Source organism: Mycolicibacterium obuense (assembly GCF_055397605.1).
The window spans coordinates 4375926-4830327 of the sequence record NZ_AP043663.1 but is presented as its reverse complement, the minus strand read 5'-3'; the positions used below and the strand labels follow the sequence as shown (position 1 = coordinate 4830327).

Annotated in this window: 451 protein-coding genes, 6 tRNA genes, 2 pseudogenes and 1 riboswitch (2 of these 460 only partly in view); of the genes and pseudogenes, 247 read left to right on the top strand and 212 right to left on the bottom strand. The window is 66.9% G+C overall.

The features are described from left to right. Window positions 1-133 carry the end of a steroid 3-ketoacyl-CoA thiolase FadA6 gene (gene fadA6, locus ACZ50N_RS23220; RefSeq protein ID WP_464473866.1) on the top strand. 1016 nt of this gene lie to the left of the window's left edge, so 133 of the gene's 1149 nt are visible here — the last part of the coding sequence; the start codon falls outside the window, past its left edge; it ends in the stop codon at window positions 131-133. Window positions 134-206: 73 nt separating this feature from the next. Here the strand turns inward: fadA6 and ACZ50N_RS23215 are convergent, their stop codons facing one another. Then, a complete protein-coding gene (locus ACZ50N_RS23215; protein WP_464473865.1) occupies window positions 207-2915 on the bottom strand; it encodes a molybdopterin-dependent oxidoreductase in 2709 nt (902 codons plus the stop codon). After that, window positions 2912-3736, bottom strand: a complete 825-nt coding sequence (locus tag ACZ50N_RS23210; RefSeq protein WP_464473864.1) for an FAD binding domain-containing protein — start codon at window positions 3734-3736, stop codon at window positions 2912-2914. The genes ACZ50N_RS23215 and ACZ50N_RS23210 overlap by 4 nt, the downstream gene beginning before the upstream one ends. A gap of 84 nt (window positions 3737-3820) precedes the next feature. On the opposite strand from ACZ50N_RS23210, the gene ACZ50N_RS23205 reads away from it, so the two are divergent. After that, complete coding sequence (locus tag ACZ50N_RS23205) at window positions 3821-5167, top strand: guanine deaminase (RefSeq protein ID WP_133414508.1); 1347 nt, start codon at window positions 3821-3823, stop codon at window positions 5165-5167. Here ACZ50N_RS23205 and hpxO read toward each other — a convergent pair. The 7 genes from hpxO to ACZ50N_RS23170 form a co-directional block, all read right to left on the bottom strand. After that, on the bottom strand, window positions 5154-6314 hold the full coding sequence (gene hpxO, locus ACZ50N_RS23200) for an FAD-dependent urate hydroxylase HpxO (RefSeq protein WP_464473863.1): 1161 nt from the start codon (window positions 6312-6314) through the stop codon (window positions 5154-5156). The genes ACZ50N_RS23205 and hpxO overlap by 14 nt on opposite strands. A gap of 5 nt (window positions 6315-6319) precedes the next feature. Next, window positions 6320-6637, bottom strand: coding sequence for a hydroxyisourate hydrolase (gene uraH, locus ACZ50N_RS23195; RefSeq protein WP_046362802.1), 318 nt, complete (start codon window positions 6635-6637; stop codon window positions 6320-6322). Window positions 6638-6661: 24 nt separating this feature from the next. Beyond that, window positions 6662-7162: a 2-oxo-4-hydroxy-4-carboxy-5-ureidoimidazoline decarboxylase gene (gene uraD / locus ACZ50N_RS23190; protein WP_082133259.1), complete on the bottom strand. Its 501-nt coding sequence runs from the start codon at window positions 7160-7162 to the stop codon at window positions 6662-6664. Further along, the gene (locus ACZ50N_RS23185; protein ID WP_464473862.1) at window positions 7159-9063 is read right to left on the bottom strand and encodes a PbuX/PucJ/PucK family nucleobase permease; all 1905 of its coding nucleotides are present in this window, start codon (window positions 9061-9063) and stop codon (window positions 7159-7161) included. The genes uraD and ACZ50N_RS23185 overlap by 4 nt, the downstream gene beginning before the upstream one ends. A gap of 104 nt (window positions 9064-9167) precedes the next feature. Then, complete coding sequence (locus ACZ50N_RS23180; RefSeq protein WP_048421848.1) at window positions 9168-10280, bottom strand: NDMA-dependent alcohol dehydrogenase; 1113 nt, start codon at window positions 10278-10280, stop codon at window positions 9168-9170. A gap of 56 nt (window positions 10281-10336) precedes the next feature. After that, window positions 10337-11083, bottom strand: a complete 747-nt coding sequence (locus tag ACZ50N_RS23175) for a hypothetical protein (RefSeq protein WP_464473861.1) — start codon at window positions 11081-11083, stop codon at window positions 10337-10339. Then, window positions 11083-11730 (bottom strand): SatD family protein, encoded by a 648-nt coding sequence (locus tag ACZ50N_RS23170; RefSeq protein WP_048421846.1) that lies wholly within the window; start codon window positions 11728-11730, stop codon window positions 11083-11085. Before ACZ50N_RS23170 ends, ACZ50N_RS23175 begins: the two co-directional genes overlap by 1 nt. A 136-nt stretch (window positions 11731-11866) precedes the next feature. Here ACZ50N_RS23170 and ACZ50N_RS23165 point away from each other — a divergent pair, with 136 nt between their 5' ends. Further along, window positions 11867-13351 (top strand): HNH endonuclease signature motif containing protein, encoded by a 1485-nt coding sequence (locus tag ACZ50N_RS23165; protein ID WP_464473860.1) that lies wholly within the window; start codon window positions 11867-11869, stop codon window positions 13349-13351. Window positions 13352-13415: 64 nt separating this feature from the next. Here the strand turns inward: ACZ50N_RS23165 and ipdC are convergent, their stop codons facing one another. The 4 genes from ipdC to echA20 are packed head-to-tail and all read right to left on the bottom strand — an operon-like array spanning window position 13416 to window position 16936. Then, window positions 13416-14489: a (3aS,4S,5R,7aS)-5-hydroxy-7a-methyl-1-oxo-octahydro-1H-indene-4-carboxyl-CoA dehydrogenase gene (gene ipdC / locus ACZ50N_RS23160; RefSeq protein WP_048421845.1), complete on the bottom strand. Its 1074-nt coding sequence runs from the start codon at window positions 14487-14489 to the stop codon at window positions 13416-13418. Next, on the bottom strand, window positions 14486-15232 hold the full coding sequence (gene ipdB / locus ACZ50N_RS23155; protein WP_048421844.1) for a cholesterol ring-cleaving hydrolase subunit IpdB: 747 nt from the start codon (window positions 15230-15232) through the stop codon (window positions 14486-14488). Before ipdB ends, ipdC begins: the two co-directional genes overlap by 4 nt. Continuing rightward, window positions 15229-16143 (bottom strand): cholesterol ring-cleaving hydrolase subunit IpdA, encoded by a 915-nt coding sequence (gene ipdA / locus ACZ50N_RS23150; protein WP_048421843.1) that lies wholly within the window; start codon window positions 16141-16143, stop codon window positions 15229-15231. The genes ipdB and ipdA overlap by 4 nt, the downstream gene beginning before the upstream one ends. 37 nt (window positions 16144-16180) lie before the next feature. Further along, entirely contained in the window at window positions 16181-16936 is a 756-nt protein-coding gene (gene echA20, locus ACZ50N_RS23145) for a (7aS)-7a-methyl-1,5-dioxo-2,3,5,6,7,7a-hexahydro-1H-indene-carboxyl-CoA hydrolase (RefSeq protein WP_046365918.1), read from the bottom strand. A 53-nt stretch (window positions 16937-16989) separates the two neighbouring features. Here echA20 and ACZ50N_RS23140 point away from each other — a divergent pair, with 53 nt between their 5' ends. Both ACZ50N_RS23140 and ACZ50N_RS23135 read left to right on the top strand, forming a co-directional pair. Beyond that, the gene (locus ACZ50N_RS23140) at window positions 16990-17772 is read left to right on the top strand and encodes an SDR family oxidoreductase (RefSeq protein ID WP_464473859.1); all 783 of its coding nucleotides are present in this window, start codon (window positions 16990-16992) and stop codon (window positions 17770-17772) included. Window positions 17773-17786: 14 nt separating this feature from the next. Next, window positions 17787-18692, top strand: a complete 906-nt coding sequence (locus ACZ50N_RS23135; RefSeq protein WP_464469919.1) for an SDR family oxidoreductase — start codon at window positions 17787-17789, stop codon at window positions 18690-18692. A 13-nt stretch (window positions 18693-18705) separates the two neighbouring features. Here ACZ50N_RS23135 and ACZ50N_RS23130 read toward each other — a convergent pair whose 3' ends face one another. From ACZ50N_RS23130 to ACZ50N_RS23120, 3 genes are read right to left on the bottom strand one after another with little or no spacing between them, the layout of a single operon-like run. After that, window positions 18706-19206: a nitroreductase family deazaflavin-dependent oxidoreductase gene (locus ACZ50N_RS23130; protein ID WP_464473858.1), complete on the bottom strand. Its 501-nt coding sequence runs from the start codon at window positions 19204-19206 to the stop codon at window positions 18706-18708. 10 nt (window positions 19207-19216) lie between these two features. Then, window positions 19217-19603 carry a DUF8021 domain-containing protein gene (locus ACZ50N_RS23125; RefSeq protein WP_048421840.1) on the bottom strand — a complete coding sequence of 129 codons (387 nt, stop codon included), beginning with the start codon at window positions 19601-19603 and terminating at the stop codon, window positions 19217-19219. Then, entirely contained in the window at window positions 19603-20766 is a 1164-nt protein-coding gene (locus tag ACZ50N_RS23120; RefSeq protein WP_464473857.1) for a steroid 3-ketoacyl-CoA thiolase, read from the bottom strand. The genes ACZ50N_RS23125 and ACZ50N_RS23120 overlap by 1 nt, the downstream gene beginning before the upstream one ends. Window positions 20767-20887: 121 nt before the next feature. Between ACZ50N_RS23120 and ACZ50N_RS23115 the strand changes: the two genes are divergently transcribed. From ACZ50N_RS23115 to ACZ50N_RS23000, 24 genes are all read left to right on the top strand, one after another. After that, window positions 20888-22150 carry a cytochrome P450 gene (locus ACZ50N_RS23115; protein WP_048421839.1) on the top strand — a complete coding sequence of 421 codons (1263 nt, stop codon included), beginning with the start codon at window positions 20888-20890 and terminating at the stop codon, window positions 22148-22150. Between the two features lie 27 nt (window positions 22151-22177). Next, window positions 22178-23179, top strand: coding sequence for an acyl-CoA dehydrogenase family protein (locus ACZ50N_RS23110; RefSeq protein ID WP_464473856.1), 1002 nt, complete (start codon window positions 22178-22180; stop codon window positions 23177-23179). Continuing rightward, window positions 23180-24343 (top strand): acyl-CoA dehydrogenase FadE29, encoded by a 1164-nt coding sequence (fadE29, locus tag ACZ50N_RS23105; RefSeq protein WP_048421837.1) that lies wholly within the window; start codon window positions 23180-23182, stop codon window positions 24341-24343. Between the two features lie 28 nt (window positions 24344-24371). Continuing rightward, window positions 24372-25322, top strand: coding sequence for a bifunctional MaoC family dehydratase N-terminal/OB-fold nucleic acid binding domain-containing protein (locus ACZ50N_RS23100; protein ID WP_464473855.1), 951 nt, complete (start codon window positions 24372-24374; stop codon window positions 25320-25322). Then, window positions 25319-25732 carry a MaoC family dehydratase gene (locus tag ACZ50N_RS23095; RefSeq protein ID WP_048421925.1) on the top strand — a complete coding sequence of 138 codons (414 nt, stop codon included), beginning with the start codon at window positions 25319-25321 and terminating at the stop codon, window positions 25730-25732. The genes ACZ50N_RS23100 and ACZ50N_RS23095 overlap by 4 nt, the downstream gene beginning before the upstream one ends. After that, the gene (locus ACZ50N_RS23090; protein ID WP_048421835.1) at window positions 25729-26895 is read left to right on the top strand and encodes a 17-hydroxy-3-oxo-4-pregnene-20-carboxyl-CoA lyase; all 1167 of its coding nucleotides are present in this window, start codon (window positions 25729-25731) and stop codon (window positions 26893-26895) included. The genes ACZ50N_RS23095 and ACZ50N_RS23090 overlap by 4 nt, the downstream gene beginning before the upstream one ends. A 464-nt stretch (window positions 26896-27359) precedes the next feature. Continuing rightward, the gene (locus ACZ50N_RS23085; RefSeq protein WP_464473854.1) at window positions 27360-28154 is read left to right on the top strand and encodes a LuxR C-terminal-related transcriptional regulator; all 795 of its coding nucleotides are present in this window, start codon (window positions 27360-27362) and stop codon (window positions 28152-28154) included. A 567-nt stretch (window positions 28155-28721) separates the two neighbouring features. Then, entirely contained in the window at window positions 28722-29396 is a 675-nt protein-coding gene (locus ACZ50N_RS23080; RefSeq protein WP_464473853.1) for a response regulator transcription factor, read from the top strand. Between the two features lie 268 nt (window positions 29397-29664). Beyond that, complete coding sequence (locus tag ACZ50N_RS23075; protein WP_464473852.1) at window positions 29665-30561, top strand: LuxR C-terminal-related transcriptional regulator; 897 nt, start codon at window positions 29665-29667, stop codon at window positions 30559-30561. A gap of 437 nt (window positions 30562-30998) precedes the next feature. After that, complete coding sequence (locus ACZ50N_RS23070) at window positions 30999-32471, top strand: AMP-binding protein (RefSeq protein WP_237165618.1); 1473 nt, start codon at window positions 30999-31001, stop codon at window positions 32469-32471. Further along, a complete protein-coding gene (locus ACZ50N_RS23065) occupies window positions 32468-32689 on the top strand; it encodes an acyl carrier protein (protein WP_464473851.1) in 222 nt (73 codons plus the stop codon). The genes ACZ50N_RS23070 and ACZ50N_RS23065 overlap by 4 nt, the downstream gene beginning before the upstream one ends. Then, the gene (locus ACZ50N_RS23060; protein WP_133414490.1) at window positions 32686-34074 is read left to right on the top strand and encodes a flavin monoamine oxidase family protein; all 1389 of its coding nucleotides are present in this window, start codon (window positions 32686-32688) and stop codon (window positions 34072-34074) included. The genes ACZ50N_RS23065 and ACZ50N_RS23060 overlap by 4 nt, the downstream gene beginning before the upstream one ends. Beyond that, a complete protein-coding gene (locus ACZ50N_RS23055) occupies window positions 34071-35663 on the top strand; it encodes a KamA family radical SAM protein (RefSeq protein WP_464473850.1) in 1593 nt (530 codons plus the stop codon). Before ACZ50N_RS23060 ends, ACZ50N_RS23055 begins: the two co-directional genes overlap by 4 nt. Before the next feature lie 68 nt (window positions 35664-35731). Then, entirely contained in the window at window positions 35732-37198 is a 1467-nt protein-coding gene (locus tag ACZ50N_RS23050) for a sugar transferase (RefSeq protein ID WP_166429248.1), read from the top strand. Window positions 37199-37202: 4 nt separating this feature from the next. Beyond that, window positions 37203-38612 carry a glycosyltransferase family 4 protein gene (locus ACZ50N_RS23045; protein WP_330218716.1) on the top strand — a complete coding sequence of 470 codons (1410 nt, stop codon included), beginning with the start codon at window positions 37203-37205 and terminating at the stop codon, window positions 38610-38612. Continuing rightward, entirely contained in the window at window positions 38609-39631 is a 1023-nt protein-coding gene (gmd, locus tag ACZ50N_RS23040) for a GDP-mannose 4,6-dehydratase (RefSeq protein WP_048421829.1), read from the top strand. Before ACZ50N_RS23045 ends, gmd begins: the two co-directional genes overlap by 4 nt. Window positions 39632-39729: 98 nt before the next feature. Continuing rightward, window positions 39730-40800, top strand: a complete 1071-nt coding sequence (locus tag ACZ50N_RS23035) for a glycosyltransferase (RefSeq protein ID WP_464473849.1) — start codon at window positions 39730-39732, stop codon at window positions 40798-40800. Window positions 40801-40859: 59 nt separating this feature from the next. Then, entirely contained in the window at window positions 40860-41501 is a 642-nt protein-coding gene (locus tag ACZ50N_RS23030) for an SGNH/GDSL hydrolase family protein (RefSeq protein ID WP_157850913.1), read from the top strand. Continuing rightward, the gene (locus ACZ50N_RS23025) at window positions 41498-42307 is read left to right on the top strand and encodes an SGNH/GDSL hydrolase family protein (RefSeq protein ID WP_048421827.1); all 810 of its coding nucleotides are present in this window, start codon (window positions 41498-41500) and stop codon (window positions 42305-42307) included. The genes ACZ50N_RS23030 and ACZ50N_RS23025 overlap by 4 nt, the downstream gene beginning before the upstream one ends. Beyond that, the gene (locus ACZ50N_RS23020; RefSeq protein ID WP_464473848.1) at window positions 42304-43686 is read left to right on the top strand and encodes a tyrosine-protein kinase domain-containing protein; all 1383 of its coding nucleotides are present in this window, start codon (window positions 42304-42306) and stop codon (window positions 43684-43686) included. Before ACZ50N_RS23025 ends, ACZ50N_RS23020 begins: the two co-directional genes overlap by 4 nt. Continuing rightward, window positions 43686-45020, top strand: a complete 1335-nt coding sequence (locus ACZ50N_RS23015; RefSeq protein ID WP_464473847.1) for a Wzz/FepE/Etk N-terminal domain-containing protein — start codon at window positions 43686-43688, stop codon at window positions 45018-45020. The genes ACZ50N_RS23020 and ACZ50N_RS23015 overlap by 1 nt, the downstream gene beginning before the upstream one ends. Continuing rightward, entirely contained in the window at window positions 45017-45601 is a 585-nt protein-coding gene (locus ACZ50N_RS23010) for a DapH/DapD/GlmU-related protein (RefSeq protein WP_464473846.1), read from the top strand. Before ACZ50N_RS23015 ends, ACZ50N_RS23010 begins: the two co-directional genes overlap by 4 nt. Window positions 45602-45619: 18 nt before the next feature. Continuing rightward, complete coding sequence (locus ACZ50N_RS23005; protein WP_082163849.1) at window positions 45620-46555, top strand: GDP-L-fucose synthase family protein; 936 nt, start codon at window positions 45620-45622, stop codon at window positions 46553-46555. 15 nt (window positions 46556-46570) lie between these two features. Beyond that, complete coding sequence (locus ACZ50N_RS23000; protein ID WP_464473845.1) at window positions 46571-47362, top strand: LbetaH domain-containing protein; 792 nt, start codon at window positions 46571-46573, stop codon at window positions 47360-47362. Here the strand turns inward: ACZ50N_RS23000 and ACZ50N_RS22995 are convergent. Continuing rightward, window positions 47309-48379: a cellulase family glycosylhydrolase gene (locus ACZ50N_RS22995; RefSeq protein WP_464473844.1), complete on the bottom strand. Its 1071-nt coding sequence runs from the start codon at window positions 48377-48379 to the stop codon at window positions 47309-47311. The genes ACZ50N_RS23000 and ACZ50N_RS22995 overlap by 54 nt on opposite strands. 194 nt (window positions 48380-48573) lie before the next feature. On the opposite strand from ACZ50N_RS22995, the gene ACZ50N_RS22990 reads away from it, so the two are divergent. Genes ACZ50N_RS22990 through ACZ50N_RS22970 form a run of 5 tightly spaced genes read left to right on the top strand, consistent with a single transcriptional unit; the run spans window position 48574 to window position 53981 of the window. Continuing rightward, entirely contained in the window at window positions 48574-49908 is a 1335-nt protein-coding gene (locus ACZ50N_RS22990) for a hypothetical protein (protein WP_464473843.1), read from the top strand. Further along, window positions 49905-50834, top strand: a complete 930-nt coding sequence (locus ACZ50N_RS22985) for a glycosyltransferase family 2 protein (protein ID WP_464473842.1) — start codon at window positions 49905-49907, stop codon at window positions 50832-50834. The genes ACZ50N_RS22990 and ACZ50N_RS22985 overlap by 4 nt, the downstream gene beginning before the upstream one ends. Continuing rightward, window positions 50831-51694, top strand: a complete 864-nt coding sequence (locus ACZ50N_RS22980) for a glycosyltransferase family 2 protein (RefSeq protein ID WP_464473841.1) — start codon at window positions 50831-50833, stop codon at window positions 51692-51694. Before ACZ50N_RS22985 ends, ACZ50N_RS22980 begins: the two co-directional genes overlap by 4 nt. A gap of 47 nt (window positions 51695-51741) precedes the next feature. After that, window positions 51742-52623 (top strand): polysaccharide deacetylase family protein, encoded by an 882-nt coding sequence (locus ACZ50N_RS22975; RefSeq protein WP_464473840.1) that lies wholly within the window; start codon window positions 51742-51744, stop codon window positions 52621-52623. After that, window positions 52623-53981, top strand: a complete 1359-nt coding sequence (locus tag ACZ50N_RS22970) for a lipopolysaccharide biosynthesis protein (RefSeq protein ID WP_048421821.1) — start codon at window positions 52623-52625, stop codon at window positions 53979-53981. Before ACZ50N_RS22975 ends, ACZ50N_RS22970 begins: the two co-directional genes overlap by 1 nt. A 17-nt stretch (window positions 53982-53998) precedes the next feature. Here the strand turns inward: ACZ50N_RS22970 and ACZ50N_RS22965 are convergent, their stop codons facing one another. Both ACZ50N_RS22965 and ACZ50N_RS22960 read right to left on the bottom strand, forming a co-directional pair. Next, a complete protein-coding gene (locus ACZ50N_RS22965; protein ID WP_053079257.1) occupies window positions 53999-55072 on the bottom strand; it encodes a GNAT family N-acetyltransferase in 1074 nt (357 codons plus the stop codon). Window positions 55073-55163: 91 nt separating this feature from the next. Continuing rightward, window positions 55164-55943 (bottom strand): hypothetical protein, encoded by a 780-nt coding sequence (locus tag ACZ50N_RS22960; RefSeq protein ID WP_131721969.1) that lies wholly within the window; start codon window positions 55941-55943, stop codon window positions 55164-55166. Between the two features lie 617 nt (window positions 55944-56560). Here ACZ50N_RS22960 and ACZ50N_RS22955 point away from each other — a divergent pair. From ACZ50N_RS22955 to ACZ50N_RS22935, 5 genes are all read left to right on the top strand, one after another. Continuing rightward, entirely contained in the window at window positions 56561-57934 is a 1374-nt protein-coding gene (locus ACZ50N_RS22955; RefSeq protein WP_464473839.1) for a hypothetical protein, read from the top strand. Window positions 57935-58005: 71 nt separating this feature from the next. Next, window positions 58006-58605: a hypothetical protein gene (locus ACZ50N_RS22950; protein WP_464473838.1), complete on the top strand. Its 600-nt coding sequence runs from the start codon at window positions 58006-58008 to the stop codon at window positions 58603-58605. Between the two features lie 14 nt (window positions 58606-58619). Next, window positions 58620-60128: a site-specific integrase gene (locus tag ACZ50N_RS22945; protein WP_464469928.1), complete on the top strand. Its 1509-nt coding sequence runs from the start codon at window positions 58620-58622 to the stop codon at window positions 60126-60128. 65 nt (window positions 60129-60193) lie between these two features. Continuing rightward, entirely contained in the window at window positions 60194-61909 is a 1716-nt protein-coding gene (locus ACZ50N_RS22940; protein ID WP_464469929.1) for a hypothetical protein, read from the top strand. Next, entirely contained in the window at window positions 61906-64047 is a 2142-nt protein-coding gene (locus ACZ50N_RS22935) for an integrase (RefSeq protein ID WP_260754993.1), read from the top strand. Before ACZ50N_RS22940 ends, ACZ50N_RS22935 begins: the two co-directional genes overlap by 4 nt. 429 nt (window positions 64048-64476) lie before the next feature. Here ACZ50N_RS22935 and ACZ50N_RS22930 read toward each other — a convergent pair whose 3' ends face one another. The 12 genes from ACZ50N_RS22930 to ACZ50N_RS22875 all read right to left on the bottom strand — a co-directional run bounded on the left by ACZ50N_RS22930 (window position 64477) and on the right by ACZ50N_RS22875 (window position 69325). Beyond that, window positions 64477-64908 carry an STAS domain-containing protein gene (locus ACZ50N_RS22930; protein ID WP_464473837.1) on the bottom strand — a complete coding sequence of 144 codons (432 nt, stop codon included), beginning with the start codon at window positions 64906-64908 and terminating at the stop codon, window positions 64477-64479. Window positions 64909-64963: 55 nt separating this feature from the next. Continuing rightward, window positions 64964-65326 (bottom strand): septation ring formation regulator EzrA, encoded by a 363-nt coding sequence (locus ACZ50N_RS22925; protein ID WP_260754995.1) that lies wholly within the window; start codon window positions 65324-65326, stop codon window positions 64964-64966. Window positions 65327-65348: 22 nt separating this feature from the next. Continuing rightward, the gene (locus tag ACZ50N_RS22920) at window positions 65349-65630 is read right to left on the bottom strand and encodes a hypothetical protein (RefSeq protein WP_260754996.1); all 282 of its coding nucleotides are present in this window, start codon (window positions 65628-65630) and stop codon (window positions 65349-65351) included. 117 nt (window positions 65631-65747) lie between these two features. Continuing rightward, on the bottom strand, window positions 65748-66026 hold the full coding sequence (locus ACZ50N_RS22915) for a GlsB/YeaQ/YmgE family stress response membrane protein (RefSeq protein WP_260754997.1): 279 nt from the start codon (window positions 66024-66026) through the stop codon (window positions 65748-65750). Between the two features lie 105 nt (window positions 66027-66131). Next, a complete protein-coding gene (gene mbp1, locus ACZ50N_RS22910) occupies window positions 66132-66368 on the bottom strand; it encodes a microaggregate-binding protein 1 (protein WP_260754998.1) in 237 nt (78 codons plus the stop codon). A gap of 111 nt (window positions 66369-66479) precedes the next feature. Beyond that, window positions 66480-67049, bottom strand: coding sequence for an Asp23/Gls24 family envelope stress response protein (locus ACZ50N_RS22905; protein WP_260754999.1), 570 nt, complete (start codon window positions 67047-67049; stop codon window positions 66480-66482). Window positions 67050-67052: 3 nt separating this feature from the next. Further along, a complete protein-coding gene (locus ACZ50N_RS22900) occupies window positions 67053-67676 on the bottom strand; it encodes a DUF6286 domain-containing protein (protein WP_260755000.1) in 624 nt (207 codons plus the stop codon). Continuing rightward, window positions 67673-68050 carry an Asp23/Gls24 family envelope stress response protein gene (locus ACZ50N_RS22895; protein WP_260755001.1) on the bottom strand — a complete coding sequence of 126 codons (378 nt, stop codon included), beginning with the start codon at window positions 68048-68050 and terminating at the stop codon, window positions 67673-67675. Before ACZ50N_RS22895 ends, ACZ50N_RS22900 begins: the two co-directional genes overlap by 4 nt. Further along, the gene (locus ACZ50N_RS22890) at window positions 68043-68222 is read right to left on the bottom strand and encodes a hypothetical protein (protein ID WP_260755002.1); all 180 of its coding nucleotides are present in this window, start codon (window positions 68220-68222) and stop codon (window positions 68043-68045) included. The genes ACZ50N_RS22895 and ACZ50N_RS22890 overlap by 8 nt, the downstream gene beginning before the upstream one ends. A 54-nt stretch (window positions 68223-68276) precedes the next feature. After that, on the bottom strand, window positions 68277-68546 hold the full coding sequence (locus ACZ50N_RS22885; RefSeq protein ID WP_260755003.1) for a hypothetical protein: 270 nt from the start codon (window positions 68544-68546) through the stop codon (window positions 68277-68279). After that, complete coding sequence (locus tag ACZ50N_RS22880) at window positions 68543-68851, bottom strand: hypothetical protein (protein ID WP_260755004.1); 309 nt, start codon at window positions 68849-68851, stop codon at window positions 68543-68545. The genes ACZ50N_RS22885 and ACZ50N_RS22880 overlap by 4 nt, the downstream gene beginning before the upstream one ends. Then, on the bottom strand, window positions 68852-69325 hold the full coding sequence (locus ACZ50N_RS22875; RefSeq protein ID WP_260755005.1) for an Asp23/Gls24 family envelope stress response protein: 474 nt from the start codon (window positions 69323-69325) through the stop codon (window positions 68852-68854). 211 nt (window positions 69326-69536) lie between these two features. Between ACZ50N_RS22875 and ACZ50N_RS22870 the strand changes: the two genes are divergently transcribed. The 6 genes from ACZ50N_RS22870 (at window position 69537) to ACZ50N_RS22845 (ending at window position 73646) form a co-directional block, all read left to right on the top strand. Further along, window positions 69537-70118, top strand: a complete 582-nt coding sequence (locus tag ACZ50N_RS22870) for an RNA polymerase sigma factor (protein ID WP_260755006.1) — start codon at window positions 69537-69539, stop codon at window positions 70116-70118. Continuing rightward, window positions 70106-70585: a hypothetical protein gene (locus ACZ50N_RS22865; protein ID WP_260755007.1), complete on the top strand. Its 480-nt coding sequence runs from the start codon at window positions 70106-70108 to the stop codon at window positions 70583-70585. Before ACZ50N_RS22870 ends, ACZ50N_RS22865 begins: the two co-directional genes overlap by 13 nt. A 161-nt stretch (window positions 70586-70746) precedes the next feature. After that, on the top strand, window positions 70747-71616 hold the full coding sequence (locus tag ACZ50N_RS22860) for a mechanosensitive ion channel family protein (protein ID WP_260755008.1): 870 nt from the start codon (window positions 70747-70749) through the stop codon (window positions 71614-71616). A gap of 450 nt (window positions 71617-72066) precedes the next feature. Further along, the gene (locus ACZ50N_RS22855) at window positions 72067-72285 is read left to right on the top strand and encodes a hypothetical protein (protein ID WP_443189444.1); all 219 of its coding nucleotides are present in this window, start codon (window positions 72067-72069) and stop codon (window positions 72283-72285) included. Between the two features lie 526 nt (window positions 72286-72811). Further along, complete coding sequence (locus tag ACZ50N_RS22850) at window positions 72812-73156, top strand: hypothetical protein (protein ID WP_464469931.1); 345 nt, start codon at window positions 72812-72814, stop codon at window positions 73154-73156. Window positions 73157-73322: 166 nt separating this feature from the next. Next, on the top strand, window positions 73323-73646 hold the full coding sequence (locus tag ACZ50N_RS22845) for a hypothetical protein (RefSeq protein WP_464469932.1): 324 nt from the start codon (window positions 73323-73325) through the stop codon (window positions 73644-73646). Here ACZ50N_RS22845 and ACZ50N_RS22840 read toward each other — a convergent pair. After that, window positions 73635-74720 (bottom strand): IS630 family transposase, encoded by a 1086-nt coding sequence (locus ACZ50N_RS22840; protein ID WP_260751415.1) that lies wholly within the window; start codon window positions 74718-74720, stop codon window positions 73635-73637. The genes ACZ50N_RS22845 and ACZ50N_RS22840 overlap by 12 nt on opposite strands. Before the next feature lie 387 nt (window positions 74721-75107). Here ACZ50N_RS22840 and ACZ50N_RS22835 point away from each other — a divergent pair, with 387 nt between their 5' ends. Continuing rightward, entirely contained in the window at window positions 75108-75242 is a 135-nt protein-coding gene (locus ACZ50N_RS22835) for a hypothetical protein (RefSeq protein WP_272868647.1), read from the top strand. Between the two features lie 33 nt (window positions 75243-75275). Here the strand turns inward: ACZ50N_RS22835 and ACZ50N_RS22830 are convergent, their stop codons facing one another. Next, window positions 75276-76163 carry an MPT63 family protein gene (locus tag ACZ50N_RS22830; protein ID WP_464473836.1) on the bottom strand — a complete coding sequence of 296 codons (888 nt, stop codon included), beginning with the start codon at window positions 76161-76163 and terminating at the stop codon, window positions 75276-75278. 271 nt (window positions 76164-76434) lie between these two features. On the opposite strand from ACZ50N_RS22830, the gene ACZ50N_RS22825 reads away from it, so the two are divergent. Both ACZ50N_RS22825 and ACZ50N_RS22820 read left to right on the top strand, forming a co-directional pair. After that, complete coding sequence (locus tag ACZ50N_RS22825; RefSeq protein WP_464473835.1) at window positions 76435-77688, top strand: hypothetical protein; 1254 nt, start codon at window positions 76435-76437, stop codon at window positions 77686-77688. A 116-nt stretch (window positions 77689-77804) separates the two neighbouring features. Further along, on the top strand, window positions 77805-78275 hold the full coding sequence (locus tag ACZ50N_RS22820; protein ID WP_048421814.1) for a hypothetical protein: 471 nt from the start codon (window positions 77805-77807) through the stop codon (window positions 78273-78275). 4 nt (window positions 78276-78279) lie between these two features. Here the strand turns inward: ACZ50N_RS22820 and ACZ50N_RS22815 are convergent, their stop codons facing one another. Together ACZ50N_RS22815 and kstD are read right to left on the bottom strand one after the other, a co-directional pair. Then, a complete protein-coding gene (locus ACZ50N_RS22815) occupies window positions 78280-79140 on the bottom strand; it encodes an enoyl-CoA hydratase ChsH3 (RefSeq protein ID WP_048421813.1) in 861 nt (286 codons plus the stop codon). Window positions 79141-79142: 2 nt separating this feature from the next. Beyond that, window positions 79143-80834: a 3-oxosteroid 1-dehydrogenase gene (kstD, locus tag ACZ50N_RS22810; RefSeq protein WP_201778331.1), complete on the bottom strand. Its 1692-nt coding sequence runs from the start codon at window positions 80832-80834 to the stop codon at window positions 79143-79145. Window positions 80835-80894: 60 nt separating this feature from the next. On the opposite strand from kstD, the gene ACZ50N_RS22805 reads away from it, so the two are divergent. The 6 genes from ACZ50N_RS22805 to ACZ50N_RS22780 all read left to right on the top strand — a co-directional run bounded on the left by ACZ50N_RS22805 (window position 80895) and on the right by ACZ50N_RS22780 (window position 87250). Next, window positions 80895-81680 (top strand): 2-keto-4-pentenoate hydratase, encoded by a 786-nt coding sequence (locus ACZ50N_RS22805; RefSeq protein WP_464473834.1) that lies wholly within the window; start codon window positions 80895-80897, stop codon window positions 81678-81680. Between the two features lie 10 nt (window positions 81681-81690). Further along, a complete protein-coding gene (locus ACZ50N_RS22800; protein ID WP_464473833.1) occupies window positions 81691-82608 on the top strand; it encodes an acetaldehyde dehydrogenase (acetylating) in 918 nt (305 codons plus the stop codon). Further along, on the top strand, window positions 82605-83651 hold the full coding sequence (gene dmpG / locus ACZ50N_RS22795; RefSeq protein ID WP_464473832.1) for a 4-hydroxy-2-oxovalerate aldolase: 1047 nt from the start codon (window positions 82605-82607) through the stop codon (window positions 83649-83651). The genes ACZ50N_RS22800 and dmpG overlap by 4 nt, the downstream gene beginning before the upstream one ends. Before the next feature lie 218 nt (window positions 83652-83869). Then, entirely contained in the window at window positions 83870-84355 is a 486-nt protein-coding gene (locus ACZ50N_RS22790; protein WP_464473831.1) for a hemophore-related protein, read from the top strand. A 128-nt stretch (window positions 84356-84483) separates the two neighbouring features. Beyond that, complete coding sequence (gene trhA / locus ACZ50N_RS22785) at window positions 84484-85158, top strand: PAQR family membrane homeostasis protein TrhA (RefSeq protein WP_082163845.1); 675 nt, start codon at window positions 84484-84486, stop codon at window positions 85156-85158. 16 nt (window positions 85159-85174) lie between these two features. Further along, window positions 85175-87250, top strand: coding sequence for a RecQ family ATP-dependent DNA helicase (locus ACZ50N_RS22780; RefSeq protein WP_464473830.1), 2076 nt, complete (start codon window positions 85175-85177; stop codon window positions 87248-87250). Here the strand turns inward: ACZ50N_RS22780 and ACZ50N_RS22775 are convergent. Then, on the bottom strand, window positions 87247-88143 hold the full coding sequence (locus ACZ50N_RS22775) for an IclR family transcriptional regulator (protein WP_464473829.1): 897 nt from the start codon (window positions 88141-88143) through the stop codon (window positions 87247-87249). The genes ACZ50N_RS22780 and ACZ50N_RS22775 overlap by 4 nt on opposite strands. 87 nt (window positions 88144-88230) lie before the next feature. Between ACZ50N_RS22775 and ACZ50N_RS22770 the strand changes: the two genes are divergently transcribed. From ACZ50N_RS22770 to ACZ50N_RS22760, 3 genes are read left to right on the top strand one after another with little or no spacing between them, the layout of a single operon-like run. Continuing rightward, entirely contained in the window at window positions 88231-89358 is a 1128-nt protein-coding gene (locus tag ACZ50N_RS22770) for a hypothetical protein (RefSeq protein ID WP_464473828.1), read from the top strand. A gap of 8 nt (window positions 89359-89366) precedes the next feature. Next, window positions 89367-90140: an SDR family oxidoreductase gene (locus ACZ50N_RS22765; protein ID WP_464475696.1), complete on the top strand. Its 774-nt coding sequence runs from the start codon at window positions 89367-89369 to the stop codon at window positions 90138-90140. Continuing rightward, on the top strand, window positions 90137-91285 hold the full coding sequence (locus ACZ50N_RS22760; RefSeq protein WP_048421806.1) for a sulfotransferase family protein: 1149 nt from the start codon (window positions 90137-90139) through the stop codon (window positions 91283-91285). Before ACZ50N_RS22765 ends, ACZ50N_RS22760 begins: the two co-directional genes overlap by 4 nt. A gap of 4 nt (window positions 91286-91289) precedes the next feature. Here the strand turns inward: ACZ50N_RS22760 and ACZ50N_RS22755 are convergent, their stop codons facing one another. Together ACZ50N_RS22755 and ACZ50N_RS22750 are read right to left on the bottom strand one after the other, a co-directional pair. Then, window positions 91290-91745: a hypothetical protein gene (locus ACZ50N_RS22755; RefSeq protein WP_464473827.1), complete on the bottom strand. Its 456-nt coding sequence runs from the start codon at window positions 91743-91745 to the stop codon at window positions 91290-91292. After that, entirely contained in the window at window positions 91742-92893 is a 1152-nt protein-coding gene (locus tag ACZ50N_RS22750) for a 3-ketosteroid-9-alpha-monooxygenase, oxygenase component (protein WP_048421804.1), read from the bottom strand. Before ACZ50N_RS22750 ends, ACZ50N_RS22755 begins: the two co-directional genes overlap by 4 nt. 152 nt (window positions 92894-93045) lie before the next feature. On the opposite strand from ACZ50N_RS22750, the gene ACZ50N_RS22745 reads away from it, so the two are divergent. Together ACZ50N_RS22745 and ACZ50N_RS22740 are read left to right on the top strand one after the other, a co-directional pair. After that, a complete protein-coding gene (locus ACZ50N_RS22745) occupies window positions 93046-94260 on the top strand; it encodes an MFS transporter (RefSeq protein ID WP_464469946.1) in 1215 nt (404 codons plus the stop codon). Between the two features lie 9 nt (window positions 94261-94269). Continuing rightward, window positions 94270-94845: a TetR/AcrR family transcriptional regulator gene (locus ACZ50N_RS22740; RefSeq protein ID WP_464473826.1), complete on the top strand. Its 576-nt coding sequence runs from the start codon at window positions 94270-94272 to the stop codon at window positions 94843-94845. On the opposite strand, the gene ACZ50N_RS22735 is transcribed toward ACZ50N_RS22740, so the two are convergent. The 4 genes from ACZ50N_RS22735 to ACZ50N_RS22720 are packed head-to-tail and all read right to left on the bottom strand — an operon-like array spanning window position 94842 to window position 98958. Beyond that, on the bottom strand, window positions 94842-95723 hold the full coding sequence (locus tag ACZ50N_RS22735) for a TIGR03619 family F420-dependent LLM class oxidoreductase (protein ID WP_048421802.1): 882 nt from the start codon (window positions 95721-95723) through the stop codon (window positions 94842-94844). The genes ACZ50N_RS22740 and ACZ50N_RS22735 overlap by 4 nt on opposite strands. Further along, window positions 95723-96898: a thiolase family protein gene (locus tag ACZ50N_RS22730; protein ID WP_048421801.1), complete on the bottom strand. Its 1176-nt coding sequence runs from the start codon at window positions 96896-96898 to the stop codon at window positions 95723-95725. Before ACZ50N_RS22730 ends, ACZ50N_RS22735 begins: the two co-directional genes overlap by 1 nt. Window positions 96899-96900: 2 nt before the next feature. Next, window positions 96901-97953 carry a thiolase family protein gene (locus ACZ50N_RS22725; protein ID WP_048421800.1) on the bottom strand — a complete coding sequence of 351 codons (1053 nt, stop codon included), beginning with the start codon at window positions 97951-97953 and terminating at the stop codon, window positions 96901-96903. A 12-nt stretch (window positions 97954-97965) separates the two neighbouring features. Next, a complete protein-coding gene (locus ACZ50N_RS22720) occupies window positions 97966-98958 on the bottom strand; it encodes a Zn-ribbon domain-containing OB-fold protein (RefSeq protein ID WP_464469948.1) in 993 nt (330 codons plus the stop codon). A gap of 58 nt (window positions 98959-99016) precedes the next feature. Between ACZ50N_RS22720 and ACZ50N_RS22715 the strand changes: the two genes are divergently transcribed. Genes ACZ50N_RS22715 through ACZ50N_RS22705 form a run of 3 tightly spaced genes read left to right on the top strand, consistent with a single transcriptional unit; the run spans window position 99017 to window position 102016 of the window. Then, window positions 99017-100048 (top strand): LLM class F420-dependent oxidoreductase, encoded by a 1032-nt coding sequence (locus tag ACZ50N_RS22715; protein ID WP_048421798.1) that lies wholly within the window; start codon window positions 99017-99019, stop codon window positions 100046-100048. A gap of 43 nt (window positions 100049-100091) precedes the next feature. Further along, complete coding sequence (locus ACZ50N_RS22710; RefSeq protein ID WP_048421797.1) at window positions 100092-100808, top strand: acetoacetate decarboxylase family protein; 717 nt, start codon at window positions 100092-100094, stop codon at window positions 100806-100808. A gap of 5 nt (window positions 100809-100813) precedes the next feature. Further along, window positions 100814-102016 carry a cytochrome P450 gene (locus tag ACZ50N_RS22705; RefSeq protein WP_419196982.1) on the top strand — a complete coding sequence of 401 codons (1203 nt, stop codon included), beginning with the start codon at window positions 100814-100816 and terminating at the stop codon, window positions 102014-102016. 81 nt (window positions 102017-102097) lie between these two features. Here the strand turns inward: ACZ50N_RS22705 and ACZ50N_RS22700 are convergent, their stop codons facing one another. Beyond that, window positions 102098-102907 carry a crotonase/enoyl-CoA hydratase family protein gene (locus ACZ50N_RS22700; protein ID WP_048421795.1) on the bottom strand — a complete coding sequence of 270 codons (810 nt, stop codon included), beginning with the start codon at window positions 102905-102907 and terminating at the stop codon, window positions 102098-102100. A 70-nt stretch (window positions 102908-102977) separates the two neighbouring features. Between ACZ50N_RS22700 and ACZ50N_RS22695 the strand changes: the two genes are divergently transcribed. Genes ACZ50N_RS22695 through ACZ50N_RS22685 form a run of 3 tightly spaced genes read left to right on the top strand, consistent with a single transcriptional unit; the run spans window position 102978 to window position 107349 of the window. After that, window positions 102978-104630, top strand: coding sequence for a medium/long-chain-fatty-acid--CoA/3-oxocholest-4-en-26-oate--CoA ligase (locus ACZ50N_RS22695; protein WP_464469949.1), 1653 nt, complete (start codon window positions 102978-102980; stop codon window positions 104628-104630). A gap of 12 nt (window positions 104631-104642) precedes the next feature. After that, window positions 104643-105764, top strand: coding sequence for an NAD(P)H-dependent flavin oxidoreductase (locus tag ACZ50N_RS22690; RefSeq protein WP_464473825.1), 1122 nt, complete (start codon window positions 104643-104645; stop codon window positions 105762-105764). 19 nt (window positions 105765-105783) lie between these two features. Beyond that, window positions 105784-107349 (top strand): acetolactate synthase large subunit, encoded by a 1566-nt coding sequence (locus ACZ50N_RS22685; RefSeq protein WP_464473824.1) that lies wholly within the window; start codon window positions 105784-105786, stop codon window positions 107347-107349. On the opposite strand, the gene ACZ50N_RS22680 is transcribed toward ACZ50N_RS22685, so the two are convergent. From ACZ50N_RS22680 to ACZ50N_RS22655, 6 genes are read right to left on the bottom strand one after another with little or no spacing between them, the layout of a single operon-like run. Continuing rightward, window positions 107346-108488: a 3-ketosteroid-9-alpha-monooxygenase, oxygenase component gene (locus tag ACZ50N_RS22680; protein WP_464473823.1), complete on the bottom strand. Its 1143-nt coding sequence runs from the start codon at window positions 108486-108488 to the stop codon at window positions 107346-107348. The genes ACZ50N_RS22685 and ACZ50N_RS22680 overlap by 4 nt on opposite strands. After that, window positions 108485-110053 carry an FAD-binding protein gene (locus ACZ50N_RS22675; RefSeq protein WP_464475695.1) on the bottom strand — a complete coding sequence of 523 codons (1569 nt, stop codon included), beginning with the start codon at window positions 110051-110053 and terminating at the stop codon, window positions 108485-108487. Before ACZ50N_RS22675 ends, ACZ50N_RS22680 begins: the two co-directional genes overlap by 4 nt. Window positions 110054-110090: 37 nt before the next feature. Then, window positions 110091-111752, bottom strand: coding sequence for a steroid-22-oyl-CoA synthetase (gene casI, locus ACZ50N_RS22670; RefSeq protein ID WP_464473822.1), 1662 nt, complete (start codon window positions 111750-111752; stop codon window positions 110091-110093). Next, window positions 111749-113272: a long-chain-fatty-acid--CoA ligase FadD17 gene (gene fadD17 / locus ACZ50N_RS22665; protein ID WP_464473821.1), complete on the bottom strand. Its 1524-nt coding sequence runs from the start codon at window positions 113270-113272 to the stop codon at window positions 111749-111751. The genes casI and fadD17 overlap by 4 nt, the downstream gene beginning before the upstream one ends. Before the next feature lie 6 nt (window positions 113273-113278). Then, a complete protein-coding gene (locus ACZ50N_RS22660) occupies window positions 113279-114388 on the bottom strand; it encodes an acyl-CoA dehydrogenase family protein (RefSeq protein ID WP_048421787.1) in 1110 nt (369 codons plus the stop codon). A gap of 14 nt (window positions 114389-114402) precedes the next feature. Next, the gene (locus ACZ50N_RS22655; protein ID WP_464475694.1) at window positions 114403-115584 is read right to left on the bottom strand and encodes an acyl-CoA dehydrogenase family protein; all 1182 of its coding nucleotides are present in this window, start codon (window positions 115582-115584) and stop codon (window positions 114403-114405) included. A 168-nt stretch (window positions 115585-115752) separates the two neighbouring features. Between ACZ50N_RS22655 and ACZ50N_RS22650 the strand changes: the two genes are divergently transcribed. The 12 genes from ACZ50N_RS22650 (at window position 115753) to ACZ50N_RS22595 (ending at window position 127574) form a co-directional block, all read left to right on the top strand. Continuing rightward, window positions 115753-115944, top strand: coding sequence for a ferredoxin (locus ACZ50N_RS22650; RefSeq protein WP_046365490.1), 192 nt, complete (start codon window positions 115753-115755; stop codon window positions 115942-115944). A 12-nt stretch (window positions 115945-115956) separates the two neighbouring features. Next, window positions 115957-116877: a 3-oxoacyl-ACP reductase gene (locus ACZ50N_RS22645; RefSeq protein WP_048421786.1), complete on the top strand. Its 921-nt coding sequence runs from the start codon at window positions 115957-115959 to the stop codon at window positions 116875-116877. Between the two features lie 261 nt (window positions 116878-117138). Then, window positions 117139-117903 (top strand): MlaE family ABC transporter permease, encoded by a 765-nt coding sequence (locus ACZ50N_RS22640; RefSeq protein ID WP_046365488.1) that lies wholly within the window; start codon window positions 117139-117141, stop codon window positions 117901-117903. After that, a complete protein-coding gene (locus ACZ50N_RS22635; RefSeq protein WP_048421785.1) occupies window positions 117900-118742 on the top strand; it encodes an MlaE family ABC transporter permease in 843 nt (280 codons plus the stop codon). Before ACZ50N_RS22640 ends, ACZ50N_RS22635 begins: the two co-directional genes overlap by 4 nt. A gap of 12 nt (window positions 118743-118754) precedes the next feature. Further along, on the top strand, window positions 118755-119957 hold the full coding sequence (locus ACZ50N_RS22630) for an MCE family protein (RefSeq protein WP_048421784.1): 1203 nt from the start codon (window positions 118755-118757) through the stop codon (window positions 119955-119957). Window positions 119958-120021: 64 nt separating this feature from the next. Next, entirely contained in the window at window positions 120022-121032 is a 1011-nt protein-coding gene (locus ACZ50N_RS22625; protein ID WP_048421908.1) for an MCE family protein, read from the top strand. Then, on the top strand, window positions 121025-122083 hold the full coding sequence (locus ACZ50N_RS22620) for an MCE family protein (protein WP_464469956.1): 1059 nt from the start codon (window positions 121025-121027) through the stop codon (window positions 122081-122083). Before ACZ50N_RS22625 ends, ACZ50N_RS22620 begins: the two co-directional genes overlap by 8 nt. Further along, complete coding sequence (locus ACZ50N_RS22615) at window positions 122080-123468, top strand: MCE family protein (RefSeq protein ID WP_464469957.1); 1389 nt, start codon at window positions 122080-122082, stop codon at window positions 123466-123468. Before ACZ50N_RS22620 ends, ACZ50N_RS22615 begins: the two co-directional genes overlap by 4 nt. Continuing rightward, on the top strand, window positions 123465-124634 hold the full coding sequence (locus ACZ50N_RS22610) for an MCE family protein (RefSeq protein ID WP_048421782.1): 1170 nt from the start codon (window positions 123465-123467) through the stop codon (window positions 124632-124634). The genes ACZ50N_RS22615 and ACZ50N_RS22610 overlap by 4 nt, the downstream gene beginning before the upstream one ends. Continuing rightward, on the top strand, window positions 124635-126371 hold the full coding sequence (locus ACZ50N_RS22605; protein WP_464469959.1) for an MCE family protein: 1737 nt from the start codon (window positions 124635-124637) through the stop codon (window positions 126369-126371). It abuts the gene before it with no gap. A gap of 10 nt (window positions 126372-126381) precedes the next feature. Continuing rightward, on the top strand, window positions 126382-127080 hold the full coding sequence (locus tag ACZ50N_RS22600; RefSeq protein ID WP_464469960.1) for an Rv1363c family protein: 699 nt from the start codon (window positions 126382-126384) through the stop codon (window positions 127078-127080). Then, window positions 127080-127574 (top strand): hypothetical protein, encoded by a 495-nt coding sequence (locus ACZ50N_RS22595; protein WP_048423909.1) that lies wholly within the window; start codon window positions 127080-127082, stop codon window positions 127572-127574. The genes ACZ50N_RS22600 and ACZ50N_RS22595 overlap by 1 nt, the downstream gene beginning before the upstream one ends. Here ACZ50N_RS22595 and ACZ50N_RS22590 read toward each other — a convergent pair. Next, a complete protein-coding gene (locus ACZ50N_RS22590; protein ID WP_048423908.1) occupies window positions 127561-129039 on the bottom strand; it encodes an alpha,alpha-trehalose-phosphate synthase (UDP-forming) in 1479 nt (492 codons plus the stop codon). The two genes, ACZ50N_RS22595 and ACZ50N_RS22590, sit on opposite strands and share 14 nt — an antisense overlap. Continuing rightward, complete coding sequence (locus ACZ50N_RS22585; protein WP_162938363.1) at window positions 129039-129203, bottom strand: hypothetical protein; 165 nt, start codon at window positions 129201-129203, stop codon at window positions 129039-129041. Before ACZ50N_RS22585 ends, ACZ50N_RS22590 begins: the two co-directional genes overlap by 1 nt. A gap of 110 nt (window positions 129204-129313) precedes the next feature. Here ACZ50N_RS22585 and ACZ50N_RS22580 point away from each other — a divergent pair, with 110 nt between their 5' ends. Then, on the top strand, window positions 129314-130144 hold the full coding sequence (locus ACZ50N_RS22580; protein ID WP_464473820.1) for an SDR family oxidoreductase: 831 nt from the start codon (window positions 129314-129316) through the stop codon (window positions 130142-130144). 12 nt (window positions 130145-130156) lie between these two features. On the opposite strand, the gene ACZ50N_RS22575 is transcribed toward ACZ50N_RS22580, so the two are convergent. From ACZ50N_RS22575 to ACZ50N_RS22560, 4 genes are all read right to left on the bottom strand, one after another. Then, entirely contained in the window at window positions 130157-131275 is a 1119-nt protein-coding gene (locus ACZ50N_RS22575; protein ID WP_464469962.1) for an XdhC family protein, read from the bottom strand. 29 nt (window positions 131276-131304) lie between these two features. Next, entirely contained in the window at window positions 131305-133236 is a 1932-nt protein-coding gene (locus tag ACZ50N_RS22570; RefSeq protein ID WP_464473819.1) for a DUF5005 domain-containing protein, read from the bottom strand. 197 nt (window positions 133237-133433) lie between these two features. Continuing rightward, a tRNA-Thr gene (locus ACZ50N_RS22565) sits at window positions 133434-133508 on the bottom strand. Between the two features lie 30 nt (window positions 133509-133538). Then, window positions 133539-134273, bottom strand: a complete 735-nt coding sequence (locus ACZ50N_RS22560) for a hypothetical protein (protein ID WP_464473818.1) — start codon at window positions 134271-134273, stop codon at window positions 133539-133541. Between the two features lie 79 nt (window positions 134274-134352). On the opposite strand from ACZ50N_RS22560, the gene ACZ50N_RS22555 reads away from it, so the two are divergent. Together ACZ50N_RS22555 and ACZ50N_RS22550 are read left to right on the top strand one after the other, a co-directional pair. Next, window positions 134353-135084 (top strand): response regulator transcription factor, encoded by a 732-nt coding sequence (locus tag ACZ50N_RS22555; protein ID WP_419196978.1) that lies wholly within the window; start codon window positions 134353-134355, stop codon window positions 135082-135084. Further along, complete coding sequence (locus tag ACZ50N_RS22550; RefSeq protein ID WP_048423903.1) at window positions 135062-136555, top strand: sensor histidine kinase; 1494 nt, start codon at window positions 135062-135064, stop codon at window positions 136553-136555. Before ACZ50N_RS22555 ends, ACZ50N_RS22550 begins: the two co-directional genes overlap by 23 nt. Here ACZ50N_RS22550 and ACZ50N_RS22545 read toward each other — a convergent pair. Further along, window positions 136548-136952: an HIT family protein gene (locus ACZ50N_RS22545; protein ID WP_464473817.1), complete on the bottom strand. Its 405-nt coding sequence runs from the start codon at window positions 136950-136952 to the stop codon at window positions 136548-136550. The two genes, ACZ50N_RS22550 and ACZ50N_RS22545, sit on opposite strands and share 8 nt — an antisense overlap. Window positions 136953-136980: 28 nt before the next feature. Between ACZ50N_RS22545 and ACZ50N_RS22540 the strand changes: the two genes are divergently transcribed. Then, entirely contained in the window at window positions 136981-138642 is a 1662-nt protein-coding gene (locus tag ACZ50N_RS22540) for a long-chain-fatty-acid--CoA ligase (protein ID WP_464473816.1), read from the top strand. On the opposite strand, the gene ACZ50N_RS22535 is transcribed toward ACZ50N_RS22540, so the two are convergent. From ACZ50N_RS22535 to ACZ50N_RS22495, 9 genes are all read right to left on the bottom strand, one after another. After that, window positions 138632-139489 carry an SDR family NAD(P)-dependent oxidoreductase gene (locus ACZ50N_RS22535; protein ID WP_464475693.1) on the bottom strand — a complete coding sequence of 286 codons (858 nt, stop codon included), beginning with the start codon at window positions 139487-139489 and terminating at the stop codon, window positions 138632-138634. The two genes, ACZ50N_RS22540 and ACZ50N_RS22535, sit on opposite strands and share 11 nt — an antisense overlap. Before the next feature lie 19 nt (window positions 139490-139508). Further along, window positions 139509-139937, bottom strand: a complete 429-nt coding sequence (locus ACZ50N_RS22530) for a nuclear transport factor 2 family protein (protein ID WP_464469965.1) — start codon at window positions 139935-139937, stop codon at window positions 139509-139511. A 6-nt stretch (window positions 139938-139943) separates the two neighbouring features. Next, complete coding sequence (locus ACZ50N_RS22525) at window positions 139944-141077, bottom strand: NDMA-dependent alcohol dehydrogenase (RefSeq protein ID WP_111508206.1); 1134 nt, start codon at window positions 141075-141077, stop codon at window positions 139944-139946. Window positions 141078-141169: 92 nt separating this feature from the next. Beyond that, window positions 141170-141709: a nuclear transport factor 2 family protein gene (locus tag ACZ50N_RS22520; protein WP_464469966.1), complete on the bottom strand. Its 540-nt coding sequence runs from the start codon at window positions 141707-141709 to the stop codon at window positions 141170-141172. A 12-nt stretch (window positions 141710-141721) separates the two neighbouring features. After that, the gene (locus ACZ50N_RS22515) at window positions 141722-141928 is read right to left on the bottom strand and encodes a ferredoxin (protein ID WP_464469967.1); all 207 of its coding nucleotides are present in this window, start codon (window positions 141926-141928) and stop codon (window positions 141722-141724) included. Window positions 141929-141933: 5 nt separating this feature from the next. Beyond that, window positions 141934-143328 (bottom strand): lanosterol 14-alpha demethylase, encoded by a 1395-nt coding sequence (locus ACZ50N_RS22510; protein ID WP_464473815.1) that lies wholly within the window; start codon window positions 143326-143328, stop codon window positions 141934-141936. Continuing rightward, window positions 143325-144152 carry an SDR family oxidoreductase gene (locus ACZ50N_RS22505; protein WP_048423896.1) on the bottom strand — a complete coding sequence of 276 codons (828 nt, stop codon included), beginning with the start codon at window positions 144150-144152 and terminating at the stop codon, window positions 143325-143327. The genes ACZ50N_RS22510 and ACZ50N_RS22505 overlap by 4 nt, the downstream gene beginning before the upstream one ends. Next, entirely contained in the window at window positions 144152-145360 is a 1209-nt protein-coding gene (locus tag ACZ50N_RS22500; protein ID WP_464473814.1) for a cytochrome P450, read from the bottom strand. The genes ACZ50N_RS22505 and ACZ50N_RS22500 overlap by 1 nt, the downstream gene beginning before the upstream one ends. Beyond that, complete coding sequence (locus ACZ50N_RS22495; protein WP_464473813.1) at window positions 145357-145953, bottom strand: TetR family transcriptional regulator; 597 nt, start codon at window positions 145951-145953, stop codon at window positions 145357-145359. The genes ACZ50N_RS22500 and ACZ50N_RS22495 overlap by 4 nt, the downstream gene beginning before the upstream one ends. Before the next feature lie 174 nt (window positions 145954-146127). Here ACZ50N_RS22495 and ACZ50N_RS22490 point away from each other — a divergent pair, with 174 nt between their 5' ends. From ACZ50N_RS22490 to ACZ50N_RS22470, 5 genes are read left to right on the top strand one after another with little or no spacing between them, the layout of a single operon-like run. Next, complete coding sequence (locus ACZ50N_RS22490) at window positions 146128-147594, top strand: aldehyde dehydrogenase (protein WP_464473812.1); 1467 nt, start codon at window positions 146128-146130, stop codon at window positions 147592-147594. Between the two features lie 33 nt (window positions 147595-147627). Further along, window positions 147628-148392 carry an SDR family oxidoreductase gene (locus tag ACZ50N_RS22485; protein ID WP_464473811.1) on the top strand — a complete coding sequence of 255 codons (765 nt, stop codon included), beginning with the start codon at window positions 147628-147630 and terminating at the stop codon, window positions 148390-148392. Then, a complete protein-coding gene (locus tag ACZ50N_RS22480) occupies window positions 148389-149249 on the top strand; it encodes an NAD(P)-dependent oxidoreductase (protein ID WP_464473810.1) in 861 nt (286 codons plus the stop codon). The genes ACZ50N_RS22485 and ACZ50N_RS22480 overlap by 4 nt, the downstream gene beginning before the upstream one ends. Before the next feature lie 5 nt (window positions 149250-149254). After that, window positions 149255-149695: a carboxymuconolactone decarboxylase family protein gene (locus ACZ50N_RS22475; RefSeq protein WP_464473809.1), complete on the top strand. Its 441-nt coding sequence runs from the start codon at window positions 149255-149257 to the stop codon at window positions 149693-149695. After that, a complete protein-coding gene (locus ACZ50N_RS22470) occupies window positions 149685-150911 on the top strand; it encodes a hypothetical protein (protein WP_464473808.1) in 1227 nt (408 codons plus the stop codon). Before ACZ50N_RS22475 ends, ACZ50N_RS22470 begins: the two co-directional genes overlap by 11 nt. On the opposite strand, the gene ACZ50N_RS22465 is transcribed toward ACZ50N_RS22470, so the two are convergent. Both ACZ50N_RS22465 and ACZ50N_RS22460 read right to left on the bottom strand, forming a co-directional pair. Beyond that, a complete protein-coding gene (locus ACZ50N_RS22465; protein ID WP_464473807.1) occupies window positions 150850-151497 on the bottom strand; it encodes a TetR/AcrR family transcriptional regulator in 648 nt (215 codons plus the stop codon). The two genes, ACZ50N_RS22470 and ACZ50N_RS22465, sit on opposite strands and share 62 nt — an antisense overlap. 39 nt (window positions 151498-151536) lie before the next feature. Further along, entirely contained in the window at window positions 151537-152760 is a 1224-nt protein-coding gene (locus tag ACZ50N_RS22460) for a cytochrome P450 (RefSeq protein WP_464473806.1), read from the bottom strand. Between the two features lie 106 nt (window positions 152761-152866). Here ACZ50N_RS22460 and purD point away from each other — a divergent pair, with 106 nt between their 5' ends. Beyond that, the gene (purD, locus tag ACZ50N_RS22455; protein ID WP_464473805.1) at window positions 152867-154135 is read left to right on the top strand and encodes a phosphoribosylamine--glycine ligase; all 1269 of its coding nucleotides are present in this window, start codon (window positions 152867-152869) and stop codon (window positions 154133-154135) included. Here the strand turns inward: purD and ACZ50N_RS22450 are convergent. Continuing rightward, window positions 154132-154977 carry an alpha/beta hydrolase gene (locus tag ACZ50N_RS22450; RefSeq protein WP_464469971.1) on the bottom strand — a complete coding sequence of 282 codons (846 nt, stop codon included), beginning with the start codon at window positions 154975-154977 and terminating at the stop codon, window positions 154132-154134. The two genes, purD and ACZ50N_RS22450, sit on opposite strands and share 4 nt — an antisense overlap. A gap of 62 nt (window positions 154978-155039) precedes the next feature. Here ACZ50N_RS22450 and ACZ50N_RS22445 point away from each other — a divergent pair, with 62 nt between their 5' ends. Further along, complete coding sequence (locus ACZ50N_RS22445; RefSeq protein WP_048423885.1) at window positions 155040-155648, top strand: TetR/AcrR family transcriptional regulator; 609 nt, start codon at window positions 155040-155042, stop codon at window positions 155646-155648. A gap of 65 nt (window positions 155649-155713) precedes the next feature. After that, the gene (locus tag ACZ50N_RS22440; protein WP_048423884.1) at window positions 155714-157147 is read left to right on the top strand and encodes an APC family permease; all 1434 of its coding nucleotides are present in this window, start codon (window positions 155714-155716) and stop codon (window positions 157145-157147) included. Between the two features lies 1 nt (window position 157148). Here ACZ50N_RS22440 and ACZ50N_RS22435 read toward each other — a convergent pair whose 3' ends face one another. Together ACZ50N_RS22435 and ACZ50N_RS22430 are read right to left on the bottom strand one after the other, a co-directional pair. After that, window positions 157149-157388: a hypothetical protein gene (locus ACZ50N_RS22435; RefSeq protein ID WP_464473804.1), complete on the bottom strand. Its 240-nt coding sequence runs from the start codon at window positions 157386-157388 to the stop codon at window positions 157149-157151. A 10-nt stretch (window positions 157389-157398) separates the two neighbouring features. Then, window positions 157399-158787 carry an L-serine ammonia-lyase gene (locus tag ACZ50N_RS22430; protein WP_464473803.1) on the bottom strand — a complete coding sequence of 463 codons (1389 nt, stop codon included), beginning with the start codon at window positions 158785-158787 and terminating at the stop codon, window positions 157399-157401. Window positions 158788-158974: 187 nt separating this feature from the next. On the opposite strand from ACZ50N_RS22430, the gene ACZ50N_RS22425 reads away from it, so the two are divergent. The 3 genes and pseudogenes from ACZ50N_RS22425 to ACZ50N_RS22415 all read left to right on the top strand — a co-directional run bounded on the left by ACZ50N_RS22425 (window position 158975) and on the right by ACZ50N_RS22415 (window position 163549). Beyond that, window positions 158975-161020 (top strand): oxidoreductase, encoded by a 2046-nt coding sequence (locus tag ACZ50N_RS22425; protein ID WP_464473802.1) that lies wholly within the window; start codon window positions 158975-158977, stop codon window positions 161018-161020. A 5-nt stretch (window positions 161021-161025) separates the two neighbouring features. After that, window positions 161026-161211, top strand: a pseudogene (locus ACZ50N_RS22420) (S-(hydroxymethyl)mycothiol dehydrogenase); the annotation flags it as partial. Window positions 161212-161242: 31 nt separating this feature from the next. Continuing rightward, window positions 161243-163549 carry an FdhF/YdeP family oxidoreductase gene (locus ACZ50N_RS22415; RefSeq protein WP_048423924.1) on the top strand — a complete coding sequence of 769 codons (2307 nt, stop codon included), beginning with the start codon at window positions 161243-161245 and terminating at the stop codon, window positions 163547-163549. Between the two features lie 3 nt (window positions 163550-163552). On the opposite strand, the gene ACZ50N_RS22410 is transcribed toward ACZ50N_RS22415, so the two are convergent. From ACZ50N_RS22410 to glyA, 6 genes are all read right to left on the bottom strand, one after another. Then, window positions 163553-164179: a GntR family transcriptional regulator gene (locus ACZ50N_RS22410; protein ID WP_464469975.1), complete on the bottom strand. Its 627-nt coding sequence runs from the start codon at window positions 164177-164179 to the stop codon at window positions 163553-163555. Between the two features lie 137 nt (window positions 164180-164316). Beyond that, window positions 164317-164907 (bottom strand): sarcosine oxidase subunit gamma, encoded by a 591-nt coding sequence (locus ACZ50N_RS22405; RefSeq protein WP_464473801.1) that lies wholly within the window; start codon window positions 164905-164907, stop codon window positions 164317-164319. Continuing rightward, window positions 164900-167755: a 2Fe-2S iron-sulfur cluster-binding protein gene (locus tag ACZ50N_RS22400; RefSeq protein ID WP_464473800.1), complete on the bottom strand. Its 2856-nt coding sequence runs from the start codon at window positions 167753-167755 to the stop codon at window positions 164900-164902. Before ACZ50N_RS22400 ends, ACZ50N_RS22405 begins: the two co-directional genes overlap by 8 nt. Then, window positions 167756-168031 carry a sarcosine oxidase subunit delta gene (locus ACZ50N_RS22395; RefSeq protein WP_464473799.1) on the bottom strand — a complete coding sequence of 92 codons (276 nt, stop codon included), beginning with the start codon at window positions 168029-168031 and terminating at the stop codon, window positions 167756-167758. Window positions 168032-168044: 13 nt separating this feature from the next. Beyond that, complete coding sequence (locus ACZ50N_RS22390; protein ID WP_048423875.1) at window positions 168045-169295, bottom strand: sarcosine oxidase subunit beta family protein; 1251 nt, start codon at window positions 169293-169295, stop codon at window positions 168045-168047. Continuing rightward, window positions 169292-170620 carry a serine hydroxymethyltransferase gene (glyA, locus tag ACZ50N_RS22385; protein ID WP_464473798.1) on the bottom strand — a complete coding sequence of 443 codons (1329 nt, stop codon included), beginning with the start codon at window positions 170618-170620 and terminating at the stop codon, window positions 169292-169294. The genes ACZ50N_RS22390 and glyA overlap by 4 nt, the downstream gene beginning before the upstream one ends. A gap of 108 nt (window positions 170621-170728) precedes the next feature. On the opposite strand from glyA, the gene ACZ50N_RS22380 reads away from it, so the two are divergent. Both ACZ50N_RS22380 and ACZ50N_RS22375 read left to right on the top strand, forming a co-directional pair. Beyond that, a complete protein-coding gene (locus ACZ50N_RS22380; RefSeq protein WP_048423873.1) occupies window positions 170729-171418 on the top strand; it encodes a GntR family transcriptional regulator in 690 nt (229 codons plus the stop codon). 111 nt (window positions 171419-171529) lie between these two features. After that, complete coding sequence (locus ACZ50N_RS22375; protein WP_048423923.1) at window positions 171530-172159, top strand: GntR family transcriptional regulator; 630 nt, start codon at window positions 171530-171532, stop codon at window positions 172157-172159. A 39-nt stretch (window positions 172160-172198) separates the two neighbouring features. Here ACZ50N_RS22375 and purU read toward each other — a convergent pair whose 3' ends face one another. Both purU and ACZ50N_RS22365 read right to left on the bottom strand, forming a co-directional pair. Then, window positions 172199-173050: a formyltetrahydrofolate deformylase gene (gene purU / locus ACZ50N_RS22370; RefSeq protein ID WP_048423872.1), complete on the bottom strand. Its 852-nt coding sequence runs from the start codon at window positions 173048-173050 to the stop codon at window positions 172199-172201. Next, complete coding sequence (locus ACZ50N_RS22365) at window positions 173047-175500, bottom strand: GcvT family protein (protein WP_464473797.1); 2454 nt, start codon at window positions 175498-175500, stop codon at window positions 173047-173049. The genes purU and ACZ50N_RS22365 overlap by 4 nt, the downstream gene beginning before the upstream one ends. Before the next feature lie 215 nt (window positions 175501-175715). Between ACZ50N_RS22365 and ACZ50N_RS22360 the strand changes: the two genes are divergently transcribed. The 6 genes from ACZ50N_RS22360 to ACZ50N_RS22335 all read left to right on the top strand — a co-directional run bounded on the left by ACZ50N_RS22360 (window position 175716) and on the right by ACZ50N_RS22335 (window position 181527). After that, window positions 175716-177089 (top strand): flavin-containing monooxygenase, encoded by a 1374-nt coding sequence (locus ACZ50N_RS22360; protein WP_073683168.1) that lies wholly within the window; start codon window positions 175716-175718, stop codon window positions 177087-177089. Further along, window positions 177079-177708 (top strand): TetR/AcrR family transcriptional regulator, encoded by a 630-nt coding sequence (locus tag ACZ50N_RS22355; protein ID WP_073683169.1) that lies wholly within the window; start codon window positions 177079-177081, stop codon window positions 177706-177708. Before ACZ50N_RS22360 ends, ACZ50N_RS22355 begins: the two co-directional genes overlap by 11 nt. Window positions 177709-177827: 119 nt before the next feature. Further along, a complete protein-coding gene (locus tag ACZ50N_RS22350; protein WP_048423868.1) occupies window positions 177828-178607 on the top strand; it encodes an IclR family transcriptional regulator in 780 nt (259 codons plus the stop codon). 226 nt (window positions 178608-178833) lie between these two features. Further along, on the top strand, window positions 178834-179193 hold the full coding sequence (locus ACZ50N_RS22345) for a bifunctional 3-phenylpropionate/cinnamic acid dioxygenase ferredoxin subunit (protein ID WP_048423867.1): 360 nt from the start codon (window positions 178834-178836) through the stop codon (window positions 179191-179193). After that, entirely contained in the window at window positions 179190-180362 is a 1173-nt protein-coding gene (locus ACZ50N_RS22340) for an NAD(P)/FAD-dependent oxidoreductase (RefSeq protein ID WP_464473796.1), read from the top strand. The genes ACZ50N_RS22345 and ACZ50N_RS22340 overlap by 4 nt, the downstream gene beginning before the upstream one ends. 31 nt (window positions 180363-180393) lie before the next feature. Further along, on the top strand, window positions 180394-181527 hold the full coding sequence (locus ACZ50N_RS22335) for an aromatic ring-hydroxylating oxygenase subunit alpha (protein ID WP_133414720.1): 1134 nt from the start codon (window positions 180394-180396) through the stop codon (window positions 181525-181527). A 1-nt stretch (window position 181528) separates the two neighbouring features. Here ACZ50N_RS22335 and relZ read toward each other — a convergent pair whose 3' ends face one another. Next, window positions 181529-183235, bottom strand: a complete 1707-nt coding sequence (gene relZ / locus ACZ50N_RS22330) for a bifunctional ribonuclease/(p)ppGpp synthase (RefSeq protein ID WP_464473795.1) — start codon at window positions 183233-183235, stop codon at window positions 181529-181531. Between the two features lie 32 nt (window positions 183236-183267). Here relZ and purB point away from each other — a divergent pair, with 32 nt between their 5' ends. Genes purB through ACZ50N_RS22315 form a run of 3 tightly spaced genes read left to right on the top strand, consistent with a single transcriptional unit; the run spans window position 183268 to window position 186487 of the window. Further along, on the top strand, window positions 183268-184698 hold the full coding sequence (gene purB, locus ACZ50N_RS22325; RefSeq protein WP_073683173.1) for an adenylosuccinate lyase: 1431 nt from the start codon (window positions 183268-183270) through the stop codon (window positions 184696-184698). Then, window positions 184695-185921, top strand: coding sequence for a cytochrome P450 (locus ACZ50N_RS22320; protein WP_464473794.1), 1227 nt, complete (start codon window positions 184695-184697; stop codon window positions 185919-185921). Before purB ends, ACZ50N_RS22320 begins: the two co-directional genes overlap by 4 nt. An 11-nt stretch (window positions 185922-185932) precedes the next feature. Beyond that, a complete protein-coding gene (locus ACZ50N_RS22315) occupies window positions 185933-186487 on the top strand; it encodes a DUF1707 SHOCT-like domain-containing protein (RefSeq protein WP_073683213.1) in 555 nt (184 codons plus the stop codon). Here ACZ50N_RS22315 and ACZ50N_RS22310 read toward each other — a convergent pair. Then, complete coding sequence (locus tag ACZ50N_RS22310; protein ID WP_048423862.1) at window positions 186484-187116, bottom strand: hypothetical protein; 633 nt, start codon at window positions 187114-187116, stop codon at window positions 186484-186486. The genes ACZ50N_RS22315 and ACZ50N_RS22310 overlap by 4 nt on opposite strands. Before the next feature lie 52 nt (window positions 187117-187168). On the opposite strand from ACZ50N_RS22310, the gene ACZ50N_RS22305 reads away from it, so the two are divergent. From ACZ50N_RS22305 to ACZ50N_RS22285, 5 genes are all read left to right on the top strand, one after another. Then, on the top strand, window positions 187169-188062 hold the full coding sequence (locus tag ACZ50N_RS22305; RefSeq protein ID WP_073683175.1) for a phosphoribosylaminoimidazolesuccinocarboxamide synthase: 894 nt from the start codon (window positions 187169-187171) through the stop codon (window positions 188060-188062). Next, entirely contained in the window at window positions 188059-190182 is a 2124-nt protein-coding gene (locus ACZ50N_RS22300) for a S9 family peptidase (RefSeq protein ID WP_464473793.1), read from the top strand. Before ACZ50N_RS22305 ends, ACZ50N_RS22300 begins: the two co-directional genes overlap by 4 nt. Next, the gene (locus ACZ50N_RS22295; RefSeq protein ID WP_048423859.1) at window positions 190179-190664 is read left to right on the top strand and encodes a glutathione peroxidase; all 486 of its coding nucleotides are present in this window, start codon (window positions 190179-190181) and stop codon (window positions 190662-190664) included. Before ACZ50N_RS22300 ends, ACZ50N_RS22295 begins: the two co-directional genes overlap by 4 nt. An 83-nt stretch (window positions 190665-190747) precedes the next feature. Next, the gene (locus tag ACZ50N_RS22290; RefSeq protein ID WP_048423858.1) at window positions 190748-191452 is read left to right on the top strand and encodes a DUF2334 domain-containing protein; all 705 of its coding nucleotides are present in this window, start codon (window positions 190748-190750) and stop codon (window positions 191450-191452) included. Window positions 191453-191478: 26 nt separating this feature from the next. Further along, a complete protein-coding gene (locus ACZ50N_RS22285; protein WP_464473792.1) occupies window positions 191479-193119 on the top strand; it encodes an FAD-binding dehydrogenase in 1641 nt (546 codons plus the stop codon). Between the two features lie 72 nt (window positions 193120-193191). Here ACZ50N_RS22285 and ACZ50N_RS22280 read toward each other — a convergent pair whose 3' ends face one another. Beyond that, complete coding sequence (locus tag ACZ50N_RS22280) at window positions 193192-193863, bottom strand: MBL fold metallo-hydrolase (protein WP_464473791.1); 672 nt, start codon at window positions 193861-193863, stop codon at window positions 193192-193194. Window positions 193864-193912: 49 nt separating this feature from the next. Here ACZ50N_RS22280 and ACZ50N_RS22275 point away from each other — a divergent pair, with 49 nt between their 5' ends. From ACZ50N_RS22275 to ACZ50N_RS22250, 6 genes are read left to right on the top strand one after another with little or no spacing between them, the layout of a single operon-like run. Further along, window positions 193913-194569, top strand: coding sequence for an ATPase (locus ACZ50N_RS22275; protein ID WP_464473790.1), 657 nt, complete (start codon window positions 193913-193915; stop codon window positions 194567-194569). Between the two features lie 35 nt (window positions 194570-194604). After that, window positions 194605-194847, top strand: a complete 243-nt coding sequence (purS, locus tag ACZ50N_RS22270; protein WP_046362175.1) for a phosphoribosylformylglycinamidine synthase subunit PurS — start codon at window positions 194605-194607, stop codon at window positions 194845-194847. After that, complete coding sequence (gene purQ, locus ACZ50N_RS22265) at window positions 194844-195515, top strand: phosphoribosylformylglycinamidine synthase subunit PurQ (RefSeq protein ID WP_046362174.1); 672 nt, start codon at window positions 194844-194846, stop codon at window positions 195513-195515. Before purS ends, purQ begins: the two co-directional genes overlap by 4 nt. A gap of 5 nt (window positions 195516-195520) precedes the next feature. Next, window positions 195521-196405 (top strand): ATP-grasp fold amidoligase family protein, encoded by an 885-nt coding sequence (locus ACZ50N_RS22260; protein WP_464473789.1) that lies wholly within the window; start codon window positions 195521-195523, stop codon window positions 196403-196405. A 52-nt stretch (window positions 196406-196457) separates the two neighbouring features. Next, complete coding sequence (locus tag ACZ50N_RS22255; protein ID WP_464473788.1) at window positions 196458-196619, top strand: hypothetical protein; 162 nt, start codon at window positions 196458-196460, stop codon at window positions 196617-196619. Between the two features lie 54 nt (window positions 196620-196673). Further along, the gene (locus ACZ50N_RS22250; RefSeq protein ID WP_464473787.1) at window positions 196674-197441 is read left to right on the top strand and encodes a hypothetical protein; all 768 of its coding nucleotides are present in this window, start codon (window positions 196674-196676) and stop codon (window positions 197439-197441) included. Window positions 197442-197487: 46 nt separating this feature from the next. Here ACZ50N_RS22250 and ACZ50N_RS22245 read toward each other — a convergent pair whose 3' ends face one another. The 3 genes from ACZ50N_RS22245 to ACZ50N_RS22235 all read right to left on the bottom strand — a co-directional run bounded on the left by ACZ50N_RS22245 (window position 197488) and on the right by ACZ50N_RS22235 (window position 201289). Continuing rightward, complete coding sequence (locus ACZ50N_RS22245) at window positions 197488-199224, bottom strand: PGRS repeat-containing protein (RefSeq protein ID WP_464473786.1); 1737 nt, start codon at window positions 199222-199224, stop codon at window positions 197488-197490. 275 nt (window positions 199225-199499) lie between these two features. Then, window positions 199500-200297: a family 1 encapsulin nanocompartment shell protein gene (locus tag ACZ50N_RS22240; protein ID WP_464473785.1), complete on the bottom strand. Its 798-nt coding sequence runs from the start codon at window positions 200295-200297 to the stop codon at window positions 199500-199502. Then, window positions 200294-201289, bottom strand: coding sequence for a Dyp-type peroxidase (locus tag ACZ50N_RS22235; protein WP_464473784.1), 996 nt, complete (start codon window positions 201287-201289; stop codon window positions 200294-200296). The genes ACZ50N_RS22240 and ACZ50N_RS22235 overlap by 4 nt, the downstream gene beginning before the upstream one ends. A 52-nt stretch (window positions 201290-201341) precedes the next feature. On the opposite strand from ACZ50N_RS22235, the gene ACZ50N_RS22230 reads away from it, so the two are divergent. Genes ACZ50N_RS22230 through ACZ50N_RS22205 form a run of 6 tightly spaced genes read left to right on the top strand, consistent with a single transcriptional unit; the run spans window position 201342 to window position 208822 of the window. Beyond that, window positions 201342-202595 (top strand): M18 family aminopeptidase, encoded by a 1254-nt coding sequence (locus tag ACZ50N_RS22230; protein ID WP_048423851.1) that lies wholly within the window; start codon window positions 201342-201344, stop codon window positions 202593-202595. Window positions 202596-202609: 14 nt separating this feature from the next. After that, window positions 202610-202954, top strand: a complete 345-nt coding sequence (locus ACZ50N_RS22225; RefSeq protein WP_046365583.1) for a VOC family protein — start codon at window positions 202610-202612, stop codon at window positions 202952-202954. A 19-nt stretch (window positions 202955-202973) separates the two neighbouring features. After that, a complete protein-coding gene (locus tag ACZ50N_RS22220; protein WP_048423849.1) occupies window positions 202974-204170 on the top strand; it encodes a cation:proton antiporter in 1197 nt (398 codons plus the stop codon). 10 nt (window positions 204171-204180) lie between these two features. Continuing rightward, on the top strand, window positions 204181-206487 hold the full coding sequence (gene purL / locus ACZ50N_RS22215; RefSeq protein ID WP_464473783.1) for a phosphoribosylformylglycinamidine synthase subunit PurL: 2307 nt from the start codon (window positions 204181-204183) through the stop codon (window positions 206485-206487). Further along, the gene (locus ACZ50N_RS22210) at window positions 206484-208202 is read left to right on the top strand and encodes an alpha/beta hydrolase (RefSeq protein ID WP_464473782.1); all 1719 of its coding nucleotides are present in this window, start codon (window positions 206484-206486) and stop codon (window positions 208200-208202) included. Before purL ends, ACZ50N_RS22210 begins: the two co-directional genes overlap by 4 nt. After that, window positions 208199-208822, top strand: a complete 624-nt coding sequence (locus ACZ50N_RS22205; RefSeq protein ID WP_464473781.1) for an Rv0804 family intramembrane glutamic endopeptidase — start codon at window positions 208199-208201, stop codon at window positions 208820-208822. The genes ACZ50N_RS22210 and ACZ50N_RS22205 overlap by 4 nt, the downstream gene beginning before the upstream one ends. Here the strand turns inward: ACZ50N_RS22205 and ACZ50N_RS22200 are convergent. Then, complete coding sequence (locus ACZ50N_RS22200; RefSeq protein WP_464473780.1) at window positions 208812-210008, bottom strand: MCE family protein; 1197 nt, start codon at window positions 210006-210008, stop codon at window positions 208812-208814. The genes ACZ50N_RS22205 and ACZ50N_RS22200 overlap by 11 nt on opposite strands. 16 nt (window positions 210009-210024) lie before the next feature. On the opposite strand from ACZ50N_RS22200, the gene ACZ50N_RS22195 reads away from it, so the two are divergent. Then, complete coding sequence (locus ACZ50N_RS22195) at window positions 210025-210417, top strand: sterol carrier family protein (protein WP_048423844.1); 393 nt, start codon at window positions 210025-210027, stop codon at window positions 210415-210417. A 123-nt stretch (window positions 210418-210540) separates the two neighbouring features. Next, window positions 210541-212082 carry an amidophosphoribosyltransferase gene (gene purF / locus ACZ50N_RS22190; RefSeq protein ID WP_046365576.1) on the top strand — a complete coding sequence of 514 codons (1542 nt, stop codon included), beginning with the start codon at window positions 210541-210543 and terminating at the stop codon, window positions 212080-212082. A 16-nt stretch (window positions 212083-212098) separates the two neighbouring features. On the opposite strand, the gene ACZ50N_RS22185 is transcribed toward purF, so the two are convergent. Continuing rightward, window positions 212099-213067: an NAD(P)H-binding protein gene (locus tag ACZ50N_RS22185; RefSeq protein ID WP_046365589.1), complete on the bottom strand. Its 969-nt coding sequence runs from the start codon at window positions 213065-213067 to the stop codon at window positions 212099-212101. Between the two features lie 177 nt (window positions 213068-213244). Between ACZ50N_RS22185 and ACZ50N_RS22180 the strand changes: the two genes are divergently transcribed. Both ACZ50N_RS22180 and purM read left to right on the top strand, forming a co-directional pair. Further along, window positions 213245-213862, top strand: a complete 618-nt coding sequence (locus ACZ50N_RS22180) for a DUF2461 domain-containing protein (RefSeq protein WP_464473779.1) — start codon at window positions 213245-213247, stop codon at window positions 213860-213862. A 40-nt stretch (window positions 213863-213902) separates the two neighbouring features. Beyond that, a complete protein-coding gene (gene purM / locus ACZ50N_RS22175; protein WP_046365575.1) occupies window positions 213903-214976 on the top strand; it encodes a phosphoribosylformylglycinamidine cyclo-ligase in 1074 nt (357 codons plus the stop codon). A gap of 25 nt (window positions 214977-215001) precedes the next feature. Here the strand turns inward: purM and ACZ50N_RS22170 are convergent, their stop codons facing one another. Together ACZ50N_RS22170 and ygfZ are read right to left on the bottom strand one after the other, a co-directional pair. After that, window positions 215002-215181 carry a DUF3073 domain-containing protein gene (locus ACZ50N_RS22170; RefSeq protein WP_046365574.1) on the bottom strand — a complete coding sequence of 60 codons (180 nt, stop codon included), beginning with the start codon at window positions 215179-215181 and terminating at the stop codon, window positions 215002-215004. Window positions 215182-215311: 130 nt separating this feature from the next. Beyond that, on the bottom strand, window positions 215312-216397 hold the full coding sequence (ygfZ, locus tag ACZ50N_RS22165; protein WP_464469997.1) for a CAF17-like 4Fe-4S cluster assembly/insertion protein YgfZ: 1086 nt from the start codon (window positions 216395-216397) through the stop codon (window positions 215312-215314). 51 nt (window positions 216398-216448) lie between these two features. On the opposite strand from ygfZ, the gene ACZ50N_RS22160 reads away from it, so the two are divergent. Next, the gene (locus ACZ50N_RS22160; RefSeq protein ID WP_464473778.1) at window positions 216449-217327 is read left to right on the top strand and encodes an aminodeoxychorismate lyase; all 879 of its coding nucleotides are present in this window, start codon (window positions 216449-216451) and stop codon (window positions 217325-217327) included. A 251-nt stretch (window positions 217328-217578) separates the two neighbouring features. Here ACZ50N_RS22160 and ACZ50N_RS22155 read toward each other — a convergent pair whose 3' ends face one another. The 3 genes from ACZ50N_RS22155 to ACZ50N_RS22145 all read right to left on the bottom strand — a co-directional run bounded on the left by ACZ50N_RS22155 (window position 217579) and on the right by ACZ50N_RS22145 (window position 218943). Beyond that, on the bottom strand, window positions 217579-217860 hold the full coding sequence (locus ACZ50N_RS22155) for a hypothetical protein (RefSeq protein WP_082133171.1): 282 nt from the start codon (window positions 217858-217860) through the stop codon (window positions 217579-217581). Further along, complete coding sequence (locus tag ACZ50N_RS22150; RefSeq protein WP_046362267.1) at window positions 217860-218489, bottom strand: heme-binding beta-barrel domain-containing protein; 630 nt, start codon at window positions 218487-218489, stop codon at window positions 217860-217862. The genes ACZ50N_RS22155 and ACZ50N_RS22150 overlap by 1 nt, the downstream gene beginning before the upstream one ends. A gap of 133 nt (window positions 218490-218622) precedes the next feature. Further along, complete coding sequence (locus ACZ50N_RS22145) at window positions 218623-218943, bottom strand: DUF732 domain-containing protein (RefSeq protein ID WP_046362268.1); 321 nt, start codon at window positions 218941-218943, stop codon at window positions 218623-218625. Between the two features lie 126 nt (window positions 218944-219069). On the opposite strand from ACZ50N_RS22145, the gene ACZ50N_RS22140 reads away from it, so the two are divergent. Then, complete coding sequence (locus ACZ50N_RS22140) at window positions 219070-219243, top strand: hypothetical protein (protein WP_464473777.1); 174 nt, start codon at window positions 219070-219072, stop codon at window positions 219241-219243. On the opposite strand, the gene ACZ50N_RS22135 is transcribed toward ACZ50N_RS22140, so the two are convergent. From ACZ50N_RS22135 to lmeA, 6 genes are all read right to left on the bottom strand, one after another. After that, window positions 219230-219532 carry a DUF1416 domain-containing protein gene (locus ACZ50N_RS22135; RefSeq protein WP_048423840.1) on the bottom strand — a complete coding sequence of 101 codons (303 nt, stop codon included), beginning with the start codon at window positions 219530-219532 and terminating at the stop codon, window positions 219230-219232. The two genes, ACZ50N_RS22140 and ACZ50N_RS22135, sit on opposite strands and share 14 nt — an antisense overlap. A 1-nt stretch (window position 219533) precedes the next feature. Next, window positions 219534-220367, bottom strand: a complete 834-nt coding sequence (locus ACZ50N_RS22130) for a sulfurtransferase (RefSeq protein WP_046362270.1) — start codon at window positions 220365-220367, stop codon at window positions 219534-219536. Between the two features lie 17 nt (window positions 220368-220384). Further along, window positions 220385-220858 carry a DUF4395 domain-containing protein gene (locus ACZ50N_RS22125; protein WP_464469999.1) on the bottom strand — a complete coding sequence of 158 codons (474 nt, stop codon included), beginning with the start codon at window positions 220856-220858 and terminating at the stop codon, window positions 220385-220387. A gap of 83 nt (window positions 220859-220941) precedes the next feature. Beyond that, window positions 220942-220992, bottom strand: coding sequence for a hypothetical protein (locus ACZ50N_RS22120; RefSeq protein ID WP_396837116.1), 51 nt, complete (start codon window positions 220990-220992; stop codon window positions 220942-220944). A gap of 70 nt (window positions 220993-221062) precedes the next feature. After that, a complete protein-coding gene (locus ACZ50N_RS22115; RefSeq protein WP_048423839.1) occupies window positions 221063-221494 on the bottom strand; it encodes a thioredoxin family protein in 432 nt (143 codons plus the stop codon). Continuing rightward, window positions 221491-222303: a mannan chain length control protein LmeA gene (gene lmeA, locus ACZ50N_RS22110; protein WP_464473776.1), complete on the bottom strand. Its 813-nt coding sequence runs from the start codon at window positions 222301-222303 to the stop codon at window positions 221491-221493. The genes ACZ50N_RS22115 and lmeA overlap by 4 nt, the downstream gene beginning before the upstream one ends. Before the next feature lie 169 nt (window positions 222304-222472). Between lmeA and ACZ50N_RS22105 the strand changes: the two genes are divergently transcribed. The 6 genes from ACZ50N_RS22105 (at window position 222473) to pstB (ending at window position 228272) form a co-directional block, all read left to right on the top strand. Continuing rightward, entirely contained in the window at window positions 222473-223270 is a 798-nt protein-coding gene (locus ACZ50N_RS22105) for a winged helix-turn-helix transcriptional regulator (RefSeq protein ID WP_046362272.1), read from the top strand. Then, window positions 223267-224175, top strand: coding sequence for a mycothiol synthase (gene mshD / locus ACZ50N_RS22100; RefSeq protein ID WP_048423838.1), 909 nt, complete (start codon window positions 223267-223269; stop codon window positions 224173-224175). Before ACZ50N_RS22105 ends, mshD begins: the two co-directional genes overlap by 4 nt. Window positions 224176-224303: 128 nt before the next feature. Then, on the top strand, window positions 224304-225437 hold the full coding sequence (gene pstS, locus ACZ50N_RS22095) for a phosphate ABC transporter substrate-binding protein PstS (RefSeq protein WP_419196980.1): 1134 nt from the start codon (window positions 224304-224306) through the stop codon (window positions 225435-225437). A 57-nt stretch (window positions 225438-225494) separates the two neighbouring features. Continuing rightward, window positions 225495-226571: a phosphate ABC transporter permease subunit PstC gene (gene pstC / locus ACZ50N_RS22090; protein WP_046362275.1), complete on the top strand. Its 1077-nt coding sequence runs from the start codon at window positions 225495-225497 to the stop codon at window positions 226569-226571. Further along, the gene (gene pstA, locus ACZ50N_RS22085; protein ID WP_046362276.1) at window positions 226568-227485 is read left to right on the top strand and encodes a phosphate ABC transporter permease PstA; all 918 of its coding nucleotides are present in this window, start codon (window positions 226568-226570) and stop codon (window positions 227483-227485) included. Before pstC ends, pstA begins: the two co-directional genes overlap by 4 nt. 10 nt (window positions 227486-227495) lie before the next feature. Next, window positions 227496-228272, top strand: coding sequence for a phosphate ABC transporter ATP-binding protein PstB (pstB, locus tag ACZ50N_RS22080; RefSeq protein WP_073683201.1), 777 nt, complete (start codon window positions 227496-227498; stop codon window positions 228270-228272). 73 nt (window positions 228273-228345) lie between these two features. On the opposite strand, the gene phoU is transcribed toward pstB, so the two are convergent. The 5 genes from phoU to ACZ50N_RS22055 form a co-directional block, all read right to left on the bottom strand. Further along, window positions 228346-229014, bottom strand: coding sequence for a phosphate signaling complex protein PhoU (phoU, locus tag ACZ50N_RS22075; protein WP_046362278.1), 669 nt, complete (start codon window positions 229012-229014; stop codon window positions 228346-228348). Between the two features lie 72 nt (window positions 229015-229086). Next, the gene (locus ACZ50N_RS22070; RefSeq protein ID WP_464473775.1) at window positions 229087-231072 is read right to left on the bottom strand and encodes an LCP family protein; all 1986 of its coding nucleotides are present in this window, start codon (window positions 231070-231072) and stop codon (window positions 229087-229089) included. 238 nt (window positions 231073-231310) lie between these two features. After that, a complete protein-coding gene (dusB, locus tag ACZ50N_RS22065) occupies window positions 231311-232444 on the bottom strand; it encodes a tRNA dihydrouridine synthase DusB (RefSeq protein WP_046362323.1) in 1134 nt (377 codons plus the stop codon). Window positions 232445-232473: 29 nt separating this feature from the next. Continuing rightward, window positions 232474-233481, bottom strand: coding sequence for an acyl-ACP desaturase (locus tag ACZ50N_RS22060; protein WP_046362280.1), 1008 nt, complete (start codon window positions 233479-233481; stop codon window positions 232474-232476). A 105-nt stretch (window positions 233482-233586) separates the two neighbouring features. Beyond that, window positions 233587-234168, bottom strand: a complete 582-nt coding sequence (locus ACZ50N_RS22055; RefSeq protein ID WP_046362281.1) for a TetR/AcrR family transcriptional regulator — start codon at window positions 234166-234168, stop codon at window positions 233587-233589. 58 nt (window positions 234169-234226) lie between these two features. Here ACZ50N_RS22055 and ACZ50N_RS22050 point away from each other — a divergent pair, with 58 nt between their 5' ends. Beyond that, the gene (locus tag ACZ50N_RS22050; protein ID WP_464473774.1) at window positions 234227-235240 is read left to right on the top strand and encodes an oxygenase MpaB family protein; all 1014 of its coding nucleotides are present in this window, start codon (window positions 234227-234229) and stop codon (window positions 235238-235240) included. 19 nt (window positions 235241-235259) lie between these two features. Next, entirely contained in the window at window positions 235260-235910 is a 651-nt protein-coding gene (locus ACZ50N_RS22045; protein WP_133414745.1) for a L,D-transpeptidase family protein, read from the top strand. On the opposite strand, the gene ACZ50N_RS22040 is transcribed toward ACZ50N_RS22045, so the two are convergent. Continuing rightward, window positions 235876-236202: a hypothetical protein gene (locus ACZ50N_RS22040; RefSeq protein WP_133414746.1), complete on the bottom strand. Its 327-nt coding sequence runs from the start codon at window positions 236200-236202 to the stop codon at window positions 235876-235878. The genes ACZ50N_RS22045 and ACZ50N_RS22040 overlap by 35 nt on opposite strands. A 76-nt stretch (window positions 236203-236278) precedes the next feature. Here ACZ50N_RS22040 and ACZ50N_RS22035 point away from each other — a divergent pair, with 76 nt between their 5' ends. Beyond that, window positions 236279-237190, top strand: coding sequence for a serine/threonine-protein kinase (locus ACZ50N_RS22035; protein WP_046362284.1), 912 nt, complete (start codon window positions 236279-236281; stop codon window positions 237188-237190). Between the two features lie 15 nt (window positions 237191-237205). Here ACZ50N_RS22035 and ACZ50N_RS22030 read toward each other — a convergent pair. Further along, window positions 237206-237281, bottom strand: a tRNA-Lys gene (locus ACZ50N_RS22030). Window positions 237282-237406: 125 nt separating this feature from the next. Between ACZ50N_RS22030 and ACZ50N_RS22025 the strand changes: the two genes are divergently transcribed. The 5 genes from ACZ50N_RS22025 (at window position 237407) to ACZ50N_RS22005 (ending at window position 238869) form a co-directional block, all read left to right on the top strand. Continuing rightward, a tRNA-Glu gene (locus ACZ50N_RS22025) sits at window positions 237407-237479 on the top strand. A gap of 34 nt (window positions 237480-237513) precedes the next feature. Continuing rightward, window positions 237514-237590, top strand: a tRNA-Asp gene (locus ACZ50N_RS22020). 38 nt (window positions 237591-237628) lie between these two features. Further along, window positions 237629-237705, top strand: a tRNA-Phe gene (locus ACZ50N_RS22015). Beyond that, window positions 237705-238274, top strand: a complete 570-nt coding sequence (locus ACZ50N_RS22010; protein WP_048423833.1) for a chorismate mutase — start codon at window positions 237705-237707, stop codon at window positions 238272-238274. The genes ACZ50N_RS22015 and ACZ50N_RS22010 overlap by 1 nt, the downstream gene beginning before the upstream one ends. 1 nt (window position 238275) lies before the next feature. Further along, window positions 238276-238869 carry a TetR/AcrR family transcriptional regulator gene (locus tag ACZ50N_RS22005; RefSeq protein ID WP_048423832.1) on the top strand — a complete coding sequence of 198 codons (594 nt, stop codon included), beginning with the start codon at window positions 238276-238278 and terminating at the stop codon, window positions 238867-238869. Here ACZ50N_RS22005 and ACZ50N_RS22000 read toward each other — a convergent pair. Continuing rightward, window positions 238842-239627 (bottom strand): MBL fold metallo-hydrolase, encoded by a 786-nt coding sequence (locus ACZ50N_RS22000; RefSeq protein WP_464473773.1) that lies wholly within the window; start codon window positions 239625-239627, stop codon window positions 238842-238844. The two genes, ACZ50N_RS22005 and ACZ50N_RS22000, sit on opposite strands and share 28 nt — an antisense overlap. Before the next feature lie 134 nt (window positions 239628-239761). Here ACZ50N_RS22000 and ACZ50N_RS21995 point away from each other — a divergent pair, with 134 nt between their 5' ends. Both ACZ50N_RS21995 and ACZ50N_RS21990 read left to right on the top strand, forming a co-directional pair. Continuing rightward, window positions 239762-240367: a TetR/AcrR family transcriptional regulator gene (locus tag ACZ50N_RS21995; protein ID WP_046362302.1), complete on the top strand. Its 606-nt coding sequence runs from the start codon at window positions 239762-239764 to the stop codon at window positions 240365-240367. A gap of 54 nt (window positions 240368-240421) precedes the next feature. After that, window positions 240422-241981 carry a phytoene desaturase family protein gene (locus ACZ50N_RS21990; RefSeq protein WP_464473772.1) on the top strand — a complete coding sequence of 520 codons (1560 nt, stop codon included), beginning with the start codon at window positions 240422-240424 and terminating at the stop codon, window positions 241979-241981. Window position 241982: 1 nt separating this feature from the next. Here ACZ50N_RS21990 and ACZ50N_RS21985 read toward each other — a convergent pair whose 3' ends face one another. Further along, the gene (locus ACZ50N_RS21985; protein WP_198529184.1) at window positions 241983-242129 is read right to left on the bottom strand and encodes a hypothetical protein; all 147 of its coding nucleotides are present in this window, start codon (window positions 242127-242129) and stop codon (window positions 241983-241985) included. Window positions 242130-242161: 32 nt separating this feature from the next. Further along, complete coding sequence (locus tag ACZ50N_RS21980) at window positions 242162-242515, bottom strand: UBP-type zinc finger domain-containing protein (protein WP_464473771.1); 354 nt, start codon at window positions 242513-242515, stop codon at window positions 242162-242164. A gap of 71 nt (window positions 242516-242586) precedes the next feature. On the opposite strand from ACZ50N_RS21980, the gene ACZ50N_RS21975 reads away from it, so the two are divergent. Then, window positions 242587-243027 (top strand): SRPBCC family protein, encoded by a 441-nt coding sequence (locus ACZ50N_RS21975; protein WP_464473770.1) that lies wholly within the window; start codon window positions 242587-242589, stop codon window positions 243025-243027. Here ACZ50N_RS21975 and ACZ50N_RS21970 read toward each other — a convergent pair. Continuing rightward, a complete protein-coding gene (locus ACZ50N_RS21970) occupies window positions 243024-244016 on the bottom strand; it encodes a cation diffusion facilitator family transporter (RefSeq protein WP_082133163.1) in 993 nt (330 codons plus the stop codon). The genes ACZ50N_RS21975 and ACZ50N_RS21970 overlap by 4 nt on opposite strands. Window positions 244017-244140: 124 nt before the next feature. Here ACZ50N_RS21970 and ACZ50N_RS21965 point away from each other — a divergent pair, with 124 nt between their 5' ends. Both ACZ50N_RS21965 and ACZ50N_RS21960 read left to right on the top strand, forming a co-directional pair. Then, entirely contained in the window at window positions 244141-244581 is a 441-nt protein-coding gene (locus ACZ50N_RS21965; protein ID WP_046362306.1) for an SRPBCC family protein, read from the top strand. Between the two features lie 67 nt (window positions 244582-244648). Beyond that, on the top strand, window positions 244649-245560 hold the full coding sequence (locus tag ACZ50N_RS21960) for a TIGR03564 family F420-dependent LLM class oxidoreductase (protein ID WP_464473769.1): 912 nt from the start codon (window positions 244649-244651) through the stop codon (window positions 245558-245560). Here ACZ50N_RS21960 and ACZ50N_RS21955 read toward each other — a convergent pair. Next, entirely contained in the window at window positions 245543-246718 is a 1176-nt protein-coding gene (locus tag ACZ50N_RS21955) for a pyridoxal phosphate-dependent aminotransferase (RefSeq protein ID WP_464473768.1), read from the bottom strand. The two genes, ACZ50N_RS21960 and ACZ50N_RS21955, sit on opposite strands and share 18 nt — an antisense overlap. Before the next feature lie 93 nt (window positions 246719-246811). Beyond that, window positions 246812-247726 carry a DUF5996 family protein gene (locus ACZ50N_RS21950; RefSeq protein WP_046362308.1) on the bottom strand — a complete coding sequence of 305 codons (915 nt, stop codon included), beginning with the start codon at window positions 247724-247726 and terminating at the stop codon, window positions 246812-246814. Window positions 247727-247788: 62 nt separating this feature from the next. Here ACZ50N_RS21950 and ACZ50N_RS21945 point away from each other — a divergent pair, with 62 nt between their 5' ends. Beyond that, entirely contained in the window at window positions 247789-248895 is a 1107-nt protein-coding gene (locus ACZ50N_RS21945; protein ID WP_073682113.1) for an alkene reductase, read from the top strand. A 20-nt stretch (window positions 248896-248915) separates the two neighbouring features. Here the strand turns inward: ACZ50N_RS21945 and ACZ50N_RS21940 are convergent, their stop codons facing one another. The 7 genes from ACZ50N_RS21940 to urtA are packed head-to-tail and all read right to left on the bottom strand — an operon-like array spanning window position 248916 to window position 255212. After that, complete coding sequence (locus ACZ50N_RS21940) at window positions 248916-249569, bottom strand: urease accessory protein UreF (RefSeq protein WP_464473767.1); 654 nt, start codon at window positions 249567-249569, stop codon at window positions 248916-248918. Between the two features lie 25 nt (window positions 249570-249594). After that, on the bottom strand, window positions 249595-250086 hold the full coding sequence (locus ACZ50N_RS21935; protein ID WP_046362331.1) for an urease accessory protein UreE: 492 nt from the start codon (window positions 250084-250086) through the stop codon (window positions 249595-249597). Next, window positions 250083-250910 carry an urease accessory protein UreD gene (locus ACZ50N_RS21930; protein ID WP_073682115.1) on the bottom strand — a complete coding sequence of 276 codons (828 nt, stop codon included), beginning with the start codon at window positions 250908-250910 and terminating at the stop codon, window positions 250083-250085. The genes ACZ50N_RS21935 and ACZ50N_RS21930 overlap by 4 nt, the downstream gene beginning before the upstream one ends. Further along, a complete protein-coding gene (gene ureG / locus ACZ50N_RS21925) occupies window positions 250907-251599 on the bottom strand; it encodes an urease accessory protein UreG (protein ID WP_413783384.1) in 693 nt (230 codons plus the stop codon). The genes ACZ50N_RS21930 and ureG overlap by 4 nt, the downstream gene beginning before the upstream one ends. Further along, window positions 251542-253257 (bottom strand): urease subunit alpha, encoded by a 1716-nt coding sequence (gene ureC / locus ACZ50N_RS21920; RefSeq protein WP_048423823.1) that lies wholly within the window; start codon window positions 253255-253257, stop codon window positions 251542-251544. Before ureC ends, ureG begins: the two co-directional genes overlap by 58 nt. 1 nt (window position 253258) lies before the next feature. Next, window positions 253259-253966: an urease subunit beta gene (locus ACZ50N_RS21915; RefSeq protein WP_048423822.1), complete on the bottom strand. Its 708-nt coding sequence runs from the start codon at window positions 253964-253966 to the stop codon at window positions 253259-253261. 4 nt (window positions 253967-253970) lie between these two features. Further along, the gene (gene urtA, locus ACZ50N_RS21910; protein WP_464473766.1) at window positions 253971-255212 is read right to left on the bottom strand and encodes an urea ABC transporter substrate-binding protein; all 1242 of its coding nucleotides are present in this window, start codon (window positions 255210-255212) and stop codon (window positions 253971-253973) included. Between the two features lie 218 nt (window positions 255213-255430). On the opposite strand from urtA, the gene ACZ50N_RS21905 reads away from it, so the two are divergent. The 4 genes from ACZ50N_RS21905 to ACZ50N_RS21890 all read left to right on the top strand — a co-directional run bounded on the left by ACZ50N_RS21905 (window position 255431) and on the right by ACZ50N_RS21890 (window position 260266). Further along, the gene (locus tag ACZ50N_RS21905; protein WP_073682118.1) at window positions 255431-256441 is read left to right on the top strand and encodes a helix-turn-helix transcriptional regulator; all 1011 of its coding nucleotides are present in this window, start codon (window positions 255431-255433) and stop codon (window positions 256439-256441) included. A gap of 51 nt (window positions 256442-256492) precedes the next feature. After that, entirely contained in the window at window positions 256493-256681 is a 189-nt protein-coding gene (locus ACZ50N_RS21900) for a hypothetical protein (protein WP_046362317.1), read from the top strand. A 199-nt stretch (window positions 256682-256880) separates the two neighbouring features. Then, a complete protein-coding gene (locus ACZ50N_RS21895) occupies window positions 256881-258092 on the top strand; it encodes an acetyl-CoA C-acetyltransferase (protein ID WP_046362318.1) in 1212 nt (403 codons plus the stop codon). An 11-nt stretch (window positions 258093-258103) separates the two neighbouring features. Next, window positions 258104-260266, top strand: a complete 2163-nt coding sequence (locus ACZ50N_RS21890; RefSeq protein WP_464470017.1) for a 3-hydroxyacyl-CoA dehydrogenase NAD-binding domain-containing protein — start codon at window positions 258104-258106, stop codon at window positions 260264-260266. Here the strand turns inward: ACZ50N_RS21890 and ACZ50N_RS21885 are convergent. Further along, window positions 260263-260454, bottom strand: coding sequence for a hypothetical protein (locus ACZ50N_RS21885; RefSeq protein ID WP_131705462.1), 192 nt, complete (start codon window positions 260452-260454; stop codon window positions 260263-260265). The two genes, ACZ50N_RS21890 and ACZ50N_RS21885, sit on opposite strands and share 4 nt — an antisense overlap. A 70-nt stretch (window positions 260455-260524) precedes the next feature. Here ACZ50N_RS21885 and ACZ50N_RS21880 point away from each other — a divergent pair, with 70 nt between their 5' ends. The 3 genes from ACZ50N_RS21880 to ACZ50N_RS21870 all read left to right on the top strand — a co-directional run bounded on the left by ACZ50N_RS21880 (window position 260525) and on the right by ACZ50N_RS21870 (window position 279611). Then, window positions 260525-261499 (top strand): helix-turn-helix domain-containing protein, encoded by a 975-nt coding sequence (locus tag ACZ50N_RS21880; RefSeq protein WP_048423819.1) that lies wholly within the window; start codon window positions 260525-260527, stop codon window positions 261497-261499. 23 nt (window positions 261500-261522) lie between these two features. Then, on the top strand, window positions 261523-262515 hold the full coding sequence (locus ACZ50N_RS21875) for an LLM class F420-dependent oxidoreductase (RefSeq protein ID WP_073682120.1): 993 nt from the start codon (window positions 261523-261525) through the stop codon (window positions 262513-262515). Window positions 262516-263678: 1163 nt separating this feature from the next. Next, a complete protein-coding gene (locus ACZ50N_RS21870) occupies window positions 263679-279611 on the top strand; it encodes an Ig-like domain-containing protein (RefSeq protein WP_464473765.1) in 15933 nt (5310 codons plus the stop codon). An 11-nt stretch (window positions 279612-279622) separates the two neighbouring features. On the opposite strand, the gene ACZ50N_RS21865 is transcribed toward ACZ50N_RS21870, so the two are convergent. The 3 genes from ACZ50N_RS21865 to ACZ50N_RS21855 form a co-directional block, all read right to left on the bottom strand. Then, on the bottom strand, window positions 279623-280252 hold the full coding sequence (locus ACZ50N_RS21865) for a hypothetical protein (protein ID WP_046676525.1): 630 nt from the start codon (window positions 280250-280252) through the stop codon (window positions 279623-279625). A 77-nt stretch (window positions 280253-280329) separates the two neighbouring features. Then, a complete protein-coding gene (locus tag ACZ50N_RS21860) occupies window positions 280330-280689 on the bottom strand; it encodes a VOC family protein (RefSeq protein ID WP_046366301.1) in 360 nt (119 codons plus the stop codon). After that, complete coding sequence (locus ACZ50N_RS21855) at window positions 280686-282335, bottom strand: DNA repair helicase XPB (RefSeq protein WP_046366300.1); 1650 nt, start codon at window positions 282333-282335, stop codon at window positions 280686-280688. Before ACZ50N_RS21855 ends, ACZ50N_RS21860 begins: the two co-directional genes overlap by 4 nt. A 394-nt stretch (window positions 282336-282729) precedes the next feature. On the opposite strand from ACZ50N_RS21855, the gene ACZ50N_RS21850 reads away from it, so the two are divergent. Then, window positions 282730-285807 carry a hypothetical protein gene (locus ACZ50N_RS21850; protein ID WP_464473764.1) on the top strand — a complete coding sequence of 1026 codons (3078 nt, stop codon included), beginning with the start codon at window positions 282730-282732 and terminating at the stop codon, window positions 285805-285807. Here ACZ50N_RS21850 and ACZ50N_RS21845 read toward each other — a convergent pair. Beyond that, window positions 285804-288047: a helicase-associated domain-containing protein gene (locus tag ACZ50N_RS21845; protein ID WP_464470689.1), complete on the bottom strand. Its 2244-nt coding sequence runs from the start codon at window positions 288045-288047 to the stop codon at window positions 285804-285806. The genes ACZ50N_RS21850 and ACZ50N_RS21845 overlap by 4 nt on opposite strands. Before the next feature lie 76 nt (window positions 288048-288123). Here ACZ50N_RS21845 and ACZ50N_RS21840 point away from each other — a divergent pair, with 76 nt between their 5' ends. From ACZ50N_RS21840 to ACZ50N_RS21825, 4 genes are read left to right on the top strand one after another with little or no spacing between them, the layout of a single operon-like run. Further along, window positions 288124-288318 carry a hypothetical protein gene (locus ACZ50N_RS21840; RefSeq protein WP_046366298.1) on the top strand — a complete coding sequence of 65 codons (195 nt, stop codon included), beginning with the start codon at window positions 288124-288126 and terminating at the stop codon, window positions 288316-288318. A gap of 2 nt (window positions 288319-288320) precedes the next feature. Continuing rightward, on the top strand, window positions 288321-288791 hold the full coding sequence (gene moaC, locus ACZ50N_RS21835) for a cyclic pyranopterin monophosphate synthase MoaC (protein WP_046366297.1): 471 nt from the start codon (window positions 288321-288323) through the stop codon (window positions 288789-288791). Then, window positions 288788-289273, top strand: a complete 486-nt coding sequence (locus ACZ50N_RS21830; protein ID WP_046366302.1) for a MogA/MoaB family molybdenum cofactor biosynthesis protein — start codon at window positions 288788-288790, stop codon at window positions 289271-289273. The genes moaC and ACZ50N_RS21830 overlap by 4 nt, the downstream gene beginning before the upstream one ends. Continuing rightward, a complete protein-coding gene (locus ACZ50N_RS21825; protein ID WP_133414968.1) occupies window positions 289270-289695 on the top strand; it encodes a molybdenum cofactor biosynthesis protein MoaE in 426 nt (141 codons plus the stop codon). Before ACZ50N_RS21830 ends, ACZ50N_RS21825 begins: the two co-directional genes overlap by 4 nt. Before the next feature lie 6 nt (window positions 289696-289701). On the opposite strand, the gene ACZ50N_RS21820 is transcribed toward ACZ50N_RS21825, so the two are convergent. From ACZ50N_RS21820 to ACZ50N_RS21805, 4 genes are all read right to left on the bottom strand, one after another. Continuing rightward, window positions 289702-291111, bottom strand: coding sequence for a transglycosylase family protein (locus tag ACZ50N_RS21820; protein WP_464470020.1), 1410 nt, complete (start codon window positions 291109-291111; stop codon window positions 289702-289704). 9 nt (window positions 291112-291120) lie between these two features. Next, a riboswitch (cyclic di-AMP (ydaO/yuaA leader) is annotated at window positions 291121-291327 on the bottom strand. 241 nt (window positions 291328-291568) lie between these two features. Continuing rightward, on the bottom strand, window positions 291569-291817 hold the full coding sequence (locus tag ACZ50N_RS21815; RefSeq protein WP_046365862.1) for a MoaD/ThiS family protein: 249 nt from the start codon (window positions 291815-291817) through the stop codon (window positions 291569-291571). 3 nt (window positions 291818-291820) lie between these two features. Beyond that, the gene (gene moaA / locus ACZ50N_RS21810) at window positions 291821-292885 is read right to left on the bottom strand and encodes a GTP 3',8-cyclase MoaA (RefSeq protein WP_046365861.1); all 1065 of its coding nucleotides are present in this window, start codon (window positions 292883-292885) and stop codon (window positions 291821-291823) included. Next, window positions 292882-293292: a YccF domain-containing protein gene (locus ACZ50N_RS21805; RefSeq protein ID WP_464473763.1), complete on the bottom strand. Its 411-nt coding sequence runs from the start codon at window positions 293290-293292 to the stop codon at window positions 292882-292884. The genes moaA and ACZ50N_RS21805 overlap by 4 nt, the downstream gene beginning before the upstream one ends. Window positions 293293-293470: 178 nt before the next feature. Between ACZ50N_RS21805 and ACZ50N_RS21800 the strand changes: the two genes are divergently transcribed. Both ACZ50N_RS21800 and ACZ50N_RS21795 read left to right on the top strand, forming a co-directional pair. Next, window positions 293471-293881, top strand: a complete 411-nt coding sequence (locus ACZ50N_RS21800; RefSeq protein WP_046365859.1) for a cold-shock protein — start codon at window positions 293471-293473, stop codon at window positions 293879-293881. A gap of 34 nt (window positions 293882-293915) precedes the next feature. Continuing rightward, window positions 293916-294932, top strand: coding sequence for a glutathione S-transferase family protein (locus tag ACZ50N_RS21795; RefSeq protein WP_464470021.1), 1017 nt, complete (start codon window positions 293916-293918; stop codon window positions 294930-294932). A gap of 68 nt (window positions 294933-295000) precedes the next feature. On the opposite strand, the gene ACZ50N_RS21790 is transcribed toward ACZ50N_RS21795, so the two are convergent. Next, on the bottom strand, window positions 295001-295483 hold the full coding sequence (locus ACZ50N_RS21790) for a DUF2771 domain-containing protein (RefSeq protein WP_464473762.1): 483 nt from the start codon (window positions 295481-295483) through the stop codon (window positions 295001-295003). Continuing rightward, window positions 295480-297057 carry an MFS transporter gene (locus ACZ50N_RS21785; protein ID WP_464470690.1) on the bottom strand — a complete coding sequence of 526 codons (1578 nt, stop codon included), beginning with the start codon at window positions 297055-297057 and terminating at the stop codon, window positions 295480-295482. The genes ACZ50N_RS21790 and ACZ50N_RS21785 overlap by 4 nt, the downstream gene beginning before the upstream one ends. 350 nt (window positions 297058-297407) lie before the next feature. On the opposite strand from ACZ50N_RS21785, the gene ACZ50N_RS21780 reads away from it, so the two are divergent. Next, a complete protein-coding gene (locus ACZ50N_RS21780) occupies window positions 297408-298154 on the top strand; it encodes a DUF3027 domain-containing protein (protein ID WP_048423975.1) in 747 nt (248 codons plus the stop codon). On the opposite strand, the gene ACZ50N_RS21775 is transcribed toward ACZ50N_RS21780, so the two are convergent. Together ACZ50N_RS21775 and ACZ50N_RS21770 are read right to left on the bottom strand one after the other, a co-directional pair. Next, entirely contained in the window at window positions 298151-298606 is a 456-nt protein-coding gene (locus ACZ50N_RS21775; protein ID WP_046365855.1) for an SRPBCC family protein, read from the bottom strand. The genes ACZ50N_RS21780 and ACZ50N_RS21775 overlap by 4 nt on opposite strands. Window positions 298607-298624: 18 nt before the next feature. Further along, complete coding sequence (locus tag ACZ50N_RS21770) at window positions 298625-298873, bottom strand: DUF2530 domain-containing protein (protein WP_046365854.1); 249 nt, start codon at window positions 298871-298873, stop codon at window positions 298625-298627. Between the two features lie 44 nt (window positions 298874-298917). Between ACZ50N_RS21770 and ACZ50N_RS21765 the strand changes: the two genes are divergently transcribed. Both ACZ50N_RS21765 and ACZ50N_RS21760 read left to right on the top strand, forming a co-directional pair. After that, a complete protein-coding gene (locus ACZ50N_RS21765; protein WP_464473761.1) occupies window positions 298918-299739 on the top strand; it encodes a TrmH family RNA methyltransferase in 822 nt (273 codons plus the stop codon). Then, complete coding sequence (locus ACZ50N_RS21760) at window positions 299736-300020, top strand: DUF2537 domain-containing protein (RefSeq protein WP_046365853.1); 285 nt, start codon at window positions 299736-299738, stop codon at window positions 300018-300020. Before ACZ50N_RS21765 ends, ACZ50N_RS21760 begins: the two co-directional genes overlap by 4 nt. On the opposite strand, the gene sepH is transcribed toward ACZ50N_RS21760, so the two are convergent. Beyond that, the gene (sepH, locus tag ACZ50N_RS21755; protein ID WP_046365852.1) at window positions 299988-300809 is read right to left on the bottom strand and encodes a septation protein SepH; all 822 of its coding nucleotides are present in this window, start codon (window positions 300807-300809) and stop codon (window positions 299988-299990) included. The genes ACZ50N_RS21760 and sepH overlap by 33 nt on opposite strands. 88 nt (window positions 300810-300897) lie before the next feature. After that, window positions 300898-302013: a phosphoserine transaminase gene (gene serC / locus ACZ50N_RS21750; protein WP_464473760.1), complete on the bottom strand. Its 1116-nt coding sequence runs from the start codon at window positions 302011-302013 to the stop codon at window positions 300898-300900. Window positions 302014-302230: 217 nt separating this feature from the next. Between serC and ACZ50N_RS21745 the strand changes: the two genes are divergently transcribed. Both ACZ50N_RS21745 and ACZ50N_RS21740 read left to right on the top strand, forming a co-directional pair. Continuing rightward, entirely contained in the window at window positions 302231-303259 is a 1029-nt protein-coding gene (locus ACZ50N_RS21745) for an AurF N-oxygenase family protein (protein ID WP_046365850.1), read from the top strand. 14 nt (window positions 303260-303273) lie between these two features. Continuing rightward, window positions 303274-304947 carry a 4Fe-4S binding protein gene (locus ACZ50N_RS21740; protein ID WP_133414961.1) on the top strand — a complete coding sequence of 558 codons (1674 nt, stop codon included), beginning with the start codon at window positions 303274-303276 and terminating at the stop codon, window positions 304945-304947. Here the strand turns inward: ACZ50N_RS21740 and ACZ50N_RS21735 are convergent. The 4 genes from ACZ50N_RS21735 to ACZ50N_RS21720 all read right to left on the bottom strand — a co-directional run bounded on the left by ACZ50N_RS21735 (window position 304944) and on the right by ACZ50N_RS21720 (window position 308018). Further along, complete coding sequence (locus ACZ50N_RS21735; RefSeq protein WP_046365848.1) at window positions 304944-305720, bottom strand: bestrophin-like domain; 777 nt, start codon at window positions 305718-305720, stop codon at window positions 304944-304946. The genes ACZ50N_RS21740 and ACZ50N_RS21735 overlap by 4 nt on opposite strands. Window positions 305721-305772: 52 nt before the next feature. Beyond that, entirely contained in the window at window positions 305773-306225 is a 453-nt protein-coding gene (locus ACZ50N_RS21730) for a VOC family protein (RefSeq protein ID WP_048423935.1), read from the bottom strand. A gap of 63 nt (window positions 306226-306288) precedes the next feature. After that, entirely contained in the window at window positions 306289-306903 is a 615-nt protein-coding gene (locus ACZ50N_RS21725; RefSeq protein ID WP_464473759.1) for a maleylpyruvate isomerase family mycothiol-dependent enzyme, read from the bottom strand. Next, window positions 306900-308018 (bottom strand): citrate synthase 2, encoded by a 1119-nt coding sequence (locus tag ACZ50N_RS21720; protein ID WP_464473758.1) that lies wholly within the window; start codon window positions 308016-308018, stop codon window positions 306900-306902. The genes ACZ50N_RS21725 and ACZ50N_RS21720 overlap by 4 nt, the downstream gene beginning before the upstream one ends. Window positions 308019-308113: 95 nt before the next feature. On the opposite strand from ACZ50N_RS21720, the gene pdxH reads away from it, so the two are divergent. From pdxH to ACZ50N_RS21690, 6 genes are all read left to right on the top strand, one after another. Further along, complete coding sequence (pdxH, locus tag ACZ50N_RS21715) at window positions 308114-308743, top strand: pyridoxamine 5'-phosphate oxidase (RefSeq protein WP_048423977.1); 630 nt, start codon at window positions 308114-308116, stop codon at window positions 308741-308743. Then, window positions 308743-310014, top strand: a complete 1272-nt coding sequence (locus tag ACZ50N_RS21710; protein WP_046363826.1) for an MFS transporter — start codon at window positions 308743-308745, stop codon at window positions 310012-310014. The genes pdxH and ACZ50N_RS21710 overlap by 1 nt, the downstream gene beginning before the upstream one ends. A 57-nt stretch (window positions 310015-310071) precedes the next feature. Beyond that, window positions 310072-310722, top strand: coding sequence for a TetR family transcriptional regulator (locus ACZ50N_RS21705; protein WP_046363825.1), 651 nt, complete (start codon window positions 310072-310074; stop codon window positions 310720-310722). A 134-nt stretch (window positions 310723-310856) separates the two neighbouring features. Beyond that, the gene (locus ACZ50N_RS21700; RefSeq protein ID WP_073684343.1) at window positions 310857-312161 is read left to right on the top strand and encodes a citrate synthase; all 1305 of its coding nucleotides are present in this window, start codon (window positions 310857-310859) and stop codon (window positions 312159-312161) included. 132 nt (window positions 312162-312293) lie between these two features. After that, entirely contained in the window at window positions 312294-313748 is a 1455-nt protein-coding gene (locus tag ACZ50N_RS21695) for an MFS transporter (RefSeq protein ID WP_198529233.1), read from the top strand. Beyond that, the gene (locus ACZ50N_RS21690) at window positions 313738-314166 is read left to right on the top strand and encodes a MarR family winged helix-turn-helix transcriptional regulator (protein WP_464473757.1); all 429 of its coding nucleotides are present in this window, start codon (window positions 313738-313740) and stop codon (window positions 314164-314166) included. The genes ACZ50N_RS21695 and ACZ50N_RS21690 overlap by 11 nt, the downstream gene beginning before the upstream one ends. Here ACZ50N_RS21690 and ACZ50N_RS21685 read toward each other — a convergent pair. Both ACZ50N_RS21685 and ACZ50N_RS21680 read right to left on the bottom strand, forming a co-directional pair. After that, the gene (locus ACZ50N_RS21685) at window positions 314163-315719 is read right to left on the bottom strand and encodes a phytoene desaturase family protein (protein WP_464473756.1); all 1557 of its coding nucleotides are present in this window, start codon (window positions 315717-315719) and stop codon (window positions 314163-314165) included. The genes ACZ50N_RS21690 and ACZ50N_RS21685 overlap by 4 nt on opposite strands. A 2-nt stretch (window positions 315720-315721) precedes the next feature. Next, on the bottom strand, window positions 315722-315970 hold the full coding sequence (locus ACZ50N_RS21680; RefSeq protein ID WP_464473755.1) for a DUF2630 family protein: 249 nt from the start codon (window positions 315968-315970) through the stop codon (window positions 315722-315724). 43 nt (window positions 315971-316013) lie between these two features. On the opposite strand from ACZ50N_RS21680, the gene ACZ50N_RS21675 reads away from it, so the two are divergent. Beyond that, window positions 316014-316763 carry an SDR family oxidoreductase gene (locus ACZ50N_RS21675; RefSeq protein ID WP_464475692.1) on the top strand — a complete coding sequence of 250 codons (750 nt, stop codon included), beginning with the start codon at window positions 316014-316016 and terminating at the stop codon, window positions 316761-316763. 9 nt (window positions 316764-316772) lie between these two features. Next, window positions 316773-317135: an FKBP-type peptidyl-prolyl cis-trans isomerase gene (locus ACZ50N_RS21670; RefSeq protein ID WP_048423940.1), complete on the top strand. Its 363-nt coding sequence runs from the start codon at window positions 316773-316775 to the stop codon at window positions 317133-317135. Here the strand turns inward: ACZ50N_RS21670 and ACZ50N_RS21665 are convergent. The 3 genes from ACZ50N_RS21665 to ACZ50N_RS21655 are packed head-to-tail and all read right to left on the bottom strand — an operon-like array spanning window position 317132 to window position 320013. After that, window positions 317132-318472 (bottom strand): sensor histidine kinase, encoded by a 1341-nt coding sequence (locus ACZ50N_RS21665; RefSeq protein ID WP_464473754.1) that lies wholly within the window; start codon window positions 318470-318472, stop codon window positions 317132-317134. The two genes, ACZ50N_RS21670 and ACZ50N_RS21665, sit on opposite strands and share 4 nt — an antisense overlap. A 13-nt stretch (window positions 318473-318485) precedes the next feature. Then, a complete protein-coding gene (prrA, locus tag ACZ50N_RS21660) occupies window positions 318486-319196 on the bottom strand; it encodes a two-component system response regulator PrrA (protein WP_172835673.1) in 711 nt (236 codons plus the stop codon). A gap of 40 nt (window positions 319197-319236) precedes the next feature. Beyond that, window positions 319237-320013 carry a potassium channel family protein gene (locus ACZ50N_RS21655; RefSeq protein WP_419196977.1) on the bottom strand — a complete coding sequence of 259 codons (777 nt, stop codon included), beginning with the start codon at window positions 320011-320013 and terminating at the stop codon, window positions 319237-319239. A gap of 71 nt (window positions 320014-320084) precedes the next feature. Between ACZ50N_RS21655 and ACZ50N_RS21650 the strand changes: the two genes are divergently transcribed. Genes ACZ50N_RS21650 through ACZ50N_RS21640 form a run of 3 tightly spaced genes read left to right on the top strand, consistent with a single transcriptional unit; the run spans window position 320085 to window position 325759 of the window. After that, the gene (locus ACZ50N_RS21650) at window positions 320085-322043 is read left to right on the top strand and encodes an ABC transporter ATP-binding protein (protein WP_464473753.1); all 1959 of its coding nucleotides are present in this window, start codon (window positions 320085-320087) and stop codon (window positions 322041-322043) included. Further along, on the top strand, window positions 322036-323907 hold the full coding sequence (locus ACZ50N_RS21645; protein ID WP_464473752.1) for an ABC transporter ATP-binding protein: 1872 nt from the start codon (window positions 322036-322038) through the stop codon (window positions 323905-323907). The genes ACZ50N_RS21650 and ACZ50N_RS21645 overlap by 8 nt, the downstream gene beginning before the upstream one ends. Window positions 323908-323935: 28 nt before the next feature. Further along, window positions 323936-325759, top strand: a complete 1824-nt coding sequence (locus ACZ50N_RS21640) for an ABC transporter ATP-binding protein (RefSeq protein WP_464473751.1) — start codon at window positions 323936-323938, stop codon at window positions 325757-325759. A gap of 74 nt (window positions 325760-325833) precedes the next feature. On the opposite strand, the gene ACZ50N_RS21635 is transcribed toward ACZ50N_RS21640, so the two are convergent. Next, window positions 325834-326646, bottom strand: a complete 813-nt coding sequence (locus ACZ50N_RS21635; RefSeq protein ID WP_464473750.1) for a helix-turn-helix transcriptional regulator — start codon at window positions 326644-326646, stop codon at window positions 325834-325836. A 58-nt stretch (window positions 326647-326704) separates the two neighbouring features. On the opposite strand from ACZ50N_RS21635, the gene ACZ50N_RS21630 reads away from it, so the two are divergent. After that, window positions 326705-328396: an AMP-binding protein gene (locus tag ACZ50N_RS21630; RefSeq protein WP_464473749.1), complete on the top strand. Its 1692-nt coding sequence runs from the start codon at window positions 326705-326707 to the stop codon at window positions 328394-328396. Further along, window positions 328393-330009, top strand: a complete 1617-nt coding sequence (locus ACZ50N_RS21625; RefSeq protein ID WP_464473748.1) for an AMP-binding protein — start codon at window positions 328393-328395, stop codon at window positions 330007-330009. Before ACZ50N_RS21630 ends, ACZ50N_RS21625 begins: the two co-directional genes overlap by 4 nt. Here ACZ50N_RS21625 and ACZ50N_RS21620 read toward each other — a convergent pair. Then, on the bottom strand, window positions 330006-331109 hold the full coding sequence (locus ACZ50N_RS21620; RefSeq protein WP_464473747.1) for an epoxide hydrolase family protein: 1104 nt from the start codon (window positions 331107-331109) through the stop codon (window positions 330006-330008). The genes ACZ50N_RS21625 and ACZ50N_RS21620 overlap by 4 nt on opposite strands. Window positions 331110-331141: 32 nt before the next feature. Here ACZ50N_RS21620 and ACZ50N_RS21615 point away from each other — a divergent pair, with 32 nt between their 5' ends. Both ACZ50N_RS21615 and ACZ50N_RS21610 read left to right on the top strand, forming a co-directional pair. Further along, complete coding sequence (locus ACZ50N_RS21615) at window positions 331142-331588, top strand: hypothetical protein (RefSeq protein WP_464473746.1); 447 nt, start codon at window positions 331142-331144, stop codon at window positions 331586-331588. A gap of 589 nt (window positions 331589-332177) precedes the next feature. Next, window positions 332178-333383, top strand: a complete 1206-nt coding sequence (locus tag ACZ50N_RS21610; RefSeq protein ID WP_464473745.1) for a cadherin-like domain-containing protein — start codon at window positions 332178-332180, stop codon at window positions 333381-333383. A gap of 18 nt (window positions 333384-333401) precedes the next feature. Here the strand turns inward: ACZ50N_RS21610 and ACZ50N_RS21605 are convergent, their stop codons facing one another. Beyond that, window positions 333402-334277 (bottom strand): crotonase/enoyl-CoA hydratase family protein, encoded by an 876-nt coding sequence (locus tag ACZ50N_RS21605; RefSeq protein WP_464473744.1) that lies wholly within the window; start codon window positions 334275-334277, stop codon window positions 333402-333404. Window positions 334278-334309: 32 nt separating this feature from the next. Further along, complete coding sequence (locus ACZ50N_RS21600) at window positions 334310-335002, bottom strand: hypothetical protein (protein ID WP_464473743.1); 693 nt, start codon at window positions 335000-335002, stop codon at window positions 334310-334312. Window positions 335003-335024: 22 nt separating this feature from the next. Here ACZ50N_RS21600 and ACZ50N_RS21595 point away from each other — a divergent pair, with 22 nt between their 5' ends. From ACZ50N_RS21595 to ACZ50N_RS21585, 3 genes are read left to right on the top strand one after another with little or no spacing between them, the layout of a single operon-like run. Next, on the top strand, window positions 335025-335771 hold the full coding sequence (locus ACZ50N_RS21595; RefSeq protein WP_048423952.1) for an ATP-binding cassette domain-containing protein: 747 nt from the start codon (window positions 335025-335027) through the stop codon (window positions 335769-335771). A 14-nt stretch (window positions 335772-335785) separates the two neighbouring features. Further along, window positions 335786-337780, top strand: a complete 1995-nt coding sequence (locus ACZ50N_RS21590; RefSeq protein ID WP_205879285.1) for a YhgE/Pip domain-containing protein — start codon at window positions 335786-335788, stop codon at window positions 337778-337780. 1 nt (window position 337781) lies between these two features. Next, on the top strand, window positions 337782-338042 hold the full coding sequence (locus ACZ50N_RS21585) for a hypothetical protein (RefSeq protein WP_046363806.1): 261 nt from the start codon (window positions 337782-337784) through the stop codon (window positions 338040-338042). Between the two features lie 4 nt (window positions 338043-338046). Here the strand turns inward: ACZ50N_RS21585 and ACZ50N_RS21580 are convergent, their stop codons facing one another. Further along, window positions 338047-339519, bottom strand: a complete 1473-nt coding sequence (locus ACZ50N_RS21580; RefSeq protein WP_464473742.1) for a carboxyl transferase domain-containing protein — start codon at window positions 339517-339519, stop codon at window positions 338047-338049. Window positions 339520-339544: 25 nt separating this feature from the next. On the opposite strand from ACZ50N_RS21580, the gene ACZ50N_RS21575 reads away from it, so the two are divergent. The 7 genes and pseudogenes from ACZ50N_RS21575 to ACZ50N_RS21545 all read left to right on the top strand — a co-directional run bounded on the left by ACZ50N_RS21575 (window position 339545) and on the right by ACZ50N_RS21545 (window position 346092). Beyond that, window positions 339545-340279 carry an enoyl-CoA hydratase gene (locus ACZ50N_RS21575; RefSeq protein WP_046363804.1) on the top strand — a complete coding sequence of 245 codons (735 nt, stop codon included), beginning with the start codon at window positions 339545-339547 and terminating at the stop codon, window positions 340277-340279. Further along, the gene (locus ACZ50N_RS21570) at window positions 340279-341385 is read left to right on the top strand and encodes an MBL fold metallo-hydrolase (RefSeq protein WP_464473741.1); all 1107 of its coding nucleotides are present in this window, start codon (window positions 340279-340281) and stop codon (window positions 341383-341385) included. Before ACZ50N_RS21575 ends, ACZ50N_RS21570 begins: the two co-directional genes overlap by 1 nt. Before the next feature lie 28 nt (window positions 341386-341413). Next, a pseudogene (locus ACZ50N_RS21565) lies at window positions 341414-342190 on the top strand (serine hydrolase domain-containing protein); the annotation flags it as partial. 94 nt (window positions 342191-342284) lie between these two features. Continuing rightward, window positions 342285-342995, top strand: a complete 711-nt coding sequence (locus tag ACZ50N_RS21560; RefSeq protein ID WP_464475691.1) for a serine hydrolase — start codon at window positions 342285-342287, stop codon at window positions 342993-342995. Continuing rightward, window positions 342992-345367: an HAD-IC family P-type ATPase gene (locus tag ACZ50N_RS21555; RefSeq protein WP_048423958.1), complete on the top strand. Its 2376-nt coding sequence runs from the start codon at window positions 342992-342994 to the stop codon at window positions 345365-345367. Before ACZ50N_RS21560 ends, ACZ50N_RS21555 begins: the two co-directional genes overlap by 4 nt. A gap of 10 nt (window positions 345368-345377) precedes the next feature. Then, the gene (locus ACZ50N_RS21550) at window positions 345378-345635 is read left to right on the top strand and encodes an antitoxin (protein WP_464473740.1); all 258 of its coding nucleotides are present in this window, start codon (window positions 345378-345380) and stop codon (window positions 345633-345635) included. A gap of 7 nt (window positions 345636-345642) precedes the next feature. Beyond that, window positions 345643-346092: a type II toxin-antitoxin system Rv0910 family toxin gene (locus tag ACZ50N_RS21545; RefSeq protein WP_046363799.1), complete on the top strand. Its 450-nt coding sequence runs from the start codon at window positions 345643-345645 to the stop codon at window positions 346090-346092. Between the two features lie 58 nt (window positions 346093-346150). Here ACZ50N_RS21545 and ACZ50N_RS21540 read toward each other — a convergent pair whose 3' ends face one another. Next, window positions 346151-346795, bottom strand: coding sequence for an NAD(P)H-binding protein (locus ACZ50N_RS21540; RefSeq protein WP_073683722.1), 645 nt, complete (start codon window positions 346793-346795; stop codon window positions 346151-346153). A 93-nt stretch (window positions 346796-346888) separates the two neighbouring features. On the opposite strand from ACZ50N_RS21540, the gene ACZ50N_RS21535 reads away from it, so the two are divergent. From ACZ50N_RS21535 to ACZ50N_RS21500, 8 genes are all read left to right on the top strand, one after another. Beyond that, entirely contained in the window at window positions 346889-347734 is an 846-nt protein-coding gene (locus ACZ50N_RS21535) for a CE1 family esterase (RefSeq protein ID WP_464473739.1), read from the top strand. Between the two features lie 151 nt (window positions 347735-347885). Then, window positions 347886-349226 (top strand): ammonium transporter, encoded by a 1341-nt coding sequence (locus ACZ50N_RS21530; protein WP_464473738.1) that lies wholly within the window; start codon window positions 347886-347888, stop codon window positions 349224-349226. 185 nt (window positions 349227-349411) lie between these two features. Beyond that, window positions 349412-350311 carry a thiamine pyrophosphate-dependent dehydrogenase E1 component subunit alpha gene (locus tag ACZ50N_RS21525; RefSeq protein ID WP_464473737.1) on the top strand — a complete coding sequence of 300 codons (900 nt, stop codon included), beginning with the start codon at window positions 349412-349414 and terminating at the stop codon, window positions 350309-350311. Then, window positions 350308-351288 carry an alpha-ketoacid dehydrogenase subunit beta gene (locus ACZ50N_RS21520; RefSeq protein ID WP_464473736.1) on the top strand — a complete coding sequence of 327 codons (981 nt, stop codon included), beginning with the start codon at window positions 350308-350310 and terminating at the stop codon, window positions 351286-351288. The genes ACZ50N_RS21525 and ACZ50N_RS21520 overlap by 4 nt, the downstream gene beginning before the upstream one ends. After that, on the top strand, window positions 351285-351539 hold the full coding sequence (locus ACZ50N_RS21515) for a biotin/lipoyl-containing protein (RefSeq protein WP_046366000.1): 255 nt from the start codon (window positions 351285-351287) through the stop codon (window positions 351537-351539). Before ACZ50N_RS21520 ends, ACZ50N_RS21515 begins: the two co-directional genes overlap by 4 nt. Before the next feature lie 12 nt (window positions 351540-351551). Continuing rightward, window positions 351552-351800, top strand: a complete 249-nt coding sequence (locus ACZ50N_RS21510; protein ID WP_046365994.1) for an acyl carrier protein — start codon at window positions 351552-351554, stop codon at window positions 351798-351800. Further along, a complete protein-coding gene (locus ACZ50N_RS21505) occupies window positions 351797-352753 on the top strand; it encodes a 3-oxoacyl-[acyl-carrier-protein] synthase III C-terminal domain-containing protein (RefSeq protein WP_048423962.1) in 957 nt (318 codons plus the stop codon). Before ACZ50N_RS21510 ends, ACZ50N_RS21505 begins: the two co-directional genes overlap by 4 nt. Window positions 352754-352772: 19 nt before the next feature. Then, window positions 352773-353462 carry an SDR family oxidoreductase gene (locus tag ACZ50N_RS21500; RefSeq protein ID WP_464473735.1) on the top strand — a complete coding sequence of 230 codons (690 nt, stop codon included), beginning with the start codon at window positions 352773-352775 and terminating at the stop codon, window positions 353460-353462. Here ACZ50N_RS21500 and ACZ50N_RS21495 read toward each other — a convergent pair. Both ACZ50N_RS21495 and ACZ50N_RS21490 read right to left on the bottom strand, forming a co-directional pair. Beyond that, complete coding sequence (locus ACZ50N_RS21495) at window positions 353450-353866, bottom strand: hypothetical protein (protein WP_046365991.1); 417 nt, start codon at window positions 353864-353866, stop codon at window positions 353450-353452. The genes ACZ50N_RS21500 and ACZ50N_RS21495 overlap by 13 nt on opposite strands. Before the next feature lie 59 nt (window positions 353867-353925). Then, window positions 353926-354081, bottom strand: a complete 156-nt coding sequence (locus tag ACZ50N_RS21490; protein ID WP_006241027.1) for a hypothetical protein — start codon at window positions 354079-354081, stop codon at window positions 353926-353928. Between the two features lie 135 nt (window positions 354082-354216). Here ACZ50N_RS21490 and ACZ50N_RS21485 point away from each other — a divergent pair, with 135 nt between their 5' ends. Beyond that, window positions 354217-355632, top strand: a complete 1416-nt coding sequence (locus ACZ50N_RS21485) for an aldehyde dehydrogenase family protein (protein WP_464473734.1) — start codon at window positions 354217-354219, stop codon at window positions 355630-355632. 29 nt (window positions 355633-355661) lie between these two features. After that, window positions 355662-356546, top strand: coding sequence for an amidohydrolase family protein (locus ACZ50N_RS21480; RefSeq protein ID WP_048423965.1), 885 nt, complete (start codon window positions 355662-355664; stop codon window positions 356544-356546). Between the two features lie 69 nt (window positions 356547-356615). Here the strand turns inward: ACZ50N_RS21480 and ACZ50N_RS21475 are convergent, their stop codons facing one another. The 3 genes from ACZ50N_RS21475 to ACZ50N_RS21465 are packed head-to-tail and all read right to left on the bottom strand — an operon-like array spanning window position 356616 to window position 358778. Beyond that, window positions 356616-356825, bottom strand: coding sequence for a hypervirulence associated TUDOR domain-containing protein (locus tag ACZ50N_RS21475; RefSeq protein WP_046365988.1), 210 nt, complete (start codon window positions 356823-356825; stop codon window positions 356616-356618). A 56-nt stretch (window positions 356826-356881) separates the two neighbouring features. Then, window positions 356882-357778 carry a cyclopropane mycolic acid synthase family methyltransferase gene (locus ACZ50N_RS21470; RefSeq protein ID WP_048423982.1) on the bottom strand — a complete coding sequence of 299 codons (897 nt, stop codon included), beginning with the start codon at window positions 357776-357778 and terminating at the stop codon, window positions 356882-356884. A gap of 52 nt (window positions 357779-357830) precedes the next feature. Then, window positions 357831-358778 carry a cyclopropane mycolic acid synthase family methyltransferase gene (locus tag ACZ50N_RS21465; protein WP_046365987.1) on the bottom strand — a complete coding sequence of 316 codons (948 nt, stop codon included), beginning with the start codon at window positions 358776-358778 and terminating at the stop codon, window positions 357831-357833. Between the two features lie 186 nt (window positions 358779-358964). On the opposite strand from ACZ50N_RS21465, the gene ACZ50N_RS21460 reads away from it, so the two are divergent. Further along, entirely contained in the window at window positions 358965-359690 is a 726-nt protein-coding gene (locus ACZ50N_RS21460; RefSeq protein ID WP_464473733.1) for a 3-keto-5-aminohexanoate cleavage protein, read from the top strand. Here ACZ50N_RS21460 and ACZ50N_RS21455 read toward each other — a convergent pair. After that, entirely contained in the window at window positions 359680-360126 is a 447-nt protein-coding gene (locus tag ACZ50N_RS21455) for a cupin domain-containing protein (RefSeq protein WP_464473732.1), read from the bottom strand. The genes ACZ50N_RS21460 and ACZ50N_RS21455 overlap by 11 nt on opposite strands. Before the next feature lie 25 nt (window positions 360127-360151). Here ACZ50N_RS21455 and ACZ50N_RS21450 point away from each other — a divergent pair, with 25 nt between their 5' ends. Both ACZ50N_RS21450 and ACZ50N_RS21445 read left to right on the top strand, forming a co-directional pair. Then, complete coding sequence (locus ACZ50N_RS21450) at window positions 360152-360595, top strand: hypothetical protein (protein ID WP_046365984.1); 444 nt, start codon at window positions 360152-360154, stop codon at window positions 360593-360595. Continuing rightward, the gene (locus ACZ50N_RS21445) at window positions 360592-361188 is read left to right on the top strand and encodes a GNAT family N-acetyltransferase (RefSeq protein WP_464473731.1); all 597 of its coding nucleotides are present in this window, start codon (window positions 360592-360594) and stop codon (window positions 361186-361188) included. Before ACZ50N_RS21450 ends, ACZ50N_RS21445 begins: the two co-directional genes overlap by 4 nt. 2 nt (window positions 361189-361190) lie before the next feature. Here the strand turns inward: ACZ50N_RS21445 and ACZ50N_RS21440 are convergent, their stop codons facing one another. Continuing rightward, window positions 361191-361925, bottom strand: coding sequence for a hypothetical protein (locus tag ACZ50N_RS21440; RefSeq protein ID WP_464473730.1), 735 nt, complete (start codon window positions 361923-361925; stop codon window positions 361191-361193). 130 nt (window positions 361926-362055) lie between these two features. Here ACZ50N_RS21440 and ACZ50N_RS21435 point away from each other — a divergent pair, with 130 nt between their 5' ends. Together ACZ50N_RS21435 and ACZ50N_RS21430 are read left to right on the top strand one after the other, a co-directional pair. After that, on the top strand, window positions 362056-362748 hold the full coding sequence (locus ACZ50N_RS21435; protein WP_046366869.1) for a response regulator transcription factor: 693 nt from the start codon (window positions 362056-362058) through the stop codon (window positions 362746-362748). Continuing rightward, on the top strand, window positions 362745-364178 hold the full coding sequence (locus ACZ50N_RS21430; RefSeq protein ID WP_464473729.1) for an ATP-binding protein: 1434 nt from the start codon (window positions 362745-362747) through the stop codon (window positions 364176-364178). Before ACZ50N_RS21435 ends, ACZ50N_RS21430 begins: the two co-directional genes overlap by 4 nt. Before the next feature lie 66 nt (window positions 364179-364244). Here ACZ50N_RS21430 and ACZ50N_RS21425 read toward each other — a convergent pair whose 3' ends face one another. From ACZ50N_RS21425 to ACZ50N_RS21405, 5 genes are all read right to left on the bottom strand, one after another. Further along, the gene (locus tag ACZ50N_RS21425; protein ID WP_046364387.1) at window positions 364245-364694 is read right to left on the bottom strand and encodes an Hsp20/alpha crystallin family protein; all 450 of its coding nucleotides are present in this window, start codon (window positions 364692-364694) and stop codon (window positions 364245-364247) included. An 85-nt stretch (window positions 364695-364779) separates the two neighbouring features. Then, complete coding sequence (locus ACZ50N_RS21420) at window positions 364780-365091, bottom strand: isochorismatase family protein (RefSeq protein ID WP_464473728.1); 312 nt, start codon at window positions 365089-365091, stop codon at window positions 364780-364782. Beyond that, window positions 365088-365939, bottom strand: a complete 852-nt coding sequence (locus tag ACZ50N_RS21415; RefSeq protein WP_464475690.1) for a winged helix-turn-helix transcriptional regulator — start codon at window positions 365937-365939, stop codon at window positions 365088-365090. Before ACZ50N_RS21415 ends, ACZ50N_RS21420 begins: the two co-directional genes overlap by 4 nt. A 26-nt stretch (window positions 365940-365965) precedes the next feature. Then, window positions 365966-367489: a carotenoid oxygenase family protein gene (locus tag ACZ50N_RS21410; RefSeq protein ID WP_464473727.1), complete on the bottom strand. Its 1524-nt coding sequence runs from the start codon at window positions 367487-367489 to the stop codon at window positions 365966-365968. After that, window positions 367486-368703, bottom strand: a complete 1218-nt coding sequence (locus ACZ50N_RS21405) for an acetyl-CoA acetyltransferase (RefSeq protein WP_464473726.1) — start codon at window positions 368701-368703, stop codon at window positions 367486-367488. Before ACZ50N_RS21405 ends, ACZ50N_RS21410 begins: the two co-directional genes overlap by 4 nt. A 195-nt stretch (window positions 368704-368898) precedes the next feature. Between ACZ50N_RS21405 and ACZ50N_RS21400 the strand changes: the two genes are divergently transcribed. The 6 genes from ACZ50N_RS21400 to ACZ50N_RS21375 all read left to right on the top strand — a co-directional run bounded on the left by ACZ50N_RS21400 (window position 368899) and on the right by ACZ50N_RS21375 (window position 374302). Next, window positions 368899-369585, top strand: a complete 687-nt coding sequence (locus ACZ50N_RS21400; protein WP_048423973.1) for a GAF and ANTAR domain-containing protein — start codon at window positions 368899-368901, stop codon at window positions 369583-369585. Between the two features lie 344 nt (window positions 369586-369929). Beyond that, window positions 369930-370292, top strand: a complete 363-nt coding sequence (locus ACZ50N_RS21395) for a hypothetical protein (protein WP_464473725.1) — start codon at window positions 369930-369932, stop codon at window positions 370290-370292. Then, window positions 370289-370606, top strand: coding sequence for a hypothetical protein (locus ACZ50N_RS21390; RefSeq protein ID WP_464473724.1), 318 nt, complete (start codon window positions 370289-370291; stop codon window positions 370604-370606). Before ACZ50N_RS21395 ends, ACZ50N_RS21390 begins: the two co-directional genes overlap by 4 nt. After that, the gene (locus ACZ50N_RS21385; RefSeq protein WP_464473723.1) at window positions 370603-370845 is read left to right on the top strand and encodes a hypothetical protein; all 243 of its coding nucleotides are present in this window, start codon (window positions 370603-370605) and stop codon (window positions 370843-370845) included. Before ACZ50N_RS21390 ends, ACZ50N_RS21385 begins: the two co-directional genes overlap by 4 nt. 116 nt (window positions 370846-370961) lie before the next feature. After that, complete coding sequence (locus tag ACZ50N_RS21380; RefSeq protein ID WP_464473722.1) at window positions 370962-372950, top strand: type I restriction-modification system subunit M; 1989 nt, start codon at window positions 370962-370964, stop codon at window positions 372948-372950. Window positions 372951-373171: 221 nt separating this feature from the next. Further along, entirely contained in the window at window positions 373172-374302 is a 1131-nt protein-coding gene (locus ACZ50N_RS21375; protein ID WP_464473721.1) for a restriction endonuclease subunit S domain-containing protein, read from the top strand. Window positions 374303-374367: 65 nt separating this feature from the next. On the opposite strand, the gene ACZ50N_RS21370 is transcribed toward ACZ50N_RS21375, so the two are convergent. From ACZ50N_RS21370 to ACZ50N_RS21345, 6 genes are all read right to left on the bottom strand, one after another. Continuing rightward, on the bottom strand, window positions 374368-374997 hold the full coding sequence (locus ACZ50N_RS21370) for a neutral zinc metallopeptidase (protein ID WP_464473720.1): 630 nt from the start codon (window positions 374995-374997) through the stop codon (window positions 374368-374370). A gap of 140 nt (window positions 374998-375137) precedes the next feature. After that, window positions 375138-375503, bottom strand: coding sequence for a hypothetical protein (locus ACZ50N_RS21365; protein WP_464473719.1), 366 nt, complete (start codon window positions 375501-375503; stop codon window positions 375138-375140). Further along, window positions 375503-376708, bottom strand: coding sequence for a hypothetical protein (locus tag ACZ50N_RS21360; protein WP_464473718.1), 1206 nt, complete (start codon window positions 376706-376708; stop codon window positions 375503-375505). Before ACZ50N_RS21360 ends, ACZ50N_RS21365 begins: the two co-directional genes overlap by 1 nt. Then, complete coding sequence (locus tag ACZ50N_RS21355; RefSeq protein WP_464473717.1) at window positions 376708-376992, bottom strand: hypothetical protein; 285 nt, start codon at window positions 376990-376992, stop codon at window positions 376708-376710. Before ACZ50N_RS21355 ends, ACZ50N_RS21360 begins: the two co-directional genes overlap by 1 nt. A 376-nt stretch (window positions 376993-377368) precedes the next feature. Beyond that, entirely contained in the window at window positions 377369-378559 is a 1191-nt protein-coding gene (locus ACZ50N_RS21350) for an MFS transporter (RefSeq protein ID WP_014805440.1), read from the bottom strand. Between the two features lie 41 nt (window positions 378560-378600). Beyond that, complete coding sequence (locus ACZ50N_RS21345) at window positions 378601-378747, bottom strand: hypothetical protein (RefSeq protein ID WP_014805441.1); 147 nt, start codon at window positions 378745-378747, stop codon at window positions 378601-378603. 103 nt (window positions 378748-378850) lie between these two features. On the opposite strand from ACZ50N_RS21345, the gene ACZ50N_RS21340 reads away from it, so the two are divergent. Further along, a complete protein-coding gene (locus tag ACZ50N_RS21340) occupies window positions 378851-379258 on the top strand; it encodes a heavy metal-responsive transcriptional regulator (protein ID WP_014805442.1) in 408 nt (135 codons plus the stop codon). Between the two features lie 424 nt (window positions 379259-379682). Here ACZ50N_RS21340 and ACZ50N_RS21335 read toward each other — a convergent pair whose 3' ends face one another. The 4 genes from ACZ50N_RS21335 to ACZ50N_RS21320 are packed head-to-tail and all read right to left on the bottom strand — an operon-like array spanning window position 379683 to window position 381847. Further along, window positions 379683-380609 carry a cytochrome c biogenesis CcdA family protein gene (locus tag ACZ50N_RS21335; protein WP_014805443.1) on the bottom strand — a complete coding sequence of 309 codons (927 nt, stop codon included), beginning with the start codon at window positions 380607-380609 and terminating at the stop codon, window positions 379683-379685. Then, window positions 380606-381196: a TlpA family protein disulfide reductase gene (locus ACZ50N_RS21330; protein ID WP_052765176.1), complete on the bottom strand. Its 591-nt coding sequence runs from the start codon at window positions 381194-381196 to the stop codon at window positions 380606-380608. Before ACZ50N_RS21330 ends, ACZ50N_RS21335 begins: the two co-directional genes overlap by 4 nt. A gap of 3 nt (window positions 381197-381199) precedes the next feature. Continuing rightward, the gene (locus tag ACZ50N_RS21325) at window positions 381200-381517 is read right to left on the bottom strand and encodes a mercuric ion transporter MerT (RefSeq protein ID WP_014805445.1); all 318 of its coding nucleotides are present in this window, start codon (window positions 381515-381517) and stop codon (window positions 381200-381202) included. A gap of 21 nt (window positions 381518-381538) precedes the next feature. After that, a complete protein-coding gene (locus ACZ50N_RS21320; protein WP_079633045.1) occupies window positions 381539-381847 on the bottom strand; it encodes an ArsR/SmtB family transcription factor in 309 nt (102 codons plus the stop codon). A gap of 165 nt (window positions 381848-382012) precedes the next feature. On the opposite strand from ACZ50N_RS21320, the gene merA reads away from it, so the two are divergent. Genes merA through ACZ50N_RS21305 form a run of 3 tightly spaced genes read left to right on the top strand, consistent with a single transcriptional unit; the run spans window position 382013 to window position 385472 of the window. After that, window positions 382013-383398 (top strand): mercury(II) reductase, encoded by a 1386-nt coding sequence (gene merA, locus ACZ50N_RS21315; RefSeq protein WP_014805447.1) that lies wholly within the window; start codon window positions 382013-382015, stop codon window positions 383396-383398. 27 nt (window positions 383399-383425) lie between these two features. Next, on the top strand, window positions 383426-384067 hold the full coding sequence (gene merB / locus ACZ50N_RS21310) for an organomercurial lyase MerB (protein ID WP_014805448.1): 642 nt from the start codon (window positions 383426-383428) through the stop codon (window positions 384065-384067). A gap of 49 nt (window positions 384068-384116) precedes the next feature. Continuing rightward, window positions 384117-385472, top strand: coding sequence for a dihydrolipoyl dehydrogenase family protein (locus ACZ50N_RS21305; RefSeq protein ID WP_014805449.1), 1356 nt, complete (start codon window positions 384117-384119; stop codon window positions 385470-385472). A gap of 45 nt (window positions 385473-385517) precedes the next feature. Here the strand turns inward: ACZ50N_RS21305 and ACZ50N_RS21300 are convergent, their stop codons facing one another. The 6 genes from ACZ50N_RS21300 to ACZ50N_RS21275 all read right to left on the bottom strand — a co-directional run bounded on the left by ACZ50N_RS21300 (window position 385518) and on the right by ACZ50N_RS21275 (window position 392034). Then, the gene (locus ACZ50N_RS21300) at window positions 385518-385940 is read right to left on the bottom strand and encodes a hypothetical protein (RefSeq protein WP_014805450.1); all 423 of its coding nucleotides are present in this window, start codon (window positions 385938-385940) and stop codon (window positions 385518-385520) included. Beyond that, window positions 385937-388051: a hypothetical protein gene (locus tag ACZ50N_RS21295; protein WP_014805451.1), complete on the bottom strand. Its 2115-nt coding sequence runs from the start codon at window positions 388049-388051 to the stop codon at window positions 385937-385939. The genes ACZ50N_RS21300 and ACZ50N_RS21295 overlap by 4 nt, the downstream gene beginning before the upstream one ends. Further along, a complete protein-coding gene (locus ACZ50N_RS21290; protein WP_041783812.1) occupies window positions 388048-389886 on the bottom strand; it encodes a hypothetical protein in 1839 nt (612 codons plus the stop codon). Before ACZ50N_RS21290 ends, ACZ50N_RS21295 begins: the two co-directional genes overlap by 4 nt. Continuing rightward, entirely contained in the window at window positions 389883-391304 is a 1422-nt protein-coding gene (locus ACZ50N_RS21285; RefSeq protein ID WP_205879576.1) for a tyrosine-type recombinase/integrase, read from the bottom strand. The genes ACZ50N_RS21290 and ACZ50N_RS21285 overlap by 4 nt, the downstream gene beginning before the upstream one ends. A gap of 106 nt (window positions 391305-391410) precedes the next feature. Further along, a complete protein-coding gene (locus tag ACZ50N_RS21280; RefSeq protein WP_464473716.1) occupies window positions 391411-391533 on the bottom strand; it encodes a hypothetical protein in 123 nt (40 codons plus the stop codon). Window positions 391534-391626: 93 nt separating this feature from the next. Then, entirely contained in the window at window positions 391627-392034 is a 408-nt protein-coding gene (locus ACZ50N_RS21275; RefSeq protein ID WP_464473715.1) for a hypothetical protein, read from the bottom strand. Window positions 392035-394178: 2144 nt separating this feature from the next. On the opposite strand from ACZ50N_RS21275, the gene ACZ50N_RS21270 reads away from it, so the two are divergent. The 11 genes from ACZ50N_RS21270 (at window position 394179) to ACZ50N_RS21220 (ending at window position 404565) form a co-directional block, all read left to right on the top strand. Further along, window positions 394179-395717 (top strand): hypothetical protein, encoded by a 1539-nt coding sequence (locus tag ACZ50N_RS21270; RefSeq protein WP_464473714.1) that lies wholly within the window; start codon window positions 394179-394181, stop codon window positions 395715-395717. Window positions 395718-396010: 293 nt separating this feature from the next. Continuing rightward, window positions 396011-396319, top strand: a complete 309-nt coding sequence (locus ACZ50N_RS21265; protein ID WP_464473713.1) for a hypothetical protein — start codon at window positions 396011-396013, stop codon at window positions 396317-396319. Between the two features lie 159 nt (window positions 396320-396478). Next, window positions 396479-398029 carry a hypothetical protein gene (locus ACZ50N_RS21260; protein WP_464473712.1) on the top strand — a complete coding sequence of 517 codons (1551 nt, stop codon included), beginning with the start codon at window positions 396479-396481 and terminating at the stop codon, window positions 398027-398029. 80 nt (window positions 398030-398109) lie between these two features. Continuing rightward, window positions 398110-399096, top strand: coding sequence for a hypothetical protein (locus ACZ50N_RS21255; RefSeq protein ID WP_464473711.1), 987 nt, complete (start codon window positions 398110-398112; stop codon window positions 399094-399096). A gap of 550 nt (window positions 399097-399646) precedes the next feature. Next, complete coding sequence (locus tag ACZ50N_RS21250) at window positions 399647-400072, top strand: hypothetical protein (protein WP_464473710.1); 426 nt, start codon at window positions 399647-399649, stop codon at window positions 400070-400072. Next, window positions 400069-400362, top strand: a complete 294-nt coding sequence (locus tag ACZ50N_RS21245; RefSeq protein WP_464473709.1) for a hypothetical protein — start codon at window positions 400069-400071, stop codon at window positions 400360-400362. The genes ACZ50N_RS21250 and ACZ50N_RS21245 overlap by 4 nt, the downstream gene beginning before the upstream one ends. A 1-nt stretch (window position 400363) precedes the next feature. Next, window positions 400364-400999, top strand: a complete 636-nt coding sequence (locus ACZ50N_RS21240; protein ID WP_464473708.1) for a hypothetical protein — start codon at window positions 400364-400366, stop codon at window positions 400997-400999. A 2-nt stretch (window positions 401000-401001) separates the two neighbouring features. Continuing rightward, complete coding sequence (locus ACZ50N_RS21235; protein WP_464473707.1) at window positions 401002-401352, top strand: hypothetical protein; 351 nt, start codon at window positions 401002-401004, stop codon at window positions 401350-401352. Further along, entirely contained in the window at window positions 401343-403427 is a 2085-nt protein-coding gene (locus ACZ50N_RS21230) for a type IV secretory system conjugative DNA transfer family protein (protein ID WP_464473706.1), read from the top strand. Before ACZ50N_RS21235 ends, ACZ50N_RS21230 begins: the two co-directional genes overlap by 10 nt. A gap of 17 nt (window positions 403428-403444) precedes the next feature. Continuing rightward, window positions 403445-404245, top strand: coding sequence for a hypothetical protein (locus ACZ50N_RS21225; protein ID WP_464473705.1), 801 nt, complete (start codon window positions 403445-403447; stop codon window positions 404243-404245). Window positions 404246-404256: 11 nt separating this feature from the next. Next, the gene (locus tag ACZ50N_RS21220; protein ID WP_464473704.1) at window positions 404257-404565 is read left to right on the top strand and encodes a hypothetical protein; all 309 of its coding nucleotides are present in this window, start codon (window positions 404257-404259) and stop codon (window positions 404563-404565) included. A 14-nt stretch (window positions 404566-404579) separates the two neighbouring features. On the opposite strand, the gene ACZ50N_RS21215 is transcribed toward ACZ50N_RS21220, so the two are convergent. The 11 genes from ACZ50N_RS21215 to ACZ50N_RS21165 form a co-directional block, all read right to left on the bottom strand. Further along, window positions 404580-405134, bottom strand: a complete 555-nt coding sequence (locus ACZ50N_RS21215; protein ID WP_464473703.1) for a DNA adenine methylase — start codon at window positions 405132-405134, stop codon at window positions 404580-404582. Continuing rightward, window positions 405073-405537, bottom strand: a complete 465-nt coding sequence (locus tag ACZ50N_RS21210; protein ID WP_464473702.1) for a DNA adenine methylase — start codon at window positions 405535-405537, stop codon at window positions 405073-405075. Before ACZ50N_RS21210 ends, ACZ50N_RS21215 begins: the two co-directional genes overlap by 62 nt. A 100-nt stretch (window positions 405538-405637) precedes the next feature. Continuing rightward, complete coding sequence (locus ACZ50N_RS21205) at window positions 405638-405805, bottom strand: hypothetical protein (protein ID WP_464473701.1); 168 nt, start codon at window positions 405803-405805, stop codon at window positions 405638-405640. Further along, complete coding sequence (locus tag ACZ50N_RS21200; protein ID WP_464473700.1) at window positions 405802-406020, bottom strand: hypothetical protein; 219 nt, start codon at window positions 406018-406020, stop codon at window positions 405802-405804. Before ACZ50N_RS21200 ends, ACZ50N_RS21205 begins: the two co-directional genes overlap by 4 nt. Window positions 406021-406089: 69 nt before the next feature. Further along, window positions 406090-406341, bottom strand: coding sequence for a helix-turn-helix transcriptional regulator (locus ACZ50N_RS21195; protein WP_464473699.1), 252 nt, complete (start codon window positions 406339-406341; stop codon window positions 406090-406092). Window positions 406342-406413: 72 nt separating this feature from the next. Continuing rightward, window positions 406414-406635: a hypothetical protein gene (locus tag ACZ50N_RS21190; RefSeq protein ID WP_464473698.1), complete on the bottom strand. Its 222-nt coding sequence runs from the start codon at window positions 406633-406635 to the stop codon at window positions 406414-406416. A 253-nt stretch (window positions 406636-406888) separates the two neighbouring features. Then, window positions 406889-407314, bottom strand: coding sequence for an ATP-binding protein (locus ACZ50N_RS21185; RefSeq protein ID WP_464473697.1), 426 nt, complete (start codon window positions 407312-407314; stop codon window positions 406889-406891). 306 nt (window positions 407315-407620) lie between these two features. Next, window positions 407621-408091: a hypothetical protein gene (locus ACZ50N_RS21180; RefSeq protein WP_464473696.1), complete on the bottom strand. Its 471-nt coding sequence runs from the start codon at window positions 408089-408091 to the stop codon at window positions 407621-407623. Further along, a complete protein-coding gene (locus ACZ50N_RS21175) occupies window positions 408088-408663 on the bottom strand; it encodes an HNH endonuclease signature motif containing protein (protein ID WP_464473695.1) in 576 nt (191 codons plus the stop codon). The genes ACZ50N_RS21180 and ACZ50N_RS21175 overlap by 4 nt, the downstream gene beginning before the upstream one ends. Next, a complete protein-coding gene (locus ACZ50N_RS21170) occupies window positions 408660-408893 on the bottom strand; it encodes a hypothetical protein (RefSeq protein WP_464473694.1) in 234 nt (77 codons plus the stop codon). The genes ACZ50N_RS21175 and ACZ50N_RS21170 overlap by 4 nt, the downstream gene beginning before the upstream one ends. Before the next feature lie 4 nt (window positions 408894-408897). Further along, on the bottom strand, window positions 408898-409188 hold the full coding sequence (locus ACZ50N_RS21165; protein ID WP_464473693.1) for a hypothetical protein: 291 nt from the start codon (window positions 409186-409188) through the stop codon (window positions 408898-408900). 134 nt (window positions 409189-409322) lie between these two features. Between ACZ50N_RS21165 and ACZ50N_RS21160 the strand changes: the two genes are divergently transcribed. Together ACZ50N_RS21160 and ACZ50N_RS21155 are read left to right on the top strand one after the other, a co-directional pair. Further along, complete coding sequence (locus ACZ50N_RS21160; RefSeq protein WP_464473692.1) at window positions 409323-409739, top strand: helix-turn-helix domain-containing protein; 417 nt, start codon at window positions 409323-409325, stop codon at window positions 409737-409739. Window positions 409740-409756: 17 nt separating this feature from the next. Next, window positions 409757-410923: a tyrosine-type recombinase/integrase gene (locus tag ACZ50N_RS21155; protein WP_464473691.1), complete on the top strand. Its 1167-nt coding sequence runs from the start codon at window positions 409757-409759 to the stop codon at window positions 410921-410923. Between the two features lie 44 nt (window positions 410924-410967). On the opposite strand, the gene ACZ50N_RS21150 is transcribed toward ACZ50N_RS21155, so the two are convergent. Then, a tRNA-Arg gene (locus tag ACZ50N_RS21150) sits at window positions 410968-411040 on the bottom strand. A 143-nt stretch (window positions 411041-411183) separates the two neighbouring features. Between ACZ50N_RS21150 and ACZ50N_RS21145 the strand changes: the two genes are divergently transcribed. The 3 genes from ACZ50N_RS21145 to ACZ50N_RS21135 are packed head-to-tail and all read left to right on the top strand — an operon-like array spanning window position 411184 to window position 412672. Further along, window positions 411184-411837 carry a hypothetical protein gene (locus ACZ50N_RS21145; RefSeq protein WP_464475689.1) on the top strand — a complete coding sequence of 218 codons (654 nt, stop codon included), beginning with the start codon at window positions 411184-411186 and terminating at the stop codon, window positions 411835-411837. After that, window positions 411834-412400: a cytochrome c oxidase subunit 3 gene (locus ACZ50N_RS21140; protein WP_046364383.1), complete on the top strand. Its 567-nt coding sequence runs from the start codon at window positions 411834-411836 to the stop codon at window positions 412398-412400. Before ACZ50N_RS21145 ends, ACZ50N_RS21140 begins: the two co-directional genes overlap by 4 nt. 2 nt (window positions 412401-412402) lie before the next feature. Beyond that, complete coding sequence (locus ACZ50N_RS21135; protein ID WP_464473690.1) at window positions 412403-412672, top strand: cytochrome C oxidase subunit IV family protein; 270 nt, start codon at window positions 412403-412405, stop codon at window positions 412670-412672. A 4-nt stretch (window positions 412673-412676) separates the two neighbouring features. Here ACZ50N_RS21135 and ACZ50N_RS21130 read toward each other — a convergent pair whose 3' ends face one another. Next, the gene (locus tag ACZ50N_RS21130) at window positions 412677-413501 is read right to left on the bottom strand and encodes an LLM class F420-dependent oxidoreductase (protein WP_111511298.1); all 825 of its coding nucleotides are present in this window, start codon (window positions 413499-413501) and stop codon (window positions 412677-412679) included. A 134-nt stretch (window positions 413502-413635) separates the two neighbouring features. Here ACZ50N_RS21130 and ACZ50N_RS21125 point away from each other — a divergent pair, with 134 nt between their 5' ends. Continuing rightward, on the top strand, window positions 413636-414730 hold the full coding sequence (locus tag ACZ50N_RS21125) for a glutamate--cysteine ligase 2 (protein ID WP_464473689.1): 1095 nt from the start codon (window positions 413636-413638) through the stop codon (window positions 414728-414730). On the opposite strand, the gene ACZ50N_RS21120 is transcribed toward ACZ50N_RS21125, so the two are convergent. The 12 genes from ACZ50N_RS21120 to ACZ50N_RS21065 all read right to left on the bottom strand — a co-directional run bounded on the left by ACZ50N_RS21120 (window position 414727) and on the right by ACZ50N_RS21065 (window position 425040). Further along, window positions 414727-415449: an anti-sigma factor gene (locus ACZ50N_RS21120; RefSeq protein ID WP_048424020.1), complete on the bottom strand. Its 723-nt coding sequence runs from the start codon at window positions 415447-415449 to the stop codon at window positions 414727-414729. The genes ACZ50N_RS21125 and ACZ50N_RS21120 overlap by 4 nt on opposite strands. Further along, window positions 415446-416054, bottom strand: coding sequence for a sigma-70 family RNA polymerase sigma factor (locus ACZ50N_RS21115; RefSeq protein ID WP_046364379.1), 609 nt, complete (start codon window positions 416052-416054; stop codon window positions 415446-415448). Before ACZ50N_RS21115 ends, ACZ50N_RS21120 begins: the two co-directional genes overlap by 4 nt. Before the next feature lie 16 nt (window positions 416055-416070). Continuing rightward, window positions 416071-416838, bottom strand: a complete 768-nt coding sequence (locus ACZ50N_RS21110; RefSeq protein WP_046364378.1) for a DUF1365 domain-containing protein — start codon at window positions 416836-416838, stop codon at window positions 416071-416073. A gap of 46 nt (window positions 416839-416884) precedes the next feature. Next, window positions 416885-417949, bottom strand: a complete 1065-nt coding sequence (locus ACZ50N_RS21105; RefSeq protein ID WP_046364377.1) for a poly-gamma-glutamate hydrolase family protein — start codon at window positions 417947-417949, stop codon at window positions 416885-416887. Continuing rightward, window positions 417950-419176 (bottom strand): Nramp family divalent metal transporter, encoded by a 1227-nt coding sequence (locus ACZ50N_RS21100; protein WP_464473688.1) that lies wholly within the window; start codon window positions 419174-419176, stop codon window positions 417950-417952. It abuts the gene before it with no gap. A 93-nt stretch (window positions 419177-419269) separates the two neighbouring features. Continuing rightward, window positions 419270-419479, bottom strand: coding sequence for a hypothetical protein (locus tag ACZ50N_RS21095; protein WP_464473687.1), 210 nt, complete (start codon window positions 419477-419479; stop codon window positions 419270-419272). 31 nt (window positions 419480-419510) lie between these two features. Further along, complete coding sequence (locus ACZ50N_RS21090; protein WP_046364374.1) at window positions 419511-419759, bottom strand: hypothetical protein; 249 nt, start codon at window positions 419757-419759, stop codon at window positions 419511-419513. Window positions 419760-419779: 20 nt separating this feature from the next. Beyond that, window positions 419780-420856 (bottom strand): NAD(P)H-dependent amine dehydrogenase family protein, encoded by a 1077-nt coding sequence (locus tag ACZ50N_RS21085; protein ID WP_048424030.1) that lies wholly within the window; start codon window positions 420854-420856, stop codon window positions 419780-419782. A gap of 8 nt (window positions 420857-420864) precedes the next feature. Then, a complete protein-coding gene (locus ACZ50N_RS21080; RefSeq protein ID WP_464473686.1) occupies window positions 420865-421656 on the bottom strand; it encodes an SDR family oxidoreductase in 792 nt (263 codons plus the stop codon). Window positions 421657-421711: 55 nt separating this feature from the next. Then, window positions 421712-422662, bottom strand: coding sequence for a non-homologous end joining protein Ku (ku, locus tag ACZ50N_RS21075; RefSeq protein ID WP_133414636.1), 951 nt, complete (start codon window positions 422660-422662; stop codon window positions 421712-421714). A 9-nt stretch (window positions 422663-422671) separates the two neighbouring features. Beyond that, the gene (locus ACZ50N_RS21070) at window positions 422672-423628 is read right to left on the bottom strand and encodes a carbohydrate kinase family protein (RefSeq protein ID WP_464473685.1); all 957 of its coding nucleotides are present in this window, start codon (window positions 423626-423628) and stop codon (window positions 422672-422674) included. Next, window positions 423625-425040: a mannitol dehydrogenase family protein gene (locus tag ACZ50N_RS21065; RefSeq protein WP_464473684.1), complete on the bottom strand. Its 1416-nt coding sequence runs from the start codon at window positions 425038-425040 to the stop codon at window positions 423625-423627. The genes ACZ50N_RS21070 and ACZ50N_RS21065 overlap by 4 nt, the downstream gene beginning before the upstream one ends. Before the next feature lie 280 nt (window positions 425041-425320). Between ACZ50N_RS21065 and ACZ50N_RS21060 the strand changes: the two genes are divergently transcribed. From ACZ50N_RS21060 to ACZ50N_RS21035, 6 genes are all read left to right on the top strand, one after another. Then, window positions 425321-426268 carry a sugar-binding transcriptional regulator gene (locus ACZ50N_RS21060; protein WP_464475688.1) on the top strand — a complete coding sequence of 316 codons (948 nt, stop codon included), beginning with the start codon at window positions 425321-425323 and terminating at the stop codon, window positions 426266-426268. Between the two features lie 11 nt (window positions 426269-426279). Then, window positions 426280-427653, top strand: a complete 1374-nt coding sequence (locus ACZ50N_RS21055; RefSeq protein WP_464473683.1) for an ABC transporter substrate-binding protein — start codon at window positions 426280-426282, stop codon at window positions 427651-427653. Then, complete coding sequence (locus ACZ50N_RS21050; RefSeq protein WP_048424015.1) at window positions 427653-428636, top strand: carbohydrate ABC transporter permease; 984 nt, start codon at window positions 427653-427655, stop codon at window positions 428634-428636. Before ACZ50N_RS21055 ends, ACZ50N_RS21050 begins: the two co-directional genes overlap by 1 nt. 2 nt (window positions 428637-428638) lie before the next feature. Continuing rightward, window positions 428639-429523: a carbohydrate ABC transporter permease gene (locus ACZ50N_RS21045; RefSeq protein WP_464473682.1), complete on the top strand. Its 885-nt coding sequence runs from the start codon at window positions 428639-428641 to the stop codon at window positions 429521-429523. A gap of 28 nt (window positions 429524-429551) precedes the next feature. Then, window positions 429552-430634 (top strand): ABC transporter ATP-binding protein, encoded by a 1083-nt coding sequence (locus tag ACZ50N_RS21040; protein ID WP_048424014.1) that lies wholly within the window; start codon window positions 429552-429554, stop codon window positions 430632-430634. Between the two features lie 71 nt (window positions 430635-430705). Beyond that, the gene (locus ACZ50N_RS21035; RefSeq protein WP_464473681.1) at window positions 430706-432988 is read left to right on the top strand and encodes an ATP-dependent DNA ligase; all 2283 of its coding nucleotides are present in this window, start codon (window positions 430706-430708) and stop codon (window positions 432986-432988) included. Window positions 432989-432994: 6 nt separating this feature from the next. Here ACZ50N_RS21035 and ACZ50N_RS21030 read toward each other — a convergent pair whose 3' ends face one another. Continuing rightward, the gene (locus ACZ50N_RS21030; protein WP_464473680.1) at window positions 432995-434170 is read right to left on the bottom strand and encodes an alpha/beta hydrolase family protein; all 1176 of its coding nucleotides are present in this window, start codon (window positions 434168-434170) and stop codon (window positions 432995-432997) included. Window positions 434171-434261: 91 nt separating this feature from the next. On the opposite strand from ACZ50N_RS21030, the gene ACZ50N_RS21025 reads away from it, so the two are divergent. After that, window positions 434262-435728 carry an HNH endonuclease signature motif containing protein gene (locus tag ACZ50N_RS21025; protein ID WP_464473679.1) on the top strand — a complete coding sequence of 489 codons (1467 nt, stop codon included), beginning with the start codon at window positions 434262-434264 and terminating at the stop codon, window positions 435726-435728. Between the two features lie 10 nt (window positions 435729-435738). Here ACZ50N_RS21025 and rnhA read toward each other — a convergent pair whose 3' ends face one another. Beyond that, window positions 435739-436212, bottom strand: coding sequence for a ribonuclease HI (gene rnhA / locus ACZ50N_RS21020; protein ID WP_464473678.1), 474 nt, complete (start codon window positions 436210-436212; stop codon window positions 435739-435741). A 50-nt stretch (window positions 436213-436262) separates the two neighbouring features. Next, the gene (locus ACZ50N_RS21015; protein ID WP_046364456.1) at window positions 436263-436877 is read right to left on the bottom strand and encodes a TetR/AcrR family transcriptional regulator; all 615 of its coding nucleotides are present in this window, start codon (window positions 436875-436877) and stop codon (window positions 436263-436265) included. Window positions 436878-436947: 70 nt separating this feature from the next. Between ACZ50N_RS21015 and ACZ50N_RS21010 the strand changes: the two genes are divergently transcribed. Next, a complete protein-coding gene (locus ACZ50N_RS21010; RefSeq protein WP_464473677.1) occupies window positions 436948-438120 on the top strand; it encodes an aromatic ring-hydroxylating oxygenase subunit alpha in 1173 nt (390 codons plus the stop codon). A gap of 7 nt (window positions 438121-438127) precedes the next feature. Here ACZ50N_RS21010 and ACZ50N_RS21005 read toward each other — a convergent pair whose 3' ends face one another. The 5 genes from ACZ50N_RS21005 to ACZ50N_RS20985 all read right to left on the bottom strand — a co-directional run bounded on the left by ACZ50N_RS21005 (window position 438128) and on the right by ACZ50N_RS20985 (window position 442251). Next, window positions 438128-438766: a VOC family protein gene (locus ACZ50N_RS21005; RefSeq protein WP_046364457.1), complete on the bottom strand. Its 639-nt coding sequence runs from the start codon at window positions 438764-438766 to the stop codon at window positions 438128-438130. A gap of 34 nt (window positions 438767-438800) precedes the next feature. Beyond that, a complete protein-coding gene (locus ACZ50N_RS21000) occupies window positions 438801-440246 on the bottom strand; it encodes a sugar porter family MFS transporter (RefSeq protein WP_464475687.1) in 1446 nt (481 codons plus the stop codon). Between the two features lie 13 nt (window positions 440247-440259). Further along, a complete protein-coding gene (locus ACZ50N_RS20995; RefSeq protein ID WP_464473676.1) occupies window positions 440260-440574 on the bottom strand; it encodes a hypothetical protein in 315 nt (104 codons plus the stop codon). Window positions 440575-440643: 69 nt separating this feature from the next. Then, entirely contained in the window at window positions 440644-441354 is a 711-nt protein-coding gene (locus ACZ50N_RS20990) for a class I SAM-dependent DNA methyltransferase (RefSeq protein WP_464473675.1), read from the bottom strand. Window positions 441355-441378: 24 nt separating this feature from the next. Further along, a complete protein-coding gene (locus ACZ50N_RS20985; protein ID WP_046364461.1) occupies window positions 441379-442251 on the bottom strand; it encodes an LLM class flavin-dependent oxidoreductase in 873 nt (290 codons plus the stop codon). Window positions 442252-442370: 119 nt separating this feature from the next. Between ACZ50N_RS20985 and ACZ50N_RS20980 the strand changes: the two genes are divergently transcribed. Genes ACZ50N_RS20980 through ACZ50N_RS20965 form a run of 4 tightly spaced genes read left to right on the top strand, consistent with a single transcriptional unit; the run spans window position 442371 to window position 445277 of the window. Further along, on the top strand, window positions 442371-442754 hold the full coding sequence (locus ACZ50N_RS20980; protein ID WP_046364482.1) for a phage holin family protein: 384 nt from the start codon (window positions 442371-442373) through the stop codon (window positions 442752-442754). A gap of 4 nt (window positions 442755-442758) precedes the next feature. Continuing rightward, complete coding sequence (locus ACZ50N_RS20975; protein WP_046364462.1) at window positions 442759-443616, top strand: Fpg/Nei family DNA glycosylase; 858 nt, start codon at window positions 442759-442761, stop codon at window positions 443614-443616. A 47-nt stretch (window positions 443617-443663) separates the two neighbouring features. Further along, window positions 443664-444413: an SDR family oxidoreductase gene (locus ACZ50N_RS20970; RefSeq protein WP_464473674.1), complete on the top strand. Its 750-nt coding sequence runs from the start codon at window positions 443664-443666 to the stop codon at window positions 444411-444413. 48 nt (window positions 444414-444461) lie between these two features. Further along, complete coding sequence (locus tag ACZ50N_RS20965; RefSeq protein WP_046364464.1) at window positions 444462-445277, top strand: glycoside hydrolase family 16 protein; 816 nt, start codon at window positions 444462-444464, stop codon at window positions 445275-445277. A gap of 49 nt (window positions 445278-445326) precedes the next feature. On the opposite strand, the gene pgi is transcribed toward ACZ50N_RS20965, so the two are convergent. Beyond that, window positions 445327-446979, bottom strand: coding sequence for a glucose-6-phosphate isomerase (pgi, locus tag ACZ50N_RS20960; RefSeq protein ID WP_046364465.1), 1653 nt, complete (start codon window positions 446977-446979; stop codon window positions 445327-445329). A 49-nt stretch (window positions 446980-447028) separates the two neighbouring features. On the opposite strand from pgi, the gene ACZ50N_RS20955 reads away from it, so the two are divergent. Together ACZ50N_RS20955 and ACZ50N_RS20950 are read left to right on the top strand one after the other, a co-directional pair. After that, window positions 447029-448486, top strand: a complete 1458-nt coding sequence (locus tag ACZ50N_RS20955) for an NAD-dependent succinate-semialdehyde dehydrogenase (RefSeq protein WP_046364466.1) — start codon at window positions 447029-447031, stop codon at window positions 448484-448486. A 72-nt stretch (window positions 448487-448558) separates the two neighbouring features. Then, window positions 448559-450574 (top strand): acyltransferase family protein, encoded by a 2016-nt coding sequence (locus ACZ50N_RS20950; RefSeq protein ID WP_464473673.1) that lies wholly within the window; start codon window positions 448559-448561, stop codon window positions 450572-450574. 55 nt (window positions 450575-450629) lie between these two features. Here the strand turns inward: ACZ50N_RS20950 and ACZ50N_RS20945 are convergent, their stop codons facing one another. Continuing rightward, a complete protein-coding gene (locus ACZ50N_RS20945) occupies window positions 450630-450950 on the bottom strand; it encodes a chorismate mutase (RefSeq protein ID WP_073684222.1) in 321 nt (106 codons plus the stop codon). A gap of 199 nt (window positions 450951-451149) precedes the next feature. On the opposite strand from ACZ50N_RS20945, the gene pcrA reads away from it, so the two are divergent. Continuing rightward, complete coding sequence (gene pcrA / locus ACZ50N_RS20940) at window positions 451150-453462, top strand: DNA helicase PcrA (protein ID WP_464473672.1); 2313 nt, start codon at window positions 451150-451152, stop codon at window positions 453460-453462. Here pcrA and ACZ50N_RS20935 read toward each other — a convergent pair. Continuing rightward, the gene (locus ACZ50N_RS20935) at window positions 453459-454058 is read right to left on the bottom strand and encodes a hypothetical protein (RefSeq protein ID WP_048423999.1); all 600 of its coding nucleotides are present in this window, start codon (window positions 454056-454058) and stop codon (window positions 453459-453461) included. The two genes, pcrA and ACZ50N_RS20935, sit on opposite strands and share 4 nt — an antisense overlap. Continuing rightward, on the bottom strand, window positions 454059-454402 hold the 3' end of the coding sequence (locus ACZ50N_RS20930; protein ID WP_046364470.1) for a M23 family metallopeptidase. The gene runs 727 nt beyond the window's last position; 344 of the gene's 1071 nt are visible here — the last part of the coding sequence; its start codon lies off the right edge, out of view; its stop codon occupies window positions 454059-454061.

The window sequence follows — 454402 nt, the reverse complement described above, 5'->3', positions numbered from 1 at the left end:
GCTCGGTGCCACGGGCGCAAAGCTTTTCGCCACCATGCTGAACACGCTGGAACGCACCGGGGGTCGTTACGGCCTGCAGACGATGTGCGAGGGCGGCGGCACCGCCAACGTGACCATCATCGAGCGGCTCTAGTTTTCCGGCGTGGGGCCCACGAAGTAGGGGACAGACACAATCTCGAGTGATTCCGCGGCGTGTCTGCTCGAGTTCATGTCTTGTCGCGGGAAGAACTGAGCGCTCGCCAGATTCGGGCCGGCGTCATCGGGAGGCGGTACACCCGCGCACCGGTGGCCCGCGCGATGGCGTTCGCCAGCGCGGGCGCCACCGGGTTGTAGGGTGATTCGCTCATCGACTTGGCGCCGAAAGGCCCCAACGTGTCGTAGGTGTCGGCGAAGTAGACCTCGGTCACCGGCACGTCGGCCAGCTGGGGCAGATGGTAGTTGCGCAAGGTGTTGGTCCACACCGCACCGTCGGGGCCGACGTGCATCTCCTCGTACAATGCCGAGCCGATGCCCTGTGCCACACCGCCTTCCACCTGACCGCGGCATTGCTGCGGGTTCATCACCACCCCGGCGTCGGCGGCCTGCACGCTCTGCAGGATGCGGACCTCGCCGCTCTCCACGTCGACGGCGACCCGGACGGCGTGCACGTTGAACGCTACCGAGCGGGGGGTACCGCCGTGCCTGCCGCGGCCGATCAGCGGTACGGGTAGATCGGCGAAGTCGATCAGCTGGCCAGCGCAGTGCACCCCGTTGCGGGTCAGCTGGCACGCGCCGCGAGGAGCACCGGTCAGCTCCGAGGCGGCCGCCTCGAGCTGGGACCGCAGCTTCTGCGCGGCCTCCAGGGTGGCCTGGCCCGCCACCACCGTCCCGGCGGAACCGAATGCGCCTGTGTCGTAACCGGTTGCTGCGGTGTCGGACTGGGTGATCCGGATGTTGTCGACGACGGTGTTGAGGGCAGTCGCCGCGATCTGGGCGTGCACCGTGGTGGTCCCGTTCCCGAACTCCGCCGTCCCGACACGCAGGGTGTACAGGCCGTCGGCGTCGATGCTGACGGCGGCCTCGGCGAGATGGCCGCGCGGCGGGATGGTGGCGATCATCGCGACCGCCATACCCTCACCGGTGCGCCACTGTGGCCCGGGCGGTGCGGGGACGTCGTTGCCCCGGCGCAGCGCGGCCTGCGCGAGATCGAGGCACTGGTCCAACCCGTAGCTGCCGAACGTCAGATCATCGTCGAGCACATGGGCGTCGACGAAGTCGTCACCCGGTACGACCACGTTGCGGCGACGGAAATCGAACGGATCGATCCCGAGTTGCTCGGCGAGCTGGTCGAGAGCGGATTCGATCGCGAAGATCAGCTGCCCGAGTCCGTAGCCGCGAAAGGCCCCGGACGGCAGGTTGTTGGTGTACACGGCACGAGCGTCGACGCGCTTGTTGGCGCAGCGGTACACCGACATCGATTCCCCGCAGCCGTGGAACATCACCCCGGGGCTGTGGTTGCCGTAGGCGCCCGCGTCGACCAGCACGTCGACGGCGAGTGCGGTCAACACTCCCGATGCGTCGGCGGCCGCGGTGACGTCCACTCGGAACGGATGCCGGCATGGCGCGGTGGTGAACTCGTCGCTGCGGCTGAACTCGTAGCGCACCGGCTCGCCCAACCGCAGCACCGCCAGTGCGACCAGGTCCTCGACGAGCATCTCCTGTTTGCCGCCGAAACCGCCGCCGATGCGTTTGGTGAACACCTGCACCTCGTCAGTCGACAGGCCGAACAGGTGGCACAACTCGTCGCGCACCAGGAACGGGACCTGCGTGCTGGTGCGGATCACCAACCGTCCCGTATCGTCGCGCCACCCCGTACAGCCGTGAGTTTCCAGGTGCGCGTGTTGAACTCGCGCGGTGTGCCAGCGTCCACGCACCACTGCGCCCTCCTGCGCCGCGGCCAGACCCTGCTCGATGTCCCCCACCCCGCCGTGGAGTTCGGCGACCAGATTGCCGGCCGGGTCGGCGATCCTGGCGTCGGCACCCTTGTCCGCGTGCAACAGGGGGGCATCGTCCGCCGTGGCCTGCTCGGGATCGAACACGGCGGGCAGCTCGTCGTACGTGACGACGATTGCACGGCAGGCCTTTTCGGCAACGGCGAGAGATTCAGCGACCACCGCCGCCACGCGCTGCCCGACGAAGCGGACGACGTCGTCGAGAATCACCGTGTCGTCGGGATCGTCCTCGCGGTTCTGGTGGCGTGCGGTGGAGAACCGGACCTCGGGACTGTCGGCGTGGGTCAGCACCAGCCGGACGCCGGGAAGGGCGACTGCGGCCGAGGTGTCGATGGACACGATGCGGGCATGGGCCACCGGACTGGTCAGCACCGCCAGGTGCAGCAGCCCCGGCGGCGCGAAATCCATGGTGTATTGCTCGGTCCCGGTCACCACCCGCACGGCGGCCGGTGCGCCGATCGACCGTCCCGCGTCCTGACCGTCGGACTTCTCGACGTTCACGGTGCCCGACAGGGCATCGGTGATGGCCCGGTATCCGGTGCATCGGCACAGGTTGTTCTTCAACTGCTGGGGAAGATGCTCTGATTCGACGGTCGGCAGCGATGCGGCGGTGGTCACCATGCCGGCCGTGCAGAAACCGCACTGGAATCCAGCAGCCTCGACGAAGCGACGCTGCACCGGATGCAGATCATCAGCGTCGCCGAGACCCGCCGCGGTGGTCACGTCCCGACCGGCCGCTCGGAACGCCGGATACACGCACGAGTGCACGGCTGCGCCGTCGACCAGCACCGAGCAGGCGCCGCAATCGCCGGCGTCGCATCCCTTCTTGACCTCGAAGTGACCCAGTTCCCGCAGATAGGTGCGAAGGCACTGGCCGGGGCGCGGATCATCCTCGCGCGCAGTGCCGTTGACGGTCATCCTCATGTCAGCTCGGCGACGATCTGCCCGGCCAACCGGAGCGTCATCGCGGCCCGCCAGTCGGGATCACCGTGGGCGTCGCGCGTCCAGGCCTGGTCCGGAATGACGGCCAGAGCCTCCCGCAGCGCGTCGGGGGAGGGCGGGACCGGGAACCGCACGACGTATGGGCGGACCGTGGCCGCGGTCACCGAGATCGTGAGCGCGCCGCCGTCGGCCGCGGTGTCGCGACGACCGATGACCACCACACCTGAGCGGCCCAGCGGCGACTTCGCCAGCTTCCGGTAGGCGATCCGACCCCGCAACGCCGCCGTTGGAAGGTGCACCGAGCGCAGTATCTCGCCGGCCGCGAGCACATTGGTGGTGACACCGGTGACGAAGTCGGCGACCGGCACGGTGCGCGCCTCGCCGTCAGGCCGCCAGATGAGCGCCGTACCGTCCAGTGCTGTGGCCATCGAGATCATCGAGCCCGCCGGAAGTGCGAGACAGATGTTGCCCCCCACGGTGGCGGTGCGCCAGATCTTGAACCCGGCCACCAGCGCGGTGCAGCACTGCGCGAACAGCGGCGCCGCGGTCCAGTCTCGGGGCAGGGCGGTCGACAGCTCGCTGACGTCGGCCAGGGTGCACGTGGCGGCGATCTCGATACCGTTGTCCGACACGATGATCGGCGGCCAGTTGAGCGTGGTGATGTCGACGAGACGGGTGACGTGCGGCTGGGGTTCGGAGAACAGCCAGGTGCCGCCGGCGAGGATCGCGTCCGTGGGCCCCAGCGGCCACACCTCGTCGCGGGACTGCGGGGTGCGCACCGCCTCGACGGTGTTGAGGTCCATCACTGCACCGTAGATCGCGGGCGGTCGCGGTGCAGGGCAAGCCGCCGAACTGCAAGGTTGCGGCAACGCTGGGACAATCGGCGGGTGCGTGCCTACCGCGGTCACCTGCTGCACATCGGTGGTGCGCCCCAGCTCGCACAGGCGGGTGACCATCTCGTGTCGGTGCCCGACGGGGTGCTGGTGGTGGACGACGACGGTGTCATCGCGTTCAGCGGCGCTCACGAGCGGCTGCCGGCGGACATGGCCGACGCCGAGGTGATCGACTGCCGGCCCGGCTACCTGTTGCCCGGGTTCATCGACACCCACCTGCACTTCCCCCAGACCTACTGCACCGACTCCTACGGGGGTGGGCAGCTGCTGGACTGGTTGCAGCGGTGCATCTTTCCCGCCGAGGCGATGCTCGCGGATCCGGAGCTGGCCCAGCGCACGGCACGCGACTTCTGCCGGCGCAGGGTCGAGGTCGGCACCACCACCGCGCTCGTGTTCGGGTCCGCCTTTCCCGACGCGCAGGACGCGTTGTTCACCGAATCGCTGCACACCGGCCTGCGCACCATCTCCGGTCGCGGCATCCAGACGGTGGGTCCGGAAGCGGCCGAGCCACTGCTCACCGACGAGGCGACCGCGATCGAACTGTCGGCCAGAGAGATCGACCGGTGGCACGCGGCCGACCCGCTACTGCAGGTGGCGCTGGTGCCCCGCTTCGCGCTGTCGGTGACCGCGCGGACGCTGGCAGCGCTGGGGGAGCTCTACGACTCGGTACGCGCCGACGGGGTGTATTTCCACAGTCACCTGTCCGAGAACGTCCGCGAAATCGAAGCGGTCCGAGACTCGTTGGGCGTCTCGTGTTACCTCGATGCGTACGACGGGCGGATCGGCGGCGCGGATGCGCCGACGCTTCTCGGCCGGCGCAGCGTGCTCGCGCATGCCGTGCACTGCACCGACCGCGAGCTGGCTCGGCTGGCCGACACCGGGACGTCGATCTCCCATTGTCCGACCTCGCAGCAGTTCCTCGGCTCGGGCACCATGCCGTGGCGGCGGACGACAGCCAGCGGCGTGACGGTGGCGCTGGGCAGCGATGTGGGCGCCGGCGACGAGTGGTTGATGGCACGCGTGGCCAACGACTGCTTCAAGGTGCACATCAGCGAGCCAGGCGCCGCGGGGCTCTCGATCCCACCTGCCCAGCTGCTGTTCACCGCCACCTTGGCGGGCGCGAGAGCGCTGGACATCGAGGACCGGGTCGGCAATCTGGACGCCGGCAAGCAGGCTGACTTCCTGGTGGTCGACCCGCAGCGTCAGCGGCTGCTGCCCGAACTGCTCGAGCGGGTGGCGCCCGAGGATGCAGACCGGCTGCTGTTCACGCTTCTGCTGGGCATTCGGGAGACTGCGATCGCCCAGGTCTACGTGCAGGGCCGCGAACTCACGGGGGAGTGAGCGGTCCACCCAGGATGTTTCCGACGATCCCCCGAATGATGTTGCTGCCGTCCTCTTTTCGCAGCTCCCCGTACCAGTCTGCGGTGACGTCGGGGTCTTTGGCGTGTGTCACGTCGCAGCGGCGGCGGGCGCGCAGCACCAGATCGCCGGCCCGCTCGGAGCGCGCGTTCTGGTAGGACAGCAGCGCGGCGTGCACGTCGCCGGGATGGTCCCGCAGCGCCCACTGCAGCGCCACCGCGTCCTCCATCGCCGAGCAGCCTCCCTGTCCGATGTCGGGGGTGGTGTTGTGGGCGGCATCGCCGAGCACCGCGACGCGCCCCTTGACCCAGGTGTCGAACGGGTCGAGGTCGAGGATCTCCACGCGATTGGTGGTGGCGGGATCGAGGATCTCGATCAGCCGGTGCACCCCGGGCGCCCAGCCGTCGAAGTGGTGCCGCAGCGTCTCCTTGACGTCGCCGCCGACGATCCCGGCCGGGTCCCCGACGATGTCGAAGAAGAAGTAGAACCTGCCGCCGGCCACCGGCATGACTGAAACGCGTTGCCCGTCAGCGACATAGGTGGTCCATTCGGTGGCCGGGCCGATCCCGTCGTCGACCGGTACGAGTCCGTTGACGTTCACGTACCCCGCGTATCGACGGGTGACCGGACTTCCCAGTACGTACTCGCGCGTGATGGAGTTCGCGCCGTCGGCGCCGATGATCAGGTCCGCGGACACGGTGGTCCCGTCGGCGAAGGTCGCGACAGCGGCGTCGGGCCCGTCCTCGACCGTCACCATCTTCATGCCGAAGTGGATCTTGTCCATGCCGTAGTGGTGCATCAGCATCGACTGCAGCTCGGCACGCGCGATCGGGTAGGGGCGTTGGCCCACCTGGTCGATCAGCGGCTGCATCGAGAACCGGCACATCGTCGCCCCGGTATGTCCGTCGACGTAGCTCATCGTCTCGACGATGCCGCCCAGCGCGGCCGTCTCCTCGGCCAGCCCGAGGTAGTTCAGGCATTTGACGCCGTTGGACCACACCGAGATCGCCGCGCCGACGGGCTTGTTCTCGGTGACCCGTTCGTACACGTGGGTCTCGACACCGATCTGCGCCAACGCGATCGCTGCGCTCATACCTCCCATGCCGGCACCGATGATCACGGCTTTCACGACAGTCAGCTCCCTCGGTAGGTGGAGTAGGCGTAGGGCGACAGCAGCAGCGGAACGTGGTGGTGTGCCGAGGCGTCGGTGACCTCGAAGGTGATCAGGACCTCGGGGTAGAACCCGGTGATGCCCTGGGTCGCGAAATAGGCTGCGGTGTCGAAACGTATCCGATAGGTGCCCACCTCGAGCTCGGCGGCCAATTCAGCGATGCGGCCGTCGGCGTCCGTCACGCCGGCGGACACTTCGATTTCGGATCTGCGCAGCGTCACCGCGACCCCGGCGGCGGGGCGACCGGTGGTGGCGTCGAGGACATGGGTGGACAGGCTCATGGGATCAGCATCCCCGATCGGAGCTCATTCGTGCGGCTCGCTGAGCAGACGTTCCAGCCGCAGCCGATTGATCTTCGCGAGTTCACTGCGCATGACCCGGCGTTCGGTGTCGGGGTCGTTGTGCAGACGCTCGGTCAGGATGTCGAGTAGTTCCTCCGCCGATCGCCCGCTGGCGCACACCAGATACACGTAACCGAAGCGGTCCTCGTAGTCGCGGTTCTTGGCCGCCAGCGCCGCTTTGATGTCGGCGTCGGCGCCGGCGACACGGGCCTGCTCGCGCGCCGACGACGGGTTGTCCGCGGTGGCGCCGATCCGTGGGTGACCGTCGAGGGCGGCGTCGAGTTCAGCGTCGGGCAGCTCGGCCAGCACCCGGTCGGCCCGGTCGTAGAGCGCGTCGGCGTCACGGAACGGCGCGGCGGCCAGCACCCGTCGCGCCCAGATCGGCGATGAGCACACCTCGTACAGCAGATGCATCTGCTGGCGCTCGGAGGCGGCGTTGAACCGCGTCAGCCCGACCGCTCTCACGAGAGTTCGTTGAGCCTGCTGAAGCGGGCAGCAGCAACAGGATTGGCGTCGGCGACCAGATCTGTGAACCGGTGGTTGACGATCTTGGCGACTTCGATCAGGGCGAACGCCTTCTCCGCTGCGGGGGAGTTGTCCATCCGGGACCACCCGTTGCGCAGCACCCGGTCGAAGCGCTCGGTCTCCTTCGCGCAGATGATCAGCGGGAAGCCGAAGTGGCTTCGATAGGCGGTGGCCAGCTCCACGACGTCATTGTGGTCGGCGTCATCGAGGTTGGACAGGGCCACGTGGTCCACGGCGAGCACCTGACCGGTCTCGTCTTCGGCCCCCAGATCGGGGAACGCCTCGAGCAGTTCGGCCTGCTGCTCGGACGTGCCGGTGAGCACAGCGTCCTGGAACGCCTCGCGCAACGCGGCGGTGTCGGCGAACGGCCGTTGCTCGTAGGCGCGCTCGACAGCCCATGGCACGTCCTGCAGCACGTGGCCGAACACCTCGGTGAACCGTTCCTTCGTCATCGCGTTGACCTCGCCGAGGGTGATGGAGCCGTTGCCCGCCACCCGCGGGCCACCCGAACCGGTGTGGAAGAACACGATGTTCAGCAGGATCGCGCTCACCGCGCCGATGCTGATACCGCTGCCGAAGATCAGGTCCAGGCCGGTGGGCATGGCCTTGGCGATGTCCGGGTACGCCGTCACCCACAGCGCCAGCGCGAGGCTCGTGGTCACGATGATGAGGTTGCGGTGATCGGTGAAGTCGACCTTGCCCAGCGTCTGTATTCCGACCACGGCGACGGTGGCGAACAGCGTCAACGCTGCGCCGCCCAGCACGGGGTTCGGGATCGATGCGACGACAGCCGCGACTTTGGGCAGGAAGCCGAGCAGGATCATGAACACCCCGGCCGCCGCGACCACCCAGCGGCTCTTGACCCCGGTCAGTCGCACGAGGCCGACGTTCTCGGAGAACGCGGTGTAGGGGAACGAGTTGAAGACGCCGCCGATGGTGGTCGCCAGCCCGTCGGCCCGCAGCACGTTGCCGATGTCCGACGCCTTCACCCGCTTGCCGACGATCTCGCCGGTGGCGATGGTCGACCCCGTCGATTCGACGGCGGTGATCATCAGCACGATGATCATCGTCAGACAGGCCACGAAGTCGAACTTGGGCAGCCCGAACAGGAACGGCGGGGTGAAGCCGATGGCCGAAGCCTCGCCGACTCGCGCGAAGTCCATGTCGCCCAATGCGAATGCGACCGCGCAGCCGATCACCAGACCGAGCAGCACGGCGATCGTCGCCAGGAAGCCGCGGAAGATGCGTTGGATCGCGACGATGATCGCGATGGTGCCGACGGCGTAGAGGAACCACCGGATGTTCGTGGGATCGGTGTCGTGAGTGTGCGGATTGGTGACGGCGTCCATGGCGCCGACGGGGACCAGGCACAGCCCGATGATCGTGATCAGGGTGCCGGTGACGACGGGCGGGAAGAACCTCAGCAGTTTGATGAACACCGGGGCGATCAGGAACGTGAAGATGCCGGCGACGATCACCGCGCCGTACACGTAGAGCATGCTCGTCGCGCCCCCGCCGTGAGCGAGGCCGATGGCGATGATCGGCGAGACCCCCGCGAACGTGACGCCCTGCAGCAGCGGCAGCCGCACACCGACGTTGCGAAACCCGACCGCCTGGATGATCGAGGCGATGCCGCAGGTGAACAGGTCGGCGGTGATCAGCTTGACGAGTTCGGCCTGGGACAGTCCGACCGCGCCGGCGATGATGATCGGCACGAGGACGGCGCCGGCGTAGAACGCGACGACGTGTTGGAACCCGTAGGTGGCGAGCTTCGGGACGGGCAGCACCTCGTCGACGGGATGGGTGCGCTTGCTCGTGCCGCGGGCGGTCGGTGTCGACATCGGATCAGAATCCGACAGGTTCGCTCACTTCCGGTGACGCACACGTTTCCGCGATGTTGCAGCTCCCGTTTTCTCCCGCGTGGGGCCCCACGCGCGGAGAACTGTCAGTGGTCGTGCAGGATCACGCCGCGGATGTTGCGCCCCGCGCGCATGTCCTCGTAGCCCTCGTTGACCTCGGCCAGCTTGTATTCGTGGGTGACGGTCTCGTCCAGCAGCAGCTTGCCCTCGCGGTACAGCGAGAGCAGCCGCGGGATGTCGGCGCGCGGATTCGCCTCGCCGTAGAGACTGCCCAGCAATCTCTTCTGGAACAGCGTGAACATCATCATCGACAGTGTCGGCTGGTTGTCGGCCATCGGCGCCAGCGCCGTCATCACCACCGCGCCGCCCTTGCGGATGATGTTCGAGGCATCCTCGAGCATCGATCCCTCGAGCACTCCGACGGTCAGGATCGCCGAGTCGGCCATCACGCCGCGGGTCAGTTCGGCGACGAGCGCGGTCGCCTCCGGCATCGACGTGACGAAGTGCGTGGCGCCGAATCGAAACGCCAACTCGCGCTTGCTCTCCACCGGCTCGATCACGACGATCTTCTCGGCCCCGGCCAGCCGCGCACCTTGGATGGCACCGCTGCCGATGCCGCCGAGGCCGATGATCACGACGGTGTCGCCCGGCGACACGGCGGCGGTGTTCACCGCAGAGCCCCATCCGGTCGTCACACCACAGCCGAGCAGGCACGCCCGCGCCAAGGGGATGTCGTCATCGATCTTGACGATGGAGGCCTCCGGCACGGAGCCGTACTGAGAGAACGTCCCGACGAACGCCATCGCCCCGACGTTCTGGCCGCGGGCACGGCGCCGATAGGTGCCGTCCACCTGGGTGCCGGCCATGATCAGCGCCCCGAGGTCGCACAGGTTCTGATGACCGGTCGAGCAGAACCGGCACCTGCCACACGCCGGCAGGAACGATGCGACGACGTGGTCGCCGGGGGCCAGACCGACGACGCCCGGTCCGACCTCGCGCACGACGCCGGCGCCCTCGTGGCCGCCGATCAGAGGCAGCGGGGCCGGCAGGTCACCGGTGCGGATGTGCTCGTCGGAGTGGCACAGGCCGGTGGCCTCCCAGGACACCAGCACCTCGCCGTCACCGGGCGGGTCGAGGTCGATCTCTTCGACGGTCCAGTCCGAGCCGTACTCCCACAGAATCGCGGCATTGGTCTTCATCGGCCGAGTCTAAGAAGCGGTCCGGTCCGCCCGCGGCGGATTCGCCTCGACTGGTGTCACACGGTGGTGAGCGCCAGGCCCGCCAACGCGATCAGCCAGCTCGCGAAGCTGCCGACCAAGAAGTACTCGGTCACCTCATCGATGCCGGGGCCCTTCGGATCGGTGGTCTCCGCGGACTCTCTGCGGGCCGCGGTGAGCTCGGGAAAGCGGATGATTCCCTTGGCCGCGATCACCGCCGAGGCTGCGCCGAACTCCCCGCCGAGCGCCAGCCCGACGATCAGCAGCCGCTCCATCGGGCCGAGCAGCCGGCCACCCTTGAGGCGGTCGGACGGTTGAGGCACGCCGACCGGGCGGACCGCCCCGACCGCGCCCAGGATCAGCCGCACCAACTGGTTCGCGGTGACCAGCTGCAGCAGGACGACCCCGACGACCATCAGCGCCCGCTGCGGCTCGACCTCACCCAGGCCGATCCAGGGCAGCCACCAACCGATCGGGCCGGCCACCGGAGAGGCCCAGCCGCCGAGCGCGACGATCAGTGTGGCGCCCAGGCCGAACGCCGTGAGTGCGCGACCCTGCCGCGTGCCCGTGCGTTCCGCGGCGTCGCCGAGGATGACCCAGACGACTGAGACCGCGGCGGCGATGACGAGCAGAACGATGTCTCCGGGATGCCAGAGCCCCGCCACCGCGGCGCCGATCATCACGGTGAGCGGACCCGCGAGCAGCGCCGGCCATCGCCGGGTGCCGAGCTTGCGGCAGATGTCGGCGACGCCGATGGCGATCAGGAACACCGCCAGCGCACCCATCACAGCTCCCGCAGTTCGGTGGCGACGGCGAGGAGCAGGTCGAGCCCGGACCGGCCGGCGCGTTGAGACACGGCCGAGGCGCTGATGCCCTCCTCCATCGCCAGCTCCTTCTTGGTTCGTCCCGCGCGCATCCCGGCGAGTATGCGCAGAGAGCGCTCATCGAGTGAGCCAAGCAGATGGTCCCGACACATCAGGGCGGCATTGACGGCGCGGGGGTCGGCGCCTGCGCCGGTGTCGTTGCGGAACGCGGTGCGTACGTGCGTCATTCCCGGTTGCTGCTGGGTGGCCGCCGTCCACTCGATGGCGGCCCGCGCTGCCCACCAGCCCGGTCCGTCCTGGATTCCGGACTCCTCGTCGAGTGCGGTGACGGCGCCCCAACCGAGTCCGAACCGGACGTCCACGTGCGGTGCCAGCGTGAGACGCAGCGTGAGCGTCGCGTCGATCGCCAGCCCGACAGTCGGGTACGCGCCCTGAAACTCATCGCCCACGGTGAACGCGGGCGCGTCGACGGCGTTCTCGGCCACGGAGGCCAGCGCCGCAGTGACCCTGCGGTGTAGGGCGCGTCGATCAGCGAACGTGCGAGAACCCACGACGTCGCCGATCAGCGTCGCGCGTGGCGCTGAAGGTCTGCGCTTCACCTGGGCCATATGAAGACTATAACTTCATTTTGCCAATGTGAAGATCACAGCTTCATGCAGGCGGCGCCGCGAACTGTCGGCGAAGCGGCATTGGATCGGAGCACGCAGCCCGGGATTTGTCGGTTGTCGCACGTATGTTCGAATCATGTCGGAGGTGCAGCGGGTGGTCGCGGGGTTACGCGCTGCGGTCGATGCTGTGCTGGCCTGCGGCCTGGATCGGTCCACTGCTGGCGAGGTGGTGGAGCTGCTCGACGAGCTGGAAGCCGCGGGCTGCCGGCTGCCCGCGGCGCAGCATCGGGCGTTGGCGCGTTTGCAGGTGGAGACGTCTGCGGTGCAGATGGGGGCCAAGAACTGGAAAGACGTGCTGGCGATCCGCTACCGGATCAGCGGCTCGGAAGCCAATCGGCGGTTGAGTGAGGCGGCGCTGCTCGCCCCGCGTCAGTCGATGACCGGAGAGCCGCTGCCCCCGGTGCTGCCGGCGACCGCCGCCGCGCAAGCGCAGGGGCGCATCACGCCCGAACATGTGGAGGTGATCCGCAAGGTCGTGGACAAGCTGCCCGGGTTCGTCGACGCTGCGACCGCTGAGCAGTTCGAGGCTGAGGTGGTGCGTATCGCCCGTGGTGCCGGTCCGAAGGCCACCCGCGATGCCGCGGAGTTGGAGTTGTTCCTGCTCGATCAGGACGGGCCCGAACCCGACGATGCCGAACGCACCCGGAAACGTGCGCTGACGAAATCTCGGCAGGGTCGGGATGCGATGACGCAGTGGCGGGCGGAGTTGACGCCGGAGGCGGCGGCGGTGTGGGAGGCGATCTTCGCCAAATACGCTGCCCCGGGCATGTGCAACCCCGACGATCCCGAACCCTGCACCTCCGGGACGCCGACGCAGGCGCAGATCGACAACGATCACCGCAGCCTCGCCCAGCGTCAGCATGATGCGTTGGTGGCGGTCGGACGGATCGCCCTGATGAGCGGCGAGTTGGGTCAGCTGAATGGGTTACCGGTGACGGTGATCGTGCGCACCACCCTGCAGGACTTGGAGTCGCGGGCGGGGATCGGGACGACGGGTGGTGGTACCCGGCTGCCGATCAAGGATGTGGTCCGGATGGGTGCGCACGCGAGCCACTATCTGGCGGTGTTCGACCGCGCCACCGGGTCAGCGCTGGACCTGTTCCGGGCTCGCCGCACCGCCTCGGCCGCGCAGCGGGTCATGCTGATCGCCCGCGACGGGGGCTGCACCAAACCCGGCTGCCCCGTCGGGGCGTATGGCTGCCAGGTCCACCACGTCACCCAAGATTGGGCCGAGGGTGGGGTGACCAACATCGACGACCTCGGCCTGGCCTGCCCACCCGACAACCGCGCCGTCGCACCCGGCGGCTGGACCACATCAACGAACGCCCGCCACGACGTCGAATGGACGCCGCCACCGAACCTGGACACTGGCCAAGCGAAAGTCAACACCCACCACACCCCCGAACGGCTCCTGCGCCCGGAGGATGACGGCGAGGAGGTCAGGAATAGCGCTGACGCGCAGGCAAATCGGGTCGGCGACGCCGAAGCCTGCCCGCAACCCTCGACCGGCGACGCGTCAGAACCCGGCGGACCCGCACCACCCGACAACGAAGCCGCCTGAGAGTCGCGAGGAGATGAACGCCGCGTCGGAAACGCCACCCGAGCTCATCACCCGACCGGCTACATCACTGCGTGATGTAGCCGGTGGCCTTCTGCAGGTGTTCGATCGCCTCGGCGACGATCGCGGGAACCAGGTCCGCGCAGGACGGTAGGTCGTCGATGATCCCGGTGACCTGACCCGAGGCCAGCACGCCGGCATCGGTATTGCCCTCGACCAGGCCGGCTTTCAGCAGCATCGGGGTGTTGGCGGCCATCACCACCTGGGCCCAGGTGAGGTCCTTGCCGTGCCGCATCGCCATGCCGTCGCGGAGCATCGACCGCCACGTCATCCCGCTCATCTTCTTGAACTTCTGCGCATTGCCTACCGCGGCGGCGAGGCCGCGCACCGGCGACCCGCCCTCCAGTTTCTCGACCAGGCCCGTGCGCAGCACCCGGTGGGGCATGCCGTCGACGCGCGTGGAGACGACTGTTCCATCGAGAGCGGCCTGCAGGTAACGCTGCTTGACCGCATCCGGCACGGTCGAGTCGGTGGTGAGCAGGAACCGCGTGCCCATGGCCACCCCTGCAGCACCGTAGGACAGTGCGGCGGCAAGGCCCCGGCCGTCGAAGAAGCCGCCCGCCGCGATCACCGGCATCCCGGTGTCGGCGACGGCGTCGAGCACCGAGGGCAGCAGCAGCGTGGTCGCGATCGGACCGGTGTGTCCACCGCCCTCGCCGCCCTGCACGATCACCGCGTCGGCACCCCAGGCCGCGACCTTCTTGGCGTGCTTGGCCAATCCGACCGACGGGATCACCACGACACCAGCGTCTTTGAGCTTGGCGATCAGATCGGGCTTCGGAGCCAGGGCGAAGGAGGCGACTTTGACTCCTTCGCTGATCAGGAGGTCGACGCGGTCATTCGCGTCGCCGGCGTCGGCGCGGATGTTGATGCCGAACGGTTTGTCGGTCGAGCCCTTGACCTTGGCCACTGCCGTCTTGAGCTCGTCGAGCGTCATGGTCGCCGAGGCCAGGATGCCGAGCCCTCCGGCGTTCGACGTCGCCGACACCAGGCGGGCACCGGCGACCCAGCCCATGCCGGTCTGGACGACGGGATGCTCGATGCCGACGAGCTCGGTCAGCGGCGTGCGCAGCGTGCTCACTTGACTTCCTTGTCGCGCAGCGACTTCGGGTCGATCACCTCGCGCAGGATTCGTAGCTCGTCGTCGGTGGGGAGCCGCGTCGTGTCGACCTCCTCGAGACCGTGCACCTCGAAGGACGTGTTCTCGGCGACCTGGTCGGCTTCGATTCCCGGATGCAGCGAGAGGGCGCGCATCTGGTGATCGGGGCCGTTGAAGTCGAAGACGCCGAGATTCGTCACGACCCGGAAGACGTTGACGAATCGGTAGGCGGGGTTGTCGCGATCGACTTTGTCCCAGCCGATTCCCGAGACGATGTCGACGGACTCACCGAACACCCGGGTGGAGTGGTTGCCCACCCAGTAGCTGGTCGCGTGGTTGATCGTGTTGCCCGGCGCGCCGCGCACGCCGAACATCTGGCGCTTCGGGTGCTGGATCGGACCGAACGCCGACAGGTTCTGGTTGCCGTAGCGGTCGATCTGGTTGGCGCCCATCACCACGTGACGACGCCCCCACGCCAGCGTCTCGAACACGCGGCCGAAGGGCATCCATCCCTCGATGGTTGCCGCCGCTCCGATGGCGGGGGTGTCGGCGATCAGCCGGGCTTCACCATCGCTGAGCACGATGTCGGGTGAGAACGTCAGTCGGGCGAGTCGCGCCCCGATCGAGACGATCGTGGTCATGGGACTCACCATGATCTCGCCTGCGTCGCGGAACAATTCGGCGCACGCGACGGCGCACACCTCTGCGCGGGTTGCCGAGATCACTGGGCCGCCTCCTGGAACGTGCGCACTGCTGCCTGGTAGTCGGATTCGCTGCCGGACAGATACGTGTCGACGAACGCCGACCATGTCTCCTCAGACCCGGCGGCCTCTGCGTAGTGCCGTTGGAACTTCTCGTCCCGCCTGTAGTCGGGTTCGGCCGTGGTGAAGTGTGCTCCGTTGGGCGCCTCGACGACGCTGTCGACCATCATCCGGTTGATCAGTAGCGCCTGCGGGGGAACCGACTTGACCAGTTCCTCCGTCGAGACCACCTTCTCCACCGACAGGAAGCGGCGCTGTGCCGACATCAGGAACAGATCGTCGAAGTAGGGGTCGATGCCGGTGTAGGCCGCATTGCCCTGCGCGTCACCGAGATTCATGTGCACGAACGCCGCGTCGAGGTTCAGGGCGGGCATCGCGATGAGCTCTTCGTAGCCCTCGTCCTCCGGAGGGCAGGAGCGCAGCGACCCGGGATTCGACACCGGGTAGGGCGATCGCACGGTCTTGAGTTCGTCGCCCCAGAAGGCGCGCACATCGCTGCCCAGCCCGGCGCGGATCGGCAGGAACGGCAGGCGCTGCGCGGCCGCCTGCAGCCCGCAGCGCAGCATGCCCTCGTCCATCTCACGCGCTTCGATCGTGCCGGAGGTGCGTGCCTTCGCGAACCACGGGTCGTAGAACGGCGGCGAGTCGAGTGATACGAAGCCGTAATAGGCCCGTTTGACCTTGCCGGCCGAACACAGCAGGCCGAGATCCGGTCCGCCGTAGGTGACCACGGTGAGATCGGTGACGTCGGTGCGCAGCAGGGCGCGCACGAAAGCCATCGGCTTGCGCCGTGACCCCCAGCCGCCGATGCCGATCGTCATGCCGCTCTCGATGCCGGCGACGGCCTCGTCGAGAGTGGTTCTCTTATCTTTCACTCTTTCCCCGCTCGCTTCGCTCGTGCCCGCCGCATCACTATTTCGACCCCTTGTCCGTGCCCGCGAACGCATCCCGGTGTTCGTCGGATACGCCGGCCAGGTTGAGCTCGAAGGTGAAGCCCTGCTCCATCCGGTAGCGGGCGGTGACCGGCTGCACGTCGATGAAGTTCAGCGCTTCCTTGGCTGCGCGGATCACCCGGGTGTCCTTGCTCGCGATGTCGCGGGCCACCCGCAGGGCGGCGTCGTCGAGGTCGGCGCGAGGCACGACCTCGTGCACAGAACCGAAGTGGTGCAGCGTGTTCGCGTCGACGGTCGCGGCGGTGAAGAACAGCCGACGCATCATGTGCTGGGGCACAAGACGTGACAGATGGGTCGCTGCGCCGAGTGCGCCGCGTTCGACCTCGGGTAGCCCGAACTTCGCGTCGTCGGAGGCGACGATGACATCAGAGTTGCCGACCAGCCCGATGCCGCCGCCGACGCAGAAGCCGTTGACCGCAGCCACGACAGGGACCGCGCATTCGTAGACGGCCCGGAATGCCTCGTAGCACCCACGGTTGGCGTCGATCAGCGCGGTGAAGCCCTCGGTGTTCTGCATCTCCTTGATGTCGACGCCGGCGTTGAAGCCGCGCCCCTCGGCCCGCAGGATCACCACGTGCGTGCTCTGATCACGCCCGGCTGCGGTGATCGCATCGGCGAGTTCGAACCAGCCTCGCGACGGAATCGCGTTGACGGGTGGGTAGTCGACAGTGACCGAGACGATTCCCGGCTCCACCGTCGCGGTGGTGATCGGCATGCGCAACTCCTGGGTGGCTACCTAAGCAAGCACTTGCTTGGTACGCTAGCACAGTGACCGACGCCCCCGACAGCGCCATCAACCTCGCTCTCACCGGCCGCGTCGTGCTGGTGACCGGTGGCGTCCGCGGCGTCGGAGCAGGCATCAGCACGGTCTTCGCCGATCAAGGGGCTGTCGTCGTCACCTGCGCCCGCCGTCCGGTGGAGGGGTCACCGTTCGAGTTCCGGCCCTGCGACATCCGTGACGACGATGCCGTCGCCGCGCTGATCGCCGGCATCGTCGCCGATCACGGACAGCTCGATGTCGTGGTGAACAATGCCGGGGGGTCGCCGTACGTGCCGGCCGCTGAAGCGTCAGCAAAGTTCAGCCGCAAGATCGTGGAGCTCAACCTCCTTGGCGCACTATCGGTGGCGACCCACGCCAATGCGGTCATGCAGCAACAGGATTCGGGCGGTTCGATCGTGAACATCTCCAGCGTCAGTGGTCGGCGGCCCACCCCCGGCACCGTCGCATACGGTGCTGCCAAAGCCGGGATCGAGAACATCACGTCCACACTCGCGGTCGAGTGGGCGCCCAAAGTCCGGGTGAACTCGGTGGTGGTCGGCATGGTGGAGACCGAGCAGGCCGACCTGTTCTACGGTGATGCCGACTCGATCGCCGCGATCTCGCGCAATGTACCTCTGGGCAGGCTTGCCCGACCCGAAGACATCGGTTGGGCGACGGCATTCCTCGCCTCGCCCGCAGCCTCCTACATCAGTGGAGCCTCGCTGGAGGTGCACGGTGGCGGGGAGCCGCCGCACTACCTGTCCACCACCACCGCCGACATCAAAAAGTAGAGGAGACAACAAGAATGGGATTGCTCGACGGCCGTGTGGTCATCGTGACGGGTGCCGGCGGCGGCATCGGCCGAGCGCACGCACTGGCGTTCGCCGCCGAGGGGGCCCGAGTCGTGGTCAACGACATCGGTGTCGGCTTGGACGGTTCGCCGGCCGGGGGTGGCAGCGCCGCGCAGACCGTCGTGGACGAGATCACCGCTGCCGGAGGCGAAGCCGTCACCAGCGGGGCGAATGTCGCCGACTGGGCGCAGGCCGAGGGACTGATCCAGACCGCCGTCGACGCCTTCGGAGGGCTCGACGTGCTGGTGAACAACGCCGGAATAGTCCGTGATCGGATGTTCGCCAACACCAGCGAAGAAGAGTTCGACGCGGTCACCGCGGTGCACCTCAAGGGCCACTTCGCCACCATGAAACATGCTGCGGCGTACTGGCGCGCGAAGTCGAAGGCCGGCGAGTCAGTGGACGCCCGCATCATCAACACCAGTTCTGGCGCGGGCCTGCAGGGTAGCGTCGGGCAGGCGAATTACAGCGCAGCCAAGGCCGGCATCGCGGCGCTCACGCTCGTCGCCGCCGCCGAGATGGGACGCTACGGCGTCACTGTCAACGCGATCGCGCCGTCAGCGCGCACCCGGATGACCGAGACGGTGTTCGCCGACATGATGTCCACGCAGGGGCAGGATTTCGACGCGATGGCACCGGAGAACATCTCGCCGCTCGTGGTGTGGTTGGGCAGTGTGGAATCCCGGGACATCACCGGGAAGATGTTCGAGGTCGAAGGCGGCAAGATCCGCGTCGCCGAAGGATGGGCGCACGGTCCGGAGATCGACAAGGGTGCCACGTGGGATCCGGCGGAGCTGGGTCCCGTGATCGCCGACCTGCTCGGCAAGGCCCGCCCTCCGGTGCCGGTCTACGGGGCCTGAGGGGAGGCCCGGCTCAGGCCGGGTCGCAGAGCAGGATCGGGATCTCGCGGTCGGTGTAGGACCGGTAGTTGACGAAGTCGGGGTACATCGCGTCGAGCTTCGGCCAGTACTCAGCGCGCTCCTGCGTATTCGCCTCGCGTGCAACGAGGTTCAGCTTCTCGCTCTTGATCTGGAAGGTGACCTGAGGGTTCGCCTTGATGTTGAGGTACCACATCGGGTTCGTCGCGCGCCCACCCTGCGAGGCGACCAGTACGACCCGGTTCCCCTCGCGCAGGAACAGCAGCGGGCTCTCCCGCGGCTGGCCCGACTTGCGGCCGATCGTGGTCAGGATGCCGACCGGCGGAGGAGCGCTGAATCGGTTCGCCCCGCCGCGCCACTTGTAGCCGAGCCGGCCTCCGGTGGCCTTGTACGCCAGCGTGTTCAGCTTCGACATCCACTTGATCGCGATGCCGGCCTGCTTGGAGTTCAGACTCTTGAGTTGCTTGTCCGTCAGGGGACGGGAGGGCTGAGACACGGGGTGCACCTTATCGCGTCAGGAACGGCCGGATCGAAGCGTTGATGTGGTGAATCTGCGCGCGGCCCGACGGGTCGTCGGCAGGTATCAGGAACGTCTCGTCGATGCGCGCGCCGACACTGCGGCCGCCCAGTTTCGGTGTGGTCGAGAGCTCGAACTGCGCGCGCACGGTGTCGCCGGCGATGGTGAACTCAGGGGTGGAGACCTTCTCGATGACGCGGTACTGCAGACCGCGATTGAGGCTGCGCCGCAGATGATTTCCCGAGAAGCCGGTCTTGAGGCCGACCTCGACCCGGGTGCAACCGGGCGCGAACGGCACGTCGTCGGCTTTGTGGCTGGCCAGGGCGCTGATGTATGCCTGCGCCGCGGCGATCCGCTCGGAGTCCGGGACGGCCATCAGATGCGCTCGATGATGGTCCCGGTCGACAGCGCGCCGCCGGCGCACATCGTGATCAGCGCCGTCGTCTTGTCGGTGCGCTCCAACTCATGCAGCGCGGTGGTGATGAGCCGACTGCCGGTGCTGCCCACCGGGTGGCCCAGCGCAATCGCCCCACCACTGACGTTGACGGTGTCCATGTCGGGCTCGTGGACCCGGGCCCAGGACAGCACGACGGACGCGAACGCCTCGTTGATCTCCGTGATGTCGATGTCGCCCATCTTCATTCCGGCCTTCTCGAGCACCTTTGCAGTCGACTGCACCGGACCGTCGAGGTGGTAGTACGGTTCGGCGCCCACGAGCGCCTGGCTGACGATGCGTGCCCGGGGTCGCAGACCGTGGGCCTTGGCGACGTCTTCGTCCATCCAGAGCACTGCCGCCGCCCCGTCGGAGATCTGCGACGAGGTGCCCGCGGTGTGAAGACCGCCCTCCATCACAGGGTTCAGCGATGCCAATGCCTCCAGCGTGGTGTCCCGCAGACCCTGGTCGCGGGTGACCGGAGCCCTCTCGGAGGTGGGTTGCTTGTTCTCGTCGAGCACCGGCGCCTCGATCGGGCTGATCTCTCGGTCGAACCGTCCTTCGGCCCACGCCTGCTTGGCCTTGCGCTGCGAGTCGAACCCGAAGCGGTCGATGTCCTCGCGGGTGATGCCGCGGCGCTTGGCGATTCGTTCGGCGGCCTCGAACTGGTTGGGCATGTCGATGTCCCAGGACTGCGCGCGGATCTTCGATCGGTCGGGCCCGGCATTGGCGCCCAGACCGACCCGGCTCATCGCCTCGACTCCGCAGGCGATCCCCATGTCGATCGCCCCGGCAGCGATCAGCCCGGCGATCAGATGGTTGGCCTGCTGGCCGCTGCCGCACTGGCAGTCCACCGTGGTGGCCCCGACGTGGTCGGGCAGCCCGGCGGTCAACCAGGCCACGCGGGTGATGTTGTTGGACTGTTCGCCGTACTGGGTGACGCAGCCGCCGATCACCTGTTCGACGTCGCCTGCGTCGATGCCCGCCTTGTCGACCAGCGCCTTCTGCACGGCGCCCAGCAGCTCGGTGGCATGCAGACCGGACAGCCAACCGTTGCGTTTGCCGATGGGGCTTCGGGTGGCTTCGACGAGGACAGGGTTACCCATGGCGTCAGGCTAGAACACGTTTCATTACTCTGACAAGCGGCGATGCCACTGTGCCTTTTATCTGCGGTAGAGGCATGTTTTACTGGCACTAGAACACGTTGCAATTGAGGAGCGCTTTCCTATGCCAGGCCCGAATACCTGCCCGATCAGCCCCCACTTCGATTTCCTCGACGCGAGCCTGAATCTCGAGCGTCTGCCTGTCGAGGAGTTGGCGGAGCTGCGCAAGTCCGAGCCCGTGCACTGGGTCGACATCCCCGGCGGCGCCGGCGGGTTCGGTGACAAGGGCTACTGGCTCGTGACCAAGCACGCCGATGTCAAGGAGGTGTCGAAGCGCAACGACATCTTCGGCAGCTCCCCCGATGGTGCGATCCCGACGTGGCCCCAGGACATGACCCGCGATGCGATCGACCTCCAGAAGGCTGTCCTGCTCAACATGGATGCGCCGCAACACACCCGGTTGCGCAAGATCATCTCCCGCGGTTTCACCCCGCGGGCCATCGGGCGTCTCGAGGACGAACTGCGGGCCCGGGCGCACAAGATCGCCGAGAGCGCCCGGGCCGAGGGCGCCGGTGACTTCGTCGAGCAGGTGTCCTGCGAACTGCCGCTGCAGGCGATCGCCGAGTTGCTCGGCGTCCCGCAGGACGACCGCGACAAGATCTTCCGCTGGTCCAACGAGATGACGGCCGGCGAGGACCCGGAGTATGCCGACGTCGATCCCGCGATGTCGTCGTTCGAGCTGATCACGTACGCGATGAAGATGGCCGAGGAACGGGCCAAGAACCCGACCGAGGACATCGTGACCAAGCTGATCCAGGCCGATTTCGACGGGGAGAAGCTCTCTGACGACGAGTTCGGTTTCTTCGTGGTGATGCTGGCGGTCGCCGGTAACGAGACCACCCGTAACTCGATCACGCACGGCATGATTGCGTTCTCTCAGAACCCCGATCAGTGGGAGCTCTACAAGAAGGAGCGTCCGGAGAGCGCCGCCGACGAGATCGTGCGCTGGGCGACGCCGGTGTCGGCGTTCCAGCGCACCGCGCTGGAGGACACCGAGCTCGGCGGGGTCTCCATCAAGAAGGGTGAGCGCGTGGTGATGTCCTACCGCTCGGCCAACTTCGACGAGGACGTCTTCCCCGAGGCGCACAAGTTCGACATCATGCGCACCCCCAATCCGCATGTCGGTTTCGGCGGCACGGGTGCCCACTACTGCATCGGTGCCAACCTGGCGAAGATGACGATCAATCTGATCTTCAACGCCGTCGCCGACCACATGCCTGACCTCGCGCCGATCGGCGAACCCGAACGGTTGAAGTCGGGCTGGCTCAACGGCATCAAGCACTGGCAGGTGGATTACACCGGCCAGGGTTGTCCGGTCAAGCACTGACGCGTCGAAGACTCGAGGAGGAGTCGGGTGGATTTCACTCCAGATGAGGGTCAGCAGGCCGTCGCCGACGTGGTGACGTCCGTGCTCGACCGGGACAACACCTGGGAGGCACTGGTGTCCGGCGGCGTGCTCGCGCTGGCGGCTCCCGAGCGCCTGGGGGGTGACGGTCTCGGCATCGCCGAGATCGCCACCGCGCTGACCGAGATCGGCAGGCACGGCACCGTCAGTCCGGCGCCGGTGGTCTTGGCCTCGGCCGCAGTGCTTCTCAGCCTGGCGTCCGAGGAGCAACAGGACCGCTATCTCTCCGGGCTGGCCACGGGGTCGGTGCTCACCGTCGCGCTGAACGAACCCGGTTCGTCCCAGCCAGACCGGCCGGCCACCACTCTGGCGGGCGGTGTGCTCAACGGCACCAAGCTCGCCGTCGGATACGCCGCCGATGCCGAATGGCTTGTCGTCACTGCAGATTCGGGTGTGGCGGTGGTGCGCGGGGACGCCGACGGGATCTCGTTGACGAAGACACCGTCGGCCACCGGCGCCGACGAGTTCGTGGTGACCTTCCGCGACGTCGCGGTCGCAGACGACGACGTGCTGGCAGACGCGGCCCCACATCAGGTGAACGAAGTCGTCCTGGCCACCTCAGGCGCCTTCGCGGCGGGACTGGTGGCCGGAGCGTTGCGGTTGACTGCGGACTATGTCGCCACCCGCGAGCAGTTCGGCCGACCACTGTCGACGTTCCAGACCGTGGCCGCGCAGTTGTCGGAGGTGTACATCGCCTCCCGCACGATCTCGCTGGTCTCGACGTCCGCGGCGTGGCTGCTGTCCCAGGGCCTCGACGCCGATGACGACCTGGCGATCCTCGGATACTGGCTGACCTCGCAGGCACCGCCGGCCATGCGACTGTGCCACCATCTGCACGGCGGAATGGGTATGGACATCACCTACCCGATGGATCGCTATTTCTCCTCGATCAAGGACCTCACCCGGATACTGGGTGGCCCGACGCACCGTCTCGATCTGGTGGGAGCGTAAATGTACATCGAACTGACCCCTGAGCAGCGGGCTCTGCAAGCCGAACTGCGCCAGTACTTCTCGACGCTCATCACACCCGATGAAGCCGAAGCGATGCAATCGAATCGGCACAACGAGGCCTACCGCGCCGTCATCAAGCGGATGGGTGCGGACGGAAAGCTCGGCATGGGCTGGCCGAAGGAGTACGGCGGTCTGGGCCTCGGCCCGATCGAGCAGCAGATCTTCGTCAACGAGGCCAACCGCGCCGACGTCCCGCTGCCGCTGGTGACCTTGCAGACCGTCGGACCGACGCTGCAGGTGTACGGCACCGAGGAACAGAAGAAGAAGTTCCTGCCCGGAATCCTGTCCGGTGAGATCCATTTCGCGATCGGTTACTCAGAGCCGGATGCCGGAACAGACCTCGCGTCGCTGCGCACCACGGCTGTCCGTCATGGCGACGAATACATCGTGAACGGGCAGAAGATGTGGACCACCGGCGCACACGACGCCGACTACATCTGGCTCGCGTGCCGCACTGATCCGGAAGCCGCCAAGCACAAAGGCATTTCGATCCTCATCGTCGACACCAAGGATCCCGGCTTCTCCTGGACGCCGATCATCCTGTCCGACGGGGCGCATCACACCAATGCGTCGTACTACAACGACGTCCGGGTGCCCGCCGACATGCTCGTCGGTGAGGAGAACGGCGGCTGGAAGCTCATCACGACCCAGCTCAACCACGAGCGCGTCGGCCTCGGCCCGGCCGGGCGTATCGCCGGAATCTACGACCGGGTGCATGCCTGGGCGTCGAAGCCCGGTTCGGACGGCGTCACGCCGGTCGACCAGCCGGACGTCCGCCGGCTGCTCGGGCAGATAAAAGCCATCTGGCGCGTGAACGAGCTGCTGAACTGGCAGGTCGCCTCGTCCGGAGAGACCATCGCCGTCGCCGACGCCGCAGCCACGAAAGTGTTCTCCACCGAACGGGTTCAGGATGTGGGTCGGCTGGCCGAGGAGATCGTCGGTGCCTACGGCAACCCGGCCGATCCGGAGACCGGTGAGCTGCTCGACTGGCTGGACAAGATGACCAAGCGCAACCTTGTCATCACGTTCGGGGGCGGTGTCAACGAGGTGATGCGCGAGCAGATCGCGGCGTCGGGACTCAAGGTCCCGAGGGTCTCCCGATGAGCGCTTGCGCGAAGAGCGGAGGGCGGCGGTGACAGACCTGCGGGCCCGGATCGACGAGATCACGGCTGCCGGTAAGAGCGAAGCGCGCCGTGGCCCGGATCCGGTGAATCTCCCGATGATCCACCACTGGGTGGACGCGATCGGCGACAAGAACCCGGTCTACGTCAACGAGGAGGCGGCCGTCGTTGCCGGCCATCCCGGCATCGTCGCGCCGCCGGCCATGATCCAGGTGTGGACGATGGGCGGGCTCGGCGAGGGGCGCTCTGACGACGACCCGCTGTCGAGGATGATGGCGCTGTTCGACGATGCCGGCTTCGTCGGCGTGGTCGCCACCAACTGCGAACAGACCTATCACCGGTATCTGCGACCGGGCGAGGAAGTCGAGATCCACGCCGAGATCACCGATGTCGCCGGACCGAAGCAGACCGCACTGGGCGAGGGTTACTTCATCAACCAGCTCATCACCTGGACTGTCGGCGACGGTGAGACGGTGGCCGAGATGAAGTGGCGCATCATGAAGTTCGCGCCCCGGGCGGCGGACGGTCCGGCCGTGCCCGACGATCTGGACCCGGACAAGCTGATGCGCCCGGCATCGTCGCGGGACACCAAGTTCTTTTGGGACGGCGTCAACGCCCACGAGTTGCGCATCCAGCGGCGGCCCGAAGGGAGCCTGCAGCATCCACCGGTGCCTGCGGTGTGGGCCGACAAGGACGAGCCCGTCGACTACGTCGTGGCCAGTGGGGAGGGCACGGTGTACAGCTACGTCGTCCACCACGCCCCGAAAGTGCCGGGTCGGACGTTGCCGTTCGTCATCGCGCTCGTCGAATTGGAGGAGGGGGTGCGCATGCTCGGTGAACTCCGCGGTGTCGATGCCGCCGACGTGAAGATCGGAATGCCTGTTCGCGCAACGTATCTTGATTTTCCTGACAGCGACATCAGCCCCGCCTGGACCCTGTACGCATGGGAGCCGCGATCATGAGTGCACCGACCGTGCCGTCCTTTGAGGTGGGAACCGCCTTGCCGGAGCTGGCGCTCTATGCCGACCCGACCTTCATCGTGTCGACCGCCATCGCCACGCGCGACTACCAGGATGTCCACCATGACCGGGACAAGGCCCAGGCCAAGGGTTCCAAGGACATCTTCGTCAACATCCTCACCGACACCGGGCTGGTGCAGCGCTACCTCACCGACTGGGCCGGCCCGACCGCGATGATCCGGTCGATCTCGCTACGTCTCGGCGTGCCGTGGTACGCCTACGACACGGTCACGTTCCGCGGCGAGGTCACCGCCGTCGACGGTGATCTCGTCACGGCCAAGGTCACCGGGAGCAACAGCCTGGGGGATCATGTGATCGCTACGGCTACAATGACTTTCGGTGGCTCACGATGAGCGGCGGCCTGTCGGGGCGAGCGGCGATCGCGGGGATCGGCGCCACCGACTTCTCCAAGAACTCCGGGCGCAGTGAGCTGCGGCTGGCGGCCGAGGCGGTGCTCGACGCACTGGACGACGCCGGCCTGGCGGCGTCGGATGTCGACGGCCTCGTGACGTTCACGATGGACTCCAACCTGGAGACCGCCGTGGCGCGGGCCACCGGGATCGGCGACCTGAGTTTCTTCAGCCAGATCGGATACGGCGGAGGGGCTGCGGCTGCGACGGTGCAGCAGGCGGCGCTGGCCGTGGCCACCGGTGTGGCCGAGGTCGTGGTCGCTTACCGCGCCTTCAACGAGCGCTCGGAATTCCGCTTCGGCCAGGTGATGACGGGCCTGACCGTCAACGCCGATTCCCGCGGCGTCGAGTACAGCTGGTCCTATCCGCACGGTCTGAGCACTCCCGCCGCCTCCGTTGCGATGATCGCGCAGCGCTACATGCACGAATATGGCGCCACCAGCCGGGATTTCGGCGCCATCTCGGTGGCCGACCGTAAGCACGCCGCCAACAACCCCAAGGCGCACTTCTACGGCAAACCGATCACGATCGAAGATCATCAGAACTCCCGGTGGATCGCGGAACCGTTGCGCCTGCTGGACTGCTGCCAGGAGACCGACGGCGGCGTGGCGATCGTGGTCACCACACCGGAACGGGCGAAGGACCTCAAGCATCGGCCCGCCGTGATCGAGGCCGCCGCCCAGGGCGCCGGCGCCGATCAGTTCACGATGTACTCCTACTACCGCGACGAGCTGGGCCTTCCCGAGATGGGGCTGGTCGGTGAGCAGCTGTGGGGGCAGAGTGGTCTCACGCCTGGCGATATCCAGACCGCCATCCTGTACGACCACTTCACCCCGTACACACTGATCCAACTGGAGGAACTCGGTTTCTGCGGCAAGGGTGAGGCGAAGGACTTCATCGCCGACGGTGCGATCGAGATCGGCGGCAGATTGCCGATCAACACCCACGGCGGGCAGCTGGGGGAGGCGTACATCCACGGTATGAACGGGATCGCCGAGGGGGTACGTCAGCTTCGCGGCACGTCGGTCAACCAGGTTCCCGACGTCGAGCACGTGCTGGTGACCGCGGGTACCGGCGTGCCGACCTCGGGCTTGATCCTCGGCTGAGGCCAGCGCCTAGCAAATTCTGACGCCATCGATACGTGTAACGACGGGCTTTCTCGTGTCGCCGCGGCATCGGATGGTTGCGACATTTTGACAGAGATCTCTCCAGGCATGCACGCTGTTGCCCTTCGGGACGCTCGCAGCGGCAAGGCCGCCAACAGGCAAAACAACGAAAGTTTGCCGTGAGCCCAACCTCGCTGGTGTTTTCCCACGCAATCACAGGCCTGCTACTCGCCGATTAGCACTTGACTGCAAATCTAGCAAACTCCCATAATAGGTGGTGTCAGTGCGTGACATGAGCGTCGGCGATCGCAAGGTCCGTCGGCACCTGGGCAATGGGGGGCAGGTATGGGGTCGGCTGTGGATATCGGCGATGTGGTGTCGACTCGGTTGGTACCGGCGGTGACCCGCGCGGTCCGAAAACGCTAGGCGGGGCGATGGCTCAGACGTGGGACACGCTCGGCAGGGTGCCGGTCGAGATCGCGGCACATCTCAGCGGCGAAGACGGACGGCATGGTGTCTCACCATTGCGCACCTCGACATTCCCGATGAGTTCGCCGATGACCGAGCACGAACGACGCCGGGTTCGTCTCGACGGACGCCACTCCGCCGACGGGGCGCATCTCGAGTTGCCGGTCGAGGACATCCTGATCGTCGATGACTCGCGCCTCCAGCGCGACAACCTCGCGACGATTCTTGCCGACGAAACGGCGGCGCGACCCGCCATGGCATGGAGTGTCGATTCACTGAGCGCCGCCGTCTCCACACCGCCACGCATCGTGCTGCTCAATCTGTTGACACACCAGAGTATTTCGTTGCTGCATTGCGTACGGCAGATGTGCCCAACAGCCAAGGTCATTGTCATTGGGGTCGACGATGACGATGAGGCCGTTGTGATCGCGTGCGCTGAGGCCGGCGTCGCTGCGTATCATCTGCGGTCCGAGTCTCTGAGTGAGCTGCGGAATCTCATCGCCAAGGTCGCACACGGAGAGTATGTCTGCTCGCCACGGATATCGGTGATCCTGCTCAGGTACCTGTCAACCGTGGCATCCGAGCGGCGAACCGTTCCCGGTGATCCAGATCTGACCGCGCGCGAGATGCAGATCCTCCGAATGCTCGAACAAGGTCTGTCCAATAGGGACATCGCCGACCAGCTGTGTATCGCGGTGCACACGGTGAAGAACCACGTGCACAGCGTTTTGGGCAAGCTCGGTGTCCGTACGCGTGCTGAGGCGGCAGCCTTCTGTCGGTCACTCCGGTGACCGTTTCAGGTGTGGGATCTAGACAGGTCTCTAGATGAAAGATCGCTCCAAAGAGCCATGTACGCGCGTGCCCTCGATGTTGATAGTTGACGTGCGGGGAGTCCGTTAACTCGAGTTCGTTGGCGTCGCCGGCTTTTCCTCGGAGCTGCTAGGGGGAGGTGGCATGTCTGCCCGTCGGAACGGCAAGCGTTGCTCGACAGCCGCATTACGTCCGGGGATGTGTCGCGGTGACAGCGGCGGTCGGTCGGCGCGGTCACCAGCAGTGGCAGCGATGCCACCTCAGGAACAGGTGCCGACCTCGGCGCCCGCCCAGTCGGCCACCCCCCGATCGGTCGACTCGCCGGGGTCGGCACCCTCTATGGGTGTGACTGCGCTGCGTTCGAGGCCGTCACGGTCATCCGCCGATAATGCGGTAGTGCTCGCGCCGTCGACCCGTGTACTTCACATGTGGCTCGAGGAATCATGCAACGCTGACATCGCATACGTAGATAAGCCCGATGGGGCTCGGATTCAACAGAATTGCCGAGGAGTCGCTGGCCTGCATCTGCGATGGACATGACGGCCCCCGTGAGCAACGGTGACTCGCACGCAGGATTCCCGGGTGCGGTATTGATCGTCGACGATTGCGCGCTGTATCGCGAAGCGCTTGCTTCGGCGCTGATGTCGAATGGTATTGGGCGCGTCACTACCGCCTGGGACCTGCCCTCTCTGATGCTTGCGTTGGAATCAGTAGCCCTCCAGGTGATTCTGTTCAACATGGCCACCGGCATGGGGCAGAGGTTTCTGCGGGCGGTGTCACATGTGAACCCGGGCGTTCCCCTGATCGCTGTCGCAACTCCCGAGGACGACGTGGAGGTGATCTCCGCGTGTGCCAAGGCAGGAGTGGCGGCCTACCACACGAGGATTGACTCGTTGGCCGACCTACTCGTGCTGATCCGGGTCGTCGCGCTGGGCAAGACCTGGTGTCCGCCACAAATCTCGGCAACGCTACTTCGACGGGTGTCCGCGGTCGCTGATACGCGTCGAAGTCCAACCAGGGATTCAGGACTCACCACACGCGAGATACAGGTCCTGCACATGCTGGAACTAGGCCGGTCGAACCAACAGATCGCTTTGGATCTGTCCATCGCGGTTCACACCGTGAAGAATCACGTGCACAACCTGCTCACAAAGCTGGGGGTCAACACCCGCGCCGAGGCTGCTGGGGCATTCCACAAGCTGCGGGCGGACCACGGCGACTGACGGAGGTCCGGCTCCCGGTCTAGTCAAAGTTGGCTCCCATGATCCATGTACGGCGGTTCTGAAGACCCCGATAGTGATGGTGGCAGAGGAGTTAGCTCTGCATCGCGTCCTCAGTGAATTGGCGAACGAGTCACCATGTGCCTTCGACTTTCTCGCGGTCGCGGTGACAAAGCAGGTTTCCATGGGGGAGGACCTTTGACGACACAACGGCGCTCGGACGTGACCGCGGGATGGTGCATCCATCTCAAGTCGGATCGCGGAATCCGACATGGATGAGCTCCCGCCCATCCGACCGCTGGTGTCGACCTGGCCAGGCGACGAGCTGGCGTCGTTCGACGGGGACCGTCGCAGAGCGGCCCATGATTGGGTTCCGGTCAATGGACGACCATCGGAAACCGAACTGGCACTGCAGCATTCGAACATCGAGTTCCTCGATCGGATTGTGCGGATGGCCGACGGCGTCCAAGCTCATCCCAACGTAGTGAGCGCACTCGGGTCACCTCATGACGTCCGGGTCCTGATCGTCGACGACTGCGCACTCCATCGCGAGTGTCTGGCCGGCGTTCTCGTCGCGCAGCCAGGCGTGGTGGCGGTCGGCGTAGCGTCCGATCTGAAGTCGATAGTCGCGGAAGTGCAAGCGACACTCCCGCACATCATTCTGTTGAACATGTCGACGCGCGATAGCGCGATCTTGCTGAAGCAGGCATCGACATCGAGCCCGAATGTGCGCGTGATTGTCGTCGGTGTGTCCGAGGAGGACGAATCGGGCATCGTCGCTTGCGCGGAGGCGGGTGCGGCGGCCTATCACCTGCGCGCAGAACCTCTCGACAACCTGCTCGTGTTGATACACCGAGTTGCTGCTGGCGAATCATTTTGTTCGCCAGTGGTATCGGGAATATTGCTCAGGCGGTTGTCGGCCCTGGCCGCACAGCGTCGGCATCCGACAACCAGGGAACTACCTCTGACTGCTCGGGAGATTCAGATCCTCAGGATGCTGGAGGCGGGACTTGCGAACCGTGACATCGCGGATCGGCTCTGTATAGCCGTCCATACTGTGAAGAATCACGTGCACAGCGTGCTGACCAAGCTCGGTGTCAGCAGTCGCGAAGAGGCCGCAGCGCTTGCGCGCAATATCGTTGCAACCAAAAATGTCTCGCCGTACTAGATCTCGATTCAGTCCCGGATCCAGTCCGAAGATCGCTCTCATGGTCCATGTACGAACGGTAGCGGGGTCGTCAATAGTGATGATGTGTTTGCGGGGGAATTCGAAAGCCGTTGCGAGGCATTGGCGCAGATGGTGATCTGGCCGGCGCCGGGCGGGGCTGTTGCGCTCCGGAACGCAACACATAGCGAAGTCAGTGACAGCAGTTCGACTACCTCGACAGCGCTCTTGCATGGACGAGCTCGGAATCTGTCAGTGATCACTGGGAGATACATCGCGACGTGCCGACACACGTTCGCTGGCGTAGGGCGGACAGTCGAATGAACCCACAGCTGCAACGAGTGATCGAGTCTTCGGTCGAACGAAGCCTCGATATCTGGAAAACGCTGTCTCACAGCGAAATACCGACCGCCCTTCTCCCTGAGTGTGAAGCCGAGCATGTGGCAGACATCATCGACGATTTCATTGCCGCGGCACGCGACTGGCCGAACCGCGCAGCGCTGGTGCACAACGGGACATCCATCAGCTACGGGGAACTGGAAGATCGGGTGCGAGCCGCGGCCTTGAATGTCCACTCTCAGACTGCGCAGCTCAACGGGATGCCGGGTCGTATCGGCGTGCTTGTATCACACCATCCCGCCGTGGCACACCAGCTGCTGGGCGTATTGCGGGCCCAGGCCACGTACTGCCCCATCGACGCCGCGCTACCGGCCGGGAGGGTGCAAGCGCTCACCACGGCCATGGGTGTCGACCGTCTGCTATCCGCAACGCAAGATCCCCGAGTAGACGTCGAGAACGACCTCCCGGAGCTGCGCTGGCGTCCGAGCGACGCCGCCTATGTTCTGTGCACCTCGGGCTCGACCGGCACGCCCAAACCCGTTGCGGTGTCGCGGTCTGCGCTGACCGTCACAGTGCGGGCACTGCGTTTGCTTTTCGCCCTCACTCCCGCGGACCGTGTGTTGCAGTTCGCCTCGCTCGGCTGGGATACCTGCCTGGAGGAGATCCTGCCCGCCCTGACTGCTGGGTCGGCACTGGTCTTCGACGACGCTGCTCACAGCGGTTCGTTCCCGGCCTTCGTGCGCATGCTCGCAGAGCAGGCGATCACCGTCGTGGATCTGCCCACGGCGTTCTGGCACGAACTCGTACTTTTCCTGCACGAGGAGCGGATCTCCCTCCCGGGCAGCGTCCGGCTCGTGGTCATCGGCGGTGAGCGTGTCGATCCCACTCGTCTGGAGCAGTGGCGGGCTCTCGATCTCCACGACGTCTGCCTGCTCAACACCTACGGGTGCACTGAGACGACGATGATCACGCACGCCGCACAACTCAGCGGACCGGGAACTGAACCCCCGAACGGTGCGCACCAGGCGGCGCCGATCGGTCGGCCACTCCCTCACGTGCGCGACCATGTCACCCTTGACGGTGAGCTGCTGGTGTCCGGACCGGGCTTGGCCACCGGGTACCTCGACCTGCCCGAGTTGACTGCGACGTCGTTCACGGTCGCCGACCATGGGACCGGGCCGGCCCGCTGGTTCCACACCGGAGACCTCGTCCACCGAGCCGGCGGGATGCTGTATTCGCATGGTCGAGTGGACCAACAGCTCAAAGTACTCGGTGTTCGGGTCCATCCAGCCGAGGTCGAGACGCAGCTGAACGCCCATCCGGCAGTCACCGGCGCCGTCGTCGTCGGTGAGAGGCTCCTGGGACGAACGTCATTGACGGCGTACGTGGTCGCGAGCCGACCCACCACCACCGCCGAACTGAAGGCATTCCTGCGCGAGCGCCTACCTGCGCAATTCGTGCCTACACGCGTGAATTTCGTCGCGGCGCTGGCATACACCGCCAACGGCAAGGTCGACCGTGCGGCAACACGCCGAGCCCTCGTCAACGGAAACAACCAAGGAGCAAATCGGTGAGTCCCGAACATATCGTCGAGATCTTCCGGCGGGTCCTGAAAACCACCGAGGTGGACGAACACTCCGACTTCTTCGAGCTCGGGGGTGACTCGTTGCTGGCAACCAGGGTGCTGAGCGCGATCGCTCGCGACTTCGGGATGGAACTCGTGTACGACGACCTCGTCGAGAACCCAACGGCCACTCAGCTATTCGATCTCGTTGCGGTGGTGGCGCCATGACTGGGGCCAGCACGCGTGTCGTCGTGGTCGGCGCCGGCCTCGCCGGCTTGATCGCGGCCCGCGACGTGGCCGCGTCAGGAGCCGAGGTCACCGTCCTGGAAGCTCGCGACCGGGTGGGTGGTCGCATGCGCGGTGTGCCGATGTCCTCGGGTGTCGTCGCCGACGGAGGTGCGGCCTACCTCGGACGCCAACACACCGAACTGCTTCAGCTCGTCGACGATCACCGCCTCGACCTGGTGTCAACTGGCATGAGCGGCGAGAGCACCTTCCTGATCGACGATCAACGCACGACTACTGCGAGCAGGGTGCCGCCACTGGACGCCGTCGCGCTCGGTGACCTGTTCGACCGTCTCGAAGATCTGGTCGAGACAGTCCGGCCGAATGCGCCGTGGCTGACCCCCGACGCCGACCGCCTCGACCGGCTTTCTGCGCAACGGTGGCTCGTGGACGGGATCGCGCGTCCAGACGCTCATACCTTCTTTCCTCTGTTCCTCGGCGAGATGATGGCCGCTGATCCTGCGGCGATCTCCGTTCTGCACATGGCGTTCTACCTTCGGTCCGGCGGAGGCCTTCGATACCTCAACGCTTTCGAGGGCGGGGCGCAGCAGTGGCGGATCGACGGCGGTGCGCACTTGCTCGCCGAGGAGCTGGCGGAGCAACTCGGTGATCGGGTGCACGTGAATCAACCTGTCGCTGCGATCGATCAGGACCATCACGGTGTGGTCGTGCGGTGCGTCACCGACACCGCTCACCGGCAGTCTGAGTTCCGGGCTGATCGCGTGATCGTCGCGGTACCGCCGCTACTCGCTCAGCGCATCGACTTCCGTCCGGGTTTGAGCACACCGCGGGCCACCACCGCCACGGGCCGCGGCTGCGCCATCAAAGTCCACCTGGGTTACCGGTCGCCCATCTGGCGTGAGGGCGGGCTCTCCGGGTGGTCGGTGAGCACCAGCGGGCCGCTGCTGTCCACGGTCGATGACTCGCCATCCGATGAGTCCGCGGGTGTGTTGACGGGGTTTGTCACCGGAGCGGCAGCGTCTGCCTTCTCCGCACTGTCGCCGGCCGGTCAGAGGGACGCGGCACTAGCCCATGTCGCGCGACTCTTCCCGCAACTTCCTCCACCGGACACCTGCTCGATTACCGACTGGATCACCGAAAAGTACAGCAGGGGCTGCTACGCCGCGTTGTTCGGGCCGGGCGACTGGCTTCGCCTGGGACCGACACTCACCGAGCCGCATGGACGGATCCATTGGGCAGGAACGGAGACCAGCCTGGAGTACTTCGGCTTGATGGAAGGCGCGATCAGGTCGGGTCGACGCGCCGCGGCCGAAGTGATCGATGCGGCAGATGCCACAACCGACTCATCGAAGGTGCTGGTCCGATGAGTACGGTCTTCGAGAGCGACGGGTCTGGCTTCACCGCGGTCACCGATCAGCCGTACATGTACGTGCGCAGGCTGTTGGTCGAGCCAGACTGGCGGCGATATCCAGGCTGGGCGAAGGTGTCCCCCTCCGATTGGCACGATCCGCAATGGCAGCGGGCGCACTCACTCAAGAACATCGGTCAACTCCGTGCCGTGATGGGCGATCTCCTCGAGGAGGAGTTCTATGCCGACCTGGCCGCCGATCAGCAGCACCGAGCGACGATGTCGATGCTGTTGCCGCCGCAGATGCTCAATACGATGGCGCCGCAGTGGGATTCGGCGCGCGACACGTTCACGAAGTTGTTCCATGCCGATCCGATTCGGCGCTACATGCTCCCTGTGCTCAGCGACCGTCACCCCGAATGGTGCTCTCACCCCTACGCCGAACGGGATTCGCTGCACGAGAGCGATATGTGGGTGGTGGAGGGCCTGACCCATCGGTACCCGACCAAGGTCCTTGCCGAATTGGTGTCGACGTGTCCGCAATACTGCGCTCACTGCACGCGGATGGATCTCATCGGCAACTCGACGCCGACGGTCACCAAGACGAGACTGACTCTCCAGCCGGCTGATCGGCAACGACAGATGCTCGATTATCTGCGCGCCACCCCGACGGTTCGCGACGTCGTGGTCTCGGGGGGTGACGTCGGCAATGTTCCCTGGCCGCGGTTGGAGTCGTTCATCTCTGAACTACTGGAGATCGACACGATCCGCGACATCCGACTGGCCACCAAGGCGCTCGCCGCATTGCCGCAGCACTGGCTGCAGACGAAGGTGCTCGACGGGGTCAACCGGCTAGCGCACCTCGCAGCCGGACGAGGTGTCAATCTGGCGTTGCACACGCACATCAACCATGTGCAATCGGTGACTCCACTCGTCGCCGCCGCGGCCCGCGCCCTACTCGACGCCGGGCTTCGAGATGTGCGAAACCAAGGTGTCCTGATGCGCGGCGTCAACGCCACCACTGAGGACCTTCTCGATCTGTGCTTTGCGCTGCAAGGTGAGGCGAACATCCTCCCTTACTACTTCTACATGTGCGACATGATCCCGAATGCCGAGCACTGGCGGACACCGCTGTGGCACGCACAGCAGCTGCAACTGTCGATCATGGGTTATCTACCCGGCTTCGCGACACCGCGTGTGGTCTGCGATGTTCCCTTCGTCGGAAAACGCTGGGTACACCAGGTAGTTCGCTACGATCGCAACCTCGGAGTCTCCTACTGGAACAAGAACTACCGCACCGTTCTGGAGGGTGCGGACGACGACGCCCTGAACCGGTCGTACCCGTACTTCGATCCGATCGACACCCTGCCGGAACTCGGCAAAGCGTGGTGGCGCAAGAACGGCCACCGCGGCTGCGAAACAGCACTTCTCGCTGACGAGAGTGACTCTTCCGAGCCCGCCCCGATCGGCGGCACCGTATGTGAACCGTACGGTGCCGCCGTTGGGGTGAACAGGCAGCAAGCGTCGACTCTGCATCTGAACGTCCGCAGAGACGAGGAGGCGCTGGATATGCGAGACATGGCGACCACCCGAGGCTGCACAGAATGACTGCGCCGCCCCTCGTTCGCCGGTTCAGGTCCACGATCCGTCTCCGGTCGGAGTCTGCCGACCGAGTGATGAAGCAGGTCACTGAAGCCAAAGCGCGCGCGAGTCAATGGAAGAAGATGCACAGACGGCACGTGATCGCGACGGATGCGGTTGCTGTGGTGGTGGCTGTGACGGTCGCTCAAGTCGCTCGATTCGGTCTTCCGGAGTCGACCAGCCCCGGGATGGGTGATCACTGGCGATACGTGACCGCGTGCTCGATCATCCTGGCGGTCGTCTGGCTGGCCGCCCTGGGATTGCAGGAGTCATGGGATCTCTCGCTGACGGGAATTGGTTCCGAGGAGTATCGCCGGGTGGTCACCGCGACCGCGTGGGCTTTCGGCATCATCGCTGTCACGGATCTGCTCCTCCAGCTCGGATTGGTCCGCGGCTATCTGGCCATCGCACTACCGGTCGGTCTGGTGGGGCTACTTGCGGGAAGACACCTTCTGAGAAGGGATCTCGCCAGGAAGAGATCGCGTGGTGCGTTCACGAGCCAGGTGGTCGTGCTGGGAAAGCCACGTTCGGTGATAGCACTGTGCAACACCTTCAATCGGTGCAGTCATGCTGGCTACCGTGTGGTCGGCGCCTGCTTGCCTGACTATCAGGGCAAAGTCGGTCTCGAGATCGACACACGGACCGGGCCCGTGCCGGTGCTGGGTAATCAGCATTCCGTGGCGGAGGTGGTGAGCCTCACCAATGCGGATGCACTCGCCGTCACTTCTGCTGAGCACCTCGGCCACGAGCACATGCGAACCCTGACTTGGCAACTCGACTCGTTGGGGACTGACCTCATCGTCATGCCGGGCATGGTCGACATCGTCGGTCCCCGACTGAAGATCCGCCCGATCGACAACATGCCGCTCTTCCACGTGGCACGACCCCGCCATGACGGAGCGTTGCACTACCACAAGCGCTTCTTCGACCTGGTCGTGGGAACCATCGCGTTGGTCCTGCTCAGCCCCGTGATGCTGATGGTTGCGGCGGCAATTAAGTGGCACGACGGCGGACCGGTGTTCTTCTGCCAGGATCGTGTCGGTTACAACGGAATTCAATTTCGCATCGTGAAGTTCAGAACGATGAAGCCGGAGTCCGAGGCTGAATTGGAGACGGAGCGGATCGTTTCTGGCCAGTCGGATGGGATCTTCTTCAAGTCGGCCACGGACTCGCGCATCACGCCGATCGGCCGGTGGCTCCGGAAGACGAGCATCGACGAGATCCCTCAGCTGTTCAACGTTCTCGCCGGTTCGATGAGCATCGTCGGTCCCCGACCGCTGGTTCCCGGCGAGGGGTCTTCTGTCGAGTACTTCATCGAGCGCAGGGGTCTCGTCAAACCAGGAATCACCGGTCTGTGGCAGGTGTCCGGGAGATCTGACGTATCTGCTGCCGAGCGCATTCGCTTGGACCACTTCTACGTCGACAACTGGTCATACGTACAGGATTTGGTGATCGTTCTGCGGACGGTGCGGACAGTTCTCCAACGCCACGGAGCGTATTAGAGCCATGACACGGAACGGGACATTGATGAAGTCCTCGAGTGTGCCGCACGCCGAGATGACCGACTCACATGCTGTCGGCGGAGTATCCGACTCGAGCGTGTCGGACTCTGTCGCACGATACGGTGCAGACTCCAGCGCAGGCTCGTTGGCCGGTCTTCAGGTGTGCGTTGTCGCCTGCCATTTCCGCCCCGAATCATCGGGTAGCGCACCCTACAACTCGTTGCTCGTCGACACCCTTGCCGATGCCGGCGCCGCTGTGAAGGTCGTCACCGGCGTTCCGCACTACCCCGAGTGGCGCGTGGTCGACCCCCAGTATCAGACGGGGCTGAGATGGCGTGAATCACCGGCCCGACCGACGGGTTCCGGCTCGGTCGACATCGTGCGACTACGCCATGCGGTTCCACACAATCCCGGCCTCCTCGGGCGAATGCGCCTGGAACTGAGTTTCGCGGCGCTGAGCGCTCCTGCTGTCCTCGCGACACGTGCCGACATCGTGATCGCCGTGACGCCGTTGCTGGGCGCTGCGGTAGCCGGCATGGTGGGCCGGCGTCGACGTCCGTTCGGCGCCATCGTGCATGACCAGGTGGGAAAAGCTGCGGTTCAATCGGGAAGTACGGGTGGACGCGTCGCGAATCACATTGCAGCAGCTGAGTATTCCGTGCTACGCCGTGCCGACCGCATTGGCGTTGTCACGGAGGGGTTCCGGCCGGCGCTGGTTGCGGGAGGAGTGGACGATCGACGGATCGTCGAGGTACCCCTGTTCTCTCATGTCACTCCTACGAATCTCGCTCCAGCGGCGGCCAGACGCGCACTGGGCTGGCGCGACACCGGCCGTCTCACTGTTGTGCACACCGGGAACATGGGGATGAAACAAGGCCTGGATCATGCCTTGGAGGCTGCCCGAGTCGCTGCCGTGCGTTACCCAGGCGAATTCGAGTTCGTGTTCGTGGGGGACGGCAACACGAGGCAGGCGTTGGAACACCAGGCCCGCGGACTGGACGGGGTTCGGTTCGTCGATCCAGTCTCCGAGGCGATCTATCCACTCACCCTCGCTGCGGCAGACGTGCTACTCGTCCACGAACGTCCTGGGGTCAGGGAGATGTCGTTACCCAGCAAGCTCACCTCGTACACGATCGCATCGCGACCCATCCTTGCGGCGGTCGCCGAAAACGGCATCACCGGATCGTTGTTGAGCTCACGCGACGCAGCACTGCTGGTGCCGAACGGCGACCCAGAAGCGCTCGTCAGCGGCCTGTGTGAAATCCGGTCCGACGATGCGCTGCGTGTCCGCCTCACCGACAACGCAAGGCGGCTCGGGGAGGCGGAGTTCTCCGAACGTCTCGGCCGGCAGCACTTCGTGACGTTCGCCAAAGCGCTCACCGACTTCTCGGAACGAAGGAAGGGACAAGAATGAAGAAGGCTGTCATCACCGGGATCACCGGCCAGGACGGGTCGTACCTCGCTGAGCTGCTCCTCGACAAAGGCTACGAGGTGCACGGCCTGATCCGTCGATCATCGACGTTCAACACCTCGCGCATCGACCATCTCTACGTGGATCCGCACGATCCGGATGCCCGGTTACATCTGCACTACGGGGACCTCAGGGACGGAGCCCGTCTGGTGACGCTGCTGTCGCAGATCTCGCCCGATGAGGTGTACAACCTCGGCGCGCAATCGCATGTCCGCGTGAGCTTCGACGAGCCGGAACACACCGGCGACACGACAGGTATGGGGTCGATCCGGCTGTTGGAGGCGGTGCGGCTCTCAGGAGTGCAATGCCGGTTCTATCAGGCGTCGAGCTCGGAGATGTTCGGCGCATCACCGCCCCCTCAGAACGAAGAGACACTGTTCTATCCGCGGTCGCCCTACGGGGCCGCAAAGGTCTACTCCTACTGGGTCACCAAGAACTACCGCGAGGCCTACGGCATGTTCGCGGTGAACGGAATACTGTTCAACCACGAATCCCCGCGCCGCGGCGAAACGTTCGTGACCCGGAAGATCACCCGGGCGGTCGCGCGGATCAAGGCCGGGCTGCAGGACGACCTGTATCTGGGCAATCTCGACGCCGTCCGTGACTGGGGTTACGCACCCGAGTACGTGGACGGCATGTGGCGGATGTTGCAGGTCGACGAGCCGGATGACTACGTACTGGCGACAGGCCAGGGCCACACTGTCCGGGACTTCGTGAGCATCGCTTTCGAACGGGCGGGGCTCGATTGGCAGGACCACGTGAGGTTCGACCTGGGATATGTCCGTCCGACCGAGGTCGACGCGCTGATCGGTGATGCATCGAAGGCAGCGCGAGTGCTGGATTGGAAAGCCGAGGTACGAACTCCTGATCTCGCCGCGATCATGGTGGACGCCGATATCGAGGCTCTCCGCTGTGCGGGCACGCCATGGGTCGATACGCCCCAGTTGGCCGGCCGGGTATAGCAACCGATCCCATGGCGACGCGGACAGGTGACCCGGAGTGCATGCGAATACTCCACGCGGTCACGTTGCTCACCCCGGACGGTGCGTACGGCGGACCCGTGCGGGTCTCGCTCAATCAGGCCTCGGCACTGCGCATCCGCGGTCACTCGGTGACACTCGCGGCGGCGGAGCGAGGCTTCGACGTGAGACCCACCTGGGCGGAGGGTAACCCACTTGTCGTCCGGCCCGCTGTGCGGTTGGTTCCTCGCGTCGGGTTTGCAGGTCTGTCTGCGCCCAAACTCGTGACATGGTTCCTTCGGTCGCACAGCCAGTTCCACGCTGCACACGTCCATCTCGCGCGCGACCTCGTCCTGTTGCCACTGGCAGTGGCCATGATGCGGATGCGATTGCCCTATGTGCTGCAGGCCCACGGCATGATCCTGCCCGAAGCACATCCGCTCGCACCGATGATCGACCGCACGATCGTTCGGAAACTGTTGTGCCAGGCACACGAAGTCTTCTATCTGACGACGGATGAGCGTGACGCACTCGATGAGATCGCCGGCGGGAACGCTCGACTCACCCCGCTCCCGAACGGCGTACCGCTGTATCCGGCCGCGACACACTCGCGGGGGGTACCTGAGGTTCTTTACTTGGCACGGCTCCATCAGCGCAAGCGCCCCGTTGACTTCGTCGCGGCGGCACAAGAGTTGAACGCGAGAGGGATAACCGCGGAGTACACGCTCATCGGGCCGGACGAGGGCGAAGGCAGGAAGGTTCAGGAGCTTGCCGCCCAGGCGCCCAACATCAACTGGGTCGGCCCGGTAGAAAGTGGGGCGGGTCCGGCACGCATGCAGCAGGCATCGATATTCGTACTACCGTCGCTGAGCCCGGAGCCGTACCCGATGGCCGTGCTCGAAGCGATGTCTGTCGGCCTCCCCGTTGTCGTGACAGATCAGTGCGGGTTGGCGCCCATGGTGCGAAAGTACGACTGCGGCATCGTCATCGAACCCGGACCGTCGAACATTGCCCGGGCCGTCGAGCGCCTTCTCTCAGCGCCGGACATCGCATTAAGACTGGGTGAACGTGGGCGCAGTGCCGTCAAGCATGACCTCGGTATGTCGTATGTGGGCCAACGGTTGGAGACGAGCTACTCCGTCGCGGCACACTTCCGCAGGTGGCTGCCATGACATTGCGGCATTCCTCGTGGCGATCCGCGATCGCGACTGTGGCGCTGGCATTCTTACTCGTGGCGGCGACGGCCGGCGTGACCGTCGTTCTCACGAGCCGTGGTGGAGAGTCGCTATCCACTTCTGCTGATGGACCGCTGCGCATTTCGGTGATCGGCGATTCGTACAGCGCGGGCTCCGACAACGACGTGACATGGCCGTCGCTGGTTGCCGCCGCATCCCCGCTCAGCATCTCCAATGTTGCGGTGGCCAACTCCAGTTATGCCGGCCGGGCGGGGCAGAGCGGACACTTCGCCGACCAGGTCGACAAGGCCCTCGCCTCGAAGCCTGATGTGATCGTGGTCTTCGGTGGTGTCGGCGATGTGGCGCTTCCCGACCAACAGATCACTCAGTCGGCCGTCGATCTGTTCACCGAACTCAGCAGACGAGCCCCCGACGCCTCGCTCGTCGTGTTCGGTCCCATCTGGCATCAGCACCCGGTGCCTGGTGTCTTCATGACACTCGACTCGGATATCGCGAAAGCGGCCAACGGCACTCACACAACCTATGTGTCTCTGATCGATGAGAATTGGCTTGCTGCCGACGGTTTGATGCGGCGGAATGTGGCACCGACCGACGAGGGTCAGTCCGTGCTGGCACAACGCTTGAGGCCACTTCTCCTGGCACAGATCCGCGGTACCAGCAGGATGGTCGTCCCATGATCGCCGGATTCCACGGTCGCGTCGCGATGCCCCGTCGATCGACGATTCTTCTCGTCGTCCTCTCGATCGCGGCTGCCATAGCTGTCCCTCGTGTCATCCTGAACGGATCTGCAGCGAGCTCGGACGGGCCACCACTGCAGACCATTGCTGCTCCACCCACCCTGCCGAGTCGGGTGGCACCCGCTGTCCTGTTCATCGGTGACTCGTACACCAAGGGTCCGACCACACCGGATCTGAGCTACGGCTGCCTGACGGCGACGGCACTGGGGTGGGAATGCAACATCGCTGCGGAGGGCGGGACGGGCTACCTCAGCGGGGGCCCTGGACACCGGCTCGAGGTCACCCAACCCGACTTGCCGTCCACATCGTTCGTAGAGCGGTTACCGCGTCTGCGAGAGATGTATCGCGCGGATGTGGTGGTCCTCGACGGTGGCCGAAATGACATGCAGTTCGCCACCTCCGACGTCGATCCGATTTTCGCGTACACCGTGAAGCAGGTCGTCGAGTCCTGGCCGAACAGCCACGTCATCGTGATCGGACCATGGTTCCTCAACGAGCCGGTGATCAGGCCGCCATCTCTGGCGGGGGAGACGATAGGCCACGAGTTCCGTTCGGTTCTTCGCTCCAACCCCGAGTTCGACGATGTCGAGTTCATCGATCCTGGAGCGCTGGGCTGGTTCGTCGGTATCGACACATCGCCGTACGTGGGCGACGACGGGATTCACCCCACCTTCGCCGGAGTGAGGAAGATCGCTGAGCTGCTGACCAGAGCATTGAAGGCGCAGGGGGTCACGCATCCATCATGAACTCGACCCTGACTGATTACGTGTTCGTGCTCCGGTGCTGGTGGCGGATCCCCGTCGCGTTCACGCTGCTGTCGGTTCTCGCGACAGCGTTGTTCTTCATCGCGAAGCCGCCCGAATATGCAGCCAAGGCAGTGCTTTTCGTGACGACGCCTCGGGACGACGAGCGGAGCTTCTACGAGGGCGACGACTATGCCAGGCAGCGAGCCGACACCTACTTCGCCCTGAGCAGGAGTCCGGAGATCGCCAAGAGGGTGATCGACGACCTCGGAATGGACATCGCCCCCGAGGAGATGATCGACCGCGCCAACCTCTCCCCGGTCCATGACACCGTGCTCTTGCAATTGACGACGACGGGTGACACCCCGCTGCAGGCCCAAGCGATAGGCAACGCCTACATCGAGGAACTTCGCCGAAGTATCAACGCGCTGGAAACGGTGTCGGCGGGACTGGTTCCCCGGGTGGACTTGATTCCCGTGAGGGCGCCGTCCTCGGACGGACGAGCCGGGAGGTTGCCGCTCGGGCTGATCCTCGGTATCGCAGCAGTCGTCGGCCTGATCGCCGGTGCCTTCGTCGCCGTGGTCGTCGCCCTTCTCGACGGGCGGCTTCGTCGCCCCGAGGATGCTGCGGAAGCCACAGAGACTCCTGTGCTGGCGACCATCCGTTCGGTGCCGTGGCAGTCCGCGGAATCTCGACCGTGGGACGAAGAGTCCGGCCGGGAGCTTCGAGGCACCCTGGACCGGCTCGCGATCCTCGGGTCGAAGGTCATCATGGTGGCCTCGGCTGAACGATCCTCAGGAAAAACCGGTACAGCCCTGATCGCGGCACGGGCACTGGCCAGCAGAGGTTCCACCGTTGCCATCGTCGACTTCGATTCGCGAGGCTCTCAATTGGCCCGGGTTCTGGGGCTGGACGATGCGCAGACCGTCAGCGGGCTCGTCCACGGCGGTGCGTCGATCGCTTCCGCGGGGTGGCACGGAATCACTGTCATCCCGTTCGGTTCGAACGATGGGGACCCGGGAGCAACAGCCGATCACCCGGGCACGGAGCGCATGTTCGACCAACTCCGCAGCTCATACGACTGGGTGATCGTGGACACCCCCGCGGTGCTCGAGTTCAGCGATGCGGTGCGACTTGTTCGACACGCCGATGCCATCGTGCTTGTCGCCAGGGCGCGCCAGACCACGTTCGACGCATTGCGTTCGGCATGCCAACAGTTGACGCTCGCGGCCGGACAGGTGCTGGGGGTGGTGTTCGTCACCCAGAGCGCTTGCGGGCAACGGCGAGATCGTCCGGGCAGCAACGGAAGTCCTGTCGACGGCGCCGGCGGATCGTCCGGCCCGCAGGCGTTCCCCACTTCGATTCCAACGAGGAGACCGTGATGGATTTCCAGACCGTCGTCAGCGCGATACGGCGTAGGTGGTGGGTACTCGCGATCACCGCGCTCGTCGGGATCTTCTTCGGGAACCTGGTGAGCACTCATGAGGTTCGTGAATACACGGCGACGACCAGACTGTTCGTCGCGGCCACAGGCGGGGGCAATAGCTCATCTGAGGCCTACTCGGGAGGCCAATTCTCGGAGCAGCGTGTTCAGTCGTACGCACAGATGATCTCTGGCCAGCAGTTGACCAGGCGCGTCGTCGACAGACTGCATCTGCCGTTGTCGGCGGACGAGCTGTCGTCGAAGGTTCACGCTGCCATCGTGCCGCGAACGGTGCTGCTCGACCTGTCCGCAACTGATCCGTCTCCTGAACGCGCCACCGAAATCGCCAACACGCTGGCGGATGAGTTCATCCAGTACGCCGGTCCGCTGGAGACGCCGATCGGCGAGAGCACGCCGCGCTCGACGATCACGGTGGTCAACCGCGCCCAGATACCTTCGACACCGAGTTCTCCGAATGTCGTCACGAACGCTGTGTACGGGTGTATCGGCGGCCTGATGATCGGCCTGCTGTGCCTTTCGTTGATCCCTGTCATATCGCGCCGCATCAACTCGGCCGAAGAACTCGGCCGGCTCACGGGTGCACCTACTGCAGGCCCTCTGCTGGTGCCTGATCCGGACGCCTCTCCCCAGCACAACCTGTTCGACACCTCACGCTCTGAGGAGTCAGAGGGCCTTCGACGCCTCCGGGTACAGCTGGACGCGCATGATCCAGCGCCGCAGGTCCTCCTCGTAGCACCGGCTACCTCTGGGCGGCCGGCCGTGGCGCTCGGAGGCGGTATCGCTGCGGCGTTCGCCGAAACGGGACGTAGCACCGCACTCATCGCCGCAGATTCCTCGCTGGACGCCACGTGGTTCGGAGTGGCAGGTGACAGCCCGGGACTGACTGATCTGCTCTTAGGCCGTGCGGGATTTGACGACGTGCTCCACAGCACCGTCCGTCCCCAGTTGTCCGTCGTCCCTCACGGCGGGAGCCATGCCATCGGGGTGTTGCTCTCGTCGGCGGTGATGAGCGCTTTCGTCGACGACCTTCGCAAGGAGTTCGATCGCGTGGTGATCGTGACCGGGTCCGTGAACGACAGCAGCGCTGCGTCGGTCTTGTCTGCGGTCGTGGACGCCGATTTGCTGGTGGTCGACACGTCGAGGTCACATCGCGGGGACGTGACCAGAGCCATCAGCGAATTGACCGCGGCGCGGGCGCATCTCCTGACCGTGGTGATGGCCAAGGTGAAAGCCCCCGAGCATCCGCAGAAGACGTCGAAAGGCTTCCGATGAACGAGCTGGCCTATTTTGACCGGGTTCCCGGCACGATGTCGGAGGCGGGCCGCCGCTTCTCCCTCGATGGGTTCACCGGGCGGGGATACGAGCGCGGCCGCAGCATCGGCGTCCAGGTTCTGTGGCTGATCGCACGAGAACTTCTGATGAAGTGGTGGTGTCCCAACCGGTTTCGAATCATGGTTCTTCGTATCTTCGGTGCCAGAATCGGTGCCGGAGTCCTGATTCGACACCAGGTCAAGATCCACTGGCCGTGGAAACTGGAGGTCGGAGCCAACTCGTGGATAGGCGAGGAGGTGTGGATCCTGAACCTCGAGCACGTGACGATAGGGTCCAACACCTGCATCTCCCAGGGAGTGCTCATCTGCACCGGAAGCCATGACCGACGCAGTCCCACTTTCGAATTCGACAACGCTCCCATCGTCATCGGAGATTCGGTGTGGGTCGCGGCGCGTGCGACCGTCCTGCGAGGGACTCGCATCGGAGACGGTGTCACCATCGGAGCAACGGTGGTGGTGACCGGCGATGTGCCCCCTGAGACGACCCTGCTTGCGAGCGAACCGCGCGTCCAGCGTTCCTGAACCGAATGAGAGGCACTTGTGTACAACGAACCCAAGATCTACGTGGCCGGACACCGCGGCATGGTCGGATCAGCCATCACGCGACGCCTCCTCGAGGAGGACGCTCATATCATCACTCGCTCTCACGATGAACTGTCATTGCACGATGCGGCGGCGGTGGAGCAATTCTTCGCTGCAGAGCGCCCCGATGTCGTGGTGCTCGCTGCGGCGAAGGTCGGCGGCATCATCGCGAACGCGACGTTGGGCGCCGACTTCATCCGCGAGAATCTGATGATCCAGACGAATGTCATCGACGCCGCATACCGCAACGGAACTCAGAATTTCATGTTCCTCGGATCGAGTTGCATCTATCCCAAACACGCGGAACAACCGATCACGGAGGAGGCGCTTCTCACTGGCGCCCTCGAGGAGACCAATCGGCCGTACGCAGTCGCGAAGATCGCGGGCATCACGATGTGTGACGCCTATGCAGAGCAATATGGCTTCAACGCATTCGCGGTGATGCCGTCGAACGTGTACGGGATAGGGGACAACTTCCACCCGGAACACTCTCACGTTGTCGCAGGCTTGATGCGCCGCTTCCACGAGGCGAAGCTATCGGGCCAGCCGAAGGTCGTCGTGTGGGGGAGCGGATCACCCCGGCGAGAGCTCATCGACGCCGATGACCTGGCAGATGCCTGTGTCTTCCTCCTCCGCAACTACGACAGCCGCGGCATCATCAATGTGGGTTCAGGGCAGGAGATCTCGATCCGTGAGTTGGCACTCCTGATGCGGATGGTCGTCGGATACGACGGCGAGGTCGAGTTCGACGCAACCCGGCCAGACGGCACACCGCGCAAGCTCATGGACAACAGCAAGTTGAGGGCCCTCGGTTGGCAGCCGACTCTCACGATCGAGGCCGGGCTGAAAAAGATGTACGCCTGGTTCGTCGAGTCGCACGCCGGCGTTCGCTGAGAAGGAGGCCGGTTCGTGAAGAAGAAGGTCGAGATGCTCGTCTGGCTTCTGCCGGGCAGCGGGCTGAAGAACAGGCTCTTGCGGATGTTCGGCCATGATGTTGCCGCGTCTGCCCACATCGCGCCGCTCCTGGCGGTGAATGTCGGCCGCGCGGTCATCGGTGAGAGCGCAATGATCGGCCCACTGAACGTCTTTCGCCGTGTGCGCCTGCTGAAGGTGGGCAACGGAGCATCGATCGGATCACTCAACACGATCTCCGCGCATCCCGCCTATCAAGCGTTGCACCCAGATGTCGGGGTTCTCGTCATGGGTGACGGCGCGATCATCACGAGTCGACACAACATCGATTGCTCCGGGAATGTGGCGCTCGGCGACATGTCCGGTATCGCCGGCCAACGGACCACTATCCTCAGCCACGAAATCGACATCATGCTCGACGTGCAGTCCGCAGGATGGGTCAGCATCGGTGAACGTTCGGTAGTGCTGACCAACTGTCTGGTACTGAAGGGTGCAGTGCTGCCGCCTCATTCGCTGCTGGTCGCGAACTCGATGTTGAGCAGGCCGAGAAAGGCGCATCAAGCTCCCGGTGTCTACGCCGGGTCTCCCGCCGAGTTCATCAGATCGATTTCGTTGGAGGGTGGCAGTTGGTTCGAGCGAGAGGAGAGCGCAACGACGACGCTGCGGGTGGACCTTCCCCGCAGTATGCGGTCGAACGGCAATCGTCGAGCATTCGTCGTCTCACCGGCGCCACCATCAACCGAGAAGGGCTTGGACGGCTGCGAGCGCCGGCTTTGCTGTGAAATCTGATCGGACCAGACCGTAGTTGTATTGCACGTTGCGACTTCCCGTTTCGACATCGCGGAAGTCGAAGAGGAAGATGGGGCCCCCATTGTGAAGAGACCGCAGGAAACTTATCCCGTTGGTCAGGATCTCACTCTGACGCTGCGGGGACACGCCGACCTGCTGACCGGAGAGATCCGGAGCGACAGCTCCGGGGGTGGCGGTCGACGCGCCGAATTCGGTGAACCAGATCCGCTTACCGTCCTGGCCCTCGTTGGCCATCAGATCGCTGACGTCTTTGATCGCTCGATTCGAGTTCGACGTATCCGACGTTCCTTCGGTGGTCAGGAGCTCCGGTGTGCTGTACGGGTGCATGGCGACCGCGTCAAAGAATTCACCTGCGCCATTGTCGTACAACCCCTTGATGAAGGTGACAGGCGACATCTCCGTCGGATTGTCCACTGCCGGGGACGTACCTCCGGTGATCACCACGGATTGTGGATCGACCCTCTTGATGGCCCGATAGGATTCCTTGAGCATCGACGAGTACAAGGCCAGATTGGGCCCTGGCGCAAAGCTGTCGTCGATGTTCGGCTCGTTCCAGATCTCCCAGTTGTGAATGACATTCGAGTAGCGCTTGGCGGCTTGGGCAACGAAGTTGGCCCAGGGGCCCGCGTCGGCCGGCGCCGGGTGGACGAGGTCCCGGTATTGAGGGGGAACGGCCCAGGAGGGCGCATAGGAGAGAACTCCGAGGACCGTCAGGCCTCGGCTGGCTGCGCCATTGACGAGCGAATCCGTGTCAGCCCAGTCGAATCGGCCCGGGGATCGCTCGATGAGATCCCACTCGATTTGAAGCCGAACGGCACTGAAACGATCGGCCGCAATCTGATCGTACTGTCTGTCTCTGGTAGCGGGGTCGGTCAGCGTGACGGCTGTCACCCCGACGAGGCCCGGCGGCAGTGCCGCAGTCGAGGGCAGGGGCCTCGCGAAAGAATCAGGCGGCCCGACCGTCTGGCATCCGACGATCGCGATGACCAGTCCCACGATGACGCCTACGGCCAATCGTGGAACCGGAGGGGGGCGTTGGCCTCTCAGGACATTCACCGTCTGGCTCCCCTTCGATCGACAACCCGAGAGTGCGGCGTCACCGGTTCTCTCCGAGCAAGAATGCCCCGCGATCGGCTGATCTGCAATGGGCGGGTCACGCGCGCACTGTTCGCCGGCATCGGACTGCCCCGATGAACGGCGTGGTCACGCAGACCAGGCTCATCAGAGGTCAGAACGCCGAGAACTCGCTCGTCTCACACGTCGTCGCTCCCTCGCGCGGGTCATTCGAGAGGCGGCGGCAGACCGCACGCCGAGCGCTCACTGTCGTTGTGCTGATTGCGCTGGGTGCGACGACAGCGATTCAAATCCAAGGGTTCACATTGACGATGCTGGCCCCGATGTGCCTTCTGCTGGCGCCGGCTTTGCTCTTGACCCGCTTGACGCTCGGCCAGTGGCTACCGCTCGTCCTCGCCCTGACCGGATTCGCTGCGTTCTGCATTTCGGCCCAGATCAACCATCTGAGTCTCGTCGATCAGCGAGTGCAGCAGTGGGCGGCGTTCGCGGTCTACTTCGCGGGATTTCTGGTACTCGCCGGCAGGGACCTCCTCCGCATCTTCGCGATCTACTGCGGAATCGCGATCGGCGCAGCGGCGTACAGCGTTTTCCATGTCGGGGCATCCGCCGACACCTACGATTCGACCGCGGAGTTGTGGAAATACGGCTTCGGGCAGTGGATCGTCCTCATCCTGCTCTTCTGCCTGGTTCTCATGAAGGTGCCTCTTCCGCTTCAAGCGCTCGCGCTATTGCTCGTCGCGGCCTACAGTCTGAGCGCTGACTACCGTTCACTGGCAACCAATTGCGCGCTCGTGACCGTGATAGCGCTGGTGGGCTGGGTCGCCGGCAACCGAGTGCCCCGATGGGTGCAAGTCGCACTCGTCGCACTGTCAGGGACATCGATGTATGCCATCGTGCCACGCCTGGCCGCCGACGGGCTCCTCGGTGATGCGATCGGGCGGAAGACGGAAACGCAACTCGCCGAGGGTGTTCCGCTGATATTGGCCGGACGGACGGAGTCTCCGCTGTCGATGTCGGCCATCCTCGAGCGCCCGTGGTTCGGCTGGGCCAGTGCGAACAACATCAGCGCGGAGGCTTTCGACCGCGCCAAGTCGGTGGCAATCGCCCTCGGCTTCGATCCTGCCGTACCCATCGAGAGCGGCTGGTACTTCGCGAATGGAGACGTTTCGCTCCACTCCGTATTACTCGGTGCATGGGCGGAAGGTGGACTCTTCGCCGCGCTGCTTCCGCTGGGACTGATGATCGCGGCGCTGGCCATGATCTGGAACGCGCCTCGATATGGGCGTTGGTCCGTTCTGGTGATTGCCGTATCGCTGCAGGCGGTGTGGGATCTACTTTTCTCACCCTGGTCCTACGGATCCCTTTCGGGCTTCGCCATGCTCGCAGTTGTCTTCGCTGCGAGGCACATGCCCTCGCACTCGCACTTCGACGAGAAGGAGTTTCTCCGTTGACCATCGAACCCACGGTGAGCGTCATCATTCCCACTGTCGGCAGAACGAGTTTGCGCATCGCAGTCGAATCGGCGCTGAACCAGACCGTCCCACCCCTCGAGGTCATCGTCGTGGTCGATTCCGACAGCGAACCGGAATTGCCGACCTCCGAGGCTATCCGGGTTCTGCGGACATCGGGAGGCGAGGGTCCCGGCCGCGCCAGACAGCTGGGGATCGATTCGGCCAGCGGCAGTATCATCGCCCTCCTCGACGATGACGATTCCTGGAGGAAGGCCAAACTGGAGAGGCAACTCGCCGCGGTGCCGCATTGCCGGGACCGCTGGATCGTTTCCTGTCGGTACGAGCGACGAGCAGACGGTCGCAAGCCACTGACGATGCCGCGCAGGTTGATCGGTCCGGGTGAACGGGTGGCTCCGTACTTGATGCAACTGGCCTCGATGAGACGGGCGCGACCGTCGATCGCGGTGCCGACACTCATGTTTCCCAGGGCGGTTGCAGATGCGGTGCCGCTGTCGGTATCGGCGGGCTCGATCCACGATGACCCTTCATGGTTGATGAGGGTTCAGCGCGAATTGCCCGATCTACCAATCCTCCAGCTCCCTGACTGCCTCGTCGAGGTCAACGTGACGGCCAACTCGGAGTCACGTCCGGGGGTGGATCGCAGTGCCGACTACATCGACTGGGGGAAAAGTGAGCTCGCCGATGAGTCGAAGCGCGTGCGAGGTGACTACTTTCTCTACAGCCCCGTCAGTTCGGCGCTCGAAGCAGGCTCGTTCCGTGGCGTTCTTCGATCGATCGTCGCGAGTGTGCGATGGGGTCGACCAGGGATCTGGGCATGGGTCTACGTCTCGACGGCGACTACACGTATCGCGCTGAGAAAGGTGCGAAGCTCGTTGAGAAGACCGTCGACGGAGAAGGATCAATGAGCTCTGCTCCGACCGTCTCGGTGATCACCATCACCTTGAACGACCTCGACGGTCTCAAACGAACCGTCGACAGCGTTCGGGCCCAGCGGTACCCGGGACCCGTCGAACACATCGTGATCGACGGTGGATCGGGTGACAACGTCGTGGACTACCTGCGTCAGATCGAAACCGGCTTGGGGTACTGGCAGTCCGAGCCCGATGCCGGGAGGTACGACGCGATGAACCAGGGGATCGCCCGTGCATCGGGAGATCTGCTGTGGTTCCTCCATTCTCGTGACCGCTTTTCTGATCCCTACTCGCTGGCCCACGTAGTGCAAGAGATCGCGAATCGTGGTCCCGTGAGCGACCTGTGGGGATACGGCATGGAGAACCTGATCGGGCCCGACGGGGTCAGCGTCGGGCTGCAGGCACCCATGCCTTTCGACATGCGGAGGTTTCTGATGATCCAGGCGACCATCCCCCATCAAGCTTCCTTCTTCGGATCGTCCCTGGTCAGAAAGATCGGTGGATACGATGTCGAGTTCGACATCGCTGCCGACCAACTTTTCATGCTGCGCGCCGCGTTGGTGCTCGAACCCATCACCATCGAGCGCGTGGTCACCGATTTCGACATCACTGGCGCCGGCTCGGCACGCTCGGTGGATGACGTCTTCGACGACATGCGGAGGATCTGGGACTTGGTCGGCTGCTATCCGTTCAACGGAAGGCTGACCTCGCGCGCTCTCCTGCGCTGCTGGGAACGTGTGGTGAAAGCAAAGAGCGCGGTGCACCCAGCAGTGAACGCCATGAAAGCGTGGTCGGTTCGCGCGCTCGGCACCAAGTTCCGACGGAGGATTCCGTGCAGCGAGGCGCCACTGTGACAGTGACCGGACATCGGGTGCTTCCCTGTCGTGCTGGACGACGAGGGATGATCGCCGCGTTCGCATCGCCGGGGGGCGAGGAGACGAGCGGGCTCAGCCGAAGGGCCACAAAAAGTTTGTCGTTCGAGGGTGTTTCTGGGGGAGAAATGAACGATCCGTTTGCTCGTAAGAGTGGCCTGCAGCGCGCCGCGCACAGCGCCGTTGATGCTGTCGTCGGTAACCGTTGGGGGTCGATCCGCAGTGTGCGGACGTATCAGCCACTCGTGGCCTTGACCTTCGATGACGGTCCCAGCAGTGTGTGGACCCCCAAGATATTGGACATTCTTGCCGACTATCGCTCACATGCAACGTTTTTCATGTTGGTGGAGAATGCGCGTCGGCTACCGGGATTGGTGCATCGCGTCGTCGCGGAGGGACACGAGATCGGTCTGCACGGTTTCGATCACCGTCGGCTCGCCGGCGGTTCCCGGCGATCGACGCGACGGATGCTCGCCGCAGCGGCATCAGAGCTCGCCACGATCTCCGGTGAACCGGTGAAATATTTCCGTCCCCCGTTCGGCGCTCAGACTGTGGGCTCGTTCCTGGGTGAGCGCGATGCCGGCCTCGAGACGGTGATGTGGGATCTGGACAGCTTCGACTGGAGCGGGCTGGGGGAGCGCGAGGTGGCATCCGAGGTGATCGACCGGACTGAGCCGGGGAGCATTGTGCTGTTGCATGACACCCTCGCAGATGATCCCGGTTGCTCGTTCGATCGGGCCGTTGCCGCGGAGTTGATCGTCGACGGGTTACAGCGGCGCACTCTGCAGAGCACGACCGTCTCCGGGCTGCTGGAATCGGGCCGGGTGCGGCGCGCCGCCTACTTCTCCCTGTCGACATGGTGTGGCTCCGGTGCGCGAGCTTTTGACGAGGATCCAGACAGGGCGCGGTGATGACGTCCGCTGACACCGTCCGGTACGACGCCTCGCTGCAGCCGATGGAGCGTAGGGCGATTGTCCTGGGCACGGCGTTTCGCATTGTCGGAACGCCGTTGGTAGCACTGATCGGACTGGTCAACACCGCAATGATCGTGCGCCAGACCGGAGAGGCCGTGTTCGGTGTCGTCTCACTCATCACGACCCTCAGTCTGCTCATCCCGTTCGCGGATCTCGGGATCGGCGCCGTGGTGACCAGTGCCTGCTCGCGGCCAGGTCGGTTGACTGACGACGGAGTGGCTCTGGCCACCGTGCAGCGCGGTGTGCGAATGCTCGGTGCCGTTGCAGCCGGGCTGATCCTGGTCAGCGTCGCGGTCATGGCCACGGATTCATGGCGCCTGCTGATCGGGACGAACACGGGCTCGGCCGACCGCATCGCAATCACTGTGGCCGTGTGTCTGATCGCTCTGGGAATTCCAGCTGGTATCGGTATCCGGATCATCATCGGTTTGAACATGAACCCGGTGGCGGTGCTGATGACCATCGCCAATGCGGCATTCACCCTGTTGTTGACGATGATGCTGAAAACAACTGGTGCAGAAAGTATTTGGTACGCAATATCCGGCGCCGGCGGAGTTCTCGCTGGAAACTGTATCGCCACGATCTTCGCTCTGCGGGTCAGTGGTCTCGGGTGGGCGGCGTTCGCGCGCCCCAGCGCGGAATACTCGAGACGCAAGGTTCTGCACGGCTCGTTGTGGATGTTCGTGTTGAGTATCGGACTGCCGCTCGGCCTTCAATCACACCGGCTGGTCCTCTCGCACGTATCGACACCACAGGAGCTCTCGCGCTACGCGTTGACCGCACAGATTTTCGGCGTGGTGTGGATGGTTTTCGACACGGCAGGGATGGCGCTGTGGCCGGTGTTCGTCAAGCGCCGAACAGCCACCGTCGCTTCTACCCAGTTGTGGCTGCGTTCGGTCGCCGTGTTCGGGTTCTCGTCCGCAGTCGCCGGCATCGGGATCGTGGCTTTTGCACCGTGGGCCACCTCCGTGTTGTCGGGCGGCCAGATTGTCGCGCCGCGGGCCTTGGCGGTTGCGTTCGCCATCATGCTGTTCGTGGAATGCGTCCACCTGCCCGGCGGAGTGATGCTGACGATGCCGCGTGAGGCCCGGTGGCAATCGTTCTGTATCACGGTCATGGGGGTGACGGCCGTGCTGCTGGGCATCTGGTGGGGTGCACGGTGGGGCGCCGCCGGCGTCGTAGCCGCAGCGACGGTGGCCATGGTCCTGGCGCAGGTGATTCCAGACTTCGTCTGGATTCCGCGGATGCTCAGGGCTCGGGAGATGGACATTCTCGTCGGCAGCACACAGAGATGACGACTGGCACGCAACAGCTATCTGCGTGCTTGGCGCGCAGCCAGGGCGCGGTATCCCGTCGCCCGCATCGCACTCAGTGTCGGCTTGAGCGGGGAGTTCTTGAGTCGTGCGATCGCGGTTCGCTCGGCAGTGATACGAGCTGTCCGGAGCGTTCGCCGCCATGGCGTGGCCGTTACCTCACCCTGGGTCACTGACACCGCGCCGGTCATCGCCCGCCGCTTGTAGTCCTCCTCTCCGGGGCCTAGATCGATGCGAGCCAACCCGAGCTGCGGGGCGGCAGAGATGAGTTCGCGCAACAGAATCCACCCCGGTGCGAACTCGGCGAAAGACCGGTCGAACACCGGGAACCACCAATGCAACACCGGACCGTCGCGAAGACCGAAGTGCGCCGCGAGCAGCGTATCGCCGGCGTAGACCGCTGAAAGTATGCCGGCGAACCCATCGACTCTGGTCTGAGCCAGATGGTGGATCAAGTCCCGACGACGACTCATGGCGAAGAAGTCGTAAGCTCCGGTCGCTGCGTACTGTTCGCGTTTGGTGTCGATCAACCAGTCCAGCAGCCGGGGGTCCTGGGCATCCCAGACGAGACGTACGTCGCCGAGTTGACGTGTTGCCTTGTTGGTCATCCTGCGCACTCGCGACAACTTGTCCCGACTTGCTTTGCTGATTCGACCCACGTACCCGTCTAGGCCACCGGTGACGTCGATGAAGGGCGCTTCCACATGGCCGTCGGACCACGGTGCGAACTCGCTGCGTGCTTCTGAGATGTGGTCGAACGTCAGCGCGTGCAGCCCTGTGGTGCGCACCAATTCGACGGGATCCACCGCGACACCCGGCGCCGTCACCGGTCCTTGAAAGTCGGCACCTGGCCAGCCGACCGGCCGGGCTCGCCGCTTGTGCACCTGGATCGGGAACCAGGTATGACCGTCGTTCACCGCCACCTGTACGTCGCCGAACATGTCGTGCACCGCCCCGGCGAAGGCCGGATGAAAGTACGGGCTGTCGAGCGCCGGGTTGCTGTCGCGAACCTCCGACCACGCCTTGCGTTGATTCGCATCGAGCGCAGTGAAATCCGTCAGTGTCCACCCCACAGAGGTCAACTTACAGGGGAGAGCAGAGACCCTGCTGCTCTTTCCGCATATGGGCGCTGACCGGGTGAGTTGCGTTCGTGCGCAATCTACTTCACTGGCGCGGCATCGGCGGATTGCTGGGATCCGAGGATGCGCGCCACCGCTGGATCTCCACACGCGTATCAGTGCTGGCGTCGCCGTAGAACTGCTCGATCGTCACGTACGGAGCAGTCACATCCTTGATCTGTGGATGCGTGTACGGACCGTAGACGACGCCGGTCGGTCCCAACACCCACGCCTTGCCCGCCGTGTTGTCGACATACATGGCGACGTGCTGAGTTTCGGTGCCGAAGCGGCGCCCGTACGGCACATTCGCGATGACCGTCAGAACATGGTTCTGCCACACGCCGTACTCGAAGTGATCATCGAGAAACACGACGTGCGCCGGGCTATCCGGTGTGAGCGTGTCGCCCAGGTAGCCCGACGGAATCTCGGTTGCGTACAAACCCAAAGCCATCGCGCCGCTGGCAGTTCCACCGGAGCCGAAGTTCCAATCAGCCTCGACGTAGGAAACCGTGGCGTCCAACTGCGCGGTGGCGTACCCCGCTCCGCGGCCGGGACCGGTGTAGTTGATGATCGACCTTCCCCCGTAGATGGTGGGACGGGCCGAGTCGTTCGGCGTGTAGGTGAGAATCGCGGTCTGACCGGAGTCGAACACAGCAGGATGGCTACCGTTCGGCTCGGTGCTGTAATCCTGGTAGAGGTCAGAGTGCGCCGTCGGGGATGCGCACGTGCACAACAGGAAGCACAGAAATGCCCCGCAGGCGATACGAATCGACGCCGCGGCCAGCATGTCCCGGTGATTCGCCGACGAGGTGGGTGGTGTCGTCATCAACGCCCTTCGGTCGGGGGACCACCATGACCGTGAGTGGATGATCGCAGACACGGGGGTGGTGCCGCGAGGCTATCGCCAGGTCGGTGTGCGAGTGACCGGTTCGATGGAGGACACGAATGGAATCGGCGTCGATCGTCTACCTCAGCAACGCAGACAGCCCGCCGGAGAAGTCATTTCTCTCGAGAGTTCATCCGGCCGATCGGCGCTGGTCCGCGCACCGAGATTCATGCGCAGCAGGCAAGGATCTAGTTCTTTCCCAGGCATCGACGCGCACGAGACCTATGCGGGACTGAATCCATGAGTAGTTCTCGCGGACAGTGTGATTCGGGCCAGTCGGACATTGATCTGCGGGTGCGTGGCGCAACATCACGCCAGTCACCGGCCTAGCGTCCGGTATCCGAATATCGTGATCGGAAAATGTCTGTTCCATTTCTCGTCTGATCTGACCCGCCGCGTTGTTGACACCTCGTCTGGCAAAGTTTTACGCTATGTGCGCAGCGGTCCTGTTGGCGGCACGCCATAGGTGACGCGTCACTGTTCCACTGCCTGACAAGACTCCGGACACTCCGCGAACGCGGTTTGGCCTACCGACCCGAGATCGAGGAGGGTGGCCCGTGAGTGAGACTTCGCGTGATCGCAAACCGGCTCCGTGGGTGGCTGTTCGAAAGATCGTCGACCATCCGGAGCTGATCGGCGATCGCATGTCGACAGGAGCTCGTCGTGGTTTTCTGCTGTTCCTCGTCTCGGGTATTGCTATTCAGACGTGGGCTCTCATTCCGTCGACGGTGCCGTCCGGGATCTACGTTGCGCTTCCTGATATGACCAAAGTTGCTGTCGCGGAGTCTGGCTCACCGAAGCGAGGTGTCGAGACCGCCGGACCGATCGATGTCCGCAGTGTGGTGAGCACCGAGTCCGTGTCGTTCACGATGTTCGAGGGAGCGAGGGCGGGGGTGGCGCCGGGTCCGCAAATGGCCGCCAACCCACACCTTTTCGGCACTCTCGGTGAAGTGCCCGTGAAAGCCAAGTTGCAGGCGTTGCTGATCCTCTTGACGTCCAGGTTCGGTGACAGAGACGTGTCGTCACTCATCGACAAGCTGCGCGCGTTACTGGCGTTGCCCGATTCCGCACTTACTGCTGTGCTCGGTCTCCCCGAAATGAGGGACTTGAGTCGGCTGCTCGACGCCGCTTCCCTGGGAACGGTGGATCTTCCCAGAATCACAACGGAGATGGCCAAGATCGCACTGACGTCCGCTCCCGCAACGCCCTACCAGGTGCAGATCGCGGTCAACGGTAGGCCGACCGCCAGCGTGGACATGCGCTACGTCCGCAGCGACCCCTCGGCGCCACTTGCCCCGGCCGCGCCTGCGACGGCGCCTGCGCCTGCGCCTGTCGGATTCGTCAACGTCGAGCCTGGTGTCTCAATTGTCGCTGACGCCATCACAGCCAGTGTCATGCGTGCGGTGGATCCCGTGGCTGCCACGCCGATGCTGGCGGCCGTCGCAGCGCCTGAGGTGTTCGCAGCGACATTCGAGACAGCTCCGACGACAGAGCCGGCTCCGGCGCCACCGCCTGCGCCGATGACCATTGCGCCCGAGACGTTCGCGCCGACAACCGTGACAGCCGCTCCTGAGACGTACTCCCCACCGACGATGACAGCTGCGCCAGAACCTGTTGCGTCATCGGAGATGTCGACACCGGAGCCGACTGAACCGACGCGGGCCACCGTCGAAGGCGACGTGTCGGCAACGACGCCAAACTCTGATGACCTGAATCCGGGCGAGGACACCGAATCCCACAGCGACGAACCGCAGGGTGGACAAGACAGTTCACCTTCGGGCGGCGCCGCGGAGTCGACGGGAACCACGGGACCTGGAGAAGACACTGGCGGGGGTGGTGGCGACGGTCCCGCGGGGGGACGAGATGCCAGCGGTGGCAATGATTCTGCGAGTCACGGTGATGGGGGCGACGGGGGTTCGCCTAGCTCGTGACTCCAGGGGGCACGGTCATCTGCGCAAGAGCTTGACACGATCGAGGTCGGTCACGCACTAGCCTGGACATCATGAGTCCTCAGGAACCACCACCCGACGACGAGGACACCGGGCCGCTGCACGCGCACGAGCCGCGGCGGTCTTCGACGTCGGCGGATGGGCGCTTCGATGCGCCGCTGTCGGTGACTCCGCGACCGGTGCGCCGTGACAACCGGCCGGTCGTGCTGATCGCCGTCGCCACGGTCGCCGTGGTGGCGCTCGGAGCGATTGCGTGGATGTTCTGGCCGTCGTCCGATGGCTCCGACACCGCCGGAGGCGACGATGCGCCCACGTCGACGAGGGAGAGCTCGGAACAGGCGCAGGCCCGGTTGCTGCAGATGCTGCCTGCGGGGTACGCCCCGGATTCCTGTGAGACGGTGGTCCCTGCGCAGGGCGCGCTGGCCCAGGTGAGTTGCGGAGCGAACACCGATCCCGGCGGACCGCTCACAGCCACCTACACGCTCGCCGCGGACAAGGCAGCCGCCAAAGACCTGTTCGACAACGTCGTGAGCACCTCATCGGTGGTCGATTGCCCAGGCAACATCCAGTCACCTGTTCTCTGCCCGACAGGCGTGTCGAAGACGGTTTGTGGAATCGGTTCGGCGAGGATGGGGGCAACGGCCGCGAGGTGAGTGGGGAGCCGCAGATGGTTAGTGATTCGGCTGACGGTTGGACTCTTCATTTCTACGATTTCCGCCGACGTTTCGTATCGGTGGACGACGTGGTTCCAGGGTTGGGTGATGTCGAGGCTTGGGCGAAGCGCAACGGTGCGTGTGATGGCACTCCGTTCTTTCTTGATCCGTGGGGCCGGGCGGATGCGTTGGTGAATGCCTACTGGCGGGATCCGCTGGTGCGGGGACGAGCAACGGGGACATTGCGTCGTTACGCCTTGTCGCTGAAGGTGTGGCTCGATTTTCTGCACGCGATGGGCGTTCGCTGGGATCAGGCGTCGCGATCGGAACTGGCTGCGTTCAAGGAATGGCGTTTGTCGGCTGAGGAGAATCCTCAGCACGTGAGTTCAAATAGTTTCTGTGTCGATCGCGCGGCGATCCGCGGTTTCTACTCGTGGGCGGCCGAGCAGCACGGAATTGACAACCCCGTCCGGGCCCGTGCGATTGCCACGTCGTGGATGGGCGGGAACCAAGCCGTGTTGGAGAGCACGCCGTCGGGAATGCGTAGAGCCGACGTGAAATGGCTTACCCCGCAAGCATTCCGGTTGTGGCGAAACCTGGGGTTGCGCGGTTTCGAAAGGGAGGGCGTGCCGCGCCAGGATTGGCGGGGAGCTACTGAGGATCGCGACGTCGCGTTCGTGGAGGGGTTGTTCGGGACGGGTTTACGAATCGGCGAGTGGGCCAGCATGCTGACCATTGAGGTGCCCGAGCCGGGCTTTGAGGGGCTCATTCGTTCGCGCGTCGCGTCTCATTGCGCGAAGGGTGGCAGCGGGCGAGCGTTCTGGATGCGGCGCCGCGTCGCCCAACAAGTCTACTTCTATCTCCAGGAAGGTAGTCGTACTGCTGCTATCGCCCGTGCGCAACGTGCTGGTCGCTATGAGCAGGTAGCCGACCGGTGGATCGTTGAACAGGCTCGCCGTGATGGACAGCTGGAGGTCATTGATGCGACGGGATCGCGTCGTACGGTTCGGCTGGATGCACTCGGGCCGTCGACACGAATGACGTTGTTTCGCAGGGGACGTGGTGGCCTGGAGCCGATGTGGCTGTGGCTGAATCACGACGGAACACCTCGCCCCAAACATTCCTGGTACAAGACATTCGACCGCGCGAATTCTAGGGTCGCGAAAGCGCTTGCACCATCAGGGGAAACGCCGTTGTGGTGCCGTCCCCACATGCTGAGGCATTCTTTTGCGCTGCGGTGGTATTGCATCGCCACGTTCGTCGCTTGGCGCCGTACCGATATGTTGACCAAGCAGGAGCAGCGCGACTTCCGTAATCAGCTCGGTGATGTGTGGTTCCTTTTGGCGACACTTCTCGGCCATCGCAGTGCCGAGGTGACACGGAGCGTCTACCTCGAGCCGTTTCAGGTGCTGCAGGTCGAGGAGCTCATCGCGCTGATGGATGCCGACGATCGGCAATCACTCGAGCGTCTCGTCGCAACAGTCGGTGGCGGCGAACCGCGTGTGCTGACGGCCCCAACGTGACGGGTCGCCCTGCGACGCAGCCGGATTCAGCGTGGCGACCCGAATCGAGGCGACGCGGGCTGATCGTGACGTTCGTCAGCGAGGACGGTACGCAGTCGAAGGACTTCGACTTCGGGTCCCTGCCCGGCAACGACGGAATCCGCCACGATTTCGCGGCTGCGTTCGAAGATGCCACCGGTGTTCTGGGCGTATCCAAGCGGCTCAGGGGCGCCGGTGCGCTGTGGCAGTCTGCCCGGCACGCCTGCTGCTGGCTCGCCGAAAACCGAACAGGACTGCAGGGACTGGCAGGTTTGTCCGCCTCGGATGCCCGGCTACTCGCCTTGTCGTGTCGGGTACCCAGCGGTCCTGGCCCGTTGCATGACCTGAAGACACTGCTGCGCTGCAGTCCCGTCGTCTCCGACGAGGCACGCCAGGCGTTCACGCGCGTGCGTCACCCGAAGACGAACACGGCACGCCAGCCCTACTCCGCGGAGGAGATGCGCCGCATCAACGTCGTGGCACGGGGAATGGTTCGACGGGCGCGGACCCGGCTGAAGACTCATTGGAAGATGGTCGACGACTATCGTGCGGGACGGTTCGATCACCTACCCCGCGCAGACCCCCGTCGTAGTCTGGCCGAAGTGCTCGACCACTGCGCCCGTGAGGGCGACTTCCCTCGTACTGCCTCGGGTGCACGGGCTTACGTGACGCGGCGAGTAGCCGCCGCGGCCGGTGGATGCCACCTTCAGTTGTTCCTGCATCTCAGCCCGGGCGAGGCGTGGGCATCTGGTGTTCTCCTCGCGGGCCTGACGGGCCTGAATCTGTCGACGCTGGACTCGCTGCCCGCGCCGCACAGACACGCTAGCAGTCCCGATGAGCCCGGCATCGTGTTCGTCAGCGCCAACAAGCCCCGCCGTGGGAAACGGTCGGCGATGACGGTGCCGGTGACCGCGTTGCGCCCCGAGCTGCGGCCGCTTGGTGGCCAGAATCGGCGCGCTGCAGTGCTCAATACGTCGCTGACGACCGCGTACGGAGTCTTCATGGTGCTGCTGGAACTGACTGAACCGGCCCGCGCGTTGACCGGGTCCCAGCACGCCTTCGTGTACTTTAGCGCCCAGCCTGATAATGCCGAACGGAAACTTTTCGGATACGGCATCAGCAGCACCGCCTCTGGGGTGAATGCTCGACGGCGGTGGCTGGCGCCGTGGCTGACCGGCGGTGCCGAGCATGACGAGTTGCTCCTCGGGATCAGTATGGACCGGCTGCGCAAGACCTACCTGGAGCAGGTCCGAAAACCCATATCTCACACCCCGGCCACGTTGGCGCGCTATCTGAGTCGCATGGACTCTGTGCGCCACGAGGGATTCCAGATCGTCGCCGAGGCCCTCGATGACCAGGTTGCACGCGCACTGGCCCGACGGTCGATGACGGTGCAACCGGATACCGACGACGACGGATCCGGCCAGGACGCCGTGCTGGGCGCGTGCGCTGATTTCGACCATTCGCCGGTCGACGGTAAGCGGTGTCGCCAGTCGTTCATGGCATGCCTGGACTGCAGCAACGCTCGCGCCTTCCCGCGCCACCTACCTGTTCAATTGGTCGTTGCCGACCGGCTTCGCGGCCTGCGCCAAGAAATGCCCATCGAGCGGTGGATCGCCGATCACGCGGGTCCTCTCGCTCAACTGGACGGCATTTTCGCCGAGTACGAGCAGGCCCAGCTGAGCGCCGCGCGAGACGACATCACCGCCGCCGATCACCAGACGGTCAACCTCCTGCTGACAGGAAACCTTGAAGCATCATGACGAGCACAGCTGAAGCACTCGACGTCGTGGCTGGTGTCTCCGTCGCCCCCGCAACAGAGGTCGTGATCAACCGCACGCTTCATATCGACGGGATCCGATGCCGATTCGGCGACCCGGTGTGGGATCTGTCCGCGGCGATCGAGGACCGCCACAGCGCGGGACAAGCCGTGCACTGGGAGGGGTTCCCGACGCCGTTTCGCCACGCCTGCAAGCTCTATCTGTTCGCCCTGCTCAACATCGTCGACGACCCACCGCGCCTTGACAGTGCCCGATCGCTGTATCCGCACATCAAGACGATCTTGGGCGAGCTGGTGCCGTTGCGACGGTTCGCGATATGGCTGGCGGACATGGGTGTCACATCGTTCGGCCAGGTCAGCACCGAACACCTCGATGGCTATCTGCGCCACGTGACCGAGACCAGCGGTGTCAGCGCCGGCTCCAAACGCTCGGCGCTGCAGGCCGTCAAACGTCTGCACGCGTACCGGGAAGCGCTGCCCCCGCATTGCCGGCTCCCCGCAGAGCCGTTGTGGGGCGGCGCGAGCGCACGAGGTCTCGCCAACTACGAGTCATCCTGGGGCAAGCCGAACACAACCCCGCGCATTCATCCCGAGGTCATGGAGCCGCTGCTCTCGGCGGCGTTGATGGTGACCCGCACGGTCGCGGCTGATCTCCTTCCCGCAGCGCGCAAACTCCTCGCAATGCGGCGCCTGGCCCACCAGATCGCACCCGACATTCGTCGGGCTCCCACCCGTACCGTGTCGCTGTTCGACACCACCAAGGCTCAACTGGACTGCCTGCTAGCTGCCCTGGGCCGCAATGACGCCTCACTTCCGGGTATCCGGACAGGCGGCACGACCAGTGTCGATCTGAAGGGTCTAGCCGTGGGCGGATGGCTTAACCACACCGAACTGAAACGCATGAAAGAGACGTCAGTCCTGCTGGCCAAGCATGGATTACCGATCGACGTCGACATGTTGCGCGTCGACACATTCAGCGCCATCGGCACCCATCGCTGGCGTGAAGACCCAGTCGGCGCGAGTGCACTCGTCGATCTGCTTCGCCACGTCACGACTGCCTGTTTCATCGTGATCGCCTACCTTTCGGGTGTTCGGACCGGCGAGGCACTGAACCTACGACGTGGCTGTATCAGTCGGGACTCGAAACTGGCGTTGACGCTCATGTCCGGTCACCAGTTGAAGGCCGATGAGCAGCGTCGGAACCGATCGCCGGCCACGATCCCGTGGGTCGTGACCGACGAAACCGCCCACGCCATCAGCGTTCTCGAGCAGATCACGGTGAGCGATCTGCTATTCCCGGCTTTCAACATGTGCTCCCAGGAACGGTTCCTCTTCGGCGCTACCCGGACCAGGACGCCCGGCTCCATCAACACCGACATCACCAGCTTCATCGGGTGGTTCAACCGTGACATCGCTCCGGCAGTCAGCCATCCGCTCATCGGCGCTGACCCGAACGGCACGATCCAGGTGCCGCGGTTACGCCGCACACTGGCCTGGCACATCGTGCGGCGGCCCGGCGGAACGATCGCCGGCGCAACGCAATACGGTCACCTGCACACACAAATGATCCACGGTTATGCCGGCGGCGCTGATTCGGGATTCCTCGACGACATCACCTTCGAGCAGTTCCTCCACCGTGCCGAGATCATCCACGACGATGCCCAACGACTCGTAGGCGGCGAGCACGTCTCCGGCCCGGCGGCCGATGAGTATCGGGCCCGCATCGAGCGGGCACGCACGTTCGCGGGCTTAACAGTGACCACCAAGAGTCAGGTCGCTAACGCATTAAAGAATCCGGACTTGCAGATCCACCACGGCGCCGTCGTGACGTGCGTGTTCCGGCGCGCCACCGCAGCCTGCCTGGAACCCAGCGACAGCTCCGCTGAACCCTTCTGGAGTCGATGCCGTCTGGGCTGCGTCAACGCCGCCCATACCGACCGCGACGTAGCCAGCCTTCGCCAGCATGTCAGGGCACTCCAACGCGACCTGGTGACTCTCGAACTCCCCGAGCCGTTGCGGCAACGAATTCAGACGCGCCTGATCGAGCACCGAAAGGCCCTCGCCGAACACGAATCCAGCCGACCGCCGACAACGCCACAGCAGGACGGGGAAGACGAATGACCCTCCTGGGAAATGTCACCGCAGGCAACGGCGAGGAACGCCAACTGGTCCGGGCCGCTATCAACCGCCTCCGAGACAATAGAGCCGAGCGGAGCAGCGGCGCACACACTGTCGTGGCCTTGGCCGACGAATCGGGAATATCACGTCAGAGACTCTACGAACATCACAGCGATCTGCTCAACGAGTTCAAGGCGACGGTCGGGTGCGGACCCGTCACGGCCACGGCCGAGGCTCTGCAACGTCAACTTGCACAGGCCCGTAATCACAACCAGGATTTGGCTGCCGAAAATGCTCACCTGCGAAGCAGGGTTAGAACGCTCTCAGCGGTGATTACCGAACTCACGCACGAAACCTCCGGAGCCAACGTCGTTACTTCAATGCCACGCAAATACCCATGTCGATGACCGGGGACTATCTGGGACTATCTCGTTAACCGTTAACGAGATCGTCCGAAAAAAGGATGGTGAGGGCTTCAGGGACCGATTCGGCTGTGGGGATCTGACGCGCGGTGTCGCCGATCTGCAGTAGTCGGCTTGCCGCGGGTCCAGGTACTACGATCCAGGGGGTTGCCGTGGAGGCGTGTCGTCGGCTGATGGCCAGGAGCGTTCGCAGCCCGTCTGCGCCGAGGAACGTGACCGCGGTGAGGTCGAGGATCAGCGGTGCGTGACGAATGACGGTGCGGCCGCGCGCTTCTTGGAGGAGATCGTAGGCGTTGGACGCGTCGATGTCGCCACGGGCGACAACGATGGTGGTGCTGTGTTCGACTCTGTAGACGAAGCGTGCACGGTCGCGGTGTCGCCGTCGAGTGCGTGGTCGTCGGAACGTCATGGTTACGGTGACGAGGCCGGAACACTGGGTCACGTCGGCTTGGCCGGCACGGTGCGGGCCTCCCGTCACGTAGGTGGCGGGAGGGCGTTCAGAGGGCAGAGGTCACCGACTTGCGTGTCTTCTTCACCTTTTTGAGGTCGGTTTCGAGGTCTTTGACCGCGTCGCGGTGCTCGGTGAGGGATTTCTTCACCTTCTTGATGGTCTTCGTTTGTTGGTCAAGGGATTTGCGCAGCGCGGCTTCGCGGCGTTCGACCGTGCGCAACACCTTCTGGGCGGCGGCAACACTGGCTGCCGGCGGTGTCGCGGTCTTGGCGGTGCCGCGGCTTCCGGTCTTTGTGGAAGCCTTCGCCGTGCGTGATCGTGACGGGGAAGCGGACCTCTTCGTGGTCGACGTGGTGGGTGCAGTCTTGCGGCTGCCGGTGGTCTTTTTGGTGGCTCGTTTGGTGGCCATGGTGTGTCCTAACGGGAGGTGGTCACTTCTGCGGCGCGTCGAGGGTGGTCGTCGCGGGCGGCGGTGCGATGGGTGGGGTGTCAGGTCGCGGGTTGTCGATGAGGTCGTTCCGGTCGTTGCCGCGGTTGCTGCGGCGCCGGGTGAAGGCTGACACCGAGAGCAGTGCCCGCGACAGTCGGGTGGGGGCGCCGCCGTTGCGGCGTTGCAGGTAGAGACCAACCTTGGCCAGGGCAAAGGCGAGTAGTGGCAGTAGCAGCGTGGCCAGCAGCCAGCGCCGCACTGGTGAACTCAGGAGTGCCAACATGGCGGTTCCTTTCAGTGCCGGGTGACATTTGCAGTGCCGCCGATGGGTGTTTGACTTGTCACCGGCGTGGCTTGACGGCCTGTCGGCTGGATCGGCGGCGGGGGTGCGGCGCGCGGGTTAGCGGGTTCGGGTGCTGCGGCGGCCGGTGATGCCGAGGTAGCCGGCGATGAGGATGACGGCGAAGATGATTCCGACAAGGAACGGGATGATCTTGAAGCCGCCGTTCTGGTTGGAGTATCCGAGTTTGTAGGACACCCACGTGCCCAGGAATGAGCCGATCGCGCCGAGTAGCACGGTGACGATGACCCCGATGTTCTGCTTGCCGGGCATGACGAGTCGGGCCAGCACACCGACGATGAGTCCGACGACGATGGCGCCGATGATGGTTCCGATCACGGGTTTCTCCTTTGATGGTGGGGGCCGCGTGTGCTGCGAACCGCGGCGTCGAGAGACGGGGGTGCTGGCTGCCCCGCCGGGGCGGCGGGGCAGCTCACGACTTGACTACTCGGCGGCTTTCTGGCGTGCTTCGTGGGTCTTGGCTTCGCCGCGGGCGGCTTCGGCTTCGGCTTCCTTTTGGGCGACGTCGCGCTGGGCGTCGGCTTTGTCCTGCTGGGCCTTACCCTCCTCGGTCAGGCTGTCGTTGCCGGTGACCGCGCCGATGGCCTCTTTGGCCTTGCCCTTGACGCCTTCGACGACGCCCTTGATGCCTTCGGCCGGTCCGCTGTTGCTGTCTGTCATGGGTTTATCCCTTCTCGATGGTGTGGTGTGTTGACTTCTCCCGCCCGTACATGAGCGGGAAAACCTGTGGCGCTCGGTGCGTTCCGGGCGTGCCGGGCTAGTGGGCGGAGGTCACGCGAGCCGGCGGGGGTTGGGTTTGCGGGTGTTGACGTGTAGGCGGGTTTGCACGGCAATGGAGTCGCCGAGCATGCCGACGGTGGTGGCGGCGATCTCGTCGGCCGCGTGGGCGGCGTGGGCGAGGGTGTCGGTGCCGGCGGCGGTGACGTCGAGGTGGATGCTGGGTTTGCCGCGGTCGATGACGGCTTTGCCGCTGGCGGATTTGATCGCGGGGCGCTCGCGCAGTTCGGCGGCCGCGGCGTCAGCCAGAGAGCCGAGGTTGGCCGACAGACAACCTTCGGAAAGGTTGCTGTCGGCCAAGGTGAGGTCCCCGGCCCGACGGGCGGGCCGGTGCGCGATCAGCCACCGCACCCCGAGCAGCACCAGCAGGACTCCGGCGGCGGTGACGGCCCAGGGCCACCATGCGGTTTGGGCGGCGGTCATCAGCCCCGGGGCGGTGAGGTAGACCGGGGTGCCGTCGATCAGGTGAGTCGTCCAGATGATCATGGCCACGCCCAGCACAAGAAGGAACAGGCCGAGGATCAGGGCGGCGAGGCGGTCGACGAACGTGGCGGTACCGGTCATGGTTCAGGGCCTTTCCACTCGGGTGCGCACCGAGATGCGTGGCGCTGAGGCCAGCGGCGCCAAGGCGGTGCGGACGGCGCCGGCGATGGCGTCTTTGGTGACGTCGGGTCCGGTGGTGCGGGCTGTCACTTTGACCGCGCGGCGGGTCGCCGAGGCGGTGGCCTTGGTGACGCCGGGAACGACGCGCGCGGCGGCGGCGGCGAGTTTGGCGGTGTCGGCGACGTCGAGGTAGACGCTGGTTTTGGCCTGCACGGGGATGGCTTTGCGGCGGCGCGGGGACAGCGCTGTCCCGACGAGAATGAGGCCGACGGCGGCGAGGATGGCGCCGATGGGGACCATCCAGCCGGCCGCGGATTGGCCGTCGAACCAGTTGATGGCCGCTTGGGTCCAGGAGGGTCCGGTGATCCAGCCGGCCGCGGCGATGCCGTCGCGGATGCCGGCCGCGCCGAGGGCGATCAGCAGCAGGGCGCTGATCACGCCGACGTAGTGCGCGGCCGCCGGTGCCAGCGGCGGCGGGGCCGATGCCGGGGATTGTGGCGTGGCCTCGGGTTGGCGGGTGCCGTTGTGCAGCGGCCCGGAGGTCGAGTGTGTCGACGGAACGTGTTCGAGGTGTTCGGGGGCGGTCATTGGACCCGCTTTCCGGTGGTGGCGTCGTTGGTGGTGACGGCGGCGACCGCCACGTCGACGCCGTCGACCTGCAATCCGGCCAGGTGCGAGAGCGCGAAGGTGACATTGTCGCGCACGGCGGCGCTGACGGCGCTGAGTTGGTAGCTCCAGGGCACGGCGATGTCGACTTTCGCGCGGACGCGTCCGGCGGCGATGCTGACGCGGGTCTTGGGTTTGGTGCGTCCGGTGAGTTTGTCCAGGCCGCTGGCCTGAAGCCGAACTCCGGCGGTGTCGAGGGCGGCTTTGGCGGCGATCTGTTCGGCGACGCGGTCATGCACGATCAGCGAACCCCGACCGCCGGGGTCGTGGTCGACTGCGGGCGCGGTGTCAGCCACGGCCGCGTCCCCGCAGGAGGGTGGCGAGGTCGAATTCGCCGTCGCGTTGCCCGCCGATCGCGTAGCCGATAGCGCCCAGGATCACAGCGATCAGGAAGCCGGTGAATCCGCCGGCGGCGGCGGCGACGCCGAGCAGCAGCCCGGCCAGTAAACCTACGGTGGCAGTGGTCATTGGGGTGGTCCTCTCACATGGTGGAAGTCGTTGTCAGACAGAGCAGTCGGGGCGTTAGAGGGTGAAGTAGCGGCGGCTGGTGTGTCGGCGCCGCCACTGACGGAGCCAGCGGTGCAGTCGTGCGCGCCGCGACCGCCGGATGATCAGCACCACCTCCGGGGGTGGTCCGCCGTCGGGTTGGCGGTCGATCTCGGCCAGCGCGGCGATGAGGTCTGCTGCGGAGCCGCCGCGATCGGGATGGTGCGCCCAGGCTGCCGCGCGCCGAGCGCTGTGGCGGTCGCGGTCGGCGGCCACGTGCTGCCCGCCCGGCGGGGTGTCGGTCATGATGGGGCGGGGGCGACGTCTTCGACGGTGACGTTGACCTCGGCGCCGGGATGCCGGGCGCTGACGGTGGCGCGGACCGCGGCGGCGGTGTCGCGCACCGCGACGCCGAACACCACGACGATGTGGACGTCGACGACGTTGTCGGTGATGCGGATGCCGGCGACGCGCCGTCCCGGTAGGTAGGTGCCGACCTCGCCGAACATGCCGGGGTGCAGCGCGGCGACGCCGGGAACCGCCAGCACCGCGGCGGCGAGCCGGTCGGCGGGCTCCTGCGGTGCCGGCGTCGCCGCATACCCCTCGGTCACTTACTGAACCCGCGCCGGGCGGCTGCTGTCGGTGCTGGTGTCGTCGTCGCTGTCGTCCTCGACGTGCACGTCGTTGACGGTGATGTTGACCTCGGTGACCTCCAGGCCGGTCATCTTCTCGATCGCGGCGATGACGTTGCGGCGAATCCCGCTGGCCAGATCGGTGATCGCGACCCCGTACTCGGCGACGATGTCGATGTCGATCGCCGCCTGCTTCTCGCCGACCTCCACCGACACGCCCTGGCCGTGGTTGACGGTGGCGCCGGGGATGCGCTCACGGAGCTGGCCGACGATGCGCTGCGCGCCGCCGCCCAGGTCGTAGACGCCGTGGACTTCGCGCGCGGACAGGCCGGCGATCTTGGAGACCACCGTGTCGGCGATCGTGGTCTTTCCGTGCGACGTGGTCAGGGCGGTTTCGCTGGCGGCCGCGGCCGGGGACTTCGGCGCGGTGGCGGGGGGCTGGGTGCTCGTCATGGGCACGGTTCCTTTCACAATTCTCGTCTGGGGTACATGGGCGTAGACGGGGCCGCATCACCGAAGTGCACGTCCGACCGCACGATTGTGATGTAGAACACATGTACCCGATTTTTCGGGTGCGCGTGAAAGGTTTTGTCTCAGCCCTTGTGCGGGTGTGGCTGGTTCACCTCGCGCCGCGAGCCGGCTTTCGGGAGGAGGTCACGGCTTGGTGGACACCCCACCCCGTGAAACGCTCTCGGCGGCAACGCACCTGGGTGACCGCACCCTGGCGGCGGCCGCCGCCCTGGGTGAACGCGCGGCGTTCGAAACGATCGTGCACCGCTACGGCCCGCTGCTCTACGGTTATGTTCGGCGCATGATCAGCGACCGCGACGGGGTCGATGACGTGGTCCAGGAGACGTTCGTCGCCGCCTGGCGTCAAATCGACAACTACCGCGGTGAAGCGGCCCTCAAGACGTGGCTGTTCCGCATTTGTGACCGCAAGATCATCGACTCACGCCGAGTGCGCTACGCCGAACCGATCGATGACCGCCTCATCGACCCCATCGATCCATCGGCGGCCCGAGATCCGGCGATCGTGTTGTCCAACACCGAGTTTCTCGAGGCCCTGGAACGTGCGCTGGCCGAGCTACCGGTCCGTCAACGCGCGGTGTGGGTGTTGCGGGAGATCGACGGCTTGACGTTCCCCCAGATCGGCGTGACCCTGAACTTGAGTCCCGGGGCGGCGCGCGGACATCACCACCGGGCTCAATCAACTCTTCGACGAAGGATGCAGCGATGGCAGCAATGAACGGGGACGACCCGCTCGGCGTACTGCTCTCGCGCGCCGGACAAGCATTGCGGGAGCTGGGTGAACCCGGCTGGGATCGCATCGCCGACACCGTGATCGCCGCAGTCCGCAACACCCCCCGCTCCGGCTGGCCGGTGACCGCCGAGGACCCCGACCCCCAGCAGCCGCCGCTGCCAGGGTGCATCGCGGTCAGCGATCTGGTCATCCGCGCCGCCCTGGCCGCAGCACTGCGCGTCGATCAGATCTGCGCCCCTGCCGCCGTCGACGTCCACCTCGACGGCACCGACCTGCAGCGCATCAGTGTCGCGATCACCGGCCGCTACGGCAACCGGCTCACCGAGGTCGCCGACCACGTCCGCGACCTCGCCGCCGGCATCCTCGACGACCTTCTCGGAGTGGCCGCCCTCGGGCACCAGATCGACGTCGCCGTCATCGACATCGTCCGGGGCAACCCGCTCGCCGAATAGCGCGCCACCCTCGAGCCAAAAGAGCGAGTTTCCCTGCGTAGAAATTAGGGAATTGACTCCGCCGAACGTCACGTGCCCCGGTTTTCGTAAAACGCCGAGACTACGACGACTTTCGCTATTGGCTGCCGCGCAACGTGGCTCTCTAGGGAATGGACGTGTATATGAGGGACGCTCTGAACGACATGTGGCGCTCGGTGGCCACCTTCGCCCCCAAACTGGTGGCCTTCCTGCTGATCCTGATCATCGGGCTGATCGTGGCCAAACTGATCTCCAAGGCGGTCGACAAAATCTTGGAACGGGTCGGGTTCGACCGCGCGGTGGAACGCGGCGGAGTCAAACGCGCCCTGGCCAACAGCCGATACGACGCGTCAACCATCGCCGGGAAGATCGTCTACTACGCGCTGGTGCTGTTCGTGCTGCAACTGGCGTTCGGGGTGTTCGGCCCCAACCCCATCAGCGAACTGCTCAGCGGAGTGATCGCGTTCCTGCCCAAACTGTTCGTTGCTCTGATCATCGTGGTGGTGGCCTCGGCGATCGCCGCCGCGGTGCGAGATCTGTTGTCCAACAGCCTCAGTGGACTGTCCTACGGCAGAATGCTGGCCAACATCGCCAGCGTGTTCATCCTCGGCCTGGGAATCATCGCCGCGCTCAACCAGATCGGCATCGCGCTGACAGTCACCTTGCCGGTGCTGGTCGCGGTCCTGGGCACGATCGGCGGCATCCTGGTCGTCGGGGTCGGCGGCGGCCTGATCAAACCGATGCAGCACCGCTGGGAGGACTACCTCAACAAAGCCGAGCAGGAAAGTCGTAACGTCCGCGACAAGGTGTCCTCCCCGCACGGCACGATGCCTCCGCAGCAACCCGGTCAGGTCGGGGCAGCAGCGCCGGGCTCCTACGACGGCCCCTCCGGGCAGCGACACGCCCATGCGGGCGGTGAGCCGCCCCACGGCTACCAGCAGCCCGGCTACCCACCCCCAGCGCAGCAGCAACCGCCCTACGGCACCAATCCGCCCCCGCGGCAGGGGTACTGACCGCTGCTCCGAATCCACCTGTGCGGCGCTGGTTCCGGTGCAGCCTAGGGCCGACGATTCGTCAACAGCGACCCAGACGCCACCCGCACGGCGTCTGGGTCGCTCACGGCGAGCGGGCCGTCAGGTGGGGGCAGCGGCCGGCGACGCCGTCGCACACCGAATCACCGACGCGCTCATCGAGACGCCCACACAGGCTGATGCCCGATCCAGCGGCGATGACGAACAAGTGCCAGCCATAGCCGGTGCAGCGAAAACTCGCTGCCGCCTGTCCGCGTGCGCGGCCGCCCGGAGGCGCTGCTGGGGCACCGTCGGCCTGCTGCTCAGGTTCGGACTCGCCGCACCGCATCTGTACCGCGGACGCGCTGGAATTGGATAGCCGGGTTACGGTTCACCGCAAGACGCCCGCTGAGCGCAAGCCGCTAAGGAAGCAGGATGTTAGTGTCCAGGCCGATGCCACTCGTCACCACCCGCGCTCGCCGCAGGCTGCGCCGGCCGGCGGCCCGCCGCCGCGGCGTGCGCAGCACCTCAGGGCGCCCTGAGACCGCGATACTGCTGGGTGTGGTCATCGTGTCCGTCGCGGTGGTGTGGGCGCGCCGCCAACGTCGCCGCCAGTCGTTAGCCGGTCCCGGTGACGACAAGCCTGCCGGTTACGAGAATCCCGCGATCTGAATCGCCCAGCGTCAGACAGGCCGTGCAACCTTCGCCGAAACGCCGGGTCGCTGTCTTCCTCACGTAGTGGCAGTGGCACGCTACCGCGCTCGGGCCGCGTCGGCGACGATGTCTGCGTCGCCGCCTTAGGTGTAGGCAGCTTCGCGCACGACCTCATCGGTCTCCAATCCAGCACCCAGCGCGCCACCGAGAGTGGCCAGCGAGTACGTCAGCCACGCGACCGGGGAGCCTGGCCGTTTTGCAACCTTCAAGTGTTGGTGTTTGAATCGGGTCCAAGTGTTTGCCGAGGCGAGATTGTCGGCCGTCGCTAATTGACGTCGGCTCTGCTATCAGGAGGGTGATGTGGGCACCCCGAAGGACTCGCGGTGAGTCGCTCCCCGAGGGGACGCGCCCTGCGGGTTGATCGCGACGCTGACTGGTCAGTGGTGAGCGAGACTGCTGACGACCAGGGCGTGGTTTACCGAGTTCTATGGTCAGCTGATTCCTGGATGTACCTCGGGTTGTGCGATTCGTATCCGCATCTGTCGTGGCAGGCAACTACAGAAGACGGCGCGTTGAACGGAATCCGCCGGCAAGTTCGACAACGCGCCGACGTTTCGTCGCCAACGGAAAGTGGATCGCGAGGGTGTTCGCCGGAAGGCTCGACCGTTTGAGTCATTCCAGCGGCGTCGATCCCCTGCTGCCTGCACTACGGCAGCGCTTCCAAACCGCCCTCAACACTGCCCTCGTCGTGGGTCGGCCACCCGAGTGCGCCATCGACCTGGGGCCGCGAACCTTAGCTGCGGTAGCGCTTATTGCCGCCGAGCACCCCGACGCCAGCGCCCAGATCATCGCCGCAGCCTATGACACCTTCCTGGACGAACATGGTTAGCACAACCTGATTGGTAGTACCGGAGATCACGGCCGTCTCAACGAGGAGGGGATTGCGGGTGGCCGGCAAAGCCAACGCGGAGAGAAGCTAACTACGTCGTGCGCGTTCGGCCGCCATCACGCTGGTTGGTTGTCGCGACCATTCAAGAGACAGAAGGGATGATCCGTTGCGGTGGGTGCTGGCCATCGGCAGCGCGCTGGCAATCACAGTCGGCGCGGCGATCGCGCTCAGTACGCCGATCCAGTTAGCCAGTGCGGATCACCTCGGGCGGCCGATTGCATGCGGCGATGCGCTGCGGGCAGACAGTGCCGCCGCGGAAGCTGCCGACGACTATAATCGGCGCCTGAACGACAGCAGCCCTGATCGCTTCATTGCCACGGACTACGAAAACCAGTGCGCAGCGATGATCGTTGAGAAGCGCCGACACGCCGTGATCGTCAGCGCCGCGGCAGCAGTGGCCGTGCTGACAACAGGCGGTCTAGTGTCCTGAGTCATTAATTCGGTTGCAGTAGTTGGCGATGCTTGCCAGGATCTGGTCGGCGGTCTTAGTCCAGACGTAAGGCTTGGGGTTGTCGTTCCAGGTGTCGATCCAGGCACGGATATCGGCGTTGAGTTGCCGCACCGAGGTGTGAGTGGAGCGGCGCAGTTTCTTGGTGGTCAGCTCGGCAAACCAGCGCTCGACGAGATTGAGCCACGAGGAGCTGGTCGGGGTGAAGTGCAGGACGAATCTGGGATGGCTTGCCAGCCAACGCTTCACCGCAGGCGTCTTGTGTGTGGAGGCATTGTCGAGGACCAGATGCACATCGAGATCGTCGGGAACTTCGGCATCGATCTTCTTGAGGAAGGCCAGGAACTCGGTGGCCCGGTGCCGGGAGTGCAGCGCGCCGATGACCTTGCCGGTGGTCAGGTCGAGGGCGGCGTACAAGCTGGAGGTGCCGTGGCGGACGTAGTCGTGGCTGGCTCGCGCCGGGGTTCCGGGCAGCATCGGAAACACGGGCTGGGTGCGATTAAGGGCCTGGATCTGCGTCTTCTCATCCACGCAGAGCACCAGCGCCCGCTCCGGCGGGTCCAGGTACAGGCCGACGACATCGCGGACTTTGGCCACGAACAGCGGATCCTTCGATAGCTTCCATGAGTCCTGCTTGTGGGGAGCCAGTCCGAACGCTCGCCAGACCCGCGACACCATCGACTGACTCAACCCCAAATGAGCGGCCATCGAGCGGGTCGACCAATGAGTGGCATCCGGCGGGGTGGTCTCCAGCGTCTTGGTGATCAACGCTTCGATCTGGTCGTCGCCGACGACCCGCGGACGACCCGGGCGAGGCTCGTCAACCAACCCGTCTAGACGTAATTCGACGAACCGGTTGCGCCATCGCCGCACCGTGCCGATCGACAGTTCCAGCCGATCGGCGAGTTCGGTGTTGGAGCCACCGTCGGCGGCTGCCAACACAATTCGAGCCCGCATCGCCAGACCCGCGGCACTGGATCGTCGCCGCGCCCACCCCTCCAACTCGGCCCGCTCGTCAGTGGTCAAGACAATCTTCGCGGCATGAGGTGTCGGCACAACCCAGTCTAACAACTAGATCGCAATTAATGACTCAGGACACTAGGCTTTTTGATCCACCGCGTTCGATCACGCGGATCAGGCTCGAAGTGAAGTCACGTTCGCTGATGGACCTGAGTTAACTGACTATGGAACGGGAATCGCGAGCCAGACCTACGCGCGACAGGGGAAGACGTCAGTCACGCTGAGGCCCAGTCACCGCGTTTGAACCGGTCTTTCGCACGGCCCGCACATCGCAGAGGCGGATCCCCTGATTCCAGCCGCTGTCCCGTTCTGTCTCGCATATCAGGCGATCGTGGTAGATCCGTCGACAACTGTCGAGTGGGTGAGTGAACGCCCGGTCCGTGGCGCCGCAACGCAACTCCGCAACAAACCGCGGGGACGCTGGTGTGTGGATTCCAGCAGAGCAAGCCGACGGTCGGCTGGAGCACCGACGCCGATCTGCTGGTCAGCCAGGTGCAGTCCGGACCGACTGGCCCGAACATGGTGCAGCTGTACACCTGGTGGGCATCACACTCCTGAGAGTGCTGCCGGCCCACCAGGTGCGTGAGCCGGCTACGACGGTGGCGGGATCACGACGGTGGTCGTGGCCGGGCTCTGCATCGGAGCGGGGGTACCGCTGCTGCCCGCCGGAAGCGGCGTGCCCGAGCTGCCCTGCGGCGCAGGGGTCACCGCCGCGGGCACCGGTGCCGGGCTGGCCGGCGCGGGGCTGGCCGGAGCCATGTCGGCGGGCATGGGTGTCCCCGCGCTGCCAGCCGGCAGCGGGGTTCCGGAGCTTCCCTCCGGCAGCGGAGTACCGGCGCTGCCCGCAGGAACAGGAGTGGGCGTCTGTGTGGCCGAGGCCGGTGCCGCGCCGGGGGTCGGCGGCGTCGACGTCGTCGCGGTGTCAGGCGCGGCAGTCTCGGCGGTGCCCGCCGACGACGAGCCCGACGATGCGGGGGCGCTGTATCCGCCCGTCGCGGGCGCAGGAGCTGGTGGCGGCGGCTCCACCCACAGCAACACCTGCTCGGGGTCGCCGTCGGAATAGAAGACGCTGTCGGGCTTTTCGCCCGTCACATCGAAGTAGATCTTGCCGGTGGTCTTCTCGCCCTGCGCCAGCGTCGACGGGTTCACACCCTGCGGAGTGGCCACGGTGAACAGCACCCGATAGGTGTCGCCGTTGCGGGCCCGCGCGTTCAGGTTGGACACGATGGGCGTGACCGAGCCGGCGATCGCCTCGTCGGTGGCGGTGGCTTCCCACAGCGTGCCCGCAGGCTGATAGGGAATCATGTCGCTGCTGGGCTTGAGACCGGTGACCGTCCAGTGCTGAACGACGCTGCCGTTGACGAGTTCGCCGGGCTGGCCGAGATACTGGACCTCCGCGTCGGCCGACGCGATCGGTGCCCCGGAGACGCCGAGCGCAGCCGCTGCGGCGGCAGCGATCACTGCGGGCTTGAATTTCACTGGATTGTCCTCCCGATTTTCCTTGAGCGAGCAGCGAGATACACCTCACGAGCAACCTAACAGCTCCCCACACGGGTCCAGTGCACCAATTTGTTCGACGAGACGGCTCCGGCCTTAGCAGACAGCGGAACTGGGCTATCGTCACCGTGCGTGCCCGGCATGCCGACACGACCATGAGCAGCAAATCGCGAGTTTGATGTCTGCGCAGGCTTTCGAAGGACTAGTGTCCCCGGCTGACGGGGATTCGATCACGAACAGGGGATCAGTTTTCATGGGCAAGCACTCCAAGAGCGGCGCACGGTCGATGTCGGTGCGCACCTACCTCGCGGCCGGGGTCACCGCGGGCGTCACCAGCGCCGCCATGGCCGGCATCGGCACGCTGATGCTGGACTACGACGCCGCGCCGGCGCCGGTGACGCATCAGATCCAACTCGTCAACGACGAGGACGTGCTCTGGTGGCAGCAGGCCGGCTCCCACAACGACAAGAAGGTCGCCGCGGCCGACACGTCTGCCGATCCGGCGCGGCCTGCGCTGCGGCCGATGATCGGTACGGGCGGCTGGCTCTACGGCGACGGCGTCGACGCAGCTGCCGACTGCACCGGCACTGCGTGCAATGGCGGTGACGCCGGTCTCTTGGGCGGCAACGGTGGCGACGGTGCCAACGGCGGCAGCGGCGGCAATGCCGGCAAGTGGTTCGGCAACGGCGGCAACGGCGGCAACGGCGTCGACGCGAAAGAAGGCTGCACCGGCTCCGCATGCAACGGCGGCGCGGGTGGCGCAGGCGGCGAAGGCGGCAAGTTCGGCGGCAACGGCGGTAACGGTGGCAACGGCGGCAAGGGAATCAACAACACCGCGAACGTCGTCGATGACCCGGCCACCAAGGACAAGGACGAATCCGCGGTCAACAACGCCTTCGGCGGTAACGGCGGCGCCGGTGGCAGCGGCGGCCGGTGGGGCGGCAAGGGTGGTAACGGCGGCAACGGCGGCACTGCCTCCTCGGCGAACGGCTCCGCGCAGGGTGGTAAGGGCGGCGCCGGTGGCGACAGCGGTGAGGTCGGCAGCGTGACCGCCGGCAACGGCGGCGATGGCGGCGGCGCGACCACCTCCGGGACCGATGAGATCGCCGTCGGCGGCGCCGGTGGATCCGGCGGCACTTCGGAGCTGGGCACGGGCGGCACCGGCGGCAAGGGTGGCGACGCGACCGGCAACAACGACAACGACACCTTCGGCGGCAAGGGTGGCGCCGGGGGCGGCACCAAGAACGGGCAGGCCGGTGGCGGCGGTGCGGGCGGAAACGCCACTGCCGGCGCAGGAGACGCGACCGGCGGCAGTGGCGGCGCCGGCGGTGGCGCGACCGGCATCGTCGGCAATGGCGGCGACGGCGGCAAGGGCGGCAACGGTACCTCGGCGACCGGCAAGGGCACCGGCGGCAACGGTGGTGGCGCCGGTTCGGGTGGCTTCTTCGGCAAGTCCGGTAAGGACGGCACCAAGGGCGCCGGCAGCACCCCTGCTTCCACCCCCTAGAAGTACGCGCGACCACGCAGGCACGGGCGTCGACACGTCGTCGACGCCCGTGTTCTCGTGCGATTCTTGAAAGTGTCTGCGAATCAACGCGATTCGCATGAGCTATCATCGCTGGCATGTCTGACACCAAACCGGCGTGGATGGCCCCGGCCGCGCTCGTCGTCGCCGTGATCGCTCTTGCCCTCGCCGCGTGGGGCCTGTTGCGCCCGTCGCCGACGGATAGCGCGAACGCCGCAGGCGCCTCGTCGAGCGGCGACGCCAAGACCGAGATCTGTCAGGCGTTCACGACCGTGCGCAATGCGGTGTCGTTGCAGACGAACGCGGATCTGGGCACCGACAAGGTCGCCCGTCAGGCAGTGGCCGCGAATGCGCGTCTCGCCACGCTCGGTGGTGGGGAGTTCCTGCTGTCACGGCTGAACTCCGCTGTGCCCGGCGATCTGGCCGACGCGGTCAGGTCGTTCGCCAACGACCTGACCTACATCGGGATGGGTCAGCTCGCCGGTGCTCCCGGCAACGATCCGGCCCAGGCCCAGCGGCAGACCAGCGCGCAGGACACCGCCACCAAGATCGACGAGCTGTGCCGGTAGAGGATCAGGCCGGCACGAACTCCACGCCGGCCAGCGCCACGGCGTCATCGCGCTCGGGCGCCGTGACCACCGCGCGGTAGGCACCGGCGTCCTTCCAGACGCTGACCTTCAGCGTTTCACCGGGGAACACGACACCGGCCATCCGCGCGCCGTATGACTTCAGGGCTGCCACGTCGCCGTCGAGCAGATTGTCGACCAACGCCTTGCAGGTCATGCCGTAGGTGCACAGACCGTGCAGGATCGGCCGCGGAAAGCCCGCTGCCGCAGCGAATTCCGGGTCCGAATGCAGCGGATTGCGATCACCGCACATCCGATAGAGCAGCGCCTGCTGCGGCGATGTGGGGAGCGTCAGCTCGACATCAGGTGCGCCATCGGGTGCCTCGGACGATCCCGACGGGCCGCGGTCGCCCCCGAAGCCGCCTTCCCCGCGGGCGAAGATCGATCGCTTCTGCGTCCACAGCAACGTGCCCGCAGTGTCGGTGACCTCGGTCTCCGACCAGATCACCGCCGCCTTCCCTTTGTCCCAGATCTCGGTGAACCGGGTGACCGCGGTGGCCGTCCCAGACGGCGGGATCGGACCGGGCACGGTCACCGCCTCGCTGGCATGCAGCACCTTGGACAGCTCGATGTCGATGCCGGGGAACTTCACCGCGGGCGGTTCGGTCATGTGGAAACTCTGCGCGACATTGCCGAAGGTCGGCAGCACCTGCGGTGTGCCGTCGGTCAGATAGCGCAGCTCGCGCGGGTCCATCGGATCGGCGCCCGCGCCGAGCCCGAGATGATAGAGCTGCACATCGCTGCTGCTCCAGGAGAATTCGACCGCAGGGAGTTCCGCACCGATCGCTTCGTCGAGATTGATGGGCATGCTTACTCCTTGCCGGCCAGGTGCCGCGCGGCGAGGTATCCGAACGTCATCGCGGGACCGATGGTGCCACCGGGGCCGGGGTAGGTGTGGCCCATCACGGGGGCGCTGACGTTACCCGCCGCGTAGAGGCCGTCGATGACCGAGCCGTCGTCGCGCAGGGCGCGCCCGTTGATGTCGGTGACGATGCCGCCCTTGGTGCCGAGATCGCCGGGCACCATCTTGGCGGCGTAGAACGGCGCGTGGCTGATCTCGCCCAGGTTGGGGTTCGGCTTGTTCGTGGGATCGCCGTAGTAGCGGTCGTAGGCGCTCTCGCCCCGTTTGAAGTCCTCGTCCACGCCGCTGCGGGCGAACCCGTTGAAGCGCGCGACGGTTGCGGTCAGGGCGTCGACGGGCAGGCCGGTCTTGGCTGCCAGCTCGTCGAGCGTGTCCGCTTTGACGATCACGCCGGACTCCATCCATTTGTTCGGAATCCGTTGTCCGGGTTGCAAACCGGCGAAGATGTAGCGGTCACGGTACTGCTGGTCGAAGACGAGCCAGGCCGGGATGTTCTCGCCGGGACCCTGGCCCTGTCCGTATTGGCCGCCGTACATGTGGTGACACGCTTCGACATACGGCATCGACTCGTTCATGAACCGCTTGCCGTTCATGTTGACGATGATCGAGCCGGGGGAGTTGCGCTCGGACAGCGCGAACCACGGCGCGCCGACCAGCGGAATGGTCGGACCCCACCAGGCGTCCTCCATGACGTCCAGCGCAGCGCCGAGCTTCTCGGCGGCGAGGATGCCGTCGCCGGTGTTGGCTGCCGCACCCACCGTCCACTCGGTGGTGATGGGCGCGCGCTGGTACTTGACCCGCATCTGTTCGTTGTGTTCGAAGCCGCCGCTACCCAGGATGACGCCGCGCCGGGCCCGGATCAGCGTCGGCTCGGCGCTCTCGGGTTCGGCGGTGTTGCGGACGTAGATGCCGCGGACGACGCCGTCCTCGACATGGAGGTCGGTCATCGCGGTGTTGAGCTGCACCGGCACCCCGGCTTTCTGCAGACCGACGCGCAGCGGCGCGATGAGCGCGCGACCCATCCCGACGAGGTTCTTGCCGGTGGCCTGCGCCCACATCGTGCGCGCGCCGACCTTGAGGCTGCGCAGCACCCCGCGGGGATGACGCTTGAGCTGGTTGAGCCGCATGTAATCCTGCTGCATGACGACGACGTTGAGGGGCACCTTGCCGTACGGGGGTTCCAGCCCCTTCATGTCGGGGCCGAGCTTCTTGGCATCGAAGGGCCTCGGTTCCACCGACCGCCCGGACGACTTACCGCCCGGTGACTCGGGGTAGTAGTCGGAGTAGTTGGGCACCCAGCACAGCTTCAAGGGTGAGTGCTTCAGCACGAACGACAGCATCTCTGGACCGCGGTCGAGGTAGGTGTCGATCTTCTCCTCGGGCACCACGTCGCCGATGATCGAGCGGAGGTAGGTGCGCGCGGCGTCGCGGGTGTCGCGGACGCCGTCCCGTTCCAGGATTTCGTTGTTCGGAATCCACACCCCACCACCCGAGCGCGCGGTCGAACCACCGTAGTGCGAAGCCTTCTCGACGACTATCGTCGAGAGACCCTGATGAGCGGCTGTGAGGGCGGCGACCATACCCGCGGCGCCGCTGCCCACCACGACGACGTCATACTCGTGCTCGGTCATGTAGAACACGTTATAGAATTGCCCGGCCGACTAACAACTGTGCCGGTGGACGAAACGAGGGGAATTCACATGTTGCCCGCGCAGGTGCGCGAAAAGCTCGCCGCCGACCTGGCCGAAGCCGAGCGCACGCGTCAGCCCATCTCACCTCTCACCGACGCCCATCCCGACATCGACGTCGTCGACGCCTACGAGATCCAGTTGATCAACATCCGGTCCAAGGTGGCCGACGGTGCGCGGGTGATCGGCCACAAGGTGGGGCTGTCGTCGGAGGCCATGCAGAAGATGATGAACGTCGACGAGCCCGACTACGGGCATCTGCTCGACGGCATGGAGGCCTTCGAGGATCGGCCCGTCGAATCGGCTCGATTCCTGTACCCCCGGGTCGAGGTCGAGGTCGGCTTCATTCTCTCCGACGACCTGCCCGGGGCCGGCTGCACCGAGGACGACGTGCTGGCTGCAACCGCCGCGTTCGCGCCGGCGATCGAGCTCATCGACACGCGGATCACGAACTGGCAGATCAAGCTGTGCGACACCATCGCCGACAACGCGTCCTCGGCGGGGTGGGTACTGGGGGAGGCGCGGGTCTCGCCCAAGGACATCGACATCCGGGCCATCGATGCGGTGCTGACGAACAACGGCGACGTGGTCGCCGAAGGACGGAGCGATGCGGTGCTGGGCAACCCCGTCACCGCGGTGGCGTGGCTTGCTCGCAAGGTGGAGGGCTTCGGCGTCCGGCTGAAGGCCGGCGACATCGTGTTGCCGGGGTCGTGCACCCGCGCGATCGACGCACCCCCGGGCAGTCACTTCGTCGCAGATTTTTCCGGATTGGGTTCGGTACGACTGGATTTCGAATAGGAGCCTGCTCATGGCAGACAAGGCAACCGTGGCGATCGTGGGCTCGGGCAACATCAGTACTGATTTGTTGTACAAGTTGTTGCGGTCGGAGTGGTTGGAACCGCGGTGGATGATCGGGATCGATCCGGCCAGTGAGGGTTTGGCGCGGGCGCGCACGCTCGGTCTGGAAACCTCGCACGAGGGTGTGGACTGGTTGTTGGGTCGTGATGAGTTGCCCGACATGGTGTTCGAGGCGACCAGTGCCTATGTGCATCGCGATGCCGCGCCGCGGTATGCCGAGGCCGGTATTCGGGCGATCGATCTGACGCCTGCGGCGGTGGGGCCGGGGGTGATTCCGCCGGCGAATCTGCGCGAGCACCTAGATGCTCCCAATGTGAACATGGTGACCTGCGGCGGGCAGGCGACGATCCCGATCGTCTACGCAGTGTCGCGCGTGGTGGGGGTGCCCTACGCCGAGATCGTGGCATCGGTGTCCTCGGCGTCGGCGGGTCCGGGCACCCGGGCCAACATCGACGAGTTCACCAAGACCACCAGCGCGGGCGTGTCGAACATCGGTGGTGCGGCGCGGGGTAAGGCGATCATCATCTTGAACCCGGCGGATCCGCCGATGATCATGCGCGACACCATCTTCTGCGCGATCCCTGAGGATGCCGACCACGACGCGATCACCGCGTCGATCAACGAGGTCGTGGCGGAGGTGCAAACCTATGTGCCGGGTTACCGGTTGCTCAACGAGCCGCAGTTCGACGAGCCGTCGGTGGTCAACGGCGGCACCCATGTGGTCACCACGTTCATCGAGGTGGAGGGTGCGGGGGACTATCTGCCGCCATACGCGGGGAATCTGGACATCATGACCGCGGCCGCGACGAAGGTCGGCGAAGAAATCGCGCGCGAGGTCTTGGCTGCTACTACGGGAGGCCACGCATGAGCGGCATCTATTTCGATCCGATGTGGGACGTGCGGATGACCGACACGTCGCTGCGCGACGGCTCGCATCACAAACGGCACCAATTCACCAAAGATGAAGTCGGGGCGATTGTCGCGGCGCTGGATGCGGCGGGGGTGCCGGTCATCGAGGTCACCCATGGTGACGGGTTGGGCGGGTCGAGCTTCAACTACGGCTTCTCCAAAACCCCGGAGCAGGAACTGATCAAGCTGGCCGCTGAGACGGCCAAGGAATCGAAGATCGCGTTCCTGATGCTGCCCGGGGTGGGCACCAAGGAAGACATCAAAGAGGCGCAGAACAACGGTGGGTCGATCTGCCGGATCGCCACGCACTGCACCGAGGCCGACGTCTCGATCCAGCATTTCGGCCTCGCCCGCGAGCTGGGGTTGGAGACGGTCGGGTTCTTGATGATGAGCCACACCATCTCCCCGGACAAGCTCGCCAAACAGGCACGCATCATGGCCGATGCGGGCTGTCAATGCGTCTACGTCGTCGACTCCGCCGGTGCGCTGGTCCTCGAAGGTGTGGCCGACCGGGTGGCAGCGCTGGTCGCCGAACTCGGCGACGACGCGCAGGTCGGGTTCCACGGCCACGAGAACCTGGGCCTGGGCGTGGCCAATTCGATCGAGGCCGTGCGCGCGGGCGCCAAGCAGATCGACGGGTCGTGTCGCCGGTTCGGCGCCGGTGCGGGTAACGCCCCGGTGGAGGCGCTGATCGGGGTGTTCGACAAGATCGGGGTCAAGACCGGCATCGATTTCTTCGACATCGCCGACGCCGCCGAAGAGGTCGTGGCCCCCGCGATGCCGGCCGAATGCCTGCTGGATCGCAACGCGCTGATCATGGGCTACTCCGGGGTGTATTCGAGCTTCCTCAAACACGCCATCCGCCAGTCCGAACGCTACGGGGTGCCCGCCCACAAGCTCCTGCACCGGGCCGGACAACGCAAACTCATCGGCGGCCAAGAAGACCAACTCATCGACATCGCCCTGGAAATCAAACGCGAGATGGACGCGGCGGCTCAGTAAGCGCCGCCGAACGCACGGTTCCTGGCGCAGAACACGAGAGGCGGCTCGTCAGAAACCGTGCACTCGCGATTTTTTTGACCGCCGACACCTTGGGTCTGACCTGCGCGGACGATGCAGATCGTGAGCTGGGCCCCAGCCGCTGGTGTTTGGCATCCGGGGCTGCCGGCTAGCCATTGGGCTGCGACCGTTTGATCGCAAACCCAAAGGAGTGATTCTTCGTGACTTCCGCTAACACCGTTCGCCGTGCACTGTTCGGCACGTTCGCCGGCGGCCTGCTCGCCTTCGGATCGGCGGCAATCATCGCCCCAGTGGCCAGTGCGCAGCCTGCGCCCGGGCCGGCGCAGGACTGCACCGCCAGCACCGTGGCCGGCACCGTCAGCACAGCGGCCGCCTCCGAGGGCGCCTTCCTGACGGCCAACCCGCAAGCCGACGAAGCCCTGACTCGGATCGCGGCCGAGCCGCAGCCGCAGGCCAACCAGGCGTACATGGCCTACTTCGCCGAGAATCCGCAGGTCCAGGATCAGCTGAAGGCGATCCACGAGCCAGTGAGTGCACTGTCGGACCGTTGCGGTGTGAAGCTGACGCCGACACCCGTGGCGCAGGCCGTATGGAGTGCGTCCGAGCAGGCCCCCGAGGTCCCGGTGACACCGGCGCCGGAGGCCGAGGCTGGCATGCCGGCCGCTCCGGAGATGCCAACCGCGTGATCTGAGAGACCCCATCACTCACCGTGTCCACGTCGCGTGGGCACGGTGAGTGACATTTGCCGGGGTAGGCTCATGCGGCGTCGGAGCGGTCTGCCCCGGCCTGCCGTAGGGTTCGGCCCGCTCGCGACATCGGAGTCTTCCTGACCGACGGCCTGTTGCATCCCGCTCGCGTCCCTCGCGCCCGAGGGTGGATCCACGTGTGGTGCGCCGTGCTCGCAGTCGCGGGGGCTGTTGCCCTTCTGCAGTCTGCCGCGATCGCAACGTCGTCCCGTGCCGTGTGGGCGGCGGGGATATACGCATGCGCCATCGTGGCGATGTTCACCGTGAGCGCGGTCTACCACCGGGTGGCATGGCAGTCGCTCGCCGCCGAGACATGGATGATGCGTCTCGATCACTCGACGATCTTCGTGTTCATCGCCGCGACATACACGCCCTTCGCCCTTCTCGCGATGCCGCCCCACGTCGGGGTGCAGGTGCTGGCGATCGTGTGGAGCGGAGCGGCGTTGGGTGTCGCCGTAAAGCTGTGCTGGCCAGCGGCGCCACGCTGGATCGGCGTGCCTCCGTATCTCTTGCTGGGTTATGTCGCCCTCTGGTTCGCCGAAGTCCTGCTGGACGGGGCCGGCGTCCTGGTGGTCGCCCTTCTCGTGGCCGGTGGCGTGCTCTACAACATCGGGGCCGTGCTCTACGGGGTCCGATGGCCCAATCCGTGGCCGACCACGTTCGGTCACCACGAGTTCTTCCACGCCTTCACCGCTGCTGCTGCTGCGTGCCACTTCGCCGCCATCTGGCTTGTCGTCCGCTGACGGCACGATGGTGACCATGGTGACCCGAGACGACGCGCAGGCGATCCTCGAGCAATTGGCGGGGCCCGGTGCGCGATTGCGTGACGACCAGTGGACGGCGATCGAAGCGCTCGTGGTGCATCGGCGCCGGGCGTTGGTGGTGCAGCGCACCGGGTGGGGGAAATCGGCGGTCTACTTCATCGCGGCCACTCTGCTTCGTCGCAACGGTCACGGTGCCACGGTCATCGTCTCGCCGCTGCTCGCGTTGATGCGCAACCAGGTCGCGTCAGCGGAGAAGGCCGGCGTGCGCGCCGCGACCATCAACTCGAGCAACATGACCGACTGGGACGGGATTCATACCCGAGTCCGCGACGGGGTCCTCGACGTCCTGCTTGTCAGCCCCGAGCGACTGAACAATCCCGACTTTCGCGACTCTGTGCTGCCGGAACTCGCGCGCGACGCCGGTCTCGTCGTCGTGGACGAGGCGCACTGCGTCTCGGACTGGGGACACGACTTCCGGCCCGACTATCGCCGCATCCGCACCCTTCTCGCCGATCTCGGCGCTGACGTCCCCGTGCTCGCGACCACTGCCACCGCCAACGACCGAGTTGTCGCCGACGTCGCCGCTCAGCTCGGTGTCGGCGGCCGGGACACGCTGGTGCTGCGAGGTGGTCTGGACCGGGAGTCTCTACGCCTGTCGGTCGTCAATGCCGGCAATCCCGCCGAGCGCGCCGCCTGGCTGGCCGCCCACCTCGGCGATCTGCCCGGCTCGGGCATCGTCTACACGCTGACCGTGGCCCAGGCTCATGACGTCGCCGCGCTGCTGCGCGAGCGCGGCCATCCAGTGGCGGCCTACACCGGTTCCACCGAAGCCGCCGAACGCGAGCAACTCGAGGCCGACCTGCTCGGCAACCGCGTCAAGGCGCTGATCGCCACGTCGGCGTTGGGCATGGGGTTCGACAAACCCGACCTGGGTTTCGTGGTCCACCTCGGGGCGCCGTCCTCGCCGATCGCGTACTACCAGCAGGTCGGCCGCGCCGGGCGCGCGACCGAGCGCGCCGAGGTCATCCTGCTGCCCGGCCACGAGGACGCCGATATCTGGCGCTACTTCGGATCGCTGGCGTTTCCTCCGGAACAGTTGGTGCGCAAGGTGATTCGCGAGCTCGACGGGGACCGTCCGCTGTCGACCGCAGCGCTGGAGCCGCTGGTCGACCTGAACCGCTCCCGGCTGGAGATGGTGCTCAAGGTTCTCGATGTCGACGGCGCCGTTCGCAGGGTCAAGGGCGGCTGGATCGGCACCGGGGAGCCGTGGGAGTACGACGAGCAGCGGTACCGGACGTTGGATGAGGCGCGCCGTCGCGAACAGCAGGCCATGCTCGACTACCAGAAGACCCCACGCTGCCGGATGGCGTTCCTCCGCGCCCAACTCGACGATCCGACGCTCAGCCCCGACGAACGCTGCGGCCGGTGCGACAACTGCACCGGTGAGCGCGTCAGTGGCGACGTCGCGGCCTCGGATGCCGAGCAGACCCGCGCCGCGCTGATGCGACCCGGGGTGGAGCTGGCGCCGCGCAAGCAGTGGCCGACCGGTCTGGCCAAGCTGGGCATCGAACTGTCGGGCCGGATCAGCGACGGACCGTCGCCCGGCCGCGTCGTCGGACGGCTCACCGATCTCGGCTGGGGCGCACGCCTGCGCGCGCTGCTCGACGGACCCGACGCGGAGGTGCCCGACGACGTGGTCGGCGCGGCGGTGAAGGTACTCGCGGCGTGGGACTGGAAGGTGCGTCCGACCGCGGTGATGGCGCTCGACTCGGTCACCCACCCGCAGCTGATCGGCTCCCTGCGGGTGCGGCTGGCAGAGCTGGGCCGGCTCACCGATCTCGGCACTCTGACCTACGCCCCCGGTCGCCGACCCACGGGCGCCGCGAACTCGGCCTACCGGGTCGCGGCCCTGCACGGCGCATGGTCGCCGCCCGACCGGATGCCCGAGACTCCGGTGCTGCTCGTCGACGATCGCACCGACACCGGATGGACCATGACGATGGCGGCTCGCGTCGTCCGGGCGGCGGGCGCCGCGGACGTGCTGCCGTTCGCGCTCGCCGCGACGTCCTAGGCCCGGGGGCGCACCCCGCCGAGCTGGGCGGTGACCGCGTCCGCGGCGGCGACCACCGCGCGGGCCCGCTCGTCGATGTCACGTTCGCTCAACGCCGTGCCGATGTGCATCGAGGCCACCATGGCCTGGCGCTGATGCTGGTCGAACACCGGGGCCGAGATCACGCTGATGTCGTGCCGCGTGCCGGCCGGCCGGTCCTCGCGCAGAGACACCCGTTCGCCGATGTCGGACACCAGCTCGCCGAGCAGTGCCCGCAGTTCGTCGGGCAGCGTGGCCGACATGCCGGCCATCAGCGCGTACAGGCGGCGACCGGCCGGGGTCTGGCGTTCCACGAGATAGCCGTCGGCCCGGCAGGCGGTGATCACCCGGTGTAGCCGCTGGGTGTCGGTGCGCAGCGGAATCGTCGGCTCCTTGGCCAGCCACGCCTGCGCAGCGTGGTCGTCCCACAACACGAACATCAGACCGACCGGCGGCGCGAACGGGTAACTCTGGCCCACCTCGACGCCCGGATGCGCACCGGGCGGGCTGACGAGATCCAGCACGGTGATGCGGTCGTCGACCACCGCCGACAAAGCGGCGGTGACGCCGAACCGGGTGGACAGCCGGCGCAGCTCGTCGCGCGCGGCGGGGCTGATGCGCATCGCCTCTTGGGCCCGGTGGCCGAGCGTGATCAGAGAAGGGCCCAGCCGGTAGGTCTTGTCGGCGTGATCGCGAATGAGATAGCCCGCTTCGGCAAGTGAGGTGACGATGCCCAGGCAGGTGGGCTTGCTGAGGCCGACCCGGCGCGCCAGTTCGGAGACGCCGAAGCGTTCCGTCGGCCGCCCACCCAGGAAGTCGAGGATCGCCACAACTCGGTCGGTTGGCGGCGAAACGCGGCGAGCGGTCGGCGGCACCTCGTTACCGTACACATTTCGGTACACATATGGAACGCGGCGGTCGACATATTGACTCGTGCTAGAACGCGTTCTAGTTTCGAAGTCGTGCACGCGCAGCCGTTGATCGACGCCATTGCTGAGGCCGAGGCGCTCGTCGTCGCCGCCCCGTTCATCGAATCCGAGGCCGACCTGCTCGAAGGTCTCCAGTACTTCGCCGGATGCGTGGCGGCCTGCACGCACGTGGCCTTCGACTACGACCGTGACCACCCGTTCCTGCACAGCGGGACCGGTCCGTTCACCAAGATGGGGCTCGACAACCCGGACACGCTCTACTTCGGCACCCGCGTCGTGCCGGGGCAGGAGTACGTGGTGACGGGTCGGCGTGGCACGACGACCGATCTCAGCTTTCAGATGCTCGGCGGCGAGTACACCGACGACAACGTCCCCGACAGCGAGACCGCCTTCGACGACCGCGAACTCGACATCGCGCCCGACGGCACGTTCGAATGGCGAGTGGTCCCGAAGTCACCGGCGCAGTTGGTGATTCGCGAGGTGTACAACGACTGGTCGGCGCAGCGCGGCACGCTGGCGATCGCGCGTACCGACACCGCGGGCACCGCGCCGCCACCGCTGACACCCAAACTGATCGAGAAGCGGTTCACGGTCGCGGGCAAGCAGCTGGTTCAGCGGGTGAAGACCTGGCTGCAGTTCCCGCAGTGGTTCTACGACACGCTGCCGGTGAACACGATGGTCGCGCCGCGGCTCACCCCGGGCGGGCTGGCGACTCAGTACTCGTCGGTGGGACATTTCGATCTGGCCCCCGATCAGGCCATGGTGATCACGGTGCCGGTCTCCGATGCGCCCTACATGGGATTCCAGCTGGGCAGCCTCTGGTACATCTCACTGGACTACATCAATCACCAGACCTCGTTGAACGGCACGCAGGCGCAGGCGGATCCGGACGGCTTCATCCGCATCGTGGTCTCGGATGCGAACCCGGGCGTGACGAACTGGATCGAGACGCTGGGGCATCGCAAGGGTTATCTGCAGTTCCGGTGGCAGCGGGTGTCTCGGCACCTGACCGAGGCCGACGGCCCCTCGGTGGCCGTGATGGACGTCGACGATGTCGCCGACGCGCTGCCCTACCACCGGGACAACGTGATCTCTTCCGAGGACTGGCGCGCGCGAATAGCTCTGCGCCAGCAGCAGATCGGCTACAGGATGGTGGGATAGCGATGGGCATGCTCGAGAACAAGGTCGTGCTGATCAGCGGCGTCGGTCCCGCGCTGGGCACCACACTGGCGCGCCGGTGTGCGCAGGAGGGCGCCGATCTCGTGCTGGCCGCGCGCACCGTCGAACGGCTCGAAGGCGTTGCGGGGGAGATCGAGGGCCTCGGGCGGCGCGCGGTGTCGGTGGGCACCGACATCACCGACGAGGCCCAGGTCGCCAACCTCGTCGATAAGTCGCTCGAGGCGTACGGCAAAGTCGACGTGCTGATCAACAACGCGTTCAAGGTGCCCTCGATGAAGCCGCTGGCCAAGACCAGCTTCGATCACATCCGGGAGACGTTCGAACTCACGGTGCTCGGTGCGCTCCGGCTGATCCAGGGACTCACGCCGGCGCTGACCGAGGCGAAGGGCTCGGTGGTGAACGTGAACTCGATGGTGGTGCGGCACTCCGACCCCAAGCAGGGCGCCTACAAGATGGCGAAGTCGGCTCTGCTGGCCATGTCCCAGTCGCTGGCCAGCGAGCTGGGTCAACAGGGCATCCGTGTCAATTCCGTTCTGCCGGGGTACATCTGGGGTGGCACGCTGCAGGGCTACTTCGAACACCAGGCCGGCAAGTACGGCACGACCGTCGACGAGATCTACAAGGCCGCCGCCGTCAACAGTGATCTGAAGAGGCTGCCCACCGAAGACGAGGTGGCATCGGCCATCCTGTTCATGGCCAGCGATCTGTCGAGCGGGATCACCGGGCAGGCGCTGGACGTCAACTGCGGGGAGTACAAGGCATGAGCCCATCCCGCACGGATGTCGGCACCGTCGAAGACCTGCACGCCTCGGCCGTGAAAGCGTGCGGACTCGAGGATTTCGGTAGCGATGACGACAACTATCGCGAAGCGCTGGCCGTCCTGCTCGAGTCCTATCAGCGGGACGCCGACCTGACCGAGTTCGGCAGCAAGATGCAGCGGTTCTTCGTGCGCAATGCGCTCGTGGCCAGGCTGGTGTCGGAAGCGGCGTTCCAGCAGTACCCCGAACATGTCGACGTCGCCATCGAGCGGCCGATCTTCGTCACCGGCCTACCGCGCACCGGCACCACGGTCGTGCACCGACTGCTGGCCGGTGATCCGCGCCATCAGGGTCTTGAGCTGTGGCTCGCAGAGTTCCCGCAGCCGCGGCCTCCTCGCGAAACCTGGTCGCAGAACCCGGTTTTCCAGCAGCTGGATGCGCAGTTCGCCAAGGCGCACGCCGAGAATCCCGACTACACCGGTCTGCACTACATGACAGCCGACGAGGTGGAGGAATGCTGGCAGCTCCTGCGGCAGTCCCTGCATTCGGTGAGTTACGAGACGTTGGCTCACCTGCCGACCTACTCGCAGTGGCTGGCGCGGCAGGATTGGACGAAGTCGTATCAGAGGCACCGCAAGAACCTTCAGCTGATCGGGCTCAACGATGCCGGCAAGCGGTGGGTCCTCAAGAACCCCAGCCATCTGTTCGCCCTCGATGCGCTGTTCGCGACCTACCCCGACGCGCTGGTGATCCAGTGCCACCGGCCGGCCGAGACGATCATGGCGTCGATGTGCTCACTGGCGCAGCACACCACCGAAGGATGGTCGAACAGCTTCCACGGCAAGGTCATCGGGGAGGATTCGCTCGAGACGTGGTCTCGGGGGTTGCGGTTGTTCAGCGCCGAACGGGCCAAGCACGATCCAGCGCAGTTCTACGATCTGGACTACTTTGCGCTCATCAAGGATCCGGTGGCGGTCGTCGAGGACATCTACCGGTCCTTCGACATCGAGTTCACCGACGAGGCACGCGCGGCCGTCGTGCAGACCCACGAGAAGAGCCAGCAGGGTCCGCGCGCCCCGAAGCACACGTATTCGCTGGCCGACTACGGGTTGACCGAAGAGCAGGTCAAAGAACAGTTCGCTGGGCTGTAGCCCATCACCCGTCGCCGGGCGACGGCGCGCTCGAGTACTCCTCGAGGCACCCCTCGGCCACGGCGTGGCGGATGCTGTCGGCCAGTCGCGGGCACGCCCGCTCGCGGGCGGGATCGCCCCCGGAAGAGCGGATCTCGGCGAAATGTGCGCAGCGCTGCGTCGCCTCTGACGTCCACTGCACCGAGGTGTGTGCCGGCCCGAGCTTCTTGACGCGCACCGCGACATGGCAGAAGCGGCAGTCCACCGAGGCCAGGCCCGAGTTCAGGTATCGCTCGCGATCGGCCTGACTGCTCGCCCGCACCGCCGCGGCCCGGTCCGGGTCCGAGGCGAAATCCGGTGCCTTACACCAGTTCTTCGAGCCGGCACCGGACACGGTGCCGTGTCCGTGCTCCTCGTCGTCGTGCCCGTGCAACAGCAGCATCGACCTTGCGAGGCGGTCCACATCGGGGGTGTCGCTCACGTCGACTGCTTCTCGGCGTCCCTTGCCTTCAGGTTCTCCTCGACCTCGACGTTCCACTTCTGTACCGCAGCCGTGGTGTCGACCTCCATCTCGAACCGGTCGGTCATCTCGGGCGTCACATCGGCGGCATCGACGTAGAACTGCTGGTACCACCGGCGCATCTGGTACACCGCGCCGTCTTCTTCGACCAGCAACGGGTTGTCGATGCGGGTCTTGTGCTTCCAGATCTCGACGTCCTGCAGGAAGCCCTTGCTGACCCCGTCGGTGAACGCGTCGGCCAATTTCTCGGTGGTCTTGTCGTCCAAGCCTTTCGGCTTCTCGACGATCACGCCCCACTGCAGCATGAACGAGTCCTGGGTGACCGGATAGTGGCAGTTGATCAGGATCGACTCGGCTTTGAAGTCGCCGTAGGTGTTGTGCAGCCAGTTGATCATGAACGACGGGCCGAAATAGCTCGCCTCGGAGTCGAGCTTCGCGTCCCCGTACGCGGTGCCCATGTCGTTGATGTCGGGCCGGCCCACGTTGTGGAGGTACTGCGACGCGATGTGGCCCTCGAACACGTTCTTGAAGTACGTCGGCAGGCCGAAGTGGATGTAGAAGAAGTGCGCCATGTCGGTGACGTTGTCGATGATCTCCCGGCAGTTGCTGCCTTCGATGAGCATCGAGTTCCATTTCCAGTCGGTCCACTCACCGCTGGCCCACTCGGGAATCTCGGGGATGCGGACTTCTTCCTGGGGTGGGTTGCCCTCGTGGTCGTGCCACACGAACAGCAGGCCGCCGCGGACATCGGTGTGCCAGGCGCGGGTGCGGGCCAGCCGCGGTGTGCGCTTGGCGTAGGGCACGAGCTTGCACTTGCCGTCGCCGCCCCACCGCCAATCGTGGAACGGGCAGGCCACCTCGTCGCCTTTGACCGTGCCTTGCGACAGGTTCCCACCCATGTGACGGCAGTAGCCGTCGAGGATCTTCACCTCGCCGGCCGAATCCGCGAACACCACCAGCATGGTGCCGAAGATCTCGATGCCGTGCGGCTTGCCGTCGAGGTAGTCCTTCACCGGGCCCAGGCAGTGCCAGCCGCGCGCGAAGCGATCGGGCAGCGTGCCGGTGTCGATCTCGCGAATGCTCGCGGTTCCCGCCGTGTCCGTGCTCACCAGGGGCCTCCCACTCTTGCTCGAATTAGAACACGTTACAGTTTTCGGCCGCCGGCGCGCAATCAGCCGACCCTCACCAGCGCGAAACGTTGCGCATCTCACCCTCGGTGGCGGGCGATCCGACTGGCTGGGGGCGCCCGAACGTCGATATAGTGCACACCGTGTCCACTATTACCCGTCCGGCCGAACCGGTCGTCGGAACGCGCCGCTGGCTCGCTGTCGCTGCCGCGACGTTCGCGATCGCCTGGGGCGGCAACGAGTTCACCCCGCTGCTGGTCATGTACCGCGCCGGGGAGGGCTTCTCGGGGCTGACGGTCGACCTGCTGCTGTTCGCCTACGTACTCGGCATCGTGCCGGCGCTGCTGGTCGGGGGGCCGCTGTCCGATCGTTTCGGCCGCCGCCCGCTGATGATCCCCGCCCCGCTGCTCGCCGCGGCGGGGTCGTTGATCCTGGCGGTCGGTGCCGATTCTGCCGCGGTGCTCGCCGTCGGACGCGTGTTCAGCGGGCTGGCGCTCGGCTTGGCCATGGCGGTGGGCGGCAGCTGGCTCAAGGAACTGTCTGCACCGCCCTATGGCGACGGCACCTCCGGCGCACGCCGCGCGGCGATGAGCCTGACCGCCGGGTTCGGCCTGGGAGCGGCCGCGGCGGGAGTGCTCGCGCAGTGGGGTCCCGCGCCGACGCTGCTCTCCTACGCCTGCAACGCCGCCCTGGCACTGGCCGCGGCGGCGGTGCTGACGGTGGCGCCTGAGACGCGCGGACGCCACGACAGCGCGAACTCGTGGTGGGCCGACCTGGCCATCCCAGCGGCAGCCCGGAGACGCTTCCTGTTCGTCGTGGTGCCCGTCGCGCCATGGGTCTTCGGGGCGGCCGGTTCGGCGTACGCGGTCCTGCCCGCTCTGCTGACCGAGCGGGTGGCGCACGCGCCCATCGCGTTCTCGGCCCTGCTGTGCGTCGTGACGCTGGGCGTCGGTTTCGGCGTTCAGCAGGCGGGTCGGTCACTCGGCGCCGACGGCCCGCGCGGGGTGGTGACGGCGATGGTGCTGTTGCTGGCGGGGATGGGCTGCGCGGCATGGGCTGCCGCTGTCCTGACGGTGACGGCAGCGCTGATCGCGGCAGCCGTCCTGGGCGCCGGATACGGCATGGCGCTACTCGCGGGTCTGACGGAGATCCAACGGCTCGCGGGCCCCGATGATCTGGCCGGCCTGACGGCGGTCTTCTACAGCCTGAGCTACCTGGGCTTCGGAGTTCCCGCCGCGTTGTCACTGCTGGCCGGGGCGGGCGTGGCCTACCCTGCGATGTTCGCCGTGGGTGCGCTGCTCGCCGTGGTCTGCCTCGTCATCGTCATGGTGGGTATCCGACGGTCCTAAGGTTGGTCCATGGTCACCCGCCGCGGACGTCCGCGCAGTGAGGCCGCACGCGGCGCCATTCTCGGCGCGGCCACCGAGTTGGCCGCCGAGGGCGGCCCGGGGGCTGCGACCATCGACGCCATCGCCCGCCGCGCGGAGGTCAGCCGCACCACGATCTACAAGTGGTGGCCGTCAGCCGCGGCGATCGTGTTGGAGGGCCTGCTGGAATCGGTGCGGGAGTCGATCGTGCGGCCGCCCGGAAGCAGCACGGTCGAGGCCCTTGTCCATCACGTCAGTGCCCTCAACGCGATACTCGCCGATCCCGGCGTCGGTGCCCTGCTGCGCAACGTGATCGCCGCCGCCGCCGGCGATCCGGCGATCCAGACCGCTCTGCTGACCCAGTGGATCGAACCGCGTCGTGGTGCCGTCGTGGACGCGCTGACCGACGCCGTCGCGGACGGAGAGCTCCCCGGGGACACCGAGATCGAGGTGGTGGTCGACGCGTTGGTGTCACCGCCGTACTACCGGCTCGTCTTCGGCATGCCGCCGCTGTCCGAGCGCGGCGTCCGTGCGCTGGTCAACGCGGTGTGGGCGGGCTGCTCCTAGCGGTCCTGCCACCCCGAATGGATGTAGGTGTCGGCGAAGCGCTTCAGCGAATCCTTCTTCTGCTCGATCGGCGCATCGAAGCTCAATCCGTCGAACACCCACGGGATCACGATGTTGTCGGTCACCCCGACTTCGGCGAGTTCCCGGTGCCCGTCGACACCGAACTTGTCGATGCACACGGCCTGGTACTCGAACGGTCCGTCGGCGCGGTCGTATTCGGCCCGCAGCGCCTCGATCTTGCCGATCGTCTCGGCCAGCTCCGCACCGGTCATCATCGCGCTGGTCCAGCCGTCCCCGACGCGTGCCGCGCGTTTGAGCGCGACGTCGGTGTGGCCGCCGACGTAGAACGGCACCGGCTCACTGGGTGCGGGGCTCATCTGGAGCCGGTCGAAGTCGTAGAAGTCGCCGTGGAACTCGACCATGCCGCCGCCGAGCACCAGCTTGATCACGTCGATCATCTCGTCGACGCGCTTGCCCCGTTTGGCATAGGGCACGCCGCACCACTCGAATTCCTCCGGTGCCCAGCCGATCCCGACACCGAACCCGAACCGGTTGCCGGTCAGGTTCGCCACCGAGCCCACCTGTCGGGCCAGCAGCAGTGGATTGCGCGAACCCAACTTCATCACGTTGGTGTAGAACCGCAGCGTCGAGGTGACCGCGCCCAGCGTGCCCGCGAGGATCAACGGGTCGACCCAGGGCGAGTTCTCGTCGAACATCCGCTTGCCGTCGGCGGTGTAGGGATAGTCGACGGACTGCTTCTCGAAGTAGAAGATCGAGTCCGGCAGCGCGATGTTGTCGAAGCCCAGTTCCTCGGCCGTCTTCGCGATGTCGATCAGCTGGTCGAGCGGGCTGAACGCGATGCTGACCGTGTACTTCATCATGCGCCCGGTTTGTCGGATGCGACGACCCACATCGAGTAGTACTGTGCCCCACCGCCGTACGCATGACCGAGAGCTTTGCGAGCACCGGGCACCTGGTGGTCGGCGCCTTTGCCCATCACCTGGATGGCGGACTCGGCGAAGCGGATCATGCCGGATGCACCGATCGGATTCGACGACAGCACGCCGCCCGAGGGGTTGAACGGAATGCGCCCACCGATGGCCGTCTCCCCGGCCTCGGTCAACTTCCAACCCTCACCCTCGGCGGCGAAGCCGAGGCTCTCCAGCCACATCGGCTCATACCAGGAGAACGGCACGTACACCTCGGCCACGTCGATCTCGTCGATCGGGCTGCTGATCCCGGCGGACTTCCACAATGCCGCAGCGGCGTCACGGCTGGCCTGCGGGTTCACCTGGTCGCGCCCGGCATACGCAAGCGGCTCGGTGCGCAGCGCAGTGGCATGCACCCACGCGACCGGATGTCCCTCGGCGACACGGGCATCGGCGCTCGCCTCGTCGCCGATCACCATCGCGGCCGCCCCGTCCGACGACGGGCACGTCTCGTCGTAACGGATCGGATCCCACAGCATCGGGGAGGACATCACCTTCTCCAGCGTGATGTCGGGCTGGTGCAGATGAGCCAGCGGGTTCTTGACGGCGTTGAGCCGGTCTTTGACCGCGACCATCGCGCCGATGTGCGTGGGCGCACCGGAACGACGGATGTAGGCGCGCACGTGCGGGGCGAAGTATCCGCCCGCTCCGGCGCCGACAGGTTTGGTGAACGGCACCGGAATACTCAGCGCCCACATGGCATTGGATTCCGACTGCTTCTCCCACGCCATCGTCAACACCCGGCGGTACTTCCCCGACTGCACCAGGCTCGCGGCCACGATCGCGGTCGACCCGCCCACCGAACCGGCCGTGTGTACGCGGATCAGCGGCTTGTTCGTCGCGCCGGTCGCGTCGACCATGAACAGTTCGGGCATCATGACGCCCTCGAAGAAGTCGGGCGCCTTGCCCACCACGACCGCGTCGATGTCGGCGAACGTGACGCCCGCATCCGCCAACGCGCGGTCGATGGCCTCGCGCACCAGGCCGTTCATCGACACGTCGGTGCGCTTGGCGACGTACTTGGTCTGACCAGTGCCCAGAACGGCTGCCAGCTTTTTCGCCATGACTACTTCCCTTCCAGGACAGCGACGAGATTCTGTTGCAGCGCAGGCCCACTCGTCGCATGTGCCAGTACGCGGGAGGCCTCACCCGAGAAGATGTGGCGCGCGGCCTCACCGATGCGCTCCAGGCCCGCGGAGAACATCGGGTTGGCGGCCAACGTGCCGCCGCTCGGGTTGATCGTCGTCGAATCACCGAGTCCGATCGCCTCGGTGAGGATCAGGTGCTGATGGCTGAACGGAGCGTAGATCTCTGCGATCTCGATCGAGGACGTGTCCCCGCCGGTGGCCGCCTGCGCAGACGCCGCCGTGGACGGCGACGTGGTCAGATCGCGGGCGCCGAGCACGGGTGTCTCGATGCGATGCTCGATGCCGGTGATCCAGGCGGGTCGCTCGCGCAGCTCACGAGCCCGGTCGCCGGCCGCCAGCACGATCGCCGACGCGCCGTCGGTGATCGGCGCGATGTCGTGGCGGCGCAGAGGTTCTGCGAAGTAGGGCTGGGACAGCAACTCTTCCACGCTGCTGCCGGACTGCAGCCGATCCACCCGGCCCGCCGCTTGTGCCTCGAGTGCGACCTCGGCCATCTGCTCAGCGGTCCATGCGCCCGAGTCGAGCCCCAGGCGGGCCTGCAGGCCGGCGATGCTGACGGAGTCCGGCCACAGCGGCGCCACCGTGTACGGGTCGGTCTGCAGCGCCAACACCCGGCGCAGGGTGCCCGCGCTGGACTTGCCGAAGCCGTACACCAACGCCGTCTCGACCTCGCCGGTCAAGATCTTGATGTAGGCCTCGTACAGTGCCCAGGCCGCGTCCATCTCGACGTGGGATTCGTTGATGGGTGGCACGGCGCCGATCGAATCGATCGCCGAGATGAACGAGAAGGCGCGCCCGGCAAGGTAATCCGACGAACCAGAGCACCAGAAGCCAATGTCGGACTTGGTGATGCCGAGCTCGTCGTAGATCTCGGCGAAGCACGGCATCAACATCTCGACGCCGTTGGTGGTGCCGTCGGTGCGGCGCACGTGCGGGGCGTGCGCGAACCCGACCACTGCTACGTCAGTCATGGAATGTGCCCCTTAGAGGTGATGCTTGTAGGAGTCGTACTCGGCGTCGGGTTCGCCGGTCGGTCGGAAGTACTCGATGTTGTCGATGCCGAGGCCCCACTGATCTTGCGGCTTCCACACCGCCTCGACACGCATGCCCATCCGCACCTTGTCCGCGTCGATGTCCGACACCAGGTGCAGTACCGGGATGTCGGCTCCGTCGAGCAGCACGTAGGCCGCGACGTAGGGAGGCTTGATGCGCTGGCCGGCGAACGGGATGTTGATGATCGCGAAGGTCGTGACGGTGCCTGTGTCGGACACCTCGACGAATTGGTCGAGCGGCCGACCGGTGGCCGGATTGGCTTCCTTCGGCGGGAAGTACACCTTGCCGTCATCGCCTGAGCGGGCGCCGAGCAGCGTGCCCTTCTCCAGCGCGCGCAGGAACGTGCTCTCGGGAAACGATGCGGTGTGCTGGATTTCGATGGATGCCGGCGAGATCACCATCGTCACCGGATCGAGGCCATCAGCCGGCGCCGGCGTCTCTTCCGCCTCCTCGCCCAGGTCGAAGTACGCGATATCGGTGATGGCGCCGACGGTTTCGTCGGCCCAGTGCACGTGGACACGGGCGCCGGTGCTGACCGCGTCAGGTCCGTCGGCGGCCACGGCGTGCAGCAGGGGAGTGTCGGCACCGTCGAGGCGGATCAGCGCCCAGGCGAACGGCCGGTCGAGTGGTTGGCCCTCCAGCGGGTGGGACTGCCACGTCCACGACAGCACCGTGCCGACGCTGGACACAGCGACGACCTCGGTCAGGGCCTCGGAGGTGACGGGGTCATACTCAGCGGGCGGAACGTGGACTCGCCCGTCGGAGCCACGCACCCCGACAACGCGTCGCTCGCGTAGAGCGGTGAAGAACTCACCGAGGAGTGGTCCCACTGAACGGGTGTAGTCGAACGAGAGCCTCAGCGGCGCTGAGAGCGGCGGCTCATGGGGATCGATCTGCACCGGACTGCTTTGGCTGGTGGTCACGGCATCGAGTAGAACAGGTTCTAAGAATGGTTTCAAGAAGGGGTCTGGAGGCGACCGCATGAAGTTGGGATTGCAGCTCGGATACTGGGGCGCGCAGCCGCCGGAGAACCACGCCGAACTCGTCGCGGCCGCCGAGGACGCGGGCTTCGACACGGTGTTCACCGCCGAGGCGTGGGGCTCGGACGCGTACACGCCGCTGGCGTGGTGGGGCCGCGAAACGAGCCGGTTGCGGCTCGGCACGTCAGTGATCCAGCTGTCGGCCCGCACCCCGACCGCGTGCGCGATGGCCGCGCTGACCCTCGATCATCTCTCGGGCGGCAGGCACATCCTGGGGCTCGGCGTGTCCGGACCGCAGGTTGTCGAGGGCTGGTACGGCGCGAAGTTCCCCAAGCCGTTGGCCCGCACCCGCGAGTACGTCGACATCCTGCGCCAGGTCTGGGCGCGAGAGGCCCCGGTGCACAGCGACGGCCCGCACTATCCGCTACCGCTGACCGGGGAAGGCACCACCGGCCTGGGCAAGAACTTGAAACCGATCACTCACCCGCTGCGCGCGGACATCCCCGTCATGCTCGGCGCCGAGGGACCCAAGAACGTCGCACTGGCCGCCGAGATCTGCGACGGCTGGCTGCCGATCTTCTATTCGCCGCGCATCGCCTCGATGTACAACGAGTGGCTCGACGAGGGTTTCGCGCGACCCGGTGCCCGCCGCACCCGGGAGACCTTCGAGATCTGCGCGACCGCGCAGGTCGTCGTCACCGACGACCGGCCCGCGATCATGGAGTTGATGAAGCCGCACCTGGCGCTCTACATGGGCGGCATGGGTGCCGAGGACACCAACTTCCACGCCGACGTGTACCGCCGGATGGGCTACGCCGAAGTCGTCGACGACGTCACGAAGCTGTTCCGCAGTGACCGCAAAGACGAAGCGGCGAAGATCATCCCGGACGAATTGGTCGACGACTCCGCGATCGTCGGTGATCTGGCCTACGTGCAGCAGCAGATCAAGGCCTGGGAAGCCGCCGGGGTGACGATGATGGTGGTCGGCGCCCGGTCGACCGAGCAGATCCGGGATCTCGCCGCGCTGGTGTAGACAGATCTTGCTGACTGTCTAGAACACGTTCTAGATTGGCGGTGTGACTCAACACACCGTCCAGGGCACCGTGCTGAACATGCCGGTGCGCGTGCGCACCGCGCATCAACACACGGCCATGTTCGTCGTCGACGCCGAAGCCGCGCAGCGGATGATCGACTACAGCGGGCTGCGGGTGTGCCGCTTCCTGGGCAACCGCGCGATGGTCGTGTTGATGTTGATGCGCTACGAGGACACCGACCTCGGGCAGTACTGGGAGTACGGCACCAACGTGATGGTGAACCCGCCCGGATCGAACGCGAACGGTCTGGCTGCGCTGCAGTCGGCCGGCGCGTTCGTCCATCACCTCCCCGTGGACCAGTCGTTCACGCTGGAGGCTGGTCGCACGATCTGGGGTTACCCGAAGGTCATGGCGGACTTCACCATTCGCGAGGGCCGGCGATACGGATTCGATGTCACCATCGACGGCGCACAGGTCATCTCGATGGATTTCGCGCCGGGACTGCCGGTGCCGGACCGATTCACCGCTCGCCCCCAGGTGCATTCCACGTACTCCTACGCCGACGGCGTGATCCGCGAGACGCCGGGGGAGATGCGGATGACGGGGGTGCGGTATCGACCAGGAGGTGTCAGGGTGCGCCTGGGCACCCATCCCTATGCCGCCGAACTCGCCGCACTGGGATTGCCGAAACACGCCCTCGTGTCCAGTTCGGCTGCCAACGTGGACATGACTTTTGCCGACGCCAAGGAGATCGCGTGACTGCTATTGCCCCCGCCAAGCCCGACGTCGACCTCGCCGACGGCAACTTCTACGCCGACGGCCGGGCCGCGCGCGAGGCCTATGCGTGGATGCGTGCGAACCAACCGGTGTTCCGCGATCGCAACGGGCTGGCCGCGGCGACGACCTACCAGGCCGTGTTGGACGCCGAGCGTAACCCCGAATTGTTCTCCAGCACAGGCGGAATCCGCCCCGACCAGCCCGGCATGCCGTACATGATCGACATGGACGACCCGGCCCACATCCTGCGCCGGAAACTGGTCAACTCAGGCTTCACCCGCAAGCGGGTGATGGACAAGGTGCCCTCGATCGAGCGGCTGTGTGACACGTTGATCGACGCGGTGTGCGAGCGTGGCGAGGCCGACTTCGTCCGTGACATCGCCGCGCCACTGCCGATGGCCGTCATCGGCGACATGCTGGGGGTGCTGCCGTCCGAGCGCGACAAGCTTCTCGAATGGTCCGACGACCTCGTGTGCGGGCTCTCGTCCACAGTTGACGAGCAGACGATCCAGAAGCTGATGGAGACGTTCGCCGCATACACCGCGTTCACGATGGAGACGATCGCCGACCGCCGAGCCAACCCGACCGACGACCTGTTCTCGGTATTGGTCAACGCCGAGGTCGAGGGCCAGCGGATGAGCGACGACGAGATCGTCTTCGAGACGCTGCTGATCCTCATCGGTGGAGACGAGACCACGCGACACACGCTGTCTGGCGGCACCGAACAGCTGCTGCGGCACCAGGATCAGTGGCAGCGGCTCTGTGCCGATCTGGAACTGCTGCCCGGTGCCATCGAGGAGACGCTGCGCTGGACATCGCCGGTGAAGAACATGTGCCGGACGCTGACCGCGGACACCGAGTTCCACGGAACGGCGTTGAGCGCCGGCGAGAAGATCATGCTGATGTTCGAGTCGGCCAACTTCGACGAGACCGTGTTCGAGGATCCGCACACCTTCCGGATCGATCGAAATCCGAACAGCCACCTGGCCTTCGGCTTCGGCACGCATTTCTGTCTGGGCAATCAGCTGGCGCGCCTCGAGCTCAAGATCATGATGAGCAAGGTGCTGACCAGGTTGCCGGATCTGCGGTTGGCCGACGATGCCATGCTGCCACTACGGGCGGCGAACTTCGTCAGCGGGCTGGAGTCGATGCCCGTGGTGTTCACGCCGTCGGCGAAGGTGCTCGACTAGCCCTGTCGCGCCGCGGCGAGTGTGCGTCCTGCTACACCCGCCGCGGCGTGTCGGGGATGACACCGCGCATTCGCGGCTGGGCTACTTCATCTTCCAGACGGGGGCGCGCTTCTCCTTGAACGCCCGCGGGCCTTCCTTGGAGTCTTCGCTCAAGAAGACCGGGATGCCGTTGGCGGTGTCGGGCTTGAAGGCCTCTTCTTCGTGCATGCCCTCGGTCTCGCGGATGGTCTTGAGGATCGCCTGCACCGCCAGGGGGCCGTTGTTGTTGATCACCTCGGCGATCTCCAGCGCCTTGTCCAGCGCGCCACCGTCGGGGACCACGTGCCCGATCAACCCGTAGGACAGGGCTTCGGCCGCGGTGATGTGGCGGCCGGTCAGCAGCAGATCGCACGCGATCGTGTAGGGAATCTGGCGCACCAGGCGCACGGCCGAGCCACCCATCGGGTACAGGCTCCACTTCGCCTCGGAGATGCCGAACTTCGCGCTTTCGCCGGCGATGCGGATGTCGGTGCCCTGCAGGATCTCGGTGCCGCCCGCGATCGCGGGTCCCTCGACCGCGGCGATCAGCGGCTTGGTGAGGCGACGCCCCTTCAACAGTGCAGGGATCGCGGAGGGGTCGTAGCTGCCGTCCTTGAACGAGTCACCCGGCGGCTTCTTCGAGGCCGCCTTCAAGTCCATACCGGCGCAGAAGTAGCCGCCCGCGCCGGTCAGAATGCACGTCCGGATATCCGGATCGCTGTCGACGCGGTCCCACGCCTCGACCATGATCGCCATCATCTCGCCGGAGAGGGCATTGCGGGCCTCGGGCCGGTTCATCGTGACGATCAGGGTGTGTCCGCGCTGCTCAACAAGGCAGTCGGGCTGCTTCTCGGAATTCTGCGCGTCACTCACAGATCAGGCCGCCTTCCAGCGTCGTTGCCACAGACTTGTCTGGAAATGTAACACGTTCTAGTTTAGAGCTGTGGCCCTCAACATCGCCGATCTCGCCGAGCACGCCATCGACGCCGTGCCTGACCGCGTCGCCCTCATCTCGGGTGACGAGACGCTGACCTACGCCGAGCTCGAAGAGAAAGCGAACCGGCTCGCGCACTACCTGCTCGACCAGGGCGTCAAGAAAGACGACAAGGTCGGGCTGTACTGCCGCAACCGTATCGAGATCGTGATCGCGATGCTCGGCATCGTCAAGGCCGGCGCGATCCTGGTCAACGTCAACTTCCGCTACGTCGAGGGCGAGCTGAAGTACCTGTTCGACAACTCCGACATGGTCGCGCTGGTGCACGAGCGCCGCTACGCCGACCGGGTTGCCAACGTGCTGCCCGAGACGCCGAACGTGAAGACCATCCTCGTGGTGGAAGACGGCACCGACGAGGACTTCCAGCGGTTTGGCGGGGTGGAGTTCTACTCGGCGCTCGAACAGGGCTCGCCCGAGCGGGACTTCGGTCCGCGTAGCGAGGACGACATCTACCTGCTCTACACCGGTGGCACGACCGGGTTCCCGAAGGGCGTGATGTGGCGCCACGAGGACATCTATCGAGTCCTGTTCGGCGGCACCGACTTCGCGACGGGTGAGCCGATCGCCGACGAGTACGACCTTGCCAAGGCGGCGGCGGCGAATCCGCCGATGATCCGGCTGCCCATCCCGCCGATGATCCACGGCGCGACCCAGTCGGCGACGTGGATGTCCTTGTTCTCTGGTCAAACCGTGGTGCTGGCACCGGAGTTCGACGCTGACGCGGTGTGGCGGATGATCCACGAGCACAAGGTCAACCTTCTGTTCTTCACCGGTGACGCGATGGCTCGACCGCTGCTCGATGCGCTGCTCGCCCATCAGGACGCCGGGAACGAGTACGACTTGTCGAGCCTGTTCCTTCTCGCCAGCACCGCCGCCCTGTTCTCGACCAGCCTGAAAGAGAAGTTCCTCGAGCTGCTGCCCAACCGGATCATCACCGATTCGATCGGCTCCTCGGAGACCGGCTTCGGCGGCACCAGTGTGGTCGCCAAGGGACAATCGCACACCGGCGGCCCGCGCGTGACCATCGACAAGAACACCAAGGTGCTCGACGACGACGGCAACGAGATCGAGCCGGGATCGGGTAAGCGCGGCATCATCGCCAAGTGCGGTCACATCCCGGTCGGCTACTTCAAGGACGAGAAGAAGACCGCCGAGACGTTCCGCACCTATCACGGTGTGCGGTATGCGATTCCGGGCGACTACGCCGAGGTGGAGGCCGACGGCACCGTGACGATGCTGGGCCGCGGCTCGGTATCGATCAACTCAGGCGGCGAGAAGATCTACCCCGAAGAGGTGGAGGCTGCGCTCAAGGGCCACCCCGACGTGTTCGACGCGCTCGTCGTCGGGGTGCCCGACCCCCGCTTCGGCCAGCACGTCGCTGCGGTCGTGCATGCCCGCGAGGGCAGCCGGCCGACGCTTGCCGAGCTCGACGCATTCGTGCGCAGCGAGATCGCCGGCTACAAGGTGCCGCGCAGCCTGTGGCTGGTCGACGAGGTGAAGCGTTCTCCTGCAGGCAAACCCGACTACCGATGGGCCAAGGACGTGACCGAAGAGCGGCCGGCCGACGAGGTCCACTCCAAGCACGTCGCCACCAGCTCCTAGGCAGGAACCACCATGAGAACTGAACTCTGCGATCGCTTCGGCATCGACTATCCGATTTTCGTCTTCACCCCGTCGGAGAAGGTCGCCGCGGCCGTGACCAAGGCAGGCGGACTGGGTGTTCTCGGCTGTGTGCGGTTCAACGACGCCGACGACCTCGAGAACGTCCTGCAGTGGATGGATGCCAACACCGACGGCAAGCCCTACGGCGTCGACATCGTGATGCCGGCCAAGGTGCCGACCGAAGGCACGTCGGTCGACATCAACAAGCTCATCCCCCCCGAGCACCGCGAGTTCGTCGACAAGACGCTCGCCGACCTCGGGGTACCCCCACTGCCGGCCGACGAGGAACGCTCCGAAGGTGTTCTGGGATGGCTGCATTCGGTGGCGCGCAGCCATGTCGAGGTCGCCCTCAAGCATCCGATCAAGCTGATCGCCAACGCACTGGGTTCACCGCCCAAGGACGTCATCGACCAGGTGCACGAGGCCGGTGTGCCGATCGCGGCGTTGGCCGGCTCGGCCAAACACGCACTGCGGCATGCCGAGAACGGTGTCGACATCGTCGTCGCTCAGGGCCACGAGGCCGGGGGGCACACCGGTGAGATCGGCTCGATGGTGCTGTGGCCGGAGATCGTCGATGCCCTCGACGGCAAGACGCCAGTGCTCGCGGCCGGCGGTATCGGCACCGGTCGGCAGGTTGCCGCTGCTCTGGCCCTTGGCGCACAAGGGGTCTGGATGGGCTCGGCGTTCCTCACCTCGGCGGAGTACGACCTCGGGGTGCGCCTGGACTCCGGCCGCTCCGTGATCCAGGAGGCGATGCTGAGCGCGACGTCGGCCGACACGGTCCGCCGCCGCATCTACACGGGCAAGCCGGCGCGGCTGCTCAAGAGCCGCTGGACCGACGCATGGGACGCCGATGGCGCGCCCCAGCCACTGCCGATGCCGCTGCAGAACATCCTCGTCAGTGAGGCCCATCAGCGGATGAGCGAATCGAGCGATCCCACCGCGGTCGCGATGCCCGTCGGGCAGATCGTCGGTCGGATGAACGAGATCCGGCCCGTCGCCGACATCATCGCCGAACTGGTCAGCGGCTTCGACGAGGCGACGAAACGGCTGGACGGCATCCGCGGGGCCTGAGCGGGCGTATAAAGCAGGGGTGAACGGCGCTCACTCTCTGCTCACCACGCTGGTCGATGCCGGCGTGGACGTCTGCTTCGCCAACCCCGGCACGTCGGAGATGCACTTCGTCGCTGCCCTCGACACGGTCGACGGTATGCGCGGCGTTCTGACGCTGTTCGAGGGTGTGGCGACCGGCGCGGCCGACGGCTACGCACGCATCGCCGGCGGACCCGCCGCGGTGCTCCTGCATCTGGGGCCGGGACTGGGCAACGGACTGGCCAACCTGCACAACGCGCGCCGGGCGCACACACCGATGATCGTGGTGGTCGGCGACCACGCCACCTATCACAAGATGTACGACGCGCCACTGGAATCCGACATCGACGCGGTCGCGGGTACGGTCTCGGGCTGGGTGCGTCGCACGTTGCGTCCCGAGGACGTCGCCGAAGACACCATGGCCGCTCTGGCCGCGGTGCGCCGCGGCGAGGTGGCGACGCTGATCCTGCCCGCCGACGTGTCCTGGACCGACGGGGAGGCAGGTGCCGTCCAGTCCGCCGCGGCGTCGGCACAGCCCGCCGCCGCCGTCGACGGCGATGCGGTGCAGGCGGCCGCACAGGCGCTCTATTCCGGGGAACACACGGTGCTTCTCATCGGCGGCGATGCCACCCACGGGCCGGGACTCGCCGCTGCCGTCCGCATCGGCGAGGCGACCGGCGCGACGGTGCTCTGCGAGACCTTCCCCGCGCGGCTCCAGCGGGGTGCGGGGGTGCCGGCGGTCGACCGGCTCGCTTACTTCGCCGAAGCCGCAGCCGAACAACTGGCCGGCGCGCGGCACCTCGTCCTCGCCGGTGCCGCGTCCCCGGTCTCGTTCTTCGCCTACCCCGGCAAGGCCAGCGATCTGGTGCCCGACGGCTGCGCCGTGCACCTGCTCGCCCCGCACCGCGGCGCTGCCGACGCCCTGCGGCGGCTCGCCGACGACGTGGCACCCGGCACCACGGCGCCCCTCGCGCCACCCGCTCGGCCGGAGCTACCCAGCGGTGAGCTCACCGCGTTCACGGCGGCGGCGGTGATCGGCGCCCTGCTGCCCGACGACGCGATCGTGGTCGACGAATCGAACACCGCGGGGGTGGGCATCGCCGCGGCCACCGCCGGCGCACCGGCACACGACGTGCTGACACTGACCGGCGGCGCCATCGGCTACGGCCTGCCCGCCGCGATCGGCGCGGCGATCGCGGCGCCGCACCGCCCCGTGCTCGCTCTGCAGGCCGACGGTTCGGCGATGTACACGATCTCGGCGCTGTGGACGCACGCTCGTGAGAACCTCGACGTGACCACAGTGATCTTCAACAACGGCGCCTACGACATCCTGCGCATCGAGCTGCAGAGGGTCGGCGCGACCAGCGGCACCGAGCCCGGCCCGAAGGCCCGCCAGCTACTCGACTTGGGCTCACCCGCAATCGATTGCGTGCAGATCGCCGAGGGTCTCGGAGTGCCGGGCCGACGGGTGCGCACCGCGGAGGAATTCGCTGCCGCGTTGGCCGATGCGTTCGCCGAGCCGGGCCCGCACCTGATCGACGCGCTGGTGCCGTCCCTGCTGGGTTAACGCGGCTGCGTCTGCCCGGCTGCGCCAGCCCGCAGGTTCTCTTCCACTTCCTGCTGCCACAGGTCGTAGGCGTGGGTGGTGTCGACCTCCTGCTCGAAGCGGTCGGTCATGTCGGGGGTGACGTCCGCGGCGTCGACGTAGAACTGTTCGTACCAGCGCCGGTGCTGGTACACCGGGCCGTCCTCCTCTGTCAGCAGTGGATTGTCGATGCGCGATTTGTTCTTCCAGATCTCCACGTCCTCGAGAAACCCCTCGCCGAAGCTGCGGTTCATCGCCGAGGCCAGTTTGGCGGCCTTGTCCGCGGGCAGACCGGGCATGGCGGCGACCGAGACGCCCCACTGCAGCATGAACGAGTCGTGGGTGACGGGGTAGTGGCAGTTGATCAGTGCCACTTCGACGGTGAAACCCGGTGCGAGGTCGTTGTGCAGCCAATTGATCATGTACGCAGGCCCGAAGTACGTGGCTTCAGACCGCAGATAGGTTCCCTCCCAGAGCTTTTCCGGGTCGGCGACGTAGTCGGGCCGGGGCTTCGATTCCATGTACTGACTGGCTGTGTGGCCCTCGATGACGTTCTTGAAGTACGTGGGATAGGCGTGGTGGATGTAGAAGAAGTGCGCCATGTCGACGTTGTTGTCGACGATCTCGCGGCAGTGTGACCCTTTGATCAACACCGAACTCCACTGCCACGGCGACCAGCGGCCGTCGGCGTAGCCGTCGATGGTCGGCGGGGTCAGTTCGGGGGCCGGCGTCGATCCCTGGGGGTCGTGCCACACCAGCAGCTGGCCGTTGACCTCGGTGGTGACCCAGGCGCGAGTGCGCGCCATCCGCGGTGTGCGCTTGGCGTAGGGGACCAGCGAGCAGCGGCCGTCTCCGCGCCAGCGCCAGTCGTGGAACGGGCACGCGATGTCGTCACCCTTGACAGTGCCCTGGGCGAGATTGCCGCCCATGTGTCTGCAGTAGCCGTCGAGGACCTTCAGTTCGCCCGAGGAATCTGCGAACACCACCAGCATCGTCCCGAACGCGTTGATGCCGTGCGGTTTTCCGTCCCGGAAGTCCTCGGCGAGACCCAGGCAGTGCCAGCCCCTGGCGAAGCGCGTCGGCGTGGTGCCGGTGTCGATCTCGCGGATCGGCTGGGTCATGTGTCGTCTCCTGTCATGTCCAGCACGGCCAGGTGGCTGAACACCATGGACGTGCCGATGGGATTGCCGCCGCCGGGATATGCGGTTCCGCTGGGGGCGGCCATCGTGTTGCCCGCCGCGTACAGACCGGGAATGACCATGCCGGTGGTGTCGAGCACGCGGGCCGACGCGTCGGTGCGCAGGCCGCCCTTGGTGCCCAGGTCGGAGACCCCGAAGGCGGCAGCGTGAAAAGGCGGCCGTTCGATGGGGTGCAGCGGCGAAGCGCCCCCGGAGAACGCACGGTCGTACGGCTCACCGCCGCGATCGAAATCCTCGTCCACACCACGGCGGGCGAAGTCGTTGAAGCGGCGCACCGTCTCGACGAGGGCGTCGGAAGGAACACCGATCGCTTTCGCCAGCTCCTCGAGAGTCGGGGCGCTGCGCCACAATCCGGCATCGACGTAACGGTCCGTCTCCACCATCGACACGTTGGGCGCCTTCACCGGCGGCACGGTGCCCTCGCGATCGTCGTAGACCATCCAGTAGGGCAACGTTACCCTTCCGTCGGCCATCGCGGCGAGCACGGCGCGCCCCAGCCGGTCGTAGGCGGCGGACTCGTTGGTGAACCGCCTTCCCTGATCGTCGACGAAGACGCCGCCGGTGAACCACAGTGCGAAAGCCGCTGTGCCGTCGGGATGTATCAACCCCGGTGACCACCACGCCTGATCCATCAGGTCCGTGTCGGCGCCCGCGGTGATCCCTGCCAGGTGTGCGAGCCCTTGGTTCGATGACGGCCCCATGGTGTCGCGGGAGTTCCCCGGCACGGCATACCGCTCCCGCATCTGGTCGTTGTGCTCGAATCCGCCGGCGGCCAGCAGCACGCCCCGCCGTGCGCGGATCCGCCGGCTGCTCTGCGCGTCGGCGACGACCGCGCCGACGACCCGACCGTCCTCCACGATGAGGTCAGTGAGCGCGGTGCCCAGCAGAGTCTGTGCGTGCGGAAAGCGGCGCAGGGCGATCAGGAACCGGGCGATCAGGGCGCGCCCACCGATGAAGTAGTCCTCGGGTTGTGGGTGTCCGAGCCGGTCGGTGTCGAGCGGGCCGCGGATGCGTTCACGAAGATCAGGCGCGGCAGCCACTTTGAGCGGCTTGGCGGCGATGTGACGCATGCCGTCGGCGCGTGCCTTCGGGGCGTGGCCGAAATAGTCCGGCCACGGCAGCAGCGAGAACTTCAGCTGGTCGTCGGCTTCCAGGTAGGCGATCAGGGGCGCACCGCCGCGCACGTAGGCGTCGCGCAGCGCGGCCGGGGTGCGGTCGCCGACGACGGCGTTGTAATACTCGAGCGCGTCGTCGATCGTGTCGTCGACCCCAGCGCGCTGCAGAACGGGATTGCACGGGAACCACATTCCGCCGCCGCCGGAGTAGGCGGTGGTGCCCCCGAACGTGTCGGACGCCTCGACCAGGACCACCTCGAGGCCTTCGCGGGCCGCGGTGTAGGCACCGGTGACGCCACCCGCGCCCGACCCAGCGACGATGACATCGACCTCGGCGTCCCAGTGCCGAATGGTCTTCGCGCGAGCGCTCATCCCGTGCCGAATCGTCTTCGCGCGAGCGCTCATCGGGTCAGACATGGCGTTCCCTTCCATGCGTTGCGAATTCGGAATCGAGTGCGTCACGGTCGGCAGCGCTCATGGCTCGATACTCGGGCCGGCCCCGACCTGCCCAGCGGTACACCGGGTCGTCGGTGTGCCAGCGCTGCGCCTGCAGGTCCCGTTTGAGCACCTTGTTCGACCCGGTCACGGGCAAATCGGCGGACACCCGCAGCAACCGGGGTGCGCCTTTGGCGCCCAGATCCTCGTGCTCACCGAGGAACTGCGCGAACCCATCGACGTCGAACGCGCCCGGATCGGCCACCTCCACCGCTGCCATCACCTGATCTCCCGAGCGCGGATCCGGCACGCCGTACACCGCCGCGGCGATGACGTCGCGGTGTCGGCGCAGTACACGTTCGATGGTCAGAGCCGAGATGTTCTCGCCGTCGACACGAATCCAGTCGCCGCGCCGCCCCGCGAAGTACAGGAACCCGTCGGTGTCGATGTAGCCGAGGTCGCCCGACCAGTACCAGCCGTTGCGGGTGCGCTCGGCCTCGGCGGCATCGTTACGGTAGTAGCCCTCGAAATCACGCGCGCCGCGCCGGTCGACGATCTCGCCGATCGCCTCGTCGGCATTGCAGACCCGGCCGGTGTGGTCGAGAAGTGCTGGTGCACAGGGCTGTAATGTATCCGGGTCGATGACGACGACATCGTCGTGCGCGGGCCGCCCCAGTGCGCCCGACGGCGCCTGCGGATCGGGTGCGGCCACGGCGCCGCCCTCGCTGGACCCGTAGCCTTCGAACAGTTCGGCGCCGAAGCGGCGGCGGAACTGCTTCTGGTCTTCCGGTGAGGCCTCGGTGCCGAAGCCCCGCTGCAGCGTGTTGTCGGCGTCGTCGGGCAATTCGGGGGTGGCCAGCAGGTAGGCCAGCGCCTTGCCGACATAGGTGAAGAACGTGGCGCCGAAGAACCGCACATCGGGCAGAAAACCGGAGGCGGAGAACGATGGTGTGAGGCAGACCGTCGCTCCGTTCGCCAGGGCGGGCGCCCAGAGCGCCATGAGCGCGTTGCCGTGAAACAGTGGCATGCAGCAGTAGTCGACATCGCCGCGGTGATGCCCGAACTTCTCCGTTGCCGTGTACGCGATGCGGGCCAGCCAACCCTGTGTGCACCGGACTGCCTTCGACGTGCCCGTCGTGCCGGAGGTGAACAGCAGGAGCAGCAGTGTTGCCGCGTCGACACCGGGCGCGGCGACGGCCGCGGCGCCGCGATGTTCGTCGACATCGAGCTGATACCGCGCATCGTCGATGCACCAGATGTTTTCGGCGTCCACGCCGTGATCGAGCGTGCGCAGCCGGTCGGCTCCCGCGGCGTCGGTCACGATCATCGCGCAGTCGGCGTGCCGGATGTCTGCCGCCAGGTCGTGCGCGCCCCTGGTCGGGTTGAGGCCGACGACGGTGGCGCCGGCCAGCGCGCCGGCGCCGAGCCAGAACACGAATTCACTCACGTTGTCCAGCAGGACGCCGATGTGAAACGGTGTGCCCGTCTGCTTTCGCGATGAGGCCAGGGCCGCCCTCGCCGCCGAACACGACACCACTTGGTCCCAGGTCCAGCTCTGCTCCCGGGTGCGCAACCCTGGATGCGTGTCACCGGCGCGCGCCAGCAGCATCGACGCGATGTCGGCGTGCCGGGTCATGGCCGGGGCACCTCGTACACGGCATCTGAGCAGTCGACACCCTCCGCCGACAACTGCCGCTTGATCACCTTGAAGGTCTCGGTGCGCGGCAGTGCGGCGGCGACTCGAACGTAGGCCGGCCACTGCTTTGGCCCCAGATCATCCTGGGCGCAGAGGAATCGAGTGAACGCCTCCGGTTGGAACGCGGTGGGATCGGGCAGCACGAGTGCAGTCATCACCCTGTCGCCGACCGCTTCGTCGGGAATGGCGTACACCACGGCTTCGGTGACCCCTGGATATCGCATCAGGATGCGTTCGATCGGTGCGGTGCCGAGGTTCTCTCCGTCGACCCGCAACCAATCGCCCAGTCGGCCGGCGAAATAGGCGAAGCCATGGTCGTCTCGATAGGCGAGGTCGCCACTGTGGTAGACGCCGCCGCGCACCCGGTCGGCGTCGGCGTCGGGATCGTTGTAATAACCGCGGAACTGACCGGGGCCGGCGGTGTTGACGAGCTCGCCGACCACCCCGGGAGGACATTCGGCCCCGGTGTCGACGTCGACGATCGTCACCCCGCCGACCAGCGGGCCGAGCGCGCCCTCCGGGGTGTCGGGCGTACGCGCGATCGCGACGCCCCCCTCGCTCGACCCGAATCCGTCGACGACCTCGACGGCGAAGCGCTGCGCGAACCGACTCAGATCCCGCGGAGCGCCCTCGTTGCCGTAGGCGATCCGCAACGGATTGTCGGCGTCGTCGTCGCGCTCCGGAGTGGCGAGAATGTAGGACAGCGGCTTGCCCACGTAATTGGCGTACGTCGCACCGACCCGGCGGACATCGGGGAAGAACTGCGAGGCAGAGAACTTACGCCGCAATGCAATCGAGGCTCGGCCTGCTACCGCGGGCGCCCAACCGGCCATGATGGCGTTGGAGTGGAACAGCGGCATCGACAGGTAGCAGGTGTCCGAAGGTCCGAGACCGAACCGCTGGGCCAGCATCAGCCCGGGTACCGCGACCTTCTCGTGCGTGCACCGCACCGCCTTCGGATCTCCACTGGTGCCCGACGTGAAGATCAGCATGAAGAGATCGTCGGGGGCGGCGTCGCGGAACTCCACGTCCGCACCTGCGCAGGCGGCGAGTTCGGCAGCGAATGAACAGGATTCGACATCGATCGACGTGATACCGGGAACGGCACTGTCGCGATCGGCGAGTACCAGTTGGCAATCCGCGTGCTCGACGTCGCGCTGCAGCGCCGCCCCGCGGCGGGTCGGGTTGAGCCCCACCGGAACGATGCCCGACATCGCCGCGGCGACCAGCATGCAGGAGAAGAACGGTGTGTTCCCCGCGAGCACACCGACGTGTGGTGGTCGGTCCGGATCGAGTCGCGCACGCAGAGCAGCGGCGAGAGCCGCGGCGTCCCGGACGTGATCGTGCCAGGAGACGAACGACACCTCGCCCGCGGTGTCGATGCCGTGGACGCCGCCGTCCGAGACGTCGGCCAACGGCGCCAGCAGGGCGGTGACGGTGGATGCGACGGGGGCGCCCACCGCGTCTCAGGCCGGCGTGTCGGCCAATTCGCGGCCAATACGCAGTAACTGCCCGGTGGCTCCGCCGAGCGTGAACTCGGTCTGCTTGGCGGCCAGGAAGTATCGGTGGATGGGGTGGTCGGTGTCGATGCCGACGCCGCCGTGCACGTGAACGGCCGTGTGAGCCACTCGATGTCCCGCCTCGGCGGCCCAGAACGCCGCGCTGGCCACATCGATGTCGGCAGGCAGGTCCTCCGAGACTCGCCACGCCGCCTGGGTCACGGTGAGCCGAAGTCCCTTGATGTCGATGTAGCCGTCGGCCAAGCGCGCGGACACCGCTTGGAAGCTGCCGATGGGCCGATCGAACTGCTCGCGTTCCCGGGCGTAGGCAGCGGTCATCTCCAACGCACGTTCGACGACGCCCAGCTGGTAGGCGCTGCGGCCGAGCGAGCCGCGAGTGATGAGCCAGTCCACGACCTCGGGCCCGCCGATGCGGCGGTCGGCGGCCACGGTGACCTCGTGCAGTTCCAGTGCACCGACGCTGCCGAGGCCGGTGGTGTCGAGCGCGTTGACGGTCAGCCCGCTGTCACGTGCTGAGATCAGGAAAACGCCGACGCCGGAGTCGGTTTCGGCCGGCACCAGGAAGGCGTCGGCTTTCGGCGCGAAGGGGACCAGCGTTCGCGTGCCGGTGAGCGTCACGCCGGCGCCGTCGGTGCGCGCCCGCACCGGTCCCTCACCCATCTCCCCGTCGAGTGCGACGGTGAGGATCTTTTCGCCGCTTACAGCCGCCGCGCCCCACTCCTGGGCGAGGGCGTCGGAGCCGAACCTGGTCAGCGCGCCGGCGCCCAGCACGACGGACTCCAGGTAGGGCACGGCGGCCAGCTGGCGGCCGAGGGCGACGAGCACCGCCACCTCTTCGAGCGCACCGAAACCGCCGCCTCCCAACGCCTCCGGTGCCGTGGTCGACAAGATGTCGGCGTCGATCAGCTTGCGCCACAGCGCATCGTCGAATCGACCCCCCTGCTGCGGGCCCAGCCCGTCGAGCTCGCGCTGATGCTCGGCCGTGCACACCGATTCGGTGATGGTGCGAACCAGCCCGCCGAGATCGTCACTGGCCTCTGTCGTCGAGAAATCCATGTCGAAGGTCCCCTTTACCGGTTCACTCGGGGCAGCCCCAGGGCCACCATGCCGATGATGTCTCGCTGGATCTCGTTGGTGCCGCCGCCGAAGGTGAGGATCAGGCAGGACCGGTGCATCCGCTCGATCCGCCCGCGCAGCAGAGCGCCCGGGGAATCCGCGCGCAGGGTGGCCGCGGTGCCCATGACCTCCATCAACAACCGGTACGCCTCGGTCGCCAACTCGGTGCCGTACACCTTGGCCGCCGACGCGTCCGCTGGGGAGGGGGCGGCGTCCTCTGTGGACGCCAGCTCCCAGTTGATCAGCTTGAGCACTTCGGCCTTGGCGTGCACCCGAGCGAGGTTGAGCTGCACCCACTGCGTGTCGATGAGCCGGCTGCCGTGTACGTCCTTGGTGTTCTGCGCCCATTCGCGCACCGCGCCCAGCGCGACGAAGATCGGCTGCGCCGAGACCAGCGCGACACGCTCGTGATTCAGCTGGTTGGTCACCAGCTTCCAGCCGGCGTTCTCCTCGCCGACGAGGCTGCTGACGGGAACGCGCACATCCTGGTAGTAGGTCGCGCTGGTGTCCACGCCGGCGACGGTGTGCACCGGGGTCCACGAGAAACCCTCCGCCGTGGTCGGCACGATCAGCATCGAGATGCCGCGGTGCTTCTTGGCTTCCGGGTTGGTGCGTGCGGCCAGCCACACGTAGTCGGCGTAGGCGATCAACGAGGTCCACATCTTCTGGCCGTTGATCACGTATTCGTCGCCGTCACGCACCGCGGTGGTGCGAAGGGACGCCAGGTCGGTGCCGGCGCCGGGCTCGGAGTAGCCGATCGAGAAGTGCAGTTCCCCCGCGGCGATCTTGGGCAGGAAGAAGTTCTTCTGCTCGTCGCTGCCGAAATGCATGATGGTCGGCGCGACGCTGTTGATGGTCAAGAACGGCACCGGCACGTTGGCGATGGCGGCTTCGTCATTGAAGATCAGGCCGTCCATCGGGGGCCGCGCCTGACCGCCGTACTCTTTCGGCCAGGACAGCGTCAGCCAGCCGTCCTTGCCCATCTGGGCAACGGTTTCGCGGTAGACGTTCCCGCGTCCCATCTCGCCGTCGTTGCTCGCCAGCGCCTCGGCACGTTCGGGGGTCATCAGCTTCGAGAAGTAGGCGCGCAGCTCGCGGCGCAGCTCCTCTTGCTCGGGGGTGTAGCCGATCCGCATCGTGATCCTCACTAGTCTGCGAGCCTGTACCCGGTGCCATCCCGGACGCCCGCGTGGATACCTCAGGTCTTCCCCGGTTGTAACACGTTCTAGTCTTGGGGTCCAGGCTGGTGTCACACTGGGTGCTCTGCGAATCGGCCTACAGCCCTAGACCGTCAGGAGGAAGTCATGCGAGTTGAAGTGGATCGTGACCGTTGCGAGGGCAATGCCGTGTGCGTCGGAATAGCGCCCGACCTGTTCGACCTCGATGACGAGGACTACGCGGTGGTCAAAGCCGACCCCGTCCCCGAAGGGGAGGAGGCGGTGGCCGAGCAGGCCATCATCGAGTGCCCCCGCGCCGCCCTGATCCGGCACGACTAGAGGTATTCGTAAGTGACAACTTCTGCAGCTGACATCGACCTGTCCGGACGCGTCGCGGTCGTCACCGGCGCCGCCGCCGGACTGGGCCGGGCCGAGGCCGTCGGGCTCGCGCGCGCCGGGGCCACCGTGGTGGTCAATGACATCGCTCCCGCGTTGGACCGTTCCGACGTTCTCGACGAGATCGCACAGGTGGGCGCCAAGGGAGTCGCCGTTGCCGGCGACATCAGTGAACGCTCGACCGCTGACGAACTCGTCGAGACCGCCGACGGTCTCGGGGGTCTGGGCATCGTCGTCAACAACGCCGGCATCACCCGCGACCGCATCCTGTTCAACATGACCGACGACGAGTGGGATGCGGTCATCAACGTGCATCTGCGGGGGCACTTCCTGCTGACGCGCAACGCCGCCACCTATTGGCGGTCGAAGGCCAAGGCCGGTGACGGTCAGATCTACGGCCGGATCATCAACACGTCGTCGGAGGCGGGACTCTCGGGCCCCGTCGGGCAGCCCAATTACGGCGCGGCGAAGGCCGGCATCACCGCGCTGACGCTGTCGGCGGCGCGCGCACTGGGACGCTTCGGCGTCCGGGCGAATGCGATCGCCCCGCGGGCCAGGACGGCCATGACGGCCGGGGTTTTCGGTGACGCGCCCGAGTTGCCGGAGGGTGCGGTGGATCCACTGTCGCCCGAGCACGTGGTCAACCTCGTGCGGTTCCTGGCATCTCCGGCCGCCGAAGCGGTCAACGGACAGCTGTTCATCGTCTATGGTCCGACGGTGACGCTCCTGGCGGCGCCGACGGCTGAGAAGCAGTTCAGTGCCGACGGTGACGAGTGGGACGCGTCCGCGTTGTCGACGACCTTGCAGGATTACTTTGCTGATCGCGACCCGGAGAAGAGCTTCTCGGCGGCGATGGGGCTCGGCGACCGAGACTGACAGTCTCTGTTGTCACAGGCACTCCCCAGGTAGAACGTGTTCTAGAATGACCTAGGTCACACTGGTCCTGAACAGCGCGAACATAAGAATACGGCGCGGATTAGCGGTCTTTGACACTGCGAACGTGTTCTAGTTAGTATGATCCCGCTCACGGGAGCTAGCGCTGGGCGCGGGGGTAGGAACCCGACGCAGGCAGCTTCTCAGTAAGAGTTCGCCAGGCGTACGTAGTCGACACCTTCGGACCGAGATCGGAGCACAGGTTTGATCGAACAGCTTGCGGCGCCCGCGCGGGCCGTGGGCGGGTTCGTCGAGATGTCCTTGGACACGTTCGCCAAGTCGTTCCGTCGCCCGTTCCAGTTCCGCGAATTCCTGGATCAGACGTGGATGATCGCGCGCGTCTCCCTGGTCCCCACTCTGCTGGTGGCGATCCCGTTCACCGTCCTGGTGGCGTTCACGCTGAACATCCTGCTGCGCGAGATCGGCGCGGCGGATCTGTCCGGTGCCGGTACGGCGTTCGGCACGATCACCCAGTTGGGGCCGGTCGTGACGGTGCTGGTGGTCGCCGGGGCCGGGGCGACGGCCATCTGTGCCGACCTGGGGGCCCGCACCATCCGCGAGGAGATCGACGCCATGCGGGTGTTGGGCATCGACCCCATCCAGCGGCTGGTCGTGCCCCGCGTACTCGCGTCGACATTCGTGGCGCTGCTGCTCAACGGTCTGGTCTGCCTGATCGGCCTCGCCGGTGGCTACGTGTTCTCTGTGTTCCTGCAGGGCGTCAACCCGGGTGCGTTCATCAACGGGTTGACGGTGTTGACCGGTCTCGGGGAACTGGTGCTCGCTGAGATCAAGGCGCTGTTGTTCGGCGTGGTCGCCGGCCTGGTGGGCTGCTACCGCGGCCTCACCGTCAAGGGTGGCCCCAAGGGCGTCGGCAATGCGGTCAACGAGACCGTGGTCTATGCGTTCATCTGCCTGTTCGTGATCAACGTGATCATGACGGCCGTCGGGGTCAGGGTTCTTGCCCGATGAGTTATGACCTCACCCTTCGTTTCCGGCGCGCGTTCAGCGGAGTGCCGCGCGCGGTGGACACCGTGGGCGAGCAGGCGCTGTTCTACGGCGAATCGGTCAAGTACATCCCGAACGCGATCACGCGGTATCGCAAGGAGACCATTCGGCTCATCGCCGAGATGACCATGGGCACAGGCGCGCTCGTGATGATCGGCGGCACCGTCGGCGTGGCGGCGTTCATGACGCTGGCCTCCGGCGGCGTGATCGCCGTGCAGGGTTACTCGTCGCTGGGCAACATCGGTATCGAGGCGCTCACCGGGTTCCTGTCGGCGTTCCTGAACGTGCGCATCGTCGCCCCGGTGATCGCGGGGATCGCGCTCGCCGCGACCATCGGCGCGGGCGCCACGGCCCAGCTCGGCGCGATGCGCGTCGCCGAGGAGATCGATGCCGTGGAGTCGATGGCCGTGCACGCGGTGTCGTATCTGGTGTCGACGCGGTTGATCGCCGGGCTGATCGCCATCGTCCCGCTCTACGCGCTGTCGGTGCTCGCGGCGTTCTTCGCCGCCCGCTTCACCACCGTCTACATCAACGGCCAGTCAGCCGGTCTGTACGACCATTACTTCAACACGTTCCTGGTGCCCAGCGATCTTTTGTGGTCCTTTCTGCAGGCCATCGTGATGTCGGTGGCCGTGATGCTGGTGCACACCTACTACGGCTTCAACGCCTCCGGCGGCCCGGTCGGTGTGGGCATCGCGGTGGGTCAGGCCGTGCGTACCTCGCTGATCGTCGTCGTGACGATCGTGCTGTTCATCTCCCTGGCGGTCTACGGCGCCTCGGGCAACTTCAACCTCTCCGGATAGGACAGACCAGCCATGGCCAACGGTGACGCCAAGCGCAGCCACGTGAGAATCGCTGCGGCGATTCTCGCTGTGGTGGTGCTCGCCGCCGTGGTCTTCACGTACCTGTCCTACACGGCGGCCTTCACCTCCACCGACAAGGTGACGGTGCTCTCGCCCCGCGCCGGTCTGGTGATGGAGACCAAGGCGAAGGTGAAGTACCGCGGTATCCAGGTCGGCGAGGTCGAATCGATCGACTACGCCGGGCAAGACGCCAAGTTGACGTTGGCGATCCGCAGCGACGACATGCGCTACATCCCGAGCAATGCGCAGGTCCGTATCGCCGGAAACACGATCTTCGGCGCCAAGTCGGTGGAGTTCCTGACCCCGCAGGATCCGGATACGACGTCGCTGCGGCCGGGCACCCAGGTGCAGACCAAAGATGTGCAGCTCGAGGTCAACACGCTGTTCCAGACGCTGACCGATGTGCTGGGCAAGATCGACCCGGTCAACCTGAACGCGACGCTCTCGGCGCTCGCCGAGGGGCTACGTGGGCACGGCGACGATCTCGGTGCCGGCCTCTCGGGCCTCAATTACTATCTGCAGCAGCTCAATCCGAAGTTGCCGACCCTTCAGGACGACTTCCGTAAGGCGGGAATCGTCACCAGCATCTACGGTGACGCGGCGCGCGATCTGGCGAAGGTCTTCGACTACGCGCCAACGGTCAGCAAGACGGTGGTCGACGAGCAGGACAATCTGAACGCGACGCTGCTGGCCGCCACCGGTCTGGGCAACAACGCCGCCGACACACTCGAACCGGGGGCTGACGACTTCATCGCCGCTGTCCAGCGGTTGCGGGCGCCGCTGAAGGTGGTTGGCGATTACTCGCCGGAGTTCGGCTGCGTGCTCAAGGGCATAACGGTCGCGATCAACCGGTTCGCGCCGATCATCGGTGGCATCCGGCCCGGCTTGTTCGTGTCGTCGAGCTTCATCCCCGGCTCGCCGGCGTACACCTATCCGGAGAGCCTGCCGATCGTCAACGCCTCCGGTGGACCGAACTGCCGCGGCTTGCCGGATGCTCCGAGCAAGCAGTACGGCGGATCGTGGTGGCACAGCCCATTCCTGGTGACTGACAACGCCTACGTGCCCTTCCAGCCGAACACCGAGTTGCAGTTCGACGCACCCTCGACGCTGCAGTTCCTGTTCAACGGTGCCTTCGCCGAACGGGATGATTTCTGATGAGCGCTTGCGCGAAGAAGCGACGGCTCTAGTGGCGCGCAGACTCGGTGCGCAGGGCCGCACCATGATCAACGTCGGAGTCTTCACCGTCGTGATGCTGCTCGTCGCCGGCATGCTGGTCGTGGTGTTCGGCGAGTTCCGGTTCGGTTCCGACAAGGACTTCCACGCCACCTTCACCGACGCCTCCCGGCTCAAGGCCGGTCAGGACGTGCGCATCGCCGGTGTTCCCGTCGGTGCGGTCAAAGACGTCACGCTCAACGACAACAACACCGTCGACGTCGCGTTCACGCTCAACGAGCGCTACCAGCTCTACACCTCCAGCAAAGCCCTGGTCCGCTACGAGAACCTGGTGGGCGACCGGTACCTCGAAATCGCCTCCGGCCCAGGAGATCTGGTCAAGCTGCCGCCCGGCGGCACCATCACCAACACCGCACCGGCGCTCGACCTGGACGCCTTGCTCGGCGGCCTGAAGCCCGTCTTCAAGGGCCTGGACGGGCAGAAGATCAACGAGGTCAGCAACGCCATCATCGAACTGCTGCAGGGCCAAGGCGGCGCGCTGTCGCAGATGTTGTCTTCCACCAGCGCGTTCACCCAGGACTTGGCCGCGCGGGATCAGCTGATCGGGGACCTGATCACCCATCTGAACACCGTGCTCGGCACGGTCGACGAGAAGGGCGCCGAGTTCGACGCGACGGTGGACAAGCTGCAGAAGGTGATCACCGGGCTGGCGCAGGGGCGCGACCCGATCGCCGGGGCGATCGGTCCGCTCGCCTCGGCCACCAACGATCTGACGGAGACCCTGGAGAAGAGCCGCCGGCCACTGCAGGGAGTGCTCGAAAACGTGCGGCCGCTGGCTCAGCGGCTCGACGAGCGCAAGGCAGACGTCAACAAGGTCATCGAGCCGCTCGCGGAAAACTATCTGCGGCTCAACGCCCTCGGCGCGTACGGGTCGTTCTTCAACATCTACTACTGCTCGATCCGCATGAAGATCAACGGGCCCGCCGGTAGCGACATCCTGATCCCGTTCGGCGGCCCGCCGGATCCGTCGAAGGGGAGGTGCTCTGAGAATGGCTAGACCTGACAGCGGAAACCCGTTGCGCACCGGCATCTTCGGCATCGTCCTGGTGACCTGCCTGGTCCTGGTGTCATTCGGCTACAGTTACCTGCCGTTCATGCCGCAGGGCAAGCCGTATGAAGCGTTCTTCACCGACGCCGGTGGCATCTCGCCGGGTAACGACGTCAACGTCTCGGGAATCAACGTCGGCAAGGTCAAAAGCGTGGCGCTGGCGGGCGACACCGCGAAGGTGACGTTCACCGTCGACCGCAAGATCCGCGTCGGCGACCAGTCGCTGGTCGCGATCAAGACCGACACGGTGCTGGGAGAGAAGTCGTTGGCCGTGACACCTAAGGGTGCGGGGTCGGTGACGTCGATCCCGGTCGGCCGCACCACGACCCCGTACACGCTCAACACGGCCCTGCAGGATCTGGGGCAGAACGCCAGCGAGCTGGACAAGCCACGGTTCGAGCAGGCGCTGCAGACGCTGACCGACTCACTGCGTGACGCCAAACCGCAGCTGCGCGGTGCGCTCGACGGTGTCACGAACCTGTCTCGCAGCCTCAACAAGCGCGATGAGGCGCTCGAGCAGCTCTTGACCCACGCCAAGAGCGTCACCGATACGTTGGCTCAGCGGTCCGGCCAGGTCAATCAGCTGATCATCGACGGCAACATGTTGTTCGCCGCACTGGACGAGCGCCGTCAGGCGCTGAGCAATCTCATCGGCGGGATCGACGATGTCTCACAGCAGCTTTCGGGGTTCGTCGCGGACAACAAGCGTGAGTTCGGACCGGTCCTTGAGAAACTGAACCTGGTGATGGACAACTTGCTGCAACGGCGGGAACACATCGGTGAGGCGCTCAAGCGTCTGCCGCCGTACGCAACGACCCTCGGTGAGGTGGTCGGCTCGGGACCCGGGTTCCAGATCAACCTCTACGGTCTGCCGCCGGCCACGCTGTCCGAAGTCCTGCTCGACACCTACTTCCAGCCGGGCAAACTGCCCGACAGCCTTGCCGACTACCTGCGTGGATTCATCTCCGAGCGGCTCATCATCAGGCCGAAGTCGCCATGACACAACCAGATTCGTCCTCCTCGAAGGGCCGTGTGCTGCGCATCGCGCTGGCGGCCGTGCTCGTCGTCGCCCTGGTGGCCGCGGTGTACCTGGTGTGGCCGTCGCGCAGCGGCAACAAGGTCATCGCCTACTTCTCCTCGGCGGTCGGCCTCTACTCCGGCGACGAAGTTCGGGTCATCGGCGTCCCGGTGGGTCGTATCGACTCGATCGAACCCCGCGCCAAAGACGTCAAGATCACGATGTCGATCGACGACGGCGTCAAGATCCCGGCCGACGCGCAGGCGCTGATCATCTCGCCGAACCTGGTCGCGGCGCGGTTCGTCCAGCTGGCGCCGGCCTACACCGGAGGCCAGGTGATGGCCGACGGGGCAGAGATCGGTCTGGATCGCACCGCCGTGCCAGTGGAGTGGGACGAGGTCAAAGAGCAGCTGACGCAACTCAGTTCACAGCTGGGGCCGCAGCAGAACTCGGTCCAGGGCCCACTCAAGGCGTTCGTCGATCAGGCTGCCGACACTCTCGACGGCAACGGGGATTCGTTCAGGTCGGCGATTCGGGAGTTGTCCCAGACCGCGGGGCGGCTCGGGGACTCGCGGACCGACCTGTTCGGCACCGTCCGCAACCTGCAAGTGCTCGTCAACGCGCTCTCCAACAGCAACCAGCAAATCGTGCAGTTCACCGATCATGTGGCCTCGGTGTCGCAGGTGCTCGCCGACAGCTCAGCGGATCTGGACAACACGCTCGGCACGCTGAACAAGGCGCTCTCCGACGTCAAAGGTCTACTGGGCGAGAACAACAAAGCGCTCATCGACCAGGTGGGCAAGCTGACGGACTTCACCAACCTGCTCACCGAACACAGCGATGACATCGAGCAGATCCTGCACATCACGCCGAACGGTCTGGCCAACTTCTACAACATCTACAACCCTGCGCAGGGCACCGTCGGCGGTCTACTCACGCTGCCGAACTTCTCGAACCCCGTGCAGTTCATCTGCGGTGGCACCTTCGACATCGGCGCGAACCCGGACAACTACAAGCGGGCGGAGATCTGCCGACAGCGGATGGGCCCCGTGTTCAAGCGCATCGCGATGAACTTCCCGCCGCTGCTGTTCCACCCGATCAACAGCATCACCGCCTACAAAGGTCAGATCATCTACGACACCCCCGAGACGGAAGCCAAGGCCCAGACACCGGTGCCGTACCTGCAGTGGCAGAACGCGCCGGGATCGACGCCGCCGCAGATTGCCCCAGGCGGAGCGGATCTGGCAGCACTGTTCGCACCGACCGCGCCGACGCAGGGTTCGGGTCCTGCGCCGGGCCCCGCGCCGGCGCAGGGTTCGGGCCCCGCTCCTGGCCCCACTCCGGCAGCGGCGGGTGGAGGCTCATGATCCGCAAGGTCATTCGCCCCGCGCTCGCGCTCGGCACCCTGACGATCCTGGTGTCCGGGTGTGAATTCGGAGGATTGAACTCGCTGGACATGCCGGGCACCGCCGGGCACGGCGAAGGGGCGTACACGATCACCGTCGAGCTGCCGGACGTGGCGACGCTACCGCAGAACTCGCCGGTGATGGTCAACGACGTGACCGTGGGGAGCGTGTCCGGCATCGACGCCGTGCAGCGTCCCGACGGGACGTTCTACGCAGCCGTGAAGCTGTCCCTCGACAAGGACGTCAACCTGCCCGCCAATGCGACCGCGAAGGTTGCGCAGACTTCGCTACTCGGCTCGCAGCACGTCGAACTGGCCGAACCCCCGGAGGAGCCCCTCGGCCGGCTGGCTGACGGATCGAACATCCCGCTGGACCGCACCGGCCGGTATCCGACCACCGAAGAGGTACTGTCGTCCCTCGGCGTCGTCGTCAACAAGGGCAATCTCGGTGCGCTGCAGGACATCACCGAGGAGTTCTACAACGCCGTCGCCGGCCGTCAGGGTACGTTCACCGAACTCATGCCCCGGCTGGCCGAGCTGACGTCGTCGCTCGACCGGCAGACCGACGACATCATCTCCGCCGCTGAGGGTCTCGACCGCTTCGCCGGCATCCTGGCGCGCAGCGAGGACAGCCTGGGCCGCACCCTGGACACACTGCCGGCGGCGGTGGACGTGCTGGACCGCAATCGCGCCAGCATCATCGACACGTTCACCGCACTGCGCAGGCTCGCGGTCGTCGGGTCGAAGATCCTCGCCGAGACGAAGGTGGACCTGGCTGCCGATCTGAAGGACCTGTTCCCGGCGGTCAAGGCGCTCAACGACAACGCCGACGATCTCATCAGGAGCCTGGAGTTTCTGCCAACGTTCCCGTTCCATTATCAATACCTGCGCAAGGCGGTCCGCGGCGACTACCTTAACGTGTTCGTCACGTTCGACCTGACCCTGCGTCGTCTGGGCGAGACGGTGTTCACCACGTCGCTCGGGCTCGATCCGAACATGAAGCGGCTCAACGAGGTCGTGAACACACCGGACTTCCTGACCGGTGAGATGGCCAACCTGTCCGGCCAGGCGGCCGACCCCTTCAAGATCGCGCCGGGCACGGCGACCCAGCACGAGGGGGCACCGTAGATGCTGGACCGGCTCTCCAAGATCCAACTGTCGATCTTCGCGGTCGTCACCGTCCTGACGGTCGGCGCGATCTCGATCTTCTACCTGCGCGTGCCCGAGGCGATCGGGTTGAACTCCTACCAGGTGACCGCCAACTTCACCGCGGCCGGAGGCCTGTACCAGAACGCCAACGTTGCCTACCGCGGTGTCACGGTAGGCCAGGTGGAATCGGTCGGTCTGTCGGACAACGGCGTCGTCGCGCACATGCGCCTCGACAGCGGAACGCCGGTACCGGCGAACGTGACCGCGACGGTCAAGAGCGTCTCGGCCGTCGGCGAGCAGTATGTCGACCTGGTGCCGCCCGAGGACCCCGCCGGGGACGAGCTGCGCAACGGTGCCGACATACCGGTGAGCCGGACCGCCATCGGACAGGACATCGCCGGGCTGCTGCAGCAGGCGGATGCATTGGTCAGCAGCGTGGGCAACAGCCGGATGAAGGATCTGCTCCGGGAAACGTTCAAGGCGTTCAACGGTTCCGGGCCCGAACTCGCCCGGCTGATTCAGTCTGCGCGGCTGCTCGTCGACGAGGCGAACGCCAATTACGAGCAGACCACCCAGCTGATCGACCAGGCCGGCCCGTTCCTGGATTCGCAGATCGCCAGCGGGGACAACATCCGCTCGCTGGCCGACGGGCTGGCCCGGTTCACCGGCGAGGTCGCCGGCGCCGACCCGCAATTGCGCACGCTGCTGCAGACGGCACCGGGCGCCGCCGGCGTCGCGAGCGAGACCTTCGAGGGCATCCGGCCCGACTTCCCGATGCTGGCAGCGAATCTGGCCAACCTGGGTCGGATCGGCGTGATCTACAACAAGTCCATCGAGCAGGCCCTGGTGATCTTCCCGGCCCTGATCTCCGCGCTGACCACCGTCGCCGGCGGCGTGCCCGCCGACGAGGGCGGCAAGCTGGACTTCAAGATCCACCTCAACGATCCACCCAGCTGTTCGGTCGGCTTCCTCCCGCCCACGACCATCCGCTCGCCGGCCGACACGACGCTGCGGGAGCTGCCCACCGACCTGTACTGCAAGACCCCGCAGAATGATCCGGCGGTGGTGCGCGGCGCCCGCAACTATCCGTGCCAGGAGTTCCCGGGAAAACGCGCGCCGACGATTCAGCTGTGCCGCGACCCCAAGGGCTACGTACCGATCGGCACCAATCCGTGGCGCGGGCCGCCGGTGCCGCTGGGCACGCCGATCGAGGACGGTCGGAACATCCTGCCGCCCAACAAGTTCCCGTTCATCCCGCCACAGGTGGATCCGGACCCGGGACCGCCCGTTGTCCAGCTGCCCCCGGGCGCGGTGCCCGGGCCAGGGCCGGCTCCCCACGCTCCGTTCCCGCTGCCGGTGCCGCCGAACGAGCCGGGAATGCCGCCACCGTGGCCGTACTTCGCGCCCCCGGACCAGGTGGTGCCGCCGTACGGCCGGACACCACCGGCTCCACCGGCCGCTCCCGCGCCCGCGCCCGGACCGGCAGCGCCGCCCGCGGCGCCCGCCGCTCCGTCGGGTCCGCTGCTGCCCGCCGAGTCGGTGCCGCAGCCGGGTGCGCCGATGCCACAGGCGGCAGGACCCGCCATGGCGAGCTACGACCAGAACGGGAAGTTCGTCGACCCCGCCGGCGGAACTGGCACGTTCGCAGGTGGAACTGACAAACTGGCGCCTGCAGAGAACTGGGTCGACCTGATGTTGGCCCCGAAGCAGCTATAGGCAGGACGAGTTGGTAGAAGCTAGCCCGCGTGAAGCGAGCCGGCCCCCGCGGCGTCGCGCCTCCCGCGCCGCAGGGCCGGCCGCCGGTGCTGAACCGGAGACGCCGCTCGCGGTGGTTCTCGACACCCCCGGCACCACCACCACGGTTCGGCGCCCGGTGTCGACGTCGGCGGCTCCGCCGCCCCGTCGCCGAGCCAACCGCGGCCTCGTCGCGCTGGTGTCGCTGCTGACGCTGGTGGTCCTCCTCGGTGCGCTTGGCGGTGGGGTGGCGTGGATGCTGCACGAGCAGCGCGCCCAGGAGGCGCAGCTCGCCCGTGACCAGCGGTTCGTCGACACCGCCTCGCAGCTGGTGGTCAACATGTTCAGCTACACGCAGGACAACATCGACGACAGTGTGAACCGCTTCGTCAACGGCACCACTGGACCGCTGCGCGACATGCTCAGCCAGGGCAACAACGTCGACAACCTCAAGGCGATCTTCCGCGACACCAACGCCAGTTCCGAGGCCGTGATCAACGGTGCCGCCCTGGAGAAGGTCGACCAGATCAGTGGCAACGCCGCGGTGCTGGTGTCGGCCCGGGTGACCGTGACCGACGTGGACGGCACCAACAAACCCTCACAGCCCTACCGCATGCGGGTGATCGTGCACGAGGACGACAACGGGCACATGACGGGCTATGACCTCAAGTACCCCGACGGCGGCAACTGATGGGGAAAGGGGTCGCGCGGCTGCTCGCCACCATCGGTGTGCTGTTGTCCCTCGGCGTCGTGGCCATCGGCGGGGTCGGCGGCTGGCTGTACTGGGACAGGGTGCAGCTCCAGGGTGAGGAGTCGGCTCGGCAGGAGCTGGCTCCGCTTGCCCAGCAACAGATTCCACAGGTTTTCGGCTACGACTATCAAACGGTCGAGGGCAGCCTGGGCAAGGTCTATCCGCTGCTGACGCCGAGCTACCGCCGGGAATTCGAGGACCGCGCCACCAAGGACATCATCCCGCAGGCGCGAGATCGGCAGCTGGTCAGCCAGGCCAACGTGGTGGGCGTCGGAGTGCTCGAGGCGCAACGCACATCGGCGTCGGTGATGGTCTTCATGAACCGCACCGTGACCGACAAGTCCCGCCAGCCCATCTACGACGGCAGTCGCCTGCGTGTCGATTATCAGAAGATCGACGGGAAGTGGCTGATCAACTACATCACGCCGATCTAGAGTCGGCCAGCGCGTCGAGGAAGGACCGTGCCCAGCGGTCCACGTCGTGGGCGAGTACCTGCCGGCGCAGCGCCCGCATCCGGCGCCGGCCCTCCTCCGGTGCCTGGGCCAGCGCCGCCTCGATGGCGTCCTTGACGCCTTCGAGATGGTGGGGGTTGGTCAGGTAGGCCTGGCGCAATTCGGCTGCGGCGCCCGTGAACTCGCTCAACACCAGCGCGCCGCCGAGATCGCTGCGGCAGGCCACGTACTCCTTGGCGACCAGATTCATCCCGTCGCGCAGCGGTGTCACCAGCATGACGTCGGCGGCGACGTAGAAGGCGATCAGGTCTTCGCGCGGCACCGGACGGTGCAGATAGTGCAGCACCGGGTGCCCGACCTCGCCGTACTCGCCGTTGACGTGCCCGACCTGACGCTCGATGTCCTCCCGCATCGCGATGTAGCTCTCCACCCGCTCGCGGCTCGGCGTGGCCAGCTGCACCAGCACGGTGTCCGTCGGATCGATGCGGCCCTCGTCGAGCAGTTCGGAGAACGCCCGTAACCGCACGTCGATGCCCTTGGTGTAGTCCAGTCGGTCGACGCCGAGCAACACCTTGCGCGGGTTGCCGAGTTCGGCGCGAATCTCCCTGGCCCGCTGCCGGATTCGGCGGGTACGGGCCTGCTGGTCGAGATCGCCGGAGTCGATCGAGATCGGGAACGCGCCGACCTTGACGGTGCGGAAACCGACGAACACCTCGCCGAAGCGGGAGCGGACCCCGACATTGCCGCGCGAGGTGTTGGCGCCCACCAACCGGCGCGACAGGATCAGGAAGTTCTGGGCGCCGCCCGGGAGATGGAAGCCGACCAGGTCGGCGCCGAGAAGCCCTTCGACGATCTCGGTGCGCCAGGGCATCTGCATGAACAGCTCGACCGGCGGGAACGGGATGTGCAGGAAGAAGCCGATGGTCAGGTCGGGCCGCAGCATGCGCAGCATCTTCGGCACCAGCTGTAGCTGGTAGTCCTGCACCCAGACCGTGGCGCCCTCCGCGGCGGTGCGGGCCGTCGCTTCGGCGAAGCGGCGGTTGACCTCGACGTAGCGGTCCCACCACTGCCGGTGGTAGATGGGCTTGACGATGACGTCGTGGTACAGCGGCCACAGGGTCGCGTTGGAGAACCCTTCGTAATACTCGGCGACGTCGTCGGCAGACAGTCGGACCGGCACCAGCGTCATGCCGTCCTGCTCGATCGGCTGATCGAAGCTGTCCGGGTCGTCGGCCTCTTCAGGAACGCCGGGCCAGCCGATCCAGGCGCCGCTGCGCTTGCGTAGGAGCGGCTCGAGCGCGGTCACCAAGCCACCCGGGCTGCGCTTGTACTCCGTGGAACCGTCGGGCCGGCGGACGATGTCTATGGGGAGACGATTGGCGACGACGACGAAGTCGGCCGACGCAGCCGAGCCCGAGCGGACGTCAGGGCCGCTCGGATCGGGCATTACGCGTCGAGCTTTGCCGGTCCGATGCCGAGCATCGACAAGAAGACCCGGCATTCATCGGGGTCGGTGGAGTAGGCGGCGACGACGCGTCGCGCCTGGCGCTCGGTGCTGTCGGCGATGGGCTCGACGTCGCCGATCTCGGCGGGATCAGGTTTGGCAGGCATGGGGACAACTGTAGCCAATGGACAGGCGGGGAGCCGAAGCCTGTTCGCGGCCTCGCTCAGTGCCGTATAACTGGAACACGTTCTCGTTTTCTGCCGTGGAAGGTGTGCCGATGCAGCTCTCCGATGCGATGTTGTCCGGGCGAACGGTGCTGGTCACCGGCGGGGGCAGCGGAATCGGCAAGGGGGTGGCGGCGGCCGTCGTCGCCGCCGGCGGCAACGCGATGCTGATGGGTCGCAATGCGGACAAACTGGCAGCCGCCGCTGAAGAGATCGGTGGCGCAGTCCGCTACGAGCCCGGCGACGTCACCGACGAGGACGAGGTGGCCCGCACCGTCGACGCAGCCGCAGCGTGGACCGGTCGCCTGGACGGCGTGGTGCACTGCGCCGGCGGTAGCGACACCATCGGCCCGATCACCCAGCTGGACTCCGAAGCGTGGCGGCGGCTGGTCGACCTCAACATCAACGGCACCTTCTATGTCCTCAAGCATTCGGCCCGCGCGATGGTGCGCGGCGGTGGGGGATCGTTCGTCGGCATCTCCTCGATCGCGGCGAGCAACACCCACCGCTGGTTCGGTGCCTACGGGGTGTCAAAGGCGGGTGTTGACCACCTGATGCAACTGGCCGCCGACGAACTCGGCCCGTCGTCGGTGCGGGTGAACTGCATCCGACCGGGTCTGATCCGCACGGACCTGGTGGCGGCGATCTTCATGTCACCGGAGGTGAGCGGCGACTACGCGGCGGCCACCCCGCTCCCTCGGCCCGGCGAGGCCGAGGACGTGGCCAATGCCGCGGTGTTCCTGCTCAGTGATGCCTCGAGCTACATCACCGGACAGCTGATCAACGTCGACGGCGGCATGATGCTGCGCCGCGGACCGGACTTCTCGGCGATGCTGGAACCGGTCTTCGGCGCCGACGGGCTACGCGGCGTCGTCTCGGAGTAGACCACCCCGGCGCTACGTGTCGTGATGGATGCGGCCATCCGTTTCGGTCAGCGGCCGGCCACCGCCGCCCCACCGCGACGAGATGATCTCCGCCGCGATCGACACCGCGGTCTCCTCCGGGGTGCGGGCGCCGAGATCGAGTCCGATCGGGCTGGACAACCGGCGCAACTCGTTGTCGGTGAGTCCGACCTCACGCAACCGGCGCATCCGGTCGTCGTGGGTGCGCCGCGAGCCCATCACGCCCACGTACCCGACGTGGAGCCGCAACGCCACCTCCAACACCGGGACGTCGAACTTGGCATCGTGGGTGAGCACGCAGATCGCGGTGCGGGTGTCGACAGCGCCCCGTTCGGCCTCGCCGGCGAGGTAGCGGTGCGGCCAGTCGACCACGACGTCGTCAGCCGCGGGAAACCTTGCGGCGGTGGCGAATACAGGACGGGCATCGCAGACCGTGACCCGATAGCCGAGCAGAGCTGCCTGGGCGGCGAGCGCGGCGCCGAAGTCGATCGCGCCGACGATGATCATCCGCGGCGGCGGGGCGTGACTGGCGACGAAGACGTCCATCCCGGCGTCCTGTCGCTGACCGTCGGGTCCGTAACTCAGGACTCCGGAGCGGCCCGCGGCGAGCAGGCCCCTGGCGTCGTCGACGATCGCGTTGTCGGCGCGTCCGGAACCGACGGAGCCATGTGCGAAGTCGGGGCCGACCACGATCCGTCGTCCCTGCCAGGTCGGATCGGGGTGGTCGATGACCGTGGCGACGGCCACCGCCCGATGCGCGGCGATGTCGTCGGCGACGGTCTGCAACTGTGGAAAGGTCTGGCGCGAGACCGGTTCGGTGAAGATGTCGATGGTGCCGCCGCACGTCAACCCGACTGCGAACGCCTCGTCGTCGCTGACGCCGTAGCGCTGCAACTCGGGTCGGCCGTTCGCGACGACATCAGCCGACACCTCGTACACGGCGGATTCGACGCAGCCGCCCGACACCGAACCGGCGACCGAGCCGTCCGGGGCGACCACCATGGCCGCACCGGGGGGACGGGGTGCGGATTGCATCGTGCGGACGACCGTCGACAGCCCTGCTGTGCCGCCGGCCCGCCAGACGGCGAGCAACTCGTCGAGCACGTCGCGCACGTGCGCAGTCTAAGCCCGTCGTGGACGCCCTACACCTTGGTCAGATCGGTGTGCATCAACATCACGTTGTAGCTCGACCACAGCGAGAGATTGAAGTACAGGTCCGATCCTGTGCCCTCCGTCGACGGCGACCACGGGTGCAGCATCGGCGCGTAGATCCCGCCGGGCTGTTGGGTCATCAGGACCGTGGCATCCGACCAGACGCCCTCGGGGGTGTCCGCGGTGCGCATCACGATGCTGTTGTTCTGATCGCCGTACAGCACGATGTACTTGCCCAGATATTCGTTGTACTGCACCGACATCTCGCTGACGGTGTAGCCGGGCTTGGTGAAACCGAAGAAACCGCCGGTCTTTCCGATGATCGCCGTCGCGGCCGACGGGTTGCCCTTCACCCAGCCTGCCGGTGAGCTGCCCAGCCAGCTCTTCGACGCCGCCTTGTAGTACTCGTATTTCGACGGATCGAGGATGTTCTCCGGTGCGACGCGGGAGAGGTACGCCGCGCCTTGGCGGCCGTTCGGCGTTCCGTACATGTAGATGTAGCCGTCGTCGCCCTTGACGAAGGCGGACTGCTGAAAGTTCTTGTTGCCGCTCAATAACGAGTTGTTACGGATGCTCTTCGGGTCGATGGTGAAATTCTCGCCGTTGTCCGTCGAGTAGCCGATGGCCGAGTAGTTGGTGGTCCATTTACCTGACGAACCCCACTTGCTGACCGACATGTAGCTGACGTACTGGATGGTGCCGTACGGCGTGTCCTTGGTGACCGGCACGTTCACCGAGACACCCGCGGTCGGGATCATCGTCACCGAACTCGGCAACCACTTCTGCGGGTTGATGATCGGCCGCGCATTCACGGGGCCGTCCAGCGGCGCACCACCGAAGTAGTTGCCGGTGAACCATTCTCCGTTGGGGATCGTGATGCCGTCGCTCAAATCGGTGTCGGAGCTGCGGAACAGCGTGTTGAAGATGTGCCGGCCGGTCATGTTGGGGCCGCTGAACGTGTCACCGACGGCGATCAGCACCTGGTGCTCGTTGTAGGGGGTGGACGGATCGTCGACCATGCCGTTGTCCCACATCGTGCCGACGTCGGTGCCCCACACGCTGAACCGGTCCACGGTGTTGGCCTTCAGCGGGTCACCGTAGGAGTAGCCGCCGGTCACCCAGCTGACGAAGTTGGTCGACGTGCTGACCTGAGGATTCAGCCACGGCGAGTACGGCGTGACCGCTGCCGCAGCCACCACCGTGGCCTGCGGGGCGTCGGAGGTCAGGCTCGCCGCGGTCACGCGTGTGGTGCGCGCGGCCGACAGCGTCTCGAGTTCGCGCCGCGCCACCGAGAGCAACGCCCACAGGAACGGCGGGGGAGCCGTCTGGCCCTGGCCCGCGTCAGCCTTCTGGTGCGCCCAGTCGACCATGCTGCGCGCCACCTCGACGACGGCCTTGACCACAGGTCGTTCGACGGCGCGTGCGGGTGGGTCGGCCTCGGCTGCGGCGCGCACCAGTGTCAGCTTCCCTGTGCTGCGTGCCGGTGCGGCCGGGTCGGGGGAGACGACTTTCGTGGAGCGGACCGAGCGCGTCGGTGCGGGTGTCGTCTCGGTGCTGTCGGCGGTGGACTCCGGCGTCTGCTGCGTGGTGTCGGGCTTCTTCCACGACGGGCGCTTCCCGGTGGGCTTCGCGGCCGGCTCGTCGGTGGACCCGGCATCCGATCCGGCACCGTCGGCGGCCTCCGGCTTGTCGGATTTGTCGGCCTTGCCCCACCGTCGTGGCTTCTCGGCGCGGGCCTTCGGCCCTGTTGTGGTCGCTGGCCTTTCTACCGAAGAGGGCGACGAGGCCGACGAGGACGACGAAGCCGAGGAGGATGAGGACGCCGTGTCGTCGGCCCACGCCTGGCCCGCGAACACCGCCGATCCGATGCCCAGGGCCACGGCCAATGCACCGACACGGCCGACATACGCTGCGGAACTCAACTGAAAACCCCTCCGGAACCGGTCTCTCGTCCCCCGACGTATGCGTCATTCAATCGCATCTCACAGGAGTCGGCCAGCAAAAGGGCGTAACGGCCCCGATTTCGTTTCGCGACTGTGATCGTTGGGTTTTCCAGATGGGCGGGGTCAGGTGCGCAAACCCGATCGTCGATGCGGGCCGCGGCACCGTCCGGTACACGTGGAGCCCCCTGTCAGGATTGAACTGACGACCTACGCTTTACAAGAGCGTTGCTCTACCGCTGAGCTAAGGAGGCATTGGCGAGGAAAGCTTATCGGGTCAGGGCTCACTCCTCGACATCGATCACCCGCTGCGGGGTCGCCGGTCGCGTCATGAATCGGGCACGCGGGCGGCGGCCAGGCAGCGGGATGCGGTCGGCGATGTTGCTCAGCGGATTCACCACCTGGCTCAGCACGATGACGGCCTCCCGCAACGCCTCGATCGTCGGCTCCAGCGCCTCGAGTCCCGGAGTCAACCGGTTCAACGTGTCCGCCACCGCCGCGAGCTGCTCGAGCGGGCCGTTGCGTGCGGTCAGGGTGTCGACGACGCCGCCCTCGGCGAAGAGCCGGTCGGCCACCCCGTCCTCGGCGAGCAGCCGATCGACCAGGCCGTCCTCGGCAAGCAATTGGTCGACCAGCCCGCCCGGCGCGATGGCGCGCATCAGCCCGCTGTCCTCTTCGGTCAGCCGCTCCAGCGCGCCGCCGGGGGCGGTCAGCCGGTCGACGACGCCGCCGGGCCGCAGCAGGCGATCGAGCGCACCGTCGGGGGCCAGCGCCCGGCCCAGCGGCTGATCCTCGTCCATCAGGCGCGCCAGCCGGTTCGCCCGCTCAACGGCATCCTGGACGCCGATCATCGCGGCGAAGGAGGTCGGTGGCTGGCGGGTCCCGCTGCCGGGCTCACCGAGCGCCTTGCGGGCGATGCCCAGCCCTCCGCTGGCCATCCCGAGCCCGGCGTCGGTCATGGCGAGACCCACCCGCACCGGCGTCAACGCGAGATCGGAGAGAGATCTGCCGAGGTTCATCCGCCCAGTCTAGGAACAGCGCAAGAATGAACTCACAGGAACCACACAGCGAGCGTGCAGCACTTTTCCAAGTCAGAGGATGAAACTGAGGATCATGGCCATGCCGGTGCAGGAAAACATCCCCGAAGCTCGCATTCTGGTGGTCGACGATGAGACGAACATTGTCGAGCTGCTGTCGGTGAGCTTGAAGTTCCAGGGCTTCGAGGTGCACACCGCGTCCAACGGTCCGGCCGCCCTCGACCTGGCTCGGGAGATGCGCCCGGACGCGATCATCCTCGACGTGATGATGCCGGGCATGGACGGCTTCGGGTTGCTGCGCCGGCTGCGCGCCGACGGCATCGACTCCCCAGCTCTGTTCCTGACCGCGCGCGACTCGCTGCAGGACAAGATCGCCGGACTGACGCTCGGTGGCGACGACTACGTGACCAAGCCGTTCAGCCTGGAAGAGGTGGTGGCCCGGCTGCGGGTGATCCTGCGCCGTGCGGGTGGCGGTGTGCAGGAGCCGCGTACCTCGCGGTTGAAGTTCGCCGACATCGAGCTCGACGAGGACACGCACGAGGTGTGGAAGGCAGGCGAGCCCGTATCGCTGTCGCCCACGGAGTTCACTCTGCTGCGCTACTTCATCATCAACGCCGGCACGGTGTTGTCGAAGCCGAAGATCCTCGACCACGTCTGGCGCTACGACTTCGGCGGCGACGTGAACGTCGTCGAGTCCTACGTGTCCTATCTGCGCCGCAAGATCGACACCGGAGACAAGCGTCTGCTGCACACCCTGAGGGGTGTGGGGTATGTACTTCGCGAACCCCGGTGACAATGGGGGTGTGCCCCAGATCAGACGCGGGATTCCGCTTCGGGTAGGACTGGTCGCAGCGACGTTGTTGCTGGTCGGCTGCGGTCTGTTGGCGTCCGGCATCGCGGTGACGACGATCATGCACCACACGCTGATCAACCGCGTCGACGACACGCTGCGTGACGCGTCCCGTGGCTGGGCCCAGGTACCCCGGCAATCACCCGCCGACCCGGAGGATCAGGGCCCCAATCCGGGCAGGCCTCCGTCGGACTACTACGTGCGGGTCATCGAGCCCGGCGGCACCGCCTGGGTCGCGGTCAACGACCGCGACGCCGAGCCCGACCTCCCCGAGGACAACGACGTCGGGCCCGACCCGGTGACGGTCGGCAGCGCCGGCGACTCAGCGGTGGAATGGCGCGCGATGACCGTGCCGGGGACCGGCGGCGAACTCACCACCGTGGCGATCGATCTGTCTGACGTGAAGTCCACGACCCGCGCGCTGGTCGCCGCCCAGGTGGGCATCGGCGTGGCGGTGCTGCTGGTGCTGGGCATCGTCGGGTACGCCGTGGTGCACCGCAGTCTGCGGCCACTGGCCGAGGTCGAGCAGACCGCGGCCGCCATCGCCGCGGGGCAGCTGGACCGCCGCGTTCCCGAGCGCGATCCCCGCACCGAGGTCGGGCGGCTGTCCCTGGCGCTCAACGGCATGCTCTCCCAGATCCAGCGGGCATTGGCGTCCTCGGAGTCATCGGCGGATCAGGCGCGCGAGTCCGAGGATCGGATGCGCCGGTTCATCACGGACGCCAGCCACGAACTGCGCACGCCACTGACGACGATTCGCGGCTTCGCCGAGCTGTACCGCCAGGGCGCGGCCCGCGACGTGGAGATGCTGATGGGCCGCATCGAGAGCGAATCCCGACGGATGGGCCTGCTGGTGGAGGACCTGTTGCTGCTGGCCCGGCTCGACGCGCAGCGACCGCTGGAGCAGCGCCGAGTGGACCTGCTCGCGCTGGCCAGTGACGCCGTGCACGACGCCCAGTCCATCGCGCCGCGCCGGCCGATCCGCATGGAGGTGTTCGACGGCCCTGGCACGCCGGAGGTGCTCGGCGACGAGGCGCGGCTTCGCCAGGTGCTGTCCAACCTCGTCGCCAACGCGCTGCAGCACACCCCGGAGACGGCCGCGGTCACGGTCCGTGTCGGCACGGACGGGGATTCCGCGGTCCTGGAGGTTCGCGACGAGGGCCCGGGGATGAGCACCGAGGATGCTCAGCGGGTGTTCGAACGCTTCTACCGCGCCGATTCGTCGCGGGCCCGCGCCAGCGGCGGCACCGGCCTCGGGCTGTCGATCGTCGACTCGCTGGTCTATGCCCACGGCGGCACGGTGGGAGTGAGCACCGCGCCCGGCCAGGGCTGTACGTTCCGGGTCAGCCTCCCACGCATCGCGGAAACCTCCGAGGCCAAGATGCCTGCCGAGGTCGACGTCCCGGTCAGCTGAGCTCGGCCAGGGCCGCCTTGATGCGGCGTTGCGCATCGTCGAGCGATTCCGGCGACGGATTGTCGTCGACGTTGGCGAACCCGAAGTCCGCCAGGTCGCGTGCCGGGAAGACGTGCACGTGCAGGTGCGGCACCTCGAGACCGGCGATGATGACACCGGAGCGCTCGGTCTCGAACGCCTTGCAGACGGCCTTGCCGATCAGCTGGCACACCTGCATCACGCGGGCGAACTCACCGGCGTCGATGTCCTGCCAGTTGTCGATCTCGGCGCGCGGCACCACCAGCGTGTGCCCCTGCGTCATGGGCTGGATGGTCAAGAACGCCACCACGTCGTCGTCTTCGTAGACGAATCGGCCCGGCAGTTCGCCGTTGATGATCTTGGTGAAGACGGTCGCCATGGCATCGAGCATTCCATAGCCTGGCCCCATGCTGGGTTTGATGCAGGACCGACCACTATTGATCTCGTCGCTGATCGATTACGCTGCCGCGTTCCACGGGGACGCCGAGATCGTGTCGCATGTGCCCGACGGCCCCAAGGGCACGGTACGGCGGTCTTCGTGGCGGGAGGTCGGCGAGGCGTCCAAGCAGGTCGCCAACGCGCTGGCGGCATGGGGTGTGGAGGCGGGGGACCGGATCGCGACGCTGGCGTGGAACAGCGACCGTCACCTCGCGCTGTACTTCGGTGTCTCCGGGTCCGGCGCGGTGATGCACACGGTGAACCCGCGGTTGTTCCGTGAGCAGATCGTCTACATCATCAACCATGCCGAGGATCGAATCCTGTTCTTCGACATCACGTTTGCGGCACTGGTGGCAGAACTGGCGCCCGAGTTGACCACGGTCGCGACCTATGTCGCGATGACCGATCGCGACCACATGCCCGAGGTGCCCGGGTTGCCCGACGGCGCACTGCTGTGCTGGGACGACGTGATCGCAGGGCAGTCCACGCACTACGAGTGGCCGGAGTTCGACGAGCGCAGCGCGTCCTCGCTGTGCTACACCTCGGGCACCACCGGCAACCCGAAAGGTGTTCTGTATTCGCACCGTTCGACGATGCTGCACACCCTGATGGCCGCGGCGCGCGATGCCAACGACGTCCACAGCGGTTCGGTGATCCTGCTCGTCGTGCCGATGTTCCACGCCAACGCCTGGGGTACTCCGTACACCGCGGCGATGGTCGGCGCCAAGCTGGTGCTGCCCGGCCCCCACCTCGATGGCGAATCGGTGTACCAGCTGATGAAAGCCGAAGGGGTGAACCAATCCCAAGGCGTGCCGACGGTGTGGATGATGCTGTTCTCCTATCTCGACGATCATCCGGAGATCGATCCCCACGAACTGGGTTTGCGCATCGCAGGTACGGGTGGGGCGGCCCTGCCGCTGTCCATGATCGAGCGGTTCGAACGGGACTTCGGCGCACAGGCCATGCAGGGCTGGGGCATGACCGAGACGTCCCCGCTGTGTGTGATCGGCCGGCTGCTGCCCAAGCACGACGGGCTCTCCCAAGCCGAGAAGAATCAGATCATGCTCAAGCAGGGACGCGGGATCTGCGGGGTGGAGCTGAAGATCGTCGACGACGACGGCAACCGATTGCCATGGGACGGTAAGGCTTTCGGTGAGGTGTGGCTTCGCGGACCGTGGATAGCCAGCGGCTACTACCGGGGTGAGGGTGGGGAGAAGCTCGACGCCGAGGGGTTCTTCCCGACCGGCGACGTCGCGACCATCGATCCCGACGGCTATCTGCAGTTGGTCGACCGCGCCAAAGACGTGATCAAGTCCGGCGGCGAATGGGTCAGTTCGATCGACCTGGAGAACGCCGCCCTGGGGCACCCCGCGATCGCCGAGGCGGCGGTCATCGGGGTGCCGCATCCGAAGTGGCAGGAGCGACCGCTGCTGGTGGCCGTTCTCCGTCAGGGGCAGAGTGCGACGCGAGAGGACATCCTCGGGTATCTGGCGGGTGAGGTCGCCAAATGGTGGCTGCCCGAGGACGTGGTTTTCGTCGACGAACTGCCGCACACCGCGACGGGCAAGATCCTCAAACTCGAACTGCGCAAGCAGTACCGGGAACACCGACTGCCCGGCGTCAGTTCCTGATCTGTTCGGAGACTTTCCGGGAGATCTCGGCGACCGTCCACGGTGGCGCGTCGTGGTGGTCTCGGTAGGCGAGGATCTGCGGAGAGGGCCGATCGAAGCGGCCCACGAAACCGCCTGCAGCGATGAAGATCTGGCCGGTGACGTCGGCGGCACGGTCGCTGACCAGGTAGGCGTAGGTGGGGGCGGCGTACTCCGGCGGTGCAGCGTCCAGGGCGCCGGCCATGCTGACGTCGTCGAGCAGCCCGCGCCGGTTCAGCTCGGTGATGTGTGCCTCGTAGTCGGGTCCACTCGACAGTCGCGTCTTGGCTCCCGGGCACACCACGTTGGCGCGCACCCCGTGTTCGGCCAGTTCGGCTGCGATCGACAGCGTGAGGCCGTTCACCGCGCCCTTGCCGGCCGGATATCCGGTGCCGCCGTAATCGCCGAGGAACGCGAACGAGCCGGTGTTCACGATCGCCCCCGAACGCTGCCGGGCCATCACCGGCGCCGCGGCCCGGCAGGTCTGGAACACCGTGCCCAGGTGGGCGTCGATGAGGTCCTGGAACTGCGTGGCGGTGACGGTGAGGATCGATGAGCCGGCCGGCTCGGGCGTGCCTGCGCAATTGACCAGGATGTCGATGCGGCCGAATTCTCCTACGCACTCGCCGATCAACGCGTCCGCGGTGGCGGGATCCGCAGGCGAGCCGGCGAATCCGACGGCGCCGGGGATGGCGCGTGCGGCATCGTCGACGGCATCAGGGTCCCGGCCGTTGACGACGACACCGGCGCCGAGGTCGGCCAGCAGCGCGGCGACGGCCCGCCCGATGCCGCGCGTGCCGCCGACGACGACGGCAGCGCGGCCGGACAGCTCCGGCGATGATCCCGAGCTAATGCGTTGTTCCCGCTTCGGTGAACGTCATCGCGTCCATGTTCCAGTAGCCACGCAGGTTGGTGATCAGGCCTGCGTCGTCGACCCGGTAGGTGAACGCGCCGCGGACCGTCGCGACGAACCCGTTGGGAAACGTGGTCTCGAGCACCAGGATGTAGGCGATCTCGCGGGGGCTGCTGGACGGGAACGTCTCTTCGCACGTGATGCGGAGCCGATTGGGCCCGATATTGGTGTCGAAGAAGGCCGATACGGCGTCCTTGCCCCGCACCCCGGTGCCGTCGGGGTTGGTGACGGCCTCCCCGATCGGGTCCTCGATCACGATGTCGTCGGACATCAGCGCCAGCCAGCCCTCGCGGTCACCGCTCTGCACGCAACGCCACGACGCCTGGGACGCTGCGACCACCGGAGCCAGCGCGGTCTCGGTCATCGCGGTCTACCGGTCGGCGTCGGTGTAGCGGATGACACCGCGGATGTTGCGGCCCTCGAGCATGTCCCGGTAGCCGTCGTTGATCTGCTCGAGCTTGTACTGCCGAGTGACCATGTCGTCGAGATTGAGCCGCCCGGCCTTGTACATCGACAGCAGCTGCGGGATGTCGAAGTGCGGGTTGCCGCCGCCGAAGATGGTGCCCTGCAGGTTCTTCTGCAGCAGGGTCAGCATCGACAGGTTCAGCGTGACGTCGGAGTTGGCCATGTTGGCGACCGCGGTGACCACGCAGGTGCCGCCCTTCGCGGTGATGTTGAGGTAGTTGTCGATCTCCTCGCCCTTGAGCTCGCCGGTGGTGATGATCGTCTTCGACGCCATCCGGCCCTGCGTGGTCTCGGCGACGCCCATCATCGCGGCGCCGATGTCGGGGTAGGCGTGCGTGGCGCCGAACTTGAGCGCCTGGTCGCGCTTCCACTCGACCGGGTCGATGGCGAAGATGTTGCGGGCGCCGGCGTTCAGCGCACCCTGCAGCGCACCCATGCCGACGCCGCCGATACCGGCGATCACCACATCGTCACCGGGGCGCACGTGCGCGCTGCGCACCGCCGAGCCGTACCCGGTGGTGACGCCGCAGCCGACCAGACAGGCCACCTCGAACGGGATCGACGGATCGATCTTCACCACCGAGCTCTTGTGCACGACCATGTACGGGCTGAACGTGCCCAGCAGCGTCATCGGGATGACGGGCGTGCCGTCTTTGACCGCGTGGATGCGGTGGGTGTTGTCCGAGACCGCGGTGCCCTGCAGCAGCATCGCGCCCAGGTCGCAAAGATTGCGCATGCCGGCCTGACACGAGGGACAGGACCCGCAGGACGGGATGAAGGACAGCACCACGTGGTCGCCGGGCTCGAGACCCTCGACGCCGGGTCCGACCTCGGTGACGATGCCGGCTCCCTCGTGTCCGCCGAGCACCGGGAAGCCGGCCATCGGGATGTCACCGGTGACCAGGTGATGGTCCGAGTGGCACATGCCGGAGGCTTCCATCTGGATCTTGACCTCGTCTTTGACGGGGTCGCCGATCTCGATCTCCTCGATCGACCAGGGCTGGTTGAACTCCCAGATCAGGGCACCTTTGGTCTTCATATCTCCTGCTTTCGACGAGTGCTCGCACATCCAGACTAGAGGCTCTAGTTAGCCACATCACACCCTCCCCAAGCAACTGCTTGGTGGTGTCCTCACCAGATCGGGACGGGAGCCTCGCCGAGCGGGTAGTAACCGGGCAGCTTTTCCCCGGCCAGCGAGCGCTCGATGCGCTTCTGCATCGTCGGGGTGAGGTCACCGGATTCGATGAGCTTCATGAACGCCTTCTGCACATGGCCGAAGTCGAAGAAGTCCCGCTGCCACTCGATCAGCAGCTGATCGTTGAGCCGGAACCAGCTGCCACCGATACCGTAGATCTCGTCGCTGTTGCCGTCGCTCTTGTGGGCGATCTGCTTCCAGAACCCGACGATCTCGTTCTGCTTGTCGTCGATGAGCACCTTCTGGTACTCGTAGACCCAGTTCTCCAGGCCTTCCATCTCCAGACCCAGTGCCACGTCTCGGATTTCGTCCTTGTTGACGCACATGACGTCTTCCTTGGGGCCGATGTTCCAGCCGTAGGTCGCGTCCTCGGTGTAGAACTCGGCCAGCGGCTTCCAGTCGCCGGCGGCCTCAGCGGCGCGGTTGGCATCCAGCCAGCGCTGCACCCAGTCTTCCAAATCGTTCCGTGACGCCATTGCGGTTGCCTCTCAGTCCTTTTCGATAATGGATAACGCTCGGGTGGGGCACATCTCGACCGCCAACTCCACCGCGTCGCGCAGGTCGTCGGGGGGTTCAGAGTCGAGGATCTCGACCGCGCCGCGTTTGGGGACCCGGAACACATCGGGCGCCTCCAGTTCGCACATGGCGTGCCCCTGGCACAGATCCTCGTCGAGTTCGATGCGATAGCAGCCCACGGCTCTCAGTCTCCTTCGATCCCCGGGTCGCTGCGCTCCAGCCCGCCGGTCACGCGCTTGCGGTAGCGCACCTTCGCGGGCTGGGCGAGCTGCACCACCATCTTCGAGTGGTCGTTCTGGTAGGTCTCGGCGGGTTGTGACATCTCGAATTCGTACTCGCGCAGCAGGACCGAGAAGATGGCCTTGATCTGCATCTGCGCGAACGCGGCGCCCACGCAGCGGTGTTTGCCCGCGCCGAAAGGAATCCAAGTCCACCGGTTGATGAGATCTTCCTGGCGGGGCTTCTGGTAGCGGTCGGGGTCGAAGGCGTCCGGGTTCGGGAAGTCCTCGGGGATTCGGTTGGAGATGGCGGGCGAGGCGGCCACCATCTGCCCCTTGTGGATCGGATGGCCGACCACCTCGAATTCGTCCTGGGCCACCCGCATCAGGATGATCAGCGGCGGGTGCAGCCGCAGCGTCTCCTTGAGTGCATTGTCGATTTTCGGAATCTGGCGCAGCGCATGGAAACTCACCTCTTGACCGTCGGCGTAGAGCTCGTCCAGCTCCTGCTGCACCTGCGCGTAGTACTCGGGGTTGCGCAGCAGTTCGATCAGCGTCCAGCTCGAGGTGCCCGAGCTGGTGTGGTGCCCGGCGAACATCAGCGAGATGAACATGCCGGTGACCTCGTTGGCAGTGAACCGGGGGTTGCCGTCGTCGTCCTTGATCGAGACGAGGACGTCGAGTAGGTCGCGGTCGTCTTTACCCTTGGGCGGGTTGGCGATCCGCTCGTTCATGATCTCCTGCACCAGCGCAACCAGTTTGACGCGCGACTCGTCGCGGATGCGGAAGCTCTCGATGTCGAGGTACGGGTCGACGTAGCAGAGCGGGTCGGTTCCTCGCTCGAGTTGGTGGTAATAGTGCGCGAACCGACTGTCGAGCTGTTCGCGGAACTTCAGTCCGATCAGGCAGGCCGTCGAGGTGTAGATGGTGAGTTCGGAAAAGAAGTCGAGCAGTTCGATCTCCCCGTCGTCGCCCCAGTTCTCGATCATCTTGCGGACTTCGTTCTCGATCGTCGCGGCGTGGCCCTTCATCTGCTCCCCGCGTAGCGCGGTGTTGTGCAGCATCTCCGCCCGGCGTTCCGGATCGGCGTCGAACACCACGCCCTCACCGAAGATCGGCGTCATGAACGGGTAGGCCTCGGCCTGATTGAGCTCGCTGTCGCTGGACCGGAAGAAGAACTCGTTGGCCTCGGCACCCGAGAGCATCACGACCTGCTTGTCCGCGAGCTGGAACCATCCGACGTCACCACACTCGTCGCGCAGGCGCTGCATCAGACCGATCGGATCGGTCCGGAACTCCTCGAGGTGGCCGTGTTCCTCCCCGCCACCTGACACACGTTCCACTTCCTTGAGGATGGTCATCGATTCGGCATCCCTTCCTCGCCCAGCGCGAGCTTCTGGCGGTCCTTGGTGTCGGCCAACGGCGCCTCCGGCTGCAGCTCCATGTTCGCGATGAAGCCACCGCGTGGTGTCTCGGCGACGAACGTGATCGCACGTGCGAGGTCCGCTGCGCGCAGGAAGTAGTCGTGCCGGGCCTGCCCCCACTTGGCCCAGTCCTCGAGCGCGGGGCCGATCAGCTCGGCAGGCAGACTCCAGCCCATCGACGTCTTCGTCGGTCCCGGATGCACGATCGACGCGCGGACCCCGGTGCCCTCGAGTTCCATTTGGTAGTTGGTCACCATCGCGACCAGTGCCGCCTTCGCCGCACCGTAGGCACCCATGTGCGGCCGTTGCCGCAGTGCCACATCGGATCCCACGAAGATGAGGTCGCCGCGCTGCCGCTCCAGCATTCCGGGGAGCACTGCGGTGGCCACCCGGTTGGCGCCGATCAGGTGGATCTGGATCTGCGATTCGAACTGCTCGGTGCTGATCGAGTCGAGCTTGCCGAAGTAGGTGTCGCCGGCGCCGGCCACCAGCACCTCGATGTCGCCGAGCTCCGAGGTGGTCTGCTCGACGCAGGCCTTCACCGAATCGGGGTCGGTCACGTCGAGGTGCACCGCGATCGCCTCACCGCCGTCGGCGCGGATCTGCGCCACGATCTCCTCGAGCTTCTCGACCCGGCGGGCGCCGAGCGCCACGGGAAAACCGCGGGAGGCCAGATCGACCGCTGTCGCGGCGCCGATTCCCGAGGATGCGCCGGCGACGAGCGCCGGTCTGCGGTCGGGCAGGGGTTCGAAACGGGGCATCAGCGCACTCTCACGTCGATGGGCAGATGGGCGAACCCGCGCACATTGCTCGAATGGACGCGGACGGCGTTGTCCTCGTCCACCTCGTAACCGCGGATCCGGGTGAACAGTTCGGTCAGGGCGACGCGGGCCTCCATGCGGGCCAGGTGGGCGCCCAGGCAGAAGTGCGCGCCGCTGCCGAAACTCATCAGCTTGGAGCCGATGTCGCGTCCGATGAGGAAATCGTCGGGTCGCTCGAACACGCGCTCGTCCCGGTGTGCCGATCCGGGGAGCAGCAGCACGATGTCGCCGTCGGGGATCACGGTGTCGTAGAGGGTGAGGTCGCCGCTGACGGTGCGGGCCAGGATCTGGCTCGACGTGTCGTAGCGCAGCGTCTCCTCGACCCATGGGGCCACCCTGCTCAGGTCCGCGTACACGGGATCGAGCTGATCCGGATTGCGATGGCCCCAGAATGCCGCGTTGGCAAGCAGTTTGGTGGTGGTCTCGTTACCGGCGATCACCATCAGGAACATGAACCCGAGGATCTCGTCGTCGGTGAGGCGGTCCCCGTCGATCTCGGCCTCCAGCAGTGCCGAGGTGAGGTCGTCGGTGAGCTCGCGGCGTCGCTGGGCGACCATCTCCTGGTAGTAGACGATCAGGTTCAGCGATGCCTCGATCGCCGCGGGCGGCACGTCCGTCACGCCCTCGTCGCGGTGCATCACCCCGTCGGCCCACGCCCGCACCTGTGTGCGGTCGGCCTCGGGCACGCCCATCAGCTCGGAGATCACGTCCATCGGCAGCTTGCCCGCGAACTCGTCGACGTAGTCGACCGTCTCACCGCCGACGGCCTTCTCGAGCATCGTGTCTAGGTGACGGACCGCGATCTCGGTGACGCGGGGTTCGAGCTCCCGAATCCGGCGGGGGGTGAAACCTTTGGAGACCAGCGTGCGCAGCCGCAGATGCGCGGGATCGTCCATGGCGAGGAACGACATGGTCTTCGATGCGTGCGGACCGCGTGACGCTGGATCCAGCGAGACCCCGAATTTGTTGGACAGCGTGGTGCTGTTGCGGAAACCGGTCAGGACGTCCTGGTGGCGCGACAGTGCCCAGAACCCCAGTTCGTCGTTGCGGTACAGCGGTGCATCGTCACGCAGCCGCCGGTAGTAGGGGTACGGATCTTCGTGGAACGCATAGTCGTAGGGGTCGAGCAGGATCTCACTGACTGTCATTGATCGTCTCCGACGATGAGGCCCACCACGTAGCTGAGGCGGTCGGCGATCTGGTGATAGGTGAAGGCGCCGCTCCCGGCGTTGACCAGCGCGCCGAAGAACGTCATCTCCAATGCGGCCAGGGTGCGTGGGTCGGCGTCTGGGCCGACGGCGGAGCGGATGCGGCGGTGGATCTCGGCGCCGATGCGGTCCCGCACCGTCAGTACTGCGGGGTCGCCGCCCGACAGCAGCGCTGTCGTGCACGCCGCCGCCACCTCGGGCTCGTCGGCGACGGTCAGCGCCAGGGCGCGCAACGTCTTCTCGACCCGGTCGGCCGTCTTGTCGTTGACGTCGGTGAAGTATTCGACCTGGCGGATCAGATCGAGGTAGATCTCCGCGATCAGGTGGTTCTTCGACGAGAAGTAGGTGTACGCGGTGGCCGGAGCCACCTTCGCGCGCGCCGCGACCGCCCGGACCGTCAACTCCGCATACGAGGATTCCCTCAGCATCACCAGCCCGGCGTCGAGCACCTTGCGAAAGGTTTCCTCCTGTCGCCGGTTGCGACGGGAAGCACGGTCCGCGCCTGTGATCGCGGTAACGGCATCGCTGGACACATGTCCAACGTATCGGACGGCTGTCCAGGCAGGCAAGTGGTCGATGAAATCAACTGACGGAGAGCGTGATCGAGCGACGCCTGATGGCTGTTCTTGCTTGCCGACGACCACGGCGCTATGGTGCGTCCGAGGGCATTGCCAGACAGCTGTCCAGAAATCAGACAGGGAGTGCGGATGGGTATCTCGGCCGACCGTGAGAGCAAACTGCTCATCGACGGCGCACTCGTCGCAGGCCGCGCCGGGGTCTTGTCGACGATCAATCCCGCCACCGAAGAGGTGCTGGGTGTGGCGGCCGACGCCGACGCCGACGACATGGGCGCCGCGATCGCCGCCGCCCGGCGAGCCTTCGACGAGACCGGCTGGTCCACCGACACCGACCTGCGGGTGCGGTGTCTGCGCCAGCTGCAGCAGGCCATGCGCGACCACATCGAAGAACTGCGTGAGCTGACGATCGCCGAGGTCGGTGCGCCGCGCATGCTGACCTCGGCGGCCCAGCTCGAGGGCCCGGTCGAGGATCTCAGTTTCTGCATCGACACCGCTGAGTCCTACGCCTGGACGACCGATCTCGGCATCGCCGCGCCCATGGGGATCAAGACCAAGCGCACCATCGCCCGCGAAGCAGTCGGTGTGGTGGGCGCGGTGACCCCGTGGAACTTCCCCCACCAGATCAATCTCGCCAAGCTGGGTCCGGCGCTAGCCGCGGGAAACACGTTGGTGCTCAAGCCTGCTCCCGACACCCCCTGGGCCGCAGCGATCCTCGGCGAACTGATCGTCGAGCACACCGACTTCCCGGCGGGGGTGGTCAACATCGTCACCTCCAGCGACCACGGCGTCGGCGCGCTGCTGTCCCGTGACCCCAGAGTGGACATGGTGTCGTTCACCGGCTCCACCGCCACCGGGCGCGCGGTGATGGCGGACGGCGCCGCCACCCTGAAGAAGATGTTCCTCGAACTCGGCGGTAAATCAGCATTTCTCGTCCTCGATGACGCCGACCTGGCCGGTGCGTGCTCGATGGCGGCGTTCACCGCGTCGATGCATGCCGGCCAGGGATGCGCGATCACCACTCGGTTGGTCGTTCCGCGCGACCGGTACGACGAGGCGGTCGAGGCGGCAGCCGCCACCATGGGTGGTCTCAAACCCGGCGACCCCACCAAGAAGAGCACGATCTGCGGCCCGGTGATCTCCGAGCGTCAACGCGACCGGGTGCAGGGCTATCTCGACCAAGCGGTCGCCGAGGGTGGCCGATTCGCCTGTGGCGGCGGCCGACCCGCGGACCGCGACACCGGATTCTTCATCGAACCGACGGTGATCGCCGGGCTGGACAACGACTCCACGGTGGCGCGCGAGGAGATCTTCGGCCCGGTGCTGACGGTCATCGCCCACGACGGCGACGATGACGCCGTGCGCATCGCGAACGACTCGCCCTACGGGCTGTCGGGCACGGTGTTCTCCGCCGACGAGGAGCGCGCCAACGGCGTGGCCGCGCGGATGCGCGTCGGAACAGTGAATGTCAATGGCGGCGTGTGGTATTCGGCCGACATGCCGTTCGGCGGCTACAAGCAGTCCGGCATCGGCCGGGAGATGGGGATCGCCGGTTTCGAGGAGTACCTCGAGATCAAGGCGATCGCCACCGCGGTATGACAGCCCGAAACGACGAGAACGGAGGGCCTGCGCATGGGTCTTTATGGTGATCAGTTCAAGGACAAAGTGGCCATCGTGACCGGTGCCGGCGGCGGCATCGGGCAGGCGTATGCCGAAGCACTCGCCCGCGAGGGTGCGGCCGTCGTGGTCGCCGACATCAACACCGAGGGCGCGCAGAAGGTCGCCGACGGCATCACCGGTGAAGGTGGCAACGCGCTGGCGGTGCGCGTCGACGTGTCCGATCCCGAATCGGCGAAAGACATGGCGGCGCAGACGCTGTCGCAGTTCGGCGGTATCGACTACCTGGTGAACAACGCGGCCATCTTCGGCGGCATGAAGCTGGACTTTCTGGTGACCGTCGACCCGGAGTACTACCGCAAGTTCATGAGCGTGAACCTCGACGGCGCGCTGTGGTGCACCCGCGCGGTGTACCGCAAGATGGCCAAACGCGGTGGCGGTGCCATCGTCAACCAATCGTCGACTGCCGCATGGCTCTACGCGAACTTCTATGGGCTGGCGAAGGTCGGTGTCAACGGGCTGACGCAGCAGCTGTCGCGAGAACTCGGCGGGCAGAACATCCGGATCAATGCGATCGCCCCCGGTCCGATCGACACCGAGGCCAACCGCACCACCACGCCACAGGAGATGGTCGCCGACATCGTCAAGAACATCCCGCTGTCCCGGATGGGCCAGCCGGATGACCTCGTGGGGATGTGCCTGTTCCTGTTGTCGGATCAGGCCAAGTGGATCACGGGCCAGATCTTCAACGTCGACGGTGGACAGATCATCCGCTCATGAGCGAGCCGAGGCTGGGCTACATCGGCCTGGGCAACCAGGGCGCCCCGATGGCGAAGCGGCTGGTCGACTGGCCCGGCGGGCTCATCGTGTTCGACATGCGGGCCGCGGCGATGACACCGCTGGTCGAGGCGGGCGCCACGGCGGCTGACAGCGTGGCCGATGTCGCCGCAGCCGACGTCATCAGCGTCACCGTCCTCACCGACGCGCAGGTGCGCGACGTCATCGGCGAACTCGCCGACCACGTGCGGCCCGGCACCGTGATCGCGATCCACTCGACGATCGAACCCGGTACTGCGCCCGAACTCGCAGAGACACTGCGTGACAAAGGGATACGGATCGTTGACGCTCCCGTCAGCGGTGGTGCCGGCGCCGCCGAGAACGGTGAGCTGGCCGTCATGGTCGGCGCCGACGACGACTCCTACGACATCGTCAAGCCCGTCTTCAAGCGGTGGGCCTCGATGGTGGTGCGCGCCGGCGAGCCCGGCGCGGGAACCCGGATGAAGGTGGCTCGCAACATGCTGACATTCGTGGGGTTCGCGGCCGCCTTCGAAGCGCAACGGCTCGCCGCGGCGGCCGGCATCGACCTGCAGAAGCTCGGGCGGGTGGTCCGGCACAGCGACGCGCAGAGCGGCGGACCCGGCGCGATCATGGTGCGAGACGATCTCGGCCCACTGGCCCCCGACCATTGGCTCTACCAGATGTTCAGCCACACCCGCGGGCTGGCTGACAAGGATCTGCGGCTGGCGCTGACGATGGGGGAGGCGAGCGGAGTGGAGCTTCCGTTGGCCGAGATCGCCCTGCGCGACCTGGCTGCCGGACTGGGTGTGTCGGAACAGATTCCGGCGGGACAGGAGTGAGCGACATGGACGAGCTACGCCGCAAGGGCCTCGACAAGATGAACGAGGTCTATGGCTGGGAGATGCCCGACATGCCGGGCGACTACTTCGCGCTGACCGCCGATCACCTCTTCGGCACCATCTGGACGCGGCCGGGTCTGTCGATGCGCGACAAGCGGATCATGACGCTGACCGTGGTGACCGCCCTCGGCATCACCGACCTGGCCGAGATCCAGGCCAACGCGGCGCTGGCCAATGAGGAGCTCACCGAGGACGAGCTCAGGGAGATGGCGATCTTCTTGACGCACTACCTCGGTTTTCCGCTGGGCTCCAAACTCGACGGCGTGGTGGCCAAGGTGGCCAAACAGCGCCGCAAGGCCGCGCAGGCCGGCGGCGGCGAGGACAAGAAGGCCAACATGGACGCGGCGCTGAAGATGCACTCCGGGGGATCGGCTCATGAGCAGTAGGTTCGCCACGCTGACGCGCGAGCAGCTCGCCACCCTGGTGCCCGAGCTGCTGCTGATCGGTCAGATGATCGACCGCTCTGGAATGGCTTGGTGCATCAGCAATTTCGGTCGGGACGCCATGCTCCAGATCGCCATCGAGGAGTGGATGGGCGCCAGCCCCATCTACACCCGGCGGATGCAGAAGGCGCTGCGTTACGAAGGTACCGACGTCGTCACGATCTTCAAGGGCCTGCAGCTCGACATCGGGGCACCGCCGCAGTTCATGGATTTCCGCTACACCGTGCACGATCGCTGGCACGGGGAGTTCCACCTCGACCACTGCGGGGCGCTGCTGGACGTCGAACCGATGGGGGAGGACTACGTGCGTGGCATGTGCCACGACATCGAGGACCCGACGTTCGACGCGACGGCCGTCGCGACCAATCGGCGGGCGCAGATCCGGCCTATTCACCGGCCGCCCCGGCTCCCCGCCGATCGTCACCCGCACTGCGCGTGGACGGTCGTCATCGACGACGATCACCCTGAGGTGGCCGATCACCCTGTCCTGGAGACCATCGCGGGCACCCGCGCGGCACGCACCGAGCTCGACCCGATCGACCCCGACGACGAGGGCAGCGGCGACTACTCCGGAGAACTGTTGTCGGACTTCGACTTCGGTGCGTTCTCTCACTCGGCACTGGTGCGGATGGCGGACGAGGTCTGCCTGCAGATGCACCTGCTCAACCTGTCGTTCGTGATCGCTGTCGGTGCCCGTGCGGGTGCCGATCAGGCCTTGGCGACCGAGATCTGCACCAAGCAGCTCACCGGGGTGGCCGGCCTGGCCGCCGAGCGTATCCACCGGGCACTGGCTCTGCCCGCCGGCATCGACGGCGCCGTCGAGATGCTGCGGCTGCACCCCCTGTTCAATCCGTCCGCCTACGTCGACGCGGAGTTCGGACCCGACTCGGTGCACGTGCGCCGCTCACCGGCGCACGAGGACGGCGCCTGGGTGGCGCTGGTGCATCCCGGGGAGCGCCGCCCCCTGCAGGCGGCCGTCGCGGCCTTGGATCCCCACCTCGATGTGGAGCTGACGGGAACTTCCACCGAGTGGACCGCGCAGGTGGTGCGTCGCGAGACCCCGGCCCGGGAACTCGGCGAGGTGTCGGTGGTGAAGTTCAGCGGGGGAGCTTCCTTCGAGTTCCAGCCGAGGCGCTCGCTGCCGCTGACGGTGGTGTAGCGCCCAGCGCGCCGCCCACCCACCGTCGCAAGTAGGCGCGCAATTCCGCGCCGCGGCGCGGTGGACGGCCCGGGTCGATGACGAACGACTGGATCACCCGCAGCAGATGCTCGGCGAGTTCGTCGACATGCTCGGCTGGGTAGCCCGCCGCTGCCCAGTCGACGTCGAGCCGGCCGACCATGTCGCGGGCGAATTGCAACCCCACATCCGAGGTGACCGACTCGACGTGGGAGGTGCCGCCCGGCGCCATGAGCAGCCCGATGTACTTCTCCTTCGGGAGCCACTCCAGGGCGGTGGCGACGGCTTCGGTGACCGCATCGGCGGGATCGGTGATGCCGGCGACATGGTCGGCCAGCCGCTGCAGGAACCCGTCGACGGCGCGCACTGCCGCGGCCACGAGCAACGCTTCGGTGCTGGGGAAGTACCGATACACGGTCTGGCGGGTCACCCCGACCGAGCGGGCGACATCGGAGATGGAGAAGTCGGCGCCGCGCTCCTCGATGGCCTTGCCCGCCGCCGCCAGGATCCGCGCGATGGCCTCCTCGTCGGAGGCCGGTTTGGCTCCTGACCAACCGTGGGTGCGCACGATGGCACCTTAGATCGCGGCCGACCGGACCGGGCGATGCTAGCGATAGGCGACCCGCAACTCTTTGACTCCGTTGATCCAGCCCGAGCGCAACCGCGTCGGTTCGGCCAGCTTGGAGATGTCGGGAATCTGCTCGGCGATCTGGTCGAAGATCAGCTTGATCTCCATGCGGGCCAGGTTGGCGCCGATGCAGTAGTGCGCGCCGTTGCCGCCGAATGCCAGGTGTGGATTGGGGTCACGGGAGATGTCGAACTCGAAGGGGCGGTCGAAGACGTCCTCGTCGAAGTTCGCCGAGCTGTAGAACAGCCCGACCCGTTGGCCCTCGCTGATCAGCGTGCCGCCCAGCTCGACATCCTGGGTCGCCGTGCGCTGGAAGCAGTGCACGGGGGTGGCCCAGCGGATGATCTCGTCGACGGCCGTGTGGGGGCGCTCGCGCGTGAACAGCTCCCACTGGTCGGGGTTCTCGAGGAACGCGTTCATACCGTGCGTCATCGCGTTGCGGGTGGTCTCGTTGCCCGCCACGGCCAGCAGGATGACGAAGAAGGCGAACTCGACGTCCGACATTCCGTCACCGTCGAGATCGGCCTGCACGAGCCGGGTGACGATGTCGTCGGCGGGACACCGGCGGCGCTCCTCGGCCATCGTGTACGCGTAGCCCATCAGCTCGGCGTTGGCGGCCACGTGGTCGGTCTCGAAATCCGGGTCGTCGGTGTTCATGATCGCGTTGGTCCAGTCGAACAACTTCTCCCGGTCGGCTTCCGGCACGCCGATGAGATCGGCGATGGCCTGCAGGGGCAGCGCCATGGCGATGTCGTGCACGAAGTCGCCGCGGCCCTTCTCGGCGGCCGTGGCGACGATCTCGCGGGCGGATTCGGCCAGCTTGTCCTCCAGCGTCGCGATGGCCCGCGGGGTGAACAGCCGAGACACGATCTTGCGCAGCCGGGTGTGCTCGGGTGCGTCGTGATTGATGAGCAGCGCTTTCGTCAGTTCGAGCTGGTCACCCGTCACCCCGTCGGGCAGGCGCATCACCGCGCCCTTGCGGTTGGTCGACCACAGCGCGCCGTCGCGCGAGATCGCCTTGATGTCGGCATGGCGGGTGATCACCCAGTACCCGCCGTCGTCGAACACCGACTCCTGCTGGGGGTTCCACCAGACCGGGGCGGTTGCGCGCAGCTCGGCGAACTCGCGTACCGGCAGGCCTCGGACCAGCACGTCAGGGTCGGTGAAGTCATAGCCGGTCGGCAGGAAGGGGCAGCTCGTCATGCGGACCTCCGTGGTGTGACGTAGAGCACGTGGCATCGACCATACACCTAACGCTGCAACTGTATGATCAGCCGGTGTCATGGCCGTGCGATTAGGGTGTTCACCTGTGCACGTCCTGGTGATCGGCTCCGGAGCCCGTGAACACGCGCTGCTGCTCGCACTGCGCCGAGACCCCGCGGTGGATGGGCTGTCCGTCGCGCCAGGCAACGCCGGCACCGCCGCAGTCGCCGACCAGTACGACGTCGACGTGACCTCGGCCGACGAGGTCGTCGCACTGGCCCGCAGGGTGGCGGCCGATCTGGTGGTCATCGGTCCGGAGGTGCCGTTGGTCCTCGGGGTGGCCGATGCCGTGCGGGCGGCCGGTATCGCCTGCTTCGGCCCGACTCGGGACGCTGCGCGCATCGAGGGCTCCAAGGCCTTCGCCAAAGACGTCATGAGCGCCGCGGGGGTGCGTACCGCGACCAGCGAGATCGTCGACAACCCCGGACATCTCGACGCAGCGCTGGACCGCTTCGGCCCGCCCGCCGGCGAGCAGGCCTGGGTGGTCAAAGACGACGGTCTCGCGGCCGGCAAGGGCGTGGTGGTCACGAGCGATCGCGAGGTGGCCCGGGCGCACGCGGCGAGCCTGCTGGAGGCCGGCCACCCTGTGCTGCTCGAATCGTTCCTCGACGGCCCCGAGGTGTCGCTGTTCTGCCTCGTCGACGGCGACACCGTGGTGCCGCTGCTGCCGGCGCAGGACTCCAAGCGGGTCGGCGACGGCGACACCGGGCCCAACACCGGCGGGATGGGCGCCTACACCCCGCTGCCGTGGCTGCCCGAAGAGATGACCGCGCGCATCGTCGACGAGATCGTCAGACCTGTTGCCGCGGAACTGGTTCGGCGCGGCAGTGCATTCTCCGGACTGCTGTACGCGGGTCTGGCGATCACGTCGAAGGGGCCCGCCGTGGTCGAATTCAACTGCCGCTTCGGCGATCCCGAGACCCAGGCGGTGCTCGCCCTGCTCGATTCACCGCTCGGAGCCCTCCTGATGGCCGTCGCCACCGGCGACCTGGCTACCGCGCCGGCGCCGCGCTGGCGCGACGGCGCCGCCATCACCGTCGTCATCGCCGCCGAGAACTACCCCGGCCGGCCACGAGTCGGTGATGTCATCACCGGCGCCGACGCCGACGAGGTGCTGCACGCCGGCACCGCACGCCGTGACGACGGGGCGCTGGTGTCCTCCGGGGGACGGGTCCTTTCCGTCGTCGGCACCGGTGCCGATCTGGCGGCCGCGCGTACCTCGGCCTACTCGACCATCGACTCGATTCGCTTGCCGGGCAGCCACTTCCGCACCGACATCGGACTCGCCGCCGCCGAGGGGAAGATCAGCCTCTAGGCCGTCAGCAGCGGTGCCATCCAGGTCAGCTCCGAGCTCAGCTGCGACGACCAGAACGCGGCGTTGTGGCCGCCGGGGGAGAATCCGCCGGCCGGCGGATTCGGCAACTGGGCGATGAACTGCCGGGTCGCCGACGCGAACGGATCGTCGTTGCCGATGTCGATACGCAGCGGGATGCCGGTGAGCCCCGGCATACCCCACACACTGTTCGCCTGGTAATCCTCCGCCCCGTCGAACGCGCCGGGGGCCGCCGACCCCGGCGACGTCCACAGCGCCGGGCTGACCGCACAGATCGCGGCGGTGCGCGGCGCGCCCAGCCGGGCGCCCAGCAGCATGGCGCCGTAGCCGCCCATCGACCACCCGAGGAACCCCACCCGGGATGTGTCGAGGTCCTGCCCGGCCAGCAGCGGCAGGAACTCGTCGAGCACCATCGCGCCCGCATCGTCTCCGGAGACGCGCCGATGCCAGTAGCCGTTGCCGCCGTCGACAGCGGCGAGCGCGAACGGCGGCACACCTGCGGCCACCGCGTCGGCGAGGAACTGTTCGGCACCCATCGACATGACCGTCGCGGCGCTGCTGTCCTTGCCGTGCAGCAGGATCACCGGGCGAAGCGGAGCGGTCTGGCCGGGCGGGCGGGCGATGATCCAGTTGGTCGGCGCGCCGCCCCGGGCAGCGGAGGCGAACGTGCCTTCTGCGTACGTCGGCGCCGCGGCAGGCGGTGCCCCCGCTGCCGCTGCCCGGGTCAGCGCGGACACGGCGGTGGCTCCTGCTGCAGTCACGAGTCCCGCCCGGCATCCGAGGCCGAGCATGGCTCGCCGGCTGATCGTCGGCATGCGGGCCATCATGCCATCGGCGCGGAGGCGAATTGCCGAAAGCCCGATGCCGTACCCCCGTGGCTGGCACGATGCTAGACGTGACGGCAGCAGTCACTCCCAAGGGAGAACGTCGGCGGTATGCGCTGGTCAGCGCCGCTGCCGACCTGCTGTGCGAGGGTGGCTTCGACGCGGTGCGCCATCGCGCGGTCGCCCGCCGCGCCGGCCTTCCGCTGGCCTCGACCACGTACTACTTTTCTTCGCTGGACGACCTGATCGCCCATGCCGTCGAATACGTCGGACTGTTGGAGACCCAGGACCTCCAGAACCGGGTGGCGGACCTGTCGCGACGGCGGCGGGGCCCCGAGTCGACCGCCGACATCCTGGTCGATCTCCTCGTCGGCGACAGCCGCGAACGGGTCACCGAACATCTGATCTCCCGGTACGAGCGGCTGATCGCGTGCGCGCGCCAACCCAATCTGCGCGACATCCAACGCAGAATCCTCAAACACCGCACCGACGCGGTGATCGCGGTCGTCGAACGGTGTGGCCGTTCGGTACATCCCGAGTTGCTGACCGCCCTGGTGTGCGCGGTCGACGGTGCGGTTGTGGCCGCGCTCGTCGGCGATGGCGACGGACCACGCGCCACGGCGAGGGCGACGTTGATCGACGTGATCGACGTGCTGGCTCCCTACACTTAGCCTCTGCGCCGCAGGGCGCCGTGGTCGAAGATGGGTGCAACCGAGCGAGAGGCAGGGGGAGGCGCATGGCGGAATCGGCGACCGGTCAGGAGACTCAGCAGCCCGAGTTGAAGCGGGTGATGGGGCCCGGCCTGCTGCTGCTGTTCGTGGTCGGCGACATCCTCGGCACCGGCGTGTACGCGCTCGTCGGCGATGTGGCCGCCGAAGTCGGTGGCGCAGCGTGGCTTCCGTTCCTCGTCGCTTTCGGCGTCGCCACGATCACCGCGTTCAGCTACCTGGAGCTGGTCACGAAGTATCCGCAGGCCGCGGGCGCTGCGCTCTATGCGCACAAGGCGTTCGGCATCCACTTCGTCACGTTCCTGGTCGCCTTCGTCGTCATGTGCTCCGGAATCACTTCGGCGTCAACGGCTTCCAGAGCCTTCGCGGCGAACTTCTTCACCGGCATCGACGTCGACGCATCCAAACTCGGCGTGGCCCTGCTGGCCCTGGGCTTCATGGCGGCCCTGGCCGCCATCAACTTCCGCGGTGTGGGGGAGAGCGTCAAGCTCAACGTCGTCCTGACGATCGTCGAGATCACCGGCCTGGTCATCGTGATCCTCGTCGGCCTGTGGGCGTTCACCAGCAGCGCCGACGTGGACTTCTCCCGAATCGTCGCGTTCGAGACCGCCGAGGACAAGAACACGTTCCTCGCGGTGACCGCCGCGACGTCGCTCGCCTTCTTCGCAATGGTCGGTTTCGAGGACTCGGTCAACATGGCCGAGGAGACCAAGGACCCGGTCAAGACGTTCCCCAAGATCCTGCTGTCGGGCCTCTCGATCGCCGGCGTCGTCTACATCCTCGTCTCGATCGTCGCAGTGGCGCTGGTCCCGATCGGCGAGCTGGAGGCGAGCGACACCCCGCTGGTCGAGGTCGTCAAGGCCGGTGCCCCCGGGCTGCCGATCGACTCGATCCTGCCGTTCATGACGATGTTCGCCGTTTCGAACACCGCGCTGATCAACATGCTGATGGCGAGCCGGCTGATCTACGGCATGGCCCGCCAACACGTGCTGCCCCCGGTGCTGGGCACCGTGCATCCCACGCGCCGCTCGCCCTGGGTGGCGATCGTGTTCACCACGCTGATCGCGTTCGGTCTGATCCTCTATGTCAGCGCCTTCGCGAGCAGCAACGCCATCTCGGTGCTCGGCGGCACCACGAGCCTGCTCCTACTCGCGGTGTTCGCGGTGGTCAATGTGGCGGTCCTGGTGCTGCGCCGCGACGTGCGCGAGACGGGCGGTCATTTCAGGACCCCGACGATCCTGCCCGTCATCGGATTCCTGGTCTCGCTGTACCTGGTGACGCCGCTGTCCGGCCGTCCTGCTCAGCAGTACATCGTGGCCGGGGTGCTGGTCGCGCTCGGTGTCGTGTTGTTCTTCGTGACCCAGCTGATCAACCGGCAGCTCGGCATTCGCGATGCCCACATCAGCGATCCGACGCATCTGGGCGCCGGTCCGGACGACTGAGTCAGACCGCCGCGGGGTGGTCGTGCCTGCGGGCAGCGGCCCGGTCCAGCAGATCCTGATCGGCGGGTGCCAACGGCACATGCGCCGAGAGGTACACGTCGATGACAGCGTCGAACCGGCGAATGACCGCGCCCGGAGTGAGGCCGAATCCGCGGCGGCACTCCGTGTCCGGCAGTGGCCGGTCGGCCGGGCGCGCCGTCACGAACGACAGAATCTGGCGGTCGTACCAATCAAGGTGCATCTGTTCCACCTCAGCATTCGACATAGTTCACGGGCACATTGACGGCCAAGCCTCCGGTGGAGGTCTCCTTGTATTTGGCGAGCATGTCGGCTCCGGTGGTGCGCATCGTCTCGATGACCTGATCCAGCGTCACGTGGTGGGATCCGTCGCCGCGCAGCGCCATCCTGGCGGCGTTGATGGCTTTGGCCGCCGAGATCGCGTTGCGTTCGATGCACGGGATCTGCACCAGGCCCCCGATGGGGTCGCAGGTCAGGCCCAGGCTGTGTTCCATCGCGATCTCGGCCGCGTTCTCCACCTGTTCCGGTGTGCCGCCGAGGATCTCGGCCAGCCCGGCGGCCGCCATCGACGCGGCTGAGCCGACCTCGCCCTGGCACCCGACCTCGGCCCCGGAGATCGACGCGCGTTCCTTGTACAGCGAGCCGATGGCCCCCGCCGCCAGGAGGAAGCGCACCGCGGTGCCGTCGGGATCGCGCCTGCCAATGTCGGTGTAGTGCACCGCATAGTGCAGCACGGCGGGCACGATGCCCGCGGCGCCGTTGGTGGGTGCGGTGACGATCCGTCCGCCGGAGGCGTTCTCTTCGTTGACGGCGAGCGCCACGAGATTGACCCAGTCCACAGCGAATTCGGGGAGTCGGTCGGGGTCCTCGGCGATGAGGCGGTCGTACCAGTCCTTGGCACGTCGCCGGACGCGCAGCGTGCCCGGCAGGTAACCGGCCCGGCTGACACCCCGCTTCTCGCACTCGACCATGACGTCGCGGATGTGCAGCAACCGGCGCCGGACCTCGTCTTCTGCGCGGTTCTCACACTCGACGGCCAGCATGAGTTCGCCGACGCTGCAGGTGCGTCGGTGGCAGAGTTCGAGCAGCTCTTTTCCCGAGCCGAACGCCAGCGACTGTGGGTCCGCCGTGCGAGGTGTCGCGTCGAGGGTCTCGGCCTCGGAGACGACGAACCCGCCGCCGACCGAGAAATAGGTCTGGCGGTGCAGTTCGCGACCGTCGGCGTCGAGTGCGGTGAGCGTCATGCCGTTGGGATGGAACGGCAGGATCGTCAGCGGCCGCAGTGTGAGGTCCTGCTCGCTCAGCCGGATGGGATGCGTGCCCGCCAACTGGATCGTGCCCGTCGCGCGCATCGCGTCGACGCGCGCCTCCAGGTCCGCGGACAGGATCTCCTCCGGCCGGTGGCCCTCGAGCCCGAGCAGTACTGCGGTGAACGTGCCGTGCCCGGCGCCGGTGGCCGCCAGGGACCCGTACAAGTCCGCGCGCACGTCGGCAACCGCGTCGACGGCGGCGAGTGTCTGCAGATCGTCGACGAACCTTGCGGCGGCCCGCATCGGGCCGACCGTATGGGAACTCGAGGGGCCGATACCGACCGAGAAGAGGTCGAACACGCTGATCGTCACGTGGGACCTCTTCTGATCGGATACTGATATATGAGTTGAGACAACAACCGTAGGTCAGCCTGGTCAGCGCGTCAAGGAAGGAAGCGCGATCATTTCGACCGCTTGACCCCGGGCCTCCGGTGGAATACCTTGCTGTCAATCTGGAGTGTTAATTACTGCTCCTGAAATGTCAGAAAGCTGGTGTGCGATGACGCAGCTGATCGATCCCCTCCTGCAGCCCTTCGCGTTGAAGCAGATGACGTTGCGCAACCGCGTCGTGAGCACGTCGCACGAGCCCTCCTACGCCGAGGACGGGATGCCGAAGCGGCGCTACCGCCTGTATCACGAAGAGAAGGCCAAAGGCGGAATCGGTCTGACGATGATGGGCGGATCCGCCGTCGTGGCGCCCGACAGCCCCGCAGCCTTCGGCAACCTGCACCTCTACAAAGACGAGATCGTGCCCTGGCTGAGCGAACTCGCCTACGGCGTGCACGAAAACGGCGCGGCTGTCATGTGCCAGATCACCCATCTCGGCCGCCGCACGAGCAACTACGACGGCGACTGGCTGCCGGTCATCGCACCCTCGCCGATCCGCGAACCCGCGCACCGCGCCTTTCCGAAAGTTGCCGAGGAGTGGGATCTGGATCGCATCGTCAAGGCCTATGCCGACGCGACCACGCGATGCCGCGAAGCCGGGCTCGACGGCGTCGAGATCGAGGCCTACACCCACCTTCTCGACTCGTTCTGGTCCCCGCTGACCAACCGTCGCGACGACGCCTACGGGATGGGCAGCATCGAGAACCGACTGCGGTTCCCGCTGAGAGTGATTCGCGCCGTTCGGGAAGCCGCCGGCCCGGACTTCGCCGTCGGCATCCGCATGTCGCTCGACGAGGACATCGAGGGCGGCCTGCAGTACAACGAAGGCGTCGAGATCGCCAAGCTCCTCGTGGCCGAGGGCATCGACTTCATCAGCGTCATCAAGGGCTACATGGCCAGTGACGAGGCGCTCTCTCGTGTGATCCCCCCGATGGGCACCCCGGTGGCACCCCATCTCGGGTTCGCCGGCCAGGTGAAGGCAGCCCTGCAGATCCCGGTGATGCACGCCGCCCGCATCAACGACGTCGCGACCGCGCGCCACGCCATCCGCGACGGGCTGGTCGACCTCGTGGGAATGACCCGGGCGCACATCGCCGACCCCCACATCGTCGCGAAAATCCATGCGGGAGAGGAAGACCGCATCCGGCCCTGCGTCGGGGCGAGCTACTGCCTGGACGAGATCTACCAGGCCCGCGACGCCAAATGCGTGCACAATGCGTCGACCGGGCGCGAGGACCGGATGCCCCACCGAGTGCCCCCAGCCACCGGAACTCCCCGCCGCGCGGTCGTCATCGGCGGCGGCCCGGCAGGCCTGGAAGCCGCCCGCGTGCTCGGTGAGCGCGGACACGAGGTCGTCGTGTTCGAGGCCGCCGACGCCCCCGGCGGCCAGATCCGGCTCGCCTCCTCGGCGCCGCGGAGGCGCGATCTGATCAGCATCGTCGACTGGCGACTGGCCGAGTGCAAGCTGCTCGACGTCGACATCCGGACCAACGCCTACGCAGAGGCCGACGATGTGCTGGCCGAGCAGCCCAACATCGTGGTGGTGGCCACCGGCGGCCTGCCCAACACCGAATTCCTCACCGAGGGAGCGTCGTTGGTCACCGACGCCTGGGACGTCCTGTGCGGGGCGGTACGCCCCCGCGGCACGGTGCTGTTCTACGACGACAACGGCGGTCACCCTGGGATGGATGCGGCAGAAATGGTCGCACGCAGCGGCGTCGAGCTCGAATTCGTCACGCCGGAAAGGACATTGGCGCCCGACGTCGGCGGCGTGAACTACCCGGGCTACTTCAAGGCATTCGCCGAACACGACGTGCGGGTGACCCTCAACGAACGCCTCACCGGGGTGCGTCGCAAGGACGGCCGCCTCGAGGTGGACCTGTACAACGAGTACGCGCATGCCACCCGGCAGCGCGTGGTCGACCACGTCGTCGTCGAGCACGGCACCCTGCCACAGGACGAGCTGTACTTCGAGTTGGTCGCCGGCTCGTCCAACCTCGGCGAGGTCGACCAGCAGGCGCTGCTCGAGCTGCGGCCGCAGCAGGTCACCCGCAATCGGCAGGGCAGCTACCAGCTGTTCCGTATCGGCGACGCGGTGGCCAGCCGCAACATCCACGCCGCCGTGTACGACGCCTTCCGGCTCTGCATCGCTCTGTAAACCCGTTGAAGTCGTCGTGGTACGGCGACTGCCTCCCCGAACGCGACTTCCCGACGCTGGTGGACCTCTACCAGCAGGGCCGGCTGCCGCTGTACCGGTTCGTCTCCGAGAGGATCAAGCTCGACGAGGTCGAAGACGCATTCGCAACCATGCACCGGGGCGAGGTGCTCCGCTCGGTGGTGATGCTGTGACCGGCGGCCTGCCGCCACTACGGTGAAGGATGTGGAGACGGGCGGCATCGAGCAGGACATCGACGAGAACGACATCGTCGTCAGCGGCGAGAAGACCTACGCGGCGGGAGTTCCCGCTGTCCTCGTCTCACTGCGTCGCGGCGTCGAACAGATGGGCGCCGTGCGGACCGTGCGCACGCTGGCGGCGCTGAACCAGCGCACCGGCTTCGACTGCCCAGGATGCGCGTGGCCGGAGACGCCCGGACACCGCAAGCACGCCGAATTCTGCGAGAACGGCGCGAAGGCGGTCGCGGAGGAGGCCACCAAGCGGCAGGTCGGACCTGACTTCTTCGCCGCCCATTCGGTCGCCGAACTCTCCGAGCGCACCGACTACTGGCTCGGCCGGCAGGGCCGTCTCACGCATCCGATGGTGTTGCGGCCCGGCGCAACCCATTACGAGCCGATCGACTGGGACGCCGCGCTGCAGCTGATCGCCGACGAACTGCGTGCCCTCGCCTCACCCGACGAGGCGGCGTTCTACACCTCCGGTCGCACGTCCAACGAGGCGGCCTTCGTCTACCAGTTGATGATCCGCAGCTTCGGCACCAACAACATGCCGGACTGCTCGAACCTCTGCCACGAATCGTCGGGCACCGCGCTGCAGGAGAGCATCGGCATCGGCAAGGGATCGGTATCGGTGCCCGACCTCGAGAACGCCGATCTGATCCTGATCGCCGGCCAGAACCCCGGCACCAACCACCCTCGCATGCTGTCGGTGCTGGAGAAGGCAAAAGCCAACGGCGCGAGAGTGATCGCGATCAACCCGCTGCCCGAGGCGGGGTTGCTGCGGTTCAAGGACCCGCAGAAGGTACACGGCGTGATCGGTGACGGTGTCGTGATCGCCGATGACTTCCTGCAGATCCGACTCGGCGGCGACCAGGCGCTGTTCCAGGGGCTGGCCCGGCTCCTGCTGGAGGCCGAGGATCGCGCGCCGGGCACCGTCCTCGACACCGCGTTCATCGCCGACCACTGCGCCGGCTTCGATGCCTGGGCCGACCACGTCCGCAGGGTCGACCTCGACACCGTGCTCGCCGCGACCGGGCTGACCCGTGCGCAACTCGACGCGACGGCCGCGGCATTGATCGCCTCGAAGAAGACCATCATCTGCTGGGCCATGGGGTTGACCCAGCAGACCCACGGCGTGGCCACGATCTCCGACGCCACCAATCTGCTTCTGATGCAGGGCATGATGGGCAAGCCCGGTGCCGGGGTGTGCCCGGTGCGCGGACACTCCAATGTGCAGGGTGACCGGACGATGGGGATCTGGGAGAAGGCGCCCGAGACGTTCCTGGCCGCGCTCGACACCGAATTCGGGATCTCCAGCCCGCGGCGGCACGGGTACGACGCCGTCGAGGCGATCCGGGCGATGCGCGACGGACGCGTGTCGGTGTTCATGGCGATGGGCGGCAACTTCGTCGCCGCGACGCCTGACACCGAGGTGACCGAGGCCGCGTTGCGCCGCTGCTCGCTGACGGTGCAGGTGTCGACGAAGCTGAACCGCTCACATCTGGTCGGCGGTCGCACGGCGGTGATCCTGCCGTCGCTGGGCCGAACGGACAAAGATCGCACCGGTGGACGCACACAGGTTGTCAGCGTTGAGGATTCGATGTCGGCGGTACACCTGTCCCGCGGCGGGCTGACCCCGGTGAGCGAGCATCTCCGCAGCGAGGTGGCGATCGTCTGCGGGCTCGCCGTGGCGCTGTTCGGCAGCGATCACCGCGTGCCGTGGGCCGAGTTCGCCGCCGACTACGACCGGATTCGCGACGCGATCGCGCGCGTGGTGCCCGGATTCGGCGACTTCAACCGCCGGGTGCGGGAGCCCGACGGCTTCGTGCTGCCGCACCCGCCGCGCGACGAACGCCGATTCGCCACCGCTACAGGGAAAGCCAACTTCGTCGTCAACGAGTTGCACTGGCTCCCGGTGCCGCAGGGTCGGTTGATCCTGCAGACGATGCGCAGCCACGACCAGTACAACACCACGATCTACGGCCTCGACGATCGATACCGTGGTGTCAAAGGCGGCCGGCGGGTGGTGTTCTGCCATCCCGACGACATCACCGAGGCGGGCTTTCGCGCGGGGGATCGGGTGGATCTGGTATCCGAATGGCCGCTGCCCGGCGGTGGGGTCGAGGAGCGGCATGCCGCCGACTTCCGGTTGGTGCCCTACCCGACGCCGCGGGGAAACGCCGCGGCCTACTATCCCGAGACCAACCCGTTGGTGCCGTTGGACCATGTGGCCAGGAGATCGAATACGCCCGTGTCCAAGGCGATCACGGTGAGGCTGCAGCGACGGTCGTGACCGTCAGAACATCGTCCGGATACCGTCTTCGAATTCGCGGACGTGCGCCTCGGCGAGCTTACGGGCGCGGGTGGCGTTGCGGTCGAGGATCGCGGTCAGCACCTCGGTCTGACCGTGCACGTGATGGTCGAGGTCGGGCAGCCGTTCCTTGGCCAGGTTCCACATGCGCAGCGACAGGTCGAGACTCTGCGTCAGCGTGTCTGACAGATACGGGTTGTGGGCCATCCGGTGGATCGCGCGATGGGTCGCCACGTCGAGCTCGAGCAGCTTCTCGTGATCGGTGCAGGCGTTGATGTCGTCGAGCAGGGACTGCAATTCCTGGCGCTCCTCGTAGCGCGCTTCCGTGGCGGCACGTTCGGCGGCGAGTCCTTCCAGGCGTTCGCGGATGTCGCAGATCGCCTCGAGATCCACGAGATCCAGGTCGGCGGCGTAACTTCCGCTGCGCGGGTAGATGACGACCAGTTTGCGGTAGGCCAACCGCTTGAGCGCCTCGCGGACCGGTGTGCGCCCGACGCCGAGCTCGGCAGCCAGCTGCTCTTCCTCGATGGGCGCACCCGGGGGGATCTGCAGCGAGACGATCTTGTCGCGGATGGCGTCGTAGGCCTGATCGGACAGGAGCGGGCTCGGCATGCGGACTCCTCGTACACCACGCGCGTTGTCTGAGATTTCAGATTCCGCCGAGGATACCCCAGATGTCGGCGCCGAGATCGACGTCATGGCGCGGCGCACTCGCACTTTCCCGCCCAAACGTCGGTTTGGGCGGGAAATCAGGGGTGGTGGAACTCCTCGGCTGCGTCGATCAGCCAATCCGCGAGGTAGCGGGCGAACGATGACCGCACGATGATGCGGTAGTCCGCACCGTCGTCACTCATCGGCACCAGCACCACCCCGGCGCGCCCGAGGACCGTCTGCGCGGCGTTGCCGGGACCGAACACCCGCGGGTGCAGATCCAGCGCACAGCCCTTGGCGAGCAGTGCGCGCGCCTGCGTGCCGCGCAGCCGCACCGACGTGCGCTGTGCCGAGACATCGACCGCCGCACCACCCTGCGCGGCCACGGCGTCGCGCAGGGCGGCCTCCAAGTCCTCGCCGTCACGCGTGGCCGACACGGTCAGCCACTCCTGCGGGCCGAACCAGATCACCGACACGTCGGACCCGTCCACGACGGTCGACGGTGCCGTCGGCAGCGCGTCGACGCCGAGGACGGCTGCGGCAGCAGCACCCCCGGGACCGGCCGGGTCGACCCACACCTCCACCATCGTGAAGAACGGCTCATCGGACACCGACGTCGACGCGGGCAACTCGGCCAGCCGCGACAGGTGGGCGTGCAAGGGACTGCGGCGCATCAGAGTGTCAGCCATCGCGGCGAGCTCCTTCGGGATCGACGAGCACAGAACCGGTGACCTCGACCGGCACCAGAGTGCCGTCGACCGGGACGTGCAGGGTGTGGCCGATGCGGTCGCGGCCACCCTTGATCAGTGCCAGGGCGAACGGGCGCCCGAGCTCGGCACTGCGATAACTCGACGTGACGTGTCCGAGCATCGGCACCGGCGGCGCGGGCAGCACCCCGTCCTCAGCGAACTCGATGATCTGGGCACCCTCGGGCAGCACCGTGTCCGCATCGGTGGGCAGCAGCCCGACGAACTGCTTGCGCAGCGGGTTCAGGTTCTCGCGCCGGGTGAACGACCGCTTCCCGATGAAGTCGGGCTTCTTCGTCGACACCGCCCACGCCATGCCGAGATCCTGCGGGGTGATCGTTCCGTCGGTGTCCTGCCCGATGATCGGGTAGCCCTTCTCGGCGCGCAGCACATGCATCGTCTCGGTGCCATACGGTGTGATGCCGTGACGCTCGCCGGCCTCGATCAGCCTCTCCCACAACGCCGTTGCGTACCAGCCCATGACGTTGACCTCGTAGGCCAGCTCGCCGGAGAAGCTGACCCGCGCCACCCGCACGTGCACACCGTCGATCGCGGTGTCCCGCCACGCCATGAACGGGAACGCCTCGTTGCTGACGTCGAGATCGCCGAACACCGCGCCCACCACATCCCGGGATCTCGGGCCGACGACTGGGAAGGTGTGCCACTGCTCGGTGACCGAGGTCAACCGCACGCGCAGATGTGGCCATTCGGTCTGCAGCCACTCCTCCATCCAGTCGAGGATGCGGGCCGCTCCGCCGGTCGTGGTGAACGCCATGTACCGGTCCTCGGCCAGGCGCATCACCGTGCCGTCGTCGATGACCATGCCGTCGACACTGCACATCACGCCGTAGCGGACCATGCCGACCTTGAGCGTGCTCATCATGTTCGTGTAGAGCAGGTCCAAGAACTCGCCGGCGTCGGGGCCCTGCACGTCGATCTTGCCCAGCGTCGAGCCGTCGAGAATGCCGACTCCTGTTCGCACGGCGGCGCATTCGCGCAGGACCGCGGTCTCCATGCTCTCCCCGGGGTGGGGGTAGTAGCGAGGTCGCTTCCACATGCCGACGTCTTCGAACACCGCCCCGCGCTCGACGTGCCAGTCGTGCACCGCGGTCACCCGCTCGGGGTCGTAGAGGCTGCCGCGGTCGCGGCCGGCCAGTGCGGCGAACGCGACGGGCGTGTAGGGCGGCCGGAACGTGGTGACGCCGAGTGTCTGCACCGGGGTGCCCAGCAGTGCCGACACGATGCCCGATGCCACCACGCCCGAGGTCTTGCCCTGATCGTGGGCGGTCCCGATGGTCGTGTAGCGCTTGATGTGCTCCATCGAGCGCATCCCGGCGCCGACGGCACGAACCAGATCGGCGACGGTGGCGTCGCGTTGGACGTCGACGAACTGTCGCGTCGCCGACGCCGGGTCGGGCACGTACCACAGCACGGCACCCGGTGCCTGTGGTCGACAGGTATCCGATTCTCCGGCAAGCGGATTCGTCTGTGCTGTCATTCCCAGTGCCGCGAGGGCAGCGGCAGCGGCTTCCCGGCCGCTGCGTAGGCAGCCGGGAAGGTCGAACTGACCGTCGGCCGCGCCGGCCACGCTCATGCCGTCGAGGTGCTCACCGGGGACGAAGGCGCCGAGCGTGTCGTCGTAGCGCAGCGTGCCGCGGGCCTGGCTGAACAGGTGCACCGCCGGGTTCCATCCCCCGCTGACGAGCAGCACGTCACAGGCCAGGACTTCCTGACTGGCATCTCCCGGGCGGCCGAGGACGGCGTGGGTGACCCGGGACTCGCCGCGCGTGCCGGTGACCACCGCACCGGTGTGGACCGGGATGCCGCGCGCCGCGAAGTCCTCGCGCAGCGGGGCGCCGATCTCGTCCCGCGCGTCGACGATCGCGGCGATCGTCGTGCCCGCGTCGTGCAGGTCGAAGGCCGCCCGGTAGGCGCTGTCGTTGGTGGTGAACACGACGGCCTGTTCACCGACCCTGACTCCGAAGCGGTGCAGGAACGTTCGTGCGGACGCGGCGAGCATGATGCCGGGACGGTCGTTGTCGGTGAACACCACCGGCCGTTCGTGCGCTCCCGCGGCGACGAGGACATGGCGCGCGCGAATCCGCCACACCCGCTGCCTGCTGACCCCGGCCGGCGCCTCGGCCCCGAGGTGATCTGTGCGCCGTTGCAGAGCCAGCACGAAGCCGTCGTCGTAGTGCCCGAACGCCGTGGTGCGCTGCAGGTGCAGGACATCGGGACAGCCGGCGAGCTCGTCGACGGCCTCGGCGACCCAGTCCATCGCCGGCCCGCCGGCGATGGTGTCGGCAGAACCGAGCAGGGCCCCGCCGGCCTCGCTCTGCTCGTCGATCAGCACGACCCGCGCCCCGGCCCGGGCCGCGGTCAGTGCCGCCGCGAGGCCCGCCGGTCCAGCGCCGACGACGAGGACATCGGTGTGCACATGGGTGCTGTCGTAAAGGGCGCTGTCAGGGATCTCGGCGAGGCGGCCCTGGCCCGGAAGTCCGCGTGCGACAAGGCCGTCGAACAACTCCACGGTGGTCGCCAGCAGCATCGGCTCGGGAAACGGGTGCTCGACCTGGACGAGACCGCCGGTGTCCTCGGCCCACGCGGCGGTGAAGCCGCGGGGGCGGCCGAGTTTGATGCTGGTGGCCACCTGATGCACGCCGTGGGCCAGCAGCGCCGAGGCGAGGGTGTCACCACGGTGTCCGGTGAACTCCCGGTCGTTGAACGTGAACGTCAGGGTGGTGTCGCGGTCGACGCGGCCACCCGTGGATGTGCGAAACGATGCGTTCATTCAGATCGTCGGCCTCTGCTCGTCCAGTCGGTACGTCCGCTGGAATCGGTAGGTGGCGGTGTCACGAACGGCGTTGAACCAGCGCCGGCATCCGTGGCTGTGGGACCATCGCTCGGCGAACAGCCCCTTCGGGTTGTCGCGGAAGAACACGAAGTGTGCCCACTGTTCGTCGGTCAGTGCCTGCGGGTCCTCGGGGTAGGCGATGTGCGCTTGGCCCCCGTAGTGGAACTCCGTCTCCTCGCGGGGCCCGCACCACGGGCATTCGATGAGCTGCATGGTGTGGCCTTTCTCAGTGCGCGACGCCGGCGGCGCCGTGCTCGTCGACCAGCGCGCCGGTGATGAACCGGTCGAGGCTGAACGGAGCGATGAATTCGTGCGGTTCGCCGGTTGCCAGCGTGTCGGCCAGACACCATCCGATCCCGGGGGTGGCCTTGAAACCGCCTGTGCCCCAACCGGCATTGAGGTACAGGTTCTCGTACGGCGTGTGGCCGACGATGGGGGAGGCGTCCGGGCAGACGTCGACGATGCCCGCCCAGGTGCGCAACAGGTGGGCGCGGGCGAACACCGGGAACAGTTCGACGGCGGCGGCCATCTGTCGTTCGATGACGTGGAAGGCGCCGCGCTGGCCGTACCCGTTGTAGGAGTCGATGCCGGCGCCCATCACCAGTTCGCCCTTGTGTGCCTGCGAGACGTAGACGTGGACGGCGTTCGACATGACGATGGTCGGGTGCACCGGCTCCAGGAGCTCGGAGACCAGGGCCTGCAGGGGGTGACTCTGCAGCGGCGTACGGATGCCGAGCATGTCCGTCAGTGTCGATGTGTGGCCTGCTGCGCACAGTGCGACGCGACCCGCACCGATGGTGCCCTGGGTGGTGCGCACCGCGGTCACCCGGTCGCCGTCGGTCTCGAAGCCGATGACCTCACAGTTCTGGATGATGTCGATGCCGGCCTGATCGGCGCGCCGGGCGAAACCCCAGGCGACATAGTCGTGTTTGGCGATCCCCGCCCGCGGCTGGTAGGTGGCGCCGAGCACCGGGTACCGGATCTCGTGGGAGATGTTGACGATCGGGCAGAGCTTCTTGACCTCGTCGGGGTCCACCCACTGCGCGTCGATGCCGTTGAGCTTGTTGGCCTCGACGCGCCGCACGCTGTCGCGCACATCCTGCAGGCTGTGGGCGAGGTTCAGAACGCCGCGCTGGCTGAACAGGATCGGATAGTCGAGATCGTCTTCGAGGGTCTCCCACAGCTTGAGGGCGTGCTCGTAGATGCGGGCGCTCTCGTCCCAGAGGTAGTTCGAGCGGATCAGCGTGGTGTTGCGCGCCATGTTGCCGCCGGCCAGCCAGCCGCGTTCGAGCACAGCGACGTTGGTGATGCCGTGGTTCTTGGCCAGATAGTGCGCGGTCGCCAGCCCATGGCCACCGCCTCCGACGATGACGACGTCGTAGTTCTTCTTCGGTTCGGGCGTCCGCCAGAGGAATTCGGGGTGATCGGGCAGGTGCGCCCCCGGCGGGGTGGGTTGTGTCGTCCCATGTGTCGTCACAGTGCGGTCTCCGTCAGTTCGGGGTACAGCGGGAACCGGCGCGACAGGACGTCGACCCGGGCGCGCAGGCCGTCGAGGTCCGCGTCGTCGGCGTCGGGACGCAGCGCCGCGGCGATGACGTCGGCGACCTCGGTGAAGCCGTCGAGGTCGAAGCCCCGGGTGGCCAGTGCCGCGGTTCCGATCCGCACCCCGGAGCTGATCATCGGTGGCCGGGGATCGAAAGGAACGGCATTGCGGTTCACAGTGATTCCGACCCGGTGCAGGCGGTCCTCGGCCTGCTTGCCGTCAAGTTCGGAGTTGCGCAGGTCGACCAGCACGAGGTGGACATCCGTGCCTCCGGACACCACATCGTTGCCGGCGGCGCGTGAATCGTCCTGCAGCAGGCGATCGGCGAGGATCCGCGCGCCGGCCAGCGTGCGCTCCAGGCGCTCGCGGAATTCTGGTTGGGCGGCGAGCCGGAAGGACACGGCCTTGGCGGCGATGACGTGTTCGAGGGGTCCGCCCTGCTGACCGGGAAACACCGCCGAGTTGATCTTCTTGGCCAGCGCCGCGTCGTTGGTCATGATGACGCCGCCGCGTGGACCGCCGAGCGTCTTGTGGGTGGTCGAGGTGACCACATGGGCGTGCGGCACGGGGGACGGGTGCAGGCCGGCGGCCACCAGGCCGGCGAAGTGGGCCATGTCGACCATCAGGTAGGCACCCACATCGTCGGCGATACGCCGGAATTCGGCGAAGTCGAGGTGCCGCGGATATGCCGACCAGCCGGCCAGGATCAACTTGGGCCGCCGCTCGTGGGCCAGCCTCTCCACCTCGGCCATGTCGACGCGGTGGTCGTGCTCGCGGACCTGGTAGGCGGCGACGTCATAGAGCTTGCCGGAGAAGTTCAACTTCATGCCGTGGGTCAGGTGCCCGCCGTGGGCGAGGGTCAGCCCGAGGATCGTGTCGCCGGGGGTCAGCAGCGCGGCCATCACCGCCGCGTTGGCCTGGGCGCCGGAATGCGGCTGGACGTTCGCATAGGTCGCGCCGAACAAGCTCGTCAGCCGGTCGATGGCGAGCTGCTCGACGACGTCGACGTGTTCGCACCCGCCGTAGTACCGACGGCCGGGATAGCCTTCGGCGTATTTGTTGGTGAGCACCGAACCTTGGGCCTGCATCACGGCCAGCGGTGCGAAATTCTCGCTGGCGATCATCTCCAGCGTGTTCTGCTGGCGGCCAAGCTCTGCCGAAATCGCCTGATGCACTTCGTGATCGAGGGTGGCTAGCGCTTGGCCGAGAATCGGGTTGGCGGCCTGGGCTGTGTCTGGGGGTGACGTGTCGACGGTCATGGTCGCCCTTCTCGATCTGCTTGATACGTGACTAATATATCAACTGTCGGATAGATTAGGATCAGTTCGCGGCCACGTCAACAGCGCGGCGGGTGAGGGAGTGGTGATATGACGGTGACGACTGTGACGACGTTGTCGGAGTCGAGTTTCGTCGACGCCGAGGCGGGCCCGGAGACCGCCGCCGATCGCGTGTACGAAGCGGTGCGGGAACGCCTCGTGATGCTCGACATCAGGCCCGGCGAGCCCATCAACGACGACCAGCTCGGCGCTGAGCTCGGAGTCGGTCGCACCCCAGTGCGCGAGGCGTTGAAGCGGCTGGAGCGGGACCGGTTGGTGACCGTGTATCCGCGCCGCGGGACGTTCGCGACCGCAGTGGACATGACCGATCTGGCGGACATCTCGGAGATCCGGCACCAGTTGGAGCCGTTGGCTGCCGCGCGCGCCGCGCGGGTGGCGACGACCGAATCGCGCCGCCGCCTTGCGGGCCTTGCCGAGAGCATCGCAAAGATCGCTGACTCCGACGACCCGCGGGATGTGCTGCGCCATGACGTGCGCGTGCACCGCGAGATCTATCGCGCGTCGCAGAATCCGCACCTGGAGTCGATTCTGGTGAGCCTCGACGCCCATGCCACGCGGATCTGGTGTCTTTTCCTCGATCGGCTACCCGACGTCGTCACCCACGTCCGCGAACACGTCGCCCTGTTGGAGGCCATCGTCGCCGGCGACGGTGAGACCGCGTCTGCACTGACGCTGTCGCACGTGACCGGCTTCGAGCACGCCATCCGCGCGTTGCTGTGACGGCGGTGCCGTAACCGCGCGACACACTGATATATCATCGGCGCACCAGGAAAGGGTGTGTCGGTGACGGTTGTCGGTGTGGAGTCGCTCGGCGAGGTCGATCTCAGTGCGATGTCGCTGGCCGATCAGGCCTACCTGATCATTCAGGACAAACTCATCATGTTGGACATTCGGCCCAACGAGGCGATCGTCGAGAGCGAGCTGGCCGCCGGCCTCGGGCTGGGCCGCACGCCCGTACGAGAAGCCCTCAAGCGCCTTGAAGCCGATCGGCTCGTCATCTCCTTCCCGCGCCGCGGAACGTTCGCCACCGGCGTGGATGTCGCTGATCTGCGCCACATTTCGCAGATCCGTGTGAATCTCGAACCGGTCGCCGCCCGCACCGCCGCCGAGAACGCGTCGGCCGCGATGCGCGCACACCTGCTCGAGCTCGCCGACCACACCGAGGCCCTCGAGATCGACACCATCGATCGCCACGAACTGATGCGGTGGGATCTGCGGGTGCACCGCGCCATCTATCAGGCCGCCGGCAACCCGCATCTGGAAGACGTCCTGATCCGGTACGACAACCTGGCCACCCGCATCTTCTGCCTGTTCCTCGATCGCCTCACCGTGGTGGCTCACCACGTCGGCGAACACACCGCCCTGCTGCGGACCATCGCCGAGGGTGACGGCGACGCGGCCGCCGCCATCGCGCTGGCACACGTCACCGGGTTCGAAGAAGCGGTCCGCTCCGTCGTGTAATCGTCGGGGTCGTGTAATTGTCGGGGTCGTGTGAGACCGTCAGCGGAACACCACGGTGCGGTGACCGTGGAGCAGCACACGGTTCTCGCAGTGCCAGCGCACCGCTCGGGAGAGAGCCAGCGCCTCCGCGTCCTGCCCGACAGTCGCCAACCGAGCGGGGTTGTGCGAGTGGTCGATTCGGATGACCTCTTGCTCGATGATCGGGCCCTCGTCCAGGTCCGGCGTCACATAGTGGGCCGTCGCACCCACCATCTTCACGCCGCGGTCGTAGGCCTGGTGATAGGGCTTGGCGCCCTTGAAGCCGGGCAGGAACGAGTGGTGGATGTTGATGGCCCGCCCCCGCAAGGCGGTGCACGCCTCGTCGGAGAGCACCTGCATGTAGCGCGCCAGCACCACGACCTGCGCGTCGAGCTCCTCGACGAGCTGCAGTAGCCGGGCCTCGGCTTCGGGCTTGGTGGTCGGCGTCACCGGGATGTGCACGAACGGCAGACCGGCCGCCTCGGCCATCGGGCGCAGCGCCTCGTGATTGGACACCACCGCCACCAGCTCCCCACCCAGAGTGCCTGAACGCCAACGGAAGATGAGATCGTTGAGGCAGTGTCCCAGCTTCGACACCATCACCACCACCCGGGGCGGCTGCGTCCCGTCGATCCGGAAGGTCATGTCGAAACCCGCCGCCACGGACGAGAACTGGTCGGTCAGAGTGGTCGTGTCGATGCCGTCGTCGGGGCAGCAGAACGTGGTGCGCAGGAAGAACGACTGGCTCACGTCGTCGTCGAACTGTTGGTGTTCGGCGATGTCGTAGCGGCGGGAGAAGAGGAACGAGCTGACGGCGTGCACGATGCCGGGCCGCTGCGGACAGCTCAGTGTCAGCGTGAATGTCTGTGTCATGAGCGGATCTTCGCCATCTCGGGATCGACGAGTGGCTCGGCGACGACGGTGGCGGGGACCCGACGGTCGAAGTACACGATCTCCACCGGAGTTCCGACGGTGACCGACGCCGGCAGCCAGGCGTAGGCGATCGGGGCACCGACGGTGTGCCCGAATGCCGCACTGGTGATGTAGCCGGCCGGCTCGCCGTCGAGCAGCACCGGTTCGGAGCCGAGAACGACCGAGCGGCCGTCATCGACGGTAAGGCAGACCAGGCGACGACCGACGGTGTCGTCGGAGATCTCGGCAAGTGCCTCGTGTCCGATGTAGCCGTCCTTCTGCGGGCGCACGGCAAAGCCGAGGCCGGCCTCGTACGGATTGTGTTCGGTGGTCATGTCGGTGCCCCACGAGCGGTACCCCTTCTCCATCCGCAGGCTGTTGAACGCGGCCCGGCCCGCCGCGATCACGCCATGACGCTGCCCCTCCTCCCACAGCGCATCCCACAGTCGCAGGCCGTGTTCGGCGGTGGTGTAGAGCTCCCACCCGAGTTCGCCGACGTAGGACAGGCGCATCGCGGTCACGGGAACCCCGGCGATCCGCACCTGCTTGCACCGGAAGTACTTGAAGCCGGCGTTGGTGAAGTCGTCGCGGCTCAGGGCCGACACCAGGTCGCGGGCCCGGGGACCCCACACTCCGATGCAGCAGGTACCGCCGGTGATGTCGCGGACGACAACGCCGTCACCGGCCTGACGGCGGACGTAGTCGAGGTCGAGGTTGCCGTTGACACCGACCTGGAAGGTGTCGTCGGCGAGCCGGGCGACCGTGACGTCGCTGCGCACACCGCCTGCGGCGTCGAGCATGAGCGTGTAGGTGACCGAACCGACCGACTTGTCCATCGTGCCTGTGGTGAGCCGCTCCAACAGCTCGACGGCGCCGGGTCCGGTGACCTCGAGGCGCTTCAACGGCGTCATGTCGTAGAGGGCGACGGCTGTTCGGGTGCGCCACGCCTCCGCCGCGGCGATCGGCGAATGGAACATGCCCGCCCAGGCATCACGTTGCGGCGGTTGCCATTCCGCGGGCAGGTCAGCGACGAGGTCGGCATTGGCCTCGAACCAGTGCGGCCGCTCCCACCCGCCGGCCTCGAGGAACACCGCGCCGAGTTCCCGCTGTCGCGCATGGAACGGGCTCACCCGGAGGTCGCGCGGAGATTCCTTGGGTTGCAACGGATGCAGGATGTCGTAGACCTCGATGAAGTTCTGCTGGGAGGTCTCGCTGACGTACTCGGGGTCGAGCTGCACTTCTTCGAAACGATGTACATCGCAGCCGTTCAGTGCGACCTCGGAACGGCCGTCGACGAGCACCTGTGCCACAGCGCGCGCAACTCCGGCCGAATGCGTCACCCAGACCGCCTCGGCGATCCAGAAACCCGCGACGTCCGGTGATTCGCCGATCAGCGGGTTGCCGTCCGGGGTGAACGAGAAGATGCCGTTGAAGCCCGACTCGATGGTCGCCGTCTGCAGGCAGGGCAGCAGGAGCTTGCTCTGCTCCCAGGCCGGCGCGAAGTCCTCCTCGGTGAAATCCAACATGGAAGGCATTGTCTCCGCGGTGATCTCGCCGCCGGGCAGCTCGCGAAGGTCAACGGGCATCGGCCGGTGGGCATACGATCCGATGCCGAGGCGGTCGACGTGCTCACGGAAGTACAGGTCCTGGTCCTGGTGGCGCAGGATCGGGAAGCCGGCCTCGGATGCCTCCGTGTTGCGTCCGGCCAGCTCGGGGATCTGATGGGTCTTCACGTACTGGTGGGCCAGGGGGAGCAGTGGCACGTCCATGCCGACCAGTGCGCCGAGCTCGGGACCCCAGAAACCGCCGCAGGACACCACGATATCGGCGGGCACGGTCCCCGTCGTCGTCGCGACGCCGGTGACCTTTCCGCCGCTGTGCTCGATTCCGACGACCCGCGTGGAGCCACGGAACTCGGCCCCCCGACTCTGTGCCCGGCGGGTGAGTGCGACGACGACGCGAGATGCCTTGGCCAGCCCGTCGCTCTCCACGTGGAGACCGCCGAGGATGCGGTGAGGATCGAGGAGCGGATGGAGCTTGGCGCACTCCTGCGGGTCGATGACGCGCGCGGCGACTCCCCACGCGGTGGCCCAGCCGTGGCGGCGGTGCAACTCCGCGAGCCGCTCTTCGGTGGTCGCGACCTCCAGTCCGCCGACCTGGTTGAAGCACCACGCCCCGTCGACGTCGAGCGTCAGGAACTTCTCCACGGTGTACGACGCAAACGTCGTCATGGTCTTCGAGGAGTTGGTCTGGAACACCAGGCCCGGCGCGTGCGACGAGGACCCGCCGGTCAGCGGTAGCGGGCCCTGGTCGAGAACCGTCACTCGATCCCAGCCGCGGGCGGTGAGTTCATCGGCGAGGTTGGTGCCGACGATGCCGGCACCGATGATCACGACGCGAGGGGATCCCATGTGCGTGGCCGCTCCTTGGTAATTGATCAACAACTGATATACCAACCTAAGGCGCGGCCCGTCGGTGGTCAACCGCTGCGGCACGCCAGTCGGCACTCGGCAGGTCATTTGAACACGCAGTAAAAATTTCCGTCGAAATACTTGACTGCTGTCAGCTTTTGTTCATACGTTGTCGGTATGGCGTGGGTGACGCCACAATTGCCTCCAGGAGTGACATGCACAGCACACCGCGCACCGCGATCATCGGAGCCGGCATCAGCGGCCTCACGACCGCCAAGAACCTGCAGGACGCCGGCGTCGACTTCGACTGCTTCGAAGCCTCCGACCGGGTCGGCGGGAACTGGGCCTTCCGCAACCCGAACGGGCACTCGAGCGCGTACCGCTCGCTGCACATCGACACCTCACGGGATCTGCTGTGCTTCAAAGATTTTCCGATGGACCCGAATCTGCCGGACTATCCGCACCACACCCAGATCAAGGACTACCTCGACGACTACACCGACGCCTTCGGTCTGCGGGAACGCATCAGCTTCGACACCGCGGTCCAGCACGCACACCGTTACCCGAACGGCGGGTGGCGCATCGACACCAGCGATGGTCAGAGCCGCGACTACGACGCGCTGGTGGTGGCCAACGGTCACCACTGGGACCCGAGATTTCCCGACTTCCCCGGCCACTTCGACGGCGAAACCATCCATTCGCACGCCTACATCGACCCGACCGAGCCGCTGGATCTGAAGGGCAAGCGCATCATCGTCGTCGGAATAGGGAACTCCGCGGCCGACGTCGTCTCCGAACTGTCCCAGAAGGCGTGGCAGAACACGGTCTACCTGTCCACCCGCTCGGGCGCCTGGGTCGTGCCGAAGTACATCTTCGGCCTGACCGCGGACAAGATCGCCAGGACGTTGCCGGTCATTCCGTTGTCGTGGCAGCGACGCGTGATGCGGCCGGTTCCCCGGTTGCTCTTCGGCAACCCCGAGCACTACGGGCTGCCCACGCCCAATCATCACTTCCTGGAGGCGCATCCGACGCAGTCGGCCGAACTGCTGATGCGACTGGGTGCCGGCGACGCCGTCGCGAAACCGAACATCGAACGCCTCGACGGCGACACGGTGCACTTCGTCGACGGATCGTCGGTGACGGCCGACGTCATCATCTACGCCACCGGCTACAACATCACGTTCCCGTTCTTCGATCCGGACTTCCTCAGCGCCCCGAACAACAAGCTGCCGCTGTACAAGCGGATGCTCAAGCCCGAGCTCGACGACCTGATCTTCGTGGGCTTCGCCCAGGCGCTGCCCACGCTGTTCCCGTTCGTGGAATGTCAGGCCCGCTTGGCGGCGGGCTACCTCGGCGGAACCTATCGCCCGCCGTCGGTCCGCGAGATGCACGCGACGATCGCGGCCGACGAGCGCAAGTACATCGGCCATTTCGCGGATCGGCCGCGGCACACGCAGCAGGTGGACTACTTCGACTACGAGCGCGACATGCGCAAGCGGGAACTCCCGGCAGGCGCCCGCCGGGTGGCGCGGCGGGGCCCCGTCACGCTCACCGGCCGCATCCCGCAGGCGTCGACGCATGGCCGTTGATTCGGAGGCGCGGTCCTCAGGACGCAGCACACAGCGTCCGCAGCCGCGAGGGGAGGAACGCAGGTCCAGGCTGCTGGCCGCCCTCGCGCACCGACTCGACAGGCAATCGCTGGCAGAGGTCTCGGTGGCCGACGTCGCCAGCGAAGCGGGGCTGGCGAGGTCGGCGTTCTACTTCTACTTCAGCAGCAAGAACGAGGCGGTGACGCATCTGCTGGCCGGCATCTTCGATACTCAGATCAGCGATGCCGCAGAGGTTTTCGGTCGCGACGGCGACGCGCGCGAGAACCTCTCACAAGTTCTGTTGCACACCGTCGAATCCTGGGTCGCGCAGCGCAGCAGCTTCCTGGCGATGCTCGACGCCCGCGACGCCGATGCCGATACGCGGGTCATCTGGGAGTCGTGGTTGACCCGCTACGAGGACTTCGTGGCGGCCTACATCGACGAGCACAGCGTGCGCGCCGCCGGGTGCGCCTCGCGAGATCTCGCGCATTCGCTGCTCTCGCTCAACGAACGCGTACTGGAGCGATTCCTGCGGGGCAACGGTCTCGACACTGCCGACGACGTGCATCGCTCGCTCACCCACGTCTGGACATCTGCGATCTTCGGCAGCGCACCATGAGGCACCCCTGAAAAGGTGTCGAGAGCACGCTTTCTGATGGATCTGCCGCGAAATTCGTCATAGACCGTGCGTTCGGGGGGCACCGTCCCCGGCACAGCCACCCCGGTAGTGTCGCTGCGATGGGCAACGGGAGCTCCGACTCGGGCGGAGGTGTGCAGTCCGTCGACCGCGCCGTGTCCGTGCTCGAGATCCTGGCCCGCCTCGGCGAGGTCGGTGTCACCGAGCTCGCGACCGAGATCGGCGTGCACAAGTCCACGGTCTCGCGTCTGCTGTCTGCGCTGGAGGATCACGAGCTGGTCGAACAGGCCCACGAGCGCGGAAAGTATCGCCTCGGCTTCGGCTTGCTCCGCCTCTCCAACGCGGTGTCAGGTCAACTCGATGTCACGCAACAGGGCCGGGAGATCTGCGAGCGCCTCGCGGTCGAGCTGGGGGAGACCGTCAACATCGCCGTGCTGCGATCGCACTACGTCGTCAACGTCGATCAGGCCCGCGGGCCCCGATCGGTCGGCAGTCACAACTGGGTCGGCGAGCTGACCCCCTTACATGCGACCTCCAGCGGCAAGATCCTGCTGGCCTTCATGTCTGCTGACGCCCGCCGCGACGTGCTTGCCGACGTACGCCTGACCCGGTACACCGATCGCACGGTCACCTCGATGGACGAGCTCGAACGCCAGTTGGAGGTTGTCGCCGGCGATGGCTACGTGGTGTCCACCGAGGAGTTGGAACACGGCCTGACGGCGGTGGCCGCCCCGATCAGGGACCACGCCGGCATCGTCATCGCCGCTCTGAGCGTGTCGGGTCCGGTGTACCGGCTCGACGACGGACGCGCCCGCGAGGTGGTTCCGGCCGTCGTCGCCGCGGCCGCCGCCGTCTCCGAACGGATGGGCTACCGGGGCTGACGCGCCCCCGTTTCCAGCACGTTTCCCGCCCGTTCCGGCACAGGTCGCCGCACCGAGCAAATGGTGCGGCGACCAGTGTTTTTCGGTGCTTTTGAACAGTCAGGAAAGTCACAGCGAGCCATGCCGCCCCTCCGCTTGACAAGGTTTGTGACGGCCCACACACTGTTGCGTATTACGAATCGAGTTCCTTAATACGCGTCATCTGCACGAAACAGGAAGGCAACACATGCTCGACGTCTGCCCGCTTGCCGACCTACCGCCGGGCGAGTCGGTCCGCGTCGCCGCGGACCCGCCGATCGCCGTCTTCCACACCGAGGACGGCGAAGTGTTCGCCATCGATGACACGTGCTCTCATCAGGACGCGTCGCTGGCCGACGGCTGGCTCGAAGGGTGCGAGGTGGAGTGCCCGCTGCACGCCTCGCGCTTCAACCTGCGCACCGGCGCCGTCGACGCGCCCCCGGCCAAACTCCCGGTGCGCACGCACACCGTCGTCATCGACGACGGCATGATCCGCGTCGAGCTCAGCACCGAAAAGCCTAACCTCCCACCCGACATCCGCGCGCGACTCGCACAGGGGCAGTCATGAAGCACATAGCGGTCATCGGCGCCTCGCTGGCTGGTCTGTCCGCCGTCAGAGCACTTCGCGCCCAGGGATTCTCAGGTCGCATCACCGTGATCGGCGACGAGAGCCGACGCCCCTACGACCGTCCGCCGCTGTCCAAGGACTTCCTCGCCGGTGTCGTGGCGGAGCAGGATCTGAGCCTCGAGGACTCTGAGGAGCTGGCAGCGGAGTGGCTGCTCGGATCGGCCGCCACCGCACTCGACACCACCACCAACACCGTCGAACTCGCCGACGGTCGCCGCGTGCACGCCGACGGTTTCGTGATCGCCACCGGGTCACGGGCCCGACGCTGGCCCGGCTGCGAGCAGATGGTTGGAGTCCACGTCATCCGCACCGTCGACGACGCCATCGCGCTGCGCGCCGAACTGCGTCCCGGTGGGCAGATGGTCGTGATCGGTGCCGGCTTCATCGGCGCCGAGGTCGCGTCGACCGCGCGCAAGCTCGGCATGGACGTGACGGTCGTCGAGGCGGCGCCGACCCCGCTGCAAGTGCAACTCGGCGCGCGGCTGGGCGCGGTCGTCGCACAGGCGCACGCAACACATGGCACGACCCTGATCTGCGGGGTCGGTGTCGCGGGTCTCACGTGCGGTTCGGGCGACCGGGTCACCGGGGTCGACCTGGCCGACGGTCGCCACCTGCCTGCCGACGTCGTGGTCGTCGGTATCGGCGGAATCCCGAACATCGAGTGGCTGCAGGGCAGTGGTCTGGATCTCGGCAACGGCGTCATCTGCGGTGCCGGCGGCCAGACGAACATCCCCAACGTCGTGGCCGTGGGCGACTGCGCGGCGTGGCACGACGCGTCGACGGGCGTTGCGCGTCGGGTCGAGCACTGGGCGGGCGCGCTCGAACGTCCCGCGATCGCCGTCGCCACGCTCCTCTCGGGTGGGCTCGACTGCGGCACCGCTGCCAAGGAGCCGTATTTCTGGTCCGATCAGTACGGCTCGCGTATCCAGTTCGCCGGCACCGCACTTCCCGACGACGAGATCACCATCGAGGCCGGTGATTGCGAGAGCGGCAGCTTTCTCGCCACCTACCGCCGCGACGGCCGCCTGGTCGCCGTTCTCGGCGTCGACCAACCCAAGTTGTTCACGCGGTGGCGCCGCCAACTCGCCAGCGCGCCGGTAGCCGTCTGACACCAGCCCCTTTCGCACTCACAGGAGCCTCATGACCACCTTCGAAGCGGCCCCTCAGCTGCCCGAGAGCCTCATGTCCACGCTGGCCGGGCACTACTACACCGACCCCGAGGTGTTCGCCCTCGAACAGCAGAAGATCTTCGAGGCGATGTGGTTCTGCGTGGTGCGGTCTTCGGACCTCGGCAAGCCCGGCGCCTTCAAGACGGTCCAGGTGGGCGGTGAGAGCGTGCTGGTGACCCGATCGCGCACCGGCGCGGTGAACGCGTTCTTCAACATCTGCCGTCACCGCGGGGCGCAGGTGTGCACCGAGGACAGTGGTGAAGTGCGCCGCGCGTTCCAATGTCCCTATCACGCATGGACATACGACCTCGACGGCAAGCTGATCGCCGCGCCCAACCTCACCAAGATGCCCGACATCGACAGGGTCGAGTACGGGCTCCGCACGATCGCCGTGCGCGAATGGCTGGGTTACGTCTGGGTGTGCCTGGCAGACGAGCCGCCGTCCTTCGAGGACACCGTGATGCAGGAGGTCGTCGACCGCCTCGGTGATCTCGAGTCGATAGACCGCTACGGCATCGCCGATCTCTCCGTGGGCCGCCGCATCGTCTACGACGTGAAGGCCAACTGGAAGCTGATCGTCGAGAACTTCATGGAGTGCTACCACTGCGCCACCATCCACCCGGAATTGACCGAGGTTCTCCCCGAGTTCGCCGACGGATACGCGGCCCAGTACTACGTCGGGCACGGTGCCGAATTCGGCGAGGACGTCCGAGGTTTCACCATCGACGGGTCGGAGGGGCTGGATCACATCCCCGGCGTCACCGCCGACCAGGATCGCCGCTACTACGCGATCACCGTGCGCCCGCAGGTGTTCGTCAACCTGGTGCCCGACCACGTGATCGTGCATCGGATGTTCCCGCTGGCGGCCGACCGCACCGTCGTCGAGTGCGACTGGCTGTACCTGCCGGACGTCGTCGAATCAGGCCGCGACGTCAGCCACTCGGTGGAACTGTTCCACCGGGTCAACAGCCAGGACTTCGAGGCTGCCGAAAGATGCCAGCCCGCCATGAACTCCCGCGTGTACCGCAACGGCGGCGTGCTGGTTCCGAGCGAACACCACATCGGCGCCTTCCATGACTGGCTGCGCGGCATGCTCGCCGTCTGACTCAGGTGAGTCGCTCGGACCTGTTCTCCAACAACCGGATTCGATGGGCGTTGCCGGGTAGGTCGATGTAGCGCCTGCCGAACACCGCCAACAGCGCATCGTCGAGGCGACGCACCGCGCCCGGCGGAAAGCGGTAATCCATGGCGGCGTTCACCGCATCGGTGTCGACGCGGGCCAGCACCGCGTCGACCTCGTCGATCGAGTCGACGCCGAGATCGAGCAACAGCCCGGCCATCCAGCCGTAGTGGTCGGTGCGCGACCAGCCGGCGTCGGGGAAGCGGTTGGCCAGGTACGTGGCCAGCACCGGAGTCGGAATGCCCGCCTCACCGGCGCTCTGCGGCCGTTCGACCGGGGTGGTCGACCGCAACCGCTCCCGGATTGCCGAGAACTCCCGGTCGGCCAGCTCCAGCAGACCCGCGGCCAGGGTGAACCGGCGATCCAGGTCGGGGGCGTCCTCCTCCGGGATCGAGCCCTTGTAGCGGACATCGTGCTCGAACTCCGCCCACGCGTGCTGCAGGATCGTGCGCACCTGTACCGACGCCGGCTGCTGCTCACCCTCGACAGCCAGCAGCAGGTGCCGGCTGGCATACCCCCACCGGCCCTCGCTGGCGGTCTCCACCCCCATGTCGCGATCGTCGAGGAGTTGCATCTCCTGCCCGAGCAGGCGGGCCACGGCGGCGACGTCGTCGCGCAGATAGGTGATCACCCGCAGACCGATCTGGTCGGTGATCTCCGAGAGCGGATCGGCAAAGAGTCTGCGCCCGTCGACATGCCGGTCGGCCTTGGCGGCGAACGACGCCACCGACTTGGTCCGCGCCGTCACGCTCAGGTAGTCGATACCCGCGTCATCGAGCAGCGCCGTCACCACCGCCACGTACCGCTCGGTGGAAGTCACCAACTGGGGGCGCCGCCCGGTGTACGTCGCGATCGCGTCGTGCACCACCCCAGGTGTCGGCTCGGGCGGCGCCGGCAGCAGATCCGACGGCAACGTCGGCGTCACGATGCACCCGGTCCCGGCGTCGCCGTAGAACGTCAGCAGGTCGGGTCGGCGCGCAGCCAACAGCGCCACGTAGGCGCAGACGACCGCGTCCACCGGATCTTCCACGCGCCGCAATTCGCTCTTGCGCTCGGCGCTTTCCGCGGCTGAGCGCAGACGCAGCCAGTCCGGGGAGTCCGCGACCCGCAGCGAGGGCTCCGCGGTCGCGAGTCCCTCGACGAGGTCCATCAGGCGTAGCAGCTCAGCCTGCAGCTGCGCCACCGAACGGCCCGGCTTGGCCTTGTACTTCAGCGTGCGGCCGAGCCGGAACAACGCCACCGTGGCCGCGTGCGGATACACCTCGAGCGCGCGGCGCGGCGCCTCGGACCGGGGATCGATGTCCAGCCCGAGGGCCTCGGCCAGCCGCCCGGCCCTGGTGCCGTCGGCGAACTCCGGCTTGCCCATGTTCGACGGATGCGTACCGGCCTGGAACTTCGCGAAGTCGGCGTTGAGCGCTCTCTCGGCCGGCCGCTGCCCGGTCTCGTTGCGCACCACGATGGGCGCGTCGATACCGACCACGCAGTCGCCCTCCACATAGGGCGCCACCATCGAGCGAATGCTGGCGTCATCGGTGGCCGCCGCCGCCGTCACAAGTCGGCCGGCGTCGTCGACCACCGCGACGCCGGTGGGTTTGCGCTGCCCCCAGGCCAGGTCCAGACCGACGAAATACATGGCCCCTACTGTGCCCGATAGGCTGTTGGGCCGTGAGCAACCGCGCGTCCATTCCTGATGTCCTGGCCCACCGCTACGCCAGCGAGGAGATGGTCGCGATCTGGTCGCCGGAAGCCAAGATCGTCGCCGAGCGCAAGCTGTGGCTGGCGGTGCTGCGGGCGCAGGCAGAGCTGGGCGTGGAGATCCCCGCCGGGGTGATCGACGACTACGAGCGCGTCCTGGAGAACGTCGACCTCGATTCCATCGCGGCGCGGGAACGGGTGACGCGCCACGACGTCAAGGCCCGCATCGAGGAGTTCAACGCACTTGCCGGCCACGAGCACGTGCACAAGGGCATGACCAGCCGCGACCTCACCGAGAACGTCGAGCAGATGCAGATCCGGCGCTCGCTGGAACTGGTGCATGCCCGCGGCATCGCCGTCGCCGCCCGCCTCGCCGAGCGGGCCGCGCTCTACCGCGACCTCGTGATGGCCGGCCGCAGCCACAACGTCGCCGCGCAGGCCACCACCCTGGGCAAGCGCTTCGCCTCCGCTGCCGAGGAGACCCTGGTCGCGCTGCGCCGCATCGAAGAACTCATCGCCCGCTACCCGCTGCGCGGCATCAAGGGGCCGATGGGCACCGCCCAGGACATGCTCGACCTGTTCGACGGCGACACCGCCCGGCTCGCCGACCTGGAGACCCGCATCGCACAGTTCCTCGGGTTCACCGACATCCTGACCAGTGTCGGCCAGGTGTACCCGCGCTCGCTGGACCACGACGTGGTGTCGGCCCTCGTGCAACTCGGCGCGGGCCCGTCATCGTTCGCCCATACCGTCCGGCTGATGGCCGGCCACGAACTCGTCACCGAGGGATTCGCACCCGGCCAGGTCGGTTCGTCGGCGATGCCGCACAAGATGAACACCCGCAGCTGCGAGCGGGTCAACGGATTGCAGGTGATCCTGCGCGGATATTCCGCCATGGCAGCCGAATTGGCGGGCGCGCAGTGGAACGAGGGGGACGTCTTCTGCTCCGTGGTGCGTCGCGTCGCACTGCCGGACGCGTTCTTCGCCATCGACGGGCAGACCGAGACGTTCCTGACCGTGCTCGACGAGTTCGGCGCGTACCCGGCGGTGATCCAGCGTGAGCTCGACCGCTACCTGCCGTTCCTCGCGACGACGCGCATCCTGATCGCCGCCGTGCGCGCCGGGGTGGGCCGCGAGACCGCCCACGAAGTGATCAAGGAGCACGCGGTCGCGGTGGCGCTGGCGATGCGCGAGCGCGGAGCCGAACCCGATCTGCTGGACCGGCTGGCCGCCGATCCGCGGTTGCCCTTGGACCGTGCGGCGCTCGACGGCGCGCTGGCCGACAAGGCGGCCTTCACCGGTGCAGCCGCGGACCAGGTGGACCGCGTGATCGCCGCCGTCGGCGATCTCGTCGCCCGTTATCCCGGCGCCGCCGACTACACCTCGGGCGCGATTCTGTGACGGCACCCGCGGAGGCTCTAGCCGGGATCGACTTCACCGATCTCGACAACTTCGCGGCGGGTTTTCCCCACCACCTGTTCGCGCGCCACCGCGAGTACGCCCCGGTCTACTGGCACGAACCGACCGAGAACACGCCCGACGGGGAAGGGTTCTGGTCGGTGGCCACCCACGCCGAAACCCTTGCTGTGCTTCGTGATCCGGACACGTACTCGTCGGTCACCGGCGGCGAGCGGCCCTTCGGCGGCACCCTGCTGCAGGATCTGCCGATCGCCGGTCAGCTGCTCAACATGATGGACGATCCGCGCCACGCCGCGGTGCGCCGACTGGTGAGTTCCGGGCTGACACCCCGGATGATCCGACGCGTCGAAGACGATCTGAGGGTGCGGGTACGCGGGCTGCTCGATGCCGTCCGACCGGGCCGGCCCCTGGACGTCGTCACCGAGATCGCCGCGGAGATCCCGATGCAGATGATCTGCATCCTGCTGGGAGTGCCGGAGTCCGAACGTCATTGGTTGTTCGAAGCCATCGAACCGAGTTTCGACTTCGGCGACGCCCGCCGGGCCACCATCTCGCGGCTGTCCGTCGAGGAAGCCGGTTCCCGGATGTTCGCCTACGGCCAGGAACTGATCGCCGAGAAGAAGGCGGCGCCGAGCGACGACATGCTCTCGGTGGTGGTCAACTCCGCCGACCCCGAGCTGTCCGACCTCGAGAGCTACCTGTTCTTCAGTCTGCTGTTCAGCGCCGGTGCCGAGACCACCCGCAATGCGATCTCCGGCGGATTGCTGGCCCTGATCGAGAACCCCGAGGCCTTCGCCGCCGTGCGTGCCGATCTGAATCTGCTGCCGACCGCGATCGAGGAGATGGTCCGGTGGACCTCGCCGTCGCCGTCGAAGCGTCGCACCGCCACCCGTCCGACCACCCTGGCCGGTCGCCGCATCGACGCCGGGCAGAAGGTGCTGGTGTGGGAGGGTTCGGCCAACCGCGACGCGGCGGTGTTCGCCGACCCCGACCGGTTCGACGCCACGCGAAAGCCCAACCCGCACTTGGGTTTCGGGCAGGGTGTGCACTACTGCCTGGGAGCCAACCTGGCCCGGCTGGAACTGCGGGTCATCTTCTCCGAGCTGCTGAGCCGATTCCCCGCGATGCGCCTGGCCGCGCCGGCGGAATGGACGAGGAGCAACCGGCACACCGGACTGCGGCACCTGATGGTAGTGATGGAGTAGTGACTCCGGACATGAGAGCGTCCGATGCCGATCGCGCTGCGGTGATGCAGATCCTCGAGCAGGCGGTGGGCCAGGGCATGTTGACACTCGACGAGTACAGCGAGCGTGCCGACGTCGCGCTGGCCGCGCGCACCCGCGGCGAACTGGACACCGTGATCGCCGATCTGCCTCACGTGCGCCGTCAAGTCGTTCCGGCAGCAGCACCAGAAGAGGTGCGCAGCTGGATGTCGAGCATCACCCGTAAAGGGCAGTGGACCGTGCCGCCTCACCTGCGGATCACCACCCGGATGTGTTCGACGACGCTCGATTTCACCGCCGCCGTCGTGCCGGGTCCGGTGGTGCGCATCGACGTCGACGACTACTGCAGCTCCACCGACATGATCCTGCCCGACGGCGCGACCGCCGACCTCAACGGCGTCCACCACCTCGGTTCGTCCATGTCGGTGAAGGTGCCGACCGCCCCGACACCGGCCGGCTTGCACGTCGTCGTGACCGGACGCGTGCGGTTCGGATCCCTCACCGTGCGCCATCCGTTCGGTGCGACGCTGCGGCGGTTTCTCCGCTAATCCGGGCGGCGCAGGTTCGACGCCCGGATCCCGGTCGCCCGCAACTCGAGAGCGGCGAGTCCGCGAATCGCCATCCGATCCTGGCTGCGCCACGCGCCCACCGGATCGGGGTTGATGGCGGCGAGCTTGGGCAGCGGCCGGTTGGCCAGCGCCCGCAGCGCCAGCAGCTCCTCCCCGGCAGCCGTGGACGCCAGCGTGATCGCGGTCCACTGCCGGCGGAAGAACCGGACCCGCAGGAACAGCCACGGCATCATCAGCGCCAGGATCGGGGGAGCGGCCACCGCCAGCGCCAACAACCACGCCAGCCAGCTGGCCGTCACGCCCAGCGACTGACCCGCGCCCGCGATCTCGCGGGCGGCGTCGCCGGCGGCGCTGAGCGGTTTGGCCAGCGAGTCCCCGATGAGAGGCACGTTGTCGGCGCTGTTGCCTGCGGAGTCGAGATTGCCCGCCACCCCGTTGGCGCCGCTCTGCACCTGGTAGCCGAACTCCGCGATCACCGCGACCGCTGAGTGCACCGCCAGGCCGACGAACACCCAGACGGTGGTCCAGCCGACGATGAGCACGTCGCTGAGCAGCTGCCACAGCAGCCGCCCAGGCGTAGTGGCATAGGGAATCCACCGGGATTTCATGCGATCGATCACAGCACACAGAGCGCCTCCGATGGCCCGATAGGCTGACTGGATGCGTCCCGCTCTGTCCGACTACCAGCACCTGGCCAGCGGTAAGGTCCGAGAGCTCTACCGGGTGGACGAGGCGCACCTGCTCTTCGTCGCCACCGACCGGATCTCGGCCTACGACTACATCCTCGACAGCGAGATCCCGGACAAGGGCCGCATCCTCACCGCGATGAGTGTGTTCTTCTTCGACCTCCTGCCGGTGCCCAACCACCTCGCCGGCCCGCCGGATGACCCTCGCATCCCCGAGGAGGTGCTCGGCCGCGCGTTGCTGGTGCGCCAACTCGACATGCTGCCCGTCGAGGCCGTCGCGCGCGGCTACCTGACCGGCTCCGGGCTGATCGACTACCAGAACACCGGCAGCGTCTGCGGTATCGACCTGCCGCCGGGCCTGGTGGAGGCCAGCCGCTTCGCCGAGCCGCTGTTCACCCCGGCGACCAAAGCGGACCTCGGCGATCACGACGTCAACATCAGCTACGACGACGTCGTCGACCTCATCGGCGACGAACGGGCCGAAGAGCTACGCGACCTCACCTTGACGACCTACCGTCACGGCGCCGAACATGCGCTCACCAAGGGCATCATCGTCGCCGACACCAAGTTCGAGTTCGGCGTCGACGCCGACGGTGTGCTGACGCTCGCCGACGAGGTGTTCACCCCCGACTCGTCGCGGTACTGGCGCGCCGACGACTACGCCGAAGGTGCGGTGCAGAACAGCTTCGACAAGCAGTTCGTCCGCAACTGGCTCACCGGCCCGGACTCGGGCTGGGACCGCCACGGGGATCAACCCCCGCCACCGCTGCCCGCCGACATCGTGGAGGCCACGCGGGCACGCTACATCGAAGCCTACGAACGTATTTCGGGTCGACGTTTCGCGGACTGGATCGGAGAACAGCAGTGAAGCCGCCGGTGGCACGACGTGCCGAACATCGACGTGAACATCACGGGGACGTGTTCGTCGACCCCTATGAATGGCTGCGGGAGAAGGACAGCACCGAGGTGATCGACCACCTCGAGGCCGAGAACACCTACACCGAGCACGTCACTGCCGACCTGGCTCCGTTGCGGCAGGCGATCTTCGACGAGATCAAGGCCCGCACCAAGGAGACCGATCTGTCGGTGCCGACCCGGCGCGGCGACTGGTGGTACTACGGGCGCAGCTTCGCCGGCAAGCAGTACGGCGTGCACTGCCGGTGCCCCGTCACCGATCCCGACGACTGGACGCCGCCGCAGCTGACCGAAGACACCGACATCCCCGATGAGCAGATCCTGCTCGACGAGAACGTCGAAGCCGAAGGCCACGACTTCTTCTCCCTCGGTGCGGCCAGCGTCAGCGTCGACGGCAACGTGCTCGCCTACTCCGTCGACGTCCTCGGCGACGAGCGATACACCCTGCGGTTCAGGGATTTGCGAACCGGCGAGCGGTACGACGACGAGATCGTCGGGATCGGCGCCGGGGCCACCTGGGCCGCCGACAACAAGACCGTCTACTACACCACCGTCGACGACGCCTGGCGACCCGACACCGTGTGGCGGCACCGCCTCGGCGCCGGCCTGCCGGCCCAGAAGGTCTACCACGAGCCGGACGAACGATTCTGGGTCGCCTGCGGGCGCACGCGCAGCAACAAGTACGTGTTGATCGCGGCCGGCAGTGCGATCACCTCGGAGATGCGCTACGCCGACGCCGCCGATGGCGACGCGGAGTTCACCGTCGTGTGGCCGCGCCGCGACGGAGTCGAGTACTCCGTCGAACACGCCGTCGTCGCCGAGGAAGACCGCTTCCTCATCATGCACAACGACGGCGCGGAGAACTTCACTCTCGTGGAGGCGCCGGTGGCCGACCCGTCGGCGACTCGCACCCTGATCGAACACCGCTCCGACGTCCGACTGGATGCTGTCGACGCCTTTGCCGAGCTGCTCGTGGTGAGCTACCGCAGCGAGGCGTTACCACGAATTCAGCTGTGGCCCTTGATCGGGACTGGTTACGGCGAGGTCCGCGACGTCACCTTCGACTCGGAGCTGATGTCGGTCGGGCTGTCGGCCAACCCCAACTGGGCCGCTCCTCGGCTCCGTATCGGGGCGACGTCGTTCGTGACGCCGGTACGGATCTACGATCTCGATCTCGCCACCGGAGAGCGCGTGCTGCTGCGCGAGCAGCCGGTGCTCGGCGACTACCGACCCGAGGACTACGTCGAACGCCGGGACTGGGCGATCGCCGAAGACGGTGCGCGCGTACCGCTGTCGATCATCCACCGGGTCGGGGTCACCTCACCCGCGCCGGTGCTGCTCTACGGCTACGGCGCCTACGAATCATGTGAGGACCCGCGGTTCTCGATCGCACGGCTCTCACTGCTCGACCGCGGCATGATCTACGCGGTCGCGCACGTTCGCGGTGGTGGCGAGCTGGGCCGGCCGTGGTACGAGCACGGCAAACTGCTGGAGAAGCGGAACACGTTCACCGACTTCATCGCTGCGGGAGCGCATCTCGTCGAATCCGGTGTCACGACCGCCGAGACGATGGTGGCTTACGGTGGCAGCGCCGGCGGCCTGCTCATGGGAGCGGTCGCCAACATGGCGCCCGACCTGTTCGCCGGCATCCTGGCCGCCGTGCCGTTCGTCGACCCCCTCACCACGATCCTCGACCCGTCGCTCCCGCTGACGGTGACCGAGTGGGACGAGTGGGGAAACCCGCTCGAGGACGCCGATGTCTACCGCTACATGAAGTCCTACTCGCCGTACGAGAACGTCGAATCCAAGCGCTATCCCGCCATCTTGGCGATGACGTCGCTGAACGACACCCGCGTCTACTACGTCGAACCCGCGAAGTGGGTGGCCGCGCTGCGGCATGCGCAGCTCGAACCCGAGCGCGACGGAGCCCGCGTGCTGTTGAAGACCGAGATGAATGCGGGCCACGGCGGCATCAGCGGACGCTACGAGCGCTGGAAGGAGACGGCCTTCCAATACGCATGGCTGCTCGATGTGGCGGGACTCGGCGGCGCCGACGTAACGTCGGCCCCATGACGCTCACCGACATTCCGCTGACCACCATCGACGGCACCGACACCACGCTGGGGGAGTTGGCCAGCGGGGCCGCACTCGTTGTGAACGTCGCGTCCAAATGCGGTCTCACGCCGCAGTACAGCGCGCTCGAGCAGCTCGCGAAGGACTACGGCGACCGCGGTCTGACGGTGATCGGGGTGCCCTGCAACCAGTTCATGGGACAGGAGCCGGGCACCGCCGAGGAGATCCAGACGTTCTGCTCCACGACCTACGGCGTCACGTTTCCGCTGCTGGCCAAGACCGACGTCAACGGACCCGGCCGGCACCCGCTCTACGCCGAGCTGACCCAGGCCACGGACGGCAGTGGCGAGGCCGGCGATGTGCAGTGGAACTTCGAGAAGTTTCTCCTCGCACCGAGCGGCGAGGTCGTCGCCCGGTTCCGGCCCCGCACCGCGCCCGATGCGCCCGAGGTGATCGCGGCCATCGAAGAACTGCTGCAGTAGAGGCGCTGGGGTAGCGGCCACAGTTCAGCCACACGAGTCGTGGTGTTGTCCATCCCGACACCTGGCGTTGCGACACTGCGGCAGTGGCAGGACAACTGATCGTCTCGATCTCCGGAGTCAGCGACCGCACTCTCGACGACGTCGCAGGGTTCCACGCGCAGCTCGCGCGGCGCGGCGTCCCGGCGTCGTTCCTCGTGGCACCCCGGCTCAAAGGCGGGTACCGGCTCGACCGCGACCCTGACACCGTCTCCTGGCTCGCTCAGCGGCGCGACGCCGGTGACGCGATCGTGCTCCACGGCTTCGACGAGGCGGCCACCAAGGCACGTCGCGGCGAGTTCGCGACTCTGCCGGCGCACGAGGCGAACCTGCGGCTGATGGCCGCCGACCGCGTCCTCGAACACCTCGGGCTACGCACCCGGCTGTTCGCGGCACCCGGCTGGAACGTTTCCGACGGTGCGATGATCGCACTGCCGCGCAACGGATTCCGAGTCATGGCCGGGCTGGGCGGCATCACCGACCTGGTCCGTGGGGAGACCGTGCGGGGGCGCGTGCTGGGCATCGGCGAGGGCTTCCTGACCGAACCGTGGTGGTGCCGCACCGTCGTGCTCGCCGCCGAGCGCACTGCGCGTCGCGACGGCGTCGTGCGGGTCGCTGTGGCCGCGCGGCACCTGCGCCGGCCCGGTCCCCGGCAGGCCATGCTCGATGCCGCCGACCTGGCACTGATGCACGGCTGCGCGCCCACCGTCTATGCGTGGCGGACCCCGACTGCGCTGTCCGACGCCGCCTGAGGGGTTCCGCTCGCTACATTGGCCGCATGGCAGATGATGCAGACGTCATCGTGGTCGGCGCTGGGTTGGCCGGGCTCGTGGCCGCGTGCGAGCTGGTCGAGCGGGGTCGTCGGGTGCTCATCGTCGACCAGGAGAACGCCGCCAACGTCGGCGGCCAGGCTTTCTGGTCCTTCGGCGGACTGTTCTTCGTCGACAGTCCTGAGCAGCGGCGCCTCGGCATCCGGGACAGTCATGAGCTGGCCCTGCAGGACTGGCTGGGCACCGCCGGGTTCGATCGCCCCGAAGACCACTGGCCGCGGCAGTGGGCGCACGCCTACGTCGACTTCGCCGCCGGGGAGAAGCGTCAATGGCTGCGCGATCGCGGGCTGCAGATCTTCGCGATGGTCGGGTGGGCCGAGCGGGGCGGCTACGACGCCCGCGGCCACGGCAACTCCGTGCCCCGGTTCCACATCACCTGGGGCACCGGGCCCGGCCTGGTCGACATCTTCGCGCGTCGCCTGACCGGGCCGCTCATTCGGTTCGCGCACCGCCACCGGGTGGACGAACTGATCGTCGAAGGCGGCGCCGTCGTCGGGGTGCGCGGCGCGGTGCTGGAGCCGTCGTCCGCGGTACGTGGAGCCCCGTCGTCACGAAACAGCGTCGGCGAGTTCGAATTTCGCGCCCAGGCGGTCATCGTCGCCAGCGGCGGAATCGGCGGCAACCACGACCTGGTGCGGGCGAACTGGCCCACGCGGATGGGCCGGGTGCCCGAGCAGCTCCTCAGCGGCGTGCCTGCGCACGTCGATGGCCGGATGCTCGGCATCTCCACAGCCGCGGGCGCCCACATGATCAACAGCGACCGGATGTGGCACTACACCGAGGGCATCACCAACTACGACTCGATCTGGCCTCGGCACGGCATCCGGATCCTGCCCGGCCCGTCGTCACTGTGGCTCGACGCCACCGGCCGGCGGCTGCCGGTCCCGCTCTATCCGGGTTTCGACACGCTCGGCACGCTGGAGCACATCTGCCGGACTGGGCAGGACTACACCTGGTTCGTGCTGAACAAGCGCATCATCGACAAGGAATTCGGGCTGTCGGGGCAGGAGCAGAATCCGGACCTGACCGGACGGAGCGTGAAGCTGGTCCTCGAGCGCGGCCGCAAGGGTCCCGCCCCGGTGCACGCCTTCGTCGACAAGGGCGTCGACTTCGTCACCGCCGACTCGCTCCGTGAACTGGTCGCGAAGATGAACGCGGTGCCCGATGTCGAGCCGCTGGACGTCGCGACCGTCGAGGCCGAGGTGACCGCCCGCGACCGGGAAGTCGCCAACCGGTTCACCAAGGACGGCCAGATCACCGCCATCCGCGGTGCACGCGCCTACTTGGCCGACAGGCTGAGCCGCGTCGTCGCGCCACACCGGCTGACCGACCCCAAGGCAGGCCCGCTGATCGCGGTCAAACTGCACATCTTGACCCGAAAGTCGTTGGGCGGCTTGCAAACCGATCTCGACTCCCGGGCGCTGGGGGCAGACGGTGCGGCGGTACCCGGGTTGTATGCCGCGGGAGAAGCCGCCGGCTTCGGTGGCGGAGGCGTGCACGGCTACCGCTCCCTGGAAGGCACGTTCCTGGGTGGCTGCGTGTTCTCCGGGCGCGCGGCGGGCCGGGCGGCAGCCCGCGACGTGGGCTAGTTCTTCTGCGCGACCAGACACGAACTCGAGTGTTTTCTCCGGCGCGTGACTCGAGTTCGCGTCTGGTCGCGGTCAGAACTCGGTGCCGTTCTCCGGCTCGAGCACCTGGAAATCGGTGGCCGTCATCTCCTCGAGCCGGCCGTAGTAGACCGGCCGCGCGATCGGATCGATCACTGCCTGATGGATCGGCACCGCACGGCTCGGGTTCACCGCACGCAGATAGTCGACGGCTTCGGAGATCTTCATCCACGGCGCGGCGGCCGGGGTCGCCAGCACGTCCACGGGCTCGTCCGGAACGAACAACGCATCACCGGGGTGCATCAGTCGGGCGGCATGCTCGTCATCGCCGACCAGATACGAAATGTTGTCGATCACAGGGATTTCCGGATGGATGACCGCGTGCTGACCGCCCACTCCGCGCACCGTCAGATGCCCGATCGACAAGGTGTCGCCGACGTGCACCGCCCGCCAGGGCCCGCCGAGTTGCGCCGCGGTCTGCGGATCGGCATACAGCGCGGCCTGCGGATTGGCCTCGACCAGCGCCGGTAGCCGCTCGGGGTCGGCGTGGTCGGGATGCTGATGAGTGATCAGGATCGCCGACAGCCCCGTGATGCCCTCGAAACCGTGGGAGAAATTTCCCGGATCGAACAGGATCGTCGTGTCGCCGCCGGGTTTGGCGCCGGGTTTGGCACTGTCGGAAAAGCTCGCCAACAGGCAGGAATGGCCGAAGTGTGTGAGCTGCATGCCTATAGTCTGGCGCGCACAGGGGAGCGGGGGTAGTGCGATGCGGTGGATGCTCACACTTGCGGTGGCGTTGTCGGGGGTGTTCTCGAGCATTTTCGTTGTGCCCGGCGGGGCGAATGCGGTGCCGGGAATCTGCCCGCCGACCTGCGATGCGATCCCCGACGCGGCGTGGATCGAGCCGAGCTCGCTCCCGCTGAACTCGATCTACCGGTGGCCGTCGCTGGCCGGCCTGGCGGTCACGGCCCCGGCACCCCGATTCGAGTTCGAGTCATGGTGCGTCACCCCCGACTCGTCCTCGGATCCCCGCCGCTACGCCGTCGCCGCGCGCGCCGCCGTACCCAACCCGGACGGCCAGTGGACCCTGCAGGTCCAGGTCATCCACTGGCGCGGCGACACCGTCACCGGCGGCCAGACCGCACTCGAGGTGCTGGAGAAGGCGCGCATCGCGCTGGCGTCGTGCAGCGACGGCGTGTCGCCATCACTGACCACCAACGAGGTCGACCGCATCGGCGCCGTGATCAGCGAGACCGGCAGCCGGGTGATGCGCGTCTACCTGCTGGCCGACCCCACAAACAGCACCGTCGTCGAGGTCGCGCTGTGGACCACGCTGCCCACCCGGGTCGAGTGGCGCGCGGTGCCCGACGTGCAGGTCTTCGATGCGATGGCGGCGCCGCTGTGCACCGCCTACCTCGGCTCGTGCCGGTGAGGCGGGCCTGCCGTCGCCGCAGGTAGAGTGTCCGCGTGGCAAAAGTGGTGGTTCACGTCATGCCGAAGACCGAGATCCTCGACCCGCAGGGGCAGGCGATCGTCGGCGCGCTGGGTCGGCTCGGCTTCGATGGCATCTCAGATGTGCGGCAGGGCAAGCGGTTCGAGCTCGAGGTCGACGACGCGGTCGACGACGAGAAGCTCGCCGCGATCGCCGAATCGCTGCTCGCCAACACGGTGATCGAGGACTGGACGGTCACCCGGGAGGATGGCTCATGACCCGTGTGGGCGTGATCACATTCCCCGGCACGCTCGACGACATCGACGCCGCGCGGGCAGTGCGCCTGGCCGGCGGCGAAGCCGTCAACCTCTGGCACGCCGACGCCGACCTCAAGGGCGTCGACGCCGTCATCGTGCCCGGTGGCTTCTCCTACGGCGACTACCTGCGGTGCGGCGCGATCGCCCGCTTCGCGCCGGTGATGGGTGAGGTGGTGGCCGCCGCGGAGCGAGGGATGCCGGTGCTGGGCATCTGCAACGGTTTCCAGGTCCTGTGCGAAGCGGGGCTGCTGCCCGGCGCACTGACCCGCAACGTCGGGCTGCACTTCGTCTGCCGCGACGTATGGCTCGAGGTCGCATCGAACACGTCGGCGTGGTCGACGCGCTACGAGCAGGGCGCAGATCTGCTGGTGCCGCTGAAGTCCGGCGAGGGCCGCTACGTCGCCAGCGCCGAGGTGCTCGACGAACTCGAAGGCGAGGGCCGCGTGGTCTTCCGGTACCGGGAGAACATCAACGGCTCGATGCGCGACATCGCCGGCATCAGCTCGGCCAACGGCCGCGTCGTCGGCCTGATGCCGCACCCCGAGCATGCGACCGAGGCGCTGACCGGCCCGTCTGACGACGGGCTCGGCATGTTCTATTCGGCGTTGGACGCGATCCTGGTCTCCTGAGCCCGGTGCCGGTCCGCTGGCGCGAACGCAGCCGATTGGTGCGCGCGATGCGCCTGTGGCGGACGCGCAACCCACGCACGTTCCGCGACAAGGTGCGGTACAAGATGCTCCGGGACCACCGTCAGCTCGTCGTGACGTTCGCCGACAAGGCTGCGGTTCGTGACTACGTCGCCGGTGTCGTGGGGGACCGCTATCTTCCGCGGGTGTACGCAATCCTCGACGATCCTGCGGCGCTGACCGAGGTCGGTCTGCCGGCTGCGTACGTGGTGAAGCCGACGCACGGCAGCGGGGCGGCGATCGTCGTCTCTTCTCGCGCGCCTCGCGGGGCTCGTCTACCGACTGAGCCCGGCAGCTGGGTGTATTCGCAGGTGCGGCCGGAGGCGGCCCCGCTGTCCGATCTGATTCGTATCGCGACGGGCTGGTTGGCGCAGCTCTACGGCCAAGGGCCCAACCGGGAATGGGTGTACGGGCGCGTTCCGCGACGGGTCATCGTCGAGGAGATGCTCGTCGGTTGCGACGGCTCGGTGCCCGACGACTACAAATTCTTCGTGTTCCACGGCACGTGCTGGTTCGTCCAGGTCGACACTGGCCGGTTCGGTTCGCGCACACAGGATTTCTTCACAGCCGGTTGGCAACACCTGGCGCTACGGGGCAGCGCGCCGTGCGCAGATCACGCGCCTGGGAAGCCGGTTCGGTTGACCGAGATGATCGACGTCGCGGAAAAGCTGGGCGCCGAAACGGATTTCGTCAGAGTCGACCTGTACGACGTTGACCGGCGAGTTGTCTTCGGGGAACTGACGAGCTTTCCTGCGGGCGGAGACAGTCCCTTCGAGCCTGAATCGTTCAACCTCGAGTTCGGGCTTCCCTGGACGGTTCCGCGGCGGTACTAGCGCGCTCGTTGTGGTGCTCGGGCACCCCTTGGACGTGCGTTAGCGTTGTTCTGTGCTGGTTGATCCTGACGTGTTGCGGGCCTTCGCGGGACAGGTGGAGGAAGCCTCGAGCGCCATCAAGACCGTCGATGTGGGGCACACGGCCGCCACAGCTGCTGACGGTCTCCCCGGTCGACGACGCAGTGGGCCGTGCGATTGGTCGGTGGCCACCTGACGACGCTGGCGGACGCGATCGCCGCCAACGTGATGAAGATGGCTAGCGCTGTACGTGGAGCGGGCGACATGTTCCAGGTCGTGGTATGCCGCTGATGAAGTCATCCGTGGTCGTCTCTGGTCGGCCGTCGCATTCGGCGCTTTCGCCGCGTTCACGGCAGCGGTTGCGTGCGTCCAGTTCGCGAGGCTGGAGGTGCCGAGCGGACTGGTGGCGCTGGGGGGATCGATATTCTGCTTGGGATTTGTCATTCCCGCCTTCAAAAGCGTTCCAGGCCGGGTGAAGCCACGCGTGCGTTCAGATAGCGACGGGACGACGTTCTTGCCTGATCGGGGGATCGAGATTCCCTTGCAGGTGGGGATGGCCGGTGCCCTCATGTCTTCAGTGTTGGTACTGATACTTCTTCCCGCGGGGCGCCTCGCGATTCCGGTTCCACCGAATATGCGCTATGCCTTGCCCTTCACGGCGTCTTTCCTCGTGGTGGGGATTGGGCCGATGCTGTGGCGAAACCTGCGCCGCGACAGTATGAGTCGTCTACGGCTGACGGAGCGAGGGTTCGAATTCCTGGAGGGCTGGCGGCCGCAATTGGCTGATTGGTCATCGGTGGAGGACGTGACTTCTCAAGCGCCGCAGCCGAAGAAATCCCCGCCGAGTGCGATTGTGGTCATCCTGTCCGACGACACGGTGTTGTCGTTAACGGCCTCTGCCTACACCCCCGGCGGCGTTGCATTGCGGAATCTGGTCCAGTTCTACTGGCGCCATCCCGAGGCCCGCGGTGAACTGACCGACGGGCGAGCTGCCGAGCGACTCGTCGCGTTGCACTGACAGGCCCCTCGCCGGACGGGAGGTGCCCCCAGCTCGCCGGACGTGGTCAGTCGTCGGAGGCGGTGCCGTTCTTGCCGGCGCTGCCCGACTTCGACCCACCTTTGCCGCCGGTACCCGGCGTGCCGCCGGCTCCGGTGTCGCCGCCGTCGCCGCCATCACCGCGCTCGCCGGCATTACCCCCGTTGCCTCCGGTGTCGCTGCCGTCGCCGCCGTCCCCACCGTTGCCGGTGCGGGTTCCGCCGTTACCGCCGACGCCCCCGGACCCCGATCCGCCGTCGCCTCGACCGCCTCTGCCGCCGTTGCCCTTTCGGCCAGCATCGCCGCCATCGCCACCGCCGCCGATGCCGAACTCCGATTCGCCGATGCCTGCTCCACCGAAGCCGCCGTTGCCGGACTGCGTGCCACCGTTGCCGCCGTCACCGCCGATACCGGCGTAGGTTCCGCGACCTGTGCCGCCAATGCCCCCGTTGCCGACGCGACCGCCGTCGCCGCCGTCGCCGCCGACAGCCACACCGTCATCGGGATCTGTGGCGGTCGCGTTGCCCCCGTTGCCGCCGCGACCGACGCCGAGCGCATCGCCGCCCCAGCCTGCAATTGCTGACGAGGTCGCGGTCGCGTCGCCCCCTCGGCCGCCCTGGCCCGACACTGAGCCACCGTTACCGCCGTCGCCGCCGTACGCGCCGTCGGCTGTCTCCGACCCACCTTCGCCGCCACGCCCGCCGTCGCCGCGCGAGCCGGCGTCACCGCCGTCGCCCCCGGTGGCATTGTTGCCTCGCGCATCGCCGCCGTCGCCGCCGCTACCGCCGAGTCGGCCGCCCCGGCCGCCGGTGCCGCCGGTGCCGTTGTCGACATCGGCGTCGCCGCCCCGGCCACCGTTACCGAACACTCCGGCATCGCCGCCGTTGCCCGCGGTCGTGAACTCGGCGTTGGCCTTTCCGCCGTTGCCTCCGCGGCCGGCGATTGAACCGCCCAGACCGCCGTCACCTGCTGCTGTCGTCGCGGTGGCATCAGCGCCCGCTCCGCCCGTCCCGAAAAGACCTGCTGCTCCGCCACTTCCGCCATTGGCGCCCGCCCCACCGTTACCCCAGATCAAGCCGCCGCGGCCGCCGTTGCAGGCATCGCCGGTACAGTCCTGCGCGGCGTCGAGTCCGTTGCCGAACAGCCGGATTCGTTGATCGCTGCCCACAAGCGTCACAGGGAAGTCTGCTCGGTCACGCATTGCGGCTGACGAGCTAGAGGTGCAGCCCGGACCCCAGCAGATATGTCTGTCGTTGAACGTCCAGACGAACTGGCGCAGGTTGTATCCAGTCACAGACACGATGTTCGAATTGCCCGTCAGGGTCATGTGGAAGCCCTGCGAGTCGATGCCCGCGGAATTGCCGTTACCGGTCACGGTGAGATACGAGTAGTCGCCATTGCTGCTGAGGGCGTTGTCGTTGCCGTTGATGATCACTGTCGCCTGCTCCCCCGTCGCGCGCGCAGCATTCCCCGCGCCATCGAGGACCACCGTGGTCTCGTCTCCGATGGCTTCGGCGCGAGAGGTGTCCGTCTTGACGATCGCCTGCGCGCCCTCACCGACCGCGAGCGCCCACGAATTGGTGCCGACAGTTGTCGCGGTTGCCGAGCCCTCCTGGTGCTTGACCTCTCCGTTGATCGAGATCGAGAGATTCCCCGGTGTCGGTTTGGTCGGAGTGGCCGCGTTCGCCACCAGAGGCGACACCACCCCGATGCTCATCGCAGCCGCCGCGACCCCGACACGTCCCAAAGCGCTACGCCGCACCATTCCCCCAAAGTCGACCGGATGTTTGCTCGAATGCTCCAATGGGCAAGCGCGCACCGACCCCCGACGGAGTGGCGCGATGCTGTTCCCCCAGTTCATTGCGCATTCAAGCAGCATCAAGAAGGCTATCAGCCATCACACACGCGTGTCCGAGGTTTGGCGAACGGGTGTGCTCGGTAGCTCGCGCGAGCGTGCGCTGAGTGCCAATCTCCCGCGGCGTGTGGCGTGCAGACACGCGCGCTCGCCGGACGGGAGGTGCCCCCAGCTCGCCGGATGGGTTACGGGGTCAGGGCGACTGAGGCTTCCGCCGTGTAGCAGAGGAACGTCAGCGTCTCCTCCAGATACAGCTGCACGGTCTCGGCATCGTGAGCCAGGTAGCCGATCGCGACGTCGGTGCCCAGCTGCAGATCGAAATCGCCTCCGCGCGTGGACAACACGAAGGCGCCGTCGATGGCGGGCGCCCAGATGATGTCACCGTCGACGAGGCGATTGATGTGCTCCAGAATCGGATAGCCATGTGCTGTCGTCTCAGCGACGCGGGTGTAGACATCCGCCGAGAGCAGCACCGCATACGGTCCGTCGACCCCCGCCAGTCGCAGCGCGCTCACGGCCTGCGCGATGACATCGGGGATGGCCCGCGGATCCTCGGGCAATGCCAGCGCGGGGTTCGAGCTGCACGTGCGAATGCCACTGATCGAGGCTGCGCCATAACCTTCGAACATCGCCCGATCCTCGGCGAACGCCAGTTTCCTGGCCGCCTCCTTGACCGGATCCCAGTCCGAGTCCTGCGAGCCCCGCTCGACATCGTCGATGTCGATTCGGTTGATGCTGAACGGAACTCGCAGCCGCACGAGCGGACGCGCCTCCCTCAGATGGGCAATGACCCCGTCGCTCGGTGCGACGGCGTCGACCAGGTGCCCTGTACTCACCGCCGCCGTGACCGCGCCCCCGGGCTCGCTGACGTCGACCACTCGCCGACCGGCTATGTGGCGCTTGAACGTTCGCGTGGCCTCCTGTTCGATTTCGGCCCATGCGGCATCGGTGATCGGAGCAAGTTCCCGGTACAGGTTGTTCATTGCGGTTGTCCTTTCAGACTGCCGATGGACAGAGAGCCGCTCGCGCTCTGCGGTGCCGAAATAGGAAGCGGGGGAGGATCATCGAGGAAGTCCTGGGTCGGGGTGAAGAACATCGAGCCCGTGATCGCCGTCGAGAATTCCAGGATGTGATCGGTGGTGCCGGGCGGCGAACCGATGAACATGTTGGTGAGCATGCGTTCGGTCACCGCGGCCGAGCGCGAGTACCCGATGAAATAGGTGCCGAACTCACCGCGCCCGATCTGCCCGAACGGCATGTTGTGCCGCACGATCTTGAGTTCGGTGCCGTCGTCGTCTTCGATCACGTTGAGTGCCACGTGAGAGTTGGCCGGCTTGACCGCATCGTCGAGTTCGATGTCGTCGAGCTTGGTGCGCCCGATCACCCGTTCCTGATCCTCGGTGGACAGCGCATTCCAGGCGGCCATGTCGTGCAAGTACTTCTGCACGTGCACATAGCAACCGCCCGCGAAATCCGGGTCCTCGTCACCGATCCGCGTGGCACTGTCGGCGAGCGGGCCGTCGGGGTTCTCGGTACCGTCGACGAAGCCGAGGAGGTCGCGGTTGTCGAAGAAGCGGAAGCCGTGGGTCTCGTCGACGACCATGATCGGGCCCATCGCACCGACGATCTTGATCGCCAGTTCGAAGCAGACGTCCATCGTCTCCGCGCGGATGTGGAACAGCAGATCACCCGGCGTGGCCGGGGCCCGGTGCCGACCTCCGTCGAGTGCGACGAACGGGTGCAGCTCGACCGGCCTGGGGCCGGAGAACAGCCGATCCCACGCCGCAGAACCGATCGACGTCACCACAGACAGGTGCTTGCTCGGGTCGCGAAACCCGATCGCGCGCACCAATCCCGCGATGTCGCCCAGCGCGTCGTGGACCGCCTGCTCTCCACCGTCGTCGATGGTCGCGACGAGGAAGATTGCCGCCGGGGTCAGCGACGCGAGCACCGGCTGCGGCAGTAACTCGGGCACCGTCTGACCCTAAATCATGATCAATTCCGGCGATCGACGAAGATGAAGAACCATGACGGCTGATGCGCAGGGTCTGTGTGAGTTCATCGATGCATCCCCGTCGCCGTTCCACGCCTGCCGCACCGCCGCGGAGCGGCTGCGCGACGCCGGGTTCGCCGAGCTGTCCGAGGGCGACGCGTGGACCGGAGCCGGCGACTTCTTCGTCATCCGCGCCGGCTCCCTGATCGCCTGGCGATCGACCGGCGAGCCGCACCTGCCCTTCCGGATCGTCGGCGCCCACACCGACAGCCCGAACCTGCGGGTCAAGCAGCACCCGGACCGGACCGTCGCGGGCTGGCAGGTGGTGGCGCTGCAGCCCTACGGCGGCGCGTGGCTGAACTCCTGGCTCGACCGCGATCTCGGCCTCAGTGGCCGGCTCTCCGTGCGCACCGGCGCCACCGCCTCCGACGTCCTGGTCCGCATCGACGACCCGATCCTGCGCGTCCCGCAGTTGGCCATCCATCTGTCGGAGGACCGCAAAGGCGTCGAGTTGAACCCGCAGCGGCACGTGAACGCCGTCTGGGGGATCGGTGGCCCCCGCTCGTTCCTCGACTACGTCGCCGAACGCGCCGAGGTCGACGCGGACGCGGTACTCGGCTTCGACCTGATGACCCACGACCTGGCCCCGTCGCGGCTGACCGGTGTCGACCGTGAACTCGTCAGCGCACCGCGTCTGGACAACCAGGCGACCTGCTACGCCGGGCTGGAGGCCTTCCTGGCGGCGCCCGCCTCGACGGTGACCCCGGTTCTGGTGCTGTTCGACCACGAGGAAGTGGGCTCGCAATCCGACCACGGCGCGCAGTCCGATCTGCTGCTGACAGTGCTCGAGCGCATCACGCTGGCCGCCGGCGGCGGCCGTGAAGATTTCCTGCGCCGGTGCTCGACCTCGATGGTGGCCTCCGGCGACATGGCGCACGCCACGCACCCGAACTATCCCGAACGGCACGAACCCGGACACCTGATCGAGGTCAACGCCGGACCCGTGCTCAAGGTGCAGCCGAACCTGCGCTACGCCACCGACGGGCGCACCGCCGCGGCGTTCGCGCTGGCGTGCGAGCAGGCCGGGGTTGCGCTGCAGCGTTACGAGCACCGGGCCGACCTGCCGTGCGGCTCGACCATCGGACCGATGACCGCCGCGCGCACCGGCATTCCGACCGTCGACGTCGGCGCCGCCCAGTTGGCGATGCACTCGGCGCGCGAGGTGATGGGCGCCGCGGATGTCGCTGCCTATTCGGCTGCGTTGGCGGCGTTCTTGTCACCCGCCTGACCTAAGGTCTGCCCATGTCACTCGACGTCGCGATGATCACCTTCGACTGTTCGGATCCCGATGCGCTGGCCGGTTGGTGGGCCGAGGCGGTCGGCGGCCGCGTCAATGCCGAGGCCCCAGGCGAATTCGTCATGGTCGCGCGGGAGAACGGCCCCGCGCTGGGCTTCCAGCGGGTGGACGATCCGACACCCGGCAAGAACAAGGTGCACCTCGACCTCCACACCGCCGACAAGGAGGCCGAAGTGACCCGCCTGGTCGAGCTGGGGGCGCGAGAGACGGGGCGGCATCAGCTCCCGGGTTTCGACTGGGTCGTGCTCTCCGACCCGGAGGGCAACGCGTTCTGCATCGTCGGCGGGTAGCCGCTGGCAAGATCGCCGTGTGCTGATCTCGCTGATCGCCTTCTCGGCGGTGTTCGCCGCGTGGGCGCTCGGTGCGGGACGGCTCGAGCGGGCCCGGTTGACGGCGCCGATCGTGCTGATCGTGGCGGGCGTGGCCGCCGGCTTCACCACCTCTGACGCACTGGCCGTCGCGCTCAACGCCGACGTCGCCCAGCACGGGGCCGAGATCATCCTCGCGGTGCTGCTGTTCGTCGACGCCACCGACGTCCGCGGTGGGCTGTTCGGCAGGGAGCCCCGCGCAGCGCTGCGCGTGCTGCTTCTCGCGATGCCGCTGAGCCTGGGACTGTCGGTGCTCCTCGGCGCGTGGATGCTGCCGGAGCTGTCCTTTGCGGTACTGCTGGTCATCGCGTGCGCGGTGGTGCCGACCGATTTCGCGCCCGCGGCGACGATCCTGCGCGACGCGCGGGTGCCCGAACGGGTACGCAACGTCCTCAACGTCGAAGCCGGCTACAACGACGGCATCGTCGCCCCGGTGTTCATCTTCGCGCTGGCATTCGCAGGGGATGACGTGCGCACCGAGACGCCGCTGCGCGCGCTGGGCTCGGCCGTGCCCCAGGCCCTGACCGCAATCGTCGTCGGCGGTGCCGTCGGTGCGCTGCTGGCGCTCGCGATCAACAGCGCCACCCGCCGCGGCTGGATGACGGGTCAGAGCGTGCGGATGATCTTGGTCACTGCGCCCATGCTGGCCTACGGGCTGAGCCTTGCGTTCGACGGCAACGGATTCGTCTCGGCATTCGTCTGTGGGATCACGTTCCACTACCTGCGGCACTCCCCGTCCTGGCACGAGGAACTGGAGTTCGTCGACGACATCGGCTTTCTGCTGTCAGCGATCATGTGGTTCGTCGTCGGCGCTGTCGCCGTCCTCGCCGTCGAGCGCGGAGTCTCCTGGCAGACGGTGGTTTTCTGCCTGCTGGCGTTGACCCTCGTCCGCGTGGTCCCGGTCATGTTGGCGATGCTGCGATCACGTTTCTCCTGGCGGGAGCGCATGATGCTGGCCTGCCTGGGGCCGCGCGGAACGTCGACGATCGTGTTCGGTCTGCTGGCCTACAACGTGCTCGACGGCGCCGACGAACACGACGTCCTGGCCGTCATGGTGGTCGTGGTGCTGGGCAGCGTCGTGATCCACGGGCTGATCGCGCCGTCCGCCGCGGCACGCTGGTCGCGCACCGAGAACTAGACTGTCCGGCGTGACGTCCGGGCTCACCCACGAAGTCGACACGGTCGACAACGCCGCTTCCACCCCCGATCAGCCGCAGCCGTTCCGCGAACTCGGTCTCAAGGACGACGAGTACGCGCGAATCCGCGAGATCCTCGGCCGGCGCCCCACCGACGCCGAACTCGCCATGTACTCGGTGATGTGGAGTGAGCACTGCTCCTACAAGTCCTCCAAGGTGCACCTCCGCTACTTCGGCGAGACGACCACCGCGAAGATGCGCGAAGCGATGCTCGCCGGCATCGGGGAGAACGCCGGCGTGGTCGACATCGGCGACGGCTGGGCGGCGACATTCAAGGTCGAGTCCCACAACCACCCGTCCTACATCGAGCCCTACCAGGGCGCGGCCACCGGTGTCGGCGGCATCGTCCGCGACATCATGGCGATGGGCGCCCGCCCGGTCGCGGTGATGGACCAACTGCGCTTCGGCGCGGCCGACGCCCCCGACACCCGGCGCGTGCTCGACGGCGTGGTGCGCGGTGTCGGCGGCTACGGCAACTCGCTCGGACTGCCCAACATCGGCGGCGAGACCGTCTTCGACGCGAGCTACGCCGGCAATCCGTTGGTCAATGCGCTGTGCGTGGGTGTGCTGCGGACCGAGGACCTCAAGCTCGCGTTCGCCTCCGGCGCCGGTAACAAGATCATCCTGTTCGGTGCGCGTACCGGCCTCGACGGCATCGGTGGGGTCTCCGTGCTCGCGTCGGAGACCTTCGGGGGCGACGAGAGCGGCGCGGGCCGTAAGAAGCTGCCGAGCGTCCAGGTCGGTGATCCGTTCACCGAGAAGGTGCTCATCGAGTGCTGCCTCGAGCTGTACGCCGCGGACCTCGTGGTGGGCATCCAGGATCTCGGTGGTGCCGGATTGTCCTGCGCCACATCGGAATTGGCCTCGGCCGGCGACGGTGGCATGCGCGTCGAGCTGGATCGGGTGCCGCTGCGTGCGGCGAACATGACCCCGGCGGAGATCCTGTCCAGCGAGTCGCAGGAACGCATGTGCGCCGTGGTCACCCCCGAGAACGTCGACGCGTTCCTCGCGGTGTGCCGCAAGTGGGATGTGCTGGCCACCGTGATCGGCGAGGTCACCGACGGTGACCACCTCGAAATCACGTGGCACGGCGAGACTGTCGTCGACGTGCCGCCACGCACGGTCGCTCACGAGGGACCCGTCTACGAACGCCCGGTGGAGCGCCCCGACACCCAGGACGCGCTCAACGCCGACACCTCGGCGACGCTGCCCCGACCCTCCACCGGTGACGAGCTGCGAGCGACCCTGCTGGCGATGATCGGCAGCCCGCACCTGTGCAGCCGCGCGTTCATCACCGAGCAGTACGACCGCTATGTGCGAGGCAACACCGTGCTGGCCGAGAACGCCGATGGCGGAGTGCTGCGCGTCGACGAGGAAACCGGCCGCGGGATCGCGATCTCCACCGACGCGTCCGGCCGCTACACCGCGTTGGACCCGTACACCGGCGCCCAGCTCGCTCTCGCCGAGGCCTACCGCAACGTCGCGGTCACCGGCGCCACCCCCGTCGCGGTGACCAACTGCCTGAACTTCGGCTCACCCGAAGACCCGGGCGTGATGTGGCAGTTCTCGCAGGCGGTCCGCGGTCTCGCCGACGGTGCTGCGGCACTGGGTATTCCGGTCACCGGCGGCAACGTCAGCTTCTACAACCAGACCGGCACCACGCCGATCCTGCCGACCCCCGTCGTCGGCATCCTGGGCGTCATCGACGACGTGAAGCGGCGCATCCCCACCGGATTCGGCACCGAACCCGGGGAGACGCTGATCCTGCTCGGCGACACCCACGACGAATTCGACGGCTCCATCTGGGCGCAGGTGACCGCCGATCACCTCGGCGGCGTGCCGCCCCGGGTCGACCTCGAGCGGGAACGTCTGCTGGCCGAGGTGCTGACCGCCGCTTCCCGCGACGGTCTCGTCTCCGCTGCGCACGATCTGTCGGAGGGCGGACTGATCCAGGCGGCCGTCGAAGGCGCCCTCACCGGCGAAACCGGTTGCCGCCTCATCCTTCCCGACGGGTCGGACCCCTTCGTGTTCCTGTTCTCCGAGTCGGCGGGACGCGTGCTCGTGGCGGTGCCCCGCACGGAGGAGAGCCGGTTCACCGCGATGTGCGAGGCCCGAGCATTGCCGGCGACCCGCGTCGGAGTGGTCGACCGGGGCCCCGAGGGTGGCGAGCCCGCCGTCGAGGTGCAGGGTCTGTTCACGGTCAGCCTGCAGGAGTTGCGACAGACGTCGGAAGGTGTGTTGCCCGGGTTGTTCGGGTGACCTCTCCGGAGTCCACCACACATCCCTTCTACGTCTGGGCGTGGGGCCTGCTGAGGCTGGACTTCACCGGAATCGCGTTCGCCGCGCTGTTCTTCTGCCTGTCCCTGACACCGTCACTGCTGCCGAGGGACTGGCTGTTCCAGGGACTGATCGGCGGGATCAACGCGGCCATCGGCTACGGCATCGGAGTGTTCGTCGCGCGGATGGCGCGCCGGTTCGTGCTCACCGGCCGATCCTGGTGGCCGCCGTCGCTGGCGGTGTCCTCGGCGCTGAAGACCGGCACCGTGGTGCTGTCACTTCTGGCCTGCGTGCTGATGGTGATACCGGCCGCCGGCTGGCAGCGTCAGGTGTCGGCGTTGATGGGACTGCCCGGACCGAGCACCGCGAGTTACCTGCGGACCCTGGTGCTCGCCGCGGTCATCGGCGGTGTGTGCGTCGCGGTCACCCGGGCGCTCATCGACCTGATTCGCACCCTGGCGCGCTACCTGATCCGGCGATGGCGCATCTCTGACGAACTGGCGCTCTTCATCGGCACCGCGATCGTGGTCGTGCTGGTGCTCACGCTGGTCAACGGTGTGCTGCTGCGGGGTTTCCTGGCCGGCGCGAACCGGGTATTCCAACCGCAGAACACCACCACCATGGCGGGCATCAGTCAGCCGCAGGAGCCGGAAAGGTCCGGCAGTCCACAATCTTTCGCGCCGTGGGACACGCTGGGCTATCAGGGCCGCAGCTTCGTCGCCACCGGGCCGAGTGCCGCCGAACTCACCGCCGTCAACGGCAGGCCCGCCAAAGAACCGGTCCGGGTCTACGTCGGACTGGAAACCGCCGACACCGACCAGGCGAGAATGGCGGTCCTGCTCAGCGAGCTCCAACGCAGCGGTGCCTTCGATCGCAAGGTGCTGGTGATCGCCCCCACCACGGGCACCGGGTGGATCAATCCGATCGCGGCGCGCTCGCTGGAGATGATGTACAACGGCGACACCGCGATCGTCGGATCGCAGTACTCCTTTCTGCCGAGCTGGATCTCGTTCATCGGCGATCAGCGCAAGTCGGTCGAGTTCGGTCGGATGATGATCAATGCCATTCACCAACGCTGGGCCACCCTGCCACCGCAGCGCCGCCCGCAATTGCTGCTCTACGGTGAGAGCCTGGGCTCGATGGCCGGGCAGGGCGCGTTCGACTGGTTGCCCGACATCTCCCGGATGGGGTTCTCGTCGGTGTTGTGGGTGGGCCCGCCCAACGCCAGCTCGCTCTGGCACGCGATCACCGTCCGTCGCGACCCCGGCACCCCCGAGGTGCGCCCCCGCTACGACAACGGCCGCACCGTGCGGTTCTCTTTGGGTAACGACGCGGCCCAGATCGCCCGCGACACAGCGCAACCGTGGGACGGCACCAGGGTGCTCTTCCTGCAGCATCCCTCCGACCCGATCGTCTGGTGGTCGCCGGACCTGCTGTTCAGCCGGCCCGACTGGCTCACCGAGCCGCCCGGGCGGGACCGGACGGCTTCGATGCGGTGGTACCCGATCATCACGTTCTGGCAGGTGGCCGCCGACATGACCAACGCCTCGTCGGTGCCCGGCGGCCACGGTCACAACTACGGTGACTTCATCCTCGACGGGTGGGCGGCGGTGGCGCCACCGCCGGGGTGGACGCCGGCCGACACGGAACGCATCAGAACTGCTCTGCAGCGCACGGAGTCCGAGGACGGTCAGTGAATCGCCAACGGCTGCACGCTTTTTCGCTTGCCGGACTCCTGCTGGGTTGGAGCGTGCTTGCGCCGCGGGTGCCGCGGCGTTGGTACCCCGCGCCGCACGTGCTCCTCGGCGCGGCCGCCGTCGCGACGACCGACGCCCCGCTCGGCTTCCGCCCGCCCGCGCTGACACAGGGCCTTCGGTGGGGGAGTGCCGCCGCCGCCACTGTCGTTGCGGCAGTGGCACTGTCGGCAACACTGACACCGGTTCGAGCGGGCATGGCGGCACGTACGCCACCCGCCTCGCCCGCGACGTGGCTACTGCTGCACATCCCGCTGGGCACCGTGTGGTCCGAGGAGGCCGGCTACCGCGCGTCGCTCGGGTCCGTCGCCGCACGCGCGTTCGGCGTCACCGGCGGACGCTTGTTCACCGCTGCCGTGTTCGGGCTCTCCCACATTCCCGACGCCCGCGCTGCGCGCGACTCGGTGCCCGGCACGGTGCTCGTCACCGGTGCGGCCGGCTGGGTCTTCTCGTGGTTGCGGGACAGATCCGGTAGCCTCGCGGCGCCGATGCTCGCCCACCTCGCCGTCAACGAGGCCGGAGCCGTTGCGGCCGTCGTGTTCTCACGTCCGATCAGGGATTGATCGTGTACTGGCCGACTTGACGGCCCCACACGTAGTCGACGAGAAGCGGCTGGCCCAGCTCGACATGGTTGTACGGGGCCAGATTGAAACCCGTGTCCATCACCAGATAGGGATTCGGCCACAGCTCGCGCGTGATCTTCTGCCAGCACCCGGGCCGGCCCTCGGGACCGCCCCGCGCGTTGACCCGCGGCAGGTTGTCCGGATACACGAACGGGTTGCCCGCGCCGGTGATCGTGCCCGCCGCGCGCAGCGAATAGCCGTTGTCGCCCCCCAACACCCGAGTGATCTCGGGGGCCACCTCGGCATAGTTGCGGATGGTGCAGAACATCATGCCGCGGTAGTCGTCGAGCAACCGTGTGGTGGGTAGCAGATCGGCCGCCCCCCGAATCAGATACGGGCCACCACGATCCAGCACCGACGTCGCTGGATCGGCGAAGCCGACCGCCGCCATCAACGCGGCGTCGATGTCACCCGAGCGGGCGGACAGCGTGCGCGCCGTGGTGACCGCGGAGGCGAGTCCGTCGAGGAGATCGGGAGCGGCGTCGGCGTAGATGTCTGCCAGGCGCGTCAGCGAACGCACGTCGGCCCGCCACTGCGGCATCAGGTCGTCGAACTCGGTGAGGATGCGGTTGCCGTCCTCCAGCGAGGTACCGAACCGGTCGCCCAGCCCGTTCAACGCCTCCGCTGTCGCGCTCAGCGTCTGATTCAACTTCACCGGGTCGACCTGCTCGGCGATCTCGGTGACCGTCTCGAACAAGGTGTTGAACTCCGTCGTCACCGCGGCGGCCCGCAGCACACTTCCGTCGGTGAGCCGTTGCGGCGCAGGCTTTTGCGGTGACATCAGGGAGATGTACTTGTTGCCGAACACCGTCGTCGCCCGGATCTCGGCTCCGGCATTGGCGGGGATGACGCCCATCACGTCGGGATCGACGTCCAAAGTCAGGGTGGCGCCCCCGTCGGCATCGGGCGCGATCTGGGCCACCCGGCCGACCTCGACCCCGTTGTAGGTGACCTTCGCGCCGCGTTCGACGACCAGCCCGGCCCGGTTCGAGAGCAGCGTCACCGTCGAGTACGTCGTGAAGTCCCCTCGGAACTGCAGGAAGAGGACCGCGCCGAAAACGGCGATCACCACGAGCATCAACGCGCCCAGCCGCCGGTAGGGCGGTGCGTCCGGGGCTGAAGACACTTTGAGAACCTAGATCATGGCCGTTCGCCGTGCTGTCGATCCGGAAAAGACCCGCGCCGCCGTGGCCGCGGTGGCCGATTGGCTGCGCGACGAGCACGCCGAAGCCCCACCGCGCCCCCAGGTGGCGGAGGCGGTGCGTTCGACGGCCAGGACGTTGGCGTCCGTTGCGCCCGGGGCGTCCGTCGAGGTGAGGGTGCCGCCCTTTGTCGCGGTCCAGTGCGTGGCCGGACCCCGACACACCCGCGGCACCCCACCCAACATCGTCGAAACCGACCCGCGCACCTGGCTGTTGCTGGCCACCGGCCTGCGCACCATCGATGACGCGGCCGCCGCCGGCGCTCTCCAGCTGTCCGGCTCGCGGGCCCGGGACATCGCGGCGGCCCTGCCGCTGGTGGCGCTGCCGCAGTGACCCGGGGAATCGGCGCGCCGCCGGCGTGGTTGTCGACTACGGCGCGGCGAGATTCCGCGTTTGACAGCGGTTCACCGTAGACTGGCCACCGTCACCCACCGCCCCTAGGGAGCAGCGACGATCGTGACCGCCGAGCAGCCCGAGCAGCATGAGAACGAGCCTCGAGAAGAGTGCGGAGTCTTCGGAGTCTGGGCACCTGGCGAGGAAGTGGCCAAACTCACGTATTACGGCCTCTATGCCCTACAGCACAGAGGGCAGGAGGCTGCCGGCATCGCCGTGGCCGACGGCTCGCAGGTGCTGGTCTTCAAGGATCTGGGGCTGGTCAGCCAGGTCTTCGACGAGCAGACGCTGGCAGCGATGCCCGGGCACGTCGCCGTCGGACACTGCCGGTACTCGACCACCGGCTCCACGACCTGGGAGAACGCGCAGCCGGTGTTCCGCAACACCGCCGCAGGCACCGGTGTCGCGCTCGGACACAACGGCAACCTGGTCAACACCGCTGAGCTCGCCGCGCGGGCCCGTGACGAAGGCCTGATGAGCAATCGCGGTGCAGCCGCGGCGACCACCGACTCCGACATCCTCGGCGCCCTGCTGGCACACGGTGCGGCGGACTCCTCGCTCGAGCAGGCGGCGCTGGAGCTGCTGCCGACGGTGCGCGGCGCGTTCTGCCTGACCTTCATGGACGAGAACACCCTCTACGCCGCGCGCGACCCCCACGGCGTGCGCCCGCTCTCGCTCGGTCGCCTCGACCGCGGCTGGGTGGTCGCCTCGGAAACCGCGGCCCTCGACATCGTCGGTGCGTCGTTCGTCCGGGACATCGAACCCGGTGAGCTGCTGGCCATCGACGCCGACGGGGTGCGCTCCACGCGGTTCGCGAACCCCACCCCCAAGGGCTGCGTATTCGAATACGTCTACCTGGCCCGTCCCGACAGCACGCTCGTCGGCCGCTCCGTGCACGCCACCCGCGTCGACATCGGCCGCCGGCTCGCCCGGGAGAGCCCCGTCGACGCCGATCTCGTGATCGGAGTGCCCGAATCGGGGACGCCGGCCGCCGTCGGCTACGCGCAGGAATCCGGCATCCCCTACGGCCAGGGCCTGATGAAGAACGCCTATGTGGGCCGGACGTTCATCCAGCCGTCCCAGACGATCCGTCAGCTCGGTATCCGGCTGAAGCTGAATCCGCTCAAGGACGTCATCCGCGGTAAGCGCCTCATCGTCGTCGACGACTCCATCGTGCGCGGCAACACCCAGCGCGCGCTGATCCGGATGTTGAGGGAGGCCGGCGCCGTCGAGGTGCACGTACGCATCGCCTCGCCGCCGGTGAAATGGCCGTGCTTCTACGGCATCGACTTCGCCACGCCGGCCGAGCTGATCGCGAACGCGGCCATCTCCGACGGTGCCGGTGAGGAGATGCTGGACGCGGTCCGCCACGCGATCGGCGCCGACACACTGGCCTACATCTCCCAGCAGGGCATGATCTCGGCGACCGAGCAGCCCGCCACCCGCCTGTGCTCGGCCTGCTTCGACGGCAACTACCCGATCGAGCTGCCCGGTGAGACCGCGCTGGGCAAGAACGTCATCGAGCACATGCTGGCCACCGCGGCGCGCACCGGTATCCCGCTGACCTCGGAGAACGACAACGCCTCGGCGCTCCGCCGCCCGTAGGCTGTAGCCGCGAAAGTTATTGCGAGGCAACCTTACTGAAGCGCAGCAGGTGCCTGCGTCCGGTGTGGTCCTCCTTCAGTGCAGCCACGACGGAGTCGCGGTACGAGGACAACCCCGCCGCAGGCGGCGGGATCACCGCGTCGATGTCGTGCTCGTGGCAGATCGCGTCGCACTCCAACGACTCCACCAGAGGCCGCGCCAGCCCGGCCTTGATCGGCGTCACCAGACCCACCCAGTGGCTGGCGATCGTCGGCGTCAGGAACGGCAGCACCACCATCACGCGCCGGCGCAGACCCGCAACGTCGGCGTAGGTCTGCATCGCGTCGCCGTACTCCATGACGTCGGGTCCGCCCACATCCCACGTGCGTGACTCCGGAACGTCGGCACTGGCCGCTTCCGCGAGGTAGTACAGCGCGTCGTCGATCGAGATCGGCTGAATCTTGTTGTGCACCCACTTCGGTGTCGTCATCACCGGCAACCTGTCGGTGAGGTGACGGACCATCTCGAACGACGCCGAACCCGACCCGATCACGATGCCCGCCTGCAAGACCACCGTCTCGATCGACGACGCCAGCAGAATCTCCCCGACCTCGACCCGGGAACCGAGGTGGCGCGACAGATCGGCACCCTCGGGATGAAGGCCGCTCAGGTAGACGATGCGCCGCACACCCGCCTTCTCTGCCGCGGCCACCACATTGCGCGCCGATTCGGCCTCCTCGGCGACGAAGTCCTTCGACGTGCCCATCGAGTGCACCAGGTAGTAGACGACGTCCATGCCGTCGAATGCCTTCACCAGCGAGTCCGGTTTGGTCAGATCGCCCGCTGTCACCTCGACCTGGCTGCGCCACGGCGCTCTGTCCAGCTTCGCCGGCTTGCGCGCCATCGCCCGCACCGCGTGGCCCCGTCCGAGCAGTTCGGGCACCAACTGCCCGCCGATGTACCCGGTCGCACCCGTCACCAGGCACTTGATCTGCTCAGTCGACACCTGCACTCCATTCGTCGCCGACACTCGAGAAGTCTTCGGTGCCGATACCGAGCTAGATTGCCCGCAAACGAGCGGCTTAAGCAGACCCGGGCAACACGCAGCCCGGATCGGGGGCGTCTACCACGAGCGGGGCCACGTCCCATGGGCACGCAGCATCGCACGCGCCACAATGACGCCATGGCGTTTCGCGGGTGGCCCATCGAAGCCGTGGAGTTCTACGAAGGCCTCGAGGCCGACAACTCCAAGGTGTACTGGCAGGACCACCGGGAGACCTACGAGCGCCACGTGAGGGCGCCGATGGAGGCCCTGCTCGCCGAGCTCGCCGACGAGTTCGGACCGGCCACGATGTTCCGGCCCTACCGGGACGTGCGGTTCAGCGCGGACAAAAGCCCGTACAAGACCACCTGCGCCGCCCGCATCGGCGCCGGCTATGTGTCCTTCTCAGCCGAGGGGCTCTCCGCGGGTAGCGGTCTCTACATGCCCGATCCGGCAACCCTGCAGCGCTTCCGCGCGGCCGTCGACGATCCCGATTCGGGCGCCGAGCTGGCACTCGTCGTCGCCGACCTGCGCCGCGACGGTTACGAGATCATGGCGCACGACGTGCTGAAGACCGCGCCACGGGGTTATCCGACGGACCATCCGCGCATCGAACTGCTGCGACACAAAGGCATCGCGATGATCAAGAGCTGGCCGGTCGGCGCCTGGCTGGGCACAAGCAAGGCCAAGGACCGCGTCGTCACGACCCTGCGCGCAGCGGTCCCGCTGGGGCAGTGGTTGGACCGCTACGTCGGCTAGCTGTACTGGCTGCGGGCGCTGGGCGGTAGCCTTATGGCCGATGACCGATCGCGCCGAACAACACGGCATTTCCTACGCGTCGGCAGGGGTCGACATCGAAGCAGGCGACCGCGCCGTCGAGCTGTTCAAACCCCTTGCCAAAAAGGCCACCCGGCCCGAGGTCCTGGGCGGCCTCGGTGGATTCGCCGGCCTGTTCGCCCTCCGCGGCGGCTACCGCGAACCGCTGCTGGCGTCGTCCACCGACGGCGTGGGCACCAAGCTCGCCGTTGCCCAGGCGATGGACAAACACGACACGGTCGGCATCGACCTGGTCGCCATGGTCGTCGACGACCTGGTGGTGTGCGGAGCCGAACCGCTGTTCCTGCAGGACTACATCGCCGTCGGACGGACCGTCCCCGAACGCGTCGCCGAGCTGGTGGCCGGCATCGCCGAGGGCTGCGTGGCGGCCGGGTGCGCTCTTCTCGGCGGCGAGACCGCCGAGCACCCGGGGCTGATGGCTCCCGACCACTACGACATCTCCGCGACCGGCATCGGCGTCGTCGAAGCCGACGACGTGCTCGGCCCCGACCGCGTCCGCCCCGGCGACGTGGTCATTGCGATGGCCTCGACCGGGCTGCACTCCAACGGCTACTCCCTGGCCCGGCACGTGCTGCTCGAAATCGACCACATGAACCTGGCCGGCCACGTCGAAGAATTTGGCCGCACCCTCGGCGAGGAGCTGCTGGAGCCGACCCGCATCTACGCCAAGGACTGCCTGGCGCTCGCCGCCGAAACGCAGGTGCGCACGTTCTGCCACGTCACCGGCGGTGGACTGGCCGGCAACCTGGAACGAGTCATCCCGCCCGGGCTCGTCGCCCACCTCGACCGCGGTACGTGGACCCCGGCGCCGGTGTTCGGCATGATCGCCCAGCGCGGCCGCATCGAACGCGCCGAGATGGAGAAGACGTTCAACATGGGCGTCGGCATGGTGGCCGTCGTCGCGCCGGAGGACACCGATCGCGCGCTGGCCGTCCTGACCGCTCGTCACCTGAGCTGCTGGACCCTCGGAACCATCGAGAAGGGCAGCAAGGACGCATCACGAGCTGTGCTCGTGGGCCAACACCCCCGATTCTGACCGGGGGAGCCGGACTGACCGGCGGCTAAGGCCGCCAGTCGTCCTCGTCTACCCAGCGATCGTCCGGTGGCACGTCGCCGCCGATGCGGTCATCGTCTCCACCGGCCAGCTCGCGCTGGAGCCGCTCGAAATCAGTCTGCGGTGAGCTGTACTTGAGCTCACGAGCAACCTTGGTCTGCTTTGCCTTTGCCCGGCCGCGGCCCATGGGGGAACCCCCTCGCGCAATAACGGAGCGGCCTAATTGCTAGGCGGCTCCGATCTGAGTGTGTCTATTGTCCTGCCGACACTTTACCGTGCCGAACGCCGCGGCGCTGGCAGGCCCCGTTTTGCCCGGGTCACCGCGCGGCGCCCCGCAGCCTGTCGACCGCCAACCGGCCTGCGCCCGCCACATCGGCGGCCGGCAGGGAGTCAGGATCAATGGCCGCCGACACCGCCACGTCGCCGCCGGTCACCAGCTCGGTGTCCGCCGTCAGGCCACGCTTGAGCAGCGCGAGGGCGATCGGACCCTCGTCCACGTGCTCCACCACGGTGCCCACCCGGCCCACGGCGCGGCCCCCGGCGAGCACCGGATCACCCGGGGAAGGGCGATCGGTGGCGCCGTCGAGGTGCAGCAGCACGAGCATGCGCGGCGGTTTACCGAGGTTGTGTACCCGCGCCACGGTCTCCTGGCCTCGATAGCACCCCTTGTCCAAGTGCACCGCCGTGCCGATCCAGCCGACCTCGTGCGGAATGGTGCGTTCGTCGGTGTCGACGCCCAGACGGGGCCGCAGCGCCGCCACCCGGTGCGCCTCGTAGGCCCACACCCCGGCGCGCCGCACCCCGGCTGCCTCCAGCCGCTGCAGGTACGACGGCGCCTGGTCGCGAGGTACGACGAGGTCCACCTCGTCGGCAACGCCCGGCAGCGAGCGCAGGAAGCCGCCGTCGGGTAGGGCGACGGCGGTACCGGCAACCGGCAGCGCCGGGACACCGAGCGCCTCCAGCGTGGCGGCCGCGGACACCGCAGGGCCGAGCAGGGACAGCACGGCCAGCTCCGTCGGCTCCACGACGACGTCCGCCCAGAACACCATCTTGCGCAGGAAGTTCAGCAGCGGCTCACCTCGCCACGGTTCGGTGTCGAGGATCGTGACGCCGGGCAGCTGCGTCTGCACCCAGTGATCTTCGACGCGGCCCTGCCCGTCGAGGCTGAGATTCTGCGTCACCGTGCCGTCCGGCAGATCGCTGACGTGCTGGCTGGAGACGGTGTGCAGCCAGCTCTTGCGCTCCGCACCGGTGAGCGCCAGCACCGCGCGATGGGAACGGTCGACCACGATCGCGCCGTGGCCGGCCGCCCGCTGCTCGCCCAGCGGATCGCCGTAATGCCAGACCGCGCCGGCGTCGGGCCCGTTCTCGGGCGCAGGGACCGCGGAAGAGTGCACAGACATGGCTCAATGCTACGAGCCGGCCTGATCCGGGCGCGGCTACGCTGATGCCCCATGGCCGGACTCAGCGTGGTGGTCTCCCTCGACAGCGGCGTCTGCGATCCGGCTGCGCCGCTGCTGTACGCCGACGACCTCGCCGCCGTGCGCGGCGACGGGATCTTCGAGACGCTGCTGATCCGTGACGGCAGACCCTGCTTGCTCGAGGCGCACCTGGCGCGGCTGGCGCATTCGGCGCAGCTGATGGACCTGCCCGCACCCGACCTGCAGGCGTGGCGATCCGCGATCGACCAGGCTGTCGCCCGATGGCTGGCCGACGGCGGCGACGAGGGCGTGCTGCGCCTGGTGTACAGCCGAGGCCGGGAAAGCGATCCGAGCGGCACCGCCTACGCGACCATCGGCCCGATGGCGGCCCGCGTCGCCGAGGCGCGCCGCGCCGGGGTTGCCGCGCTGACGCTCGACCGCGGCCTCGCCTCGAGCGCCGACGAGAACATGCCGTGGCTGGTGGCGGGCGCCAAGACACTGTCCTACGCCGTCAACATGGCCGCCCTGCGTCACGCCGAGCGGCACGGCGCCGGCGACGTCATCTTCGTCAGCACCGACGGCCACATCCTCGAAGGCCCCCGCTCCACCGTCGTCATCGCCACGACCTCCGACGACGGACGGCCGTGCCTGCTGACGCCGCCGCCCTGGTATCCGATCCTGCGGGGCACGACCCAGCGGGCGCTGTTCGAGGTGGCGCGCACCGCCGGCTACGACTGCGACTACCAGGCGCTGCGGCCCGCCGACCTGCTGAGCGCGCAGGGGGTGTGGCTGGTGTCGAGCATCACGCTGGCGGCGCGGGTGCACACCCTCGACGGCACCACGCTGGCGCCGGCACCGATCGCCGCCGACATCGCCGCGCTCGTCGACACCGCCATCCTCAGTGATCGCTGAGAGATTAATTCCCTTGTCGCCCAGCCAGAGCGCGGGTACCTTCGCCTGTACACAGGGAAGGAGGTGGTCCGACAAATTGAGTGACTTATGGACATGTGAGGTGGCTGCGAGCTAGCAGCGCCGGGGAGCGCTTGACGCCTACTGCGCGCGCTGGCGAATTCCCCGCAGCCACCCGGCCCCCGAGCCCCTTGGTTGAGTCCGACCGAGGATCACGGCTCGGGGGCTGCTCCGTATCTGGGCCTGTGCCGAATCTAGGGCTGTGCCGGCGCGTCCGGGCCTGGCGCCAGCGACGAACACTCGTGCATCGCGGCCTCCCACGCGGCCGGATCGACGCCCGCGGGTGGGCCCGTCATCGGCCCGGGCGGGCTCGGCATCCCGTGCTGACCCAGGCAGTAGGCGAGCGAGCCATGGCCGACACTGGGAGACACCGTGCTCGACGGTGCGGGTGCCTGAGGTGGGGGCGAGGCACACGCCGCCGAGGACGCCATGGCCATGCTCGCCGCACACACCGCCGCGGCCGTTGCGCGCCGCACTAACCGACGAACCTGGCCAGGCGCGCGGACAGGTGCGGAACCAGACCACCGTCGGCGTCGACCCGCTCTTCGACATAGGCGAGATCGCCACCGTCGACGATGCCGTAGAGCCGCTTCGCGCCCCCGACGAGGACACCGGACTTACTCCGCGCCAACGCGTCGGTGACCAGCTCCCACGACGCCTGGTTCAACGGCCGCCCGTAGAACAACTCCACGTAGCCGGCCGAATGCGCCAACAGCAACTCGATGGCCTGGGATTCACCCGGATCGCCGGGATCGTTGACGAAGCGCCAGAACCCCGTCTCACGCAACGTCGGGCCGTCGTAGCCGCCGTCGTCGGTCAGCCGCCAGGAGCGCGCTTCCCAGTTGAGGTAGTCGGCCCCGTCATGCGAGACCACGATCTGCTGACCGAACCGGTAGTCACCGTGGGAGCCACGACCCTCGCCCTCGCCGCGCCACACCCCGACCAACGGCAACAGGGCCAGCAGACGATCGTCGAGATCGGCGCCTTCACGCAGATTGGCCGTGTCGGCGGGCACGGGGAGATCCCCGAATGCCGGGATGTTGCGCGCGGCGGTCTGTCGGGCGCGTTCGGCAGCAGCGGCGACCGCCTCGTCGCCAGAGGTCACGACTCGTCGGTGATCAGCCGGTACAGCGCATAGAGCGCGAACCACGTGATGACCACGACGGCCGCGACGAGCAGGAGTTCGTAGAACAGCACCACGAGGAAGAGTCTAACTCCCGCTCAGCGGGGAGTTGAGATCAGCTGACCTTGCTCTCGTACTCGGGGCAGAAGGCGCCGGTGGCCGCGCCGACGAAGTACCCGGCCTGATAGTCCGACCAGTCGGTGACACTGGTCAGGTCGGCGACCTCCTGCTCGAAGCTGGCGCCGTTCTCCCAGTCCTGGCAGACCGCACGGCCGGTGTCGAGCACCTGCTGGGTCTTGTCCGAGGGCCAGGTGATGCCGCCCTTGCCGATCACCGTGAGGAAATCGCCCTCGGGATCCGCGAGAGCAGCGGGTGCGCTGACCAAACCAACCGCGGCGAACGCCGCGGCCGCAGCAAAGGCGAAGGTGATCTTCATAGTCGGGTCCTCGACAGGTGTGGCCCACGCGGGTGCGCGGACAGTGCACTCATCGTCGCCGACGACAGCGCAACGCGCAGCATTTTCACAGCAAGATCAAAGCGGTCAAGCGAGGAGCCGCGCCCTGTGGCGCGACTCCTCGGCTTCGTCACGCGCTACCTGATGGCGCGACTCCTCGGCGGCTCGTCCTCCCCCGCAAGCGGGTGGTGCCCCCACGCCGCCTTCGTCGTCACGCGCTACTCGATGGCGCGACTCCTCGGCGGCTCGTCCCTCGCCGCCTTCGTCGTCACGCGACCTTGACGTCGACCTCGTGGATCCCCGCGCCCGCCGGCGTCACAGTGGCGTCGCCATTGCCGCTCTTCGACAGCGCCCGCAGCTTCCAGCTGCCCGGCGCGGCGAAGAACCGGAAATCACCGGTGGCCGACGCGACGACCTCGGCGGTGAACTCGTCAGAGCTGTCGAGCAGGCGCACGAACGCCCCGCCGACGGCCTGACCCGAGCCGTCCACGACACGGCCGGTGATGACCGTTTCCTTCTCCAGGTCGACGCTCGCGGGCAACGTCAGTCCTTGTTTCGGTGCAGAGCACATATCAACTTCCCAACTCGATCGGGGCGCCCACCAGGGAGCCGTATTCCGTCCAACTGCCGTCGTAGTTCTTGACGTTCTCGTGTCCCAACAGCTCTTGCAGCACGAACCAGGTGTGCGACGAACGCTCCCCGATGCGGCAGTAGGCGATGGTCTCCTTCTCGCCGTCCAGCCCGGCGTCGGCGTAGAGCTTGGCCAGGTCCTCGTCGGACTTGAACGTGCCGTCTTCGTTGGCCGCCTTGCTCCACGGCACGTTGATGGCCGACGGGATGTGACCGGCGCGCTGGCTCTGCTCCTGCGGCAGGTGCGCCGGGGCCAGGATCTTGCCGGAGAACTCGTCGGGGGAGCGCACGTCGACCAGGTTCTTCGTGCCGATGGCCGCGATGACCTCGTCGCGGAACGCGCGGATGCTGGTGTCGGGCGACTTGGCGCTGTAGCTGGTCTCGGGACGCGTCACCGCGTCCTTGGACAGCGGTCGCGCGTCGAGTTCCCACTTCTTGCGGCCGCCGTCGAGCAGCTTGACGTCCGAGTGGCCGTACAGCTTGAAGTACCAGTAGGCGTACGCGGCGAACCAGTTGTTGTTGCCGCCGTAGAGCACCACGGTGTCGTCGTTGGCGATGCCCTTGTCCGACAGCAGCTTCGAGAACTGCTGCTGGTCGACGAAGTCGCGCTTCACCGGATCCTGCAGATCGGTCTTCCAGTCGAGCCGGATCGCACCGGGGATGTGCCCGGTGTCGTATGCGCTGGTGTCTTCGTCGACCTCGACGAAAACGGTGTTCGGCGCATCGAGATTGCTCTCGGCCCAGTCTGCTGTGACCAGGACGTCGGAGCGTGCCATGGAGGAGATCCTTTCGACTACGAGTGAGTGGGTTTGAGGCGGAGGAACAACGGATAGAGCTGGCAGCCCAGGCAGATGCCGAAGGCTGCGTTCAGAAATGCGGCTGCCAGCGCGAAGCCGGTGGCCACCAGCCCGAGCGTCGGCACCCCTGCGACGAAGGCTGCGACGCCCATGACGGCGAACACCAGGCCGACCGCTTGGGCGAACTTCAGGGGAGCGACCGGCTCGCGTTCGGTGGCCGGGCCCAGCCGCGGAGCGACGAGAGTTGCGAACAGAACGCCGTAAGGGTGGCGGCGTGGGCCGAGCGTGGCGCCGACGGCGAACACGACCGCCTGGGCCGCGAGAAGCGCCGCGGCGTAGACGCTGCTGACCGTCGAGACCAGCACGGTGGCGACCAGTACAGCGGTGGTGACCCAGGCGACGAACCGCGGCCCGCGGACGTCGACCTCGGCCGATGAGCGATTCTGCGTGGTGTGCGACACCTGCGACATGGACATGCTCCTGTTGTTTCGGGACTGGCTGATGCGGCTCGCGACGAGACCGCCGGAGAGCGCGGCGCCGATGGCGCGGCTACTCAGCAGCTACAACAACAACAGCAACAACCCGCGACGCGGCACAGATCCACTGCGCGGCGCTTGGTGAGCCTGAGCTCGACACGGGTTGGCACGGCGACAGCTTACCCAACGACAGGGTGATCAAGCCAACAGCGGCCGCAGTGCGGACCGCAGGTCAGCGGCTGTCGGTACGCCGGACGCCCGATACTGCTGCCGTCCCTCGGCGTCGAAGATGAAGGTCGTCGGCAGCGACAGCACGGAAAGGCGCCGGGCGGCATCGGGATTGGCATCCATGTCGATTTCCACGTGGGCGACGGCGGGCAGCTCGGCACACACCTGGTCGACAACGCGGCGGACGCCCGCGCACGGCCCGCACCACACCGCCCCGAAGTGCACGACGGTCGGCCCCGTACCGGATAGACCCAGCTCACTGGTGTCGACGGCGGGCGAGTTCGACACATCGCCGGCCGGCGTCAACCGGCCCGCACGCATGGTCAACACCCGGCCGACGACGACTGCGAGGCCGAACGCGGCGATCAGCACCGCGATCACGACGATCCACGACGAGCTCATGGCAATCTGAACCCGTCCAGGGGCACGGTTACTCCCTCGGCGATGCCCTCGATGATCAGGTCGGAGCCGCGGGCGCCCTCGCTGGTGGGGGCGATCCCGAACGGGAGCTTCTGACCTGGCATTTCGGTGGAGAAGGCGGCGAGCACTGCGGGCAGCTTGTCGGCGGGCACGTCCTGATCGGCTGTGCCGGGACCTGTCAACACCCCGGTCGCGGTCATCTTCAGCGTGGTCTGGGCCGGGCCGGTCACCGAGAGGTCGACCGCGATGCTGACACGCTCGTCGACCCCGGCCTGGCGCGGCGTGCCGGTGAACACCACGCCTTTGTTGCTGGAAATGCCCGATTCGGTCGTGCCGCCGGTGGAATCGTTGGTTTCTCGGGTGGGTGCCTCCACCAGCAGGTCGGGAATGTCCATGAAGCGGCCGACGTGCGTCGAGTCGATGATGATGCGGCTCTCCAGCTTGCCGACGGTGAGCGTGGCGTCTGGGGCGATCAGCCACGAATCGCCCGTGTCCACCGAATGAAGGGTCGCTTCCAACGAGGCCTTGCCGACCACGGCGTGATCAACGCCACTGGCCTTGATCTCCACTTCCCGGTAGTGGTGCTCGGCGGCCTGCGTCAGAAACGGGAAGCCGAGGATTCCCACGGACGGGTCCCATTGCAGGTCCGCGGCTGCGCGCACGCTCCTGGCCAGGCGATATTCGGCGTAGATCGCCGAGCCGAAGTCGACCCCGAGCGCGCCGAGGAGGACTACGACCACCGTCGCGATGGCACCGATGACGAACCTGCGCACGCGGACATTGTTGCCCACTGCGTCGGCATCGTTCGTTCGGCGCGGCTTAAGGGCAGGTGGCACGCTATCGTTAGGAAGCCATCGGCCGAGTAACGGCCGTATGTCATGCATGAATCTGGGAAGTCACCGCGCGACAAAGACGTACCGGCGAGGTCTCGGATGACTCCACGGCTGCTGGAGGGGACAGTTGGACCTACTGCTACTGACTGTTGACCCGCACCCCGAATCCGTCCTGCCTTCGTTGTCGCTGCTGGCGCACAACGTGCGGACCGCGCCGACCGAAGTGTCGTCTTTGCTGGAAGCCGGATCTGCGGATGTGGCGATCGTCGACGCCCGCACCGACCTGGCCGCCGCGCGCGGCCTGTGTCGCCTCCTCGGCACCACCGGAACCGCAGTTCCCGTCGTCGCCGTCGTCAACGAGGGCGGTCTCGTCGCCGTCAACACGGAATGGGGCTTGGACGAGATCCTGCTGCCCAGCACCGGCCCGGCCGAGATCGACGCCCGGCTGCGACTGCTCGTCGGCCGCCGCGGCGGGATGGCCAACCAGGAGAACGTGGGCAAGATCAGCCTCGGCGAACTGGTCATCGACGAGGGCACCTACACGGCTCGATTGCGCGGACGGCCGCTCGACCTCACCTACAAGGAATTCGAGCTGCTCAAGTACCTGGCGCAGCACGCGGGCAGGGTGTTCACCCGTGCGCAGCTGCTGCAGGAAGTGTGGGGCTACGACTTCTTCGGCGGCACCCGCACCGTCGACGTGCACGTCCGACGGCTGCGCGCCAAGCTCGGCACCGAATACGAATCGTTGATCGGCACCGTGCGCAACGTCGGCTACAAGGCAGTGCGCCCCGCCCGGGGGCGGCCACCGGCCGCCGATGCCGATCTGGGCGAGGACATGGACGACGACCCCTACGACGACGACGTCGCCGAGATGTTGGATGACGACGTGGCCGGGGCGCCTGCCGACGCTCTGCGCAGAACGTGACGGCGATCGGCTGGCACGAACGGCTGACCGAGCACCAGCAGCAGCTCGTTCGGGAGCTGATCGTCGCGGCGACGCAGTCCGACGGCATTGCGCCGGTGGGTGACCAGGTCCTGCGTGAACTCGCCCATGACCGCACCCGGCATCTGCTCGCCGAAGACGGTGACGGCGTACTGGGATACCTCAATCTCGCGCCCGCCGGTGACGACGCCCCGGCGATGGCCGAACTCGTCGTCCACCCCGAGGCGCGTCGGCGCGGCATCGGCGCGTCGATGATCAGCACCGGCCTGCCCGCCGGTGGGCCGGACACCCGCATCTGGGCGCACGGCAACCTCGCGCCTGCCCGAGCCACCGCTGAGGCGCTGGACCTCGCGGTGGTGCGCGAGCTGTGGCAGATGCGGCGGAGCCTCACCGACTTGCCGGCCACCCCGGCGCCGGCCGAGGTGCGCATCACCACCTACTCCGGCCCCGCCGACGACGCAGAGCTGCTACGGGTGAACAACGCCGCGTTCGCCTGGCATCCCGAGCAGGGCGGCTGGACCGCGGCCGACATCGCAGAACGACGCGCCGAACCGTGGTTCGACCCGGCGGGATTGTTCCTCGCCCGCGACGAGACCACGGGCGATCTCCTCGGATTCCACTGGACCAAGACACATTCGGACACCCTCGGCGAGGTGTACGTGGTGGGGGTCGATCCGTCCGCGCAGGGCCGCGGTCTGGGCGCCGCGCTGACGCTCACCGGACTGCACCACCTCGCGGACCGGTTGGGCGTCGATGGGCGCGACGCCGAGGTGATGCTCTACGTCGAATCGGACAACACCGCCGCGGTGAAGACCTACCGACGATTGGGTTTCGAGGTCGCGACCGTCGATGCCGCCTACAGTCGCCGCACCGGCGATCACCTGTGAGATCGCTGGACCTGTTCACCTGCCGTTCACCCGTCATCCGTAGTGCGTCAATTACCGCCGCATAGCTTGCCGAGTGAGCTCGGAGCCGCACCGGCAGCCGACACACGTGGATGACGAAAGTGGGATCAGTGAAGCGCAAGAGCATCGGCAAGACGTTCGGCACGACGGTCTCGGTCGCGGCGGTCGCCGCGATCACCCTCGCCGGCTGCGGCAGCGACAACAACACGGCGTCGGGCGGCAGCAGCAGCTCCGCCGCGTCGGGCAGCAGCTCCGCCCCCGCCGATTGTGGTGGCAAGAATGCGCTGACCGCCGAGGGCTCGACCGCCCAGCAGAACGCCGTCGCCCTGTTCAACCAGGTCTGGGGCCAGAAGTGCCAGGGCAAGAACCTGTCCTACAACCCGACCGGATCCGGTGCGGGCCGTGAGCAGTTCATCGCCAAGACCGTCGATTTCGCCGGCTCGGACTCCGCGCTCTCGGGCGATCAGGTCGCCGCCGCCGCGCAGCGCTGCGGTGGCAACCCGGCCTGGAACCTCCCGCTGGTGTTCGGGCCCATCGCCATGGCCTACAACCTCGACGGCGTCGACAAGCTGGTGCTCAACGGCGACACCCTGGCCAAGATCTTCCAGGGGCAGATCACCAAGTGGAACGACCCGGCCATCGCTGCGCTGAACAGCGGCACCACTCTGCCGGACACCGCGATCACCCCGATCTACCGCTCCGACTCCTCGGGCACCACCGACAACTTCCAGAAGTACCTGAAGGCCGCCGCGCCCGAGGCGTGGACCAAGGACGCCGGTAGCGAGTTCCAGGGCGGCGCCGGCGAAGGCGCGTCGAAGTCGGCCGGCGTCACGCAGGCCGTGCAGGCCACCCCGGGTTCGATCGGCTACGTCGAGAAGGGCTTCGCTCAGCAGGCCGGTCTCAAGTACGCCCAGATCGACACCGGTGCCGGCGCGGTGGAGCTGACCGACGAGACCGCGGGCAAGGCGATCGACGCCGCGAAGTTCGCCGCCGAGGGCAACGACCTGACCCTCGACCTGAATTCGCTGTACGGGACCAAGGAAGCCGGCGCCTACCCGCTGGTGCTGGCCACCTACGAGATCGTCTGCTCGGCCGGCTATGACGCCGACACCTCCGCTGCCGTCAAGTCGTTCCTGACGGTGGCGGCCAACGACGGTCAGGGTGGACTGTCGAGCGCCGGCTACGTGCCGCTGCCCGACACGTTCAAGGAGCGTCTGCTGACCTCCATCGACGCGATCAAATAACCGGACTGATCGCTGGCGCGGTAGCAGGTTCGAGGCGAGGATGGGTGCCAGACACCGATGACGTTCAACAGTATCGAGAAGGGTTCTGACGGAACTTCTGTGACTATCCCCGATCCGATGGGCGCGGGGTCGGGTGAGGCCTTGGCCGCACCCCACCCCGAGCCGACGCCGCTGTCCACCGACCCCTCGCGTCACGGCGTGGTTCGCCTGGGCGACCGGATCTTCCGCGGATTGGCCGAGAGCTCAGGCGTTTTCATCGTCGCGCTCATCGCCGCGATCGGGATCTTCCTGCTGTGGCGGGCGATCCCCGCCTTGGCGCGCAACGAGCAGAATTTCTTCCTGTACGGCGGGAACTGGATCACCACCGACACCTCGGCGATGCAGTTCGGCATCCTGGATCTGCTGCAGGTCACGGTGTTCGTGTCGGTGTTCGCACTGGTGCTCGCCATGCCGATCGCGCTGGGAATCGCGATCTATCTGACCAACTACGCGCCCAAGCGGGTGGTCGGTCCGCTGGCCTACATGGTGGATCTGCTCGCCGCAGTGCCGTCGATCATCTACGGCGTGTGGGGCCTCTACGTGCTCGCACCGGTGATCAGGCCGGTGGCGTTGTGGCTCAACGAAACTCTCGGAAGCTGGTTCTTCCTGTTCGGAACCGGCAACGCCTCGGTTGCGGGCGGCGGCACGATCTTCACCGCCGGGATCGTGTTGGCGGTGATGATCCTTCCGATCATCACCGCGGTCACCCGCGAGGTGTTCGTGCAGACCCCGCGCGGCCAGATCGAAGCCGCGCTGGCGCTCGGCGCGACGCGCTGGGAAGTGGTCCGCACGACGGTGCTGCCGTTCGGGATGTCGGGCTACATCAGCGGCGCGATGCTCGGCCTCGGCCGCGCGCTGGGTGAGACGATCGCCCTGCTGATCATCCTGCGCGGCACCCAGTCGGCGTTCGGCTGGACGCTGTTCGATGCCGGCTACACGTTCGCGAGCAAGATCGCCGCGGCCGCATCGGAATTCAACGATCAGTACAAGGCGGGCGCCTACATCGCGGCCGGGCTGGTGCTGTTCATCCTGACCTTCGTGGTGAACTCGCTGGCCCGCGCCGCGGTCTCCGGAAAGGACCGGTCTGCATCATGAGTTCTCCGACACTGGACCGCCCCGTCAAGGCTCCGACATTCCAAGGCGTCAGCACACGCCGGAAGATCACGAACAATGCGGCGACCGTCCTGGTGACCACGTCGGTGATCATCGCGTTGGTGCCGCTGCTGTGGGTGCTCTACACCGTGGTGTCCAAGGGGATCGGCGTGATCACGTCGAGCACCTGGTGGCTGAACTCCCAGGCGGGCATGACAGCGTTCGCTGCCGGCGGCGGCGCCTACCACGCGATCGTCGGCAGCCTCCTGCAAGCCGCGGTGTGCGCGGTGATCTCCATTCCGATCGGCGTCTTCGTCGGCATCTACCTGGTCGAGTACGGCGGCGGCACACGGTTGGGCAAGCTGACCACGTTCATGGTCGACATCCTCACGGGTGTGCCGTCGATCGTCGCGGCGCTGTTCATCTACGCGCTCTGGGTCGCGACGTTCGGGTTCGAGAGGTCGGGCATCGCCGTGTCCCTGGCGTTGGTGCTGCTGATGATCCCGGTGATCGTCCGGTCCACCGAGGAGATGCTGCGCATCGTCCCGATGGACCTGCGGGAGGCGAGTTACGCACTGGGCGTGCCGAAGTGGAAGACGATCGCAGCGATCGTGATCCCGACCGCGCTGTCGGGAATCGTCACCGGCATCCTGCTGTCCCTGGCCCGCGTGATGGGGGAGACGGCACCGCTGCTGATCCTGGTGGGCTACTCGCAGGCCATCAACTTCGACATGTTCAGCGGGTTCATGGGCTCGCTGCCGGGCATGATGTACGACCAGACGTCCGCCGGGGCCGGTGCCAATCCGGTGCCCACCGACCGGATGTGGGGTGCCGCCCTGACGTTGATCATCGTCATCGCGCTGCTCAACGTCGGTGCCCGATTCATCGCCAAATTCTTTGCGCCCAAGAAGGTCTAGGAGAAAATCAGTGGCCAAGCGACTCGATCTCAAAGACGTCAACATCTACTACGGCAACTTCCACGCCGTCGCCGATGTGTCCATGTCGGTGCCGCCGCGCAGCGTCACTGCGTTCATCGGACCGTCGGGGTGCGGCAAGTCCACCGTGCTGCGCACGCTGAACCGGATGCACGAGGTCATCCCCGGCGCCCGTGTGGAGGGCTCGGTGCTGCTCGACGGTGACGACATCTACGGTGCCGGCGTCGATCCGGTCGGTGTGCGCAAGACCATCGGCATGGTGTTCCAGCGGCCGAATCCGTTCCCCACCATGTCGATTCGCGACAACGTGGTGGCCGGGCTGAAGCTCCAGGGCGTGCGCAACAAGAAGACCCTCGACGAGGTGGCCGAGCGCTCACTCAAGGGCGCGAACCTGTGGACCGAGGTCAAGGACCGGTTGGACAAACCCGGCGGCGGGCTATCCGGCGGTCAGCAGCAGCGACTCTGCATCGCCCGGGCGATCGCCGTGCAGCCCGACGTGCTGCTGATGGACGAGCCGTGCTCGGCGCTGGACCCGATCTCGACGCTGGCGATCGAGGATCTGATCGCCGAGCTGAAGCAGGACTTCACGATCGTGATCGTCACGCACAACATGCAGCAGGCTGCCCGCGTGAGCGATCAGACGGCGTTCTTCAACCTCGAGGCGACGGGCAAGCCGGGCCGGTTGATCGAGATCGACGACACCGAGAAGATCTTCTCGAACCCGACGCAGAAGGCGACCGAGGACTACATCTCGGGCCGCTTCGGCTGACAGGCCATTCCGGCAACAAGTGAGCCCCCCGGAGGAGATGTCCCGGGGGGCTTTCTTGTTGCTGCCGCTCTCGTCAGCGGGAGAGCGGCAGGCCTTCTTCTTCGGGTGCGTGCCCGGTCACCTGGAAGATCACCCGGCGTGCGATCTCCACGGCGTGATCGGCGAAGCGCTCGTAGAACCGGCCCAGCAGTGTCACGTCGACCGCAGCTGCGACCCCGTGCCGCCACTCGCGGTCCATCAGCACCGAGAACAGATGCCGGTGCAGATCATCCATGGCGTCGTCCTCGTCGCGGATCCTGGCGGCCTTCTCCGGATCGCGGGTGAGCAGCACTTCGCGGGCGCTCTGGCCGAGTTCGACGGCGACGCGGCCCATCTCGGCGAAGTAGCCGTTGACCTCTTCGGGCAGCGCGTGCTGGGGGTGCCGGCGACGCGCGATCTTGGCCACGTGCAGTGCCAGTGCGCCCATCCGGTCGACGTCGGCGACGATCTGGATCGAGCTGACGATCGCACGCAGATCCCCGGCGACGGGCGCCTGCAGCGCCAGGAGGACGAAGGCGGTCTCTTCGGCCCGGACGCTCATCGCGGAGATCTGCTCGTGGTCGGTGATCACCTGTTCGGCCAGCGCGAGATCGGCCTGGAGCAGCGCCTGTGTCGCCCGCTCCATCGCCGTGCCCGCCAGCCCGCACATGTCACCGAGCTGGGTCGTCAGAGATTCCAGCTGCTCGTGGTACGCGGTACGCATGATCAAAAGCCTACGTGCTACCTGCACAGATCGTCACGAGCCGGGCGGTGAACGCCAGGTGAATGCCGCCCGTTATTCGCAGGATGTGTCGGCGGCGTTGGTGACCGTCAGATCTTCGGGCAGCGCGCTTGAGGTGTTCTTCGACCCGCGCAGCACGTGCACCTTGACGGTCGAACCGCTCGGCATCGGCGTGCCGACCGTGGAGAAGTCCTTGCCCAGGACTACTTGCACGACGTCGCCGAGGCCGCTCGACCGCTCGATCGTCGGGTCGGGGAACGACGAGGCCACCGTCGCCGCCGCTTCCTCGTTGCCGGGGGAGAAGAACACCGTGGTGTGATCCAGGGGACCGGGGTAGTCGTCGGGGTCGGTGATGGAGAAGCCGTGGGTCTGGAGTGCTTCGGCCGCGCTGGACGCCAACCCGCTCTCGGAGGTCGAGTTGGACACCCGCACGGTCACGTCGGCGGGATTGGTGGCGACGGCCTCGATGACCTCGCCGTCCGGAGCCGGGGCCGGGGCGCCGTTGGTCGGCGCCGCAGGGGTGCCGGGGACAGGGGTGTTGTCGGCGTTGCGTTCCTCGGGCAGCGGATCGTCGTTGATGATCGCGTCGAACAGTGCGCGCATGTCGTCGGTGCGGGGGATCTCGTTGCCGTACTCGTCGGCATAGCCGACGGTCGGCACCGTGATGAAGGTGATCCGGCCCGCGTTGACGCCCTGCACCGACTGGCCGAGGTCGACGAGATCCTTGGTGTCGAGGTTGTCGACGTAGCTGTCGTTGATGAACATGTTCACGACGTTGTTGAGCTTCGACAGCGAGAAGAACGTGTCTTTGGAGATCAGCGATCGCAGCAGTGACGACAGGAACCGCTGCTGGCGTTTTATCCGCCCGTAGTCGCCGTTGGTTTCGGTGGTCACCTGGCGGGCGCGCACATAGTTCAGCGCTGTGTGTCCGTCGACGACCTGGCGGCCGGAGTTGGCCAGGACGGTACCCAGCTCGTAGTCCTCGATCGGCGTCGTGCTGCACACCTCGACGCCGCCGAGGGCGTCGACCATCTTGGAGAAGCCGGCGAAGTCGACGGCCATGAAACGGTTGACGTGCAGGCCCGACAGCTTCTGAATGACCTTGACCAGGCATTTGGGCCCGCCGACGGCGAAAGCCGAGTTCAGCTTGTATTCCGTGTAGGCCTCTTCGGGCCCCCAGGATTCGGTGTCCTCGTCATAGATCGGGCCGTACTGGCGGGTCTCCGGATTCCAGACCTCGCACTTCATCGGTTCGATTTTCAGGTCGCGAGGAAACGACACCGCGACCACGCGCTTACGGTTCGCCGGGATGTTGACCAGCATCACCGTGTCCGACCGGGCGCCCGCGGCGTCCTCGGTGGTGCCGGCGCCCATTTCACTGTTGTCCCCGATGCGGGTGTCGGTGCCGACGATCAGGAAATTCTCGTCGCCGAACTGGGCATTGGGGTCGACAATGTCGCGGGAATCGGGGTCGAGCGCCGAGACGCGGTTGAGAAGGTTGTTCTTCGAGGACTGCCATTGCCATGCACCGCCGGTCAGGACCAGTGCCAGCACGGCGACCAGAGCCGCGACGACCCGTCCGACGATGACGCTGCGGTGATGCCGTGGACGCTCAGGCTTCGGCGCCTCGGGTACCGCGGTGGCCGTCAGGTCCGGCAGCTCCGAAGGGTGTGCGTGCACGGCCGGCAGGATCGTCGTGTCGAACTCGTCGGCGGGGTACGGCTCGGGCTCAGGCGGGGAGTCGGGCTCTAGCTCGAAGTCGGGCTCTGGCTCGGATACGGGTTCGGGTTCGGGTTCGGGTTCCGCACGGTGCCGGGTGGGCCGCTCGGGGATCGGTGCTTCGCCGTGGATCTTCGCGATGAGGTCGGCGACGGTGATCGGCGCGGATTCGTCGTCAGTTCCGCGCGACGGAGAATCGGTCCCGCGTTCCCACGGCGCGGCGCCTGGTGTCGGCCGTGTCGATCGGGTAAGCCATTCGTTGTCGCGGTCTGGCTCGCTGGAGTCCGGGCGGCCGGGAGTGGCGTGATCACCGTCACTCATCGTCTACCGGCCTTTCAGCTCCTATGGCTCCGCTGGCGCCTCGTCGGCGCCGACGCGCACCTCGGGTGAGCGCCAACTCCACCTCGATACGCGCTGATCCCGTCCCCGCGTTCGGGGCCGGACACATCAGCGTTTTCGCTGGCATCTCATCGTACTGAGACATCCTGAGAGAGGGCTAGCCGACGGAAGCCGTCAGCCGACGATCGATATCCACTCGAGACACATGTCAAAGAGGCGGTCAGCCGCCCGAATGCATGACGTCGGCGCCGACCGGCACCGCGCAGTCGTCGGGATCGTCGAGCCAGTTCTCCGGCAGCGACACCGACGCCGCCGACCCCTGGCGCCCGCGCGGCCCGTTGGCGGCATCCGGGAAGGGCACGTCGGCATCGAGTTCGCCGAGCAAATCGTCGAGCTCGGAGATCGTCTTCACCAGCGCCAATGACCGCCGCAGATCCGCTCCGGCCGGGAAGCCGTGCAGGTACCAGGCCACGTGTTTGCGCATGTCGCGCATCCCTTTGTCCTCTCCGAAGTGCGCAGCGAGCAGCTCGCCGTGTCGACGAATGATGGACGCGACCTCACCCAGGGTGGGCGGGGTGGCCGGTGTCTCGCCGTTGAAGGCGGCGGAGAGTTCGGCGAACAGCCACGGCCGCCCCAGGCAGCCCCGGCCGATCACGACGCCGTCGCAGCCCGTCGCGGCCATCATGGCCAGCGCGTCTCGAGCGTCGAAGATATCACCGTTTCCGAGCACTGGAATCCCGCTGACGTGCGCCTTGAGCGCCGCGATCTGCTCCCAGTCGGCGGTGCCCGAGTACCGCTGCGCGGCCGTGCGCGCGTGCAGTGCGACCGCGGCGGCGCCTTCCTCAGCGGCGATCCGCCCGGCGTCGAGGTGGGTGTGGTGCTCGTCGTCGATGCCGACGCGGAACTTGACGGTGACCGGGATGTCGGTGCCCTCGGTCGCTTTCACCGCGGCGGCGACGATCTGACCGAACAGGCGACGCTTGTACGGCAGGGCGGCGCCACCGCCCCGACGTGTCACCTTCGGTACGGGACAACCGAAGTTCATGTCGATGTGGTCGGCCAGGTTCTCGTCGACGATCATCTTGGCCGCCGCATAGGTGTTGACGGGGTCGACGGTGTAGAGCTGCAGCGATCGCGGCGATTCTTCGGGCGCGAACGTGGTCATGTGCATCGTGACCGGATGCCGCTCGACCAACGCGCGCGCGGTCACCATCTCGCAGACGTAGAGGCCGCTGACAGTGCCCGCGCGGGCGAGTTCGAGTTCGCGGCACAGCGTGCGGAAGGCAACGTTGGTGACCCCGGCCATCGGAGCGAGGACGACGGGGCTGGCAAGCTCGAACGGCCCGATCCGCAGGGACCGGGCCGTTCGGGACGAGTTGGGTGCTACGACGTCGATGATCCCACCAGCTGGTTCTTGGCAGCCTTCTTCTCCGCCATCTGACGCAGCCGCTCTTCACGACGCTGCTTGGCGACCTCGAACTTGTCGACGGCCTCCTGCAGTTCCTCGACCAGCAGGCCGAGGTCATCGCGCATCTTGGCGCTCTCGCCGTTGAAGTCCTCGCGCTCGAAGATGCGCCACTTCTTGAGCACGGGCATCACGATGTCCTCGAGGTGGATGCGCGGATCGTAGACACCGCCGGAGGCGATGGTGACCGCGCGCCGCCGGAAGTCTGGGATCGTGTATCCGGGCATCTTGAAGTTGCGCAGCACCTTGTGCAGCGACTTCATCGCCTGGTCGGGCGCGATCTCGAAGCCGGCCTCGGACACGTCCCGGTAGAAGATCATGTGCAGGTTCTCGTCGGCCGAGACGCGCTGCAGCAGCTGATCGGCGATCGGGTCGTCACACGCCTTGCCGGTGTTGCGGTGCGAGACGCGGGTGGCGAGCTCCTGGAACGTCACGTAGATGACCGAGTCGAACAGGCTCTCGGCGAACAGTTCGAGGCCACCCTGCTGGTTCTGGCCGGGGGAGAAGCCGCGGGTCATCTGCTCGACACGCAGCATCTCCAGCTCGACGGGGTCGACGTTGCGGGTGACGACGAGGTAGTCGCGCAGCGCGATGCCGTGCCGGTTCTCCTCAGCGGTCCACCGGTTGACCCAGAAGCCCCACGGGCCGTCCATGCTGAAATTCATCGCGATCTCGCGGTGGTAGGACGGCAGGTTGTCCTCGGTCAGCAGGTTGGTCAGCATCGCGACCCGCGCCACCTCGGAGAGCTTCGACTGCTCGATGTCCCAGTCCTGGCCGCCGAGGGCGTAGTAGTTCTTGCCGTCGGACCACGGGATGAAGTCGTGGGGATTCCAGTCCTTCTTCATCTTCATGTGCCGATTGACCAGGGGCTCGACAACGGGCTCCAGTTCGGTCAAAAGCTGCAGATCAGTCAGATCCTTGGCCATGACACCTCCGATATCTGTACCTCGTAGTTGCAGTCAATATATCTGTGTATGCCGGTGACATTCAAGTAGCCGCGCCGGATGTCACACCCTCTCGGCTGCGCCGATTCAGCGCGAAGCGCCGTGCAGCAGCAGCTCGGCGCAGTGGTCGATGAACTGCTCGCGGGTCGCAGAGAGCCGGCCGTCCAGGTACGCGGTGAACAATGCAGTGAGTGCCCCGATGAGCCCGGTGGCAACCATGGCCTGGGTCGTGGGGTCGGTGATGCGGGTCAGGTTGTGCTGCAGCAACTCGATGAAATTCGGCATCCAGCGTGCTCCCGAGCGGGCCAGCACCGGCTCGGCCTCGGGCGCGAGCAGCAGCAGGCGGCCGCGGGCCGGATCGTCGACCATCATCGCGACGAACCGCTCGACCGCATCGCGCATGCTCTCCGACTTCGCCAAGGACGCCATCGCGGCGCTGCCCACCTCGTCGTAGATCGCGGCGACGTAGTCGTCGCGGTCGGTGAAGCTCTCGTAGAAGTAGCGCTCGGTCAAACCCGCGGCGCGGCATGCGGCACGGACCGTGAGGTTCGGGCCGCCCGGGCTGCCGAGCAGCTCGATCCCGGCGGTGATCAGATCGTCGCGGCGCAGGGCTGGGCGGTCCCGCACGGGGACGCCGGACCACCTGCCCCGTCGTTGACCGGACGACACAGTCCTCCTAGACTCCGTTTTGACAACGTATGTAGTCAGAATTGGGGTAGCGCGAACAGTGACTCAAGATACGTCCGCCACATGCCCGGTGACCAGCGAGTCCGGCGCCGACACCGCGGTCGGCGCCGGCTGTCCGGTGACCGGCGGCTACGACGACGTGCCCACCGCCCTGGGTCCCGACTCGCTGACATGGAAGTACTTCGGACAGTGGACCGGCATGCTGCAGGGCCCGTGGGCGGGTTCGATGCAGAACATGCACCCGCAGCTCGGCGCGGCGGTGCAGCAGCATTCGATCTTCTTCCTCGAGCGGATGCCCCGGCTGTTCCGGTCGGTCTATCCCATCGGCGGAGTGGTGTTCGATGGCGACCGGGCGCCGCGCACCGGAGCGCAGGTCCGCGACTATCACATCGGCATCAAGGGCGTCGACGACCAGGGCCGGCGTTACAGCGCGCTGAATCCCGACGTCTTCTACTGGGCGCACGCCACCTTCTTCAAATCCACTCTGCTGGCGGCCGAATGGGTCGGCGGCGGACTGACCGACGCGCAGAAGCGGCAGCTGTTCGACGAGCATGTGACGTGGTACCGCATGTACGGGATGAGCATGCGGCCGGTACCCGCCACCTGGGAGGACTTCGAGCGGTACTGGGATCACATGTGCCGCAACGTACTCGAGGACAACTGGGCCGCGCGCGAGGTGATGGACCTCTCCACGATGCCGAAACACCCGTCGCTCGACTGGCTTCCGGACTGGTTGTGGCAGCTCAACATCGCCGTGATGCAGCGCTTCTTCAACTTCGCCACCGTCGGTCTCTACGACCCGCCGGTGCGTGAGCTCATGGGCTATTCGTGGTCGCCCCGGCAGGAGCGGTTACACGCGCTCTTCGGTCGGGCGGTGTACCTGACCACCCGCCTGATGCCCCGGCGGATGCTGATGCATCCGCGCAAACGTTCGGCATGGGACCGGGCGCACGGCCGCCTGCCTGCCGACGCGCCGCTGGTGGAAACCCCGGCGCGTAACCTGCCGCCGGTCGAATACCGCGACGACCCGCACTTCTACTGTCCGAAGGTCTGACACGCGTAGTTTCGACTCTGTGCTGGGCAAACTGACCGTCGCGCCACTGCTGATGATCCTCGCGGCCGGCGCCACCGGCAGCGCCGCCGCCGAACCCGGGGGCGACGCGTCGGCGCAGCGCATCGTGGTCAGTGCGCCGGAGCCGGATTCGCCGGTCGGCGAACTCACGACCTACGAACGCGTCGACGGCCGCTGGCGGGTGGTGCTGGGCCCGACCCCGGCAGATCTCGGCCGGCTCGGGGTGGGCGCCCCGGCCGACGACGTGTTCCGGACCCCGGTGGGCACGTTCCCGCTGGGGCAGGCGTTCGGGCGTAGCGACAACCCCGGCACCCGCATGCCGTATTTCGTCGCGACCGACGAGGACTGGTGGGACGAGGACGTGGATTCGCCGACCTACAACACCCACGTGCACGCTGCGGAGATCGACTCCGAGGACGCGGAGAACCTCTACGACTCCGGGGAGATCTACGACTACGCGGTGCTGATCGACCACAATCCGGAGCGGGTTCCGGGCCGCTCCGCGGGGATCTTCCTGCACGTGACCGACGGCGAACCGACGTGGGGATGCGTCGCGATCGGGCGCGATCAGATGCGGTCGGTGCTGCAGTGGCTCGATCCGGCGCAGCACCCGGAGATCACCATCGGGGTCGGGCTGACGGGGCCTGCGTGACATAGGCGCCGACGGACCAGGCGGCAGGTGGGAAGCGGCCGTAGATGCCGTGCGGGTCGCCTGCCAACGTCAGCTGGTGTTCGTAGTCGGCGCGGGCGCGTAGTCCGGCGTCGCGGATGACGGCTGCCCGTCTGCGGCGGCGGATCGTGAGGGCGACGGCCGCTGCGGTGACGATGATCACCGCCGGGTACCAGCCGAGCCACAACCACCAGAGCGCCACAGCGGCAGCCGTCGCCGTGAGCACGGGATGGCGCCGGTACCAGTGACGTCGGGGTGATCGTGAGCTGAGCATCGACGACGATCCTACGAGGGGCTCGCCGCGGCCGCGTCAGGTTTGCAACGGGGCCGTTGCGGCTAGCTTGGAGAGCATGCACGCGCCGGAGGTTCTGGGCGGTCGCTACGAGCTACGAGGCATTCTCGGCCGTGGTGGCATGGCCGAGGTGCGTGACGCCTGGGACTTGCGGCTCGGCCGGCCCGTGGCGGTCAAACTGCTGTATCCGTCGGTGAGCGAGCAGCCCGACACCCGCCGCCGCTTCGCCACCGAGGCGCGCGCCGCCGCAGTCGTGGCACACCCCCACGTCGTCGCGGTGCACGACACCGGAATCCACCGCGGCAGGCACTACATCGTGCTCGAACGTCTACCGGGCCGCAGTGTGGCCGATGCGCTGGCGCGTGGTGGCCCGATGCCGGCGCAGCACGTGCGGGGCGTGCTGCGCGACGTGCTGGACGCGCTGGGCGCCGCCCACGCCCGCGGCGTCCTGCACCGCGACATCAAACCGGCCAACCTGCTCTACACGTGGTTCGGCACCGTGAAGGTCGCCGACTTCGGGGTGGCCAAGAGCGCTGACAGTCCACAGACGCTGACGAACCGCGTCTTCGGGACGATGGCGTACCTGCCGGCCGACCGCATCGCCGGCCGGCCCGCGGTACCCAGTGACGATCTCTACGCGCTCGGCGTGGTGGCCTACGAGGCACTGACCGGCCGCCGGGCGTATCCCCAAGAGAGTCTGACCGGGTTGGCCGATGCGATCGCGGCCGGCGCGGTGACACCGCTGTCGGTGCTGCGGTCTGACCTCGATCCGGCGCTGGTGGCCACCGTGGAGCGCGCGATGTCACCGGATCCTCGGTGGCGCTTTGCGACGGCCGAGCAGATGCGGGCGTGTCTGGACGGGCAGGCCGTCGGGATGAGCGGGGCGCCGCAGCGCGCCGTCGCGGTGCTGGCCGGGGTGGCGGCGGTGCTCGCCGTGCTGGTCGCGGCCATCGTGATGATCACGGTGTGAGCTGCGAGTTCGTGCTGGTGCCCCCACCAGGGCTCGAACCTGGGACCTGCGGATTAAAAGTCCGTAGCTCTACCGACTGAGCTATAGGGGCGTGGCGTGTGTGCCTGCAAAAGGATACTGCGGGGGTGGCCGTTTGAGGATTCGGGTGTCGGTACCCTAAGCTATCGAAGCTCCCAACGAACGTTGTTGCGAGTGCCCCGGAGGAATTCGGACTTGGCCCCCATCGTCTAGTGGCCTAGGACGCCGCCCTTTCACGGCGGTAGCACGGGTTCGAATCCCGTTGGGGGTACACGCAACGCGAGTTGTCGGGTTGCACACAGTAAGGCCCTGTGGCGCAGTTGGTTAGCGCGCCGCCCTGTCACGGCGGAGGTCGCGGGTTCGAGTCCCGTCAGGGTCGCCATATTGGCGAGGTTCGTCGGCGTGAGTCGGTGGCCTTCCGGCCAGGTAGCTCAGTTGGTACGAGCGTCCGCCTGAAAAGCGGAAGGTCGCCGGTTCGATCCCGGCCCTGGCCACCATGAACATCCGTGGTGCAGTCGCAGCGGTCGCCGCCGGTCTGGCGGTGACCCTCGTCCCTGGCATCCCGCCTGTTGCGTCGGCGCAACCCACCTACACCGTGACCGATCTCGTCGACGCCGCGGTGCGCCGCCTGCAGATCGCCGAGCCCGTCGCGGCCAACAAGTTCCACACCCGCACCCCGATCGTCGATGCCGCACGCGAGCAGCAGGTGCTCGATGCGGTCGCGGGTCAGGCCCGGGACTTCCAGATCGACCCCGCCTACGTGCAGACCGCATTCCGCGACCAGCTCGACGCCACGGTGGGCATCGAGTACCAGCGGCTGGCGCAGTGGACGTTCGATCCGGCCGCCGCACCGGCCGATGCGCCCGATCTGGCCTCGTCGCGGGACATCATCGACGCGCTCAACCGCGAGATGGTGACGCTGATGGCCGAGGAGTGGGGGAAGCTGCACTCCCCGCAGTGCCCCGCCGAGCTCGATGCCGCGAAGTCATCGGTGGCGACGTCGCGTGGCCTCGATCCGCTCTACCGGCAGGCACTGGATCTCGCCACCCGCAACTACTGCCGCTGACATGAGCGACTTCCGCCAGCGCCTGCTCGACGGCCTGGAAGCCTCGATCGCCGAGCAGGGCTATGCCAAGACCACGGTCGCCGAGATCGTGCGCCGGGCCAGGACGTCGCGGCGCACGTTCTACGAGCACTTCACCAGCCGCGACGAGTGCTTCGTCGCGCTGCTCACCGAGGCCAACGCCGATCAGATCCAGCAGATCCGCGCGGCCGTCGATCCCGCAGCGCCATGGCAGAAGCAGGTCCGCCAGGCCATCGAGGCGTGGATCGCCTCCGCTGAGGCGCGATCGGCGTTGATGCTCAGTTGGATTCGTGACGTACCGGCGCTGGGCAGCGCGGCACGGGGGTTGCAGCGTGACGCGCTGGACCACTTCATCGACATGGTCGACGCGCTGAGTGATAGCGCCGAATTCCGTTCGGCCGGCATCGGTCCCGTGCCCCGGCGGCGCATCGTCATGCTGCTCGGCGGGCTGAGGGAGCTGACCGCGATCACCGTCGAGGAGGGCGGGCGGCTCAGCGATGTCACCGACGAGGCAGTGGAGGCGTCCATCGCCCTGGTGGGCTTCCGGGATCAGCGCGACGCTCTGGCCTGCTCGTAGAGCGTCGGATCGTGCGAGCACACGATCATCAGGTCGGGTTCGTCGCGGCGGTGTAGCTCGACGAGCCGGGAGTGGTTGTCCACCAACTGTTTCCGATTTTCCGCAACAGCTCGCTCGAACGCCGTCAGCGCGGGCACCCGCGGGTTCTCGTCGAGTGTGCCGGACTGGAAGAACGCATCCCCGGCGTGCAGTATCCAGCGGTCGCCGGCGTCGACAGCCACGCACGCATGCCCGCGAGTGTGGCCGGGCAAGGAGATGAACACGAATCCGGGGCCGATCGCCGTGAGCTCCCTGGCGGCGGCGAACCCCCGCCACGCCTCGCCTGTGATGTCGTACTCGACCAGGTGAGGGCCGTGTGCCCACTGCTCGGCGCGGTATCGGATCCGGTCGGGCAGCGCGGGCGAGCGCATCGCCTGATCCACCTCGGCCGCGGTGACGTGGACCTGGGCGTCGGGGAAGTCGGCCAGCCCGCCGATGTGATCGGCGTCGAAATGCGTGGTGATGATGTGCCGCACGTCGGTGCGGTGGAAGCCGAGCGCCTCGACCTGACGCACAGCTGATTCGGCCACGTCGAAGGACGGCCGGAAGAAGTATCGCCGAAAAGGGCCGAAGCGGGCCGGGCGCATGCAGTCCTGCGTGCCGAACCCCGTGTCGACGAGCACCAGCCCGTTGTCCGCCTCGACCAGCAGCACATGGCACACGAGACTGCCCGCCCCCCAGGGCCGCATCGAGCCGCAGTTCACATGATGGACCTTCACCAGCCGTCGCCCCCGCGTCGTCAGCAATGTCAAATTTTCACACTGTCGTCACACCCTAACCTGTGCGCACCACTGGGCAATGGCAGCAGTTGTGCTCGGGCCGCGGCGGGTCGCGGGTGCGGTACGTTACCGAGATGGTCCGCCCTGCCCAGACGGCGCGCAGCGAGCGCACCCGGGAGGCGCTCCGCCAGGCCGCGGCCGTCCGTTTCCTGGCCCAGGGAGTCGAGGAGACGTCGGCCGAGCAGATCGCCGCCGATGCGGGTGTCTCGTTGCGGACGTTCTATCGGCACTTCTCGTCGAAACACGATCTGCTCTTCGCCGACTACGACGCGGGCCTGCACTGGTTCCGCGCGGCGCTGTCCGCGCGATCCCCGGACGAACCGATCATCGAGTCGGTGCAATGCGCCATTTCGGCTGCCCCGTACGACGATTCGGCTGTCACCCGGATCGCTGCGATGCGCAGCCAGGACCTCGATCCCGGTCGGATCGTGCGGCACATCCGGCAGGTGGAGGCGGACTTCGCCGAGGCCATCGAGGAGCGGATGGCCGCCAAGGATCCGCCCGCGCCCGGCACCGAAGAGCGCATGCGCATCACGGTGACGGCGCGCTGCATCGCCGCGGCGGTGTTCGGCGCGATGGAGGTCTGGATGCTGGGGGAGGACCGTTCGCTGCCCGAGTTGGACAGGCTGTGCCGTCAGGCGTTGGCACTGCTTCAGGACGGGGTCGGCAACCCCAGCTGATCCCAGGTTTCGTCAATATTGACAAAACCTGACGGTGCGTGTCAGCCTCGGTCGATGACGGATTTCGACGCGATCGTCGTCGGCGCGGGCCACAACGGGCTGACTGCCGCCGCCCTGCTGCAACGCGCCGGCCTGCGCACACTGTGTCTGGAAGCCAAGCTCTACCCCGGCGGCATGGCCTCGACAGTCGAGCTCTTCGACGGCTTCCGGTTCGAGATCGCCGGTTCGGTGCAGGTGCCCACCTCAGCCGTGGTCAGTGAGGCGCTGGGGCTCGATGCCCTGCCCACGGTCGATCTCGACGTGATGAGCGTGCAACTGCGGGGCATCGGCGACGACCCGGTCATCTACTACACCGACCCGATGGCATTGCTGACCCACCTCAACGAGGTGCACGGCGCCGAGGCCGTCAACGGTATGGCCGGCCTGATGGCGTGGTGCCAGGCGCCGATGCGCGCCCTGGGTCGCTTCGACGCAGCCCGTCCGCCGAAGACGCTCGACGAGATGTATGCCTGTGCCACAAACGAATTCGAGCGCCAGGCGATCAGCGACATCCTTTTCGGGTCGGTCAGCGACGTGCTGGACCGCCACCTGCCCGACCGGGAGAAGCACGGTGCGTTGCGCGGCATGCTCGCCTTCCTGGCCGTGAACACCACTTTTCGCGGTCCCGAGACACCCGGCAGCGCTGCCGCTCTGGCGTTCGGGCTGGCGGTACCCGACGAGAATGCCACGTTGATCAAGAAGTTCCGGGGTGGCATGGGCGCGGTCACCGACCATCTGCTGACCTTGTTCACCGATGCGGGCGGTGAACTCCGGTTGCGCAGCAAGGTTGCCGAGGTGCTTACCGCCGACGGCCGCGTGGGCGGGGTCCGGCTGGAGGCCGGCTCGACCTTCACCGCTCCGGTCGTCGTCTCCACCCTGGCCCCCGACCTGACGGTCAACGGTCTGCTGGATCACGCCGTGGTACCCGCCGACATCAAAGAACGCTACGCCCGCATCGACCACCGTGGCAGTTATCTCCAGATGCATTTCGCCCTCGACGGACCGCTGAAGTTCGCGGCTCCCTACGAGCAGCTCGACGACCCCGAATACCAGTCGGCCATCGGCATTTTCAGCACCCCCGAGGAACTTCAGCGGCAGTGGGAGGACGCGAAACGGGGGATCGTCCCCGCGGATCCGGCGATCGCACTGCAGGTCCCCTCGGCCAACGATCCGAGCCTGGCGCCGCCGGGCAAGCATGCGGTGTCAGCGTTCTCGCTGTGGTTCCCGCTCGGCGACGAGACCGCGAGCTACGGCGACCGCAAGGCAGAGATGGGGCGGCGGGTGATCGAGAAGATCACGCGACTGGTTCCCGATTTCGAGAAGCTGATCCTCCGCCACACGACGTTCACCCCCAAACACATGGGCACGATGTTCGGCGCGCCCGGCGGGGACTACTGTCACGGACTGATCCACCCGGAACAGATGGGTCCGAACCGGCCAGGGCCCAAAGGTCATGTCGGTCAACCGCTTCCGGTCGACGGTCTCTACCTCGCCGGGGCCGGCTGCCATGGCGGGCCCGGTATCACCTTCATCCCGGGATACAACGCCGCCCAGGAGGTGCTGTCGGCGGTGTGACCTAGGTGGCCGGGCCGTCTGAGGTCGCGCCGCCCTCGTCGGACCAGTCGGCCCCTTCGTCGGAACCCTTGGACGGATCGCTCATCACGTCGTCGTCGGCATCGTCGGCGCCGGAATCGGTGTCAGTGGTGCGGGGATCTGTGCTCACCAGGCAGGACTACCCGGCTGCGGGAATTCCATTCACTCGCGACGCGCCTGCAGCTGAGCCATCCAGTCCGCGGGCACCCGCCCCCGCGGACCCGGCACCGTCTCGTCGACCGGTCGGCTCTGCGGCGCGGCGAGCTCCGGTCCGTCGTAGTACGCCTCGGTCGAATAGTCCCAGAACCAGTCCTCGCCCGGCTCGAACGAGCGGATGATCGGGTGGCCGCTCGCGCGCCAGTGGGCGGCTGCATGCCGCTGCGGCGAGTCGTCACAGCAGCCGATGTGACCGCACGCGGCGCACCGACGCAGATGCACCCACCAGCCGCCCGCGGCATCGCACTCGACGCAACCGGTACCGCTCGGAGGCGCCGCGGGGTCGATGCCACTGCTCACGTCGACGAGCCTACGGACCTCCTCGGAGGATCTCGATACGAACGGCACCTCCCGTGCTCTATGGTTCCGCCATGGCCACGAAGGATTCTCGCGAAGTCGTCATCGAAGCAACGCCGGAACAGATCCTCGACGTCATCGCCGATGTCGAGGCGACCCCGACGTGGTCGCCGCAGTACGAGAAGGCCGAGGTGTTGGAGCGGTTCGACAACGGCAGGCCCAAGCAGGTCAAGATGACCGTCAAGGCCGCCGGACTGACCGACGAGCAGGTCATCGAATACACCTGGGATGAGCAGAAAGTCAGCTGGACGCTGGTGAAGGCCGGCCAGATCAAGGCACAGGACGCCAGCTACACGCTGACCCCGGAGGGCGACAAGACCCGCGTGCGTTTCGACATCGCGCTCGACCTGTCGGTGCCGCTGCCCGGCTTCATCGTCAAGCGCACCATCAAGGGCGGCGTCGAAACGGCCACCGAGGGCCTGCGCAAGCAGGTGCTCAAAATCATCAAAGGTTAGGCGAGCCGGTCGAGCGCATCGGGCTCGGCGATCGTCAGCACGGCGTCGACGATGTTCGGCTCGGCTTGCAACCTGTTCTCCAGGTCGCGCAGGGTATCGGCGATCCGCGACTCCACGGCATCACCCACGAGGTCGACGCTGGCCACCAGGAACAGCTGCTTGGGTCCGACGAACACCAGCCGGATGAAGCGCACGGAAGCCACCTCCGGCATCCGCTCCAGCTGGGCGATCGCAGCCTGACGCAGTTGTGGGCTGGCTGATTCACCGACCAGGAAGCGTCGATTGCGGTCGATCAGGATCACCGCGACCACGCCGAGCAGCAGGCCCACCAGGATGGAGCCGATCGCGTCCCAGATCGCATCGCCGGTGAGCTGGTGCAGGCCGATGCCGAGCAGCGCTATCACGATGCCGATCAGTGCCGCGGTGTCCTCGGCGAACACCGCGCGGGTGGTGGGGTCGGAGGTGTCGAGCACATGGGAGAGCAGTTCCCGGTCGTATTCGTCGGCCTCGGAGCGCAGTTGCCGGAATGCCTGCAGCAGTGAGGAACCCTCGAGGACGAACGCAACGCCGAGCACGATGTAGGCCACCAGATAGTTCTCCGGGCCCGACTCGCCGTGGATGATCTCGGTGATGCCGTGCCAGACCGACACCGTCCCGCCGACGACGAAGAGCCCCACCGCGGCGAGCAGCGACCAGACGTAGGCTTCGCGGCCGTAGCCCAGTGGCCGCTCGCTGTCCGGCGGACGGGCACTGCGCCGGTTGGCGACGATCAAGAAGCACTGGTTCGCGGTGTCGGCCCAGGAGTGAGTGGCCTCGGCCGTCATCGACGCCGATCCGGAGATGACGGCGGCGACGGTCTTGGCGACGGCGACGGCGAAGTTCGCGGCGAGCGCGACGACCACCGTCAGCGTGCTCTCACCACCGCTGGACGATTCGAGCTGTGCCTCGGAGGACGCAGGGTCGGGCCCAGAGTTGGACACAGCGCTCATGGCTGCGTGACTTCCCCGCCGCCGAAGTGCACAAACGTGGCGGCCCGCGCCAAATTAAGAACCGTCATAAAATTAGCTGGGCATTACCCTGCGTCTGTTCGGAACCACCGTTATCCTTTGCCGCATGGCTGTCCGTGCTTCCAGTGAGGTGGTGATCGAGGCGCCGCCGGAGGTCATCCTCGACGCGCTGGCCGACATCGAGGCGGTCGCATCCTGGTCGTCGTTGCACAAGGCCGCCGAGGTCGTCGACCGCCACCCCGATGGCCGGCCGCACCACGTCAAGGCGACGGTCAAGATCATGGGGATGAGCGACAAGGAGCTCCTGGAGTACCACTGGGGCGACGACTGGGTGGTGTGGGATGCCCAACGCACGTCACGGCAGCGCTGTCAGCACGGCGAGTACAACCTGGTGCAGGAGGGGGAGGAGCGCACCCGGGTCCGCTTCGACCTGATCCTCGATCTCGCCGCGCCGTACCCGGCATTCCTGGTCAAGCGCGCCAAGCGGATGGTGCTCGACGTCGCGCTGGAGAACCTGCGGCAGCGGGTGATGGCCGGCACTCGCTGAGCCGCAACCTCTGGCGTCACCGTGAGTTCTTCGGAATCGGCGGGCCGTTGCGCTGGTTGCCTCCCGTGTGACCACTGGAGTAGTGCTATTCGCGCGGCCCGACACAAGCAATGCCGTGGACGACATCGTCGAGCAGGCGCGCCGCGCCCATCACCTCGGCACACGGGGCGTCTGGGTCGCCCAGCAGTTCGACCACGATGCCATCGCGCTGTCCGGCCTCGTCGGTGCCGCGGTCCCCGGGCTCGGGGTGGGCACCTCGGTGGTGCCGTTCAACCCGCGCCATCCCCTGACGGTGGCCTCCCAGGCGCAGACCGCACAGGCCGCCGCGCACGGCAACTTCAGTCTCGGACTCGGTCTCGGCGCTCATGAGCCCGAGCGGATCGCCTACGGCACGTCATGGCCGAACACCATCGCGCGGTTGCGTGAGTACCTCACGATTCTGCGATCGGTCTTCCACGCCGGCGGCGTCGACTTCCACGGCGAGCAGTACACGGCGGCCCCGGAGTGGCCGACCACGCTGGCGGGCGGCACCCCGGTGCCCGTCTACGTGGCGGCGATGGGCCCGAAGGCTCTGACGGCAACGGGTGAACTCGCCGACGGCACCCTGCCGTATCTGGCCGGCCCCCGGACCATCGCGGAGTTCATCGAGCCGACGATCGGCCGGGCCGCCGCCGAAGCCGGACGCTCACGACCGCGCATCATCGCGTTCGTGCCGGCGCAGGTCACCTCGGACGTCGACGCCGCCCGGGACGCAGCCGACGAGCAGCTCGCTTTCTACGCGGCCATCCCGTCGTACCAGAAGGTGATCGCACGTGAAGGCATTGCCAATCTGTCGGAGCTCACCGCGATCGGCGACGAGGAAACGGTGCTGCGGTCGTTGCGGCGCTACCTCGACGCAGGTGCCACCGACGTGGTGCTCAGCCCGTTGAACCGGGACCAGCCCGACGAGAGGCTGTGGGAGCTAGCCGCGTCGCTCTAACGTCCCGAGTCTGCGGATCGCCTCGTCCAGGGTCTGCTCCCGCTTGCAGAATGCGAAGCGCACCAGCGGATTCCAGTCGCCGGCGTGCGGCGCCGCGGGGTCGCAGAACGCCGACATCGGAACGGCCGCCACCCCCACCCGCTCGATCAACTCGGTGCAGAACGCCCGCCCGTCGTCGAAGCCGAGGGGGCGCGGGTCGGCGGTCAGGAAGTAGGTTCCGACGCTGTCGTACACGTCGAAGCCGATGTCGCGCAGCGCGGCGGCCAGCCGGTCGCGCCGTGATTCGAACGAACGGCACAGTGCGTCCACCCACTCGTCTCCGGTGTCGAGCGCTGCGGCGACGGCAGGCTGGAACGGCGCCCCGCCCACGTAGGTCAGGTACTGCTTGGCCGCCCGCAGCCCCGCGATCAGGTGGCGCGGCCCGCAGGCCCAGCCGATCTTCCAGCCCGTGACGTTGAACATCTTGCCGGCGCTGGAGATCGTGATCGTGCGCTCGGCCATGCCCGGGTAGCCCGCCAGCGGACGGTGGCGGTGCCCGTCGAAGGTGAGGTGCTCGTACACCTCATCGGTGATCACCAGCAGGTCGGCCTCGACGGCGAATTCGGCGAGGGTCCGCAGTTCGTCGTCGCCGGCCACCGAACCGGTCGGGTTGTGCGGCGAATTCACGATGATGGCAGCAGTTTTCGGGGTGACGGCCGCGCGGAGCGCCGCCACGTCGATGGTGAAGCGCCCGCCGTCGCGGCGCATCGGTACCGCCCGCCGGTGGCATCCGGCCATCGCGATGACGGGGGAGTAGGAGTCGTAGAACGGTTCGATGAGCAGGATCTCCGAGCCGGGCTCGACGAGCCCGAGCACCGCGGCGGCGATCGCCTCCGTGGCGCCGGCGGTCACCAGGACCTCTGTGTCGGGGTCATAGGAAACTCCGTACCGGCGTTCGCGCTGCGCGGCGATCGCCTGGCGCAACGGCGCGATGCCCAGGCCGGGCGGGTACTGATTCACCCCATCGGCGATCGCCTGCTGGGCGGTCGCGAGCATGTCCGGCGGACCGGCCTCGTCCGGGAACCCCTGACCGAGGTTGACCGCGTCGAGTTCGGCGGCACGCGCCGACATCTCGGCGAAGATCGTCACCGCGTAGGGGCGCAGCCGGCCAACAGTCATGCCCACGAGGCTAGTTGCCGCCCTCCGCGACTGTGCGAACTCATCCGCTTCGCTCGGCCAGTCGGGTATGACATCGCACAGTCGCGAGCGCCGTCAGAGGTGCTTCGGCGGGCGTACCGGCTGCTCGGGCCACGCGGCGAGGTCGGCCGCTGCGGCGGCTGTCGCGTCGAGGAATCGGCGCAGCAGCCCGTCGGGATCGTCAGATGTCCGGACAGTGCGGTAGGGCAGCACGAACTCGCCCAGGCCGGTGTCGAACGATGCGCCCTCGACGCCGAGATCGGCCGTGTCGTAGCCGTCAGGCTGCGGGTAGGCGTAGGCGTAGAAGACACCTTCTTCCGCGCCGCCCGGCCAGTAGCCGGCGCTGGCCACCTCGGCGTTGTAGGCCTCGGTCATCACCCAGTCCGGGCAGTTCGGCACGCCACCCGGGTGCGGCGGCGCCTGTCGGCCCGAGAAACGAGTCACGGCCAGGTCGAAGGCACCCCAGAAGAAGTGCACGGGGCTGCTCTTGCCGGTGAAGTCCGCGCGGTAGTCGGTCATCACGCGGTCGGCGCTCACCAGTGAGGTGAAGAAGTCGGTCACCGCGGCCGCGTCGTAGCTGGCGTGCTCGGTGTCCTCGGCGAAGGGGGTGGCGTGCTGCAGCTCCACAGGAGTCGGGCTGATCGGCACGTCGATGCCGAGCTCGTCGAGGTGGCCGCGGAACTCGGCGTGGAAGTCGGCCACACTGCGCGGCTGCAGCGCCATGGTGCGCGACCTCCCGTCGGTCACCCGGATGCGCAGCACATGCTCGACGAAGTCGAAGCTGACATCGAAAGCCGTTCCCTGCCAACGCATCAGCGAGGTGGTCAAGCCGCGGGCGTCGACGTAGAACACCGAGTTCCACCAGTGGTTGACCGTCGGCGTGGCCGCCAACTTCACCTTGCCGACGATCTGGGTCCACAGATGGACCGTGTCTCGAGTGTCCTGCCAGTCCGCCACTACCAGCGCCGGCCAGCCGTTCGCGTGTGTCATGTGACCATCATCGACGACGGTTGGCGGGAATGGATCCGACTCCGCTCGCGCTGTAGAGCAGCATGACGTTCACTCTCGGCGCGGACGCGGCGCTGCGCAAGCCCCTTCAGATCGGTGCCCTCTCGACCGAGAACCGGCTCTTCATGGCGCCGCTGACCAGGTCGCGGGCCGATGCCGACGGCACGCCGTCAGCACTGGCTGCGGAGTATTACGCGCAGCGGGCGCAGGCCGGCCTGATCATCAGCGAGGCCACCGCGGTCTGCGAGCAGGCCAACGGCGCGTACATGAACACGCCGGGCATCTACACCGATCGCCAGCAGGACCGCTGGGCCGACATCGCGTCGGCGGTGCACCGCGCGGGCGGCAAGATGTTCGTGCAGCTCTGGCATGTGGGCCGGATGGCGCATCCGGAGATCAGCGGTTTCGAAGCGGTCGCGCCGTCTCCGATCGCAGCCGACATGGTGACGCACACGCCCACCGGCAAGAAGCCGCTGCCCGTGCCGCGGGCGCTCACGGCGGACGAGATCGCTTCCATCGTCGGGCAATTCCGCTCCGCCGCTCGCCGGGCTGTGGACGCCGGCATGGATGGGGTCGAAATCCATTCCGCCAACGGATATCTGCTGCACGAGTTCCTCTCCGACGTCGTCAATCAGCGCACCGATGCCTACGGCGGCTCCCCGCAGAATCGGGCCCGCTTCGCCGCTGAGGTCGTCGAGGCCGTCGCCGACGAGATCGGCGCCGAGCGCGTCGGGCTGCGCATCTCTCCCGGGAACACCGCCGGCGACATGTCGGAGGTCGACCAGGTCAGCGCCTACGAGGCGCTGTTGTGCCGGATCAAGTCGCTCCACATCGGGTACCTGCACATCGTCGCCGAGCCGTCGTCCGAGTCTTTCGCGGCGCTGCGCACCCAGTGGGAGGGCACCCTGGTGCTGAACACCCCGCGCACGGTGGACAGCGACATCGAGACGCTGGAGAACCTGGCCAAGTGGGGCGTGATCAGTGCCGCCGCCGTCGGGCGGGCGTTCCTCGCCAATCCCGATCTGGTGACGCGCCTGGAATCGGGTGCCGAGCTCAACGAGCCCGACGTGGCGACGTTCTACGCACCCGGACCCGCGGGGTACATCGACTACCCGACGTTGGACGAATTGGCTGCGGCGCAGCCGGCGTGACCTCGCGGTCCGCGGGCAATCTAGGTGGCGAACAGCCGGGCCGTTCGGGCTTCGTGGCGCATACCGCTGATCTCCATGGTGGGCGCGGTGCTCCACACGTCGTCGATATCGCGTAGGCACGCCTGCTCGACGAGATCGGCGATCAGGGGGACGCTGCGGGCCTGAATCCGCTGACTGGCCAACGGACCGAGCCGTCCCAGCCGGACCGCTGCGCTCAACATGGAGGCCAGCTGAGTTCTCAGCGCGCCCATCACCGAGGTGCCCTGCGCAACGCCGAGCTGTGCCTGAAGGGCTCCTTCGACGACGGCGTTGTGGGCCGGCGTCGTACCTGTCAGCACCGCGTCGAGGTAGTCGGAGCTGGCGGCCAAGCCCGTGGCGTGTGCTGCCGAGGCCAGCTGTCTTCCCGTCGACGTCGACGCCGTGCGCGCGTTGTCGGACAACTTGTAGGAGTCGAGGAGCCGATCCAAGGCCAGGAGCCGCTGATCGATCGCGTGGGCTCGCCACGCCGCTGCGGCGAACGTCGCGTCCAGCGGCGCATAACTGTCGGCGAGGTAGCTCAGTACCGCGTCGGCGATGTCGTCGGGGCCGGCATCGGGCCGCTCGGTCAGCCATTCCTCCAGTCCGTGACTGTGTACCATGCGGCCCGCCGGAAATGCGCTGTCGTGCAGCTGCATCCAGAGTGCAAGCGCAATCGAGGACTCAGTGATGATGGCCGGCCCGGGTGCTCGATGACGTCCGTGACCACCCGAGGGCGGCCAACGGAACGGGTGCGACGGTACCGATGATCCCAAGTTCGGCAAGGAGTTCGGCCGCGGCCTTCTCGCTGGTGAACAGGGGGGCTGCGACGCTGCTTCCGGAGACGTCGATCGGAGCGTGCTGGTTTCCCAGGAGATAACCCAGCAAGAGCATCCGGCGCGCGCCGTCGGAGTCGGCGTGGTCGTCGAATCGGGCGGTGACGGCCGGTTCAGCGGGCCGGCGCACCACCACGATGGATGTCCCGTCATCGGCGATCACCGCGCCGTCTCGCAGGAAGGACCCGCGCGGCAATGTAATGCGGATCTGCTGCCCGGTGTCGGTGGTCACCACCTGGCGGTGCTTGCCGGCATCCCCCCACCCGATGTCGACATGGTGGCGCATGCGGCCGTCGAACCGGGCGTCATCGGCATCGCCGAGGTCGGTCACCGCGTTCACGCCGCCCGCCTGGGCAGGGGCGTCGATGCGGGTGACCTCGACCAGGCACGGCACGCAGCGAACAGCCGCTCGCGGACACCGGTCAGCACCGGGGCGTGCGGCGCCCCCACGCGCGCGACGACTCCGATATCGGCGGGCAGAGTGCTCGCGCCGCCGCGGCAGTCGCCGAGCGCCCGTCTGATGTCCTGCAACAGCGTGCCGGCCGGACGGCCCGGAGCCACAGCGACGAACGTGGCGAGATAGTCGTCCTCGATCAACGGTCCGCCTCTGCCGTCGAGCGGCTCTACGACCTGCCTGTCGCGGGCAACTGGGCTGCCGTCGACGCTGATGACGAACGCACTGTCGTAGCGCGCGAAGCCGAACCGCTCGCCGTGGGCGATCCGTCCGGCAGCGACGGCCTCCCATCCGAGATAGAGACCACCGGTGGCGACGTCGACCCGGAGCTGTTGAGAGAACGTGGAATCGGCGTGCGGGATCACGGTACCGGGGCGGTACTCCAGGTGCGCCTCAGCCTCGACGGTGAACGTCAGGCGGTGCTGTGCGCCCGGTCCGTCACCGGCGAAAACCTGGGTGGCCGCCTGGGTGACCAGGTGCAGTTCGGTACCGGTGTCGCACCGCACCGCGGTCGCCAGTGCGTCGTCGGAAAAGGTTCCCCCGCTGGGGCTTTGCACGCACAATGTCGCCGCTCCCGGTCGGTCCGGATCGCAGTTCAGTGGTGTGGTGACCCGCTGCGGATACCGCTGATGCAGTCGTCGTGCCCGGGTTCGTCCTGCGGTGTCCGCGACGACGTGCACGTCGAGGGTGCCGGGGCGGATCGTCGTCATCTCGTCCCCGCGGTCAGCATCGCGCCCTCGATGACGTGCTCGGTCAGCTGGGCAAGTCCCTGACCGGAGTTCAGATCGGTGAACACGGTGGGCTTGACGGGGCGGGCCACGGCGCAGTCCCGTCGCATCGAGTCCAGGTCGGCGCCGACCCGCGGCGCCAGATCGATCTTGTTGACGACCAGGAGGTCCGCCTGCAGCAGACCGATGCCCTTCTTCCGCGGGATGTCATCGCCCCCCGCGGTGTCGATCACGAAGATCCAGTAGTCCACCAGGTCCGAGGTGAACGTCGCGGCCAGGTTGTCGCCGCCGGATTCGATCAGGATGACGTCGAGGTCGTCGAACGTACGGCATAGCCGTTGTGCTGCAGCCAGATTAGCGGACGGATCCTCACGGATCGCCGTGTGCGGGCACGCGCCGGTCTCGACCGCCAGAACACGTTCGGGATCGATGACACCGCTGCGCCGCACCCTCTGGGCGTCCTCATCGGTGACGAGGTCATTGGTGATCACCGCGACGCTGAGACCGGCGCGGATCAGTTCCGGCACCAGGGACTCGACAAGGCGGGTCTTGCCCGATCCGACCGGTCCGCCGATACCGAGGCGTACAACATCGGCCACGTCTGAGCTCCTTGTCACTTGAGGGTGTACCGGCGGCCCAACGGCACCCGGGTCATCGGTTCGCTCACACATAGCTGACCGTCCACGATCACGCGGTAGGTGTCGGGCTCGATGGTGATGTCGGGTAGGTAATCGTTGTGCAGCAGATCCGCTTTGGTCAGAGCACGGGCGCCACGGCACGACACGAGCCGGGTGGCCAGGCCCAGACGCTCGGCCAACCCGCTCTCTGCAGCGGCGCCGGCGACGAAGTTCACCGAGACATCCGCGGGAGCGCGGCCGAACGCCGCCCACTGAGGCCGGTAGCGCAGCGGTTCGCACGTCATCAGCGATGCGTTGGCCTCGCCCATCACCGACCACGCCGGGAAGCCGCCTTTGAACACCACTTCGGGCCTGATGCCGAAGAACTTCGGTTCCCACAGCACGATGTCGGCGAGCTTGCCCGGCTCGAGGGAACCGATCTCGTGGTCGATGCCGAACAACCGGGCCGGGTTGATGGTCAGCTTGGCGATGTACCGCAGGATGCGCGCGTTGTCGGCGCCGGTGCCCTCGTCGCCGGCCAGTGACCCGCGGGTGGCCTTCATATGGGAGGCGAGTTGCCACGTGCGGGCGACCGTTTCGCCGATGCGGCCCATGCCCTGAGAGTCCGAACCCATCGCGGAGATCGCACCGAGATCGTGCAGGACGTCTTCGGCGGCGATGGTTTCCCGACGGATGCGCGATTCGGCGAACGCGACGTCCTCGGGGATGCGGGGGTTGAGGTGATGGCACACCATCACCATGTCGAGGTGTTCGTCGAAAGTGTTCAGTGTGTAGGGGTTCGTCGGATTGGTCGATGAGGGAAGGCAATACGGCTCTCCCACGACCCGCATGATGTCGGGAGCGTGGCCGCCGCCGGCGCCCTCCGCATGGTAGGTGTGGATCGGGCGGCCGCCGATCGCCGCCATGGTGTCCTCGAAGAATCCCGACTCGTTGAGGGTGTCGGTGTGGATCTGCACCTGGAGGTCGAGTTCGTCGCCGGCGTCGAGCGAGGCGCGGATCGCCGCGGGTGTGGCCCCCCAATCCTCGTGGATCTTGAAGCCGATCGCTCCGGCCAGCCCTTGCTCGATCAGTGGCGCGGTGCTCGACGCACTACCGTTGCCGATGAATCCGAAGTTCATCGGGAATCCCTCGGCGGCCCGCAACATCCGGGCGAGGTTGTTCGGTCCCGACGAGGTGATGCCGACCGTGACCGGCCCCAGTCCACCGCCGATCATCGTGGTCACACCGCTGGAGATGGCCTCCTCGACCAGACCCGCGCTGTCGAAGTGCACGTGCACATCGATGGCGCCGGCCGTCGCGATCATGCCCTCGCCCGCGCGGATATCGGTTCCGGCGCCGATCACCAGGTCGGGATCGACGCCGGCCATCGTCCTCGGGTTCCCGGATTTGCCGATCCCGGCGATACGACCGTTACGAATACCGATGTCGGCCTTACGTATTCCCAGGACTGCGTCGATGATCAGCACGTTGGTGATCACGAAATCCAACGCACCGTCGGCATTGGTGATGTCGCCGTGCACGGCCATGCCTTCGCGCATCGTCTTGCCGCCGCCGAACACGGATTCGTCACCGTAGACGGTGGCATCGTGTTCGACCTTCGCGAGCAGCTCGGTATCGGCGAGGCGGACTCGATCGCCCGTCGTGGGTCCGTAGAGCTCGGCGTAATGGCTGCGGCTGATCCGGTGACCCACCTCAGACCTCCCGGGAGGCGTCGAGGAATCCCAGGTCGCGCATGCGCACCATGAGATCGGCTGCGGGAGCCTCAGCGGTCGATGCGTTGGTCACGTCGTTCTGGCCGATCACCACGCGCTCCCCGCCATAAGTCGTCAGCGACACCTCCTGGTCCTCTCCAGGCTCGAAACGCACAGCGGTGCCCGACGGGATGTCGAGGCGCATTCCGAACGCCGCAGCTCGGTCGAAGCGCAGTGCGCGGTTCACTTCGAAGAAGTGGAAGTGTGATCCCACCTGCACGGGTCGGTCTCCGGTGTTCCCGACGACGAGGGTGATCCCGGAGCGTCCCGCGTTGAGTTCCAATTCCCCTGCGCAGGGCAGGATTTCGCCGGGTATGACGCCGACCTCGGAGGGCGACCTGTGGCCGGGGCCGATGGCATCGTGCACCGTCACCAGTTTCTGGCCGTCTGCGAAGAACGCCTCGACCTGGACTGAGCCGAGCAGAGTGGGCACCCCGGACATGACATCGTCGTCGGTCAGCACCGCGGCACCGTGCGCAGCGGCCTCGGCGACGGATGCACCGGCGCGTGCCGCTTCGACCACCTCGTCGGCGATCAGGGCACGTGCCTCGGCGTAGCTGAGGAGCAAGCCGGCCGAGCGGTGCTTGCGTGCCAGTTCGGCGGCCAGGAACAGCAGCAGCCGATCCTCGTCTTTGGGAGTCAGATGCATGGTGTCAGCCCGTGATTCCCGCGGCCCAGGGGTAGCCCTTCAGGTAGGGATCGGGTTGGATCGGGTTCGGTGACGCCCACACCTGGTAGATCAGGCCGTCCGCACCGACACGGCCGATCCGCGCGGTCTTGGTGACATGGTGGTTCTCGCCGTCGACGGTCATCGTGCCTTCGGGGGCGTCGATCGTCACACCGCCTGCTGCCGTGCGGATGTCATCGACGGCGAACGACTTTGCTTTTTCCACCGATGCCTTCCACAGATAGACGGCGGCATAGGCGGACTCCATCGGATCGGAAGTCACCCGGTCGGCGCCGAAGCGCTTCTTGAAGTCCGCGACGAATTTCGCGTTCTGGGGCGTGTCGAGGGTCTGGTAGTAGTTCCACGACGAGAGCTGACCTTCGAGGGTACGGGCGCCGATGCTGCGGACTTCTTCCTCGCCCACGCACATCGACATGACCGGCATGGCTTCCGGGGTCAGGCCGGAGTTCTGGTACTCGCGGAAGAAGGCGACCAGGGAATCGCCGACGACGACGTTGAACACCGCGTCGGCGTCCGCGGTGCGGATCTTGTTGACGATGGTCGAGAAGTCGGTGGAGCCCAGCGGCGTGTAGTCCTCACCCTTGATCTCGATGCCGTTGGCCTTGGCGTAGGCCTTGACGATGGCATTCGAGGTCCGCGGGAACACATAATCGCTGCCCACCAGGTACAGCGATGTGACGCCCTGCTCCTTGAGATAGTCGAGCGACGGAATGATCTGCTGGTTGGTGGTCGCGCCGGTGTAGAAGATGTTGGGCGAACTCTCCAGCCCCTCGTACTGCTGTCCGTAGTACAGCAGCGCGTTGTCGTCTTCGAAGACCGGCAGCATCGCCTTGCGGCTGGCGGAGGTGTAGCCACCGAAAACAGCTGCAACACAGTCGGATTGAACCAGCTTCTGAGCCTTCTCCGTGAACGTGGTTGGCTCCGATGCGCCGTCTTCGCCGATGAGCTGCAGTTGTTTGCCCAGCACCCCGCCCGAGGCGTTGACTTGTTCGACCGCCAACACGATCGCATCGCGGATCACCGACTCGCTGACCGCGAGACCGCCGGACAGGGAGTTGATCGCGCCGACTTTGACGACGTCGCCGGAGGTGTCGGCACAGCCTGCCTTTGCCTCCGAGGCATTCTCGTCACCCGCTCTGCTGCCGCACCCGGCGAGCACGGTCGCTGCGGCCGCGAGCACCGCGACGGTGCAACGGATTCTGTTCATGGGTTCGTCCCTCGGTGATGAGTTGATGTCCGCACCGCGCTGTGGGACGAGAGTTGGGTGCCGACCAGCCTAGGAACGGCGCCGTGCACCGACCATGGGAGAAATCTCCCAAATCGGCGCACCGTTTCCGGGCTGCCTCGCACCGGAAACCTTCCGGAAACACCGGCTGCCCATGATGGCGTGACGGACCGGGGTGACGGCGAGGGAAACGCGTGGGTATGGCTGGGATCTACGGCGACGTCCTCGGCAGTGCGATGAGCATGGAGACTCGCGCCCACGATGTGCTCGACGCGCTGGGCTCGCGCGCAGCCTCGTCGGCGTCGGCGATCTGTCTGTGGGACCCGATCCAGCGCCGTCACGTGGGGGTCGCCAACCGCGACTATCCCGACCAGGTGATGGAGCACTTCAATTCGTGGTTCGTCGACAACGACCCGCTGTTCGATGCGATGCGTGTCCACGGCCTCGGGGCGCTGCGCTGGCGCGATTTCCCCGATTACCGCGAGGGCTACTCGGTCAACAAGGTGTTCAGGCCGGCAGGATTCGACGAAGGCTTGTCCGCTCGGCTGGTCACCGCCGACGGCACCTACGTCGGCACGATCCACGTCAACTGTGACGACCCGCGGTATCCGAGCGACGCCGACGTGGCGGAGATCAACGCGTTGCGCGCGCAGATGGCCGAGCAACTCGATTTCTCGGTGCGTCCGAGGATGGTGGCCGAGCTGGTGGCGCCGCAGGCGCAGGCGTGGGCTGTCGACGACCACGGCCGCGTGCACCTGTTGCGGCGCGGGGACACGACGACCGAGGAGCTGGCTCCGGGTGTCATCGGCGATCTCGCGCGCACGTTTCGCACCGCCGCCGCATTCGCCGTGGACGGACTGAGGTTCCACGACGGCACCTCGTGGCTGCACGTGCGGCGCATCGGCACCTCGCCGCGATTCCGCGGCGACAGCCTGGGCGCGGTTCTGCTGGTGACGCGAGCGGCGTTGCCGCTGGGAATCACGGCGCGCGAACTGGATGCGCTGACCCTGGCCGTGTGCGGCCTGACCAATACACAGATTGCGGCGCACCTCTTCATCAGCGCTCGCACAGCGGGCCACCATCTGGAAAGCGTGTCGGCGAAGATGGGCGCGCCGAATCGGGCGGCGTGCGCCTCGCAGGCCGTCGCGCTCGGCCTGTTGTCGGCCCACGTTCTCCGAGGTCTGGGCGGCCGGCGATCCCTGGCGGTCTGACGTCACACTCTTGTAGGTGTGAACGCACCACGTCGGGGAAACACCCCGCACATGGCTACCTACCGTGTGCTCAATCCCAAGGGTGACGTCGTCGATACCAAGGACATCGAGAGCGCCGAGGACGCGCACGCATGGTTCGTGGACCAGAAGGCGGACAACTCCGAGCTGGGATGGCGCATGGAGGTCGAGCACGACGGCGAGTGGTCGTTCTTCGACGACTCCGAGGGCACACCCGACTAGCCCCCTTTCCCGCGAGCAGACAGTAACTCGAGCTATCTGGCCTCAGATAGCTCGAGTTCGCGTCTGTTCGCCCACATCATCCAGGGCCCAACCAAGCGGTTGGGCGAGGCTGCTAGCATGCCGCTAGAGGAGCAGCCTCCCCGCGACGTCCGGCATGGACGCACCGCGGAATCCGATCTGAACAGGACCTGGAGATCACATGTCCGAAGAAGCCTTCATCTATGAGGCAATCCGTACGCCACGCGGTAAGCAGCGCGGCGGTTCGCTGAACGAGATCAAGCCCGTCAACCTGGTCGTCGGCCTGGTCGACGAGATCCGTGCTCGCTACCCCGACCTGGACGAGAACCTGATCAGCGACGTGATCCTGGGTGTCGTGTCCCCGGTCGGCGATCAGGGCGGCGACATCGCCCGCACCGCGGTGCTGGTGGCGGGTCTGCCGGAGACCACCGGCGGCTTCCAGCTCAACCGGTTCTGCGCCTCCGGCCTGGAGGCCGTCAACCTGGGTGCCCAGAAGGTCGCCTCGGGCTGGGACGACCTGGTGCTCGCCGGCGGTGTCGAGTCGATGAGCCGCGTGCCGATGGGTTCTGACGGTGGCGCCTGGGCCGGAGATCCCGAGACCAACTACCGCGTCGGCTTCGTGCCGCAGGGCATCGGTGCCGATCTGATCGCCACCATCGAGGGTTTCTCCCGTGAGGACGTCGACGCCTACGCAGCCCGCTCGCAGGAGCGCGCCGCGGCGGCCTGGTCGGGCGGCTACTTCGCCAAGTCCGTGGTCCCGGTGAAGGACCAGAACGGCCTCGTCGTGCTCGACCACGACGAGCACATGCGTCCCGGCACCACCGTGGAAAGCCTGGGCAAGCTCAAGTCCGCCTTCGAGGGGTTGGGTGCCATGGGTGGCTTCGACGATGTGGCGCTGCAGAAGTACCACTCGATAGAGAAGATCAACCACGTCCACACCGGCGGCAACAGCTCGGGCATCGTCGACGGCGCCGCGCTGGTGCTGATCGGCAGTGAGAAGGCCGGCCAGTCGCAGGGGCTGACTCCGCGTGCCCGCATCGTCGCCACCGCGACGTCCGGAGCGGACCCGGTGATCATGCTGACCGGCCCGACGCCGGCCACCAAGAAGGTGCTCGAGCGCGCCGGTCTGACGGTCGACGACATCGACCTGTTCGAGCTGAACGAGGCCTTCGCCTCCGTGGTGATGAAGTTCCAGAAGGACCTGAACATCCCGGACGAGAAGCTCAACGTCAACGGTGGCGCCATCGCGATGGGCCACCCGCTGGGCGCCACCGGCGCCATGATCACCGGAACCATGGTCGACGAGCTCGAGCGTCGCGGTGCCAAGCGTGCGCTGATCACGCTGTGCGTCGGCGGCGGCATGGGCGTGGCCACCATCATCGAGCGCGTCTAGGAGATATGACCATGGCAGAGAACACGATTCAGTGGGACAAGGATGCCGACGGCATCGTCACCCTGACGCTGGATGACCCCACCGGGTCGGCCAACGTGATGAACGAGCACTACAAGGAGTCCATGCACAACGCCGTCGAGCGGCTTGAGCAGGAAAAGGATTCGATCACCGGCGTGGTGATCGCGAGCGCGAAGAAGACGTTCTTCGCCGGCGGTGACCTCAAGGGCATGATGAAGGTCGGCCCCGAGAACGCCGCGGAATCCTTCGCCGAGGTGGAGTTCATCAAGGCCGACCTGCGCAAGCTCGAGACGCTTGGCGTGCCCGTGGTCGCCGCCATCAACGGTGCCGCCCTCGGCGGTGGCCTGGAGATCGCGCTGGCCTGTCATCACCGCATCGCCGCCGACACGAAGGGTGTCGTCATCGGCCTGCCGGAGGTCACCCTGGGCTTGCTGCCCGGCGGCGGCGGTGTCGCGCGCACCGTGCGGATGTTCGGCGTGCAGAAGGCGTTCATGGAGGTCCTCTCGCAGGGCACGCGTTTCAAGCCGGGCAAGGCCAAGGACGTCGGCCTGGTCGACGAATTGGTCGGCAGCGTCGAGGAACTGGTGCCACGCGCCAAGGCTTGGATCAAGGAAGAGCTCAAGGCCAATCCCGATACCGTTGCGGTGCAGCCGTGGGATCAGAAGGGCTACAAGATGCCCGGCGGGACACCGTCGCATCCGGCTCTCGCGGCGATCCTGCCGTCGTTCCCGGCGCTGCTGAAGAAGCAGCTCAAGGGTGCGCCGATGCCGGCGCCGCGCGCCATCCTCGACGCGGCCGTCGAGGGTGCGCAGGTCGACTTCGACACCGCCACCCGCATCGAGAGCCGCTACTTCGTCTCGCTGGTCACCGGGCAGACCGCCAAGAACATGATCCAGGCGTTCTTCCTGGACCTGCAGGCGATCAACGGTGGCGCATCGCGTCCCGAAGGTATCGCCAAGCAGGAGATCCGAAAGATCGGTGTGCTGGGCGCGGGCATGATGGGCGCAGGCATCGCCTACGTCTCGGCCAAGGCCGGCTACGACGTTGTGCTCAAAGACGTTTCGCAGGAAGCCGCCGACAAGGGCAAGGGCTACTCCGAGAAGATCGAGGCCAAGGCGCTGGAGCGCGGTCGCACCACCGAGGAGAAGTCCACGGCGCTGCTGGGCCGGATTCATCCGACCGCCGATCCGCAGGATCTCAAGGGCGTGGACTTCGTGATCGAAGCTGTCTTCGAAAACCAGGACCTCAAGCACAAGGTGTTCCAGGAAATCGAGGACATCGTCGAGCCCAACGCCCTGCTGGGGTCCAACACCTCCACGCTGCCGATCACCGGTCTCGCGACTGGCGTGAAGCGCCAGGAAGACTTCATCGGCATTCACTTCTTCTCTCCGGTCGACAAGATGCCGCTGGTGGAGATCATCAAGGGCGAGAAGACTTCTGACGAGGCGCTGGCCCGGGTGTTCGACTACACGCTGGCGATCGGCAAGACGCCGATCGTGGTCAATGACAGCCGCGGCTTCTTCACCTCTCGCGTCATCGGCACGTTCGTCAACGAGGCGCTGGCGATGCTGGGCGAGGGTGTGCCCGCGGCCAGCATCGAGCAGGCCGGTGCTCAGGCCGGCTACCCGGCGGCGCCGCTGCAGCTCTCCGACGAGCTCAATCTGGAGCTGATGCAGAAGATCGCCAACGAAACCCGCAAGGCAACCGAGTCCGCCGGCGGCAGCTATGAGCCGCACCCCGGCGAGGCTGTGGTGAACAAGATGATCGAGATCGGTCGTCCGTCGCGGCTCAAGGGTGCCGGCTTCTATGAGTACGTCGACGGCAAGCGCGTCGGCCTGTGGGAAGGCCTGGCGGAGACCTTCGGCGCGGGGAACACCGAGATGCCGTTGCAGGACATGATCGATCGGATGCTGTTCGCCGAGGCGCTCGAGACGCAGAAGTGTCTCGACGAAGGCGTGCTGACCTCGACCGCCGATGCGAACATCGGCTCGATCATGGGCATCGGCTACCCGCCCTACACCGGCGGGTCGGCGCAGTTCATCGTCGGCTACCAGGGCGCCGGCGGCGTGGGCAAGGACGCCTTCGTCGCGCGGGCGAAGGAACTGGCGGCCAAGTACGGCGAGCGGTTCACCCCGCCGAGCTCGCTGACCAGCTAAGCGTCATCAGTCGAATCCCTCGGAGCCGCAACGGTTCCGGGGGATTCGTCATATGTGAGAGCGGCCGAGGTGGCCGGCGGGGTGACGCCGTGCGCAACGCCGTGGCCGGCGTGGATGCCCGCGACGAATTCTCGGAGCACGCCGAAGAATCGATGATCGGTGATGCGGGGCGGTCGTTTGTAGAACATGACTCGATCATGCGGGGGCTACCGTCGCACGAACAGTGGCCCTGAGGCCACTGTTCGTTAGGATAGTGCCATGCATACCGTGGCGATCTTGGCCTATGACGGGATGACGGGTTTCGAGACGGGCCTCGCCGCCGAGATCTTCGGCATCACCGAGCTCAACGAGAAGTTCTCTGCCGGCATCACCGCACCCTGGTATTCGGTGCAACTGTGCGCCGAGGTCCCCGAGGTTCGCCTCCTCGGTGGCGCGACGGTGCGGACGTCCTACGGTCTGGCCGAGCTGGCCGACGCCGACACCGTGGTGATTCCCAGCGTGCGTGACATCGACGAGCCTGTCTCGCCCGCGCTCGTCGACGCGCTGAAGGCTGCTGATCGCCGCGGCGCGCGCCTGGTCTCCATCTGTTCCGGGGCGTTCGCGCTGGCCGAAGCGGGAGTGCTGGACGGACGATCGGCGACCACGCACTGGCTCTACGCAGATGCCATGCAGCGTCGATACCCCGATGTCCAGATCGATCGCGCGCCGCTGTACGTCGACAACGGCAGGGTGCTCACGAGTGCAGGGTGCGCGGCCGGTCTCGACCTGTGCCTGCACATCGTGCGCTGCGATCACGGTGCCGCCGTGGCCAATGACGTCGCGCGACGGCTGGTGATCGCGCCCCACCGTGCCGGCGGGCAGGCGCAGTACATCGAGACACCGGTCCCCGAGCCGGCGGCCGATGGCCGGATCGCTGCGGGCATGGCGTGGGCGTTGGAGCATCTCGACACCCCGATCACGCTGGACGACCTGGCCGCTCAGTGCGCGATGTCGCGGCGCAGTTTCCTCCGCCAGTTCGCCAAGGCCACCGGAAGCACCCCGATCAAATGGCTGATCGAACAGCGCGTGCTCGCCAGCTTGCCGCTGCTGGAATCGTCCCTGCTGTCGGTCGAGCAGGTCAGCGCGCGTGTCGGTTTCGAGTCACCGGTGACGTTCCGCTACCACTTCGTGCGCCAGATGCACACCACGCCGAGCGAATATCGCAGTTGCTTCGCTGGTGCGGTCGCGCCGTAGCCGGATGCGCTTAGAGTCGGGAGATCCGCTTCGGACTCTTCATCCCGCAAGGCTGGCGACTCGACCTGGTCGGCATCGATCCCAGCGATCAGTGGCAGGTGATGCGCGACCTCGCCACCTACGTCGACAGTGGCGACAGCTGGGACTCCCTGTGGGTGTACGACCACTTCCACACCGTGCCGGTGCCCACCGCTGAAGCGACCCACGAGGCGTGGTCGCTGATGGCCGCGTACGCGGCCAGCACCTCGCGGGTCAAGCTGGGGCAGATGTGCACCGCGATGAGCTACCGAAACCCGGCGTATCTGGCCAAAGTTGCAGCCACTTGCGACGTCATCTCCGGCGGCCGGATCCAGATGGGGATCGGCGGAGGCTGGTACGAACACGAATGGCGCGCCTACGGTTACGGATTCCCTTCCGCGGGTGCGCGACTCGCCCGCCTCGACGAGGGCGTGCAGATCATGGCGGACGCGTGGCGCGAAGGGGTCGTCAGCTTCACTGGCGAGCACTATCGCGTCGACGGTGCCATTGTCGCGCCGAAGCCGTTGCAGTCTGGGGGAATTCCGTTGTGGATCGCAGGCGGCGGAGAAAAGGTCACGCTGCGCATCGCGGCCAAGTACGCCCAGTACACCAACTTCACCTCCGAACCGGAGGGGTTCGCGCACAAGTCGAATGTGCTTGCCGCACATTGCCGAGACGTGGGCACCGACTTCGACGCGATCGTCCGGTCTGCGAACCTGAACATGATCGTCGGCACCACCGAGGCTGAGGTCGACGATCGTCGCGAGAGGGTGCGCGCCCGTATCGCCGCCCTGGCGGGCGACCCGGCCGCCGACGCGATGATCGACTCGATGCGCACCCCGCAGTCGGGAAGCGGCACACCCGAGCAGATCGTGGACACGCTGCAGAATCTCCGCGACCTCGGCTGCGAGTACGTCATCTGCTACTTCCCCGAGGCGGCCTACGACCGCTCGGGAATCGAGCTGTTCGAGCGCGAGGTCATGCCCGCGCTCGCCTGAGCGTTAGCGCGGAGGCAAACTCGCCGTCGCCCGAGCAGTACGTGGACTCCACGAAGCGCGACTCGCGGGGAAGTGGCCCGTCTGTTGCGCTCCCTTCGGCTCCGCGGTGGCGGCCAGATGTGTACGCAGGGTGCGGGCTGCTGCGTCGGTCGATGACAATCGAGCAACGTCGTTGCGTGGTGCCGTGCGGCGAGCCCGTGGCGGAGCGGTCTGCCGACGTCCGCCTCATCGGTAGCCGCTGAATCCTCTGGCGGTCAGTCGCTGGACAACAAGTTAGCGGCCTGGTGTCGGCGACCGTCGCAGCAAGTGAGTGATCTTCTGCGAGCCATGCCGGATAGCAGCTATTTCAACAGCCACTCGGTGCCAAAATTGCCGCAGGCAATAATTTTGCTAAAAATTGCTGATCTTCTGCTGCCGTTGACTTAATCTTTTCCTTGGTTGCGCGTTCATTGCCGGACTCGAGCGAGCGTTCAGCTAATTCTTCTGGCTCAGATGATTGTCGGGGGCGGCAATGAGGTTGCACAGTGTCGCATGCGCTCGAGGCGGGTCGACCCAATCGAGCGTCTCGCTTGTGATCGCGGGTGCAGCGCTGCAGATCCTGAGTCCAGCGTCAGGGGGGAACAGCATGCAGCAAATGGAGGACACCCATGTGTGCAGCTCCCCGCCATCGCGCTACCCGTACCGACGACGCGCCACCTGATCAGGACTTTTGGTCGGCAAGGCTGCTCTTGGCCGAGAGCAGCGATTCGGGCGCGACCAGGCACGCCCGCCGCGCCGCCCCGAGGTACGCCCTGCCTGTCGGCAGGATAGGGGCCCTCGCGGTCTCCCTAGGGGTGGGTTTCGCCGTGGCGAACTTCGCCGGCCTCGCACACGCGGACACCGAGACATCGGCCACGTCGCCAGGCCCGAAATTCCACAAGGCCGACGCGCGCCCGCACAAACTGTCCTCTCGCGGCACTGCAACCTCCGAGAATGCCAGTGGCGCTAACGCCACCGTTTCGGACTCTGCCGACGCGGGCGTTGCCAACGCGGGCGTGAAAGCCACCGGCGACCCGGGCGATCCTGATGTCGCGGCCGAGACCACCGACGAGGAGGGCGTCGATGCTGGGGTCGAAAGTGGCTCAGAAGAAGTCGCTCAACCGGAGGAGGGTGCAGTCCCTTCGGTGACTGGCTCCGGCCTGGAAGACGACGCTGAGGAGTCGGCTGCAGCTCCGTCTGAGGATCGAGGCGGCAACTCGGCCGACAAGGAACCATCGCCCTCCCCGCACGCCGACACCTCACAGGAAGAGGACGCAGGCGGAACTGACGTTGACGCGATGCCCGGTGCTGCCGGCAGGGATGGGGACGCCGAGCAGCCTCGCCAGGAGCCGGTCGCCCGGCCGCTGCGGACGAATTTCACACGTGGTGAGGACCACGTGAGCGCTGCGGCGATGTCCGCACCGCCCGTGGAGCAAGAAGTCGCGGCGGTCCAGGTGATGACCGCATTGGTCTCAGGCGCCATCTCCCCGCTCCTCGACCCGCATGCGCCCGCGACCGCCCCGTGGTTCGACGGGCTGCTTGCGTGGGTCCGCAGACAGATCCAACACACATTCTTCAACGAGTCACCCGTCTACGGCCCGGTCGAGAGCCATCAGATCCTCACGGGACAGGTGCTCGTCGACCTCCATGCCTACGACCCCAACGGCGATCCGTTGACGTACACGATCGTGCAACCGGCTCACGGTCGTGTCACGCGAGATCCGGTCACGGGTCAGTTCATCTACACACCGACGTCTGTCGTGACGGGCAACCCCGTGCAAGACAGCTTCAAAGTCATCATCAGCGACGGTAGTGAGGATCTGCGCGGTCCGTTCAAGATCATGCGGTTGGTCTTCCACACCCTCGCCAGGGCGATTGGTATCGCAGAACGGGACGACGTGACGGTCACTGTTCCGGTGACCGTCAATCCGACCGTCTCGGTGCCACCCGTTGTGGTGACGACAGGCGCGGGCACCTACGTAGTGGGAGCGGATCCCGTAAAGCTGTTGTCGGGCGCAATCATCACAGACGCCGACTCGACGAAATTGCTATCGGCAACTGTGTCGCTGACCAATGGCCGAAGCGGAGACCTACTGACTTACACCGCGCCGCCCGGAAATCCAGTGACAGCGCAATGGAACGCCACCACGAAGATTCTCACCTTGTCCGGATCGGCGACGCTTGCGCAATATGAAGCTGCGCTACAGGCGATTTCGTTCTCGACGACGCAGGGAGGCGCGCCGCGGATCGCCTCGATCACTGTAAAGGACGATAGCGGCTTACAAAGTCTGGTTGGTGGAGTCGCCTCGGTCATCGTGGTGGCCACTCCGCCGTTGCTTGTCGTCACGCCGGTGGCGGTTGGCATGTCGGGAACTGCGGTACGTGTGTCACCGGTGGTCTCTATCACCGATCTGGATTCGCAGAAGTTGTCGTCGGCAACTGTCACCGTGCAGAACGCCGCAGCGGGCGATGTACTCGGATATGGCACGCTACCCACTGGCGTGACGGCAACGGTCACCGGTGGGTCGGTGACGTTCGTCGGCGCCGCTACCGTGGCGGCATATCAGCAATTGCTGCAGTCGGTCACGCTGACATCGGCCGACGTGGGCGTCAAGACCGTGACGTTCGCAGTCACTGACGACCAATCCGAGAGCAGCGTTCCGGTGAGCACCGTGGTCACCGTCGTTGGTCTGCCGGTCAATGTGCCGCCGTTGGTGGTGGTTTCGCCGGTGGCGGCAGGTACCGCCGGCAGTCCGGTGACGGTGTCGCCGATTGTGTCGATCACTGATGTGGATTCGACCCAGTTGGGTTCGGCGACGGTGACGGCGTCGGGTGGCACGATTGGCTACGGCACTCTGCCCAGCGGGGTGACTGCGACACCGGGAACCAACTCGGTGACGTTCGCCGGTGCGGCGAGTGTTGCCGCGTATCAACAACTTCTGCAGTCGATCACGCTCACTTCGGGCGGTGCTGCGATCGTCACGGTGACGTTCACGGTGGTCGATGATCAGGGTAAGGCGAGTGTGCCGGCCACATCGGTGGTGACGGTGCTGGGTGTTCCGGTGGCTGCGCCGCCGTTGGTTGTGGTGGCGCCGGTGGCGGCGGGCACCGCCGGCAGTCCGGTGACGGTGAGCCCTGTCGTCGTGATCACCGATATCGACTCGTCCCAATTGGCGTCGGCGACCGTGACCGCTTCGGGTGGCACGATCGGCTACGGAACTCTGCCCAGTGGGGTCACCGCGACGCCGGGTGCGGGTTCGGTGACGTTCACCGGTGCGGCCAGTGTCGCTGCGTATCAGCAGTTGCTGCAGTCGATTACTTTGACCAGCAGCACCGGGATTGTCACGGTGACGTTCACGGTGGTCGATGATCAGGGTAAGGCGAGTGTGCCGGCGTCGTCGGTGGTGACGGTGCTGGGTGTTCCGGTGGCTGCGCCGCCGTTGGTGGTGGTCGCCCCGGTGGCGGCGGGTACCGCCGGCAGTCCGGTGACGGTGAGTCCTGTCGTCGTGATCACCGATATCGACTCGTCCCAATTGGCGTCGGCCACCGTGACGGCATCGGGTGGAACCATTGGCTACGGAACTCTGCCGAGCGGGGTCACTGCGACGCCGGGAACCAACTCGGTGACGTTCGCCGGTGCGGCCAGTGTGGCCGCGTATCAGCAGTTGCTGCAGTCGGTCACATTGACATCGGGCAGCGCGGGCATCGTGACCGTGAGCTTCACGGTGGTTGATGATCAGGGTAAGGCGAGTGTGCCGGCCACATCGGTGGTGACGGTGTTGGGTCTGCCGGTGGCTGCGCCGCCTCTGGTTGTGGTGGCGCCGGTGGCGGCGGGGACGGCCGGTAGTGCGGTGACGGTGTCGCCGGTTGTTTCGATCACCGATATTGATTCGACTCAATTGGCGTCGGCGACGGTGACCGCTTCGGGTGGCACGATTGGCTACGGAACTTTGCCCTCGGGTGTGGTTGCGACGCCGGGTGCGGGTTCGGTGACGTTCACCGGTGCGGCCAGTGTCGCTGTCTACGAACAACTTCTGCAGTCGATCACATTGACCAGCGGCACTGGGATTGTCACGGTGACATTCAGTGTGGTCGATGATCAGGGAGAGGCGAGTGTGCCGGCCACATCGGTGGTGACGGTGCTGGGTGTTCCGGTGGCTGCGCCGCCGTTGGTTGTGGTGGCGCCGGTGGCGGGGGGTACCGCCGGTAGTGCGGTGACGGTGTCGCCGATTGTTTCGATCACCGATATTGATTCGACCCAGTTGGCGTCGGCGACGGTGACCGCTTCGGGTGGCGCGATCGGCTACGGCATCCTGCCGAGCGGGGTGACTGCGACGCCGGGTGCGGGTTCGGTGACGTTCACCGGTGCGGCCAGTGTCGCTGTCTACGAACAACTTCTGCAGTCGATCACATTGACCAGCGGCACTGGGATTGTCACGGTGACATTCAGTGTGGTCGATGATCAGGGAGAGGCGAGTGTGCCGGCCACATCGGTGGTGACGGTGCTGGGTGTTCCGGTGGCTGCGCCGCCGTTGGTGGTGGTTTCGCCGGTGGCGGGGGGTACCGCCGGTAGTGCGGTGACGGTGTCGCCGATTGTTTCGATCACCGATATTGATTCGACCCAGTTGGCGTCGGCGACGGTGACCGCGTCGGGTGGCACCATTGGCTACGGCGCCCTGCCGAGCGGGGTGACTGCGACGCAGGGTGCGGGTTCGGTGACGTTCACCGGTGCGGCCAGTGTTGCCGCGTATCAGGATCTGCTGGAGTCGATCACGCTGACCGCTAGCAGTGCGGGGATCGTGAGCGTGAGCTTCACCGTCATCGATGACCAAGGTAAGGCGAGTGTGCCGGCCACATCGGTGGTGACGGTGCTCGGTGTTCCGGTGGCCGCGCCGCCGTTGGTGGTGGTTTCGCCGGCGGCAGCGGGCACCACCGGCAGTCCGGTGACGGTGAGTCCTGTCGTCGTGATCACCGATGTGGATTCGACGCAGTTGGGTTCGGCGACGGTGACCGCGTCGGGTGGCACCATCGGCTACGGCACCCTGCCGAGCGGGGTGACCGCGACACCGGGAACCAACTCGGTGACGTTCGCCGGTGCGGCCAGTGTCGCTGCCTATCAACAGCTTCTGCAGTCGATCACATTGACCAGCGGCACCGGGATTGTCACGGTGACGTTCACGGTGGTCGATGATCAGGGTAAGGCGAGTGCGCCGGCGTCGTCGGTGGTGACGGTGCTGGGTGTTCCGGTGGCCGCGCCGCCTCTGGTTGTGGTGGCGCCGGTGGCGGCGGGTACCGCCGGTAGTGCAGTCACCGTGAGCCCTGTCGTCGTGATCACCGATGTTGACTCGACCCAATTGGGTTCAGCGACGGTGACCGCGTCGGGTGGCACCATCGGCTACGGCACCCTGCCCGGCGGGGTCACCGCGACACCGGGAACCAACTCGGTGACGTTCGCCGGTGCGGCCAGTGTCGCTGCCTATCAACAGCTTCTGCAGTCGATCACATTGACCAGCGGCACCGGGATTGTCACGGTGACGTTCACGGTGGTCGATGATCAGGGTAAGGCCAGTGTGCCGGCCACATCGGTGGTCACCGTGCTGGGTCTGCCGGTGGCGGCGCCGCCGTTGGTTGTGGTGGCGCCGGTGGCAGCGGGTACCGCCGGTAGTGCGGTGACGGTGTCGCCGGTTGTTTCGATCACCGATGTGGATTCGACGCAGTTGGGTTCGGCGACGGTGACCGCTTCGGGTGGAACCATTGGCTATGGCACCCTGCCGAGCGGGGTCACCGTGACGCCGGGTGCGGGTTCGGTGACGTTCACCGGTGCGGCCAGTGTCGCTGCCTACGAACAACTTCTGCAGTCGATCACATTGACCAGCGGCACCGGGATTGTCACGGTGACATTCACGGTGGTCGATGATCAGGGCGAGGCCAGTGTGCCGGCCACATCGGTGGTGACGGTGCTGGGTGTTCCGGTGGCTGCGCCGCCGTTGGTTGTGGTGGCGCCGGTGGCGGGGGGTACCGCCGGTAGTGCGGTGACGGTGTCGCCGATTGTTTCGATCACCGATATTGACTCGACCCAATTGGCGTCGGCGACGGTGACCGCTTCGGGTGGCACGATCGGCTACGGCATCCTGCCGAGCGGGGTGACTGCGACGCCGGGTGCGGGTTCGGTGACGTTCACCGGTGCGGCCAGTGTCGCTGCCTATCAACAACTTCTGCAGTCGATCACGCTGAGCGCTAGCAGTGCCGCGATCGTCACGGTGACATTCAGTGTGGTCGATGATCAGGGAGAGGCGAGTGTGCCGGCCACATCGGTGGTGACGGTGCTCGGTGTTCCGGTGGCTGCGCCGCCGTTGGTTGTGGTGGCGCCGGTGGCGGGGGGTACCGCCGGCAGTGCGGTGACGGTATCGCCGATTGTTTCGATCAGCGACCTAGATTCGACACATTTGACATCAGCAACTGTCAAAGTCGCTGGATCAGCGGGAGCCGCACTGGGCTACGGCACCCTGCCACCCGGCGTTGTTGCAGCAGAAGGCTCGAATTCGGTGACTTTCACCGGTGCGGCATCGGTTGATGAGTATCAGCAATTGCTGCAGTCGGTCACAGTGAGTTCGTCATCCGCTGGCCTGAGCGCCGTGTCGTTCGAGGTGACTGATGATCAGGGGAACACCAGCGCGCTCGCGACTACCATTGTGACTCTCCTCGGTCTCGCCTTGGCCGCAGCGCCGTTGGTTGTGACCGCACCGACTGCTGCGGGTGTCAAAGGCAGTGCGATCACAGTCAGTCCGACAGTTGTCATCTCGGACATTGATTCGACAAGTGTTACGGCAGCGACGGTGTCGGCTTCGTCGGGCTCGCTGTCATACGGAGCGCTACCCGTAGGTGTCACTGCGACGTCAGGTGCGGGTTCGGTTACATTCACCGGTGCTGCCTCGGTTGAAGCGTATGCGCAACTGTTGCAGTCGATCACGCTTACATCGAGCGACGCAGGATTGTTGACTGTCAGTTTCTCTGTCACCGGCGACCAGGGCAAGACGAGTGTGCCGGCCACAACTGTGGTCACAGTCCTCAGCGCTCCGGTGGCAGTAGCGCCGCTCCTCGTCACTGTGCCGACAGCCGCCGGCACAGTGGGCAACGCCACTACGGTGAGCCCGGTGGTGGTGATCACCGATATCGATTCGGCGCAGTTGGGTTCGGCGACGGTGACGACGTCGGGTGGCACCTTGAGCTATGGCACGTTGCCAGCGGGTGTGGATGCGATCACGGGCGCGGGCTCGGTGACGTTCACCGGTGCTGCGTCGGTGGCCGACTATGAGCAGTTGCTGCAGTCGATCACATTGACATCGGGCAGTACCGGCATTGTCACCGTGACTTACACGGTGGTTGATGATCAGGGCAAGTCGAGTGTGCCGACGACGACGGCAGTGACTGTGTTGGGTGTTGCGGTCGCGTTGGCTCCGGTCCTCGTCACCGCGCCAATCGCGTCGGGTACCACGGGCACTGCGGTCACGGTCAGCCCTGCCGTCGTGATCACCGATATTGACTCGACCCAGTTGGGTTCGGCGACGGTGACGGCGTCGGGTGGCACGCTGAACTTCGGGACCCTGCCGAGCGGGGTGACTGCGACTCCAAGTACGGGTTCGGTGACTTTCACCGGTGCGGCCAGTGTTGCTGCGTATCAGCAGTTGCTGCAGTCGATCACGCTCACTTCGGGCGGTGCAGGGATTGTCACGGTGACGTTCACGGTGGTCGATGATCAGGGCAAGTCAAGTGTGCCGGCCACGACCGCGGTCACTGTATTGGGTGTTCCGGTCGCGGTAGCCCCGATCGTCGTCACGGCACCGCTTGCCTCCGCGACGACCGGCAGCGCGGTAACGGTCAGTCCCGTGGTGGTCATCACCGATGTTGACTCGACCCAGCTGGCGTCGGCGACGGTGACCGCGTCGGGCGGCACCATCGGCTACGGAGCCCTCCCCAGTGGGGTTGTTGCGACTCCGGGTGCGAACTCGGTGACGTTCACTGGTGCCGCATCGGTGGCTGCGTATCAGGAACTGCTGCAGTCGATCACGCTGACTTCCAACAGTGCCGCGATCGTCACGGTGACGTTCAGTGTGATCGATGGTCAGGGTGAGGCGAGTGTGCCGGCCACATCGGTGGTGACGGTGCTCGGTGTTCCGGTGGCTGCGCCGCCGTTGATAGTGGTGGCGCCGGTGGCGACGAGTACCGCCGGTAGTGCGGTGACGGTGTCGCCGATTGTTTCGATCACCGATGTGGATTCGACACAGTTTGGTTCGGCGACGGTGACCGCTTCGGGTGGCACCATTGGCTACGGCACTCTGCCGAGCGGGGTGACTGCGACGCAGGGCGCGGGTTCGGTGACGTTCACCGGTTCGGCCAGTCTTGCCGCGTATCAGGAACTGCTGCAATCGATCACATTGACATCGGGCAGCGCGGGCATCGTGACCGTGAGCTTTACGGTGGTTGATGATCAGGGTAAGTCGAGTGCGCCGGCGACGACAGCGGTCACGGTGTTGGGTGTTCCGGTCGCGGTGGCTCCGGTGGTAGTTGCCGCGCCGATCGCGTCCGGCACTTCCGGGACCGCGATCACTGTGAGTCCCGTAGTGGTCATCACTGACATCGATTCGACCCAACTCGCGTCGGCGACGGTGATTACGTCGGGTGGCACGCTGAACTTCGGGACCCTGCCGAGCGGAGTGACTGCGACTCCAGGTGCGGGTTCGGTGACGTTCACCGGTGCCGCGTCGGTGGCCGCGTATCAGGAACTGCTGCAATCGATCACGGTGACCGCTGGCAGCGCGGGCATCGTGACCGTGAGCTTCACCGTAGTTGATGATCAGGGCAAGTCGAGTGTGCCGGCGACGACAGCGGTCACTGTGTTGGGTGTTCCTGTCGCAATCGCGCCGGTGCTGGTGTCAGCTCCGACCGCAGCCGGGATCACCGGTGCGGCGGTGACGGTGAGTCCCGTAGTCGTGATCACCGACATCGACTCGGCGCAGTTGGCATCGGCGACGGTCACCACCACGGGTGGCACGCTGAATTACGGAATCCTGCCCAGTGGGGTGACTGCGACACCGGGAACCAACTCGGTGACGTTCACCGGTGCTGCGTCGGTGGCTGCGTACGAGCAGTTGCTGCAGTCGATCACTCTCACCTCAGGCAGTGCCGGCATTGTCACGGTCACCCTCACCGTGGTTGATGATCAGGGCAAGTCGAGTGTGCCGGCGACGACGGCTGTCACTGTGTTGGGTGTTCCGGTCGCGGTCGCCCCGGTGGTGGTGACCGCACCGCTTGCTTCCGCGACGACCGGCAGCGCGGTCACGGTCAGTCCCGTGGTCGTCATTACTGACGTCGACTCGACCCAGCTCGCATCGGCGACGGTGACCGCTACAGGTGGCAGCATCGGCTACGGCACTCTGCCGAGCGGGGTGACTGCGACGCAGGGCGCGGGTACGGTGACGTTCACCGGTTCGGCCAGTCTTGCCGCGTATCAGGAACTGCTGCAATCGATCACATTGACATCGGGCAGCGCGGGAATCGTGACCGTGAGCTTCACGGTGGTTGATGATCAGGGTAAGTCGAGCGTGCCGGCGACGACAGCGGTCACGGTGTTGGGTGTTCTGGTCGCGGTGGCTCCGGTGGTCGTTGCCGCGCCGATCTCGTCCGGTACTTCCGGGACCGCAATCACTGTGAGTCCCGTGGTGGTCATCACTGACATCGATTCGACCCAGCTCGCGTCGGCGACGGTGACCGCGACGGGCGGTGGCACCATCGGCTACGGCACTCTGCCCAGGGGGGTTACCGCAACTCCGGGAACCAACTCGGTGACATTCACCGGTGCGGCCAGTGTTACCGCGTATCAAGAACTGCTGCAGTCCATCACGTTGAGCGCTGCTAGTGCCGGGATCGTGACGGTGAGCTTTACCGTAGTTGATGATCAGGGTAAGTCGAGTGTGCCGGCGACGACAGCAGTTACCGTGTTGGGTGTGCCGGTGGCGATTGCCCCGGTCGTGGTCACCGCCCCGACCGCCGCTGGGACCACCGGCAGCGCGGTCACGGTCAGTCCCGTGGTGGTCATCACCGACATCGATTCGACCCAGCTCGCATCGGCAACGGTCACCGCTACTGGTGGCAGCATCGGATACGGCACCCTCCCCAGCGGAGTGACCGCAACTCCGGGCGCGGATTCGGTAACGTTCACCGGTGCCGCATCGGTGGCTGCGTACGAGCAGTTGCTGCAGTCGATCACTCTCACCTCAGGCAGTGCCGGCATTGTCACGGTCACCCTCACCGTGGTTGATGATCAGGGCAAGTCGAGTGTGCCGGCGACGACGGCGGTGACGCTGTTGGGTGTTGCGGTCGCGGTGGCCCCGGTCGTGATCACCACCCCGGCCGCCGCCGGGACCACCGGTAGCGCGGTCACCGTCAGCCCGGCCGTCGTCATCACTGACATCGATTCGACCCAACTCGCGTCGGCGACGGTGACCGCGTCGGGTGGCACGATCGGCTACGGCACTCTGCCTTCGGGTGTGGTGGCGACGGCGGGTGCGGGTTCCGTGACGTTCACCGGTGCGGCGAGTATCGCTGCCTATGAACAACTTCTGCAGTCGATCACGCTGACCGCTAGCGGTGCCGCGATCGTCACGGTGACGTTCAGTGTGGTCGATGATCAGGGTGAGGCGAGTGTGCCGGCCACATCGGTGGTGACGGTGCTCGGTGTTCCGGTGGCTGCGCCGCCGCTGGTGGTGGTCGCCCCGGTGGCAGCGGGTACCGCCGGCAGCGCGGTCACGGTGAGCCCCGTCGTGGTGATCACCGACATCGATTCGACTCAACTCGCGTCGGCGACGGTGACGGCGTCGGGCGGGACCCTGAACTACGGGACCCTGCCCAGCGGGGTGATCGCGACACCGGGAACCAACTCGGTGACGTTCACCGGTGCGGCCAGTGTTACCGCCTATCAAGAACTGCTGCAATCGATTACTTTGACCAGCGGCACCGGGATTGTCACGGTGAGCTTCACCGTGGTCGATGATCAGGGCAAGTCGAGTGTGCCCACCAGTACGGCGGTCACCATGTTGGGTGTTCCGGTCGCGGTGGCTCCGGTGGTAGTGGCCGCGCCGATCGCGTCCGGCACTTCCGGGACCGCGATCACTGTGAGTCCCGTGGTGGTCATCACTGACATCGATTCGACCCAGCTCGCATCGGCGACGGTCACCGCTACTGGTGGCACCATCGGCTACGGCACTCTGCCCAGCGGGGTGACCGCAACTCCGGGCGCAAATTCGGTGACGTTCACCGGTGCGGCCAGTGTTACCGCCTATCAAGAACTGCTGCAATCGATTACTTTGACCAGCGGCACCGGGATTGTCACGGTGAGCTTCACCGTGGTCGATGACCAAGGTAAGTCGAGTGTGCCGGCGACGACAGCGGTTACGGTGCTGGGTGTGCAGGTGGCGATTGCCCCGGTCGTGGTCACCTCCCCGACCACCGCGGGGACCACCGGCAGCGCGGTCACGGTCAGTCCCGTGGTCGTCATCACCGACATCGACTCGACTCAACTGGCGTCGGCGACGTTGACGGCGTCGGGCGGGACCCTGAACTACGGGACCCTGCCCAGCGGGGTGATCGCGACACCGGGAACCAACTCGGTGACCTTCACCGGTGCCGCATCGGTGGCCGCGTATCAGCAACTGCTGCAGTCGATCACCCTCACCGCCAGCAGCGCCGGGATCGTCACGGTGAGCTTCACCGTCGTTGATGATCAGGGTAAGTCGAGTGTGCCGGCGACGTCAGCGGTCACTGTGTTGGGCGTGCCGGTCGCGATCGCGCCGGTGGTGGTCACCGCGCCGGTGGCGGCAGGGACGACTGGCTCGCCGGTCACCGTCAGCCCGGCGGTTGTCATCACCGACATCGACTCCACCCAACTGGCATCGGCGACGGTAAGCGCCACGGGTGGCACCATCGGCTACGGCACTCTGCCCAGTGGGGTGACTGCGACACCGGGAACTAACTCGGTGGCGTTCACCGGTGCCGCATCGGTGAACGCGTATCAGGAACTGCTGCAGTCCATCACGTTGACCGCTGGTAATGCGGGGATCGTGAGCGTGAGCTTCACGGTGGTTGATGATCAAGGTAAGTCGAGTGTGCCCGCGACGACGGCGGTCACTGTGTTGGGTGTTCCGGTGGCGATTGCCCCGGTCGTGGTCACCGCGCCGACCGCCGCCGGGACCACCGGCAGCGCGGTCACGGTCAGTCCCGTGGTCGTCATCACCGACATCGATTCGACTCAACTCGCATCGGCGACGGTGACGACGTCGGGCGGGACCTTGAACTACGGGACCCTGCCGAGCGGAGTGAGTGCGACTCCAGGTGCCAACTCGGTGACGTTCACCGGTGCTGCGTCGGTGGCTGCGTATCAGGAACTGTTGCAGTCGATCACGCTGACATCGGGGAGTGCCGGGATTGTGACGGTTACTTTCAGGGTGGTTGATGATCAGGGCAAGTCGAGTGTGCCGGCGACGACGGCGGTGACGCTGTTGGGTGTTCCGGTAGCGGTGGCACCGGTGGTGGTGGCCGCGCCGGTGGCGGCAGGGACGACTGGCTCGCCGGTCACCGTCAGCCCGGCGGTTGTCATCACCGATGTCGACTCGACGCAGCTGACGTCGGCGACGGTGACGGCGTCGGGCGGGACCCTGAATTTCGGGACCCTGCCTAGTGGGGTAACTGCGACGCCGGGCGTGAATTCGGTGACGTTCACCGGTGCGGCGTCGGTGGCCGCGTATCAGCAACTGCTGCAGTCGATCACGCTCACCGATGGCAGCGCCGGCATCGTGACGGTGACGTTCACGGTGGTTGATGATCAGGGTAAGTCGAGTGTGCCGACCACGACCGCGGTCACTGTGTTGGGTGTGCCGGTGGCGATTGCCCCGGTCGTGGTCACCGCCCCGACCGCCGCTGGGACCACCGGTGCGGCGGTGACGGTGAGTCCCGTAGTCGTGATCACCGATATCGATTCGGCGCAGCTGGCGTCGGCGACGGTGACGGCGTCAGGCGGGACCCTGAACTTTGGGACCCTGCCCAGTGGGGTGATCGCGACACCGGGTGCGGGTTCGGTGACGTTCACCGGTGCAGCCAGTGTTGCCGCGTATGAGCAATTGCTACAGTCGATCACAGTGACCGCTGGCAGTGCTGGCATTGTGACGGTGAGCTTCACCGTGGTTGATGATCAGGGCAAGTCGAGTGTGCCGGCGACGACGGCTGTCACTGTGTTGGGTGTTCCTGTCGCAATCGCGCCGGTGCTGGTGTCAGCTCCGACCGCAGCCGGGATCGCCGGTGCGGCGGTGACGGTGAGTCCCGTAGTCGTGATCACTGATATCGACTCGACGCAGTTGGGATCGGCGACGGTCACCACGACGGGTGGCGCGCTGAATTACGGGACCCTGCCCAATGGGGTGACCGCGACGCCGGGAACCAACTCGGTGACGTTCACCGGTGCTGCGTCGGTGGCTGCGTACGAGCAGTTGCTGCAGTCGATCACTCTCACCTCAGGCAGTGCCGGCATTGTCACGGTCACCCTCACCGTGGTTGATGATCAGGGCAAGTCGAGTGTGCCCACCAGTACATCGGTGACGGTGTTGGGTGTTCCGGTCGCGGTGGCTCCAGTGGTGGTGACCGCACCGCTTGCCTCCGCGACGACCGGCTCGCCAGTAATAGTCAGCCCGGTGGTGGTCATCACCGACATCGATTCGACTCAACTGGCGTCGGCGACGGTGACGGCGTCGGGCGGGACTCTGAACTTTGGGACCCTGCCGAGCGGAGTGACTGCGACTCCAGGTGCGGGTTCGGTGACGTTCACCGGTGCTGCGTCGGTGGCTGCGTATGAGCAGTTGCTGCAGTCGATCACGTTGAGCGCTGCTAGTGCCGGGATCGTGACGGTGAGCTTCACCGTTGTTGACGACCAGGGCAAGAGCAGCGTGCCGGCGACGACGGCGGTGACGCTGTTGGGTGTTCCGGTCGCGGTGGCACCGGTGGTGGTGGCCGCCCCGACGGCAGCAGGCACCACCGGCAGCGCGGTCACCGTCAGCCCGGCGGTCGTCATCACCGACATCGACTCCACCCAACTGGCATCGGCGACGGTAAGCGCCGCGGGTGGCACCCTGAATTACGGGACCTTGCCCAGTGGGGTGACTGCGACACCGGGAACAAACTCGGTGACCTTCACCGGTGCTGCGTCGGTGGCTGCGTACGAGCAATTGCTCCAGTCGATCACCCTCACCTCAGGCAGTGCTGGCATCGTGAGCGTGAGCTTCAGCGTGGTTGATGATCAGGGTAAGTCGAGTGTGCCGGCGACGACCGCTGTCACGGTTCTGGGTGTTCCGGTGGCGATTGCCCCGGTCATGGTCACCGCGCCGACCGCCGCTGGGACCACCGGTGCGGCGGTGACGGTGAGTCCCGTAGTCGTCATCACTGACGTCGACTCGACGCAGCTGACGTCGGCGACGGTGACCGCGTCCGACGGGACTCTGAACTACGGGACCCTGCCCAGTGGGGTGACTGCGACACCGGGAACAAACTCGGTGACCTTCACCGGTGCTGCGTCGGTGGCTGCGTACGAGCAATTGCTCCAGTCGATCACGGTGACCGCTGGCAGCGCGGGCATTGTCACGGTGAGCTTCACCGTTGTTGACGACCAGGGCAAGAGCAGCGTGCCGGCGACGACGGCGGTGACGCTGTTGGGTGTTCCGGTCGCGGTGGCACCGGTGGTGGTGGCCGCCCCGACGGCAGCAGGCACCACCGGCAGCGCGGTCACCGTCAGCCCGGCGGTCGTCATCACCGACATCGACTCCACCCAATTGGCATCGGCGACGGTAAGCGCCACGGGTGGCACCCTGAATTACGGGACCCTGCCCAGCGGCGTGACTGCGACACCGGGAACCAACTCGGTGACGTTCACCGGTGCGGCATCGGTGGTCGCGTATCAGGAGCTGCTGCAGTCGATCACGCTCACCTCGGGCAGTACCGCAATCGTCACGGTCACCTTCTCCGTGACCGACAACCAAGGCAAGTCCAGCGTGCCCGCCACGACGGCCGTCGCCGTGGTGACCGTACCCGTCGCCGCGGCGCCGGCATTGGTGACCTCGGTCGTCAGCGTGTCCTACACGGCCGGTGGTTCAGGGGTATCGGTTGATCCCAATGTCATTGTGCTGGATGCCGACTCGACCATGATGTCCGGTGCGGTGGTGTCGATAGTCGGCGGGGCGGCGGCAGGCGAGACGCTGGGCTTCGCCGCCCCTGCCGGAATCACCGGAAACTACAGCGGCGGGGTGCTCACATTCACAGGTACCGCATCACTGGCCGCCTATCAGCAGGCGCTGCGCTCCGTCACCTACGCGTCGAGCTCCTCGGCACCGGCTTCGATCGCCTCCATCTCCTTCGTCATCACCGACTCCACCGGCAAGGTCAGCGCACCGGCGCTGGTGGCCGTGACGGTGGTGGCGGCGCCCGTGAATGTCGCGCCGCTGGTGGTCACGTCGGTGACGAATGTGTCCTACAACGCCGGAAGCGCCGGCATCACAGTCGATCCCGGTGTCACGGTGCTCGACGTCGACTCGGCCAATCTCAGCGGCGCGATCGTCAAGATCACGGGAGCGTTCGCTGCCGGTGATGTCTTGACCTTCGCCCCGACAGGAAACATCAACGGCAATTACAACAACGCCACGGGCACACTGACTCTGACCGGTACGGGAACGATCGCCCAGTACCAGCAGGTGCTGCGCTCTGTGACCCTGGCGACCGCGGCCTCGGCGCCCGCCGCCATCAAGACGGTGACGTTCACGGTGTCCGATTCCCAGGGTGCGGCAAGCGCATCCAGCGCCGTGGCGATCACCGTCCTGGCCGCACCGGTCGACATCCCCCCGCTGCTGGTGACCTCGGTGACGAACGTGTCCTACACGGCCGGAAACGCCAGCGTCACAGTCGATTCCGGTATGGCAATTCTGGATCTGGACTCCTCGGCCATGGGAAGTGCCACCGTCAAGATCACGGGCAACTTCTCCACCGGCGACATCCTGACGTTCACGCCGCAAGCGGGAATCGTCGGCAGCTACAACAACGCTACGGGCACGCTGACCTTCACCGGAACTGCGCCGTTGGCCGATTATCAACAGCTGCTCCGTTCCGTGAAACTCTCGACGAGCTCCTCGGCATTGGCCTCGATCAAAACGGTGACGTTCACCGTCATCGACAACCAAGGCAGCGCAAGCCTTCCGGCACCCGTGACCGTCACGGTCCTGGCCGCGCCGATCAACATCGCTCCTCTGGTCGCGACTCTGCCCGGGCCGACCTACACCGCCGGCAACACCGCCGTGCAGGTCAACCCGTTGGTCACCGTCACCGATCTGGACTCGACCAACATGGCGAGCGCGACGGTCACGATCACCGGATTCGCCGCGGGGGACACGCTCGGCTTCACAACCGTCGGGAGCATCGTCGGTACCTACAGCAACGGCATCCTGCAATTGTCGGGGACCGCAACGGCGGCCCAGTACCAGCAGGTGTTGCAATCGATCACGTTCTCGAGCAGCGGATCCGCCTCAGCAGCAATCAAAACGGTCACCTACACGGTCACGGATGCGCAAGGCGCCACCAGCCCGACGGCGGCAACGACCGTCACCGTGCTGGCCAACACCGCCCCATTGCTGACGGCGCCGCTCGGGGGCACCGTCGTCCTGGGGCAGCAGTTGGTGAGCCCGACCGCGGTGATCGTCGACGACTCGTCGTACCTGCAGAGCGCCACCATCACGATCACCAACTTCCAGAGCGTGGACAGGCTCAACTACACCTCATCCGGCGGCATCACCGGCACGTACAACGTCTCGACAGGTGTTCTCGCGCTGACGGGGACCGCGTCGGTCAGCGATTACCAAGCCGTGTTGCAATCCCTGAAGTTCTCCAAGACCGGCCTGAACTTGCTCAGCACGCGCACCATCACGATGACCGTGCGGGATCAGCAGGGTCTGGACAGCAACACCGTCGCCGGCGTCCTGACCCTTTTGCTCTGACGGCGAAGAGGCTACTGCGCGGGCAACAGCGGCGGAGGAGGCGGCGAGACCACCGGCACGTAGGGCTTCGGCGCGTTCGGGTCCGGCGGAGGCGGAGGTGGCGGTACACCCCACTCGTACCCCGGCGGCATCGGGCCGCTGACGGGGTAGTAGCCCGGAGGCAGCGCCGGACCGCCGCCCTGCGGGGCCGTGGCAGGTGTCTCCGACCCGGGCGCGTTCAGGGACTTGTAGCCCGGCGGCAGCGGCGGAGGCGGGCCCGCCCCCGGCGGCGGGGCGCCGGCCGCCGGCATGTTCGGCATGTCGGCGGTCCCCAGGAAGCCGTAGGGGTCGCGGGCCTGGTGCCAGGCGTCGCGCAGGAAACCCAGCGGACCGTCGCCGGAACCGTACTGAGCATTCGGGATCTCGGGCACCATCGGCGGGCCCGGCGGCGCAGGCGGAGGGGCGGCGACCGCGGGGTCGACCGGCACAGCCATCGGCTGGCCGGGCGGCGGCGGTGCGCCGTCGGGTCCGGGAACAGGTGTCGGGAGCGGCTGGGCACCGGCCAGAGCAGCCGGTGAAAGCACGCCGAACGCCACCGCAGCGGCGACGCCTGCAGCGCAGCGCAGAGTTCTGGCGCGTACGTCGCGCCTGTCTGTCGTCATGGGTTCCTTCGTGATGCCTCGAGTTCGTCCCGACTCGAGGAATGAGGCTAGCCGGTTCGCGGCCGCGGCGCGCCCGCTCAGCTCGAACCCGGACTGTGCGACAGCACATTCACAACATTGCCTGCGGCGTCCTCGAAGAAGAAGCGCCGTACGCCCCACTCCTCGTCGGTGAGCGGATGGACGATGTGAATGCCCGCGTCCATTGCACTCCGATAGGCCTCATCGACATCGCTGACCTGGATCGACACCGTCGGATTGACTGCGGCGGTTGCGTCCTCGGTCAGCAGGCTGACCTGGTGGCGGTGTTCGGGGTCGGCGAGCGTGACGATCCAGCCGTGGTCCATCACGACGTCGAGGCCGAGGACCGCACGGTACTGGGCGACGGCAGTCGGCAGGTCTGGCACCGTCACGATGGGAACAACGCGTTCGACGGTCAAATCGCCGGCCCCAGCAGGTCGTCGGCGTCCTTGATGACGTAGCCGTAGCCCTGTTCAGCGAGGAACCGCTGTCGATGAGCGGCGTACTCGGCGTCGAGGCTGTCCCGCGATACCACGGAGTAGAACACCGCTCCGCCGCCGTCGGCCTTCGGGCGCAGCAGCCGTCCCAGCCGCTGCGCTTCCTCCTGGCGGGAGCCGAACGTGCCCGACACCTGCACGGCGACGCTGGCCTCGGGCAGGTCGATGGAGAAGTTGGCGACCTTGGACACCACCAGCGTGCGGATCTCACCGGTGCGGAACGCGTCGAACAGCTGCTCGCGCTCCGCGGTCTTCGTCGAGCCCTGGATCACCGGCGCGTCCAGCTCGACGCCGAGCTCGTCGAGCTGGTCGAGGTAGGCCCCGATCACCAGCGTCGGCTCGTCCGGGTGGCGCTCCAGGATCGACTTCACCACGTTGACCTTGGTGTGCGCGGTCGCGCAGAGCTTGTACCGTTCGTCCGGTTCGGCCGTGGCGTAGAGCATGCGCTCGTTGTCGGTCATCGTGACGCGAACCTCGATGCACTCGGCCGGCGCGATCCACCCCTGCGCCTCGATGTCCTTCCACGGCGCGTCGTAGCGCTTGGGTCCGATCAGCGAGAACACATCGCCCTCGCGGCCGTCCTCACGGATCAGCGTCGCGGTGAGTCCGAGCCGCCGACGGGACTGCAGATCGGCCGTCATCCGGAACACCGGCGCTGGCAGCAGGTGCACCTCGTCATAGACGATCAGCCCCCAGTCGCGACTGTCGAACAGCTCGAGATGCTTGTACTCGCCCTTGGTGCGGCGGGTGATCACCTGATAGGTGGCGATGGTGACCGGGCGGATCTCTTTCTTCTCCCCGGAGTACTCGCCGATCTCCTCCTCGGTCAGTGAGGTCCGCGCGATCAGTTCGCGCTTCCACTGGCGGCCGGCGACGGTGTTGGTGACCAGAATCAGCGTCGTCGCACCGGCTTTGGCCATCGCCGCGGCGCCGACAAGCGTCTTGCCCGCCCCGCAGGGCAGCACCACGACGCCGGAGCCGCCGTCCCAGAAGGAGTCGGCAGCCATCTGCTGATAGTCGCGCAGCTCCCAGCCGTTCTGCTCGAGCGTGATCGGATGCGCCTCGCCGTCGACGTAGCCCGCCAGATCCTCGGCGGGCCAACCGATCTTGAGCAGCATCTGCTTGACCCGGCCGCGCTCGCTGTTGTGCACGATCACGGTGTCGTCGTCGAGCCGCGCGCCGAGCATCGGCGCGATCTTCTTGTTGCGCAGCACTTCTTCGAGCACGGCGCGGTCGAAGCTGACCAGCGTCAACCCGTGGGCGGGATGCTTGACCAGCTGCAGGCGGCCGTAGCGCGCCATGGTGTCGACGATGTCGACGAGCAGCGGCTGGGGCACTGCGTAGCGGGAGAACGACACCAGGGCGTCGACGACCTGTTCGGCGTCGTGGCCGGCGGCGCGGGCGTTCCACAGCGCCAGCGGCGTGATGCGGTACGTGTGCACGTGCTCGGGTGCCCGCTCGAGTTCGGCGAACGGCGCGATCGCCGCGCGGGCAGCGCCGGCCTGCTCGTGGTCGACCTCGAGCAACACAGTCTTGTCCGACTGCACGATCAAGGGGCCGTCGGTCATGCGCGGCCTCGGAAGAAAGTCATCCTGCCCATTATCCGTACTCTCACGACAACCTGGCTTCGCGTTCAGGCCGGCGGGCACGGTCGCCCCGACAGAAGGGCGGCGTCTTGGGTTGCGCAATCTGCGGAAGCGGGTGCAGATCTAGGTCGACGGTGGGAGTGAACGCGCCCGCCCTCAGTAGCCTTCGTCGCATAACTCGACGTCAAGACGCACAATGAGGTTGCTGGAAAGACTTCTTGAAGCATTTTCACAGAAAAGACAGTCGCGCGCGTCAATTTGCTCTAGTGTTCGCTGCGCGGGGTAGCGGCCACAAGCGTGACGGCTCACGCCCAGCGTTGTCGTCGGGGGGGCGAACAGTCACGGGGGACTGGACGCAGTGACGGAGGCCGGGCGCATGAGTGGCAAAGCTGTCGGACATCGGAAGTCTCGCACCGGTGCCGAAGGGCAGTTCTGGGCGGCCGCAAGGCTCCTCGACGATGCAGGGTCCAACCGACCCGCGCGACACCGAGTCGAGCAGCAGCGGTCGCCGATTCCTGTCGGGCGGGTGGGGGCACTGGCGGTCTCCTTGGGCATCGGCTTGGCGGTCGCACACGCGGCGACGGGCGTGGCCGCGGCGAGCGAGGGCGAGACGGAGTCGAGCGTCACGTCGGCGGGCAGCACGACACAGGACACCGACGCACCCCTTGCCGGCAAGATCCGGGGGGCGAAGCGCTCCACGGACACCAAGGCCGAGACCGATGCCGACAGCGCGACCACTGCTGACGACGAGACAGCAGCCGGCCCGCGGCGATGGCATGCCAGGTTCGAGGGGCCGAGGCGGGCCAAGGACGCCGACGTCGACGAGAGCCGGGACACCGACGTCGTCACCGCCGGTACCGAGCAGAGTGCGGACAGCGACGAGGTCGCCGTATCGCCGGTGACGACGGCGCCGCGCAAGCGCCTCTTCGCCCGGGTGCCGGACCCGGCGCCGCAGACCGCCCCGGCGGAAGTGGTGAGTCTGCAAGCCCCCGCGGCGACCGAGAAAGCGACTGCGCTCTCCGACACGCTGTCCGACACGACGACCCCGGCGTCGTCTCCGGTCGACGACGCTCTGCTGGCCTACGTGCGCCGGCTGATCACCCACACCCTGTTCAACAAGACACCGGTGGTGCGGTCGGTGACCACCGAGCAGATCGTCACCGGACAGGTCGTGATCCGGATCGACGCCTACGACCCCAACGACGACCCGCTGACCTACACCATCGAGCAACCGGCCAGCGGAGGTGTGGTCGTCCGCAACCCGCTCGACGGCTCCTTCCTCTACACGCCGACGACCCCGGTCATCGGTAATCCCCGGCCCGTCGAATTCACCGTCGTGGTGAGTGACAGCTCCGTCGACCTCCCCGGATTGCTGGGCCTGCTGCACACCGTGGCTCGCGTGATCGGGCTGGCGCAGGCCGACACCTACCGCCAAACAGTTGCCTTCACCGTGGATCCGCTCGTCCAGCTCCCGCCCTCGCTACTCGCCACGCCCGCGCTGCCCTACGTCGTGAAGAGCGATCCGGTGAAGCTGTTGTCCGCAGCCGCCATCGTCGATCCCGACTCCACACAGCTGCAGAGCATCACGGTCTCGATCGCCGCCGGTAAACAGATCGGTGACGTACTCGGATACACCGCCCCCTCCGGCAGCGTCATCACGCCCGTCTTCACCGACGACAACCGCACGGTCACACTGTCGGGCCTGGCGAGCCTGGCCGACTACGAAGCAGCGCTCAAAGCCATCACGTTCAGCGCCACGAAGCTGGGCCTGGCGACTCGCGCCATCGAGATCACCCTCACCGACGAACAAGGCGTCGAGAACCTGGTACCCGCAGGCGTTCTGCTTCTGCTCCTGCCGGCGATCCAGTTCCCGCCATCGCTGTTCGCGGTCGGCGGCGGGCCGTTCCGGTTGGGTGGCGACCCGGTGAAGCTACTGTCGATTGCCGAGATCACCGATGCCGACTCGTCGTCACTGCAGTCGGTCACGGTATCGCTGGGCGCCGGTAAGCAGACCGGAGACGCGCTGTCCTACACCGCGCCGGACGGCAGTCAGATCACGGCGAGTTTCAGCGACGACAACCGCTCGGTGACACTGACCGGCCCGGTCACTCTCGCCGAGTTCGAGGCCGCACTGAAGGACATCACTTTCAGCGCAACGCAACTCGGGCTCGGACTGCGCACGGTGAACGTCACCCTGACCGACACCGACGGCAACGACAGTCTGCTGCCCGCGACGGTCGCGATGGGTGTTCTCCCCGCGATCGTCGTGGAACTCCCGCTGACAGTGACCCCATTGGGAACCCCGATCCACACGATCGGCAAGCCTCCGGTGAAACTGATCTCCTCGGTACTCATCGCGAACGCCGATGGAGGCAACCTCAGCGGCGCAACCATCGTCATCGGCCCCGGCCGCCTGTCCGGTGACACATTGACCTACACCGCTCCCGCGGGTTCCACGATCCAGGTCAGCCGCCCCAACGACTGGACCATCGAGCTGACGGGACTCGCCAGCGTCGAGCAGTACACCGCTGCGCTGCAAGCGATTTCGTTCAGCGCGACGCAGGTCGGCCTCACTCGATCGGTCACGATCTCGGTCACCGAAGAGGACGGCGACACCAGTCCTGTTCCGGGCGTGGTGTTCGCCAACACCATCGCACCGGTCCGGCCGCTGCTCACCGTGCTGTCGCTGCCGGCCACCTACACACTGGGCAAGTCCGGGGTCAAGGTCGCCGCCAACGTCGAGATCGGCGATCTCGACTCGACGGTGCTCACCGGTGCGACGGTGAAGATCAGCGGCGGACGGCAGGCCGGTGATCTGCTGAGCTTCGCCCCGATCGACGGCAACCCCGTATCGGCGACGTGGAACGGAACCGACACGTTGACGTTCACCGGGACGGCGACGCTGGCCCAGTACGAAGCAGCGCTGGAGGCTGTCACGTTCACGGCGACCGGCGGCGCCGGCCTGCTCGACACTCGTACGGTCACCATCGATGTGGTGGACGACTCCGGCGTGGGCACGCTGCTGCCCGCCACCGTGCTCGTGGGCGTGAAGAACCCGGACCGTCCGACCATCGCCACGGTCGGCGCCACGTTCGTCAAGGTCGGCAACACGGTCAAGCCCATCACGTCAGCGACGATCCTCGACACCGACTCGACGATGCTGACCGGTGCGTCGGTGGCGATCACAGCGGGCCTCCGCAGCGGTGACACGTTGGGCTACAACGCGATCAACGGAAACCCGGTGACGGCCGTCTACAACACGAGCACCGGGGTGCTGACATTGTCGGGCACGGCCACGATCGCTCAGTACAAGCAGGCGCTCGAGGCGGTTACGTTCAAGGCGACGCAACTCGGTGTCTTGCCGACCCGCACGATCACGGTGAACGTGGTGGACGATTCGAACCTGTCGGCGTTGGTCGCCGGGCTGGTCCTGACGACGGTGTCGCTGATCTAGCCGGGATCGGCCGAGACCACCGACGTGACGCGGTGGATGGCGAATTCGCGTACCCGACCTGAGGCCGGGTCATACGCGGTCAGCTGTCCACCGCGCACGTTGATCGGCGCGACCACCCGCTGGCTGGCGACGCCCGCCGGATCCACGTAACCGATCACCACCGACTCCTGATGGTGTGCGGCGTGCTGCAATTCGGAGATCGCGACCGCCGGGTCGAGTCGCAGCCCCGACGACGGCGACGCCGCGACTTTGCGCAGCACGGCGACGATCGCACCGAGGGTCTGGTCGGTGGGGGTGGCGCCGGGCCGGAAGGTGCGGCGCCGGCCAGGGGCCGGGACGCGGGAGCCACGGCTACGCAGATCGACGATCGTCCCGGTGGAATCCTCGGCAGCAGGGGCGAACCCGGCGCTTCGCAGCGCGGAGAGCACCTCGGCGATAGGAGCCTGGGACACCGCGACCGTCGGTGCGAGAAGGCGCAATTCGACGGCTTCGGTGGCCGGCGCGCCGACGGCGGCGGCCAGTAGCGCCGCGTCCTCGCAGCGCACGAACGACGCTGCCATGCCCACCCGCAGCTGCCCGTGCCGTCGTGCGACATCGTCGATGAGATAGGTCAATGCCTGCGGCACCGGTGTTCTGGAATGTCTGGTGAACAGTGCATGGAGTTCGCCGGCGGTCTTTCCGCTGTCGAGCGCGCGCCGCACCGATGCCTCGTCGATGCGGTACACCATTGCCGCACCGGCGGATTCGACAGTGGCGACTGCGCCCAGCCGTTCGGCCAGATCCCGCTCCAATGGCCCCGGGACGATCACGGTCAGATCCGCCTGCACCAGGAAATGGTCGATCGGGGAGGGAAGCGCCTTGTCCATCGCGGCGATGACGGCCTGCTCGTCCTCGCCGGCGAGCAGCCTGCGCAGCGGGCTGGCCAGCGCCCCGCGGCCGACGACGCCGACGGCGTGCGCCTCGGTCAGCAGGTCCGCCACCGGATCGGGCTGCAGGCGCGCCGACCAGCGGGGCCGCTGCCAGACCATGGCGCGGGATGCGCTCGCGGCATCCACCCCTGACCCTGGTGGCAGCTCGGAGAGCATCGACAGCAGGAGTCGGCGATCCAGCGGGGCCGCTGTCGAGAACAGCGAATCCGAAAGCGCTGCATAGGGTTTGCCATCCGGACCGCGGACGCCGACAAGGCTGGGCCGGCCCGGCAGGTCCAGCCACGCCGAGGCCACCAGGTGCCACTTGACCGCCGTGGGAGATTCGACGAATCGGTCCGCGGCCACCGTCGGTGCCCAATAGGAACCGGTGTCCGGGGGCTCGGGCTCGGGGACCCCGGCGGCGATCAGCCCTGCCGCGAGTGCCACCTCGAGGATAAGACCCAGCCGACGTTCGTCGATACCCGTCGCCTTCGTCAGTCGTTTGACCTCGCGGACCCCCAGGCCTCCGCTGCGGAGCTCCGGAACCGGTGTGGCACCGAGGTTCTCGAGCACCAGGTCGACTTCGCGCAGCAGGTCGATCGCAGCGCCGGCCGCGACGGCGTCGACGTCGGCGGTGGACGTGGTCGTCACCGTCGGGTCAGGACGGACCAGGCTCACCGGACCGGGCGTCTCGCCGCGCAGCGCCTGCCCCACGAGCCGAGGCAGGATCACCGTGTCGGCATCGAGTCGCCGCAGCAGCCCGGCGGCCAGCAGCCGCTGGACGGGCCGATCCGCCGGAGCGTCGGGGAGGGCATCGCGGGTGCGGCCGATCGGGGAGCCCTCGAGCAGCTTCTCGAGCAGATCGCGCGCCGCATCGTCGAGTGCGTCGAGAGCCGCGGTGACCTCGGTCGCGGAGAGGGCCTGCGGCTCGAGCGTCGCCTGGCCCGGATACCACGGCAGCCCGTTCGCGGCCTCGGCGACGACCCGCAGGGCGCCCGTGCCTGCGGTGTCGCCCCACACCAGCGCCCGCGCCGTGAGGTCGCCGACCGCCGCGCGCACAGACGCCTCGTCGGTGCGCTCACCCAACGCTGCGGCCAACTCCTTGACCGTCACCGCCGACGTCTCGGCATGCACGGTCAGCAGTGCGTCGAGCACCGCCAGGTGCAGGAAGTCGAGATCGTCGGTGGCGGCCTTGACCGACTGCCGGGCGGCGGCCCGGGCGGCCAGCGCGGCGATCGTTCCCGGTGGCGGCTGGGTGAGGTCGGGCCGCGACCGCAACAGCGTGATCAGTGCCTCGTCGTCGCGTTCGGCCAACCACACGCCCAACGGCATACCGGGGCTCTTGGCGCTCACCTGACCAGCGTAAAGCAGCCTCCCACCCTCGCCAGCCGGCGATCGGCCTGCCACAATGTCATCCGTGGCTGATGACAAGAAGACCCGATATGTCGATCCCGGCTGGCCCACCAGCGACGCCGACGACCACGCCGTCAGCGAGCTGGCCGCCGACCGCACCGGGGCCCTGTCGCCGTTCGGCGACATCACCTTCCCCCTGCCGGCCGAGGAGCTGCCGTTCATCCAGTCCTCGACCGTCATCAATAAGTAGCGATGGCCGAGCGCCTCTCGCATCTCGACGAGGCCGGCGCCGCCCACATGGTCGACGTCACCGCCAAGGACGTGACGAAGCGCGTCGCGGTGGCTGCGGGCACCGTCCGGACCCGCGCCGACGTCATCGACCTGATCAGCACGAATGGCCTGCCCAAGGGTGACGCGCTGGCCACCGCCCGCGTCGCGGGCATCCTGGCGGCCAAACGCACCAGCGAGCTGGTGCCGCTGTGCCATCCGTTGGCGATCACCGGTGTCGACATCGACTTCGACGTCTCCGGCGACGAGGTGGGTATCACGGCGACGGTCCGCACCACTGATCGCACGGGGGTGGAGATGGAGGCGCTGACGGCTGTCAGTGTGGCCGCACTGACCGTCTACGACATGATCAAGGCCGTCGACCGCGCCGCCTCGATCGACGGTATCCGCGTGCTCCACAAGGAGGGCGGCAAGACCGGCCCGTGGTCGCGGTGAGCCCGACCCGCTCCGGTGTGGTCGTGATCGCCTCCACCCGTGCCGCCACCGGCGTCTACACCGATCGATGCGGTCCGGTGATCGTCGACTGGCTCACCGCGCGTGCGGTGCACACCCCGCCGGCGGTGGTGGTTCCCGACGGTGAGCCGGTCGGTGCGGCGCTGCGGGAGGCGCTGCAGGACCAGCCCGATGTCATCATCACGTCCGGGGGCACCGGTGTCTCACCCACCGACGCGACGCCGCAGCAGACCGCGGCCGTGCTCGACTACGAGGTCCCCGGCCTGGCCGACGCGATCCGGCGCTCGGGGCTGCCCCAGGTGCCGACATCGGTGCTGTCGCGCGGGATCTGTGGGGTCACGGGGCGGACGTTGATCGTCAACCTCCCCGGCTCACTGGGCGGCGTGCGGGATGGTCTGGGCGTTCTCGACGACGTGCTCGACCACGCCCTCGACCAGCTGCGGGGCGGAGATCACCGACCGTGACCGAGGTCGTGCGCGCAGAGCTGACCGAGCAGCCGATCGATGCCGCCGAGCACGAGGCGCTCGTCGCCCACCACGCCGCGGGCGCTGTCGTGTCGTTCGCCGGGGTGGTGCGCAACCACGACGGCGGCCGCTCGGTGACCAGGCTGGAGTACTCGGCGCATCCGTCGGCGGCCCAGGTTCTCGCCGATGCCGTCGCGGAGGTGGCGGCCGAGGCCAGCGGGGTACGGGCGATCGCCGTCAGCCACCGCGTCGGTCCGTTGCAGATCGGGGACGCAGCGCTGATCGCTGTCGTGGCCGCGGATCATCGCGGCGCAGCCTTTCAGACGTGTGCACGACTCGTCGACCGCGTCAAAGAACTGCTACCCGTGTGGAAGCACCAGTTCTTCGTCGACGGCACCGACGAGTGGGTCAACTCCGCGTAGCGGAGATCAGGACGGCGGCAGGACCGGAGCCGGCGGGACCGGAGCACCCGGGGCGGGCGGCGCCGCGGGATCGATCGGCGCGCCAGGCAGCGGCGCACCCGGGGCGACCGGCTCGAGGGCGGCCGGACCACTGGTGAGCGGCCGCTGCGTGAGCGCGAGGAGCGCGTCCTTGCCGGAGATCTCCTGCGTCTGGATGGCGTGCCAGATGTCCTTCAGGTAGGTCACGTTCGGGCTCGGGTCGGCGACCGCGTTCGGATCGGCCGTGGTGCCGGGCGGGAGATTCGTCGGGCTGGCCAGATGCGGCATGCCGTCGGGCATCGGCAGGTCGCCGGAGATGGCCTGGTTGGCGACGTCGTAGGCCGGTGCGGGAACCGGGACGGCGTTCAGCGGGGCCAGCGGGTCCGGTGCGGCGACGGGTGCGGGCGCGGGGGCCGCCGGCGCGGGAGCTGCGGCGGGCGCGGGTGCCGGGACCGGGAGGGGAGCAGCCGGGGCGGGTTGCTGCGCCAGGTCGCCCGGGTGCAGGGCCCAGACCTGAGGCTGGTCAGCCGGTGCGGGGTTCTGCGCGGCGTCCCAGTCGGCGGCGTTGACCATGGGCTGGGCGGGAGGCGGTACGTCGGCCGGCGCGATGTTCGCGACGTCGACAACCGGTGCCGGCGGGGGAGGCAGCGGGGCGTCGAGCGGTGCGGCGTCCACGGGAGCGGGAGCGGGGGCCGGGGGCGGCGGGGCCATCGGGTCGGCCGGGGGAGGCAGCGGGGCGTCGAGCGGTGCGGCGTCCACGGGAGCCGGAGCGGGGGCCGGGGGCGGCGGGGCCATCGGGTCGGCCGGGGGAGGCAGCGGGGCGTCCAGCGGTGCGGCATCCACGGGAGCCGGAGCCGGGGGCGGCGGGGCCATCGGATCAGCCGGCGGCGCGGGCAGCGGGGCAGCCATCGCGTCGAACGGTGCGGGCGGCGGCGGAGCCATCGGATCGGCGGGCGGCGGGGGCGGCAGGAGACCGAGGGGTCCGGCCGGAGCGGGCGCCTCGTTGGCCGCCTCGTTGACGACGTTGCGGGGTGTCGCGGCGGAGAGCGGCCCGCCGCACACAGGCCACGCGCCCTTGCCCTGAGTCGCCAGCACGCGCTCGGCGACCGCGATCTGCTCGTCCTTGGTGGCCAGGTGGGCTGCGGGAGCGAACTCGCCACCGCCGTGTCCGGACCAGGTGCCGGGGGAGAACTGCAGTCCGCCCTGGTAGCCGTTGCCGGTGTTGATCGCCCAGTTACCGCCGGATTCGCAGCTGGCGACCCTGTCCCATTCGCTGTCGGTGGCCGCGCCTGCGGTACCGGCCAGAGCCAGGCTTCCGCCGCCGATGACCGCGCCGGTGACGGCGATCTTGGCGACGCTGACAGAAGAAGTCGTGGGCTTGCGGTGCCGTCCACTCATAGGTGCGCGTGGTCCTCTCGTATGCGCCCGCGAGGTCAGCTGTCGGGTTCGGGCTGGAGAGGTCGCCCGGCCGGCGGCGTCGAGACGACGTCGGCTTCACCCCAAGGAGCCGAACTCGGCTCCAGGTCCTGTCGGTGGACCGGTGGGTCCCCCGCCTCCATCCAAAGGTCTCGATCGTCCCGCGAACCAGCGGATGGAGCTCGGCGCAACTGGTTTCGCGACAAGCCGGTCAGTGGGGGCGACCGGCCTGGTCCAGAACGGTAACGGCTCGCCAGTTTCCCGTCACCTCGTCGCCATCGCCGTGTCGCCTACCTCGGCAAATACTAAAAATTCTCTAAAATGCCTGGCGGGCGCGTTGTTCCTGCAGGTGCCGGGCGTCGCTACCTCGCCGTAGCCATCCCGTGATCATTCCGTGATGTGACGTAAATCACGGAATACATCCGCGAGAAACGGTCATCTACCCACCGGCGAACGGCGGCAACACATCGATCGTCTGCGCAGGCGCCAGCGGAGTCGTGATGTCGCGCACGGCGATTCCGTCCCGCAGATACGAGCACCGCGCCAGGACGCGCGCCAGCTCCGGCCCGCGTGCACGCAGCACCTCCACCAGGTCGGCCACCGTCGCAGCTTCGTCCACGTCGACCGCTTCATCGTCGACGCCTGCCGCTGCGCGCGCAGCGGCGAAGTACCGCACCGTCACCGTCACCGGTCAGCCGCCGATCGCACTCATCGGACGGTCCGGCTGCACGAACCCCGGATCGTTGATGCCGTGCCCGGCCGCCTTGCTCCACATCGCGGCGCGCCACGCAGCTTCCACGGCGTCGTCGTCGGCGCCGGAACGCAACAGATCCCGCAGATCCGTCTCGTCCCGCGCGAACAGGCAATTGCGAACCTGACCGTCGGCGGTGAGCCGGGTGCGGTCACAGCTGGCGCAGAAGGCATGCGACACCGATGCGATGACGCCGACATCGCCCAGTAGCGCGCCATCGGAGTCGCGCACCTGCCACAGTTCGGCGGGGGCCGAACCCCGCGGCCCTGGATGCGCGGTCAGCACGAACTCGCGGCGCAACGCGGCCAGGATCTCGTCGGCGGTCAGCGCGTCCTCGCGGCGCCAGGAATGGCCGGCGTCGAGAGGCATCTGCTCGATGATGCGCAACTGGTAGCCCTGCGCGAGACAGAAGCGGAGCAGCGCGACCGCGTCGTCGCGTCCGCTGACCGGATCGAGGACGGCGTTGACCTTGACCGGCGCCAGCCCGGCAGCCTTCGCCGCCTGCAGACCGGCCAGCACGGCGTCCAGTCGGTCCCGCCGGGTGATCGCGGCGAAGCGCTGCGGATCGACGGTGTCCAGCGACACGTTGATGCGGTCGAGGCCGGCCTGCTGTAGCGCAGCCGCGCGCCCGGCGAGGCCGACCCCATTGGTGGTCAGCGTGATCTCCGGCCGGGGACGCAGCGCTGCCGTCGCCGCGATCACCTGCTCGAGGTGCGGGACCACCAGCGGCTCGCCGCCGGTGAAGCGCACACTGGTGACCCCGAGCCGGGTCACCGCGAGACGGAGCAGCCGGACGAGCTCGTCGACGCTCAGCTTCTGGTCCGACGGCAGCCAATCCAGTCCCTCGGCGGGCATGCAGTAGGTGCAGCGCAGATTGCACAGATCGGTGAGTGACACCCGCAGGTCGGTGGCCACCCGGCCGAAGGTGTCGACCAGCGGTCCGTGCGCGGGTGCGCCCTGCGGCAGCCCCCGCACCGACGGCACGCCGAGTGCGACCGCGGTCATCGCGGGAACCCGCTCGCGGTGGGCACGCCCGGACCGTCGACCGGGACGATCTCCTTGCCCAGCGGCATCAACGACACCGGGATCAGCTTCAGATTGGCCAGCGCCAGCGGGATGCCCACGATCGTGATCGCCATCGCGATGGCGATCAGCACATGCCCGATCGCCAACCAGATCCCGGCGACGAGCAACCAGATGATGTTGCCGACCAGGGCGCCGGGGCGGACACCGGGCTTGTCGACGATCGTGCGGCCGAACGGCCACAGCGCGTACACCGCGATGCGCAGCGCCGCGAAGCCGAACGGGATCGTGATGATCAGGACAAAGCAGATCAGCGCGGCGACCAGATAGCCGAGCGCCAGCCCTAGGCCGCCGAAGATCAACCAGATGATGTTCAGGATCAGGCGCATCTTCTTCCTCCCGCGGTCCGGCAAGCCTACCCAGTTAAGGGGGTGCTGGCTGCGGTGACGTCCGAGTAGGATCGTCCCGACGCGTCCCGACGCAGCCGGGGCGCTTCCTCTATCTAAACGGTCTGTACCCCGTGCGGGCGCGGACCTATCGGCTCAGACAGACAAGCAGGTGAGACCAGTGCCGACCGGCCGGGTGAAGTGGTACGACGCGGAGAAGGGCTTCGGATTCCTCTCCCAGGAAGACGGTGAGGACGTGTACGTGCGTTCCTCGGCGTTGCCCGCCGGTGTCGAAGGCCTCAAGGCGGGCCAGCGCGTCGAGTTCGGCGTCGCCGCCGGCCGCCGCGGTCCCCAGGCGCTGAGTCTGAAGCTGATCGATCCGCCGCCGAGCCTGACCCGGACCCGTCGTGAGGCGACCACCGTCGAGCACAAGCACAGCCCTGACGAGCTGCACGGCATGGTCGAGGACATGATCACCCTGCTGGAGGGCGCCGTGCAGCCCGAGCTGCGCAAGGGCCGCTATCCCGATCGCAAGGTGGCCCGCCGCGTCTCCGAGGTCGTCAAGGCCGTCGCCCGCGAACTCGACGCCTGAGTCGTCCGTCGCGTGACGGGGTAAGACAGAAGCCATGAGCTATGTGGCCGACCCGTCGAGCTCCGGCGGCGACTTCAACCGGGACACCGAATACATCTCCACCCGCATCACCGCGGACGGCCGGGACGGCTACCCGGTCGAGGCGGGGCGCTACCGCCTGGTGGTCGCACGCGCCTGCCCGTGGGCGAACCGCACGATCATCGTCCGTCGGCTCCTCGGTCTGGAGGACGCGCTGTCGATCGGGTTCTGCGGGCCCACGCACGACGAGCGCAGCTGGACTTTCGATCTGGACCCTGATGGCGTCGACCCGGTGCTGGGCATCCATTTCCTGCGCGACGCCTACAACAAGCGCATCCCGGACTATCCGAAGGGCATCACGGTGCCCGCGATCGTCGACGTGCCGACGGGCGAGGTCGTGACCAACGACTTCCCCCAGATCACCATCGACATGTCGACCGAATGGACCGCCCATCACCGCGACGGCGCCCCGCAGCTCTATCCCGAGCCGCTGCGCGACGAGATCGACGAGGTGTCCCAGCGGATCTACACCGAGGTCAACAACGGTGTCTACCGCTGCGGCTTCGCGGGTTCGCAGCGGGCGTACGAGCGGGCCTACGACCGGCTGTTCACCGCGCTCGACTGGCTCACCGATCGGCTGGCAGATCAGCGCTATCTGGTGGGTGACACCATCACCGAGGCCGATGTCCGGTTGTTCACCACGCTGGCCCGGTTCGACCCCGTCTATCACGGACACTTCAAGACCAACCGATCCAAGCTGTCGGAAATGGCGGTGCTGTGGGCTTATGCCCGAGATCTGTTCCAGACGCCGGGTTTCGGCGACACCATCGACTTCGTGCAGATCAAGCAGCACTACTACATCGTGCACAGCGACATCAACCCCACCGGAGTGGTGCCGAAGGGGCCGGATCTGGCCAACTGGCTCACCCCGCACGGTCGAGAAGCATTGGGCGGCAGGCCTTTCGGCGACGGGACTCCACCGGGCCCGCCGCGCGAAGGCGAAGAAGTGCCCGCGGCCCACACCGCCGGCTGACGTCGCGAAAGTGCTCGCACGGTAGTCGGAACCCAACCGCCGCTACCGTCACGACACTTTCGCGGTCATCAGCTCCAGGACGTGCGCACCGACCACTCGGCGTGCGGGACCGGGAACTCGTTGCCGTCCTGGTCGCGGACCAATGTCGGCAGCTGCACCGCGAATCCGGTCAACCGGCCGCGCTGGGCGTCGACGGTCGGGATCGTCACCGCCAACCGGGCGTTGGGCCGGAACTCCTCGATCACGTCGCCGTCCTCGTAAGCCCGCAGCAGCACCCACGGCGCCTTCGCGATCTCGCTCGGCAACGACAGCTGCACGGGGTGGCGGCCCGAGACGGGCAGCTCACCCTGGTCCGCGGGCACCACACAGTCGGTGGGGTTGAGGACCTGGCAGTACCGGTAGGGACCGACCCGGGTCAGCTGGCCGGCACTGAAGGCGGAGATCTCGGGCAGGTCGTGCCCCGCATCGCGGGACAACCGCCAGACCAGGACGGCGGTTCCGACGGAAGCCAGCAGCGCAACGGCGACGAGAACGGCGATGACGCGTTTCATTCGCCCGTCACCGCCGGCTCGGCGCGCACGCCCTCGGCGGCGGCGTGCACGGGACGGTTACCACCCAGTCCGGGAACCAGCGACTCCCCGCGGTAGCTGAAGATCGTCTGCGCCAGGCCGAGGATCAGCAGCGCGGTGATCGTCGTGAAGCCGGCGTACAGCTCGGTGTAGATCAGCACGCCCGTCGCACCGCCCACCACCCAGGCCAGCTGCAGCAGCGACTCCGAGCGCCCGAACGCCGATGCGCGCGACTCCTCGGGCAGGTCGTCCTGCAGCGAGGCGTCCAGTGACGCTTTGGCGATGGCACTCGCGCCCGAGGTGACCAGTGTCGTGGCCGCGGCGACGAGGAGGCTGCCGGTGAGCGCGGTGGCCAGCGACATCGCGGTCACCGCGATGGCGCACCGGACCACCAACTGCGCGGGATGGCCGAGCTTGAGCCGCGCCGCGGTGAAGTTGCCGATGAAGTTGCCGATGGCGGCCGCGGCGCCGATCAGGCCGAGGATGCGCAGCTGCTCCCAGCCACTGGCGTCATGCGCCTTGGCGACGAACGCCGGGTAGAGGAACAGGAAGCCGACCATCACCTTGACGGTGCAGTTGCCCCAGAGTGCAGCGATGATGTTGCGACCCAACGGTTGTCGCGCCCTCTTCGAGGCGGACGGCTCGCGGAACTGTCCCTCGGTGCGGCTGTGATAGCTCAGCGTCGCCGGGATCTCGCCCTCGGTGACCTCGACCCACTTGGGTATCCGCATCGCCAGCACCGCACCGGCCATCGACACCGCGACCACCACGTAGAGCGCGCCGGGCATCGCGAACAGCTGGAATCCCCACTCCGCCGCAGCGGCGATGCCCCCGCCGGCCATCGTCCCGCCGAGTAGGCCGAACATCGTGAGCCGGGAGTTCACGCGCACCAGGTCGATGGTCGGGGGCAGCACGCGCGGCGTCACCGCGCTGCGCAGCACCGAGAACGATTTCGAGAGCACCATCATGCCGAGGGCGCACGGATACAGCACCCAGGACGGGAAGCTGCCGGTCGCGCTGTCGAAGTTCGCGATCAGGATCACCGCCAGCACGGTGCGCAGCCCGAACGACGCGGCCAGTGCGACGCGGCGTCCGTGTTGCAGACGGTCCAGAGCGGGTCCGATCAGCGGTGCGATGACCGCGAACGGGGCGATCGTGATGAGCAGGTAGAGCGCCACCCGGCTCTTGCTCTCGCCGGTGGCGGCGGCGAAGAACAGCGTGTTGGCCAGCGCGACCGCCATCGCCGCGTCGAGCGCGAAGTTGGCCACCACCGGCCACGTCAGCGCGGTCAGGCCGGACTTGTCGGCGCCGTCGGCCGTGGCCGCTCGGTGGACCAGCCCGTACATCTTCGAGCCCATCTCGCGGCTGCGCTGTGCCGCCGCGCGAGTGACCGTCACCTTCTCGGCGCCGACGGCCCGGTCATCGTCGAACCGGTCGTAGGTGCGTCGACGGTCGTGTTCATCGAGCGGCGGCAACCACCGGTTTCCGCTCGAATTCGCGGTCGAGGACGCGCGCCTGCCGCCGGCGGCCACCGGATCGCTGGGGTAGTTGGCCATCCCCGGGTGCTCCCCGACGGGGGGACGTGGCGGGTAGTAGCGTCCGCCGGTCGGACCGGCGGGGTCCTCCTGGGAATCCCGGTCGCGCCGCGCTCCTGTCACGCGCTCGATTCTCCCCCATGGAGGCGACAGCGGACGTGCAGCCAACCGGTGTGGCTCCCGACCGGCTCCGTCGGGCAAGATGAACACCGATGGACAGCGTCACCGAACCCTCTTCGCCGTCGGACGAGCCGCCAGTTGCGGCAGCCGAGCCGGCGGTCGAACCGACAGCTGAGGCTGAGGCCGCCGAGGCGGAACCGACGGCGCACGCCGCCGAACCGGCACCCGAGGTACCGGAAGAGCCCGAGCCGATGTCCGCGGAGCTCGAGGCGATGCTGCTCGGCGCGGTCGACGACGCCCGCTCGGCGATCGCCGAGTTCAGCGGTGCCGACACCGTCGGCGATTACCTCGGCGCCGAGGTCGAGGATCCGTCCTCGGCGACCCACCGGTTCCTCGCGGAACTGCCCGGCTACCGGGGGTGGCAGTGGGCGGTCGTCGTCGCGGCCTGCCCCGGCGCCACACACGCGACGATCAGCGAGGTCGTCCTCGTCCCGGGCCCGTCGGCACTGCTGGCGCCCGAGTGGGTGCCGTGGGAGGAGCGGGTACGCGCCGGCGATCTCGGTCCCGGCGATCTGCTGGCCCCGCCTGCGGATGATCCGCGCCTGGTGCCGGGGTTCATGGGCACCGGCGACCCGCAGATCGACGAGGTGGCGGTCGAGGTCGGATTCGGCCGACGGCAGGTCCTGAGTCTGTGGGGGCGCGCCGACGCGGCACAGCGCTGGCACGACGGTGAGTTCGGTCCCGGCTCGGCGATGGCGCGCTCGACCCGCCGGACGTGTCGCGATTGCGGGTTCTACGTTCCGCTGGGCGGGGCGCTGGGAGTGATGTTCGGGGTGTGCGCCAACGAGTACGCGGCCGACGGGCATGTGGTCGACGCCGAATACGGCTGCGGGGCCCATTCCGACACGCCGGCGCCGAAGGGTGCGGGCTCGCCGCAATTCGACCCGTTCGACGACGGCGTGCTGGACCTGGTGGAGCGCACCGAAGAGCGCTCTTAGCGCTCGGCGGCCGCCTTGATGCGCGCCAGCGAGTCGTTCATACCCTCGATGAGTTCCTGCTCGAAGCTCTTCTCCCCGCCCATGAACTTGTCGACCGCAAAGGCCGACACCGCAGTGGTGGTGCCGTTCTCGGCTCTGCGGGTCTCCACCAGCTTTGTGCCGGCCTCGGTGGGTTCGAGTTCGTAGCTCCACACCGTGTGGTTCTCGCTGACTCTGAACGCCAGCTTCTTCTCGGGCACGAGCTCGGTGATGCGAGCGGTCGTGGGCCAGACCAACATTCCGCGACGATTCAGGTTGACCATGCGGGCGCCCTGGCGCACTCCGCCGATCGCCTTCGTCCAGCGGCACTGGGGGCTCCACTGTGGCATCCGCTCCACATCGGAGACCAGCTTCCACACGGTCGATACCGGTGCGTTGATGTCGATCTGCGCTTGCAGAATGGGCGCCGCCATGACGGTGTTCTCCTCTAGTCAGTCCAGACCGCTCTGTGCCCCGCGCGATCCGCGGCGCACGGCGTGACGTTGCCACAGAAAGATCGACGTGCCAAGAACACCCACCCCCAGCCCGGCCAGGCTGACGGGTCGCCACGGCGCCAATGCCTCGACCGTGAACGCGAGCAGCGTCGTGATCAGCCACCCGCCGGTGATCACGACGATCACCGGCCACGGGGAGGTCAGGGCGCGCGGCAGCGGCGGCGGTTCGGGGGGCGTGGTCGTCATCGCGGCCCAACGTAACCGATCAGGCGTCGGTAGTGTCGATCGCCGTGCCCGCCGCCCTCGTCGTCGATGTCGACGACCCCGCCGACCCGCGACTGGATGATTTCCGAGACCTCAACAGCGTCGACCGGCGGCCCGATCTGCCCAGCGGCAAGGGTCTGGTGATCGCCGAGGGCGTGCTGGTGGTCCAGCGCATGCTGGCGTCCCGGTTCCGGCCGCGGGCACTGCTGGGCACCGACCGGCGACTGACCGAGCTCGGCGCCGACCTCTACGGGCTCGCCGCGCCGTACTACCGGGCGAGCGCGGAGGTGATGGCCGAGGTGGTCGGGTTCCACCTCAATCGCGGCGTGCTGGCGTCGGCGTCGCGCGCGCCGGAGTTGACGGTGTCCGATGTGCTCGACGGGGTGCGGACGGTGGCGGTGCTGGAGGGGGTCAACGATCACGAGAATCTCGGCTCGATCTTCCGCAACGCGGCGGGTCTGGGGGTGGGCGCGGTGATCTTCGGCGCGGGCTGTGCCGATCCGTTGTATCGACGTGCGGTGCGTGTCTCGATGGGGCACGCGCTGCTGGTTCCGTTCGCGCGGGCGCAGAGCTGGCCGGGGGACTTGAACACGCTGCGCGACAGAGGGTTTCGTTTGGTCGCGATGACTCCGGGCGCCGGTGCGCAGCGGTTGGCCGACGCTTTTGCCGGGCTGGCCGGCGACAAGGTCGGCATCCTGGTCGGGGCGGAGGGGCCGGGTTTGGCCGAACACACGATGCGCGCGTGTGATGTGCGGGCTCGCATCCCGATGTCGCGCGGCACCGACTCGCTCAACGTCGCGACAGCGGCGGCGCTGGCCTTCTACGAGCGGGATAGGCTCGCGCCGTGACGCCCCCCGAGCCGACGCCCTGGGGTACCGGGCTGACCGTCGCGGCGTTCGTCGCCGCCGTGCTCGCCGCGGTACTCATCGTGTTGGGCATCGGGCTGATGCGGGTCAACCCGCTGCTCGCGATCGGCTTGAATCTCGTCGCTGTGGGAGGGCTCGCCCCGACAGTGTGGGGTTGGCGCAAGGCGCCGGTGTGGCGCTGGTTCGTCCTCGGCGCCGTCGTCGGTGTCGCGGCTGCCTGGCTCGGGTTGCTAGCGCTGGCCGCCGCTGGAACGTACGCCTAGCAGTACGTCCTCCCACGCGGGGACCGTGGGCCGCGCCTTCTTCGGACGCGATGGCTTGACCTCAGGGCTGGGCGTCTCGTCGACCGCCGGCTCGGGTTCAGGCGTCGGCGCGGGCAGGGGAGCGGGCTTGGGGGCCGGGGCGACCGGCTCGGGGTCGCCGAGGGCGAGCTGCGCCACCGGGGCCAGGGGTCGCAGCGGCCGGGCGTAGCTGGGGTCGATCAGCTGGTAGGCCGCGTCGTCGAAGGCGGTCACTGTGCCGCCGTGGGCACCGGGTGCGTACCGGAAGTGCGCGACGTTGTCGGACATGCCGGCCTTCCACGCCATCTGCACCGTCCAGCGGCCGTCCTCGTTACGCCAGGCGTCCCATTCGGTCTTCTCGGGGTCGAGCCCGCGGGCGATCAGGGCGGCGGTCACGGTCTCGAGCAGCGTCAGGACCGACGGGCCGTCGGACAGCACGGGGTGGGCGGCGGTGGCGAGCTCTGCGGCGCGGGAGCGCTCGAGCAGGACGGGGTGGGCAAACCGTTCCACCCGGCCGATGTCGACGCCGGCGGCCGCGGCGACCTGCTCCACCGAGGCTCCGGCGCGGATCTTGGCTTGGATCTCCCTGGGGCGCAGCACGTTCGGCACCTCGACATCGATCGTGGTCTGGTTCGAGCCGGCCCGGTCGCCGCGCACTGCGGCCTTGAGTCGCTCGTCGGAGCGCAGCACGAATTTCTCCGCGGAGTCGTCGGTCTCGCAGATGATCCGGGTGCCGTTGACTTCGAGTCCGACGACTTTCAGTTCCCGCATGACGACCTCCTCTCGGGCCGCACTGAGCCCGATACGCGGTCACCCTACTGCGTTATCTCGCCGTTACCGCGATGACACGCGGCAGTCGCTACATCTGTCCGACGACCCAGTCGATGCAGGCCGTCAGGGCACTCACGTCGTCGGGCTCGACCGCCGGGAACATGCCCACCCGCAGCTGGTTGCGGCCGAGTTTGCGGTACGGCTCGGTGTCGACGATGCCGTTCGCGCGCAGCGTCTTGGCCACGGCGGCGGCGTCGACGCCGTCATTGAAATCGACGGTGCCGACGACGGCCGAGCGCAGCGCCGGGTCGGCGACGAACGGGGTGGCGAACGACGAGGCTTCGGCCCAGGAGTACAGCCGCGACGACGAGTCCGCGGTGCGCTTGGTCGCCCAGTCCAGTCCACCGTTGCCGAGCAGCCAGTCGATCTGCTCGGCGAGCAGCACCAGCGTGCCGATCGCGGGGGTGTTGTAGGTCTGGTTCTTGACGCTGTTCTCGATCGCGATGGGCAGCGACAGGAACTCGGGCACCCAGCGGCCGGACGCCGCGATGGCCTCGACGCGGGCCAGCGCGGCCGGTGACATCAGCGCGATCCACAAACCGCCGTCGCCCGCGAAGTTCTTCTGCGGGGCGAAGTAGTAGGTGTCGGCGGCGGTGATGTCGACGGGCAGACCGCCGGCAGCCGAGGTGGCGTCGATGACGATCAGGGCATCACCCGCGCCGTCGGGGCGCTGCACTCCGACGGCGACGCCGGTGGAGGTCTCGTTGTGTGCCCAGGCGATGACGTCGACGGAGGGGTCGGTGGTCGGCGCGGGCGCGCTCCCGGCGTCGGCCTTGATCACAACCGGGTCGCCGACGAACGGGTTCTTGGCCACCGCGGACGCGAACTTCGCGCTGAACTCGCCGTAGGTCAGGTGCAGCGAGCGCTGGTCGACCAGCCCGAACGCCGCGGCGTCCCAGAACGCGGTGGAGCCGCCGTTGCCGAGGATCACTTCGTACCCGTCGGGCAGCGAGAACAGCTGGCGCAGCCCGTCGCGGACACGGCCGACCAGGTTCTTGACCGGGGCCTGCCGGTGCGAGGTGCCGAACAGGTGGCCCGCGTCGGCGAGCGCGGTCAGCTGCTCGGGGCGCACCTTGGACGGTCCGCAGCCGAAGCGGCCGTCGCGGGGCTTGAGGTCGTGGGGAATCGTCAGGTCGGCAGCCATGGGGCCAAGCCTAGAACCGGGGCGCCTCAGCCTCCGAATCTGGTGGGAATCCGGTGGCGCAGTGGGTACTGACTGTGATGTGTGTCACGTGTGACGGGAATAACGCGCCCAGCGCACATTCAGGAAATTGCCCTGTTCAATTCATGGGACCGCGGGTACTGTCCCTGGACAACGGGTACTGGAATGTAAACCTCGACGTGAGGGATGGAGGCTCCCGATGGCAGTCAAAGAAGCACGCACGAAGATCGTCCGCCGCTGGCGCAGGAACATGGACGTGTTCGACGACACGGACTACGTCAACACGCTTCAGACCCTCTCGGAGGGTTCGGTGCGGCGCAATTTCAACCCCTACACCGACATCGACTGGGACTCGCCCGAGTTCGCCGTCACGCCGAACGACGAGCGCTGGATCCTCCCGGCGACCGACCCGATCGGTAAGCACGAGTGGTACCGCTCGCAGCCCAAGGAGCGGCAGATCGAGATCGGCATGTGGCGTCAGGCCAACGTCGCCAAGGTCGGTCTGCACTTCGAGTCGATCCTGATCCGCGGGTTGATGGAGTACGCGTTCTGGACGCCCAATGGCTCGCCCGAGTACCGCTACTGCCTGCACGAGGCGGTCGAGGAGTGCAACCACACCCTGATGTTCCAGGAGATGGTGAATCGGATCGGCGCTGACGTACCGGGCATGCCGAAGCTGCTCAAGTGGGTGCAGCCCGCGATCCCGCTGGTCGCGGGCCCGCTGCCGATCCCGTTCTGGTTCGGCATCCTCGCCGGCGAGGAGCCCATCGACCACACGCAGAAGAACGTGCTGCGCGAGGGCAAGGCGCTGCATCCGATCATGGAGCGTGTCATGGCGATTCACGTCGCCGAGGAGGCCCGCCACATCTCGTTCGCCCACGAGTACCTGCGCAAGCGGGTGCCGGATCTGCCGCGCCGCAAGCGGTTCTGGCTCTCGCTCTACGTTCCCGTCGTGATGCGTGTGCTCTGTTCGGCGATCATCGTGCCGCCGCGGGCGTTCTGGAAGGAATTCGACATCCCGCGCTCGGTGCGCAAGGACATCTTCTTCCATTCGCCGGAGTCGCGGCAGATGTTGCAGGACATGTTCGGTGATGTGCGGATGCTGGCCCACGACACCGGGCTGATGAATCCGTTCGCCAAGCTCATGTGGCGTATCTGCCGGATCGGCGGGCGGCCCAGCCGCTACCGCAGCGAGCCGCAGCGCGCGCACCTGGCCTCGGTGGCGTAGGCCTGCAATAAAACATGCCGCACGTCATCACCCAGTCGTGTTGCAGCGACGGGTCCTGTGTTTTCGCGTGCCCGGTCAACTGCATCCATCCGTCGCCGGATGAACCGGGTTTCGCCACCGCCGAGATGCTGTTCATCGATCCGGACGCCTGCGTCGACTGCGGCGCATGCGTGTCGGCGTGCCCGGTGGGGGCGATCGCCCCGGACAGCCGCCTGAGCGCTGAGCAGCTGCCCTTCGTGGAGATCAACGCCGGGTTCTATCCGAAGCGGGAGGGCAAGCTGCCGCCGACCTCCAAGCTCGCGCCCGTCCCGGATGCCCCGATGGTGCACGCCCGCGGCGGGGGCCCGCTGCGGGTCGCGATCGTCGGCTCCGGGCCCGCCGCGATGTACGCCGCCGACGAGCTGCTCACCCAGTCGGGCGTGCAGGTGAATGTGTTCGAAAAGCTGCCCACACCCTATGGTTTGGCGCGTGCCGGCGTGGCTCCCGACCATCAGGCGACCAAGCAGGTCACCTCGCTGTTCGACCGGATCGCCGCCCGTCGAGACTTCCGGTTCTACCTCAACGTCGAGGTGGGATCGGATCTCACGCACGACGAACTGTTCGACCATCATCATGCGGTGCTCTACGCCGTCGGTGCCCCCACCGACAAGCGCCTCGACGTGGAGGGGATGAGCCTGCCGGGTGCGAGCACCGCCACCGAGTTCGTGGCGTGGTACAACGGCCATCCCGATTTCGCCGATCTGGCTGTCGATCTCAGCGGTGAGCGGGTGATCGTCGTCGGCAACGGCAACGTCGCGCTCGACGTCGCGCGAATCCTGACTGCGGAACCGGATACGTTGGCGCGCACGGACATCGCCGATCATGCTTTGGCGGCGCTGCGCGAGTCGCGTGTGCGCGAGGTGGTGATCGCCGCGCGGCGTGGTCCGGCGGCGTCGGCTTTCACGCTGCCCGAGCTGATCGGGCTCACGGCCCGGTGTGACGTGGTACTCGACGCGAACGACCACCAGCGGGTGCGAGAGGATCTCGCCGAGGCGACCGACGATCTGACGCGCCGCAAACTGGAGATCCTGAGCAAGCTCGGTGACAGCACCGCTCCCGTCACCGGCCCGCGTATTCGGTTGGCCTACAACCTCACTCCGCGGCGCGTGCTCGGCGCCCAACGGGTGACGGGCGTTGAGTTCGGAGTCACCGGCACCGACGAGGTGGTCGCGCTCGACGCCGGTACGGTGCTGACGTCGATCGGCTACCGCGGCATGCCCATTCGGGGATTGCCGTTCGACGAGGCGGCCGGCGTCGTCCCCAACGACGGCGGCCGGGTTCTCGACGGTGATGATCCGGTACCGGGCAGCTATGTCGCGGGCTGGATCAAGCGTGGGCCCACGGGTTTCATCGGCACGAACAAGTCGTGCGCAGCGCAGACCGTGCACACCCTCGTCGCCGACTACAACGCGGGCCTGCTACCCGACCCGAGCCACAAGCCTTCGGCGTTGGACCGATTCGTGCGGGGCCGAGCACCCGAGGTCGTCGATGCTGCCGGATGGCGCGCGATCGACGCCGCCGAGGTGGCACGGGGCCGGGGTGAGCGGCCGCGCGTGAAGTTCACGGCGGTGGAGGAGATGCTGCGGGTAGCCGCCAGCGTGCCGGCCGAACCGATGCATCGGCGCCTGCTGTCCGGTCTGTTGCGCTAGACGTTCCAATCCCTGAGTGCGTTGACGAACGCAGTGGGCTGCACCGACAACGCGCCCACGTAGGGATGTTCGAGCGCGAAGATCAGGTACATCACGAACGCCAGCAACGCTGCCGTGAGTCCGATCGCCATCCCGTGCACGAGTAGGTCTTTGGTGCCGAACAGATAGGTGAAGGTCATCAGCACCGCACCCCCGCCGATGAGCAGCACCCACAGCTCTCCCGGCACTGAGGCATCGCCGGTGGACACCCGCAACTTCCGGTTGGCACTGAGGTCGTTCAGACGCACGATCGCGTGGTCGAAGAACGCGATCTCATTGCGCGTCTCGGGCTGCACCTTCAGGTAGGACTGCCACACGTCGTTCAGTGCCGGGGATTGTTCGGAGATCGCCTCGCCCCGGCGCATGCGCGGGAACTCGTCGTCGATCACGTCGCGGGTGTAGGCGATCAGGTTGCGTTCCACCTCGGCGCGGTTCGCGGCGGGCAGGGCGGCCGAGTCGCGCAGCAGGTCGGCGACCGCCGAGGCTTCTTTGCTTGCTGCGTCCTCGGCGTCGCCCATCTGTTCCCACACCACCACGACGACGAACGCGACCAGGACGGCGTAGAGCACCCCCGCGACCTGAAACACCGCACTGGATACCGGGTTCGCGTTCTCCAGCCGGGTGTGCGACACCGCCCTGCGGAACAGCACCAGCCCGCCGACGGAGATCCCCACGATGATGACAACCCACAGGATGCCGAGGAGCACAGGGGGGAACTGGAGCAGCCAGATCATCGTCGGATTATCGCTGGCGCTTCCCATCTAGCCCAGCAAACACACCAAACGGTTACTCGGCACTGCTCATCTGTGCCGCGATCTCGGTGACGTCGACCTCTCGCACGGATTCGGCGAGCGCCCAGTGATGGCCGAAGGGGTCGCGCACCACCCCGTAGCGGTCACCCCAGAACTGGTCCTCCAGGGGGTTGACCACGACGGCGCCCGCGTCGAGCGCCCGCTGGAACCGGCCGTCGACGTCGGCGCCGTGCAGGTGCAGCGTGACCGGTGTGCCGCCGAGTGCGGCCGGGGTGCTCGACACGCCGTCGTTGTACTCGGGGAAGTCGTCGTTGAGGAACACCATCGACCCGTTGACACGCATGCAGGCGTGCATCAGCTTGCCGTCGGGCCCAGGCAGTCGCACCATCTCCTCGGCGCCGAACGCCCTGGCATAGAAGTCCAGCGCAGCGGCGGCGTCGCCGACGACGAGGTGGGGGACGAGCATCGGGGTGTTGTTGATGGCCATCAGTTTCTCCTTGGTCCGGTTGGCTGTCGATACCGACCCGGCCGACGCCCAGAACTCATCGGCCTAGACGACGGAGAATCCCGCGGGCAGCGGGCTGCGACCGGTCAACGCGAGCAGCACTGCCGGGCCCTGGCCCAGGTGCGCGCCGATCCGGCCTGCCAGCGCGGCGGCCTCCGAGAGCACTTCGACCGGCGGAGTCGCCGTGAGCCCGACCGCCGCGGCGATGTCCAGGCCGTGCACGGCGATCTCGAAGGTCCGGGTGGGCAGGTAGGTGGACAACCGCACACCCAGCCCGCCGATCACCTCCATCAGCGGGTCGCCGGCGGTGTCGATCTCGCCGAGCACCCGCTCGACCAGACCGTCGATCGTCGCGACGGGCTCCGCGCCGAGATCACGGCCCGCCTGACGGCCGCGCTCGACGATCGCGTCGGCGCCGGCATCGGTGACGTAGTCATTCATGCGCACGTAATACTCGGCGGGTTCGCGAACGTCCTCGCGGAATGCGGTGGTGTGCAGGTAGGTGCTGACGGTGATGAGTGATCGCGACGTGTGCCCCACCAGATCGCGCACCGTCCACTCTCCGAGTCCCGGTCCGTCCCATCGGTCCGCGGGAATCTGACGCACCAGTGTCGCCAGATACCGTGCGGCTGAGGCGAAGACGACCCGTTCGCCGGTCATGGCCGGGCCAGTGAGTCCCAGCCGTCGACCGACTCGAGGCTGCGCGGTGCCGGGCCGACGTAGATCGCCGACGGTCGCACCAGCTTGCCCAGACGCTTCTGCTCGAGGATGTGGGCGCACCATCCAGCGGTGCGCCCACAGGTGAACATCGCGGGCATCATGGCCGGCGGTACCTCGGCGAAATCGAGGATCACCGCCGCCCAGAACTCGACGTTGGTCTCGATCGCGCGGTCGGGCCTGCGCTCCCGGAGCTCGGTCAGGGCGGCCTGTTCCAATGCGGCGGCCACCTCGTAGCGCGGAGCGTCCAGGCGCTTGGCGGTGGCCCGCAGAACCCGGGCCCGGGGATCCTCGGCCCGGTACACCCGGTGACCGAAGCCCATCAGCTTTTCCTTGCGGTCCAGGATTCCGGTGATGACCGCGCGGGCATCCCCGGTGCGTTCGGCCTCCTCGATCATCGGGATCACCCGGGCGGGCGCGCCGCCGTGCAGCGGACCGCTCATCGCGCCGACCGCCCCGGACAGTGCGGCCGCCACGTCAGCGCCCGTCGACGCGATGACGCGCGCGGTGAACGTCGACGCGTTCATTCCGTGTTCGGCTGCGCTCACCCAGTAGGCGTCGATCGCCTCGACGTGGCGCGGATCGGGGTCACCCTGCCACCGCGTCATGAATCGCGCTGTCACCGTGGGGCATTCGTCGATGACGCGCTGCGGAACGGCAGGCTTGCCGATTCCGCGCGCGGACTGCGCGACGTAGGACAGCCCCATCACCGAGACCCGCGCCAGGTCGTCGCGTGCGGTCTGGTCATCGATGTCCAGCAGCGGCCGCAACCCCCAGATCGGGGCCAGCATGGCCATGCCCGCCTGGACGTCGACGCGAACGTCGCCGCTGTGCACCGGCACCGGGAACGGTTCCGCGGCTGCGAGTCCCGCCCCGAACCGGCCGTCGACCAGCAGGCTCCAGACGTCGCCGAAGGTGACCCGGTTGGACACCAGGTCGTCGATGTCGACGCCGCGGTAGCGCAGAGCGCCGCCGTCCTTGTCGGGTTCGGCGATCTCGGTCTCGAACGCCACCACGCCCGCGAGTCCGGGGGCGAAATCCTTGGGCACCGCAGTCATGGGCGTGATTGTCGCACCACCTCCCGCCGGCGAAACTGCCAGTCGGACGTCGGGCGTAGCGTGATCGCGTGAGCACATCGGATCACCTCGCGCGTATGCGGGTGGAGTACGGATCGGTCGAGAAGGACGGCAGTGCCGACCTCGACGAGAGCTGGCTCGACGGGGGCTGGCTGGCGCTGCTGACCAGCTGGTTGGCCGACGCCGAGCAGGGCGGGGTCGTCGAACCGAACGCGATGGTCGTCGGCACTGTCGATGCGTCGGGAAGACCAGTCACCCGCACCGTGTTGTGCAAGAGCGTGACCGCATCCGGCCTCACCTTCTACACGAACTACGCCTCCGCCAAAGGCGAGCAGCTGGCCGCCGCGCCGTATGCCTCCGCGACGTTCCCCTGGTACGCCCTCAGCAGGCAGGTGCACGTCCGCGGAACGGTGACCAAGGTGTCCGATGCCGAGACCGCCGCCTACTGGGTGCAGCGCCCCCGGGGCGCGCAGCTCGGCGCGTGGGCTTCGGCGCAGAGCTCACCGATCGCCACGCGTGATGCGCTGCGAGGTCAGCTCGCCGAGGTCACCGAACGGTTCGCCGACACCGAGACCGTGCCCGTCCCGCCACACTGGGGTGGCTACCTGATCGCGCCCGAGGAGATCGAATTCTGGCAGGGTCGAGAGAGCCGCCTGCACAACAGGATTCGCGTGCGCGAGGGTCACATCGAACGCCTCCAGCCGTAGTGGGGCGGCTGTTCGCCGACACGACGCCGCTGCAGACGCCGGACTTCCGCCGGCTCTGGTCTGCCGGGATCGTCACCGTCGTCGGCGCGAACCTGACGATCTTCGCGGTGCCGGTCCAGCTCTACGCATTGACCCAGAACTCGCTCTATGTCGGACTGGCCGGCCTGTTCGCGCTCGTGCCGCTCGTGGTGTTCGGGCTGTGGGGAGGCGCGTGGGCGGACGCGATGGATCGCCGGGTGCTGCTCATCATCACCTCGTGCGGATTGACCGTGTCCTCGGCGCTGCTGTGGGTGCAGGCGGCGCTGGGCATCGACAACGTGTGGGTGGTGCTGAGCCTGCTGTCGGTGCAGCAGGCGTTCTTCGCGGTGAACTCACCGACCCGATCGGCCGCCATTCCGCGCATGCTGCCCCTTGCCCAGTTGCCGGCGGCGAACTCGCTGAACATGACGGTCATGCAGTTCGGCGCGATCGCCGGCCCGCTGCTGGCCGGCGTGCTCCTGCACTGGGTCGACCTGTCGACGCTCTACCTCATCGACACCCTGACGTGTCTCGCCGCGGTGTGGGCCACCATCAGGTTGACCCCGATGCCGCCGTCGCGCACCGGTGAGGGCGCACCGGGGTACGGCCTGAAGGCCGTCCTCGACGGCTTCCGCTACCTCGCCGGCAACCGCGTGGTGCTGATGTCGTTCGTCGTGGACCTGATCGCGATGATCTTCGGGATGCCGCGGGCGCTGTTCCCGCAGATGGCTCACGAGAGTTTCGGCGGTCCCGTGGCGGGCGGCACGACGATGGCCCTGCTGGCGGCGGCGATGTCGGCGGGTGCCGTGGCCGGCGGCGTGTTCTCGGGCTGGCTACCCCGCGTGCGCCGGCAGGGACTCGCGGTGGTGGGCGCGATCGTGGCCTGGGGTCTGGCGATGACCGGCTTCGGCCTGGCGGCCGGGGCGGCGAACGGGACTGCGGGGCTGATGCTGTGGATTGCCCTGGGCTGCTTGGCTTTCGGCGGTGCGGCCGACATGGTTTCGGCGGCGTTCCGGTCGACGATCCTGCAGGAGGTGGCCTCGGACGAGCTGCGCGGGCGCCTGCAGGGCGTCTTCACCGTCGTCGTCGCCGGTGGTCCCCGGTTCGCCGACGCCGCGCACGGTGCGGCGGCCGCCGCCGTCGGGACGACCGTCGCCGCGGCAGGCGGCGGCGTGCTCGTGGTGGTCGGGGTGGTGCTGGCCGCGCTCGTTGTGCCCGCGTTCGTCCGCTATCGGGTGCCGGGAATTCGCTGATCTCTCCCACCTCAGATCGCCCTCGCGGCGCCGTCGCGCCGATTAGCATCCGTACCCGTGGGTGATGTCAGGGGGGAGCCCGTGCTCGGGCTTCGTGAGCGCAAGAAGCGCCGGACCCGTGCCACTCTGATCGACTCCGCCGTCGTGCTGTGCGATCGGCAGGGCTTCGACGGAACGACCGTCGACCAGATCGCTGCGAGCGCCGACGTCTCGCCGCGCACCTTCAGCCGTTACTTCGCCACGAAGGACGCGATCGCGCTGGCCCTGATCGACGAAGTGCTCGACATGGTCGCGGCGGAATTGATCACCCAACCACCCGAGATCGGACACTTCGAGGCGCTCCGGCGCGCGTACATCGGGATGGCGCAGAACTCGAAGTTGGCGCCCGCGGGGGCGCTGTCGTCATACCGACTGATGCAAATCCTGAGGATCACGGTGTCCTCGGGAACGCTGCAGCAGGCGGCGATGGAGTTCCGGGCCAGCCCCGTCGACGTCGCGATGGCCGAGCGGATGGGGCTGCGGGTCGACGATCGGCGGGTCAGGCTGATGTCGGCCGTTTTCGGTGGTGTGCTGATGACCGCGCTGCAGGAGGTCACGCGGTGCTCGTCTTCGCTGGCCGGCGTGGGGGTGGACGACACGATCGCCGCGTTCGAGTCGGTCTGTGCCGACTTCATGGACGAGTTCGCGGGGTTCGGGCTGGCGGTGTGACGCCCGGGCGATGCCGATGGGACCCGGCGTCGGCGACCCCCGCGGGCGTCCTCGTCGGAATGGGACTACCTTCTGTAGTCAGACTTTCTTCCAGACCTCGCGATTCCCGTTAGAACCGACCCGAAGGGATCCCAGTGGCCGATCACGCCGAAGCCGGGAAAGAGCACGCCACCCTGTCCTACCCGGGCGGGGAGCTGGACCTCGACATCGTCAAAGCGACCGAGGGTGCCGACGGCATCGCGCTCGGGTCTCTGCTGGCAAAGACCGGTTACACCACGTTCGACGGCGGCTTCGTCAACACGTCATCGACCAAGAGCGCGATCACCTACATCGACGGAGACGCCGGCATCCTGCGCTACCGCGGGTATCCGATCGAGCAGCTCGCCGAGAAGTCCAACTTCATCGAGGTCAGCTACCTGCTGCTGTACGGCGAGCTACCCACCGCCGATCAGCTGGAGAAGTTCACCACCCAGATCCAGCGGCACACGTTGCTGCACGAGGACCTCAAGCGGTTCTTCGACGGCTTCCCCCGCGACGCGCACCCGATGCCGGTGCTGTCCAGCGCGGTGAACGCGCTGAGCGCCTACTACCCGGATTCGCTGGATCCGTTCAACCCGCAGCAGGTGGAGCTGTCGACGATCCGGCTGCTGGCCAAGCTGCCGACGATCGCGGCGTATGCCTACAAGAAGTCCGAGGGGCAGCCGTTCCTCTACCCGGACAACTCGCTGACGCTGGTGGAGAACTTCCTGCGGATGACGTTCGGGTTCCCCGCCGAGCCCTACGAGGTCGATCCGGAGATCGTCCGGGCGCTCGACATGCTGTTCATCCTGCACGCCGACCATGAGCAGAACTGCTCCACTTCGACGGTGCGCCTGGTGGGCAGCTCGCAGGCCAACCTGTTCACGTCGATCTCCGGCGGTATCAATGCGCTGTGGGGTCCGCTGCACGGCGGCGCCAACCAGGCCGTGTTGGAGATGCTGACGAAGATCCAGAAGGGCGATGACGACGTCGCGACGTTCGTCAAGAAGGTCAAGAACCGCGAGGACGGCGTGAAGCTGATGGGCTTCGGTCACCGCGTCTACAAGAACTACGATCCGCGTGCCCGCATCGTCAAGGAGCAGGCGGACAAGATCCTGGGCAAGATCGGCGTGCAGGACGAGTTGCTCGACATCGCCAAGGAGCTCGAAGAGATCGCGCTGACCGATGACTTCTTCGTCGAGCGCAAGCTCTACCCGAACGTCGACTACTACACCGGCGTGATCTACCGGGCCATGGGCTTCCCGACGCGGATGTTCACGGTGCTGTTCGCCCTGGGCCGGCTGCCCGGGTGGATCGCGCACTGGCGGGAGATGCACGGGGAGCCGAACAAGATCGGCCGGCCGCGCCAGATCTACACCGGCTACACCGAGCGGGACTTCACCGACCTTTCCGACCGCTAGCCTCGTTCGGCGAGCGCGCGCGTCTGCACGCCGACGCGCCGCAATCAACGGCATTCTGTGCGCGCTCGATTGCGCCGAGCGTCACATTCTCGTCGCTTGCGATCATGACGGTTGTAGTTTCACAATCGTTGTATGAATGAAACCGTCGGCACGCTGACGCAGCGGCGCAAGGTGATCGTTCTGGTGTCCTGCTGCCTGAGCCTGCTGATCGTGTCCATGGACGCCACGATCGTCAACGTCGCGATCCCGGCGATCCGCACCGATCTGTCGGCCTCGCCCTCGCAGATGCAGTGGGTGCTCGACGTCTACACGCTGGTGCTGGCCTCGCTGCTGATGCTGTCGGGGGCCACGGGTGACCGGTTCGGCCGCCGCCGGGTGTTCCAGATCGGGCTGACGCTGTTCGCGTTGGGCTCGCTGGCGTGCAGCCTCGCACCCACGATCGACGCGTTGATCGGCGCCCGCTTTCTGCAGGGGATCGGTGGTTCGATGATGAATCCCGTTGCACTGTCGATCATTTCGCAGATATTCGTCAAACCGCAGGAGCGTGCCAGGGCGCTGGGCATCTGGGGTGGGGTGACCGGTATCTCGATGGCGGCCGGGCCGATAGTCGGCGGCTTGTTGATCGAGACGGTCGGCTGGCGCTCGGTGTTCTGGATCAACCTGCCGATCTGTGCGGCCGCGCTGGTCCTCACCGCCATCTTCGTGCCCGAGACCAAGTCGGCGACCATGCGCAGCGTCGACCCGGTCGGGCAGCTGTTGGCCGTGGTGACGCTGTTCGGCGTCGTCTACACCCTGATCGAGGGTCCGGTGCTGGGGTGGACTCATCCCCGGGTCGTCGGTATCGCCGTCATCGCTGTCGTGGCCCTGGCTGCCTTCCTGCGCTTCGAGTCGCGGCGTGAGGATCCGTTCCTGGACCTGCGCTTCTTCCGGAGCATCCCGTTCAGCTCCGCCACCATCTCGGCGATCAGTGCCTTCTCCGCCTGGGGCGCCTTCCTGTTCATGATGTCTCTCTACCTCCAGGGCGAGCGCGGCTTCTCGGCGATGCACACCGGCCTGATCTACCTGCCGATCGCGATAGGTGCCCTGATCTTCTCTCCGCTGTCGGGCCGCCTGGTCGGCCGGTACGGCGCGCGCCCGTCATTGGTGATCGCCGGGACGATGATCGTCGCGGCCGCCACGATGCTGACCTTCCTGACCGCGTCGACCCCGGTGTGGTGGATGCTGATCGTGTTCGCGGTTTTCGGTATCGGTTTCGCGATGGTCAACGCGCCGATCACCAACGCCGCCGTCGGCGGCATGCCGCTGGATCGCGCGGGCGCTGCCTCGGCGGTGACGTCGACGAGCCGCCAGGTGGGCGTGAGTATCGGTGTGGCGCTGTGCGGTTCGGTCGCCGGCTCGGCGATCACGATGGGCGGCACGGACTTCGCGACGGCCGCTCGACCGCTGTGGTTCGTCTGCGTGGCACTGGGGTTCGTGATCCTGGCGCTCGGGGTGTACTCCACATCGCAACGCGCGCAACGGTCCGCTGACCGGCTGGCGCCGCTGATCGCCGGCACGCCGAGCCCGGTGGGTGCCCATGTCCGGTGATTCGGCGGCCGACAAGGTCTGGCGCGATATGTCCGCGCTGGTCATGGACAACCTCGACGGCTGGAAGCGGCTCGTCGTCGAGCGTGCCGGTCTGCCGTTCAGCCGTGTTCGCATCCTGACGCGTCTCCGTCGTGCTCCGATGACGGTCAAGGAACTGGCCGCCGCGGCGACCATCGATGCACCCGCCGCCACAGTCGCGATCAATGACCTGGAGGAGCGCGGTCTCGTGGTTCGCGAGATCGATCCGCGCAACCGGCGCTGCAAGGTGGTGTCGCTGACCGATGCGGGGCACGAGCTCGTGCGCGCGATCGACGACGTCCGCGATCCGGCGCCGCCGATGCTGACCGGTCTGGACGCCGACGACCTGGCGACACTGCGGGCGCTGCTGGACAAGCTGGCCGTCCGACCACCAGGTTAGCGGTCCAGCACCGCCATCGCCGCGTTGTGCCCCCCGATGCCCGAGACGGCGCCGCCGCGGCGAGAACCCGATCCGCACAGCATGATTCGCTCGTGCGCGGTGGCCACGCCCCAGCGCTGCGCCGGCGTGCGGAGCGGCTCGTCGTCTTCGGCGAAGGGCCACGTCAGCGCGCCGTGGAAGATGTGGCCGTTCGTCATTCCCAGCGCATCGTCGAGGTCGGCGGTCGTCTTCGTCTCGATGCACAGCCGGCCTTCGGCGTCTTCCATCAGGACGTCGTGGATCGGTTCGGCGAGAACGGAATTCAACGATGTCAAGACCGCGGACGTCAGCGTGTCACGCAGCCGCTCCGGGGTGCCTGCCGTCATCAGGTGGTGCGGGGTGTGCAGCCCGAACACGGTCAGCGTCTGCGCCCCGGACGCGCGCAGCTCATCCGACAGAATCGTGGGGTCCGCCAGTGAGTGGCAGTAGATCTCGCACGGAAGCGGCTCCGGCACAGCGCCTTCTGCGGCGCGTCGGTAGGCCGACTCGAGTTGGCTGTACGTCTCGTTGATGTGGAAGGTGCCGCCGAAGGCCTGCTCGACCGTGACGCTGTCGTCGCGCAACCGGGGGAGCCGCCGCAGCATCAGGTTGACCTTGACCTGCGCGCCGGGCGCGCTGTCGGGCGCGTCTTCGCCCAGAAGTCGGGCCAGCACCGTCGGCGTGACGTTGGCCAGCACGTGGTCGGCGACGACGCGGTGCTGCACACCGTCCTGGCAGTAGCACACCTCGCCGTCGGGAGTGATCGACTCGACCTCGGCCCCGGTGCGGATGTCGGCGCCGAAGCCCGCGGCCGCTGCGGCGAGCGCTCCACTGACCGCGCCCATACCGCCGACCGGCACATCCCAGTCCCCGGTGCCGCCGCCGATCAGGTGGTACAGGAAGCAGACATTCTGCTGCAGCGACGAATCGTCCAGCGCGGCATAGGTTCCGATCAGGGCATCGGTGGCCATCACGCCGCGGACCAGGTCGTTGCGCACCGCCGAGGTGATCGCGTCTCCGATCGGCTGGTCGACGAGCGCCCGCCATGCCCACTCTTCGTCAGGACCCCCACCGACTGCCAGACGCAGATCCGAGCGGGTGCGCAACGGTTCGGTCAGCGTCGGCCAGACCCGCGATGTCACGGTGTTGCAGCGCCGGTAGAACTCGTCGAAGCCGGCCTCATCGCCGGCCGCGCCCACGGCCCCGAAGGTGGAGGACGGTCCGACCAGCAGTCCCGTGCGGCCGCCGGACGCCGGGTCGGGGGTGTAGGACGACCACCGGCGTCGCACCAGACGCACCCGGACCCCGAGATCGTCGATGATGCGCTGCGGCAGCAGGCTCACCAGATAGGAGTACCGCGACAGACGCGCGTCGACGCCGTCGAAGGCATGGGCCGACACGGCGGCGCCGCCGACGTGGTCGAGCCGTTCCAGCACGCACACCCGACGACCGGCCCGGGCCAGGTACCCGGCTGCCACCAGACCGTTGTGCCCGCCGCCGACGATGACGACGTCGGTGCGGGAGTCCGTGGCCACGCTCAGCTCAGGTAGCCCTCGACCTCGTCCGCCGGACGCACCTGCGCGGCGGTCGGGTCACCACCGGTCTCGCGCAGCGCCCGCCGCTGGCGCAGCAGATCCCAGCACTGGTCGAGCTTGACCTCCACGGCGCGCAACCGCTGGTGCTCTTCGGACTCGTCGATCTCGTGATGCTGCAGCTTGGCGCGGAGGTCTTTCTCCTCCGCGACGAGCTGGTTCACCTGGGCGAGGATGTCTTCGTCGTTGGCCACGCCTACAGTCTGCCCCTCGGCGCGATCTAATGAACCGGTGACCATGCGTAGTGCCCTGGTGACCGGGGCGTCGGGCGGTATCGGAGCGGCGATCGCGGCAGCCCTGCACGAGGAGGGTTTCGCGCTGACCCTGGTCGGCCGGGATCCGGCCAAGCTGGACGCGGTCGCCACGTCCATCGGCGGATCGGCGGTCCACACCATCGCCGGCTCGCTGGCCGAGGAGTCGTTTCTCGACGAGGTGGTCGCGTTCCACGCCGACCGGTACGGGGCGCTGGACCTGCTGGTGAACAACGCGGGGATCGCCGGGAACAGGGCGGTCGCCGACATCACCGCGGAGTTCCTCGACGCGCAGCTGGCCGTCAACATCCGCGCCGTCGTGCTGCTGACCGCGAAATGTCAGCCTCTACTCAGAGAGGCTGTGCGGCAACATGGTTGGGCTCAGATCGTGAACACGGCGTCGAATGCGGGCAAGCGCGGGGAGGCCACCCTGTCCTCCTACTCGGCGACCAAGGCCGCCGTCGTGGGATTCACCGAATCGCTGCACGACGAGCTCGCGACCTCGGGCATCAAGGCCACCGCGATCTGCCCGGGTCTGGTGGACACGGCGATGGCCGACGTCTACCGCGACTCCATCGAGGCCTCGACGATGATCACACCGCGCGACGTCGCCGAGGTCGTGCGGATGACGACGCGGTTGTCGGCGGCGTGCATCCTTCCGGAGGTGGTGCTGCTGCGGCCCACCGAGTGGTTGCAGCCCGAGGAGGTCCGGTCGCCGGGCGAGGCGCCGGTCTAGGCTGAGCGCATGGCGACCAAACCCGAGATCGACTTCCCCGACGGCCCCGCACCCACCGAGTTGGTGATCGAAGACATCGTCGTCGGCGACGGCCCCGAAGCGGTCCCGGGCGCCAACGTCGAAGTGCACTATCTCGGCGTCGAGTACGACACCGGCGAGGAGTTCGACAGCTCCTGGAACCGCGGTGAGTCGATCGAGTTCCCGTTGCGCGGGTTGATCCAGGGCTGGCAGGACGGCATTCCGGGGATGAAGGTCGGCGGCCGGCGCAAGCTGACGATCCCGCCGGAGCAGGCCTACGGTCCGGCCGGCGGCGGGCACCGCCTGTCAGGCAAAACCCTCATTTTCATCATCGACCTCCTCGGCACCCGCTAGCGCGGGCCCGGCAGCCGCAGCAGCAGGCGCGCACCGCCCAGCGGGCTGGCCTGCAATGCCGCTGTCCCGCCGTGCAATTCGGCCTGCTGCGCCACCAGCGCCAGACCCAGGCCCGAGCCGGAGTGTGACGCCGTCGAGCCCCGGGAGAATCGCTCGAACACCACCGTGCGCTCCTCTTCGGGCACGCCGACGCCGTCGTCGTCGATCGCGATCTCCACACCGGCGCGCGAGCTGACCGCGGACAGCTGCACCCGTGTCGCGCCGCCGTGTTTGACCGCGTTGGCGATCGCGTTGTCGACAGCCAGCCGCAGGCCGGCGGGCAACCCGACGATGATCACCGTCGGCGCAGGCACCAGCGACACCTCCAGATCGGGGTAGACGCGCATCGCGTCGTGTGCGGCCCGGTCGAGAAGTTCGGTGATGTCGACGGGCACATGGTCGTCCTCGGTGGACAGCTCTCCCTGTGCCAGCCGCTCCAGTGCGCCCAAGGTCGCCTCGATCCGGGTCTGGGTGCGGATGACGTCGCCGACGACCTCTCTGCGTTGCTCCTCGCCGAGGTCGAGCGTCGCGAGCACTTCGAGGTTGGTGCGCATCGCGGTCAGCGGGGTGCGCAGCTCGTGGGCCGAGACCGACGCGAAGTCGCGGGCCGAGGCGAGCGCCGCCTTGGTGCGGCCCTGTTCCTCCCACACGCGGCCGACCAGACCCTTGATGGCGTCGGCGATCTCGACGGCTTCGGTGGCGCCGCGGATGTCGATGTCGGGTGCTTCGTCACCCGCCTCGATCTGGCGGGTCTGCTGCGCCAGCCGCTTGAACGGTCGCACCGCGAACGCCGCCAGCAGCCATCCGCCGAAGGTCGCCGCGCCCACCGCCAGGGTGCAGATGATCAGCACCCGGCGATGCAGGTTGTTGGTGTCGTTGATCGTGGCGTCGTAGGTCGCGCCGACGGCGACCGACATCGGCTCGGGCGCGGACAGCTCGACGGTGCGCACCCGGTAGCGCACCCCGTCGACCGTGGTGTCGGCGTAGCCGGGCGGCAGTTCGGGCAGTACGACGGAGTTCGAGGTCACCTGGCCGTCGGCACGCCGGACGGTGATGACGGCGTCCTGGTCGTTGGGGGAGGGCGGGATCTCGTCGAGGCCGCGCGGCAGGAACGGGATCGCGAAGCCCGCCGCTTCGTCGAGGCGCCGGTCGAGGCGCTCTTTGCGGTCCTGGGTGATGCCGACCCAGACGACGGCGCCGACGATCCCGACCACGATGGCCGCGGCGATCGCGGTGGCGAACGCGACGCGGGTGCGCAGCGACGGCGTGCGGCGGAAGATCCGCGACACCACGATCATGGGCGGATCACGACTACTGCTGTCGCAGGACGAACCCGACGCCGCGCACGGTGTGCAGCAGGCGGGGCGCGCCGTTGGCTTCGAGCTTGCGGCGCAGGTAGCCGATGAACACGTCGACGACGTTGGTGTCGGCCGCGAAGTCGTAACCCCACACCAGCTCGAGTAGCTGGGCGCGCGACAGCACCGCGGTCTTGTGTTCGGCGAGTACGGCGAGCAGGTCGAATTCGCGCTTGGTCAGGTCGACGTCGACGCCGTCGACGCGGGCGCGCCGGCCGGGGATGTCGACCTCGAGCGGGCCCACCGCGATGGTCTCCGAGGAGAACGTCGCCGTCGATCCGCGCCGGCGCAGCAGCGCCTTGACCCGGGCGACCAGCTCGGCGAGCACGAACGGCTTGACCAGGTAGTCGTCGGCGCCGGCCTCCAGACCGGCGACCCGGTCGTCGACGGACGAGCGTGCCGACAGCACGCAGACGGGCACGTCGTTGTCCATCGCGCGCAGCGCGGTCACCACGGACACGCCGTCCAGCACCGGCATGTTGATGTCGAGCACGATCGCGTCCGGCCGCGTCTCGGTGGCGCTGCGCAGCGCCTCGGCGCCGTCGACGGCGGTGAACACGTCGAAGCCGGACAGCCGCAGGCCGCGCTCCAGCGACGCCAGCACGTCGGGATCGTCGTCGACCACGAGCACTCGGGGCGAACCCACTGGACTGTCCATGCCCGCAATCTTGCCTGACGTCGTGTCCAAGCTGCGGGAACCTGGCCCGTTACCTGTCGGGGCGGTCGCGCGTGGCCGCCGGATCACCCAGGCGGGCCACCTCTTCGCGCAGCTGGGCGATCTCCTGGACCAGGGTGTCGATGTGTGCGGTCGTCACCTGCTGGGCGGCGGTGTCCTCGTCGGCCACCCGCTGCACGAGCCACGACGCCAGCGTCGCGGTGATCGAGCCGAGCAGGCTGATGCCGCCGATCATCAGCAGCACCGCGATGACCCGTCCGGTGGGGCTGACCGGGGTCAGGTCGCCGTAGCCGACGGTCGTGATCGTCGTCATCGCCCACCACAGCGCTTCGCCGAAGTGGGTGATGTGGGCGTCCGGGTAGTGCCTCTCGGCCTGCAGCACGGCCAGCGAGGACACGTAGATCAGCAGCACCGCACCGCCGACGGTGTACATCGCGACGCGGCCGCGGATGGCGTGACCGACGGCGCGGTTGAGCACCGTGATGAGCGTGACGAGCCGCAGTAGCCGCAGGTGGCGCAGGATCGGCAGCGCCACGATCGCGAGGTCGAACAGATGCCGCCAGAACCACCGCCAGCGGTGCTCGGCGAGGTACAGGCGCACGGCGTAGTCGACGACGAACATCGCCCACGTGACGACGCTGACGACGTGGACCGCCACGGCGGCGGCCCCGGCGGGGAGCGCGAGCACTTCCACGCTGTAGGCGGCCAGGAACAGTAGTGCGGCGATCGCGAGCGGCCACTCGGCGCGGCGCTCCCAGGCCTGCAACTTGGTCTCCACGCCGTGTACTCCTCGAAATCGTGTCGCGATGGTTCTGACGGTAGTGCGACCACCTGGGAAGTCTTTGACCTCACCCATTGTTGAGGTTCTACGGTGATGAGATGAGCTTGGAAACGGTTGCCCGGCAGTCGCTGTACCGGCAGACGCACGCCCGGGGCGGTGATCTGCATTCGTTGGCAGATCGCCGGCTGATGGCGCGCATCTGGCGGTTCGCCGCCCGGCATCATCGCATGCTCGGGTGGTTCCTGCTGGTCAGCGTGCTTGGTGCGGTGCTGACCGTGGCGACGCCGTTGCTTGCGGGCCGCGTGGTCGACGAGATCACGCGGGGCGGCACCGTCGCTACGGTCGTGGTGTTGGCCCTGGTGATCGCCGGCGTGGCGCTCGCCGAGACGGCGATGTCGTTGCTGACGCGCTGGCTGTCGTCGAACATCGGCGAAGGCCTGATCCTCGATCTGCGCACCGCGGTGTTCGACCACGTGCAACGCATGCCGGTCGCCTTCTTCACGCGGACGCGCACCGGCGCGCTGGTGAGCCGCCTGGGCAACGACGTGATGGGGGCGCAGCGCGCGTTCTCCGACACGCTGTCCGGGGTGGTCTCCAACATCGTCACGCTGACGTTGACGCTGGCCGTGATGATCGGCATCTCCTGGCAGGTGACCCTGGTGTCGCTGGCGCTGATGCCGTTGTTCCTGCTTCCGGCCCGCCGCATCGGCGCGGCGATGGCGAAGCTGTCACGCGAGTCCGCCGGGCACAACGCGACGATGAACACCCAGATGACCGAGCGGTTCTCCGCGCCGGGCGCCACGCTGATCAAACTGTTCGGCGACGCGGACGCCGAGTCGCGCGAGTTCGGGGTGCGGGCCGGTCGGGTGCGCGATATCGGGGTGCGTACCGCGATGCTGCAGTCGACGTTCATGAACTCGCTGACGCTGATGTCGGCGCTGGCGCTGGCGCTGGTGTACGGCCTGGGCGGCGCACTCGCGCTGGGTGGCCATCTGCAGGCCGGGGCGATCGTGTCGCTGGCCCTCCTGCTCACCCGGCTCTACGCGCCGCTGACCGCACTCGCCAACGCCCGCGTCGAGGTAGCGACCGCGCTGGTCAGCTTCGAGCGGGTCTTCGAGGTGCTCGACCTGGTGCCGCTGATCCAGGAGCGCCCCGATGCGGTGGCGATCCCCGACGGCCCGGTCACCGTCGAGTTCGACGATGTCCGGTTCGGCTATCCCGCTGCCGACACCGTGTCGCTGGCCTCGCTGGAAGACGTCAGCGAGCTGGACGACCGCGGTGGCGACGAAGTGCTGCACGGCATCTCGTTCACGGCCCGGCCCGGCCAGATGATCGCGCTCGTCGGTTCGTCGGGAGCCGGGAAGTCGACGACGGCGTCGCTGCTCGCCCGGCTCTACGACGTGTCGTCCGGGGCCATCCGCCTCAACGGAGTCGATGTCCGCGACGCCACATTCGCGTCGCTGAAGGACACCGTGGGCATGGTCACCCAGGACGGGCACCTGTTCCACGAGTCGATCCGCGCCAACGTCGCGCTCGCGGCGCCGGATGCCACCGACGCCGAGATCTGGGAGGCCCTGCGCCGCGCCCGGCTCGACACCGTGGTCGCGGACATGCCCGACGGTCTGGACACGATCGTCGGGGAGCGCGGCTACCGGCTCTCCGGTGGGCAACGGCAGCGGCTGACCATCGCGCGTCTGCTGCTGGCCGCGCCCCGCGTGGTGGTGCTCGACGAGGCGACTGCATCGCTGGACTCCGAATCGGAGGCCAAGGTGCAGCAGGCGCTGGCGGAGGCACTGGCCGGCCGCACGTCGCTGGTGATCGCGCATCGCCTGTCGACGATTCGGGCGGCCGACGTGATCCTCGTCGTCGAGGACGGCCGCATCGTGGAACGCGGCACGCACCCGGAGCTCCTCGCGCGGGGTGGCCGCTACGCCGAGCTGTACCGCACGCAGTTCGGGACGGCGTCGGGCGCACATGCTCATCTGCCGTGCCACCGGTCGCATTCGCTAGATGGGTTAACCACTTGCTCGCAGTGGGAAGATGTTGTGAGTGGCTGACTCCGGAACTTCTGCGCTGCGCGCAGCGCCCGCGATCGCGCCGCAGCCCCGGCGGGTGAGGCCCAGCTCGGACCTGTGGCGGATGCTGCCGTACCTGCTCCCGTACCGCGGCCGCTGGATTCTGATGCTCACGGTGGCCTTCGCGAGCCTGGGTGCCACGGTCGGGATTCCGCTGATGACCAAGGCGGTGATCGACGGACCGGTGCGACACCAGGACCAGCAGGGGTTGTGGACGCTGGGCGCAGCAGCGATGGGGCTCGGTATCGCCGAGGCGGCGCTGTGGTTCATCCGACGGTGGCTGGTGGCGCGCGCGACGATGGGCGTCGAGGCAGACATCCGCAAAGACCTCTACGCGCGGTTGCAGATCCTGCCGATGTCCTTCCACGGCCGCTGGCAGTCCGGTCAGCTGTTGTCGCGAATCATGAACGACCTGAGTTCTATTCGGCGGTTCATGTCGTTCGGGCTGACGTTCCTGATCCTCAACATCCTGCAGATCACCATCGTCACCGCGATCCTGCTCGCGATGTATTGGCCGCTCGGTGTGGTGGTGCTGGTGTCGATCGTGCCGATCACGCTGACGGTGCTGCACTTCCAGCAGGAGTACACGCGGCTGTCGCGGCAGGCCCAGGATCAGGCCGGCCACGTCGCGACGCATGTGGAGGAGGCCGCGCTCGGGTTGCGCGTGGTCAAGTCCTTCGGTCGGGAGGACTACGTCTACGACCGCTTCGACGAACAACTGGCCGACCTGTACGAGACGCAGGTGCGCCGGGTGACGGTGTCGGCGAAGTTCTGGACGCTGCTGGAGATCATCCCGAACCTGACGCTGATCCTGGTGCTGGGCTTCGGCGCGTACGCTGCCGGCCACGGCTACGTGACGATGGGCACGTTGGTCGCGTTCATCACGATGATGCTGTCGCTGGTCTGGCCGATCGCGTCGCTGGGGTTCCTGCTGTCGATGACGCAGGAGTCCTTCACTGCGGCCAACCGCATCGCGGAGATCTTCGACGCGCCACGGGAGATCGCCGACGGCCCGCGCGATCAGGCCCCGCGCGGGGGTCGGCTCGAACTCGTCGACGTCGGCTTCCGGTTCCCTGACTCCGAGGAATGGGCGCTGCGCCACGTGAACGTGACCGTGGAGCCGGGGGAGACCCTCGCCCTCGTCGGCGCGACCGGATCGGGCAAGTCGGTGCTGGTGGGTCTGCTGTCCCGGCTCTACGACGTGACCGAGGGCGAGATCCGCATCGACGCCCAGGACATCCGCGAGCTGAGCCTGGACGCGCTCCGGCAGGCGGTGGCCACGGCGTTCGAGGATCCGACGCTGTTCTCGATGTCGGTGGCCGAGAACCTGAAGCTGGGCAAGCCGGGCGCGACCGACGACGAGGTGCGCCAGGCCGTCGAGGTGGCCGCCGCGCAGTTCGTCTACGACCTGCCCTATGGCCTGGACACCCGCATCGGCGAGCAGGGGATGAGCCTGTCCGGTGGTCAGCGGCAACGCCTTTCGCTCGCGCGGGCCATCCTGGCGGCGCCCCGCATCCTGGTTCTCGACGACACATTGAGCGCCCTCGATGTGCACACCGAGGCCGTGGTCGAAGAGGCGCTGCGCCGGGTCCTGCACGCCGTCACCGGTGTGGTGGTGGCGCACCGCGCCTCGACGGTGCTGCTCGCCGATCGGGTGGCGCTGCTCCAGAACGGCACCATCACCCACGTGGGCACCCATGCCGAGCTGCTGGCGAACGTCCCGGCGTACCGCTACCTGCTGGCCGCCGACGACGAACTCGACGACGGCTGCGAACGGGAGGTCGATTGGACGGAGCGTGCCGAGCGGGCACGGTTGGATCACGAGATCCTGGAGGGGCGCCCGTGACGAGCGCTTGCGCGAGGAGCCGACGACCGTGGCGAGCGTGACTCCGGAGTGGCGCGGTCGCTTCGACGAGCACGACGATCTGCCCATCGACGAGTCGGTGCCCCGGCGCCGCGAAGCTCGCGCGCTGCTGGGCTCGCTGCTGCGCCCCTACAAGTGGACGGTGGCCGCGCTGGCCGTCGTCGTCGTGGTGGAAAACGCTGCGCGACTGTCGGTTCCGATCCTGGTGCAGAAGGGTATCGACGACGGTATCCCGCCGCTGCTGGCGGGTGGTTCGGCCGCCACGCTGATGACGATCGTCGGGGTGCTGTGCGCCGTCGTCGTCGTCCAGGCGAGTGCGCGGATGTTCTTCCTGCGCCGGTCCGGCCGCGTTGGTCAGCGGGTGCTGCGGGAGCTGCGCCGGCGGGTGTTCCGGCATTTCGGCCGGCTCGACATCGCATTCCACGACCGCTACACCTCGGGCCGGGTCGTCAGCCGGTCCACCAACGACGTCGAGGCCATCCAGGACATGCTGGAGACGGGCTTCGACAGCCTGATCACCGCGGTGCTGACGCTCGTCGGCACCGCCGTGCTGCTGATCACGCTGGACGCCGAGCTCGGGCTGATGTGCCTGGCGGCGTTCCCGATCCTGGTGATGCTCGTCGCGTGGTTCCACCGCGAATCGTCACGCATCTACCGCGAGGTGCGCGAGATCTCGGCGCTGGTGATCGTCCAGTTCGTCGAGACCATGACGGGCATCAAGGCGGTGCAGGCGTACCGCCGGGAGCCGCGCAACCAGGAGATCTTCGAGGACGTCGCCGATCGCTACCGGGTGATCAACGAGAAGACGTTCAAGCTGCTCGCGATCTTCATGCCGGGCGTGAAGTTCGTCGGCAACATCACCACCGGCCTCGTCCTGATCTATGGCGGCTACCGGGTACTGCACGGCGAGATGACGATCGGCACGCTGGCCGCCTTCCTGCTCTACCTGCGGATGTTCTTCGAGCCGATGCAGGAGATCTCGCAGTTCTTCAACACGTTCCAATCCGCGTCGTCGGCGCTGGAGAAGCTGGCCGGTGTGCTCGCCGAGAAGCCGGGTATCAGCGACCCGGCCGATCCTGTCGCACTCGACTCGGTGCGCGGAGACATCGAGTTCCGCGACGTCCGGTTCTCCTACGTGTCGAACAGGCCGGTGCTGCCGCAGCTGAACCTGGTGGTTCCGGCGGGCCAGACCGTCGCTCTGGTCGGTACCACCGGCGCGGGCAAGACGACGATCGCGAAACTGGTCACCCGGTTCTACGACCCGGTGGCGGGCAGCGTGTCACTGGATGGGGTGGACCTGCGTGATCTGCGGCAGAGCGATCTACGCCGCCACGTGGTGATGGTGACGCAGGAGAACTTCATGTTCGGCGGCACGGTCGCCGACAACATCCGGTTCGGCAAGCCCGGTGCCACCGACGAGGAGGTGCGGGCGGCGGCCGCGGCGGTCGGCGCCGAGGGGTTCATCTCCGCGCTGCCCGAGGGGTACGAGACCGACGTCGCCAAGCGGGGCGGCCGGCTGTCGGCGGGGCAGCGCCAGCTGGTCGCGTTCGCGCGGGCGTTCCTGGCCGATCCGGCGGTGCTGATCCTCGACGAGGCCACGTCGTCGCTGGACATCCCGAGCGAGCGGATGGTGCAGCGGGCGTTGGAGACCGTGCTCGCCGAGCGGACGGCGATCGTGATCGCCCACCGGCTCTCGACCGTGCAGATCGCCGACCGGGTGCTCGTGCTGGAGCACGGTCAGATCGTCGAGGACGGTTCACCGGAGGAGCTGACCGCCCGCGACGACGGGCACTACGCGGCGCTGCACCGGTCCTGGGTGCAGTCACTGGCCTGACCCAGGCGCCGAGACTAGGGGGAGATCGCAATCGGCGCCGGAAATGCGATCTGCCCGCAGTCTCGAGCGCTCGGTCAGGGCAGGAGGCCGGCCCGGCGTGCCTTCGAGACCGCCTCGTGCCGGGTATGGGCACCCAGCTTGGCCGCGGCACTGCGCAGGTAACTCTTCACGGTCTCGGTCTTCAACGAGAGGCGTTCGGCAGCAACGATGTTCGAGCAGCCGAGCGCCACCTGTGTCAGGACGTCGAGCTCACGGGCAGTGAGGCGAACGGTAGCGTCCTCGCCGCCGACCAACCGCTCGGCCAGCCGCGTCAAATCGCCGCGCAGAGTGGGCGCGACATGGGCGAGCCGACGCAGTTCGGCATGCACCTCGCGGACCCGCTCCGACGTCGCTCCGAGGGACGTCGCGGTCTCGTACATCGACAGCCGACGGTCGACCTCGTCGCGGATGCGCAGTTCGTCGCCGATCCGGCGGGCCGCTGAGACCATCAGGTCCGCGGCGCGGCCCCCGACCGGCGCTCCTGACCTGTAGGCGCCGTAGAGCATCACGCGGGGGACGCCCTCGACGATCACCGGCACGGCGAGCACCGACTTGATGCCCTCGGACAACACGGGAGTGTCGTAGTCGTGGGTGATGGTCGCGGCATTGCGGTAGTCGGCGACCGACAGCGGCCGGCCGGCGACCATGCTCGCGCCGCCGAGCCCGGAACTCGCCCGCACGACCAGGCCTCGCAGCAAGGCAGTTCTCGTTCCCACGAACTCGCTGAGCTGCAGCACGTCGCCTTGCACCTCGCCACCGAACAACACCGGCACTCGGCCCTCGCTGGCCACTCTCCGCAGCTCGGCGCGCAGCACGTCGGCGTCGCGAGGCCTCGTCAGCGATGGCACGAAAATCCCCTCTTTCGGGGGTAGCGGTTGGTCAGGTGTGACATAGATCCTAGTGGCCATGACGACCAACACCGATCGGTATCGTGCCGCCCGCGATCACCTCGTGGCCGTGATCAGCGATTACGCCACGGCCGTCGCGACGTTCGCGTGGCCCCGCATCACCGGTCAATTCAACTGGGCCACCGACTGGTTCGACGTCATCGCCCGCGGGCGCCCGCACGACATCGCGCTGTGGATCGTCGAGGAGGACGGCAGCGAACAGAAGATCACGTTCGCCGACATGGCGGCGCGCTCCGATCAGGTGGCGACGTGGTTGCAGGGCCTCGGCGTCGGCAAGGGCGACCGGGTCATCCTGATGCTGGGCAACCAGCTCGAGCTGTGGGAGTCGATGCTCGCGATCGCCAAGCTCGGCGCCGTCATCATGCCGACGACCAGCGCGCTGGGCCCTGCCGATCTCGCCGATCGCATCGGCCGAGGCGGCGCCCGCGCCGTCATCGCGAACACCGCGGACACGGCCAAGTTCGACGCGGTCGAGGGCGGGTCCATGCGGGTGGTCGTCGGCGAACCCGTCACCGGGTGGCACACCTACACCGACGCCTACTCCGTGCCCGCTCAGCCGTTCACCGCATGCACCGAGGTCGAGGACACCAGCCTCGTCTACTTCACCTCGGGCACCACCAGCCGGCCGAAGCTCGTCGAGCATTCGCAGGTGAGCTACGCGGTCGGGCATCTGTCGACGATGGCGTGGCTCGGCGTGCGGCCCGGCGACGTGCACTTGGCGATCAGCTCGCCCGGGTGGGCCAAGCATGCCTGGAGTTGCTTCTTCGCGCCGTGGATCGCCGAGGCGACGATCTTCGTCTACAACTACGCCCGCTTCGACGCCGCGGCGTTGCTGCACCAGCTGCGCCGCGCTCGCGTCAACACGTTCTGTGCGCCACCGACCGTGTGGCGCATGCTGATTCAGGCCGACCTCGGTGCCAGACCCGAGGGGCTGCGGGAGATCCTCGGCGCGGGCGAACCACTGAACCCCGACGTGATCGCTCGGATCGAGAAGGCGTGGGGCCTGACGATCCGCGACGGGTTCGGCCAGACCGAGACGACGCTGCAGGTCGGCAACACCCCCGGCCAACCCGTGAAGGCCGGCTCGATGGGCCGTCCGATGCCCGGCGTGCCGGTCGTCCTCGTCGATCCGCTGACCGGGGCGCGGGCCGAGGAAGGTGAGATCTGCCTCGATCTGGGGGCGGCCCCGCTGAACCTGATGACCGGCTATCTGGACGACGAGAAGCGCAACACGCACGTGATGCGCGACGGCTACTACCACACTGGCGACGTGGCCAGCCGCGACGCGGACGGCTACATCACCTACATCGGCCGCACCGACGACGTGTTCAAGTCGTCGGACTACAAGGTGTCACCGTTCGAGCTGGAGAGCGTGCTCATCGAGCATCCGGCCGTCGTCGAGGCGGCTGTCGTGCCCGCCCCCGACGACACCCGGCTCGCCGTGCCGAAGGCCTACGTGGCGCTGGCCGAAGGCTGGTCTGCTGATGCCGAAACAGCCAGGCAGATCATGCAATACAGTCGCGAGCACCTGGCGCCGTACCTGAAGGTGCGCCGCGTCGAGTTCGCCGAGCTGCCGAAGACGATCTCGGGCAAGATCCGCCGCGTCGACCTGCGCCGCCGCGAGGAGGAGGCGTATGCCGCAGGTGCGCCCATCGAGACCGAACACCGATACGAGGATCTGTTGCCATGAGCCAGAGCTACGACGCCGGGCCCACTGGCACGCCGATCCTCGAGGAGACCATCGGTGCGAACCTGGAGCGCACCGCGGCCCGCCACGCCGACGTCGAGGCGCTCGTCGACGTCGCGCAGGGTCTGCGGTTCACCTACGCCGAATTCAACGCCGAGGTCGACGTCGTCGCGCGCGGTCTGATGGCAAGAGGTATCGCCGTGGGCGACCGCGTCGGGATCTGGGCGCCGAATTGTGCGCAGTGGACCATCGCGCAGTACGCCTGTGCCAAGGTGGGCGCGATCCTGGTCAACATCAACCCCGCCTACCGCACGCACGAACTCGCCTACGTGCTCAACCAGTCCGGAACGCAGCTGCTGATCGCGGCCACGTCGTTCAAGTCGTCGGACTACGTGTCGATGGTCGAGAAGGTTCGCGCCGAAGCGCCGGTGCTGACCGATGTGGTATTCATCGGCACCCCCGACTGGGACGCGCTGCGCGACGGGGCGACCGCGGTGGGCGCCGACGAGCTCGCCGCCCGCGGTGCCGCACTCGACAACCGAGACCCGATCAACATCCAGTACACCTCGGGCACAACGGGTTTCCCGAAGGGTGCGACGCTGTCCCATCGCAACATCCTCAACAACGGCTATTTCACCACCGAGCTCATCAGGCTCGGTCCCACGGACCGGCTCTGCATCCCGGTGCCGTTCTACCACTGCTTCGGCATGGTGATGGGGAACCTCGGCTGCACGAGCCACGGCACCACCATGGTGATTCCCGCGCCGGGGTTCGATCCCGAGTTGACATTGAAAGCTGTTGAACAGGAACGCTGTACCGGGGTTTACGGGGTTCCGACGATGTTCATCGCGATGCAGAACCACCCGGACTTCGCGCGGTACGACCTGTCCGAGCTGCGCACCGGAATCATGGCGGGTTCGGTGTGCCCGGTGGAGGTGATGAAGCGCTGCATCGAGGACATGTCGATGACGGAGGTGGCGATCGCCTACGGGATGACCGAGACATCGCCGGTGTCGTGTCAGACACTCGTCGACGACGACCTCGAGCGGCGCACGGCCACGATCGGGCGTGCGCATCCGCACGTGGAGATCAAGGTGATCGACCCCGACACCGGCGAGACCGTCGAGCGCGGTGAGCCCGGCGAGTTCTGCACGCGCGGCTATTCGGTGATGCTCGGCTACTGGGACGACGACGACAAAACGGCGCAGGCCATCGATGCCGATGGCTGGATGCACACCGGCGACCTCGCGGTGATGCGTGAGGACGGCTACTGCACGATCGTCGGCCGCATCAAGGACATGGTGATCCGCGGCGGTGAGAACATCTACCCGCGCGAGATCGAGGAGTTCCTGTACACACATCCCGACATCGAAGACGTGCAGGTCGTCGGTGTACCCGACGCGAGATACGGCGAGGAGATCTGCGCCTGGATTCGGATGCGACCCGGCCGGCCCGCGCTCGACGCGGCCGAGCTCCGCGCGTTCGCGTCGGAGGCTCTGGCGCACTACAAGATTCCCCGTTACGTACACATCGTCGACGAGTTCCCGATGACCGTCACCGGCAAGGTGCGCAAGGTCGAGATGCGTGAGCGCAGCGTCGAGATCCTCGGCCTCTAACGGAACTCGGAGAAGAACGCGACGACGTCGTCGGTGAACAGTTCGGGCTGCTCGAACGCCGCGAAGTGACCCCCGCGGGGCATGTCGGTCCAGCGGGTGATGTTGTAGGTCGCTTCGCACCAGCGGCGCGACGAGCGCAGGATCTCCTTGGGGAACGATGCGGCGCCCGTGGGCAAGTCGACACGGCCCCCATCGCGGAACCTGTTGAAGCTCTCCCAGTACAACCGCGCGGACGACGCCGCGCTGGCCGTCAGCCAGTAGAGCATCACGTTGTCGAGCATCTCGTCTTTGGTCAGCACGTTCTCCGGGTGCCCGTCGGAATCGGTCCAGGCCCAGAACTTCTCGACGATCCAAGCCATCTGACCGACGGGCGAGTCCGTGAGCCCATAGCCCAGTGTCTGCGGTCGCGTCGACTGCTGCTTGGAGTAACCGGTGCCCCACTGCTGGTGCTCGGAGTATCCCTCGAGGACCTCGCGCTCCTCCGGGGTGATGTCGCTCAGGTCTTTGGGTGGTCGCCCGATCGGCATGTTGGTGTGAATGGCCACGCAGTGGCCCTCGTTGCGGCCGATCTGCGTGGTGACCGCCGACCCCCAGTCGCCACCCTGGGCGCCGTAGCGCTGATAGCCGAGGCGGACCATCAGCTCGTCCCACGCGGTCGCGATGCGCTCGACGCCCCAGCCGGTCGAGGTGGGTTTACCGGAGAAGCCGTAGCCGGGAAGTGACGGGCACACCACGTCGAATCCTGCGGCGGTCAGCGGTTCGATCACCTTGATGAACTCGACGATCGATCCCGGCCAGCCGTGGGTGATCAGCAGCGGGAACGCATCATCGCGGCCGCTGCGCTGGTGGATGAAATGGATCTGCAGACCGTCGATCTCGGTGGTGAACTGGTCGAACCGATTCAGCAAGGCTTCCCTTGTCCGCCAGTCGTATTCGTCGCGCCAGTAGTCGGCGAGCTCCCGCGCATAGGCCAGCGGCACGCCCTGGCTCCAGTCCTGCACGCATTCCTGTTCGGGCCAGCGGGTGCGGCGCAGCCGTTCGCCGAGGTCGGCGAGGTCGGAGTCGGCGATGTCGATGCGGAACGGCGTGACGGCGGGCATGACTCATCCTGACACCGGGATAATCGGGTCTCGTGTCCACCCCGACGCTCATCTTGCTCGCTGCGACCACGTTGGCGGCCTGCATCTGCCTGGGCGCTGCGCTCTACGAAGTGCTCGTCGTCGATCCGTACTGGCCGCGGCGCCCCGGACTGATCCAGTCGCGCAATGGCGGCATTGCCCGCGTCCGGTTCTGGCTCCCCGCCCCCGTGGTGTTCGAGGTGCTGCTCATCCTCACCTTGATCCTGACGTGGGGTGATTCCGCGATCGGGACCGCTCTGCTGGTGGCGCTGGTCAGCCACGCCGCGATGCGGCTGTGGGCGCTCTTCGACCTCATCCCGCGCGCCGCGGAGTTCGAACGCACCGACCCCGCCGACGTCGACGAGGCCGCGGCGGTGCGCTGGACGCGCCGCAACCTGCTGCGCGTGCCGCTGCTGCTCGTCACCTCCGGCGCCATGCTCACCGCACTGGCGCTGGCGTGAAGAGCAGGCCCATCCGATTTCGCCGAATGACGGGTGTCGGCCGAACGAGCGCTTAGTCTGCACAGGTAGCAAACTCGGACACCGGGGGAACATGAACAGCGCGCGACAATGGGGCCAGGTGGGTGGATGGACGATCGCCTGCGGTATCGGATGGGCAATACTGGCGAATCAGCCTGTTGCGCAGGCCACTCCGACCTCGGCGGACAGTACGGGCAGTGACACCTCTGCGACGGTGCGTTCCGGTGGTCCCAGGGAAGATGCCGAGGCCGAGAAGTCGCCTCGGCGCACTAGAGCAGCAGCACAGCGCGACGACGAAAGCCGCCGACGAATAGCTTCGACTGCGAGTGACGAGGTTCCCAGTAACGTACGTGATCGGACCAGGGTGCTCGGAGGCGGGCGCCCACGACCGGCTCCCAGCCCGCCGGACACTTCGTCGAGCGATTCGCTGATCGCGAGCACTGTTCTTCGCGGCACCCTAAGAGAGTTCGGTGCGCGCGCTCGCACAACAGATCGCGAGGTTCCGGGCGCGTCGGACCGCGATCGGTCGGCACTCGAGGAAGGCAACTCTTCGCCGACGGGAGCGACGCTGGTGGGTCTGCCGGGCTGGCGCACCGGTACCGTCACGGGGCACGTGTTCGGGTTCGATCCGGATCGCAATCCGCTGACCTACTCCGTGTCCACTCCACCCGCGAAGGGCACTGCGGTGATCGATGCGCAGGGCCGCCTCGTCTACGCCCCGACCGAGGAGGCGCGGCACGCCGCGGCTCGAGCGGACGCGACGGATGCAGACAAGACAGACTTGTTGGTCGTCACCGCCGATGATGGCCGTGGTGGAACCAGGACGTTCGAGATGACCGTGCGCGTCCGCCCCGAGAACGAGCGCCCGGTGGCTGTCGGGTCGATCGGCCGGCCTGACAAGACCACCGGAACGATCAGCGGTGTCGTATCGGCTCTCGATTCCGATGGTGATGCACTGATGTACACGGTGAGTGAAACCACCAAGGGCACTGTGGTCGTCAACTCCGATGGCACCTTCGTCTACACGCCCACCAATGCCGCCGAGCAGGGTGTCTGGCGTGAGCCGTTCCGGATCACCGTCAGCGACGGCCACGGCGGTGCCGAGGAAGTCGACTTCCCGCCGCAGAACATCCGGCTGGAACGGGACGTGACCATCACCAACACGCCGCCGACTGTGTGGTCACACACGAGTGCGGCCACTCGGGCCGGTGCGGTGACCGGCCGGGTATTCGGCTACGACCGAGAGGGAAACCCACTGACCTATTCGGTGTCCACGATGCCGGCCAAGGGCACCGTTGTCATGAACACCCGCGGGACCCTCACCTACCTGCCCAACGCCGAGGCCCGCCATGCTGCCGCGCGTCCCGATGCGACTGAGGCAGACAAATTTGACTCGTTCATCGTGCACGTCGACGACGGCAATGGGGGCGTCCGCAACCTCGAGGTCACCGTCAAGATCCGGCCCGCCAACAGTGCGCCGGTCGCCGTCGGCTCGGTGGGCTCGCCAGATCCGGCAACCGGACAGATCCGCGGCGTGGTCTCGGCGCTGGACACCGATGGAGATGTGCTGTCCTACAAGGTGAGTGAGACCTCACGAGGTAGCGTCGTCGTCGCGCAAGACGGATCGTTCACCTACACTCCGACCCGTGTTCCCGTCGCCGGCCGGGGTGTCGTCCGCGAACCGATCACCGTGACCGTGTACGACGGTCACGGTGGCAGCGATGACGTCACGTTTCCCGTGCAGTACATCCCCGTGCGGTCGATCCACCTGGGCTGAGCCAGCGCTGGCCTGAGCTCAGTCCTCGGGGAAGATCCGCGGCAACTCGGTGGCGCTGCCGGTGAAGTTCGGTGGCCGCTTCTCCCGGAACGCCGCGACGCCTTCTTTGCCGTCGCCGATGGAGGTGTAGAACATCGCCAGCGAGTCACTGAGGTGGGCCTGCAGCGGCGTTTCCGCGGCGCCGTTGCGGTAGAGCAGCTGCTTGGCCAGCGCCAGCGCCATGGGCGAACGTCCGGACACGTAGCTGCGGGCCAGCGCGACCGCATCGGCGACCAGCGAATCCGCCGGGTGCACCGAGCGCAGCAGCCGGCCACGCAGCGCGTCCTCGGCGGAGAGGATGTCGGCCGAATACACCCAGTCCAGCGCCTGCTGGATGCCGACCAGCCGCGGCAGGAACCATGACGAACAGGCCTCGGGCACGATGCCGAGACGGCCGAAGACGAATCCGATGCGGGCGTTCTCCGACGCGAGCCGGATGTCCATGGCCAACGTCATGGTCGCGCCGATGCCGACCGCGGCGCCGTTGATCGCCGCGATGACGGGCTTGGGGAGCGCGTGGATCGCGAGGGTGACGCGGCCGCCGGTGTCGCGAATGCCGCTGTGCAGGGGCTCGCTCGCGTACTCGGCCCGCATCTGTTCGGGGGTGGGCGCGAGGCTCTCATCGAGACCGAACACGTTGCCGTCGGCCGACAGGTCCATTCCTGCGCAGAACGCGCGGCCGGCGCCGGTGACGACGACGGCACGGATCGCGGCGTCGTAGGCGTCGACGGCGAAGAACTGCTCCAGTTCCCGGGCCATCGTCACGGAGAAGGCGTTGAGCTGCTCGGGCCGCGAGAGCGTCAAGAGAGCGACCCCGTCGGCGTCGACGGTGCACTGGAGCGTTTCGTAGTCCACGTCGGTGAGGCTACCGACCGCCCGCGGCGGGCTCATGCCTCGAGTTCGCCGAGTACCTTGCGTTCGATCGCCGCGCGGGTGGCGACCGGCAGCACGAGCAGTCCGGCCAGCTCCTTCTGCGCACGGCCGTAGGCGTTTTGGCGTTCCTGCGGGGTGGCGGCGTCGTCGGCGGCCAACCGCAGCAGGTGCTGGGCGCGGGCCAGGCGGCCCTGGTCGTCGGCGGAGAAGTCGCTGCGGCGCCGTCGGGTCGCTTCGGCCTCGGCTGCGTCGAACGCCGCGACGTAGTCGCCGACCGCGTCGCGATACCCTGCCGCGGCATCACGGTCGCCGACGAGGTCGTTGGGGTGCGCCGGCCGCAGCAGATCCGCCCGGCTCTTCGCTTTGTGGAACGCCAGCGTCAGCGGTTCCCGCATGTCCGTCATCACCGGGAAATCCAGCAGTTTCGCGACATCCATCTCGTAGGAGAGCCAGCGGGCGTCGGTGGCATCGTGGCGCTCGAGCACCTTGGTCAGCTCTCGGCGCCGGCCCTCGGCGGTCGACTGTCCGGCGGCCTTCTCCCGGGCGAGTGCGACCTTGGTCTCCTGTTTGATGCGGTACCGCTCGAGCCTGCGCTGGGCGCGGCGTTCGTTGGCCGCCGAGATGCCGCGCGCGGCGCCGCCGATCACCCCGCCGAGCGGGAAGACCAGCCACCAGTAGTTGCCGGCGAACTGTAACAGCGCCTCCACATGCCCAGAATGCCACCGGGGGATGTGGTGGGATTGGCTGGTGCCGGACGCGTCCACGGATTCAGCCCCCGAAGATCCTGCTGCCGTGCCGGCGATCACCGCCCGGGGGCTCACCGTGCGTGGGCCGTGGGGGCCGGTGTACGGGCCGGTCGACCTCGACGTCCCCGCGGCGGGGGTGACGGTCATGGTCTGCCCGGCCGGGTCGGGACGAACCGCGCTGTCGATGACCCTGGCCGGACGGATGCGCCCGACGTCGGGGTCGCTGTCGGTGTTCGGACGGACCCGCGCCCGCGACATCTTCGCCGTTGCGGCCCTGGCCGGCATCGACGAACTCGACACCGTCGCCGAGTCCGTCACCGTGGGTGACCTCATCACCGAGCAGCTGCGCTGGGATGCGCCCTGGTACAGGCTGATTCGCCGTGCCGACGACGACGACCTGAGGCGTGTGTGCGGGCCGGTGTTCGGTGAGCTGCCGCTGCCGCCGCGCTCGGAGTTCGTCGAGGAGCTCACCGAACTCGACGGTCTGCTGCTGCGCATCGCGCTGGCGAACACGCGCCGACCCGCGCTGTTGGTGGTGGGCAATCTCGAGCAGGTCACCAGCGATGCGAACCGAGAGGTGCTGGTCGACCGACTGGTCGATCTCGGCCGTGAACAGACGGTGCTGACGGCGAGCGTCAACGGCGTCGCCGCCCGCCCCGGGTTGCGAGAAATTCCGGTGGCAGGCGTCTCCCGCGCCGAACTGGCGGGACATCAGGAAGGTGGGGCGTAGTGGTGCTGGCCGGCATGTCACTGGGCACAGATCTCAAGCGGTACTCGCACGGGCTGATGCCGCGGATCGCGCTCGCCACGATCGTCCTGCTGCCACTTCTCTACGGCGCGATGTATCTGTGGGCGTTCTGGAATCCGTTCGCCGAGGTCGGCAAGGTGCCGGTCGCGCTGGTCAATGCCGATCGTGGTGCCGAGGTGCAGGGCGCGCAGGTGAACGCGGGTGACGAGGTCGCCCGCGCGCTGCTCGATTCGGGCCAGCTGGACCTGACCGAGGTCTCCGCGCAGGAGGCCGCCGACGGGGTGGCCGACGGTCGCTTCTACTTCTCGATCACGTTGCCGGAGAACTTCTCCGAGCGGGTGGCCTCACCGGCGGGACCCCGTCCGGCGCAGGCCCCGCTGCAGTTCACGTTCAACGATGCCAACAACTACCTCGGCACCGTCATCGGACAGAACGCCTCGCGGGAAATCCTCAACCAGGTCAACGCGAAGATCGGTGAACGCGGTATCGGCACCGTGGTGAACGGTCTCGCCGATGCGGGCTCGGGTCTCGACCAGGCGGCCGGCGGTGCCCAGCAACTGGCCGATGGTCTGGTCTCCGCCGACGACGGCGCTCACCGGCTCGCCGGGGGCGCGGACACCTTGACCTCGGGCCTGCGCACCGCGCAGACAGGATCGGCGCAACTCGCGGCGGGAACCAAGCGCCTGAGCGGGTCCGTCGACACGGCGACCGCACCACTGCTCGACGTGCTCGACCGGGTGGGAGGGTTGGGCCTGAACCCCGACGAGGTAGCCGGCGCCGCGCAGCACCTCTCGGGTGCGGTTCGGTCGACGACCGACCGGATCGCCGCGCTCAACGTCAGCAGTGCTCAGGCGGCCGCGATCGTCGATCAGGCGGTCGGGTTCCTGCAGAACAACCCGGATCCTGCGGTGCGCGACGCCGGGCAGGCCCTCGCCGGCGCGCAGCGCCTGCTGCGTGCCCAGGGCATCGATCCCACCACCGATGACGGGTTGGTCCGGCTGCGAGACAGCGCCGCCACGTTGGAGGGAGAACTCGGTGACCCCAACAGCCGGCTGCGGACATTCCTGACACGAGCCCTGAACGGCGGTCTGCGTTCCGACGTCGCACAGCTGCGCGACGGGGTCCATCAACTGGATTCCGGTGCGCAGCGCCTCAACGCGGGCTTGGGCCAATTGGCCGCCGGAGGAAACCAATTGTCCTCGGGAGCGCATCAACTCGCCGAGGGCACCGCGCAGCTGCGCACCGGCGGTCAGGAGCTGGCGACCCGCCTGCGTCAGGGCGCGGAGCAGATCCCGTCGTGGAACCCGCAGCAGCGCACCGAGGTCGCGCGCACACTCGCCGCACCGACCGAGCTCGAGCTGCGCAACACCCACCCGGCGGCGACGTTCGGGACCGGTTTCGCGCCGTTCTTCCTGCCGCTGGCTCTGTTCATCGGCGCACTCATCGTGTGGATGTTGTTGACGCCGTTGCAATCTCGACCCATCGTGAACGGATTGGGCGCGCTGCGTGTGGTGCTGGCGTCGTACTGGCCGGGCCTGCTGATCGTGGTCTGCCAAGTGGTGGTCATGTACGTGGTCGTGCACTTCGGCGTCGGACTCCACGCCACCTACCCGCTGGCCACGGTCGCGTTCCTGGCGTTGGTCGCCGGCGCCTTCCTGGCGTTGATCCAGGCGTTCAACGCGGTGCTCGGTGTCGCGGTCGGCCGTGTCGCGACCCTGGCGTTCCTGATGCTGCAGTTGGTGTCGGCGGGCGGCATCTACCCCGTCGAGACCACCGCGAAGCCGTTCCAGATCCTGCATCCCTTCGATCCGATGACCTATGCGGTCAACGGATTACGCCAGCTGATCGTCGGCGGGGTGGATGCTCGGCTGTGGACGGCGATCGCGGTCCTCTCGGCGGTGCTGCTGGCCTCATTGGCCGCCAGCTCGTGGGCGGCGCGACGCAACAGGCAGTACACGATGGAGCGGCTCCACCCACCGATCGAGGTCTGAGGTGAGCCGCGACGACGACCGACGGCTCAAGGATTTCGCCGGCGCGGTGGTGCTGCTCCTTCTACAGGGGTTCTGTTGGCGCGCAGCCATGTTCCTTTCCCATGGTGCTGGCCCCGTGCTGCGCTACGGCGGCGTGGCCGTGCTGATGCTCACCCTCGCCGTGGTGATCTCGCAGGTGGCCAGGAAGCGCCCGGCCGCGTGGTTCGCCCTCGGCGGGCTCGCCGTTCAGGCTGCGATCGGTGCATTCGCGTTACTTGCCTGAGAAGTCAGGGCAGGCCGATGCGGCTGTACCGTGCGATACGGGCCTCCAGCCGCTCGAGCGCGGGCACCGCCCGCAAGGCTTGCAGCTCCGCGGCGATGGTGTCCGACAGGCGGCCGATGAACGCCCGAGGTTCCTCGGCGGCGTCGGGATGTTCGGGGACGATCGCATCGACGATGCCGCTTCGTAGCAGGTCGGCGGAGCGGATTCCCTGTGCCGCAGCCAATTCGGGGGCGTGGTCGACGTCGCGGTAGACGATCGCGCTGGCCCCCTCGGGCGGGAGTGGCGCGAGCCAGCCGTGCAGCGCGGCGATCACGCGGTCGGCCGGTGCCATCGCCAGGGCGGGGCCGCCGCTGCCCTGCCCCAGCAGGATCGACACGGTCGGGGTGTCCAGCATGACCAGATCGGCGAGGCAGCGCGCGATCTCCCCGGCCAGGCCGTCCTCCTCGGCCTCGACCGACAGCGCCGGGCCCGCGGTGTCGATCACGAGCACCAGCGGCAGCTGCAGACCGGCCGCGAGCGCCATGCCGCGCCGCGCTTCCCGTAGAGCCACCGGTCCGACCACACCGCCGACCACGTGCTGCTGACCGAGCACGACGGCGGGTTGGCCGCCGAAGCGGGCCAGCGCCAGCAGCGTCGTCGCCCCCTCGCCCTGCCCGGTGCCCGACAGCAGGACCCGCTCCGTGGAGCCGTGGCGCAGCAGAGCACCGACTCCGGGCCGATCCGGCCGCCGGGAGATCTCCACCGAGTCCCAGGCGGGCACGTCGGGCAGCGGCTCGGCCGGGGGAGCGGGTGGCGCTGTGCCCGGCGGATCGGACACCACGGTCAGCGTGCGGTCGATGGTGGCGCGCAGGACATCGAGCGGCACGACGGCGTCGATGACGCCGTGGCGCCGGAGGTTCTCCGCGGTCTGCACCCCGGCCGGAAACGGTTCGCCGTACAGGTGCTCGTAGACCCTCGGGCCGAGGAACCCGATCAGCGCGCCCGGCTCGGCCGCGGTGACGTGGCCGAGAGAGCCCCACGACGCGAACACTCCACCCGTCGTCGGGTGCCGCAGGTACACCAGGTAGGGCAGATGGGCCTGCTTGTGCTGCTGTACGGCGGCGGTGATCTTGACCATCTGCAGAAAGGCCACGGTGCCCTCCTGCATGCGCGTGCCACCCGAACTTGGTGAAGCCAGCAGCGGCAGCCGCTCGGCGGTGGCCCGGTGCACCGCCGCGACGATGCGTTCTGCGGCGGCCACCCCGATGGAACCCGCGAGGAATTCGAACTCGCACACGATGAGCGCGACCCGGCGGCCCATCACCCGGCCCTCGCCGGTCAGCACCGACTCGTCGAGCCCGGTGGCCGCGCCGGCAGTGCTCAATTCATGACGATAGGTGTCAGACATCGGGACCTTCAGGGGCGCGGAATCCCAGCTCACGAACGATTCCTCGTCGAGAACGGCGTCGCGCAGCTCGAGGGCGCGGATCCGGCTCACAGCTCGAGGCTAATAGGCTGGGCCCATGATTGAAGCCACCCGTGACGGCCATGTGCTGACTCTCGAGATGCAGCGTCCGGAGCGGCGCAATGCCCTGAACTCCGAACTCGTCGACGGTCTGCGCGAGGCGATCGAGAAAGCCGGCACCGAGGACGTCCGCGCGATCGTGCTCACGGGAGGCGGGCACGTCTTCAGTTCGGGCGCCGATCTGTCGGGCGGCCAGGGCGTCGCCGACGAGCTGCCCGACAAGGCGCGGGCCCTCAACCTGGCGATCGACCGGGCGCCGGTGCCCGTGATCGGCGCGGTCAACGGCCCGGCGATCGGCGCCGGGGTGATCCTGTCGATGATCTGCGATCTGCGGGTGGTGGCGCCGGAGGCCTACTTCCAGTTCCCGGTCGCCAAGTACGGCATCGCGCTGGACAACTGGAGCATCCGCCGGCTGACCTCCCTCGTCGGTGCCGGCCGGGCACGCGGCATGCTGCTGGCCGCCGAGCGGCTCACCTCGGAGGCGGCGCTGCAGACCGGGATGGCCAACCGCATCGGCACGCTGGCCGACGCGCAGGCTTGGGCGCAGGAGATCGCCGGTTACGCGCCGCTGGCCCTACAGCACGCCAAACGGGTGCTCAATGACGACGGCGCCTACGAGGATCCGTGGCCCGCGCACCAGGAGCTGTTCGACAAGGCCTGGAAGAGCCACGACATCATCGAGGCGCAGGTGGCCCGCATCGAGAAGCGCGCGCCGAAATTCCTGGGCGCCTGATGTTCGCCGCGGCGCTGCGCTTCGGGTTCGGGACAGCCTCTCTGCTGGGTGCCGGTTGGGTGCTGCGGGCGCTGCAGGGCACCTCGGCATCGCTGGGCGCCACGCCCGCCGAGATCGCTCCGGTCGCTCGGCGCTCGCCGCAGTACCGCGACGGCAAGTTCGTCAACCTGGAGCCCCCGTCGGGCATGACGATGGACCGGCAGGCGCAGCGCACCCTGCTGCGCGATCTGGCCAACGCCGGATCCTCGGGTAAGCCGCCGGGGCCCATCCCCATCGCCGACCCGCCGAAGGTGCACCCGGACGCGCAGACCGCGGCGGCGAGTTGGTACGGCCACTCCAGCTCGCTGATCGAGATCGACGGCTACCGCGTGTTGGCCGATCCGGTGTGGAGCCGCCGGTGTTCGCCGTCGCGAGCCGTCGGTCCCGAGCGCATGCACGAGGTGCCGCTGCTGATCGAGGCGCTGCCTGCGGTGGACGCGATCGTCATCAGCCACGACCACTACGACCATCTCGACATCGACACCGTCATCGCACTCACCCACAGCCAGCGGGCGCCGTTCCTGGTGCCGTTGGGCATCGGCGCGCATCTGCGCAAGTGGGGCATTCCGGAGAGCCGCATCGTCGAACTCGACTGGCACGAATCCCACCGCATCGGGGATCTGACGCTGGTCTGCACGCCGGCCCGGCATTTCTCCGGCCGGCTGTTCACCCGCGACACCACGCTGTGGGCGTCGTGGGTCGTCATGGGGCCGAAGCATCGCGCGTTCTTCGGCGGTGACACCGGATACACGAAGAGCTTCGCCGAGATCGGCGCCGAGTTTGGGCCATTCGACCTCACGCTGCTCCCGATCGGCGCGTATCACCCCGCGTTCTCGGACATCCACATGAACCCCGAGGACGCGGTGCGCGCGCACCTCGACGTGACCGAGGGCGGACTGATGATGCCGATCCACTGGGCGACGTTCCGGTTGGCGCCGCATCCGTGGGCCGAACCGGCGGAGCGGCTGGTGGTGGCCGCCGACGCCGAAGGCGTGCGGATCGCGGTGCCCATCCCCGGCGGCCGGGTGGACGGCGAGTCGGACTTCGATCCGTGGTGGCGGCTCTAGCGGACCGCCGCGGGTTACCGTTTCGATCATGAAGCTGGCCGTGCTCGCCGTGCTGTCCCTCTTGGCCGCCGGCTGCGGCGCCGGACCCTCGTCGAATCCGACGACGACGGCGTCGCCCCCGAGTCAGAGCGCCGACACACCCCCGCCATTGGTGCCGGCGATGCCGCTGCCCGAGGGCGCGGTCGACAAGGCGGTGGCCAAGCTCGACGGGCTCGCCGAGGAGCTGATGACGTCCTCGCGCATTCCCGGGATGGCCGTCGCCGTGGTACACGGTGGAAAGACTGTGTACGCGAGGGGTTTCGGCAAGAAGGATCTGACCCGCCCCGACGGATCGGAGAACGCCGTCGGACCGGACACCGTGTTCCAGCTGGCGTCGGTGTCCAAGTCACTGTCGGCCTCGGTGGTGGCCCACGAGGTCGGAGTCAAAACCGTCGACTGGAACACCCCGATCGTGTCGAAGCTGCCGTGGTTCGCGCTCGCCGATCCGGCCGTCACCTCGATGGTCTCGATCGGCGACATGATGTCGCACCGCTCCGGGCTGCCCGACCACGCCGGCGACCTGCTCGAGGATCTGGGCGACGACCGCAGGCAGGTCTTGGAGAAACTGCGCGACTATCCGCTCGACCCGTTCCGAATCTCCTACGCCTACACGAACTTCGGATTCACCGCGGGAGCCGAGGCGACGGCCGCCGCTGCGACCAGACCGTGGGAAGACCTCGCCTCCGACGTCCTGTTCCGTCCGCTCGGCATGACGACGGCCAGCTACCGCTTCGCCGACTACGCCCGCCGCCCCGATCGCGATCGGCCACATCCGCATCGACGGCACCTACCGGCCGCAGTTCGTCCGCGACGCCGACGCCCAGGCCCCCGCCGGCGGGGCCAGCGCCTCGGTGACCGACATGACGCACTGGCTGGCGATGGTGCTGGGCAACGGGACTTACGAGGGCCGGCAGGTGATCGACCCGGCGGCGCTGCTCCCCGCACTGACCCCCCAGTCGGTGTCCAGCCCGGCTACCGAACCGGCGATGCGCACGGGCTTCTACGGGTTCGGCTTCAACGTGGGAACCACGTCGGCGGCGCGCACCGAGCTGAGTCACTCCGGCGCGTTCGAACTGGGCGCGGGCACGAACGTCCTGATCCTTCCGTCGGCCGATGTGGCGATCGTCGCGCTCACCAACGCGACGCCGACCGGGGTGCCCGAGACGCTGACCGCCGAGTTCGCCGACCTGGTGCAGTTCGGCGAGATCAGGCAGGACTGGCGCAACCTGTATGCGAAGGCGTTCGAGAAGATCGACGCCCCGACGGGTTCTCTGTCTGGCAAGCAGCCCCCCGCCGACCCCGCGCCGCATGCTCCGCTGGCGAGCTATCTGGGGACCTATCGCAACGACTTCTGGGGTCCGGCCATCGTGACCGAAGCCGACGGCGTGCTGAAACTCCGGATCGGAGCGAATCTCGATGTGCCGCTGCGGCATTGGGACGGCAACACATTCGCCTACGACTTCATCACCGAGAACGCGCCACCGGGCACGGTGGCGTCGGCGACGTTCGACGGTCCGCGTCTGACGCTCGACTACTACAACGCCGAGGGCAAGGGAGTGTTCATCCGGTGACCACAGGACTCTCCGATGCCGAGGTCGCCCAGCGCATCGCCGCGGGCAAGACCAACGACGTGCCGACCCGCGCCGCGCGCAGCGTCTCGGAGATCATCCGCGGCAACGTGTTCACCCGCATCAATGCGATCCTCGGTGTGCTGTTGGTCATCGTGCTGTCGACGGGGTCGGTGATCAACGGTGCCTTCGGCCTGCTGATCATCGCCAACAGCGGGATCGGCATCATCCAGGAGCTTCGGGCCAAGCGCACCCTGGACAAGCTCGCGATCGTCGGGCAGGCGAAACCCTTGGTGCGGAGGCTTTCCGGGACGGCGCCGCTCCCGCCGAGCGAGGTGGTACTCGACGATCTGATCGAACTCGGGCCGGGCGACCAGATCATCGTCGACGGTGACGTCGTCGAGGCGGCGAACCTCGAGATCGACGAATCGTTGCTGACCGGCGAAGCCGACGCGATCGCCAAACACCCCGGCGAACACGTGATGTCGGGCAGCTTCGTGGTGGCCGGCAGCGGCGTCTATCGCGCCACCAAGGTGGGACGGGAGGCATACGCCGCCAAGCTCGCCGAGGAGGCCAGCAAGTTCACGCTGGTGAAGTCCGAACTGCGGAGCGGCATCAACAAGATCCTGCAGTTCATCACCTATCTGTTGGTGCCGGCCGGCGCGCTGATCATCTACACCCAGTTGTTCACCACCGACGCGGGCTGGCAGGAATCGGTGCTGCGCATGGTCGGCGCGCTGGTGCCGATGGTGCCTGAGGGCCTGGTGTTGATGACGTCGATCGCCTTCGCCGTCGGCGTTGTCCGGTTGGGGCGGCGCCAGTGTCTGGTCAACGAGCTGCCCGCCATCGAAGGCCTGGCCCGGGTGGACGTGGTGTGCGCGGACAAGACGGGCACGCTCACCGAGAACGGCATGCGGGTCAGCGAGGTCGAGCCGCTGGACGGGAGCGAGGTCACCGAGGTGCTGGCCCAGTTCGCCGCCGATGACGCCAGGCCCAACGCCAGCATGGCCGCCATCGCCGAGGCCTACCGCATGCCGCCCGGTTGGCGGGCCACCGCGACCGCGCCGTTCAAGTCGGCCACCAAGTGGAGCGGCGCGTCGTACGGCGAGCACGGGAACTGGGTCATCGGGGCGCCGGACGTGCTGCTCGACCCGGCGTCGCCGGCGGCCGCGCAGGCCGAGCAGATCGGTGCCCAGGGTCTGCGCGTGCTGCTGCTGGGCTCCAGTGACGTGCCGGTCGACGATCCGCAGGCGCCGGGTTCGGTGACCCCGGCCGCGCTGGTGGTGCTGGAGCAGCGCGTTCGGCCCGATGCCCGCGACACCCTCGACTACTTTGCCTCCCAACGGGTCTCGGTCAAGGTGATCTCCGGGGACAACGCGGTGTCGGTGGGCGCGGTGGCGTCCTCCCTGGGCTTGGCGGGCGAGACGATGGACGCGCGCCGACTGCCCACCGAGGACGACCGCCTGGCCGACACGCTGGAGGAGTGCACGACGTTCGGCAGGGTGCGGCCCGACCAGAAGCGGGCGATGGTGCGTGCGCTGCAGTCGCGCGGGCACACCGTCGCGATGACGGGCGACGGAGTCAACGACGTGCTGGCGCTCAAGGACGCCGACATCGGCGTCGCGATGGGGTCCGGAAGCTCGGCATCTCGCGCGGTGGCGCAGATCGTGTTGCTGGACAACAAGTTCGCCACCCTGCCCTACGTGGTGGGGGAGGGCCGTCGGGTCATCGGCAACATCGAACGTGTCTCCAACCTGTTCCTGACCAAGACCGTCTACTCGGTGCTGCTCGCGGTGCTCGTCGGTGTGGCCGGCCTGTCGGCCAAGATCTTCGGCACCGATCCGCTGCTGTTCCCGTTCCAGCCGATCCACGTCACGATCGCGGCCTGGTTCACGATCGGGGTGCCGGCGTTCATCCTGTCGCTGGCACCCAACGCCGAACGCGCGCACACCGGATTCGTCCGCCGGGTGATGACCGCGGCATTGCCCTCGGGCCTGGTGGTCGGGATCGCGACGTTCGTGTCGTATCTACTGGCCTATCAGGGGCGGGCCGCCACTGCGGTCGAGCAGACGCAGGCCTCGACCGCGGCGCTCATCACGCTGCTGGTGTCGGCGCTGTGGGTGCTGGCCGTGGTGGCCCGGCCTTACGAATGGTGGCGGGTGGCGCTGGTCGCCGCGTCAGCGTTGGCCTACGTGCTGATCTTCAGCCTGCCGGCGGCCTGGAAGCTGTTCCTGCTCGACCCGACGAACCTGGCGACCACGTCGACGGCGCTGGCCATCGGGCTGGTCGGGGCGGCCGCGGTCGAGGTGATCTGGTGGGTGCAGGGCAGGGTGCTCGGCGAAACCCGCAGGCTGTGGCGTTCGCCAGAACGGTAAAGTCGGGCGCATGGGATTTTTGGACAAGGCGAAAGATCTTCTTTCCAAGAACGCCGACAAAGTGGACACCGTGATCGACAAGGCCGGTGACCTCGTCGACAAGAAGACGCAGGGCAAGTACGCGTCGACGGTCGACAAGGTGCAGGAGGCGGCGAGGAAGGCCGTCTCCGATCAGACGGGGCAGCCCGGCACGCCCGGACAGCCCGGCACGGTCAATCCGCCGGTGCCGCCGCAGCAGGAACCGCCGACGGCCCCTCCGATCTCGTAACGCGCCGATGGCCAAGCTCTCGGTTTCCGTCGACGTGCCGCTACCGCCCGACAAGGCGTGGGAGAGCGCCTCGGATCTGTCCCGCTACAAGGAGTGGCTCTCCATTCACCGGGTGTGGCGCTCGCCGCTGCCTGACACCATCGACAAGGGCACGACCCTCGACTCGATCGTCGAGGTCAAGGGCATGCTCAACCGCATCAATTGGACTGTCGTGCACTTCAAGCCGCCGGAGGCGATGACGCTGAACGGCGTCGGTCGCGGGGGAGTGAAGGTGAAGCTGATCGGCAAGGTGCGGCCTTCCGCCACCACCTCCCCCGATGGGTCGAACGTGCAGTTCGACGTCCACCTGGGCGGGCCGGCGCTGTTCGGTCCGATCGGTATGGTCGTCGCCAGCGCCCTGCGTAGTGACATCGAAGAGTCGCTGAACCGCTTCAAGGCCGTGTTCGCGCCGGCCTGATCGTCTTCCGGCGAGCAGACGCGAACTCGAGCTGTTCGGTGCTCGAGTTCGCGTCTCCTCACGCCGAGGAAATCGGGGTGTCCCCGGCGATCAGCTCGAACGTGCGGCCCTCGGTCTGCGGGTCGTGGAGCACGTCGACGATCACCGCCGCGACATCGGCGCGGGCGATGCTTCCCCGGCCCGTGTGCTCGGCGATCGTGACCCGGCCGGTGGGCTCGTCATCGGTGAGGTGTCCCGGGCGCACGATGGTTGCCGAAAGTCCTGTGCGCGAGCGGATGTCGTCATCAGCGGCACCTTTGGCGCGCAGATAGGCGACGAAGACCTCGTCGGCCGCGTCGTCGGGGGTGTCGACGTCGGCGCCCATGGCCGAGATCATCACGTAGCGCCGTACGCCCGCCGCCTCGGCGGCATCGGCCAACAGGATCGCCGCATCCCGGTCCACGGTCTGCTTGCGGGCGGCCCCGCTGCCGGGGCCGGCGCCGGCAGCGAACACCACGGCGTCCGCGCCGGCCAGGTGGCCGGCGACCTCGTCGACCGTCGCCTTCTCGAGGTCGATGACGACGGGCCTGGCGCCGGCGGCCTCGAGGTCGGCGGCGTGGTCGGGGTTGCGGATCAGTCCGACGACCGCGTCCCCCCGCGCAGCGAGCAGCCGTTCCGTGATCAGAGCGATCTTGCCGTGACCACCTGCGATGACAACGTTCACCGTCTGTTCCTCTCGGTCGGGGACACTGATCCCGTGTCTACCACCGTGCCCCGGCGTGTTTCGGCCGAAACCGTTGGGTCAATACTGGCGCCCGTGTCCGCAAGAGTCGCCCGTGTCTTGACCGCGCTGGCCGCAGCGGTGGTCACCGTCGTCGCGTCAGCCGTGCCGGCGGGTGCCGCCCCAGGCCCGGCTCAGGGCCTGCTCCAGGTCGGCGGCCTGCAGCGCACCTACTCGGTGCACGTACCGCCCGGCGCCGTGACCGGCCTGGTGATCAACCTGCACGGTGCCGGCCAGACCGGTCGCGACCAGGAGACGTTCACCAACTACGACGCGGTCGCCGACCGTTACGGATTCGTCGTGGCCTACCCCGACGGCGTCGACATGAGCTGGGCGGACGGACGCGGCGGCTCGGTTCCCGAGCGGCAGGGCGTCGACGACGTCGGCTTCCTGTCCACGCTGATCACCCAGCTGACCAACGAGTACGGGGTCAGCCCGGGCCGGGTGTTCGTCACCGGCATGTCGGCCGGCGGCTTCATGGCGCAGCGGCTGGCCTGCGACCGTGCGGATCTGGTCGCGGCCGTGGTGTCGGTCGCGGGCACGCTGGGCGCGACGGTCCCGTGCGCGCCGTCGCGACCGGTGTCGGTGCTCGCCGTGCACGGTGACGCCGATCCGGTGGTGCCCTTCGGTGGCGGCCCCATGGTCGGTCGCGGCGGACCGAGCGTCATCGTCTCGGCTCCTGAGCTCGTCAACCGCTGGCGCGCGATCGATGGCTGCCCGCCCCCGGTCGACAGCCCGGGCCGCTCGTCGGCGACGGGGTGCGCCGACGGCACCGCGGTCGAGTTCGTGATCCTCGGCGGTGGTGGCCACGTCTGGCCGACCGGATTCGGGTTCGACGCCAGCCAGGCGGGCGCGGACTTCTTCGCCGCACACGGCCGCTGACGCAGCGGCGCCGCACTCCATGTGCTGTCCGTTCTGGGGCAGCAGGGCGGCAGGACGGCAGATCCTGCGAAACATTCCGGAAACATGATCGCCTCGTCGTGGAAACGCGGGGCCGACATTCTCGTCCGGGACCGCCCGAAGGAGTGCGCACGTGAATCAGATCGACCCCGCAGCGACCGCCTGGTTGTTGGCCAGCACCGCCCTGGTGCTTCTCATGACGCCCGGTCTGGCGATCTTCTACGGCGGGATGGTCCGCACCACCGGCGTGCTGAACATGATCATGATGAGCTTCATCGCGATTCCCTTGGTCACGGTGGCGTGGCTACTCGCCGGCTACAGCCTCGCGTTCTCGGACAGCCGCGCCGGCGGAGCGATCGGGAGCCTGGCGCACGTGGGGCTCAGTGGCATCACCCCGGACAGCGTGCACGGGCAGGTTCCCGAACTGCTGTTCGTGACGTTCCAGCTGACGTTCGCGATCATCACTGCGGCGCTGGTCAGCGGTGCGATCGCCGACCGCGCCAAGTTCATGGCCTGGGTGGTCTTCGTGCCGCTGTGGGTGATCGTGGTGTACTCCGTTGTCGCACATTGGGTATGGGCTCCGGACGGCTGGATGATGCGCTGGGGTGTGCTGGATTACGCCGGCGGTCTGGTCGTCGAGATCGTCTCGGGCGCTTCGGCGTTGGCGCTGGCGCTGGTGCTGGGACCGCGCATCGGATTCAAGAAGGAAGCGATGCGACCGCACAACCTGCCGTTCGTCCTGCTCGGCGTCGGACTGCTGTGGTTCGGGTGGTTCGGTTTCAACGCGGGCTCGGCGCTGGCCGCGAACGGGACCGCCGCAGCCATCTTCCTGAACACACTGGTGGCCGGGTGTCTGGGCATGCTCGGCTGGCTCACGGTCGAACAGGTTCGCGATGGCAAGCCGACGACGTTCGGCGCAGCGTCGGGAGTGGTGGCCGGCCTGGTCGCGATCACGCCGTCGTGCGGGACCGTCACCACATTCGGTGCCGCGCTGGTGGGTGTGGCCGCCGGCGTGGTCTGCGCCTTCGCCATCGGCCTCAAGTTCCGCTTCGGCTACGACGATTCACTCGACGTGGTGGGGGTGCACTTCGTCGGCGGCGTGGTCGGGGTCCTGCTGATCGGTCTCCTCGCGTCGTCCACGATGACGGGCGGAGCGAGCGGTCTGTTCTACGGTGGCGGCTTCGGTCAGCTCGGCAAGCAGGCGGTCGCGGTCGTGGTCGTCGCGGGCTATGCGTTCGCCGCGTCGTTCCTGCTGGCCAAAATTGTCGACAGGGTCATCGGTTTCCGCATCAGCGCCGAGGACGAGGTGTCCGGTGTGGACTTCTCGCAGCACGCCGAAACCGCCTATGCAGAAGGCGTTCACGGTCACGGAGCTCCGCCGCGAACGGGCCTGTTCGGCAGCTCGGGTCCGACGGGGAATGCGGCTTCGTCACGCCCCGCCAGTTCCGGAGAACAGGCGCCGCAGCCGGACTGACCTCCCGATGCTGTGAATTAGTGCACCCGCTGTATTCAACGGTGCGGTAAGTTACAGTGGCTAAGAACTTGTTCCGTAGGTCAGTCACAGCGTTGCGTCAACTGCATCTCTCACGCATCCGGGGCTGGTCACCGGGATGCCATTGGGTAGGTCGTAGTCGTTGACGCCGACAGGAACGTGCTGAATTGACCGATCTGGCAACGTCTGTGGATGTACAGACCAGCCGCGCGATGTTGCGCCACATGCTGGTCGCACGCGGCGTGGACGCGGAGGCCGTCCGTCTGCAGAATCAGGGTCGGGTCGATCTGTGGCTGTCGTGCCGCGGCCAGGAAGCAGCGCAGGTTGCCTCGGCGATGGCCATCGGTGAGGCCACCACCATCTTTCCCAGCTACCGGGAACACGCTGTGGCAATCGTGCGTGGCATCGACGGTGTCGGGCTGGTGGCGCAATGGGCCGGCAAGACATTCTGCGGGTGGAATCCCCATCGGCACCGCTTCTTTCCCTACACCCTGGTAGTAGCGGCACAGACCCTGCACGCGGTCGGCTTCGCGATCGCCCGCCGGCTGCAGAGCCTCTCCGAGATGGTGGTCGTCTACCTCGGCGACGGCGCGACCAGCGAGGGGGATGTGTCAGAAGCGATGAACCTCGCTGCGGTGGAACAGGTTCCGGTGCTGTTCGTCGTGCAGAACAACGGGTGGGCCATCTCCAAACCGAGCCACGAACAGATGCGGACCAGTATCGCCGAGCGGGCTCGCGGCTTCGGCATCACATCGTGGTCGGTGCCTACCGAGGATCCCGAACTCGCCTACCTCCACTGTGTCGGTGCACGCGAGCACGTCGAGACCACCGGCACGCCCGGGCTGATCGAACTGCGCACCACCAGAACTGCTGGGCACAGCAGCTCTGACGCCCACACGCTCTATCGTGACGAACACGAGTTGGCCGCAGCGGCAGCCAACGATCCGGTGCAGCAGTACCGCGACAGGCTGTTGTCCGCCGGCGTCGTGGACGACCTGTGGCTCGCCGAGATCGACCGCGACATCGAAGCGCACAGCCGTGCGATGGTGGAGGCGTTCGGTCGATGACCACCGCGCGGCCCAGCTGCCTGGCCGAATCGCTCAACGGCACGCTGTCCGACATGATGGACCGCGACAGCTCGATCGTGTTGATCGGGCAGGACATCGGACGCCTGGGCGGGGTGTTCCGGGTGACGAGAGGCTTGCAGGGTCGCTTCGGTGTGGACCGCGTGCGCGACGCCGTGCTCGCGGAGTCGTCCATCGTCGGCCAAGCGATCGGGATGTCGATCGCAGGGCTGAAACCGATCTGCGAGATCCAGTTCGACGGCTTCGTCTACCTGGCGATGAATCAGATCGTCACCCAGGCCGCGAAGATGATCACGCGCTGGAACGGCGACCTCGACCTGCATCTGGTGGTGCGGGTTCCCGTCGGCGGTGGTATCCGCGCGGTCGAGCACCACAGTGAATCCCCCGAGGCGCTGTTCGCCCACACGCCGGGCCTCCATGTCGCCTATCCGTCGTCGCCCGAGGATGCCGCGGCGATGCTCGAGTACGCGTGCCATCTCGGCGCGCCGGTGATCTTCTTCGAACCCAAACGCCTGTACTGGCATCGTCGGAGGCAGGCCCGAACTGATGCGGACGTGCTGTCGGCTCTCGGTGCACGCGTGGTCCGGTCCGGGTCGGACATCACGGTGGCCGGTTGGGGTGCGGTGCTCGAAGAGGTCCTGGCCGCGGCAGACGACCTGGCCGGCACCATCGATGTCGAGGTCATCGACCTGCGCTGGATCGCGCCGATGGATGTCGACACGGTGCTCACCTCCGTGGCACGCACCGGCCGGCTGCTGATCGTGCACGAAGCCGTCGAATTCTGCGGTGTGGGAGCAGAATTGGCGGCCACGGTGAGTGAGCGAGGCTGGGCCGACCTGACCGCCCCGGTTCGGCGGTTGGCGCCGCCGCGCCACATCTATCCCCCCGCGGACTTCGAAGCCGACCATCTGGTGGACCAACCGGCCGTCGTCCGCATGATCGAAGAGATGTGCCGGTGAGCGAAGATTCGACGGTCGACATCCACGTCCCCGACTTCGGTCACGGGCTGACCGACGCGCTGGTGGTGGAGTGGCTGGTCTCCGTCGGTGATTCCGTGGAGCGCGGCGACGTGGTCGCCGTTCTCGAAACGGACAAGAGCAGTGTGGATCTGATGGCCGAAAGGGCCGGCACGGTGGTCGAAATAGTGGTCGATGCCCGGTCGATCACCACGTCAGGATCAGTGTTGTACAAAATCGACGAGCGACGGTGAAAGGTCGAGGCGATGTCATCCATCGAAGAACGAATGAACACCATCATGCTCAAAATCGTCCGGCGTCGATCTCCTGACGCCGGCGTCGACGACTTCGGCACGGCGGTCTGGGATCTCGACCTGGATTCGCTCGACGTCGCCGAGCTGACCGAGCTGCTGGAGAAGGAGTTCAGCGTCGAGGCCGATCTCGAGAAGCTCGACGAGTGCGTCAGCCCCGCCGACATCAAGGCCTACTTCATGGGACTGATCGGCACACCGTGAACGCCGGCATCGTCGATATCGTCACGGCCACAACGGGTGAGCACGTACCGAACGCGTTCTTCGACGCCATCGGACTCACTGACGAGTGGATCCGTCGGCGCACCGGCGTCGCCGCGCGGTGGTGGATGGACGACGACGAGGCGCTCGACGATGTCGCGGCGCGTGTGTGCGCGCCGTTGGTCGCCCGGCACCGGGACATCCGGATCGCCGCGCTGGTGGTGGTGAGCAGTTCGGCTGGCGGCGCCGTGCCCGGTATCGCGCAGCGCGTGGCCACGAAGGCCGGATTGCCGCACGACATCTTGGCTTTCGACATGTCCGCTGCCTGTAGCGGATTCATCTACGGTCTGATCAACGGCTTGACTCTGTGCGACGGTGGCGACGGCTCCGCGGTGATCGTCTGCTGCGTCGAGGCGATGTCGCGGATGCTGGACAAGACCGACCGCAACACGGGTCCGCTGTTCGGCGACGGGGCGGGTGCGGTGCTGATCGCCCCGAGGCCGGCGTTCCGCAAGCATCGCTGGCACGCCGGATCCGACGGCGCCGGTGCGGATCTCATGCGTGGGCAGGTGGGTCAGGGCATTCAACTCGACGGCATCCGCGTCTACCATCGCGCTGTCCGGACCATGACCGAGACAGCGAAGATCCTGCAGGACGGCGATGTCGAGCCCTCGATCGTGATCGGTCACCAGGCCAATTCCCGTATCCTGCAGCGGGTCCGCGACGAGGCCGACATCGGGAACGCCGTGTTCGTGGACTGCGTCGAGAACTTCGGCAACACCTCGGCGGCGTCCATCCCGCTGGCGCTCGGTGAATCGTTGCGGCAGGGAACCATCCCCACTGAGGGCCGCGCGCTGCTGGTCGCCTACGGCGCCGGTGAGGCGTGGGGAGGCGTCATGGTCGACTACGACCTCAGCGACGCCGATACCGGCGCAGCCCTCGACATCGATGGGTGATGGTCCCGAGGTCGTGGTCGTGACCGGCGCGTCGCGCGGAGTCGGTGCCGGCGTGGCCGTCGGGGTGGCGCGTCCGGGCCGGCACGTCGTCGTCAACTACCGGGAGAAGGAGCGCAGGGCCGCCGAGGTCGTCGCGGCGGTGCGTGAGTCCGGTGCGGGAGCGACGGCGGTGCAGGCGGATCTGTGCGACGAGAACGCCGTGAGCGCGATGTTCGCCGAAATCTCGCGGCTCGGGGTGCTGAAGGTGTTGGTGCTCAACGCTTCTGGCGGGCTCGAGCGGCACGCCGACGCCGGATACGCGCTGCGGCTCAACCGTGACGCTCAGGTGGCGGTGGCGCGGCGGGCGCTGGCTTGTATGCCGGCCGGGGGACTGATCGTGTTCGTCACCAGCCATCCGGCTCACTTCTTCGGCCGTCGACCGGTGCCCATCGACGGCTATGCCGGGGTGGCGGAGAGCAAGCACGCCGGCGAGGTGGCGCTGCGGGCGCTGCAGGACGAGTTCGCCGCCCGCGGCGTCACGTTCGTCGTGGTGTCAGGGGATCTGCTGGAAGGGTCGGTGGCGGTGCGGATGCTGCACCGCATCGACCCGGACGGGGTGGCGGCCCGGCGGGAAGCGGGCCCTCTGCCGACGGTGGCAGAGTTCGCCGGCGCGATCGTCGCGGCGATCGACTCGCCTCCGTCGACCGGCGAGACGATCTACGTGGGGTGAGGCTTGTCGCGTGATGATCGCCGCCGCGGCGGCTTCTCCTCACGGGGCGGCTCCGTGGCGCCGCGATTGGTGAACCGGCCCAGTGTGGACACCCCGGGCATCGTCGACACCGTGCGGTAGACGTCGTTGCCGGTGGCCACCAACGCTTCGAGTTGCGGCAGGAGGGCATCGAGGGTGCGCAGCATGGGGTCAGCCAGCGCCAGATAGCGTTCGGTGCGGTCGATCACCGCATTGAGTCGCGCGGTAGCTGCGGCGAGATTCTCGATCAGGTCGGGCATCTCGGCCGCGAGTTGGATGGAGGCGGGCGGGATTCGCATGGCGGTCGAGGCGACCGTCTGGGCCGCGTCTGCCGCCGCCTGCGCGGCCGCCCTGAGCTCCTTCGGACTGGGGACTTGAGGGGTCATGGATCAACGATGCCGCATGCCGCCAAAGCCCGTGGGCTTTGGCGGCATGTGTCGGCCCGCTAGAACCAGACTTTTCGCCCGCCGACGGGACGGCCCACGGCGCCGAGAATCCACAGCACCACTCCGACGACCACGAGGATCGCGCCGATCGTGTAGAGGATCGACAGGCTGGTGAAGTAGCCGATCAACAGAAGGATGATGCCGAGCACGATCATGATCAATCCGATCTTCGAAGGACACGTTCACGTCATAATTGCGTCAGAGGAATTACCAGTTCCGTCAAAACCAAACCCCTCGAATCGAAACGCAGAAGGCCCCCGCACTCGGACCCGGTGAGGAAAAGTGGGGTCATGCGCGAATATCTCCAGTTCTACATCGACGGTGAGTGGGTCCCCCCGCTGCGGCCGAACACCCTCGACGTCGAGGATCCGTCCACCGAGAAGGTCGCGGGCCGCATCGCTCTCGGCTCCTCGGCGGATGTGGACCTCGCTGTCCAGGCCGCTCGGCGCGCGTTCGCCGGGTGGTCGCAGACCAGCCGTGACGAGCGCCTCGAGTTGCTGTCGTCGATCCTGACCGAATACCGCTCACGCAGCAGCGACCTTGCCGATGCGGTGCACGAAGAGATGGGGGCGCCGCCGGCCCTGGCAGCAGGCACTCAGGTCAACCTCGGGATGGGCCATCTGCTTTCGGCGATCGAGACGCTGAAGACCTTCGCGTTCGACGAGCAGCAGGGCGGCACACAGGTGGTGCGGGAACCGATCGGGGTGTGCGGTCTGATCACGCCGTGGAACTGGCCGCTCAACCAGATCGCCTGCAAGGTGTTCCCCGCGCTGGCCGTCGGCGCCACGATGGTGCTCAAACCCTCGGAGGTGGCGCCCTTCTCCGCTCAGATCTTCACCGAGATCATCGCTGCCGCAGGAGTTCCCGCGGGTGTCTACAACCTGGTCTACGGTGACGGTCCCGGGGTGGGTGCTGCGTTGTCCGCGCATGACGACATCGACATGGTCTCGTTCACCGGGTCGACTCGCGCCGGCGTCGACGTCGCGAGGAACGCCGCCGCGACGGTCAAGCGGGTGACGCAGGAGCTCGGTGGTAAGAGCCCGAACATCGTGCTCGACGACGACCGATTCGCCAGGAGTGTCGCCGTGGGCACGACGGCGATGATGCTGAACAGCGGTCAGAGCTGCAACGCGCCGTCGCGGATGATCGTGCCGGCTGCTCGGATGGCCGAGGCGGTGGAGGCGGCCCGGGATGCGGCGCAGGCCGTACGTGTCGGCGACCCGGCGGACAAGAAAGCCATCGGGCCAGTGGCGTCGAAGGCGCAGTACGAGAAAATCCAGGGTCTGATCGCCCGGGGCATCGACGAAGGGGCCACGCTGGTGGCCGGCGGACTCGGTCGGCCCGACGGTCTCGACACCGGCTACTACGTGCGGCCGACGGTGTTCGCCGACGTCACCAACGACATGACCATCGCGCGCGAGGAGATCTTCGGGCCCGTCCTGTGCATCCTGGGTTACGACGATCTCGACCACGCGATCGAGATCGCCAACGACACCGACTACGGGCTGGCCGGCTATGTGGCTGGCGCTGACCCCGAGCAGGCCCGCGCCGTGGCCAAGCGCATCCGCGCAGGATCGGTGGCGATCAATCACGCCTTCGACATCGAGGCGCCGTTCGGCGGATACAAGCGCAGTGGCAACGGCCGCGAATGGGGCCGGTTCGGCTTCCACGAGTACCTCGAGATCAAGGCCGTGACGTCGGCCTGAACCGGCGATCAGGGCGCGGAGGAAGCGAAATGTACACCTATGCAATCGATTTCGACCGCATCGAGGCGATCGACATCCACACCCACGTCGAGATCGACGGACATGGCCATCGCGCCTACGACGACGTGCTCATCGAGGCGACGGCGAAGTACTTCAAGATGGCACCCGGGATCGTCGCCAGCGTTGACGCGATCGCCGACCAGTACCGCCGCCACAACACCGCCGCCGTCGTGTTCACCATCGATGCTCGGCACGGGATGCGGCATGCGCCCAATTCGATCGAGGATCTGGTGCTGGGGGCCGAGCGCAACAACGACGTGCTGATCCCGTTCGGGAGCGTGGATCCCCACCAGGGTCGGCACGCGGTGCATCGGGTCCATGAGCTGGTGCGTGACTTCGGCGTGAAGGGCTTCAAGTTCCATCCCAGCATGCAGGCGTTCGAGCCGAACGACCGTGCGTACTACCCGATCTATCACGCGATCGCCGATGCCGGTGTGCCCGCGCTGTTCCACACCGGGCAGACGGGGATGGGATCTGGGCTGCCGGGCGGATATGGCATCAAGCTGCGCTACAGCGATCCGATGCTGCTCGACGATGTCGCCGCCGACTTCCCGGAGCTGACGATCGTGATGGCCCATCCTGCGGTGCCGTGGGTCGATGCGCAGATCTCGATCGCCACGCACAAGCCGAATGTCTACGTCGATCTATCCGGATGGAGCCCGAAGTATTTCCCGCCGCAGTTGGTGCATGCGCTCAGCCGGCAGTTGCGCACCAAGGCTCTGTTCGGGACGGATTACCCGTATCTGCAGCTCGACCGGTGGCGCCGCGACTTCGACACACTCGACATCGATCCCGCGGTACTGCCGCTGATCTACAAGCAGAACGCGTTGCGGGTCCTCGGGGTGACCTCATGAGCGCGAGCAGACGCGAACTGGCGCGAATCACGCCAGATTCACGCGAGTCCGCGTCTGCTCGCCCCGTCGTCAGGACTTCTTCTTCAGCGAGTCCGGCTTGTGGACGGCGTCATTGCCGCTCTTGTCGCTGACCACCCGGTACTGCGGGTCGTCTTTGGACGCGCGGACCGTCCGTCCTGCCGCCTCGGTGTCAGAGGTGATCTTCTCCTCGACGGTGCCTTTGACGGTGTTGCCGTGGCTCTCCCAGGTGACCTTGTCGCCCTTTTTGAATTCGCTCATGGGCGGCGAATACCCGGCTCGCGGCCGCGAAGACCTGACCGAAGGGTGACGGTGGGTCAGTTCTTGACGAGCGTGAACTGACCCAGTTCGCTGACGCCGCGGTTGAAGAAGTCGCTGCAGCCGACGAGGTACTTCATGTAGCGCTGGTACACCTCTTCGGAGGTCGCGGCGACCGCCTCGTCGTGATGGGCCTCGAGCGCCTCGGCCCAGGTATCGAGCGTGCGCACGTAGTCGGCGTTGAGGAACTGCGTCTGCTCGAGGGTGAACCCGGCCTGGCTGGACAACTCGACGATGTTCTCCTCGCCGGGCACCGATCCGCCGGGGAAGATCTCTTTGGCGATGAACCGCATGAACTTCAGGTCGGTCATCGTGATCGGGATGCCCAGCTCAGGCCACTTCTTCAGCGGATGGCCGAGGATGGCCTGCAGAAGCATGCGGCCGCCCTCGGGCAGGACACTGCTGCACATCTTGAAGAACGGTTCATAGCGCTCCTGCGGGAACGCCTCGATCGCCTCGATGCTGATGATCCGGTCGACGGGCTCGTCGAACTGTTCCCAGCCGCGCAGCAGAATTCGACGTGAGCGGTCGGTGTCGAGACCGTCGAGCAGTTCCTGCGCGAACTTGCACTGGTTGCGGCTCAAGGTCAGCCCGACCACGTTGACGTCGTGCTTTTCGACGGCCCGCTGGAGCACCGAACCCCAGCCGCAGCCGATGTCGAGCAGTGTCATGCCCGGCTCGAGGTTCAGCTTGCCCAGCGCGAGGTCGATCTTGGCCATCTGGGCCTCTTCGAGCGTCATGTCGTCACGCTCGTAGTACGCACAGCTGTAGGTCCGCGACGGATCCTGAAACAGACCGAAGAAGTCGTCGGAGAGATCGTAGTGCGCCTGCACCTCTTCGAAGTGGGGCGTCATGTCCTTGTTCGAGTCGGACCGTCCCGCAGCGCCCTTACCCATTCCCCGACCGACCTCCAATTCATCCGCACCGATGGCGAATCTGCTCAAATTACTACACAGACGTCAATGCCTGCTTTTCACAGGTGAATTGCGCGACGTCGGTGTAGCCGTCCCGGAACAGGTCGGCGCAGCCCTGCAAATACTTGAGGAACCGCTCGTAGATCTCCTCAGAGGTGATCTCGATGGCCTCGTCCTTCTTGTTCTCCAGGTTCGACGCCCACGTGTCGAGGGTCTTCACGTAGTGCGGCTGCAGGTGCTGCTCGCGGGTGATCGTGAAGCCGGCCTTGACCGCGTGGTCACGCACCATCGACGCCAGCGGCAAGCGGCCACCGGGATAGATGTAATCCATGATGAACTTGATGAACCGCACCTTGGACATGGTCAAGGGCAGTCCCTTGGCCTTGATCTCCTCATCCTCGGGGATGATGATCGTGTGCAGCATCATGACGCCGTCGTCGGGCATCCAGCTGTACGTCTTCTTGAAGTAGTCGTCGTATTTGTTGAAGCCGAAGTGCTCGAACGCGCCGATTGACACGATCCGGTCGACCTGGCCCTCGAACTCCTCCCAGGGCTGCAGGCGCACCTCCATGCTGCGCTCGCTGGTGGAGTTGGCAAACCAGTGGTTCTCGATGTGTTCCTTCTGGTTCTCCGACAGCGTTAGGCCGATGACGTTGACGTCGTACTTCTCCACCGCCCGCATGATCGTCGCGCCCCAGCCGCAGCCGATGTCGAGCAGCGTCATTCCGGGCTTGAGGCCGAGCTTGCCCAGCGACAGGTCGATCTTCGCCATCTGGGCCTGCTCGAGGGTGTAGTCGTCCTTCTCGAAGTAGGCGCAGCTGTAGACCTGGTTGGGGTCCTGCCAGAGCCGAAAGAACTCATTGGAGATGTCGTAGTGGAACTGCACCTCTTGTTTGTCCGAGCCGCGGGTCTCCGACGCAGACTTCGACAGCCACTTCGACTGGGCTGTGCCCTGCGGCTGATCTGTTTCGGTGTTCGACATTCGCCCATCCTCATCTGAGTTCTTGATTCACCTGCGGCGTGCGGCGCGGGTACGCTGCTGACCCGCGCGGCCGCCAGAAACTGGCTTCGCCGACCATACCTTTCCCCACCGCCCATCGACAGGCGGCGTGCGGAGAGCGCGGATCAGAAAACTGTCACATGGTCGCGGAAGCGTCAAGATGGTGGCGTGGACGAACAGGCGTTCTATCTGAAGGCGTGCATCAACGGAGTCCGTACCCCGGAGGAGCACTCCGCGTTGCCGGTGAGCCCGGATCAGTTGGCGGCCGAAGCGGTGGCGGCTCACGGCGCGGGCGCGCGGGCGGTGCATCTCCACCCCAAGGACGACCGCGGCGTGGACTCGCTGCTGGCCGAGGACGTGACGGCAGCAGTGGCTGCCGTCCGGGAGGCGCTCCCCGGTTTGCCGTTGGGGGTGACGACGGGTTTCTGGGCGTTACCGGATGCCGAGCAGCGTCGAACGGCGATCGAAAAGTGGTCGGTGCTACCCGATTTCGCGTCGGTCAACTGGCACGAGCCGGGGTCTGAGGAGCTGGCCGAGCTGCTGCTGTCCCGTGGTATCGGCGTGGAGGCGGGGATCTTCCACGCCGAGGCGGCCCGGGCGTGGGCGGCCTCGGATCTGGCCGCGCACTGTCTGCGGGTGATGGTCGAGCTGGGCGCCGACGGCGACGTCGCGACGGCGGACGGGGTGCTGGAGGTGGTTGCCGAGGCGCAGTCGCCGGCCCCCGTCCTGCTGCATGGACTGGACGAGAGTTGCTGGCCGCTGCTGCAGCATGCCGGGGCACGTGGTCTGCAGACCCGGATCGGTTTGGAGGACACGCTGCGGCTGCCTGATGGTTCGCTCGCCGACGGCAACGCCTCGCTGGTCGCGGCCGCGGTCGAGCTGCTCAGTCGGTAGGTGCCCCGAGTGCGAAGTCGGCGAAGTCGAATCCGGGGACGACGACGCAGCTGACCAGGCAGGGTTCCTCGCCCTGCGGGCGGGCGCGCTGCCAGTGTCCGGGCGGGACGACGAACTGAGGCTGCTCACCGCCGAGGATGTCGGTGCCGAGCACATGGGTCGTGGCGCCGTCCTGGCTGGCGCCGACGTCGAGCAGCAGGGGACCGCCGAAGTGGTAGAGCCACAATTCCGCGCTGCGCACGGTGTGCCACGCCGACTGCTGACCGGGCATGAGGAGGAACAGGATCGCGGTGCCGGCGTTGCGGCTGCCCGTGTAGTCCGGTGGCAGTGCCGACTCCGGCACCGTGAGCTCACTGCGCCACGTCTCGGTGAACCAGCCGCCCTCAGGGTGCGGAGAAAGGTTCAGCCGACGCGCCCATTCGGGGAGATCGCTCATCGGCTCACCCTAGTAGTCTTTGCCCATGTCTCGCGCCCGTCCCGGCTGGCTGGTGGCAGTGTGCGCGCTGGTGGTGGCGGTGAGCGCCTGGCTGCCGTGGCTGCGTTCATCGGCAGGGAACGGGGGACGCGCCAACGGCATCGGTGGTGTCGCCGGCGCGATGCCGGTGCCGCCCCCCGGATTCGGCGTCGGACAGCTGATCGTGTTGTTGTCGGCGACGTTGGTGGTGGCAGGCGCCATGGCGGCGCGCGGTGTCTCGGTGCGCATGGCTTCTACTGCGGCGCTTGGGATTTCGGTGATCTTGGTGGTGCTCGCACTCTGGTTCTACCGGTTGTATGTGTACCCGCCGGTGACGGCTGCCTACGGCCTCTACATCGCCGGCGGGGTGGCCGCCGCAGCGGTGGTGCTCTCGATCTGGACGATGGTCTCGGGTTGGCGCTCGGCCGGAATCGCCGGTGCCCGAAGGTGAGCGGGTTCGTCGAACCGGTCCTGCTGACAGGCCAGAGCGGGGTCTCGCTGGAACCCCTGCGAGAAGACCATGTCCCGGAGATCGAGGCCCTGTCAGCCGATGGCGAGCTCGGTGGGCTGTGGTTCACCGCGGCGCCGAAAGCTGGGGCTGCCGCGCAGTGGGTCGCGGGCCGGCTGGCCGCGCAGACCCCGCACACCGGGCTCACTTTCGTGGTGCGGGACCGCTCGGGCGCGATCGTCGGCTCGTCGAGCTACATGAACGTCGATCCACCGAACCGGCGCCTGGAGATCGGCCACACCTGGTACGTCGCCTCGGCCCGGCGCACCGGGGTCAACACCGAGACCAAGTTGTTGATGCTCGGCCATGCGTTCGATGAACTAGGTTGTCTCGCAGTCGAATTGCGTACGCACCACCTCAATCGCGACAGCCGTGCCGCGATCGAGAGGCTGGGCGCCAAGCTCGACGGCATCCTTCGCAGCCACCAGGTGTTGCCCGACGGGTCGCGGCGCGACACGGTCGTGTACTCGATACTCGATATCGAATGGCCGGCCGTGCGGTCCAACCTGCGATACCGGTTGGACCGCAACGGCTGACGTCACGCCTGTGGTGTGGCACCTCGTTCGGCGGGCAGCGGCGGTGTGCTCGGAGCGGGCGCCTGGCCGGCGGGAGCAGGCGCCTGGCCGGCGGGCCCGCCGGACGGCGGAGGCGGTGGCGGTGCCTGACCGGCTGGCCCACCCGGCCCACCGGGCCCGCCCGGTCCGGCAGGCCCGCCGGGACCGTCGGGACCACCCGGAGGCGGCGGCGGAGCGTCTCGCCCTGGACCACCAGGCCCGCCCGGCCCGCCCGGACCACCCGGGCCTCCGGGTCCTCGGTCGTGACCTCCCGGTCCGCCAGGCCCTCCAGGTCCACCCGGACCGCGCTCAGGCCCCCCCGGTCCACCCGGGCCAGCGGGGCCGCCCGGGCCAGCGGGTCCACCCGGACCACCCGGGCCTCCCGGTCCATCCGGGCCCCAGAAGCCCGGACCGGGCGGCGCGGGTTGAGCGACCGACGCGGTGCCGACCGACAGCGACATCATCGGATGCGCGTCGGCCAGTGTGCCGCCGAGAAATCCGATGACCAGACCGGCGGCGGCAGCGCCGACGGCGGCGCCGACCGGGTGGCGCCGTGCGGGTTCGCGAACCGTCGCCCAGCGGCTCTTCTTCTCGACCACAGGGGCCGGAGGTGCATAGTGCGGTTCGGGGATGCGGTCGGTTTCGGGGGTGTCGTCAAAGTGCTCGTCTGCCCGATCCTCGTGCGGGCGGTCGTCGTCTGAGCGAGTGTCGTTGGCCATGGGACCTCTTTCGTCGGGATAACTCGGACTGATCGCGACGCTAGGGCGTGGTGATGAAGCCAACCTGAAGAGCGGCGGCCGCAGCGGATTCTTCAGACGGGCTTCAGAGAGCACCGGCCAGAATGGACACATGGGCGCCCCCGCAGACACCGATCGTGCCGCAGCCCGCGTGCTCGTCGTCGAAGACTCGTCAGCCATCCGCGAGATGGTGGTCGACGCCCTTGCGTCTGCCGGTTATGCCGCCGACGGCCGCGTCGACGGCGAGGGCCTGGAAGAGGCGCTCGACGGCTACCGGCCTGATCTGGTCATCGTCGACATCATGCTGCCGGGGCGAGATGGGTTCGCACTGGCCGACGTCGTCCGCCAGTGGGGCGACGTCGGCCTGATCATGCTGACCGCACGCGACGGTCTCACCGACCGGTTGCGCGGCCTCGACGGCGGCGCCGACGACTACGTGGTGAAACCTTTCGAGGTGCCCGAACTCGTGTCCCGGGTCGGGGCCGTGCTGCGCAGGCGAGGGCGCCTGCCTGCGACCGTGCAGACCGGTGACCTCGTCGTCGATCGCGGTGCCGGCATCGCGTCGCGCGCCGGCGTGCCCCTCGATCTGACAGCCACCGAATTCCGGCTGCTTGACTTCCTTCTCGACCAGCGCGGCCGCATCGTCAGCGCCCACCAGATCCTCAACGCGGTCTGGGGCTACGCCTCCTACGACGACAACCTCGTGCACGTCCACATCAGCAGCCTGCGGCGCAAGATGGAGGCCCACGGCCCACGGATCCTGCACACCGTCCGCGGCATCGGCTACCGATTGCAGGCGCGATGACCGCGACACCGTCGCTGCAGCGCCGCGTCGTGATCGCCGTCCTGGTGTTCCTCGCGGTCCTGCTCGTCGTGCTCGGCGTGGTCATCGACGTGTTGATCGGCGAGCAGGCCCGGCGCGACCTCAACAGCCGCCTGCAGGCGGGCGTCACCCGCGTCGATGCGCTGGCTCGCGCCGGTGTGCCGCCGTCGCAGTGGGCCGTCGAGGTCGACGGCGGCGGCATCCGGGCGGCCGTGTTCACCGCCGACGGCGAGCGGTACGGCGATCCCGTCATCGATCCCGATACCGCGGTCGGCGAGGACCTCCCGCCACCGCCCCCACCCGGGCCGCCCGGACGTGATCGCGGACCCGGGCCGCCCGACGGTCGCCGGCCGCCTCCTCCGCCGGACGCGACCGCGACGGTCATCGACCACCGGTTGCCCGACGGCAGCCGGCTCGTCCTCGTCGCCGACACGACGGCGACGTCGGCGCTGCTGCGGCAGTTGCGCATCCTGATGGTGGTCGCGGGAATCGCGGTGCTGCTGGTCACCGCGTTCGGCGTGACGCTGATCGCCCGCGCCACGATGCTGCCGCTGACCCGCCTGACGCAGGTCGCCGAGTCTATTGCTGCCGGCGACCGCGCCAGGCGGGTGCGACCGGACCGTCCCGATACTGAATTGGGCCGCGCTGCAGCCGCTTTCGACACCATGGTGGATGCGCTGCAGTATTCCGAGAATCGTGCCCACCAGTCGGCGCAGGCCGCCGCACAGGCAGAAGGCGCCACCCGTCGGTTCCTGGCCGATGCCGCGCACGAACTCCGCACACCGATCGCCGGAATCCACGCTGCCGCAGACCAACTCCTGTCATCAGCCATCCAGCATGACGATCCCGAGTCCGCTCGCCAGCGGCACCGGGCCGAGTTGGTGCTCAGTGAGGCGCGCCGGGCGGGAAGGCTGGTCGCCGACATGCTCGACCTCAGCCGCATCGACGCCGGGTCACCGCTGGATCTGCAGACGTGCGACCTGGTGGCCCTGGCCGACGCCGAGCGGGACCGCAGCGCCGTGCTCGCGCCGGGCCTGCAGATCCGACGCAGCGGTGATGCGATGCTGCCGGTCGTCGCCGACCCTCTGCGCATTGCCCAGATCCTCGCGAACGTCGTCGACAACGCCCGCCGGCACACCCCGGCGGGCGGGGTCATCGACATCGACGTCCGCGCGGACGGTGCGCGTGCCGTGCTCACCGTCACCGACACCGGGCCCGGTGTTCCCGACGGACAGCGGGAACGGATCTTCGAGCGACTGGTCCGTCTCGACGAGGCCCGCGATCGTGACCGCGGCGGCGCCGGGCTGGGCCTGCCGATCGCCCGGGCTCTTGCGCGGGCGCACGGCGGAAACCTGGTCAACGTGGCGCACCGGCACGGGGCGCGATTCGTCCTGACGCTGCCGCGGCGTTGACGTAGTCACGCGACTGTGCGGTCCAACCGGACGAATCCGGTTGGACCGCAGTGACTTCAGTCGGTGTTAGTCGGCGTCGACGGTGGTGGGGGAGATGGACGTCTGCGCGCCGGCGTGCTGGATCTCCACCTTGCGCGGCTTGGCCTTCTCGGCGACCGGGATGGTCACCGTCAACACCCCGTTCTCGTAGGTCGCCGAGATCGCGCTGGTGTCGATCCCGTCGCCGAGGGAGAGTTGCCGGCGATAGCCGCCGAAGAAACGCTCGTTGGCCAGCCACTGCGCCGACTCGTCGGAGCGGGCGGTGCGGTGGGCAGAGATGGTCAGCGTGCCGTTGTCGACGTTCACGTCGACCGAACCCGGATCGACGCCAGGCAGATCGGCGGTCAGCACGTAGTGGTCATCGATCTTGCACAGGTCCATCGGCATGAAGCGTGGGACACGGTTTGATCCGGTCTGGCTGGTCAGCAAGCCCCGGGTCAGAGAGTCAAGGTCACTGAACGGATCAAAGCGAAGCACAGTAATTCACCTCCTATGTCGTCCAGAGCCCGCCACCCTGGCGGGCGACCAAATCACTGTGCACCAGCGAGATTTGCACTCGACATCAGGGAGTGCCAAGAGTTTTCGGGTCCTCGATGTCAGCTGTCGGAGAACGAGATCGCATCGGTGGGGGGGACGGCGGCCACGCGTCCGGGGCGGCCTGATAGGACCAATACAGATTCGTGTGGTCGATGACTGCCGACACAGGGGGAGCGCCCCACGACGTCTTGTCGCCCGCGGTGTGGGCGTCGGCGACGAGGGTGACGTCGTAGCCGTTCACGAACGCGCCGTGCAACGTACTGCGCACGCACGCATCGGTTTCCGCCCCGGTCACGACGAGCAACGCGGTCGTCGTCCGGTTCGCGAGCGTCGTCATGACGTCGATATCTGCGCCCCGCGCAGCGGTTCGAGACAGTGATCGCAGGTGAGCCTCGGATCGAACCGGTGCCCGCACGCCACGTGGGTGACGCGGACGGCCGGCCCGTCGGGATCGGGGTACCAGCGCTGCGCCCATTCCAGCGCACAGACGACGACGGGCAGCAGCGCTCGCCCCTTGTCGGTCAGCACGTACCGGCCGGCGACCGTGTGCAGAATTCCTTCGGCGGTGAAGATGGCCAACCGTCCGGAGATCGTTGCCGTCGGCGCCCCGAGTTCGTTCTGGAAGTCCGTGAACCTGCCTATCCCGACGAACGCGGCCACCAGAACGGCGAAGCCCCAGCGGTCACCGATGACCGTCATCGTCTGCGGGAACAGCACACCGGCGCGCCGCTCGGCGGACCGGCGACGGGTCGTGGCCGACGGGACGGAGCGCTCCCAGCCCCCGCTCGGGCCCCATTGCGCCAGAAGCTCTTTCTCGGAGACGACGGGGGTCTCGCACGACCGGCAGGTCAGCCTCGGCGCGAAGAGCCCGCCACAGGAGCTGTGGCGCATCGCCGGCAGCGGGCGCAGATGTTCGGGCACCCAGCTGCGCTCCCACTCCCAGATCGACGTGAGCATCGGCCACAGCGAGCGGCTCTTCGAGGTTGCGGTGTAGTCGACCCGGCTCGGATGCTGTTGGTAATCACGGCGGGTCAACAATTCTTCGGTGACCAGGGTGCGCAGTCGCCCCGACAACACGGCGTGGGAGACGGGAAGAGCATCGACGAAGTGGCCGTAGCGCGAGGCTCCGAGCAGGGTCTGCTGGACGATGAGCAGACTCCATTCGTCGCCGAGGACACCCAGCATCCGTGCGACGGAGTTCGGGGCGTCGGTCACAACCCGATCGCAGCGGCGGCCGACTCGCTGTCGCGCCAGCGGGGCAACTCCGACCCGGCTGCCCACGTGGAGTGGGTGCCACTCGAGATCCGTTCGGGCAGTGCGAGTGTGCACACCGGCCCGTCGGCCACCCGGGCTGCGTCGAACACCAGACAGTGCGAGGCGTCGGTGTTCATGTCGGTGGTCAGTGTGATGAGATACCCGTCGTCTTCTGCGGTACCGCCGGGGCGGGGCGCCATCGCGGTCTCGCTGCCGTAGACGCCGTCGTCGAACGCGAACCGTTCCTCGCGGCCGGTGTGCAGATCGTGCTTGAGCAGTCCATCGAACAGGAACCAGGACGGTTTGCCCGTCGCCGCGTAGGTGTAGCGGTGGGCACGGCCCGCATAGTCAGGGTTGATCATGCCGAATTCGCTGATGCTGTCGGTCAATTGCTCTTCGCGGACCTCGCCCGTCACGAGATTGAACCGCCAGCGGTGCAGCCGGGCCTGCATCCGGTCGAGGGCGAGGAACCGGAAGGCGCGCTGCCATTTGTTGCCCATCCCGTTGTCCGCGGGTTCGGGGTCACCCTGGAAGAACCCGTCGAGCACGATCTCGTCGCCGTCCTCGTAGGCGTTGGGGAAGTGCAGCACGTAGGTGGGGTCTGCCTCGAACCAGCGGATCTGGGAGGCGTCTCCGCGACGCGGGATCACCGCGAAGCGCGACGGGGTGTCCCGGTGGAAGCGCGGTAGGTGGATGTTGTGCTCGAGCAGCGCGGCATCCCAGAACAGCGGGAAATCGTTGAGTATCACGTAGTTCTCGGTGAACGCCATGTCGTGGGGCAGGCGTGGGCCGGGGAGTTCGACGTCGACGGTGTGCACCACGTCGCCGGTATCGCTGACCGCGCCGTAGCGCAGGTACGGCGCCTGCTTGCTGTAGCTGAAGTACAGCAGTTCACCGCCGTCCACCTTGGGGTGCGCGGACACTCCCCAGTCGTGGGGGAAGCCGCCGTTCCAGCTCTCCTTGCCCAGCGCATCGCCGGTACACGGATCGATGCGATACAGGTCCCCGCATTGGTAGTGGCTGGTCAGCGCCACCCCGCGATGCACGATCACGTCGGTCGACGACGCATCCTTCATCAATGTCCGTGCGCCCCAGCCGTGATCGCGGCGAGACAGTTCGATTGGCTCGGCGATGCCCGGCCACAGCGGTCCGCCCGCCTCGTTCTCCGCGAGGAATCCGTCGGTACGAACGAACCGATTGCGGTAGAACGTTTTTCCGTCCCGGAACCCGACGATGTGCAGCATGCCGTCGCCGTCGAAAGGGTGGTAGTTCTTCAGCGCGGGGTGAAGGGGGTTCTCGGTGTTGCGTAGGTACACGCCATCCAGATCGTCGGGCACGGTGCCTGCGACGACCTCGAGGTCGTCGCTGTCCCATTCGGTCGTTTGTGGCCGCCACGGGCCGGTGCGATAGGGGTGGTCGTCGTCTGGCGGCAGGGTGGACAGGAAGGTGGTGACCACCTCGGGATGGGTGCGCAGGCTCATGAATGTCTCCCGACGACGAAGCTGACGGTGGTGGCGGTGCTGCCACCGAAGTTGAGGGTGCCGAAGGTGGTTGCGCCGTCGACCTGATAGCCGCCTGCGGTTCCGCTCACCTGGCGGGCGGCGTCGAGCAGCATCCGTACCCCGGACGCGCCGACGGGATGCCCGCCGCCGATGAGCCCCCCGCTGGGGTTGATGGGGCATCGGCCGCCGGGGGCGATGTCGCCGCTCTCGATGGCCTGCCACGACTGTCCCGGCTCGGTCAGCCCGATGTGGTCGATGGCCATGTACTCGCTGGGGGTGAAGCAGTCGTGCACCTCGAACCCGTCGATGCCGTCGAGGGTGACCTGCGCGCGCTGGAAGGCATCCTGCACGGCTGACCGAACGTGGGGTAGCACGTAGGGCGAGTCCGCAGAGCGTCGCAGCTTCTGCTCCAGCCCCAGGCCCACGGTGCGATGGCCCCAGCCGTCGATGCGGGCCAGCGGCCGGGCCGACGGATGAGCGCGTAGCCAGCCGTCGGTGACCAGCACGATGCCGGCGCCCCCGTCGGTGAGCTGGCTGCAGTCGAAGCGACGCAGCCTGCCCTCGACGGGCGGGTTGCTCACGTCGTCGGCGGTGAGCGGCTCCGGAAAAGCCCACGACCGGGTCTGCGCGTTCGGATTCGTCCGCGCGTTGGCGAGGTTGCGTGCGGCGATGGCGCGCAGATGCGCGTCGTCGATGCCGTAGCGACAGTCGTAAGCGGCTGCGACGGTGTCGAACATGTGCGGCCACATGTATTTCGCGTCTGCCCCTTCGTGGCCTGTCCACGCCGCGGTGCCCAGGATGGCTGTCGCGGTGTCGCCGGGCACCGTCTTCTCCAGCTCGACGCCGATCACCAAGGCGCTGTCGTAGGCCCCGGACCGGAGGTCGGCGATGGCGGCGAGCGTGGCGACACTGCCGGACGCGCAGGCGGCTTCGTGGCGGGTTGCGGGGGTGTCCCACAGGCCGTCGCAGACGGTCGCCGGCATCGCGCCGAGGTGACCTTGGCGGGCGAACAGTTCGCCGAACGCGTTGGCCACGTGCACGACGCCGATCGCCGCGGCGTCGGTGTGCGCGGCGGTCAGGGTTGCCTCGACGACCTCCGCCGTGAGTGCTGCGAAGTCCACGCCCTCCCGGTCGAGGTTGCGCGCGAAGTCGCTCTGATAGCCGCCCAGAATCCAGACGCCGACTGTGTTCACCGGCGTGACGCTACTACTTCAATTAGCAGAGTGACAGGGGTCAGGCGGTCTCGCCGGCTGTTGGCTGAACCGACGAGACCTGACAGGCGCTTCGGTCGACCGAGGCTCCTGTCTGCGGCCCTGCATTGCCCGCGCGCCAGCGAAGCAAACCCTGCTCGGTGTACCGTTCCCTTCGATGAAGGGGTTCACGAGGTCATGACCGGTTCGACCAACCGCGATCTGGCACAGCGGATGGCCGAGCTCGCTCGGGCGGTCGCCTCGCCACGCAGCGTTGACGACGTGCTGTCCGATGTCACCAGAGAGGTGCTGGAACTGATTCCCGGCACCGACGCGGCCGGCATCCTGTTCGTCGGCAAGGCAGGGCGCTTCGAGTCCGTCGCCGGCACCTCCGAGCTGCCGAACGAGCTGGACCGACTGCAGATGAAGTTCAACGAGGGCCCCTGTCTGGAGGCCGCTCTCGAGGAGACCATCGTGCGCTGCGACGACTTCGCCGCCGATCCGCGCTGGCCGCGCTACTCGGCGGCCGCCGCCGACTTGGGGGTGCGTAGCGGTCTGTCGTTCAAGCTGTACACCAGCTCGCAAACGGCGGGTGCGCTGAATTTGTTCGCTGTGAAGCCGAACGCGTTCAGTGCCGCTGACGAGAATATCGGTGCGGTCTTGGCGGCCCACGCGGCCGCCGCGATCCTGGCCAGCCGCCATCACGAGCAGTTGCAGTCGGCGCTGTCCACGCGGGATCGCATCGGTCAGGCCAAGGGCATCATCATGGAGCGCTACAACGTCGACGATGTGGCGGCGTTCGACATGCTGCGGCGCCTGTCGCAGGACAGCAACACGAAGCTGACCGACATCGCCGCGCGGGTGATCGACACCCGGGGCACGTGAGCCATTCGAGGCCAGCCGCGGCGAACGTACGGAATATCACGTCGGTGCTCGCAGAACGCATCAGAAACCGAACATTCGGCGTGCAATACACAAAGTGCCCCCGGCAGGATTCGAACCTGCGACACCGGCTTTACGGTGCGCTTATGCACAGGGTAATTCAGACCTACATGCTCTACCTATTTGTGCTGGTACTGGCGTTTTGATGCGTGGACGCAACACCTACGCCGCTCTGTCTTCGCGTATTTGCGCCCCATTGAAGACCTCCTAGTGGGGGAGGAGGCTGTTTATGGCACGTCCCCCGTTACGCGTTCCTCGGTGTCTGCCGCTGGAGCGACGATGGGCACATGAGCAAGAAACCCGCCGATCCCCTGGCTGCCGTCAAAGAGCGCCGCGCCGAGGGCGCATCCATCTGGGTGCCCGATGGGTGGGTGAGCCTGATGCTGGAGCTGCACGCGGCGCTGGTGAAGGTGTCCCCGAACTTCGAGTACGCACAGATCAAACAGAAATGGGCGGAGTTGAGGGTGTACGTGAGCGGCGCGAGTCCTGAAGCCCGCGACCTCATCGCCGCTGCCGAGCGCCGCTCACGCACCATCTGCGAGGTGTGCGGCGCACCGGGGACGGCTTGTGTGTCGAAGGGTGGGTGGTACAGGGCACTGTGCCCTGAGCACGCCGCCAAGGTGGGGTATCAGGTGGTGGAGCCGTCATGACCTACGACCTCACACCCTTCATCACCGACCTGGACAGAGGCTGGCTACAGGCGCGCGTCACCTGGACACCGCACGGTGGCGGGGACACCGTGACCGCCGAGAGCGACTACGCGGACGCGCGGAGCGGAACTGCACACCTGGGCTGCGGTATCGAGCAGTGCCTGGATGATTTGGGACTGCCACAATTCAACGACGAGACCAAGTATTTGGCTGTCTGCGACCTCATCAACCGCCAACTCCGACACCACCCTTGGGCACTGCTCCACTGCCCCGAAGGGGTAGCACGGCTGGAGCTGATCCCGCCGCCATCGTGACCCGTGACCTGGACTCGCTGGACTCGCTGCTGGCGACAATTGACCAACTGGAAGCGGACGACGAGGACACCTTCTCCTGGGCGGACGCTGCACGCTGGTGCCCCGCCGCGCTGGACTGGGCTGATCCCTTCGAGGACAGTCTGCCTGAGTTCATGGACGACGGCGCGGTGATCATCGTTGATCCCGCGCGCCCGTGGGTGGTGACGGCGTACACGCCGCCGTGGTGGGCGCGGGAGTAGGCGGGTGTGGGGTGTCCCGCAGTAAGTCATTTCCCCGCGACTCTGTGTCGCCGCTCAGAAGCAGCAGGCATGTCGATAAGGTGCCAGCAACACCGAATGAACGAAGGAATTCCGACGTGACTGACGACGCTCCCAGTGTCACCCCAGCGGGCTCAGTGCCCGAAGGCAAGGTGGCGGACTTCCTGACGGGCAACTTCGTCAACGACACACCTGAGGAGTACGTCCGACAGAACATCGAGAAAGCGCTCGTCGGGCAGTACAAGTTCGCACCGAAAGATTGCCAGCCCGAGTTTGCCATCAAAGTTGGTTCCAGCCGCAAGCGGGTGGACATCGTGGTGTTCGGAGCCGGACAACCGCACACTCAGCCGAACTGCCACGTCCTGGTTGAGACTAAGCGCTCCGACGTGAAGCCGACCCACCGCACTGAAGGCATCGGGCAGCTTCAGTCGTACATGGCAGCGTGCCTTAACGCCAAGTATGGAATCTGGACGAACGGTGATGACAAGTTCTGCTACGCGAAGCGTCCGAACGGTAAGGGTGGCTGGGATTTTGATGAGATAATCGACGTCCCTGGATACGGTCAGTCCGAGGAAGACGTTCAGCGCCCAAAGCGAAAAGACCTCAAAGTTGCCACTGCGGACAACCTCCTGTTTGCATTTCGGCGCTGCCATAACTACATCGCGGCGCACGAGGGTAAGCAGAAGACAGAGGCGTTCTGGGAACTTCTCAAACTGATCTTCACCAAGATCGAAGATGAACGGTCGCAGAACCTCAGCTTTTACGTCACTCCCGCCGAACGCGCGAACACTGCATCAGCATCGGCTGCCAAGCGCCGTATCCAGAAGCTATTCGAGGACAAGGTTGTTAAAAAGTATCCGACCATCTTCGATGATCGTGACCGCACCATTGACCTGAAGTCTGCTGTCATTGCCTATGTAGTTAGCCAACTCCAGAACTACTCGCTGCTCTACACGCCTGTGGATGTCAAAGGCGTTGCGTACGAGGAGATTGTCGGGTCAAACCTTCGTGGTGACCGTGGTGAATTCTTCACTCCCCGCAATGCCTGCCGCATGGCGGTCACTATGCTCAATCCCAAGCCAGACCAGCGCATTCTCGACCCCTCCTGTGGCACCGGCGGATTTCTCATCACCGGCATGAATCACGCACTTGAACACATCGAGTCCGAGGAGCGGGCTCAGTGGATAGACCCATCGAACGGAACCGATGCCGAACGCGCAGAACTGCACCACCGTCGCACGGAGTATCTGTCCAAGAACGTTTTCGGGATAGACCTCAACCCCGCTCTGGTGCGCGCCGCGAAGATGAACATGGTGATGAACAACGACGGTTCAGGTCAGCTCTGGCAAGCGAATACCCTTGAGAATCCGTACAAGTGGGACAGAGGCGTGCGGGAAAGCATTCCGTTGGGGAGCATCGACCTCATCGTTTCCAATCCTCCGTTCGGCGCGAATATTCCGATTGACGACGAGGACACACTCATCCAGTATGACCTCGCCGCCATGTGGGACCAGGACGACGAAGGCAACTGGGCGATGAGGCTCGACGCAAGTGGAAACCCCGTCCTGCAGCGTTCGCAACCTCCAGAGATTCTGTTCATTGAACGCGCAATTCAACTGCTGAAACCAGGCACGGGACGTATGGCGATGGTCATCCCCAACGGTATCTTGAATAATCCAGGGCTCGCCTACGTCAGGCACTGGCTGCTCACCCATGTGCAGGTTCTCGCCGTTGTGGATATGCACCGCGACCTATTCCAGCCGAAGAACGACACCCAGACCTCGATGGTGTTGATGCGCCGCCTGGACGGCAGTGAAGTGGCAAAGGCTGAAGAGACTGGGCTCGACTATCCGTTGTTCATGGCTGTTGCTGAGAAGATTGGTCACGACAAGCGAGGGAATGTCATCTATCGCCGCACCGAGGATGGCAAGGACGTGCTGGTGACGCGTAAAGAGACCGTCACTGACATTGACCAGGACACCGGAAAGGAAATCCTGCGGGAGGTCACCGTCACCGACCGTCAGATTGACGACGAACTCGCCGAAGTCGCACAGGTTTACCGTGAATGGCTTAAGGATCAGAAGTGATAATCGCGCCTGCACGTGCGCTCACGGTATCCGAGTCAACGCGTCTGGACGCGAGGTACCACACCGCGCCCGCTGTTCGTATTCGAGCTGCCCTGGCACACACGAAGAAGCTGCCCCTGCGCGAAATTGGCGATTACGGAACTGTTTACGCTCCGAGCAGGTTCAAGCGGGCTTACGCAGTCCCAGGCGAGAAGTACATCTCCTACCTACGCCCGTACGACGTGTTCGAGTACCTTCCTCCCGAAGCCGACCGTTTGTCTGTCTCGCGCACCACGAACCTTGCCAATTACAGAGTCAAGGCGGGCGAGCTACTGCAAACCTGCTCTGGGCGGAACCTCGGACCACTCACCATCGCTGACGACTACCTGGCGCGATTCGCACTTTCGCATGACATGGTTCGCATACGCATCCCCGATGAGACGGAACGTTATTACACACTCGCCGTTCTTCAATCAGCCGTTGGTCAACACCTGTTACGCGGCGACCTGAATGGCTCCGTCATAGACCACATCTCGGATACGCACGTCGCGTCGCTGCGGCTACCTTTCATCGACGCCATCACCGCAGAAACCGCCAAGCTCATGCGAAGCGCCGCGAAGACGCGCGGCAAGTCTCGGATCGCATTGCACGATGCCGTTGACGCACTCAACAGCGCCCTCGCTGTTTCCCAGGACAAGGCGCTCCGAGAGGGCTGGACGGTTAAAGCTGCGACGCTGGGCACCCGCCTCGACGCCGCGTTCCATTCGACCCACGTCGATGCGGTCAAGGACAAGTTGCTCGACATGGGCGGTGTGACGCTGGGCTCCGTTGCGCAGGTCACGAAACCTGGTGGACGGTACAAGACCTACTACGTGGCACCGGGGCACGGAACGCCATTGCTGTCGGGGACGCAGATTCTGCAAGCCGACCCTATCGGGGCGAAGCACATCTCATCGCGGAGTATCACCGAAGGGACGGGATACGAACTGCGGCAAAGCGTCGTGTGTTTTCAAGCGGACGGTCGCGCTGAGGAGAGCCTTGGATACCCCGCTCTGGTGACCAAGGAACGGGACGGTTGGCTCGCCAGCGGACATGTCGGGCGAGCTAAGCCCAAGGACGAAGCGGATGCGGGCTGGATATGGGCGGCGATGGCTAGCGATGCAGTGCGGCAACAAATCTCCGCGCTCGCATGTGGGTCTGTGGTAGATGCCTTATACCCCGAAGACCTGAAATCTGTTGTCCTCCCGCCACGAGAGTTAGTGGACTCGAAGGCAGTTATCCAGGCGTGGGCTGGATTCTCCGTCGCTGCGGTCAAAGCTGCGCAAGCTCGACAACTCGTGGAAACGGCGCTGAGTAAGCTCGGTGTTTCGTGATGAAGGCACGCCTGATTAAATGATTTTTCGACGGCTCTCCCGTCGCGTTGGTCACGGCAGGGTTCTCACCCCTGATACGCCAGGCACATGCTCAGCTTGTCGTCCACCTTGGCGAAGCCTTCGTTGAACGCTTTCTCTCGCGCGGGCTTCTGTCCAATCGGTGACGTGGGCAGCGCGCGGCGAACCAGGTCGTCCAGTGAGCCGTACAGTGACCCGCGCGCGGACATGTACACACCTGCCAGGCAGTCCGCCTGCACCTCCACAAAGCGGTTGCCGTGGAACTTGCCCAAGGTGTCCTGCACCGCGTGCCCGTATTCGTGAGCCAGGGTGAGTGCCATCGCCATGTCGCCGCCGCGTGCTTGCTTGTCCTCGAACGCGGCACGATCCCACTGCATCTCGTCCTCGTCGCCCATCTCGCAATACCCTGCAACGTCATACGGGTCACTGCCGCACAACGGAATCTCTCCGGTGCGGGAATCGAACTCGCCAACGGCGAACGTGACAGCGCCGCTGCCCAGCCCCATCGTCTGTTCCCAGAAAGTGTCGATGTCCTTGAGGATGTCGTGGACGCTGGCTGCCAGCGGGTCGGTCGGACGTGTGCCCGTTGGACGGGGCGCGGTGGTCATTGGACGTGGCGCGGTGGTAGAGGTCGTCGTGTGCGTTGCGGTGGTGTCGCTGATCGCGGTACCGCTCACGGTCGTTGTCCCACATGCGGACAGCACAAGAGCCGCCGCCACCAACCCCGTGGTGACAGCGGTCGTGACCTTGCGCCGCGTTCTCATACCAGATACAACGCTCGGTACAACGGTGTTGTGACCATCGGCTAGGGGATGTGTCATATCTCGTACCTGGGTGAAGGCAGGTCAGTGTCCACGGAGTTGAGGTGTGCTTCTGCTTCGGCGTTGTTCTCGTCCACAACCGTTGCGTTGTCCAGCACACCCGTTGCCACCGTGCGAAGAGAGGCGGCAATGGAACGTGCTTGCGCCGCCAAAGCACCAGCGCCAGTTTTCAGTTCACTCATCTTCGCCGCGTGAGCATCGGTCGGGCTGTACTTGCCCTGCCACGCGGTGCGCTCCGCCTCGGGGGTTTCGGTGACCGTCTCTGCCTCGGTGGCGATGGCTTCCCATTCACCTGCTGCAGTGTTGAGAGCACCGTGCAGCACGCGCTGCTCATCGGTCTGGTTGTAGATGTCGCCGCTCATCACGCCGCTCCCTTCTTGTCGGTGTCCTTGGTGTCCTCGTCCTCGTCATGGAAGAACCAGTTGTAATCTGGGTCGCCAGGCTGTGGCGCGGGCTCCTCGTGCCTGTAGATCGGCTTGTTCGATTGCCCCGTAACGGTTTCCCCCGAACCGAGGGTCTGCCCTGGTGGGCGTGCGCCCGCTCCAGCCAGACCACCGCCACCAACACCACCCTGCCCAGGGGCAGTTGCGCCTGGTGCCGCCGTTGTGGGAGGTGTGGTTGGTGGAGGTGTGCCAGTGCCAGGTGGCGTACTGGCCGGGGACGATGGCGCGGCTGTGCTCGGCACACCTGTCACGCCTGCGACACCTGTCACGGGTGTCGATGTGTCATCGTCCTTGCGCTGCGGGTTCTTCGGCGTGGAGGGCTTGCTGCCCGTGGCGCTGCTGAGCTGCGGTGAACGTCCGCCAGAGGCTCCGAACGCGGGGTTCGGGGCACCGTGAGTACCTTGAATCGGCTGTCCACCAGGGGTCGGCTGCGTGGGTTGGGACAGAGTTCCTGTGCCCGCGCCTGTCGTGGGTGCCATGGTGTCCGAAGACGTTTCGGTGCTGACAGCATCATCATTGAGCGGTGTCGGACGCGGTAGCCCGTCGCTCATCTGGACGCGCGGGCTGTCACCCGGTTCGCTCATGGTGACGGGGGCGCTGCCCTCACCACCCTCGGACATCGTGACGGGCTTGTCTTCGTTACCTTCGGTGGCGTCATCGGTGCCACCCTCACCCGCTAGCGTCCCCTCGCTGCCTTCCCCTTCACCCGCGAAACTGTCAGTGGGTACGCCGCATGTGCCAACGGGTGCGGTTGGGAAGCTGTTGCTTAGCGTTGCATTTTCGTGAGCCGTCACTGCCTGCTTGTGGTCTTCCACTGCGTCCTTTAGAGCGGCGTGGTCGCCGCTACGGAGCAACGCGTTCAGGTCGTCACGGGTCGGTGCCATTTCCAAACCACGGTCGATGGAATCCTGTTCGCGGCACGTCTTCGCCGCGTCGGTGGCGTACTGCCCCGCTGACTCGGCAGCGGCGGTGATGGTGGACTGCGCGGCGTTGAACCTGTCCGCTGCGCCGCCCGCCATTCCCGTACCGGGGAACTCGAAGTTGGTGATTTGCGCTGTGGCATCAGCGATGCGTTCGTGCAGTGCGTCCATGTCGGCGGCTGCGGTTGCGAATCCTGATCCCATCACTTCACCTCTTCCCACGCGGCGCTGTACTCATCCGCCACACCGTCCATCGGCTCCTCGGGCACCGAAACCTCCAGACGGGTAACGGGCGCGGGCGGCTCGGGGGAACAAATAGCCAGCGGGTACGGGAACGGACACGGGGCGGGCTCAGCCTGCACCACGGTGCGAGGTGTCACGTCCCCATCCTTCCCCGATCCGGTGGTGCTCTGATGCACCAAAATCCCCGTGCCCGCCAGGGCGGATAGGGCGGTGAAGGTGAGCGCTGCGAAGTGTGTCTTGGTCATCAGATACCTGCCTTCAGGGTGGCTCCGCTGCCCATCACCTGCGGGGTGGTGACCCGTTGTTCTGCGCGGGCAAGGATGGACTGAACTGCCGCCACGCTGGACGACATGGCGGCGGCGATGACTCGGTAGGTGACACCTGCATCGCGTAGACGGATAACGGTGGACGTTGTTATGTAAACAGTCAAGCTGTCGCAGAAGGAACGGTGTCGCAGGGCGGCGGCGCCTCGGTGGAACCTACCTCGGGATTCTCCAAGGGCGGGCCTGGTGTGAATGGCGATTTTCCAGCCGGCCCCTGGTGATCGCTGCGGAGTCGGAGCTCTGTTCGTCGGACTGATGCCAGTGGCCGAGCGTCGTCGCCGGCGCCGAAGTCCTCGCGTCAGCGCCTCTTCTCTTGGTGGTGGCGATGGTCGGTCAGACCGGCTCGGCCGATCAGAGCGGCAGCGACGAGCAGTGCAGCCCCTGCGGCGTAGACGGCGGTGATCCCTGCCGCATCAGCCAGCCACCCACCCAGCCCGAGGGAGGCCAGGCGGCCGAGTTGCCAGATCAGATCGAAGGCGGCGAAGACCCGGCCGCGTGCGGCGGGTGGGGTTTCGGCCTGCAGCAGCGAGTTGAAGGTGACTGCGCCGGCAGAGGTGCCCCCGCCGTAGCCGGCCAGGCTGCCCAACGCCACCACCGGGACGCGGACACTCGCAAGGACGGCATCTACGGCGGCGCGCAACAGATAGGGTCCGAAAATGAACGCGGGTTTGCGAGGATCGGTGATCAGCCGGGTCAGCAGTAACGGGCCTGCTGCGGCGCCCACGCCGATGCAGGCCAGCGCGATTCCGTATCCGGCGGGGCCCCTGCCCAGGCGCTCGCGGATCAACACAACCAGCAGGGCACTGGTCGCTCCGGCCGACAACGCCGCCAGGGCCTGACCAGCGGCCAAGGCTCGCAGCACCCGGTGCCCGGCCAGCACCCTGATGCCGTCTCGGGCCTGATGCCACCAGGCGGCACGGGCCGCATCGGCTGCCGGGCGCAGCAGGTGCAGGCGGGACAGCAGCAGCGCCGAGACGGCGAAGCTCGCTGCGTTCACCCAGAACGCCAGGCCATAGCCGACGGTCGCGACCACGGCACCCGCAGCCGGGGCGAGCACGATCTGGGAGAGCACCGCGGCGGTCCAGATCCCCGAGTTCCCGGCGATCAACTCCTCCTCGTTCACCAGCGCGGGCAGCGCGGCACTGGCGGCCGGATTGAACAACGCCGACGCTGCGGACATGGCGAACGCCACCGCGTAGATGCCCGGCACCGAGCCGGCGACCAGCGGTAGCCCCGCAGCCACCAGCACGCGCGCCAAGTCGGCAACCACCATGACCCGCACCGGCGAGAACCAGTCGACTGCCACCCCAGCGAACGGTGCCAGCAGCAGCACCGGGACGATCTCCGCGACGATCACCCCGGCCACACCGAGCCCGGAGCCGGTGCGGTCCCACACCAGCAGGCCCAACGCCACGGTGGCGAACGCGTCACCCCAGGCAGAAGCGGTGCGCGCCGCCCACAACCGGCGGTAACCAGGATGGGAGAACACCTGGCGCAGCCCGGTGCCCGCACGTCCTGGCTGGCCGCGGCTCAGCGGACTTTCTCCATGGTGTGCCCGCAGCAACAGGTGGGGTTGCGGTCGCGACCGTGGCCTGGGACGGCGCCCTTGGTGACGGTCATCTCACATCCGCGCTCCGGGTCCGGGCGCCGGTACACCTCGCACTCGACTATTGCCATGACCTGCGCCTCCCTTCGGTTTCCGGTCCTACACTGGAGACGCTAAAACCTTCACCCCAGGTGAAGGTCAAGGCGAGCGGCCGGGACGCGAAGGAGGCAGACGATGGCCCAGGCGATGACCGTCGGGCGGGCCGCCCAGGCGGCCGGGCTCACCCGTAAGGCCGTGCGCTTGTATGAGGAGCGCGGCCTGCTGCCGCCCGCCCAGCGCACTGCGGCCGGGTACCGCCTTTACAACCAGGACGACGTCGACACCCTCACCTTCATCCGCCGCGCCCGCGCCCTGGACCTCCCCCTGGACGACATCGGCACCATCCTCACCCTCCGCCGCGCCGGTCCCACCCCGTGCGGAGCCGTACGGGATCTACTCGACGCCCGGATCGCGGAGATCGACAACACCATTACCGAATTGCTGGCGCTGCGTGCGAGCCTCACCGCCAGTCGGGACACCGCCGTGGCAGCCGATACCGAGTCGGAACCGAACAGATCGATCTGCCCGATCATCGAACGGTGAAGTAGCCGCTCAAGGACCCTCATGTCTCACTGAACTCTTGATGGCCGCGTTGCGAACTGGCGGTAGCCGAGCCTTTGCGGAATGGCCACTCGTTGCGGCAAATGTCCAGTCAGACTGGGCCGACCGATCATCGGACGGCTGAGCGGCGTTCGATAAAAGACTGTGTTGTGCCAGACGCCGCCCCGCTGGGCGATGCGTTCGCGGATGCCGACGGTTCAGCAACCGGCGGCGTGGTGCGGGGCGATGCTTGCGCGATTCTCCGTGAAGATGGAGGCATGCAGAGTCCGCAGCCCTGCGTCGTCGACTGTGGTGGTTTGCTTCTACAGCAAGGCTTTGCCGCCTGCCGGACTCCCATGGGGACAATCCGGCCGCCTCGGGCTCGCATCGTAGAGGCCCGCGTGCCAGTTGGATCCCGGCAGGCAGGTCACCTGCTACCGGGTCCTCCTACCTGGTCCGCATTTTCTTCGGGCTGTGGCCTGGGTGCGCAGCAGTCGTCGGCGGTGTCGGTGGTGGTGTGGCGGCGTTCGCGGCGGGTGAGGGTGGCGATCGCGGTGACGAGGATGAGGCCGAGTGCGGTGATGGCGATCGCAAGTTGGTGTCCGGTGATCCAGGCTGACACGGTGCCGACGACGCCGGTGAGTGCGCCGATGCCGGGGTGCCCGCCGAGTAGTTGTGGCAGCCAGTAAAGGAGTAGGTAGCCGCCGGAAAGGGCAAGCACGGCGCCGGTGATGCGGTTCATGTGGGGCAGCAGCCGTCGGAGGAACCGGTTGATCAGGCCGCTGGCGAATGCGGCGAATAGCGCGAGGGACAGCAGCAGGGTGGCGGAGCCGGCGGCGTAGGCGGCGAATACGACCAGGACGCCGGAGATGTTGGTGCTGGCCAGGGCTTGGGTGACGACCGCGAGCAGCACCGCGAGCGTGCAGGAGGCGGAGGCCAGTGCGTACCCGGCGCCGAAGGCCACCATGCCTCTGGGCCCCTGCCGCGGGGTGCCGGAACGGCGGGTGGGTAGCCGCAGCGGCAGGTGTCCGCCGGCGACCATGGCCAGGCCGCCCACGGCCAGGATCGCGCCGAGCGCGGCGGCCAGCCACGGGATGACACCGGTCAGGGAACGCAAGCCGAGGGCGAGTAGTAGTCCGATGGCGGTGAAGGTGCCGGCGAACCCGGCGGTCAGCGCGAGCCCGGCGCGCAGGCCACCGGCCAGCCGGGACAAAGCGCCGGGCCGCGCGTCCGCCTGGCCGTCGCCGGTGTCGACGGCGTAGGCGAGGAAGGCGGGCAGTACGGCGAAGCCGCAGGGGTTGACCGGGGCGAGCATCCCGGCGCCGAAGGCGAGCGCCAACAGCGGGCCGATCACGCGCTCACCTTGGCCAGTTCGGCACGGATCTGATCGGCGGTGGGCTCGACAGCGCGGAACACCGGTTTGCCGGAGGCGTCCAGCACGACGGCGGTGGACAGCTGAGTGACCTGGTAGGCGCTGATCAGGGTGGCGTTGCTGTCGCTGGCGTAGGCAAGGCTGGTGGCCTGGTTGGCGGTGAGGAAGTCTGTGATGTCCTGCTCGGTTTCGCCGGGGCCGATGTCGACGGCGACGAAGTTCGCCTTCGTGCCGACCGCCTGCTGGACCTGGGCGAGGGTGTGGGTGGCCGGACCGCAACCGCCGCACCCGACGGAGAAGAAGAACAGCACGCTGGGCCGCGAGCCGGGCACCGCGACCTGCACGCCCTGCAGGGTTCGGGCGGTGAACGCTCCCGCAGCGGCAGTGGTCCCGGCCTTTGCGCTGCCGTCGGCAGCGGGTGGGGACGCGGTCTGCTTGCTCGACGGGGAAAACGCCGAATACAGCACGACGGAGATCCCGACGACGGCGATAACGGTCAGCGCGATCGTGACGAGTCGTCGACGAGAGCGAAGCGCGGCAGGTCCGGTCGGGGCGGGTGCGTCAGGCATGGGTCAGGACTCCTGGTTGGGGTGGGAGGACTCGTGTGGCCGATCGGGCTGGTCGCGGGCGGGTGGCACGGGCGGGCAGCACGAGTTGTCTCGGGTGGCACCGTGTCGGGTGACGCGCCGGCGCGCGAACCGCGTCACCGCGGCGAGGACCACCACGACGGCGGTGCCGATGACCCAGGGGTTGCCCAGTACCGAGCCCACCGCGCCAAGGGCTCCGGCGGCGATCAGCACCGGCAGGCCGCAACACACGATGGGGACCAGGAGGAAACCGGCGGCGGCGAGCGCGGTGCGCTTGCTCTCGGAGCCGGGGTTGGTCGACATGGAGGCGGTCTCCTCGGCTGGTCAGGCGTTCGGGGCGGTGATGCGCATGCACGCGGCGAGGGCGGCGGCGTTGTCCGCGGCCAGCGAGCGCGCCAGCAGCACCAGTTCCGCGACGCGGGGGTCGGTGACCCGGTAGTAGGCGAAGCGGCCTTGGCGGCGCAGCTGCACGTAGCCGCAGTCGGACAGGCAGGCCAAGTGACTGGACACCCGGCCCTGGGACAGGCCGATGTGCGTGACGCATTCGCCCACGGCGTGTTCCTCGTGCAGCAGGAACTCCAGCAGCCGCAGCCGGGCGGGGTCGCCGAGGGCGCGGAAGAATTTCGCCATCATCTCCACCCCGTTCGGCTCGGTGGGCAGCAGCGTGCTGCTGCGTTCGGAAGCGTCGGCCACGGTCGCCGTCCTCACATCGAGTGTCTGTCGTATCCGGATGTACGAATCTTAGGTTAGCATCTATGCATCCGGGAAGACGAATATGTCAGTGGGAGGAGATCGCTGGTGCGGTACGACTTGGCGGTGATCGGTTCGGGTGGGGGTGCGTTCGCGGCGGCGATCGCGGCCCGCGGCAAGGGCAAGAGCGTGGTGATGATCGAGCGCGGCACCGTTGGCGGGACGTGCGTCAACGTCGGCTGTGTGCCGTCGAAGGCACTGCTGGCCGCGGCCGAGGCCCGCCATGTGGCGCTGGACCAGCACTTTCCGGGGATTTCCACCAGCGCGGGCCCGGTGGACGCCGCCGCGCTGATCGGTGGCAAGGACACACTGGTGGCAGGGTTGCGGGCGGAGAAGTACGTCGACCTGGCCGCCGAGTACGGGTGGGAGATCCTGCCCGGCGAGGCCCGGTTCATCGAGGGACCGGCGCTGGAGGTGAACCTGCATGACGGCGGCCACGTCCGGGTCGAGGCCGAGCACTACCTGATCGCCACCGGCTCCACCCCGCGTACCGACGGCCTCGACGGAGCCGACCGGGTGGACTACCTGACCTCGACCACCGCGATGGAGCAGACCGAACTGCCCGAGTCGTTGGTCGTCGTCGGCGGCGGCTACGTCGGGCTGGAGCAGGCGCAACTGTTCGCCCACCTCGGCGTCCGAGTGAGCATCGTGGGCCGATTCGCCCCGCACACCGAACCGGAACTCGCCGGCCTGCTGGCCGGGGTGTTCGCTGACGACGGCATCGCCGTGATCGCCGAGCGCGCCACTGAGGTTGAGGCCGATGGTTCGGGCGTCGTCGTCACCGCCGGTGGGCAGCGGGTGACTGGGCAGCGGCTGCTGCTCGCGACTGGGCGGAACCCGGTCACCGCCGGGCTCAATCTCGACGCGGTGGGCGTGAAGACCGGGCATCGCGGGGAGGTGGTCGTCGACGAGTATCTGCGCACCGACAACCCGCGCGTCTGGGCGGCCGGGGACGTCACCGGGCACCCGCAGTACGTCTACGTCGCCGGGGCCCATGGCAGCGTCGTGGTCGACAACGCCTTCGGCGACGCCGGGCGCACCCTGGACTACCATCACCTGCCCGCGGTCACCTTCACCACGCCCAGTCTCGCCTCCGCCGGGCTGACCGACGTCCAAGCGGTGGAGCAGGGCTACGCCTGTAAGTGCCGGGTGCTGCCGCTGGAGTACGTGCCGCGGGCGCTGGTCAACCGCGACACCCGCGGCGCGATCAAGCTCGTCGCCGAACAAGGCTCCGGGCGGCTGCTCGGCGCGCACGTGCTCGCCGCGGGCGCCGGGGACGTCATCGCCACCGCTGTCTATGCGCTGGCAAACCAGATGACGGTGCACGAGATGGCCGACCTGTGGTGCCCCTATCTGACGATGGCGGAGGGCATCAAACTCGCCGCCCAAACCTTCACCCGCGACGTGTCCAAACTCTCCTGCTGCGCCTCCTGAAACCCTGCTCTCGGAAGGACAATCCCGATGACGAATGACCTGGACACCGTGGTGTCCACTATGGATAGTGTCTTCTCCCGCCAGGACAGCCCGGCCGGATGGCTATGGCAGCCGCTGTTGCGGCAACTGGCCCGCGGCGAACCCCTCACGATTGCCGACCTCGCGGCCGCCACCGGCCGCGCCGGTGACGAGGTTGCGCAGGCGGTGGGCCGACTGCGCGACACCGAATACGACGACGCCGGACGGATCGTCGGCTACGGCATCACGCTGCGCCCGACCCCGCACCGTTTCACCGTCGACGGCCACCAGCTCTACACCTGGTGTGCCCTGGACACCCTCATCTTCCCCGCCACCCTCGGCCAATCCGCCCAGGTTGAATCCCCCTGCCACAGCACCGGTGCCCCGATACGGCTCACCGTCGAGCCCGACCGAGTCAGGGATGTCGAGCCCCAGACCGCGATGGTCTCCATCGTCACGCCTGACGACTTGGTCTCCGTACGGGCTTCCTTCTGCAACCACGTGCACTTCTTCGCCGACGCCGACGCCGCGGCGCCCTGGCTCGCTGAGCACCCCGGCGGATCGGTCCTCCCAGTCGCCGACGCTTATCAACTCGGCCGGCAGCTGGACGCCGCTCAATCCGAGGAGCCCGAGCCCGGCGGGTGCTGCTGACGCCCACCTGCGCCGCCCGAACCGCCATCACCGAGAAGGGACAGCCACTGTGAGTACGGACTTCGATGTAATCGTGATCGGCGCCGGACCGGGCGGCGAGACCGCCGCCTCGCGCCTGCACGCGGGCGGACGGCGGGTCGCGTTGATCGAGCAGGAACTGATCGGCGGGGAGTGCGCCTACTGGGCGTGTATCCCGTCCAAAACCTTGCTGCGCCCACCCGAGGCCCGCGCCGAAGCCGCCCACGCGGCCGGCCTGTCCACTCCGGCGCAGAACTGGGCGGCACTGCGAGACTACCGCGACTACATGATCCGCCACCTCGACGACACAGAGCAGGTCACCGGATACGAGAAGCAGGGCGTCACGGTTATCAAGGCCACCGCAGCCCTGGTGGGCCGGGACCCGTGGCGGGTACGGGCCGGTGGCCGGGAACTCACCGCCGAGCACGTGGTGATCGCCACCGGCTCCGACGCGATCCACCCACCCATCGAGGGCCTGGACGAGGTCAGCGTATGGACCAACCGGGAAGCTACCACCCTGCGCGAGATCCCCGAGCGGATCGTGATGATCGGCGGCAGCGCCGTCGGGATCGAACTCGGCCAATTCCTCGCTCGCATGGGCGCTCGGGTCACCCTGATCCAGCGCGGCGACCGGCTGCTGGACCGGGAAGACCCCCGTGTCGGGGACATCGTCGCCACCCACCTGCGCGCCGACGGCATCGACGTCCGTCTCGGCCGGCAGGCCACCGCCGCGCGCCGCGACGGCGCCGATACGGTGATCGACCTCGACGACGGCACCACCGTGCGCACCGACGTCGTCGTGCTCGGCACCGGACGCCGCCCCCGCACCCACGGGCTCGGCCTGGAGACTGTCGGGGTCACACCGGACCCGCGCGGCGCGCTGGAGGTCGACGAGCACTGCCGCGTCACCGCCGGCCTCTGGGCGCTCGGCGACGTCACCGGGGTCGCGCTGTTCACCCACGTCGCCATGTACCAAGGACGGGTCGTGGCCGACAACATCCTCGGCACACCCCGCCAAACCACCTACAGCGGCATCCCCCGCGTCGTGTTCGCCCAACCCGAGATCGCCGCTGTCGGCCTGACCACCGACCAAGCCCGCCAGCGTGGCCTCGACATCGCCACCACCGAACTCGACCTCGCCGACTCGATCGCGCGACCCTGGACTTACGAAACCGACCCCGACGGCACCCTCGGTCTCATCGCCGACCGCACCCAGCGGACGCTCATCGGGGCCTGGGCCATCGCACCCCAAGCCGGGGAATGGATCCACACCGCCGCCCTCGCCATCCGCGCCCAGATCTCCATCGACACCCTGCTCGACGGCGTCGCCCAATTCCCGACCTACACCGAGGCGTACCTCGCCGCCCTCGAACAGCTCGCCATCTAGAAACCGCCCGGCCGCTCTCGGTGTCACAGCGTCGGTGGACGGGGGTCACCTCCGGGTGTGAAGCGAGATCACGTCGGGATCGTGGTGCGCCAGATGTCGGATCTGGTCCTCCAACTCCGAGTTGCGCAGGGCGAGGACCTGGATCTGGTTGGCGTAGACCCTGATCGTCTCCTCCAGTTCCCGCACGGTGGCGGCGTGGTCGCTGGCGGTCTGTTTGCGTTCCCGCTTGAGGGCGGTGATCTCCTCGCGCAGCGCGACGAGTTCAGGTTGCTGGGCTTCTCGATTCGCTTGTGCCGCAACAACGGCGTCCTTGAACTCCGGAGGCGAGCGGTAGAACGAGTCGCGGCCCACACCGGCTTCCCGGCACAGGTTGGAGACCGTCAGCTCGCCGTCGGTCACAGTCGGCTGACCGGCGAGCAGCCGGGTCAGCGCCTGCTCCAGGCGGACTTGGGTAGCGACGCGGGTCACGCCTGCGCCTCCTCGCTGTCGAGATCACCGATGAGCTGGTCGAGCTCGGTGATGTAGCCGGTGAGCGCGACCTGCTGGAGTTTCGGGACCGGACCGGCTTTCTCGCAGGACGCCTGGAGATCCAGGGCCTGATTGCGGGCGGCGGCCAGCCGGGGCCGGTGCACTGTGGACCGTCGGGCGTTCGGACAGCGCAGGCACATGTTGTGCTGCGGAACGGGCTGCCCGACGACCTTGGCTCGCTTGACACAGACCGCGGTCGCCGCGTTGAAGAAGCAGTCGTTGAGCACGCCGGGATGCAGCGTCTTGGTGAGATGCCGAAGCATCGTCCGCAGCCGCAGCTCGTCGGACACGACGCCGGGGAGATCACCCAGCTCGCGCCGAATGCGCTGGAACTCGGCGTTGATCCGCTCGGCCGCCCCACCGCCGGACTGGGCGCCGGTGTTCCAATCCCGGTAAAGATCCTCCACGTAGTCGAGCATGGCGACCGCCTCCTCGGCGGCGACCTCGGCGGCGAACCCAGAGGCTGAGGTCCCGGCATAGCCCTCGAACATGGTCACCTTGGCGTGGTGGTACTGCCGGGCACCGGCGACCACACCGAAGGGCTGGTGTGCGATATGCCAGGCCAGACTCCGCCGGAACTGCCGGGTGGTGAACACCCACTGCTGTTCCCCGTCGGCGGGGACGAACGGTTCGGCCACCCCGTCGGACGATTGGGTACCGAACAGCTCGTTGACGTGGTCCCGGAAACCACCGAGGCGCTCGGTGAGCTTGTTCGCCAGCCGTGGCTTGCTGGCGGGCCAGAGCCGGTAACCGAACAGATGCGTGGGGTCGTCGTTGATCTGCAGCAGGACGTCGATCGCCTCGTGAACGGCGTCGAGCACGACCCACTCGGCCTCGTCACCGGTGAGCTTGCGGCCCTTGAAGACCCGGCCGCGCAGCTTGTAGCGGGTCCGGCCGTCAACGGCGGTGGTGGTGGTGACAGCGCAGTCCCGCGCCAGCTCCAGGACTTCCATGTCCCGAAGTCCTGACAAGTAAGCCACCAGCACCCAGCAGGCGGTGCGCAGGTGGTGCAGTTCGTCATGCAGGCTGCGGTGATTCAGCCGCCCTCGCCAGGGTCGCCCGGTGTCCGGCCACGTCGAGATCGGCGTGTCCAGACCACCCTCTTCGTAGCCGATCTCGGCGCCGATCTGCTCCATCAGCCGTGTCGGATGCCCCTGGAAGCTGTTGGTTCCGCTCATCAGGGCGACGAGAGCGGCGTTCGGGGCTTGCACGACGCCGTCGACAACCGGCGCGGTCGGGCGCTGGGCCAGGCAGTACAGCGGCAGTGCGGGAACACCTCGCCCCTCCTGACGGCGGCGGTCCAGGAACGCCTCGATCTTGGTGACAGCCTCGCCATGCCGGCACCGGCCGCCTGCTCGGGCCTGCTCCAGGTCGGCGATTTCCCGCTGGGCGGCCAGGAGGTCCCGGCTGGCGGTCTGGACGTAGAACAGGGCGGCGCGCAGCAGTGGAGCCATGATCGGCTCGGGGATGCGCGGGGTGCTGTTCTCCTCGTCCGGTCGCCGCCCGGCGACCTGGGTGGCCGGGCGGCCCTTCCAGGGCACGACGGTGAGGCGGTCCGCGGTCAGGTACGGGCTGTGCGCCTCCAGGTGCTGGATGACGCCGATCCGGACAGCCAGCGTGTTTGGCACACAGGTCTCACGCCAGACGCGTGCGGTCGCGTCCAGGTGGGATTGGCGGGCCTGCGCCAAGCGCGTCACGCCCTGCTTGCCGAGCTCGGTAAACAGTTGACGCACGATGATGAAGTCCTTGTAGGTGTTGGTGATTTTCATCGGTCGGGCGGTCCGCGATCCGTAGGACAGCGGGACCACGCGGTGGATGCGGGAGTAGATGAACTCCTTGGCCGTGAGCATCGCGATCTCGTCGGGCAGCTCGGTGAAGTCCAGCCGGAGGTAGCCGTTGCTGCGGGGCGCGAACGGTCGGAAATCCCAGATGTCGTCGCTGAACCGGGGGCCGCGGCCAGTTGTCTCGGTGGTCAAGGACTCGGGCAGCACCCAGGGATCGGCCGATGGCTCCGGCGCGGCGGACGGGCGCGGTGCGGGGGCGCGGGTCACGCGACGGCCTCCCAGAACTCGGGCGGCAGCAGCAACCGTGCCCCACCGCTTTCGGCGATCGTCTGGGCGGTGGTGATCTGCTCGTCTCGGAACTTGGCCCGGATGCCGCGCACGATCCGGTCCCACGCCAGGCCGTAGCGCACGTTCCACTCGCTGACGGGGTACTCCTCCCGCTGGCGCTCGATGAAGTCCAGGAAGGTCAGAACCTGCGGCAGGTGCCGGGTGGTGAACACCGCGTTCGGGCACTCCAGGCAGCCCCACAACGACACCGGGCACGGCTTGCCCTTCGCCCCGAAAGGCGAGTCGTAGAAGTCGCGGCAGGAGGCCAGGAACACGTCGCTCTCGCGCGACAGCAGCGCCTGCACCTGCTCGGGTGGCAGGTCCCCTTCTCCGGCATCGAGGCGGGTGCCGTCCTCGTCGAGTACCACCGGCGGCGGCAGCGCGACGTCCAGCGCTTCGCGCAGGCCGTTCTCCACGGCTTGGTCGTGCAGCTCGTCGTGGGCGGGGATGTTTGCGTAGTGGTTTGCGGCGACGTCGGCGGTGTGGCCCTGGGTGAAGTCGGCGAGCACGCCGGTGGCTTTGAGGTATTGCTGGGACTTGTAGGTCTTGCGCAGCCGCCGCAGATCCAGCCGCACCGGCGTTCCGTCAGCGTCGGTCATCTGGTCGATGCCGTGTCGTTTCTGCCAGTTGTCCACGTGACCCCAAGGACCCTGCCCGCCGAGCGGGAAGGAGTCCCGCAGGCCCTTGTCTCCGTAGTCGACCCACAAATCGGTGCTGCCACTAAACTCGCGGGCTCGCGCGGTGAGCCGCAGCGCCAGTCGGATCAGACCGCCGGGATGGTGCAGGGCACCGCCATCGCTGACCCGCATGGACTTAGAGATCCGGCGACCGTGCGCGCGCCGCTTGACATAGTTGACACTCACGAACCCGCGGGCCGGGTTGGTCAAGCAGTCGGCCTGCAACCGCTTGGCGCACTCCGGCTCAAGCCCGGTCATGCAGATCAGCAGGATCAGGAACACGACGTTGTCCTCCCGAGTGAGGATGAGCGCCGCGTTGAGCGGGCGCCCGTTGCCCAGCCTCTTGCCGACCAGGGGCCGCAGGAACTGCATCGTGACAGGCCCGTGACGGGCGATGTGCCACAGCACGTTCTCGATCACATCCCAACCGCCGACGTTCGGGTCCTGGCCCGTCGCGGCTCGGGCTTCGCCATCCTGTATTCGGCGCGCGATCGCGCGGACATCCGCCAGCGCGGCGTTCCTGATCGCCTCGAACACGTTCTGCGGGTAGGCATCCAAGGGTCTCGTCTGACGGGCACGGGTTTCCCGTCCGAGGAACCTCAGCCGGATAGCCAGGTCGGGATCGAACGTCGTGGGGCTGGCGTCGAACGCCACGCGGAGCAGCCGGACCACCACACCGATGCTGATGCGCGGCTGGTCACTGTCCGGTCCGTACTCGGCGATCAGCGCCTGCTCGAACGCGTCGATGTGCTCGGCCTCCAGGTCACTGAACTCGACCTCGGTGGCGTTCTGCGGTTCGGCTCCAGTGATGAACCGCACGAACTTCCGCACCGAGAACAGGTTCACCTTGAACGCCTGGTAACTCGATTCGGGTCCGTCGGCGGCCACCGTGCGCAGCGTCGCGGCAAGCTGGCGGGTCAACCGCGGGCATGGCCACGCGGACATGTCGAACGTGCGGTCGGCGCCATCCAGGTGCAGCCGGAGCACCAGCGGACCGATGTCCGGGACAGGAGCGGGTTGCGCGGGCATCTGCTCCTCGGTCGGGAAAGCCGCCCAGCGGCCACGGCGACCGGAGCCGGCACCCTCGGTGCGGTTCACGCGGCAGCACCATCCTCAAGCCGGACCCTGCTCAGCGCTTCGGCTTGTTCATCCCATTCGCGCAGCGCGGACAGCACGATCTCCTGCGCCTCGTCCAGGACGTCGAGGTAGACGAAGACCGTCTCGCGCTGGCGATGGCCGAGCAGTAGCTGCAACTTGCGCAGCGGGTCGCCGACCAGCAGCCGTTTCACCTGCTGGCTCATCAGGGTCTCGCCGGGCTCCATGCGCAACGCGCGGACGGTCTGGCGCAGCAGCAGCCCGAGCATGTGCACGGCGAATGTGTGACGCAGGGCGTGCGGATGGACCACCAGGTCCAGGCCGAACCGGGCGCACCGTTCGTTGGCTCGCCGAAACACCGCCTGCCACGTCGACCGCGACAGCGGCAAGCCGTCCTCACCGAGCCACAGCCACAACGGACCACCCGGACCGTCGTCGCCGACCCGGCACAGTCGCTGCCGTTCCTCGATCGTCACCCGCGAGTACGGCCGCGAGCGGCCATCCTCGACGAGCGTCAGCGCAGTCTTGCCGGCGGAGCGAACTCCCATCCAGGCGTCCGTACACCCGTAAGCCCCGGCCGCCCGGCGGCGCTCGACCAGTTCGTCGCGTTCGATGTCGACGTAGTGGTGCAGGTCGCGCAGCACGCGGCGCGACACGAAAACCGTCCTCGGCCGGCTGCGCTTGGTGATCGTCGCGGGCAGGTTCAGGTCTCCGGTCAGCCGCCGCTGCGCCAGCGGCGGTACCTCGGTGACCAGGAGGCTCGACGCCTCTCTCAGCCGCATCCCGGTGCAGACCAACAGGTCGGCGAACACCGCGTTGCGCTCGCCGTGCCGACCGCGCCAACTCGGGTCCGGCGAGCCGTCGGGTAGTTGGCCACGCAACCCGACGTCCCGCCACACCAGGTAGTCCTCGTAGGCCAGGAACCGCACCGGCCCGGCGCTGTCCTCGACCTCGCGCTCGGCATTGAACAGCACCCGTACCAGCCCGCGGGGCGTCAACACCGTCTTCTCCACCATGCGGAACGGCTGGGCCTCGATCAGCTCCTCGTGTATCGCCCACTTGACCCACTTGTCTAGCGCCGCGATGAACCTGTTCCAGGTCGACGCGGACACCGTGAAGCCCTTGGTCCGCCGCCGCGCCCGCTTGTAGGCGCGCAGATCGTCCTGGCCGGCGTCCCAGATGGACCGTCCACCACGGTGCTCGTGGAGGAAGCGGCCGAACAACATCAGATCACGCGCGTACGCCTCTCTCGTGTGTTCCGAGCGCACACCCCACCCGTCCAACTCGCGCACGAACCGGTTCAACTCCAGGTCGTACGAGCCGTCGGGGCCGAGTAGGAACGGCAGCCCGTCGCCTACACCGGCACGACGCAGCACCTGGGCTTCGTCACCGCCGAGCCCAGGTGCGCCGAGCGCTCTCACCGGTGACGTCTTGTACATGAGCAAGGTTGAGATCCTCCGGGATCTGAACACGCCAAACACAGCGAAGCTGGCGTTGGCTAGGGACCTCTGCGACAGCAGTGAAGTGTCACCATACGCTGCGTTCGGCTCCCAGTCGGTGAGTGTGCGCCAGGGCTCGGCGCACCTCGGCGGTCTGCTGCCGCAGGAGCTGAAGGTCGCGGCGCACCTCGGGTGTGAGTGTGGTCGTCATGTTGCTGAGTTTACAGGGTCGGTGTACAAATACCCTAGTAAACCGCGTATAGGGGTACTGTACGAGGTTTGCTGTTAGGTAGGCGTAACACCCCTACCGTTCGGGAATCGGCTGTCCCGTCACCCAATCCTTGAACGGGTTCTCATCGACATCGGACACAGGCGCGGCGTTCCACGTGGCATTCGGGTCAGCCAGCTTGCGCTCGAAGAAATCAGCCAACCGCTCCCGTTCGGCGTCCCGCTGTTCGGCGGTGAGAGCGGGCTCGGAGGTGAAGTCCGTGAAGGGGTTCTCGGGATCGGGCGCTGCGGTCTCCGCCTGTTCGGCTTCCGGTGACGTTTCGGGCGCTGCGTCCACAATGTCCACGGTCGCGGCGGCGTGCTCGGCGCGTTTCTTGCGCATGTACTCCGCCTGCCGTTTCGCTGCTGCCGCCCGCCGCTTCTCCTGCTTTTCAGGGTCGGCACAGCGGCACCGTTTCCCACCTTCGGCGATGCTCTTGCACATGCCCAATTCTACCACGAAAAGACGTCATTTCCGCAGGTCAGGACGGGTGCAAGGGTGATTTTTGGGCATAACACCTCTGACCTGCATGTATTTTTCTCTGCAAAACTCTGACCTGCGGTTATGGGGGTGGCGCGCCGCGTATTGCGAAGGTGTCGTTACCGCCGACACCTTCTGACCTGCGCATATTTTTCGTGACCTGGGGCTTTGGCGCTGCGCACACGTGGACGGCTGGACGGCGCTGCGTGGGCATGTGGGGTGTGGTGACTTTTCCTGGGATCGCGGGATTGGTGGCTGCCCGCGTGCCGTGGGTGCGGCGGTCTGCGGGTGACGGTGGGTCTGTCATGGCCACGCGTGCAGTTGTGCGGTGTCATCGCACACCGTGGGACTTCCGTGGTGCGTGGATATGGGCACATCGGGCAGGCGGTCAACCACGCGCGGATAACCGCCCTGGTCGGCGCTTACGTTCCTGGCATCGGGAACGTAAGGCTCCAATCGCGGCTGTGTGCCCCGTAAAGCCCCGTACAGCGGGTCACCCGCCATCGGGTCGGATGGCGTGGGAAACGGACGCTCAGGGGCGCGTGGAGCCCCTGAGCGGTGGTCGGATGGCGTCCCGTGACGGTGTACACGGGAGAGCGCCGCTGCGGCGCTGTGAGAGCCGTTTCCGCTGGTCGTGAGGTTACCGGGAATGTGACCCTAGAGGCGGTCGTTTTCCCCTGTTTTCGCAGGTCGTCTAGGTTACCGAGGGTTCGTGGTGCGGTACCTGACGGATGACCATATGACCGACAAAAGTCATATGGTCCCGTTTTCTGCGTTTCCGCTGGTCAGCGGTACATCGGGTCACGCGCGGCGTACACCCGTGTTCCCCGTTTCTCCTGGTCACCCGCCACAGGGGACTCTGAATCTGCTGGCAGGTGCGGGTTTCGGGCGCGGCGTGTGGGTATGGGGTGGGGAAAGGGGTGCTTGGCTGTGGGTGACGTATGGCGGGTGGCTATGGCGGCTGTAGGCGGTTTTGTAGGCGGTTCTGGGGTCGTTTAGGCGATAAAGACCCCGTTTAGCCATGCCGTACAGCAGTATATCCGCAGGTCAGGGCATATTTCGCCGCTCGCATCTATGGCGGTATGGCGGTATGGCTGTCTTGAGCCCCGATATGGCGACTCCAGCCATGAATCGCCTACGCCGCTAGGGGTTTGCTCTCGTTATGAATACCTGGGGACGTGACACTTATATATTTATATACTCTGAGCTGCGGATATGCGTTTCGGTGAGCCGCGTTGTGAGAGCGGCGGCGCGTTAGCGGGAGGGGTTTTCGCGGCGCTCAAGACAGCCATACAGCCATACCGCCATAGTCATTAATCGCCTACATGCCCTCTGACCTGCGGGTATGCGTCGCGGGACACCACTTTTTCAAGGCTACTACCCCCCATAACCGCCTAGTCATCGACAAAACCGCCAAAAACCGCCTAGCGTCCTCGACCCGAAATCGCCATACGCAGCCATACGCCGCCCAAACCCTCGCGGCGGCGGTTTGGGCGGTATCCAGCCTTGCTTCCGCGCCCCCGACGCCCGCACTCGGTGTGACCTTGGTCACACATGCCTTCGATTGCCTGTATACGTCAACATAACAGCAAACTTCTTGGAGTCCGTTGCGCCCTGCCCTCACGCTGCGGTGATGGCGAAGGGTGTTACGTCGATATCTACACATATACACAGGTAGGGGACACCACTTTCTCATTTGCACTTGTTTCGAGGGGTGTCGAATTTGTAGGCGATTCTGAAATCTGGAGATAGCGTTGACGTACTGAGCAAACAATTGACGGGATGAAAGGAAAGCCGTGAGCGTAGGCATCGACACACAACTAGACGCCCTGTTCGACGTTGACGCGCCGCGCATGACGGCGACGGAAACGGCGCAGCGCTTCGGTGTCACACGCGGCGCAGTCCTCCATGCGATTCGCACAGGAAGGCTTCCAGCCCAGCGCGTGGGCAACGGGCAGCGGGTGACCGTGTGGCTAGTTCGCCCGCGCGACGCGCTCCTGATATGGGGTCACCGTCTCCACGCCGCGACCGACCGCTAAGCCCTAGAAACGACGAAACCCCCGCCCGCCGCCAAGCAAGTAGGGGGTTCCACCGGAAGGAATCTTCAAATGTCTAAGTCAAATGTAACACGGACTAACTCCGCTGACCCGTACGACCGTCCGAACCCATTCGGAGAGCCAACTGACGGCGACCTCCTGGACGACATTGAAACCACCACCAATTTCTGGAACGCAAAGCCGCAACTTCAGCGCATTCATCAGGTTGCGCGCAGCGAAGGACGTATGTCTCCGTGGGGGCTTTTGGTAGCCGTGATGGCGCACCGCCTGAGCCAGATACCGCCGAATGTGGTTCTGGTTCGCCGCAACGGTAAAGAGGGGAAGACCTTGGCAGGCGGCACCTCACTGAACACCTACGTGGCAGAGGTATCGCCACCATCAGGTGGCAAGACGGCGACCATGAGCGCCGCGAAGGAACTGGTGCCCCCGCTGGGCGGCACCATCGCAGACGGCACCGGGCAGGGCATCGTCAAAGCCTTCGCCGAGACGGTGAAGGTGTCCAAGGACGAAGAGGGTAAGCCTCTCGACACCCCCTACCTTGTGACCCGTTTCTTCCGTCATTCCGTGACCATCCACGCCGACGAGGTGGCGACCCTGAACGCCGAGTTCGCCCGTGAAGGGTCGAAGACGGGCGGCATGCTCCGATCACTGTGGATCGGCTCAGACGTAGGTATGACCAACGCCGACCGCGACCGCAACGTGTCTATCCCCGCGAACATGGCACGACTGGCGGCTATATGGGGTGTACAGCCGTACGCCGCTCAGCAGATCATGGCGCAAGCCAAGGACGGTACCCCGCAGCGGTTCCTGTGGGTACCGGCGACGGAATGCCGACCATCGACTGGGTGCCCACCCGTGGCACCTCCGCCCGCTGGTACGGAGTTTCCGTTCCCGCTGTTCGGTAACACCCCTGCGCAGCAGGCGATGGGTTCCGTGCTTCCCCACGAAATTCGGATGGACGCCGACCTCTCCGACCTCCCGGACCCGATCTGGGTTCACTGGTCACCTCAAATGACGGCGGACATTTTGGCGTTTCAGGCTGAGCAGGACGCGATGACCAACCGATTCCCGTACGCCGCGAAAACCCCCGAGCAGCAGGCAGAGGCTGATCGCCTGGTGATGGAAGGGCACCTCTTGCTGACCCGCATCAAGATAGCCGTGTGCCTGGGGTTCCTGTGGGGGCACCGCGAGCCCGACGACTTGGATTGGTGGCTTTCAGGCATCTTGCTGGAAGTGTGCGTCGCCGAGGCAGCAGGTGTGTGGTCGGTGTGCCAAGAGCAGGCTAAAGCCGACGCCGAGGCACGGGGGCATGCCCGAGGTATCGAGCAGAACGCGGCAAACGAAGTACGGGATGCCCTGGAAGAGAAGAAGTTCGCCAAGTGGCGTGACCGCGTGTACCAGGTGCTGGCTGAACGCGGCGAGTTGACACAGAGCGGCGTCGAGCAACACCTGTCCACGGCGCAGCGCAAGGTTGCGCGCGAGCTTCTTCGCGCTCTGGCGGCAGAAGGGCGAGCCGGATACGACGGCGCGCTGTGGTTCGCCATTTACCAAGGACGCAGATTAACCAAACTCCGAGTAGTGGAAGGCTGACAAATGACCATTCGAGACCCTGAGCAGGTAGTGCCTGCCATCGTCCGCAGGCTGGAACGCAACGGCGCTATGACGCGTAGCCAGCTCCAGCAGTCGTTGAGCGCGGCTAGCCGAGCGTGGCTGACAGAAGCGCTCTCCGCGGCCACCGACACGGGGCGCGTCGTCCGTCGTGACGACGGCACGTACACCCTGCCGATAGCGGTAGTTCCGAGCCACCGCCGTCCCCGCGCGGTGTGGACGGGCGGTGAGTAATGCCTACCATCCACACCCCCGAGCTTTACGGCGCATACGCCGTGTACACCGACGATGAGCACAGTGAATACGTAGAGCGCCCCATCATCGGATGGGACGAACGCGGGCGTCCGCTCGTGATGTGCGGCAACGCGCTGCATACAGCGGACAACGCCCCGTTCGTGAAGGTTTCGGTGTACATGGTGGTTCGCCGCCCCGACCTTGTGAAAGAGGTTGTGGCAGCGGTGACGCAGAGCATCAACGCGGACATCGGGTCGATGTTCTGGCAAGCCGACAGCATCAACGACCTTGTGCGTAGCGCCATCCGTCAGCACCTCCGCGAGACCCGCGAAGGACGTTACGAGACATGACCACCATCGCCGCTGCTCGAAGAACAGAAAGGACAACACCTGATGGCTCTCTTCTTAAAGCCCGATCCCGCTGACATCCGAGCTGCGCGCCGTGACATTCATCGTGAAGCGCTAATCCGTGGCGTTGCGTCCATCGCGCAGTCCGCCCAGCCTGCCGCCGTGACGGCACTGTCCGAACTGCTGGACGAGGGTGTGGTCACCCGACGCGGCGACCGTGGCGTGGCGATAGCTGACGACACCGACGTGTACCGCGCAGCCCGAGCCATCATGCTGGAACTGGAGAGCGGCGGGGGCACCCTCTCTGTGGAGGGACTACACGACCGCATCGAGCACACCGCGCCCACCACCCACACAGCGTTGAACTACCTTCGCGCCCACAAACTGGTGGCACTACGTGATGGTGTGCTCACCGACCGCACCGGGGACAAGATGCGTGGACGTAAGTCCGCGCTACCGACCGAGTCGCTGGAACTGGCAGCCATCGCCGCCGCCGACGCGGCGGTACGGAAGAACATCGCCGCGTTGGGCGACTCCACTACGCGGTGGTTCAAGCACCCCGACGATGACCGCTGGACACCGGAAGCCTTACGCGACATCCGCCGTGAGACGAACGCGGTCTACCGCGTGCTGCCTCCTGGGCGACGGATGACGGTGGACAAGTTTCGTTATGAGGTTCGCAAGGTCACCGCAGACCATGTGGACGAGGTGATGGCTCGTCTGGAAGCCGCCAAGTTCATCACCGTCACGGATAGCACGGTGACCACCCACGCGGCGCTCCCTGTGCCTGAGGTGCCGAAGACTGAGAAGCCAGAAACGGTGACGCCTGCACCTACACCCATCGCCGTGGCGGCAGGCGGTGACGTTGGTGACCTGGCGTCGTTCAGTGGACCCGAGACACCGAATCCCGACACCAAGCCAGCCCCCGAGGTTGTCGAGCAGAAGCCCGAGCCCGAGCAGAAGCCCGCAGGGGACACCAATTCTTCAGCGCCTGACCCGAAGCCCGAGGGCACCGTGCAGATGGCGAAGACCACGACCGAGGTTGTCGAGACTCCCGAAACCAAGGTTCCTGAGCCCGCAAAAAGTGGTGTCCCCGAGACCACGGACACCGTTTCCGAGGGCACCGGGGCGGCGTCTACCGAGGCTCCCGATCCCGCGCCGAAGACCACGACCAACAGCGGCACCTCCGCACCGAAGACCACCAATACCAAGGGAACGTCAAAGGTCTCTCCAACCGTCTCTGCACCAGAGACCACGAAGTCCGTCACCATCGGTGACCAGATTCTCGGTGAGGTCCGCGAGCTACGCCGCGACGTGCGGCAGGCACTCGCCCCGATCACCGCACCAAAGACTGACCCGCAGCCCGCCGCGCAACTGCTCGCAGCGTCGGACCCGATGACGCGCAAGGTTCTGGTTCGCGTCGTCGTCTGCCTGCACGTGCGGGGCGAGATGACCCGCACCGCCCTGCGCAAAACGATGAACGGGAAGCGAGCGACTTACCTCCCTGAAGCGATCAGGCTCGGGCTCCGCTTGGGGGTGCTCGATGCAAACGCGCAGGACGGCAAGGCGCTCAGGCTCATCGACCACAGCAAAGTCATCAGCACCGCCGATTTGGAGCGTCTCGCTGCTGAACAGCGTGAGCGTGATGGCGGCGAGGAGGACAACGGTCTTCTAGGTGGTATCGCACGCACGTTGGTAGGGGCTGTCTCATGACACGCCGCGCCTACCGTGTCACGTCCCACGCCGCCATTGGCGTGAGCGAGTTCTGGAGAGAAGGTTAGGAGTTAGCTGGAATGAGTACCGGAGAGGGGTACGGCGTGTCCGAGAAAACCAAGACCCGTTGGTGGAGAAACCCCGACAAGGGGGCGCTGGCGGCGCAACTGCTGCTCATCACCGTGGTGGTGGCGAGCTGCTCTATCAACGTGGTTCACGGTGTCACCGTGGCGACGGATGCCGAAGCGAGCCCGTTCCGTATCGGCGCTGCTGGGGTGGCTTCGGTGTTCGCACCTATCGTCTTCTTCGCCCTGGCGGAGGTTGTCCTACTGACCTGGAACCGCGAACTACCGCGCGCTGGACGGCTGTTCCTGAGCGGGTTGGTTCTCATGGTGGGCGGCGCGGCTGGATGGATGAGCTTCATGGATCAGGTGGGCTTCGCCCGCACCATCCTGCACATGGGCGAGGGCGACATGCGAGCCTTCGCCCTGCCGTTCATCACCGACGCGGCGGCTGTTGCCATGACATGCCTGCTGTTTCTGATGAAGGACGCACCGACACGCAAGCGCAAGCCGAAAGAGCGCAAAGAGGAGGCTCCCATCGCTCGAATCGGCATCCTGCGGAAACTGTGGATCAACCTGGTAGGCGGCGCGGCGACAGTACCAACAATGCCGCTGACACCCGAACGACAGCCCATCGACACCCTGTCACCGACGGTTCAGCGACAGCCGAACGACAGCGCGGCGACACCTACGCCCGTCATCGACACCCCGTCATCGACACCGTTGCCGACACTCCCAGCGACACCTGTGGCTGTCATCGACACGACTGTTGCTGACGACATCGACGCCGACGATCTTGCTTTCGCCGCCGTTGTCATCGAACGCGCGAACGTGAAGCAATCGCCCGCGACAGTTCATCGTGTGATCGAAACTCTGCGCGAGACGAACGGGAACCTGAGCGCGGCGGCGAACGCGGTGGGACTCAGCCGCGACCCGGCACGGAAGATCGCAGCGGCTCTGGCGGACATGGAAGCCGAGCGTGGCGCTCTCACGGCGGTGGGGTAGCCCTCCCGCCCGCTATACCGAGAACCCCTCACACGCCTCTCCCGTGTGAGGGGTTTTTCTTTTGCTCTCAGCCCGAGCGGCGTTACGGGATATGTATGGAGAGACCAGAGAGACCAGTCTCTCCATACATGCGGCGACACGGTATGTGTCCTCAAAATCCCTAGTCTGACGTGCGCACTTTTAAACGTTCTCCGAACACCAGCGGGCGGCTCTCAGGGCAGTGGTCTCTATTACAGAGACCATTACGAAGACCGTTACGACCCCCATTCCAAACCCCACCAACCACCATTCCAAACCCCACCAAAACAGTTTGCCTGTTACTCCGATATATACACCCAGCCCGCCCCGATGACCTATATCAGTGGCTGGCTGAGCTGGGGAAATGAGGCGGGATAGAGAAAGTATCGGCGTGTCGAGTTGACAGAAGAAGAATTTGCTAATCCATGCTACCCTCATAACTAGCACCATAAATGGCACTAAATGTCAAGTCGAAGTGATAACGCGACATTAGCGCCCACCACATCGCCCTATATAGAGAGAAGAAAGAGAAATGGCTCCCACACCCACACCATCCCCTGAAATCCCCACCCTGTCCGACTACCTCGGCTCGGATGGCACGTCCCCCTCGCTCGATTCGGTTCTTACCGAAATCGCCGAATCTGCCGATCCCAACGCGCCCTACGGCGAAAAGCTGGACGCGGCGCTCGATAGCGTTTCCCGAACCGTCTTCGGCATCGACTATGTGCCTGACACCGGGCTCATCATCACCGCATCACCTGTCGTCCTTCTGGTGACCCTCGCAACGGCGGTCATCCTCGTCGCCATAGTCGTGGCTCGCCGCGCCCGCCGTTCCGATGAGCCAAGCTCTCGTGCTCGGTTCCTCGCGGAACGTGAGCGGGCACGGCTCGCGCAGCGCGAACGCGACGCGCTCGCGAAGGTCGCCGCCGCCAAGGCAGCAGAGGACGGCGAGTCATGACCCACTACCCTCACGACCCCCTCTACGCGGCGCGCCGCAAGGCGCAGGGCTGGTGGATGGTGACCGCCGCGACGTTCGTCCTGGGACTGATCCTCAGCGTCAGCTACAACGCGAGCCTGACCCCCTCAACCAACCCCTACATCCACACGGCTTCACCAACGACCCTCACCTACGTCCTCCTAGCCATCGGGCTGGTGAACGGGATCGTGGGAACCGTCGCCTTCATCGTCGCCATCCGCGCGACCCGTGACCACGGGCGCATCAAGCGTGAGACCTACGGAGGTTTCTGACATGAAGACCCTCACAAAGATCGCGCTCATCGCCGCAGGTGTCGCCATCATTTTCGGTGCCTTAGCAGGGGTGAGCGGCGCTATGGTGTCCGACCCGTGTGGGGCGCTGGCATCGAAGAGAGACGCCGCGTACACGGAGTACACCGCGGACACCACATCAGCGCAGAAGAAGACGACCTGGCTGAGCGCCATCACCGACCATGAACGGTGCCAGGGCGCGCACAAGTCCAAGAAGAACACCATGACATCAGTGTTTGCTGTGCCCGCCGCGCTGGCGGGGCTGGTGGCTATTCTGGCGGGCTTTTGGGCATCGGTCAGCGCCCTCACCCGACCGATGGACAGGGCGCTCTCACCGACCGTCACCGCCGCCGCTGACGCCGCCGCTCGTCAGGCAGCCGCAGCCCGTCAGGCTCATGTAGCGCGCGCTGAGCGGCGTCAGCAGGGGTACGGCGGGTATCCAGCAAACTACGGCGCGGGTACGGATGGTGCTGGATACATCGACGCTGAGGTGGTGGATTTCCCCGAGACCGAGGGCTGGCTGAACACCGATCCTGTGCAGCCCGATCCCGAGCCTTCCCCATCTACCAACGACCGCCCGCGTGAAGGCTGGGGACGCGGCGTCCAGTTCGGAGACTGACCATGATTCGCGGCGCAGCGCGGTGGTTCGGCATCCTCCTCATCGCCATCGGAGCGATGTTCCTGTTGGGCGGTCTGATGGGCGGCGACGCCATGACGCTCATTTCCGGGGTCTTCTTCGGCGCAATCGGTGGATTCCTCTACTTCTGGGGACGCGGGAGGTCTAGGGGTGGTGTGCGCGGCGGTGACCCCGTGTACGCCGCGCAACGTGAGCGCGATGAGGCGCTCTACGCGGTGCAGCGCAGCGGGGCGCAGGCAATCGAAAACCTCCGACACCAGGAGACCGCGAAGGCGCGCGCCGCCGTTGCCCGCGCGCAGCAGCGCACAAAATCGTTGGAAGGAGCGTGGTTGTAGTGGGTCTCTTTAACACGGGCTATGTCCCGAGTGAGCGCGACCGCTGGCATCGTGCGCAGAAGGAACAGGACTACCAGCGCCGCCGAGCCGATTCACAGTTCGACGCCGCGAGGAAGATTCGAGACGGCATCCCCGCGCTCATCGAGAAGGAGCAGGAGAAGATCAAGCGCGACGCGCAGGCTGTAGTCAGTGGTATCCGCAAGTCCGCTGAGGCGGAAGAGAAACGCCTTCTCACGCAGCCTGTCACTCAGTACAGTGGTGGCGCTCACGCCAACCCGAACCCCATCATTGTCTGGCACTGGCGAGTTCCCATGCCTGAGTCCATCAACATCTCTGTCGAAGGTGTGAAAAGGAGCGACGCCGGTCCCGTTCTTGCCCTGCAACCTGGTGGTGGAATCGCGCCCGAAGACATCATCCCGAGCGCCCTTCGCAGCAAGCTGGGTGCCCGACCTGAGTTCGCCGCGTGGGCAGGCGAAGTGTCCGAAGTCTTGGCGGAGATGGAGACCCGTTACCCCGTGTTGGCGGACATCCGCGACGACAAGGTGTTCGCCAAGATGCTCAGTGCGACGGGCGTCAACAGGGACGAGAAGGGCAGCCTAGAGGAGCGCGGCGCTTACGGCACGGTGTACACCCGCCCGAGAACCGTGGTGCACGTCCCCGTGCTAGTGGGTATCGACATCACACCTGAAGGACTGGAGCTGGTTTTCCAGCATGACGATCACCGCCGCGCGGGCGACATCGGAGGCGCTGTTCTCGACCGTCTTCGCAGCGCCTTCAACGCGGGCGGCATCCACAACGCCAAGAACTTGGTGGCGCTGGACGGCGACGATGGCGAACTCATCTTGCAGTTCCGTGACGCTCCGTCCTCGTTCCCAGCAGCGTTGGCTATCGCACCCGCAGCCCCGCCCGCGACCCTGGACGACGCGAAGAAGCTCTTTGCCCGCGCCACGTGGCCCGTGGGCATGGATGCACGCGGAAACCTGATCACACCGACCGTGAAAAGCACCCGTCATTGCATTGCCGCTGGGCAGCCTGGCGTTGGCAAATCGGTCTGGGTACGCGGCGTCATTGACTGGTTCCGCGTTGGGTTGGGAGCTGAAATTTATTGCGGTGACGGGAAAGGTAGCGACTACGCCTCCTTGGCTGGACAGCCGAACATCCGCATGGTTTCTACGAGCCCCGCGCAGCATTTGCGCATGGTGGCTGAAGTGTGCGATGAGTTGGAGCGCCGCCGACAGGAGGCAGCGATCAACAAGCGCACCGACCCGCACCCCTATGACCGATACAGCCCGATCCTGCTAGTGCTGGACGAATTCGGAACGATGAAGTCCGAAATCCACGACCTGGACAAGACGAGCGCCCTGGATACGTTCATGGACAAGCTGGCGAAGATCATCAAGGTGGGGCGTGAGGCGCGCGTCATTCTGTTCATTGCGGCACAAGACATCTACGCCGACACCATCCCGATTGCTCTTCAAGATCAATTCGGGCTGGCTGTGCTGCTCGGTGTCCCCGGTGAGCGCACCATCCAAGGCAACTTCGTGCCTGAGCCCCTGCGCGACGATGCACGGCGTATCGGAGCGCGGTTGACCCGTCCCGGTTCGGCGCTGTACATCGACCGCGACGCGCAGAGGGTCATCGAAGTGCAGACCCCGTATAACTACAGCCACGGTTCAACGCCGCTGGACGCCGCGTTGACCGATGAGCAGCGCGCGGTGTGGGCGGAGTCCAAGGCGCACGCGGACGCGCTTCCGTGGTTCTACCCTCGCCTCGGTATCAACGCCGCGCCTGGGTGGGAGAAGAGCGGTACCGACGCCATCGTGAACACCGAGCTGGTGGTGATGACCGACCGTGACGGCAACTTGCTCCCCGGCGCGGAGAAGTTCGACCCGATGGACGAAACCTTCGTGGGAGCGGGTGGCACATCGACGGTGAAACCGCGCCCACGTATGTGGGATCACGACAACGACCCGTCAACGCCCGAAGTTTCCGTACCCGATGAGCCTGCAGCGCCTAGCAGCGAAAAGGTTTCGTCCATTCAGGGTGAGCAGATCAGGGGCGGGGGTGACCTGTGACGCGCAGCGTTGTAGCGGTGGACACGACCGTCTTCTACACCTCAATTGCCCGTCTGGTGGACGGTGACCCGACACCCCGATGTGGGTACTTGCACGCGGCGGACGTGACCTCGCACCATGCCCCCGCGCAAGAAATGCGGCGTCACGTTGACCTCGCCGCGCAGGTGGTTACCGCCGTGACGAAGAGCCGTTTCGGTGTTCCCGACCTGGTGACGTTGGTTCGCCCGCACATAGGCACGCAGAGCGCTGATCCAAGCGCCGCGCGGCGCGTGAGTGTGTGGTGGGAAATTGTGCGCCAACTCGACGCGGCGGGTGTGCCCGTTGGTGAGGTGTCCCTGTTGTCCGTTCAAAAGGGTGTCCTCGGATCGGCGTCCTTCGGTAAGAAGGGCACCGATGCCCTGGCGCAGTGGGTGACCGACAACTGGACGGGATGGACACCACCCCTGTTCGACGGGAAGCCTGACCCTCGCTACCGCACGACGACCCTCGCGGTTGCCGCAGCGGGGGCACTGGCAGCAGGTTTCCCCGTCCCGCAGTTGCCCGTATCGGATGACGTGGTGGTGGCTCTACGCGGCGGGATGAACCTTCCCGCTGGTTTCCGGTTACCTGATACCGCGCCGTTCGGCGCGGGCACCAAGAGACGGTTGTCCCGCGATGAGTACATTTCGGAGCGCCTGGTGGAAGTTTCGTCACTACCGATCACGGAACTCGAAACGTGGAAACCCCGAAGCCCCGAACTGAAACAGGCGCTCAAACAGCGGTTTGCACGGGAAGAAGAGCGCCGCGTGGAGGCGTCCATCATGGGAGGCGAACTGTGATTACACACCTCATGACCGCAGGTCTCGGCAACCGCAGCGATGGCACAAGCAACGGCAGCCTCGTCGCGTTGGTTGACCGCCTGGTCATGGGCAGTCTCACTATATCGGTGGGCATTTTCATCGTCCTTCTGATGTGCGCAGCCTGGGTACGTCAAAAAGGGACGGGCAGGTTCGAGGCTGGTGGCGGGAGGAACGGCGGGAATCCGATACGGGCGATTGTGCCGCCCGCAGCGGGTTTCGTGGTGTTGACGATTCTCTTGGCGGGTGTGTGGTTCTTGGTGAAGATGGCAGCGGGGTTGAGCGGCGGTATGTTCAGTTAACCGTGATTATCCGGTTAACCGACATTTGCCTTCCGCTCTCGGTACGCAGCGGCTCGACATGCACCCGAACACCACCTACCAACTGGACCTCGTTTCGGCTTCGGAACCACCCGCGAACACCATCCACACAGTGGCGCAAAACCCGTGACGCTGACCATCGAAACGGCTGTTTCTGTCACAGGTTTTAGCTCTCGGTTTGACCACAAAACCTCTACCCGCTCATGTCCTTTCAGAGGGTTGTTTGACCCCTGATATGTCGCCGCCGCCACCTCGACACGGAACCACCCCGCGTACAACTCGTCATAGAGGTCAGAGCCATACCCCGACAGCACCACCGTCGCCCTGCACTCCCGCAACACCGAAGCCAGTTCCCGATGAGCCTTCTCGCCCAGCATCTCCGTGCGGTAGTTGAACCTGCGCGTCGAGCCCAAGTAGGGCGGGTCGCAGTACAGCAGCGTGTTCACGTCACCGCCGTACCTCTCGACCACCTCAGTGGCGGGTCTGCACTCAAGCGTCACGTCCCTGACTCTCGCGGCAACCCTCTCGATTCTCTCCACGTACCTGCGCATCACCTCGCGCCGCTTCCCTGCTATGCCTCCACCCCGTGTTCGCCAACGTGCCAGAGCGCCCCTGCACCAGGGCGCTCCACACCAGCCTCGCCCGCTCCAAATCGCTTGCGTCAGAGGGTATGTGGATGGCGGCGCGGCGCTCTTCACGCGAGTGCGGGGTGAGGAAACACACCCGCGCCAGGTCTTCGGGGGTGTCCCTCAACACTCGCCAAAAGGTCATCAGGTCTTTGTCCAAGTCGTTCACGATTTCGTGCTTGCTCGGCGGTTTCGCCAGCAGCACAGCCAGGCTCCCAGCGAACGGTTCGACATATCTCACGTGGTCGGGGAACATGCTCGTGATGGTGTGTGCCAGTGAGGTCTTACCGCCGTAGTAGGGCGTGGGCGCAGCGATGGGTGTGCTCATGCAGGTGACGTTACCGGGGTGTTCGCGTTTCGCAGATGTGACACGAAAACCGCCCCGGACAGGTTCATCCGTGGCGGTTCTTGGTCTCCTTTGGTGAGGTCTACGCAGCGCTACCCCCGTCAAAGTCAGCGGGGTAGAAGAACAACGGTGCGTCGCTCTCCACGACATCCGCCAACGTCGCCATCTCACACTCGACACCTGCCCTGTCCAGCTTTGCCAGCAGGTCGGCGGTTTCGGGGCAGGGTTCGGAGTGCTCATGCCCGTTCACGCTGCCACCGCCACCAGTTGGTCACGCAGAGCCGCGATTTGAGCCTTCATGTCCGCGATGAACGGGTCAGCCGCGTTGATGACGGTTTCCGCCATGCGGTTGCCGTCAAAGATGAAGTCGGTGTTCGTGCGCCACTCGTCCACGCGGCGCAGTTGCTCGGTGAGATAGTCGATTTCGTCCTGAAGGGTTGCCTCGGGGTTGAACTTGTGGAACATGGTAGTATCTCCGTATCTGTTTGATGTTGTACTGATTCCCCACGGTTGCCGCCGTGGGGTTTCGTCTTTCTAGGACTTCTCCAGCCGCGTGACGCGGCTCTCCAAGTCACGAACCCGGCGCGCCAATTCCGCCGTTGTCGGTTCGCCGCTCGACGCCAAAAACTCCTCTACGTCGGCGCGGCGATACACGATGGTGCGGTGTCCCGTGCGGGTGAACCTCGGGCTAGTTCCACGGTGCCGTCGCGCGGCTAGCGTTGCGGGTGTGATACCCAGCAGCGCAGCCACTTCCGCGCTTGTCAGGGTGTCGGGCTTCGGGCTCATTGGTCTCCTTGACGGGGTAGATGGGGCGGGGAACCGTGGTTGACACAAGCGGGGCTCCCCGTCCCCGTGGACTTACGCCGCGATGGGCTCGGATACGGCGGTCAGGAACTCGATGAGAGCCGTGACGCCCTCGAAATGCTCCAGGTTGTCAGCGGTCACGCCCAGGTGGTACACATCCCAGTAGAGATATACGTCCTTCTTCAGGTGAGCGATAACGGCGTCCGCGATGGCGTCGCCGTGCTCGGCGGTCACGTTCTCCCTCACGGCGGCGAAGAACTCGTCCAGCTCGGGCATGTCGTCATACATGGTTGTCTCTCAATCTGTTTGGTGTTGTGGTTTCGGGGTTGCCGCCCCGTCTCTCTTGTAGTACCTACTCTACCATTCATTACATAGTTTGTAAGGAATAATGGTGTGACGTTCATCACAAACACGGTGTGTTGTCTTGCGGGACAGGCAAACTGGTGCTGATGCGACATTAACAGGGTGCAAGGCATACATGACACACCGCCCGCCTCCACAATGGAAACGGGCGGTGTTGTTGGGTGGGTCAGACCGCTGCGGGCTCCAATTCGACAACTTCCATGCTGTCCGCGACGCTGCGCGGTATCCCGCGCAGGGTGCGCGTCGTGATGACCAGTGTGACGTTCACCTGCCGTCCCAGTCCCGTGATCCGCTCCACAGCGTCCCAGTCGCTTTCGCCCAGCACAGGATCGTCCAGGATGACGGTGTGCGGGGTCTCGTCGTAGGCGCGGCGCTCTGCACGGTCGTACACCAGGTCTCGCGCCTTGGTGACGGCGCGGCGGGCGTTGATGGTGACGGTGATGCCTTCGACGTTTGCCCATTCCGGTGCGCGGTACTCGGAACCGGCGACGACGGTGACCGATTCGCCGCGTCCAACCGCCTCTCGGGCAATTCCCTTGGCGGTGTAAGTGAGTCCGCTGCCTGGTCGTCCAGTGATGAGGGTGTGTGTCATGTTCTTCTCTCCTTCGTTGAGTGTGTGGGATGGTCTCCGGTGTGCGTGTGAAGTTGTCACGTCCCGCCCTGGTAGGGCTTGCTACGAAACGGGTCGGGGTCAAGGTCAAACGTGATCGGAGCGCTCGGTGGTAGCGACGTTGGTTTCGGGGTGTTGAGCCCCGCGATACGGTTCGCCGCCGCGAACACCTTCTCCGCAAATCGTTTCAGCACGACGCATCATCTCCTCTGTCGCTGGTCGCAGCAGCGACGTACACCGCCGCCAGAGTGAGCTTCTCGTCAACGGTCAGCTCGGGCTCGTTGTCCATCACAGCCAGTCACTTTCGTTGTCGTTGGTGTTGAGCACACAGCAGCACTCGGGGCACCTACCGTCCTCCGTGCACGCATCGACACCCACGTGAGTGCCGCAGAACGGGCAGTCCCAAGCGATGCGGTCACGGTCTAGGGTCTCCGTGATGTAGGTGCGTGCCAAGGTGTTCCACACGATGCGCAGCTCGGACAATGCGGTGTCCCTCGTCGCGGGTGCGATAACCGTCAACACGCCGCCCGCACGGTTCCAGTCCTCGTAGTACCGCTCGTTGATCACCTGCGCGGCGTCTAAGCACTTGCCCCACTGCGCGGTGAGGCGGGCGAAAGGTTCGGGGAACTCGGTACCTGAGCAGCGGGCACTGTCCAACGTCGGGCGGGTGCCATCGGCGAACACCGTGGTGAGTCCGGTGAGGTAGTTCTTGGCTCGGAACGCGGGGGTGTAGTCGGTGTCCCAGGCTTCGGTGTTCACGCGGCGTCCTTCTGTTGGTCGATGAGTGCTCGGGCAACCGTCGCGCCCGCGTCCTCGGCGGCGCGACGAACAATGAAGTCGATGAGGTCGGTCTTGCGGATATACCGCTCACGGTGGTTGATGACCACTTGCGATAGCTCCCCGTCATGGACAGCGCGGCGCATGATGCGGCTCTGAACGCCGATGAGCGCGCCCACATCTCGCATGCGGATCAGTCCGTCAGCAGCGGGGTGCAGGGCAACTCGCGCCAGCATCTCGCGGTAGTCCCGCCGCCAGTGAATGCCCGTCCCACGCCAGGCGTTCACGCGCCGTGTGACAATTTCCAGGTGGGCAGGGTTGACGCAGCGCTTGGTACCGCACACCGAATGGTCAAGGGTGAAACCGTCCGGGATCACGCCGTGACGCTGTTCCCATGACACACGATGAGCCAGGTAGCTCGTCTTTGTCCTAATGAGCCCGAACGTCCCGTAGCCCTTGCCGTTGGTCGATGCCGTCCACAGCCAGCAGTCACCCGCAGACGGGGACACCTTGTCCCAGAAACGGTCAAGCTCGGGTCCGGTGAAGGTGGTCACGCTGCGCTCCATCCCGGAATGAGTGGATACGCCCATCTGGGCAGCGCCGCTTCCAGCAAACCCAATACTGGCTCACCGTCAACGGTGAACATCTCGATGACTTCGTGAGCCTCACGCAACGCGGTACGGGCGGCAGCCTCGGACGGGAAAGTGCGTGAGGTGACGCGCCCACCGTGCCGGACTCGCAACAGCACGCGGGTATTCCGCAGCGGTTGGATGGTGATGGTCACGGGACTACACCGCCACCTTCGCAGTGGCGGAGAACTCGCCCAGGCGCAGGAATGCACGTACAGGCTCGGACGGGATGACCCACCGCTGACCGATTCGGGTGAATGGCACCGGAAACTCGTTGGTGTCGTTCTTGGCGTCCTTGGTTGCCAACCGGTGCAGCGTGCTCGGGTGCACATCCATCAGCACCGCCAAGGCGGACAAGTCGATAGCGCTACGCGTGAGCACACGTTCGGTGGCTTCCTCATGTGTGGGTAGCCGCCGCTTGTCGTCTTCGGTCTTGGTGTCGTCGGACATGGTGTGCTCTCTTGTGCGGTTCAGCCGCTCGGCTGTGCAGACTATCTGCTCTGACAAACAGACTAACACACGTCGCTCTGAATGGCAGAGCGCAAACACGCGGGTATAGAGCAGCAAGTGTTACTCTGTGCCGTATGTCCGAAAAGCACACGTCGCAGGTGGTCGGTGCGAACCTTCGCCGCGTCCGTACCGCCGAAGGCTCTACGACACGTGTGTTGGCGGCGGCGGTCGCCGAACAGGGTGTCCCTATGTCCTCGTCGGGGATCACCGACATCGAAGCGGGCAGGCGCGGCGTGTCCGTAGACCAGTTGACCTGTCTAGCAGCGGCTCTCGGGGTGTCCCCGCTGGCGCTTCTCACCCCGATACCTGATGACGAAAACCCCGACACCGATGTGCTGTTGTCGGGGACTAGCTGGGAGAAGGCAGGGGATATGTACCTCTGGCTCAAAGGGGAGCAGTCACTGTCCCATGAGATGTTGGACGACTTCGAGCGTGAGGCGTTCCGCCGCGCATCGAACCCGCCCTGGACATACAAGAAGGGAGCATCCTGATGGCTGGTAGACCGCCGTTGCCGATTGGCACCTACGGCAAGATTCGCCGCGTCGAGATGGCACCGGGGCAGTGGCTTGCTGAAGCTAGGTTCCGTGACCGTGACGGGGAGACCCGCCGCGTCAAAGCAACAGGAACCACGGGAGCCCGCGCCGAAGCAGCACTTCGGGAGAAGCTGAAAGTCCGCAAGAGTCAAGGCTTCACCGAGTCATTGACCGCCGAGTCCACCGTGGCTGACCTCATGCGTCGCTGGCTGGTCGAAGTGGACGGTTCGGGGCGCACAGACCAGACCAAGGACTATTATCACCGCGCCGTCGAGCAGTTGGTGATTCCGGGTCTGGGGAAGTTGCGTATCCGAGAGCTTGACCCGCAGCGGGTGGACGGCTTTCTTCGTGGTCTGGAGGTTCGTGTCCGCGATGCCCGCACCACATTGCGGCAGGCGTCGAGCATGGGTGTGCGGTTTGGGCTGTTGGAGTTCAACCCCGTCAACGACACCTACACCCCGCCGCGCAAACGGGGGAAGCCGAAAGCGCTCACCGCTGACGACGTAGAGGTGTTGTTGGGGCGTATCACCGTGTGGCAGGCAGCGCAGTCATTCGGACCAAAACGCGGCTATGACCTGGTGGAGATGTTCACGCTTCTGCTGGCTACGGGTGCCCGTATCGGTGAGCTGTTGGCTATCCGATGGGAAGACGTGGAGAACCTGGACGATGACCCCGCCGCGCCGTGCAAGGTGACCATCGCGGGGACGCTGACCAACAAGAACAAGCGGCAGGCGTGGGGGAAGACTCACAGCAGCTACCGCACCATCACACTCCCCGAGTTCGGACGGGTGGCACTCAAGAGGCAGCGTGACCGTGCGTTACCGTTCGAGTTGGTGTTGCCGAACCGTGTCGGTGATCCCCGCAGTTTGTCGTGGGTTCGCAAGAGTTGGCGCGACATCCGTGGTGAGGACTACAAGTGGGTGACTCCGCACACCTTCCGCCGCACGGTGGCGACGATGGTGGAACGGCAGTTCGGTATCGAGTACGCCGCCAAGCAGTTGGGGCACTCCGATAGCGATGTCACGCGACGGCACTACATCGAGCGGGCGATGGCAGCCCCGGATACCTCCGCCGCGCTGGACGTGTTCGCCGACCGCCTGGGCAAGCCCGTCAGGCATTTACGACCTATAAACAACCCATAGCGGGTCATAATCCACCGAGTGCGTGACAAACACGCTGGTGAGAGTGCCCCCGGCAGGATTCGAACCTGCGACACCGGCTTTAGGAGAGCCGTGCTCTATCCCCTGAGCTACGGGGGCGACGCTGGGAGCTTACCGGGCAACGACCGCTGAACCCCAGTCCGGCCGATATGTCAAAAGTGACAAAACGTAGCGAAGCCGCCGGTAGCGTCCCGAGCGTGGAGCTGACACTGCAACGCATCGGCGCCTGGTCGGGCAGCATCATGATCATCCTCTACGGCGCCAGCTTCTCCGGCGTCGCGCAACTCTTCCCGCCGTTGTCGCCGACCGCCTCTGCCGACGAGATCGCAAGGTTCTTCGTCGACCACAAACTCTGGATCCGCTTCGGTGTCTCCGGAGCGTTGCTCAGCGCCGCGCTGGCGCTGCCGTTCCTCGCCGTCATCCTGCTGCGCATCAAGCGCGCCGAGGGCGGCTGGGGAATGCTGTCGATGACGCAATTGATGGCCGCCACGGTGTTCGTGCCGGCGTTGATCTTTCCACAGTTCTTCCTCGGGGTGGCCGCCTTCCGGCCCGAAGGCCGATCCGCCGAACTCACCCAGGCGCTCAACGACGTCTTCTGGCTGTGGTTCATCGGCATCGTCGGGACGATCATCGTCCAGAACATCACCCTGGCCATCGCCGCGTTCACCGACCAGGCCGACACCCCGACCTTCCCGCGCTGGTACGGCTACCTCAACCTGTGGGTGGCCACGCTGTCGCTACCCGGGTGCGTCGTGGTCGTTTTCAACGACGGGCCGCTCGCGTGGAACGGGGTGTTCGCGTTCTACATCCCCGGGCTGGTGCTCGTGATCTGGTTGTTCACCACGACGGCGGTGATCCTGAAATCGATCACTGTCGAGCGGGCACTGTCCGGGTGACCGCCGCCGTCCGCCGGGTGCCTGCCGAAAGCGGCACCTGGGTCTTCCTGTTCGGCGACATGCTCGTGTTCGGTGCGTTCTTCGTCACCTTCCTCGTCGAACGTGCAAGCGCACCAGAGCTTTTCGACGAAGCGCGAACCACCCTGCACATCGGCGTCGGGGTGGCCAACACGCTGGTGCTGTTGACCAGCTCGCTGTGCGTCGTGCTCGCTCTCAACGCGATGCGCGCCGCGCAGCGCACCATCGCCACCCGCGCGGCCGGTGCGGCGATCGCCTGCGGTCTGATCTTCATCGCTCTCAAGGTGACCGAATACGTCTCGCTCGCGCACGCGGGACACGGCCCGGGCGCCAACCACTTCTACCTCTACTACGTCATCCTCACCGGACTGCACCTGTTCCACGTCTGCCTCGGACTCGCAGCCTTGACGTTTCTCCTCACGCAGACCCGACGTGACGAGCTCAGTGCCACCCGCACCGCTTTGGTCGAAGGCGCCGCATGCTTCTGGCATCTGGTGGACCTGCTGTGGATCTTCCTGTTCGCACTCCTGTATCTGGTGAGCTGACGATGACGGTGCTGAAACTGCTCTCGAACCGCGCCGGGCTGAGCTGGCTGGTTCTGATCGCCGCCACCGTGGTCTCCTGGGCGGTGGGCGCCGAACACGGCACCGGCTCGACGGTCGGCGTCCTCGTGCTCGGTATCGCCGCGATCAAGGTGCGCCTCGTCGGCCTCGACTTCATGGAGTTGCGGCACGCGCCGATCGCGCTGCGTGCCGCGTTCGAGGCGTACTGCGTCGGGATGTGGGCCCTGCTCTCAGGGCTGTATCTGTGGCTCTAGCAGGCTATTTCAACAGTGCGATGACCTCGCCGAAGGCTTCGGCGTGCCGATCCTGCACCGTCACGTAGCTGATGCCGTAGCGGTCGCGGTAGCTGCGAATCCGGTCGGCCATGTCGGCCGCAGACCCTGACAGCACCCCCGGATGGCGCAGCAGTTCGTCGTCCGACAGGCCGGGCAGGAAGTGCCGCGGAATCGTCAGGTCCGGCATACCGGAACCGTCCAGCGGCATCGCAGTGACCGCGATGTTCAGTTCCAGGGCGTCGAAGCGGTCACCGGCCGCGTCGCGCACGAACGCGATCCGATCTGCCAGCGGATCCTCGTCGGCGTCGGGCGCCCGGTCCCCTCCGGTGAGCCCCACGATGTCGGCCATTCGAGCCGCGATCCGCAGGACCCGATCCCCGTTGCCGGCGATCATGATCGGCACATCGGGCGCGTGCTCGGCCAGATACGCGCAGGTGTCTCGCAGGTGCTCGACCCGCGCGCCCGCGCTCGGAAACGGAATACCTGCGGCGTCGAACTCTTCCTTGACGTAGCCCGTGCCCAATCCGAGGTCGAGGCGTCCCTCGGACACGTCGTGCAGCGCCGTCACGTCTCGCGTCAGTAGTGCCGGCCGATAGAACGCTGCGTTGAGGACGAACGTGCCGACCCGCAGGGTCGACGTCGCCATCGCGAGCGCCGTCATCACCGGAAACGGTGCCGGACCACCCAGGTGGTCCGGCACGTGCACCACGTCATAGCCGAGGTCCTCGGCCTGACGTGCGAAATCGTGCAGTTGCCGGCGTGACGTACCGCGCATCACGCCGATACCAAATCGGAACTCATCGGCCACGATCCGATCGTAGGGACAGGTTTGAACCGGATCCGGCAGGGGCATTAACGCTGCAGACTTTTCCCGCCGATCCGGCCCGTCGTTGAACACATCCGACGGGCCGGATCAAAATTTTCAGCAGGTTGTGCACGGCCATGGCAGACATCCCCACGATCGGCGTCGAAGAAGAATTCCTCCTGGTCGATCCGGATTCCGGCGCACCGCTGCCCCGAAACCGCGACGTCGCCGACCATGCCGCCCAGTTGGGGCTCGACCTGCAACTCGAGCTCACCAGCTGCCAGATCGAGACGGCCACAGACGTCGCGCACACCGCAAACGAACTCCACACCTCCCTGGTCCGGCTGCGACGCACCGCCGCCGACGCCGCCGATCAGGCCGGCGCGCGGCTGCTGGCGGCCGGTCTGCCCCCGACACTGCCGCACGACTTCCCGATCACCGACACTCCGCGCTATCGGGACATCGGCGACCGGTTCGGGATGATCGCCCATGAACAAGGCATCTGCGGGTGCCACGTGCACGTCGCGGTCCCGGATCGGGACGCGGCGGTCGCGGTGTCGAACCGCCTGCGCCCGTGGCTGCCGGCGCTGCTCGCGTTGACCGCGAACTCGGCGATCTACCGCAATGCCGACACGGGCCACTCGAGCTGGCGCAGCGTCCTGTGGGCGCGTTGGCCGAGCGCCGGCCCGCCACCGCACTTCGACTCCGCCGCGGAGTACGACGCCGCGGTGCAGATGCTGGTGCAGTCCGAGGTGATTCGCGACGACGGCATGGTCTATTGGGACGTGCGGCCCTCGGCCGACTTCCCGACCGTCGAGATCCGGGTCGCCGACGTGCCCGCGACAGTGGGGGAGACGGTTCTGCTCGCGGCGTTGGCCCGGGCAGCGGTGATGACCGCGCTCGCGGAGGAAGACCGCGGCGATCCGCAACCGACGGTGGATGCCTGGACATTGAAGGCGGCCTACTGGAAGGCCGCGCGGGACGGCCTGGACGGACACGGCGTCGACCTGAGCAGCAACACTGCCGCGCCGGTGCAGACGTTGCTGCAGAACCTGGTCGACTGGGTGCGACCGGCGCTCGAGGTCGCCGGCGACGAGGACCTGGTGCACCGCAGCCTCACCGCCGTCGTCGAGCACGGCAACGGGGCGATGCGGCAGCGACGGGCGTGGCGGCGCCGACACGACATGCGTGACGTGCTCGCCGTCGTCGCGGACGCGACCTTGGAGTTCTAGACCAGCGGGAGCTGGGCGAAGACCGGCGTGGTCGGTTCCTTGGACCCGCCGGGCGGTTCGACGGTGAATGCCAGCGACTGCGACGAGCCGAGGTCCGGCAGCACCGCCGTCGTCGACGGTGTGACCGCGCCGGCGTCCATCGTGCCCGCCGAGTGCGGACCGTCGGCGGCGACGAGCCACATCTGGTAGACCGTTCCCGCCTTGGGCGGCGTCACGTTGTTCATCACGAGCACGCCGGAGTCGCGTTCCCGGGAGAACACCACGGTCGCGGTACCTCCGCCGGGGATGTCACCCGACACGGTGCGCACATCGGGCGCTGCGAAGATCTGGTCGGTCGTGGACTCCGAAGCGCTCGGACGCATCGCGACTCCGACGCCGAGAGCGCCGAGGCCGACGGCGACCACGGCCGCCGCGGCTAGCATCACCGTCGCCCACCGGCGCCGTTTCGGGCCGAGGGAACGGACAGCTGCACCACCACCGCCACCGCGCTGGATCTGGCGCAGCACCTGAGCGCGCAGTTCCGGCGGCGGTTCGACGGCCGTGGCTTCGGCGATCACCGCCATCGTCTCGCGCACGGCGCGGACTTCGGCGCGGAACGCCTCGGCCACCTCGGGCGAGGCCTCGCTGAGCCGACGGTCGATGTCGTCGGCTTCGTGGTCACTGAGCGCATGCAGCGCATAGGGCGTTGCAAGGGTCAGCAGTTCTTCCGGGCTGGTCATGTCACCCCCAGGCATCGGCGGAGACCGCGGATCGCGTCACGCATCCGGGACTTAATGGTGGCAAGGTTCGTCGAAAGATGCTCGGAAACTTGCACATAGGTAAGACCGTCGTAATACGCGAGCTGGATGCATTCGCGTTGGGTGTCGGTGAGCGACCCGAGGCACGCCGCCACCTGGCGGCGCTCCTCGTCGAGGATCACCTCGTCGGCGACGTGATCGGTGGGCGGCTCGACGTTGGCGGCGCCGTACCGGGATTCCCGGGTACTGGCGGCCTGCTCGGAGCGCACCCGATCCACCGCTCGCCGGTGCGCCAGGGTCATCAGCCATGCCAGCGGCGACCCCGCCGACGGGTCGTAGGTGTGTGCGTTGCGCCAGACCTGCAGGTAGATGTCCTGCGTCGTTTCCTCGCTGTATCCGGGATCGCGCAGGATTCGCACAACCAGACCGAAGACCCGCGACCGGGTCTGGTCGTAGAGAGCAGCGAAGGCGTCCACGTCCTGGCGGGCCACCTGGCGCAGCAAAGCGTCGAGTTCGGCGGTCACGAGCGGTAGCCTAGCGGCTGCCCGCGGGCCGTCAGGTGAAGTCCTGAGCAAGGATGCCGTCATCAGGTGTGCCAGACGATCACGAGTGGTACACCTTCTCCCGCTCCTCGGAGGGGTGCGGCACCATCGGAACGCGTCGCAGGCGCAACAGGGTGCCCTGCACGCGCATGCTCAGCGCGTTCATCTTCGGTGCCAGCGGCGACACCACCTGCAGCGCCAGAATCTGAGCGGTTCCGACGGCCTTGCGGTCGCCCCGCATGGTCGCGACGAATGCCGGATGGTTCTCGCGGTGCAGCGAGATGCGCAGGTCCAGACGCTCGTTCGGGTGCGGCGCATTGATCAGGTAGTGGCCGTCGACGTCGTTGAACGGCGACACGTACAGCTTCTTCGTGACCATCGCGGGCCAGTCGCCCGACGGCGGGAGCAGGTAGGCGTGCCGCTCACCGCAGCTGTTCTGGACCTCGACGATGACATGCCGAAGCATGCCGTCCGGGCCGTGGCACCAGTAGAAGGTGAACGGGTTGAACACCGCACCGAGGACTCGAGGTTGCAGCAACGCAGTGACCCGGCCGCCGGCGAGGTCGATGCCTTTGTCGGCAAGGAACGCGTCGACGCGGCCGCGCAGCGTATCGACGGGAGCCGGCCACAGATGGTCGGCGGGGTCGAAGGTCGCGAACGCGCGAAGCCATCCCGGCACGTGAGGCATGTGGTCGAGATCGACCAGCCAGCTGTAGCTGCGGTGCTCGAAATAGTGATGCACCGGTGCACGCCGCAGGTGCGTGATCCGGGTGCGGTAGAGCGCTGCGGTCGTGTTCGCGGCGCCGCCCTGTTGTTCCACATCCTGTATTCGGAGCGGGCGGGGTTGCGGATTGCGCCCCGATGGTGTCCTTCTGTCAGTCCTGTCGCCAGGACCGGGCGGCCTGCACCAATCCCTGGACCAGGGCAGAGGTGGCGGGAGCCAGACCGTCGTCGCCCGGCAGGCCGCTGCGCGGGCTGATACCGCGCACCCGCGAGGAGAGTTCCAGTTGGGCGCCCCCGCCGCGGGGACGATTGACAGGGTTGTCCGGATGCAGGCCGCGAAGTTCGCGCGGGATCGCGTCGAGCTCGGTGATGACCCGGTAGCCCGGAATCTCGATGTGATCGGCGAGGTGCTGCGCCAGCTCCCGGTGCCGGCCGCCCGCCAGCAGCTCCGTGCTGCGCCCGATCCGGCCGTATCCGTGCAGCGATACGACGACGTCGACGTGGTCGAGGAAGTCCTTCAGCCGGGGTGAGTGCGCCGGATCGTAGAGCGCTGACGCGAGGTGGTGGGGATACCGGTCCGGGTGGTGGACGACGTAGAGGGACGCACCCGCGGCATCCGCGGCGCGGCGTGCGATCACGTCGGTCATCTGCTCCAGTCCGCCACCGTGGATGGCCAGGAACCCGAACCGCGACCGCAGCGCGCTCTCCTCGGAGATCCCGGGGGAGGCCAAGAGCTCTGACAGTGATTGCGGCGCAGCAGAATTCGGGGCCGTATCGCGGCGCGGCCACCGCGTCGGGTCCCACCGCTGGAGGAAGTCGATCCAGCGATGTGGCAGGCGATGGTGCTGGGCGCCCTCGAGGATCCGTTCCAGGTAACCGGGGCGCGGCGGGCCCGGTTCGACGCGGTGGTCGATGTAGACCCAGGCGGTGCGCTGGCCGTGGGCGGTGTGCACGGTCAGCGCGTCGCGCCGATAGCGCACCGGCACCCCTTCGGCGCTGTCCAGCGTCTTCAGGTCGTGGTCGGAGATGCGCCACACCACGCCGTGGACCACCCCGCCCGGCTGCGGTTCGACGGTGGCGACCCCGCGTTCGTTGATCAGCCAGTCGTGGTCGGCCAGCGTGGCGGGCTGCGGATCGGTGGCATCGGGGCATCGCTGCGCCATCTGGCGCACCGACAGATTCGAGCCGTACGCGAAGTAGTGGTGCCGCGCGGTCATTCAGCCCGTCAACGTCAGATAGATCAGCGCCACGTTGAGCACACTAATGAGTCCGGCGACGAGCCAGCCCAGGGCCGTGGTCAGCGCGCGGTTGACGTCGACGCCCATCAGTGCCCGGTCACTGGTCAGCCGGATCAGCGGAATCAGCGCGAACGGGATTCCGAATGACAGCACCACCTGCGACAACACCAGGGCGCGGCTCGGGTCCACCCCTGCCGCCAGCACCGCCAGCGCGGGCAGCAAGGTGATCAGACGGCGGGTCAGCAGTGGCACCGACCGGCGCAGCAGACCGTCCATGATCATCGCGCCGGCATAGGCGCCGACCGATGACGAGGCGAGTCCCGACGCCAACAGTCCGATCGCGAACAGCAGCGCGACGGTGTGGCCGAGCGTGTTCTGTACCGCGGCGAAGGCTCCCTCGATGGAGTCGGTGTCCGCGATTCCCTGCAGCGTGGTCGCGGCGACCAGCAGCATCGACAGGTTCACCGCGCCGGCGACGAGCATCGCGGAACCGACGTCCCAGCGGGTGGCGCGCAGGAGAGCCTTGCGTCGGGGACCTGGCGCGTGATGCCCGTGTCGGTCGCGCGTCAACCCCGAGTGCAGGTAGACCGCGTGGGGCATCACCGTCGCGCCGAGCATCGCGGCCGCCAGCAGGATGCTTTCCGGTCCGTCGAAGCGGGGCACCAGACCGCCGAGGGCCTCGCCGACGGGCGGAGGCGCCGCGAACAGGCTGGTGAAGAAGCCGATGGCGATGACCGCCAACAGGCCCGTGATGACCCGCTCGAACACGGTCTGGCCGCGGCGATCCTTGACCAGCAGCAGGACCAGTGACACCGCGCCGGTGATCACGCCACCCACCAGCAGCGGCAGATCGAACAGCAGATACAGCGCGATGGCACCGCCGACGACCTCCGCGAGATCGGTCGCCATCGCCACCAGCTCGGCCTGCACCCAGTAGGCCACCCGGGTCGGGGTGCTCATCCGGTCGGCCACTGCCTCGGGCAGCGATCGGCCCGTGACCACTCCGAGCTTGGCGGACAGGTATTGGACCAGGCACGCCATCAGGTTGGCGACGACGATCACCCATACGAGGAGGAAGCCGTACTGGGCTCCCGCGCTGACATTGGCTGCGACGTTGCCGGGGTCGACGTAGGCGATGGCCGCGACGAAGGCGGGGCCGAGCAACAACCACAGGGGACGGATCGGTGCTGCGACGTCGGGCTTCACCCGTGAGCCTTCTCTGTTCGTCGGTACGAAGAGAAAAGTTAGGTTAGACGAAAATCCGCGGTCACCGCAATGTCCGCGATGACGCGGAGCGGATCAGGGCAGGTAGCCGAATGCGCCGAAGGGGTAGTAGCCACCGCCCTGCCAGCCGCCCCAATTCCAGGGTGGCGGCGTCGCGGTGATCTGGGTGCTGCCGTTGGTCTCGCAGTATGTGATGGTCTTGCCGACGTCGCTGCACTTCGGCATCGCCGTCGCGACTCCCGCTCCGCCACAGGCGATCGCGACACCCGCACCGGCAAGTGCCACACAGCCCAGTACCCGACGCATCATCGTCGGCTCAGAGGACGTAGGGGCCGTAGCCCCAGCCGAAGCCACCCTCCCACGGCTCGGCATACACGCCGGGGCGGGAATCGATCTGGGAGTTGCCCGGTGATTCGCACACGGTGTTCGCGCCACCCTGGAAGCCGCCGCCCTCACCGGTCTGGACACAGGACGGCTGTGCCAGCGCAGCAGGTGCGGCGGCGATCGCGAGAGAGGCTCCGCCGGCGACGAGCACAGCGGCGAAAGTGGTCAGGCGGGCCTTCATGCGGAGTCCTTTCAGCAGGTTCAGGGCTTAGCGTACAGACCTTTGCCAGTCACGGGAGGTAAGTCGAGCGCTGTCACGATTCCCGGCGCGGCATCGATGACCGCGGGGATGGCGTTCACCACGCGAGCGGCCGTGGCGACCAGGCCGGCGTGGTTGTGGTCGCCGTGGGGACTGCTCAGGCACAGATCCACGGTGTAGGACGGTTCGCCGGTGATCTCGATCCGGTACGAACCGCCGGGTTGTGCGGGCTGCGGCCAGTCCGGACACAGATCGTCGCGCAGCCGCGTGACGTGTTCGAGAACCACCGCCACCTCGCCGTCTTTCATTCCACGCACCTCGAAACGGATTGCCGCCGTTGTGCCTTCGGCGATATGGCCGGAGGCGATGTCGAAGTCCTCGGGTGCGGGCACGCGAGTGTGGGTCTCGGTCACCTCGTCGAGTTCCAGGCCCAGGCCGGCGGCCAGCTGCCGCACCACCGACCCCCATGCGAGGCTCAGCACGCCGGGCATCAACAGCATCGGCGTCTCGTCGAGGCTGCCGCCGAAACCCATCACGTCGAACATCACGGTCGCGCTGTCGTAGGTGTCGTAGTTGATGATCTCCATGCAGCGGATCTGGCTGATGCTCTGGCAGGTGCCTGCCAACGCCATCGGTAGCAGATCGTTCGCGAAACCGGGATCGATCCCGTTCACGAACACGCTGGCATTACCGGTCTTCGCCGCCTCCTCGATCGGGGTCACCATGTCATCCGGCAAGACGCCCCACGGGTACTGCAGGAACACCGCGCTGCTTCCGACCACATTGATGCCGGCAGCCAGGATGCGCCGGTAGTCCTCGAGAGCCTCGGGCAACCGGTTGTCGGCCATCGCCGTGTAGACCGCGCAGTCAGGGGCAGTGGCGATGACAGCCTCGAGATCGGTGGTGGCCAGCACCCCGGTCGACACGCCGAGTCCGGCGAGTTCGCCGGCGTCGGTGCCCGCCTTGGCGTCCGACGACACCCATACCGCGGTGAGTTCGAACTGCGGATTCGAGATCAATTGCGCCAGAGCGTGTCTGCCGACGTTTCCGGTTCCGATGGCGGCGACGCGAATCGTCATGGTGTCCTTCACAGATCGGGGATGGGCAGTTCGAGGTTCGGGTAGGTGATGCCACCGTCGACCTCGAGGGTTTTGCCGGTGAGGTAGGCGCCGGCCGGGGACGCGAGGTAGACCGCGGCCGCGGCGATGTCGAGCGGATCGCCGAGCCGGCGCATCGGGGTGGCCTTCTCCATCGGCGTCCGCAGGTCGTCGTTGCTCGCGACGATGTCGAGGGCAGAGGTCAGGATGGAGCCGGGCGCGATCGCGTTGACGCGAATGCGGGGTGCGAGGTCGAGTGCCGACAGCCGCGTGTAGTGCGCCAGCGCGGCCTTCGCGGTGCCGTAGGCCGCGAAGCCGCGCCCAGCGACCCGCGACATCGTCGAGGTGATGTTGATGATGCTGCCGCCGCCGGAGTGTTCGAGCATCAGCGGCGCCGCGGCGAGCGTCAGTGCATGGGCAGTGGCGACGTTGAAGGCGAATGCGTCGCGAAGATCCTTGGTGGAGGTGTTCAACAGCGCGTTCGGCATGGTCCCGCCGACGTTGTTGACGACGATGTCTAGTCGGCCGAAGGCCTCCACCGCCTGGGCTGCCAGCGCCGCGGTGTCCTCGGCGTGAGCGAGGTCGGCGACCACGATGTGCGCACGCCGGCCGGCCGCAGCGACCTGCTCGGCGACCTCCTCCAGCTGGGCCTGTGTTCGTGCGGAGATCAGCACGTCAGCGCCCGCTTCTGCGAAGGCGGCAGCCATCGCCGCGCCGAGGCCGCGGCCTGCGCCCGTCACCACGGCCACCTGATCGTCGAGCCGGAATCTGTCCAGAATCACGGGCGTCACGCTAGCAAGCGCACCGCCACCTCGGTGGGCGTTTCTGGAACACGTTCTATTTCTTGGTCGCTGCTTTCTTCGCAGCCTTCTTGGCCGGGGCCTTTTTCGCCGCCTGTGTGGCCGGCGCCTTCTTGGCCGCCTTCTTCGCAGGGGCCTTCTTGGCAGGCTCCCCCTCTTTCTCGGAGCTGGAGTCTTTCTCGCTGCTGGAGCCCTGCTCCCTGCGGGCCTTCACACTCGCCTCGAGCTTGGCCAGCAGGTCCGAGACGTCCTCGGATTCGTCGAGTTCGGTGGGTTGCTCCTCGGTGGCGAATGCCTCGCCGCCTTCGAGCTTCGCCTGGATCAGCTCGTGCAGGTGCTCCTGATAGTCGTCGTGATACCGGTCGGGATTGAAGTCGTCGGTCATCGAGTCGACGACCTGGCTGGCCATCTTGAGCTCTGCGGGCTTGATCTCGACCTCCTTGTCCAGGATCGGGAAGTCGGGGTCGCGGATCTCGTCGGGCCACAGCAGGGTGTGGATCATCATCACGTCGCGCTTGCTGAAGTCCTTGACCCGTAGCGCGGCCAGCCGGGTCTTGTTGCGCAGCGCGAAGTTCACGATCGCCACGCGGTCGGTCTCTGCCAACGTCTTGGCCAGCAGCACATACGATTTCGACGACTTCCCGTCGGGTTCGAGGAAGTAGCTGCGGTCGTACATCAACGGGTCGAGATCGCTGGCTGGGACGAACTCCAGCACCTCGATCTCACGGCTGCGCTCCTCGGGCAGGGAGGCGATGTCGTCGTCGGTGATGATCACCGTTTGACCGTCTTCCGATTCATAGGCCTTGGCGATGTCGCGGTACTCGACGACCTCGCCGTCGACTTCACACACGCGCTTGTACCGGATGCGCCCGTTGTCCTTGGCGTGCACCTGATGGAACTTGATGTCGTGGTCCTCGGTGGCGCTGTAGACCTTGACGGGGACGTTGACCAGCCCGAAGGCGATCGAACCCTTCCAGATGGACCGCATCACCCCAGGCTAGCCGGGTCCACCCTCCCGCGGGCCGGACCTCGCCGCGGCCGCGTCGCGGGTCGCCCGATCGGGAAGATCGGCACCCGCCCGCGCGACGGTCAGCGCGGAGGACAGCGCAGCCGTCTCCAGCGCATGGGTCAGCGCTGGCTCAGAGAGTCGGCGCAGGTCGGGCCGGCGCTCGGCGCCCAGCAGGTCCATGTCCCACAGCGCATCGATGAGTCCTGCCATGAACGAATCTCCGGCACCTACCGTGTCCACCACGTCGACCGCGGGTGCCGCAACGGTGACGCTGCCGCCGGCGACGAGCCCGAACGCACCTCGCTCGCCCCGCGTCACGACGACGACGGCCGGCCCGAGGTCGAGCCACGTGCGCGCGATCTCCTCGGGCGAGTGTTCCTTGTCGTACCAGGCCAGGTCTTCGTCACTGACCTTGACGATGTCGCTGCGCTCGATCAGGCGGTCGATGCGGTTGCGCGCAGCGTCGGCGTCGTCGATCAGCGAGGGCCGGACGTTGGGGTCGAAGGTCACCGTCGCCGACGGGTGATACGTGTCGAGCAGTGCAGCCACCGCCCGACATCCCGGTTCCAGCACCGCAGCAATCGAACCGGTGTGCGCCACCAGCGGTGGGGGCACCTCGGGGGTGCCGCTCAGCGCCCACGCGATGTCGAATTCGTAGGTGGCTCCGCCGTGTTCGCCCAGTATCGCCCGGGCGGTCGGCGTGCGGGCGGCAGTGCTGCTGCCGGTCACCAGCTCGACGCCGGAGGCGTGCAGGTGTTCGGTGATGCGACGTCCGTGCTCGTCGTGACCGATGTGGGTGAGGAAGTCGACGCCGCGCCCGAGTCGGCCGAGCCCGACCGCGACGTTGAGCGGACTCCCGCCGACGTGCTCGCCGGTCACCTCCCCGTCGCGAATCACGATGTCGATCAGCGCTTCACCGATCACGAGTGCCCGTCGTCCGCTCACTGCGCATCACCGTTGATGAGTGCTTCCAGCGTGGCGCGTGCGCCGTGCTCGTGAAGCGACGCGAGCGACTCGCGGTAGGCCTCGACGAAGCGGGGCTGCTGTGCGAGGTCACCGAACAGCGCCGTGTTCTCGATGAACGCGCTTGCGTTGTCGCGTTGTGCCTGTGCCAGAGGCTTGAGGGCCTCGGCACGGTTGTCCTCGACGTCGATCGGTTCGCCCTGCTCGTCGACGCCTTCGGCGTAGCGCGCCCAGCTCGCGACGACAGCCGCCGAAATCTGCACGCCGCGATCGGCTTTCAGATTCGCACGGATCACCGGCACCAGCCACTGCGGGATCCGGTCCGAGGAGTACGCGCAGAGCCGGGCGATCGTATCGCGCACCCCCGGGTTGGCGAAACGCTCGATCAGGGTGCGCTGGTAGTCCTCGAGGTCGATACCGGGCACCGGGGCCAGGGTCGGGGTGGCTTCGGCGAAATAGCGCCGCAGCAGTTCGGCGAACAGCGGATCGCCGGCGGCATCGTGGACCAACCGGTAACCGGCCAGATACGCGAAATAGCAGAGAGTCTGGTGTCCGGCGTTGAGCAGACGCAGCTTCATCAACTCGTAGGGGGTGACGTCGTCGACCAGAAGGACATCGGCGTCCTCCCACGGCGGCCGGCCGTCGGCGAACGCATCCTCGAGCACCCATGCGGTGAACGGCTCGGCGATCACAGGCCACTGATCGTCGACACCGAATTCGGTTGACACAGTGTCGATCACTTCGGGCGTGGTGACCGGCGTGATGCGGTCGACCATCGAATTGGGGAAACGGGTGTGTTCGGCCATCCAGTCCGAAAGCCCCGGGTGAGCGGAGTCGGCGTATCTGGTGAAGGCATCCCGGGCGACATCGCCGTTGCCTTCGATGTTGTCGCACGACACGATCGTCGGGGACGCTACGCCGCGCTCGCGCCGGCGTTCCAGGGCAGCGGTGACGAGGCCGAACACGTTGATCTCGGGCAGGTCGTCGAGCTGGTAACCACCCTCGGTGATCGTCAGCGAGATGATGCGGGTGCTCGGTGCGGCCAGCAGCTCGATCACGACCTCCGGGTCGTCGGGTGCGTACCGGTAGTTGACGATCGACCCGATGACCCGTGCCTCGCGAGTGCCGTCAGGGTGTTCCAGCAGCAAGGTGTACAGGCCGTCCTGCGCGGCCATCACGTCGGCCATCTTGCGATCGGCGGGCAGCACGCCGACCCCGCAGATGCCCCACCCGTCGGCCAGCCCCGCGTTGAGGAGCCGATCGACATAGGCGGCCTGATGCGCCCGGTGAAAGCCGCCGACCCCGAAATGCACAATGCCGACACCGGTTTCGGCCCGGGCGTACGTCGGGGCGGGAATGGTCAGCTGCCGCAGCGTTCCGTTGTCGAGGTTCATGTCCGCGCCACCACCGTTGTGACGGTACCCCTGGTGGGCCCGATGCCGAAGGCCGTCTGACAGTGCGGAGCGCGCGGACCGACCCGATGTCGAAGTGTTGTGTGCATCACACTCAGCATGCTAACGTGATGAGCATCTACTCGCACCCCTGAGCATTTGCTCACGGGTGAGGCGTTCTGAGCGAGGTGGGTTCGTGGTCGCAACGGTTCCTGACGGTGACTTCGCTCGCCCCCTCGGCAAGCATCACGTCCAGCCCAACGAGCGCGGGTCTGCCGATGACCTGCGCCTCGCCCTGCGGGCGGCCACTCTCTACTACCTCGACGGGCTGACGCAGGCCGAGGTCGCGGCGCGGCTCGGCGTGTCCCGTCCGACCGCGGGCCGTTTGGTGGCGCGGGCGAAAGCGAACGGCCTCGTGCGAATCGAGGTCGTGGTCCCGCCCACCCTCCGCGACGACCTGCACGCCGACGAGGAGCGCGAACTCGAGCAGCGTTTCGGCCTGACCGAGGCGGTGGTGACCGGACATGGCGTCGACGTCGGTGCGCCGGGGCGGCCCGCGGCGTTCGCCAGCGTCGGCCGCGCGGCGGCCGCGCTGCTCGTGCGGCGCATCGCGCCCGACGACGTGCTCGGCTTCACCTGGGGACCCGAGCAGGTGGCCGTGGTGACGGCGTTGGCGCCGGGCGTCGCCAGCTGCCGCACCGTGGTCCAACTGGATGGCGCCATGTCAACGTCGGTGTACCAGACTGGCGTCGAATACATTCTCGACCGGTGCGCAGACGTGTTGCGGGCAAAAAGCATCCGACTCCCTGCCCCTTTGTACGCCGATCCATCGACGGTGGTCTCGATGCGCAGCGACTCTCTGATCTCGCGGACGCTCGAGGCGGGAAGCCGGGCCGATCTGATGCTGTTCGGTGTCGGCGCTGTCTCGACGTCGACCACCCTGTTCGAGGGCAGCTACCTCGACCTGACGATGCTCGACGAGCTCGTCTCCCTCGGGGCGGTGGGAGAGATCGGCGGTCGCTTCTTCGATGCGCACGGCGAACCCGTTGCCACTGAGTTGCAACAGCGGGCGGTCTCCGTCCCACTCGAAGACATCCGCGACTGCGCGAAGACGATTCTGATTTCCAGCGGGCAAGCCAAGCACATCGCCACGCTGGGAGCGCTTCGGGGGCGGCTCGCCCGCATGTTGGTGTGCGATATCGATTGTGCCCGTTGGTTGTTGGCTCAGTGAGGAGGCACGGAATGGTGAGACCTGGAAAGGTGAAGCGACTCGGGGTGGCGGTGGCCGCGTCGGGGCTTGTGCTCACCGCCGGCTGCGCCGGTGCAGGCAGTCTCGGAGCCTCGTCGAACGAGGTGACGATCGCTCTGGTGTCCAACTCGCAGATGACGGATGCGCAGAAGCTGTCACCGGAGTTCGAAAAGGAGAATCCGGGCGTCAAGCTGAAGTTCATCTCGCTGTCGGAGAACCAGGCTCGCGCCAAGATCACGATGTCGACTGCCATGGGCGGCAGCCAGTTCGACGTCGCCATGATCAGCAACTTCGAGACGCCGCAGTGGGCGAAAGACGGTTGGCTGCTCAATCTCTCGGACTACGCGAAGAACACGCCCGGCTACGACGAGCAGGACTTCATCCCGTCGCTGCGGCAATCGCTCTCCTACGAGGGCAACATGTACTCGGTGCCGTTCTACGGCGAATCGTCGTTCCTGATGTATCGCAAGGACATGTTCGAGAAAGCCGGGATCGAGGTCAGTCAGGACCCGAACTACCAGCCGACGTGGCCCGAAGTAGCGCAGTGGGCCAAGACGATCAAGGCCAAACAGGTCTCTGATGCGGGGATCTGCCTGCGCGGCAAGCCGGGATGGGGTGAAGTTCTCGCCCCTCTCGACACGGTCATCAACACCTTCGGCGGCCGCTGGTTCGACGAGAACTGGAACGCGCAGTTGAACAGTCCAGAGGTCAAGAAGGCGGTCGACTTCTACGTCAATACGATCAAGGAATCCGGCGAACTGGGCGCGTCCTCGACGGGATTCCAGGAGTGTGCCAACCTCTTCGGACAGGGCCAGACGGCCATGTGGTACGACGCGACGTCGGCGGTGTCGGTCCTCGAGGACCCGGCGACCTATCCCGACCTCGTCGGCAAGATCGGCTATCTGCCCGCGCCGATCGTCGAGAAGCCCAATTCGGGGTGGCTCTACACGTGGGCGCTCGGTATTCCCAAAGCCGCCAAGAACCCTGACGGCGCGTGGAAGTTCATCTCGTGGATGACCAGCAAGGACTACATGAAGCTGGTCGGCGAGAAGTTGGGGTGGGCTCGGGTGCCACCGGGCAGCCGCACCTCCACCTACACCGAACTGCCGCAGTACGAGGCGATTTCGAAGTCGTACGGGCCCCTGACACTGAAGTCGATCACCAACGCGACCCCGGACAAACCCACGGTCCAACCGGTGCCCTACACGGGCGTGCAGTTCGTCGGGATACCCGAGTTCCAGGATCTGGGAACACGGGTCAGCCAGCAGATCAGTGCGGCGATCGCCGGTCAGAAGTCCGTCGACGCCGCACTGGAGCAATCGCAGTTGTATGCCGAGGTCGTCGGCAAGAGCTACCAGGAGAAGTGATGACGACAACTTCACCACCCGCCGGCCTCACAACCGAGGCCGACGAAAGGGCGGTCGCCGAACGCGTTCGCAAGATCAAGGAGTCCCAGGACGTCGGCGTGAGCCGTGCGGAGGGCTGGCGACGGCGCGGCCCGCTGCTACCCGCCCTGATCTTCATGATCGCGGTGACCCAGGTGCCGTTCCTGTTCACGCTGTACTACTCGACGCTGTCGTGGAACCTGGTACGGCCAGGCTCGCGGCAGTTCGTCGGGGTGGACAATTACGTTGCCGTCGTGCAGGACAGCCAGTTCTGGTCGGTAGCAGGCAATACCGTCATCCTGATCGTCGGGGTGGTGCTGATCTCGGCCTTCCTCGGCCTGCTCATCGCGCTGCTGCTGGATCGGGCATTCTTGGGCCGCGGCGCGGTGCGCACCCTGCTGATCACGCCGTTTCTCATCACCCCCGTTGCCGGAGCACTGATCTGGAAGACCACAATCCTCGATCCGAACAATGGCATCCTCAACTGGGCGCTGTCGTTGGTGGGGATCGGGCCGGTGGACTGGATCGGGCAATTCCCGCTGTCGATGGTGATGGTCGAATTGATCTGGCAGTGGACGCCGTTCATGATGCTGCTGATCCTGGCCGGACTGACGTCGATGCCCCGCGATCAGCTCGAGGCGGGACGGGTGGACGGCGCGACGGCGTTTCAACTCTTCCGAGAGTTGACGCTTCCCCACTTGCGGCGCTTCATCGAACTCGGGGTGGTGCTCGGTGCCGTCTACCTGGTCAACACCTTCGACGCGATCTTCATGATGACGCAGGGCGGCCCCGGCGTCGCGAGCGCGAACCTGCCGTTCTACATCTATCAGCGTGCGTTCCTGGGCTTCGATATGGGCCAGGCGGCGGCGATGGGCGTGGTGGTCGTCATCTTCACGATGATCATCGCCAGCTTCGCGCTTCGGTTGATCTTCACATCGTTCTCCGGCAAGGAAGAGGCGGCCTAGTCATGACTACCCACGACGTCGTTGACAGCAGCGAAAGAACGACGGCCGCCGACGGTGCGACGCCGGTACACAAGAAGAAGTCCACTAAATTCAGTCCGTGGGGTGTCGTGGCCTGGCTGGTCGGCATCGGCTTCTTCTTCCCGGTGCTCTGGATGGTGCTGACGTCCTTCAAGGCCGAGAGCGATGCGGCGACCAACCCGCCGAAGCTGTTCTTCGTCCCGACGTTGGACCAATACTCGGCCGTTTTCAATCAGGGCATCGGCCCGGCGATGCTGAATTCGGTGTTCGCCACGGCGATGTCGACGGTCCTGGTGCTCCTGCTCGGGGTGCCCGCGGCATTCGCACTCTCGCTGCGGCCGGTCCGCAAGACGTCTGACGCGCTGTTCTTCTTCATGAGCACGAAGATGCTTCCCGTGGTGGCCGCGATCCTGCCGCTGTATGTGATCGTGTCCAACCTCGGCCTGCTGGACAACATCTGGGCACTGGTCGTGCTCTACACGTCGATGAACCTGCCGATCGCGGTCTGGATGATGCGGTCGTTCTTCCTCGAGGTGCCGGGTGAACTGCTGGAGGCGGCGAGCCTCGACGGAGCCAGCCTGTGGCGCTCGGTGCGCGAGGTCATCCTGCCGCTGGTCTCACCGGGCATCGCTGCGACGGCGTTGATCTGCGTCATCTTCGCGTGGAACGAGTTCTTCCTCGCAGTGAACCTCACCGCGGTGAATGCCCAGACCATGCCGGTGTACCTCGTCGGCTTCATCGCCGGTGAGGGTCAGTACTGGGCCGTGCTGTCGGCGGCCGCGACCATGGCGGCGCTTCCCGTGATCCTGTGCGGGTGGTTCGCCCAGAACAAGCTGGTGCGCGGACTGTCGTTCGGCGCGATCAAGTAACCCCTGTCGACAAGGAACGGAAACAGCCATGGCTGCAATCACATACAAGAACGCCACGTGCATCTACGAGGGCTCGGACAAGCTCGCGGTCGATTCGCTTAATCTCGACATCCACGACGGGGAGTTCGTCGTCCTGGTGGGGCCGTCGGGTTCGGGCAAGAGCACCGCGCTGCGGATGCTCGCCGGCCTCGAGGACATCGACGAGGGCGCCATCGAGATCGGCGGTAAGGACATGACCGGTGTGCCGTCGAAGGACCGCGACATCGCGATGGTGTTCCAGAACTACGCGCTGTATCCGAACAAGACCGTCGCGGAGAACATGGGGTTCGCGCTGAAGCTGCGCGGCGTGCCCGCCGCCGAACGACGCAAGAAGGTCGAGGATGCGGCAAAAATCCTCGACCTCACCGAGTTCCTGGATCGCAAGCCCGCCAAACTCTCCGGCGGCCAGCGTCAACGCGTGGCGATGGGTCGCGCCATCGTGCGCGAGCCGCAGGTGTTCTGCATGGACGAGCCGCTGTCGAACCTCGATGCGAAGCTACGTGTCCAGACGCGCACCCAGATCGCGGCGCTGCAACGGCGGTTGGGCACCACCACGGTCTACGTCACCCACGATCAGGTGGAGGCCATGACGATGGGTGACCGGGTGGCCGTGCTGCGCCTGGGGAAGCTTCAGCAATTCGCCTCTCCCAACGAGCTCTACGACCGTCCGGCGAACGCGTTCGTCGCCGGCTTCATCGGCTCGCCCGCCATGAACCTCGTCGACCTTCCTGTCACCGACAACGGCGTCAAGATCGGCGATTCCGTGCTGGAGTTGGACCGCGCCGACGTCGCCAAGGTCAGCGAGGCGGGTCTGTCGGCCGTCACGTTCGGTATTCGTCCTGAGCAGCTCGAGATCTCGAACGACGGCGGTGGCGTCGAGGTCGTCGTCGACCTGGTCGAGGATCTCGGAAGCGAGGCCTACGTCTACACCCACGCGGGCTCCGGAGTCGAACTCGTCGCCCGGTGCAATCCGCGCACCGCGCCGAAACTGGCGGACACGGTCCGCCTGCGCAAGAACCCCGAGGGCGCAGTGCACCTGTTCGACCCGACCACCGGTGAGCGGCTGAACTGAGTCGCGAGGCGCGCGCCGCCGGTTGGACTGCTGCGCGCGTTGAACCGACCGGCGGGGGGTAATACCGTCGAGTGGTGGACGGCTACCAGCGGGTTCGGCTGAGCAACCCCGACAAGGTGCTGTATCCGGCCACGGGCACCACGAAGGCCGAGGTCTTCGAGTACTACGTCGAGATCGCCGCAGCCATGCTGCCCCACATCGCGGGCCGGCCGGTCACCCGGAAGCGGTGGCCCAACGGCGTCGAGGAGCCGTCGTTCTTCGAGAAACAACTGGCGTCCTCCGCTCCGGACTGGCTGGACCGCGGCACCATCGTCCACAAATCGGGCACCACGACGTACCCGATCATCGACACCACGGAGGGCCTGGCCTGGATCGCGCAGCAGGCGTCACTGGAAGTCCATGTGCCGCAATGGCGCTTCGTTCCCGGCGAGCGGAGCGGGACGCAGGAGGTGGGGCAGGCCACCCGGATCGTGTTCGATCTCGATCCCGGTGAGGGCGTGCGCATGCGTCAGCTCTGCGAGGTCGCGCACGAGGTCCGTGATCTCATCGCCGACATCGGGCTGCGAACGTTCCCGCTGACCAGCGGCAGCAAGGGATTGCACCTCTACGTTCCGCTCGATGACCCGATCAGCTCGCGCGGCGCGTCGGTGTTGGCCAAACGGGTGGCGGTGCAGCTCGAGCAGGTGATGCCGAAGAAGGTCACCGCGACGATGACCAAGAGTCTGCGCGAGGGAAAGGTCTTCCTGGACTGGAGTCAGAACAACGGAAACAAGACCACGATTGCGCCGTATTCGCTTCGCGGACGCGAACATCCGACCGTCGCGGCCCCGCGGACCTGGGAGGAGATCGAGGACCCCGATCTGCGCCATCTGACTTTCACCGAGGTCCTGGAGCGTTGGGAGAGGGACGGGGATCTGCTCAGCGACCTCGACGAGCCGCTGCCGGTGCCCGATCGGTTGACCACCTATCGCGGCATGCGGGACAGCGCGAAGACGCCCGAACCTGTTCCGCCGCAGGCGCCGCAGGTCGGCAACAACAACACGTTCGTCATCCAGGAGCATCACGCGCGCCGGCTGCACTACGACTTCCGGTTGGAACGTGATGGCGTGCTGGTCAGTTGGGCGGTACCCAAGAACCTGCCCGACACCCCGTCGGTCAATCACCTCGCGGTGCACACCGAGGATCACCCGATGGAATACCTGACGTTCGCTGGAGAGATCCCGAAAGGGGAGTACGGCGGTGGTGAGGTCTATATCTGGGACACCGGAACCTATGACACCGAGAAGTTCACCGACCACTCGCCCGACGGCCCCGCCAAAGGCGGCGAGGTGATCGTGACGTTGCACGGCGACAAGATCCGGGGGCGCTACGCGCTCATCCAGACCGACGGCAAGAACTGGCTCGCTCACCGGATGAAGGAGCAGCAGGAGCCGACGTTCGCCGATCTGGCCCCGATGTTGGCGACCGAGGGCTCCATTGCGCGATACACCAAGGCTCAGTGGGCTTTCGAAGGCAAGTGGGACGGCTACCGGGTGCTGGTCGACGCCGACCATGGGTCTCTCAGCGTCCGGTCGCGACGCGGCCGCGACGTCACCGCCGAGTATCCGCAATTTCGCGCGCTGGCCGCCGATCTCGCCGAGCACCATGCGATTCTTGACGGCGAAGCGGTGGCCCTCGACGACGCCGGGGTGCCGAGCTTCCGCGAGATGCAGAACCGGAAGAGGTCCACGAGGGTCGAGTTCTGGGCGTTCGACATCCTCTATCTGGACGGCCGGTCGCTGTTGCGGGCCAAGTACTCCGATCGACGGCGCATCCTCGAGGCGCTGGCCGAGCAAGGGGGATTGATCGTGCCGGCGCAACTCGACGGCGACGGTCCGGACGTACTGGAGACCGCACGACGACAGAATTGGGAAGGGGTGGTGGCAAAGAAGCGCGACGCCACCTATCAGCCCGGCCGACGCTCGTCGGCGTGGATCAAGGACAAGCTCTGGCTCACCCAGGAAGTCGTGATCGGCGGGTGGCGCGCGGGAACGGGCGGCCGCACGAGTGGTCTGGGCGCGCTGATGCTCGGTGTTCCCGACGAGGATGGTCTGCAGTTCGTCGGCCGGGTCGGTACCGGTTTCACAGAGAAAGAACTGGCGATGCTGCGGGCGACCCTCGAACCGTTGCACACCTCTGAATCACCCTTTGCGACAGAACTTCCGACACAGGATGCCAAGGGTGTGACGTTCGTGCGCCCGGAGTTGGTCGGCGAGGTCCGCTACAGCGAGCGTACGGGGGACAACCGGTTGCGTCAGCCGAGCTGGCGTGGGCTGCGCCCCGACAAGGAGCCCGCCGATGTGCGGTGGGAATAGGTCTTTTCAGTTACCGAACGCGTCACGAAGAAACGGCGTGGAATCGACCATCGACGCGAGAACCGTTCCGCTGTGGTCGTCTTCGGGGTAGATCCGCAGGGTGACGTCTTGGTTGTTGGCCACCAGTTGGTCGTAGAACGACAGCGTCGACGATGGGGGAACGTCACGATCGAGCAGCCCGACGCCCAGGAAGAGGGGACGGTCGAAGCCGGCGGACGGCGTTCCCATGAAGTCTCTCAACGCTTCTTCCACGCCGGGTATCGAGCTCAGTGGCGCGGAGAAGAACGACGCCGGCGTCAGGTGTGACAACCGATCCGACAGCTCGGCGGCGCACAGAGTCTCGGCGAGGGCGGCGGCGTCGACTCCTGCCGGGCTCAGCACACGATTGAGGTCCAGGTCGGGTCGCGCCTCACGCAGGGCCGCCACGATGTACGCGGTGTAGGCGTTGGCGATGGGCGCCAGTTCGGGCAATTCGAGGTGCGGCCCGGCCTGCGCCACCAGCTTGTCGATGTTGGCGGGCGTGCCGGTGGCGACGGCGCCGCGGTAATCCAGGCCGGTGCCGCGGCTGAACTCGGTGGCCCAGCGCGCGCTACTGACTGCCGCGCCACCGCCCTGCGACTGGCCGACAATCGCCCACTTCGGTGAGAGCGGCAGGCTCATGTCGTGGGCGGCGATCAACGAGTCCACAACGGCGTGGGCGGTGGTGACGCTGTTGAGGTAACTCATCAATCCCGGCGTGCCGAGGCCGGCGTAATCGCTGGCGACGACCGCATATCCCTGATCGAGCCAATGGGACAGGTACTCGTCGTCGCGTGGTGTTCGAGGATGCGCGGAGGGCGTGCAGTCGTCGCCGAGACCGACAGTGCCATGGGCCCAGGCGATGACCGGGAACCCGCCCTCGGGCGCGGGACCGGGCGGTAGGAAGACCGCCCCGGTGCTGACGGCAGGGCGATCGTGTTGGTCGGTGGTCGAGTACAGCACGCGGTAGGCGGGGCCGGCGCCCGAGAGTGACAGCGCGGGGTCCAGCGGGACAGAGGCGATGGTCGTTCCGGCGGGCGGGATGGGGCCGGCGAATGACGTCGCATCCAAGCCCGACCAGGCGGGTGCCTCGGCGTTGGCCGGTGACACCGCAGTGGTTACCAACGCAGCTATGAGCAGTACCGCCAGGACGATTCGTTGCATCCACCGCATCGGGGCAGCCAACCACAGGCCTGTCGAAGGGCTGACGGCCGGACCGCCCAAAGTTGTCGGTGATCGCACGTATGTTCGAAGTATGTCGGAGGTGCAGCAGGCGGTCGCGGGGTTACGCGCCGCTGTCGATGCTGTGCTGGCCTGCAGTCTCGATCGGTGCACTGCTGCCGAGGTGGTGGAGCTGCTCGACGAGCTCGAAAACGCGGGCTGCCGGTTGCCCGCGACCCAGCATCGGGCGTTGGCCCGTCTGCAGGTGGAGACGTCTGCGGTGCAGATGGGGGCCAAGAACTGGAAAGACGTGCTGGCGATCCGCTACCGGATCAGCGGGTCGGAGGCTCACCGCCGGTTGACTGACGCCGCGCTGCTGGCGCCGAGGCCGTCGATGACCGGAGAACCGCTACCGCCGGTGCTGCCCGCGACCGCAGCCGCCCAAGCCGAGGGGCGCATCACCCCCGAACATGTGGAGGTGATCCGTAAAGCGGTCGACGACCTCCCGGGCTTTGTCGACGTGGCCACCCGGGAGCAGTTCGAGGCAGAGGTGGTGCGCATCGCCACTGGCGCCGGTCCGAAGGCCACCCGCGACGCCGCCGAGTTGGAGTTGTTCCTGCTCGATCAGGACGGGCCCGAACCCGACGATGCCGAACGCACCCGCAAGCGGGGGTTGACCAAGAGCCCGCAACGTCGCGACGGCATGACGCAGTGGCGGGCCGACCTGACCCCGGAAGCGGCGGCGGTGTGGGAGGCGATCTTCGCCAAATACGCCGCCCCGGGCATGTGCAACCCCGACGATGACGAACCCTGCACCTCCGGCACCCCCACGCAGGCCCAGATCGACAACGATCACCGCAGCCTCGCCCAACGCCAACACGACGCCCTGGTGGCGGTCGGACGAATCGCCCTGATGAGCGGCGAACTGGGCCAGCTGAATGTATTACCCGTCACCGTGATCGTGCGCACCACCCTGCAGGACTTGGAATCCCGGGCGGGGATCGGGACGACGGGCGGCGGCACCCGGCTGCCCATCAAAGACGTGATCCGCATGGGTTCCCACTCGAGCCACTACCTGGCGGTGTTCGACCGCGCCACCGGCTCCGCCCTGGACCTGTTCCGGGCTCGCCGCACCGCCTCGGCCGCGCAGCGGGTCATGCTGATCGCCCGTGACGGCGGCTGCACCAAACCCGGCTGCCCCGTCGGGGCGTATGGCTGCCAGGTCCACCACGTCACCCAAGATTGGGCCCAGGGCGCGCTGACCAACATCGACGACCTCGGCCTAACCTGCCCACCCGACAACCGCTCCGTCGCACCCGGCGGCTGGACCACATCAATGAGCCCCCGCCACGACGTCGAATGGACCCCACCACCGAACCTGGATACGGGACAAACCCGGATCAACACCCACCACACCCCCGAACGCTTGCTGCGTCCACCGGACGAGGAGGGGAGTGGTGCTGCCGAGCCGGTCGGCGAGACTGACGACTGCCCGCCACCCTCGACCCGCGACCCGTCAGAACCCGGCGGACCCGCACCACCCGACAACGAAGCCGCCTGACAGGCGGGCGTTAGATCGCGACCCCCGCAGCGATGGCCTCGGTCATGCCGCGGGTCGCGAGCACGTCGGCGAGTTCGTTGTCGTCGACTCCGGAGTGGCCCTTCACCCAGAACCACTCGACTTCGTGGCGGGCGCAAGCCTTTTGGAGCCTCTGCCACAGATCGACGTTCTTCACGGGTTGCTTGGCGGCGGTCAGCCATCCGTTGCGCTCCCACCCGAGCACCCATTTGGTGATGCCGTTGCGCACGTAGGTGCTGTCGGTGTAGAGGTGCACCGACACCGGCCGGGTCAGGGCCTCCAGTGCCATGATCGGCGCCGTCAACTCCATGCGGTTGTTGCTCGTCACCCCGGATTCGCCGCCGCACATCTCGCGGACGTGCTGGCGCTGCCGCAGCACCGCTCCCCAGCCACCCGGCCCGGGGTTGGGGCGGCAGCCCCCGTCGGTGTGGATCACCACGACATTGTCTCGGGTGTCGTCATGCATGCGCAGAGGATAGGCAATCGGGTGAGCCGCACGCAGGGTGACTCGCCGCGTCACCGGCGAGTCGTCGTCCCGGCGCGTGAACGGATGGCGGGCGCGATCCAATCGTCCAGGTACTCGCGCAGGCCGTCACCTCGACGGTCCGGCCCGCCGGGGTCGACGATGAACGACTGGAGTGTCCGCAGCATGAACTCCGCCAGCCCGTCGAGCTTCTCACCGCCGAAACCCGCTGCTGCCCAATCGATGTCGAACCTCTCCAGGATCGAGCGGCCGAATCCGATCGCCATATCCGACGTCACGCCCGCAGTGAATGCGGACGCCTTCCCAGGTTCGACGACGAGACGCAGATAGCGATCCTGAGACAGCTGCTCGAGGGTGTAGACGATGCCTTCGACCACGGCTTGCGTCGGATCGTCGATGGCGCCCAGTTGGTCGGCAAGCCGATCGAGGAAGCCGCCGATCGCCGACAGGGCTGTCGCGGCGAGCAGCGCCTCCTGGGTGGGGAAATAGCGGTAGACGGTCTGCCGCGTGACACCGAGTGATTGCGCGATCGTGGACACCGTGGCGGGTTGCCCGCCGTCGATGGCCCGGCGGGCGGCCCCGAGGATGCGCTCGGCGGCCTCCTCGTCGGATCGTGGGATGTCACCCGACCATCCGTGCCTGCGCATACAGCGATCGTCGCACGCCACGCGGTCGGATCTTGACAATACAGTTACGTATGTATGTATGGTCAGTGTCATGGTGCTCACCCATGGCGTCCCGGCCCCCTGTAACGACGAGATGTTGACCGAAAGGGCGCTCACACACGCGCTCGCCGGCACCACCGATATGGCCGACCGCGAGCTGAGGGTGCCGCTGCACTACTACCGCGACCCGAAGATCACCGAAGTCGAAGAGTCTCAGATCCTGCGGCGGGTCCCACTCGCGATCGTGCCGTCGGCCCAACTGCCGAACGCCAACGACTACGTGGTTCGCTCAGTGCTCGGCGATTCGCTGCTGATCACCCGGGACCGCACCGGCGCCAGCCGCGTCCTGCTCAACTACTGCCGACATCGAGGTGCGATGCCGGCGTGCGGATCCGGCAACGCATCGCGATTCGTCTGCCCGTATCACGCCTGGACCTACAAGAACACCGGCGAACTGTTCATGGTGCCCGGGCGCGCCGGCTTCGACTCGATGAACCTGCGCGACTACGGCCTGGTCGAACTGCCGTCCGAGGAACGGTACGGGTTCATCTGGGCGGTGCTGTCGGCCGATGCGACGATCGACCTGGACGCTCACCTCGGGGCGGTGGCGTCGGACCTCGAGCGGTGGGACTACGCATCGTACGGCTACCACACAGAACGCGAATTCACCTCGGAGGTCTCGTGGAAGGGCGGACTCGAGGCCTTTGCCGAGGGCTACCACTTTCCGTTCGTGCACGGCCAGAGCGTGATCGGCCAGAACACGTTGGCCAACACCGCGATCTACGACGAATACGGCCGACATCACCGCATCGGCTTCCCGTTCACCTGGATCAGCAATCTCGATACCGATCCCTCGGCGCCGCGCGACCCGTCGACGAATATGGGCGTCATCTACTGGATCTATCCGAACCTCATTCTCGCCAACAGCCCTGTGGGAGTGGAGATCATCGACATCTTGCCTGCCGGCGAGCCGACCCGCTGCACGGTGCGGCACAGCTGGATGGCGCGCATTCCCGCGCAGAACGACGACATGCGCGCGACCTACGACACCATCTACGAGAGCGTGCACGCCGCGGTGCGCGACGAGGACTTCGCGATGCTGCCGCAGTGTGGCGAAGGCGTGCGCCGCGGCCAGCACGACCACATGATCATCGGCCGCAACGAAATCGCCGTTCAGCACATGATCAAGGTCTTCGCCGACGAACTCGGCATCGCCTTGTCGTGAACCCTGATCACGCGCGCGGCGGACGCGCCGACATCAGCGCCGTGCGCACCGACAGGCCCAGCTCCTGATGGCGCAGCGTGGTGATCGACCGGCCAGGCTGTACCGCGGCCTTGATCGGCGCGGTGCGATCGCCGAAGAAGCGGGCCGACTCCTCGATGTCGGCGACGACGTACGTGATGCCCCACAGCGTCGACGGGCCAGGACCCGACGTCGCGGGTGAGCCGACCACCTCGACGACCGTCTCGCCGAATCGGTAGAAGATCTGCCGGATCGGTCGGTCGCCCAGCGTCGCGTCGCGTTCTCGGCGCGGCTGCATGCCGAGGTCGCCGAGCGCGCTGACGGTCCGATCGAGATCGGGTGACATCAGGACGACGTGATCGATGGCGGTGACGCCGTTGCGGTGAACCGCCGGCGATGATGCCGCGGTGTCGGACCGTCCGGTGGGGATCCCGTCCACGCCGTCACCGGCGCCCGGAGGGAGGCCGCCCAGCGACCATCCGAGGATGCCGAATCCACGGTCGCGGCCCACCAATTCGATGCCGACAGCACCGATCCGACATGTCCCGCCGGCGTCGACCGTGAAGCCTGCCTCCGCCCAAGCGGACGGAGGGTCGGCCACCACGAGCGTGTCGATGCGGAGCGTCATGACCGCTCAGTGTGGCAGATCAGGGAGTGTCGGATCAGCGCGCGAAGTCTGCGGGCCGGAACTTCCCGTCACTCAACTTGCTCTCGATCTCCTCGAGACTGCGACCGGTGAGATCGGGCATGCGGAAGTACACGAACAGCCACGCCGCCACGTTGAACAACCCGTAGAGCCACATCGCCGGGCCCACCCCGATGCCGCTGATCAACGTCAAAAGTGTCAGCGTGATGAGCAGATTCGTTCCCCACAGCGCCGCCGACTGCACCGCCGTCCCCGCGGGCCGCACCGCCAGTGGGTAGGTCTCCGAGCCTGTCAGCCAGCCCATGAGTTGCAGACCGCCTGCATTGAACAGCATGAAGACGACCAGACAGGCGATGATGAACGGCACCGAATCCCGGCCGCTGTTGCCGGTCACGAAGAGGGTTCCGAGTACGAACAAGCTCACCGCGGCACCCGGGATCATGATCAGCGTGAGCCGGCGCCTGCCGACCTTGTCGATGATCGACAACCCGACCAACTGCGCGACCAGATAGCTGACCCCCAGTGCGACGGACACTTCGAGCGCCACCGATTCCGAGAAGCCGTTGTCGGTCAGGATCGTCGGCGAGTAGTAGATGATCATCTCGATGCCGCTGAGCTGAGTGAATATCGCTATGCCGCAACCGAGGATGAGAGCGGGACGCACCCACGCCTCGCGCAGACCCGGCCACCCCCTGGTCTTCGCGGTCTGCTCCTTGCGGGTCAGCTCTTCCATCTCCGCGAGCTCACCGTCGACGTCGTAGCCCGACGGGCGAACCCGTTCGAGGACGTCGCGGGCATCGTCGCCGCGATCGTTCTTCACCAGCCAGCGCGGGCTCTCGGGTAGGCGCAGCAACAGCACGAGCATGATCGCGGCGGGGACGGCCGCAGCCCCGATCGACCATCGCCACGGAATGTGTTCGGTGGCACCGACGATCGTCGCGATCACGATTCCGACGCCGATCGCGATCTGGAAGCAGAGCACCAGCCGGCCCCGATATTTCGGCGGAGCCAACTCGGCGACGTACATCGGTGCGGTCTGTGTCGCGCCGCCGACTGCGAACCCGAGAACCAGCCGGCCGAGGGAGAGCGCGAACGGATTCGGCGCGACTGCGCACCAGAGCGCACCGACGACGAACACGACGGCCAGCATCAGCAGGGTGCCCTTGCGGCCGCGCTTCTCAGATAGGTAGCTGCAGGTCAAAGCGCCGATGACAGCACCAAGCAGAATGCTGGCGGCGATCACCTGCTTCCACGACTCCTCGATGCCGAAGTCCTTGGTGATCTGCAGAAGCGCGCCGGAGATGATGCCGGTGTCGTAGCCGTAGAGCATGCCCGACACCGCCGAGACGAGTGCGACGATGATCGCCGCACCCGTCAACTGGCCCGGGGCCGTGGCCCTGTCGTTGTCCGCCGCGGCGGTCTCATGCGAACTCATCCGCGGGCTCCTGTCGTTGTAGCGCAGGCGATTGTGATGGCTACTTGTCGTCGTCTTTGTCGGACTTTTCGTCTTTCTCCGACTTGTCGTCGTCGGACTTCTCCGACTTGTCGGAGTCCTTGCCGTCAGAGTTCTTGCTGTCGTCGGACTTGTCGCCGTCCTCCTCGTCGTCGCCGTCAGAATCCGACGACGAGGACGCCACGAGTTCCAGAACCGCCCAGTGACTGGGCGACAGCAATACCGACCACTTGTCTTTCTCGCGGCCCAGTTTCAGAACACCGTCGTCGAGCTCCCAGATGGTGTCGTCGTCGTGCGTGGATTCCTGCCCGTCCGAGTACGTGAGTTTGAAAGCCATGCCGGTGTGTGCCCCAACCTCGGCAGTGTTAATCCCGTCACATTTGAGGAAATCGACGCGACGACGGGATCAGCGCGGTGCGTGAGCCAGGAACGTGTGCACGATGTTGCGCTGCCACCCCGAGACCGTCTCGCTGCGGACGTCGACGAAACCGTTGCGCTGCAAGCGCTCCCGGAATGCCGTCGCACCGTCGAAGTCGTTGACGCTGGTGCGCAGGTAGCGGTAGAGCCCGGCGTCCCCGGAACGGATCTTGCCGCTGGGGATGATGATGGCCGCGCAGACGAGGTTCCACGTCACGCGGGCGACCGCCGAATCGCGCACCGAGTACTCGTGCGCGGCGAACACGCCGCCCGGCCTCAACAGCCCGCGCAGTGTCTGCAGCACCGGATCCGGGTCCGACAGGTTGCGCACGAGGTAGGCGGCGAGGATGCCGTCGAACGGTCCGGCGACCCCGGCGTCGGCGAGACCCTCGGCGCGGCTGTGCACGAACCTCACCGTGTCCGGCCACTGCTTGGCCCGGGCTTGCTCGAGCATCCCGGCCGACCCGTCGACGCCGATGATCTCGGCGTGGGGCGCCGCCTCCAGCAGCGCGGCCGTGGAGGCGCCTGTACCGCAGCCGATGTCGAGCAGCCGCAGCCCGCGGCCCTCATCGGGGAGCTGCATGCGCTGCGCCGACAGCCGGAGGTGGTCGTGATAGCCGGGGTTCGCGCTGACCAGTCCGTCGTAGGCGTCGGCGCCGGCATCGAAGGCGTCGGGGACGTCGTAGGCGCCGCGTGTCATCGACCGAACTCTACCCACGTGCCGTCACAGCTTAGCGATGACGTTCTCGGCGAACATCTCCAGATTGCGGATCTTCGTGTCGAGGGGCTCGGTGTCCGGTCCGGTGATGTACGGAATCCGGAATCCGACGATCACGTCGGTGATGCCCTTGTCCTCGAGCCGCTTCACGCCGTCGAGGGTGTACGCGTCGATCGAGATGACGTGGATCTGATAGTCGTCGTTGCCGGCGCTGCCCTCCTCCTCTCGGAAGCGGGCGAGTTTCGCCAGCAGCGCGTCGAGCTCCTCCGGGTCGCCGCCGCCGTGCATCCAGCCGTCGTTGCGGGCCGCCCGGCGCAGAGCCGCGTCGGCGTGCCCACCGATCAGGATCGGCACGGGCCGCGACGGTGCGGGGGTCATCTTCGTCTTCGGGATGTCGTAGAACTCCCCGTGGAACTCGAAGTACTCACCTGAGGTCAGGCCGCGGATGATCTCTATGCACTCGTCCATCCGCTTGCCGCGGCGCGCGAACGGCACACCCAGCAACTCGTAGTCCTCGGCCCACGGGCTGGTTCCCACGCCGAGGCCCAACCGGTTGTCGAACAGGGCGGCCAGCGATCCTGCCTGCTTGGCGACCAGCGCCGGCGGCCGGATCGGCAGCTTGAGCACGAAGTGGTTGAAGTGCAGCGTGGTCGTCACCGCGCACAGGGCGGCGGTGAGCACGAACGACTCGATGAAGGCCTTCCCGTCGAGGAATTCGCGGCTGCCGTCGGGGGTATAGGGATACGTCGAATCCGATTCGAACGGGTAGGCGATGCTGTCGGGGATCGTCATCGCGTGATAGCCCGCCGCCTCGGCGGCCTTGGCCAGCGGGATGTAGAACGTCGGGTCGGTCATCGCTTCTGCAAAGGTGAACCGCACATCGCCTCCTGGTCGTCGCTGACCGAATACTAGAACGTGTTCTAGATCCTGCGCGGCGAGACGGTCTTACGGGATGAAGACGTCGACGCCGGGCGGCCCCGCGGGGGATGATGGCGACCGTGACGTCGTTTCTGCTGCGGGCCGCGCTCACCGGGGTGGCGCTGTGGGTGGTGACCTTGGTCGTCCCGGGGATCGCGTTCGTCGGCGGCGATTCGACCGCGGGGCGCATCGGCATCATCTTCGTCGTGGCCGTCATCTTCGGGCTGGTCAACGCCGTCATCAAACCGATCGTGCAGATCATCTCGATCCCGCTCTACATCCTCACCCTCGGGCTGATCCACATCGTGATCAATGCGCTGATGTTGTGGATCACCTCGTCGATCACCGAGCACACCACCCACTGGGGTCTGTTCATCGACGACTTCTGGTGGACCGCCATCTGGGCAGCGATCGTGCTGTCGATCGTGAGCTGGGCGCTGTCGCTCATCGTCAGGGCAGACTGAACAGATGCCCGAACTGCCCGAGATCGAAGCCCTCGCCGACCATCTGCGCCGGCATGCGGTCGGGCAGATCGTGCGACGCGTCGACGTCGCCGCGCTGTCGGTGCTCAAGACGTTCGATCCGCCGCTGTCCGCGCTGCACGGCCAAGAGGTGACCGGCGCGAACCGCTGGGGCAAGTACCTCGGATTGCAGGCGGGCGACCTGCATCTGATCACGCATCTCTCTCGGGCGGGGTGGCTGCGCTGGTCGGACAAGCTGGGTGCCGCGCCGTTGAAACCGGGCAAGGGACCCATCGCGCTACGGGTGCATCTGGGGGAGGAGGGCCTCGGCTTCGACCTGACCGAGGCCGGCACGCAGAAGCGGTTGGCGGTGTGGCTCACCACGGACCCGATGACCGTGCCGCAGATCGCATCGCTGGGACCCGACGCGTTGGCACTGACCGTCGACGGATTGGCCGACGTGCTGCGGGGCAATTCCGGGCGCATCAAGACCGTGATCACCGACCAGAAGGTGATCGCCGGGATCGGCAACGCCTACAGCGACGAGATCCTCCACGTCGCCAAGCTGTCGCCGTTCGCGACGGCGAACAAGCTGACCGAGGCGCAGCTCGCCGCGCTGCACGACGCGATGATCTCGGTGCTCACCGACGCCGTGACGCGCTCGGTCGGTCAGCAGGCCGCCACGCTCAAGGGGGAGAAGCGGTCCGGGTTGCGGGTGCACGCGAGGACCGGCATGCCGTGCCCGGTGTGTGGCGACACAGTGCGCGAGGTGTCGTTCGCCGACAAGTCGTTCCAGTACTGCCCCACCTGCCAGACCGGGGGCAAGGTGCTCGCCGACCGGCGGATGTCGCGCCTGCTGAAATAGCGTCCGTCGATTTCGGCGCAGTTGTCTAACTCGGTTATCCTGCCGCAATGACTCGGCAGAAGATCCTGATCACCGGTGCGAGCTCGGGGCTGGGCGCCGGTATGGCCCGCCAGTTCGCCGCCAAGGGCCGCGACCTCGCGCTGTGCGCGCGCCGGCTGGACAACCTCGACGAGCTGCGGGCCGAGATCACCACCCGCTATCCCGGGGTCAAGGTCGCTGTCGCAGCGCTGGACGTCAACGACCACGACCAGGTGCCCAAGGTGTTCGCCGAGCTCTCCGAAGAACTCGGCGGCATCAACTGCGTGATCGTCAACGCCGGCATCGGCAAGGGCTATCCGCTCGGCGGCGGCAAGATGTGGGCCAACAAGGCCACCATCGAGACCAATCTCGTTGCCGCACTCGTTCAGATCGAGACCGCGATGGAGATGTTCAAGGCGGCGGGCAAGGGTCACCTCGTCCTCGTCTCGTCCGTCCTGGGCAATGTCGGAGTTCCCGGTCACAAGGCGGCGTACGCAGCCAGCAAGGCCGGCGTCACATCACTCGGGGAGTCTCTGCGCGCGGAGTATCCGTCGGGACCCATCAAGATCACCGTGCTCGAGCCCGGCTACATCGAATCGGAGATGACCGCCAAGTCGAACACGACGATGCTGATGGTCGACAACGAAACCGGCGTCAAGGCGATGGTCGACGCGATCGAGAAGGAAAAGGGTCGGGCTGTCGTCCCCGGCTGGCCGTGGTGGCCCCTGGTCGAGGTGATGAAACTGCTTCCGCCGAAGTACACCAAACGCTTCGCCTGAACCCGGCTCAGAACGAGGCCCCTCAGGAACACGTGCTTTCATCGACGGATGCGCAATCTCGACCGTCGAAGCCTGATGGTGATGTCCGGGATCGGCCTGCTGGGCGCGGCCCTTCCGACACCGACAGGCCACGCCGCACCGCCGCCCCCGCCGGTTGCGGGAAAATACCTGTTCGAGGACCACTTCGACGGGCCCGCCGGCTCCGCGCCCGACCGGTCGAAGTGGGAGATCGCGACCGCGCGCGAATCCATGGAGGACCCGACCTACTGGGAGCTGCCCGGCAACGTCGGCCAATACCGGGACGACCGTCGCAACGTCTACCTCGACGGCAAGTCCAACCTGGTGTTCCACGCCGCCAAGGACGGTGACACCTACTACAGCGGCAAGATCTTCGGCACCTTCCGCGGCGGCATCGGCCACAACTGGGAAGCCCGCATCAAGCTGAACTGCTTGACCCCCGGCTGCTGGCCGGCGTGGTACCTCGCCAACAACAACCCCGTCAACGGTGGCGAGGTCGACATCATGGAGTGGTACGGAAACGGCCACTGGGCCCCGGGCACCGCCGTGCACGCCAAGCTCAACGGCGGCGAACACGTCAGCCAGACCATCAGCGTGGACAGCGCCTGGCACACCTGGCGGGTGCAGTGGGACGACGCCGGCATGCGCTTCTGGCGGGACTACACCGACGGCGCGGCACCCTATTTCGACGTCCCCGCGCATGCGCTACCCGACTGGCAGTTCAACGAGCCGGGCTATCAGCTGTTCCCGATCCTCGACCTGGCCGTCGCAGGCTCCGGCGGCGGCGACCCCAGCGGGGGCACCTATCCGGCCGAGATGCTGATCGACTACGTCCGCGTCTGGTGAGCGATTTCGGCGTGCTGGTCGTCGCTCAGCGACGACAACCACGCCGCAATCACGCCGTGCGGCCGCGCTCGGAGCGGTAGCGGCGCACCAGGGCGTCTGTCGACGAATCCGACTGCGGCGCAGGCGAATCATCGTCGGTCAGCACGGGCAGCAGGGCCTTGGCCTGGGTCTTGCCCAGCTCCACACCCCACTGGTCGAACGAGTCGATGCCCCACACCACGCCCTCGGTGAACACCTGGTGCTCGTAGAGCGCGATCAGCTGGCCCACGATCGACGGGGTCAGCTTCGTGCCCAGGATCGAGGTGCTCGGCCGATTGCCCGGCATCACCTTGTGCGGCACCACATTCGGCGCCGTGCCCTCGTCCGCGATCTCCTCGGCGGTCTTGCCGAACGCCAGCACCTGGGTCTGGGCGAAGAAGTTGCTCATCAGCAGGTCGTGCATGCTGCCGGTGCCATCGGCGGTGGGCAGGTCGTCGGTGGGCTCGCTGAACCCGATGAAGTCCGCGGGAATCAATCGGGTGCCCTGGTGGATCAGCTGATAGAAGGCGTGCTGACCGTTGGTGCCGGGCTCGCCCCAGAAGATCTCGCCCGTGCTCGTCGTCACCGGGGTGCCGTCTGCTTGCACCGACTTGCCGTTCGATTCCATCGTCAGCTGCTGCAGATACGCGGCGAACCGGGACAGGTCATTCGAATACGGCAGCACCGCACGGGTTTCCGCGCCGAAGAAGTTGTTGTACCAGAGCCCGATCAGTCCGAGGAGCACCGGCGCGTTGGCCTCCAGCGGGGCGGTGCGGAAATGCTCGTCGACGAGGTGGAAGCCGGCCAGGAACTCGGCGAACCGCTCCTTGCCGATCGCGGCCATCACACTCAACCCGATGGCGCTGTCGACCGAGTACCGGCCACCGACCCAGTCCCAGAAGCCGAACATGTTGGCGGTGTCGATGCCGAACTCGTCGACCAGCTTCGCATTCGTCGACACGGCCACGAAGTGCTTGCTCACCGCATCATCGCCGAGGGCCTCGGTCAGCCAGCGTCGTGCGGCCGTCGCATTGGTCAGCGTCTCCAGGGTCGAGAACGTCTTCGACGCGACGATGAAAAGTGTTGCGGCCGGGTCCAGTCCGTCGAGCTTGGCGACGAGGTCGGCCGGATCGACATTTGACACGAAGCGTGCCGTGATGCCTGCGTCGACGTAGTGCCGCAACGCCTGGTACACCATCACCGGCCCCAGATCGGAGCCGCCGATGCCGATGTTGACCACCGTCGTGATGCGCTCACCCGTCGCGCCGCGCCACTCGCCGCTGCGCAGCCGATCGGTGAACTCACCCATCCGGTCGAGCACCTCGTGCACGTCGGCTACCACGTCCTGGCCGTCGACGCTCAACTCGGCGTCGCGCGGCAGCCGCAGCGCGGTGTGCAGAACGGCGCGGTCTTCGGAGGTGTTGATGTGCTCGCCGGAGAACATGGCGTCGCGCCGCTCGGGCAAACCGGCGGCGCGCGCCAGATCGAGCAGCAGACTCAGCGTTTCGCGGGTCACGCGGTGCTTGCTGTAGTCGATGTAGAGATCGCCGACGGTCAGCGTCAGCTCCGCTCCCCGGTCGGGATCCTCGGCGAACAGCTGACGCAGATCAGCCCCGCGGATCTGCTCGTGATGCCGGGACAGTGCCTGCCATGCCGGTGTGGCGGTGATGTCGGAAGAGCCCATGAAAAGAACCCTAGTGCGGTCGACTTGACCGAGGGTAAATGATGGACACATGGATTCTTCGTCTGTTTCCGCGCTGCTTGCCTCCGTCCCCACCGGTCTGTGGATCGGTGGTGAGGAGCGGGAGGGTTCGTCGACGTTCGACGTGCTCGACCCCAGCGACGATCAGGTGATCACGAAGGTGGCCGACGCCACCCCCGACGACGCGCGCGCCGCCCTCGACGCCGCCTGTGCGGTGCAGGGGGAGTGGGCAGCGACAGCGCCGCGCAAGCGCGGCGAGATCCTGCGGTCGGTGTTCGAGACCATCACCGAACGCGCCGACGACATCGCGGCGTTGATGACCCTGGAGATGGGCAAGGTGGTCGCCGAGAGCAAAGGCGAAGTCACCTACGGCGCGGAGTTCTTCCGCTGGTTCGCCGAGGAGGCCGTCCGCATCGACGGTCGCTACACCGCGAGTCCCGCTGGTACCGGCCGCATCCTGGTCACCAAGCAGGCCGTCGGACCGTGCTACGCGATCACGCCGTGGAACTTCCCGCTGGCCATGGGAACTCGAAAGATGGGGCCCGCCTTTGCTGCCGGCTGCACGATGATCGTCAAGCCGGCGCAGGAGACGCCGCTGACGATGCTGTTGCTCGCCAAGCTGATGGACGAGGCCGGACTGCCCAAGGGCGTGCTGTCGATCCTGCCCACCAGCAACCCGGGCGGAGTGACCGAGGCGCTGATCAACGACGGCCGGCTGCGCAAGCTGACGTTCACCGGCTCGACCGGCGTCGGCAAGGCACTGGTCAAGCAATCCGCGGACAAGCTGCTGCGCACGTCGATGGAGCTGGGCGGCAACGCGCCGTTCATCGTGTTCGACGACGCGGACGTCGACGCCGCAGTCGACGGGGCGATCCTGGCCAAGATGCGCAACGGCGGCGAGGCCTGCACGGCCGCCAACCGCTTCCACGTGGCCAACGCGGTGCGTGAGGAGTTCACCGAGAAGCTGGTCAAGCGGATGAGCGAGTTCACCCTCGGCAAGGGGCTCGACTCGTCGTCGACACTGGGGCCGTTGATCAACGCCAAGCAGGTCGCCACCGTCACCGAACTGGTCTCCGACGCGGTGTCCCGCGGCGCAACCGTCGCCGTCGGCGGCGTCGCACCGGGCGGCCCCGGAAACTTCTACCCCGCCACGGTGCTGACCGACGTGCCCGCCGACGCGCGCATCCTCAAGGAGGAGGTGTTCGGTCCCGTCGCACCCATCACCGGCTTCGACACCGAGGACGAGGGCGTGGCTGCGGCCAACAACACCGAGTACGGGCTGGCCGCCTACGTGTACACCCAGTCGCTGGACCGCGCCCTGCGGGTGGCCGAAGGCATCGAGTCGGGCATGGTCGGCGTCAACCGCGGGGTGATCTCCGATGCTGCCGCGCCGTTCGGCGGGGTCAAGGAATCCGGGTTCGGCCGCGAGGGCGGCAGCGAGGGCATCGAGGAGTATCTCGACACGAAATACATTGCCCTGACGAAGTAGCGCGCGCCTTCCGGAAACGGCGCCCCGACCTCCCTAGGCTTCCTTGTTCGAAGGCAAGGAGGGCCACACGAGTTGACTGCCGTGAGCGCGGCGCCGATCCGGGTTGGCCCACGCCGCTATGTCGGTTCGGGCCAGGGGATTCCGGCGCTGGACGGGATGCGGGCCATCGCGGTCGGGTTGGTGCTCGCCGACCACGGAGGCGTGCCGGGATTGCCGGGGGGATTCCTCGGCGTCGACGTGTTCTTCGTGCTCAGTGGATTCCTGATCACCTCGCTGCTGATCGAGGAGACCAGTCGGACGGGGCGGATCGGCCTTCGCGGCTTCTGGGTGCGCCGCGCGCGACGGCTCCTTCCCGCGCTCGTGGTGATGGTGCTGGCCGTGGTGGCCGCCCGCGACCTGTTCGCCCCCGAATCGGTCGCCGGTCTGCGCGAGGAGGCCGTCGCCGCGCTGTTCTGGATGTCGAACTGGATGTTCGTCGCCCAGCACACCGACTACTTCTCGACGGGCGCCCCGCCGTCACCGCTGCAGCACACGTGGTCGCTCGGCGTCGAGGAGCAGTACTACCTGCTGTGGCCGCTGCTGATCGCCGGCGTCGTCGCGGCGCTGGGTGCCCTGGCCTACCGCCGCGGTGTGCCGGTCACCGCATCGATGGTCCGCACCGCCGTGTTCGTGCTGGCCGCGCTCGGTGTGCTCGGCTCGGCGGTCGCATCGGTCGCGCTGGCGTCCGACGACTCGTTGCACCGGGTGTACTTCGGCACCGACACCCGCATGCAGGCTCTGCTCGTCGGCGCTGCCGCAGCGGCACTGGTGGTGCGGGATTGGCGCGGGATGACCGCCGGCCTGGTGACGTTGCGCTCACGCTGGGCCCGCTGGCTGGCCTGGTTGCTCCCGATCGTCGGGCTGTTGATCCTGGCCACCGCGGCGCACCTGGCGGTCGGGACGGCGGCCGAGTTCCGCGGCGGCCTGCTGATCGTCGTCGCCGTGTCGGCCGTGCTGGTGATCGCTCCGGTCGCGCTGGACCAGACCAGTCCGGCCGCGCGCATGCTCTCGATGGGGCCCCTGGTCGGACTGGGTGCTATCTCCTACGGCGTCTACCTGTGGCACTGGCCGATCTTCCTGCTGCTCAACGGCGAACGGACCGGGTCGGAGGGCTGGAAGCTGTTCGCGCTGCGCTGCGCTGCGACGATCGCGGTCGCGGCGGTGTCGTGGTGGTTGATCGAGCAGCCGATCCGGGACTGGCGGCCGACCTTCGTGCCGATGCTGCGGTTGTCGGCGGCGACGGCTGCGACAGCGGCGGTCGTGGCGATGACCGTGCTTCCGTCCGGGGTGACGTTCCCCAGGCCGGGCGCTGGTCCGCTGATCGACTCGGCCGCGCTCGTCGCACCGGAGATTCCCGTCGCGGTCACCACACCGGTACGTCAGCGCGCGCCGGGGGACGTGCGGGTCGCGGTCTTCGGCGATTCGATCGCATGGACGATCATGCGGTACCTGCCCGACACCCCCGGTGTCGACTTCGCCGACTTCACCACCATCGGCTGCGGTATCGCGCGTGGCGGGCCGTATGAGTACGTGGGTCAGGAACTGCCGCAGAAACCCGAATGCGACTCGTGGCCGGCGCGGTGGGCACAGCGCATCGGCTACGAGAAGCCCGATGTGGTTCTGCTGATGGTCGGCCGGTGGGAGGTCGTCGACCGGATGAACGAGGGCCGGTGGACGCACATCGGCGAGCCCGCCTATGACGCCTACCTGCGCGGTGAGCTCACCCGGGCGCTCGACATCCTGGGCTCGACAGGGGCACGCATCGTCGTCACGACCGAGCCGTACAACCGTCGGGCGGAGAAAGCCGACGGCAGCCTCTATCCCGAGGACCAGCCCAAGCGCGTCAACGCGTGGAACAGCCTGTTGCGCAGCGTCGCCGAGGCCCGCCGCAATGTCACCGTGCTGGATCTGAACGACAAGCTCAGCCCCAACGGCTACTACCAGGCCAAAGTCAACGGGATAGTCGTGCGTGCCGACGGCGTGCACCCCACACCGGAGGCGGTGCAGTGGCTGACGCCCTGGCTGATGGACGCCGTCACGCGCCGGTGACTTCGGCGTGCCTGTCGTCGCCTAGCGACGGCAATCACGCCGAAATCGCAAGGGGTCAGTGGCCGAGGCGGCCGCGGCCCAGACGCAGCAGCAGCATCGCGAGGTTCTTGCCCTCGGGACCCAGCACGCTGTAGCGCTCGATGACCTTCATCTCGCGGCTGTGCACCAGGCGGGTACCGCCGGAGGCCATCCGGGCCTTGCCGATCATCTGCGAGACCTCGGTGCGCCGCCGGACTGCCTCGAGGATCGTCGCGTCCAAGCGATCGATCTCCTGGCGCAACTCGTCGATGTCGGGGCTGTCGGTCGTGGCGGCCTGTGCGGTGTCTGTCGTCATGTCGTTCTCCGGATTCTCGTCGTGTGACTGGTCTGGTCTCATCCGGTTCCGGGCCTCACAGAAAACAAGCCCCGGGTCCGGAAGCGGACCGCGGGGCTCTGGGGAAGCAGCTAGACCACGGGCACCGCTGGCCGGTACCCGTAGAAAAATCGCCGCTGCTGACAAAGCACTCAACGAGTGTGCCACTACGTGCGGTGGCTGCGCAAAGAGTGTCACTCTTCAGCGGTAGGTTTGAGACAGTATGTCGATCGTCAGCACTGAAACAGACGAGCTCCTTGACGGGCTCAACCCCCAGCAGCGCCAGGCCGTCCTGCACGAGGGCACGCCGCTGCTCATCGTCGCCGGAGCGGGCTCCGGCAAGACCGCGGTGCTCACCCGTCGCATCGCCTACCTGCTCGCGGCGCGTGAGGTCGGCGTCGGCCAGGTCCTCGCGATCACGTTCACCAACAAGGCCGCTGCCGAGATGCGTGAGCGCGTCGCGCAACTCGTCGGTCCGCGCGCCCGCAACATGTGGGTGTCCACGTTCCACTCGACCTGCGTGCGCATCCTGCGCAACCAGGCGTCGCTGCTGCCCGGGCTGAACTCGAACTTCTCGATCTACGACGCCGACGATTCCCGTCGTCTGCTGCTGATGATCGGCAAGGACATGGGCCTGGACACCAAGAAGTTCTCACCGCGGCTGCTGTCCAACGGCATCTCGAATCTGAAGAACGAGCTGATCAGACCCGAGCAGGCCGCGGCCGAGGCTTCCGAGGCGGCGGAGGATCTGGCCCGCATCATCGCCGAGGTCTACGCCGAATACCAGCGCCGTCTGCGCGCGGCCAACGCGCTGGACTTCGACGACCTGATCGGCGAGACGGTGGCCGTGCTGCAGGCGTTCCCGCAGATCGCGCAGTACTACCGGCGTCGCTTCCGGCACATCCTCGTCGACGAGTACCAGGACACCAACCACGCGCAGTACGTACTGGTGCGTGAGCTCGTCGGCACCGAAACGGTCGATGGGGTCGCGCCTGCGGAACTGTGCGTCGTCGGCGATGCCGACCAGTCGATCTACGCGTTCCGCGGTGCGACGATCCGCAACATCGAGGACTTCGAGCGCGACTATCCCAGCGCCACAACCATTCTGCTCGAACAGAACTACCGCTCCACGCAGACGATCCTCAACGCGGCCAACTCCGTCATCGCGCGCAACGCCGGGCGGCGGGAGAAGCGGCTGTGGACAGATGCCGGCGAAGGGGAGCTCATCGTCGGCTACGTCGCCGACAACGAACACGACGAGGCCCGCTTCGTCGCGCAGGAGATCGACGCACTCGCAGACAGCGTCAGCGACTTCTCGTACAACGACGTCGCGGTGTTCTATCGCACCAACAACTCCTCGCGTGCTCTCGAAGAGGTCTTCATCCGCGCCGGCATCCCGTACAAGGTCGTCGGCGGCGTGCGCTTCTACGAGCGCCGGGAGATCCGCGACGTCGTCGCTTACCTGCGGGTGCTCGACAACCCGGGTGACTCGGTCAGCATGCGGCGCATCCTGAACACCCCACGCCGCGGCATCGGGGACCGCGCCGAGGCGTGTGTGGCGGTGTACGCCGAGAACACCGGGGCGAGTTTCAACGACGCGCTCGTAGCGGCCGCCGAGGGCAAGGTGCCGATGCTCAACACCCGCGCGGAGAAGGCCATCGCCGGCTTCGTCGAGATGCTCGACGAACTGCGGGGCGGCCTCGACGGGGAACTCGGCGAGCTGGTCGAGTCGGTTCTCGACCGCACGGGCTATCGCGCCGAACTCGAGTCCTCCACCGATCCCCAGGATCTGGCCCGGCTCGACAACCTCAACGAATTGGTCAGCGTCGCTCACGAATTCAGCATCGATCTGGCCAACGCGCGGGCTCTCGCGGAGGAGGACGCCGAGCCCCAGGACGAAGACGTGCCCGACACCGGCGTGCTGGCCTCGTTCCTCGAACGGGTGTCGCTGGTGGCCGACGCCGACGACATCCCCGAACACGGGTCCGGTGTGGTGACGATGATGACGCTGCACACCGCGAAGGGACTCGAGTTCCCCGTCGTGTTCGTGACCGGATGGGAAGACGGCATGTTCCCGCACATGCGCGCCCTCGGTGACCCGGTCGAGCTCTCGGAGGAACGTCGGCTGGCCTACGTCGGCATCACGCGGGCCCGCCAGCGGCTCTACCTCACCCGGGCCAAGGTCCGTTCGTCGTGGGGCCAGCCGATGCTCAACCCGGAATCGCGCTTTCTCCGGGAGATTCCGCAAGAGCTGATCAATTGGCGCCGCGTCGAGGCACCGGCATCGCACTTCTCGGCGCCGGTGAGCGGGGCGGGCCGGTTCGGTACGCCGCGCCCGTCGCCCGCGCGCTCATCGGCAGGCAAGAGGCCGCTGCTTGTGCTCGAGCCCGGCGACCGCGTCACGCACGACAAGTACGGCCTCGGTCGCGTGGAGGAGGTGTCGGGCATGGGGGAGTCGGCGATGTCGCTGATCGACTTCGGCAGCGCCGGGCGCGTCAAGCTCATGCACAACCACGCACCCGTCAGCAAGCTCTAACCGGAGCGACCCCAGCGCGCCGTCTCCGGCAGCAGCGCCAGCACGATCGAGGCCACCGGCAGCACCGGCATGCCGTAGACGAGGGCAGGCAGTGCGGCGCCCGCGACGAACAACCCCGCGAAGATCAACAGCGCGACCGCTGCGCCGACGATCACTAGCAGCCTGCCCATCCGGCGCCGCAGCAGCAGCGCGATCAGCCCGCCGATGGTCGCGGCGGCGGAGATCGCGGCGAGGAAACCGATCGCCACACAGAACAGCGGGTCCGTCGCCGACCAACCCGAGATCAGATTGGTCGCGATGACCGCGGTCGCCCACCCGGACAGGATGCTGACGACGGCGGTCGCAATCGCCGACCTGGCGGGCACCCGCGGCGCGTGCGGCGGGCCGACTGCGATGGGCTGCGCTCGAGGCAGGTAGCCGGTGGCGGGCTCTGCTGCGGCGGGGAATTCACCGGTCGGGTGACGCCTGATGATCGACGTGGCCGGATCGGCCGATTCAGGGACGGGTTGCGAGCCGGTGTTCAGCGGTGCCCGGCGCAGGATCCGTGTCTCTGCGTCATCGTGTTGTTCGGGTCGGTCTGTGGGGTCGCTGGCCACTCAGCCAACGTAGCTGCCGGGGGACAGTCCCCGCTTGGCCAGCCACCCGACGGGATCGATCCGGTTGGAGCCGTCGAGAAGTACTTCGAAGTGCAGGTGGGGGCCGGTCGAGTTGCCTCGGTTGCCCATCGTGGCGATCTGGTCGCCGGCCATGACGCGCTCGCCGACGCTGACCAGCCACGTGTTGATGTGGCCGTACAGGGTCACGGTGCCGTCGGAATGCTTGATCTTGACCCATGCGCCGTAACCGGCGGTCGGGCCGACGTCGACGACGACACCGTCGGCGGCGGCCAGGATCGGGGTGCCGATGGAGTTCGCGATGTCGATGCCGCCGTGCAGCACGC

Excerpts from the sequence above, each read along its gene's own strand:
- ACZ50N_RS23215 (WP_464473865.1), bottom strand. The coding sequence starts at position 2,915 with ATGAGGATGACCGTCAACGGCACTGCGCGCGAGGATGATCCGCGCCCC.
- ACZ50N_RS23210 (WP_464473864.1), bottom strand. The coding sequence starts at position 3,736 with ATGGACCTCAACACCGTCGAGGCGGTGCGCACCCCGCAGTCCCGCGAC.
- uraH (WP_046362802.1), bottom strand. The coding sequence starts at position 6,637 with ATGAGCCTGTCCACCCATGTCCTCGACGCCACCACCGGTCGCCCCGCC.
- ACZ50N_RS23185 (WP_464473862.1), bottom strand. The coding sequence starts at position 9,063 with ATGTCGACACCGACCGCCCGCGGCACGAGCAAGCGCACCCATCCCGTC.
- ACZ50N_RS23180 (WP_048421848.1), bottom strand. The coding sequence starts at position 10,280 with ATGAAGACCAATGCCGCGATTCTGTGGGAGTACGGCTCGGACTGGACC.
- ACZ50N_RS23175 (WP_464473861.1), bottom strand. The coding sequence starts at position 11,083 with ATGGGTGCGCTGGCGGTGTTCCTGATCGCCATCGGCGTCGCCGACATC.
- ACZ50N_RS23170 (WP_048421846.1), bottom strand. The coding sequence starts at position 11,730 with ATGGCCCAGGTGAAGCGCAGACCTTCAGCGCCACGCGCGACGCTGATC.
- ACZ50N_RS23165 (WP_464473860.1), top strand. The coding sequence starts at position 11,867 with ATGTCGGAGGTGCAGCGGGTGGTCGCGGGGTTACGCGCTGCGGTCGAT.
- echA20 (WP_046365918.1), bottom strand. The coding sequence starts at position 16,936 with ATGCCGATCACCACCGCGACGGTGGAGCCGGGAATCGTCTCGGTCACT.
- ACZ50N_RS23135 (WP_464469919.1), top strand. The coding sequence starts at position 17,787 with ATGGGATTGCTCGACGGCCGTGTGGTCATCGTGACGGGTGCCGGCGGC.
- ACZ50N_RS23125 (WP_048421840.1), bottom strand. The coding sequence starts at position 19,603 with ATGGCCGTCCCGGACTCCGAGCGGATCGCCGCGGCGCAGGCATACATC.
- ACZ50N_RS23120 (WP_464473857.1), bottom strand. The coding sequence starts at position 20,766 with ATGGGTAACCCTGTCCTCGTCGAAGCCACCCGAAGCCCCATCGGCAAA.
- ACZ50N_RS23115 (WP_048421839.1), top strand. The coding sequence starts at position 20,888 with ATGCCAGGCCCGAATACCTGCCCGATCAGCCCCCACTTCGATTTCCTC.
- fadE29 (WP_048421837.1), top strand. The coding sequence starts at position 23,180 with ATGTACATCGAACTGACCCCTGAGCAGCGGGCTCTGCAAGCCGAACTG.
- ACZ50N_RS23095 (WP_048421925.1), top strand. The coding sequence starts at position 25,319 with ATGAGTGCACCGACCGTGCCGTCCTTTGAGGTGGGAACCGCCTTGCCG.
- ACZ50N_RS23090 (WP_048421835.1), top strand. The coding sequence starts at position 25,729 with ATGAGCGGCGGCCTGTCGGGGCGAGCGGCGATCGCGGGGATCGGCGCC.
- ACZ50N_RS23075 (WP_464473852.1), top strand. The coding sequence starts at position 29,665 with ATGGATGAGCTCCCGCCCATCCGACCGCTGGTGTCGACCTGGCCAGGC.
- ACZ50N_RS23060 (WP_133414490.1), top strand. The coding sequence starts at position 32,686 with ATGACTGGGGCCAGCACGCGTGTCGTCGTGGTCGGCGCCGGCCTCGCC.
- ACZ50N_RS23055 (WP_464473850.1), top strand. The coding sequence starts at position 34,071 with ATGAGTACGGTCTTCGAGAGCGACGGGTCTGGCTTCACCGCGGTCACC.
- ACZ50N_RS23050 (WP_166429248.1), top strand. The coding sequence starts at position 35,732 with ATGAAGCAGGTCACTGAAGCCAAAGCGCGCGCGAGTCAATGGAAGAAG.
- ACZ50N_RS23045 (WP_330218716.1), top strand. The coding sequence starts at position 37,203 with ATGACACGGAACGGGACATTGATGAAGTCCTCGAGTGTGCCGCACGCC.
- gmd (WP_048421829.1), top strand. The coding sequence starts at position 38,609 with ATGAAGAAGGCTGTCATCACCGGGATCACCGGCCAGGACGGGTCGTAC.
- ACZ50N_RS23025 (WP_048421827.1), top strand. The coding sequence starts at position 41,498 with ATGATCGCCGGATTCCACGGTCGCGTCGCGATGCCCCGTCGATCGACG.
- ACZ50N_RS23020 (WP_464473848.1), top strand. The coding sequence starts at position 42,304 with ATGAACTCGACCCTGACTGATTACGTGTTCGTGCTCCGGTGCTGGTGG.
- ACZ50N_RS23015 (WP_464473847.1), top strand. The coding sequence starts at position 43,686 with ATGGATTTCCAGACCGTCGTCAGCGCGATACGGCGTAGGTGGTGGGTA.
- ACZ50N_RS23010 (WP_464473846.1), top strand. The coding sequence starts at position 45,017 with ATGAACGAGCTGGCCTATTTTGACCGGGTTCCCGGCACGATGTCGGAG.
- ACZ50N_RS22990 (WP_464473843.1), top strand. The coding sequence starts at position 48,574 with ATGAACGGCGTGGTCACGCAGACCAGGCTCATCAGAGGTCAGAACGCC.
- ACZ50N_RS22980 (WP_464473841.1), top strand. The coding sequence starts at position 50,831 with ATGAGCTCTGCTCCGACCGTCTCGGTGATCACCATCACCTTGAACGAC.
- ACZ50N_RS22975 (WP_464473840.1), top strand. The coding sequence starts at position 51,742 with ATGATCGCCGCGTTCGCATCGCCGGGGGGCGAGGAGACGAGCGGGCTC.
- ACZ50N_RS22970 (WP_048421821.1), top strand. The coding sequence starts at position 52,623 with ATGACGTCCGCTGACACCGTCCGGTACGACGCCTCGCTGCAGCCGATG.
- ACZ50N_RS22960 (WP_131721969.1), bottom strand. The coding sequence starts at position 55,943 with ATGACGACACCACCCACCTCGTCGGCGAATCACCGGGACATGCTGGCC.
- ACZ50N_RS22950 (WP_464473838.1), top strand. The coding sequence starts at position 58,006 with ATGAGTCCTCAGGAACCACCACCCGACGACGAGGACACCGGGCCGCTG.
- ACZ50N_RS22945 (WP_464469928.1), top strand. The coding sequence starts at position 58,620 with ATGGTTAGTGATTCGGCTGACGGTTGGACTCTTCATTTCTACGATTTC.
- ACZ50N_RS22935 (WP_260754993.1), top strand. The coding sequence starts at position 61,906 with ATGACGAGCACAGCTGAAGCACTCGACGTCGTGGCTGGTGTCTCCGTC.
- ACZ50N_RS22925 (WP_260754995.1), bottom strand. The coding sequence starts at position 65,326 with ATGGCCACCAAACGAGCCACCAAAAAGACCACCGGCAGCCGCAAGACT.
- ACZ50N_RS22920 (WP_260754996.1), bottom strand. The coding sequence starts at position 65,630 with ATGTTGGCACTCCTGAGTTCACCAGTGCGGCGCTGGCTGCTGGCCACG.
- mbp1 (WP_260754998.1), bottom strand. The coding sequence starts at position 66,368 with ATGACAGACAGCAACAGCGGACCGGCCGAAGGCATCAAGGGCGTCGTC.
- ACZ50N_RS22905 (WP_260754999.1), bottom strand. The coding sequence starts at position 67,049 with ATGACCGGTACCGCCACGTTCGTCGACCGCCTCGCCGCCCTGATCCTC.
- ACZ50N_RS22900 (WP_260755000.1), bottom strand. The coding sequence starts at position 67,676 with ATGACCGCCCCCGAACACCTCGAACACGTTCCGTCGACACACTCGACC.
- ACZ50N_RS22890 (WP_260755002.1), bottom strand. The coding sequence starts at position 68,222 with ATGACCACTGCCACCGTAGGTTTACTGGCCGGGCTGCTGCTCGGCGTC.
- ACZ50N_RS22885 (WP_260755003.1), bottom strand. The coding sequence starts at position 68,546 with ATGACCGACACCCCGCCGGGCGGGCAGCACGTGGCCGCCGACCGCGAC.
- ACZ50N_RS22875 (WP_260755005.1), bottom strand. The coding sequence starts at position 69,325 with ATGACGAGCACCCAGCCCCCCGCCACCGCGCCGAAGTCCCCGGCCGCG.
- ACZ50N_RS22865 (WP_260755007.1), top strand. The coding sequence starts at position 70,106 with ATGGCAGCAATGAACGGGGACGACCCGCTCGGCGTACTGCTCTCGCGC.
- ACZ50N_RS22860 (WP_260755008.1), top strand. The coding sequence starts at position 70,747 with ATGAGGGACGCTCTGAACGACATGTGGCGCTCGGTGGCCACCTTCGCC.
- ACZ50N_RS22855 (WP_443189444.1), top strand. The coding sequence starts at position 72,067 with ATGCCACTCGTCACCACCCGCGCTCGCCGCAGGCTGCGCCGGCCGGCG.
- ACZ50N_RS22825 (WP_464473835.1), top strand. The coding sequence starts at position 76,435 with ATGGGCAAGCACTCCAAGAGCGGCGCACGGTCGATGTCGGTGCGCACC.
- ACZ50N_RS22820 (WP_048421814.1), top strand. The coding sequence starts at position 77,805 with ATGTCTGACACCAAACCGGCGTGGATGGCCCCGGCCGCGCTCGTCGTC.
- ACZ50N_RS22815 (WP_048421813.1), bottom strand. The coding sequence starts at position 79,140 with ATGCCCATCAATCTCGACGAAGCGATCGGTGCGGAACTCCCTGCGGTC.
- ACZ50N_RS22805 (WP_464473834.1), top strand. The coding sequence starts at position 80,895 with ATGTTGCCCGCGCAGGTGCGCGAAAAGCTCGCCGCCGACCTGGCCGAA.
- ACZ50N_RS22800 (WP_464473833.1), top strand. The coding sequence starts at position 81,691 with ATGGCAGACAAGGCAACCGTGGCGATCGTGGGCTCGGGCAACATCAGT.
- dmpG (WP_464473832.1), top strand. The coding sequence starts at position 82,605 with ATGAGCGGCATCTATTTCGATCCGATGTGGGACGTGCGGATGACCGAC.
- ACZ50N_RS22780 (WP_464473830.1), top strand. The coding sequence starts at position 85,175 with ATGGTGACCCGAGACGACGCGCAGGCGATCCTCGAGCAATTGGCGGGG.
- ACZ50N_RS22765 (WP_464475696.1), top strand. The coding sequence starts at position 89,367 with ATGCTCGAGAACAAGGTCGTGCTGATCAGCGGCGTCGGTCCCGCGCTG.
- ACZ50N_RS22760 (WP_048421806.1), top strand. The coding sequence starts at position 90,137 with ATGAGCCCATCCCGCACGGATGTCGGCACCGTCGAAGACCTGCACGCC.
- ACZ50N_RS22740 (WP_464473826.1), top strand. The coding sequence starts at position 94,270 with ATGGTCACCCGCCGCGGACGTCCGCGCAGTGAGGCCGCACGCGGCGCC.
- ACZ50N_RS22735 (WP_048421802.1), bottom strand. The coding sequence starts at position 95,723 with ATGAAGTACACGGTCAGCATCGCGTTCAGCCCGCTCGACCAGCTGATC.
- ACZ50N_RS22730 (WP_048421801.1), bottom strand. The coding sequence starts at position 96,898 with ATGGCGAAAAAGCTGGCAGCCGTTCTGGGCACTGGTCAGACCAAGTAC.
- ACZ50N_RS22725 (WP_048421800.1), bottom strand. The coding sequence starts at position 97,953 with ATGACTGACGTAGCAGTGGTCGGGTTCGCGCACGCCCCGCACGTGCGC.
- ACZ50N_RS22715 (WP_048421798.1), top strand. The coding sequence starts at position 99,017 with ATGAAGTTGGGATTGCAGCTCGGATACTGGGGCGCGCAGCCGCCGGAG.
- ACZ50N_RS22690 (WP_464473825.1), top strand. The coding sequence starts at position 104,643 with ATGAGAACTGAACTCTGCGATCGCTTCGGCATCGACTATCCGATTTTC.
- ACZ50N_RS22680 (WP_464473823.1), bottom strand. The coding sequence starts at position 108,488 with ATGACCCAGCCGATCCGCGAGATCGACACCGGCACCACGCCGACGCGC.
- ACZ50N_RS22675 (WP_464475695.1), bottom strand. The coding sequence starts at position 110,053 with ATGAGCGCTCGCGCGAAGACCATTCGGCACTGGGACGCCGAGGTCGAT.
- casI (WP_464473822.1), bottom strand. The coding sequence starts at position 111,752 with ATGACCCGGCACGCCGACATCGCGTCGATGCTGCTGGCGCGCGCCGGT.
- ACZ50N_RS22660 (WP_048421787.1), bottom strand. The coding sequence starts at position 114,388 with ATGGATTTCTCGACGACAGAGGCCAGTGACGATCTCGGCGGGCTGGTT.
- ACZ50N_RS22655 (WP_464475694.1), bottom strand. The coding sequence starts at position 115,584 with ATGCGGATCGGCTACACCCCCGAGCAAGAGGAGCTGCGCCGCGAGCTG.
- ACZ50N_RS22650 (WP_046365490.1), top strand. The coding sequence starts at position 115,753 with ATGCGAGTTGAAGTGGATCGTGACCGTTGCGAGGGCAATGCCGTGTGC.
- ACZ50N_RS22635 (WP_048421785.1), top strand. The coding sequence starts at position 117,900 with ATGAGTTATGACCTCACCCTTCGTTTCCGGCGCGCGTTCAGCGGAGTG.
- ACZ50N_RS22630 (WP_048421784.1), top strand. The coding sequence starts at position 118,755 with ATGGCCAACGGTGACGCCAAGCGCAGCCACGTGAGAATCGCTGCGGCG.
- ACZ50N_RS22625 (WP_048421908.1), top strand. The coding sequence starts at position 120,022 with ATGATCAACGTCGGAGTCTTCACCGTCGTGATGCTGCTCGTCGCCGGC.
- ACZ50N_RS22620 (WP_464469956.1), top strand. The coding sequence starts at position 121,025 with ATGGCTAGACCTGACAGCGGAAACCCGTTGCGCACCGGCATCTTCGGC.
- ACZ50N_RS22615 (WP_464469957.1), top strand. The coding sequence starts at position 122,080 with ATGACACAACCAGATTCGTCCTCCTCGAAGGGCCGTGTGCTGCGCATC.
- ACZ50N_RS22610 (WP_048421782.1), top strand. The coding sequence starts at position 123,465 with ATGATCCGCAAGGTCATTCGCCCCGCGCTCGCGCTCGGCACCCTGACG.
- ACZ50N_RS22605 (WP_464469959.1), top strand. The coding sequence starts at position 124,635 with ATGCTGGACCGGCTCTCCAAGATCCAACTGTCGATCTTCGCGGTCGTC.
- ACZ50N_RS22595 (WP_048423909.1), top strand. The coding sequence starts at position 127,080 with ATGGGGAAAGGGGTCGCGCGGCTGCTCGCCACCATCGGTGTGCTGTTG.
- ACZ50N_RS22590 (WP_048423908.1), bottom strand. The coding sequence starts at position 129,039 with ATGCCCGATCCGAGCGGCCCTGACGTCCGCTCGGGCTCGGCTGCGTCG.
- ACZ50N_RS22585 (WP_162938363.1), bottom strand. The coding sequence starts at position 129,203 with ATGCCTGCCAAACCTGATCCCGCCGAGATCGGCGACGTCGAGCCCATC.
- ACZ50N_RS22580 (WP_464473820.1), top strand. The coding sequence starts at position 129,314 with ATGCAGCTCTCCGATGCGATGTTGTCCGGGCGAACGGTGCTGGTCACC.
- ACZ50N_RS22560 (WP_464473818.1), bottom strand. The coding sequence starts at position 134,273 with ATGAACCTCGGCAGATCTCTCTCCGATCTCGCGTTGACGCCGGTGCGG.
- ACZ50N_RS22555 (WP_419196978.1), top strand. The coding sequence starts at position 134,353 with ATGAAACTGAGGATCATGGCCATGCCGGTGCAGGAAAACATCCCCGAA.
- ACZ50N_RS22550 (WP_048423903.1), top strand. The coding sequence starts at position 135,062 with ATGTACTTCGCGAACCCCGGTGACAATGGGGGTGTGCCCCAGATCAGA.
- ACZ50N_RS22545 (WP_464473817.1), bottom strand. The coding sequence starts at position 136,952 with ATGGCGACCGTCTTCACCAAGATCATCAACGGCGAACTGCCGGGCCGA.
- ACZ50N_RS22540 (WP_464473816.1), top strand. The coding sequence starts at position 136,981 with ATGCTGGGTTTGATGCAGGACCGACCACTATTGATCTCGTCGCTGATC.
- ACZ50N_RS22530 (WP_464469965.1), bottom strand. The coding sequence starts at position 139,937 with ATGACCGAGACCGCGCTGGCTCCGGTGGTCGCAGCGTCCCAGGCGTCG.
- ACZ50N_RS22525 (WP_111508206.1), bottom strand. The coding sequence starts at position 141,077 with ATGAAGACCAAAGGTGCCCTGATCTGGGAGTTCAACCAGCCCTGGTCG.
- ACZ50N_RS22520 (WP_464469966.1), bottom strand. The coding sequence starts at position 141,709 with ATGGCGTCACGGAACGATTTGGAAGACTGGGTGCAGCGCTGGCTGGAT.
- ACZ50N_RS22510 (WP_464473815.1), bottom strand. The coding sequence starts at position 143,328 with ATGACCATCCTCAAGGAAGTGGAACGTGTGTCAGGTGGCGGGGAGGAA.
- ACZ50N_RS22505 (WP_048423896.1), bottom strand. The coding sequence starts at position 144,152 with ATGCCCCGTTTCGAACCCCTGCCCGACCGCAGACCGGCGCTCGTCGCC.
- ACZ50N_RS22500 (WP_464473814.1), bottom strand. The coding sequence starts at position 145,360 with ATGACAGTCAGTGAGATCCTGCTCGACCCCTACGACTATGCGTTCCAC.
- ACZ50N_RS22490 (WP_464473812.1), top strand. The coding sequence starts at position 146,128 with ATGGGTATCTCGGCCGACCGTGAGAGCAAACTGCTCATCGACGGCGCA.
- ACZ50N_RS22485 (WP_464473811.1), top strand. The coding sequence starts at position 147,628 with ATGGGTCTTTATGGTGATCAGTTCAAGGACAAAGTGGCCATCGTGACC.
- ACZ50N_RS22480 (WP_464473810.1), top strand. The coding sequence starts at position 148,389 with ATGAGCGAGCCGAGGCTGGGCTACATCGGCCTGGGCAACCAGGGCGCC.
- ACZ50N_RS22475 (WP_464473809.1), top strand. The coding sequence starts at position 149,255 with ATGGACGAGCTACGCCGCAAGGGCCTCGACAAGATGAACGAGGTCTAT.
- ACZ50N_RS22470 (WP_464473808.1), top strand. The coding sequence starts at position 149,685 with ATGAGCAGTAGGTTCGCCACGCTGACGCGCGAGCAGCTCGCCACCCTG.
- ACZ50N_RS22460 (WP_464473806.1), bottom strand. The coding sequence starts at position 152,760 with ATGACGAGCTGCCCCTTCCTGCCGACCGGCTATGACTTCACCGACCCT.
- ACZ50N_RS22450 (WP_464469971.1), bottom strand. The coding sequence starts at position 154,977 with ATGGCCCGCATGCCGACGATCAGCCGGCGAGCCATGCTCGGCCTCGGA.
- ACZ50N_RS22445 (WP_048423885.1), top strand. The coding sequence starts at position 155,040 with ATGCTAGACGTGACGGCAGCAGTCACTCCCAAGGGAGAACGTCGGCGG.
- ACZ50N_RS22440 (WP_048423884.1), top strand. The coding sequence starts at position 155,714 with ATGGCGGAATCGGCGACCGGTCAGGAGACTCAGCAGCCCGAGTTGAAG.
- ACZ50N_RS22435 (WP_464473804.1), bottom strand. The coding sequence starts at position 157,388 with ATGCACCTTGATTGGTACGACCGCCAGATTCTGTCGTTCGTGACGGCG.
- ACZ50N_RS22425 (WP_464473802.1), top strand. The coding sequence starts at position 158,975 with ATGACGCAGCTGATCGATCCCCTCCTGCAGCCCTTCGCGTTGAAGCAG.
- ACZ50N_RS22410 (WP_464469975.1), bottom strand. The coding sequence starts at position 164,179 with ATGCCGAGCCCGCTCCTGTCCGATCAGGCCTACGACGCCATCCGCGAC.
- ACZ50N_RS22405 (WP_464473801.1), bottom strand. The coding sequence starts at position 164,907 with ATGGCTGACACTCTGATGCGCCGCAGTCCCTTGCACGCCCACCTGTCG.
- ACZ50N_RS22400 (WP_464473800.1), bottom strand. The coding sequence starts at position 167,755 with ATGAACGCATCGTTTCGCACATCCACGGGTGGCCGCGTCGACCGCGAC.
- ACZ50N_RS22395 (WP_464473799.1), bottom strand. The coding sequence starts at position 168,031 with ATGCAGCTCATCGAATGCCCGTGGTGCGGGCCCCGCGAGGAGACGGAG.
- glyA (WP_464473798.1), bottom strand. The coding sequence starts at position 170,620 with ATGACCGTCGACACGTCACCCCCAGACACAGCCCAGGCCGCCAACCCG.
- ACZ50N_RS22380 (WP_048423873.1), top strand. The coding sequence starts at position 170,729 with ATGACGGTGACGACTGTGACGACGTTGTCGGAGTCGAGTTTCGTCGAC.
- ACZ50N_RS22375 (WP_048423923.1), top strand. The coding sequence starts at position 171,530 with ATGTCGCTGGCCGATCAGGCCTACCTGATCATTCAGGACAAACTCATC.
- purU (WP_048423872.1), bottom strand. The coding sequence starts at position 173,050 with ATGACACAGACATTCACGCTGACACTGAGCTGTCCGCAGCGGCCCGGC.
- ACZ50N_RS22365 (WP_464473797.1), bottom strand. The coding sequence starts at position 175,500 with ATGGGATCCCCTCGCGTCGTGATCATCGGTGCCGGCATCGTCGGCACC.
- ACZ50N_RS22360 (WP_073683168.1), top strand. The coding sequence starts at position 175,716 with ATGCACAGCACACCGCGCACCGCGATCATCGGAGCCGGCATCAGCGGC.
- ACZ50N_RS22355 (WP_073683169.1), top strand. The coding sequence starts at position 177,079 with ATGGCCGTTGATTCGGAGGCGCGGTCCTCAGGACGCAGCACACAGCGT.
- ACZ50N_RS22350 (WP_048423868.1), top strand. The coding sequence starts at position 177,828 with ATGGGCAACGGGAGCTCCGACTCGGGCGGAGGTGTGCAGTCCGTCGAC.
- ACZ50N_RS22345 (WP_048423867.1), top strand. The coding sequence starts at position 178,834 with ATGCTCGACGTCTGCCCGCTTGCCGACCTACCGCCGGGCGAGTCGGTC.
- ACZ50N_RS22340 (WP_464473796.1), top strand. The coding sequence starts at position 179,190 with ATGAAGCACATAGCGGTCATCGGCGCCTCGCTGGCTGGTCTGTCCGCC.
- ACZ50N_RS22335 (WP_133414720.1), top strand. The coding sequence starts at position 180,394 with ATGACCACCTTCGAAGCGGCCCCTCAGCTGCCCGAGAGCCTCATGTCC.
- relZ (WP_464473795.1), bottom strand. The coding sequence starts at position 183,235 with ATGTATTTCGTCGGTCTGGACCTGGCCTGGGGGCAGCGCAAACCCACC.
- ACZ50N_RS22315 (WP_073683213.1), top strand. The coding sequence starts at position 185,933 with ATGAGAGCGTCCGATGCCGATCGCGCTGCGGTGATGCAGATCCTCGAG.
- ACZ50N_RS22310 (WP_048423862.1), bottom strand. The coding sequence starts at position 187,116 with ATGAAATCCCGGTGGATTCCCTATGCCACTACGCCTGGGCGGCTGCTG.
- ACZ50N_RS22305 (WP_073683175.1), top strand. The coding sequence starts at position 187,169 with ATGCGTCCCGCTCTGTCCGACTACCAGCACCTGGCCAGCGGTAAGGTC.
- ACZ50N_RS22295 (WP_048423859.1), top strand. The coding sequence starts at position 190,179 with ATGACGCTCACCGACATTCCGCTGACCACCATCGACGGCACCGACACC.
- ACZ50N_RS22285 (WP_464473792.1), top strand. The coding sequence starts at position 191,479 with ATGGCAGATGATGCAGACGTCATCGTGGTCGGCGCTGGGTTGGCCGGG.
- ACZ50N_RS22280 (WP_464473791.1), bottom strand. The coding sequence starts at position 193,863 with ATGCAGCTCACACACTTCGGCCATTCCTGCCTGTTGGCGAGCTTTTCC.
- ACZ50N_RS22275 (WP_464473790.1), top strand. The coding sequence starts at position 193,913 with ATGCTCACACTTGCGGTGGCGTTGTCGGGGGTGTTCTCGAGCATTTTC.
- purQ (WP_046362174.1), top strand. The coding sequence starts at position 194,844 with ATGACCCGTGTGGGCGTGATCACATTCCCCGGCACGCTCGACGACATC.
- ACZ50N_RS22245 (WP_464473786.1), bottom strand. The coding sequence starts at position 199,224 with ATGGTGCGGCGTAGCGCTTTGGGACGTGTCGGGGTCGCGGCGGCTGCG.
- ACZ50N_RS22240 (WP_464473785.1), bottom strand. The coding sequence starts at position 200,297 with ATGAACAACCTGTACCGGGAACTTGCTCCGATCACCGATGCCGCATGG.
- ACZ50N_RS22230 (WP_048423851.1), top strand. The coding sequence starts at position 201,342 with ATGACGGCTGATGCGCAGGGTCTGTGTGAGTTCATCGATGCATCCCCG.
- ACZ50N_RS22225 (WP_046365583.1), top strand. The coding sequence starts at position 202,610 with ATGTCACTCGACGTCGCGATGATCACCTTCGACTGTTCGGATCCCGAT.
- ACZ50N_RS22195 (WP_048423844.1), top strand. The coding sequence starts at position 210,025 with ATGGCCGTTCGCCGTGCTGTCGATCCGGAAAAGACCCGCGCCGCCGTG.
- ACZ50N_RS22180 (WP_464473779.1), top strand. The coding sequence starts at position 213,245 with ATGGCGTTTCGCGGGTGGCCCATCGAAGCCGTGGAGTTCTACGAAGGC.
- purM (WP_046365575.1), top strand. The coding sequence starts at position 213,903 with ATGACCGATCGCGCCGAACAACACGGCATTTCCTACGCGTCGGCAGGG.
- ACZ50N_RS22170 (WP_046365574.1), bottom strand. The coding sequence starts at position 215,181 with ATGGGCCGCGGCCGGGCAAAGGCAAAGCAGACCAAGGTTGCTCGTGAG.
- ygfZ (WP_464469997.1), bottom strand. The coding sequence starts at position 216,397 with ATGTCTGTGCACTCTTCCGCGGTCCCTGCGCCCGAGAACGGGCCCGAC.
- ACZ50N_RS22160 (WP_464473778.1), top strand. The coding sequence starts at position 216,449 with ATGGCCGGACTCAGCGTGGTGGTCTCCCTCGACAGCGGCGTCTGCGAT.
- ACZ50N_RS22145 (WP_046362268.1), bottom strand. The coding sequence starts at position 218,943 with ATGAAGATCACCTTCGCCTTTGCTGCGGCCGCGGCGTTCGCCGCGGTT.
- ACZ50N_RS22135 (WP_048423840.1), bottom strand. The coding sequence starts at position 219,532 with ATGTGCTCTGCACCGAAACAAGGACTGACGTTGCCCGCGAGCGTCGAC.
- ACZ50N_RS22130 (WP_046362270.1), bottom strand. The coding sequence starts at position 220,367 with ATGGCACGCTCCGACGTCCTGGTCACAGCAGACTGGGCCGAGAGCAAT.
- ACZ50N_RS22125 (WP_464469999.1), bottom strand. The coding sequence starts at position 220,858 with ATGTCGCAGGTGTCGCACACCACGCAGAATCGCTCATCGGCCGAGGTC.
- ACZ50N_RS22115 (WP_048423839.1), bottom strand. The coding sequence starts at position 221,494 with ATGAGCTCGTCGTGGATCGTCGTGATCGCGGTGCTGATCGCCGCGTTC.
- pstC (WP_046362275.1), top strand. The coding sequence starts at position 225,495 with ATGACGTTCAACAGTATCGAGAAGGGTTCTGACGGAACTTCTGTGACT.
- pstA (WP_046362276.1), top strand. The coding sequence starts at position 226,568 with ATGAGTTCTCCGACACTGGACCGCCCCGTCAAGGCTCCGACATTCCAA.
- phoU (WP_046362278.1), bottom strand. The coding sequence starts at position 229,014 with ATGCGTACCGCGTACCACGAGCAGCTGGAATCTCTGACGACCCAGCTC.
- ACZ50N_RS22070 (WP_464473775.1), bottom strand. The coding sequence starts at position 231,072 with ATGAGTGACGGTGATCACGCCACTCCCGGCCGCCCGGACTCCAGCGAG.
- ACZ50N_RS22060 (WP_046362280.1), bottom strand. The coding sequence starts at position 233,481 with ATGGCCAAGGATCTGACTGATCTGCAGCTTTTGACCGAACTGGAGCCC.
- ACZ50N_RS22040 (WP_133414746.1), bottom strand. The coding sequence starts at position 236,202 with ATGCTCAGCTCACGATCACCCCGACGTCACTGGTACCGGCGCCATCCC.
- ACZ50N_RS22035 (WP_046362284.1), top strand. The coding sequence starts at position 236,279 with ATGCACGCGCCGGAGGTTCTGGGCGGTCGCTACGAGCTACGAGGCATT.
- ACZ50N_RS22010 (WP_048423833.1), top strand. The coding sequence starts at position 237,705 with ATGAACATCCGTGGTGCAGTCGCAGCGGTCGCCGCCGGTCTGGCGGTG.
- ACZ50N_RS22005 (WP_048423832.1), top strand. The coding sequence starts at position 238,276 with ATGAGCGACTTCCGCCAGCGCCTGCTCGACGGCCTGGAAGCCTCGATC.
- ACZ50N_RS21995 (WP_046362302.1), top strand. The coding sequence starts at position 239,762 with ATGGTCCGCCCTGCCCAGACGGCGCGCAGCGAGCGCACCCGGGAGGCG.
- ACZ50N_RS21990 (WP_464473772.1), top strand. The coding sequence starts at position 240,422 with ATGACGGATTTCGACGCGATCGTCGTCGGCGCGGGCCACAACGGGCTG.
- ACZ50N_RS21975 (WP_464473770.1), top strand. The coding sequence starts at position 242,587 with ATGGCCACGAAGGATTCTCGCGAAGTCGTCATCGAAGCAACGCCGGAA.
- ACZ50N_RS21970 (WP_082133163.1), bottom strand. The coding sequence starts at position 244,016 with ATGAGCGCTGTGTCCAACTCTGGGCCCGACCCTGCGTCCTCCGAGGCA.
- ACZ50N_RS21965 (WP_046362306.1), top strand. The coding sequence starts at position 244,141 with ATGGCTGTCCGTGCTTCCAGTGAGGTGGTGATCGAGGCGCCGCCGGAG.
- ACZ50N_RS21955 (WP_464473768.1), bottom strand. The coding sequence starts at position 246,718 with ATGACTGTTGGCCGGCTGCGCCCCTACGCGGTGACGATCTTCGCCGAG.
- ACZ50N_RS21950 (WP_046362308.1), bottom strand. The coding sequence starts at position 247,726 with ATGACACACGCGAACGGCTGGCCGGCGCTGGTAGTGGCGGACTGGCAG.
- ACZ50N_RS21945 (WP_073682113.1), top strand. The coding sequence starts at position 247,789 with ATGACGTTCACTCTCGGCGCGGACGCGGCGCTGCGCAAGCCCCTTCAG.
- ACZ50N_RS21940 (WP_464473767.1), bottom strand. The coding sequence starts at position 249,569 with ATGCAGCTGCACGACAGCGCATTTCCGGCGGGCCGCATGGTACACAGT.
- ACZ50N_RS21930 (WP_073682115.1), bottom strand. The coding sequence starts at position 250,910 with ATGACGACGATCCGCCCCGGCACCCTCGACGTGCACGTCGTCGCGGAC.
- ureG (WP_413783384.1), bottom strand. The coding sequence starts at position 251,599 with ATGTGTGAGCGAACCGATGACCCGGGTGCCGTTGGGCCGCCGGTACAC.
- ACZ50N_RS21915 (WP_048423822.1), bottom strand. The coding sequence starts at position 253,966 with ATGCATCTGACTCCCAAAGACGAGGATCGGCTGCTGCTGTTCCTGGCC.
- urtA (WP_464473766.1), bottom strand. The coding sequence starts at position 255,212 with ATGAACAGAATCCGTTGCACCGTCGCGGTGCTCGCGGCCGCAGCGACC.
- ACZ50N_RS21905 (WP_073682118.1), top strand. The coding sequence starts at position 255,431 with ATGGCTGGGATCTACGGCGACGTCCTCGGCAGTGCGATGAGCATGGAG.
- ACZ50N_RS21900 (WP_046362317.1), top strand. The coding sequence starts at position 256,493 with ATGGCTACCTACCGTGTGCTCAATCCCAAGGGTGACGTCGTCGATACC.
- ACZ50N_RS21895 (WP_046362318.1), top strand. The coding sequence starts at position 256,881 with ATGTCCGAAGAAGCCTTCATCTATGAGGCAATCCGTACGCCACGCGGT.
- ACZ50N_RS21890 (WP_464470017.1), top strand. The coding sequence starts at position 258,104 with ATGGCAGAGAACACGATTCAGTGGGACAAGGATGCCGACGGCATCGTC.
- ACZ50N_RS21885 (WP_131705462.1), bottom strand. The coding sequence starts at position 260,454 with ATGTTCTACAAACGACCGCCCCGCATCACCGATCATCGATTCTTCGGC.
- ACZ50N_RS21880 (WP_048423819.1), top strand. The coding sequence starts at position 260,525 with ATGCATACCGTGGCGATCTTGGCCTATGACGGGATGACGGGTTTCGAG.
- ACZ50N_RS21865 (WP_046676525.1), bottom strand. The coding sequence starts at position 280,252 with ATGACGACAGACAGGCGCGACGTACGCGCCAGAACTCTGCGCTGCGCT.
- ACZ50N_RS21855 (WP_046366300.1), bottom strand. The coding sequence starts at position 282,335 with ATGACCGACGGCCCCTTGATCGTGCAGTCGGACAAGACTGTGTTGCTC.
- ACZ50N_RS21850 (WP_464473764.1), top strand. The coding sequence starts at position 282,730 with ATGAGTGGCAAAGCTGTCGGACATCGGAAGTCTCGCACCGGTGCCGAA.
- ACZ50N_RS21845 (WP_464470689.1), bottom strand. The coding sequence starts at position 288,047 with ATGCCGTTGGGCGTGTGGTTGGCCGAACGCGACGACGAGGCACTGATC.
- ACZ50N_RS21840 (WP_046366298.1), top strand. The coding sequence starts at position 288,124 with ATGTCATCCGTGGCTGATGACAAGAAGACCCGATATGTCGATCCCGGC.
- moaC (WP_046366297.1), top strand. The coding sequence starts at position 288,321 with ATGGCCGAGCGCCTCTCGCATCTCGACGAGGCCGGCGCCGCCCACATG.
- ACZ50N_RS21820 (WP_464470020.1), bottom strand. The coding sequence starts at position 291,111 with ATGAGTGGACGGCACCGCAAGCCCACGACTTCTTCTGTCAGCGTCGCC.
- moaA (WP_046365861.1), bottom strand. The coding sequence starts at position 292,885 with ATGACCGCGGTCGCACTCGGCGTGCCGTCGGTGCGGGGGCTGCCGCAG.
- ACZ50N_RS21805 (WP_464473763.1), bottom strand. The coding sequence starts at position 293,292 with ATGCGCCTGATCCTGAACATCATCTGGTTGATCTTCGGCGGCCTAGGG.
- ACZ50N_RS21795 (WP_464470021.1), top strand. The coding sequence starts at position 293,916 with ATGAGCTATGTGGCCGACCCGTCGAGCTCCGGCGGCGACTTCAACCGG.
- ACZ50N_RS21790 (WP_464473762.1), bottom strand. The coding sequence starts at position 295,483 with ATGAAACGCGTCATCGCCGTTCTCGTCGCCGTTGCGCTGCTGGCTTCC.
- ACZ50N_RS21785 (WP_464470690.1), bottom strand. The coding sequence starts at position 297,057 with ATGGCCAACTACCCCAGCGATCCGGTGGCCGCCGGCGGCAGGCGCGCG.
- ACZ50N_RS21780 (WP_048423975.1), top strand. The coding sequence starts at position 297,408 with ATGTCCGCGGAGCTCGAGGCGATGCTGCTCGGCGCGGTCGACGACGCC.
- ACZ50N_RS21775 (WP_046365855.1), bottom strand. The coding sequence starts at position 298,606 with ATGGCGGCGCCCATTCTGCAAGCGCAGATCGACATCAACGCACCGGTA.
- ACZ50N_RS21770 (WP_046365854.1), bottom strand. The coding sequence starts at position 298,873 with ATGACGACCACGCCCCCCGAACCGCCGCCGCTGCCGCGCGCCCTGACC.
- sepH (WP_046365852.1), bottom strand. The coding sequence starts at position 300,809 with ATGCGGGAACTGAAAGTCGTCGGACTCGAAGTCAACGGCACCCGGATC.
- serC (WP_464473760.1), bottom strand. The coding sequence starts at position 302,013 with ATGGCTGCCGACCTGACGATTCCCCACGACCTCAAGCCCCGCGACGGC.
- ACZ50N_RS21745 (WP_046365850.1), top strand. The coding sequence starts at position 302,231 with ATGGCAGTCAAAGAAGCACGCACGAAGATCGTCCGCCGCTGGCGCAGG.
- ACZ50N_RS21740 (WP_133414961.1), top strand. The coding sequence starts at position 303,274 with ATGCCGCACGTCATCACCCAGTCGTGTTGCAGCGACGGGTCCTGTGTT.
- ACZ50N_RS21735 (WP_046365848.1), bottom strand. The coding sequence starts at position 305,720 with ATGATCTGGCTGCTCCAGTTCCCCCCTGTGCTCCTCGGCATCCTGTGG.
- ACZ50N_RS21730 (WP_048423935.1), bottom strand. The coding sequence starts at position 306,225 with ATGGCCATCAACAACACCCCGATGCTCGTCCCCCACCTCGTCGTCGGC.
- ACZ50N_RS21725 (WP_464473759.1), bottom strand. The coding sequence starts at position 306,903 with ATGACCGGCGAACGGGTCGTCTTCGCCTCAGCCGCACGGTATCTGGCG.
- ACZ50N_RS21720 (WP_464473758.1), bottom strand. The coding sequence starts at position 308,018 with ATGACTGCGGTGCCCAAGGATTTCGCCCCCGGACTCGCGGGCGTGGTG.
- pdxH (WP_048423977.1), top strand. The coding sequence starts at position 308,114 with ATGCGGGTGGAGTACGGATCGGTCGAGAAGGACGGCAGTGCCGACCTC.
- ACZ50N_RS21695 (WP_198529233.1), top strand. The coding sequence starts at position 312,294 with ATGAATGAAACCGTCGGCACGCTGACGCAGCGGCGCAAGGTGATCGTT.
- ACZ50N_RS21690 (WP_464473757.1), top strand. The coding sequence starts at position 313,738 with ATGTCCGGTGATTCGGCGGCCGACAAGGTCTGGCGCGATATGTCCGCG.
- ACZ50N_RS21675 (WP_464475692.1), top strand. The coding sequence starts at position 316,014 with ATGCGTAGTGCCCTGGTGACCGGGGCGTCGGGCGGTATCGGAGCGGCG.
- ACZ50N_RS21670 (WP_048423940.1), top strand. The coding sequence starts at position 316,773 with ATGGCGACCAAACCCGAGATCGACTTCCCCGACGGCCCCGCACCCACC.
- ACZ50N_RS21665 (WP_464473754.1), bottom strand. The coding sequence starts at position 318,472 with ATGATCGTGGTGTCGCGGATCTTCCGCCGCACGCCGTCGCTGCGCACC.
- ACZ50N_RS21650 (WP_464473753.1), top strand. The coding sequence starts at position 320,085 with ATGAGCTTGGAAACGGTTGCCCGGCAGTCGCTGTACCGGCAGACGCAC.
- ACZ50N_RS21630 (WP_464473749.1), top strand. The coding sequence starts at position 326,705 with ATGACGACCAACACCGATCGGTATCGTGCCGCCCGCGATCACCTCGTG.
- ACZ50N_RS21625 (WP_464473748.1), top strand. The coding sequence starts at position 328,393 with ATGAGCCAGAGCTACGACGCCGGGCCCACTGGCACGCCGATCCTCGAG.
- ACZ50N_RS21620 (WP_464473747.1), bottom strand. The coding sequence starts at position 331,109 with ATGCCCGCCGTCACGCCGTTCCGCATCGACATCGCCGACTCCGACCTC.
- ACZ50N_RS21595 (WP_048423952.1), top strand. The coding sequence starts at position 335,025 with ATGTGGTGGGATTGGCTGGTGCCGGACGCGTCCACGGATTCAGCCCCC.
- ACZ50N_RS21590 (WP_205879285.1), top strand. The coding sequence starts at position 335,786 with ATGTCACTGGGCACAGATCTCAAGCGGTACTCGCACGGGCTGATGCCG.
- ACZ50N_RS21575 (WP_046363804.1), top strand. The coding sequence starts at position 339,545 with ATGATTGAAGCCACCCGTGACGGCCATGTGCTGACTCTCGAGATGCAG.
- ACZ50N_RS21570 (WP_464473741.1), top strand. The coding sequence starts at position 340,279 with ATGTTCGCCGCGGCGCTGCGCTTCGGGTTCGGGACAGCCTCTCTGCTG.
- ACZ50N_RS21560 (WP_464475691.1), top strand. The coding sequence starts at position 342,285 with ATGACGCACTGGCTGGCGATGGTGCTGGGCAACGGGACTTACGAGGGC.
- ACZ50N_RS21550 (WP_464473740.1), top strand. The coding sequence starts at position 345,378 with ATGGGATTTTTGGACAAGGCGAAAGATCTTCTTTCCAAGAACGCCGAC.
- ACZ50N_RS21545 (WP_046363799.1), top strand. The coding sequence starts at position 345,643 with ATGGCCAAGCTCTCGGTTTCCGTCGACGTGCCGCTACCGCCCGACAAG.
- ACZ50N_RS21520 (WP_464473736.1), top strand. The coding sequence starts at position 350,308 with ATGACCACCGCGCGGCCCAGCTGCCTGGCCGAATCGCTCAACGGCACG.
- ACZ50N_RS21510 (WP_046365994.1), top strand. The coding sequence starts at position 351,552 with ATGTCATCCATCGAAGAACGAATGAACACCATCATGCTCAAAATCGTC.
- ACZ50N_RS21495 (WP_046365991.1), bottom strand. The coding sequence starts at position 353,866 with ATGACCCCTCAAGTCCCCAGTCCGAAGGAGCTCAGGGCGGCCGCGCAG.
- ACZ50N_RS21490 (WP_006241027.1), bottom strand. The coding sequence starts at position 354,081 with ATGATCGTGCTCGGCATCATCCTTCTGTTGATCGGCTACTTCACCAGC.
- ACZ50N_RS21485 (WP_464473734.1), top strand. The coding sequence starts at position 354,217 with ATGCGCGAATATCTCCAGTTCTACATCGACGGTGAGTGGGTCCCCCCG.
- ACZ50N_RS21480 (WP_048423965.1), top strand. The coding sequence starts at position 355,662 with ATGTACACCTATGCAATCGATTTCGACCGCATCGAGGCGATCGACATC.
- ACZ50N_RS21475 (WP_046365988.1), bottom strand. The coding sequence starts at position 356,825 with ATGAGCGAATTCAAAAAGGGCGACAAGGTCACCTGGGAGAGCCACGGC.
- ACZ50N_RS21470 (WP_048423982.1), bottom strand. The coding sequence starts at position 357,778 with ATGGGTAAGGGCGCTGCGGGACGGTCCGACTCGAACAAGGACATGACG.
- ACZ50N_RS21465 (WP_046365987.1), bottom strand. The coding sequence starts at position 358,778 with ATGTCGAACACCGAAACAGATCAGCCGCAGGGCACAGCCCAGTCGAAG.
- ACZ50N_RS21455 (WP_464473732.1), bottom strand. The coding sequence starts at position 360,126 with ATGAGCGATCTCCCCGAATGGGCGCGTCGGCTGAACCTTTCTCCGCAC.
- ACZ50N_RS21450 (WP_046365984.1), top strand. The coding sequence starts at position 360,152 with ATGTCTCGCGCCCGTCCCGGCTGGCTGGTGGCAGTGTGCGCGCTGGTG.
- ACZ50N_RS21440 (WP_464473730.1), bottom strand. The coding sequence starts at position 361,925 with ATGGCCAACGACACTCGCTCAGACGACGACCGCCCGCACGAGGATCGG.
- ACZ50N_RS21435 (WP_046366869.1), top strand. The coding sequence starts at position 362,056 with ATGGGCGCCCCCGCAGACACCGATCGTGCCGCAGCCCGCGTGCTCGTC.
- ACZ50N_RS21430 (WP_464473729.1), top strand. The coding sequence starts at position 362,745 with ATGACCGCGACACCGTCGCTGCAGCGCCGCGTCGTGATCGCCGTCCTG.
- ACZ50N_RS21420 (WP_464473728.1), bottom strand. The coding sequence starts at position 365,091 with ATGACGACGCTCGCGAACCGGACGACGACCGCGTTGCTCGTCGTGACC.
- ACZ50N_RS21415 (WP_464475690.1), bottom strand. The coding sequence starts at position 365,939 with ATGCTGGGTGTCCTCGGCGACGAATGGAGTCTGCTCATCGTCCAGCAG.
- ACZ50N_RS21410 (WP_464473727.1), bottom strand. The coding sequence starts at position 367,489 with ATGAGCCTGCGCACCCATCCCGAGGTGGTCACCACCTTCCTGTCCACC.
- ACZ50N_RS21400 (WP_048423973.1), top strand. The coding sequence starts at position 368,899 with ATGACCGGTTCGACCAACCGCGATCTGGCACAGCGGATGGCCGAGCTC.
- ACZ50N_RS21395 (WP_464473725.1), top strand. The coding sequence starts at position 369,930 with ATGAGCAAGAAACCCGCCGATCCCCTGGCTGCCGTCAAAGAGCGCCGC.
- ACZ50N_RS21390 (WP_464473724.1), top strand. The coding sequence starts at position 370,289 with ATGACCTACGACCTCACACCCTTCATCACCGACCTGGACAGAGGCTGG.
- ACZ50N_RS21365 (WP_464473719.1), bottom strand. The coding sequence starts at position 375,503 with ATGAGCGGCGACATCTACAACCAGACCGATGAGCAGCGCGTGCTGCAC.
- ACZ50N_RS21360 (WP_464473718.1), bottom strand. The coding sequence starts at position 376,708 with ATGGGATCAGGATTCGCAACCGCAGCCGCCGACATGGACGCACTGCAC.
- ACZ50N_RS21355 (WP_464473717.1), bottom strand. The coding sequence starts at position 376,992 with ATGACCAAGACACACTTCGCAGCGCTCACCTTCACCGCCCTATCCGCC.
- ACZ50N_RS21345 (WP_014805441.1), bottom strand. The coding sequence starts at position 378,747 with ATGGCAATAGTCGAGTGCGAGGTGTACCGGCGCCCGGACCCGGAGCGC.
- ACZ50N_RS21340 (WP_014805442.1), top strand. The coding sequence starts at position 378,851 with ATGGCCCAGGCGATGACCGTCGGGCGGGCCGCCCAGGCGGCCGGGCTC.
- ACZ50N_RS21330 (WP_052765176.1), bottom strand. The coding sequence starts at position 381,196 with ATGCCTGACGCACCCGCCCCGACCGGACCTGCCGCGCTTCGCTCTCGT.
- ACZ50N_RS21325 (WP_014805445.1), bottom strand. The coding sequence starts at position 381,517 with ATGTCGACCAACCCCGGCTCCGAGAGCAAGCGCACCGCGCTCGCCGCC.
- ACZ50N_RS21320 (WP_079633045.1), bottom strand. The coding sequence starts at position 381,847 with ATGATGGCGAAATTCTTCCGCGCCCTCGGCGACCCCGCCCGGCTGCGG.
- merB (WP_014805448.1), top strand. The coding sequence starts at position 383,426 with ATGACGAATGACCTGGACACCGTGGTGTCCACTATGGATAGTGTCTTC.
- ACZ50N_RS21280 (WP_464473716.1), bottom strand. The coding sequence starts at position 391,533 with ATGACGACCACACTCACACCCGAGGTGCGCCGCGACCTTCAGCTCCTG.
- ACZ50N_RS21275 (WP_464473715.1), bottom strand. The coding sequence starts at position 392,034 with ATGTGCAAGAGCATCGCCGAAGGTGGGAAACGGTGCCGCTGTGCCGAC.
- ACZ50N_RS21270 (WP_464473714.1), top strand. The coding sequence starts at position 394,179 with ATGTCTAAGTCAAATGTAACACGGACTAACTCCGCTGACCCGTACGAC.
- ACZ50N_RS21255 (WP_464473711.1), top strand. The coding sequence starts at position 398,110 with ATGAGTACCGGAGAGGGGTACGGCGTGTCCGAGAAAACCAAGACCCGT.
- ACZ50N_RS21250 (WP_464473710.1), top strand. The coding sequence starts at position 399,647 with ATGGCTCCCACACCCACACCATCCCCTGAAATCCCCACCCTGTCCGAC.
- ACZ50N_RS21245 (WP_464473709.1), top strand. The coding sequence starts at position 400,069 with ATGACCCACTACCCTCACGACCCCCTCTACGCGGCGCGCCGCAAGGCG.
- ACZ50N_RS21240 (WP_464473708.1), top strand. The coding sequence starts at position 400,364 with ATGAAGACCCTCACAAAGATCGCGCTCATCGCCGCAGGTGTCGCCATC.
- ACZ50N_RS21235 (WP_464473707.1), top strand. The coding sequence starts at position 401,002 with ATGATTCGCGGCGCAGCGCGGTGGTTCGGCATCCTCCTCATCGCCATC.
- ACZ50N_RS21220 (WP_464473704.1), top strand. The coding sequence starts at position 404,257 with ATGACCGCAGGTCTCGGCAACCGCAGCGATGGCACAAGCAACGGCAGC.
- ACZ50N_RS21215 (WP_464473703.1), bottom strand. The coding sequence starts at position 405,134 with ATGCGCAGGTACGTGGAGAGAATCGAGAGGGTTGCCGCGAGAGTCAGG.
- ACZ50N_RS21210 (WP_464473702.1), bottom strand. The coding sequence starts at position 405,537 with ATGAGCACACCCATCGCTGCGCCCACGCCCTACTACGGCGGTAAGACC.
- ACZ50N_RS21200 (WP_464473700.1), bottom strand. The coding sequence starts at position 406,020 with ATGTTCCACAAGTTCAACCCCGAGGCAACCCTTCAGGACGAAATCGAC.
- ACZ50N_RS21195 (WP_464473699.1), bottom strand. The coding sequence starts at position 406,341 with ATGAGCCCGAAGCCCGACACCCTGACAAGCGCGGAAGTGGCTGCGCTG.
- ACZ50N_RS21190 (WP_464473698.1), bottom strand. The coding sequence starts at position 406,635 with ATGCCCGAGCTGGACGAGTTCTTCGCCGCCGTGAGGGAGAACGTGACC.
- ACZ50N_RS21185 (WP_464473697.1), bottom strand. The coding sequence starts at position 407,314 with ATGACACACACCCTCATCACTGGACGACCAGGCAGCGGACTCACTTAC.
- ACZ50N_RS21165 (WP_464473693.1), bottom strand. The coding sequence starts at position 409,188 with ATGTCCGACGACACCAAGACCGAAGACGACAAGCGGCGGCTACCCACA.
- ACZ50N_RS21160 (WP_464473692.1), top strand. The coding sequence starts at position 409,323 with ATGTCCGAAAAGCACACGTCGCAGGTGGTCGGTGCGAACCTTCGCCGC.
- ACZ50N_RS21145 (WP_464475689.1), top strand. The coding sequence starts at position 411,184 with ATGATCATCCTCTACGGCGCCAGCTTCTCCGGCGTCGCGCAACTCTTC.
- ACZ50N_RS21135 (WP_464473690.1), top strand. The coding sequence starts at position 412,403 with ATGACGGTGCTGAAACTGCTCTCGAACCGCGCCGGGCTGAGCTGGCTG.
- ACZ50N_RS21125 (WP_464473689.1), top strand. The coding sequence starts at position 413,636 with ATGGCAGACATCCCCACGATCGGCGTCGAAGAAGAATTCCTCCTGGTC.
- ACZ50N_RS21120 (WP_048424020.1), bottom strand. The coding sequence starts at position 415,449 with ATGACCAGCCCGGAAGAACTGCTGACCCTTGCAACGCCCTATGCGCTG.
- ACZ50N_RS21115 (WP_046364379.1), bottom strand. The coding sequence starts at position 416,054 with ATGACGGCATCCTTGCTCAGGACTTCACCTGACGGCCCGCGGGCAGCC.
- ACZ50N_RS21105 (WP_046364377.1), bottom strand. The coding sequence starts at position 417,949 with ATGACCGCGCGGCACCACTACTTCGCGTACGGCTCGAATCTGTCGGTG.
- ACZ50N_RS21090 (WP_046364374.1), bottom strand. The coding sequence starts at position 419,759 with ATGAAGGCCCGCCTGACCACTTTCGCCGCTGTGCTCGTCGCCGGCGGA.
- ACZ50N_RS21085 (WP_048424030.1), bottom strand. The coding sequence starts at position 420,856 with ATGACGATTCGCGTCGCCGCCATCGGAACCGGAAACGTCGGCAGACAC.
- ku (WP_133414636.1), bottom strand. The coding sequence starts at position 422,662 with ATGCGGTCCATCTGGAAGGGTTCGATCGCCTTCGGGCTGGTCAACGTC.
- ACZ50N_RS21065 (WP_464473684.1), bottom strand. The coding sequence starts at position 425,040 with ATGAACCTCGACAACGGAACGCTGCGGCAGCTGACCATTCCCGCCCCG.
- ACZ50N_RS21055 (WP_464473683.1), top strand. The coding sequence starts at position 426,280 with ATGGTGAGACCTGGAAAGGTGAAGCGACTCGGGGTGGCGGTGGCCGCG.
- ACZ50N_RS21050 (WP_048424015.1), top strand. The coding sequence starts at position 427,653 with ATGACGACAACTTCACCACCCGCCGGCCTCACAACCGAGGCCGACGAA.
- ACZ50N_RS21045 (WP_464473682.1), top strand. The coding sequence starts at position 428,639 with ATGACTACCCACGACGTCGTTGACAGCAGCGAAAGAACGACGGCCGCC.
- ACZ50N_RS21040 (WP_048424014.1), top strand. The coding sequence starts at position 429,552 with ATGGCTGCAATCACATACAAGAACGCCACGTGCATCTACGAGGGCTCG.
- ACZ50N_RS21030 (WP_464473680.1), bottom strand. The coding sequence starts at position 434,170 with ATGCAACGAATCGTCCTGGCGGTACTGCTCATAGCTGCGTTGGTAACC.
- ACZ50N_RS21025 (WP_464473679.1), top strand. The coding sequence starts at position 434,262 with ATGTCGGAGGTGCAGCAGGCGGTCGCGGGGTTACGCGCCGCTGTCGAT.
- rnhA (WP_464473678.1), bottom strand. The coding sequence starts at position 436,212 with ATGCATGACGACACCCGAGACAATGTCGTGGTGATCCACACCGACGGG.
- ACZ50N_RS21015 (WP_046364456.1), bottom strand. The coding sequence starts at position 436,877 with ATGCGCAGGCACGGATGGTCGGGTGACATCCCACGATCCGACGAGGAG.
- ACZ50N_RS21010 (WP_464473677.1), top strand. The coding sequence starts at position 436,948 with ATGGTGCTCACCCATGGCGTCCCGGCCCCCTGTAACGACGAGATGTTG.
- ACZ50N_RS21005 (WP_046364457.1), bottom strand. The coding sequence starts at position 438,766 with ATGACGCTCCGCATCGACACGCTCGTGGTGGCCGACCCTCCGTCCGCT.
- ACZ50N_RS20995 (WP_464473676.1), bottom strand. The coding sequence starts at position 440,574 with ATGGCTTTCAAACTCACGTACTCGGACGGGCAGGAATCCACGCACGAC.
- ACZ50N_RS20990 (WP_464473675.1), bottom strand. The coding sequence starts at position 441,354 with ATGACACGCGGCGCCTACGACGTCCCCGACGCCTTCGATGCCGGCGCC.
- ACZ50N_RS20975 (WP_046364462.1), top strand. The coding sequence starts at position 442,759 with ATGCCCGAACTGCCCGAGATCGAAGCCCTCGCCGACCATCTGCGCCGG.
- ACZ50N_RS20970 (WP_464473674.1), top strand. The coding sequence starts at position 443,664 with ATGACTCGGCAGAAGATCCTGATCACCGGTGCGAGCTCGGGGCTGGGC.
- ACZ50N_RS20965 (WP_046364464.1), top strand. The coding sequence starts at position 444,462 with ATGCGCAATCTCGACCGTCGAAGCCTGATGGTGATGTCCGGGATCGGC.
- pgi (WP_046364465.1), bottom strand. The coding sequence starts at position 446,979 with ATGGGCTCTTCCGACATCACCGCCACACCGGCATGGCAGGCACTGTCC.
- ACZ50N_RS20955 (WP_046364466.1), top strand. The coding sequence starts at position 447,029 with ATGGATTCTTCGTCTGTTTCCGCGCTGCTTGCCTCCGTCCCCACCGGT.
- ACZ50N_RS20945 (WP_073684222.1), bottom strand. The coding sequence starts at position 450,950 with ATGAGACCAGACCAGTCACACGACGAGAATCCGGAGAACGACATGACG.
- pcrA (WP_464473672.1), top strand. The coding sequence starts at position 451,150 with ATGTCGATCGTCAGCACTGAAACAGACGAGCTCCTTGACGGGCTCAAC.